The sequence below is a fragment of the Polynucleobacter sp. Nonnen-W13 genome (genome assembly GCF_018881735.1).
Lineage (GTDB): Bacteria > Pseudomonadota > Gammaproteobacteria > Burkholderiales > Burkholderiaceae > Polynucleobacter.
Genome location: NZ_JACVPU010000001.1, coordinates 227,698 through 685,720 on the forward strand (window position 1 = coordinate 227,698; position 458,023 = coordinate 685,720).

Annotated in this window: 469 protein-coding genes, 3 tRNA genes, 1 other RNA gene, 5 pseudogenes and 1 riboswitch (2 of these 479 running past the window's edge); of the genes and pseudogenes, 289 read left to right on the top strand and 189 right to left on the bottom strand. The window is 44.5% G+C overall.

What is annotated here, in order from left to right:
- The 7 genes and pseudogenes from ICN27_RS01195 to ICN27_RS01220 all read right to left on the bottom strand — a co-directional run.
- On the bottom strand, positions 1-191 hold the 5' portion of the coding sequence (locus tag ICN27_RS01195) for a carbohydrate kinase family protein (protein ID WP_216268647.1). The gene continues 769 nt to the left of window position 1, outside the view; the window shows 191 of its 960 coding nt (coding positions 1-191); the start codon lies at positions 189-191; its stop codon lies beyond the left edge, outside the window.
- A gap of 57 nt (positions 192-248) precedes the next feature.
- Entirely contained in the window at positions 249-650 is a 402-nt protein-coding gene (locus ICN27_RS10390; protein WP_255534990.1) for a DUF3426 domain-containing protein, read from the bottom strand.
- A 225-nt stretch (positions 651-875) separates the two neighbouring features.
- Positions 876-1,796 (bottom strand): annotated as a pseudogene (prmA, locus tag ICN27_RS10395) (50S ribosomal protein L11 methyltransferase); the annotation flags it as partial.
- A gap of 34 nt (positions 1,797-1,830) precedes the next feature.
- On the bottom strand, positions 1,831-3,195 hold the full coding sequence (gene accC / locus ICN27_RS01205) for an acetyl-CoA carboxylase biotin carboxylase subunit (protein ID WP_216268649.1): 1,365 nt from the start codon (positions 3,193-3,195) through the stop codon (positions 1,831-1,833).
- Between the two features lie 52 nt (positions 3,196-3,247).
- Positions 3,248-3,709: an acetyl-CoA carboxylase biotin carboxyl carrier protein gene (accB, locus tag ICN27_RS01210; protein WP_216268650.1), complete on the bottom strand. Its 462-nt coding sequence runs from the start codon at positions 3,707-3,709 to the stop codon at positions 3,248-3,250.
- Between the two features lie 36 nt (positions 3,710-3,745).
- Positions 3,746-4,195, bottom strand: a complete 450-nt coding sequence (gene aroQ / locus ICN27_RS01215) for a type II 3-dehydroquinate dehydratase (RefSeq protein WP_216197013.1) — start codon at positions 4,193-4,195, stop codon at positions 3,746-3,748.
- Between the two features lie 248 nt (positions 4,196-4,443).
- A complete protein-coding gene (locus ICN27_RS01220) occupies positions 4,444-4,971 on the bottom strand; it encodes a TlpA disulfide reductase family protein (protein WP_216268651.1) in 528 nt (175 codons plus the stop codon).
- Positions 4,972-4,997: 26 nt separating this feature from the next.
- Between ICN27_RS01220 and mpl the strand changes: the two genes are divergently transcribed.
- From mpl to mtgA, 6 genes are read left to right on the top strand one after another with little or no spacing between them, the layout of a single operon-like run.
- On the top strand, positions 4,998-6,404 hold the full coding sequence (gene mpl, locus ICN27_RS01225; protein ID WP_216268652.1) for a UDP-N-acetylmuramate:L-alanyl-gamma-D-glutamyl-meso-diaminopimelate ligase: 1,407 nt from the start codon (positions 4,998-5,000) through the stop codon (positions 6,402-6,404).
- Positions 6,405-6,409: 5 nt separating this feature from the next.
- Entirely contained in the window at positions 6,410-7,138 is a 729-nt protein-coding gene (gene fabG / locus ICN27_RS01230) for a 3-oxoacyl-ACP reductase FabG (protein ID WP_216268653.1), read from the top strand.
- 2 nt (positions 7,139-7,140) lie between these two features.
- Positions 7,141-9,129 carry a ribonuclease catalytic domain-containing protein gene (locus tag ICN27_RS01235; RefSeq protein WP_216268654.1) on the top strand — a complete coding sequence of 663 codons (1,989 nt, stop codon included), beginning with the start codon at positions 7,141-7,143 and terminating at the stop codon, positions 9,127-9,129.
- Positions 9,113-9,973, top strand: a complete 861-nt coding sequence (locus ICN27_RS01240; protein WP_216268655.1) for an energy transducer TonB — start codon at positions 9,113-9,115, stop codon at positions 9,971-9,973. The genes ICN27_RS01235 and ICN27_RS01240 overlap by 17 nt, the downstream gene beginning before the upstream one ends.
- Before the next feature lie 41 nt (positions 9,974-10,014).
- On the top strand, positions 10,015-10,923 hold the full coding sequence (gene aroE, locus ICN27_RS01245; protein ID WP_216268656.1) for a shikimate dehydrogenase: 909 nt from the start codon (positions 10,015-10,017) through the stop codon (positions 10,921-10,923).
- Positions 10,924-10,940: 17 nt separating this feature from the next.
- The gene (mtgA, locus tag ICN27_RS01250; protein ID WP_216268657.1) at positions 10,941-11,684 is read left to right on the top strand and encodes a monofunctional biosynthetic peptidoglycan transglycosylase; all 744 of its coding nucleotides are present in this window, start codon (positions 10,941-10,943) and stop codon (positions 11,682-11,684) included.
- A gap of 2 nt (positions 11,685-11,686) precedes the next feature.
- Here mtgA and pyrF read toward each other — a convergent pair whose 3' ends face one another.
- Positions 11,687-12,532, bottom strand: coding sequence for an orotidine-5'-phosphate decarboxylase (gene pyrF / locus ICN27_RS01255; protein ID WP_216268658.1), 846 nt, complete (start codon positions 12,530-12,532; stop codon positions 11,687-11,689).
- A 74-nt stretch (positions 12,533-12,606) separates the two neighbouring features.
- On the opposite strand from pyrF, the gene corA reads away from it, so the two are divergent.
- Entirely contained in the window at positions 12,607-13,578 is a 972-nt protein-coding gene (corA, locus tag ICN27_RS01260) for a magnesium/cobalt transporter CorA (RefSeq protein ID WP_046329509.1), read from the top strand.
- Positions 13,579-13,596: 18 nt separating this feature from the next.
- On the opposite strand, the gene ICN27_RS01265 is transcribed toward corA, so the two are convergent.
- The 3 genes from ICN27_RS01265 to thiL are packed head-to-tail and all read right to left on the bottom strand — an operon-like array spanning position 13,597 to position 15,718.
- Positions 13,597-14,121: a CinA family protein gene (locus ICN27_RS01265; protein ID WP_216268659.1), complete on the bottom strand. Its 525-nt coding sequence runs from the start codon at positions 14,119-14,121 to the stop codon at positions 13,597-13,599.
- On the bottom strand, positions 14,118-14,699 hold the full coding sequence (locus tag ICN27_RS01270; RefSeq protein WP_216268660.1) for a phosphatidylglycerophosphatase A: 582 nt from the start codon (positions 14,697-14,699) through the stop codon (positions 14,118-14,120). Before ICN27_RS01270 ends, ICN27_RS01265 begins: the two co-directional genes overlap by 4 nt.
- Complete coding sequence (gene thiL, locus ICN27_RS01275) at positions 14,696-15,718, bottom strand: thiamine-phosphate kinase (protein WP_216268661.1); 1,023 nt, start codon at positions 15,716-15,718, stop codon at positions 14,696-14,698. The genes ICN27_RS01270 and thiL overlap by 4 nt, the downstream gene beginning before the upstream one ends.
- A gap of 72 nt (positions 15,719-15,790) precedes the next feature.
- On the opposite strand from thiL, the gene ICN27_RS01280 reads away from it, so the two are divergent.
- Together ICN27_RS01280 and ICN27_RS01285 are read left to right on the top strand one after the other, a co-directional pair.
- Complete coding sequence (locus tag ICN27_RS01280) at positions 15,791-18,130, top strand: NADP-dependent malic enzyme (RefSeq protein ID WP_255534923.1); 2,340 nt, start codon at positions 15,791-15,793, stop codon at positions 18,128-18,130.
- Between the two features lie 138 nt (positions 18,131-18,268).
- A complete protein-coding gene (locus ICN27_RS01285) occupies positions 18,269-18,889 on the top strand; it encodes a barstar family protein (RefSeq protein ID WP_015420405.1) in 621 nt (206 codons plus the stop codon).
- A 51-nt stretch (positions 18,890-18,940) separates the two neighbouring features.
- Here the strand turns inward: ICN27_RS01285 and ICN27_RS01290 are convergent, their stop codons facing one another.
- The gene (locus ICN27_RS01290; protein WP_216268662.1) at positions 18,941-19,702 is read right to left on the bottom strand and encodes a 16S rRNA (uracil(1498)-N(3))-methyltransferase; all 762 of its coding nucleotides are present in this window, start codon (positions 19,700-19,702) and stop codon (positions 18,941-18,943) included.
- A gap of 43 nt (positions 19,703-19,745) precedes the next feature.
- Between ICN27_RS01290 and tkt the strand changes: the two genes are divergently transcribed.
- Together tkt and gap are read left to right on the top strand one after the other, a co-directional pair.
- Positions 19,746-21,740, top strand: coding sequence for a transketolase (tkt, locus tag ICN27_RS01295; protein ID WP_216268663.1), 1,995 nt, complete (start codon positions 19,746-19,748; stop codon positions 21,738-21,740).
- Between the two features lie 56 nt (positions 21,741-21,796).
- Complete coding sequence (gap, locus tag ICN27_RS01300) at positions 21,797-22,825, top strand: type I glyceraldehyde-3-phosphate dehydrogenase (RefSeq protein WP_216268664.1); 1,029 nt, start codon at positions 21,797-21,799, stop codon at positions 22,823-22,825.
- A gap of 106 nt (positions 22,826-22,931) precedes the next feature.
- On the opposite strand, the gene fur is transcribed toward gap, so the two are convergent.
- Positions 22,932-23,384 carry a ferric iron uptake transcriptional regulator gene (gene fur / locus ICN27_RS01305; RefSeq protein WP_215308956.1) on the bottom strand — a complete coding sequence of 151 codons (453 nt, stop codon included), beginning with the start codon at positions 23,382-23,384 and terminating at the stop codon, positions 22,932-22,934.
- Positions 23,385-23,432: 48 nt separating this feature from the next.
- Between fur and ICN27_RS01310 the strand changes: the two genes are divergently transcribed.
- The 10 genes from ICN27_RS01310 (at position 23,433) to hemL (ending at position 34,229) form a co-directional block, all read left to right on the top strand.
- Positions 23,433-24,152 carry an outer membrane protein assembly factor BamE gene (locus tag ICN27_RS01310; protein WP_216268665.1) on the top strand — a complete coding sequence of 240 codons (720 nt, stop codon included), beginning with the start codon at positions 23,433-23,435 and terminating at the stop codon, positions 24,150-24,152.
- Between the two features lie 68 nt (positions 24,153-24,220).
- Positions 24,221-25,021 carry a 4-hydroxy-tetrahydrodipicolinate reductase gene (gene dapB / locus ICN27_RS01315; protein WP_216269225.1) on the top strand — a complete coding sequence of 267 codons (801 nt, stop codon included), beginning with the start codon at positions 24,221-24,223 and terminating at the stop codon, positions 25,019-25,021.
- 40 nt (positions 25,022-25,061) lie between these two features.
- Complete coding sequence (leuS, locus tag ICN27_RS01320; protein ID WP_216268666.1) at positions 25,062-27,734, top strand: leucine--tRNA ligase; 2,673 nt, start codon at positions 25,062-25,064, stop codon at positions 27,732-27,734.
- A gap of 36 nt (positions 27,735-27,770) precedes the next feature.
- Positions 27,771-28,298: an LPS assembly lipoprotein LptE gene (lptE, locus tag ICN27_RS01325; protein ID WP_216268667.1), complete on the top strand. Its 528-nt coding sequence runs from the start codon at positions 27,771-27,773 to the stop codon at positions 28,296-28,298.
- Between the two features lie 19 nt (positions 28,299-28,317).
- Complete coding sequence (holA, locus tag ICN27_RS01330) at positions 28,318-29,379, top strand: DNA polymerase III subunit delta (RefSeq protein ID WP_216268668.1); 1,062 nt, start codon at positions 28,318-28,320, stop codon at positions 29,377-29,379.
- Positions 29,380-29,441: 62 nt separating this feature from the next.
- Complete coding sequence (locus ICN27_RS01335; protein ID WP_216268669.1) at positions 29,442-30,728, top strand: glutamate-5-semialdehyde dehydrogenase; 1,287 nt, start codon at positions 29,442-29,444, stop codon at positions 30,726-30,728.
- A 33-nt stretch (positions 30,729-30,761) separates the two neighbouring features.
- On the top strand, positions 30,762-31,187 hold the full coding sequence (locus tag ICN27_RS01340; RefSeq protein WP_216268670.1) for a CopD family protein: 426 nt from the start codon (positions 30,762-30,764) through the stop codon (positions 31,185-31,187).
- A gap of 31 nt (positions 31,188-31,218) precedes the next feature.
- Positions 31,219-32,685 (top strand): class I SAM-dependent RNA methyltransferase, encoded by a 1,467-nt coding sequence (locus tag ICN27_RS01345; RefSeq protein WP_216268671.1) that lies wholly within the window; start codon positions 31,219-31,221, stop codon positions 32,683-32,685.
- A gap of 24 nt (positions 32,686-32,709) precedes the next feature.
- Positions 32,710-32,880 (top strand): rubredoxin, encoded by a 171-nt coding sequence (locus tag ICN27_RS01350; RefSeq protein ID WP_011902084.1) that lies wholly within the window; start codon positions 32,710-32,712, stop codon positions 32,878-32,880.
- Positions 32,881-32,936: 56 nt separating this feature from the next.
- Positions 32,937-34,229, top strand: a complete 1,293-nt coding sequence (hemL, locus tag ICN27_RS01355) for a glutamate-1-semialdehyde 2,1-aminomutase (protein WP_216268672.1) — start codon at positions 32,937-32,939, stop codon at positions 34,227-34,229.
- 25 nt (positions 34,230-34,254) lie between these two features.
- Here hemL and ICN27_RS01360 read toward each other — a convergent pair whose 3' ends face one another.
- Positions 34,255-35,094 carry a symmetrical bis(5'-nucleosyl)-tetraphosphatase gene (locus tag ICN27_RS01360; RefSeq protein ID WP_216268673.1) on the bottom strand — a complete coding sequence of 280 codons (840 nt, stop codon included), beginning with the start codon at positions 35,092-35,094 and terminating at the stop codon, positions 34,255-34,257.
- Positions 35,095-35,134: 40 nt separating this feature from the next.
- Positions 35,135-36,625 (bottom strand): deoxyribodipyrimidine photo-lyase, encoded by a 1,491-nt coding sequence (locus tag ICN27_RS01365; protein WP_216268674.1) that lies wholly within the window; start codon positions 36,623-36,625, stop codon positions 35,135-35,137.
- A gap of 78 nt (positions 36,626-36,703) precedes the next feature.
- On the opposite strand from ICN27_RS01365, the gene ICN27_RS01370 reads away from it, so the two are divergent.
- The 8 genes from ICN27_RS01370 to ICN27_RS01405 all read left to right on the top strand — a co-directional run bounded on the left by ICN27_RS01370 (position 36,704) and on the right by ICN27_RS01405 (position 43,231).
- Positions 36,704-37,522, top strand: a complete 819-nt coding sequence (locus tag ICN27_RS01370) for a YdcF family protein (RefSeq protein ID WP_216268675.1) — start codon at positions 36,704-36,706, stop codon at positions 37,520-37,522.
- 158 nt (positions 37,523-37,680) lie between these two features.
- Positions 37,681-38,220 carry a YqgE/AlgH family protein gene (locus tag ICN27_RS01375; protein ID WP_255534991.1) on the top strand — a complete coding sequence of 180 codons (540 nt, stop codon included), beginning with the start codon at positions 37,681-37,683 and terminating at the stop codon, positions 38,218-38,220.
- Positions 38,213-38,638: a Holliday junction resolvase RuvX gene (gene ruvX, locus ICN27_RS01380; RefSeq protein ID WP_216268677.1), complete on the top strand. Its 426-nt coding sequence runs from the start codon at positions 38,213-38,215 to the stop codon at positions 38,636-38,638. Before ICN27_RS01375 ends, ruvX begins: the two co-directional genes overlap by 8 nt.
- 1 nt (position 38,639) lies before the next feature.
- A complete protein-coding gene (gene pyrR / locus ICN27_RS01385; RefSeq protein ID WP_216269226.1) occupies positions 38,640-39,146 on the top strand; it encodes a bifunctional pyr operon transcriptional regulator/uracil phosphoribosyltransferase PyrR in 507 nt (168 codons plus the stop codon).
- 5 nt (positions 39,147-39,151) lie between these two features.
- Positions 39,152-40,123 carry an aspartate carbamoyltransferase catalytic subunit gene (locus ICN27_RS01390; RefSeq protein WP_216269227.1) on the top strand — a complete coding sequence of 324 codons (972 nt, stop codon included), beginning with the start codon at positions 39,152-39,154 and terminating at the stop codon, positions 40,121-40,123.
- A gap of 24 nt (positions 40,124-40,147) precedes the next feature.
- Positions 40,148-41,500 carry a hypothetical protein gene (locus ICN27_RS01395; protein ID WP_216268678.1) on the top strand — a complete coding sequence of 451 codons (1,353 nt, stop codon included), beginning with the start codon at positions 40,148-40,150 and terminating at the stop codon, positions 41,498-41,500.
- Positions 41,501-41,505: 5 nt separating this feature from the next.
- Positions 41,506-42,426: a DUF6492 family protein gene (locus ICN27_RS01400; protein WP_216268679.1), complete on the top strand. Its 921-nt coding sequence runs from the start codon at positions 41,506-41,508 to the stop codon at positions 42,424-42,426.
- A 22-nt stretch (positions 42,427-42,448) separates the two neighbouring features.
- Entirely contained in the window at positions 42,449-43,231 is a 783-nt protein-coding gene (locus ICN27_RS01405) for a DUF5672 family protein (protein ID WP_216268680.1), read from the top strand.
- Between the two features lie 4 nt (positions 43,232-43,235).
- On the opposite strand, the gene ICN27_RS01410 is transcribed toward ICN27_RS01405, so the two are convergent.
- Positions 43,236-43,856: a class I SAM-dependent methyltransferase gene (locus ICN27_RS01410; RefSeq protein ID WP_216268681.1), complete on the bottom strand. Its 621-nt coding sequence runs from the start codon at positions 43,854-43,856 to the stop codon at positions 43,236-43,238.
- A 152-nt stretch (positions 43,857-44,008) separates the two neighbouring features.
- The gene (locus ICN27_RS01415; protein WP_216268682.1) at positions 44,009-44,440 is read right to left on the bottom strand and encodes a GtrA family protein; all 432 of its coding nucleotides are present in this window, start codon (positions 44,438-44,440) and stop codon (positions 44,009-44,011) included.
- Positions 44,441-44,671: 231 nt separating this feature from the next.
- Between ICN27_RS01415 and rfbB the strand changes: the two genes are divergently transcribed.
- From rfbB to waaC, 5 genes are read left to right on the top strand one after another with little or no spacing between them, the layout of a single operon-like run.
- Positions 44,672-45,730: a dTDP-glucose 4,6-dehydratase gene (gene rfbB / locus ICN27_RS01420; protein WP_216268683.1), complete on the top strand. Its 1,059-nt coding sequence runs from the start codon at positions 44,672-44,674 to the stop codon at positions 45,728-45,730.
- 15 nt (positions 45,731-45,745) lie between these two features.
- Complete coding sequence (gene rfbD, locus ICN27_RS01425; RefSeq protein WP_216268684.1) at positions 45,746-46,708, top strand: dTDP-4-dehydrorhamnose reductase; 963 nt, start codon at positions 45,746-45,748, stop codon at positions 46,706-46,708.
- Positions 46,709-46,733: 25 nt separating this feature from the next.
- On the top strand, positions 46,734-47,657 hold the full coding sequence (gene rfbA / locus ICN27_RS01430) for a glucose-1-phosphate thymidylyltransferase RfbA (protein WP_216269228.1): 924 nt from the start codon (positions 46,734-46,736) through the stop codon (positions 47,655-47,657).
- Positions 47,654-48,220: a dTDP-4-dehydrorhamnose 3,5-epimerase gene (gene rfbC / locus ICN27_RS01435; RefSeq protein ID WP_216268685.1), complete on the top strand. Its 567-nt coding sequence runs from the start codon at positions 47,654-47,656 to the stop codon at positions 48,218-48,220. The genes rfbA and rfbC overlap by 4 nt, the downstream gene beginning before the upstream one ends.
- A gap of 41 nt (positions 48,221-48,261) precedes the next feature.
- Positions 48,262-49,287 (top strand): lipopolysaccharide heptosyltransferase I, encoded by a 1,026-nt coding sequence (gene waaC / locus ICN27_RS01440; RefSeq protein ID WP_216268686.1) that lies wholly within the window; start codon positions 48,262-48,264, stop codon positions 49,285-49,287.
- A gap of 4 nt (positions 49,288-49,291) precedes the next feature.
- Here the strand turns inward: waaC and ICN27_RS01445 are convergent, their stop codons facing one another.
- Positions 49,292-50,911: a TolC family protein gene (locus tag ICN27_RS01445; RefSeq protein ID WP_216268687.1), complete on the bottom strand. Its 1,620-nt coding sequence runs from the start codon at positions 50,909-50,911 to the stop codon at positions 49,292-49,294.
- Between the two features lie 119 nt (positions 50,912-51,030).
- Here ICN27_RS01445 and ICN27_RS01450 point away from each other — a divergent pair, with 119 nt between their 5' ends.
- The 3 genes from ICN27_RS01450 to trmB are packed head-to-tail and all read left to right on the top strand — an operon-like array spanning position 51,031 to position 53,197.
- A complete protein-coding gene (locus ICN27_RS01450; protein ID WP_216268688.1) occupies positions 51,031-51,876 on the top strand; it encodes an undecaprenyl-diphosphate phosphatase in 846 nt (281 codons plus the stop codon).
- A gap of 42 nt (positions 51,877-51,918) precedes the next feature.
- Complete coding sequence (locus tag ICN27_RS01455) at positions 51,919-52,377, top strand: DUF2721 domain-containing protein (RefSeq protein WP_216268689.1); 459 nt, start codon at positions 51,919-51,921, stop codon at positions 52,375-52,377.
- Positions 52,378-52,399: 22 nt separating this feature from the next.
- Entirely contained in the window at positions 52,400-53,197 is a 798-nt protein-coding gene (gene trmB, locus ICN27_RS01460; RefSeq protein ID WP_370624462.1) for a tRNA (guanosine(46)-N7)-methyltransferase TrmB, read from the top strand.
- A 35-nt stretch (positions 53,198-53,232) separates the two neighbouring features.
- Here the strand turns inward: trmB and nusB are convergent, their stop codons facing one another.
- Genes nusB through ribBA form a run of 3 tightly spaced genes read right to left on the bottom strand, consistent with a single transcriptional unit; the run spans position 53,233 to position 55,424 of the window.
- Positions 53,233-53,742, bottom strand: a complete 510-nt coding sequence (gene nusB / locus ICN27_RS01465) for a transcription antitermination factor NusB (RefSeq protein ID WP_216268691.1) — start codon at positions 53,740-53,742, stop codon at positions 53,233-53,235.
- Positions 53,743-53,750: 8 nt separating this feature from the next.
- A complete protein-coding gene (gene ribH / locus ICN27_RS01470) occupies positions 53,751-54,266 on the bottom strand; it encodes a 6,7-dimethyl-8-ribityllumazine synthase (RefSeq protein ID WP_216268692.1) in 516 nt (171 codons plus the stop codon).
- A gap of 21 nt (positions 54,267-54,287) precedes the next feature.
- Positions 54,288-55,424 (bottom strand): bifunctional 3,4-dihydroxy-2-butanone-4-phosphate synthase/GTP cyclohydrolase II, encoded by a 1,137-nt coding sequence (gene ribBA, locus ICN27_RS01475; protein ID WP_216268693.1) that lies wholly within the window; start codon positions 55,422-55,424, stop codon positions 54,288-54,290.
- Between the two features lie 191 nt (positions 55,425-55,615).
- Between ribBA and ICN27_RS01480 the strand changes: the two genes are divergently transcribed.
- The 6 genes from ICN27_RS01480 to ICN27_RS01505 are packed head-to-tail and all read left to right on the top strand — an operon-like array spanning position 55,616 to position 59,160.
- Positions 55,616-55,906: a hypothetical protein gene (locus tag ICN27_RS01480; RefSeq protein WP_216268694.1), complete on the top strand. Its 291-nt coding sequence runs from the start codon at positions 55,616-55,618 to the stop codon at positions 55,904-55,906.
- On the top strand, positions 55,836-56,462 hold the full coding sequence (locus ICN27_RS01485; RefSeq protein WP_216268695.1) for a hypothetical protein: 627 nt from the start codon (positions 55,836-55,838) through the stop codon (positions 56,460-56,462). Before ICN27_RS01480 ends, ICN27_RS01485 begins: the two co-directional genes overlap by 71 nt.
- Positions 56,463-56,469: 7 nt before the next feature.
- On the top strand, positions 56,470-56,799 hold the full coding sequence (locus ICN27_RS01490; protein ID WP_216268696.1) for a hypothetical protein: 330 nt from the start codon (positions 56,470-56,472) through the stop codon (positions 56,797-56,799).
- Positions 56,792-57,340: a GspH/FimT family pseudopilin gene (locus tag ICN27_RS01495; RefSeq protein WP_255534924.1), complete on the top strand. Its 549-nt coding sequence runs from the start codon at positions 56,792-56,794 to the stop codon at positions 57,338-57,340. The genes ICN27_RS01490 and ICN27_RS01495 overlap by 8 nt, the downstream gene beginning before the upstream one ends.
- A 47-nt stretch (positions 57,341-57,387) precedes the next feature.
- Entirely contained in the window at positions 57,388-58,503 is a 1,116-nt protein-coding gene (ribD, locus tag ICN27_RS01500; protein WP_216268697.1) for a bifunctional diaminohydroxyphosphoribosylaminopyrimidine deaminase/5-amino-6-(5-phosphoribosylamino)uracil reductase RibD, read from the top strand.
- A 39-nt stretch (positions 58,504-58,542) separates the two neighbouring features.
- Positions 58,543-59,160, top strand: coding sequence for a riboflavin synthase (locus ICN27_RS01505; RefSeq protein ID WP_216268698.1), 618 nt, complete (start codon positions 58,543-58,545; stop codon positions 59,158-59,160).
- Here ICN27_RS01505 and ICN27_RS01510 read toward each other — a convergent pair whose 3' ends face one another.
- The 9 genes from ICN27_RS01510 to tolQ all read right to left on the bottom strand — a co-directional run bounded on the left by ICN27_RS01510 (position 59,161) and on the right by tolQ (position 65,135).
- A complete protein-coding gene (locus ICN27_RS01510) occupies positions 59,161-59,451 on the bottom strand; it encodes a type II toxin-antitoxin system RelE/ParE family toxin (protein ID WP_216268699.1) in 291 nt (96 codons plus the stop codon).
- Positions 59,438-59,692, bottom strand: a complete 255-nt coding sequence (locus ICN27_RS01515) for a type II toxin-antitoxin system prevent-host-death family antitoxin (protein WP_215302514.1) — start codon at positions 59,690-59,692, stop codon at positions 59,438-59,440. Before ICN27_RS01515 ends, ICN27_RS01510 begins: the two co-directional genes overlap by 14 nt.
- Positions 59,693-59,780: 88 nt before the next feature.
- Entirely contained in the window at positions 59,781-60,521 is a 741-nt protein-coding gene (gene queC, locus ICN27_RS01520; RefSeq protein ID WP_216268700.1) for a 7-cyano-7-deazaguanine synthase QueC, read from the bottom strand.
- A 29-nt stretch (positions 60,522-60,550) separates the two neighbouring features.
- On the bottom strand, positions 60,551-61,282 hold the full coding sequence (ybgF, locus tag ICN27_RS01525) for a tol-pal system protein YbgF (RefSeq protein ID WP_216268701.1): 732 nt from the start codon (positions 61,280-61,282) through the stop codon (positions 60,551-60,553).
- Entirely contained in the window at positions 61,282-61,782 is a 501-nt protein-coding gene (gene pal, locus ICN27_RS01530; protein WP_216268702.1) for a peptidoglycan-associated lipoprotein Pal, read from the bottom strand. The genes ybgF and pal overlap by 1 nt, the downstream gene beginning before the upstream one ends.
- A 125-nt stretch (positions 61,783-61,907) precedes the next feature.
- Positions 61,908-63,215, bottom strand: coding sequence for a Tol-Pal system beta propeller repeat protein TolB (gene tolB / locus ICN27_RS01535; RefSeq protein ID WP_255534925.1), 1,308 nt, complete (start codon positions 63,213-63,215; stop codon positions 61,908-61,910).
- A gap of 3 nt (positions 63,216-63,218) precedes the next feature.
- Positions 63,219-64,037 carry a cell envelope integrity protein TolA gene (gene tolA, locus ICN27_RS01540; RefSeq protein WP_216268703.1) on the bottom strand — a complete coding sequence of 273 codons (819 nt, stop codon included), beginning with the start codon at positions 64,035-64,037 and terminating at the stop codon, positions 63,219-63,221.
- A gap of 19 nt (positions 64,038-64,056) precedes the next feature.
- Positions 64,057-64,476 (bottom strand): protein TolR, encoded by a 420-nt coding sequence (tolR, locus tag ICN27_RS01545; RefSeq protein ID WP_215305811.1) that lies wholly within the window; start codon positions 64,474-64,476, stop codon positions 64,057-64,059.
- Between the two features lie 2 nt (positions 64,477-64,478).
- Positions 64,479-65,135 carry a protein TolQ gene (gene tolQ / locus ICN27_RS01550; protein WP_216268704.1) on the bottom strand — a complete coding sequence of 219 codons (657 nt, stop codon included), beginning with the start codon at positions 65,133-65,135 and terminating at the stop codon, positions 64,479-64,481.
- Positions 65,136-65,211: 76 nt separating this feature from the next.
- Between tolQ and glyA the strand changes: the two genes are divergently transcribed.
- From glyA to galE, 3 genes are read left to right on the top strand one after another with little or no spacing between them, the layout of a single operon-like run.
- Positions 65,212-66,456: a serine hydroxymethyltransferase gene (gene glyA, locus ICN27_RS01555; protein ID WP_216268705.1), complete on the top strand. Its 1,245-nt coding sequence runs from the start codon at positions 65,212-65,214 to the stop codon at positions 66,454-66,456.
- 41 nt (positions 66,457-66,497) lie between these two features.
- Positions 66,498-66,944 (top strand): transcriptional regulator NrdR, encoded by a 447-nt coding sequence (gene nrdR / locus ICN27_RS01560; RefSeq protein ID WP_015420459.1) that lies wholly within the window; start codon positions 66,498-66,500, stop codon positions 66,942-66,944.
- Between the two features lie 45 nt (positions 66,945-66,989).
- Entirely contained in the window at positions 66,990-68,009 is a 1,020-nt protein-coding gene (gene galE, locus ICN27_RS01565; RefSeq protein WP_216268706.1) for a UDP-glucose 4-epimerase GalE, read from the top strand.
- Between the two features lie 73 nt (positions 68,010-68,082).
- Here galE and adk read toward each other — a convergent pair whose 3' ends face one another.
- From adk to ICN27_RS01595, 6 genes are all read right to left on the bottom strand, one after another.
- Complete coding sequence (gene adk / locus ICN27_RS01570) at positions 68,083-68,748, bottom strand: adenylate kinase (protein WP_216268707.1); 666 nt, start codon at positions 68,746-68,748, stop codon at positions 68,083-68,085.
- A 103-nt stretch (positions 68,749-68,851) separates the two neighbouring features.
- A complete protein-coding gene (gene kdsB, locus ICN27_RS01575; RefSeq protein WP_216268708.1) occupies positions 68,852-69,616 on the bottom strand; it encodes a 3-deoxy-manno-octulosonate cytidylyltransferase in 765 nt (254 codons plus the stop codon).
- A gap of 24 nt (positions 69,617-69,640) precedes the next feature.
- Positions 69,641-69,820: a Trm112 family protein gene (locus tag ICN27_RS01580; RefSeq protein ID WP_216268709.1), complete on the bottom strand. Its 180-nt coding sequence runs from the start codon at positions 69,818-69,820 to the stop codon at positions 69,641-69,643.
- Between the two features lie 19 nt (positions 69,821-69,839).
- The gene (lpxK, locus tag ICN27_RS01585; protein WP_216268710.1) at positions 69,840-70,931 is read right to left on the bottom strand and encodes a tetraacyldisaccharide 4'-kinase; all 1,092 of its coding nucleotides are present in this window, start codon (positions 70,929-70,931) and stop codon (positions 69,840-69,842) included.
- A 40-nt stretch (positions 70,932-70,971) separates the two neighbouring features.
- On the bottom strand, positions 70,972-71,418 hold the full coding sequence (locus ICN27_RS01590) for a biopolymer transporter ExbD (protein WP_216268711.1): 447 nt from the start codon (positions 71,416-71,418) through the stop codon (positions 70,972-70,974).
- Positions 71,415-72,041, bottom strand: a complete 627-nt coding sequence (locus ICN27_RS01595) for a MotA/TolQ/ExbB proton channel family protein (RefSeq protein WP_216268712.1) — start codon at positions 72,039-72,041, stop codon at positions 71,415-71,417. The genes ICN27_RS01590 and ICN27_RS01595 overlap by 4 nt, the downstream gene beginning before the upstream one ends.
- A gap of 314 nt (positions 72,042-72,355) precedes the next feature.
- On the opposite strand from ICN27_RS01595, the gene xseA reads away from it, so the two are divergent.
- Positions 72,356-73,567, top strand: a complete 1,212-nt coding sequence (gene xseA, locus ICN27_RS01600; RefSeq protein ID WP_216268713.1) for an exodeoxyribonuclease VII large subunit — start codon at positions 72,356-72,358, stop codon at positions 73,565-73,567.
- Between the two features lie 20 nt (positions 73,568-73,587).
- Here xseA and ICN27_RS01605 read toward each other — a convergent pair whose 3' ends face one another.
- From ICN27_RS01605 to murB, 4 genes are all read right to left on the bottom strand, one after another.
- A complete protein-coding gene (locus ICN27_RS01605; protein ID WP_216268714.1) occupies positions 73,588-73,911 on the bottom strand; it encodes a type II toxin-antitoxin system HigA family antitoxin in 324 nt (107 codons plus the stop codon).
- Between the two features lie 105 nt (positions 73,912-74,016).
- Positions 74,017-74,436 (bottom strand): type II toxin-antitoxin system HicB family antitoxin, encoded by a 420-nt coding sequence (locus ICN27_RS01610; RefSeq protein WP_216268715.1) that lies wholly within the window; start codon positions 74,434-74,436, stop codon positions 74,017-74,019.
- 8 nt (positions 74,437-74,444) lie between these two features.
- Positions 74,445-74,624, bottom strand: coding sequence for a type II toxin-antitoxin system HicA family toxin (locus ICN27_RS01615; RefSeq protein WP_216268716.1), 180 nt, complete (start codon positions 74,622-74,624; stop codon positions 74,445-74,447).
- A gap of 141 nt (positions 74,625-74,765) precedes the next feature.
- A complete protein-coding gene (gene murB, locus ICN27_RS01620) occupies positions 74,766-75,806 on the bottom strand; it encodes a UDP-N-acetylmuramate dehydrogenase (protein ID WP_216268717.1) in 1,041 nt (346 codons plus the stop codon).
- A 117-nt stretch (positions 75,807-75,923) separates the two neighbouring features.
- Here murB and ICN27_RS01625 point away from each other — a divergent pair, with 117 nt between their 5' ends.
- The 8 genes from ICN27_RS01625 (at position 75,924) to ICN27_RS01660 (ending at position 80,588) form a co-directional block, all read left to right on the top strand.
- Complete coding sequence (locus tag ICN27_RS01625) at positions 75,924-76,409, top strand: YajQ family cyclic di-GMP-binding protein (protein WP_216268718.1); 486 nt, start codon at positions 75,924-75,926, stop codon at positions 76,407-76,409.
- Entirely contained in the window at positions 76,393-77,328 is a 936-nt protein-coding gene (gene xerD / locus ICN27_RS01630) for a site-specific tyrosine recombinase XerD (protein ID WP_370624478.1), read from the top strand. Before ICN27_RS01625 ends, xerD begins: the two co-directional genes overlap by 17 nt.
- A gap of 54 nt (positions 77,329-77,382) precedes the next feature.
- On the top strand, positions 77,383-78,018 hold the full coding sequence (plsY, locus tag ICN27_RS01635) for a glycerol-3-phosphate 1-O-acyltransferase PlsY (protein WP_216268720.1): 636 nt from the start codon (positions 77,383-77,385) through the stop codon (positions 78,016-78,018).
- Positions 78,015-78,386, top strand: a complete 372-nt coding sequence (locus ICN27_RS01640; RefSeq protein WP_216268721.1) for an MAPEG family protein — start codon at positions 78,015-78,017, stop codon at positions 78,384-78,386. Before plsY ends, ICN27_RS01640 begins: the two co-directional genes overlap by 4 nt.
- Positions 78,387-78,432: 46 nt before the next feature.
- Positions 78,433-79,224, top strand: coding sequence for a GTP cyclohydrolase I (gene folE, locus ICN27_RS01645; RefSeq protein WP_216268722.1), 792 nt, complete (start codon positions 78,433-78,435; stop codon positions 79,222-79,224).
- 14 nt (positions 79,225-79,238) lie between these two features.
- Positions 79,239-79,472, top strand: a complete 234-nt coding sequence (locus tag ICN27_RS01650) for a hypothetical protein (RefSeq protein ID WP_255534930.1) — start codon at positions 79,239-79,241, stop codon at positions 79,470-79,472.
- Positions 79,473-79,620: 148 nt separating this feature from the next.
- Entirely contained in the window at positions 79,621-79,929 is a 309-nt protein-coding gene (locus ICN27_RS01655) for a high-potential iron-sulfur protein (protein WP_216268723.1), read from the top strand.
- A 119-nt stretch (positions 79,930-80,048) separates the two neighbouring features.
- Positions 80,049-80,588 (top strand): HPP family protein, encoded by a 540-nt coding sequence (locus tag ICN27_RS01660; RefSeq protein ID WP_216268724.1) that lies wholly within the window; start codon positions 80,049-80,051, stop codon positions 80,586-80,588.
- Between the two features lie 24 nt (positions 80,589-80,612).
- Here ICN27_RS01660 and ICN27_RS01665 read toward each other — a convergent pair whose 3' ends face one another.
- Positions 80,613-80,759, bottom strand: coding sequence for a hypothetical protein (locus tag ICN27_RS01665; RefSeq protein ID WP_216268725.1), 147 nt, complete (start codon positions 80,757-80,759; stop codon positions 80,613-80,615).
- Between the two features lie 228 nt (positions 80,760-80,987).
- Here ICN27_RS01665 and ICN27_RS01670 point away from each other — a divergent pair, with 228 nt between their 5' ends.
- The 19 genes from ICN27_RS01670 (at position 80,988) to ICN27_RS01760 (ending at position 100,264) form a co-directional block, all read left to right on the top strand.
- Positions 80,988-82,514 (top strand): mannose-1-phosphate guanylyltransferase/mannose-6-phosphate isomerase, encoded by a 1,527-nt coding sequence (locus ICN27_RS01670; RefSeq protein ID WP_216268726.1) that lies wholly within the window; start codon positions 80,988-80,990, stop codon positions 82,512-82,514.
- Complete coding sequence (locus ICN27_RS01675; RefSeq protein ID WP_216268727.1) at positions 82,511-83,488, top strand: glycosyltransferase; 978 nt, start codon at positions 82,511-82,513, stop codon at positions 83,486-83,488. Before ICN27_RS01670 ends, ICN27_RS01675 begins: the two co-directional genes overlap by 4 nt.
- 118 nt (positions 83,489-83,606) lie before the next feature.
- Positions 83,607-85,046: an O-antigen ligase family protein gene (locus ICN27_RS10475; RefSeq protein ID WP_216268728.1), complete on the top strand. Its 1,440-nt coding sequence runs from the start codon at positions 83,607-83,609 to the stop codon at positions 85,044-85,046.
- 28 nt (positions 85,047-85,074) lie between these two features.
- Positions 85,075-86,205 carry a GDP-mannose 4,6-dehydratase gene (gmd, locus tag ICN27_RS01685; protein ID WP_216268729.1) on the top strand — a complete coding sequence of 377 codons (1,131 nt, stop codon included), beginning with the start codon at positions 85,075-85,077 and terminating at the stop codon, positions 86,203-86,205.
- A gap of 10 nt (positions 86,206-86,215) precedes the next feature.
- Positions 86,216-87,199: a GDP-L-fucose synthase gene (locus ICN27_RS01690; protein WP_216269232.1), complete on the top strand. Its 984-nt coding sequence runs from the start codon at positions 86,216-86,218 to the stop codon at positions 87,197-87,199.
- A gap of 101 nt (positions 87,200-87,300) precedes the next feature.
- Entirely contained in the window at positions 87,301-88,314 is a 1,014-nt protein-coding gene (locus ICN27_RS01695) for a bifunctional 2-polyprenyl-6-hydroxyphenol methylase/3-demethylubiquinol 3-O-methyltransferase UbiG (RefSeq protein ID WP_216268730.1), read from the top strand.
- A 25-nt stretch (positions 88,315-88,339) separates the two neighbouring features.
- Positions 88,340-89,119 (top strand): glucose-1-phosphate cytidylyltransferase, encoded by a 780-nt coding sequence (gene rfbF, locus ICN27_RS01700; RefSeq protein ID WP_216269233.1) that lies wholly within the window; start codon positions 88,340-88,342, stop codon positions 89,117-89,119.
- Positions 89,109-90,194, top strand: a complete 1,086-nt coding sequence (gene rfbG / locus ICN27_RS01705) for a CDP-glucose 4,6-dehydratase (RefSeq protein ID WP_216268731.1) — start codon at positions 89,109-89,111, stop codon at positions 90,192-90,194. Before rfbF ends, rfbG begins: the two co-directional genes overlap by 11 nt.
- A 6-nt stretch (positions 90,195-90,200) precedes the next feature.
- Entirely contained in the window at positions 90,201-91,520 is a 1,320-nt protein-coding gene (gene rfbH / locus ICN27_RS01710) for a lipopolysaccharide biosynthesis protein RfbH (RefSeq protein WP_216268732.1), read from the top strand.
- Positions 91,521-92,057 (top strand): dTDP-4-dehydrorhamnose 3,5-epimerase family protein, encoded by a 537-nt coding sequence (locus ICN27_RS01715; RefSeq protein WP_216268733.1) that lies wholly within the window; start codon positions 91,521-91,523, stop codon positions 92,055-92,057.
- A 1-nt stretch (position 92,058) separates the two neighbouring features.
- On the top strand, positions 92,059-92,901 hold the full coding sequence (locus ICN27_RS01720) for an NAD(P)-dependent oxidoreductase (RefSeq protein ID WP_216268734.1): 843 nt from the start codon (positions 92,059-92,061) through the stop codon (positions 92,899-92,901).
- Positions 92,898-93,632: a DUF5672 family protein gene (locus ICN27_RS01725; protein ID WP_216268735.1), complete on the top strand. Its 735-nt coding sequence runs from the start codon at positions 92,898-92,900 to the stop codon at positions 93,630-93,632. The genes ICN27_RS01720 and ICN27_RS01725 overlap by 4 nt, the downstream gene beginning before the upstream one ends.
- A complete protein-coding gene (locus ICN27_RS01730) occupies positions 93,620-94,618 on the top strand; it encodes a hypothetical protein (protein WP_216268736.1) in 999 nt (332 codons plus the stop codon). Before ICN27_RS01725 ends, ICN27_RS01730 begins: the two co-directional genes overlap by 13 nt.
- Complete coding sequence (locus tag ICN27_RS01735; protein WP_216268737.1) at positions 94,618-95,847, top strand: oligosaccharide flippase family protein; 1,230 nt, start codon at positions 94,618-94,620, stop codon at positions 95,845-95,847. The genes ICN27_RS01730 and ICN27_RS01735 overlap by 1 nt, the downstream gene beginning before the upstream one ends.
- Positions 95,834-96,796 carry an alpha-1,2-fucosyltransferase gene (locus tag ICN27_RS01740; RefSeq protein WP_216268738.1) on the top strand — a complete coding sequence of 321 codons (963 nt, stop codon included), beginning with the start codon at positions 95,834-95,836 and terminating at the stop codon, positions 96,794-96,796. The genes ICN27_RS01735 and ICN27_RS01740 overlap by 14 nt, the downstream gene beginning before the upstream one ends.
- A complete protein-coding gene (locus tag ICN27_RS01745) occupies positions 96,765-97,802 on the top strand; it encodes an EpsG family protein (RefSeq protein ID WP_216268739.1) in 1,038 nt (345 codons plus the stop codon). The genes ICN27_RS01740 and ICN27_RS01745 overlap by 32 nt, the downstream gene beginning before the upstream one ends.
- Positions 97,795-98,577 (top strand): glycosyltransferase, encoded by a 783-nt coding sequence (locus ICN27_RS01750; RefSeq protein ID WP_216268740.1) that lies wholly within the window; start codon positions 97,795-97,797, stop codon positions 98,575-98,577. Before ICN27_RS01745 ends, ICN27_RS01750 begins: the two co-directional genes overlap by 8 nt.
- Positions 98,574-99,425 (top strand): alpha-1,2-fucosyltransferase, encoded by an 852-nt coding sequence (locus ICN27_RS01755; protein ID WP_216268741.1) that lies wholly within the window; start codon positions 98,574-98,576, stop codon positions 99,423-99,425. Before ICN27_RS01750 ends, ICN27_RS01755 begins: the two co-directional genes overlap by 4 nt.
- The gene (locus tag ICN27_RS01760; RefSeq protein ID WP_216268742.1) at positions 99,422-100,264 is read left to right on the top strand and encodes a glycosyltransferase; all 843 of its coding nucleotides are present in this window, start codon (positions 99,422-99,424) and stop codon (positions 100,262-100,264) included. The genes ICN27_RS01755 and ICN27_RS01760 overlap by 4 nt, the downstream gene beginning before the upstream one ends.
- Here the strand turns inward: ICN27_RS01760 and ICN27_RS01765 are convergent.
- Genes ICN27_RS01765 through ICN27_RS01780 form a run of 4 tightly spaced genes read right to left on the bottom strand, consistent with a single transcriptional unit; the run spans position 100,238 to position 104,276 of the window.
- The gene (locus tag ICN27_RS01765) at positions 100,238-101,329 is read right to left on the bottom strand and encodes a glycosyltransferase family 9 protein (RefSeq protein ID WP_216268743.1); all 1,092 of its coding nucleotides are present in this window, start codon (positions 101,327-101,329) and stop codon (positions 100,238-100,240) included. The two genes, ICN27_RS01760 and ICN27_RS01765, sit on opposite strands and share 27 nt — an antisense overlap.
- Entirely contained in the window at positions 101,326-102,351 is a 1,026-nt protein-coding gene (locus ICN27_RS01770; RefSeq protein ID WP_216268744.1) for a hypothetical protein, read from the bottom strand. The genes ICN27_RS01765 and ICN27_RS01770 overlap by 4 nt, the downstream gene beginning before the upstream one ends.
- Positions 102,344-102,952 carry a hypothetical protein gene (locus tag ICN27_RS01775; protein ID WP_216268745.1) on the bottom strand — a complete coding sequence of 203 codons (609 nt, stop codon included), beginning with the start codon at positions 102,950-102,952 and terminating at the stop codon, positions 102,344-102,346. Before ICN27_RS01775 ends, ICN27_RS01770 begins: the two co-directional genes overlap by 8 nt.
- 1 nt (position 102,953) lies before the next feature.
- Complete coding sequence (locus ICN27_RS01780) at positions 102,954-104,276, bottom strand: hypothetical protein (protein ID WP_216268746.1); 1,323 nt, start codon at positions 104,274-104,276, stop codon at positions 102,954-102,956.
- Here ICN27_RS01780 and ICN27_RS01785 point away from each other — a divergent pair.
- Positions 104,235-105,194 (top strand): NAD(P)-dependent oxidoreductase, encoded by a 960-nt coding sequence (locus tag ICN27_RS01785; RefSeq protein ID WP_216268747.1) that lies wholly within the window; start codon positions 104,235-104,237, stop codon positions 105,192-105,194. The genes ICN27_RS01780 and ICN27_RS01785 overlap by 42 nt on opposite strands.
- Position 105,195: 1 nt before the next feature.
- Here the strand turns inward: ICN27_RS01785 and ICN27_RS01790 are convergent, their stop codons facing one another.
- The 3 genes from ICN27_RS01790 to ICN27_RS01800 all read right to left on the bottom strand — a co-directional run bounded on the left by ICN27_RS01790 (position 105,196) and on the right by ICN27_RS01800 (position 108,234).
- Positions 105,196-106,284 (bottom strand): glycosyltransferase family 4 protein, encoded by a 1,089-nt coding sequence (locus ICN27_RS01790; protein WP_216268748.1) that lies wholly within the window; start codon positions 106,282-106,284, stop codon positions 105,196-105,198.
- Positions 106,281-107,045, bottom strand: a complete 765-nt coding sequence (locus tag ICN27_RS01795; RefSeq protein ID WP_216268749.1) for a hypothetical protein — start codon at positions 107,043-107,045, stop codon at positions 106,281-106,283. Before ICN27_RS01795 ends, ICN27_RS01790 begins: the two co-directional genes overlap by 4 nt.
- A 160-nt stretch (positions 107,046-107,205) precedes the next feature.
- Positions 107,206-108,234: a calcium:proton antiporter gene (locus ICN27_RS01800; RefSeq protein WP_216268750.1), complete on the bottom strand. Its 1,029-nt coding sequence runs from the start codon at positions 108,232-108,234 to the stop codon at positions 107,206-107,208.
- 113 nt (positions 108,235-108,347) lie between these two features.
- On the opposite strand from ICN27_RS01800, the gene ICN27_RS01805 reads away from it, so the two are divergent.
- Positions 108,348-108,716, top strand: a complete 369-nt coding sequence (locus ICN27_RS01805) for a sirohydrochlorin chelatase (protein WP_216268751.1) — start codon at positions 108,348-108,350, stop codon at positions 108,714-108,716.
- On the opposite strand, the gene cobA is transcribed toward ICN27_RS01805, so the two are convergent.
- Genes cobA through ICN27_RS01820 form a run of 3 tightly spaced genes read right to left on the bottom strand, consistent with a single transcriptional unit; the run spans position 108,639 to position 111,852 of the window.
- Positions 108,639-109,517: a uroporphyrinogen-III C-methyltransferase gene (gene cobA, locus ICN27_RS01810; protein WP_216268752.1), complete on the bottom strand. Its 879-nt coding sequence runs from the start codon at positions 109,515-109,517 to the stop codon at positions 108,639-108,641. The two genes, ICN27_RS01805 and cobA, sit on opposite strands and share 78 nt — an antisense overlap.
- 21 nt (positions 109,518-109,538) lie before the next feature.
- Entirely contained in the window at positions 109,539-110,096 is a 558-nt protein-coding gene (locus tag ICN27_RS01815; RefSeq protein WP_216268753.1) for a DUF934 domain-containing protein, read from the bottom strand.
- Positions 110,097-110,109: 13 nt separating this feature from the next.
- Positions 110,110-111,852 carry a nitrite/sulfite reductase gene (locus ICN27_RS01820; protein ID WP_216268754.1) on the bottom strand — a complete coding sequence of 581 codons (1,743 nt, stop codon included), beginning with the start codon at positions 111,850-111,852 and terminating at the stop codon, positions 110,110-110,112.
- Between the two features lie 268 nt (positions 111,853-112,120).
- Here ICN27_RS01820 and ICN27_RS01825 point away from each other — a divergent pair, with 268 nt between their 5' ends.
- Positions 112,121-113,173: a glycosyltransferase gene (locus ICN27_RS01825; RefSeq protein ID WP_216268755.1), complete on the top strand. Its 1,053-nt coding sequence runs from the start codon at positions 112,121-112,123 to the stop codon at positions 113,171-113,173.
- 161 nt (positions 113,174-113,334) lie between these two features.
- Positions 113,335-114,606 (top strand): serine hydrolase, encoded by a 1,272-nt coding sequence (locus tag ICN27_RS01830; RefSeq protein ID WP_216268756.1) that lies wholly within the window; start codon positions 113,335-113,337, stop codon positions 114,604-114,606.
- A gap of 123 nt (positions 114,607-114,729) precedes the next feature.
- On the opposite strand, the gene ICN27_RS01835 is transcribed toward ICN27_RS01830, so the two are convergent.
- The gene (locus ICN27_RS01835) at positions 114,730-116,958 is read right to left on the bottom strand and encodes a xanthine dehydrogenase family protein molybdopterin-binding subunit (protein ID WP_216268757.1); all 2,229 of its coding nucleotides are present in this window, start codon (positions 116,956-116,958) and stop codon (positions 114,730-114,732) included.
- 10 nt (positions 116,959-116,968) lie between these two features.
- Positions 116,969-117,466, bottom strand: a complete 498-nt coding sequence (locus tag ICN27_RS01840; protein ID WP_216268758.1) for a (2Fe-2S)-binding protein — start codon at positions 117,464-117,466, stop codon at positions 116,969-116,971.
- Positions 117,467-117,762: 296 nt separating this feature from the next.
- On the opposite strand from ICN27_RS01840, the gene ICN27_RS01845 reads away from it, so the two are divergent.
- From ICN27_RS01845 to ICN27_RS01855, 3 genes are all read left to right on the top strand, one after another.
- Positions 117,763-118,080 (top strand): hypothetical protein, encoded by a 318-nt coding sequence (locus tag ICN27_RS01845; RefSeq protein WP_216268759.1) that lies wholly within the window; start codon positions 117,763-117,765, stop codon positions 118,078-118,080.
- Between the two features lie 62 nt (positions 118,081-118,142).
- Complete coding sequence (locus ICN27_RS01850) at positions 118,143-118,619, top strand: helix-turn-helix domain-containing protein (RefSeq protein ID WP_216268760.1); 477 nt, start codon at positions 118,143-118,145, stop codon at positions 118,617-118,619.
- Positions 118,612-119,430 carry a nucleotidyl transferase AbiEii/AbiGii toxin family protein gene (locus ICN27_RS01855; protein ID WP_216268761.1) on the top strand — a complete coding sequence of 273 codons (819 nt, stop codon included), beginning with the start codon at positions 118,612-118,614 and terminating at the stop codon, positions 119,428-119,430. Before ICN27_RS01850 ends, ICN27_RS01855 begins: the two co-directional genes overlap by 8 nt.
- 4 nt (positions 119,431-119,434) lie before the next feature.
- Here ICN27_RS01855 and ICN27_RS01860 read toward each other — a convergent pair whose 3' ends face one another.
- Genes ICN27_RS01860 through ICN27_RS01875 form a run of 4 tightly spaced genes read right to left on the bottom strand, consistent with a single transcriptional unit; the run spans position 119,435 to position 122,023 of the window.
- Positions 119,435-119,806, bottom strand: coding sequence for a hypothetical protein (locus ICN27_RS01860; RefSeq protein ID WP_216268762.1), 372 nt, complete (start codon positions 119,804-119,806; stop codon positions 119,435-119,437).
- 27 nt (positions 119,807-119,833) lie between these two features.
- Positions 119,834-120,061, bottom strand: a complete 228-nt coding sequence (locus ICN27_RS01865) for a hypothetical protein (RefSeq protein WP_216268763.1) — start codon at positions 120,059-120,061, stop codon at positions 119,834-119,836.
- A 27-nt stretch (positions 120,062-120,088) separates the two neighbouring features.
- Entirely contained in the window at positions 120,089-120,997 is a 909-nt protein-coding gene (locus tag ICN27_RS01870) for an amidohydrolase family protein (protein WP_216268764.1), read from the bottom strand.
- A 15-nt stretch (positions 120,998-121,012) separates the two neighbouring features.
- Positions 121,013-122,023: a tripartite tricarboxylate transporter substrate binding protein gene (locus ICN27_RS01875; protein WP_216268765.1), complete on the bottom strand. Its 1,011-nt coding sequence runs from the start codon at positions 122,021-122,023 to the stop codon at positions 121,013-121,015.
- 114 nt (positions 122,024-122,137) lie between these two features.
- Here ICN27_RS01875 and pcaD point away from each other — a divergent pair, with 114 nt between their 5' ends.
- From pcaD to ICN27_RS01905, 6 genes are all read left to right on the top strand, one after another.
- Positions 122,138-122,953: a 3-oxoadipate enol-lactonase gene (gene pcaD, locus ICN27_RS01880; protein ID WP_216268766.1), complete on the top strand. Its 816-nt coding sequence runs from the start codon at positions 122,138-122,140 to the stop codon at positions 122,951-122,953.
- A 25-nt stretch (positions 122,954-122,978) separates the two neighbouring features.
- Positions 122,979-123,164, top strand: coding sequence for a hypothetical protein (locus ICN27_RS01885; protein WP_216268767.1), 186 nt, complete (start codon positions 122,979-122,981; stop codon positions 123,162-123,164).
- A gap of 64 nt (positions 123,165-123,228) precedes the next feature.
- On the top strand, positions 123,229-125,349 hold the full coding sequence (locus ICN27_RS01890; RefSeq protein WP_216268768.1) for a TonB-dependent receptor: 2,121 nt from the start codon (positions 123,229-123,231) through the stop codon (positions 125,347-125,349).
- 122 nt (positions 125,350-125,471) lie between these two features.
- Entirely contained in the window at positions 125,472-126,737 is a 1,266-nt protein-coding gene (locus ICN27_RS01895) for a sorbosone dehydrogenase family protein (protein ID WP_255534935.1), read from the top strand.
- A 12-nt stretch (positions 126,738-126,749) separates the two neighbouring features.
- Positions 126,750-127,328, top strand: coding sequence for a c-type cytochrome (locus ICN27_RS01900; RefSeq protein WP_216268769.1), 579 nt, complete (start codon positions 126,750-126,752; stop codon positions 127,326-127,328).
- 85 nt (positions 127,329-127,413) lie between these two features.
- Positions 127,414-128,490 (top strand): acyltransferase, encoded by a 1,077-nt coding sequence (locus tag ICN27_RS01905; protein WP_216268770.1) that lies wholly within the window; start codon positions 127,414-127,416, stop codon positions 128,488-128,490.
- A 9-nt stretch (positions 128,491-128,499) separates the two neighbouring features.
- Here the strand turns inward: ICN27_RS01905 and yjgA are convergent, their stop codons facing one another.
- Positions 128,500-129,027, bottom strand: a complete 528-nt coding sequence (gene yjgA / locus ICN27_RS01910; protein WP_216268771.1) for a ribosome biogenesis factor YjgA — start codon at positions 129,025-129,027, stop codon at positions 128,500-128,502.
- A gap of 114 nt (positions 129,028-129,141) precedes the next feature.
- On the opposite strand from yjgA, the gene ICN27_RS01915 reads away from it, so the two are divergent.
- The 6 genes from ICN27_RS01915 to ICN27_RS01940 all read left to right on the top strand — a co-directional run bounded on the left by ICN27_RS01915 (position 129,142) and on the right by ICN27_RS01940 (position 136,748).
- Positions 129,142-130,776 (top strand): GMC family oxidoreductase, encoded by a 1,635-nt coding sequence (locus tag ICN27_RS01915; RefSeq protein ID WP_216268772.1) that lies wholly within the window; start codon positions 129,142-129,144, stop codon positions 130,774-130,776.
- On the top strand, positions 130,769-131,698 hold the full coding sequence (locus ICN27_RS01920; RefSeq protein ID WP_370624463.1) for an EamA family transporter: 930 nt from the start codon (positions 130,769-130,771) through the stop codon (positions 131,696-131,698). Before ICN27_RS01915 ends, ICN27_RS01920 begins: the two co-directional genes overlap by 8 nt.
- A gap of 145 nt (positions 131,699-131,843) precedes the next feature.
- Positions 131,844-133,028 carry an ABC transporter substrate-binding protein gene (locus tag ICN27_RS01925; RefSeq protein WP_216268773.1) on the top strand — a complete coding sequence of 395 codons (1,185 nt, stop codon included), beginning with the start codon at positions 131,844-131,846 and terminating at the stop codon, positions 133,026-133,028.
- Between the two features lie 150 nt (positions 133,029-133,178).
- A complete protein-coding gene (locus ICN27_RS01930) occupies positions 133,179-134,057 on the top strand; it encodes a branched-chain amino acid ABC transporter permease (RefSeq protein WP_215309185.1) in 879 nt (292 codons plus the stop codon).
- 2 nt (positions 134,058-134,059) lie between these two features.
- On the top strand, positions 134,060-135,988 hold the full coding sequence (locus ICN27_RS01935) for an ATP-binding cassette domain-containing protein (protein ID WP_215309186.1): 1,929 nt from the start codon (positions 134,060-134,062) through the stop codon (positions 135,986-135,988).
- A gap of 31 nt (positions 135,989-136,019) precedes the next feature.
- Positions 136,020-136,748: an ABC transporter ATP-binding protein gene (locus ICN27_RS01940; protein WP_215309187.1), complete on the top strand. Its 729-nt coding sequence runs from the start codon at positions 136,020-136,022 to the stop codon at positions 136,746-136,748.
- Positions 136,749-136,852: 104 nt separating this feature from the next.
- Here the strand turns inward: ICN27_RS01940 and ICN27_RS01945 are convergent, their stop codons facing one another.
- Complete coding sequence (locus ICN27_RS01945) at positions 136,853-137,677, bottom strand: sulfite exporter TauE/SafE family protein (protein WP_216268774.1); 825 nt, start codon at positions 137,675-137,677, stop codon at positions 136,853-136,855.
- An 87-nt stretch (positions 137,678-137,764) separates the two neighbouring features.
- Here ICN27_RS01945 and ICN27_RS01950 point away from each other — a divergent pair, with 87 nt between their 5' ends.
- Genes ICN27_RS01950 through ICN27_RS01960 form a run of 3 tightly spaced genes read left to right on the top strand, consistent with a single transcriptional unit; the run spans position 137,765 to position 139,166 of the window.
- Positions 137,765-138,616, top strand: coding sequence for an MBL fold metallo-hydrolase (locus tag ICN27_RS01950; protein WP_370624464.1), 852 nt, complete (start codon positions 137,765-137,767; stop codon positions 138,614-138,616).
- Positions 138,617-138,629: 13 nt separating this feature from the next.
- A complete protein-coding gene (locus tag ICN27_RS01955) occupies positions 138,630-138,947 on the top strand; it encodes a metalloregulator ArsR/SmtB family transcription factor (protein WP_216268775.1) in 318 nt (105 codons plus the stop codon).
- Between the two features lie 33 nt (positions 138,948-138,980).
- The gene (locus tag ICN27_RS01960; RefSeq protein ID WP_216268776.1) at positions 138,981-139,166 is read left to right on the top strand and encodes a DUF2892 domain-containing protein; all 186 of its coding nucleotides are present in this window, start codon (positions 138,981-138,983) and stop codon (positions 139,164-139,166) included.
- A 70-nt stretch (positions 139,167-139,236) separates the two neighbouring features.
- Here the strand turns inward: ICN27_RS01960 and ICN27_RS01965 are convergent, their stop codons facing one another.
- Genes ICN27_RS01965 through ICN27_RS01980 form a run of 4 tightly spaced genes read right to left on the bottom strand, consistent with a single transcriptional unit; the run spans position 139,237 to position 141,947 of the window.
- The gene (locus ICN27_RS01965; RefSeq protein ID WP_216268777.1) at positions 139,237-139,653 is read right to left on the bottom strand and encodes a hypothetical protein; all 417 of its coding nucleotides are present in this window, start codon (positions 139,651-139,653) and stop codon (positions 139,237-139,239) included.
- Complete coding sequence (locus ICN27_RS01970; protein ID WP_216268778.1) at positions 139,650-140,477, bottom strand: FAD:protein FMN transferase; 828 nt, start codon at positions 140,475-140,477, stop codon at positions 139,650-139,652. Before ICN27_RS01970 ends, ICN27_RS01965 begins: the two co-directional genes overlap by 4 nt.
- A complete protein-coding gene (locus tag ICN27_RS01975) occupies positions 140,474-141,028 on the bottom strand; it encodes an FMN-binding protein (protein ID WP_216268779.1) in 555 nt (184 codons plus the stop codon). Before ICN27_RS01975 ends, ICN27_RS01970 begins: the two co-directional genes overlap by 4 nt.
- A gap of 10 nt (positions 141,029-141,038) precedes the next feature.
- The gene (locus tag ICN27_RS01980) at positions 141,039-141,947 is read right to left on the bottom strand and encodes a DUF6662 family protein (protein WP_255534936.1); all 909 of its coding nucleotides are present in this window, start codon (positions 141,945-141,947) and stop codon (positions 141,039-141,041) included.
- A 153-nt stretch (positions 141,948-142,100) separates the two neighbouring features.
- Between ICN27_RS01980 and ICN27_RS01985 the strand changes: the two genes are divergently transcribed.
- Positions 142,101-142,343 carry a DUF3820 family protein gene (locus tag ICN27_RS01985; RefSeq protein WP_216268781.1) on the top strand — a complete coding sequence of 81 codons (243 nt, stop codon included), beginning with the start codon at positions 142,101-142,103 and terminating at the stop codon, positions 142,341-142,343.
- A gap of 4 nt (positions 142,344-142,347) precedes the next feature.
- On the opposite strand, the gene ICN27_RS01990 is transcribed toward ICN27_RS01985, so the two are convergent.
- Positions 142,348-143,367: a DNA/RNA non-specific endonuclease gene (locus ICN27_RS01990; protein WP_216268782.1), complete on the bottom strand. Its 1,020-nt coding sequence runs from the start codon at positions 143,365-143,367 to the stop codon at positions 142,348-142,350.
- Between the two features lie 551 nt (positions 143,368-143,918).
- On the opposite strand from ICN27_RS01990, the gene ICN27_RS01995 reads away from it, so the two are divergent.
- Positions 143,919-144,869: a transglycosylase SLT domain-containing protein gene (locus ICN27_RS01995; protein WP_255534937.1), complete on the top strand. Its 951-nt coding sequence runs from the start codon at positions 143,919-143,921 to the stop codon at positions 144,867-144,869.
- A gap of 87 nt (positions 144,870-144,956) precedes the next feature.
- Here the strand turns inward: ICN27_RS01995 and ICN27_RS02000 are convergent, their stop codons facing one another.
- Complete coding sequence (locus ICN27_RS02000) at positions 144,957-145,304, bottom strand: FKBP-type peptidyl-prolyl cis-trans isomerase (RefSeq protein ID WP_215309207.1); 348 nt, start codon at positions 145,302-145,304, stop codon at positions 144,957-144,959.
- Between the two features lie 75 nt (positions 145,305-145,379).
- Between ICN27_RS02000 and ICN27_RS02005 the strand changes: the two genes are divergently transcribed.
- Positions 145,380-146,396: a DUF6352 family protein gene (locus tag ICN27_RS02005; RefSeq protein WP_216268784.1), complete on the top strand. Its 1,017-nt coding sequence runs from the start codon at positions 145,380-145,382 to the stop codon at positions 146,394-146,396.
- Here the strand turns inward: ICN27_RS02005 and ICN27_RS02010 are convergent.
- A complete protein-coding gene (locus ICN27_RS02010; RefSeq protein WP_255534938.1) occupies positions 146,393-147,598 on the bottom strand; it encodes an MFS transporter in 1,206 nt (401 codons plus the stop codon). The two genes, ICN27_RS02005 and ICN27_RS02010, sit on opposite strands and share 4 nt — an antisense overlap.
- A 251-nt stretch (positions 147,599-147,849) precedes the next feature.
- Here ICN27_RS02010 and ICN27_RS02015 point away from each other — a divergent pair, with 251 nt between their 5' ends.
- The 5 genes from ICN27_RS02015 to ICN27_RS02035 all read left to right on the top strand — a co-directional run bounded on the left by ICN27_RS02015 (position 147,850) and on the right by ICN27_RS02035 (position 153,346).
- A complete protein-coding gene (locus tag ICN27_RS02015; protein ID WP_216268785.1) occupies positions 147,850-150,087 on the top strand; it encodes an NADP-dependent isocitrate dehydrogenase in 2,238 nt (745 codons plus the stop codon).
- Between the two features lie 156 nt (positions 150,088-150,243).
- Complete coding sequence (msrP, locus tag ICN27_RS02020; protein WP_216268786.1) at positions 150,244-151,206, top strand: protein-methionine-sulfoxide reductase catalytic subunit MsrP; 963 nt, start codon at positions 150,244-150,246, stop codon at positions 151,204-151,206.
- Between the two features lie 23 nt (positions 151,207-151,229).
- Positions 151,230-151,817, top strand: a complete 588-nt coding sequence (locus ICN27_RS02025; protein WP_216268787.1) for a sulfite oxidase heme-binding subunit YedZ — start codon at positions 151,230-151,232, stop codon at positions 151,815-151,817.
- 13 nt (positions 151,818-151,830) lie between these two features.
- A complete protein-coding gene (locus ICN27_RS02030; protein WP_216268788.1) occupies positions 151,831-152,415 on the top strand; it encodes a lipocalin family protein in 585 nt (194 codons plus the stop codon).
- Positions 152,402-153,346, top strand: coding sequence for an MBL fold metallo-hydrolase (locus ICN27_RS02035; protein WP_216268789.1), 945 nt, complete (start codon positions 152,402-152,404; stop codon positions 153,344-153,346). Before ICN27_RS02030 ends, ICN27_RS02035 begins: the two co-directional genes overlap by 14 nt.
- 8 nt (positions 153,347-153,354) lie before the next feature.
- On the opposite strand, the gene ICN27_RS02040 is transcribed toward ICN27_RS02035, so the two are convergent.
- Positions 153,355-154,179, bottom strand: a complete 825-nt coding sequence (locus ICN27_RS02040) for a hypothetical protein (RefSeq protein WP_255534939.1) — start codon at positions 154,177-154,179, stop codon at positions 153,355-153,357.
- 51 nt (positions 154,180-154,230) lie between these two features.
- Here ICN27_RS02040 and ICN27_RS02045 point away from each other — a divergent pair, with 51 nt between their 5' ends.
- Entirely contained in the window at positions 154,231-155,004 is a 774-nt protein-coding gene (locus tag ICN27_RS02045) for an SDR family NAD(P)-dependent oxidoreductase (protein WP_216268790.1), read from the top strand.
- 3 nt (positions 155,005-155,007) lie between these two features.
- On the opposite strand, the gene ICN27_RS02050 is transcribed toward ICN27_RS02045, so the two are convergent.
- Entirely contained in the window at positions 155,008-155,547 is a 540-nt protein-coding gene (locus tag ICN27_RS02050) for a DUF2889 domain-containing protein (RefSeq protein ID WP_216268791.1), read from the bottom strand.
- A 100-nt stretch (positions 155,548-155,647) separates the two neighbouring features.
- On the opposite strand from ICN27_RS02050, the gene ICN27_RS02055 reads away from it, so the two are divergent.
- Positions 155,648-156,382, top strand: coding sequence for a pseudouridine synthase (locus ICN27_RS02055; protein ID WP_216268792.1), 735 nt, complete (start codon positions 155,648-155,650; stop codon positions 156,380-156,382).
- Complete coding sequence (locus tag ICN27_RS02060; RefSeq protein WP_255534940.1) at positions 156,375-156,677, top strand: 4a-hydroxytetrahydrobiopterin dehydratase; 303 nt, start codon at positions 156,375-156,377, stop codon at positions 156,675-156,677. Before ICN27_RS02055 ends, ICN27_RS02060 begins: the two co-directional genes overlap by 8 nt.
- A 6-nt stretch (positions 156,678-156,683) precedes the next feature.
- On the opposite strand, the gene ICN27_RS02065 is transcribed toward ICN27_RS02060, so the two are convergent.
- From ICN27_RS02065 to ICN27_RS02075, 3 genes are read right to left on the bottom strand one after another with little or no spacing between them, the layout of a single operon-like run.
- Positions 156,684-156,902: a hypothetical protein gene (locus ICN27_RS02065; protein ID WP_046329638.1), complete on the bottom strand. Its 219-nt coding sequence runs from the start codon at positions 156,900-156,902 to the stop codon at positions 156,684-156,686.
- Positions 156,903-156,960: 58 nt separating this feature from the next.
- On the bottom strand, positions 156,961-157,503 hold the full coding sequence (locus tag ICN27_RS02070) for an isochorismatase family protein (RefSeq protein WP_370624465.1): 543 nt from the start codon (positions 157,501-157,503) through the stop codon (positions 156,961-156,963).
- Complete coding sequence (locus ICN27_RS02075; protein WP_216268794.1) at positions 157,500-158,030, bottom strand: GNAT family N-acetyltransferase; 531 nt, start codon at positions 158,028-158,030, stop codon at positions 157,500-157,502. The genes ICN27_RS02070 and ICN27_RS02075 overlap by 4 nt, the downstream gene beginning before the upstream one ends.
- A gap of 144 nt (positions 158,031-158,174) precedes the next feature.
- On the opposite strand from ICN27_RS02075, the gene ICN27_RS02080 reads away from it, so the two are divergent.
- The 3 genes from ICN27_RS02080 (at position 158,175) to ICN27_RS02090 (ending at position 160,033) form a co-directional block, all read left to right on the top strand.
- On the top strand, positions 158,175-158,492 hold the full coding sequence (locus ICN27_RS02080; protein ID WP_215309222.1) for a hypothetical protein: 318 nt from the start codon (positions 158,175-158,177) through the stop codon (positions 158,490-158,492).
- On the top strand, positions 158,413-159,360 hold the full coding sequence (locus ICN27_RS02085) for a peptidylprolyl isomerase (RefSeq protein ID WP_255534941.1): 948 nt from the start codon (positions 158,413-158,415) through the stop codon (positions 159,358-159,360). The genes ICN27_RS02080 and ICN27_RS02085 overlap by 80 nt, the downstream gene beginning before the upstream one ends.
- Positions 159,361-159,508: 148 nt before the next feature.
- Positions 159,509-160,033, top strand: coding sequence for a phasin family protein (locus ICN27_RS02090; protein WP_216268796.1), 525 nt, complete (start codon positions 159,509-159,511; stop codon positions 160,031-160,033).
- A gap of 55 nt (positions 160,034-160,088) precedes the next feature.
- Here the strand turns inward: ICN27_RS02090 and ICN27_RS02095 are convergent, their stop codons facing one another.
- From ICN27_RS02095 to ICN27_RS02105, 3 genes are all read right to left on the bottom strand, one after another.
- A complete protein-coding gene (locus ICN27_RS02095; RefSeq protein WP_216268797.1) occupies positions 160,089-160,871 on the bottom strand; it encodes a DUF6671 family protein in 783 nt (260 codons plus the stop codon).
- 92 nt (positions 160,872-160,963) lie between these two features.
- The gene (locus ICN27_RS02100) at positions 160,964-161,932 is read right to left on the bottom strand and encodes a sodium-dependent bicarbonate transport family permease (protein WP_216268798.1); all 969 of its coding nucleotides are present in this window, start codon (positions 161,930-161,932) and stop codon (positions 160,964-160,966) included.
- Between the two features lie 3 nt (positions 161,933-161,935).
- Positions 161,936-162,808, bottom strand: coding sequence for a LysR family transcriptional regulator (locus tag ICN27_RS02105; RefSeq protein WP_216861216.1), 873 nt, complete (start codon positions 162,806-162,808; stop codon positions 161,936-161,938).
- A 119-nt stretch (positions 162,809-162,927) separates the two neighbouring features.
- On the opposite strand from ICN27_RS02105, the pseudogene ICN27_RS10405 reads away from it, so the two are divergent.
- The 8 genes and pseudogenes from ICN27_RS10405 to ICN27_RS02140 all read left to right on the top strand — a co-directional run.
- Positions 162,928-163,596, top strand: a pseudogene (locus ICN27_RS10405) (TerC family protein); the annotation flags it as partial.
- A gap of 93 nt (positions 163,597-163,689) precedes the next feature.
- Positions 163,690-164,199, top strand: a complete 510-nt coding sequence (locus ICN27_RS10410; protein ID WP_255534997.1) for a universal stress protein — start codon at positions 163,690-163,692, stop codon at positions 164,197-164,199.
- A gap of 154 nt (positions 164,200-164,353) precedes the next feature.
- Complete coding sequence (locus ICN27_RS02115; RefSeq protein ID WP_216268800.1) at positions 164,354-164,686, top strand: hypothetical protein; 333 nt, start codon at positions 164,354-164,356, stop codon at positions 164,684-164,686.
- Between the two features lie 222 nt (positions 164,687-164,908).
- Positions 164,909-166,264: a TolC family protein gene (locus ICN27_RS02120; RefSeq protein WP_216268801.1), complete on the top strand. Its 1,356-nt coding sequence runs from the start codon at positions 164,909-164,911 to the stop codon at positions 166,262-166,264.
- On the top strand, positions 166,264-167,610 hold the full coding sequence (locus ICN27_RS02125) for an efflux RND transporter periplasmic adaptor subunit (RefSeq protein WP_216268802.1): 1,347 nt from the start codon (positions 166,264-166,266) through the stop codon (positions 167,608-167,610). The genes ICN27_RS02120 and ICN27_RS02125 overlap by 1 nt, the downstream gene beginning before the upstream one ends.
- A 5-nt stretch (positions 167,611-167,615) precedes the next feature.
- A complete protein-coding gene (locus ICN27_RS02130) occupies positions 167,616-170,711 on the top strand; it encodes an efflux RND transporter permease subunit (protein WP_216268803.1) in 3,096 nt (1,031 codons plus the stop codon).
- Positions 170,708-171,031 (top strand): P-II family nitrogen regulator, encoded by a 324-nt coding sequence (locus tag ICN27_RS02135; RefSeq protein WP_216268804.1) that lies wholly within the window; start codon positions 170,708-170,710, stop codon positions 171,029-171,031. Before ICN27_RS02130 ends, ICN27_RS02135 begins: the two co-directional genes overlap by 4 nt.
- A 72-nt stretch (positions 171,032-171,103) precedes the next feature.
- Positions 171,104-171,502 carry a VOC family protein gene (locus ICN27_RS02140; protein ID WP_216268805.1) on the top strand — a complete coding sequence of 133 codons (399 nt, stop codon included), beginning with the start codon at positions 171,104-171,106 and terminating at the stop codon, positions 171,500-171,502.
- On the opposite strand, the gene ICN27_RS02145 is transcribed toward ICN27_RS02140, so the two are convergent.
- Positions 171,499-172,218, bottom strand: a complete 720-nt coding sequence (locus tag ICN27_RS02145) for a haloacid dehalogenase type II (protein WP_216268806.1) — start codon at positions 172,216-172,218, stop codon at positions 171,499-171,501. The genes ICN27_RS02140 and ICN27_RS02145 overlap by 4 nt on opposite strands.
- Before the next feature lie 130 nt (positions 172,219-172,348).
- On the opposite strand from ICN27_RS02145, the gene ICN27_RS02150 reads away from it, so the two are divergent.
- Together ICN27_RS02150 and ICN27_RS02155 are read left to right on the top strand one after the other, a co-directional pair.
- Positions 172,349-175,249 (top strand): FAD-binding and (Fe-S)-binding domain-containing protein, encoded by a 2,901-nt coding sequence (locus tag ICN27_RS02150; RefSeq protein ID WP_216268807.1) that lies wholly within the window; start codon positions 172,349-172,351, stop codon positions 175,247-175,249.
- A gap of 160 nt (positions 175,250-175,409) precedes the next feature.
- Positions 175,410-175,859 (top strand): polymer-forming cytoskeletal protein, encoded by a 450-nt coding sequence (locus ICN27_RS02155; RefSeq protein ID WP_215309246.1) that lies wholly within the window; start codon positions 175,410-175,412, stop codon positions 175,857-175,859.
- A 68-nt stretch (positions 175,860-175,927) separates the two neighbouring features.
- On the opposite strand, the gene ICN27_RS02160 is transcribed toward ICN27_RS02155, so the two are convergent.
- Both ICN27_RS02160 and ICN27_RS02165 read right to left on the bottom strand, forming a co-directional pair.
- Complete coding sequence (locus ICN27_RS02160; protein ID WP_215355879.1) at positions 175,928-176,335, bottom strand: polymer-forming cytoskeletal protein; 408 nt, start codon at positions 176,333-176,335, stop codon at positions 175,928-175,930.
- Between the two features lie 98 nt (positions 176,336-176,433).
- Positions 176,434-176,781 (bottom strand): hypothetical protein, encoded by a 348-nt coding sequence (locus ICN27_RS02165; RefSeq protein ID WP_215355881.1) that lies wholly within the window; start codon positions 176,779-176,781, stop codon positions 176,434-176,436.
- Between the two features lie 189 nt (positions 176,782-176,970).
- Here ICN27_RS02165 and ICN27_RS02170 point away from each other — a divergent pair, with 189 nt between their 5' ends.
- The 3 genes from ICN27_RS02170 (at position 176,971) to ICN27_RS02180 (ending at position 178,986) form a co-directional block, all read left to right on the top strand.
- Positions 176,971-178,005 (top strand): RodZ family helix-turn-helix domain-containing protein, encoded by a 1,035-nt coding sequence (locus ICN27_RS02170; RefSeq protein WP_215309252.1) that lies wholly within the window; start codon positions 176,971-176,973, stop codon positions 178,003-178,005.
- A 41-nt stretch (positions 178,006-178,046) separates the two neighbouring features.
- Positions 178,047-178,514, top strand: coding sequence for a polymer-forming cytoskeletal protein (locus ICN27_RS02175; protein WP_215309254.1), 468 nt, complete (start codon positions 178,047-178,049; stop codon positions 178,512-178,514).
- 94 nt (positions 178,515-178,608) lie between these two features.
- A complete protein-coding gene (locus ICN27_RS02180) occupies positions 178,609-178,986 on the top strand; it encodes a hypothetical protein (RefSeq protein WP_215309256.1) in 378 nt (125 codons plus the stop codon).
- Here the strand turns inward: ICN27_RS02180 and ICN27_RS02185 are convergent, their stop codons facing one another.
- Together ICN27_RS02185 and ICN27_RS02190 are read right to left on the bottom strand one after the other, a co-directional pair.
- Positions 178,987-179,361, bottom strand: a complete 375-nt coding sequence (locus ICN27_RS02185; protein WP_215309257.1) for a hypothetical protein — start codon at positions 179,359-179,361, stop codon at positions 178,987-178,989. It abuts the gene before it with no gap.
- A 44-nt stretch (positions 179,362-179,405) separates the two neighbouring features.
- On the bottom strand, positions 179,406-179,705 hold the full coding sequence (locus ICN27_RS02190; protein ID WP_215309259.1) for a hypothetical protein: 300 nt from the start codon (positions 179,703-179,705) through the stop codon (positions 179,406-179,408).
- Between the two features lie 316 nt (positions 179,706-180,021).
- Between ICN27_RS02190 and ICN27_RS02195 the strand changes: the two genes are divergently transcribed.
- The 3 genes from ICN27_RS02195 (at position 180,022) to ICN27_RS02205 (ending at position 181,853) form a co-directional block, all read left to right on the top strand.
- Entirely contained in the window at positions 180,022-180,534 is a 513-nt protein-coding gene (locus ICN27_RS02195; RefSeq protein WP_216268808.1) for a hypothetical protein, read from the top strand.
- A complete protein-coding gene (locus tag ICN27_RS02200; protein WP_216268809.1) occupies positions 180,531-180,992 on the top strand; it encodes a hypothetical protein in 462 nt (153 codons plus the stop codon). The genes ICN27_RS02195 and ICN27_RS02200 overlap by 4 nt, the downstream gene beginning before the upstream one ends.
- Positions 180,993-181,076: 84 nt before the next feature.
- On the top strand, positions 181,077-181,853 hold the full coding sequence (locus tag ICN27_RS02205) for a GGDEF domain-containing protein (protein WP_216268810.1): 777 nt from the start codon (positions 181,077-181,079) through the stop codon (positions 181,851-181,853).
- A gap of 4 nt (positions 181,854-181,857) precedes the next feature.
- Here the strand turns inward: ICN27_RS02205 and rpoN are convergent, their stop codons facing one another.
- Positions 181,858-183,252, bottom strand: a complete 1,395-nt coding sequence (gene rpoN / locus ICN27_RS02210) for an RNA polymerase factor sigma-54 (RefSeq protein WP_215309266.1) — start codon at positions 183,250-183,252, stop codon at positions 181,858-181,860.
- 310 nt (positions 183,253-183,562) lie between these two features.
- On the opposite strand from rpoN, the gene ICN27_RS02215 reads away from it, so the two are divergent.
- The 11 genes from ICN27_RS02215 (at position 183,563) to ICN27_RS02265 (ending at position 192,533) form a co-directional block, all read left to right on the top strand.
- Positions 183,563-183,745: a hypothetical protein gene (locus ICN27_RS02215; RefSeq protein WP_216268811.1), complete on the top strand. Its 183-nt coding sequence runs from the start codon at positions 183,563-183,565 to the stop codon at positions 183,743-183,745.
- A gap of 138 nt (positions 183,746-183,883) precedes the next feature.
- On the top strand, positions 183,884-184,306 hold the full coding sequence (locus ICN27_RS02220; RefSeq protein ID WP_216268812.1) for a surface-adhesin E family protein: 423 nt from the start codon (positions 183,884-183,886) through the stop codon (positions 184,304-184,306).
- Positions 184,307-184,322: 16 nt separating this feature from the next.
- Positions 184,323-185,084: a hypothetical protein gene (locus ICN27_RS02225; protein WP_216268813.1), complete on the top strand. Its 762-nt coding sequence runs from the start codon at positions 184,323-184,325 to the stop codon at positions 185,082-185,084.
- 77 nt (positions 185,085-185,161) lie between these two features.
- Positions 185,162-185,938: a hypothetical protein gene (locus ICN27_RS02230; protein WP_216268814.1), complete on the top strand. Its 777-nt coding sequence runs from the start codon at positions 185,162-185,164 to the stop codon at positions 185,936-185,938.
- 5 nt (positions 185,939-185,943) lie between these two features.
- On the top strand, positions 185,944-186,963 hold the full coding sequence (locus ICN27_RS02235; protein WP_216268815.1) for a PDZ domain-containing protein: 1,020 nt from the start codon (positions 185,944-185,946) through the stop codon (positions 186,961-186,963).
- A complete protein-coding gene (locus ICN27_RS02240; RefSeq protein ID WP_216268816.1) occupies positions 186,960-187,367 on the top strand; it encodes a hypothetical protein in 408 nt (135 codons plus the stop codon). Before ICN27_RS02235 ends, ICN27_RS02240 begins: the two co-directional genes overlap by 4 nt.
- Before the next feature lie 47 nt (positions 187,368-187,414).
- Positions 187,415-189,409 carry a hypothetical protein gene (locus ICN27_RS02245; protein WP_216268817.1) on the top strand — a complete coding sequence of 665 codons (1,995 nt, stop codon included), beginning with the start codon at positions 187,415-187,417 and terminating at the stop codon, positions 189,407-189,409.
- Positions 189,410-189,442: 33 nt separating this feature from the next.
- Positions 189,443-190,918: a hypothetical protein gene (locus ICN27_RS02250; RefSeq protein WP_216268818.1), complete on the top strand. Its 1,476-nt coding sequence runs from the start codon at positions 189,443-189,445 to the stop codon at positions 190,916-190,918.
- Positions 190,918-191,604: a flagellar basal body P-ring formation chaperone FlgA gene (gene flgA / locus ICN27_RS02255; RefSeq protein ID WP_255534942.1), complete on the top strand. Its 687-nt coding sequence runs from the start codon at positions 190,918-190,920 to the stop codon at positions 191,602-191,604. The genes ICN27_RS02250 and flgA overlap by 1 nt, the downstream gene beginning before the upstream one ends.
- Positions 191,605-191,672: 68 nt before the next feature.
- Positions 191,673-192,023, top strand: a complete 351-nt coding sequence (locus tag ICN27_RS02260) for a flagellar biosynthesis anti-sigma factor FlgM (protein ID WP_216268820.1) — start codon at positions 191,673-191,675, stop codon at positions 192,021-192,023.
- A 96-nt stretch (positions 192,024-192,119) separates the two neighbouring features.
- On the top strand, positions 192,120-192,533 hold the full coding sequence (locus ICN27_RS02265; RefSeq protein ID WP_216268821.1) for a hypothetical protein: 414 nt from the start codon (positions 192,120-192,122) through the stop codon (positions 192,531-192,533).
- 19 nt (positions 192,534-192,552) lie between these two features.
- Here ICN27_RS02265 and ICN27_RS02270 read toward each other — a convergent pair whose 3' ends face one another.
- From ICN27_RS02270 to ICN27_RS02290, 5 genes are all read right to left on the bottom strand, one after another.
- Complete coding sequence (locus ICN27_RS02270; RefSeq protein ID WP_215355921.1) at positions 192,553-193,242, bottom strand: FliA/WhiG family RNA polymerase sigma factor; 690 nt, start codon at positions 193,240-193,242, stop codon at positions 192,553-192,555.
- A 45-nt stretch (positions 193,243-193,287) separates the two neighbouring features.
- Positions 193,288-194,100 carry a hypothetical protein gene (locus ICN27_RS02275; RefSeq protein ID WP_216268822.1) on the bottom strand — a complete coding sequence of 271 codons (813 nt, stop codon included), beginning with the start codon at positions 194,098-194,100 and terminating at the stop codon, positions 193,288-193,290.
- The gene (gene flhF, locus ICN27_RS02280; protein WP_216268823.1) at positions 194,097-195,788 is read right to left on the bottom strand and encodes a flagellar biosynthesis protein FlhF; all 1,692 of its coding nucleotides are present in this window, start codon (positions 195,786-195,788) and stop codon (positions 194,097-194,099) included. The genes ICN27_RS02275 and flhF overlap by 4 nt, the downstream gene beginning before the upstream one ends.
- A gap of 33 nt (positions 195,789-195,821) precedes the next feature.
- Entirely contained in the window at positions 195,822-197,912 is a 2,091-nt protein-coding gene (flhA, locus tag ICN27_RS02285) for a flagellar biosynthesis protein FlhA (RefSeq protein ID WP_216268824.1), read from the bottom strand.
- Between the two features lie 293 nt (positions 197,913-198,205).
- Complete coding sequence (locus ICN27_RS02290) at positions 198,206-198,910, bottom strand: tetratricopeptide repeat protein (RefSeq protein WP_216268825.1); 705 nt, start codon at positions 198,908-198,910, stop codon at positions 198,206-198,208.
- A 322-nt stretch (positions 198,911-199,232) separates the two neighbouring features.
- On the opposite strand from ICN27_RS02290, the gene ICN27_RS02295 reads away from it, so the two are divergent.
- The 7 genes from ICN27_RS02295 (at position 199,233) to ICN27_RS02325 (ending at position 204,628) form a co-directional block, all read left to right on the top strand.
- On the top strand, positions 199,233-200,015 hold the full coding sequence (locus tag ICN27_RS02295; RefSeq protein WP_216268826.1) for a flagellin: 783 nt from the start codon (positions 199,233-199,235) through the stop codon (positions 200,013-200,015).
- Positions 200,016-200,047: 32 nt separating this feature from the next.
- Positions 200,048-200,830 (top strand): flagellin, encoded by a 783-nt coding sequence (locus ICN27_RS02300; RefSeq protein ID WP_216268827.1) that lies wholly within the window; start codon positions 200,048-200,050, stop codon positions 200,828-200,830.
- 64 nt (positions 200,831-200,894) lie between these two features.
- The gene (locus tag ICN27_RS02305) at positions 200,895-201,293 is read left to right on the top strand and encodes a flagellar protein FlaG (RefSeq protein ID WP_216268828.1); all 399 of its coding nucleotides are present in this window, start codon (positions 200,895-200,897) and stop codon (positions 201,291-201,293) included.
- A gap of 96 nt (positions 201,294-201,389) precedes the next feature.
- Complete coding sequence (gene fliD, locus ICN27_RS02310; protein WP_216268829.1) at positions 201,390-202,796, top strand: flagellar filament capping protein FliD; 1,407 nt, start codon at positions 201,390-201,392, stop codon at positions 202,794-202,796.
- A 23-nt stretch (positions 202,797-202,819) separates the two neighbouring features.
- A complete protein-coding gene (gene fliS / locus ICN27_RS02315; RefSeq protein ID WP_216268830.1) occupies positions 202,820-203,197 on the top strand; it encodes a flagellar export chaperone FliS in 378 nt (125 codons plus the stop codon).
- Positions 203,198-203,273: 76 nt separating this feature from the next.
- On the top strand, positions 203,274-204,335 hold the full coding sequence (locus ICN27_RS02320) for a hypothetical protein (RefSeq protein ID WP_216268831.1): 1,062 nt from the start codon (positions 203,274-203,276) through the stop codon (positions 204,333-204,335).
- On the top strand, positions 204,335-204,628 hold the full coding sequence (locus tag ICN27_RS02325; protein WP_216268832.1) for an EscU/YscU/HrcU family type III secretion system export apparatus switch protein: 294 nt from the start codon (positions 204,335-204,337) through the stop codon (positions 204,626-204,628). Before ICN27_RS02320 ends, ICN27_RS02325 begins: the two co-directional genes overlap by 1 nt.
- A 74-nt stretch (positions 204,629-204,702) precedes the next feature.
- On the opposite strand, the gene fliE is transcribed toward ICN27_RS02325, so the two are convergent.
- The 3 genes from fliE to ICN27_RS02340 are packed head-to-tail and all read right to left on the bottom strand — an operon-like array spanning position 204,703 to position 207,691.
- On the bottom strand, positions 204,703-205,026 hold the full coding sequence (fliE, locus tag ICN27_RS02330; RefSeq protein WP_216268833.1) for a flagellar hook-basal body complex protein FliE: 324 nt from the start codon (positions 205,024-205,026) through the stop codon (positions 204,703-204,705).
- A 20-nt stretch (positions 205,027-205,046) separates the two neighbouring features.
- On the bottom strand, positions 205,047-206,522 hold the full coding sequence (locus ICN27_RS02335; protein ID WP_216268834.1) for a sigma-54 dependent transcriptional regulator: 1,476 nt from the start codon (positions 206,520-206,522) through the stop codon (positions 205,047-205,049).
- Positions 206,523-206,536: 14 nt separating this feature from the next.
- Positions 206,537-207,691 carry a PAS domain-containing sensor histidine kinase gene (locus tag ICN27_RS02340; protein ID WP_216268835.1) on the bottom strand — a complete coding sequence of 385 codons (1,155 nt, stop codon included), beginning with the start codon at positions 207,689-207,691 and terminating at the stop codon, positions 206,537-206,539.
- A 163-nt stretch (positions 207,692-207,854) separates the two neighbouring features.
- Here ICN27_RS02340 and fliF point away from each other — a divergent pair, with 163 nt between their 5' ends.
- The 33 genes from fliF to ICN27_RS02505 all read left to right on the top strand — a co-directional run bounded on the left by fliF (position 207,855) and on the right by ICN27_RS02505 (position 238,524).
- The gene (fliF, locus tag ICN27_RS02345; protein WP_216268836.1) at positions 207,855-209,804 is read left to right on the top strand and encodes a flagellar basal-body MS-ring/collar protein FliF; all 1,950 of its coding nucleotides are present in this window, start codon (positions 207,855-207,857) and stop codon (positions 209,802-209,804) included.
- 17 nt (positions 209,805-209,821) lie between these two features.
- Positions 209,822-210,916 carry a flagellar motor switch protein FliG gene (gene fliG / locus ICN27_RS02350; RefSeq protein ID WP_052728712.1) on the top strand — a complete coding sequence of 365 codons (1,095 nt, stop codon included), beginning with the start codon at positions 209,822-209,824 and terminating at the stop codon, positions 210,914-210,916.
- Positions 210,903-211,751: a FliH/SctL family protein gene (locus ICN27_RS02355; RefSeq protein WP_216268837.1), complete on the top strand. Its 849-nt coding sequence runs from the start codon at positions 210,903-210,905 to the stop codon at positions 211,749-211,751. Before fliG ends, ICN27_RS02355 begins: the two co-directional genes overlap by 14 nt.
- Positions 211,748-213,133, top strand: a complete 1,386-nt coding sequence (locus ICN27_RS02360; protein ID WP_216268838.1) for a FliI/YscN family ATPase — start codon at positions 211,748-211,750, stop codon at positions 213,131-213,133. The genes ICN27_RS02355 and ICN27_RS02360 overlap by 4 nt, the downstream gene beginning before the upstream one ends.
- A gap of 5 nt (positions 213,134-213,138) precedes the next feature.
- Complete coding sequence (locus ICN27_RS02365; protein ID WP_216268839.1) at positions 213,139-213,585, top strand: hypothetical protein; 447 nt, start codon at positions 213,139-213,141, stop codon at positions 213,583-213,585.
- Positions 213,586-213,611: 26 nt separating this feature from the next.
- Positions 213,612-215,546 carry a flagellar hook-length control protein FliK gene (locus tag ICN27_RS02370; RefSeq protein WP_216268840.1) on the top strand — a complete coding sequence of 645 codons (1,935 nt, stop codon included), beginning with the start codon at positions 213,612-213,614 and terminating at the stop codon, positions 215,544-215,546.
- 26 nt (positions 215,547-215,572) lie between these two features.
- Complete coding sequence (fliL, locus tag ICN27_RS02375) at positions 215,573-216,310, top strand: flagellar basal body-associated protein FliL (protein ID WP_215326500.1); 738 nt, start codon at positions 215,573-215,575, stop codon at positions 216,308-216,310.
- A 31-nt stretch (positions 216,311-216,341) separates the two neighbouring features.
- The gene (gene fliM, locus ICN27_RS02380; RefSeq protein WP_216268841.1) at positions 216,342-217,490 is read left to right on the top strand and encodes a flagellar motor switch protein FliM; all 1,149 of its coding nucleotides are present in this window, start codon (positions 216,342-216,344) and stop codon (positions 217,488-217,490) included.
- 1 nt (position 217,491) lies between these two features.
- Positions 217,492-217,869: a flagellar motor switch protein FliN gene (fliN, locus tag ICN27_RS02385; RefSeq protein WP_216268842.1), complete on the top strand. Its 378-nt coding sequence runs from the start codon at positions 217,492-217,494 to the stop codon at positions 217,867-217,869.
- Between the two features lie 6 nt (positions 217,870-217,875).
- Entirely contained in the window at positions 217,876-218,214 is a 339-nt protein-coding gene (gene fliO / locus ICN27_RS02390; RefSeq protein ID WP_216268843.1) for a flagellar biosynthetic protein FliO, read from the top strand.
- 59 nt (positions 218,215-218,273) lie between these two features.
- Positions 218,274-218,957 carry a flagellar type III secretion system pore protein FliP gene (fliP, locus tag ICN27_RS02395; RefSeq protein ID WP_216269241.1) on the top strand — a complete coding sequence of 228 codons (684 nt, stop codon included), beginning with the start codon at positions 218,274-218,276 and terminating at the stop codon, positions 218,955-218,957.
- Between the two features lie 5 nt (positions 218,958-218,962).
- Entirely contained in the window at positions 218,963-219,232 is a 270-nt protein-coding gene (locus ICN27_RS02400; protein ID WP_216268844.1) for a flagellar biosynthetic protein FliQ, read from the top strand.
- A 51-nt stretch (positions 219,233-219,283) separates the two neighbouring features.
- Complete coding sequence (locus tag ICN27_RS02405) at positions 219,284-220,018, top strand: flagellar biosynthetic protein FliR (RefSeq protein ID WP_216268845.1); 735 nt, start codon at positions 219,284-219,286, stop codon at positions 220,016-220,018.
- Positions 220,008-220,787, top strand: a complete 780-nt coding sequence (locus ICN27_RS02410) for a hypothetical protein (RefSeq protein ID WP_216268846.1) — start codon at positions 220,008-220,010, stop codon at positions 220,785-220,787. Before ICN27_RS02405 ends, ICN27_RS02410 begins: the two co-directional genes overlap by 11 nt.
- A 147-nt stretch (positions 220,788-220,934) precedes the next feature.
- A complete protein-coding gene (locus ICN27_RS02415; protein ID WP_216268847.1) occupies positions 220,935-222,005 on the top strand; it encodes a carbonic anhydrase in 1,071 nt (356 codons plus the stop codon).
- Positions 222,006-222,037: 32 nt separating this feature from the next.
- Positions 222,038-223,681, top strand: a complete 1,644-nt coding sequence (locus ICN27_RS02420; RefSeq protein ID WP_216268848.1) for a tetratricopeptide repeat protein — start codon at positions 222,038-222,040, stop codon at positions 223,679-223,681.
- Between the two features lie 252 nt (positions 223,682-223,933).
- Positions 223,934-224,350, top strand: coding sequence for a flagellar basal body rod protein FlgB (gene flgB / locus ICN27_RS02425; protein WP_216268849.1), 417 nt, complete (start codon positions 223,934-223,936; stop codon positions 224,348-224,350).
- Positions 224,347-224,751, top strand: coding sequence for a flagellar basal body rod protein FlgC (flgC, locus tag ICN27_RS02430; protein WP_216268850.1), 405 nt, complete (start codon positions 224,347-224,349; stop codon positions 224,749-224,751). Before flgB ends, flgC begins: the two co-directional genes overlap by 4 nt.
- Positions 224,752-224,783: 32 nt before the next feature.
- Entirely contained in the window at positions 224,784-225,479 is a 696-nt protein-coding gene (locus tag ICN27_RS02435) for a flagellar hook assembly protein FlgD (RefSeq protein ID WP_216268851.1), read from the top strand.
- A gap of 32 nt (positions 225,480-225,511) precedes the next feature.
- Positions 225,512-227,287 (top strand): flagellar hook-basal body complex protein, encoded by a 1,776-nt coding sequence (locus ICN27_RS02440; protein ID WP_216268852.1) that lies wholly within the window; start codon positions 225,512-225,514, stop codon positions 227,285-227,287.
- A 17-nt stretch (positions 227,288-227,304) separates the two neighbouring features.
- Complete coding sequence (locus ICN27_RS02445; RefSeq protein ID WP_216268853.1) at positions 227,305-228,066, top strand: flagellar basal body rod protein FlgF; 762 nt, start codon at positions 227,305-227,307, stop codon at positions 228,064-228,066.
- An 18-nt stretch (positions 228,067-228,084) separates the two neighbouring features.
- The gene (flgG, locus tag ICN27_RS02450; RefSeq protein ID WP_216268854.1) at positions 228,085-228,870 is read left to right on the top strand and encodes a flagellar basal-body rod protein FlgG; all 786 of its coding nucleotides are present in this window, start codon (positions 228,085-228,087) and stop codon (positions 228,868-228,870) included.
- Positions 228,871-228,917: 47 nt separating this feature from the next.
- Positions 228,918-229,595 carry a flagellar basal body L-ring protein FlgH gene (locus ICN27_RS02455; RefSeq protein WP_255534949.1) on the top strand — a complete coding sequence of 226 codons (678 nt, stop codon included), beginning with the start codon at positions 228,918-228,920 and terminating at the stop codon, positions 229,593-229,595.
- A complete protein-coding gene (locus ICN27_RS02460; protein ID WP_216269242.1) occupies positions 229,595-230,725 on the top strand; it encodes a flagellar basal body P-ring protein FlgI in 1,131 nt (376 codons plus the stop codon). The genes ICN27_RS02455 and ICN27_RS02460 overlap by 1 nt, the downstream gene beginning before the upstream one ends.
- Entirely contained in the window at positions 230,725-231,171 is a 447-nt protein-coding gene (locus ICN27_RS02465; RefSeq protein WP_216268856.1) for a hypothetical protein, read from the top strand. The genes ICN27_RS02460 and ICN27_RS02465 overlap by 1 nt, the downstream gene beginning before the upstream one ends.
- 9 nt (positions 231,172-231,180) lie before the next feature.
- A complete protein-coding gene (gene flgK / locus ICN27_RS02470; protein ID WP_216268857.1) occupies positions 231,181-232,662 on the top strand; it encodes a flagellar hook-associated protein FlgK in 1,482 nt (493 codons plus the stop codon).
- Between the two features lie 8 nt (positions 232,663-232,670).
- A complete protein-coding gene (locus tag ICN27_RS02475; protein ID WP_216268858.1) occupies positions 232,671-233,537 on the top strand; it encodes a flagellin in 867 nt (288 codons plus the stop codon).
- A gap of 17 nt (positions 233,538-233,554) precedes the next feature.
- Positions 233,555-234,415: a flagellar motor stator protein MotA gene (gene motA / locus ICN27_RS02480; protein WP_046329702.1), complete on the top strand. Its 861-nt coding sequence runs from the start codon at positions 233,555-233,557 to the stop codon at positions 234,413-234,415.
- A 5-nt stretch (positions 234,416-234,420) separates the two neighbouring features.
- A complete protein-coding gene (motB, locus tag ICN27_RS02485) occupies positions 234,421-235,449 on the top strand; it encodes a flagellar motor protein MotB (protein ID WP_216268859.1) in 1,029 nt (342 codons plus the stop codon).
- Positions 235,450-235,486: 37 nt separating this feature from the next.
- Positions 235,487-236,248: a hypothetical protein gene (locus ICN27_RS02490; RefSeq protein ID WP_216268860.1), complete on the top strand. Its 762-nt coding sequence runs from the start codon at positions 235,487-235,489 to the stop codon at positions 236,246-236,248.
- A gap of 27 nt (positions 236,249-236,275) precedes the next feature.
- Entirely contained in the window at positions 236,276-236,662 is a 387-nt protein-coding gene (locus ICN27_RS02495; RefSeq protein WP_216268861.1) for a hypothetical protein, read from the top strand.
- A gap of 37 nt (positions 236,663-236,699) precedes the next feature.
- Complete coding sequence (locus ICN27_RS02500; protein WP_216268862.1) at positions 236,700-237,293, top strand: tetratricopeptide repeat protein; 594 nt, start codon at positions 236,700-236,702, stop codon at positions 237,291-237,293.
- 100 nt (positions 237,294-237,393) lie between these two features.
- Positions 237,394-238,524 (top strand): flagellar biosynthesis protein FlhB, encoded by a 1,131-nt coding sequence (locus ICN27_RS02505; RefSeq protein WP_216268863.1) that lies wholly within the window; start codon positions 237,394-237,396, stop codon positions 238,522-238,524.
- 57 nt (positions 238,525-238,581) lie between these two features.
- Here ICN27_RS02505 and ICN27_RS02510 read toward each other — a convergent pair whose 3' ends face one another.
- The 3 genes from ICN27_RS02510 to ICN27_RS02520 all read right to left on the bottom strand — a co-directional run bounded on the left by ICN27_RS02510 (position 238,582) and on the right by ICN27_RS02520 (position 243,692).
- On the bottom strand, positions 238,582-239,145 hold the full coding sequence (locus tag ICN27_RS02510; protein ID WP_216268864.1) for a hypothetical protein: 564 nt from the start codon (positions 239,143-239,145) through the stop codon (positions 238,582-238,584).
- Positions 239,146-239,348: 203 nt separating this feature from the next.
- Positions 239,349-241,352, bottom strand: coding sequence for a tetratricopeptide repeat protein (locus ICN27_RS02515; protein WP_216268865.1), 2,004 nt, complete (start codon positions 241,350-241,352; stop codon positions 239,349-239,351).
- A gap of 234 nt (positions 241,353-241,586) precedes the next feature.
- On the bottom strand, positions 241,587-243,692 hold the full coding sequence (locus ICN27_RS02520) for a tetratricopeptide repeat protein (protein WP_216268866.1): 2,106 nt from the start codon (positions 243,690-243,692) through the stop codon (positions 241,587-241,589).
- A 303-nt stretch (positions 243,693-243,995) separates the two neighbouring features.
- On the opposite strand from ICN27_RS02520, the gene ICN27_RS02525 reads away from it, so the two are divergent.
- From ICN27_RS02525 to ICN27_RS10480, 6 genes are all read left to right on the top strand, one after another.
- Positions 243,996-244,220, top strand: coding sequence for a hypothetical protein (locus ICN27_RS02525; RefSeq protein ID WP_216268867.1), 225 nt, complete (start codon positions 243,996-243,998; stop codon positions 244,218-244,220).
- Positions 244,221-244,634: 414 nt separating this feature from the next.
- Positions 244,635-245,375: an FkbM family methyltransferase gene (locus ICN27_RS02530; protein WP_216268868.1), complete on the top strand. Its 741-nt coding sequence runs from the start codon at positions 244,635-244,637 to the stop codon at positions 245,373-245,375.
- 87 nt (positions 245,376-245,462) lie between these two features.
- On the top strand, positions 245,463-246,215 hold the full coding sequence (locus tag ICN27_RS02535; RefSeq protein WP_216268869.1) for a class I SAM-dependent methyltransferase: 753 nt from the start codon (positions 245,463-245,465) through the stop codon (positions 246,213-246,215).
- A 432-nt stretch (positions 246,216-246,647) separates the two neighbouring features.
- Positions 246,648-246,839 carry a hypothetical protein gene (locus tag ICN27_RS02540; RefSeq protein WP_216268870.1) on the top strand — a complete coding sequence of 64 codons (192 nt, stop codon included), beginning with the start codon at positions 246,648-246,650 and terminating at the stop codon, positions 246,837-246,839.
- A gap of 13 nt (positions 246,840-246,852) precedes the next feature.
- Positions 246,853-247,365, top strand: a complete 513-nt coding sequence (locus ICN27_RS02545; RefSeq protein ID WP_216268871.1) for a class I SAM-dependent methyltransferase — start codon at positions 246,853-246,855, stop codon at positions 247,363-247,365.
- A 337-nt stretch (positions 247,366-247,702) separates the two neighbouring features.
- The gene (locus ICN27_RS10480; protein WP_216268872.1) at positions 247,703-247,966 is read left to right on the top strand and encodes an integrase core domain-containing protein; all 264 of its coding nucleotides are present in this window, start codon (positions 247,703-247,705) and stop codon (positions 247,964-247,966) included.
- Between the two features lie 194 nt (positions 247,967-248,160).
- Here the strand turns inward: ICN27_RS10480 and ICN27_RS02555 are convergent, their stop codons facing one another.
- On the bottom strand, positions 248,161-250,191 hold the full coding sequence (locus ICN27_RS02555) for a tetratricopeptide repeat protein (RefSeq protein ID WP_216268873.1): 2,031 nt from the start codon (positions 250,189-250,191) through the stop codon (positions 248,161-248,163).
- Between the two features lie 258 nt (positions 250,192-250,449).
- The gene (locus tag ICN27_RS02560; RefSeq protein ID WP_216268874.1) at positions 250,450-251,172 is read right to left on the bottom strand and encodes a hypothetical protein; all 723 of its coding nucleotides are present in this window, start codon (positions 251,170-251,172) and stop codon (positions 250,450-250,452) included.
- 316 nt (positions 251,173-251,488) lie between these two features.
- Between ICN27_RS02560 and ICN27_RS02565 the strand changes: the two genes are divergently transcribed.
- Both ICN27_RS02565 and ICN27_RS02570 read left to right on the top strand, forming a co-directional pair.
- A complete protein-coding gene (locus ICN27_RS02565) occupies positions 251,489-252,361 on the top strand; it encodes a spermidine synthase (protein WP_216268875.1) in 873 nt (290 codons plus the stop codon).
- Positions 252,362-252,615: 254 nt separating this feature from the next.
- A complete protein-coding gene (locus ICN27_RS02570) occupies positions 252,616-252,882 on the top strand; it encodes a hypothetical protein (RefSeq protein WP_216268876.1) in 267 nt (88 codons plus the stop codon).
- A gap of 101 nt (positions 252,883-252,983) precedes the next feature.
- Here ICN27_RS02570 and ICN27_RS02575 read toward each other — a convergent pair whose 3' ends face one another.
- Both ICN27_RS02575 and ICN27_RS02580 read right to left on the bottom strand, forming a co-directional pair.
- Positions 252,984-253,406 carry a FliG C-terminal domain-containing protein gene (locus tag ICN27_RS02575; protein ID WP_216268877.1) on the bottom strand — a complete coding sequence of 141 codons (423 nt, stop codon included), beginning with the start codon at positions 253,404-253,406 and terminating at the stop codon, positions 252,984-252,986.
- Between the two features lie 355 nt (positions 253,407-253,761).
- Positions 253,762-254,697, bottom strand: a complete 936-nt coding sequence (locus ICN27_RS02580) for a M23 family metallopeptidase (protein ID WP_216268878.1) — start codon at positions 254,695-254,697, stop codon at positions 253,762-253,764.
- 110 nt (positions 254,698-254,807) lie between these two features.
- Between ICN27_RS02580 and ICN27_RS02585 the strand changes: the two genes are divergently transcribed.
- Positions 254,808-255,158, top strand: a complete 351-nt coding sequence (locus tag ICN27_RS02585) for a hypothetical protein (protein ID WP_216268879.1) — start codon at positions 254,808-254,810, stop codon at positions 255,156-255,158.
- A 13-nt stretch (positions 255,159-255,171) separates the two neighbouring features.
- Here ICN27_RS02585 and ICN27_RS02590 read toward each other — a convergent pair whose 3' ends face one another.
- Positions 255,172-255,618, bottom strand: coding sequence for a surface-adhesin E family protein (locus ICN27_RS02590; RefSeq protein WP_216268880.1), 447 nt, complete (start codon positions 255,616-255,618; stop codon positions 255,172-255,174).
- Positions 255,619-255,759: 141 nt separating this feature from the next.
- Here ICN27_RS02590 and ICN27_RS02595 point away from each other — a divergent pair, with 141 nt between their 5' ends.
- The 9 genes from ICN27_RS02595 to ICN27_RS02635 all read left to right on the top strand — a co-directional run bounded on the left by ICN27_RS02595 (position 255,760) and on the right by ICN27_RS02635 (position 261,686).
- On the top strand, positions 255,760-256,098 hold the full coding sequence (locus ICN27_RS02595) for a polymer-forming cytoskeletal protein (RefSeq protein WP_215306033.1): 339 nt from the start codon (positions 255,760-255,762) through the stop codon (positions 256,096-256,098).
- Positions 256,099-256,122: 24 nt separating this feature from the next.
- Positions 256,123-256,590, top strand: coding sequence for a polymer-forming cytoskeletal protein (locus ICN27_RS02600; protein WP_216268881.1), 468 nt, complete (start codon positions 256,123-256,125; stop codon positions 256,588-256,590).
- A gap of 18 nt (positions 256,591-256,608) precedes the next feature.
- The gene (locus tag ICN27_RS02605; protein ID WP_215309397.1) at positions 256,609-256,995 is read left to right on the top strand and encodes a polymer-forming cytoskeletal protein; all 387 of its coding nucleotides are present in this window, start codon (positions 256,609-256,611) and stop codon (positions 256,993-256,995) included.
- Positions 256,996-257,030: 35 nt separating this feature from the next.
- The gene (locus ICN27_RS02610) at positions 257,031-257,933 is read left to right on the top strand and encodes a ParA family protein (RefSeq protein WP_215309399.1); all 903 of its coding nucleotides are present in this window, start codon (positions 257,031-257,033) and stop codon (positions 257,931-257,933) included.
- A gap of 4 nt (positions 257,934-257,937) precedes the next feature.
- A complete protein-coding gene (locus ICN27_RS02615) occupies positions 257,938-258,279 on the top strand; it encodes a hypothetical protein (protein WP_216268882.1) in 342 nt (113 codons plus the stop codon).
- A 140-nt stretch (positions 258,280-258,419) separates the two neighbouring features.
- Positions 258,420-259,601: a hypothetical protein gene (locus ICN27_RS02620; RefSeq protein ID WP_216268883.1), complete on the top strand. Its 1,182-nt coding sequence runs from the start codon at positions 258,420-258,422 to the stop codon at positions 259,599-259,601.
- A gap of 266 nt (positions 259,602-259,867) precedes the next feature.
- Complete coding sequence (locus tag ICN27_RS02625) at positions 259,868-260,146, top strand: hypothetical protein (protein WP_215309403.1); 279 nt, start codon at positions 259,868-259,870, stop codon at positions 260,144-260,146.
- A gap of 380 nt (positions 260,147-260,526) precedes the next feature.
- Positions 260,527-260,712 carry a hypothetical protein gene (locus ICN27_RS02630; RefSeq protein ID WP_215309404.1) on the top strand — a complete coding sequence of 62 codons (186 nt, stop codon included), beginning with the start codon at positions 260,527-260,529 and terminating at the stop codon, positions 260,710-260,712.
- Positions 260,713-261,095: 383 nt separating this feature from the next.
- On the top strand, positions 261,096-261,686 hold the full coding sequence (locus ICN27_RS02635; protein ID WP_216268884.1) for a hypothetical protein: 591 nt from the start codon (positions 261,096-261,098) through the stop codon (positions 261,684-261,686).
- Positions 261,687-261,741: 55 nt separating this feature from the next.
- Here ICN27_RS02635 and ahpF read toward each other — a convergent pair whose 3' ends face one another.
- Entirely contained in the window at positions 261,742-263,286 is a 1,545-nt protein-coding gene (gene ahpF / locus ICN27_RS02640) for an alkyl hydroperoxide reductase subunit F (protein WP_216268885.1), read from the bottom strand.
- A 120-nt stretch (positions 263,287-263,406) separates the two neighbouring features.
- Positions 263,407-263,970, bottom strand: coding sequence for an alkyl hydroperoxide reductase subunit C (gene ahpC / locus ICN27_RS02645; protein WP_216268886.1), 564 nt, complete (start codon positions 263,968-263,970; stop codon positions 263,407-263,409).
- Positions 263,971-264,115: 145 nt separating this feature from the next.
- Between ahpC and ICN27_RS02650 the strand changes: the two genes are divergently transcribed.
- Complete coding sequence (locus tag ICN27_RS02650; protein ID WP_216269243.1) at positions 264,116-264,724, top strand: glutathione S-transferase; 609 nt, start codon at positions 264,116-264,118, stop codon at positions 264,722-264,724.
- 60 nt (positions 264,725-264,784) lie between these two features.
- Here ICN27_RS02650 and ICN27_RS02655 read toward each other — a convergent pair whose 3' ends face one another.
- The gene (locus ICN27_RS02655) at positions 264,785-265,222 is read right to left on the bottom strand and encodes a rubrerythrin family protein (RefSeq protein ID WP_046329724.1); all 438 of its coding nucleotides are present in this window, start codon (positions 265,220-265,222) and stop codon (positions 264,785-264,787) included.
- A 424-nt stretch (positions 265,223-265,646) separates the two neighbouring features.
- On the opposite strand from ICN27_RS02655, the gene ICN27_RS02660 reads away from it, so the two are divergent.
- The gene (locus ICN27_RS02660) at positions 265,647-266,984 is read left to right on the top strand and encodes a heterodisulfide reductase-related iron-sulfur binding cluster (RefSeq protein ID WP_216268887.1); all 1,338 of its coding nucleotides are present in this window, start codon (positions 265,647-265,649) and stop codon (positions 266,982-266,984) included.
- Between the two features lie 27 nt (positions 266,985-267,011).
- Complete coding sequence (locus ICN27_RS02665) at positions 267,012-267,596, top strand: DUF3501 family protein (RefSeq protein WP_215309415.1); 585 nt, start codon at positions 267,012-267,014, stop codon at positions 267,594-267,596.
- 13 nt (positions 267,597-267,609) lie between these two features.
- Here the strand turns inward: ICN27_RS02665 and ICN27_RS02670 are convergent, their stop codons facing one another.
- The gene (locus ICN27_RS02670; protein ID WP_216268888.1) at positions 267,610-268,536 is read right to left on the bottom strand and encodes a LysR substrate-binding domain-containing protein; all 927 of its coding nucleotides are present in this window, start codon (positions 268,534-268,536) and stop codon (positions 267,610-267,612) included.
- Positions 268,537-268,717: 181 nt separating this feature from the next.
- On the opposite strand from ICN27_RS02670, the gene senB reads away from it, so the two are divergent.
- Positions 268,718-269,659 (top strand): selenoneine biosynthesis selenosugar synthase SenB, encoded by a 942-nt coding sequence (senB, locus tag ICN27_RS02675; RefSeq protein ID WP_256441784.1) that lies wholly within the window; start codon positions 268,718-268,720, stop codon positions 269,657-269,659.
- 12 nt (positions 269,660-269,671) lie between these two features.
- On the opposite strand, the gene egtD is transcribed toward senB, so the two are convergent.
- From egtD to ICN27_RS02715, 8 genes are all read right to left on the bottom strand, one after another.
- Positions 269,672-270,601 carry an L-histidine N(alpha)-methyltransferase gene (gene egtD, locus ICN27_RS02680; protein ID WP_216268889.1) on the bottom strand — a complete coding sequence of 310 codons (930 nt, stop codon included), beginning with the start codon at positions 270,599-270,601 and terminating at the stop codon, positions 269,672-269,674.
- Positions 270,602-270,638: 37 nt separating this feature from the next.
- Positions 270,639-271,445: a phosphonate ABC transporter, permease protein PhnE gene (phnE, locus tag ICN27_RS02685; RefSeq protein WP_216268890.1), complete on the bottom strand. Its 807-nt coding sequence runs from the start codon at positions 271,443-271,445 to the stop codon at positions 270,639-270,641.
- Positions 271,442-272,269 carry an ABC transporter permease gene (locus ICN27_RS02690; protein WP_215309423.1) on the bottom strand — a complete coding sequence of 276 codons (828 nt, stop codon included), beginning with the start codon at positions 272,267-272,269 and terminating at the stop codon, positions 271,442-271,444. Before ICN27_RS02690 ends, phnE begins: the two co-directional genes overlap by 4 nt.
- On the bottom strand, positions 272,269-273,048 hold the full coding sequence (locus ICN27_RS02695; RefSeq protein ID WP_216268891.1) for an ATP-binding cassette domain-containing protein: 780 nt from the start codon (positions 273,046-273,048) through the stop codon (positions 272,269-272,271). The genes ICN27_RS02690 and ICN27_RS02695 overlap by 1 nt, the downstream gene beginning before the upstream one ends.
- A gap of 4 nt (positions 273,049-273,052) precedes the next feature.
- Positions 273,053-273,919, bottom strand: coding sequence for a putative selenate ABC transporter substrate-binding protein (locus ICN27_RS02700; RefSeq protein ID WP_255535000.1), 867 nt, complete (start codon positions 273,917-273,919; stop codon positions 273,053-273,055).
- Between the two features lie 60 nt (positions 273,920-273,979).
- On the bottom strand, positions 273,980-275,026 hold the full coding sequence (gene selD, locus ICN27_RS02705) for a selenide, water dikinase SelD (RefSeq protein ID WP_216268893.1): 1,047 nt from the start codon (positions 275,024-275,026) through the stop codon (positions 273,980-273,982).
- 60 nt (positions 275,027-275,086) lie between these two features.
- Entirely contained in the window at positions 275,087-276,238 is a 1,152-nt protein-coding gene (locus tag ICN27_RS02710) for an SUMF1/EgtB/PvdO family nonheme iron enzyme (protein ID WP_216268894.1), read from the bottom strand.
- A 137-nt stretch (positions 276,239-276,375) separates the two neighbouring features.
- Positions 276,376-277,836, bottom strand: coding sequence for a glycine betaine ABC transporter substrate-binding protein (locus ICN27_RS02715; protein ID WP_370624466.1), 1,461 nt, complete (start codon positions 277,834-277,836; stop codon positions 276,376-276,378).
- A gap of 210 nt (positions 277,837-278,046) precedes the next feature.
- On the opposite strand from ICN27_RS02715, the gene ICN27_RS02720 reads away from it, so the two are divergent.
- A complete protein-coding gene (locus ICN27_RS02720; RefSeq protein ID WP_215309440.1) occupies positions 278,047-278,472 on the top strand; it encodes a PAS domain-containing protein in 426 nt (141 codons plus the stop codon).
- A gap of 116 nt (positions 278,473-278,588) precedes the next feature.
- Here ICN27_RS02720 and ICN27_RS02725 read toward each other — a convergent pair whose 3' ends face one another.
- The 8 genes from ICN27_RS02725 to tsaE all read right to left on the bottom strand — a co-directional run bounded on the left by ICN27_RS02725 (position 278,589) and on the right by tsaE (position 282,589).
- Positions 278,589-278,831 carry a hypothetical protein gene (locus ICN27_RS02725; protein WP_255534954.1) on the bottom strand — a complete coding sequence of 81 codons (243 nt, stop codon included), beginning with the start codon at positions 278,829-278,831 and terminating at the stop codon, positions 278,589-278,591.
- A 172-nt stretch (positions 278,832-279,003) separates the two neighbouring features.
- The gene (locus ICN27_RS10415; RefSeq protein ID WP_255534955.1) at positions 279,004-279,135 is read right to left on the bottom strand and encodes a hypothetical protein; all 132 of its coding nucleotides are present in this window, start codon (positions 279,133-279,135) and stop codon (positions 279,004-279,006) included.
- Entirely contained in the window at positions 279,113-279,403 is a 291-nt protein-coding gene (locus tag ICN27_RS02730) for a hypothetical protein (protein ID WP_215309444.1), read from the bottom strand. Before ICN27_RS02730 ends, ICN27_RS10415 begins: the two co-directional genes overlap by 23 nt.
- 267 nt (positions 279,404-279,670) lie before the next feature.
- Complete coding sequence (locus tag ICN27_RS02735) at positions 279,671-280,270, bottom strand: Fic family protein (RefSeq protein ID WP_216268895.1); 600 nt, start codon at positions 280,268-280,270, stop codon at positions 279,671-279,673.
- Positions 280,248-280,445 carry an antitoxin VbhA family protein gene (locus tag ICN27_RS02740; RefSeq protein ID WP_215309448.1) on the bottom strand — a complete coding sequence of 66 codons (198 nt, stop codon included), beginning with the start codon at positions 280,443-280,445 and terminating at the stop codon, positions 280,248-280,250. The genes ICN27_RS02735 and ICN27_RS02740 overlap by 23 nt, the downstream gene beginning before the upstream one ends.
- A gap of 129 nt (positions 280,446-280,574) precedes the next feature.
- Positions 280,575-280,650: transfer RNA gene (locus ICN27_RS02745), tRNA-Lys, on the bottom strand.
- Between the two features lie 86 nt (positions 280,651-280,736).
- Complete coding sequence (locus ICN27_RS02750) at positions 280,737-282,074, bottom strand: N-acetylmuramoyl-L-alanine amidase (protein WP_216268896.1); 1,338 nt, start codon at positions 282,072-282,074, stop codon at positions 280,737-280,739.
- Positions 282,075-282,079: 5 nt separating this feature from the next.
- Positions 282,080-282,589 carry a tRNA (adenosine(37)-N6)-threonylcarbamoyltransferase complex ATPase subunit type 1 TsaE gene (tsaE, locus tag ICN27_RS02755; RefSeq protein WP_216268897.1) on the bottom strand — a complete coding sequence of 170 codons (510 nt, stop codon included), beginning with the start codon at positions 282,587-282,589 and terminating at the stop codon, positions 282,080-282,082.
- A gap of 43 nt (positions 282,590-282,632) precedes the next feature.
- Between tsaE and queG the strand changes: the two genes are divergently transcribed.
- Genes queG through ICN27_RS02770 form a run of 3 tightly spaced genes read left to right on the top strand, consistent with a single transcriptional unit; the run spans position 282,633 to position 284,896 of the window.
- Positions 282,633-283,727 (top strand): tRNA epoxyqueuosine(34) reductase QueG, encoded by a 1,095-nt coding sequence (gene queG / locus ICN27_RS02760; protein WP_216268898.1) that lies wholly within the window; start codon positions 282,633-282,635, stop codon positions 283,725-283,727.
- Positions 283,728-283,769: 42 nt separating this feature from the next.
- Positions 283,770-284,555 carry an AzlC family ABC transporter permease gene (locus ICN27_RS02765; protein ID WP_216268899.1) on the top strand — a complete coding sequence of 262 codons (786 nt, stop codon included), beginning with the start codon at positions 283,770-283,772 and terminating at the stop codon, positions 284,553-284,555.
- Positions 284,555-284,896, top strand: coding sequence for an AzlD domain-containing protein (locus tag ICN27_RS02770; protein ID WP_216268900.1), 342 nt, complete (start codon positions 284,555-284,557; stop codon positions 284,894-284,896). The genes ICN27_RS02765 and ICN27_RS02770 overlap by 1 nt, the downstream gene beginning before the upstream one ends.
- A gap of 19 nt (positions 284,897-284,915) precedes the next feature.
- On the opposite strand, the gene ICN27_RS02775 is transcribed toward ICN27_RS02770, so the two are convergent.
- Both ICN27_RS02775 and ICN27_RS02780 read right to left on the bottom strand, forming a co-directional pair.
- Positions 284,916-287,993: an FAD-binding and (Fe-S)-binding domain-containing protein gene (locus ICN27_RS02775; protein ID WP_216268901.1), complete on the bottom strand. Its 3,078-nt coding sequence runs from the start codon at positions 287,991-287,993 to the stop codon at positions 284,916-284,918.
- The gene (locus ICN27_RS02780) at positions 287,990-288,673 is read right to left on the bottom strand and encodes a GntR family transcriptional regulator (RefSeq protein WP_216268902.1); all 684 of its coding nucleotides are present in this window, start codon (positions 288,671-288,673) and stop codon (positions 287,990-287,992) included. Before ICN27_RS02780 ends, ICN27_RS02775 begins: the two co-directional genes overlap by 4 nt.
- A gap of 180 nt (positions 288,674-288,853) precedes the next feature.
- Between ICN27_RS02780 and ICN27_RS02785 the strand changes: the two genes are divergently transcribed.
- The 3 genes from ICN27_RS02785 (at position 288,854) to ICN27_RS02795 (ending at position 291,997) form a co-directional block, all read left to right on the top strand.
- The gene (locus ICN27_RS02785; RefSeq protein ID WP_216268903.1) at positions 288,854-290,038 is read left to right on the top strand and encodes an alanine--glyoxylate aminotransferase family protein; all 1,185 of its coding nucleotides are present in this window, start codon (positions 288,854-288,856) and stop codon (positions 290,036-290,038) included.
- 129 nt (positions 290,039-290,167) lie between these two features.
- The gene (locus ICN27_RS02790) at positions 290,168-290,572 is read left to right on the top strand and encodes a heme-binding protein (RefSeq protein ID WP_216269246.1); all 405 of its coding nucleotides are present in this window, start codon (positions 290,168-290,170) and stop codon (positions 290,570-290,572) included.
- A 6-nt stretch (positions 290,573-290,578) separates the two neighbouring features.
- Positions 290,579-291,997, top strand: a complete 1,419-nt coding sequence (locus ICN27_RS02795; RefSeq protein WP_216268904.1) for a DEAD/DEAH box helicase — start codon at positions 290,579-290,581, stop codon at positions 291,995-291,997.
- Here ICN27_RS02795 and gluQRS read toward each other — a convergent pair.
- Positions 291,984-292,937, bottom strand: coding sequence for a tRNA glutamyl-Q(34) synthetase GluQRS (gene gluQRS / locus ICN27_RS02800; RefSeq protein ID WP_369411584.1), 954 nt, complete (start codon positions 292,935-292,937; stop codon positions 291,984-291,986). The two genes, ICN27_RS02795 and gluQRS, sit on opposite strands and share 14 nt — an antisense overlap.
- Before the next feature lie 15 nt (positions 292,938-292,952).
- Here gluQRS and dnaE point away from each other — a divergent pair, with 15 nt between their 5' ends.
- A complete protein-coding gene (dnaE, locus tag ICN27_RS02805; protein WP_216268905.1) occupies positions 292,953-296,579 on the top strand; it encodes a DNA polymerase III subunit alpha in 3,627 nt (1,208 codons plus the stop codon).
- Between the two features lie 12 nt (positions 296,580-296,591).
- Here dnaE and ICN27_RS02810 read toward each other — a convergent pair whose 3' ends face one another.
- From ICN27_RS02810 to ICN27_RS02820, 3 genes are read right to left on the bottom strand one after another with little or no spacing between them, the layout of a single operon-like run.
- On the bottom strand, positions 296,592-297,749 hold the full coding sequence (locus ICN27_RS02810; RefSeq protein WP_216268906.1) for a glycosyltransferase family 9 protein: 1,158 nt from the start codon (positions 297,747-297,749) through the stop codon (positions 296,592-296,594).
- Between the two features lie 20 nt (positions 297,750-297,769).
- A complete protein-coding gene (locus tag ICN27_RS02815; protein WP_216268907.1) occupies positions 297,770-298,549 on the bottom strand; it encodes a glycosyltransferase family 2 protein in 780 nt (259 codons plus the stop codon).
- Positions 298,546-299,325: a glycosyltransferase family 2 protein gene (locus tag ICN27_RS02820; RefSeq protein ID WP_216268908.1), complete on the bottom strand. Its 780-nt coding sequence runs from the start codon at positions 299,323-299,325 to the stop codon at positions 298,546-298,548. The genes ICN27_RS02815 and ICN27_RS02820 overlap by 4 nt, the downstream gene beginning before the upstream one ends.
- 10 nt (positions 299,326-299,335) lie before the next feature.
- On the opposite strand from ICN27_RS02820, the gene msbA reads away from it, so the two are divergent.
- Entirely contained in the window at positions 299,336-301,099 is a 1,764-nt protein-coding gene (gene msbA / locus ICN27_RS02825; RefSeq protein ID WP_216268909.1) for a lipid A export permease/ATP-binding protein MsbA, read from the top strand.
- 7 nt (positions 301,100-301,106) lie between these two features.
- Here the strand turns inward: msbA and rng are convergent, their stop codons facing one another.
- The 8 genes and pseudogenes from rng to ICN27_RS02865 all read right to left on the bottom strand — a co-directional run bounded on the left by rng (position 301,107) and on the right by ICN27_RS02865 (position 307,808).
- Positions 301,107-302,570: a ribonuclease G gene (gene rng / locus ICN27_RS02830; protein WP_216268910.1), complete on the bottom strand. Its 1,464-nt coding sequence runs from the start codon at positions 302,568-302,570 to the stop codon at positions 301,107-301,109.
- Complete coding sequence (locus tag ICN27_RS02835; RefSeq protein ID WP_216268911.1) at positions 302,567-303,190, bottom strand: nucleoside triphosphate pyrophosphatase; 624 nt, start codon at positions 303,188-303,190, stop codon at positions 302,567-302,569. The genes rng and ICN27_RS02835 overlap by 4 nt, the downstream gene beginning before the upstream one ends.
- Positions 303,191-303,197: 7 nt before the next feature.
- Positions 303,198-303,641, bottom strand: coding sequence for a 23S rRNA (pseudouridine(1915)-N(3))-methyltransferase RlmH (rlmH, locus tag ICN27_RS02840; RefSeq protein ID WP_216268912.1), 444 nt, complete (start codon positions 303,639-303,641; stop codon positions 303,198-303,200).
- A gap of 13 nt (positions 303,642-303,654) precedes the next feature.
- Positions 303,655-304,041, bottom strand: a pseudogene (gene rsfS, locus ICN27_RS02845) (ribosome silencing factor); the annotation flags it as partial.
- A 54-nt stretch (positions 304,042-304,095) separates the two neighbouring features.
- Positions 304,096-304,809, bottom strand: a complete 714-nt coding sequence (nadD, locus tag ICN27_RS02850) for a nicotinate (nicotinamide) nucleotide adenylyltransferase (protein WP_370624467.1) — start codon at positions 304,807-304,809, stop codon at positions 304,096-304,098.
- Complete coding sequence (hemF, locus tag ICN27_RS02855; protein WP_216269247.1) at positions 304,802-305,713, bottom strand: oxygen-dependent coproporphyrinogen oxidase; 912 nt, start codon at positions 305,711-305,713, stop codon at positions 304,802-304,804. Before hemF ends, nadD begins: the two co-directional genes overlap by 8 nt.
- Before the next feature lie 50 nt (positions 305,714-305,763).
- On the bottom strand, positions 305,764-307,041 hold the full coding sequence (gene purD / locus ICN27_RS02860; protein ID WP_216268914.1) for a phosphoribosylamine--glycine ligase: 1,278 nt from the start codon (positions 307,039-307,041) through the stop codon (positions 305,764-305,766).
- A gap of 47 nt (positions 307,042-307,088) precedes the next feature.
- Positions 307,089-307,808, bottom strand: a complete 720-nt coding sequence (locus ICN27_RS02865) for a YebC/PmpR family DNA-binding transcriptional regulator (RefSeq protein ID WP_215309492.1) — start codon at positions 307,806-307,808, stop codon at positions 307,089-307,091.
- A 141-nt stretch (positions 307,809-307,949) separates the two neighbouring features.
- Here ICN27_RS02865 and ICN27_RS02870 point away from each other — a divergent pair.
- A tRNA-Leu gene (locus tag ICN27_RS02870) sits at positions 307,950-308,034 on the top strand.
- Positions 308,035-308,076: 42 nt separating this feature from the next.
- On the opposite strand, the gene ICN27_RS02875 is transcribed toward ICN27_RS02870, so the two are convergent.
- The 3 genes from ICN27_RS02875 to lptF all read right to left on the bottom strand — a co-directional run bounded on the left by ICN27_RS02875 (position 308,077) and on the right by lptF (position 311,347).
- Entirely contained in the window at positions 308,077-309,018 is a 942-nt protein-coding gene (locus tag ICN27_RS02875) for a CysB family HTH-type transcriptional regulator (protein ID WP_215309494.1), read from the bottom strand.
- A 62-nt stretch (positions 309,019-309,080) separates the two neighbouring features.
- Positions 309,081-310,235 (bottom strand): LPS export ABC transporter permease LptG, encoded by a 1,155-nt coding sequence (gene lptG, locus ICN27_RS02880; RefSeq protein ID WP_216268915.1) that lies wholly within the window; start codon positions 310,233-310,235, stop codon positions 309,081-309,083.
- The gene (lptF, locus tag ICN27_RS02885) at positions 310,232-311,347 is read right to left on the bottom strand and encodes an LPS export ABC transporter permease LptF (RefSeq protein ID WP_216268916.1); all 1,116 of its coding nucleotides are present in this window, start codon (positions 311,345-311,347) and stop codon (positions 310,232-310,234) included. The genes lptG and lptF overlap by 4 nt, the downstream gene beginning before the upstream one ends.
- Positions 311,348-311,471: 124 nt before the next feature.
- Here lptF and ICN27_RS02890 point away from each other — a divergent pair, with 124 nt between their 5' ends.
- From ICN27_RS02890 to ICN27_RS02915, 6 genes are all read left to right on the top strand, one after another.
- Positions 311,472-313,067: a leucyl aminopeptidase gene (locus ICN27_RS02890; RefSeq protein WP_370624479.1), complete on the top strand. Its 1,596-nt coding sequence runs from the start codon at positions 311,472-311,474 to the stop codon at positions 313,065-313,067.
- A 3-nt stretch (positions 313,068-313,070) separates the two neighbouring features.
- The gene (locus tag ICN27_RS02895) at positions 313,071-313,535 is read left to right on the top strand and encodes a DNA polymerase III subunit chi (protein ID WP_215309502.1); all 465 of its coding nucleotides are present in this window, start codon (positions 313,071-313,073) and stop codon (positions 313,533-313,535) included.
- A 19-nt stretch (positions 313,536-313,554) separates the two neighbouring features.
- Positions 313,555-314,352, top strand: a complete 798-nt coding sequence (gene lgt, locus ICN27_RS02900) for a prolipoprotein diacylglyceryl transferase (RefSeq protein WP_216268918.1) — start codon at positions 313,555-313,557, stop codon at positions 314,350-314,352.
- Positions 314,353-314,481: 129 nt separating this feature from the next.
- On the top strand, positions 314,482-315,786 hold the full coding sequence (locus tag ICN27_RS02905; RefSeq protein WP_216268919.1) for a malonyl-CoA decarboxylase: 1,305 nt from the start codon (positions 314,482-314,484) through the stop codon (positions 315,784-315,786).
- Between the two features lie 106 nt (positions 315,787-315,892).
- Positions 315,893-316,888: a tripartite tricarboxylate transporter substrate binding protein gene (locus tag ICN27_RS02910; protein WP_216268920.1), complete on the top strand. Its 996-nt coding sequence runs from the start codon at positions 315,893-315,895 to the stop codon at positions 316,886-316,888.
- 39 nt (positions 316,889-316,927) lie between these two features.
- Positions 316,928-318,451, top strand: a complete 1,524-nt coding sequence (locus tag ICN27_RS02915; protein WP_215309509.1) for a malonyl-CoA synthase — start codon at positions 316,928-316,930, stop codon at positions 318,449-318,451.
- 18 nt (positions 318,452-318,469) lie between these two features.
- Here the strand turns inward: ICN27_RS02915 and ICN27_RS02920 are convergent, their stop codons facing one another.
- The 8 genes and pseudogenes from ICN27_RS02920 to ICN27_RS02955 form a co-directional block, all read right to left on the bottom strand.
- Entirely contained in the window at positions 318,470-319,288 is an 819-nt protein-coding gene (locus ICN27_RS02920) for a sulfite exporter TauE/SafE family protein (RefSeq protein WP_216268921.1), read from the bottom strand.
- A non-coding RNA gene (gene ssrS / locus ICN27_RS02925) (6S RNA) lies at positions 319,289-319,507 on the bottom strand. It abuts the gene before it with no gap.
- A gap of 99 nt (positions 319,508-319,606) precedes the next feature.
- Positions 319,607-319,837 (bottom strand): annotated as a pseudogene (locus ICN27_RS10485) (cell division protein ZapA); the annotation flags it as partial.
- Positions 319,812-320,096 carry a hypothetical protein gene (locus ICN27_RS02935; protein WP_216268922.1) on the bottom strand — a complete coding sequence of 95 codons (285 nt, stop codon included), beginning with the start codon at positions 320,094-320,096 and terminating at the stop codon, positions 319,812-319,814. The pseudogene ICN27_RS10485 and the gene ICN27_RS02935, both read right to left, overlap by 26 nt.
- 51 nt (positions 320,097-320,147) lie before the next feature.
- On the bottom strand, positions 320,148-320,909 hold the full coding sequence (locus ICN27_RS02940) for an ABC transporter ATP-binding protein (protein ID WP_216268923.1): 762 nt from the start codon (positions 320,907-320,909) through the stop codon (positions 320,148-320,150).
- Positions 320,906-321,916 carry an iron ABC transporter permease gene (locus ICN27_RS02945; protein WP_255534959.1) on the bottom strand — a complete coding sequence of 337 codons (1,011 nt, stop codon included), beginning with the start codon at positions 321,914-321,916 and terminating at the stop codon, positions 320,906-320,908. The genes ICN27_RS02940 and ICN27_RS02945 overlap by 4 nt, the downstream gene beginning before the upstream one ends.
- Entirely contained in the window at positions 321,883-322,794 is a 912-nt protein-coding gene (locus tag ICN27_RS02950) for an ABC transporter substrate-binding protein (protein WP_216268924.1), read from the bottom strand. Before ICN27_RS02950 ends, ICN27_RS02945 begins: the two co-directional genes overlap by 34 nt.
- An 8-nt stretch (positions 322,795-322,802) precedes the next feature.
- Entirely contained in the window at positions 322,803-324,908 is a 2,106-nt protein-coding gene (locus ICN27_RS02955; RefSeq protein ID WP_216268925.1) for a TonB-dependent receptor, read from the bottom strand.
- 147 nt (positions 324,909-325,055) lie between these two features.
- A riboswitch (cobalamin riboswitch) is annotated at positions 325,056-325,271 on the bottom strand.
- A 71-nt stretch (positions 325,272-325,342) separates the two neighbouring features.
- Here ICN27_RS02955 and ICN27_RS02960 point away from each other — a divergent pair.
- The 5 genes from ICN27_RS02960 to ICN27_RS02980 all read left to right on the top strand — a co-directional run bounded on the left by ICN27_RS02960 (position 325,343) and on the right by ICN27_RS02980 (position 331,609).
- On the top strand, positions 325,343-325,960 hold the full coding sequence (locus ICN27_RS02960) for a Crp/Fnr family transcriptional regulator (protein WP_215309521.1): 618 nt from the start codon (positions 325,343-325,345) through the stop codon (positions 325,958-325,960).
- Positions 325,961-326,170: 210 nt separating this feature from the next.
- Positions 326,171-327,880 (top strand): oxalyl-CoA decarboxylase, encoded by a 1,710-nt coding sequence (gene oxc, locus ICN27_RS02965; RefSeq protein ID WP_216268926.1) that lies wholly within the window; start codon positions 326,171-326,173, stop codon positions 327,878-327,880.
- A gap of 55 nt (positions 327,881-327,935) precedes the next feature.
- The gene (frc, locus tag ICN27_RS02970) at positions 327,936-329,186 is read left to right on the top strand and encodes a formyl-CoA transferase (protein ID WP_215309525.1); all 1,251 of its coding nucleotides are present in this window, start codon (positions 327,936-327,938) and stop codon (positions 329,184-329,186) included.
- 241 nt (positions 329,187-329,427) lie between these two features.
- The gene (frc, locus tag ICN27_RS02975; RefSeq protein WP_215309527.1) at positions 329,428-330,675 is read left to right on the top strand and encodes a formyl-CoA transferase; all 1,248 of its coding nucleotides are present in this window, start codon (positions 329,428-329,430) and stop codon (positions 330,673-330,675) included.
- Position 330,676: 1 nt separating this feature from the next.
- Positions 330,677-331,609, top strand: coding sequence for a methionyl-tRNA formyltransferase (locus tag ICN27_RS02980; protein ID WP_216268927.1), 933 nt, complete (start codon positions 330,677-330,679; stop codon positions 331,607-331,609).
- Between the two features lie 28 nt (positions 331,610-331,637).
- On the opposite strand, the gene panC is transcribed toward ICN27_RS02980, so the two are convergent.
- The 4 genes from panC to metG form a co-directional block, all read right to left on the bottom strand.
- Positions 331,638-332,489, bottom strand: a complete 852-nt coding sequence (panC, locus tag ICN27_RS02985) for a pantoate--beta-alanine ligase (RefSeq protein ID WP_216268928.1) — start codon at positions 332,487-332,489, stop codon at positions 331,638-331,640.
- Complete coding sequence (locus ICN27_RS02990) at positions 332,486-333,367, bottom strand: ScpA family protein (RefSeq protein WP_215309531.1); 882 nt, start codon at positions 333,365-333,367, stop codon at positions 332,486-332,488. The genes panC and ICN27_RS02990 overlap by 4 nt, the downstream gene beginning before the upstream one ends.
- Entirely contained in the window at positions 333,360-333,548 is a 189-nt protein-coding gene (locus tag ICN27_RS02995) for a DUF3460 family protein (protein ID WP_215306243.1), read from the bottom strand. Before ICN27_RS02995 ends, ICN27_RS02990 begins: the two co-directional genes overlap by 8 nt.
- 150 nt (positions 333,549-333,698) lie before the next feature.
- Positions 333,699-335,369: a methionine--tRNA ligase gene (gene metG, locus ICN27_RS03000; protein WP_216268929.1), complete on the bottom strand. Its 1,671-nt coding sequence runs from the start codon at positions 335,367-335,369 to the stop codon at positions 333,699-333,701.
- 134 nt (positions 335,370-335,503) lie between these two features.
- On the opposite strand from metG, the gene ICN27_RS03005 reads away from it, so the two are divergent.
- The 5 genes from ICN27_RS03005 to ICN27_RS03025 all read left to right on the top strand — a co-directional run bounded on the left by ICN27_RS03005 (position 335,504) and on the right by ICN27_RS03025 (position 339,890).
- Positions 335,504-336,346 (top strand): formate dehydrogenase accessory sulfurtransferase FdhD, encoded by an 843-nt coding sequence (locus tag ICN27_RS03005; protein WP_216269249.1) that lies wholly within the window; start codon positions 335,504-335,506, stop codon positions 336,344-336,346.
- A gap of 41 nt (positions 336,347-336,387) precedes the next feature.
- On the top strand, positions 336,388-336,954 hold the full coding sequence (dcd, locus tag ICN27_RS03010) for a dCTP deaminase (protein ID WP_215309538.1): 567 nt from the start codon (positions 336,388-336,390) through the stop codon (positions 336,952-336,954).
- A gap of 39 nt (positions 336,955-336,993) precedes the next feature.
- Complete coding sequence (locus tag ICN27_RS03015) at positions 336,994-339,261, top strand: arginine/lysine/ornithine decarboxylase (protein WP_215309540.1); 2,268 nt, start codon at positions 336,994-336,996, stop codon at positions 339,259-339,261.
- Positions 339,262-339,379: 118 nt separating this feature from the next.
- The gene (locus ICN27_RS03020; protein WP_216268930.1) at positions 339,380-339,637 is read left to right on the top strand and encodes a type II toxin-antitoxin system Phd/YefM family antitoxin; all 258 of its coding nucleotides are present in this window, start codon (positions 339,380-339,382) and stop codon (positions 339,635-339,637) included.
- Positions 339,627-339,890 carry a Txe/YoeB family addiction module toxin gene (locus ICN27_RS03025; RefSeq protein ID WP_216268931.1) on the top strand — a complete coding sequence of 88 codons (264 nt, stop codon included), beginning with the start codon at positions 339,627-339,629 and terminating at the stop codon, positions 339,888-339,890. Before ICN27_RS03020 ends, ICN27_RS03025 begins: the two co-directional genes overlap by 11 nt.
- Before the next feature lie 17 nt (positions 339,891-339,907).
- Here ICN27_RS03025 and ICN27_RS03030 read toward each other — a convergent pair whose 3' ends face one another.
- The 3 genes from ICN27_RS03030 to argH are packed head-to-tail and all read right to left on the bottom strand — an operon-like array spanning position 339,908 to position 343,412.
- Positions 339,908-341,440, bottom strand: coding sequence for a TRAP transporter large permease subunit (locus tag ICN27_RS03030; protein ID WP_216268932.1), 1,533 nt, complete (start codon positions 341,438-341,440; stop codon positions 339,908-339,910).
- Complete coding sequence (locus ICN27_RS03035) at positions 341,437-341,988, bottom strand: TRAP transporter small permease subunit (protein WP_216268933.1); 552 nt, start codon at positions 341,986-341,988, stop codon at positions 341,437-341,439. Before ICN27_RS03035 ends, ICN27_RS03030 begins: the two co-directional genes overlap by 4 nt.
- A gap of 5 nt (positions 341,989-341,993) precedes the next feature.
- Complete coding sequence (argH, locus tag ICN27_RS03040; RefSeq protein WP_216268934.1) at positions 341,994-343,412, bottom strand: argininosuccinate lyase; 1,419 nt, start codon at positions 343,410-343,412, stop codon at positions 341,994-341,996.
- Between the two features lie 43 nt (positions 343,413-343,455).
- Between argH and hemC the strand changes: the two genes are divergently transcribed.
- A complete protein-coding gene (hemC, locus tag ICN27_RS03045) occupies positions 343,456-344,436 on the top strand; it encodes a hydroxymethylbilane synthase (RefSeq protein ID WP_216268935.1) in 981 nt (326 codons plus the stop codon).
- Positions 344,437-344,472: 36 nt separating this feature from the next.
- Positions 344,473-345,282: a uroporphyrinogen-III synthase gene (locus ICN27_RS03050; protein ID WP_216268936.1), complete on the top strand. Its 810-nt coding sequence runs from the start codon at positions 344,473-344,475 to the stop codon at positions 345,280-345,282.
- On the opposite strand, the gene ICN27_RS03055 is transcribed toward ICN27_RS03050, so the two are convergent.
- Positions 345,279-345,851 carry a chorismate lyase gene (locus ICN27_RS03055; protein ID WP_216268937.1) on the bottom strand — a complete coding sequence of 191 codons (573 nt, stop codon included), beginning with the start codon at positions 345,849-345,851 and terminating at the stop codon, positions 345,279-345,281. The genes ICN27_RS03050 and ICN27_RS03055 overlap by 4 nt on opposite strands.
- Positions 345,852-345,853: 2 nt before the next feature.
- Positions 345,854-347,407: a DEAD/DEAH box helicase gene (locus tag ICN27_RS03060; RefSeq protein ID WP_216268938.1), complete on the bottom strand. Its 1,554-nt coding sequence runs from the start codon at positions 347,405-347,407 to the stop codon at positions 345,854-345,856.
- Positions 347,408-347,658: 251 nt separating this feature from the next.
- Here ICN27_RS03060 and leuE point away from each other — a divergent pair, with 251 nt between their 5' ends.
- Entirely contained in the window at positions 347,659-348,327 is a 669-nt protein-coding gene (leuE, locus tag ICN27_RS03065; protein ID WP_216268939.1) for a leucine efflux protein LeuE, read from the top strand.
- 17 nt (positions 348,328-348,344) lie between these two features.
- On the opposite strand, the gene ICN27_RS03070 is transcribed toward leuE, so the two are convergent.
- The gene (locus ICN27_RS03070) at positions 348,345-349,748 is read right to left on the bottom strand and encodes an aldehyde dehydrogenase family protein (RefSeq protein ID WP_216861218.1); all 1,404 of its coding nucleotides are present in this window, start codon (positions 349,746-349,748) and stop codon (positions 348,345-348,347) included.
- A gap of 51 nt (positions 349,749-349,799) precedes the next feature.
- Between ICN27_RS03070 and msrA the strand changes: the two genes are divergently transcribed.
- On the top strand, positions 349,800-350,372 hold the full coding sequence (msrA, locus tag ICN27_RS03075; RefSeq protein WP_216268940.1) for a peptide-methionine (S)-S-oxide reductase MsrA: 573 nt from the start codon (positions 349,800-349,802) through the stop codon (positions 350,370-350,372).
- 29 nt (positions 350,373-350,401) lie between these two features.
- On the opposite strand, the gene pdxH is transcribed toward msrA, so the two are convergent.
- Positions 350,402-351,037 (bottom strand): pyridoxamine 5'-phosphate oxidase, encoded by a 636-nt coding sequence (pdxH, locus tag ICN27_RS03080; protein ID WP_216268941.1) that lies wholly within the window; start codon positions 351,035-351,037, stop codon positions 350,402-350,404.
- A 22-nt stretch (positions 351,038-351,059) separates the two neighbouring features.
- Here pdxH and ICN27_RS03085 point away from each other — a divergent pair, with 22 nt between their 5' ends.
- The 5 genes from ICN27_RS03085 to pepN all read left to right on the top strand — a co-directional run bounded on the left by ICN27_RS03085 (position 351,060) and on the right by pepN (position 357,862).
- Positions 351,060-351,809, top strand: a complete 750-nt coding sequence (locus tag ICN27_RS03085; protein ID WP_215309562.1) for a ThiF family adenylyltransferase — start codon at positions 351,060-351,062, stop codon at positions 351,807-351,809.
- Positions 351,810-352,116: 307 nt separating this feature from the next.
- Entirely contained in the window at positions 352,117-353,442 is a 1,326-nt protein-coding gene (locus ICN27_RS03090) for an amino acid permease (RefSeq protein WP_304608925.1), read from the top strand.
- Positions 353,443-353,452: 10 nt separating this feature from the next.
- Positions 353,453-354,571, top strand: a complete 1,119-nt coding sequence (gene ald / locus ICN27_RS03095; RefSeq protein WP_215309566.1) for an alanine dehydrogenase — start codon at positions 353,453-353,455, stop codon at positions 354,569-354,571.
- 72 nt (positions 354,572-354,643) lie between these two features.
- Complete coding sequence (locus ICN27_RS03100; protein WP_215309568.1) at positions 354,644-355,219, top strand: TMEM165/GDT1 family protein; 576 nt, start codon at positions 354,644-354,646, stop codon at positions 355,217-355,219.
- A gap of 33 nt (positions 355,220-355,252) precedes the next feature.
- Complete coding sequence (pepN, locus tag ICN27_RS03105; protein ID WP_216268943.1) at positions 355,253-357,862, top strand: aminopeptidase N; 2,610 nt, start codon at positions 355,253-355,255, stop codon at positions 357,860-357,862.
- A gap of 26 nt (positions 357,863-357,888) precedes the next feature.
- On the opposite strand, the gene ICN27_RS10490 is transcribed toward pepN, so the two are convergent.
- Both ICN27_RS10490 and ICN27_RS03115 read right to left on the bottom strand, forming a co-directional pair.
- Complete coding sequence (locus ICN27_RS10490) at positions 357,889-358,113, bottom strand: hypothetical protein (protein WP_370624468.1); 225 nt, start codon at positions 358,111-358,113, stop codon at positions 357,889-357,891.
- 161 nt (positions 358,114-358,274) lie between these two features.
- Entirely contained in the window at positions 358,275-358,478 is a 204-nt protein-coding gene (locus ICN27_RS03115) for a type II toxin-antitoxin system VapB family antitoxin (RefSeq protein WP_215309573.1), read from the bottom strand.
- A 195-nt stretch (positions 358,479-358,673) separates the two neighbouring features.
- Between ICN27_RS03115 and ICN27_RS03120 the strand changes: the two genes are divergently transcribed.
- Complete coding sequence (locus ICN27_RS03120) at positions 358,674-359,684, top strand: class 1 fructose-bisphosphatase (RefSeq protein WP_216268945.1); 1,011 nt, start codon at positions 358,674-358,676, stop codon at positions 359,682-359,684.
- A 99-nt stretch (positions 359,685-359,783) separates the two neighbouring features.
- Here ICN27_RS03120 and cphA (ICN27_RS03125) read toward each other — a convergent pair whose 3' ends face one another.
- Both cphA (ICN27_RS03125) and cphA (ICN27_RS03130) read right to left on the bottom strand, forming a co-directional pair.
- The gene (cphA, locus tag ICN27_RS03125) at positions 359,784-362,354 is read right to left on the bottom strand and encodes a cyanophycin synthetase (RefSeq protein WP_216268946.1); all 2,571 of its coding nucleotides are present in this window, start codon (positions 362,352-362,354) and stop codon (positions 359,784-359,786) included.
- Positions 362,355-362,378: 24 nt separating this feature from the next.
- Positions 362,379-364,547, bottom strand: a pseudogene (gene cphA, locus ICN27_RS03130) (cyanophycin synthetase); the annotation flags it as partial.
- A gap of 211 nt (positions 364,548-364,758) precedes the next feature.
- On the opposite strand from cphA (ICN27_RS03130), the gene ICN27_RS03135 reads away from it, so the two are divergent.
- The 10 genes from ICN27_RS03135 to ICN27_RS03180 all read left to right on the top strand — a co-directional run bounded on the left by ICN27_RS03135 (position 364,759) and on the right by ICN27_RS03180 (position 375,881).
- Positions 364,759-367,098 (top strand): ABC transporter ATP-binding protein, encoded by a 2,340-nt coding sequence (locus tag ICN27_RS03135; protein WP_216268948.1) that lies wholly within the window; start codon positions 364,759-364,761, stop codon positions 367,096-367,098.
- The gene (locus ICN27_RS03140; RefSeq protein WP_216268949.1) at positions 367,095-367,571 is read left to right on the top strand and encodes a DUF1854 domain-containing protein; all 477 of its coding nucleotides are present in this window, start codon (positions 367,095-367,097) and stop codon (positions 367,569-367,571) included. Before ICN27_RS03135 ends, ICN27_RS03140 begins: the two co-directional genes overlap by 4 nt.
- 186 nt (positions 367,572-367,757) lie before the next feature.
- A complete protein-coding gene (locus tag ICN27_RS03145) occupies positions 367,758-368,756 on the top strand; it encodes a tripartite tricarboxylate transporter substrate binding protein (RefSeq protein ID WP_216269251.1) in 999 nt (332 codons plus the stop codon).
- A 141-nt stretch (positions 368,757-368,897) separates the two neighbouring features.
- Positions 368,898-369,371: a tripartite tricarboxylate transporter TctB family protein gene (locus ICN27_RS03150; RefSeq protein WP_255534960.1), complete on the top strand. Its 474-nt coding sequence runs from the start codon at positions 368,898-368,900 to the stop codon at positions 369,369-369,371.
- A gap of 44 nt (positions 369,372-369,415) precedes the next feature.
- The gene (locus ICN27_RS03155) at positions 369,416-370,915 is read left to right on the top strand and encodes a tripartite tricarboxylate transporter permease (RefSeq protein ID WP_216268951.1); all 1,500 of its coding nucleotides are present in this window, start codon (positions 369,416-369,418) and stop codon (positions 370,913-370,915) included.
- A 97-nt stretch (positions 370,916-371,012) separates the two neighbouring features.
- Complete coding sequence (locus ICN27_RS03160) at positions 371,013-371,384, top strand: DUF2946 family protein (RefSeq protein ID WP_215309591.1); 372 nt, start codon at positions 371,013-371,015, stop codon at positions 371,382-371,384.
- Positions 371,385-371,463: 79 nt separating this feature from the next.
- Positions 371,464-373,611, top strand: a complete 2,148-nt coding sequence (locus ICN27_RS03165; protein ID WP_215309593.1) for a TonB-dependent receptor — start codon at positions 371,464-371,466, stop codon at positions 373,609-373,611.
- A gap of 101 nt (positions 373,612-373,712) precedes the next feature.
- The gene (locus ICN27_RS03170; RefSeq protein WP_216268952.1) at positions 373,713-374,882 is read left to right on the top strand and encodes a sialidase family protein; all 1,170 of its coding nucleotides are present in this window, start codon (positions 373,713-373,715) and stop codon (positions 374,880-374,882) included.
- A complete protein-coding gene (locus ICN27_RS03175) occupies positions 374,875-375,351 on the top strand; it encodes a TlpA disulfide reductase family protein (protein ID WP_215309597.1) in 477 nt (158 codons plus the stop codon). Before ICN27_RS03170 ends, ICN27_RS03175 begins: the two co-directional genes overlap by 8 nt.
- Before the next feature lie 56 nt (positions 375,352-375,407).
- On the top strand, positions 375,408-375,881 hold the full coding sequence (locus ICN27_RS03180) for a copper chaperone PCu(A)C (protein ID WP_215309598.1): 474 nt from the start codon (positions 375,408-375,410) through the stop codon (positions 375,879-375,881).
- Between the two features lie 74 nt (positions 375,882-375,955).
- Here the strand turns inward: ICN27_RS03180 and ilvD are convergent, their stop codons facing one another.
- Positions 375,956-377,647 carry a dihydroxy-acid dehydratase gene (gene ilvD, locus ICN27_RS03185; RefSeq protein WP_215309599.1) on the bottom strand — a complete coding sequence of 564 codons (1,692 nt, stop codon included), beginning with the start codon at positions 377,645-377,647 and terminating at the stop codon, positions 375,956-375,958.
- 228 nt (positions 377,648-377,875) lie between these two features.
- Between ilvD and ICN27_RS03190 the strand changes: the two genes are divergently transcribed.
- Together ICN27_RS03190 and ICN27_RS03195 are read left to right on the top strand one after the other, a co-directional pair.
- On the top strand, positions 377,876-378,508 hold the full coding sequence (locus tag ICN27_RS03190; protein ID WP_216268953.1) for a response regulator transcription factor: 633 nt from the start codon (positions 377,876-377,878) through the stop codon (positions 378,506-378,508).
- A 74-nt stretch (positions 378,509-378,582) separates the two neighbouring features.
- A complete protein-coding gene (locus ICN27_RS03195; protein WP_216268954.1) occupies positions 378,583-379,611 on the top strand; it encodes a hypothetical protein in 1,029 nt (342 codons plus the stop codon).
- A 42-nt stretch (positions 379,612-379,653) separates the two neighbouring features.
- Here ICN27_RS03195 and glnK read toward each other — a convergent pair whose 3' ends face one another.
- The 3 genes from glnK to ppa are packed head-to-tail and all read right to left on the bottom strand — an operon-like array spanning position 379,654 to position 382,227.
- Positions 379,654-379,992 (bottom strand): P-II family nitrogen regulator, encoded by a 339-nt coding sequence (gene glnK, locus ICN27_RS03200; RefSeq protein WP_015420723.1) that lies wholly within the window; start codon positions 379,990-379,992, stop codon positions 379,654-379,656.
- Between the two features lie 51 nt (positions 379,993-380,043).
- The gene (locus ICN27_RS03205; protein WP_215309604.1) at positions 380,044-381,663 is read right to left on the bottom strand and encodes an NAD+ synthase; all 1,620 of its coding nucleotides are present in this window, start codon (positions 381,661-381,663) and stop codon (positions 380,044-380,046) included.
- Between the two features lie 24 nt (positions 381,664-381,687).
- Positions 381,688-382,227, bottom strand: a complete 540-nt coding sequence (ppa, locus tag ICN27_RS03210; protein WP_216199300.1) for an inorganic diphosphatase — start codon at positions 382,225-382,227, stop codon at positions 381,688-381,690.
- A 170-nt stretch (positions 382,228-382,397) separates the two neighbouring features.
- On the opposite strand from ppa, the gene ICN27_RS03215 reads away from it, so the two are divergent.
- Positions 382,398-384,458 carry a sodium-translocating pyrophosphatase gene (locus ICN27_RS03215; protein ID WP_216266245.1) on the top strand — a complete coding sequence of 687 codons (2,061 nt, stop codon included), beginning with the start codon at positions 382,398-382,400 and terminating at the stop codon, positions 384,456-384,458.
- A 78-nt stretch (positions 384,459-384,536) separates the two neighbouring features.
- Here the strand turns inward: ICN27_RS03215 and trxB are convergent, their stop codons facing one another.
- Positions 384,537-385,493 (bottom strand): thioredoxin-disulfide reductase, encoded by a 957-nt coding sequence (gene trxB / locus ICN27_RS03220; RefSeq protein ID WP_216268955.1) that lies wholly within the window; start codon positions 385,491-385,493, stop codon positions 384,537-384,539.
- 39 nt (positions 385,494-385,532) lie between these two features.
- Between trxB and ICN27_RS03225 the strand changes: the two genes are divergently transcribed.
- The 5 genes from ICN27_RS03225 to recQ all read left to right on the top strand — a co-directional run bounded on the left by ICN27_RS03225 (position 385,533) and on the right by recQ (position 391,949).
- The gene (locus tag ICN27_RS03225) at positions 385,533-387,845 is read left to right on the top strand and encodes a DNA translocase FtsK (RefSeq protein ID WP_215309609.1); all 2,313 of its coding nucleotides are present in this window, start codon (positions 385,533-385,535) and stop codon (positions 387,843-387,845) included.
- A complete protein-coding gene (locus tag ICN27_RS03230) occupies positions 387,805-388,539 on the top strand; it encodes an outer membrane lipoprotein carrier protein LolA (RefSeq protein ID WP_216268956.1) in 735 nt (244 codons plus the stop codon). Before ICN27_RS03225 ends, ICN27_RS03230 begins: the two co-directional genes overlap by 41 nt.
- Before the next feature lie 31 nt (positions 388,540-388,570).
- Entirely contained in the window at positions 388,571-389,881 is a 1,311-nt protein-coding gene (gene serS, locus ICN27_RS03235) for a serine--tRNA ligase (RefSeq protein WP_216268957.1), read from the top strand.
- A gap of 55 nt (positions 389,882-389,936) precedes the next feature.
- Positions 389,937-390,026 (top strand) — tRNA-Ser (locus ICN27_RS03240).
- Positions 390,027-390,113: 87 nt separating this feature from the next.
- Positions 390,114-391,949: a DNA helicase RecQ gene (gene recQ / locus ICN27_RS03245; RefSeq protein ID WP_216268958.1), complete on the top strand. Its 1,836-nt coding sequence runs from the start codon at positions 390,114-390,116 to the stop codon at positions 391,947-391,949.
- Between the two features lie 10 nt (positions 391,950-391,959).
- Here the strand turns inward: recQ and ICN27_RS03250 are convergent, their stop codons facing one another.
- A complete protein-coding gene (locus ICN27_RS03250) occupies positions 391,960-392,505 on the bottom strand; it encodes a YggT family protein (RefSeq protein ID WP_216268959.1) in 546 nt (181 codons plus the stop codon).
- On the opposite strand from ICN27_RS03250, the gene ICN27_RS03255 reads away from it, so the two are divergent.
- Complete coding sequence (locus ICN27_RS03255; RefSeq protein ID WP_215309619.1) at positions 392,506-393,225, top strand: glycosyltransferase; 720 nt, start codon at positions 392,506-392,508, stop codon at positions 393,223-393,225.
- A 4-nt stretch (positions 393,226-393,229) separates the two neighbouring features.
- On the opposite strand, the gene ICN27_RS03260 is transcribed toward ICN27_RS03255, so the two are convergent.
- Positions 393,230-393,625, bottom strand: a complete 396-nt coding sequence (locus ICN27_RS03260; RefSeq protein WP_216268960.1) for a dihydroneopterin aldolase — start codon at positions 393,623-393,625, stop codon at positions 393,230-393,232.
- 35 nt (positions 393,626-393,660) lie between these two features.
- Entirely contained in the window at positions 393,661-394,731 is a 1,071-nt protein-coding gene (locus tag ICN27_RS03265) for an ABC transporter ATP-binding protein (RefSeq protein ID WP_216268961.1), read from the bottom strand.
- Between the two features lie 68 nt (positions 394,732-394,799).
- Between ICN27_RS03265 and ICN27_RS03270 the strand changes: the two genes are divergently transcribed.
- From ICN27_RS03270 to ICN27_RS03280, 3 genes are all read left to right on the top strand, one after another.
- Positions 394,800-396,356, top strand: coding sequence for an iron ABC transporter permease (locus tag ICN27_RS03270; protein WP_216268962.1), 1,557 nt, complete (start codon positions 394,800-394,802; stop codon positions 396,354-396,356).
- A 62-nt stretch (positions 396,357-396,418) separates the two neighbouring features.
- A complete protein-coding gene (locus ICN27_RS03275; RefSeq protein WP_216268963.1) occupies positions 396,419-397,474 on the top strand; it encodes an extracellular solute-binding protein in 1,056 nt (351 codons plus the stop codon).
- A gap of 66 nt (positions 397,475-397,540) precedes the next feature.
- Positions 397,541-397,810 (top strand): hypothetical protein, encoded by a 270-nt coding sequence (locus ICN27_RS03280; RefSeq protein ID WP_215309629.1) that lies wholly within the window; start codon positions 397,541-397,543, stop codon positions 397,808-397,810.
- Positions 397,811-397,821: 11 nt separating this feature from the next.
- Here the strand turns inward: ICN27_RS03280 and ICN27_RS03285 are convergent, their stop codons facing one another.
- Complete coding sequence (locus ICN27_RS03285) at positions 397,822-398,682, bottom strand: hypothetical protein (RefSeq protein WP_216268964.1); 861 nt, start codon at positions 398,680-398,682, stop codon at positions 397,822-397,824.
- 241 nt (positions 398,683-398,923) lie between these two features.
- Between ICN27_RS03285 and ICN27_RS03290 the strand changes: the two genes are divergently transcribed.
- On the top strand, positions 398,924-400,738 hold the full coding sequence (locus tag ICN27_RS03290; protein ID WP_216268965.1) for an AsmA family protein: 1,815 nt from the start codon (positions 398,924-398,926) through the stop codon (positions 400,736-400,738).
- A gap of 3 nt (positions 400,739-400,741) precedes the next feature.
- Here ICN27_RS03290 and ICN27_RS03295 read toward each other — a convergent pair whose 3' ends face one another.
- Genes ICN27_RS03295 through ICN27_RS03305 form a run of 3 tightly spaced genes read right to left on the bottom strand, consistent with a single transcriptional unit; the run spans position 400,742 to position 401,592 of the window.
- On the bottom strand, positions 400,742-401,089 hold the full coding sequence (locus tag ICN27_RS03295; protein WP_215309634.1) for a phage holin family protein: 348 nt from the start codon (positions 401,087-401,089) through the stop codon (positions 400,742-400,744).
- A 56-nt stretch (positions 401,090-401,145) separates the two neighbouring features.
- A complete protein-coding gene (locus ICN27_RS03300; RefSeq protein WP_215309636.1) occupies positions 401,146-401,349 on the bottom strand; it encodes a SlyX family protein in 204 nt (67 codons plus the stop codon).
- A gap of 21 nt (positions 401,350-401,370) precedes the next feature.
- Positions 401,371-401,592: a hypothetical protein gene (locus ICN27_RS03305; RefSeq protein WP_216268966.1), complete on the bottom strand. Its 222-nt coding sequence runs from the start codon at positions 401,590-401,592 to the stop codon at positions 401,371-401,373.
- Between the two features lie 33 nt (positions 401,593-401,625).
- Here ICN27_RS03305 and ICN27_RS03310 point away from each other — a divergent pair, with 33 nt between their 5' ends.
- Positions 401,626-402,642, top strand: a complete 1,017-nt coding sequence (locus ICN27_RS03310) for an LLM class flavin-dependent oxidoreductase (RefSeq protein ID WP_216268967.1) — start codon at positions 401,626-401,628, stop codon at positions 402,640-402,642.
- Here ICN27_RS03310 and ICN27_RS03315 read toward each other — a convergent pair.
- Positions 402,632-403,048 carry a putative toxin-antitoxin system toxin component, PIN family gene (locus ICN27_RS03315; protein ID WP_216268968.1) on the bottom strand — a complete coding sequence of 139 codons (417 nt, stop codon included), beginning with the start codon at positions 403,046-403,048 and terminating at the stop codon, positions 402,632-402,634. The genes ICN27_RS03310 and ICN27_RS03315 overlap by 11 nt on opposite strands.
- Positions 403,045-403,593, bottom strand: coding sequence for a YaeQ family protein (locus tag ICN27_RS03320; protein ID WP_216268969.1), 549 nt, complete (start codon positions 403,591-403,593; stop codon positions 403,045-403,047). The genes ICN27_RS03315 and ICN27_RS03320 overlap by 4 nt, the downstream gene beginning before the upstream one ends.
- A gap of 89 nt (positions 403,594-403,682) precedes the next feature.
- On the opposite strand from ICN27_RS03320, the gene ICN27_RS03325 reads away from it, so the two are divergent.
- Positions 403,683-405,293 carry an NAD(P)/FAD-dependent oxidoreductase gene (locus ICN27_RS03325; protein WP_216268970.1) on the top strand — a complete coding sequence of 537 codons (1,611 nt, stop codon included), beginning with the start codon at positions 403,683-403,685 and terminating at the stop codon, positions 405,291-405,293.
- A 64-nt stretch (positions 405,294-405,357) separates the two neighbouring features.
- On the opposite strand, the gene ICN27_RS03330 is transcribed toward ICN27_RS03325, so the two are convergent.
- Entirely contained in the window at positions 405,358-405,954 is a 597-nt protein-coding gene (locus ICN27_RS03330; protein WP_216268971.1) for an ATP-binding protein, read from the bottom strand.
- A gap of 101 nt (positions 405,955-406,055) precedes the next feature.
- Between ICN27_RS03330 and ICN27_RS03335 the strand changes: the two genes are divergently transcribed.
- Positions 406,056-407,975, top strand: coding sequence for an ATP-binding cassette domain-containing protein (locus ICN27_RS03335; RefSeq protein ID WP_216268972.1), 1,920 nt, complete (start codon positions 406,056-406,058; stop codon positions 407,973-407,975).
- A gap of 35 nt (positions 407,976-408,010) precedes the next feature.
- Here ICN27_RS03335 and ICN27_RS03340 read toward each other — a convergent pair whose 3' ends face one another.
- The 5 genes from ICN27_RS03340 to ICN27_RS03360 all read right to left on the bottom strand — a co-directional run bounded on the left by ICN27_RS03340 (position 408,011) and on the right by ICN27_RS03360 (position 412,710).
- Positions 408,011-408,682 (bottom strand): alpha/beta hydrolase, encoded by a 672-nt coding sequence (locus tag ICN27_RS03340; RefSeq protein WP_216268973.1) that lies wholly within the window; start codon positions 408,680-408,682, stop codon positions 408,011-408,013.
- 53 nt (positions 408,683-408,735) lie between these two features.
- Positions 408,736-409,053, bottom strand: a complete 318-nt coding sequence (locus ICN27_RS03345) for a chaperone modulator CbpM (RefSeq protein ID WP_216268974.1) — start codon at positions 409,051-409,053, stop codon at positions 408,736-408,738.
- Positions 409,054-409,058: 5 nt separating this feature from the next.
- On the bottom strand, positions 409,059-410,039 hold the full coding sequence (locus ICN27_RS03350; protein WP_216268975.1) for a DnaJ C-terminal domain-containing protein: 981 nt from the start codon (positions 410,037-410,039) through the stop codon (positions 409,059-409,061).
- A 132-nt stretch (positions 410,040-410,171) separates the two neighbouring features.
- On the bottom strand, positions 410,172-411,719 hold the full coding sequence (locus tag ICN27_RS03355) for a UxaA family hydrolase (protein WP_216268976.1): 1,548 nt from the start codon (positions 411,717-411,719) through the stop codon (positions 410,172-410,174).
- Between the two features lie 28 nt (positions 411,720-411,747).
- Complete coding sequence (locus ICN27_RS03360; protein ID WP_215309660.1) at positions 411,748-412,710, bottom strand: tripartite tricarboxylate transporter substrate binding protein; 963 nt, start codon at positions 412,708-412,710, stop codon at positions 411,748-411,750.
- Between the two features lie 66 nt (positions 412,711-412,776).
- Between ICN27_RS03360 and ICN27_RS03365 the strand changes: the two genes are divergently transcribed.
- Positions 412,777-413,922 (top strand): mandelate racemase/muconate lactonizing enzyme family protein, encoded by a 1,146-nt coding sequence (locus ICN27_RS03365; RefSeq protein WP_216268977.1) that lies wholly within the window; start codon positions 412,777-412,779, stop codon positions 413,920-413,922.
- On the opposite strand, the gene ICN27_RS03370 is transcribed toward ICN27_RS03365, so the two are convergent.
- Positions 413,909-414,844, bottom strand: coding sequence for a 3-hydroxyacyl-CoA dehydrogenase family protein (locus ICN27_RS03370; RefSeq protein ID WP_216268978.1), 936 nt, complete (start codon positions 414,842-414,844; stop codon positions 413,909-413,911). The two genes, ICN27_RS03365 and ICN27_RS03370, sit on opposite strands and share 14 nt — an antisense overlap.
- A 144-nt stretch (positions 414,845-414,988) precedes the next feature.
- Between ICN27_RS03370 and ICN27_RS03375 the strand changes: the two genes are divergently transcribed.
- From ICN27_RS03375 to ICN27_RS03390, 4 genes are read left to right on the top strand one after another with little or no spacing between them, the layout of a single operon-like run.
- Positions 414,989-415,921: an SMP-30/gluconolactonase/LRE family protein gene (locus ICN27_RS03375; RefSeq protein WP_255534963.1), complete on the top strand. Its 933-nt coding sequence runs from the start codon at positions 414,989-414,991 to the stop codon at positions 415,919-415,921.
- Between the two features lies 1 nt (position 415,922).
- Complete coding sequence (locus tag ICN27_RS03380) at positions 415,923-416,657, top strand: GntR family transcriptional regulator (protein WP_216268979.1); 735 nt, start codon at positions 415,923-415,925, stop codon at positions 416,655-416,657.
- Between the two features lie 15 nt (positions 416,658-416,672).
- Positions 416,673-417,722, top strand: coding sequence for an Ldh family oxidoreductase (locus ICN27_RS03385; RefSeq protein WP_216268980.1), 1,050 nt, complete (start codon positions 416,673-416,675; stop codon positions 417,720-417,722).
- A gap of 20 nt (positions 417,723-417,742) precedes the next feature.
- The gene (locus ICN27_RS03390) at positions 417,743-418,714 is read left to right on the top strand and encodes a tripartite tricarboxylate transporter substrate binding protein (RefSeq protein ID WP_215309668.1); all 972 of its coding nucleotides are present in this window, start codon (positions 417,743-417,745) and stop codon (positions 418,712-418,714) included.
- A gap of 49 nt (positions 418,715-418,763) precedes the next feature.
- Here ICN27_RS03390 and ICN27_RS03395 read toward each other — a convergent pair whose 3' ends face one another.
- Entirely contained in the window at positions 418,764-419,468 is a 705-nt protein-coding gene (locus ICN27_RS03395) for a pirin family protein (RefSeq protein ID WP_216268981.1), read from the bottom strand.
- Between the two features lie 72 nt (positions 419,469-419,540).
- On the opposite strand from ICN27_RS03395, the gene ICN27_RS03400 reads away from it, so the two are divergent.
- Together ICN27_RS03400 and ICN27_RS03405 are read left to right on the top strand one after the other, a co-directional pair.
- On the top strand, positions 419,541-420,947 hold the full coding sequence (locus ICN27_RS03400) for a TAXI family TRAP transporter solute-binding subunit (RefSeq protein ID WP_216268982.1): 1,407 nt from the start codon (positions 419,541-419,543) through the stop codon (positions 420,945-420,947).
- Positions 420,948-420,981: 34 nt separating this feature from the next.
- Positions 420,982-422,337 (top strand): DUF3422 domain-containing protein, encoded by a 1,356-nt coding sequence (locus ICN27_RS03405; RefSeq protein WP_216268983.1) that lies wholly within the window; start codon positions 420,982-420,984, stop codon positions 422,335-422,337.
- Positions 422,338-422,386: 49 nt separating this feature from the next.
- Here the strand turns inward: ICN27_RS03405 and ICN27_RS03410 are convergent, their stop codons facing one another.
- Together ICN27_RS03410 and ICN27_RS03415 are read right to left on the bottom strand one after the other, a co-directional pair.
- Entirely contained in the window at positions 422,387-423,664 is a 1,278-nt protein-coding gene (locus ICN27_RS03410) for an NAD(P)/FAD-dependent oxidoreductase (RefSeq protein WP_215309675.1), read from the bottom strand.
- A 9-nt stretch (positions 423,665-423,673) separates the two neighbouring features.
- Positions 423,674-424,003 carry a c-type cytochrome gene (locus ICN27_RS03415; RefSeq protein ID WP_215309677.1) on the bottom strand — a complete coding sequence of 110 codons (330 nt, stop codon included), beginning with the start codon at positions 424,001-424,003 and terminating at the stop codon, positions 423,674-423,676.
- 183 nt (positions 424,004-424,186) lie between these two features.
- Here ICN27_RS03415 and ICN27_RS03420 point away from each other — a divergent pair, with 183 nt between their 5' ends.
- Genes ICN27_RS03420 through ICN27_RS03430 form a run of 3 tightly spaced genes read left to right on the top strand, consistent with a single transcriptional unit; the run spans position 424,187 to position 427,772 of the window.
- Positions 424,187-425,908 carry a glycosyltransferase family 39 protein gene (locus ICN27_RS03420; RefSeq protein ID WP_216268984.1) on the top strand — a complete coding sequence of 574 codons (1,722 nt, stop codon included), beginning with the start codon at positions 424,187-424,189 and terminating at the stop codon, positions 425,906-425,908.
- On the top strand, positions 425,905-427,152 hold the full coding sequence (locus ICN27_RS03425; RefSeq protein ID WP_216268985.1) for an exo-alpha-sialidase: 1,248 nt from the start codon (positions 425,905-425,907) through the stop codon (positions 427,150-427,152). The genes ICN27_RS03420 and ICN27_RS03425 overlap by 4 nt, the downstream gene beginning before the upstream one ends.
- Complete coding sequence (locus ICN27_RS03430) at positions 427,149-427,772, top strand: hypothetical protein (protein ID WP_255534967.1); 624 nt, start codon at positions 427,149-427,151, stop codon at positions 427,770-427,772. The genes ICN27_RS03425 and ICN27_RS03430 overlap by 4 nt, the downstream gene beginning before the upstream one ends.
- Positions 427,773-427,866: 94 nt before the next feature.
- Here the strand turns inward: ICN27_RS03430 and ICN27_RS03435 are convergent, their stop codons facing one another.
- From ICN27_RS03435 to fabI, 6 genes are read right to left on the bottom strand one after another with little or no spacing between them, the layout of a single operon-like run.
- Positions 427,867-428,859: a tripartite tricarboxylate transporter substrate binding protein gene (locus ICN27_RS03435; protein ID WP_216268986.1), complete on the bottom strand. Its 993-nt coding sequence runs from the start codon at positions 428,857-428,859 to the stop codon at positions 427,867-427,869.
- Positions 428,860-428,918: 59 nt separating this feature from the next.
- Positions 428,919-429,764 carry a CoA ester lyase gene (locus tag ICN27_RS03440; protein ID WP_216268987.1) on the bottom strand — a complete coding sequence of 282 codons (846 nt, stop codon included), beginning with the start codon at positions 429,762-429,764 and terminating at the stop codon, positions 428,919-428,921.
- A gap of 50 nt (positions 429,765-429,814) precedes the next feature.
- Complete coding sequence (locus tag ICN27_RS03445; protein WP_216268988.1) at positions 429,815-431,185, bottom strand: MmgE/PrpD family protein; 1,371 nt, start codon at positions 431,183-431,185, stop codon at positions 429,815-429,817.
- A gap of 13 nt (positions 431,186-431,198) precedes the next feature.
- On the bottom strand, positions 431,199-432,083 hold the full coding sequence (locus ICN27_RS03450; RefSeq protein WP_216268989.1) for a MaoC family dehydratase N-terminal domain-containing protein: 885 nt from the start codon (positions 432,081-432,083) through the stop codon (positions 431,199-431,201).
- 31 nt (positions 432,084-432,114) lie between these two features.
- The gene (gene chrA / locus ICN27_RS03455) at positions 432,115-433,440 is read right to left on the bottom strand and encodes a chromate efflux transporter (RefSeq protein ID WP_216268990.1); all 1,326 of its coding nucleotides are present in this window, start codon (positions 433,438-433,440) and stop codon (positions 432,115-432,117) included.
- The gene (fabI, locus tag ICN27_RS03460) at positions 433,437-434,222 is read right to left on the bottom strand and encodes an enoyl-ACP reductase FabI (RefSeq protein WP_215309697.1); all 786 of its coding nucleotides are present in this window, start codon (positions 434,220-434,222) and stop codon (positions 433,437-433,439) included. The genes chrA and fabI overlap by 4 nt, the downstream gene beginning before the upstream one ends.
- A 50-nt stretch (positions 434,223-434,272) precedes the next feature.
- Between fabI and ICN27_RS03465 the strand changes: the two genes are divergently transcribed.
- The 5 genes from ICN27_RS03465 to ICN27_RS03485 all read left to right on the top strand — a co-directional run bounded on the left by ICN27_RS03465 (position 434,273) and on the right by ICN27_RS03485 (position 440,727).
- Positions 434,273-436,144, top strand: a complete 1,872-nt coding sequence (locus ICN27_RS03465) for an extracellular solute-binding protein (RefSeq protein WP_216268991.1) — start codon at positions 434,273-434,275, stop codon at positions 436,142-436,144.
- An 11-nt stretch (positions 436,145-436,155) separates the two neighbouring features.
- Positions 436,156-437,220 carry a microcin C ABC transporter permease YejB gene (locus ICN27_RS03470; protein WP_215310303.1) on the top strand — a complete coding sequence of 355 codons (1,065 nt, stop codon included), beginning with the start codon at positions 436,156-436,158 and terminating at the stop codon, positions 437,218-437,220.
- On the top strand, positions 437,217-438,242 hold the full coding sequence (locus tag ICN27_RS03475) for an ABC transporter permease (protein WP_216268992.1): 1,026 nt from the start codon (positions 437,217-437,219) through the stop codon (positions 438,240-438,242). The genes ICN27_RS03470 and ICN27_RS03475 overlap by 4 nt, the downstream gene beginning before the upstream one ends.
- Positions 438,239-439,906: an ABC transporter ATP-binding protein gene (locus ICN27_RS03480; protein WP_216268993.1), complete on the top strand. Its 1,668-nt coding sequence runs from the start codon at positions 438,239-438,241 to the stop codon at positions 439,904-439,906. Before ICN27_RS03475 ends, ICN27_RS03480 begins: the two co-directional genes overlap by 4 nt.
- 137 nt (positions 439,907-440,043) lie before the next feature.
- A complete protein-coding gene (locus ICN27_RS03485) occupies positions 440,044-440,727 on the top strand; it encodes a C40 family peptidase (protein WP_216268994.1) in 684 nt (227 codons plus the stop codon).
- 11 nt (positions 440,728-440,738) lie between these two features.
- Here ICN27_RS03485 and ICN27_RS03490 read toward each other — a convergent pair whose 3' ends face one another.
- The 3 genes from ICN27_RS03490 to ICN27_RS03500 form a co-directional block, all read right to left on the bottom strand.
- Entirely contained in the window at positions 440,739-441,011 is a 273-nt protein-coding gene (locus tag ICN27_RS03490) for a BrnA antitoxin family protein (protein WP_215309707.1), read from the bottom strand.
- A complete protein-coding gene (locus ICN27_RS03495) occupies positions 440,989-441,264 on the bottom strand; it encodes a BrnT family toxin (RefSeq protein ID WP_215309709.1) in 276 nt (91 codons plus the stop codon). The genes ICN27_RS03490 and ICN27_RS03495 overlap by 23 nt, the downstream gene beginning before the upstream one ends.
- A 71-nt stretch (positions 441,265-441,335) precedes the next feature.
- Complete coding sequence (locus tag ICN27_RS03500; protein ID WP_215326724.1) at positions 441,336-442,250, bottom strand: patatin-like phospholipase family protein; 915 nt, start codon at positions 442,248-442,250, stop codon at positions 441,336-441,338.
- 200 nt (positions 442,251-442,450) lie between these two features.
- Here ICN27_RS03500 and scpB point away from each other — a divergent pair, with 200 nt between their 5' ends.
- The 13 genes from scpB to arsB form a co-directional block, all read left to right on the top strand.
- Entirely contained in the window at positions 442,451-443,176 is a 726-nt protein-coding gene (gene scpB / locus ICN27_RS03505) for an SMC-Scp complex subunit ScpB (protein WP_216268995.1), read from the top strand.
- Between the two features lie 6 nt (positions 443,177-443,182).
- Positions 443,183-444,931 carry a 23S rRNA pseudouridine(2605) synthase RluB gene (rluB, locus tag ICN27_RS03510; protein WP_216268996.1) on the top strand — a complete coding sequence of 583 codons (1,749 nt, stop codon included), beginning with the start codon at positions 443,183-443,185 and terminating at the stop codon, positions 444,929-444,931.
- Between the two features lie 173 nt (positions 444,932-445,104).
- On the top strand, positions 445,105-445,596 hold the full coding sequence (rimP, locus tag ICN27_RS03515; RefSeq protein ID WP_046329859.1) for a ribosome maturation factor RimP: 492 nt from the start codon (positions 445,105-445,107) through the stop codon (positions 445,594-445,596).
- Positions 445,593-447,074: a transcription termination factor NusA gene (gene nusA / locus ICN27_RS03520; protein WP_046329860.1), complete on the top strand. Its 1,482-nt coding sequence runs from the start codon at positions 445,593-445,595 to the stop codon at positions 447,072-447,074. Before rimP ends, nusA begins: the two co-directional genes overlap by 4 nt.
- Positions 447,075-447,087: 13 nt before the next feature.
- Positions 447,088-449,865, top strand: coding sequence for a translation initiation factor IF-2 (gene infB / locus ICN27_RS03525; protein WP_216268997.1), 2,778 nt, complete (start codon positions 447,088-447,090; stop codon positions 449,863-449,865).
- A 14-nt stretch (positions 449,866-449,879) separates the two neighbouring features.
- On the top strand, positions 449,880-450,248 hold the full coding sequence (gene rbfA, locus ICN27_RS03530) for a 30S ribosome-binding factor RbfA (protein ID WP_015420788.1): 369 nt from the start codon (positions 449,880-449,882) through the stop codon (positions 450,246-450,248).
- Between the two features lie 6 nt (positions 450,249-450,254).
- Positions 450,255-451,166 carry a tRNA pseudouridine(55) synthase TruB gene (truB, locus tag ICN27_RS03535; RefSeq protein ID WP_216268998.1) on the top strand — a complete coding sequence of 304 codons (912 nt, stop codon included), beginning with the start codon at positions 450,255-450,257 and terminating at the stop codon, positions 451,164-451,166.
- A gap of 72 nt (positions 451,167-451,238) precedes the next feature.
- Positions 451,239-453,056: a translational GTPase TypA gene (typA, locus tag ICN27_RS03540; protein ID WP_215309721.1), complete on the top strand. Its 1,818-nt coding sequence runs from the start codon at positions 451,239-451,241 to the stop codon at positions 453,054-453,056.
- A 127-nt stretch (positions 453,057-453,183) separates the two neighbouring features.
- Positions 453,184-455,547, top strand: a complete 2,364-nt coding sequence (locus ICN27_RS03545; RefSeq protein ID WP_215309722.1) for a Tex family protein — start codon at positions 453,184-453,186, stop codon at positions 455,545-455,547.
- A 61-nt stretch (positions 455,548-455,608) separates the two neighbouring features.
- Positions 455,609-456,367, top strand: coding sequence for a molybdate ABC transporter substrate-binding protein (gene modA, locus ICN27_RS03550; RefSeq protein WP_216268999.1), 759 nt, complete (start codon positions 455,609-455,611; stop codon positions 456,365-456,367).
- 37 nt (positions 456,368-456,404) lie between these two features.
- On the top strand, positions 456,405-456,734 hold the full coding sequence (locus ICN27_RS03555; protein ID WP_216269000.1) for a helix-turn-helix transcriptional regulator: 330 nt from the start codon (positions 456,405-456,407) through the stop codon (positions 456,732-456,734).
- A complete protein-coding gene (locus ICN27_RS03560; protein ID WP_255534969.1) occupies positions 456,692-457,210 on the top strand; it encodes an arsenate reductase ArsC in 519 nt (172 codons plus the stop codon). Before ICN27_RS03555 ends, ICN27_RS03560 begins: the two co-directional genes overlap by 43 nt.
- Positions 457,207-458,023: the 5' portion of an ACR3 family arsenite efflux transporter gene (arsB, locus tag ICN27_RS03565; protein ID WP_216269001.1), read on the top strand. It continues 233 nt past the right edge of the window; the window shows 817 of its 1,050 coding nt (coding positions 1-817); it begins with the start codon at positions 457,207-457,209; its stop codon lies beyond the right edge, outside the window. Before ICN27_RS03560 ends, arsB begins: the two co-directional genes overlap by 4 nt.

Below are 458,023 nucleotides of genomic sequence, written 5' to 3' on the forward strand. Positions count from 1 at the left end.
GGATCGCCCCCGAGAAGTTTGAGGTTATAGGCTATATTGCCTGCGCAACCACCGAATTCACGACGCATGGTAGGAACTAGGAAGGCAACATTCAAAATATGAATCTGCTCTGGCAGAATTTGATCGGCAAATTTGCCTTCAAAGTTCATGATGGTGTCGTAAGCGATGGAACCGCAGATCAAGCTAGCCATAAATAATTACTTTCTAATAAAAATCAATTGAAATGAGTATGAAATAGGGTTTGCAGTCTATTTTTCAGGGTAAAAAATTCTGACACGATATCCAGCAGCATTTTGCGGAAGTGAAATCAGCAATGCAGACGAAAAGATTTCACCGGCAGGGGCGCCTTGACGTAAAAAATCTGAATGTGACTCTTGCCAAGTAGTCGGTAACCATTCTTGCGGAGTGAGTTGAATCTTTTTGATTTCAGATTCCTCTGCATCGGTGAGGGAAATTTCTAAATTTGGGAATAAAACAGGGATGGCAAGACGATTTTGTACGCCAACTTGTAAAACAGATTGATTTGAAACGTTTTTAAGGCCCTCTCGCACGTTTTCGGTCGAAAGGGTTACCGAAGTTATTTTCCAAGCAGCAAAATCGCTTACAGGGCGATTTACGCACCCTAGTGCATGACATACTTGTTCATCCAACTTCTGTAAAAGAGAAAAACTAGTTCTTGCAATCGCAGAGGAGCTGCCATCAACACGTGTTGCTAATGCTGATAGTAGGAAATTTCTGGAAAGGTGCTCGCCAAAAATAATGAGCAGAATGAAAAAAAGACTGAGAAAAATGAATTTAAGACTTTTTTTTTGAGCCGGAGCAAAAGTATCTCTAATTTTGTCTGCTGAACTTGCTTTAGCATCTTTTGTAAGAAGTGTGCCGTGCAGACAGACCCAGCCTTCACTTTCCTTCCAAACAGAAAGGCTTAGCCATTGGCTATAGGTTGCAATCACTTCCTCTGCTTGACGCGCAAGCACGCCTGAGAGAACAATTTTTCCACCTGGGCGCATCTTGTTTACCAGCGCTGGCGCTAAAACTTGCAAGGGATTAGCCAAAATATTGGCCATCACGATGTCGTACTTGGTTTCTGCCGCAAGTTCTGGTGCATTTTCATTAGGCAGGACAAAGCGAATGACTACCTTGTTGATTTCTGCATTGCTACGTGCTGCAACCATTGCTTGTGGATCAATATCAGTGCCAGCTACTGGCTTGCATCCCAGTTTCGCGGCCGCAATGGCTAAGATTCCGGATCCACAGCCATAATCGAGCAAGCTTTGCTTGGCAAGCTGGGTATTTTGTTCAAGCCAAAGCAAGCAAAGATGTGTAGTCGGGTGGCTGCCGGTGCCAAATGCCAAACCTGGATCTACCGCCAAACAAATTGCGTTGGGGTCGGTAGGCGCTTCATGCCAAGAAGGTACTACCCAAATACGCTCACCTATCTGAATCGGAGCAAATTGACTCTGGGTTAAGCGAACCCAATCTTGCTCTTCAACAATCTTTTCTTGCGGAGTTGGAAGATTGAATCCCGCTTCCTGAAGGGATGCGAGAAGTTCGGGGATAAAGTTCGCTGCATCAGAATTATCAATTTCTGGATTGAAAAGTGCAGTTACAGCAGATCGATCCCAAGCCTGTACTTCCGGCGATAGACCTGGCTCACCATAGAGTGGATTTTCATCGTAACCGCCAGCAGCATCATCTTCAACAGTAACTGAGAGTGCGCCCACTTCCAGTAAAGCATCACCTAAAGGTTCTGCAATCTCAGCCGGGACCGTGAAAATAAGTTCACGATAGGACATGCTCACCCCAAATGGACATTAACTGACCTGCAACTTAGGGCTTACCGCGACTAGCGGCTTGCTCTTCGAGGCGATGCTCCAAATAGTGAATACTGGTTCCGCCTTCGATGAAGTTTGGATCAAGCATGAGCTCACGATGCAGTGGCACATTGGTTGTGATGCCATCGATCACCATCTCGGAAAGCGCAATCTGCATACGGCGTATCGCTTGCTCGCGAGTATTGCCATAAGCAATTAACTTGCCAATCATGGAGTCGTAATTGGACGGCACTACATAACCACTATAGGCATGTGAATCGACGCGAATGCCGGGGCCGCCTGGCATATGGAATGAACCAATTTTTCCTGGGCTTGGTGTGAATTTGAATGGGTCCTCTGCATTCAGACGGCATTCGATGGCATGGCCACGGAAAACAATGTCTTTTTGGCGATAGCTGAGTTTTAAGCCGGCAGCAATACGAATTTGTTCTTGAACAATATCAACACCTGTAATCATTTCGGTGACTGGGTGCTCAACTTGAACGCGGGTATTCATCTCAATGAAGAAGAATTCACCATCTTCATACAAGAACTCAAAAGTACCAGCACCACGGTAAGCAATTTTCCTACAGGCTTCAGCGCAGCGCTCACCAATTTTGGCGATAGCGCGGCGATCAATGCCGGGTGCCGGAGCTTCTTCGATCACTTTTTGGTGGCGACGTTGCATGGAGCAATCACGCTCACCTAACCAAATGGCATTGCCATGGGTATCAGCCAAAATCTGGATCTCTACATGGCGAGGCTTTTCTAAAAACTTCTCCATATAGACTTCTGGATTACCAAAAGCACGACCAGCTTCTTCTTTAGTCATATTGACCGCATTGAGAAGAGCAGCCTCAGTATGTACGACACGCATTCCACGACCACCGCCACCGCCAGCAGCTTTAATAATGACCGGATAGCCAACGCGTTTTGCGGTTGAAATAATTTCTTTTGGGTCGCTTGACAGCGCACCTTCAGAGCCCGGAACGCAAGGAACGCCGGCTTTAATCATGGCGCGCTTCGCTGAGACCTTATCGCCCATCAGGCGAATTGAGGTTGCAGTGGGGCCAATGAATGCAAAACCGGACTTCTCAACACGTTCTGCAAAATCGGCATTCTCAGAGAGGAATCCATAGCCAGGATGAATTGCTTCAGCATCTGTCACTTCCGCTGCTGAAATGATGGCAGGCATATTGAGATAGCTGAGTGGTGATGGGGCGGGCCCAATACAGACCGCTTCGTCTGCAAGCTTTACATATTTAGCTTCTTTATCTGCGGTCGAGTAGACCACCACAGTTTTAATTCCCAACTCGCGACATGCGCGTTGGATACGGAGAGCAATTTCTCCGCGATTGGCAATCAGAATCTTATCGAACATGTCGGCTCTGAGTTAAGTAACGGTGGATTGGAATAGATCTAAGGGAGATCTATTAAGCGATGATGAACAGCGGCTGATCAAATTCAACGCCTTGACCGTTTTCACACAGAATTTGTTTAATAACACCCGCTTGCTCAGACTCAATCTCATTGAGAAGTTTCATCGCTTCAATAATGCACAGCGTTTGCCCCACTTTGACTGTGTCGCCGACTTTGACAAAATCTGGAGACTCAGGGTTTGGTGCGCGATAGAAGGTGCCGACCATTGGTGAGCGAGCAACAAAACCAGTTTCAGCTGGCGCTTCATCAGCAGCTGGTGTGGTAACTGGTGCAGCCACAGGCGCAGCTTGCATCACTTGAGCAGGCGCTGGATTGGCGTATACCACTTGACCTGCAGGAGCTGGAGAGCCGGCATTCACAATGCGAACACGATCTTCACCTTCATTGACTTCTAATTCAGAAATTCCTGATTCAGAAACAAGGTCGATTAGGGTTTTTAGTTTTCTTAGATCCATGGAAAGGCTTCCTCTCTGGTAATTCTTAGTTAATCTTTATTTTTGCAAGCGGGCGATAGCTGCTTGCAGTGCTAATTCGTAACCAATCGCGCCCAAACCGCAGATAACGCCAGTAGCAATATCAGACAGGTAGGAGTGTTTACGAAACTCCTCACGTTGGTGAATGTTAGATAGGTGTATTTCAGTAAACGGTATAGCAACCCCAGCCAGTGCATCACGCAAGGCAACGCTGGTATGGGTAAAAGCGCCTGGATTAATGATGATGAAATCCACCCCATCTTGTTTAGCCTTTTGAACTCGGTCAATCAGCTCGCCCTCATGGTTGCTTTGGAAGGTGGATAAATCGACTGAGTGGGACTTTGCGATGACACCTAGCTTGGTATGAATATCTTCGAGAGTAGTTTTGCCATAAACCTCTGGCTCACGGGTTCCCAACAGATTGAGGTTGGGGCCTTGGATAACGAGAATTGAAGTATTTTTCGACATAGATCGATATTTTTAGAGGCAGTTAGGTTTTATTGCGGAGATAAAGCTTTTCTCTGAAAACTGCTTATTGAATGAAGAATGCTCTTCATCTTGCTCGTAAAGTATACCCCCGGAGTCCCACCTCAAGCCTAAAAATGACACAATAAACTGGCTATTTTTTAAGATTTGAAGTGTAACTATTGCAATTTTTGGCTCAGAAACCGCTAATTTTGACCTAGATGGTGATCACAAAGATCATTTAAAAAGTCTTATAAAGCCGATTTAATTGCACTTCTGAGCTCTTCTTCGCTTATCTTTCCTAATTTGCTGCTAGTCGCCTTGCCTTGAGCATTAACAATAACGGTATAGGGAAGCGCCCCTTGGGCATTCCCCATCTGTTTCGAGATATTGCTGCCCTCAAGTCCACCAATCACAATTGGATAAGAAACTGGGGTCTTTTCTAGAAATTCACGAATATTAGAGGGTGAATCGATACCGATGCCTACAAATAAGACATTTTGACTCTTAAACTCTGCCTGTAATTTATCCAAAGTAGGCATTTCTTCAACACAAGGAGGGCACCAGGAAGCCCAAAAGTTGATAACCAAGACTTTTTCACGCCATTCTTTGGTGTCGACCGATTTTCCATCAGATGTTTGCCAAGGGTTGGTAAAAAAGGCCTTCATTGCAGGATCGTCTGCCGGCTCTGTTCTGAAGATCCATTGCGAAGTCGCCACTCCCGCAGCAAGGGCTACGAGGTTAAATCCAATGATGCTTATCCACTGTCTTCGGTTCATTGCTGCTCCTTAGCTAAAATTGCCCAATGCATATTCATATCTTGGGCATTTGCGGTACTTTCATGGGCGGCATTGCCGCAATCGCTCGGCAGGCCGGACATCGTGTTACTGGGTGCGATGCCAACGTATATCCACCGATGAGCACGCAGCTGGAAGCGCAGGGCATTGAGCTCATTGAGGGATTCTCGCCCGATCAATTATTACAGTTTGAGACGATGCCAGATTTATTTGTAATCGGTAATGTGGTTTCGCGTGGCAATCCACTAATGGAGGCCATTCTGAATCAAGGGCTTCCTTACACCTCTGGACCTCAGTGGCTGGGTGAGCAAGTTCTATTTGGTAGACATGTCTTGGCTGTTGCCGGTACGCATGGCAAAACAACTACCTCCGCCATGTTGGCTTGGATTTTAGAGTTCAATGATTACAAGCCAGGTTATCTCATCGGTGGAGTGCCACTGAATTTCACGGTATCTGCTCGCTTAGGTGGGAGCAAGTATTTTGTAATCGAAGCCGATGAATATGACACAGCGTTTTTTGATAAGCGCAGTAAGTTTGTTCACTATCGCCCACGCACCGCTTTGTTGAATAATCTCGAGTTTGATCACGCCGATATTTTTGCTGATCTTGCTGCAATCGAGACCCAATTCCATCATTTAGTGCGCACCGTCCCGGGTAATGGTCTTGTTGTGGTTAATGGCGAAGAGCCCGCCCTAGAAAGCGTTATTTCCAGAGGTGCTTGGGCGCCCGTTGAAAAATTTGGGCAAGATAAACACAATGCCTGGTCATTAGTTTCTCAAGCAGCGGATGGCTTCATTGTGTTGCAAGATGGTAAAGAGGTCGCCACAGTGACCTGGGCTCCAGACTCGGGAGTCATGGGCCGTCACAATCAACTCAATGCATTAGCAGCCATTGCGTCAGCAAATCATATTGGCATTGCACCAACCGATGCCGCACGTGCTTTAGCTGAGTTCAAAAATGTGAAGCGTCGTTTAGAGACGATTGGTGTCGCAAATGGAGTAACTGTATACGATGACTTTGCGCATCACCCAACTGCCATAACTACCACGGTAGATGGCTTGCGTCGCCGCGTAGGACAGGCACGAATTTTGGCAGTCTTGGAACCTCGCTCTAATACGATGAAACTCGGGGTGATGAAAGCGCAACTACCCAATAGCCTAGAAGCTGCTGACAAGATTTTTGCTTACGGCGCAAGCACTGGTAAAGATTGTTTAGGTTGGGATTTAAATGCAGTATTAGCCCCATTAAATGCAATGAGTGAAAATCGTGCTGCAGCCTTTGATGATCTATCTACTTTGGTTAAAGCTGTTGCAAATGAAGCAAGGCCTGGCGATCATATTTTGGTGATGAGCAATGGCGGCTTTGGTGGGGTGCACCAAAAGATACTGACTGCAATACAAGAGAAAGCAAAGTAATGAGCATGAGACTGAAAGATAAAGTAGCCATCATTACTGGTGCTGCAAAAGGCATTGGTTTTGCAACTGCAAAACGTTTTGCGAAAGAAGGTGCCAAGGTCATGATTGCCGATGTGAATCCCGAGGCGGTTAAAGCCGCTACAGATCTGATTCCAGGCTCAGAAGCTTATGTCATGAACGTGACTGATCGTGCAAGTGTTGAAGCGGCTGTTGATCAGATCATGCAGCGCCACGGACGCATTGATATCCTAATTAACAATGCTGGCATTACACAAGATGCACGCTTAGTCAAAATGACAGAAGCACAATTTGATACTGTAATTGATGTCAATCTCAAGGGTGTTTTTAATTGCACGCAGTTGGTAGTGCCGCATATGTTGGAGGCTGGTAAAGGCGCTGTCGTAAATGCTTCTAGTGTTGTGGGCATTTATGGAAACTTTGGACAAACTAACTATTCAGCAACCAAGTTTGGAGTGATTGGATTTACTAAAACTTGGGCGCGTGAATTAGGCCCAAAAGGTATTCGGGTAAATGCAGTTTGCCCAGGCTTTATTGCTACTGAGATGGTGAAAGCGATGCCAGAAAATATTCTGAAAGATATTGAGAGGCGCAGTTGGCTTGGTCGCTTAGGGACTCCTGAAGAAATGGCGAACGTCTATTTATTCTTAGCAAGCGATGAAGCTAGCTATGTGAACGGTGTTGCACTTGAGGCCAGTGGCGGGATATCCCTCTAAGCATGCATCTTTTATATGAAGAGGGTGGCGACATCAAGGTCGCTACGGTTCAGTCTGCTTCGGGCGCTGGAGATGCTGAATCATGGCAAGCAACTAGTCTTTCTGGGAAAAAGATTAAGTTAAAAGCCAAAGAAGTTTGGCTCCGTTTTGAAAAGCCAGAACCGCAAGTCTTAATGGATGAGGCAAATACTTTATCCAAAGAGATTGATCTGCAGTTCTTATGGGATTGCGCACCTGATGAAGAGTTTGGCTTATTAGATGTTGCTCATGAGTACTTTGGCGCACAAGCCAGCGTACCGCAACAGACTGCATTAGCCATCGCCTTGCAAAGTGCGCCAGTATTTTTTCGTCGTAAAGGGCGTGGACGTTTTCAAAGGGCACCACTAGAGCAACTGCAGGCTGGTTTGGCTGCGCTTGAGCGCAAACAAAAAGAATTAGAGCAGCAGACTGCATGGCAGCAAGAACTGGTGGCTGGGGTGTTTCCAGAGATGCTTCAATCTCAGGCAAATCAACTTCTGTTTTCTCCGGATAAAAATACCTCTGCCTATAAAGCATTAATTGCAGCATGTACTGAGTCAGGAGAATCACCTGCGCAGCTCATGATCCGCTGTGGCGCGATTGACTCACCTTTGCAATATCACCAAGGGATGTTCTTAAAAGCGCATTTCCCTCAGGGCGCTGCACATGACCTAAGTTTGGCGGTTGATCAAGCTGCTTTAGATGCTGTTATTTCAGAATTGCCTATCGCTGAAGTAACTGCGTTCTCAATAGATGACTCAGGCACTACTGAAATTGATGATGCTTTATCAGTTACTGCGCTCGAGGGTGGCAGACATCGTATCGGCATTCATATTGCGGCGCCTGGTTTAGTGATTACTAAGGATGACGCTTTAGATAAGGTTGCACGCACACGTATGTCTACGGTGTATTTCCCTGGCGACAAAATTACGATGTTGCCTGATCAGGTGATTACTCAGTTCTCATTAGATGAGGGTGCTGCTCGCCCAGCTTTATCGATTTATGTAGATATTGATGCGGCTGGAGTTGTGGATAAAGAGACTCTGCAGTTACGCGCTGAGATGGTTCCGATGGGGGCAAATCTTCGCTTGGAGAACTTAGAGCATTTGGTGACGGAAGAAAGTTTGGCCGATGAATCTGCTGAGTATGCTTATCGTCAAGAGCTCAGTGTTTTGTGGGCAGCGGCAAAGTTATTGCATGCAGGGCGCCAGGAGCAGCGTATAGCTAATGGATTGCGTTCTGAGCAATTAGGGGTCTTGGATCCCAATGCCTTGGCGAGAGACTTTCATTTTCAAATTAAAGAAGTGGATGGTGCGCAGCGAGTGGAGATTACTCCTCGTCAACGCGGCTCCATTCTCGATACCATCGTTGCTGAGTGGATGATTTATTGCAATAGTGCTTCAGGACGTTTATTGGCAGATCATGGAATGCCTGGTTTGTTCCGTACTCAAAAGGGCTGGGGCCCCTTACGCACGCGTATGCAGACAACCCCCGGTCCACATGAAGGATTGGGTTTGGAGTATTACGCTTGGTGTACTTCGCCTTTGCGCCGTTACTCAGATTTAGTGAATCAGTGGCAGTTAATCGCTATAGCAAAACATGGCATTACCGCCAAAATGGTGGCACCTTTTCCTCCACGTGATGCTGCATTAATGGGTATCGCCGCCGACTTTGAAGCTTGTTATTCAGCCTATGGTGAATACCAAGATCGCCTTGAGAAATATTGGTGCTTACGCTGGATTGCTCAAGATGAAGTTCCTAGACAAGTCTTTGTGAGGCATCTCAAAGAAGGGATGTCTCGAGTAGAGTTAGTCCCATTGCATCTTCCAGTTCCCGAGTTGGCGGCCCATCCACGCATGACTCGAGCTGAAGTGAGCGTGGCTGATGTAGACCTATTGCAGCTTACTGCCGGGGTTCGGGTTCTTCATATAGAAACTCCAGAAGTTCCTGAGAGTGATGAAAGTTCTATCTAAGCTGACGCAGTTAGTAGGTCGCTTAAATGGTATCTGGCGACGCCACCCATTTCGCTATGCCCTTGGCCTCTCAATTTTGTTTCATCTGATCTTTTTATCCTTCCGCTGGGGCCTAGGAGAAATAGAAAATCGTCGCCTGAATACACCACTCAGCGTTGTCTTGGTGAATGCTAGTAATCAAGTAGCACCCAAGCAGGCCAATAAGTTAGCCCAAGCAGATTTGCATGGAGGCGGCAATACTCCCAATCAAGATGCTAGTGCGCTCCATCGGGCAAGACTCGGTGCCGATGCCCGCCTCGAGGTTTTGGAAAAACAGCAAAAGCAAATGCTGGCCAAGCTTGAGGCGGATCGAGCACTCTCGGGCGGTCGCAAAAGTGGAGATGAGAAACTAGCAACATCCCAACTGAATTCTTTAGAGGCTGAGCTAGCTAAGCGTTTGCAAGCCAATGGTCGAGAACCTCGTCGTAAGGTCTTGACTGGAGCCAGTACCAAGGCAGTTGTCTTTGCGCAGTATTACGATGCCATGCGCCAAAAGATTGAGGCTTATGGTAGCGCATTTTTCCCGCGGGCCAACGGCCGCCCCTTGTATGGCAGTCTAGTGATTGTCGTTAGCGTGGATGCCCAAGGACGCATTGCCAATAATGCTCAGGGTAAGGATGGTTTGAGTATTGGACGAAGCTCTGGCAATCCCGAGTTGGATCGCCAGGCCCTAGCGATTATTCGTGCTTCTGCCCCCTTTGGCGCTTTCCCTGCAGAAATGCATCAGCAGATTGATGTCCTAGATTGGGTTTCTACTTTTGATTTCACGCGGGATGGATCTGATCGCCTAGATTTGCGTCCTTAATTCAGAAGGCATCACGCAATTTCGCTTATCCTGTAGTTACTATGAGTCAAGCCACTTCTGCCCAATTGCATACTGATCCCGCCCAATTTCCTGGTGTGGATGTGTATGCGGTTGCCGGTAATCCGATCGCACATAGTAAATCACCCGCCATTCATAAACGATTTGCTGAGCAGTCAAATCAAAAAATGTATTACGGGCGTTTACAGCCTGAACTTGGGGAATTCAAAACCGCTGCGCAAGCTTTCTTTGCTGCTGGCGGTAAGGGTATGAATGTTACTGTTCCATTTAAGTTGGACGCTCAGGCTCTGGCAGATGTATTAACACCGCGTGCGCAGCTAGCTGGCGCTGTCAATACTTTGCGTATTGAAGATGGAAAAATATTTGGTGACAACACGGATGGCGCTGGCTTAGTTAGAGACTTATTGGCTCAGGGTATTCAGATTCAAGGCTCCCGAATTTTATTGCTGGGAGCGGGTGGCGCTTCTCGCGGAGTGCTAGGTCCTTTGCTAGAGCAATCGCCCGCAGAGTTAATTATTGTCAATCGATCCAATGCTAAGGCCCAGGACTCGGTTCAATTATTTAGCGATTTGGCTCGCTCTCTACAAGTTATATTGACAGCAGCAACTTTGAACGAACTGGAAGATGTAAGTAAGACCACATCTCCTTTTGATCTCATTATTAATGCTACTGCTGCAGGTCTATCGGATGAATCTCCTATCAGCGATGCCGCGGCAAGCAATGTATTTACTCCCAAGTCTTTTGCCTACGACATGGTCTACGGCAAAGTCACTGTTTTGATGCAGCAAGCACTGCATCGCGGTGCGCGGGTTAGTGATGGTTTGGGCATGTTGGTTGAGCAAGCTGCAGATGCTTTCTTAATTTGGCGTGGTGCTCAGCTGACTGATGCGATTGATTCTCGCGCTGTATTGGCAGAACTTCGTACTTCCTAATTCCTAGCTAAGCTTGAATGCGTTGGCTTTCTTATCTTCTGAAATGTTTAGTGGGTGGCTTTATTGCCATGCAAATGTACTTTGTCATGCAGATTGGCTTATGGGTAGTTCTTGATCCTAGCAGTACTGCATTTCAAAGGGCTGAACGTTGGCGTCTTTGTGGTCTGTCATGGTCTTGCCCAGTGCAGTCATCTTGGGTTCCATACGATAAAATCTCGGCCAATCTCAAACGTGCTGTTTTAGTGAGCGAAGACGATATCTTCTTTCAGCATATGGGTGTTCGGGTTGAGGATATGAAAAAAGCATGGGCTAAAAATTCGCAACTCAATCAACAGAGTAGTGGCAAATCCAAAACTGCATTGCGTGGGGGCTCTACGATCACACAGCAACTAGCAAAGAATCTTTTTCTTTCTTCTGAGCAGAATTATTTTCGCAAAGCTCAGGAGCTCATCATTACCGGCTTATTGGAGGTAATGCTGCCTAAGCAACGTCTTTATGAAATCTATTTAAATTCAGTAGAGTGGGGCGAAGGTATCTTTGGTATTGGCGCAGCTTCTCAGCATTACTACGGTATTAAGCCGGCATCGCTTGATCGCGAACAGGCAGCAGCTTTAGCATCAGCTTTACCTGCACCGAAGTGTTTTGACAAAGTGCAGTACTGCCGTAAGGCTAATATTCATTTCCCCACACGACAAGACTTTATTCTAGAAAATATGGATAGGGTCGCTTTGGCGCCTATTCAGAAACCAAAAGCGCGCTAGCCTTACTTATTACTTGCAGTTCTTAACGCATCTCTCGTTGCGATGGCCACTGTTCTAGCTGCCTCAGCAAAATCATGATTAGCGCTTGCATACAAGATTGCCCTAGAGGAGTTGATCATCATGCCCGAGCCTGGCTGGTTAGGTAGGCCACCAGCTTTAACAGTGGCATCAATATCGCCACCTTGAGCACCAATGCCCGGAATGAGTAAAGGCATCTCACCAACAATCGCTCGCACCCGAGCAATTTCTTCAGGGAAGGTTGCCCCAACTACCAAGCTAATTTGTCCAGAGGTATTCCACTGTTGTGCAGCGAGTTTGGCAACGTACAAATATAGCGGTTCACCATTGGGCGAAACATTCAAGAACTGAAGGTCGGAACCTCCTGGATTTGAGGTGCGACATAAAACAATCACGCCCTTGCCGGCATGCTTTAGGTAAGGCTCGATCGTGTCAAAGCCCATATACGGGTTCACAGTTACCGCGTCAGCACCATAGCGCTCAAACGCCTCTAAAGCGTAGTGGTCAGCTGTACTGCCGATATCCCCGCGTTTGGAATCGAGGATGACGGGGATGTGGGGGTATTTATCTTTAAGGTAGCGAGTCAGTTTTTCTAGTTGAGCTTCGGCTCTTTGGGAGGCAAAGTAGGCGAACTGGGGCTTAAAGGAGCAGGCGGTATCCGCAGTAGCATCGGCGATCTCGCGGCAGAACTCGAAAATCCCCTCAGGCTTACCCTGAAATACAGCAGGCAAACGCTTGGGATCTGGATCAAAGCCCACGCACAACATACTGCCTTGGGAAGCCCACGCAGACTGGAGTTGTTGGGTAAAGGTATTTGAGCTAGAGTTCATTGGGATTAAGCTTATTTTAGTCAAACTGTCATGAGCTATAGGATAAACTAGCGACCATTCCTTAGGAGTTCACCATGATCAACTTGTTCGTCCTGCAAAATGGCCGCCTCTCTCAAGAGCAAGTGGAAGATCGCAATGAATTGTTGCAATACTCCAACCCTATCTGGATCGACGTTGTAGACCCTGAAGAGGAAGAGCTCCTGTGGATTAAAGAGGCTTTTGGCGTTCTTTTGCCTGAATTAGATGATTTAGGCGACTTAGAAGCTTCTGCGCGTTATTTCGAGGCGGATGATGGCCACCTTCATATTCGTACCGATTTCTTATTAGACGAAGAAGAAACCTCTCGCAACGTGCGAGTTGCCTTCGTGATGACCAAGCAAGTTTTGTTCTCTATTCATGACGAAGATTTGCCAGTATTCCGCTTGGTGCGTTTGCGTGCCCGTTTGCGTCCAGGATCAGTCAGTAACGCAAAAGACGTTTTACTTGACCTGTATTCCACTGATGCTGAGTATTCTGCTGATGCCTTGGAAGAGGTTTATGAAAACCTCGAGCAAGCAGGTAAGCGTGTTCTGCAAGATGACATCACCGATCACGATGCAGAAGAAGTGCTCGAAACAATTGCTAAGGAAGAAGATACCAACGGACGTATTCGTCGTAATGTGATGGATACTCGCCGTGCATTGTCTTTCTTAATGCGGAGCAAATTATTATCTGATGAGCAGCAAGAAGAGGCGCGTCAGATTCTGCGAGATATTGATTCATTAGAAAACCATACTGCGTTCTTATTCGATAAGATTAACTTCTTGATGGACGCGACAGTTGGTTTTATTAATTTGAACCAAAGTAAGATCATCAAGATCTTCTCGGTGGTATCGGTTGCCTTAATGCCGCCAACTTTGTTAGCTAGTGTGTGGGGAATGAACTTCCGCTACATGCCTGAACTAGAGCAGACCTGGGGTTACCCGGTTGCCATTATTTCTATGGTGATTTCAGCGATGATTCCATTGGGATACTTCCGCCACAAGGGTTGGTTAAGCTCACGCTAATTCTGTAGTGCTACCTTGTTATGCGTTTTTGGGTTTAAGTAATTCCAAAAAGTGAGAGAGCGCAAAATCACGCGCTTGTTCTCGCACTACTTGACGATCACCATTGAAGTGTTTGGTCAACGTAACAGTATTAATCACATCATGCCCAATATTTTCTTTGACCGCCCAGCCAAAGCAGACGGTGCCAACCGGCTTTTCTGCTGAGCCACCTGTTGGACCAGCGATGCCGGTAATAGAGATCGCAGTGTTGACATTGGCATGACGTAGTGCACCCTCGGCCATCGCTTTGGCGACTTGCTCACTGACTGCGCCAAAAGATTCAATCGCTTCCATTGAAACATCTAAGCATTCTGATTTGGCAGCATTGCTGTAGGTGATATAGCCTCGCTCAAGCCAATCACTCGAGCCTGCTAAGTCTGTCAGTGTTGCGCAGACGAGGCCACCAGTGCAGGACTCTGCCAAGGCAATTTTCCAGCCTCGGTTCATTAAAGTCAGGGCAATGGCTCTGGCTAGTTCATGCTGAGGATCATTATTATTTTTCATGAGATGTAGCTCAATCCAATAGGTAAAAGTATCATGGTGAGTAGGGTAAAAAATGCTGCAGCCAAATCGTCAGCAATAATTCCGAAGCCGCGCCATAGTATTAAGCCAACACTGGATGGAGATGAGTGATCACCATTCTCTACATGTTTAAAGTACCGATCAATCATTCCGATCGGACCGGGTTTCATGGCATCAAAGAATCGGAATAGTGCAAATGCCAACATCTGCATCCATAAGTTTGTCGGCATGATGAATATCAATACAAGCCAGAAGGCGACTACTTCATCCCACACAATTCCACCAAAATCTTTTTCCCCTAACTCTTCGCTGACTTGTCCGCAGATCCAGCAACCTAGAAGAATGCCTGCGCCAATAATCCAGAACCATGCTGCGGTGGATAGAAAATAATCGCCCAGCAAGAAAGTAGCCCAAGCCCACAGTGTTCCAGCGGTGCCAGGTGCGAATGGCGCCAAACCACTACCCAGTCCGAATGCTAGGGCGCGACTTGGTTTACTAATTACCCACCTGAAGCTGTGTTTGGGTATGGGCGAAGTTGGCGTATCAGATGGGGAATTCATGCGAAGTGATCAAAGGATTTAAGTAGTTGATTTACTTCTTCAGGATTTAATCTCGCCCCACTGCTAGCAATGAGCTGGATCTCTGGTACGGAGTGTTGCATCAGCTTAATGCTGCCAATTTGAGTGAGCGGAAGATTTAAGTCCTCACTGATTTTGGTGATCGCATCTCTTGAGCCGCTTGCTGCAGTAAAGCATAGCTCGTAATCATCACCACCACTAGCTGCGTATTGATTCTGAATAGTTAGCGATTGCTTACGCAATGTTGTGGATTTTGGGATTCGGTCTAAGAAGATTTCTGCATCCCTGCCTGATTGCTTGAGGATATGTCTCAGATCACCCAACAGGCCATCGGAGATATCCAGAGCAGAATTGGCAATGCCTCTTAAGGCAATGCCTAAATGAACTCTAGGGGTGGGTTGATGCATGCGAGCCTCAATGATTTCCAAATCCCCCCTTTTTAATTCCAGCTCATGACGCAGTGCAGCAAGAGCAAGTCGGGCATCACCAACGGCTCCGGAAACCCAAATGTCATCACCTTCCAATGCCCCTGTTCTACGAATGGCCTCGTCTTTTGGGATGCTGCCAAAAGCGGTGATACAAATATTGAGTGGACCAGCGGTAGTGTCGCCGCCAATGAGTGGACAAGCAAATTGATTGGCGATGGCAAATAAACCTTTGCTAAAGGCTTCTAACCAAGCTGAATTTGCCTCAGGCAGTGCCAGTGCGAGTGTGAAACCCATCGGCCTAGCGCCCATAGCCGCTAGGTCTGAGAGGTTGACTGCTAGGGCTTTCCAGCCTAGCCACTCTGGATTAGCGTCTGGAAAAAAGTGTCTGCCACTTACCAACATGTCGCTGGTAATGGCAAGCTCCTCGGCTGGGTCGGTTTTTAGTAGGGCGCAATCATCACCAATTCCCAGCTTTACTGAGCCAGGCTTATTGGCAAGCATGAGTTCTGACTGCGCTTTAAAGAAACGCTGAATGAGATCAAATTCGCCAAGTGAGGAGGTTTGAGATTGCATGCCCCATTTTATGGCTCTTGGGACTCTTTCATCTGAGAGGAATAGAATTAGAAGCTTGAATACGTCTGATTGATGAGTGAACTGATGAGCAAACCAAGCAATAGCAGTAAAGAACAGCAAATAGCGGATTTAAGGGCGGCTGCTCTTCACTATCATGAGTTTCCAACTCCGGGGAAGATTGAAATCGCCCCAACGAAGCAGCTAACCAATCAGCGTGACTTGGCCCTAGCTTATACGCCAGGCGTTGCTGCGCCTTGCGAGGAAATTGTTAAAGATCCCGCGAATGCTTTCAAATATACCGCCCGAGGTAATTTAGTTGGTGTGATAACCAACGGTACCGCAGTATTGGGCCTAGGAAACATTGGCCCATTGGCCAGTAAGCCGGTGATGGAAGGTAAAGCAGTTCTCTTTAAGAAATTTGCAGGCATTGATGTTTTTGATATTGAAGTTAATGAAAACGATCCAGATAAATTAGTTGAAATCATTGCGGCGCTCGAGCCTACTTTTGGCGGTATCAATCTAGAAGACATCAAAGCCCCAGATTGTTTTATTGTTGAGCGCAAGTTGCGAGCGCGTATGAAGATTCCGGTCTTTCATGATGACCAACATGGAACTGCGATTGTGGTTGCTGCTGCGATTCTGAATGGCTTAAAAGTAGTCGGTAAGGATGTTGCTAATGTGAAATTAGTCACTTCTGGTGCTGGCGCTGCTGCATTAGCTTGTTTAGATTTATTAGTTGACCTTGGTATCCCGCGTAAGAATATTTGGGTTACTGACTTAGTTGGTGTTGCATACAAAGGTCGTCAAGAATTAATGGATCCGCAAAAGGAGCCGTTCTGTCAGGAGACAGATTTACGCACCCTAGATCAAGTGATTGAAGGCGCTGATATTTTTTTAGGACTCTCAGCTGGCGGTGTTCTGAAGCAATCGATGGTGAAGAAAATGGCTGATAAGCCATTGATCTATGCCTTGGCAAATCCAACTCCTGAGATTCTGCCTGAGGAGGTAAAGGAAGTTCGTCCTGACGCGGTGATGGCAACGGGCCGTACTGATTACCCAAACCAAGTAAATAACGTGTTGTGCTTTCCATTTATCTTCCGCGGTGCATTAGACGTTGGCGCCACCACCATCACGCGTGGCATGGAAGTCGCAGCGGTTAAGGCTGTGGCGGAGTTGGCACGTGCTGAGCAGAGCGAAATAGTGACCTCGGTATACGGTATTGAGAACTTGTCTTTTGGTCCGGAGTACTTAATTCCGAAGCCGTTTGATCCGCGTTTGATTACCGTCATCGCACCCGCTGTTGCTAAGGCGGCAATGGAGGACGGCGTAGCTCTGCGCCCAATTAAAGACTTCGATGCTTATCGCAATCAGTTACAACAATTTGTGTACCACTCCGGTACTTTGATGAAGCCATTGTTTAGCATTGCTAAGGGAGTGTCTGCCGCTCAAAAACGGATTGTATTTGCTGAAGGTGAAGATGAGCGCGTATTGCGTGCAGTACAAATCATTATTGATGAGCATTTAGCAACACCGATTCTGATCGGTCGTCCTGCGGTAATTGAGCACCGCATTGACAAGTTCGGATTACGTATTAAAGCGGGTGAAGACTTTGAGATCGTGAACCCAGAGAGTGACTCACGCTTCCGTGATTTCTGGCAAACGTATTTAGGCTTGACTGAGCGTAAGGGTGTTACCGAATCTTTTGCTAAGCTAGAAATGCGTCGCCGCAATAGCTTGATCGGATCTATCATGATTAGTAAAGGCATGGCTGATGGCATGATCTGTGGCACCGTTGGCAATTTAGCAACCCATTTGAAGTACATCGATGAGGTGGTGGGTCAAGAGCCGGGCGCCAATGTGTATGGCGCCATGTCTGGATTGATTTTGCCGGGCCGCCAAGTCTTCTTGGTCGATACCCATGTGAATATCGATCCAACAGCAGAACAATTGGCTGAACTCACCTTAATGGCTGCAAACGAAATGCGTAAATTGGGTATAGCGCCTAAGGTGGCGCTCTTGTCCCATTCCAACTTCGGTTCAAGTAGCGCTCCATCTGCAGTCAAAATGCGTGACGTACTTGCTTTGATTCAAAAAGCAGACCCTAGTCTTGAGGTGGATGGTGAAATGCACGGTGATAGCGCTTTGGATGAAACTATTCGCGCCGGTGCGGTTACTTCATCACCGCTAAAAGGTGATGCTAATTTGTTAGTTCTGCCAAATATTGATGCTGCCAATATTTCTTACAACTTATTGAAGACGGCTGCCGGTAACGGTATCGCAATCGGACCATTGCTTTTAGGGGTTGCTAAGCCAATTCACATTTTGACGCCAGCAGCTACAGTGCGTCGTATCGTCAATGTGACCACCTTGGCGGTAGTTGAAGCTGCAAGCAACGCTAGAGGGGCGGCCTAAGACCTGGGGATGGGCTTTTATTTATGTTAGTTAGTATTAACTAACATAAATAATTATTATATAAATCAATGGTTTATATAAAATGTACTGTAATTGGACTTGATTTGATGGCGTGTTAAGGGTAATCTAGCATCCATCATGAATAATCGCTCTGAAAACGGCACTACAGTAGGCTTTGACGAACACAGTCGGGCTGAAAGTTGGGATAGTAACGATCGACTCGAAACCGAGTCCTCCGCTGCCAATATCTATGCTGAGGGCGGTTTATCTCGTTTACAAACCTATGCAGCAAATCAAGTTTCGGGGAAAAAAGTGACTGCTTCTTGGCGTGCCGCTTTGGCCGTTCGCGATGCCGGACCGCCGGCAATGTTGCGCAGTGTGCGCCCTAATATCGTGCAATCTATTCGTGCTTTTCGCACTCCTGATCTTCAGGAGGCGGCTACTGAACTTGGCCAGCATTTCATTTACGCAAATTGTGCAAATGCAATGACTAAAGGCGAAGTTTTAGAGGCGATTGCAATTGCTTACACCTTTACCAAGCAACAGGCGAAGAATTTCGATCCTTTATTGGATGCTTTGACGACAACTGTTGATAAGTCTGGCCCTCAGCCAGGTTTTGTAGTGGTGCTCGAAGGTTTGCCTTGTACTCAAAAGTTTGACAAAGAGGCTCGCGAGACTCTGCTAGATGTATTCCGTGATGCTGTGGACTTTTGGTCTGAGCGCCGGACACCGTATCGCGTGTTCTACTCTTTTGCTTAATTGCTTGTTTAACGAATAAGCAGCAAGGCAGTCAATCAGCAAAAATCGCCTCTATTTGAGGCGATTTTGCATTTCTGGACCCCAAATACTGTGAACAGCAGTAATGGCCACAATTCCAGCAGTTTCAGTTCTCAATACGCGATCACCTAGAGAAACTATTTGATAACCCGCTGCCTGAGCTTGTGCTTCCTCTTCTGGGGAGTGTCCACCTTCGGGCCCAATCATCAAAATGACATCCTGCGGTGGGTTATCCACTAAAACAGAATATAAGCTTTTATCAGTATCTGGGCTTAAAAGTAGTTTAAGTTTAGCTTTTTGAGTCTTCTGTAGATAACTTGCAAAACTTTGAACAGGCTCTACTGTAGCTAACACTGTGCGATCACATTGTTCGCAAGCTGCTTGAACAATGCCTTGCCAGTGCAAAAGACGCTTTTGGGCACGTTCAGCATCACTAGAGCGGGTTAATTTAATCACTGAGCGCTCACACTGTAATGGGGCAATAAGCTGAGCCCCAGTCTCTATAGCCTTTTCAACCACCCAATCCATCTTGTCGCCTCCAGCAAGCCCTTGCGCCAGGGTAATAGCATAGGGGCTCTCACGATGAGTGTCTTGGCGAATATCGCTCAACTCGGCTTCCCCTGATTTATTGCTGAGGGAAAGGAGTTTGGCTTGGGCAACTTGGCCATTTCCATCAAAGATGGGGAAAAATTCACCAACTTGGATACGGCGCACGCGCAGGTGATGTGCAAGCTCGGGGGTGAGGGTATTTGGCTTTTGGTTTTCCCATGGGCCGGGAAGATAAAATTGAGGCATTACTGAAATATAGCTAATTAATTTTCTCGAGACCCAATTTACGATGTCAAACCTTCAAATTCGTATGGCAAATGCCATTCGTGCTTTATCCATGGATGCAGTTCAACAAGCCAATTCCGGACATCCTGGAATGCCAATGGGTATGGCTGATATTGCAGTTGGTCTGTGGAATGAACATTTGCAGCACAATCCAACCGATCCCCATTGGATGAATCGTGATCGCTTCATTTTATCTAACGGCCATGGCTCGATGTTGTTGTATTCCTTATTGCATCTCACTGGCTATGACTTGCCGATGAGCGAGTTAAAAAATTTCCGTCAGTTACATAGTAAAACTGCTGGCCATCCTGAGTATGGAATTACTCCCGGAGTAGAAACCACTACCGGTCCTTTAGGTCAGGGGATTTCAAACGCGGTTGGCATGGCGCTGGCAGAAAAATTATTATCTGCGGAATTTAATCGCCCAGGCCACGATATTGTTGATCACTACACCTATGTTTTTTTAGGCGATGGATGTTTGATGGAAGGCATCAGTCATGAAGTATGTTCATTGGCTGGCACACTCAAACTTAATAAACTCATTGCACTATGGGATGACAACGGCATCTCGATTGATGGCAAAGTAGTTTCTTGGTTCAACGAAGATACGCCAAAACGTTTTGAGGCTTACGGCTGGAATGTCCTGCGTGCCGTGAATGGTCATGATGCAGAGGCTGTATCTAGTGCAATCGCTCAAGCGAAGAAGAGTGACAAACCGACATTGATTTGTTGCAAGACTGCGATTGGTCAAGGTTCTCCCAATATGGCGGGTAGCGATAAGGTGCATGGCTCCCCATTGGGCGCAGCTGAAATTGCTGCAACCCGTGTTGCATTGAACTGGCCCTATGCGCCGTTTGAAATTCCAAATGATATTTATGAAGCTTGGGATTTTAAGAAGCGTGGTCAAGCTGCTGAGCATGAGTGGAATAAAGAATTCCAGGCCTACAAAAATAAATATCCAGAGTTGGCTTCTGAATTACAGCGCCGTATGCAAGGCGATTTATCTAAAGACTTTTCAAAAACTTTAGACGCTTATTTAAAAACCTGTGAAGTCAAAGCAGAAACAATTGCTACTCGCAAGGCCAGTCAAAATGCGATCGAGGCATTAGCGCCCGCTTTGCCGGAGTTCATGGGCGGATCTGCCGACTTAACAGGCTCTAACTTAACCAACTGGTCTTCATGCAAGGCTGTGCGTGGAGATCAATGGGGCAACCATATCAACTACGGTGTGCGTGAGTTTGGTATGAGTGCCATCATGAACGGTATCGCTTTACATGGTGGATATATCCCATTCGGTGGCACCTTCTTAACCTTCTCTGATTACAGTCGCAATGCATTGCGCATGGCTGCATTGATGAAATTGCGTAGTATCTTTGTTTTTACACATGACTCTATTGGCTTGGGTGAGGATGGTCCAACCCACCAGTCTGTTGAGCATGTAGCAAGCTTGCGTCTCATTCCGAACTTGATGGTCTGGCGTCCATGTGACACCACTGAGAGTGCAGTTGCATGGGGTGCTGCGATTGAACGTCAGCATGGCCCAAGCGCCTTGATCTTCAGTCGTCAAAATTGCCCATTTGTGCCGCGTAATAGTCAGCAAGTAAAAGATATTGCCCGCGGTGGATATGTTTTACGTGATCCCAAGAAATCGAAGATCAAGGCGGTGATTATTGCTACTGGTTCAGAAATTGCCTTGGCATTGCAAACAGCCGAGCGTTTAGAGGGCGAGGGTTTTGGTATTCGTGTGGTATCGATTCCATCAACGACAGTATTTGATCAACAGGACGCTGCGTATAAAGCAACAGTTTTACCAGCGGATATTCCACGCATTGCTGTTGAAGCGGGCGTAAGTGATTTCTGGTGGAAGTATGGTTGTGCAGCAGTCCATGGCGTTGATACCTTCGGAGAATCTGCGCCAGCACCTGTGCTCTATGAATACTTTGGTCTAACGGTTGATCAGATTACTAAAACAGTGAAGCAATGTATTGCAAAGAAATAGACAAGATTAGAAACAAAGTATTTATTTAAGAATTCAAAATTAGTAAGGGAAATGGAATGACAATTCGTGTCGCAATTAATGGTTATGGTCGTATTGGTCGTATGGTCTTACGTGCTTTGTATGAAGATCAAGTCAATGGCAAGCCTAGACGTGATATCAAAATCGTTGCAATTAATGCGATGGGTGATATCGACATCAATGCGCACCTGACGCAATATGATTCTGCGCATGGTCGTTTTCCTGCTGAAGTGAAGGTAGACGGTGATTGCATGGTGGTCAATGGCGATCGCATCAAGATGTTCTCTACCCGTAATCCTTTGGAAACTCCTTGGGGTGAGTTGGGTGTGGATTTAGTGCTTGAGTGCTCAGGCAAATTCACTTCCAAAGAAAAAGCCATGGTGCATATTTCTCAGGGTGCGAAGAAGGTATTGATCTCTGCCCCAGGTGAAAAAGATGTTGATGCCACTATTGTTTATGGTGTGAATCAACAAGTTCTGAAATCAAGCGATGTTGTAGTTTCTAATGCGAGCTGCACAACTAACTGTTTAGCCCCATTGGTTAAGCCATTGCTAGAAAAAATTGGGATCGAATCTGGTTTGATGACCACGATTCATGCGTTTACTAATGACCAGGTTCTCACCGATGTGTATCACAAGGATATGCGCCGTGCGCGTTCTGCTGTGACCAGCATGATTCCAACCAAGACAGGTGCAGCAAAAGCAGTTGGCTTGGTATTGCCAGCTTTAGCAGGGCGCTTTGACGGTTTTGCAATGCGCGTGCCCGTCATTAACGTTTCTGTTGTGGATTTAACCTTTGCTGCTAGCCGCGCTACTAGCGTGGATGAAGTGAACTCAATCCTCAAAACAGCCAGTGAGGGTGAGTTGAAGGGTATTTTGGGTTTCAATACCCTGCCTTTGGTATCCATCGACTTCAATCACGATCCTCGCCCTAGTATTTACGATGCTTCCCAAACTCGCGTTTCAGCCGATGGTAAGTTGGTCAAAGTATTGGCTTGGTATGACAATGAGTGGGGTTATTCAGTCCAAATGCTCAATGCTGCTGAGGCATTGATGGCTATAAATTAAGAAAATCGAACCGGTTTTAAGTCTAACAGCGCTTAAAATCTTGTTTTTCATGTAAAAAAGACCTCAATTGAGGTCTTTTTTCATTATCCGCTCTTATCTTCCAAATTTAGGACTTTGGCTTATTGCGGCAATTCTTCTTTTGGCAGTGGCCGTACATCGCTAAAGAGTGCTCCTGGAGCTTGAAACCAAGGTTTTTAGCGATGTCGCGCTGCCTTTTCTCAATGGCCTCATCCACAAACTCCTCAACATGGCCGCAATCCAGGCAGACCAAGTGGTCATGGTGCTGACCTTCGTTCAGTTCGTAAATAGCCCTACCATCCCCTTTGCTGGACTCAAAATGACTGCGGAGTAAGAGGCCTGCTTGTTCAAACTGGGTGAGCACCCGATATACCGTGGCTAAGCCAATTTCTTTATCATCCTTTGCCAAGGCCATAAAGACGTCTTCAGCGCTAAAGTGCGTGCCACCATTTTGATGAAAAAAGTCTAGGATTTTCATGCGTGGACCGGTAGCCTTCAGGCCAATGTCGCGTAAATCTGCTGGAGTCGGATTTTGGTTCATATTCAGGGTTTGGGAGCTAAAATCAATGTCTTAATGATACGGCCTGCCATGCAAATTTGCCTCCAGCTTTTTACCCGTCTATTGAACTCCATTTTGAGGGTTTTTGAACTCGCTCGGGCGGGCTTAGTTATTGCTGCAGTGAGTTCAGTAATGATTGTCACTGGCTGTACTAGTGCTGTCGATGACACACAGCGTGCCTGGATGAACAAAGTCTTTAGACCTTATGTTCCAGATGTGGTGCAGGGCAACTTTATCTCGAGCGAGCAATACGCAAAGTTACAGGTCGGGCAGAGTCGTGAGCAAGTGCGTCAAATTCTAGGTACACCTTTGCTTGCAAGTTATTTCCATGCCAATCGCTGGGATTACGTTTTTGAATTTAAGCGCGCTGGCCAACAAATGAGTAAAGAGCGTCGCGTGACGGTGTTTTTCGAAGGCGATAAGCTGGTTAAGTTTCAGGGTGATGCATTGCCAACCGATGTCGAGTTGGTTGCTGAAATTGATGGCTATGCAAAAAGCAAACGCTCATTCTGGGAGGTCATGACTGGATCGAACAAGCCACCAGTAACCCCACCTTTGCAGCAGCCAGAGTTGCTGGTTCCCAGTCCAACGAATAATTTGCCCGCTGGGGCTACAGTGCCTGCAGCTCCTGCCAGCAGTTCATTTTGGGACTTTTTTAGCTTTTCAAAAAAGTCGCCAGATTCTCAGCCGGTGCCTCAACAGTTAGGTCCTGGCGCCCTTAACGTTCCACAGGCTAGTGAAGCAAAGTAAAGATAAAGTTGTGTTGATGTCGAGTGAAGTTTTTCGGCAACCTTGAATAAGAAACGAAGATACAAATGATGAAAATCGCAATTGCTGGTGCAACCGGCCGTATGGGAAAAATGTTGATCGAGGCAGTGCTCAATTGCACGGACGCTGAGCTTGTTGGTGCACTAGAGCATGAGTCTTGCCCTTTGCTTGGTGAAGATGCTGGTGCATTCTTGGGTAAAAAAACTGGCGTAGTCATTACATCGGATATTACGAAGGCGCTGAGTAGTGCTGAGTTTTTAATTGACTTCACTCGTCCCGAGGGTACCATGGCCCACTTAGCCGTGGCGCAAAAGACGAACAGCAAAATGATTATCGGTACTACCGGTCTGAGCTCAGAGCAAATTGATAACCTGAAGAAAGCTTCTGCAAACTTGGCTATCGTATTTGCTCCAAATATGAGTGTGGGTGTCAATGCGACATTTAAGTTGCTAGAGATTGCCGCAAAGATGTTGAATGAAGGTTACGACATTGAAATCGTTGAAGCCCATCACCGTCATAAAGTGGATGCACCATCTGGTACCGCCCTCAGAATGGGTGAGGTGATTGCAGATGCGCTTGGTGAGAAATTAGGTGATGTTGCGGTATATGCACGCGAAGGTCATACCGGTGAGCGCAAAGCTGGCGCGATTGGTTTTGCCACTATCCGTGGTGGAGATATTGTGGGTGATCACACTGTCTTATTTGCGGGCGAGGGTGAGCGCATTGAGATTAGCCATAAGTCTTCTAGCCGTCAGTCTTATGCACAAGGTTCTTTGCGCGCTGCACGCTTCTTGCAAGCTCAGGGTTCCGGTCTTTATGACATGCAAGATGTTCTTGGCCTGCGTAAGTGAATGTTCAGTAAATCAGAATTGAAGAAAAGAGTTGTATTGAATGAGTAAGGATTACGATCACCGCAGTATTGAAGCTGCTGCACGAACTGATTGGGAAAGTGCGCAAGCTCATCAGGTAGCCGAGAACGCAGTAAATGCTTCCGGCAAGTCAAGACCAAAATATTACGCCTGTTCTATGTTGCCTTATCCATCGGGTAAGTTGCATATGGGGCATGTTCGTAACTACACCATCAATGATGTGATGGCTAGGCAGTTGCGCATGCAAGGCTATAACGTACTCATGCCGATGGGCTGGGATGCGTTTGGTATGCCCGCTGAAAATGCAGCGATTCAGAATAAAGTACCGCCAGCTAAATGGACCTACGACAACATTGCTTATATGAAAAAGCAAATGGCGGCGATGGGTCTAGCAATTGACTGGTCGCGTGAAGTAGCTACTTGCAGCCCTGATTACTATCGTTGGAATCAATGGCTCTTTTTAAAGATGCTTGAAAAAGGTATTGCTTATCGTAAGACTCAAGTTGTCAATTGGGATCCAATCGATCAAACCGTATTGGCAAATGAGCAGGTGATTGATGGGCGCGGTTGGCGCTCTGGTGCTTTGGTTGAAAAGCGTGAGATCCCAGGTTATTACTTCAATATCACTGCCTATGCAGAGCAATTACTGTCTGGTTTAGATAACTTAGGTTGGCCTGAGCGCGTCAAAACGATGCAGCAGAATTGGATTGGCAAGAGTCGTGGTGTACGGTTTGCGTTCAAGCATGAGATTGCAGATGCGCATGCTAACTTTGTTCAAGATGGTCAGTTGTATGTATTTACAACGCGTGCTGACACCATCATGGGTGTTACTTTCTGTGCCGTTGCAGCTGAACATCCGTTGGCAACATTGGCAGCAACCAATAATCCAGAGTTAGCTGCATTTATTGAGAAATGTAAAACCGGTAGCGTGATTGAAGCTGATCTAGCTACTCAAGAAAAAGAAGGTATGTTCACAGGCCTATATGTGACACATCCACTGACTAATGAGCCGGTACCAGTTTGGGTTGGCAATTATGTCTTAATGTCATATGGCGACGGCGCTGTCATGGGCGTACCTGCACACGATGAGCGCGATTTTGCATTTGCGCTTAAATACGATTTACCAATTAAGCAAGTGATTGCGTTGCGCACCCCTTCGGACATGTTCAATACCAGCCATTGGCAAGATTGGTATGCCCAGAAAGATGATGTTGTTTGCCTCAATAGCGGTAAGTACGATGGCTTATCTCATGAAGAGGCAGTGGATGCAGTAGCCAAAGATTTAGAGCAAATGGGTATTGGTGAAATCAAAACCACTTACCGTTTGCGCGATTGGGGTATCTCTCGCCAGCGTTATTGGGGAACACCGATTCCGATTATTCATTGTGGTGATGAGAACAATTCTGGTTGTGGCGCAGTTCCAGTTCCTGAAGCAGACTTGCCGGTGGTATTGCCTGAAGATTGCGTACCGGATGGTAGTGGCAATCCACTGAATAAGCGTGCCGACTTCCTCAATGTGAAGTGTCCAAAATGTGGCAAGCCTGCGCGTCGTGAGACTGACACCATGGATACCTTTGTCGATTCGTCTTGGTACTTCATGCGCTATACCGGTCCAGATGCGAAGACCATGGTTGATGAGCGTAATGAATACTGGATGCCAATGGATCAGTACATTGGCGGCATTGAGCATGCGATTTTGCATTTACTCTATGCACGTTTTTGGACCAAGGTCATGCGTGATCTCAAGCTCATTACTTTTGATGAGCCCTTCCAGAACTTGCTAACGCAAGGCATGGTGCTCAATGAGACTTATTACTCTGAGGAAGCATCCGGTAAAAAGACTTGGTTAAATCCTTTAGATGTTGAGCTCGAGCTCGATGATAAAGGTCGCCCTCAAAGCGCCAAGCTGAAAGGCGATACCGCTGGCACGCCAGTCATTATTGGTGGCGTTGAGAAGATGTCTAAGAGTAAAAATAATGGCGTTGATCCTCAAGCTTTGATTGATCAATACGGCGCAGACACTGCACGCCTCTTTGTGATGTTTGCTGCCCCTCCTGAGCAGCAGCTTGAGTGGTCTAGTGCTGGTGTAGAAGGTGCCTCACGTTTCTTACGTCGTGTTTGGATATATTCCAGTAGTCAGGCGGATGCAATCCGTACTGCCGATGCAGTATTACCAAGCGATTTAAATGATGCTGAAAAAGAATTGCGTCGTGAAGTGCATACCATTCTGAAGCAAGCTAACTTTGACTACCAGCGTCGCCAATACAACACCGTAGTTTCTGCGGCAATGAAGATGCTCAATGTCTTAGAGCCTGTAAAGCTCGGTGATAAGACTGCAGTGCGACCTGCTGTATTGCGTGAGTGCTTGAGTATTTTGATTCGGGTGCTTTACCCAGTAGTACCTCACTTGACCCATGCTCTCTGGAATGAGATTGGGTGCGATCAATCGTTTGGCACTCTTTTAGATGCGCCATGGCCTGTAGTAGATGAAGCTGCGCTGATTCAAACAGAGTTGACCATCATGTTGCAAATTAATGGCAAGTTACGTGGTGATATACGTGTTCCTGCGGATGCAACTAAAGAGCAAATTGAGGCTTTGGCATTACAAAGTGAGCCAGCTGTAAAAGCATTAAATGGCGCAGCACCTAAAAAGGTGATTGTGGTTCCGGGCCGCTTGATTAATATTGTTGCTTAGATCGCTAACGCTTTATTTTGAATAGAAACTAAACACATGCGCGTAAATCACCTTCGACGTACCATGCTTGGGTTTCTGACCTTAGCTCCAGTCAGTGGTTTGATTGCCTGCGGCTATCGTTTGCGTGGCATGGTGGATTTGCCATTCAAGGTTATTGCGATTACTGGTAACCCATCACCACCATTGCGTGCTGACTTGCAGACGGCTATTTTGACGGGTACTGATGCTAAGGTAGCTATCAATCCTAAAGATGCCGATCTCATTTTAGAAATTACTAGCGATCTCAATGGCCGTGAGATCTTAGCCTACAACTCCAATGGTCAAGTCTCTGCCTATCGCTTAAATATTCGAGTCGGATTTAGGGCGTATGACAACACTGGTGCGGATGTTGTGCCTGAAGCTGAAATCTATATGACACGTGATATGGATTTCTCGGTGTCTACTGTTTTGGCGACCGACGTCCAAATGCAGCAATTTCTATCTTTGATGCGCAGAGATCTTGCAGTGCAAATTCTACGTCGTGTTTCTGCATCTGCTCGAGCACCACAGACTCGAAGATTTTAAAGAATGACGATCAAATCGCATGGTTAAGAGCGATGCCCTACAGCTTCATTTGAAGTCACTGAATTCAGCGGCTTCATTAAAGCCTCTCTACATATTTAGCGGTGATGAGCCCCTCCTGATGATGGAGGCAATGGACCAGTTGCGCGCCACTGCTAAAAAAATGGGTTACACCGATCGTGAAGTTTTATTGCAAGAGCGTGGGTTTGATTGGAGCGCTTTGTTAAGTGCTGGCCAAACCATGTCTTTATTTGGGGATAAGCGCTGGGTTGAGTTGCGCATACCAACGGGTAAGCCTGGGCGTGATGGTGCTGATGCGCTTAAGCAGTTTTCCGCCCAAATCGAGTCCCAGTCGCTAGGGCCTGATGGCCCAGATACGATTTTTTGCATCATTTTGCCCAAATTGGATGGCAAGACCAAAACCTCAGCTTGGTTTAGTGCTTTGGATGAAGCGGGTATGGCGATTCAACTAGATTCTTTGGATCGTACGCAATTGCCGCAGTGGATTGCGGGGCGCTTAAAAAAACAGGGTCAAGAGGTGCAGTCAGGCTCAGACGGTCAACGTGCCTTAGCCTTCATTGCAGAGCAGGTGGAGGGGAATCTCATTGCCGCTCACCAAGAGATTCAGAAGCTGGGTTTGTTGCATCCTGCCGGCGTTCTTACTGAGGAGCAAATTCGGTCGGCTATTTTGAAGGTGGCACGGTATAACGTCTTTGAGTTGACTGAAGCCATACTAGCTGGCGATCTGCCTCGTCTCAATCGCATGTTAGATGGCCTTAAAGGTGAGGGTGAGCCCCTAGTCCTGATTCTGTGGAGCGTAACTGAAGAGCTTCGGATACTATCGAAACTAAAGGCGGCAAGCGATGCTGGGGAGTCTGTGCAGAATTTAATGCGCGCTAATCGCATCTGGGGTAATAAAGAGCGTTTATATCCCATAGCTCTAAAGCGAGTGCAGCCTTTGAGGTTGCGCAGGGCAATGCAGGTGGCTGCAGGTTTGGATCGTCAAGCCAAGGGATTGCATGCTGCGGAATTGCCGGCAGATCCTTGGGATGGCTTGCGTTTGGTGGGTAATTTATTGCGCTAGAAGAATCTAGGGTGATGATTAAAGCTTAGGCATAACAGAATTATTTTAGACACAACAAAGATATGAGTAACTCAACAAATACCATTCAGCACATGATGCAAGATATTGGCCGACGTGCTCGTCAGGCATCACGCGCAATGGCGCGGTCATCTAGCGAGCAGAAAAATCAGGCGCTATTGCATATTGCTAAGTTAGTGCGTGAGCGCTCTGAGGAAATTGTCCGAGTGAATGCGCTTGATGTTGCTCGTGCAAAAACCAATGGACAGGATGCAGCATTTATCGATCGCCTGACGATGACTCCAAAGACGATTGAGTCTATGGCCTTGGGTTTGGAGCAAATTGTTTCCCTTGAAGACCCGATTGGAAAAATTACCCCATTGCAAAAGCAGGCTTCGGGTATTGAGCTTGGGCAGATGCGAGTGCCACTCGGTGTGATCGGCATTATTTATGAATCTCGCCCCAATGTGACGATTGATGCTGCTGCGCTGTGCCTCAAATCCGGTAATGCGGTGATTTTGCGCGGTGGCTCAGAGGCAATTGATTCGAATACCTTGTTGGCGCAATTGATTCAAGAAGGTTTGGATGCGGCTAATTTACCCATGGATGCGGTACAAGTTGTGAGTACTACAGATCGCGCTGCTGTTGGCGAAATGATCACTATGACCCAATATATTGATGTGATCGTTCCACGCGGTGGCAAGAGTTTGATTGCACGTTTGATGGCAGAAGCACGCGTGCCGATGATTAAGCATTTGGATGGCATCTGTCATACCTATATTGATGCAGATGCGGATGTCGCAATGGCAATCAAGGTTTGCGATAACGCCAAGACTCAGCGCTATGCACCTTGCAATGCGATGGAGACCTTATTGGTTAATAAAACCATTGCACCACAAGTGCTCCCAGTGCTTTGTAAGATCTACCAAGATAAGGGTGTAGAGTTGCGCGTCGATGACCAAACGCGAAATACTCTTGAGGCAGCCGGTTTTAAAGACTTAGTCAATGCCACTGAGGAAGATTGGCAAACAGAATATTTGGCACCAATTTTATCGATTAAGACTGTTGCGGATATCGACGAAGCAATGGGTCATATCGAACAATACGGCAGTAAACATACTGATGCCATCATTACCAATAATCAAGTGCGAGCGAATCGTTTCTTACGTGAAGTCGATAGCGCGAGCGTGATGGTCAATGCCAGCACCCGTTTTGCTGATGGCTTTGAGTATGGTTTAGGCGCAGAGATTGGTATTTCCAATGACAAGCTACATGCTCGTGGCCCTGTTGGCCTAGATGGCCTGACCTCTCTCAAATACATCGTCATGGGTCATGGCGAAATTCGTACTTAATCTAGTCTCATAACAGAACGGAAATAATTCATCATGGGTAATGCATATTTATGGACCAAGACTTTTCATATCGTCTTGATTGCCTCTTGGTTTGCTGGTTTGTTTTATCTCCCACGTATCTTTGTGAACTTGGCTGATGAAAAAAATCCTGAAGTTTACGCGCGCCTTCTAGGAATGGCGAATCGCTTATTTCGATTTATGACAATCTTGGCGGTACCTGCCGTATTGCTAGGTCTTGCTTTGTGGTTGTATTTCAAAATAGGTTCAGGCGAAGTATGGATGCATGCCAAGATGTTCCTCGTGCTTCTGGTGATTGGCTATCACCATGCGTGTTGGGGCTTGCTCAAAAAGTTCCGCAATGGCGTCAATACCCATTCAGGAGTTTGGTATCGCTGGTTTAACGAAGCGCCAGTCCTCCTCCTCGTGATCGTGACCGCTTTGGTAGTCATTAAGCCTTAATTTTTTTCATCCCTTTTAGATTGCTAGCCTCATGAGATTTTTTGTTGTTTGTCCAGGCGGACTGGAAGTGCCTCTTGCAAAAGAGCTAGCAAGTATTGCGCAGCGTCCTGACTGTAAAGCGCTGGGTGCTTGGGTGATTGATCCTACACCTACGAGCCCTACAGGTGGGGTGGGTTTGGCGGCGCCAATATCGGCTGCTATGGCATTGAACTTGCATTCACGGATTGCCAGTCGAGTATTGCTGCAGATGGCGGAATCGCCATACCGCCAGGAAGAAGATTTGTATAAGTTGGCTAGTGGTTTAGCTTGGGAAGAATGGTTTTCTTCTAAACAAACTCTGCGTGTTGATGTCACGGCGCATCGCTCCCCATTGAAGAGCTTAAATTTTGCAACCTTGAAAATCAAGGATGCGATTGTTGATCGTTTACGTGATGTCACTGGTGATCGCCCCAGTATTGATACCGCATTTCCGGATGTGCGGGTACAGGCGCATCTCACGGCAACTCATGTCACGATCTATTTAGATACTTCAGGTGAAGCCTTATTCAAACGTGGCTGGAGAGATGAAAAGGGTGATGCTCCTTTAAAAGAAAATCTTGCAGCAGGCATCCTATTGCTTACGGGCTGGAAACCATCGCAAACTTTATTTGATCCGATGTGCGGTAGTGGCACTTTTTTGATTGAGGCTGCTCAAATGGCTTTGGCTATACCGCCGGGGGCTATTCGGGCGGGGATGTATGGTGATGACGCCAAGCCGAGTCGCTTGGCCTATCGCCCATTAGTCACCTCCGCTCATGGCTTTGGATTTGCGCGACTCAAGCCATTTAATGAGGTTGCTGAACAAAAGCGTTGGGCCTCTCTAAAAGACGCTGCACATGCTGAAATGATGGAGAAGCGTAAACAGTTCCCAGATTCAGAATCTTTGGGTATTAGCGGTGGTGATATTAATGAGCGCTTGGTAGCGATGTTTAAAGGTAACTGGCAGCGGGCTCAGTTGCTGGGATTGCCAGTAACCCGTCAAATTGATGCTTTAGCAAGTAGGCCGCCAGCAAATACTCAAAATGGTGTGATGCTATTGAACCCGCCTTATGGTGAGCGCTTGGTGATCAAGGGTGGACGCGGTCAAGATCGCGCTGCAGGTGGCGATATGGAGAGAGATTCATGCGAACAGGCTGAAGAGCCAGAGGATCGCTATGCCTTTAATCTGGAAACAGGGCGTCAAAGTGCTAAACGCTCTAGCCGTGAGTCTCTCAAAAAGCTACAAGCTCAAGAAGAGCAGGATCCTAAATTTGTCGAATTCTTAAGGCAGTTTGGCCAGCATCTCAAGGACGCTTTTGGTGGTTGGAATGTCTTTGTATTGACAGCGGATATGGCCTTACCAGGGCAGTTGCGTATTAAGGAATCTAAGCGTACGCCTTTATTTAATGGCCCCCTGGAATGCAGATTATTTAAGTTCGAGATGCATCCAAAGCGTGATGCTGCATCCGATTTAAAATAAAAAAGATCAATAAGGAATACGGTAATGGAATTCAAAACATATATGTGCTTAATTTGTGGCTGGGTCTATGACGAAGCTGCAGGTTTACCTGAAGAGGGTATTGCGCCAGGCACGCTTTGGAAGGATGTGCCCATGAACTGGACCTGTCCTGAGTGTGGTGCACGCAAAGAAGACTTTGAAATGATGGCGATCTAATAGATCAATTTAATTAAGCAATATTTAAATTCATTATCTAAATCGGGAAAAGTATCTTGGGAAAAAATGACATCTTATTTGAGCGCGCACAAAAGACAATTCCTGGGGGCGTGAATTCTCCAGTACGCGCCTTTCGTCAGGTAGGCGGTACACCGCGCTTTGTTGCTAAAGCTAAAGGCCCTTACTTCTGGGATGCTGAAGGTACGCGCTATATTGATTTAATTATGTCTTGGGGCCCCATGATTGCGGGTCATGCAAATCCAGAAGTGGTGGAAGCAGTCAAGCAGGCTGCAGAAACTAGCTTTAGCTACGGCGCCCCTACCGAAGGCGAAATTGAATTAGCAGAACGCATTTGCCAATTGGTACCGAGCATTGAGCAAGTGCGGATGGTGTCGAGTGGAACTGAAGCTACTATGAGTGCACTACGTCTCGCACGTGGTCATACAGGGCGTGATCTCATTATTAAATTTGAAGGTTGCTATCACGGTCATGCTGATAGTCTTTTGGTGAAGGCGGGCTCTGGCCTCTTGACCTTTGCAGATTCAACTCAAAATGCACCATCATCTGGTGGTGTGCCACAGGATTTGGTTAAACATACCTTGGTATTGCCATATAACGATGTGGCAGCACTGAAAGAGGTATTTACAAAGCAGGATAACCAGGTTGCCGCGGTGATTATTGAGCCGTTTGCTGGCAATATGAATCTTATTAAGCCCTCAAAGGAATTTCTATCGACACTGCGTCAGTTGACGAGCCAGCACGGCAGTGTATTAATTTACGACGAGGTGATGACCGGATTTAGGGTTGCCTTAGGTGGCGCGCAATCTCTACAAGGCATCACTCCCGATCTTACTTGTCTTGGCAAGGTCATGGGCGGCGGTATGCCAATGGCTGCCTTTGGCGGTAAAAAAGAAATCATGTCTAAGTTAGCGCCTCTGGGTAATGTTTATCAGGCAGGTACCTTGTCTGGCAATCCGGTAGCGGTAGCAGCGGGATTAAAGACGCTGGAGATTATTTCTCGAGAAGGTTTCTTCGATTGTCTAACTGGGCAAACTGAAAAACTGATGGCCGGCTTAAAGCTGGCCGCGGATGAAGCGGGTGTGCCATTTGCTGTTGATAGCGTTGGCGGTATGTTCGGCTTTTACTTTGCTAATGAGGTCCCAAGCTCTTTTGAGGCAGTCACTAAAACCGATATCGAAGCATTTAAGAAGTTCTTCCACTTGATGTTAGATCAAGGGGTGTACTTAGCACCCTCTGCTTATGAGGCTGGATTTACTTCCATTGCTCATGACAATACAGTTTTAGAAGAAATCATCACTGCCGCAAAAACTGCATTTAAGAAGCTATAAGAAACTATAAGGGGCAGAGTCAGAATTACATTCTAAGTGGATGGTCGTAGCCATCTACTTGGATAATTTTTAGATCCTTGCTTGGCTTACCTGATTCTGGAACTTCCATGGCAGTCAGTTTTCCACCCCAGACGCAGCCTGTATCGAGGCCAATGACATTCCCATGCTGGAGTAGTCCTAGAGTTGACCAGTGCCCGAAGTAAATCAGAGAGTCTTGCGTTTTTCGTTTAGGAGTTTTAAACCAAGGGATATAGCCTTTGGGGCCATCCTCAAAACCTTCCTTGCTTTCAAACTCCATCATGCCTGCTGGAGTGCAAAAACGTATACGGGTTAGTGCATTGGTGATGACGCGCAAACGCTCATATCCCTTTAGGGAGTTACTCCATTTATTGGGAGTATTGCCGTACATATTCGCTAAAAAGTCTTTGTAGGATTTTTTGCGCAGCGCTTTTTCTACTTCTTGCGCGCATTCAATCGTTTGCTGAAGATCCCATTGAGGTAGAACTCCGGCATGAACAGTAAGTACTTTTCCATTACTCAGAGCCATTGGCCTATGACGTAGCCAATCCATTAACTCGGCTCTATCAGGCGCATCTAGAATCGGTTGTACGGTATCTAGCCCTTTAGTTTTTCGGATGCCGGCATCTACCGCAAGCAAATGGAGATCATGATTTCCGAGGATGCACTCAATGTGTTTCTCTTCTTGTAATTTCTTGAGGTAGCGTAGGGTGCCTAATGAGTCAGGGCCTCTGTTTACGAGGTCACCTAAAAAAATCATCTTAGATTGGGCGGGTAGTTTTTTAACGAGCGCCTTCAAAGAGGGTGCACACCCTTGAATATCACCTACGGCATAGATCTTGCTCATGCCCTATCTTAAATCGGAAAGTGTTAGAGCCTTGAACAAATTAATCAGATGCAGTTTCTGGGCTGACCTTTTTGACGACGCTATAGCGCACCAAGGTCTTTTTGCGTGCCTCATCATGATTTACAACCGGCAGGGGATAGTCACGTCCCAAAAGAAGGCCGGCAGCTTCTAGTTCAATGTGACCAGCTTCCCAAGGAGCATGAATCGACTTCTTGGAGAGTTTTTCTAGTTGAGGCAAATAGCGACGAATGAACTTACCTTCGGGATCGAACTTTTGGGACTGGGTAATTGGATTAAAGATGCGGAAGTAAGGTTGCGCATCGCATCCCGAAGAAGAGGCCCACTGCCATCCACCATTGTTGGAAGAAAGTTCAAAGTCATTGAGGTGTTTTGCAAAATACCTCTCCCCCCAGCGCCAATCTATGCCTAAATCCTTAGTAAGAAAGCTAGCAACCACCATGCGTAGGCGGTTATGCATATATCCACTTTGGTTGAGTTGACACATGGCTGCATCCACTAATGGATAACCCGTTTTGCCATCACACCAAGCTTTAAATAATTTCTTGGCAGTGGCGCCACTTTCCCATTCGATATTGTCATAGTCTGGTTTGAAGGCGGCGCCCTCAGCAAGACGTGGGTGATTGGCTAGAATCATGAAATAAAAATCACGCCAGATGAGTTCGCTTAACCAGATCGTTGCACCCATGCTGCCAGCCAACATGCGACGATGTGCTTCACGCACTAAGCCTCGAATCGAGAGCATGCCAAAGCGAAGGTGTGTGGATAGATAGCTCACACCTTTAATGGCAGGGAAGTCTCGACCGATTTGGTATTGATCAATGCGGTGGAGGAAGTCTTCCAAGAAACTCTGGCCACCTTCAGATCCTGGCGGGAGATAAGTTTCAATTCCAGTTGGGCTAAAGCCCATAGACTCTAGGGATGGAATAGGGGATTCCAAAGTATTTGGGATGGCTGCGAATTGCCCATTTTTAGGGGTGCAGTCATAAGCTGCGATATCTTTTTCTTGTAGCGTTTTAAGCCAGTTGTTCTTATAGGGCGTAAAGATTGAGAACACCGTGTTCGAGTTCGTTAGAATTTCTTTTTTCTCAAAGATCACTTGATCCTTGAAAGTCTCCAATTCAATCCCAAGTTTTTCTAGTGATCTGGCAATAGAGGTATCGCGTGCAATTGCCGATGGCTCATAGTCATGATTGGTGTAAACAGTATTGATACCCAAAGTCTCAGCAATTCTTGGAATACACTTAGTGGGCTTGCCATACTGAACAATCAGTCCGCCACCTTGTTTACGTAATTGCGCATCTATTTGTTGCAAGCCCTGCCAGATAAAGTCGACACGTCGATCATGCGTTAAGCCGCCACCCGCCTGATCATCGACCTTCAATGGGTCTAGAATTTCGGTATCGAAGATGAAGGTCATCCAGACCTGGTTGTTATTGGTAAGGGCATGGTGAAGCGCCGCATTGTCATACAGGCGTAAATCACGGCGGAGCCAAACTAGTGCTTTTTTCATAGCCCCTATATTAGGGCTAATTAGGCCGACCTGCTTGGCTTGCGAGTAATATCCTGCTTATCAATAGATTATGAATTTATGGACACTTTATTTTTTGTTTTCTCTAAGATCGTGCAGTTTTGCATTGAGCCGCTCAACTGGGTTATTGTTTTTGTAGCGCTCAGCTTGTTATTTCTGAGTCTTAGAAAACCCAATCTATGCAAACGATTCCTGCTATTCGCTTTGGCAGATTTATTACTAGTAGGATGGTTACCTACTTCTGAGGTCTTTTTAAGAACTCTTGAGAATGCCATACCCAAGATTCAGCTTTCGCAGATGTCAGAGGCAGACTTTGGTGGAATCATTATTTTGGGTGGCGCCGTTGAGGGCGGTGAAATCGCTTTGGATCGGGGTGAGATCTCAATTGGATCTGCTGCTGAGCGGGTTACTAAAGCCTTTGAGCTGATTCGCAAGTATCCCGATCTGCCCTTTATCTTTACTGGCTTTTCTGGGCGCCTATCACCGGTTGGCGTGTCCGAGGCAGATGCCTTTAAGCAATTGGTTGCTGAGCAGGGTTTGCCAGATAAAAACGCCCATTATGAAAACCAATCCCGTAATACCTATGAGAATGTTGTATTGATTAAACCTATGATCTTGGAGTTGGGGGCTAGGAGCGCCAAAGAAGCTGATGCACCCCCAAAACCTTGGTTGCTGATTACTTCAGCGAGTCATATGTATCGGTCGGTAAAGATATTCCAAAAACAGGGGATTATGGTGATTCCCGTTCCTGTCGATTACCAAACGGGAAATCGATTGCATTGGGGTTCATTTGATCTGATGGAGGGTGCCAAGCAGTGGAATAACTTCCTGCATGAGACGGTCGGTCTTCTAGCCTACCGGATTACTGGAAAGATCTGAGTAGGGCAGAGAGTTCGGTAAAATAAATCCACATGAACACGGCTAAAAAAGCCCCTGTGGGTCAAGCTGCAACACCCACCCAGACTTCCCAAGCTTCTGCTGCTGGGTCCTCAATTGCTTATTCCGCTGACCACCTAGCAAATCAATTCCTCATTGCCATGCCAGGGATGGTCGACCCCAATTTTGCAGGTTCAGTTATCTATCTTTTTGAGCATACCGAACGCGGTGCAATGGGCTTGGTAATTAATCGCCCAACCGAGCTCGATATGGGTGCCTTATTTGAAAAAATTGAGGTCAAGCTGGAGGCCGAGCCAGTATCTGAGCAACCGGTCTATTTTGGTGGTCCAGTACAAATCGAGCGTGGTTTTGTCCTGCACGAGCCTACTACAGAGGTGACTTATAGCTCTTCATTGGCCGTTCCAGGCGGTTTGACTATGACAACATCCAAGGATGTGCTTGAGGCGGTGGCAGCCGGCTCTGGACCTAGTAAATTCTTAATGACCTTAGGTTATGCAGGTTGGAGTGCTGGCCAGCTGGAGGAAGAAATTACTCTCAATGGCTGGATCAATGTTCCCTTGTCCCAGAAGCAAATGGTTGAGATTATTTTTAATACGCCCTCTAGCCAGCGCTATGAGCAGACAATGAGTTTGTTGGGGTTTGACCCATCCCATCTATCTGGCGAGGCAGGACATGCCTGAGAGTATTGGTAGGAACGCAGAGTTGACAGTGATGGCCTTTGACTTTGGGACGCGGCGGATTGGTGTTGCCGTTGGTAATACTTTGACCAAAGTTGGCCAGCCCTTAAAGATTATTGAGGAGCCATCAGAGGATGTGCGATTTAGGGCTATTCAGGCCCTTATAAAAGAATGGCTGCCAAATCGGTTGGTGGTGGGCTTGCCATGCCATCCTGACGGTACAGAGCATGAGATGAGTGCCATGGCCCGCCGCTTTGGTAATCAGCTGAACGGACGCTTTCAGTTGCCGGTGGAGTGGGTGGATGAGCGCTATACCTCTGCCGTTTTAGAAGGTGACCCCGATATGCGAGACAATTTGGATGCACAGTCTGCGGCCTTGATTTTAGAGCAGTATTTCCTTGAAAAGAATTGGATTAGTTGAGATGAATGCAGAGCAGTCCTATCTGAAATTACTAGAGACTTTAAGTCAGCGCAAAAAGGCTGGTGAGGTATTTGAGTTGGCCGGTCTTGCAATGGGTGGAGCGTGGATTGCAGAACGTTTAGCTACCGATTTAAATCTTCCCTACTTTGGCGTAATTAATGTGGCGTTTCATCGCGATGACTATGCTGAGAAGGGGATCACAGCGCTTCGCACTGCCAGCACGATGTCCACCCATCTTCCTTTTGAGGTCAATGGTGCAAACGTGATTTTGATTGATGACGTTTTGCTTACTGGTCGTACGGTTCGTGCAGCGCTCAATGAGTTATTTGATTTTGGTAGACCTGCCCAAGTCGAGTTGATGGTTTTGGCGGATCGTGAGAACCGTGAGTTGCCGATCTCATCCGACTTTGTAGGAGAGAGAGTGAGTGTTCCAGAGAATCAAATATTGGTTTTAGAAAAAGATAATGCTGGTAAGTTCAGCTTCCAATTAGAGGAACGGGTAGCATGAGCGGAATGAACGACCTAGTAAACGCCCCGGTAAATCAATTCAATGCCGCTGGTGAGTTAACTCACTTGCTTACTTTAGAGGGTTTGCCGAAGGAGCAAATACTCCATATCCTCGATACTGCACAACAGTTTGTGAGTGTGACTGATCCCGCTAGAGAAGTGAAGAAAGTACCGCTCTTACGTGGCAAGAGTGTATTTAATTTGTTCTTTGAAAACTCTACGCGCACTCGCACTACTTTTGAGATTGCTGCTAAGCGTTTATCAGCAGATGTCATTAACTTAGACATCTCTACATCTTCTACTGCAAAAGGCGAAAGTCTTTTAGATACGATTGATAACTTAGTGGCTATGCAGGCGGATATTTTTGTAGTGCGCCATAGTGTTTCTAGAGCGCCGATTGAGATTGCCCAGCACGTTCCTGCGCATGTTCACGTAGTCAATGCCGGTGATGGTAGTCACCAGCATCCTACCCAAGGCTTGTTGGATATGTATACGATGCGCCACTTTAAGAAAGACTTTAGCGGTCTGAAAGTAGCGATTGTGGGCGATATTGTGCACAGCCGAGTTGCTAAATCGAATATTTGCGCATTGAGAACTTTGGGTTGTACAGATATTCGTGCGATTGGACCCGAGAGTCTTTTGCCAAGCGATTTAGATATGCTGGGAGTAAAAGTATTCCACAGTATGGAAGAAGGTTTAAAGGGTGTTGATGTAGTCATGACCTTGCGTATTCAGAAGGAGCGCATGGAAGCAGGACAAGTTCCAGAGGGCGATGCTTTCTTTAAGCAGTATGGCTTAACGCCTACGCGCTTGGCTTTGGCTAAGCCTGATGCCATTGTGATGCATCCAGGTCCCATGAATCGAGGCGTAGAAATTGATTCTGCTGTAGCGGATGGTCCTCAGTCAGTCATTCTCAATCAAGTCACCTTTGGCATTGCAGTGCGTATGGCGGTGATGTCCATCGTTGCTGGTAACTAGTCTCTGTTGCGAGCAATTGCGCCAATGCAAAAAAAGAACTGGTTGATTCTGTCGCATGGCTTCAATATGGATGGACGAGCATCTAGTCTCACCATTACTGACAAGATCCCTTATTTATTAGATGCTGGTATCAAGCCGCATGTCTTTAGTGCAATTACTGGCATTAAAGATGCCCGCTTTCCGCATAAACAATTTCTAGCTTGGGGTCCAGCAGCTTTTCGTTTTGATTTCCGGCATTGGATTGCTAATCAATACGGCAGGGGATGGTTTTACAAGATCTCCACGGGATTGGTCTCACTGGTGCTTGCGCCGTTTATTGCGCTGGAGAAATTCTTTCTTGGTTACTCTAGTCAATGGTCATGGGCAATGCCGGCTTATTTCCATGGTCTAAAGCTAATAAGAGATGGTAAGGTCGATTTAATCTACTCGACTGGAGGCGCTTGGTCTGCCCACTTAGCAGGTTTATGGCTCAAGAAAAAAACTGGATTACCTTGGATATTGGAGATTCATGATCCGCTAGTCATACGTCAGAGCCCAATTGATCCTGGTTTTGATAAGCCCAAAAATCGCGATGCGCAATTTCGCCAATATCTCGAAAAACAAATTTGCAAATATGCAGATTTAGCTTGGTGGTTTACAGATGGTGCTTTGCATTACGCAAAAGTTCGCAATCCGAATCTCAATACACCAAACAATGCCCATGGTTTTGTGATTCTGCCAGGTGCAGAGCCTCCGGGAGGTCTTAGTGCATCGAAGATGCACCAATATTCTGAGCATCTCAATTTATGCCACTTTGGATCATTGGCAAACGATCGCTCTCTCTCAATCATTCTTAAGGCGCTTGTCCCGCTATTCAAGAAATTCCCCGAAGCTAGGCAGAAGATTCGGGTGCATGCTTACGGTGCCCATTTGGATCCCCTAACAGCTGAGGTTGTGAAAAGCCTGAAGTTTGAGGATATTTTATTGGCCCATGGCCGTCTAGAAAAAGATCCAGCAACTGGTAAATCGGGTAGAGAGCGTGTAGTGGAAAAAATGCAATCTGCAGATGTGTTGATTCTCTTGCACGGTAACGACGAGTGGTGCGCAGAATACATTCCCTCTAAACTTTATGACTATCTTTGGACGGGTAGACCAATTTGGGGTATCACTCATCGCAACCCCCAGCTAGATCAGATGCTGCTCAATCGGGGCGCTTACCTAAGTCCGCAGAGTGACCCTCAGGCTGTAGCGCTTGCTTTAGAAAGAATCTGGCTGGATTGGAAAAATCAGCAATTGATGGAGCCCAAGTGGCTACTGGTTGGAGTTGATCAAGCCGTTCATAATATTTTGGCAAAGGTAAGCAAAAGTTTATCTAGTGGTACTCAAAAGAAAGATTAAAGACTATGTTGAATTTTGTTTTGTATTGCTGCACTTTCAGAAAAGACTTGTTGCGAACTGTGAAGTTGGCTGAAAGCATTCATAAGCACAATAAAAATAAGATTCCTTTCTATATATCCGTTCCAGCGGATGATGTGGAACTATTCAAAAAATACCTAAAAGAATTTGATGTCATTATTTTTGATGAAAAAGATATTTTTGTAGCCAATCCAAAATTAGATATTCAAAAGTTGTACTCCATTCGTGGCGGACTAAGGCAGCAGGTTATCAAGTCTGAATTTTGGAGGCTTGAGATTTCAAAAAATTATTTGGTACTGGATTCAGACTGTATTTTTATTCGAGATTTCGATGAGCGTGATTTCATCTTCAAAGATGATGTACCTTATTCCATCATTCATGAGGGCCGTGATCTACTTCAAGCTACTGAGCGTTTTGGACCTAAGAAAATTCGCCAACATTTTTTAGCGGATCGCGAGCCTATTAAGGCTGCCTTAGGGCGAACTGGTGTGACTTATGATTTTGGTTATGCTCCATTCCTGTGGAGCGCTAAGGTTTGGGAGTCTTTGGATGAAAAGTATCTCACTCCAAATGACATGAACTTCTTGGACGCAGTGTTGCTCTGTGGGTCAGAATTTACATGGTATGGGGAGTCACTCATAAATTTTTGCGCCGTTCCAATTTACCCACGTGAGCAACTATTTAAACACTATCACTATGAGCATCAATTGTGGGCAGATCAAGTGTTGGGCTATAAGGAAAGTCTCTTAGCTCATGACTACTTAGGAGTCGTCTATCAATCCAACTGGGAGAGTTGGGGGGATTTTGGCCCTTCCAATAAGAGCGTGTCATCAAGAGTATGGAGAACAGTAAAGCGAGCTCTAAAGAAGATGCATTTTAAGCTTTTACTTATAGCTGGCTTCTTTTAGTTTGAATGCCAATAACTAAACAATGCTGAATTTATCGAACGTCACCCTGCTTTGTGTTGAAACAAGGGATCCAGAATTAGCGCATTGGGCAATTGATAGATGCCTAGCAGGTACTCACTTTGCTAAGGTAGTGCTGATAACCAATATTAATTTAGTTAATAACAAACGGGCAGATATTGAATATGCTCAGGCTCCACCCATTGCGACTACTAAGGATTATTCTAACCTCCTGCTAACAGGGATTGACCAGTATGTAGTGGGCTCCCATGTGCTAATCATTCAGTGGGATAGTTTTATCACGCACCCTAATCTCTGGCGCAATGAATTTCTAGACTATGACTATATCGGTCCAGTCTGGCCCCACCACCCTCAAACTCCTGTAGGCAATGGTGGCTTCTCATTGCGCTCAGTCAAGCTATTGCAAGCAATCAAGCGCCCAGGCTTTATCAGGAAGCATCCAGAGGACTATTGTATTTGCGTGGATAACAAAGACTTTCTTGAAAAAGAATGCGGCATCCAGTTTGCGCCATCTGAGGCTGCTGAACAGTTTGCTGTTGAGCGCTCAGAATGGCATGACGCATTTGGTTTTCATGGACTCTTTAATTTTGGTCGAGTTTTGTCTGACAAAGAAATCAATGAATTTTTATCTCTATCTCCAGGCCTTACTCTTAGGAATATTGATGCTTATGATTTGTTCAATTACTTAGTAAGCAGCGATAGAAAATCAGTCGCTCAGATGCTAAAGGCCCGCATTCGCTTTATCTGGAGATACAGAAGGCAATATTTACGAATGCAATTCCAGTAAAAGATTAAACCTTAACTTTCTTCAGTATCGATATGAGGTGGGTATGGGTTCTATACTGCTCCAATACTGTAAATTTACCGGTAAATCCATACATACTTCCTAGTCGTATACCGTCATTAAAGTAATCAAACGTCTCTTCGGTAATGTAATTCACATGCGTTGGATCGTTAAAAGCTGCTTTGAATGGATAAACCGGGGTGAATGAGAAAAAAATTCCCCCCTCCTTAAGCGTTCTCCATATCTCATTCATGAGCTGAATGAAGGGAAATCTACAGTCCGGTGCATAGATTATCCGTGGAACATGCTCAATAAAGTCAAAGGCAGTAATGTAATCGAAAGTCCTATCTTCAAATGGAATTGAATGAATAGTGAGATCGACACTTTTAATCTTATGATCAAGATCTTCGCGAATATCAATCCCCCATTTGATGTTTGCTTGGAAAGGATTGCGAGGATTTGCGCCACAGCCAAGATCTAAGGTGGTCGATTCTGAAAGTCCTAGACTTTTAGCGCTATATTTTTCATAGATGCCATCAAGATTGCGAATACGTTTAACCTTTAAGAAGGTTTGATTGGATTTTGTGAGGAGAGCAATGGTGGCAAAGATATTTTTAAATGGGAACATTTTTGACTAAAGAGTTGTTTTTGGCTGAGTGATGAATTTATGTAGTAATTATTTCATCTTTTTGACTGCGCCCTTTAGATTTATTATGAAATAGCTAATTTGAAGGGAAATTCGATAAAATAAACACCCTATATATAAATACATGGAAATAGTCATTTAATGCGAATATTGCGAGTTCCTGACCTCAATAAAGTCGGGGTAATTCTGATTTTTATAAGCTCTGTGTTATTGGGTATTTGGGCTACTGTGCATACGATTACTCTAGGGAGAATTCTAAGCAATTCAATGCCGATGTATAGGGAAATTTGAGTGACTACTAAGCCCAAAATTCCAATTAGTGAAAATATAACAAATTCCACTAAAGGTCTTTTTTGAATGCTACGCGTAGAAAATACAAAATAAATGCTAAATAAATAGGCAGAAATAACTCCGCATAAAAATCCTATGGATGCAGATTGCATCCATGTCAATTGTAAAATTCTTAATGAAAAAGAAAATAACCCTAAATCAAGAGCTAAAGACAGCAAAGATGCAATGAAATATTTATATAATTCGTTGTTCCAGAAAAAATTAACCAACTTCATTATTTTATTTCGCAATGATTAATTATGATGGTGAGTATTTATTGAATCACGAATATATTAATGGATGCAGCTTATCTCTAGAGTAAATTAAGTGATCAAACAATCTTTGATTGTATAGGTTTTTTCTTGAAGCCGTTTTTAATGGGTTATTTCGGATTATTAATTGCGATTATTATTGTTTTTGTCTAATAAAATAAATAATCAAGAAATTTAATTCTTTTGGGGCTTAATTTGATTCTAGTAACTGGCGGCGCGGGCTTTATTGGTGGCAATTTTGTTTTGGATTGGTTGGCTGATCCAAAAGCTGAGGGAATTATCAATCTCGACAAGCTGACCTATGCGGGTAATTTAGCCACGCTAGAGTCTTTGAGGGATGATCCTCGCCATGTTTTTGTCCATGGAGATATTGGTGATAAAGATTTAGTTGCTAGATTGCTTAAGAAGCATCAGCCGCGTGCGATTATCAACTTTGCTGCTGAGAGTCACGTGGATCGTTCAATTCATGGGCCGGCTGAATTTATTACCACCAATATTGTTGGTACTTTCAATTTGCTTGAGTGTGCTCGTGAATATTGGAATAGTTTAGATGAGTCTGCCAAGCAAGCCTTCCGCTTTCATCATGTATCAACTGATGAGGTTTATGGTTCGCTGTCTGCCGCTGCTCCTGCATTTACAGAAACCAACTCTTATGAGCCCAATAGCCCATACTCCGCATCCAAGGCGGCCTCCGATCATTTAGTGCGCGCCTGGTTTCATACCTATGGCTTTCCTGTGCTTACAACTAATTGCTCGAATAACTATGGACCATATCACTTCCCAGAAAAGTTAATTCCATTGGTGATTCTGAATGCACTTAACAGTAAGCCATTACCAATTTATGGTGATGGTCAGCAGATCCGTGATTGGCTCTATGTTGGCGATCATTGCTCGGCCATTCGTGAAGTATTAGTTAAGGGAAAATTAGGTCAAACTTACAACATTGGTGGCTGGAATGAAAAAGCGAATATTGATGTCGTTAAAACTATCTGCGCAATTCTGGATGAATTAAAGCCACGTGCTGATGGCAAGTCTTACGTAGATCAAATTACCTACGTAAAGGATCGCCCTGGTCATGACCGTCGCTATGCTATTGATGCCAGTAAGGTAGAGCGTGAGCTTGGTTGGCGGCCGGCAGAGACCTTTGACACAGGCATTCGTAAAACGGTGCAATGGTATTTAGACAATCCTGTTTGGGTGGAGGGCGTAGTTAGTGGCTCTTATCGTGACTGGTTGCAAAAGCAATATAACTAAAGCTGATTCATCTCTATGAATATTTTGGTGTTTGGCAAGGATGGTCAATTAGGTAAAGCATTTCATGTTTTATTAAGCTCTTTTATGCCTGCTTTGGCAGATAAGCCCAATATTCAATATGTAGGCCGCTCTGAATGCGATCTTGCTGATCCGACCGCTTTAAGCGCACTCTTAAATCAATTGCAGCCCAAGCTGATTATTAATGCTTCGGCATATACCGCAGTTGATAAGGCTGAGACCGAAATCGATCAAGCATTTGCGATTAATGCAAAAGCCCTTGAAGTCATGGCGCAATATGCATCAGACCATGGCTCTACTTTCCTGCACTACTCCACAGACTACGTCTTTGATGGTGAGAAATATGGCTATTACCTAGAAGACGACATGCGCAACCCTTTAGGGGTATATGGGAAAAGCAAGGCTGCTGGTGAAGAGGCGATTGCCAGAATCTTTGCTAGCAATACCGGTAATGGTCAATATGCCATCTTCAGAACTAGTTGGGTGTATGGAGATGGTGGCAATTTTATTCGGACCATCTTGCGACTCGCTAAAGATCGTGAAGAGCTGAAGATCATTGATGATCAGTATGGCGTGCCAACAAGTGCTGCATGGTTAGCGAAAGTGAGTTTAGATTTTGTGGCAGATGACAAGTTAAAGATCAAAGAATTTTCTTCTGGCATTTACCACGCTGTTCCCGCTGGAGAAACTACGTGGTACGGTTTGACAACCTTAGCGGTACAAGTGGCATTAGAAGTTGGAGTGACCTTGAAGGCAGTGCCAAGTGCAATCAAGCCCATTCCTGCTGCGGAATATCCTTTGCCTGCTCCTAGACCCATGAATTCAAAGATGTCTACGGATAAACTGCATCAAGTATTTGCAGGTCGGGGCGATATGTCAAAATTAGAACAATTGAACCAGCCTTGGGATAAGGCTGTCCGGTCTTATGTCATTCATTTGGCTAAAGATGGACTTATCTAGAAAGAATGCTATGGCAGTAAATCAGATGAATCGTAAGGGCATTATTTTGGCGGGGGGCTCTGGCACTCGCTTGTACCCAGTTACTCAAGCGGTCTCTAAGCAGCTGATGCCTGTCTATGACAAGCCGATGGTCTATTACCCTTTAACGACGCTCATGCTTGCAGGCATTAGGGATATTTTGTTAATTTCTACACCACATGACACGCCTCGTTTTACCGAGTTGCTTGGCGATGGTTCGCAATGGGGTCTAAATATTGAGTATTGTGTTCAGCCGTCTCCTGATGGATTGGCTCAGGCCTTTACTCTGGGGAAGAATTTTATTGGTAATAATCCAAGCGCCTTAGTTCTTGGAGACAATATTTTCTATGGCCATGAATTAGTTGATCAGTTGGATAGCGCTAATGATCGTACTGGTGGTGCAACTGTATTCGCTTATCACGTAAATGATCCAGAGCGATATGGCGTTGTCGAATTTGATAGAGATTACAAAGCATTATCAATTGAAGAGAAGCCCCTTGAGCCACGAAGTAGTTATGCGGTAACAGGACTCTATTTCTATGACAACCAGGTGTGTGATATCGCATCATCTATTAAGCCTAGTGCACGTGGTGAGCTTGAGATTACCGATGTCAATCGCGTTTATCTTGAAAAGAACGAGCTCAGCGTAGAAATCATGGGTCGTGGTTTTGCGTGGCTTGACACCGGAACACATGATTCTTTATTGGATGCTGCAGGCTTCATTGCTACTCTGCAAAAGCGTCAGGGCCTGATGGTGGCTTGCCCTGAAGAGATTGCTTATCGCCAAGGTTGGATCAGTGCTGAAGATGTTCTTAAAGTTGCCGCTCAACTAAGTAAGAATAGCTATGGTCAATACCTCAGTAAGATTGTTAATGAGCTCAATACCTCCGGCCAAGCCGTTTCCTTATCGCATAAGAAGATAATTGGATGATCACATCTTTGAAGCTAGAAGTCACACCTACCGACATTCATGATGTATTGGTAATTGAGCCTAAAGTATTCGGTGATGAACGTGGTTGGTTTACTGAATCCTTTAATGCTCAAGACTTTGCGGCGGCTACTGGTCTGAATGTGGAGTTTGTTCAAGATAACCATTCCTTTTCACGCCAATGGACTTTGCGTGGCTTGCATTATCAATTGGAACAGACCCAGGGTAAGCTCGTTCGCGTTGTAGCAGGCAGTGTTTTTGATGTTGCTGTGGATATTCGTAGAGATTCACCGACATATGGAAAGTGGGCTGGCGTTGAATTGAGCGCTCAAAACTATAAGCAAATGTGGATTCCTGCAGGCTTAGCCCATGGCTTCCTCGTCTTATCAGAAACCGCAGAGTTTTTATACAAAACGACCGACTACTATCATCCGCAAAGTGAAGCCTGCTTAGCCTGGAATGATTCGACCGTCGGCATTGAATGGCCCCTGCCTGCCGGTGTTGCCCCAAATATGAATGCCAAAGATTCTGCTGGTTTATCGTGGGATGCTGCTCCTAAGTTTTAATTAAATTTAGGGGTATTTTTAAAAGATAAGATAATGCTCGTATGAGCAATTCTCCCAAAATCTTGCTAGTAAAACTATCCTCCCTCGGAGATGTATTACACAACTTGCCGATTGTGTGGGACTTGCGTGCACGCTTACCGGACGCGCAAATTGATTGGGTGGTGGAAGAGGGCTATGTTCACCTACTTGAGCCCTTATTGACTCGAGATGGTTTTAGGGGAATTGATCGCATCATTCCTTTTAGTTTACGCCGCTGGAAGAAAAATCTCTTTGGCTTGGCGATCTGGAAAGAGTTTTTTGCGTTTAGAAAATCACTTCAATTCACTACTTACGATGTATTGATTGAAACGCAGGGCCTACTTAAATCAGCCATCGTATGCTCCCTTGCTAAGAAAAGCTCTAATGCCTTAGTTGTAGGTCTTGCTAATGCAACGGAGTTTTCTGGATACGAGCCACTGGCTAGATTTTTCTACAATCAGTCAGTACAAGTTCCTAGGCAGTGTCATGCTGCTGATCGTTCGCGTTGGGTGATGTGCTCAGCCTTGCATTGGCCTTTGATAGGACGAGGTGATACACCTCAGTTCTACCCTACTAATTTTGTGCAGGGAATTTCCAATAGCACTATTGAGGGCATGAAAGCGCCTTATATCTTATGCTTTCATTCCACGGCCAGAGAAGCTAAGCGTTGGTCTAATGAGAATTGGGTTGCGCTAGGTAAAGATTTATCTGCTCGAGGATATCAAGTGGTTTTTCCTTGGGGAAATGCCACTGAAAAATCTGTGAGTCAATTGCTTGCCTCGCAGATTCCTGGGGCCCTAGTACCACCAGCCTTTTCTATTGAAGAGGCTTTTATAGTGATCGCTGGCGCAACCTTAACGGTAGGGGTGGACACTGGCCTGACGCATTTAGCAGCAGTGCTCGATAAACCTACAGTAGAAATTTATTGCGATTCACCACGCTGGAAAACTGAAGGCTATTGGTCTAAGCGAATTGCTAATGTAGGTGATATTCAAGATCCACCAAGCGTTCAAGAGGTTCTTGACGTATCCTTAAAGCTTCTAAAGTAAGTTCTTAGCGCAGCAGTGCATTGATAGAAAGCAGATCTTCATCTGATAGTGTAGCTGCATGCGCTTTAAGCCTCATCGCATTGAGAATGGTGTTGTAACGCGCCTGCTGTAATTGTGAGCGGGTAGTAATGAGGGTATCTAGTGCGATTAACACGTCAATATTGATCAACGTCCCCACTTGAAATCCTAGCTTGCTGGATTCTAGTGCGAAATTAGATGATCGCTCTGCTGCTTCATAGGCTTTGACGCTAGCTAGACCCCCGTAAAATCCAGTAAAGGCAGTCCTAGTATTCTGAGCTGCAGTGCGCCGAGCATTATCGTAGTTAGCTTTGGCTGCATCAAGCAAGGCTGCATTCTGACGAATGACAGAGCTATTAAATCCTCCCGAAACCAGTGGGATTGTCATTTGCAGGGCAATCGTATTGTTGTAAATATTAGTGTTTGAAGGAGCATAGCTATTAGCACTTCCATTAGCGGTGTTGTAGCCGGCTGTTCCAACAAAGTTTACAGAAGGATAGTTGAGTGCTTGTGAGCCTCGGTAAGTACTCTCAGCAAGACTGACAGATAGTTGGCCTGCCAAGACATTAAAGTTTGCAGTCTCAGCTTGCTGGATCCAATCATCGAGAGTTTGGCCTTTTGGTAGTTGTGGGTTAACACTCTCCGCAATAGGGATGCCGTTACTATCTTTATTTTTTGAGCGAGGATCTTTTAAGACTCCATCAATCTTCGCTTCTTTGATGAGTGGCCTTAGAGGGCCTACTGGGCGCCCAGTGAGTTGTTCCAATACGCCACGCTTAACCACTAAATCGGCTTGAGCACCTATCTCTTGAGAGTTAGCAAGATCCAATGCTGCCTGTGCTGTATTGACATCAACAATGGTGGCTATGCCAGCATCAAATTTAGCTTGTGCGATCTCAAGCTGTTGCTTAATGAGACTTTTCTTATTGCGAAAAAGTTCTACGTTGTCTTGGCTAGTAAGTGCATCAAAGTAAGCTTGCGAGACCCTCAAGATCAGATCTTGTTGCGCTAAATAAAAACGCATGTCTGCAATTTTCGTATTGAGATCGCCTTGCTTTGATGCCTCAAATGCTGCCACGTTAAAAACGGGTTGTGTGAGGGTTACGGTATAACCCTTTTGATCAAAAACGCGAGAGTTAGCCGAATAACTTGTTAAGGCCGATCCATTGGTTGCATGTTGATAGTATCTAGTGCCAATCGGGGATGCACTTGCTTGGGGCAGTAAAAGAGATAAGCCCTGCCAATAGAGTTCTTTGCTTGCCTGGTAGTTAAAGCGTGCGGCATTGAGAACTGGATCGCTAAATGCAGCCTCTTGATAAAGGCGAATGAGGTCTGAAGTCTGTCCAGCGGGGTTGGCTGTACTATTTCCACTAAGGTTTGAGGGTGCATCAGAAGTCGGTATAGCCACCTTAGGGGCAACCACCATTTGTGGGGGTATATCTAGCCCAATTAAGGATGGAGCGCTCATTGAGGTAGGTAGCGATGGCTTTGCCCCGTTGGCAGCCTGCGCAAAAGTATTGGTTGACGTCGCACTGAGTCCGAGCACTTGGCATAGGATTAGGCCAAAGGTGCTAAGTTGCGAGAGGCGAAAACGGGCTGGGGTCATCTGATTCAATTACTTTTTATGTGCCATGAAGTTTAAGGCTTATTTCAGCAAAACGCCTTAATTGAACCTCATTTTGCCAAATCCTCTGTAAGGCTTCATCTATCTATAAAATCAGGACTATGGATCTAATTTTGCTAGGTAAAGCAGTAATACTGGGTGTTGTCGAGGGCTTAACGGAGTTTTTGCCAATCTCCAGCACAGGACATCTGATTTTGGTAGGTGATTTGCTTGACTTCAATGATGAGCGGGGAAAAGCCTTCGAGGTCATTATCCAGTTTGGTGCCATTTTGGCGGTGTGCTGGGAGTTTCGAGAAAAGCTCTGGAAGGTGGCCTGTACTATCAAAACAAGCGCAATCTCTCGGCGTTTTGTAATAAACCTAGTCATTGCATCGATTCCTGCGATGGGTCTTGCCTTTCTGTTTGGTAAACATATCAAGGCTGTATTGTTTGCACCCATTCCGGTTGCTAGCGCTTTTATCGTAGGGGCACTCGTAATCTTTTGGGCTGAGAAACGTCAGAAAACAGTCATCGCGAGCAAAAACTCCATTCAGTCGGTAGATGAGCTCACTCCTTTGGATGCATTGAAGGTGGGTTTAGCTCAGTGCGCCGCTTTAATACCAGGAACCTCCCGCTCCGGAGCAACCATTATTGGTGGAATGTTATTTGGTTTACCGCGTGCAGTAGCTACTGAGTTCTCATTCTTCTTGGCTATCCCAGTTATTGGTGGTGCTACTGCCTATGAGTTACTGAAGCTTTGGAAGAACCCTGTTTCTTTATCTGGGGACTTTACTTGGGCAATTATGGTCGGCTTTATTTCTGCTTTTGTATCGGCTTTCATTTGCGTACGCTGGCTGATTCATTATGTTGCTGGACACAACTTTATTCCTTTTGCTTGGTATCGAATCATTTTTGGTGTGCTGGTGTTATTAAGTGCATACACTGGTTTAGTCGCTTGGTCACATTGAAGTGGCCCTCATCAATATTAATAAAGATCGACTGGAAAACGAATGGATGTATCAATAGACGCAATTACGAATAATATTCAATTAGCCCTTGCCCCAGTATTTTTATTGACTGCAGTAGCTACTTTGATTAATGCGATCTCTGCTCGCTTGGCTCGTTCAGTGGATCGTATGAGGGCTATTCAGCACCGCATTCAAGAAGGTGGGATTCAGGATCAAGTCCTGTTGAATCACATGATGAAAGAGGCTAATGAAGCAAAAGTGCGGGGTCGTCTTTGTACTGCCGCTATATTTTTTGATGTATTAAGTGGTGTATTTATTTCACTTACAGTACTAGAACTTTTCTTCTTTCAAGCGGGCGCGGTTCGATCATTGCAGGCCACTTATGTCATTTGGACTTTTGTGCTTGGCCTGATCTCATTTATGACTTCGCTCTCTATCGTTTTGAGTGAAGTGGTTTATGCTTATTGTTCGGCTGGCTGGAATACACCCTTTCCAAAATAAATCTTTTAAAGATCAGTATTTCGTGAACACCACAAGAACAGATCGTATTCGGTCCTTTGTCCTGCGTGCAGGCCGGACTACTGCCGGACAGCAACGCGCCATTGATGAACTGGGTCCCCAGTTTTTGATTCCGTTTCAGGATCAGCCTTTAGATCTGCAGCGAGAATTCAGTGGCTCATCACATCCCAAGATTTTAGAGATTGGTTTTGGTATGGGTGAGACCACTGCCAAAATTGCTGCTTTGCGCTCCGGAGATGATTTCTTGGCGATTGAAGTGCATCCTCCTGGGGTGGGCGCCCTACTGAAATTGATTGGCGAGAATAATCTCACCAATTTGCGTCTGATTCGTCACGATGCCGTTGAGGTTCTAGAAAAAATGATTGCCCCCAATTCTTTAGATGGCATCCATATTTATTTTGCAGATCCATGGCATAAGAAGCGCCATCACAAACGACGCTTGATTCAAGCAGAGTTTGTAAGATTATTAATTTCTCGTTTAAAGCCCGGAGCTTATTTACACCTCGCAACCGATTGGCATAACTATGCTGAGCAAATGTTGTTGGTTTTAAATGCGGAGCCTGATTTAGTGAATACCTCGACCGAGCAAATGAATATTGAAACTTTTTCTGCGGCTGATACAGCAAGTGATTTTGAGCTTGCTAAAAAGCCCCTTAAAGAATTTAAACCTACCCTCGAGCAGCTTGATGCTAAGCATCCTGGATATGTTGAGAGGCCTGCATACAGGCCGACCACTAAGTTCGAAAACCGCGGAATTAAGTTAGGCCACGGAGTGTGGGACCTGGTTTACAAAAAGAAGTAAAACCAATCACCAAGAGCGAGACCACAGCTAGCTGCTTAACCAGCCTGAATTTCAGTGCTACGTAATCTTTGCGCTAGCAGATCGAGTACGCCATTGACGTATTTATGGCCATCAGTGCCACCAAAGGTTTTCGCCAATTCCACGGCCTCATTAATAGCCACTTTATAGGGAACAGCCAAATCAATAGCCAGTTCGTATGTGCCAATGAGTAGGGCAGCATGTTCTACAGGAGACAGCTCATTGATCGGACGGTCGAGGGCTGGGGTAATAATGCCCTCTAGTTCGTCAGTACGCTCTAGGACGCCAGTAAAAATACCCTGAAACAAATCGTGTTGGCAACGGCGGAAGCCAGGATCCTCAGCCAACTGCTTGGCGATTGCCGCAGCATTCGGAAGACTACCTGCTCGGCGCATAACTAGGCTTTGATAAACTCCTTGTAAGGCATATTCACGAGCACGACGACGTGGTGTGAGTGAACGTTTAGGAGCGCTGGGCGCACTGGGTGTGCCTGATGTTGTCTGTGGGCTAGGTAAGTTTTTATTCATTTTAGGAATTACTCTTCTGAAGGATTGATTTCAAAATCAATATCGGGAGTAAGGGCTAAAGCCAAGTTAGCCATTTCAACAACAGCTCTTGCGCAATCAGCACCTTTTACCTGAACACGAACCTGGGCTTGCTCATCCGTTTCGCAGGTGAGGACACCATTGGCAATCGGTAATCCAGATTCAAGGCAAACACGGGTAATGCCAGCACCAGATTCATTCGAAACCAGCTCAAAGTGATAGGTCTCGCCACGGATGATGGCGCCTAGCGCAACCAAGCCGTCGAACTCGCCTGTTTCAGCAAGCTTTTGCAGTGCAAAGGGGATTTCTAGTGCGCCTGGGACGGTGACCAATTTGATGTCAGATTGCAACACACCCAGTTTGATTAACTCTTCAATGCAAGCGGTAGTGAGTGCAACGCAATACTCTTCATTGAAGCGCGCTTGCACAATACCTACACGCAGATCTTGGCCATTGAGGTCGGTGGCGAGTACGCCTACTGCGGATTCATCGTTACTTGTATTCATATTGTTTGCCGAAATTGCTTATTAATTAGATTTAAATGGTGTGTAGCCTGTTACTTCAAGCTTGTATCCGGAAAGGCTAGGCACTGGAATAGGATTGGCGAGTAAGCGCATTTTGCCAACGCCGATATCTTTGAGGATTTGCGCGCCGATGCCATAGCTACGGAAATCAGTTTTTCGAGCTAGTGACTTTACTGCAGCTTCAGCATGTGTGCCATTTAATTTATGAAAATGAGCTAACCAGTCTGCATCATTAGGAGCTGCAACGCCAGAAGCATTGAGAAGAACTGCCACACCAGAAGGGGCTGCAGCTAACTTCTGCAAAGCTTGGGCTAAAGGCCAGGAGTGCGTACTGACATTCGAGTCCAGGAAATCTAATACTGTGACGGGCTCATGAACGCGGACCAAGGTTTCTTTAGTCTCTAGGGGTTTGCCATGAACTAGCGCCAAGTGAATGCAAGAGCTTGGCGTATCGCGATAAATGATTCCTTGAAACTTGCCCCAAGGAGTGGTGAATTCACGCTCACCCTCGCGAACTACAATACTCTCGTGTTGGCTGCGGTATTGAATTAGGTCGGCAATGCTGCCAATCTTTAATTGATGTTCTTTTGCAAACTCGAACAAGTCTGGCAATCGTGCCATACTGCCATCATCTTTCATGATCTCGCAAATAACGGCAGTAGGAGAGCAACCAGCCATTGCAGCTAAATCACATCCAGCCTCAGTATGACCAGAGCGAATCAATACGCCACCGGGTTGCGCCATCAATGGAAAGATATGGCCTGGCTGAACTAGATCATTAGGCTTCGCATTTGCGGCAACTGCGGTCTTGATGGTGTGGGCACGATCTGCTGCTGAAATACCAGTAGTAACACCACTGGCTGCCTCAATCGAAACAGTGAAATTAGTGCCCATCGAAGTGCCGTTGTCCCGCACCATTAGGGGTAGGTTAATTTGTTGGCAGCGCTCACGCGTCAAAGTAAGGCAAATTAAGCCACGACCATGCTTGGCCATGAAATTCACAGCCTCTGGAGTGACGTGATCGGCAGCAAGTACCAAATCACCTTCATTCTCGCGATCTTCTTCATCGACCAGAATGACCATCTTGCCGGCTTTGAGCTCGGCAACGATTTCTTCTGTGGAGGCGAGGTTATTTTGCATAGCCCTCTATTTTAAGCTGAGGAGGGGGTTTCGGGTTTCAGCCTAGGATCCTGCGGTCAATATTGGAGCAATATCCAGTTTTTCTGACAGTGGGTACCCATGAAAGGCCTATTTTTGCAGCCTTCATCTCGAGAAAATGGGCTGTGCACTTTCGAATTCAAAAATCCTCGCCACCCCTTAAATCAAATGTCATGGCTAATGGATTCATCTTACTAGAGGTTCTGGTGGCCATGAGTCTAGTTGCAAGTAGTTGGGTGGGCTTGAGCAATACCTATCAAGGGATGATTTTGCGCTTAAGTCAACTCCAGGAGAAAAGGGCAGAGCTCAGAAAAGAGATGGACAGGCATGAGCTCGACATATTGACTGCTGCGCAACTAAATCACTCAAACCAAATTTCACGAAAGTTAGCGGATGAATCTATTGGAATGTCTCGTCGGTCTCGCCCTATCTCTAGTCTTGGTCGCACCACTCATAAAAAATAGCGGTGAGTTCATCGCCAAACAAATCCAGAATGAAAAATCACAGTCTTTTACTTCGGAAGCAGATCGTGCACTGGAATTAATCGGGCGCGCTATTCGGATGGCTGGTTATCAAAATGCTAATTCAGCGATTGCATCTATAGGAAAAAATTCTCCTTCGGGTAATTACATTCAGATTCAGAAAAATAGCGGATATCGAGGTTCTGACTCGCTGATAGTGAAACAGGAGATTTCTCAAGGGGTTGACTTCGATTGCATCGGTAATACTTTGTCAAAAGAGCGCACTAAAAACAATTTATCGCAGCAAGGATTTTTAGTGGATCGGCAAGCATCTACTCCAAAAGGAGTGAAGGTCAATGGCGGTTCTCTAATCTGCCAATCACTTGATCGTCAGGGGCGCATCCAAAACACAACCTTAATGAATAGCATTCACCACCTTTCCATTGAGCCGCTTCCAGCCAGTGCTGGTAAGGCTTTTAAGATAAATCTGGAGATGACTGATGGTGGATCCATTCACCAGAGCTTTGAGCGAATATTTACCACTCGTAATCTACGGTGAATCTACTATGGTTCTTGCTTGGGTCTTATCGCTACTGACGCTACTCTCTATGCTGGTCTTTCAGTTAGAGCGCTTAACTGCACTTGAAGTTATGAGCGTCAATACCTATGTAGAAGCTCAGAAGGAATTTATTGCCGCAGAAAAAGCTCTTCTTGAATGTGAGCAACATCTTTCTAATATCACCGTCATAGAAAATCCTCCTTGCCACATACAGTCAGTCGGAAAAAATCTTTGGTTGCTATCGAGCAAATCAAAACCTAGTTTGGAGATTCTCATATTCTTAGATGAAAAAACCAATATCGCTACACGGTTAAATTGGCGACAGAACTTTGAATAAGCAAGACCAAGGTTATAGCTTGTTAGAGTTGATGGCTGTTGTATTAATTATTGCCATCATGGCGATATCGACATTGCCTCTATTGCATGAGCAAATGGCCGCTCGAGACGTTGACACCATTGCGAGACGATTTATTGCGCATGCTCAATTTGCAAGAGCTCAAGCATTTGTATTGGGCGTGCCTGTACACATTACTCCATTGAATGGAGATCTATGGGAAGAGGGTTGGGTGGTTAAAAACGTTTGCGATAAACGTCAACCAAAATCAGCTTGTATTGAGCGGCGGTGGATTTCTCAAGGCGATCTTGGGCGGGTGTATTTCAAGGGTGGGGGTAGGCAGTTTATTGACCCTCATACATCCAAGAGGGGTATTTTATTTAACGCAGCTGGGGCTGCCAAAACAGCCCAAGGTGGGTTTGTAGCGAATCGTCTGATATTGGGTCACGACCGAGAGTCTAGGCTCGAGAGGCATCTCATACTAGGCAGCGGGGGTCGCTGGAGAATTTGCGATCCTACTAAGGACTCCAAAGCCTGCAAGTAAGGTGGGTAAATTTGCTGCTTCTGCCCACAATCGGTTTTAATAGACCTATGTACACCGCAGTCGACCATCAATTTATGAGCCAGGCAATAGTCGAGGCTCAAAATGCCCTTTACCTATCTAACCCCAACCCACGGGTCGGATGCATCATTGTGAAAGGCGGAGTAGTGATTGGGCGCGGACACACCCACAGGGTAGGAGGATCCCATGCAGAAGTTCAGGCATTAGCTGATGTAAAGGCCAATGGTTTGGACGCTGTTGGATCTACGATCTATGTCACCTTAGAGCCCTGCAATCACACTGGTAGAACGCCGCCTTGTGTCGACGCTTTAATCGCGGCTAAACCATCCTTAGTGATTGCGGCAATGTCAGATCCCAATCCCTTGGTTGGTGGCAAAGGTCTTGAGCGATTAAAGGCTGCGGGCATCGATGTGCGTTGTGGTTTATTGGAATCTGAAGCTCAAGCATTGAATCAGGGATTTATTTCTAGAATGACTCGAGGTTTGCCTTGGGTTCGCATGAAGATCGCTGCCAGCTTAGACGGCAAGACAGCTTTAGCAAATGGCCAAAGCCAATGGATTACTGGCCCCTTAGCTCGGGCGGATGGCCATCATTGGCGTGCTCAAGCTTGCGCCATATTGACTGGTGTCGGCACCGTTAAAGAAGATGACCCAAGCCTTGATGTGCGAGATGTCAAAACCGAACGTCAGCCTTGGAGAATTATTGTGGACTCTAAGCTCGAGACACCACTGAATGCTAAGGTATTGAGTAAGTCCCAAGCATCCGGTGTCATTTTGGTTTGCGCCTCCTTGGATTCTCAGGAGAGTCAAGACAAAGCAAAAGCATTGGATGCACTTGGTGTTGAAGTCCTTGCGATAGCTAACGCGAATGGCAAGGTGGATTTACCTAAACTCTTTGCGTATTTAGCAAAAGAGCGTCACATGAATGAAATCCATGTCGAGGCTGGATTTAAGCTCAATGGATCCTTGCTGAGAGAAAATTGTGTTGATGAATTGTTGCTCTACTACGCACCCTTCTTTATGGGTGAGGGTATTGGGATGACTAATATCGCCCCATTGACAGCACTAGATCAACGTCAAGATTGGCAAATCATCGATCAAACTCTGTTTGGTTCTGATCTTCGTTTGCGTCTAAACAAGAAATAGCATTTCAAGAAAATTACATAACCTATTTAAGATTTCAATATGTTTACTGGAATTATTACGGCAGTTGGTCAAATCAAGAGTGCTAAAGATAAAGGCGACGGCCTGCATTTGGTGGTTGAGGTGCCCCCTGGATATCTCGATGATGTTGTTTTGGGTGACAGTATTGCGATTCAAGGTGCTTGTATGACAGCCACTGAATTGACTGATACTACTTTCGCTTTAGATATCTCGCGTGAGTCTTTGAATAAGACGATTGGCCTAGATAAAGTGGGGCCAGTGAACCTGGAAAAAGCCTTGCGACTAAATGATCGCTTAGGCGGCCATTTGGTAAGTGGGCATGTGGATGGTGTTGGCAAGGTATTGCACTTTGCAACTGTCGCTGAGGATGCTTATGGTTCTTGGCTTCTGCAAATTGAAGCCCCGAAGACATTGGCCCCATTCTTGGCATACAAGGGATCGATTGTTGTTAATGGCGCTTCCTTAACAGTCAATAAAACGCAAGATCGTCAAGACGCTTGCTTAGTAGATATCAACATCATTCCCCACACACTCGAGAACACGACCTTGGGCAAGCTAAAGCAGGGTGATGCAGTGAATCTAGAGGTAGATTTAATTGCGCGCTATGTAGCGCGGATGTTGGAAACTCAACCTAAGTAACTATTTTCTTTTGCCTGCTTCTTTGTAAACAGCTGACTGATTTCGCTTACCAACTGCAATAATAAGAACGATAAGTCTATGGTCTATGACTTCATAAACTAGCCTGTAGCCAAGTGCTGCTAGTTTTATCTTATAGAAATTATCTAGGTCACCATGTAACTTGGCAGAAGTAATTCTGGGATTTTGAACTCGTTTCTCAAGCTGTTTTTTGAACTGGCTACGAACTGAGTTATCTAATTTTTGCCACTCTTTTAAAGCAAGTACATTGAACTCAAGACTATAGGTCTTCAAGTTTTACTTTCACAGTTTTTCCTGTACTGCGTGCCTTAATGACTTTGATGAGTGAGAGATCATCCACCAAGTCAAGAAGTGCTTCATACGCTTTTGCTGACAATAAATAGGCTTCAGGTTTATTGTGATTCAGGACGGCCACGGGTAGGTCCCCGGCAATCTCTAAAATTTTGCTCGGATTACGCCTAAGATCAGTCATGCTGACTGTAGTTTTGGCATGAATGGTTTGTGTAATTGTCATAATAAAATACCCATAATTTAGTGCATTATTATGTGTTTTTTCTAAAAAGTCAAACCCTTTGCAGAGTGGGGAATCACTCTGATTTAGCTTAGCCTCTCCGGTAGCGCGTTGGATCGCTTAAGTTGGCCTGCTTAAAGCCTACTTGTCTTAGGCGGCAAGATTCACACTCACCACATGCTTCACCTAAATCGTTTGCCTGGTAGCAAGAAACGGTTTGCGAGTAATCAACACCTAAGGTAGTGCCCAGCTGAATAATTTCTGCTTTGCTCATGCTAATGATCGGCACATGAACCCGAAAGCGATTCTCATTATTAAGCGCCTCAACACCGGCTTTAGTTGCCAGGTTCGCCATCATCTCAAATGAAGCAACATATTCTGGACGGCAGTCTGGATAGCCTGAGTAGTCAACGGCGTTGGCGCCATAAAAAATATCTAGGCCGCCTAATGACTCAGCCCAGCCTAAAGCAAGTGATAGCAAAATCGTATTGCGAGCAGGAACATAAGTCACGGGGATTTCTAGATCTTTGCCTGGGGTAATTGGGATATCGATGGATGAGTCAGTCAAAGCTGAACCACCAAAGCGAGTAAGGTCTAAATTCACTACCTCGTGACGAATGACGCCCATCTTCTTGGCAATATGTTTTGCTGCTGCTAACTCAGAAGAGTGACGTTGACCGTAACTAACTGACAAAACATAGGGCGCGTAACCAAGGTCTTTTGCCAGAGCCAGAATTGTGCTCGAATCTAAGCCACCAGAAAACAAAATGACGGCAGGTGCATTTGGCTTGCGAGGAGCAATATTTTGAAAAGCAGCAGATAACTTAGACATGGAAAAGTATTGGAGCCTTAGTTACTGAATTACTTTGTAGCGGCGATGAGTTGCTGCGCATCTTTTGCTGCTTCAGTATCTGGATACTTGCTGATGATCTCGCTAAAAGTTTTCTTGGCAGCTGCTTTATTGCCACTCTCCAATTGCGCATTGCCTAGAGTCAACATAGCTGATGGAACACGGGGATGTGTTGGGTAGCGCTTAATGAGACTTTGTAGCTGAGCAATCGCACCGGCGTAATCCTTGTTGGCATATTTACTATTGCCACTCCAAAAGAGTGCCAATGGTACATATGGGCTCTTGGGATAGCGATTCACAAAAGCTGCGAAGCCCTCATCTGCCCTCTTGAGATTGCCTGACTGGAAGGCTTTTAAGGCATCGTCATAAGCTTTTTTCTCGCCAGGTTGAACTGTGCCGCTGATACCCTCAATGGTTGCTGTACGGGGCTCAAAATTGCCTAAGCGGCTATCCAGATCTTGGTAGTAAGTCTTCTGGCTGGTGCTGATATCGTCACCTTGCTTTTCAAGGTTTTCAATCTTGCCGCGAAGCTCCGCATTATCAGCCTTGAGTTTTTCAATCTGATTTTGTAAATCCATTTGTGCAGTCGCAAATGATTTGCGTAAATCTAAGATGGCTTTGCGTGCATCATCATCGGCAAAGATCGCCCATGCATTGTTCGAGGTGCTTAAGCAAAGAGCCGCAGCACTTAAACAAAACGCTCGTGAGAGCGTTTGTTTAAAAGAGTGTGTAAGGGTACGCATTAGTTAGTAATGTAAACAATGTCAGCACGGCGATTTTCTGCCCACGCCGCTTCGTTATCACCTTCAGCTTTAGGTTTTTCTTTACCAAAGCTCACTGCTTCCATTTGATTCTCAGAAACACCCATCAAATTGAGTGATTTACGCACTGCATCTGAACGACGCTGACCTAAAGCTAAGTTGTACTCTGCAGTGCCACGCTCATCGGTATTGCCTTGAATGATGATTTTTTGCTTAGGATTGGCTTTTAAGAAACTGGCATGAGCAGATAATTGTTTTTGGTATTTAGTTTGAACGGTGTATTCATTCAAATCAAAGTACACACTACGCTGAAAGAGTGGGCTGCTTGGATCATTCCATGGCTGTGAGCCAAAGTTTCCGCTACCGCCACCATTAGCACCGTCAACATCATCTAGTTTGACGCTAGAGCATGCCGCCAAAAAAAGTGCTATTACGCCAACAAGGCTGAGGGTTGCTGCACGGCGTGCAATAGAAATCTTCATGATCTGTCCTTTTTCCTACAAACTGAGTAACTAAATAAGCTAATAGCCAATATTATGCCCCTAAGAGCTCAATATTGGCTATTTCGTCAGAAAGATCTGGCAGCCAAGCTATGGCCTAGTAAGGCTTAGTCCATAAATGGTCCCCAAGACGGTTGACGTACATCAGACCCCGGAATACTTAATATTTGCTTAGAGTTTCCGTCCACTGACACCGCAGCTAAAACCCGTTTGCCGCCTACCTTAGTGGAATACAGAACATAACGACCGTTTGCCGCAAAAGAAGGGGACTCATCGCTAGTTCCATCGGTGAGCGCTTGGGAATCGCCTGTTGCTAGATTGAGGATATAGAGGCGGAAGGCTCCACCAATATTGGCGATATAGGCTAAATATTTACCATCCGGTGAAATGCGTGGCGAAGTGACAAAACCCTGCTTGAAGGTAATTCGTTTGGCGCCATCAACCTGTTCACCTTCAGCACTCATGCGGTAAATCTGTGGATTGCCGCCACGATCACTTGTGAAGTAGATGTAACGACCATCAGCAGAATATTGAGGTTCAGTGTCAATAGTGTAACCACGAGTAAGGCGCTGTAAGCCCGTTCCATCAGCGTTGATGCTGTAGATCTGGGTATTGCCGTCTTTTGAGAGGGAGATCGCTAACTTTTTGCCATCGGGTGACCAGGCTGGCGCACTGTTATTGCCTTTTTGGTTTGAGAGGGCAATGCGGCGGCCAGTAGCGAGCTCGTGAACATAGATGACTGGCTTACGATCTTCAAAAGAAACGTAGGCTACTTTCTTGCCATCAGGTGACCATGATGGGGAGATGATTGGCTCACTACTATTCATGGCATTACGAATATTTTGACCATCCGCATCGGATATCACTAAACGATAGCGTTTACCTTCTTTAATAACGTAAGAGAGTCGGGTTGAAAAAATACCGCGCTCACCCAATAGCTTGAGGATGATGTCATCGGCAATTTTGTGAGCTGCTGCACGTAAATTATCTGTGCTGGAATTAATGTTTAAGCCGCCAAGGCTTTCGGATTTACGAATATCAAAAAGCTTATAGCGAATTTCAAATTGACCTGCGCTAGTCTGCACCACAGAGCCTAAAGCCAAAGCATCTGCACCACGAGCCGCCCAAGATTTGTAGTTTGGTGTGCCTTCATCACTTTCGCTGGCATTACCGTTTTCGGTATTTTTAAAATAACCACTGCGCGCTAAGTCCTGGCGAATGATGTCAGTTACGCTAGTTGGTAGTTTGTTCTCATCTTTGAAGCGCATCACTGCGATAGGATAGAGGGACTGTCCTACGCCGGTGATTTCAATATTCATTTGGGCTAGCGCTGAAGAACTCAGTCCGGCCATTGATAATACCGCTAGGGTTACTGACACTACTGATGAAAAATACTTTTTAGCAACTTGCAACATGCTTTAGTCCTTGGGTTTAAAGGTCAGCTTAACTTCTCTTTGAGGAATTTTGCCATTGTCGTCTTTCGGCAGACTTTCTGCGCGAGTCAGTGCCAGGAGAACTGCCCGATCCCATCCTGCATTACCGCTGGAGGTCACTAGATCTGTACTTAAGATTGCACCATCCGGTGCGAGGTTTACTTTAACAACTGCCGCAGGGTTACCGCTGATAGATTCTGGATTAAACACGATGAGCGGTTTTACTTTCTTAACTACCTTATCTGTCCAGCCAGGAGGAGCATTGCCGCCACCGCCGACACCGCTACCGCTTGTGCCACCACTACCACCTTCAGCCCCGGCAGCTGCGCGTAAGCGTGCTAGCTGATCTGCACGCACTTTTTCAGCGGCAGCATTGGCTTTAGTTTCTGCAGGTGCAGCAGCTTTCGGTGCTTCAGGCTTTTTAGGCTTCTCTTTTTCTTTTTCCTTGGGTGGAGGAGGCTTAGTTGGAGTGACTGGCTTTGGCGTTTCTTTCACTACTTCTTTTTTAGGGGGCTCTGTTTCAACCTTCTTTTTCTTAATGGCGATGTCCGCTGCTTCTTCCTTCATCTCAGTTTTGATTTCAGGAACGACAGGCGTTTCGACTTGTTGGCTTACATCCCAAAGTTCAACTTCAACGCCTGAAGGGGTTGAGTTATTCCAGCTAATGCCGATGACCAAGAAAGCTATTAGGCCTAAGTGTACGGCTAGTGAAAAACTAAAAGCACGTGTAGTGCTTTCGTTTTTAGTAGGGCGCCCTCGTTTAAAGTTTAATGAGCTTGGACGAAAAGTTTGCGCGCTATTCATGTATGCAAGGCAAGGAGGCTTATTGGCTCTTCACGGCAAGGCCGACACGCTTCACGCCATTCTCTTTCAGCTTGGACATCACTTCCATTACCACTTCATACTTAATGGATTTATCTGCAGCAAGGACAACAGGTTGCTCAGCAGATTTTTCTGCCTGTGATCTTGCAAATGCACCGAGTTCAAATTTATTTAAGGTTTGAACTGGATCGCCATCTTTGCGCACGATGACATTTTCATTGGCATCGATTGTTAAAAAGACGGGTGGCAATGATTGCACTTTTGCACCGCCTACTGTTGGTAAATTCACAACGCCAGGATTCACCATCGGCGCGGTGACCATAAAGATCACTAGCAATACCAACATCACATCAATGTAAGGCACCACATTGATGTCGGACATTGCCCGACGTTTCGAGGATTTTCTGAGTGAGCCTGCCATGCTTATCTACCTGAAGCTTGACGTTGCAAGATGTTGGTGAATTCTTCAATGAAGGTTTCAAAACGAATTGCTAAGCGATCCACATCCGTTGCTGCGCGGTTATAAGCAACCACCGCAGGGATAGCAGCAAAGAGGCCAATAGCAGTAGCCACCAGTGCTTCCGCAATACCCGGGGCGACCGCTGCCAGAGTAGCATTTTGTACGTTAGCCAGGCCGCGGAAGGCATGCATGATGCCCCAAACGGTGCCAAAGAGGCCGATATAAGGAGAGACTGAGCCTACGGAGGCTAAGAATGGCAGATTAGCTTCCAGCACGTCCATTTCACGTTGGTAGGTGGCTTTCATGGCGCGACGGGCAGCATCTATCTCTCGACCCTTGGTGAACTCCTGCATGCCTGCTTCGAAGATGTGCTCCAGAACGGCATCGCTACGGGTATTGCGCTGGGCGGCCTCTAAAAGGGTGTGGAGGTCGCCGCCAGACCAAAAGTCTCGCTCAAAGCGCTCGGTATCGCGCCTTACCCCTCTCAGAATGGCAGTTTTCTTAAAAATGATGGTCCAAGAGGCTACTGACATGCCCAGTAATAACAACATTACTAACTGGACTAATAGGCTGGCATTCAGGACGAGAGAGAGAAATGAGAGATCTTGAGTAGGTGTCATGGTGGATTTTGTATGATGTAGGTTGATTTTACTAAGTTAATTCACTCAGCAATACAACTTCATCAGGATTATGACCATGTTTGACCGCCAAAATACCTTAGCCAAAACCGACCCGGAATTATGGGCATCGATTCAGAATGAAAATAAGCGTCAAGAAGATCACATTGAACTGATTGCATCTGAGAACTATGCCTCTCCAGCAGTGATGCAGGCGCAGGGCTCTCAGCTCACCAATAAGTACGCTGAAGGCTACCCAGGCAAGCGTTATTACGGCGGTTGTGAGTTTGTAGACGTGGCTGAGCAGTTGGCGATTGATCGAGTAAAGGCTTTATACGGTGCTGAAGCGGCTAACGTTCAGCCTCATTGCGGCGCATCCGCAAACCAAGCGGTATTTTTGGCTTTCCTGAAACCTGGCGATACCTTCATGGGAATGAGTTTGGCTGAAGGCGGTCACTTGACCCACGGCATGGCCTTGAATATGAGTGGCAAGTGGTTTAACCCTATTTCTTATGGCCTCGATAAAAACGAAGCGATCGATTACGAGCAAATGGAGCGTTTAGCTCGTGAGCACAAACCTAAATTGATTATTGCTGGTGCATCTGCTTACTCTCTTGTGATCGATTGGGAGCGCATAGGTAAGCTAGCTAAAGAAGTCGGCGCCATTTTTATGGTGGACATGGCGCATTACTCTGGTTTGATTGCTGCTGGCGTATACCCAAATCCAGTACCGCATGCTGACATCGTTACCTCCACAACACACAAGAGTTTGCGCGGCCCTCGTGGCGGCATTATCCTGATGAAAGCTGAGCACGAGAAGGCCATTAACTCTGCAGTATTTCCAGGTCTACAGGGCGGTCCATTAATGCATGTTATCGCAGCTAAGGCAACAGCGTTTAAAGAAGCGCAAGAGCCTAGCTTTATTGAGTATCAAAAACAAGTGATTGCAAACGCAAAAGTATTGGCTGAGACTTTGATCTCACGCGGTCTGCGAATTGTTTCTGGTGGTACAGATTCTCATGTGATGTTGGTAGATTTGCGTGCTAAGAAAATGACTGGTAAAGAAGCTGAGCGTGTATTGGGCGAGGCGCACATTACTTGCAACAAGAACGGTATTCCAAATGATCCAGAAAAGCCAATGGTGACAAGTGGTATTCGTTTGGGTTCACCAGCAATGACTACACGTGGATTTAAAGAGGCGGAAGCACGTCAAGTTGGTAATTTCATTGCAGATGTTTTGGATAATCCAAATGATGCTGACAATATCGCTAAGGTTCGTGCACAAGTTGCTGAGTTGACCAAGCGTTTCCCGGTTTACGGCTAAGACAAATAACTAGTCAAACTAAAACATAAAGAAGAACCACATTGCGCTGCCCTTTCTGCCATAACGACGATACTCAGGTACTAGATACCCGGGTATCGGATGAAGGCGATACCATTCGCCGCCGCCGCCGTTGTGCAAAGTGCGATAAACGATTTACGACTTACGAGCGTGTAGAGCTGGTGCTGCCAGCAATCGTGAAGAAGAACGGCAGTCGTGTTGAATACAGTCACGATAAGTTGGTTAGCTCAGTCAAGCTAGCATTGCGTAAGCGCCCAGTCTCTTCCGACTCAGTTGATGAATCGATTGCTCGTATTGAAGAAAAGCTTCTTAGCTTAGGCGAAAAAGAAATCCCGAGTGAGCGCGTAGGTGAGTTAGTGATGCGTGAACTCAAGCGCTTAGATAAAGTGGCCTACATCCGCTTTGCTTCTGTCTATAGAAGCTTTGCTGATATTGAATCTTTCGAGAGCGCTCTGAAAGAGTTGAAGTAAAGCTACGATTTTTATAAAAGTATTTTTTTTGGGGGTGCTGATCTGATGCGCAAAGTGTTAGTTACGGGCGGCACTGGTTATATTGGATCGCATACGGCAATCCAATTGGCTAATGCCGGTTTTGAGGTCGTCATTCTCGACAATCTATCCAACAGCAGCAAGGGCGTTGTTGCACGTATAGAAGAGCTCTCAAAAAGGCAGGTTGATTTTATTGAAGGTGACATTCGTGATCATGAGCTTCTTAGAAATATTTTTTCGCAACATACATTCGATTCCGTAATCCATTTTGCTGGCTTAAAGGCCGTCGGAGAATCAGAAGAGCAACCCTTAAGATATTTTGATAACAATGTTTCGGGTAGCATTGTGTTGTTTGATGAGATGATTAAGGCTGGTGTATATAAGCTGATTTTTTCATCTTCAGCAACTGTGTATGGGGATCCGGGCTATGTTTGTTATAGCGAGAACACTCCCTTGGCCCCGATTAATGTTTACGGCCGCACTAAGTTGATGGTTGAGGATATTTTGCGTGATCTAAAAAAATCACAGCCAAAATGGCAAATCGCGTTGCTGAGGTACTTTAATCCAGTAGGCGCTCATGAATCAGGCCGCATTGGCGAAAATCCATTTGGTGTTCCGAATAATTTGATGCCATTCATTTCGCAGGTGGCGATTGGAAGACGCTCAAAGTTGATGGTCTATGGTAATGATTATGCGACCCCAGACGGTACTGGATTAAGAGACTATATCCATGTTGAAGATTTGGCTGCTGGTCATGTGGCTGCACTCAAGACCCTTGGAGATGTAAACCCTTTTATTACCCTCAATCTAGGAACTGGTAAGCCGTATAGCGTCCTAGAAATGATTAGCGCTTTCGAGAGAGCGTCCGGCATCAAGATTCCTTACGAAATTGTCGGTCGTCGTGCCGGGGATTTGTCTGAATACTATGCCAACGCTGATTTAGCCAAAGAAATACTAGGGTGGCAAGCGAAGTTAGGAATTGATCGTATGTGTGCCGATACTTGGTGTTGGCAAAAAAGTAATCCTGAGGGTTATGGCATCGATTAGCTAAAAGATTGTGAGCCACAAAAAAGGACTGCATGCAGTCCTTTTTTACATTCGCAGATTGCAAAGGTGTTGATTATTTCAATTCTGCAAAAATAGAAGCAGTAATGTCATCAACGTTACCAGTGCCACTTACCTTGCGGTAGGCGGGAGCCTTTACTTTGTCAGCTACATTATTTTGTGTTGCCCAAGTAGAGTAGTACTCCACTAGCGGACGAGTCTGGTCGTTATAAACCTGCAAGCGCTTGCGAACGGTTTCCTCTTTATCATCATCACGCTGAATCAATGCCTCACCAGTCACATCGTCTTTACCTTCCACTTTTGGTGGATTGAAGGTAACGTGATAAGTACGACCTGAGGCTGGGTGAACGCGGCGACCACTCATGCGGTCAATGATGGCATTAAACGGCACATCGATTTCTAAAACGTAATCGATTGGTACGCCAGCATCCTTCATGGCTTGAGCTTGTGGAATGGTTCTTGGGAAGCCGTCAAACAAGTAACCCTTGCTGCAGTCAGGTTGAGTTAAGCGATCTTTTACCAAGCCAATGATGATGTCATCGGAAACGAGACCGCCAGCATCCATAATTTTTTTGGCTGCAATACCAAGTTCAGTTCCAGCCTTAACAGCAGCGCGCAACATATCGCCTGTCGAGATTTGTGGAATGGCAAATTTTTCGCAAATGAACTGAGCTTGTGTTCCTTTGCCAGCACCTGGTGCACCGAGCAGAATTAAGCGCATTGTTTTCCCCTTAGAAGCCCTCATTGTCCCGTATTTTTTCGGGATCCTTTGTTATCAATTCCTAGGATTATCCCCGAGAACCCCCGAATAAATAGATTCTGGGCTAGCTGGCCAAGATGCGGCGCACCCGCTCGAGGTCCTCAGCTGTATCAACCCCCGCTGGTGGGGCTTCGCTGGCTGTGTAGACGGCAATACGATAGCCATTCCAGAGGGCGCGGAGTTGTTCTAGAGCTTCAGCTTGCTCAGGGGGCGCCGGTTCAAGGCGGGTGTAAGCCTGCAGAAAGTCGGCACGATAGGCATAGATGCCCAAATGACGTAAATGGGTGACCACCTGCCCAGCGTTTGGATCCCGCACAAACGGAATAGTGGCTCTCGAGAAGTAGAGCGCTTCATTAGAGCGGTTGAGGACCACTTTGACTACATTGGGGTTATTAATTTCCGCGGTATCAACAATGGGGACTGCCACAGTTGAAATCGCGCAAGCGGCATTTTCGGCTAAGGTTTGAGCAACCTGATTGATTAAGTCTGGCGGAATCAGTGGTTCATCACCTTGCACGTTCACAATCAAAGTATCTGTTGGTAGTTTTAGCAGTTGAGCTACTTCTGCAATGCGGTCTGTACCAGTTGGATGATCTGCACTAGTTAATAAGCACTCAATACGATGTTCATCACACGCTGCCTGAATTTCTGTTGAGTCAGTTGCTACTACAACACTTTGGGCATTGGATTGCTGCGCACGCTCAGCCACACGAATCACCATAGGCTTGCCACCAATATCAGCTAGCGGTTTGCGAGGTAGGCGAGTAGACCCTAGTCTTGCGGGAATAACAACCAAAAACTCAGGAGGCTTGGAGGTGCTGTTGCTCATTGGATTGCTTGCGCTGAGTCAATGCTAGATGATTTCATCAGCAGAAAGGCTGCGAGCTTCATCAACTAGCATTACTGGGATGTCATTACGAATGGGGTAGCCCAAGCGATCCGCTTTACAGATGAGCTCGTGTTTTTCTGCATCTAAATGCAAAGTACTTTTGCACAAGGGGCAGACCAAAATCTCTAATAAGCGCTTGTCCATATTTAATCTTTGCTATCTTTTATAAAGTGTATTGATTTGGATCAGGTCTTTGCAGAATAGACTGCAACCAGTCTGATAATGTTTTTGGAATCTCTAAACTCATTGGAACCACCCAAATACGTTCATCCTGTATTGAGGTGCATTTTACGGCATCCTTTTCGGTAATGAGGATGCACTCAGCATTAATGGCAGAGAAAAATTCATGGGTGTAGGTGGCATGATCAGCCAAGCCAATGGATTTGCCTGCAATTCCTTGTTTCAGTAAGTCATCAAAAAAGCGTTGTGGATTACCAATTGCAGCAACAGCCGTAATCTTGTTTGGAAGATAAGTTTCTGCAATGGAAGATAAAGATTGTGTATTGCTTGGATGATTTAGTTGATAGGGTATGCCGAGTTGACTACTCAGCGTGAAAGCGCGCCGCCCTAAAAAATATTCATCAATGTGATTGGAGAGCGTGATAGCACCAGTCATTAAAGTGGCATCTCGCTCACGCGCTGCAGGCTCGCGTAATGGGCCGGCAGGCAGCAAGAAGCCATTACCTTCACCGCGTTGATCGCGCACTACAAACTCAATATCACGGCCACCTTCTCGGGCGGGCCAGCGCAGCAGACTTCGATGCTGTAAGCCATCATCACTGATGATGACGTTCACCGAGGGGTCATGTTTTAGTAAAGACTGAATGCTGAGGGTTCGTTTGGGGTGGACCCAAATCGGAAACTGGTCATCAGTACGCTGAGCAATTAAGACGGGTTCATCGCCGACGTCTGCAGGATTGGAATCACTTTTTACTTGGCGGGGTGTGCTGAATGCAGTTGCACCATAACCTCTGCTAATAATTCCGGGTTTCCAACCCATACTTGCTAGTTGCTCAGCCAAGGCAATGACGATAGGAGTTTTACCGGTGCCGCCTACGCGAATATTGCCAACAATAATGATCGGTACTGGCGCTGGTTTGCGTCTTCCTAAGTTCAGCTCATCTACAAAATCTAAGGCTTGATTTACCCAACCATAAATCTTAGACAAAGGCCAAAGCACAAGACTGATTGGCCCACGTCTTTCCCAAAACCGAGGAGCCTTATTAAAGAAAGAAGATTTTTTTGGGGATGACATTAAAGGCGACTGTTTGAGCTCAATGTTTTGGTGTGTTGGATTACTTCTTAGTAGTTTGACTGCTAAACACAATATTAGGTAGGTTGGCATCACGCGCAGCCTCTAAAGCACTCATAACAGCTTGGTGGGGTGCTTTAGCATCGGCATCGATATTGACTTGGATGGCATTGTCTTTGTCGAGTGCATTGAGACTATTGCTTAATTGGCTACGGTCAGTCACTTTGCCATTGATAGCAAAGCGCCCGTCGCGACTGACTGCAATATGAATTTGTTTCACCTCCGACTGGCTTGCTGCGCCATTTGTAGTGGGTAGGGTGATAGCTAACTCTTGGTAGCGGGTAAATGTAGTGGAGATCATCAGAAAGATCAGCACTACTAACAACACATCAATAAAAGGAATGAGATTGATCTCAGGCTCTACCGGAGCTGTTCTTACCCCCAGCGAAAATTGACCTCGATGCTGAAGTTTATTTTCTAACCAACTCATTTTGTATCCGCAGAATGTGGATAGAGTTTTTTAAATAATTGACGGGTAAATTCTTCGCACTCATGTTGGCGTTGATTTGCCATTGCACGCAGACCGCGCCATGCAACTAAAGCAGGAATCGCAATCAACAATCCAAAAGCGGTGTTATACAGAGCAATGGAGATGCCGTGCGCTAGCTGTTGAGGACTGCCGACACCCTGACTACCAAAGATTTCAATCATGCCGACAACGGTCCCAAAGAGTCCCAGGAGGGGGGCAATGGTTGCGATAGTGGCCAAGATGCCAAGATAGCGCTCCAGCCTTAACCAAGTAGATTCAGCGCTGGCTTGCAATTCTTCTAAGGCGGAGTCTGCGGGGCTGCCAGAGGCTTTTTCCCTAAGGATGCAGGCAAAGAGGCTGCCCACTGGGGTAAGTTGGCTGACTGCCTGAATTTCGGGTTCTGAGACTGTCTTTTGCTGGCAAATAGCATTGGCTAGGCCAAATACCGTTTCTAAACTATCTTTAGGAAATAGATGAATTTGACGCAAATACCAGGCGCGCTCTATGACAATGGCCAGCCCGATAATGGAGATGAGAAGAAGTGGCCAGATAGGCCAGCCAGCAGACAGTAAGATTGAGTACATAAGCTCAGTACTTTAGCTGAATTAAAAACCCGTTTTCACAAAGACATCCTGTGGATAACTCTGTGCAAAACTTTTAAAGTAGTGCGTTGTAAGTCCTTGATTGATGGTGGAGTCATCCTGTTTTTGGAAAATTTACTCACAGTAGGGAAGAATAATTTATTATATAAATCAATTAGATAGAGAATATCTGTTGGATTTATGAGACGCTTCGGGTCAGTAATTACTTACTTATCTAGCTGAGACCAAGTCCTAATAGGCTTCTGTGGATATTTATTGACTGTAAGCCCTGATGCTTGTGTAGAAAAAGAGAAAAAATGTCGGAAATATCAAGGGAAATCCTCAGTGTTGGCGATCTCAACCGTGCCATTGCAAGCTCTTTAGAGGAGCGCTTCGATACCGTTTGGGTGAGCGGTGAGATTTCTAATTTCAAGGCCTATGACAGTGGCCATTGGTACTTTTCCCTCAAGGATGAGGAGGGGCAGATCCGTTGCGTAATGTTCCGCGGCCGCAATGGACAGGTCGGATTTATGCCCCAATCGGGGGATTTGGTAGAAGTTGCTGCCAATCTGGGGTTTTATGTTCCGCGTGGGGACATTCAGCTGACGGTGCAAAGTATGCGCCGGGCTGGCATGGGCGGTCTTTATGAGGCCTTTTTAAAGCTCAAAGCCAAGCTCGCCAAAGAAGGTTTGTTTGATCTTGAAAATAAGCATTCTATTCCAACTCATCCGAGAGCAATTGGTATCGTGACTTCGCCGCAGGCAGCGGCCCTAAAGGATGTCTTAAGTACGCTTGCCAGAAGAGCGCCGCATATACCGATTGTGATTTATCCAACATTAGTCCAGGGACCAGATGCGCCAGCTGGAATTATTTCTGCACTAAAGGCTGCTGAAAAAGAAAATGTAGTCGATGTGCTTTTGCTGGTGCGAGGCGGTGGGAGTATTGAAGACCTATGGGCATTTAATGACGAGAAATTAGCTTATGCGATTGCACAGTCTTCTATTCCGATTGTGAGCGGTGTTGGTCATGAAACCGATGTCACGATAGCTGACTTTGTTGCTGACTTGCGTGCTCCCACGCCTACGGGCGCGGCAGAATTAGCCGCGCCACGCCGCGATCAAATGCTGCAAGAGCTAGATGCCATCATGCAAGCATTGTTGCAAAGAGTAAATCAACGAGTAGAGCGCGAAGCACAAACATTGGATCAACTGGCCTTGCGTCTTAGTCATGCCCTGCCTAACCCCGATCGCATGCGTGAGCAAATTGGTGGTTGGCAAAAGCGACTGAATCAAGCATGGTTGGTTGGGGTTGAGAATTGGAAGCGTGATCAAAGCCACTTCCAGTCTCAACTTGAAATGCTGAACCCGCAAAGAACTCTAGAGCGGGGTTATGCAGTCATCCTGAGTAAGGAAGAGCAAGCGATGCATGCAGTACGCAGCCCCAACGAACTCAATACAGAAAGCGTATTTGAAGTGCGTCTGGCGGAGGGGCGGGTCGAGGTTGAGTTTTCGAAGGTTAAAGAAAGTTAGCCTACTAATCTTGAGCCTGATTAATAGGCGCGCTCAAAAAATACTCCTGCTGGTACCTTAAAGCGTTTTGCCAAAGAATTAATTTGGCGTACATTAAGTTCGCGAGCGCCAGAAAGAATTTGAGAGATAACGCTTTGATTACCAACCTCAGGCAAATCAGATTGTTTAAGGCCATGCTGTTCCATTAAAAAAGAAAGAAGCTCTTGAGGTTTTGCATCTGGGACATCAAAGTGCTCCAGATCATAGGCTCGTATTAATTCGCTAGCCAGTTCAAATAAGTTTAGAAGAGGATGTTTTTTGGATGAGCCGATGACATCGTTCAACATATCTGCAAGTTCAACCATTTTCCGATATTGTTTTACAGAGTGAATCTGATGGGATTCATATCGCATTGCGATACCGCTTTTTTTTGGTGTAATTATTTAAAGAAAAATTTGATCACTTCGATATTAGGTAGCTACTGTAATTTCAATGTGGCATCCAAGAACTGTTGCGGCCGCTTCAATCTGATCAAACTTGGATGAGTGTTTTAAATCGAACAATCTGTCAATTTGAGGCATATGCCAGCCTAGACGACGTGCTAATTCGGCTTTCTTAATGCCTTGATCCATCATGGCTTGGTATACCCCTAGCTTTGCGGATTCAAGCGCGGATGGGGCGATTATTTTTTGTCCACGCTTTGCTTTGCTCGGCTTGGGCAGTGGCTTACGTGCATCGACATAAAACGACAGTCCAGTTTCAAGAGCATCAATAGCATTTTCCAGTGCCTCTTCTTCATTTTTACCAAAAGTAATAGCCTCCGGGATGTCCTTGAAGGTAACTAAAAGGTTGGCGCCATCTTTTGTTAGTGTTACTGGGTACTTAAACATATTGACCTTTATTTCAAGCCGAGTTGGCGTTTGATGGCTGCCTCAAGCCCCTTTCCAAGCTCCGTTGTGCCGTGCATAGGAAGGGTCGATTGACGACCACCTAAAAATACTTTTAAGTGGGAGCCCTTTCCAGGGAGGAAGGTGGCCCCTTGTAACTCAAGCCATTTCTTCATCTGTTTTGAGTTCATCTAAATATTAACAGATCTGTTGTGTTTTTGTTTGCGAAATAAAAATGAGGTTGCCCAAGAATTTGGACATCTAATATTGTCTAGGATTGGAGTAACCCACAAGTGAAGAGGGTTAGGGAGACCCTCTCAGTGAGGGTGTTACTAAAGGATATTGGGCTCGATATCGAGCCCAATCCCAAAATTATTTTGCACTTCTTCTTGAATGCTTTTTGCCAGATTGAGGATATCGGTCGATGTCCCGCCACCATGATTCACTAGCACCAGCGCTTGGTCTTCATAAACGCCCACAGGACCAACGCGTTTACCTTTAAAGCCGCATTGATCAATCAGCCATCCGGCCGCCAGCTTACGCATGCCAGGAATATCGGGGTAAGAGACTAGATTTGGAAATTTCTTGCTCAGTTGCTCGTATTGCTCGGTGCTGACAATCGGGTTTTGGAAAAAACTTCCCGCATTGCCAATGACCTTAGGGTCTGGCAATTTATTAGATCGGATAGTGCATACGGCATCGAAAATTTGTTTGGCACTTGGGCTGGAGCTTGACTCAGCAAATTGCTTTGCTAGATCGGCGTACTGTAATCGCGCTTGCCAAGCCTTAGAGATTTTAAAAACGACCTTTGTCACGATAAATCGATTGGGATTTTGTTTGAAGTAGCTATCGCGATAGGCAAACTGGCATGCCTCTTGCGAGAGGGTGACAAAGGCATGAGCCGAAGAATCAAATGCTTCGATGCTGTCGATGTATTCGCCGATTTCAACTCCGTATGCCCCAATGTTTTGAATCGGCGCTGCGCCAACCGTTCCTGGTATGAGAGCGAGGTTTTCTAATCCGGGTAAATTTTGATCAAGTGTCCAAGCAACAAACTCGTGCCAATTGACCCCAGCGCCCACGGAGAGCCATGAATATTCTTGATCGGACTGAATAATTTCTTGACCCAAAATATTGATCAGTAGAGTGGCTCCTGGCAAAGATTCTGGAAGAATTACATTGCTTCCGCCGCCTAATGCACGCCAAGTAAGTTTTTTATCTCCAAGCTCTTTCATGAGGGCTGGCAACTGATTCGCGGATGTGATCTCGTATGCCAATTCGGCCGTGGAATCCAGGCCAAAGCTATTCCGGTGCTTGAGTCCCAGATTACGGGTCAATTTTGCTGGTTTGGACGCATTTTTTGCGGAGTTCATGCCACAATCTTATTCGTGTTCAAGTTTCTGTTCGCAATTTATGCAAAAACTTGAAAAGTAACAATGCAATGATTGAATTTGCAGAATTGATTACCCAGCTTATTTAAGGAGTTTGAGATGCCCTCATTTGACGTAGTTTGTGAGCCAGACATGATTGAGTTGAAAAACGCAATTGAGCAATCTAACAAAGAAATTACTAATCGTTTTGACTTCAAAGGCTCCGATAGCCGAGTTGAGCAAAAGGATGAGACTTTGATCTTGTTTGGTGATGACGACTTTAAATTGGGTCAAGTTCGCGATGTGCTTTACGGCAAGATGGCTAAGCGCAATGTGGATGTGCGCTACCTCAAAGACGACAAAAAAGAGACTATCGGTAGCGATAAGCGCAAGCAAACTATGAAAATCCAAAAGGGTATTACTTCGGAATTGGCTAAAAAAGTAGTGCGCATCATTAAAGACAGCAAGATCAAAGTGCAGGCCAGCATTCAGGGTGATGCAGTGCGTGTAACGGGTACTAAGCGCGATGATTTGCAAGACACCATGGCAATGCTTAAGAAAGAAGTCAGCGAGGCTCCATTAGGCTTTAATAACTTCCGTGACTAATGTAGTTGTGCCGGCAATCCACCCAACTAGTCAAGAGGCCATTGAGCGCTTTTGTGACGCTTGTTGGCTGGAGGATGGCTTGGCACAAAACAGTTTGTCCGCCTATCGTCGAGACCTATTGCTCTTGGCTCAGTGGCTTCAAAAAGATTCCGGCACTGATCTCTATGGTGTGTCCGAAAAAGATCTCACTGCCTATATTGCGCATCGACGCGCAGATAAAGCAACCACTGCTAATCGTCGGCTGACGGTATTCAAACGATTTTATCGTCATGCTCTTCGCATGAACTTGGTGAAAACTGATCCTTGCATTGGTTTGCGTGCCGCAAAGCAAGCATTACGTTTCCCTAAGACTTTGAGCGAAGACCAGGTTACTGCCTTGCTGAATGCCCCTGATGTTGAGACATCATTAGGATTGCGTGATCGCACTATGTTGGAGTTGATGTATGCCAGCGGCTTACGGGTCTCCGAGATAGTGTCATTAAAGACGGTTGCCTTGGGATTAAATGAGGGTGTTATTCGGGTTGTGAATGGCAAAGGTGGTAAAGAGCGACTAGTGCCATTTGGTGGTGAAGCAGGACAGTGGTTGCGTCGCTATTTGGCTGATGCCAGAACGCCATTACTGGAAGGTAAGACTTCGGATGCGGTATTTGTTGGTCGTCATACGGGAACTGGTTTAACTCGTCAGGCATTTTGGGCTTTGATCAAGCGCTACGCAACCATTGCCAATATCCCCGTTGCCTTATCTCCGCATACCTTGCGTCATGCTTTTGCTACCCATTTACTCAATCATGGGGCTGATTTAAGAGTTGTACAGCTTCTCTTGGGCCATGCTGATATCTCGACTACTCAGATCTATACCCACGTCGCAAGGGAGCGCCTAAAGTCGATCCATCAGCAACATCATCCCAGGGGCGCCTAAGGCGTACTGACCCAGGCAATCATCAACAATACAATAAGTGTTTAAGATATCCCTATGAATGTAACTTTAGATCTATTGCTGATTCCGATTGCCTACTTGATTGGTTCAATCTCTTTTGCGGTAGTGGTGAGTAAGTGCATGCGTTTGCCTGACCCCCATTCTTATGGGTCTGGTAACCCAGGCGCAACCAATGTTCTCAGAACTGGTAATAAGCTAGCGGCTGTGCTCACTTTGATTGGCGATGCTTTAAAGGGCTACCTTGCAGTAATGTTGGCGAGAATATTGCTCGGCGATGAATCTTTGACATCGACACTCAATTCTTGGCTGTTATGTGGTGTGGTGATTGCTGTATTTTTGGGTCATTTATTCCCCATCTTCCATGGCTTTAAGGGTGGGAAGGGTGTTGCCACTGCTTGCGGTATTTTGTTTGGTATTAATTGGATTCTGGGTTTAGCTACTCTGGGTACCTGGATCATCGTAGCGGTGTTCATGCGCTACTCCTCCTTGGCTGCTTTAGCGGCTGCGGTCTTTGGCCCAATCTATTTTGTATTTTTGTTTGGCTTTCAGCCTATGGGCATTGCGCTGCTGGTAGTTTGTCTTCTCTTGATCTGGCGTCATCGTAGCAATATTCATAACCTTATGAATGGCAAAGAAAGTCGTATTGGTTCCAAGAAAAAAGGACAGTCATGACCATTGCTTATTGGTGTGTCTTGTTCATGGGAGTCTTTCCCTATGTAGCAACAGGAATTGCTAAAAAAGGTTTTGAGGGTTATGACAATGGCATGCCTAGGCAATGGCTAGCCAAGCAGACAGGATTTCGGGCCCGAGCCAATGCTGCCCAAGCCAACCTTTTTGAATCTCTTCCGCTTTTCTTTGCTGCGGTGATCATTGCATCTATAACCAACGCACCGCAAGGCAGGATTGATTTATTGGCAATTGGATTTGTTGCAGCCCGCATCGCTTATTTGATTTGCTATATAGCGGATTGGCCAACTACTCGATCCATTGTGTGGCTTGCTGGTTTAGCTTGTGCAGTTTTAATCTTCTTCCAGATTTAAAAGAACAAAAAGTAATTCATCAAATTCATCGAGACAATAAATAGATATGCCGACAAAAAAAACTCCTACAAAGACAGCTAGCATAGCCCCTGCTAAAAAAGTGACGAACGCAACACCCGCAAAGAAAACTACCAAGAAAGCCACTCCAAAAAAGAGTGATGCGGGTACACCATTGTCTGTAGTGATTCGTAGACGCATTGAGGCGCAAAAGGCGCGCTTTCATGCGAATGACAATATCTCTAAATTCATTCAGCCGGGTGAGTTAGAAGGCTTAGTAGATGAGGTTGCTGAAAAGATGCAGGCTGTTTTAGAGAGCTTGGTAATTGACACTGAGAGTGATCACAATACTAAGAACACTAGCCAACGTGTTGCAAAAATGTTTGTTAAGGAAGTGTTCAATGGTCGCTATATCGAGCAACCAACCCTCACAAAGTTCCCTAACGTCAGTCGCTTAAATGAGTTGATGATCATTGGCCCCATTACTGTTCGTAGCGCCTGCTCACATCATCTTTGTCCAATCATGGGACGTATTTGGATTGGCGTATTACCAAGCAAAGAGTCTGCACTCATTGGTCTGTCAAAGTACTCACGTTTAACTGAATGGGTCATGTGTCGTCCACAAATTCAGGAAGAGGCGGTAGTGGAGTTGGCAGATATGCTGGAGAAAAAAATTAAGCCGATTGGTGTAGCGATCGTGATGGATGCAGATCACTTCTGCATGCAGTGGCGCGGTGTTAAAGATCGTGATTCCAAGATGGTTAACAGCGTGATGCGTGGCGCATTCTTGAAGGACTCTAATTTGCGTAGAGAGTTCCTGTCCCTGCTTGACAAGAGATAGTCAAGAGTAGGCGCATGACACTTTCTAAATTAGGCCAATATCTGAGGGGAACTACCTTTTCATTTCTGGCTGCATCCATCCTCATCGGATGCTCTCTGTATCCGGATGAGAACACCGATCCGGCTAAAAATAATAAAGTGACTTTTCGCCAGGACGCCTTGGATTGCGCTCAATCCTATCCAGAATCAGGATCGGGCACCCATGTAAAACAGCGTATTGGCTGTATGAATCTCAAGGGTTGGCATTAGAAACTTGCAGTAAATTCAATTTGAGAACAATTCTCAAAAAAATAGTCATATAAATCAGATGCTTAGACTGACTATAGTCGACTAATTTGATCTGCTCTATGATCCACTCAGATGCAATCTTTGTTCCATTTCACTCTCTGGAGAACGTATGAAAAATAGTCGCCGCCAATTTATGATTTTGTCCGCTGCTGGTGCTTGCACCTTGGCTTTGAACGGTAAAGTTCAAGCTCAAGCAATGGTTGCCGAAACTGATCCACAAGCTGCTGCATTGGGCTACAAGGCAGATGCGTCTAAGGTTGATAAGGCTAAGTACGCTAAATATGCCGCTGGTCAACAGTGCGATAACTGCGCTCTTTACCAAGGTAAAGCCGGTTCTGCTTCTGGTGGTTGCTCATTATTCGGCGCTAAACAAGTTGCTGGCAAGGGCTGGTGCTCTGCTTACGCTAAGAAGGCTTAATGCCAAGTTAGTTGGGAGTTCAATAAAAAAGCTGCTTCGGCAGCTTTTTTATTGGGTCTTTGGATTTGCTTCAATTGAGCGCAAGTTTATGATTGCCTGGACAGATCATTAGAAAAAGCATGAGACATCAGTACAAGAACCTACTCAAGCGCTACTCCTTTTACCTGGGTGGTGATCAGCCACACGTGCCCTGGATTGAGAGAATTCGGTCCGTTATAGGGGCTTTTATTGGCCTGATGTTAGTGCTTACTGCTGCCAAGTTCCTTGGTGAGCTTAGTGGTCTTGATGAATGGCTCACGGCCTCTCTAGGCGCAAGTGCCTTACTGGTTTTTGCCTTGCCGCAGAGCCCCATGGCTCAACCTTGGGCAGTTATCGCCGGAAATACCCTCTCTGCATTGGTCGGAATTTCGGTAATTCACCTAACGAATGAGCCTCTTTTGGCAATGCCGCTAGCCGCTAGTCTATCTATTTTGGGCATGTTTGTTTTGCGTTGCCTGCACCCACCTGCAGCAGCAGTTGCTCTGATTGTGGTGCTGGGGCATGTCGTGCATTACCGCTATGCATTTTTCCCGGTTATGGTGGATTCGGTCTTATTGGTTTTGGCTGGGGCGGTTTACAGCAATTTAACCGGTAAACCATACCCCAATAGACCAAATTAATCTATTAAAAACAAGTGCTGATAATTATTTTTGCTTGGTGGCTGCAATCGAGATAATGCAGTCTTTGATGCCATAGTTGTGATGTTTGCCTGCGTTTTCTTTTTTCAGGGATTGAGCACACTCGATGACTGAGTTGCGAACATTAATTTTTGGGATGTTTCCGGCTGACATGTTGACTCCAATAGTTTTGGTTATAGATCCAGCATCCAAATACACTTTTTGCTAGCCATGCTGGGTTCAAGGGACGATTTATAACTATCACTTTCCTGCTTTGATTCTAATAAATTCTTTAAATCTGTGTAAATCCCAATAAAGCTAAATTGTGTTCATAAACCATTTAAAATCATCACTTATTCGCAAAAAGCATACAAAAAGCATAAGGGTTTTACTCACCACCACATGACCAACGCCATATCTACCATTTCGGTTATTCCAGTCATTCTGTGTGGCGGCTCTGGAACGCGTCTTTGGCCTTTATCTCGTTCAGGGTTCCCAAAGCAATTTTTAGTGCTTTCAGGTGATGACTCTAATCAGAGTTTGTTTCAACAAGCAATCCAACGTATCAATGCTATTGGCGGGCACCAGGGTGGAGCTAAAGACGCCTCTATTGAATTGGGTTCTACGCTGATCGTTACCAATGAAGAACATCGATTTTTGGCGCTAGACCAATTGCGAGAGTTAAAAGACATTTATGCGACTTTATTGCTGGAGTCGGTGGGCCGTAATACGGCGCCTGCTTTAACTTTGACTGCTTTTCAGGCGAACGATGCTGGTGAAATTGACCCTATTTTGGTGATCACTCCAGCCGATCAAACCATTCAAAATCAAGCGGCTTTTGTTAAGGCATTACAAGATTGTGTTGCCGTTGTGAATACCGATGACAGTAAACAAACGATTGCTATCTTAGGCATTACACCCACTGCACCAGAAACAGGTTATGGCTATATCAAGCGTAATGCCAAGATCGGCAGTCATGGTGAATACACTGTAGAGCGCTTTGTAGAAAAGCCCAATACTCAAACAGCGGAAACGTATTTGGCCGATGGCAACTATTTGTGGAATAGTGGTATGTTCGTGATGCGTGCGAGCACCTGGCTGTCTGCTTTAAAAGAATTTCGTCCAGATATCTTTGGGGCTACAGAAGCCGCCTGGGTTGCTAGAACTTCAGATGAAGCTGGGCAAACCAAATTCATTCGCCCTGATAAAGAAATCTTTCAAACCATTCCGAGCGAATCCATCGACTACGCGGTTATTGAGAAGTGCCCCGAGTCAAACAAGTTCAATGTCAAGATGGTTGAGCTCAATGCAGGTTGGAATGATCTAGGTGCTTGGGATGCCGTATGGCAAGTTGGCAAGCAAGATAAAAATGGCAACGTCACCAGTGGTGATGCTATAGCAAGTAATTCTAGGAACTCACTGATTCATTCAAGCAGTAGACTGGTCAGTGCTGTTGGTGTCGACAATCTCATTATTGTTGAAACCGCCGATGCGGTCTTAGTTGCTGACAGAAAAAATAGTCAAGACGTTAAACACATCGTCAATCAGCTCGAAGCTCAAAAGCGCGAAGAAAAGAATCTCCATCGCAAAGTGGCAAGACCTTGGGGTTGGTATGACAGTGTGGATGAGGGTGAGCGCTTTAAAGTAAAACGTATCCAAGTAAAACCTGGCGCAAGCCTCTCATTACAAATGCACCGCCACCGTGCAGAGCATTGGATTGTTGTTAAAGGTGTTGCAGAGATTACTAACGGCGATCAAGTGATCACTCTGATAGAAAATCAAAGTACTTACATCCCCCAGGGACAAACCCATCGTTTAGCAAATCCTGGTAATGACCCGCTAGAAATTATTGAAGTGCAGTCTGGTAGTTACTTGGGTGAAGATGACATTGTGCGCTTTGAGGACAGCTATGGCAGGAGCTCTCAATGACATCCCCAAAAGCCTCAGTCATTCTCCTGACCTATAACCAAGAGCAATTTGTTGAAGAAGCTTTTCTCAGTCTTTTAAATCAAGATATGGATGATCTTGAAATTGTTGTGAGTGACGATTGTTCTAGTGATGCCACTTGGAAAAAAATTCAGACGCTTGCTGATAGTTATCGGGGGTCCAAAAAGATCATTTTGTCTCGCAACCATAGCAATATTGGGATTGTTAGTAATTATGCGGCTGGCGTTCAGCAATCCTCTGGTGATTTAATATTTATGGCAGCCGGTGATGACATTTCATTACCAGAACGCTGCACTAAAACTATTCAATTCTGGTGTGACACTCGGCAGCGGTATGACTTGGTTGCTACAGATGCCTTTGATATGGGTTGTGACGGAACTATCTTAGGTTCCAAAAAGAGTGATGATTTGGAAGCCTGGACTATCGAGAAATGGTTTGAGCGACGCCCCTTCTTTTTTGGCGCAAGTCATATGGTTACCAGAAGGTTGCTTAATCTGGCGCCCTTAAATAGTGAATTGCTTTATGAGGATCAGTGCCTAGTCTTTAGGGCAATCTTGATGGGGGGAGCTATTCGTCTTCCAGAAAATTTGGTTTGCCATCGTCAGGGTGGGGTGACTCAGGTAACGGGGTTTAGGTTTGGTTATAGACGTTCGAGTATTCTTCGTGATGCAACTAATGAGCTTGCAGAAGTGCAACAATTTCTGGGTGATGCCACGCTCCTTGGAAAGCAGTTAATCATAGGGTCTTGGGTTATGGAGAGGGTGGCCTATCTCACTCCTATTACGAAACTATTTAAAGGACCGGTATCGCTCAAAGCTTTCAGAGAGTTCTGGCGTAATAAGGCAGTTCCTGTAGAGGATAAGCGCCGTTACTCACGATATTATTTTTTCTACCCAGCCCTTGCTGTTGCGCATGGAGTACGGGATTTTTTGCGTATACTAAGAGATAATTACTGATCTGTTCGAGTGCGGCAGACAAACTTATGATTATATTTATTGTTAACTATCATTTAATACTTTGCGCATTCAGTCCAAAGTTTATGCGTCGCTTTATCACGCCGAAAGTATTCAACAGGTGACATCTCGCCCCACTCAAAATCATGCTCGCGATCTATCTGGTCTACTTAAGATCACCTTGGTTAGTTTATTTGCATTTTTATGGGCCATTTGGATTCAGCCGCATACGATTGCCTTGCGTCAAATATTGTTAACATTTGGTTCCCTATTGGGTCTTTATGTTATGAGTCAGAACGGCGCCCTTTTTAAAACGAGATTAGCAATACCAATCTATTTAATTGGAATCCTGTTTGCCTGGATCACATTCCACCTATTTTTCTTGAGTCATCAATATGAGCTGCAACTAAAAGAGTATTTCACCATTTGGAAGCGGATTGCTTGGGGTGCACCATTCGCAATTGGCCTAGGTATCGCACTTAGTTGCCTATGTAATCATGAGACTATGCGTGAAGAGACTGTTGTGACTAGGAATAAAAAAGCTTGGTGGATTTTTTATGCGGGCATGGTTGCTCCAACGGCCATTTATTTAGCACGAACCTTATTAATGTTGTTGGCAGCCAAATTCGATTGGCAGTTACCAAATTTCGCAATGCATTTGCCTGCACCTTCAACTTGGCACATCACTAAAATGAGCGCTGTATTTTTTTGTTTACCTTCCTTAGCTCTAGCCTGTGGCCAATGCATTCGCTTGGTAAATCAAAAAACACCGCCCCCTTTTTTATTAAGCCTTCTCTATGTTGGCACTATTGTTGCTGTGCTGACTGTCTTTTATCTTGAAAACACTAAAAATGGTTTTGTATACTCAATAATTCTTATAGCTGTAACGTTGGTTAAAATCACCCTGATTAGAAAAGCTCGCTGGAGTTGGCGTGATAGTGCCATTATTTTTCTTGCAGTGGCTGGATTAACCTTTGTTGGGATGGCTCACCTAAAGCAAAATGATTCCTGGAAGACCCTAGCTGCCGACCTTAGAGTTGCTGGGCAACTGGAGGAGATTGATTCCTGGAAGTATTATGGATCCAGGGGTTATCCTATAAACGACTTAGGTAGAGAGGTGTCTCCAACGAATTACGAGCGTGCTACATGGGCTCAGGTGGTTACTGGAATGATAGGCGAGCTTCCCCTGGGTTATGGTCTGATATATAAATCATTTGGCTATTATGGCAAAGATAAGTGGCCTGACTCCATCTTATTTCAAGCGCATAGCGCTTGGCTTGATCTCACTTTAGGTATTGGCATTCCAGGGGTGCTTCTATTATTTCTCGCCGGAGTAGTGGCATTAAATAATGCCTTGCATGCGACGTATCGTTTTTGGGGTAATGCAGCCCTCTGGATCATTTCTAGTATTGCGCTTTTAATGACTACCACTGAGGTTTCTCAGTCCATTTATATTGATACGCTGGTGTTTATGATTTTATGGGTGGCAGGTTTGGGCTTAAATTGCCCTTTAAGATGCAAGGCCTCCTCAGCTCCTGCGTGTTCTAAGCCTTTCAGTTAGATGATAGTTTCTTTTTGGTGGAATTGAGATGATTGGCAGAAAAAAAGTAGCCTTGATTACAGGTATCACCGGCCAAGATGGGTCGTATTTGGCGGAATTCCTCTTGGAAAAAGGCTATATTGTTCATGGGATAAAACGCCGCGCCTCTTCTTTTAATACCGAGAGAATTGATCATCTTTATCAAGATCCCCACGTCAATCATCCGGATTTAATTCTCCATTATGGCGATTTAACTGATACCAGCAATCTGGTTCGCATTATTCAAGAATGTCAGCCTGATGAGTTATACAACTTGGGTGCACAGTCCCACGTAGCAGTCTCTTTTGAATCTCCAGAGTACACCGCCGATGTAGACGCAATGGGCCCCCTAAGAATGCTTGAGGCGATTCGTATTTTGGGTTTGGAAAAAAAGACCCGATTTTATCAAGCCTCCACTTCAGAGTTATATGGTTTAGTTCAAGAGTCTCCGCAGAAAGAGACTACTCCATTTTATCCGCGAAGTCCTTATGCGGTAGCTAAGATGTATGCCTATTGGATCACTGTAAATTACCGTGAGGCTTATGGTATCTATGCCTGCAATGGCATTTTATTTAATCATGAGTCTAAGCGCCGTGGAGAAACTTTTGTGACTCGAAAAGTAACTCGTGGTTTGGCTAATATTACTCAGGGCTTGGAGAAGTGCTTATATATGGGCAATATCGACGCGCTACGTGACTGGGGTCATGCAAAAGATTATGTCCGCATGCAATGGCTCATGCTCCAGCAAGATAAGCCAGAAGATTTTGTAATTGCCACTGGAGTGCAGTTTACTGTTCGTGAATTTATTACGCGTAGTGCCAAGGAGCTCGGTATTGAATTAAGGTTTGAAGGCGCCGCTGAAAATGAAAAGGCGATCGTGGCTTACATTGACGGCGATAGAGCGCCGGCCTTAAAGGTAGGTGATGTAATTGTGAGAATTGATCCGCGTTACTATCGACCTACAGAAGTCGAAACCCTTCTGGGTGACCCAGCGAAAGCCAAAGAAAAACTAGGCTGGAGCCCGGAAATTACGCTTGATCAAATGATCGTTGAAATGGTGGCTAACGACTTAGACCGGGCTAAGCAGCATGCATTACTTCATAAGCATGGTTACACGGTGGCTGTAGGTAAAGAGAGTTAATCGCCAGATGATGAGCATTGATTTGAGTCAAAAGATTTATGTGGCAGGCCATCGTGGTATGGTGGGCTCAGCCATCGTGCGTAATTTGCAAGCCAAGGGCTTTCAAAATATTGTTACAAGAACCCATTCGGAGTTAGATTTAACTAATCAAGCAGCAGTAAAGGCTTTCTTTGAGCTTGAACGGCCCTGTCAAGTCTATTTGGCGGCGGCCAAGGTAGGGGGCATTTATGCAAATAATACCTATCCAGCCGAATTTATTTATCAAAACTTGATGATCGAAGCTAATATTATTCATCAAGCATTTGAGACTGGTGTAAAAAAAATGCTGTTCTTAGGTTCGAGCTGTATCTACCCTAAGTTATCTCCGCAGCCAATGATGGAGGATGCACTACTTACTGGAAATTTGGAAGAAACGAATGAGCCTTATGCAATTGCCAAAATCGCAGGTATTAAATTGTGCGAAAGTTATAACCGCCAGTATGGTAAAAGCCATCAGATTGACTATCGCTCAATCATGCCAACAAACTTATATGGCCCTGGTGATAATTACCACCAAGATAATAGTCACGTAATTCCCGGTTTAATTAGAAGATTTCACGATGCAAAAAAAAAGGGTTTAGGCGTTGTTAAGGTATGGGGTACCGGCATCGCAAAAAGAGAGTTTCTTGCCGCAGATGATTTGGCAGAAGCTGCCGTATTCATAATGGCATTAAAGGCTAAAAAATATTACTCGGTTGTTCGTGAGATGCAAAGCCATCTAAATGTGGGCTCGGGACAAGAAATTACTATAAAAGACTTGGCGCTACTAATTGCAAAGGTAGTGGAATTTAATGGCAAAATTGAATTCGACCCCACTTATTCAGATGGCGCACCAAGAAAGCTATTGGATTCAAAAAAAATAAGGCAATTAGGTTGGCAGCCAAAGATAAAACTAGAGTGCGGATTGGTTGAGGCCTATTTAGCATTTAAAGAACTGCGATTCCAAGATAGCTGATAGAGATTGTAGATAAGAAGTCTCAAAGATTATTGGCTGGAATGGGGGTTAAAAATGTAACTTGTAAACATGTGTTTAGATTAAAAAATTCAATAAAAAGTATGAAAAAAAAAGGTTATTTATATAGTGCTCAGCAGCTAGAAGAGGTTGATGAGTGTCCCTACTGCAGATCAAAAAAAAGAGAAATTGCACATGCTAATGTTGGAGACTGGTCATTTGGAATAATAGAAAATCTCTGGACATACTGGAGCTGCCTTTCGTGTGCATCGCTGTATCTAAGCCCTAGGCCCAAGTTTGAATATATAGACAAAGCTTATATTGGCTATTTCGACTCCAATGTTAATCCAGATATTATTATCTGGTCTAGAAGATTACTGAAATATATATATAACTACTTGTCTAAGAAATTATTTTATTTAAGCAAACTTTATCTCTTAGCCCCTTTGATAAATTTTTCACCTAAATATATTGGGGAATTTCCAATTTCAAACCGCATTGTGGATTATATATCTAATTCAGGGGTTAAAAAAATAAAATTTCTTGATATAGGTTGTGGCGGGGGAAGAGTTCTGGATTATGCTACCAATGAGCTTAGATGGGAATCTCTTGGTATTGATTTATCCCCAGAATCGGTCACATTATGTCGTAATCTTGGGCTTCATGCAATAGAATCAAATTACTCCTATGTTAATGATCATCCATTAACTTACGATGTTATTCATGCATCCCACATATTGGAGCATCTTTATGACCCAATAAATTTCCTAAATTCAATAAGCAATAATTTAAGGCATGGTGGTTACTTTATTATTTCAATGCCCAACTCAACAAGTTATATGCGGTACTTTTTTGCAGAATGTTGGCGTGGATTAGAGGCTCCAAGGCATATTGCAATCCCAAGCATTAAATATATTAAAAAAACTCTTCTCAAATTGGGATTTGAGGTAATTGATTTTTCTTATAAAAAGCAACAAACTGCAATGGAGTCAATGAGAATTCAACGAAGATCTAGTAAATCTACTTTTTTAGATTATCTAAAAATAAACAATATTAAAGATTTGGTATTTTCTTGCGACGAAGTTGATATAATAACTTTATTATGTATAAAAAAATAATTATTAATGGTTAAAGAAAATGAATATAAAGGCAGTAATATTAGCTGGCGGTTTGGGCACGAGATTTTCTGAGGAAACCTCCAATAAGCCTAAGCCGATGATAGAAATTGGTGGAAAGCCGATTATTTGGCACATCATGAAGACGTATTCTCACTATGGAATAAATGAATTCATTATTTGTTGTGGGTACAAGGGCTATGTTATCAAAGAATATTTTGCAAATTATTTTTTGCACAATTCTGATGTGACATTTGACATTGTAAAAAATTCAATACATGTCCATCACAAATATTTAGAGCCTTGGAAAGTTACATTGGTTGATACTGGGGATCAATCTATGACAGGTGGAAGGTTGAAAAGAGTCCTGCCGTATATAGAATCAGAAGACTTGTTCTGTTTCACTTATGGCGATGGACTCATCAATGCAAATATTGCTGATTTAATTGCCTATCATAAGCGCCATGGTTTATTGGCGACAGTTACTGGTGTCTATCCTCCGGGAAGGTTTGGTGCGCTAGATGTTGGCGACCAACATTTCGTTAACAGCTTTACCGAAAAACCAATAGGCGACGGCGGGATGATTAATGGCGGGTATTTTGTACTATCTCCAAAGGTGATTGAATTAATTTCTAATGACGACACTATTTGGGAGAAAGAGCCGATGCAAGAGTTGGCAAGATCTAGGAATTTGAAAGTCTTTGAGCATACTGGGTTTTGGCAGCCAATGGATACTTTACGAGATAAAGTGCATCTAGAGGAATTATGGCAAACGGGATCACCATGGAAGGTGTGGGATGAACGCTAATTTTTGGTATAAAAAGCGTGTTTTAGTGACTGGCCATACAGGTTTTAAGGGTGCATGGTTGTGCCTATGGCTGCAAAAAATGGGGGCTGATATTTTGGGATTTTCATTGCCCCCATCGTCTAAATCAAATTTATTTGAGATGGCATGTGTTGATAAGGGCATGGCCTCAATATTAGCTGATATTAGGAATTTTGAAAGGCTGTGCATTGAAGTTAAGGAATTTAAGCCCGAGATCATAATTCATATGGCAGCACAGGCCTTGGTACTAGAGTCATACAAATCACCCGTAAATACCTATAGCACCAATATTATGGGTACAGTAAATATACTGGAAGCATCAAGAATGTCTGATAGTGTTAAGGTTGTAATCAATGTAACGACTGATAAGTGCTATGAAAATAAGGAATGGTTCTGGGGCTACAGGGAGAATGAGGCAATGGGTGGATGGGATCCATATAGCAGCAGTAAAGGATGCTCTGAGTTGGTAACATCAGCATATAGAAATTCTTTTTTTAATCCTAGTGAGTTTAATAATAAGCATTCAGTCGTAATATCAACTGCTAGAGCAGGAAATGTTATTGGTGGGGGTGATTGGTCTGAAAATAGATTAATTCCTGACATTCTAGATGCATACAATAAAAATGAAATGCTAGCTATTCGAAACCCTAGTTCAATTCGGCCATGGCAATTTGTATTAGAGCCGCTGGGGGCATATTTAGAGTTGGCAGAAAAAATGTATGAATCCGGTATTGAGTATGGGCAGGCCTGGAATATTGGGCCTCAAGATAATGATGTACAAACTGTAGGATGGATAGTCGAAAGGATGTCTGAGTTCTTTGAGAAAAAAATAAAAAGGAGAATTGATGGCGGCAATGAAAACCATGAGGCGATGTATTTAAAGTTAGATACTTCAAAAATAAAGTCAAAATTATGCTGGGAGCCAAAAGTAAAATTAATCGATGCATTGCAGTTGATTGTCGAATGGAATCGAAGATTTACAAATGGAGAATCCCCACGCCTTGTATCAGAAGATCAAATAGATCACTACATGAGTTTAATGAAAGATAAGCGATAATTTAAAATGACAAATAAAAAAGATCAATATAGAGAAGAGATTAGGGCTCTTGTAAGAAAATATTCAGAAGAAAACTTTAAGGAAAGCGTATTTAAGCCGGGTGAGACAATAATTCCGCCATCAGGAAAATTAATTGATGCGAAAGAGTTGGAAAATATGGTGGATGCATCATTGGATGGATGGTTAACGGCGGGTAGATTTAATGAATTATTTGAGAATCAGTTAGCAAAATTTATTGGGATAAAAAATCTAATCACAGTAAACTCAGGCTCATCTGCAAATTTAGTTGCTTTTAATACATTAACAAGTGAGAGGCTAGGAGAGCGAGCAATAAAACCAGGTGACGAGGTTATATCAGTTGCCGCTGGATTTCCCACAACAGTAAATCCAATAATTCAATTTGGAGCCATACCGGTCTTTTTTGACATTGAATTAGCGACCTATAATATTAAAGCCGAAACTATTGAGCCTCTAATTAATCATAAAACTAAGGCAATAATGCTTGCCCACACCCTAGGTAATCCATTTAACCTTAATGAGATAGTTGGGCTGTGTAAAAAATATAATCTATGGTTGATAGAGGATTGCTGTGACGCACTGGGTTCAACCTATGAAGGGAGAATGGTTGGAACGTTTGGTGATATTGGAACCCTAAGTTTTTACCCCGCACATCACATAACTATGGGTGAAGGCGGTGCAGTTTTCACTAATAATTCAGAGCTTATTAAGATTGCTGAGAGTTTTAGGGACTGGGGTAGGGACTGTTACTGTCCGCCAGGCAAAGACAATACATGCAATAAGCGCTTTTGTTGGAAGCTTGGAGGCTTACCAGAGGGATATGATCACAAGTACATATACTCTCATCTTGGTTATAACTTAAAAATAACAGACATGCAGGCTGCATGTGGTTTAGCGCAGATCGAAAAATTAAAAAGCTTCATAGACAAAAGAAAAAGCAATTTTATTCACTTAAAAGAATTGTTAAAAAATTCTGAAGAATATTTAATCCTACCAGAGAAAACGTTAAATTCAGACCCATCTTGGTTTGGCTTCCCGATTACCCTGAGGCAAGGGTCACCAGTCAGTAGAACCGATTTATTGAGTTATTTAGATCAAAATAAAATTGGCTCTAGGCTATTATTTGCTGGCAATATAACTAAGCAGCCATACATGCAAAAACAAAATTATAAGATAGGTGGATCACTTAATAATACAAATACAGTGATGGAAAATACTTTTTGGATTGGCTTGCAGCCAGCTTTATCTGACCAAATGCTAGAGTACTCTGTAGAAAAAATAGAAACCTATCTAGGGACACGTTTCTAGATGCAGATAATTTCAGAGCTCTTGCCCCAAGCTTATTTAATTGAATCTAGTGCAATTGTAGATAACAGGGGGATGTTTGTGAAAACCTACTCCAGATTTGATTTTGAAAATAAGAAGATAAATCTAGAAATTAAAGAAGAATACTACTCTTGCTCAAAAAAGAATGTTGTGAGAGGTATGCATTTTCAGGTACCTCCATACGATCACATTAAGCAGGTTTATTGTGTGGCTGGAAGGGTAAAAGATGTATTGGTGGATCTAAGAGCTGGTAGTAACTATGGTAAGACAGTAAGTGTTGAGCTTTCGGAAAATCTACCATATCTCCTGTCTATACCAAGTGGGGTTGCGCATGGTTTTAAGGGGTTGGATTCAAATAACATAATGGTATATAGGGTATCCGAGGAATATTCGGCTCAACATGATTTCGGTGTTAGATGGGATAGCATTGATTTTGATTGGGGTGATTCTGACAGCATAACAGTATCTGAAAGAGATAGAGGGCACCCAGCCTTAAGCCAGTATAAAAGCCCTTTCTAACATGAAGATATTTGTAACCGGGGCAACTGGATTTATTGGCTCAAACTTAATAAATGAACTATATGAAGCTGGTCATGAGGTGGTTGGATTAAGGAGAAGCAACAGTAAGCCCAGAATAAATACTATAAATAAAATTAAATGGATAGAGGGTGAATTAGATAGTAACTTCAAAGGGGCATTTGAAGGTATAGATGTGCTAATACATGCGGCATCGCATACAGCAAACACACCATATGATAATCTTGAGAATTGCATATATTGGAATGTTTATGCTTCAGTTAAGTGCGTTAAACAAGCATATGAGGCAGGCGTAAAAAAATTTATAGTGTTGGGATCTTGCTTTGAGTATGGCGAGATGGTGGACAAGGGGAGTGGGTTTTCTGTCACTGATCCACTGGTACCGATAAATACATACCCAATTTCAAAAGCACTAGCATCGAATGCGTTTATATCCTTTGCTAGGGATGCGAATATAAAACTTCAAATTTTAAGGCTGTTTCAGGTCTACGGAGAAGGTGAGCAGAGTTCAAGATTGTGGCCCTCCATAAAAAATGCAGCACAAGCGGGATTAGATCTTGAAATTACGCCCGGTGAACAAATTCGAGACTTTATCAGCGTTAGCCAGGTTACACGGAAAATTGTTAAAGCACTTGAATTTAATGATGTGAAAGATGGCAATCCAAGAATTTGGCATATAGCTTCAGGAAAGCCGCAAAAAATAAAGGAATTTGCGGACTATTGGTGGAATTATTGGCGAGGAGAGGGGAGGCTATTAATTGGAGCTAAAAAATATAGTCCACATGAAGTAATGAGTATTTTTTCAGACAAAAAAAGCATTCTATGAGTGGGAATATTAATTTACTGAATGTTACATTAGTATGCGTAGCAACAACAAAACAAAAAGAAGCTATTGAAGCTCTAAAATACAGTATGCGCGAGATTTCATATGGTGCTGTAAAGTTATTATCAACATTAGATGATAGCAATATTGATGGAATTATAAATATAAAAATTAATGATTTCAAAAGTGTCGGGGACTGGGGAAAATTTATTGTATTTGAATTGTATAAATATATTGATACAGATTTTATAATATTAATACATCCAGACGGATTCATCGTAAATCCACAACAATGGGATAATAAATTCTTTGATTATGATTTCATTGGCGCCCCATGGGAACTTCCAAATGATAATTACACAAATAAGGATGCATATGGAAACATTTGTAGGGTCGGAAATAGCGTATCGTTAAGAAGCATGAAGCTTCTATCTCTTCCATCTAAGCTGGGACTGGAGTGGAGTCATTTTAGATTGGGATACGAACATGAGGATGGATACTTATGTGCTCAAAAAAAACATATATTAGAAAATCACGGAATTAAATATGCACCTCTAGATATCGCAATAAAGTTTTCAAGAGAATATCCTATTCCAGAAAATAGAGGGGTAGAGCCCTTTGCTTTCCATAAATGGATCGGAGAAAATTCAAAATATCCAAAGTTTGGAGAGTATAAAAAAATAAGTTTTAAATTACAACAATTTAAGAAGGTATTTTTTAGATGGCTAAAGTAATAGATTGCTTTTTATTTTTTCAAGAATTGGAATTATTAGATATTCGATTAGATTATCTGAATAATAATGTTGATATATTTGTTATTGTCGAATCTAAACAAGCATTTAGTGGTGTATCTAAAGAATATATATTCGAATTAAACAAAGAAAGATATAAAAAGTATTTACATAAGATTGTTTATTATAAAATTGATGAGTTTTATTCGAGCTATGATGATTTAAGGGATAATTTATCTATTGGTAATGATGTTCAGCTTAAAATATTAAATTTCTTAGAGGCTAATAATAGATATTCAAAAAAACAAATACACTGGGTATTAGATACCTATCATAGGGAATGTATTCACATACCATTAAGTAATATAGCAAAAGATGAGGATTTGATAATAATATCAGATCTTGATGAGATTCCTAATATAGATAATATGAATAGTATGTATTCGAAAATAAGTGATGAATATGGGTACTATTTTATACAAAAAGAATTTAGATATTTTTTAAATTATTACTATTCTAATAATTGGATTGGAAGCAATGTCTTAAAATACATTAAGCTGAAAAATATATCACTAAATGATTTAAGGTATGATTCTAAAAAAAATAGAAATATAACTAAATTTCCTGTGAAAAATGGTGGCTACCATTTTACAAATTGTGGAGGAATTGCAGCAATAAAAAGTAAGATAGAGCAATGGGGTCACCAAGAAATGAATACTAGTATTGTGATAAACAATTTAGAGGATAGAATAAAAACAGGGCAAGATATTTTTTTACGTGAGCACGGAACAAAGATGCAGAAAGTAGATATATATAGTGAAAATATATATGATAAAAAAATGTCGGATTTGATTAGCATGAAAAAAGAATTAATTTCAGATAATGAAATAAAATTAGAAAAAAAAATATCGATAAAACTTATTTTTTTAATAATAGTAAATACAATAAATAGAATAAAAAGAAAAATTAAGTCTATATCAATAGAGTGATGGGCTTAAATAAATTTATAGTTAATATTTCTTTTTTAGGGGGTATTAATGTCATCAACTTTGGACTTAATCTAATTGTATTACCGCACTTAATAAGCGTATTGGGTATAGAAGAGTGGGGAAAAATAGTCTTTATTCAGATCTTAATTAATTATGGAGTATGGGTTACTGATTGGTCATATAATATATCTGGGGTCAGGGTTGTGAGCCAATTTAAAGATGATAAAAATAAAATTAGTATTATTTATTCAAATATATTTTTCTCAAAATTATTAATATTGAATATTGTAATATTAATATCGTTAATATATGCAGTAATAAATTGGGAAAATAAATTATATCTTTTTGGAATTCTTATGATTCCATCAAGTTTCCTCATCTCATCTTGGTTCTACTATGGAGTCGGCGAATCATATATCATGGTGTTGTTGCAAATGCTCCAAAAATTAGTTGCGGTTCCATTAATATTCGCTTATGTGGGGGATATTAATTCTAGCTATAAGTATTTTGTAATTTATGGTGTGACTGGAATATTTTTTGGTTTGGTGTCCCAGGTCATAATTAAATCTAAATTTAAAATAAAACTTGTACCAGTATCACTTTTTAATTCATTTAAAGAGTTGAGGAGGGAGTGGCCCTTGTTTACATCAAATATATGGTCTCTGTTATTTAATACAACAATTCCTTTTTTAATGGGCCTATATAATTTTAATTCTATGCTTGGTATTTATAGCGTTGTAGACAGAATAAGAAGCGGATTAATACAAGTTACCCATCCAATAACTCATACACTTTATCCTAAAATGTGTGAGTTATACTCAATAAATTATAAGTCGATCAAAAAATTCCTCATTATTTCCGGAGTGGGTATTTTATTAGTTTCAATAACTGAAGTAATAATTTCTTGGATTTACTCTGAATATATTTTACAATTTTTTAAAGTTGATAATTTTGAAAATACAAAATTAATATTTAATATTTTATTAATTACAGTACCAATAATAACTATATCAGAGTTCATGATTTATCAAGTAATTATTCCATCCGGCAAGGATCGGCTTTTAATTAGAATTAAATATCATACTTTTTTATTTTCTGGAATAATTTCCTTGGCAATGATTTATCAATATGAATTATTGGGTGCAGCATATTCAAGTTTAATATCTGAATTTTTTATATTATTTTTAATTTTCTTTATGATGAAAAAGGAAAGAAATGGTAGTTTCTGAATTTTATGAAGGACAGGGGTTGGGTAATCAACTTTGGACATATGTAGCTACAAGGGCAATTGCTGATAGGTTAAACATTGGATTCGCAATTAAATCCCCAGAAAAATTTAAGGGGCATGATATATTTTCTCTTGATATGGGAATGTATGATGAGGCTATTCAGCATCAAATTTTTACCGAAGAAACATTTTATGATCATGAATTAAATACTTTTATTTCTGATTATGATCCAAGTTTCCTCGAACTTAATGGAAATATTGAAATAAAGGGAAATTTTCAATCTGAAAAATACTTCTTAAATGATCGAAAATTATTAAGAAAGTATCTAACACTTTCACCAAGGAAGCAGGCGTCCCGGATTGACAAAAATACTGCAGTTTTATATGTAAGAGGCGGTGAGTATAAAAGGCATAAGAATTTAATTTTGCCCCAAAGTTATTGGTACGCAGCGATAAATATACTTAAAGAAAATTATGGAATAAATAATTTTGTCGCAGTATCAGATGATGATCAATATGTAAAGTCAATCCTCCCAGCCATAAAAATTTATGAAGGAAATATGACGGATGATTTTTTCGATCTTTATGACGCTAAATATGCAGTCATTTCAAATTCAAGTTGGGGATATTTTCCTGTCGCGTTGAGTGATAATAAAAAAATAACATTAGCACCGGAATACTGGGGCAGACATAACCAATCATTGAGATGGGCAAGTCCAGCAAATTTCTATGATGAATTTAAATGGATTGGAAAAAATGGAAAAATAATAGATAATCAGGCCGCTAAAATTAGTGTGGATAATAGTATTTTATATTACAAAAATAACTATATCGTTAAAGTCAAAAGAGAGCAGTGCATAAGAAAGAATTTAAGAGAAATTATTCCCTACAATTATAGGCAAATACTTAAAAAAATAATTGGAAGAATATTCCCAAGAATCATTGGCTAAGTATCCTATGCTAATTTTGAAGAAAGAAATTAATGCATTAAGTTTGTCGCTCCTCTTTGTATTGTTAATAAATTTCATATATTCAAGCGATTACTTGCCTGACTATGAAGCTTATATGAATATTTATAATCAAACTGGGGAGATGTTAACTAATAGCAATATAGGCCCAATATTTGTATTATTTATAAAGACTGTTTCATATTTAGAATTGCCATATAGTGTATTTAGATCATTAATTATCATTATCTCAACTTGTATGATGATGGTTTTTATCGGCAAATGGAAATATCATAATGATTTAGTTGTATTTGATTATGTATTATTTATTTCTGCATCTATAATATTTATAGAATTCTTTATGGTACGGCTAAGGGCTGGGTTTTGTATAGCATTTTTTTTAGTGGCAATATATATATTTCTTAAAAAATCATTATCAGCAAAGTTAATTGCACTATCTATATTAATTCCTTGTTTTTTTATACACAAAGAAACAGCTATTTCATTAACCTTCTTTTTAATAATTCCACTTTGCCTTTTATGGATTAATAAAAGATTTTCAATCTATTATGAAAATAAAAAAATTAATTTAGAATTTATAATAATAATATTATTTATGATTATAATAATATTAAACTATGCAGTTTATAATTATTATTCAATAAGAGGTGCGCACTTATATTCTAATTTAAATCCACTCAGGATACTGGCAATTAATGTTGGATGTATTCTATTAATTACTAGCTATATATTTAATAAAAAGTTTCAATTGAATTATAATATCTTAATAATAAATTACTGTATAATGAGTGCAGTAGTATTGATGGTCTCTATACTTGGATATGCGGCTAGTAGCGGCGAGGCGATATCAAGAATATTGGGAGTTTACCCAATGATATTAATATTTTATATTTCGGTTCAAAATTTAAATAAATTAGAATTCAGATTAATTGTATTATCTTTATTTATAAATTCCATTCTATCATTAAAAAGTCTCATTGGTGCATAAACCCCTATTAACTATACTAATACCAGTTTATAATTACTATTCTGGATTATTAAGAATATTAAATAACTTACCTGTAGATAATGAAAAATTAGAAATAATAATTTGCGACGATTCAGATGATATAGATTATGAATTTTATAAATTTATAGATTATAAAATTAAAATTATTTTAAACCCTGTTAATATAGGGGCAGCAAAAACTTGGAATAAATTATTAAAAGCATCAAATGGGGCATACACGATGATCATTCATCATGATGAGTTTCCTGAGAATAAAAACACAATTAACCTATTAATAAAGGATATTGAATCTCACTATACTTGTGATGTCTTCGTATTAAAATACAAAATACTAAAAAATAATAAGATATTTAATCATACCTCTGGTAGATTAAAATTATTTTTTATCAATAATTCTATAGCATATATTATACGTAGAAATTTTATTGGATCTATGTCCTCCTTAATAATTAGAAGTGAATTTTACCAAGAGTTTGACATTAAATTAAAATGGTTTATTGATGTTGATTTATTTTATAGAGTATTAATGAGTACAAAAAACGTTAATTATCTAAATAAATCAATAGTTTCTGAAGTTGATAGAATAGAATCAATAACATATAACGTTAAAAAAAATAACTTTAATGAGCTTAAAAATCAAGAGTTAATGTATTTAGCAAATAATCATGGATATCGATATAAAATTAAATATTTTATTTTTGATATAATTTTTTATATTAATAAAATATTATTATTACTTCATAATTCTAAATGATCTATTCTAATCTATCGGGCGGTCTTGGTAATCAACTTTTTCAATATGTATTTTCACAATCATTGTCAAAAATAAGGGGCGATAAAGTAGTATATATTACCGATAGTTACAATTATTATGAAAGAAATATTGAAATCTTTAAAATATTTAATATTGAAAAAGCAATATTAATAGATAAAAATAAGTCTAGATATAAATTTGTAACGTTAAATTTTATTGTAAGATCTGCATTAATTAGATTAAATAATATATTTAATTTTTTCCCTTTTATTTTCACTGATGAATTTAAAAAAATCGATCAAATCTGTACTTATCAAGATGATGTTTATCTACATGGATACTGGCAGGATTTGGAATTTATAAATATTTATGACCCAGATGTTATCAATAGTCTTGTTGTAAATAAGAATATTGCAGATAGAAATAAATATAATGCTGATGAGGTTTCTAGGAATTCATCAGTTGGTGTTCATATTCGGAGAGGGGATTTTTTTTCAAATAAAAATATTAATTCTTATGCTGTCTGTGACGAAAAATATTATGTTGAGGCCATTAATATTCTTATAACACAACAGTCAACAATTTATGTTTTTTCTGATGATATAAATTTTGTAAAAAATAATTTTTCTTTATTAATGAAATTTAATGTTAAATTTATTAATATATCTTCAGTTGATGATTTTTATGTAATGAGCATGTGTTCAAATTTGATTATTTCAAATAGTTCTTACAGTTGGTGGGCTGCAAGATTGGGCCCAAATTCTAATAAAAAAATTATATGTCCTAAAAATTGGTCCTTAGATAAAAATATCTCTAATATCTCCTTAGATGGATGGATAAAAATATGATTAGTTCAGTTAAAAAAATTACATCAAAAGATTTAACGGTACTTATGGCTTTATATCATGGAGATAAGCCTAATTTATTTAATGCTGCATTAAATAGTATTTTACATAATTCAATTCGACCAGATAAAATCATTCTTGTAGTAGACGGAAAGATTTCTGACTCACTTGAAGAGATTATATGTAAGTTTAAAAATGAACTTAATATAATTAGGCTCGACAAAAATTATGGTTTGGCATATGCATTAAATCAAGGGCTTGAATTTGTTGATACACAATGGGTAGCAAGAGCCGATGCAGATGATATATCTCATCCAAATAGATTTGAGGTTCAAATTGATTATTTGAATAATTACGGTATTGATATTTTAGGATCACAAATTTATGAAGTCGATGTAAACAATAAAATTGTTGCAGTAAAGAAGGTTCCAATATCTGATTTAGAAATTAAGAAATATTTATTAAATCGAAATCCATTCAATCATATGTCTGTAATATTTAATATTGATTTATTTAAGAAATATGGTGGGTATCCCGAAGTATACCTTAAGGAAGATTATGCTTTATGGGGAAAATATATTTCCCATGGAGCATTATGTTTAAATTGTACCGAAATACTGATATCTGCAATGACAGGTAAGCGATTCTATAAAAGAAGAGGCGGATTACACTATATTAAATCAGAGTTTAAATTGCAAATGTATTTTCATTCAATTGGCATGAAAAATTTATACAGTTCATTTGTTTGTTTTCTAATTAGAAGTTTTATTTTTATGCTTCCCAGTTACACAAGGGAATATATATATATGCATCTTTTAAGAGATAAATTTAATAGAGTGTAAAATTTCTTCGTCTGTAAAATTCATGCAATATACTTTTTGATCACAGGGCAGCTTCAAGTATTTATGTGTACACGGAGAACAGTTGAGTGACTTAGTTATGGGGTAGACAGCATCAGTAATTCTAACCCCGTAGGGAGAAGTTGGTCCATAAAAACATATTATTGGAATATTAAAATGTTGTGCCAAATGAAGTGCCTGTGAGTCAACGCTGATTACTAAATCACACTTTTTAATTTTGTCACAAAACTCATTATAATTTGTTGTTATTAAATTTAGTTTGGATTCTTTGCTAATTAGTAAGAAATCATCGTATTGAATATCATTTGTATCGGGAAATAATATATCTATACTAAAGCCCCCTCTTCTCAAAAGCGTTTCAATAATTTTCTTCCAAATTCTTATTTCCACTCGCCTCAATGAGTCAGTTGAGCTACAGGTGGGGGCAATAATAATCTTATTTATTATCTGCAAGTCGGTATTGTTGATGAATTTAATTTTTTGATTAATAGTAATCATTTCCATTAAATCATTAACCATTGGTTTGTAATTATATAGATTATTAATAATTGTATTCTTATTTGAAAGAATCGGAGCCACAATATAGTTATTAAAAAGTAAGTAATCTATTGGAGATTTATTTCTATTGGAAATAGCCGATACAGTATTTGAATATGGAATGCAAGAAACTAATTTTGCAAATGAGGATTCTGATTCCATATTTATAATGTGATCAAATTTCATTTTTAATAGTTTAAAAATAGAAGATATAGAGCTATATCCAAGAATAAATATATTATCAGTTTTAATGAAAATATCTTTATTATTGTACCGAATAAAATTTAATGCATCCTTATTTGTATTCGATGTAATAACAACGCAATTATGAGCTCTTAAAAATTCTTCTATAGCAAAAAAATTACCTGCACCTAAAAATTTTATTATTAAAATATTATTATTATTATTATTTTTTCTTTTGAATAAATTAATAAACTTGAAAATAAAAATTATTGGTAGTGTAATAAGTCCTGCTAGCCAGTCAATAAAAATGAGTTTTGAACTATTCATAAGTAATTTATCTTCTTAGCAATATCTAAAACAATGTCATTTGAAATTGGACCAGGCTTTAACTGCTTTACAAATGGCATACCAATACCAATAAGATTTGGATTCAAACTTTTGAGAAAATGATTGATATCAACATTATTAATATTAAGATTACAGTAATGTATAGAGTTTCCGAATTTAGCGTTATTGAAAGGCAAGATTTCATTCTTATCAATTCTAAAGTGGATAATATTTTTTTGTATTGTAAATTTTTGTTCTATCAACCTAAATTTCAATATATTAAAGTTTTTTCTTATGCCTAAATAATGGTTAAGAGCTCGAATAAATGTGTAATAAATAGAAGTAGAATCTTTGGTAAACCTTGGGCCCAAAGCATATTCCATTTTATATTCCTCTAAGGATATATTGTCACCATCTTTTAAATAGTCTGAGTTATATAGTACATTTAATAATTGTATTGTTCCAATTGCAAGGACAGCCTTATCAGCATATATTATTTGTTCTTCATCGCAACCCACATCACTATAAAAATATAGAATTATCTTATTATTATCTATGCTGATACGATTTAAGTATGAATTTTTAATTTCAAACCTGTTTTCTGAAAAATCATAGATACTACCATTACAATTTTGCAATTGAAATATATTGGGAAAATTACTATAACTTCCTGTTGCATTTAATGACATTCTTTTTAATAAAATGCCATTTATTTTCATTTTATTAATTATGGATTTAGGAATATTTGTTATATCAAAAAAACCACCCCAAATTTTTGAATTTCCACCATCAATTAACCGGTCATGTAGTTTAATAAATTTTGAATTTAATCTTAATTTTCCAAATGAAAATGATTTTTTGGAAAATATTTTATTACACTCAAATTCGATTGTTCGATCAAGTTTTTTTCTAAATAAAAAATTTCCATTGGTAACCCCATAATGAAGATACGGCTCTGAGGATAGTATATGGTGCATATGAGCTGAAAATCCAGAGCCAATAATAATATTTTTATCAGCCAAGAAATAGCCTTAATAATTTATCAATAAACCCAGTTCTTTTATATAGTAAAAATTGCCCTCTAATTTTAGAACTAAAGAAAGAATTAGAGGTAGATTCAAAAATCAGCTTATCTACATCTTCATAATGCGTAGTTTTAGCTATCTTAAGATTGATTAATATATGCATAATTAGTTTAGTAAACATATCAGAGCGAACCAATAATTTATTTTTATCAACTAGAGTATCAATTTCAATTATATATAAGTTTAAAAATTTTTTCTTTAATAAATTTACCAAAGAAATTTTTGCATAATAATACCTAGAAAAAGTACGCTGCACATCCTCTATTCTTGTGCAGATGTAAACAACTTTTGTATTTTTATTAATATTTTTAGCAATATAATAGTAAGGCCTTTTAATATTCACTAAAAAATATTCATGATAAGTAGTTAAATAACTAGAATAGTCGTACCCACAAATAAATACTAAATCAAATTGAATTTTCAAAGGTTCTGAGTTAACAATTTCCCTCCAGTTAACAACAACAATATTCTCTCTTGGAAATCTATTTTTTATTACACTTAGAAAATGTAAGCTTTTTCCTAAAATTAATATATTCAATTTATTTTTTTATTTTAAAAATATTATTTAACACTTGTAAATATTTATCTGTAATGCTGATAATGATAAAACTAAAAGATAATGCAATTGTTAATGAATATATATACCAATCATACATTACTCCGTGACCAATTATGTGTTGGTACGCTAAAATATACCATGATGAATAGGCTGCGAAGCCATATACAGTAATTATTTTAAATTTATTATTATTTTTATTTGTTAAGTAAAAGAATATCAATGCAAGCATTATTACCCATTTTTGTATTCTTAGTTTATAAAATGAAAATGCTGTGCTTTGAAAAATCCCAAGCATATGATTATAGAATCCTTTGCTAAATGGACTTGCAACATGCTCTGTTGACATTGTCCGCAACTTAAGACTCCCAAAAGCTTGTTCTGCACTTTGTCTTAACGATGAAAAATGTACCGGATGAAAGTAATAGACTAAGAAGATATGAGTAATTACAATTGCAAAAAATGCTAATATTATTGTCGCAAATATTTTTATACTTATTATTATATTTTTATTTCCGTTTGTATCATTTATTAAAAAAGGTATTAAGCAAGTTAGTAATGTATATACTGTTGCAAATTCATATCCCCTTAAGAAGTATAGGCAGGATAGCCAAAAGATAATCCTATATGAGATTTTTCTATTTATCAAGGAGTACATTGCATAAGCAGGGCATATCAATACAATTGAAGATATGAAATACAAGTTTTGGGCGTAGTATATGAAACCTACATTCGTTCCAATTATCAATGGAATTAATATATTTGGTTTTATATTGTTTGAAATGCAATACCCATAAAATATATAGCAAATTAGGGCGGAGAAACAGATTAGATTAATTAATCTAAAGTAATGAAATAATTCATCTAGGCTTCTCTCATTCTTTAGTTCTAGTATTTCTGCAATGATAGTAAATGGTATAGTCTGCAACATCATATTATGTTCAATAACCGCAGAACTTTCATCGCGGTATTTGTAATCATAGTCTGGATAGCTTTTATCTTCTGGCGTAACTTTCCAGTATCCGCTGGATAGATATGCGAATAAATTTCTCTTGTCTGGCTCTAATATATTTCTCTTTACTGAATTCCTAACAATTTGCTCTGAAAATGAGTCTATCTTATCTTGGTATTTACCATTTCCATCGCCATAACTAAATTTTAAATTTGATGTATCTAGAAGCATTAGAAATACAGTAAGTAGAGATAAAATCAAATAGCGATACATGCTATGATTGTGAGGTTTTTTTATTTCTAGGCTCATTTTATGATTTATGTTATTGGCGGTAGTGGTTTTATTGGTACTCATCTTTGCAGTATTTTATTTAAAAATTCTAAAGAATTTAAAATATTAGATAAAGTCTTTTCACAAAATTTTTCCCACAGTTATGTTCATGCTGATGTGACAAAAGAACTATTTAATAAAGATCAGGCTGAAAACGTTACTTCTATAATTAACTTGGCAGCAGAACATCGCGATGATGTCACGCCCACATCATCTTACTACACTGTGAATGTGGACGGCGCTATTAATGTTTGTAATTTTGCATCTCGAAACAATATTAATAGAATTATTTTTACAAGTTCAGTTGCTGTATACGGTCTCGGTACTAAAGAGGCCAGTGAGTCCTCTTTTTTAAATCCATTTAACGATTATGGTAAGAGCAAATTGTTGGCCGAGAAAGTATATATTCAATGGCAAGAAGAGGATCCCGGGAGGAGAAGTTTAGTAATAATTAGGCCAACTGTTGTATTTGGTGAAGGCAACAGGGGTAATGTATACAACCTTTTCTCATTTATTGCTGGCAATAAATTTATTATGATCGGCAAGGGTTCTAACTTTAAATCAATGGCATATGTTGGTAATTTGGCTGCTTTTCTTGATTATTCATTAGATTTCTTGCCTGGCATACATATATATAATTATATTGATAAGCCCGATTTATGTATAAAAGATTTGATTTTTACAGTTAGAAAGACTCTTGGTTTTAATAAACCTATTAATTTTTATTTGCCGTATTTTCTTGCTTTGATAATTGGATATTTATTTGATATTGCCTCCTTCATTCTCAAAAAGAAATTCACAATATCATCAGTTCGAATTAAAAAATTCTGTGCTAATTCAACCTTTAACTCGTCAGTCAATGGCACTGGATTTCTACCGCCATTTGATATTCATCAGGCTATAGAAAGGACAATAGATCACGAGTTTCATCCAAGATCTTAATTTACTGCCTGAAAAAAAATATCCACTTTGGCACTTTGAATAACACCATTCTTCTATAAAGCCAGATATACAAAATTATAAATATTAGTAAAAATGAGATCATGATAATATCTGACTGATAGAATAATATTGTGGGGATAATGCATATACTTGTTAGCGCCCATAAATATGGGGTCGATTTTGCATTTCTTATGCTTACATCTTCTATTATGTCTGCATTATATTTTCTGACAACTCTTTTAAATATAAGCGTGTGGAAATGAAGCCCGTCAGGAGATCCTGGGCTAATTCCGCGCAATATTCTTCTTCTGTAAATTGAAAAAATAGTTTCAACAATCGGATATCCATTAAGTAATAGTGCAAACCATGGGGAAACATTTGTGTTTCTTGTTGTTAAAGCTATGGATAGAATTGATACTAAAAATCCTATTAGATAGGATCCACTATCACCAAGAAACAATAGTCCTTTAGGATAGTTCCATACTATAAATCCAAATATTGAAAATATTATTAAGCTGGTCATGCCAGTTATTTGTGGATCGGACTCCCTTACGCTTATATAAAGTATGGCTGATAGGGATAACATTCCCACCATACTTGCCAATCCGTTTAATCCATCTATTATATTGTATGAGTTTGTTAGGCCAACAATAGCGAAGACCGTAAATAATACAGATAGGAATTGAATTGCAAGTAGTTCATTTATTACAGGGATATTAATTCGTTGGATCGTTCCACAATATAAAAAAATTATTAATAGAGCTGAAATGATTGTAAATATTAACCTTATTCGTATAGATACTTTTTTGCTTATATCTTCTAAAAGGCCTATGCTAAACGTTGGTAATGCACATAAAACTATTATTTGAGGGATGTCTAAATCCTGTAATTTAAATAATTTGTTAGCAGCATAGGATAAATATATGCCCATCATGATTGCTAGACCACCAATTCTTGGAATTATTTCTTTGTGGATTTTTTGGGGGCCAGAAAACTCGAAGTCACCTGAAATATGCTGGTGTAGATACTGAAATTTTATAATAAAGTAGCATGTTGTAAACGAAATTAAAAAACTTAAGGCATATATCATTTTAAACCTTTGCTTTGATTGATACTACTCATCCTCAATGATTTAATAATCGGAATAAAAGTAAAAAGTAGGCTAAATATTGCCATTAAACTCATCTTGTAACTTGTAACTTCTTTTTTATCAGTTTTTGTTTTTTTAATTTTATCGAACATGGCCGTATCATAAGCAGTTAATTTGGCCTCTTCCAACATTATTTTTTGCTTATAATTTAGTTTTTCATTATCAAGCTCACTAAGCCTCTGACTCCATTTAATGGAGTTATTTTTATTCAGCTTCTTAGTTGATTCATATCTCAACATTGAATTATCTAGCAGCTCTTTATTTATTTGTATCAATTTTTTTGATTCTTCAAATATTTTGTATTGCTCGCTATTGAGGAATTTTATTATTGATTTTGAAATATTTTCTGCAAAATAATCAGACTCACTCTCCACAGTGGATTTTACTTTGAAACTAAAGTTGTATCCATTTGGATCCAATATTATTGAATTTAAAGCATTGTCTATAATTAATGAGTTATTTTCTTTTGATAAATCTTTGAAAATTTCCTTAATTGCATTTTTAGTTGTATCTCTTCTAAGTAAATCTTCGGTCAATATTTTTCCGTCATAAATTGGAATACCTCTAATTTTCCCTATGCTAATTTTAATTGTAGTTGTGTATTTTTTTGGAAAAAATTGAGCATATAAAAAACCTGCAAATGATCCTGCAATTGCCCATATCATTATTTTTAAAAGAAATCTGGTAACTTTAATTTTCATAACTTAACGATTTTTTGTTTCCAAGCTGGAAAAATAATCCGTTTATCAATTTTCATTGTAACTCCCCTGGATCTTATTGATACTCTATTTTTTTAAGCATTAATTAGTTTTTATAATTTCTCTGTGAATGATTGGTTTTCTAGTTTTTAATTTGTATTTATTATGGGACCAAGCTCAAAAACAAAAATTCAAAGAAAATAATGAGGTGTACTACACCTTGTAGCAATGTTGTTTTGCCAATTGCCAAAGTAATTGCCCCAATAAAGAAGCTCAGGTACATCAGGGTAATATTGAGCGTGCTAATTCCTAGGCTGAGCGGTAGGTTAAAAAAGATGGCAATCGCTGCCACCGTCGGGATGGTGAGACCAATACTCGCTAGGGCTGAGCCTAGGGCTAAGTTCAAACTACCTTGCAATCGATTGGCTCTAGCTGCTCTGACTGCGGCATAGCCTTCAGGCATCAGTACCAGCAGGGCAATGGCGATACCCACTACAGTCTTCGGTGCACCTGCTGATTTCACCCCCGCCTCAATTGCTGGGCTTAATGCTTCAGCGAGGCCAACGACAACGATGAGTGAGAGTAAAAGTAGAAAAATACTCACAGTAACTTTGAGATTACTCGGTTCATCCGCATGGATATCACTATCGGTTTTCTTATCCTCGGCTTTAGGGAGGTAGTAATCACGATGACTAACTGTTTGGAAAAAGATAAAAGCGCCATATAGAGCAAAAGAAGCGATGCCTGCAAAGGCAAGTTGGCTCTTGGTAAAGTCTGGTCCTGGAGTGCTGACTGTCACCATCGGCATCACTAGAATAAAGGTCGCTAAAGCAGTCAGAACCGCTAGGGCGGAATTGGTGCCCTCATTACGAAAAGACATCTCATGATGTTTAAAGCCACCCATAAAGATACAGAGTCCAATAACGCCATTGACAACAATCATGACCGTGGCAAAAACGGCATCACGGGCGATAAATTCAGAGCCCTCATGCCCAGCAAACATCATGGCGATGATGAGAGAAACCTCAATAATTGTGATGCTAATCGAGAGTACTAGAGTTCCATAAGGCTCACCCGTTTTATGGGCAATCACTTCCGCATGATGCACTGCGGACATTACCGCCCCAATCAGGACAACACCCATAAGAGCAATGAACCAGGTTTGGCTTAGTAGAGTGACTAAAGAGTGCATGAGTAAGATCTTTTAGTAAAAAAGTGAATTGCTCGTTAATATAGGGTGATTCTGGATAAGCAGAAGCAATTAGCCCATTTTAAAGTGATTTAATTGCCCCAACCTCTATAAAGATGCATATGAAAGCTCTGATTCTATTTGGCCATGGCGCCCGTGATGCCCGCTGGCGTGAGCCCTTTGACCGCTTAGCCTCCTTGTGGAAAGCCCAGCATGCCGATACTTTGGTGGAGTTAGCCTTCTTAGAGCTAATGCAGCCTAGTCTTGAAGAGGCTATTACATCTTTAGGTGCTACTGGAGCAACGGAGGTGGTTGTGGTGCCAGTCTTTTTTGGCCAAGGCGGTCATTTGCGGAATGACTTCCCGGTATTGCTTTCAGCTTGTCAGGAAAAATTTCCCGGGGTGGTTTTAAGCGCTACGCCTGCTGTCGGTGAGGATGAGGCCGTCTTGCAAGCTATTGTGGATTTCAGCGCTAGAGCTCTTTAAGCTTTCTGCTTGTTTGTTAGTTTCCTCTTTGTTAACTTCATGACTTGTTTGCTGCTTTTCTCTCAAAGTTTCGCCAACCATAATCAGCGCAGGTGAAGCGCTATCAAACCAATCATTTGCTTTGCCTTGGGCTAACTCACCTAAAGTGCTAGACCAGTGACGTTCATTCTTGGTGCTCACTGCCTCTAGGATGTGTACAGGGGTTTTTGCTGAATGATTCTGTTTGCCATCGATTAACAGTTTGGCAATATTACTGGCATCTTTGCGCCCCATGTAATACACCAAGGTATCGGCTTGTGGGTTTTGAATTGGCTGTTGCTGATCTTCATCATTAGAAAGATTTTCAGTGCCTTGTGCCAAAGTAACAAAAGCCACACTTCTGCTGACACCTCGCAGAGTCAGTGATTGCTGAATAGCTGCTGCACCTGCTAATGCTGCTGTGATACCAGGCACAACTTCCACTTCAATCTGGTGCTCTTTAAGAGCTTGAATCTCTTCATCAGCACGACCAAACATCATAGGGTCGCCACCTTTTAGGCGAACAATGATTTGATGTTTCTGCGCCGCATCGATTAATCTTTTATTGATAAACAGTTGTGCTGAAGAAAGCTTGCCGCAACGCTTACCAACAGGCTCATTAATGGCTTGTGGGCAGAGCTCTAGCATTGCTGGATCCACTAAAGCATCATGAAAAACAATATCTGCCTTTGCCAGAAGATTAGCGCCGCGCACGGTAATGAGGTCAGCGGCGCCAGGACCTGCGCCGACTAAATACACTTTACCGAGGGTAGTAGATGTCATGATGTTTTATCTATTGACCGATTAAGCCACAATGGTGGTGCGTTGATCACGCCAACTGTTTTGTGTGACTACTGAGAAGAGATCAAACTGCTTGAGAGCGATATCGGGATTTTGATCGGGACGCAGCTCAAAAGCATCAAAGCCTACCCGTGCACCTTGCAAGAGTTGGTCAATCAAGACGTCACCAATTGCACGAACCTCACCTTGCCATTCAAAGCGATCTCTCAGGAGGGCTGCAGTGCTAAAGCTTCTCCCATCTCTAAAAATAGGGAAGTGCGCGCCAACCACTGGCCATAGGGGCTTACCAGCCTCAATGATGTCAGCATGCTTGAGGATGTCGTCATCCGCAGCAAACCAAACACCAATCTCACCCTTGCTGGCTTTGTCTATTACGTCCGCATTCTGATGATGGGCGGGGTTGTGTATGCGCCACCAATGAAACGGTACCAAGACTTTATGAAAGCCATGCTCTAAATCAGGGATTCCACCTTCATCGCGCTCGCCATCCCAGACCTGCCATTCATTGGCGATGAGGGTGGGCTTGCCATCTTTTGGAAAAGAAATAATTTGCTTGTTCATAGTTTTTCCAGGATTAGGCTGTCGCCCCTTTGGAGTGCTTAGCATCATTTTTATTTAATGCGTTCTTATATGCGGCCTCTTTGAAAGGTGTTACACCTAGACGGCGGTAAGTATCGATAAAGGGTTCATCACCTGTACGTTGCTCTACGTAGGTATTGATGAGGCTCGTCATCACATCCGGAATCTCATTAGCGTAGAAAGAAGGCCCAATCACCTTGCCAATAGAGGCATCATTACCTTGCTCGCCACCTAAGGTAATTTGATACCACTCTTCACCATCTTTATCCACGCCTAGTACGCCAATATTGCCGACGTGATGGTGGCCGCAAGAGTTAATGCAGCCTGAGATATTTAAAGTGATATCACCTAAGTCATGTAGGTAATCCAAATCATCAAAACGCTCTTGAATGGCTTTTGCAATCGGCAATGATTTGGCATTGGCTAGTGAGCAGAAGTCGCCACCAGGGCAGGCAATGATATCTGTGAGCAAGCCAATATTAGGCAGCACTAAATTATAGTTTTTAGCAGCGCGCCAAAGATTTAATAACTCTGCTTGTTCAATATCAGCTAGGACTAAGTTTTGCTCATGGGTTACACGCAGTTCGCCAAAGCTATAGTGACCTGCTAAATCCGCAATGGCGTTCATCTGAGCGCTAGTCGCATCACCAGGAGCAGCAGTACCATGGGGTTTTAGCGACAGAATAACGCAAGCATAGCCAGGCACTTGGTGTGGCTTTACGTTGCGTTCCAACCAGCGAGTAAATGCAATCTTCTCATTAGCATCTAGTTTAGATTCAGCATGAGACAGCAATTGCTCATCGCTTAATGCTGGAAGAGTTTTGTAGCTTGGCTTGGTAAAGTGCTTAGCGACGCGCTCCCACTCAGCTTGCGTAAAGTTATCTTTACTCTGCTTGGTATCGTTATGCAGCTGAACCCATTCACCTTCTACTTGGCGTGCGAATTCTTCTGGGCCTAAGGCTTTTACTAGGATCTTGATACGAGCTTTATAGAGGTTGTCTCTTCTGCCAAAGCGGTTATATACGCGCAGCAGTGCAGTTAAGTAACTTGGCAGTACTTGCCATGGCACATCTTTTTTAATCAAGGAACCCAGAATCGGTGTGCGACCCATACCACCACCAGCGTAGATGTTTGCTGTCAACTCACCATTGTTAATGTTGGGATTTTTCTGGAGCTCAATACCTACATCATGACAGAGCAAGACAGTGCGATCTTCTTTGGCGCCGTTAATAGCAAACTTGAACTTACGCGGCAAGTGTGCAAACTCGGGATGCAGAGTTGACCACTGACGGAGTAATTCACAGATAGGTCTTGGGTCGATATATTCATCGGCGGCAACACCAGCAAATGCATCGCTAGTAATGTTGCGAATACAGTTACCTGAAGTCTGAATGGCATGCATCTCGACTTTGGCTAGCTCTGCCAAGATGTTAGGAGTTTGCTCTAGCTCTACCCAGTTAAATTGAATATTTTGGCGGGTCGTAAAGTGACCATATCCGCGGTCATACTTATCGGCAATGAAGGCGAGGATGCGTAGTTGTTTAGCACTCAATAAACCATAGGGAATGGCGACACGCAGCATATAAGCATGGCGTTGGTGATACAGGCCGTTTTGCAAGCGCAAGGGGCGAAACTCTTCTTCAGCTAGGGTGCCGTTGAGGTGCCTCTCTACTTGGTCTCGAAATTGGGTAACTCGTTGATCTACAAGGGTTTGGTCAATTTGGTCATATTTATACATAGCCTTTCATTGTCTAGGGCTAACGATATAACTACAAATACTTTAATGTTGAATTGATATATCGTTTTTCGTATATTGATATCGACATTAGGGCGCTGAATATGGGCTAGCATGACACAATGCAATATGCCCCTTGGTCCCAAAAGAGGCTCAACTAAGCTCGGTTGACCCCTAAAAGAACTCCTTTTTTGGGGTTAGCACTCAAAAACTTCATGAGATGAGCTTGGTAAAAGAAATGACGTGTCTGTATGTCTAGATTAATTAAAAAATGCAATTAAAAAAAATTCTGATTACCTTTGTTGATAATTTCTTAATCCTAGATTATTTGGAAAAAGAGTTTAAAGCGCTTGGCATAGAGGTGGATATTTATGCCACTAACAATTCAGGGCATTGGTTACACAGATACGTTTTTAAAAAGATTAACAAATTAGCAAAGAGTCTTGGACTCATATCTAAAGATGCTGATCTATTTGAGTGGTCGCAATTCTCTTTTGAGAAGTACAGAGAGTATGAATTTGCGGATCGCATTCAGCAATTCAAACCTGATTTAATTTTATGTATACACGGCCATAAATTTGGGGAAACCGTTCTTAAGAAAACCCATATTCCCAAAATTGGATGGTGGGTAGAGCCCAATCCTAATATAGAAACACTGATTCGGTATGCAAGACTCTTTGATCTCTACCTCTCATACGATAGTGAAATTGTGGAGATGTTAAATAATCTCCATATTCGCTCGGAATACCAATCTCACGTAGCTTCATCATCAGATTTTTATCCAATTCCTGAGATGACAAAAGATATTGATGTTCTTTTCTACGGTTCTTGGAGCCCTTGGCGTGAAGAAGTTTTATTTGCAGCTTATCAGGCAACTAGCAATATTGCGCTGTTTGGAAGTGACTGGATAAAAAAATGCACCCTGTTTTCACATAAGGAATTAAAAAGCATTCTTTGGGGCAGGGAGATTGTTAGCGCCCAGCTAAATGAAGTTATTAGTAGATCTAAGGTCGTATTAGCTGCTCAGCGATTGAATAAAGCAACGACAGGTCTTGATACAAGAGCATTTGATGTACTGGCAAGCGGCGCCTTGCTCTTAACTGATGCGCCAAAAGACCTATTTAGACATTTTAAGGACCGCGAAGATTTGCTTGTATATAAGGACTCAGATGAGGTTCCAGGGCTGATTAAGGCTGTGCTTAAGGGCCAGATAGAGGCTGCTCAAATCAAAGGGGCTGGAAGAGAAAAGGTTATGCAGGGCCTCACCTATCAGGTTCTTTGTCAAAAAATCTCAAACGAATATTCTCATGGCTTCAATAAATAAATTTTATGCGGTTTATTAAGCTGTTAAGAATGGCAAACCTGTATCTAGTTTGCAGAGGAAATTCAATTAAAAATATCCTCTTTACAAACCTTTAAGTTTAATAGTGAGCAAAAGAGCGGTATATTGGCGCTAGCAGTTATAAAAAATATATTGGAGAACAAATGAAAAACCTAATCATAGCCAGCGCTGTCATTGGATTGCTGGCTACCCCATCTTTTGTTGGTGCGCAATCTAGCAAATCCCCATTACCACCCGCATCAGGCCAAGGCTTTACGCAGGAGGGTCTCAAGCGTATTGATACTTTCTTTGCAGGCCAGATTGCTAGCAATCAGATGCCGGGCGCTGTATTGGCAGTTTCCAAGAATGGCAAGTTGAGTATTTTTAAGCCCTATGGCTATCTCGATAAAGATGCCCAAAAACCCATGACTACAGATGCCATTTTTAATTTGGCATCGATGACTAAGGTAATGGCAACAGTAGGCGCCTTAACTTTTTATGAAGAAGGAAAGCTGCCTCTGAATGCACCTATTTCAGATTGGTTGCCCCAATTCAAAAATATGAAAGTCGGCCAGGTGGATGCAGATGGTAGGCTCACTACAAGTCCTGCAAAAAATCCCATCACCATACAAGATTTGATGCGCCACACCAATGGCCTTACATATGGTGGTCGTGGTGCAACCCCAATTCACCAGTTCTACCCTGCAGGCTCCGCTCCCGCTGCAATCAATCTCTCGACTGAAGAATTTATTGATAAGTTGGCTGCTGCACCATTGTTATATGAACCCGGCACTGTTTGGGATTATGGCTTTGGACTTGATGTGCTGGGCATCATTGAAGAGAAAATTGCAGGTAAGTCTCTTGGCGGTGTTTTGCAAGAGCGAGTGTGGAGCAAAGTAGGTATGCCAAATACATCCTTTCAGTTAGCTGAAAAAGATCGTCCGCGTTTAGCTCAACCATTGCCATTAGATCCCTTAACAGGAAAGCCGCAAAAGGTCGACATTCATACCAAGCCAGTGAAGTTTGATTGCGGCGGTTCATGCGCTTACTCAACAGCAGGCGATTATTTGCGCTTTGGTCAAATGTTGCTCAATGGTGGCAGCATTGATGGTAAGCGTGTCTTGGGACCGCAAACTGTAGCATTCATGACGGCCAATCATTTAAATAAAGATATTAAAAATAATGTGAGCGGTACTGAGCCTGCTCGGGTTGGTTATGGCTTTGGTTTAGGGGTGGCCGTGAGAACAGAGCGAGGACTATCAGCTAACAACGGTAACGTTGGCGACTACTCTTGGAATGGCGCTTACGGCACCATCTTTTTTGTTGATCCAAAAGAGCAAATGGTCGTTGTCATGATGGGTGTTGCTCCAGGCGAGATCCGTAAGGTGCATCGTGAAAAGCTCAATGCATTAATTTATGGGGCGCTTGAGAAGTAAGTTAATACTAGTGATGGCTGATCACCAATAAAAAAAAGCCCCTCAGTTAAATATTATGTCTAACTGAGGGGCTTTTGATTTGCTTAGTTTGTATTACTGCAATATTTTGGGATAAGCCACTTATTAAGCTAGGCTCAGATTCTCCTTGGATAGCGGGAAGTTGCGCACCGGTCTGCCGATTGCTGCAGAAATTGCATTTGCTACAGCCGGGCCTACAACGCAAATGGTAGGTTCGCCAACGCCACCCCAAAAGTCATAGGTTGGAACTAGTACAGTTTCGATTCTAGGTGTGGAGCTCAATTTCAGCAGTGGATAGGTATCCAAGTTCTGTTGTTTGATGCGACCTTTTTCAACCGTAATTTCTGGAAGAAAGATCGCTCCAAGTGCCATTGCTACGGACCCTTCAATTTGCTCACGAGCTAAATACGGATTCACAATGTGACCGGCATCCAATGCAAACACCAAACGATTGACCTTAACCACATTGTTTTGGACGGTGACTTCAGCCACGCAAGCAGAATAGCTGGCATACCCCATAAATTGCGCCACGCCACGATAGGTTCCCGCTGGCAGAGATTTATCCCACTCGGCTTTTTTGGCCACTGCATTTAAAACACCCAAATGCTTAGGATGGTTCTGCATTAATGCGCGTCTAAATTGCACTGGATCTTTGCCTGCAGCCTTGGCGCATTCATCCATAAAGCATTCCATAAAAATACCATTTTGATTGGTATTCACGCCGCGCCAGGGACCGACTGGTATGTGCGTATTTTTCATCACATACTCAGTGAGTAGGCTTGGGAAGGTATAGCCTAATTGCGCATCTGGTCCCTTCTCGTAAAAACCTTGCAACTGACGCTCATCTTTACCATTTTTAATATTATGGGGTGCAGCTCTCGCATTAATAGACGGGCCTGAAACCTTAATATGCATGCCGGTGACGTTACCAGTCGAATCCAAACCTGCCGTCATTTTTGCCATCGCAATCGGATGGTAAAAATCCTGCGTCATATCTTCTTCACGACTCCAAATCACCTTCACTGGAACTCCAGGAAACTTCTGCGCTACTTTTGCTGCGTAAGTCGTAAAGTCTTGGGTTGATCCACGCCGACCTAAGCCACATCCTGAATCTAGTTTGTAGACTTCGCAATTGGCAAGTGGTAAACCGGTTGCCTCAGACAGGGCTGCATGAGATCCTTCGCCGTTTTGTGTAGGCACCCATGCCTCCGCGCGATCACCAGAAATCTTTACTGTCGCATTCATGGGCTCCATCGTGACGTGAGCTCTATATGGTGTGAAATAAATCGCCTCTACTTTTTTAGCGGAAGACTGAATGACTTCAGGAGCATCGCCAATCTTACGTTGCCAGAAATCACCTTGTTCATCCAAGCCATCTCGTAATGTTTTATTGATGCCATCTTGTGAGGTGTTGGCTGCCTTGCCTTCATCCCAAACAATCGGTAGGGCATTTAGTGCGGTATTAGCGTGCCACCAGGTATCTGCTACTACCGCTAGAGTGCTGTCATCAATTTTGACGATGCCTTTTACTCCGCGCAGATTGCTGATCTTGGCTTCGTCATAACTTACTAACTTGCCCCCAAATACAGGGCATGACTTGACTGATGCGCAAAGCATTCCAGGTAATTGCAGGTCGATACCATAAACCTTGCTACCGTTGACTTTATCAGCCGTATCCAATCGGGCATAAGGCTGGCCAGCAACCTTCCAAGTTCTTGGATCTTTTAGAGTAATTGATTTAGGATCAGGTGGAGTGAGGGTAGATGCTAGCTCGGCAACTTTGCCGTAGGTAGTCTTGCGACCTGTCGGAAGATGGGTAATGACACCTTTATCTACTTTTAATTCGCTAACAGGAACGTTCCACTGATTGGCGGCAGCTTGTACGAGCATGATGCGTGCTGCTGCTGCGCCTCGGCGCACATAATCTTCCGATATCCGAATACCACGACTGCCGCCAGTGCCATGCTCTCCCCATACGCGTTTACGAGCCAAACTCTGCCCAGGGGTTGCAGATTGAGTTTTTACTTTTCTCCAATTGCACTCTAGCTCCTCTGTGACCAGTTGAGCTAAGCCAGTGCGAGTGCCTTGCCCCATCTCGGAGCGAGCCACCCGAATGAACACCGTGTCATCCGGTTTAATGCTGACCCATGCATTGACCTCTGCATCGCCAAATCGGGTTGGGGTATTGGGGTCATAAGTAGCGCCAGCTTGAGCAAATGCCTCGGGTAGAGCGCCTACGCCCAGCATTAAACCTCCACCAACTAGAGTGCCTTTAATGATGAAGTCGCGACGTGAGCTATTAACTAATGGAGTGTCTAGTGTATTGAGTGTCATATCGATTCCCTTAGCCGCGTGTTGAAGGAGATGCGTCGTATTGAGCCAGTACTTCTGCCAATTTCTTCTGACCAGAGGCAACATGAATTCCGTCACGAATCTTTTGATAGGTGCCACAGCGACAGAGGTTGCCCATGGCACTATCTATGTCAGCATCAGTAGGTTTTGGAATTCTCTTTAATAGAGCAGCAGCAGCCATTACCTGTCCAGATTGGCAATAACCGCACTGAGGAACATCAAGAGCAATCCAGGCTTGCTGCACGGGATGCGTATTGTTTTTAGAAAGCGCCTCAATTGTTGTAATTTTGGCTGTACCTACTGCAGAGACTGGTAATGAGCAAGAGCGCACGGGTTCACCATTGAGATAAACCGTACAAGCGCCACACTGAGCCACACCACATCCATACTTCGTTCCGGTAAGGCCAACTACTTCACGAATGGCCCATAGCAAGGGCATGCTTGGCTCGACATCTATATTGTGAATCTTGCCATTAACTGATAGCTGCATAAGGATCTCCTCTACTGTTTTGAATCACTTTAAATGATTGTGGAGGATTTGGCATATCTGTAATTAGATAAGGCGCAATAAACCCTTTGGCAGCATCATCTTTTTAGTATTGATGAGTAAATACCCTAATTAATATTTACTTTTTATGACAATGGCCATCTTCGGGATTGCTGGGTCGCTACCAACCTTTTCTATTTCATGGTTTTTGTGGGCAACTAAAATTTAACTATCAACATTTTGTATGACTTTCATTAAAAGGAGAACGACATGACGTAACTATCAAAAAGGAGTTTGTTATGTCACGTACATTGAGAAGAAAAAATCAGCAACATGATTACGATTGGGTCTTAATTGACTGGAGATCTCGTATCCCAGGAGTGCAATATCCACGTCATGATTCAAGATCAGCTTTAGGACAAAAAGCGATTGCACGCTATCACTCTGACAGTACTATAACGATTGGCAGTACTGCGCCACGCTCATATCGCAAGGCATTTGACCATCGACTACGTACCCGGAATGACCGGCAAATGAGAAAGTGGCTCGAGGATCCGGAATTTGACCCAGTTTTTGATGCGTACCATCGGCATGATGCTAGTTACAGTTGGTGGTGATGATTTATTTAATGTTTCTTAAAGTTTACAAAATAGATAATTTGTATATAATGAGAAACATTATGAACAATTTATTCTTAACCCAGCAGCTTGATTTGGGTGCCAAAATTGCCTCCCAAAGGAAGTCATTGGGAGTACGCGCTCAGTCCGCAGCCAAGTCTGCTGGTATTTCACGGGTGACTTTGCACCGCATTGAAAAAGGTGAGACCTCAGTTAGCTTGGGGGCGTATTTGCAGGTGTGCCAGGCGCTTGGGCTCCATCTGGGAATCTTGACGGCAGATGAAGGACGGGCGACTCACAATCGACAGTCAACAAAGCCATTGACGCTTGAGGGTCCGCATATTCGTGTTGGCGACTACCCTCAGTTAACTACCCTGGCATGGCAATTAGATGTTGATGCACTACTTACTGATGAGGAGGTACGGGGTATCTACGAGCGCAATAAACGTTTTTTAGAAATTGAAAAATTGAATACTCATGAGCGAGCTTTAATGCAAAGGCTAATTCTAGAAAGAAATATGGAGAATCTATTTGTTTAAACGTGAGCATCATCAAAAAATTTCTGAGGTGCTTCAAAGACTGGATTCTCAAATCCTGAGGGACCATGAATGCTATTTTGGTGGAGGTACTGCAATTGCTCTGATGAATGGTGAATATCGAGAATCAGTTGATATTGATTTCTTAGTTTCAGACATACATAAATATAGATCTCTACGTGAATTGCTTACTGGGTCAAATGGAATTGCACCTATCACATTAAGTGGAAGGGAGCTAGTCTTAGCTCGTGAGATTCGTGCCGATCAATATGGGATTCGAACGATAATTCGAGCGGGTGATGCTCATATCAAGTTCGAAATTATTTCAGAGGGGCGAATTGTATTTGAGAAGCCTAAGAGTAAAGATCAAATACACGGTATTGCTACCTTATCGCGCTTAGATTTAATTGCGAGCAAGCTTTTAGCAAATGTAGATCGATGGAGCGATGACAGCGTGTTCAGTCGGGATGCCATTGATTTAGCGATGATGAGAATATCCAAAAAAGAATTACATCAAGCAGTTGAAAAATCACGAGAAGCTTATGGCGATAGTATTCTTGCCAGCTTACATAAATCAATAGATCGCTTATTGACCAAAGAGGGTTTGCTAGAGAGGTGCATGGCTGTAATGAAAATCTTCACACCCAAAGCACTTCTTTGGCAAAACCTAGAAGATTTGAAGTTACGAGCTGACAAGCAGGTTGGGGTCGGGTTAGCTCATATTGAGCTGATATCAGATGATAAAGTTAATGAATTCCTTGACAAGGACTTGCCTGAAATCAATCATGTCTTAGATCACCTTAAAGGCAAGTAAAGGCTTAAAACTGAACCTCTCTGTAATGCCGATACAGATTAGCAATCGAAGCGAAGCCTAGAACCACAATCAACACAGCAAATAAGTAATCTAGGGTGAGGTAAGTAAAGTTGCCGGTCTGAATGGCTACTGCAGCCGCAATAAAGGCCGCAATAGCTCCGAAGACTACGAGTTTGAAGTTAGGAATAAAAGCGCCAAGCGTAATGGCCACAAATAACAAAATCAGATCTGATACTAATTGATCTGCAGTCTGAAAAATTTGATTGGTGAGCTCAGGGTTGGTCATCTTTCCTAAGACTGCCAACATCAAAATGCTGGCAAGTACCGCAAAGTTCAGTTTCGCTTTATAGAAAAGAGTTTTGAATTGATCATTCACAGCAGGTAGTCTTTGTTGGTGAGTTATTTAGGGATTAGCACTACCGCTAAACACAAGGCTGATACCAATCCACAAAAGAATAAAAGCAACCAAGATCGTGAGGCCGAGTTTCTTGAGAAAGTATTCAAGGGTATCCATATAAGCCTCATCATTGCGACCAAAGTATTGATCAAAGCGTTTCCATACCAAGCGACCTACCACCAGCGGAAGTAGCATGGCAACAATGCCGAGAATAATAGTAAGCGTGTTATCCATGGGGTTTGTATTCTTTCTTGCTGATGTCTATTGGGTGCCGATGAAGGCTGGATAGTCATATAGCATACAGGGATTGTCCGAGAGAATTCCTTTTCTCAGGCTTGGATCCCTTACCCAAGACCCAAATAGATCACAAAGATCGGCATCATGCGGCATTTGCTTTTTGACCATCACGTGGGGCCAATCACTACCCCAGATTAATCGCTTGCTGTTGGCCTCAATGACCTCATCATTGAATACTCGCATATCTGTATAGGGAAAGTCCCCATCACAAATACGGTAGGGACCAGTCATTTTGACCCAAGCCTTTTGCGCACGTAGTAGTTCTAGTAAGCCTTGAAAGCCGGGGTCATTCACACCATGTCTTGCGTGGGAATAGCCAAAGTGTCCAAATACCAAGTCCACTGGAAAGTTTGCAAATGTTTTGGCGAGATCGGGGTATTCATTGACGTGGGCGAGTAGCTCTAGGTGCCAGCCAAAAGGTTTAATACGTTTGGCGATGGCAGTTAATTCGTCAATCGGTAAACCCTTTGATTTATCGGCAACATCTACGACATTGCAACGAATGCCACGAACACCAGCATGATGCATAACCTCTAATTCTGCATCGGAGATTTTGGGATCAATGACTGCAACCCCACGAAATTTGTTGGGCTTGCTAGTGATTGCCGCGAGCATGGCTCGATTATCAGTGCCGTATACGCTGGGCTGAACTAAGACAGCGCGATCAACACCCAGCATATTCAATAAAGATTCGTATTGGGTCAGGGTAGCATCGGGCGGAGTGTAGATGCGCTCATCAGCATAAGGAAACGCCAGAGCTGGCCCGCATACATGGGCATGACAATCTACCGCCCCAGGGGGAAATTGAATCTTTGGAGATCGAATTTCTGAATCTGGGGCTTGGCAGAGTGGTGCAGCGTGAGTTGAGTTCAATTTACTGTGGATAAATTACTGAGGTTCGATGTTGGCATCTTTAGCAATCTTCTGATACTTCGCCATTTCTTCACGCACAAACTTACCGAACTCTTGTGGGCTCATGGGAGTTGCTTTAATACCTTTGGCTTCATAAGCGGTTTTCACTTCGGGAGATTGCATTGCCAAATTGATATCTTGATTAATCTTTTTCACAATTGCTGCTGGTGTACCAGCGGGTGCCCACACACCAAACCAAAGACCAATTTCAAAGTTGGCATAACCCAACTCAGCAATGCTCGGAATATCAGGTACGGCAGCATTACGCACTTTACTAGTTACACCAAGCGCTCTCACTTTGCCACCTTTGAGTTGTCCGATGGCGGTATCGAGTGGTGCCATATAAAAAGCGGTGCGTCCAGCCATCGTATCTTGAATAGCTTCTGGAGAGCCTTTGTAAGGAACGTGTATGAGCTTGATGCCCATCATTTGATTAAAGTATTCAGCGGCAAGGTGAGTTGAGCTACCAACACCTGCAGATGCAAAAGTAATCTCGCCAGGCTTTGACTTGGCCGCAATAACTAAATCACGAACGGATTGATAAGGACTATCTGCGGAGGTAATTAAGACATAAGGTGTTTGCCCAAGGATGTCGACATCCATTAGGCTTTTCAGTGGGTCGTAAGGCAGCTTTTTATAAATGGCTGGATTGGCCGCGTATGACGCTGATTGCACTAAAAGAGTGTAGCCATCTGGTTCAGCACTCACAACTGCACCAGTGCCGATTAAGCCACCAGCGCCAGGGCGATTTTCAATAATGACGGATTGTTTCCAAGTCTCAGAAAGGCTTTTAGCAACAATGCGACCGGCAATGTCAGCACCAGAACCAGCGGTCAGGGGCACAATCATCTTTACCGTGCGATTGGGGTAGCTTTGCGCGTTGGCGGCCGTAGCAATCAGGTTGAGGTTAAGCCCTAGGCCAATGAATAAGCTCAACATCAAGTTGCGCTTCAGTGAGCGAGGGGATTGCAATATCTTTTGCATCATGTCTCCTAAGTATTTTTATAGTTTCATTGGATAATCTACCATGCTCCTTTCAAGATCTCCATGATCAAGATGGGATATATAAAAATTGCTGAACCAGCTAGAAAGTAGAGACAAATGAGCCAAAAACTAGAAAAACAGATCATCAAGGTCAACGGGGTCGATATTGCCTATCGTTTTGATGGTCCTAGTGACGGCCATGTGGTGATGATGGCGAATAGCCTGATGTCAGATTGCAGTATGTGGGATTGGAATGTGCCTGCATTAAGCGATCGTTATCGAGTACTCCGTTTTGATAAGCGTGGGCATGGCGATTCTGAGACAACGCCAGCGCCCTACAGCATCACTCAATTGGCAGATGACGCAGTAGCATTAATGGATGCCCTGAAGATTGATAAAGTGCATTTCATTGGACTCTCAATGGGCGGCATGATTGGTCAGCAGCTAGGTGCCCGTTTTCCTGAGCGTGTTTATTCTCTATCCCTCTGTGACACAGCAAGTGAAATGCCCCCTCGTAGTTTGTGGGAAGAGCGTTTTGAGCTTGCGCGCAAAGAAGGTATTGCCGGTTTAGTGGATGGCACTATTAAGCGTTGGTTTACTGGCCCATTTATTGCGCGCGCACCTCAAGATATTGCCAAAGTGCGGGAGATGATATTGGGTACCGGGGTTGAGGGTTACCTAGGGTGTGCAAGTGCGGTTAGGGATATGGCGCAAACTACCATGCTCTTAAAAATCAAGGCCCCAACGTTGATTCTGACAGGGCGTCAGGATCCAGCCTGTACGGTAGATCAAGCAATTGTGCTCAATCGTATGATTGATGGCTCAAAGTTAGTCATATTGGAAGATGCAGCGCATCTTTCTAACATCGAGCAGCCCGAGGAATTTAATCGCACTGTCCGTGACTTTATTGATACAGTGGACAATACTTTGTAGGAATGTATTTAAACATTAAAGCGCTATGCCAATGAAAAAAACGGATCTCTATAAAAACCTCGCCCTGGCAACTGCGCAGCGCATGAAAAATGCCGCTAAGACGCCAAAGCCGGGTGCGGCAGAGGGCATTGCTAAAACCAAAAAAGAGCTTGCTAGTAGCAATCCTATGCTTGCCTCTTTGATGGGTAAGACTAAGTCAAAGTCGAAGTAGTACATAGCTTGATGGGTAAGGAGATATTGCTTTGAGAGTAGGGCTGTGCCAAAGCGCACTGGTCTTGGCTTTTATTACGCCATTAGCTCTGGCGCAAATTGCTCCCCCACCCAATTACGATCAAAAGTTAAGTGATGTGGTGGTCAATGCCACTCGCTCTGATACGCCCTTGGATCGGATGCCACTGAACACGACGATTTTGACCAAAGAGGTATTGGAGAGTTCCCCAGATCAAACCATCGATCAGGCACTTAAAAATGTGCCGGGTGTATTTCTGAATGATGTGCCTTACTATCAAAAGGATCCTACAGGGCAGAGTATTAATGTGCGCGGTTTGGGTTATGGGCGCACATTGGTATTGATCGATGGGCTGCCTGCAAACGATGCTTTTTATGGAACGGTGCAGTGGAATTTAGTTCCCATGTCCTCGATTGAGTCTGTTGAATTTATTCGTGGCGGTGTATCTAGCCTGTGGGGTAATTACGGCATGGGTGGCGTTATCAATATCAATACTAAGACACCCAAGAACAGTTCCCAGGATGTATCTGCTAGTTACGGGTCCTTTGGTACTGGCAATATTGCTGCCTCTAAGGACCTCATTGTTTCAGATGCAATGCAGATGCGGTTCTCAGCAGATTATTTTTCGAGTGAGGGTTTTCAAAACTACGCCACAATTTCTCCAGGGTCACCAAGCAATTTTAAAAATGGGATGGGTACGGATTCAGTCAAGAATTCGAATGTGCGTTTGCAGAATTATTTCAAGCCAACACAAGATACCAATGCCTTTTTGCGCATGGGCTACAGCACGATGTCCGATTTAAGTAATAACTATGCAATAGCGCCTAATTTAATTCAAATGGCGGATATTGCAGCGGGTTCAACAACGCAATTGGATGCGAACAAAAAGACTCAGGTCAACGTGTATTACCAGGCAACGAACTTTTATAAGCAGACTGCGAATAATTTAAGTGCTGCACCATTTAGGCCATACGTTAACGCAAACTATACGGATCCTTATTCTACTGTGGGTGCCTCAGCTCAGTACACTCATGATTTAAAGGTTGCAGGAATTGATCAATATATTATTGGTGTTGATGCGAGAAATATTTCTGCATCAAATCAAACAAATAGTTTATCTACAGCTGGCGCTGTGAGTTCTGTAAGTTATGCACAAGGGCAGCAAAATTTTTATGGCCTTTTAGGCCAGATTAAATCGAGCGCTAGCAGCATTCCTCTTGAAGCTACTATAGGTGCGCGTATTGATCAATGGAATAGCCAGACCCCAAGCTCATACAACGCTGGTGCAGGTGGTTCTAATCCCCAATATCAGGCAATTCCCAATCAAAGCAAAACCCAATTAAGCCCTTCATTGGGTTTGCTCTATAAGGCAAATAAAAACTGGGATTTGCGAAGTGCAGCCTATCAGGCTTTTCATGCGCCCAGTATGAATAACACCTTGCGTAGTTATGGGAATTCTATTAGTGGCTACTCTTTAGCAAACCCGAATTTAACTCCTGAGACGATGACAGGTTACGAGCTTGGAACGGACTACCGCTGGAAAAGTGGATTTGCTCAGTTAACAGCATTTAACAATTACATTCAAAATGCCATTACGAGCTACAAAATTACCACCGCAAATTGGGCGTTCGCGAACAGTCTGTGTGGAACATCAGGTCTGTCGGGCTGCTCTTCAACTAGCTTGACGCCTGGCTATACCAATGTGAGTTACTACACTAATCAGCAAAACTTGCTTAGTCGTGGAATTGAGCTGCAATACCATCATGATCTCAATGCGCAATGGGCATTGGATGGGGGCTACAGCTACACAAGCACAATTCTGACCTGGAGTGCCACTACAGATCCTATTAATACACAGGTAGGTGGCGTTCCTAAAAATATCGCGAATGCCGGAATTACTTACTACCCAATTCCTCAGGCAAGCTTAACTACTACAGTGCGTTATGTTGGTAATTCTTGGATGTCTACCGGCACTTTGCCAGTGCCCGCTTATGCAGTTGTTGGTTTAAAAGCTAACTACCAACTCACGCAACAAGCCTCCATCTTTGCCTCAGTAGTCAATTTATTTAACCGTCAATACGTGACCTTTAATATTGCCAGTCAGGCATCTGCTTATCAAGCGGGTATGCCACAGGCTATATCAGTTGGTGCGCGTATCAACTTTTAAGGGTCTGATGTAGGGCATAACCCTAATAAAGTGGGGTGGTTCTGCGGTCAAAAGAGTGATTAAATAAGCATACAAAAACAAAAAATAAAAAAATATAAATACAAATTAAGAGAAGGGTTCAAATGAAATCTATTAACACCGGCATGAAGGTGAAACTCATGCCATTGGTTGCAGCTTTATTAGCGTCCTCAGTGATTGGTTTGCAGGGCTGTTCCACAGGATCTACAGCGGTAACAGAGGCACCCAAGCCTGCTGCAGCACCAGCCTGGAAGCAGGGAATGGGCGCAGATATGTCCACTTCAAAGTTGGCTCCCTTGGCAGGCAAGATGACTGCCACCCCAGCTAGTGAGATTCCCCTGAATAATCTCAAGTTACCCCCAGGTTTCAAGATTGAAATCTATGCGACCGGCATTCCTGGTGCTCGTGAAATGGCTATGGGTGATAACGGCAAGATTTATGTTGGTACCCGTGCAATTGGACGTGTTTATGAGGTCAGCAATAACGGCAAAGAGCGCACTAGTCGTGTGGTGGTTGATAAGTTAGTGCAACCCTCAGGTGTGGCGTATAAGAATGGATCACTTTATGTCATGGCGATTGATAAAGTCTTGCGTTATGACGGCATTAGTAAGAATCCTGGCGTAGCGCCTGTTGATTTAACTTCTAAGTTTAATTTGCCACCAGAGCAGCACCATAACTGGAAATACATTGCCTTTGGTCCAGATGGAAAGTTATATGTTCCTTTTGGCGCACCTTGTAATATTTGTGAATTACCCACTCCTGAATATGCTCAGATTCGTCGCTACAATCCAGACGGCTCCGGCATGGAAGTATTAGCGACAGGTGTAAGAAATACTCAGGGATTTGACTGGCATCCAGTGACAAAGCAACTCTGGTTTACAAATCATGGACGTGATTGGATGGGTGACGACAAGCCAAATGACACCCTACATTTGCTTGCTAAAAAGGGTGAAAATTTTGGCTTCCCATACTGCCATGAAGGCAATATGCCAGACGATAAAATTGTTAAACCTAATCCATGCGAAGGTGTGACTCAGCCAGTAGCACTGTTAGGTGCTCATGCTGCAGTGATGGGTATTAAGTTCTATACCGGCAATATGTTCCCTGCAGAATATAAAAACGTAGCATTTATTGCACGTAAGGGCTCTTGGAATCGTAATGTTAAATCTGGTTATGACGTAGTTACTGTGAAGGCTGATGCAGATGGTAAGAATGCCAAGGTAACCCCGTTTATCACCGGTTTCATGAACTCCAGCGATCAATCATTCTGGGGTCGTCCTACATTCTTTATGCAAATGCCAGATGGATCTATGTTGCTGACAGACGAGCAATTAGGAGCAATTTACAGAATTACCTACAGCAAAAAATAAACATTGGTATTTGTGAGATCTTTGAAAATAGCGGCGTTACTCACGGGGATTTATCTCTCCTTGGTTACGCCGCTGTCCTTTGCACAGGATGTCAGTGCCAAGTTGGCAGTTTGTGCTGCATGCCATGGGTCTGATGGTAATTCAGCCATGGCGGGGGTTCCCTCTCTTGCAGGACAGCCCAAAATATTTCTAGAAAATAATCTCATCATGATTCGCGAGGGTATTCGAGATATTCCCGCGATGAAGGGGCAGTTGAATGGATTTACTGACCCACAAATTATTGCCTTGGCCAAGTTCTACTCTACTCAGCCCTTGAAATCTGAACCAGGTAAACGGGATGATGCGCTTTATGAAAGGGGTCAGCTGCTTTCGAAGCAGGCACTTTGCGGGACATGCCACTTACCCGACTATGTTGGTCGCGAGCAAATGCCTAGACTTGCTGGGCAACGCGAGGATTATTTATTGCACACCATGCGTCAATTCCGAAGCAATCAAGCAACTGGGCGAGATACCATTATGGCGGCTTCCTTGTATGGTATGAATGACGATGATTTGAAAGCAATTGCGCAATATCTCTCGCAATTAAAATAAGATTTCCCGTCCTTTGAATGAAGATTCAATTCATGAGGGCGCACATGTAGCACCCTTACATTAGGGACCTGAAGAGACTATCGCATTGCAATCAAAAAACCACTTTTTATTAGTTGACTCTTTTAAAGTCTTTGCCGCTTTACTAATTATCCTGCACCATCTATCGAGTTACGGTCAGATGGCGGTGGATGCACGCTCAGTATTGCCGGGCTTGATGACATGGCTTTTTGAATACGGTCGTTATGCTGTGCAAATCTTTTTGGTGATGGCGGGGTACTTGGCAGCCCAGTCACTTACGCGTTTTGCTAATGCGCAGTTCAGTAGCCAAAACCTATTGCGAGTCATCATCAATCGCTATTTGCGTTTGTTTACCCCCTATATAGCCGCTTTAGTTTTTACTATCTTCTGCGCTTGGATTGCGCGCTTTTGGGTTAATGATGAATTCGTTGGCGAGCAAGAAACGCTGAGCCAATTTATTGCCCACCTGTTTTTTCTGCAAGGCATTCTGGGGCTTGACTCCATCTCTGCGGGCGCCTGGTATGTGGCGATTGACTGGCAGCTCTACTCAGTATTCGCTGTATTGCTTATTTCCTTTTCTTCTTATCAAGCTTTGATATGGCTGATAAGTATTGTTGCTGTGAGCTCTTTGCTCTACTTCAATCGTTCTGCACAATACGAGGCCTACTTTATTTATTTCATTGGCTCTTATGGACTTGGCGTACTAGCCTATCTTGCGAAGCACTTTGCTGATAAGAAGATTCAAGTCTTAGCCAGGTTTGCACTAATTGCTATTGGAGTGATTATTGCGATCTCCGCATTACATCAAGTGTGGTTGCGAAATTTCTTGGCTTGGTTTGTGGCTTTGCTTTTATTCGTGTGGGGTAATACGGGCTACCCAAGCTTGCTGCCTAGAGGTTCAAAAGTAAAAGCATATATATTGCACTCTATTGCATGGGCCAGCCCCCGCTCATACTGTGCCTTCTTAATTCACTTTGCATTTATCTTGCTAGCAAATACACTTTATATTGCTTCTGGAATGCATGCTCACGAGAATGGCTTAATTGCAATTAGCTTAATGTTAGGAGTCGTAGTGTGTAGCACTATTGCTGCTAGCTACCTATATCGCTGGGTAGAAATTCCCTCAGCTAAGCTAAAGATTTAAAGCGAAAACTTAAATACCCATATCCTTTAAGATGCGAAAGATTTCTCGATAAGCCTTAGGGGGTTTATTGGCCTCTTTTTCTTTGCGAGCATTGCGGATGAGGGTGCGCATATTCTGAATATCCATATCGGGATATTGCTCAATCATCTTGGTAAAGGTTTCATCATTCGCAATCAGGCGATCGCGATAAGACTCTAATTGATGTAGTTTTGCAGTTTCTGCCTTGCTAACGCCTTGAATTGCATCCAGGCGCTTTTGAATTGCGTCCAATTCCTCTTCATCCAAAAATCGCATGAGCTTGCCAAGATACTGCTTATGACGACGAATTGCCTCAAAACTCTTAATCTTGTTAGTTTCCGCAATGGAGGCCTTAATCGCCTCATCCATTGGTATAGTCTTCAAGGCATCGCTACTGAGCGCTGCCAAAACTTCGGCCAGCTTTTGGCGCTCAGTCATCAAGCGCTTTAGCTCGGATTTGCTAGGCCCATCATCAAGATCATCTTTCTTGGGGGTGCGGTTCTTTTCATTGACGTGCATGAGCGTATTTTAGACGGGTATTTACCGTTTCTAGCTGAATCGTCCAATTTCTTCTTATGAGAAGATTTAGTAAATAATAGAGTTTATAAATGGGGCGTCTATATAACTAGAGATATGAGCACAACAAGCCATCAAAATACCTACGACTACATCATCATCGGCGCTGGCAGCGCTGGCTGCATGTTGGCCAAGCGCCTGACTGAGAATCCCGCTAAACGGGTTCTCTTAATTGAGGCTGGTAAGAACGATAACTACATCTGGATACAAATACCGGTTGGCTACTTATATTGCATCGATAACCCAAGAGCAGATTGGCGCTTTAAGACCGCTACTGAAAAAGGGCTCAACGGACGCTCACTTCTCTATCCACGTGGTCGTGTTTTGGGTGGCTGCTCATCTATCAACGGCATGATCTATATGCGTGGCCAAAAGGGTGATTACGCATCTTGGGTCAAAGCAACAGGTGATGATTCTTGGTCTTGGCAAAACGCTTTGCGTCGTTACAAATCATTTGAGGATTATCACGGCGCTGCCAATCAGTGGCACGGCAAAGGTGGTGAGTGGACCGTATCTAAGCAGCGTTTGCGTTGGCCCATCATGGATGTTTTCAAAGAGGCTGCAGTAGAGGCAGGCATTCCAGCATCAGAAGACTTTAACCAAGGTGATAATTTTGGAGTGGGTTACTTTGATGTGAGTCAACGCAAAGGTTGGCGTCTCAATACTTCCAAAGCATTTTTGCGTGATGCCTCTAAGCGACCTAATCTTACGGTTATTACTGAGGCGATGGTTAATACATTATTGATTGATTCAAGTTCTAAAAATTGCTACGGCGTTCAATATATTCAGAACGGCAAAACAACCGAAGCACTTTGTAATATCACCAATCAAGGCGAAGTGATTTTGAGTGCAGGTGCCATTGGTAGCGTGCAGGTTTTAGAGCGCTCGGGTATTGGATCAGCTGCGCATCTAAATAAATTAGGCATCCCCGTCATGGCAGATTTACCGGGCGTAGGTGAAAACTTACAAGACCATTTGCAATTACGCATGATCTACAAGGTCAATGGCATAAAGACTCTCAATACGAAAGCAAACTCTTTACTTGGCAAGTTGTCCATTGGTATGGAGTACGTGTTTAAGCGCTCCGGACCCATGTCGATGGCCCCATCTCAGTTGGGCGCATTTGCATACAGCTCGCCTGACCAGCCCTCTGCCAATTTGGAGTATCACGTTCAACCGTTATCACTAGAAAAGTTCGGTGAAGATTTGCATTCCTTTAATGCGATTACTGCCAGTGTTTGTAACTTACGACCGACATCTCGTGGCAGTGTACATATCAGTTCGATCGATCCAGAAGCGCCCCCAGTCATTGCACCAAATTATTTATCGACCGACGAAGACCGCAAAGTAGCCGCTGACTCATTGCGTCTCACACGCAAGATTGTGGAAAGTCCTGCGCTCAAACCGTACACGCCAGATGAGTACAAGCCAGGCAATCAATATCAAAGCGATGAAGAACTCATCAAAGCTGCTGGTGATATCGGCACAACGATTTTCCATCCAGTGGGCACCTGCAAGATGGGGCGCGATGATGATCCGATGGCAGTGCTTGATCCACAATTGCGAGTGAGGGGTATTCATCATTTGAGGGTGGTTGATGCATCTGCAATGCCGACAATTACTTCCGGTAATACTGCGGCGCCTACTATGATGATTGCGCAACGCGCTGTTGAATTGCTTACTGGTGAGTAGTTCAAAAACATCAGGTAGTGCTCAGTTGTATCCGAGGCTTCCTACAAGCCACTTGTTATTAGCGCTTGCCATTGTTGCTGTGTGGGGAACTAACTTTGTGGTGATCAAAGTTTCTCTTGAAAGCTTCCCACCATTTTTATTCGCTGCTCTGCGATACATTTTTGCTTTATTGCCAGTAGTATTTTTTATTCCCATGCCCAAGGTTTCTTGGATCAATCTCTGTATCTATGGTTTGGCTACTGGGCTGGGGCAGTTCGGCGTGATGTACTTTGCGATTGATGGACGAATCTCTCCGGGGCTAGCATCCTTGCTTATTCAGACCCAAGTATTTTTTACGATCGGCTTTGCTATGTTCTTTGCTAAAGAAGGTCTAAGGCTATATCAGGCAGTGTCCGTGGCGGTAGCGATGACGGGTTTGTTCATTATTGCGCTGCACACTGATGCCACAACGACTTTCTTGGGCCTGGCTTTAGTGGTGTTTGCCGGCTTTTCTTGGGGAGTTGCCAATACAGTGAGTCGTAGGGCTGGTGCTATTAATATGCTGTCCTATGTGGTTTGGGCAAGCGCGTTCTCAATACCTCCTTTGCTGCTTGTTTCACTCATCTTTGAGGGTGGTGCCAGCCATTTATGGGAAGTCACCCTAGTAGCACCCATGGGCGCTTGGATTGGAGTGCTCTGGCAGGCATGGGCCAATACCCTGTTTGGCTATGCTGCTTGGGGGTGGCTGCTTTCAAAGCACCCGGCTGCTGTGGTGGCTCCCGCCCCCTTGCTTGTGCCCATCTTTGGCATGGGGGCATCTGCTTTTTTCCTAGGCGAGCCCTTGCCAGGGTGGAAAATCATGGCTGCCGGCTTGGTAATTGCTGGTTTAGTGATTAATCTTTTCTGGCCTGCATTGCGAGAACAAAGTCGTAAGTTTTTTTAAAACGACCTCTATCCCTAGGGGCTAATGTAAAACCCTAATACTGAGCCCTTTTTTTGCCCCTATATTGACTGTAAGATAGCAATTCGCTTCAAGTTGTACCTACAAAAGAACTTATTTAATTAGCATTTTTAGTCATGGAGACTTTATGAATATTCGTCGTCACATTTTTGCAGTGGCTGCTACTGCAATGTTATCAACCGGCGCTTATGCTGCCGATATCAAAGTAGGCGTAATCGGCCCGTTCACTGGCGGCTCAGCTTCAATGGGCGTGAGTATGCGTGATGGCGTGCGTTTGGCTACTAAAGAAATTAACGCAGCTGGTGGCATTGACGGCAACAAGATTGTTTTAGTTGAGCGCGATGACGAAGCTAAGAACGAGCGTGGAGTACAAATCGCTCAAGAATTGATCAATAACGAAAAAGTAGCTGCTACTTTGGGTTACATCAACACTGGTGTGGCCTTGGCATCACAGCGCTTCTTCCAAGAAGCAAAGATCCCGGTCATTAATAACGTTGCTACTGGTACTTTGATTACTAAGCAATTTCCAAATGCCGCTGAGAACTATGTTTTCCGTACTTCTGCTGCTGATAACATCCAGGCTCCAATGATCGCTAAAGAAGCGGTTGAGAAGCGTGGCTTGAAGAAAGTAGCTATCTTGGCTGACTCCACTAACTATGGTCAGTTAGGTCGTGAAGACTTAGAAAAAGCGCTCAAGACTTATGGCGTAACTCCAGTAGCTACTGAAAAGTTCAACCTCGGTGACGTTGATATGACTTCACAGTTGCTCAAGGCAAAAAATGCTGGTGCAGAGGTTATTTTGACTTACGCAATCGGACCTGAGTTGGCGCAAATTGCTAACGGTATGGCGAAATTGGGTTGGAAAAAGCCAATGATCGGTTCATGGACACTGTCTATGGCCAGCTTCATTGATACGGCCGGTAAGAATGGTAACGGCGCAACCATGCCAGAGACTTTCATTCAGAATCCGCCAACAACACCAAAGCGTAAAGCTTTCGTTGAGGCTTACCTGAAGGATTTCAAACCAAAGAACGGCATCATCGCTTCCCCAGTGTCAGCAGCTCAAGGTTACGACTCTGTATATCTCTTGGCAGCTGCGATCAAGCAAGCTAAGGGCACAGAAGGACCAAAGATCTTGGCCGCATTGCAAGATCTGAAAGCTCCTGTTGATGGTGTTGTCATGACTTACAACAAGCCATTTAGCGCAGCTGACCATGAGGCTATCAAAGCTAAAGACGTAGTGATGGGCATTGTTGAGGACGGCAAGGTTGAGTTCTTGAATGCAGAAGATGCAACAGCTAAGAAGAAGTAATCCTTCTTAGAGTAGGTGCGGAAACTCAAATTTTCCGCACTGCAGCAATTTAAGAGGTATAAATAAGCAAGACGCCGCCCACAAAGCGGCGTTTTGCTTACAATGTCGAATCGTTCATAAAACAGTTTTAGAATTTTTTAGGTCTACATCATGGAAATGTTTGCACAAATCCTCTCCAGCGGTATAGCGGTGGGCATGATCTACGCGGTCATTGCTTTCGGCTTTCAGCTGACTTTTGCCACATCCGGCACATTGAATTTCGGTCAAGGTGAGGCCTTGATGTTGGGCGCCTTAGTTGGCCTGACATGCGTTGACATGTTCGGTATGAACTACTGGCTCATGATCCCAATCGTCTGCCTGTTCGGGATGGTGCAAGGTGGTTTCGTTGAGCTGATTGGTGTTCGTCCTGCGATTAAGATCAAATCTGAGTTTGGTTGGATTATGTCCACTATCGCGTTGGGCATTATTTTCAAAAACGTGGCTGAAAATATTTGGGGTCGTGATGCATTGCCATTTCCATCCCCGTTGCCGATGGAACCAATGGCATTCCTTGGGGCAAACATTTTGCCAATGGAAATCTTGGTTGTAGTTGGCGCTTTAGTCATGATGTTGTTGGTGGAGTTCTTTAACCGTAAAACAATTTACGGTAAAGCGGTTGTCGCAACAGCAAACGATCGTGATGCTGCCGGCTTAATGGGAATTAATACCAGCTTGGTAATTACCTTCTCATATGCACTCTCATCCTTAACTGCTGCCTTTGCAGGTGTTCTGATTGCACCGTTGACATTAACTGGCGCTGCTATGGGTGGTGCTCTGGGTTTAAAAGCATTTGCAGTGGCCATTATTGGCGGCCTCTCAAGTGGTATGGGAATCATTGTGGGTGGTTTGATTCTCGGAATTGTTGAGACTGCCACAGGCTTTTATATTTCTACTGGCTACAAAGACGTACCAGGCTTGATCTTGCTCTTATTAGTGCTTGCATTTAAGCCATCTGGTCTCTTTGGTAAAACTGCAATCAAGAAAGTTTAATAATGAAATCGAAGTCTCTATTACCTCTATTAATTGCAATTGTTGGCTTATTTAGCCTGCCTTTATTTATCAGCAATCCGTACTATATTCACTTGATAGAAACGATTCTGATTTACACCATCCTGTTGTATGGCTTAGATATCGTGGTGGGTTATGTAGGTCAAGTTTCCTTGGGTCATGCCGCCTTATTCGGAATTGGTTCTTACACCGCAGGTGTACTGTTTTTCCATTTCGGTGCCTCAATTTGGCTTACCTTGCCAGCAGCAATCGTTGTTACAGCGATTTTTGGCGGAATCCTGGCCCTGCCTGCGCTGAAGGTTATTGGACCTTACTTGGCGATGGTGACCTTGGCATTTGGAACCATTACCCAGATCTTAATTAACGAGATGACATGGCTCACAGAAGGCCCATTAGGAATCAAAATTCCTAAGCCTGATCTGATGGGTGCCCCAATGTCAAAGGCACAGTTTTTCTGGTTGGTCTGTATCGTTTTGATCATTGCCTTGGTGGTGGTTGATCGTTTTGTTAAATCTCAGATGGGCCGTGCTTTTGAGGCTTTACGTGATAGCCCTGTAGCTTGCGACTGTATGGGTGTCTCCGTTTATCGCTACAAAGTCATTGCCTTCGTGATTAGTGCTGGCTTTGCTGGTCTGGCTGGTTGCTTGTATGCCTACTCAGAGCAATACATCTCACCAAATACCTATAACAATGAATTAGCCGTTCTTTTCTTGTTGGCAGTCATTATGGGTGGTCGTAAGTCTCGTTTGGGTTCATTACTAGGCGCTGCCATTATTGTTCTGCTGCCTAAACTTCTCGACGATATTAATTTATTCCGTATTGTGGCTACTACGATCGCGGTTGTAGTTGCCGTAGGTGCGGCTATGGCTCTTTCTAAGAAAGTCACTACGCCAAGACGCGTGATGGTGCCTTTGGCAGGAGTAGTTGGTCTGGCAGCATTCTCATTTTGGTTAGACAGAATCTCCGATTGGCGTTTGAGTATTTTCGGCTTCATGATTTTGTTGGTGGTGTATTACTTGCAAAACGGTATCGTTGGTTTTGCGAAGAGCTTCTACCAATCTATCATCGGCAAGACAGTGACAACTCGCGGTGAAAAAGCAGATGAAATTGATGATTCAATCAGCTTCATTAGCGCGGTTAACAATCAAAATGCAGGTACTGAGCTTCTTAAAGTTGACTCTGTGCTGATGCAGTTTGGTGGTCTAAAAGCCTTAAATAATGTTGACCTCAGCATCAAGCGTGGCACTATTCATGGTTTGATTGGACCAAACGGCTCCGGTAAGAGCACCATGATGAACGTTCTGACTGGCATCTATCAACCTACGGCCGGTAATGTGCTGTATGCAGGTCAGAGCGTAGTTGGTCGCACTTCCTCTGATATTGCTTTGTCTGGTATTGCGCGTACCTTCCAAAACGTTCAGCTCTTCGGTGAGATGACTGCCATCCAAAATATTTTGGTTGGATTGCATCACACCTTTAAATCCAATATGTTGGAGATTGCGCTGAACTTGCCGCGCTACAAAAAGGAATCGCAAGAAGCACATGCTCGCGCAATGGCCTTATTGAAGTTTGTGGGCTTGGAAGATTTAGCGAATGAAGAGGCGCGTAATTTGCCATACGGTAAACAACGCTCTTTAGAGATTGCCCGCGCCTTGGCTTTAGATCCAGAGTTGCTCTTGTTAGATGAGCCAGCTGCTGGTTTGACAGCTCCAGATATTAAAGAACTCTTGCGCATTATTCGTAAGATCCGCGATAGCGGTATTACCTTCATCCTGATTGAGCATCATATGGATGTGGTGATGTCAGTGTGCGATACCGTTTCTGTATTGGACTTCGGTCAGAAGATTGCAGAAGGTAAACCAGCTGAAGTTCAGGCAGACGAGAAGGTGATTCATGCCTACTTGGGTACTTAATCACTAGAACTATATTGAATCGGTAAATACCATGTTATCTATTAAGAATCTTGAAGCAGGCTATGGCAAAGTAAAAGTTCTGCACGGCATCAATATTGATGTCCCCAAAGGACAAGTTATTACTTTGATTGGCTCTAACGGCGCTGGTAAAACAACGACGATGCGCGCTATCACCGGCATGATTAAGCCGACCGGTGGCGAAGTCACGCTAGGTGGCGAAAAAATTGATGGTTACGACTCTCATAAAATCGCACGTCTTGGTTTAGCGCATAGTCCAGAAGGCCGTCGCGTATTTACGACGATGTCTGTGAACGACAACCTCCTGTTAGGCGCATTTCCACGTTTTACGGGTAGTCGTCCAAAAGGTGACATTAAGAACGATCTTGAGAGATCCCTCGAAATGTTCCCACGCTTAAAAGAGCGTCGCAATCAGTTGGCTGGAACATTGTCAGGTGGTGAGCAACAGATGTTGGCGATGGCCCGTGCTGTGATGCTCAATCCAGAGATCATTCTCTTGGATGAGCCTTCAATGGGCTTGGCACCGATTTTGGTTGAGGAAGTTTTCAGAATTATTTCTAATCTCAAATCACAAGGTGTCACGATGCTATTGGTTGAGCAGTTTGCTGCCGCAGCCCTAAATGTTGCTGATTATGGATATGTGCTTGAGAACGGTAAGATTGCAACTCATGGACCAGCAGATAAGTTAATGCATGATCCTGCTGTTAAAGCGGCTTACTTAGGTGGTGCTAGCAGCCACTAAGATTGAGTGGCACTGTGTTTGTCAAAAGCCCTCGAAAGAGGGCTTTTTCTATTGGAGAGTAAGCCAACCCTCTACTTTTCTAGTTCTAAATAAGCAAGATAGCCTCACAGATTCAAAATTAGTACGCCTTTAATTAACAGGCTAATAGCAATGATGAGGGTGAAGATCGAGAAAATGAGTTGAGTGTGCGGACCACTTAATTTTTTACCTAGTAGTAGTCCAATCAGTAGTCCGCCCAAGGCGGCAAGTGCAAAGGGCGCAGCAACTAAGATATTTAAGCTACCGCTAACTGCCGAGAATATTGCTCCTCCACCAGTGATGATGGCGAGCACTCCCAGTGAGGTGGCAACGATTGATTTGATAGGTAAATCGGTGTAGCGCTTCAGTGCAGGCACGATGATGAATCCACCGCCAACGCCAAGTAGGCCAGATAGGAAGCCTGCAATACTACCGGCGAGCATGAGGGCGCGCGCACAAGGCAGGGTCCATTGGAGTTTCCCAATAGCAGGGTTGATGAGGCAGGGTGGGGGCTTTCTGTTTTCCTCCGGAATGCCCCTAATCAGATTGCGAGCCTGACTCAACAAGCGAATAGCCACATATAACAAGATCAAGCTAAAGAGGATCTGTAAGGGCGCATTCGGAATCTGAGGTGCAATCCAAAGCCCTAGTGGGGATAGTACTAAACCAAAGACAGCCATAAAACCTGCTGCTTTATAGCGCAAGATCTTATTTTTAAGACCCAGAATGGCGCCAATAGTGGAGGCTAGGGCAACGGCGCAAAGCGCAATTGGCGCTGCTTCTGCGATAGGTAGGCCTAGGAAGAAAACCAATAGCGGAACAGACAAGATCCCGCCGCCCGCGCCAGTAAGGCCCATGAGGATGCCTACTAGGATGCCGAGCGAGGGGCTGATGAGAGTTGAGTAATCCATTGCAATTTATTTTATATTAATATAGTATATAAAAATATATATTAATAATACATCCGAAAGAATAAATTGACCATAAAGCCCGCCCCCTTGATTAAAGATTTTTTTGATCCAGAAACATGGACTTATACCTATGTGGTCTATGAACGTGGAGGAGCTCCTTGCGTCATCATTGACTCTGTCTTGAACTACGACCCTAAATCAGGCAGAACAAGTACCAAGTCTGCTGATGAGGTGATTACTTTTATAAAGGCGCACCAACTCCAAGTTGATTGGATCTTAGAGACGCATGCTCATGCGGATCACCTAACAGCAGCCCCATATTTACAAAGTCACTTAGGTGGCAAGTTGGTCATTGGGGATCACATTACCAATGTGCAGGAAGTATTTAAAGGCGTCTTCAATTTAGATGATCACTTTAAAGTAGATGGCACTCAATTTGACCATTTATTGAAAGAGGGTGAATTGCTCACTTTCGGAAATCTCTCATTAAAGGCGCTGTTTGTGCCGGGTCATACCCCTGCTTGCATGGCCTATGAAATCGGCGATGCCATCTTCGTGGGAGATACCTTATTTATGCCAGATGTCGGCACTGCCCGTTGTGATTTTCCGGGCGGTGATGCGAAGAGGCTCTATCAATCTATTCAAAAGATTTTGTCTTATCCTGATCAGACCAAGTTATATATGTGCCATGACTATCCGCCAAATAATCGACCTGCAACTGACATGACCACTGTTGCTGATGAGAAGGCAAATAATATTCATGTACATGATGGCGTGACTGAAGCGCAATTTGTTCAAATGCGCACCACACGAGATAAAACTCTAGAGATGCCAACACTAATCTTGCCATCTATTCAGGTCAATATACGAGCTGGACATTTTCCTGAGGCCGATAGCAATGGAGTTTCTTATTTAAAAATTCCCTTGAATGCACTCTGATCGAAGAATGACAATGAATATGCCCATCTCCAAATCGGAGTTAAAGAGGATGCAGTCATCTGCAGATGATGCTTGTAAGCTCATGAAGGTCTTATCCAACCGAGATCGCATGATGCTCTTATGTGAAATCGGGCAAGCAGAAAAATGTGTTGGTGAATTAGAAACAGCACTGGATTTACATCAGCCCACTCTCTCGCAGCAACTTACCGTGTTGCGCAAAGAAAAGCTAGTTAAAACACGTAGAGAAGGAAAGCAAATTTATTACTCTCTATCTAGTGAAGTTGCTGTAGCAGTAATGAGTTTGCTCTACAAATATTTTTGCAAGAAGTAATCAATCATTAAACCGTTTTAAAGGGAGTTCAATATGAAATGTAACGTCGGTAGTATCGATCGTATTTTAAGAATCACAGTAGGTATTGTGCTGGTTACACTTGCAGCTAACGGTATCGTAGGCTGGTGGGGTTGGCTCGGACTTATCCCTATGACTACAGGTATTTTCCGCTTCTGCCCAGCCTACCTATTACTGGGAAATCATTTTTGCTCTAAGTGAGCATCTCAAATCTAGATTAAGACATATTGAGATTAATTTACTCAATATGTCTTATTGATATTGATGACGCTTATTTTTTAGAGTAAACACCGTGTAGCAAAAAGATAGAAAAAAAGGCAATACCAAGCATCCAGTGTGTCGCAATGACCCCATCCCGAATTTCTTCAGGGCCGTAGTACAACAAGGCGCCCGATACTAATAAGGCGGCTAAAAAAGCCAATTGACTTAAACCGCTCCACAGTTTCCTCTTGGACTTCAGCCCCGCTTTCAGATGAAAGGGTAAGACTGAGCCCAAAGCTATCGTGGCCAATATGGCAGCAATGCCGTGACATGCCAATACCGGGTGTGTCCCCAATATGGCGCGTTCAATATGAAATTCATGGCCAAGTAAATAGGCCGTCCCAGTGAGAGAGCAACTCAACATACCGATTTGGACAAAGTGTTTTTGCCATGCTGGCATCTTGCCAAGACGATTTGTATTTTTCATAGGGATTGGGTATTGGGGATTCTGATTGCCTGGGCAGAAAAATGGCTTAAGCAGGGATGGTGAGTATTCCTAGAAATACTCACTACCTTGCTTAAGGCATCTGCGTAAACGCATCTACTAGCTACTACTGAGTAAGACTCTGAAAACTCAACATGCTCTTGATTGAGGGGGTTCACCATAAAACTCTTTGGGCTGGTATCCCGGTTGGCAAAGTAGAGACTGCTAGTGGCAATCGCACCTACTGCCATGCTGCCAATCTGAATGAGCTCATGCGGTTTTGATGGATTGCGAATCTGAATATCTTGGGAATGATTTCCGAATACGCGGATATCGCCGCCCGCGTTGACTGATCCAACTTTAATACCCTTAGAAATTAAAGCGTCAACGGCTTTATCTACTGCGTAGCCTTTGGCAATGCCGCCAAGATCGAGGCAAAGCGGTAATGGCGATCGAACCAATAAGGGTTTAATAAATTGAAGATCTTCAATGCCTCCAAATGCGTATTCCTTGAGTTTCTTATGCTTGGGGAGTAGACCTGCTTTCACTAGGTGATGACCAATTCCACAATTAAATAGCCCTTGGGATTGAAGGTAAACCTCTTTTGCAATCCTAAGAACTTCAGCAGTCCAGGGATGAATCCGAACAGACTCCAAATGGGACCTAGCATTGATCTGAGAAAGCTCGCTGTCAGGATTGTGAAAACCCATCAAAGATTGCACTTGTTCAATGGCTAAAAAAGCCTCCTCTAGCGCTTTTAATGGAGGCAATTGATCTTCAATTCTGATTTCTACGAAGGTGCCTAAGAGCGGCTTGCAGCGAATCATTTTGCTTTTAGGCTTACGGTTTGATTTTTTAAGGCTACCTCATATAAGACTGCAACCCGCTTGACGCCGTCCGTAAGATGTTTACAGGAGAGCGTTGCACCACCAATATTCTGAATATCTTGATTGAGCTTGATGGGGTCTGCAGCTGTCTTTCCGACAAACTGTTTTCGCCAGTTAGCTTCTGCCACTTCGTATCCATAGGATTCAACGTATTCTAGAATTTCAATTCCAGTTACTGCGCCCGATGGATTGAGTAATACGGCGTAAGTAATCATTTCATGTTTACCAACTACCTCATCTACGATGAACCAACTTCCATCAGCCGCTCTCCAAATTCGATCCCCTTGAAAAGGATGACGAATACTCGAAGCTGAGCGCATTTTGTCTTGTAGATCATCGGTAATGATGATGGGATTTTTAACAAGCGATTTATTAGGTATCAGTATCTTCTGAGCTTGTTCAACGGATACATAAATCTTGGCCTGCGCAATGATTGGTGCAGTAACTGCAGCTAGACCAATGATGAATAGGGGGTTGGGTTTCCAGTTCATATTCATTTCATTAGTTCAAAGGAAAACCAACTTTGACAATAAATTCATTTACTGAATGGCTATCCCAAACGCGAGCATTGGAGCACTCGGCTTCCCCGCCACCCATGCAAGTGCCACCCTTGAGTTGATAGCGCCAAGCGCCAGTGACCCACCAGTCTTTTGCGGCATAGTGCATATTGGGTCCCACAAAAGTTGCTCGTTGGACTTGATTGCGTAAATTTAATTCTGAGTAGTCATTATGGAAACGCGCCTCAACGCCAGCAGACCATTTAGGGGCAAATCGATAGCTAGCGCCCACAAGGAAGTCGAGCATCGATTCTGGTACGTTACCATTTTCAATAAACTTCAAGCGTTCATTTGCTACAACTACGTTACCTGCCAAGACCAATCGATCGTCAATGAAATTCGATTGCAAAAGTAAGCGTGCCTCAATCTCATCTTTATTTCTTCCCCAAGTTGGTTCTAAATACAGGCCAACGCCAATGGGCGATGTCACTGGATTGGTCAGTCGATAAATGGCTTCTAATGACCCGCCTTCAATACCGCTTTTTCTGTAGGGAGTGGCTGGATCATGGCTGGATGGCACCCCATACCCACCTGTACAGCTTGCGCTATCACCGCAGGCTTCTGGATTGGTGTAATTCTGATTTGCGCTGGTGTAGTAGGAGTTGATATAGCCGGCAATTTGCAAATCATTGGTAAGCCCATATTCCAGCTCGGTTCTAGCTGTCCAGGCATCGTAGGTACCGGCAGCTTGTTGTTTATTGAGTTGTAAGCGCTGCTCAAACTCGAGTTTTCCTTTGGGCTGGAGATCGAGGGTGTAAATCCACCCAAATGCACCTTCACCCGCATTTGCGAATGAGAAGTGCAGGGCTGTGGCTAATAGGATGCTAAAGGCAACAAGTCTTTTGATAGTCATTTTCATGGTCTAGTGGGCTGGTCAATAAAAGTAAATAAGAATGATTCTCAATATACAGTAAATGAGAACAATTCTCAATTGAGAAATTGACCCTGCGCTCTTTGGTGTTACGTTTTTGCCTAGGACTAGCCTGAGCTTGTAAGATTTAGATCTATGGATTCAGAAGCTCTGGTGAAGCTAGTCACAATGAAGATGCCTTTCGGCAAGCATGCCGGCCGTGCACTTGCAGAATTGCCTGGTAATTATTTAGCCTGGTTTGCTCGCGAGGGATTTCCTCAGGGTGAGCTGGGGCAGTTACTGGAATTAATGCACACCCTAGACCACAATGGCTTACGCGGATTATTGGCCCCTATCCAACGGGCCCATGGAATTGCTTCCCGTAATTCTGAGCAATAAAGGTTTATTTAGAGCGCACTATTACTATGACGCGATTACGTTCATAGCTCACATTGGGTGAATCTGGCGGACTGTTATGGGAGAGAGTGGCCTGCAATGCACTTTGCATCTGAATTTCTAGCGCCAGCTTTTGAGCCAACTCTAGATTACGGTCGTACTGAATCTGTACGCTGGCAATCTTTCCTGCTTTGATGTTCGTGGCCAGTGCCGCAAGCTTTTCAGGAGAATACTGATCGAAAAAGACGGGATACCAGCCGCCCACCATCGGTCTAGACCCCGAACCACTCTTTTCAGCTGGTTTGCTAGACTGGCTTGCGCCAAGCTCAATCGGTAGATGAAAGTCGATGCCGGTCTTCTGAATCAGTTCGGCATAGGTGATCGGTGAACCCATTTGCGCGTCATCTGTGTTTTCGACCCAATGCGCCCAGGCTAATTTTTTAGCGGGATCGTAGATCAGCTTGTAGAGATGACTTGGAATCGTGACTTTGCCCTTACCAATACTTCCAGCATGACCTACTGATCCAGTAAAGACATAGACATCACCTTGTGCGCGCTTGATGTACATCCTCGTAGGCTCTTCAACCCGTTTGGCCCAGATGCCCTGATTGTTTTGCCGTGCTTGCGGCATCATATTTGCCAAGGAGAATGACTGCGCCATTCCCCGTTCACTTGTCATGTCGCCAGCTGGCACGTTGTGACCCCGGTCATATCCGCTGCCGCGATAGTCTGACAGTAGGGCGCGTTCATGTGCTGGGAGTCTAGCCTCTTCGTAGAACTGATTGGTACGGCGAGGATGTGGCGCCTGAAGTTGCTCGCCATTTAACTTTTCAACGGTATAGATGGGTTTTTTGTCTAGAGGCGAGTAATAGATCGCAAAATCATCAAAACAGAGGTCCCGACCCACCTGAGCAGTGCTTGGTATTTGTTGGGATGGGAATAGATCTTGGCATTGCTCAAAGAGGGCAGACGCACTCAGGGGCAGTAAAAGTGAGATTAATAAGAGGGTTTTAGCCAAGAATTTCATTGCATTTCAGTGTAATGAGTGTCGTCATCAGGGGGCTAAATGTTTTGCGCTTATCTGGCGATTAAGTTAGCTTTAAGGCTAGTATTGATGAGTTCTTAGAAGTCTTTTGCCTGATATTTAATGCCGCCACAACTCAATAAGTTAGGCTAATGCGCAAATGGACTCATAAGCAAAAAAACACTACCGGTAGAAATTTTAGTCCATCAAAATACTAGATGTACGGGTCAGACATCTCTTTTGAGGAGTAAAAATAGTAAAAAAGTCCGAATTTAAGCACTTTTTTATTATATGAAATAAGCCCTCACTAACTTCTTTAAGCTATTGAATTTAAATGGATAAATATCAAATTTAAAGACCTTACTAGGGAACATCCTGATATCAAGACCTATAAGTTATTGAAATCAGGTTCTTTATTCTTGACTTGATATAAGAACCTTTTTAGAGTGACTCATGTTTTTTACTTATTGCGTTGCAACATAAATCTGAAGTTTGATTTTTGGGGTACTGCAAGACTACGAATGATTAAATGTTTTTCTAGCAATTCGAGTGACATGCAACTAGCGCAGCCAGCATCGGCTCCCGCTAAGGATTTGTTGGCTCACGCACTATCTCCCGTCTATCGGGTCATGAATGGTCTATTGATTGTGACTGTTTTCATGATTGTTGGACTCTGGCTCTCGGGTAACGGAACCCAAGCAGGTGCATTCGATTTGGCCCGAATCCTGGTTCCAGATGAAGCCCGCCATATAGTTTGGCAAAATGGTTTCAGCATGCTCGATCAGTATCAAGAAGCTGCCTCTAAGGCGTCTGCGGATGAAGAAATAGCCAATGTGCTTTACGGAAATGCATCGGCTATCCCGGGCACTGGTTTGATGGGTGCTAAGCAGCAAACAGTTGCTCTCTTGATGCCCTCCGTGGCACACACCCAGGTAAAACCGATCTCCCATTTGGCTGATCGTATTCCCACTTCAAAAATTGATCCTCAGGCATTAGATTCAAAGCTGATGGTCTCGATTCAAAACCAACGCGCAGTAGCTGACTTCTTTGAGAAGAAGTACAAATTAGATCGTGCCAAGATTGAGGAATACATCTCTAATACTGTGTTGATTGCAAAAGAAGTCAAAATCGATCCAGTGTTATTGCTCGCCGTGATTTCGGTGGAGTCGAACTTCAACCCGCTCATTAAAAGTCATGCTGGTGCTGAAGGTCTAATGCAGGTGATGACTACCATCCACAAAGATAAATATGCTCTGTATGGTGGCGCAACCGATGCGGTCAAGCCTGAAGTCAATATTCGGGTAGGCGCTTACATTTTGAAGTATTTGATTGCCACTAGCGGTTCATTACGTAATGGCTTGAAATACTATGTTGGTGCTGCAAATGCAGAGAGCGATGGTGGTTATACCGACAAGGTGATGGCTGAAAGAAATCGTTTGATTAGTTTGTGTCAGCCAGTAGCACCTAATAAACTTACTTTGAGTGGTAAAGATTTACGCTCATAAGATCTGCAGTTTTTCCCCAGAGAAAAATAAAGGCCACTCAGTGTATTGAACCGAGTGGCCTTATTACTTGCTAATGCAGGGGCGAAATTAATTTACGCCATGTAGCTCCACATCGAATACCAGTGTTGCATTGGGTGGAATCACGCCGCCGGCGCCACGTGGACCATAACCCATCTCAGATGGAATGATTAAGGTGCGCTTGCCACCAATTTTCATGCCTTGCACGCCCTCATCCCAGCCTTTAATGACATGGCCAGCACCCAAAGGAAAGCTAAATAATTGGCCGCGATCGAGTGAGCTATCAAACTTCTGGCCTTTGTGCTCAGGCGCCTGTTCATCAAACAACCATCCGGTGTAATGCACGTCTACATGATTGCCTGCAGTCGCTTCTTTACCATCGCCCACAACGGTATCTATTTTTTGGAGTTCGCTCACGTTTATCTTCCTCTTTGGCTGAAATTGAAGGGCTAGTATATTCTGAGCGTAATCTTTTTGTTCGAGCAAACTAACATGACAAACTTCTGGTCTCATTCTGCGTACAAAACCCTTACCGTGGGGTCAGATAAGCAACTGCTAGTAACCGATGATTTTCTGCGTACTTATTTATTGCGCCCCGAGTTAAACCTCGTTCCCGAATCCTGTGATGTTGAGCGAGTCCTGCATCAGCGCCTAAATGCAAACCCCCGCGCGGTGATTTCCGATGAGGAAATTGCTGGCATGGCAGATCCCGATATTCAGGTGAACTATCAAGTGTGGCTGAGGTATCGAGCTAAGCTATTGGCCGCCAGTTCTTTAGAAAACTTTTACATGAGCTTGTTTAAGGGTGATGGCGTAGATGTGCCGCCTCTATTTATATCTCAACTAGCGCAAATATTTATTCGGCATATTTTGGGTGAGGATTGCCATCCTTTAGATGCACGTATGGGTGAGCTCTTCTTTCGGACTCAAAAGATCACTGTGTTGGAGGACGGTGTGGTGATGGGTGCGGATGATGAGGTGGTGACTCGTAATGCGCAGGCAGGTGAGACTGGCAACATCCTGGATTTGCTCAAGAGCAAGTCGATGTCTATGCGCTCGATCGACTTAGATGTATTGCATGAGGTAAACGCTGAGCTCTATTGGGATAAGAGTGAAGATTATGACTTTGCAGTGCAGTTGAACTTTGGTCAACCGCCTATTAATCATTTTTGCCGTGTCCTCGAAAAATGGGTGCAACACTTCTTAGGTGCCCAGATACGCATTACTCCAATGCAGCAAATCTCAGATCCAAAATGGTCTTGGCATGTTGGTCTAGATGCTGCTGCGACAGATATTCTGAATAAGCTTTACAACAAAGAGACAGTCGATACTGACGAATTGGAGAAGATGATTTGCCTATTTCGTTTGGACTTTATTGATGAGGCAGCCGTTACCCAATCTCAGGCTGGAAAGCCGGTATACATGGGTATAGCAATGAATGATGACAAACAGCTCAAACTCAAACCGCAAAACCTACTCTTCAATCTCCCTTTAGCAAAAGTTTCTTAGGCGCTAGGGGAGGAGGCATTAGCTTGCTTGCGATTGGCGCTAAGCCAAAGTAAAGCGCCAGCAGTGACGGCAACGGGAAGTAGCGATCCTAGATTGAGGATATTCCAGCCCTGCGAGGTAATGAGGGCTCCAGAGCCAAATGAAGTAAAGGCCATTGTGCCAAACACAAAAAAGTTAATGGCTGCTTGAGCTTTGTCACGCTCCTCAGGTCGGTATGCAGTCATCGCCAACGATGTGGATCCGGTAAATAAAAAGTTCCAGCCAACACCCAGCAAAAATAAGGCAATTAAAAATTGGTGGAAGTCGACACCAGTGAGTGCGATTGCAATGCACAGGAGATTAAGGAGGACCCCAACACCCATAATTTTGAGTGCACCAAAGCGCTGAATGAGTGAGCCAGTAAAAAAACCGGGCGCGAACATGCCAATCACATGCCACTCTAAAACCATGGCTGTATCAGAAAATGGGAGCCCACAAATTTGCATGGCAAGTGGGGTGGCCGCCATGAGTAGGTTCATCACGCCGTAACCCAAAGAGGCGCCAATCACCGCAACCATAAAGACTGGTTGCTGCAGGATGATTTTGAGGCTTCTTCCAGCAGAAAGCGAATGCTGCGTCTTGAATTCTTCTGGAAAATGGATGAATTGCATCACGATGACGCCAATCAAGCCCGCTATCGAGAGGGTGAGGTAGGCCCCTAAAAAAGCAGTGTCAAAGTAATCTTTGGTCCAGGATGCGAGGTTGGGCCCAATGACGGCGCCAAGGATTCCGCCAGCCAGCACCCAGGAAACTGCTTTATCTCTCTGGCTAACCGCAGTTAACTCAGCAGCGGCAAATCGATAGAGCTGACCATTGGCGCTGTAATAGCCTGCGATAAAGGTACCGAGGACCAGTAGCCAGAAGTTTTTAGAAACGGCGGCGTAGGCACACAAAAGGGCTGAAAATACCGCTACCAGAAGACCTAGCTGAAAAGATATCTTACGGCCAAAGTAATTTTGGGTTTTGGCTACGATTGAAGTGGAGAAAGCGCCCCCCACAACATAGCCCATCACGGGTAAGGTAGCCATCCAAGCCACTGGGCTTAGGCTGAGCCCAACTAGGCCATTAATAGCAATAAAGGTCACATTGTTGGTCAAAAACAAGCCCTGGCAGAGAATCAACAGTACGAGGTTTTTGTTGAGTAGGGGGTGCTTGTTCATCATGCATTGCAGTTTACGATGTAAGTGGTGACGGCCTTGCCTCGGTGGATTCCCTTAAATTGACCGACTTCAGTCAATTTGCAGCCCAAATCCCCTTAAATTGCCGGGGTCGATGATTTAAAATAGATTTCTCGGTCCAGTATGTGAAATTACACCCAAGACAGCCACAAGCGCCTGAAGTGTTGCATACGGAATGCGAGAGTGGTTCGGTATAAGGCCGACCCCTAATATTTACCCATATCGAGGAAACATCAATGGCTTCAGAGACATCAAAGATCATTTACACGCTGACAGATGAAGCGCCTTTATTGGCGACCTGTGCATTCTTACCAATCATTCGTACTTTTACGGCTCCAGCTGGAGTTCAGGTTGTAGAAAGCGATATTTCTGTTGCGGCACGTATCTTGTCAGAGTTCTCTGATTGTTTAACGGCTGAGCAAAAAGTTCCCGATAATTTGGCTGAGCTTGGTCGTATGACTTTATTGCCTGATACCAACATCATTAAGTTGCCTAATATCAGTGCATCAGTTCCACAACTGCTCGCCGCTATCAAAGAGTTGCAAGCTAAGGGTTACAAACTGCCTGATTTTCCAGATGATCCTAAAAATGATGCTGAAAAAGCAATTCGTACGCGTTACTCCAAATGTTTGGGTAGCGCCGTAAACCCAGTATTGCGCGAAGGCAACTCTGATCGCCGCGCACCAAATGCCGTTAAGCGCTATGCCCGTAAGAACCCGCACTCGATGGGCGAATGGAGTCAAGCCTCCCGTACGCACGTATCGCATATGCATGGTGGTGATTTCTACGCAGGTGAGAAGTCAATGACGATGGCTAAAGCATGTGATGTGAAGATGGATTTAGTTACGAAGAGTGGCAAGACAATTGTTCTCAAGCCAAAAGTAAGTTTGCTTGCAGGTGAAATTATTGACAGCATGTACATGAGTAAAAAAGCACTCTGCGAGTTCTATGAAAAAGAAATTGAAGATGCTTACAAGACTGGCATGATGTTGTCCTTGCACGTCAAGGCCACCATGATGAAGGTGTCACACCCAATCGTGTTCGGTCACGCTGTCAAGATTTTCTACAAAGATGCATTTGAAAAACATGGCAAGTTGTTTGAAGAGTTGGGTGTAAATCCAAACAACGGTATGAGCAGCTTATACGAAAAAATCAAGACTTTGCCAGAATCTAAACGTGAAGAAATCATTCAGGACTTACATGCTTGCCATGAGCACCGTCCAGCGTTAGCAATGGTGGACTCTGCCAAAGGCATTACTAATCTTCATTCACCAAGTGACGTGATCGTAGATGCATCGATGCCAGCAATGATTCGTGTGGGTGGCAAGATGTGGGGTGCTGATGGTCGTTTACATGACACTAAAGCAGTCATCCCAGAAAGTACCTTTGCTCGCATCTATCAAGAGATCATTAACTTCTGTAAGACGCACGGTAACTTTGATCCAAAAACGATGGGCACAGTACCCAATGTGGGCTTGATGGCTCAGCAGGCAGAAGAGTACGGTTCACATGACAAGACCTTTGAAATCACTGAGGCAGGTGTAGCTCGCATTGTTGCGGATGACGGCACAGTCTTGCTGGAGCAGAATGTGGAAGAGGGCGATATCTGGCGTATGTGCCAAGTAAAAGATGCGCCGATTCGTGACTGGGTGAAGTTAGCAGTAAACCGCGCACGCTTGTCGCATACTCCAGCCGTATTCTGGCTAGACGAGTATCGTCCACATGAAGCCGAGTTGATCAAGAAGGTGCAAACCTATTTGAAAGAGCACGACTTAACTGGCGTTGATATTCAGATCATGTCGCAGACTCGCGCAATGCGCTACACCTTAGAGCGCATCATTCGCGGTAAGGATACGATCTCTGTGACCGGCAATATCTTGCGTGATTACCTCACTGACTTGTTCCCGATTATGGAGCTCGGTACCAGCGCCAAGATGTTATCTATCGTGCCTTTGATGGCTGGTGGCGGCCTCTTTGAGACTGGTGCGGGTGGTTCTGCTCCTAAGCACGTTCAACAGTTGGTCGAAGAAAATCATTTGCGTTGGGATTCCTTGGGCGAGTTTTTGGCCTTAGCAGTTTCTCTAGAAGATATTGGTGATAAGACTGGTAACGCCAAAGTCAAAATCTTGGCTCGCACTTTAGATGAAGCTACCGGCTCATTGTTAGATAACAATAAGTCACCATCACCACGCACAGGTGAGTTAGATAATCGCGGTAGCCAGTTTTACTTGGCGATGTACTGGGCTCAGGCTTTAGCTGCGCAAACCGAAGATAAAGAATTGCAGGCTCACTTTGCCCCGATTGCAAAAGCGTTGACTGAGAACGAACAAAAGATTGTTGCCGAGTTTAAGGCAGTACAAGGAAAGCCTGCGGATATTGGTGGCTACTACATGCCTGATCACGATAAGTTCGTAGCTGTGATGTGTCCAAGCACTACCTTGAATAGCATCTTAAAAACAGCATCAGCCGCTTAAGGTAAGTTCGTTTCATCAAAAGGGCAAGCCGCTTGGTTTGCCCTTTTTTCTTGTCTGCCTTTCGGGTTAATACAGTAGCTCAGCAATAAATTGGTAGGCATAGGAGAATAAGGTCTATTGTCATTATTAGATTCAATCCATTGAGGAGACTTTGATATGTCCACACATGAGGAAAAGCGACTTTCTCAGGAAATTACCCCTAAAGCGGTCTTTGAGGGACGTCGTGACTTAATCAAGAATGCTGCGGCCGGAGCCTTTGGTCTGGCGTTAGCTCCTTGGTTCTCGCGTGAGGCAATTGCCAGCAATGCTCAAAAGTTAATTGCTACGCCAAACCCAAACTTTGTTTTGAAGGATGAATCAACCAGTTATCAGTATGTCACTGGCTATAACAACTTTTATGAGTTTGGAACAGATAAATCAGATCCCGCTGCTTATGCCCAAAGTTTGCAAACTCGGCCATGGACTGTGACGATTGAAGGTTTGGTTAAAAAGCCAATGACCTTGGATATAGATGCCTTGCTAAAGCTTGCTCCGATGGAGGAGCGTATTTATCGTATGCGCTGCGTTGAGGGTTGGTCTATGGTCATTCCTTGGGATGGTTACTCATTATCCAAATTGCTGAATCAGGTGCAGCCTTTAGGTTCTGCGAAGTATGTTGAATTTATTACCCTAGCTGATCGCAAACAAATGCCAGGCCTGAAGAGTCAAATTATCGATTGGCCTTATCGAGAAGGTCTACGCTTAGATGAGGCGATGAACCCCCTGACACTCCTCACTTTTGGTCTTTATGGCGAGACACTACCAAAGCAAAATGGCGCCCCAGTCAGAATCGTCGTGCCCTGGAAGTATGGTTTCAAGAGCGCCAAGTCGATCGTGAGCATTCGTTTAACAGAAGAAATGCCCAAGACGAGCTGGAGTCAGTTTGATGCGCGTGAGTATGGGTTTTATTCCAATGTAAATCCTTTGGTAGATCACCCCCGCTGGAGTCAGGCGACTGAGCGACGTATCGGCGACTCTAGAGGTGGCTTTGCTCCTAAGATCAAAACCCAAATGTTTAATGGTTATGGTGATCAGGTGGCGAGTATGTACACCGGGATGGATTTGAAAAAATTCTATTGATGCAAAACGATAAGTAAAGTTGGATGAAGTTACTGATCTTCCTATTGGCCCTACTGCCGCTAAATCGTTTGATTTGGCTAGGGTTTACTGATGGTCTGGGCGCCAATCCAATTGAGTTTATTACGCGCTCAACGGGAACATGGGCGCTAGTCTTTTTGTGTTTGACGCTGGCGATGACTCCATTACGTTTGCTAACGAATTCATCAAGGTGGATTCGGTATCGCAGAATGTTGGGTCTATTTTGTTTCTTTTATGCATCACTCCATTTTGTCATTTGGCTTTGGCTAGATCAGGATTTTGATTTAATAGAGATGCTCAAAGATGTAGTAAAGCGGCCCTTTATTACAATGGGCTTTATTAGTCTGGTTTTGCTATTTCCTCTGGCACTGACTTCAACCCACTGGGCTCAAAGAAAACTGGGTCGTCGCTGGGCGCTCTTGCATCGACTGATTTATCTCATTGCCTGCACCGCAATCCTCCACTATTGGTGGCATAAGGCAGGTAAGAATGATTTTGATACCGTCACAATCTATGCAGTAGTTTTGCTATTGCTGTTATGTTGTAGGATTCCTTATATTCGCAAGCTTTTAGGTAAGCGATCTACCATCTAAGAATGTTCAGTTGATGACCCTATTGATATTTTCTCGCACTTCCTTGATTTCTATATTAGGCTTACTGCTGATTTGTTTTGGATCGTCCCAAGTCTTTGCACAGCAAAGTGATCAGAATGTGAGAACCATCGCTACTTTAGATGTTCCTCGCTACTTAGGTACTTGGTACGAGATTGCAAAATTCCCAAACTGGTTTCAGAAAAAATGTGTCTCTAATACTAAAGCTGTTTATAGCGCTAAGCCTAATGGCAATCTTCGAGTCCTTAATAGCTGCAAAACTGCCGCTGGCGAGACTTCAGAGGCAGAGGGTTTGGCTCGCCAAATTGGCAGCAAGGATTCACCCAAATTAGAGGTCCGTTTCGCCCCTGAGTGGCTCTCTTTTTTACCTTTAGTATGGGGTGACTATTGGGTAATTGATTTAGATCCGCAATATCAATTAGCTGCTGTGAGTGACCCTAGAAGAGAGTATCTTTGGGTTCTATCAAGAACCCCTCAGCCTGACCCCAAATCCTATGCTGATTTATTGCAACGCCTAAAGCAACAACAATTCGATATTCAAAAGCTTGAGATTACTGCGCAAAAAAATGAAGGCTCTTGAAAAGCGCATCGGTAATTACTTACTACCACCCGGAATTGAAATTTTCGAGCGTGGATGGCTATCGGCAAACAATATATTGCTCTTCAGTGAGGAAGATGTATCACTAGTTGATAGTGGCTACTGTGCGCACCAACAGATGACTGTTGATCTGGTTGCTAATGCACTGAAGCAGCATGGCTTAAATAAGCTCAATAAAGTGGTCAATACCCATCTGCATTCTGATCATTGTGGCGGTAACGCAGTCTTATCAGAGGTATTTGATTGCGAGATATGGATACCAGAAGCAGAGGCAATTGCCGTACGAGACTGGAATGAGAATTTACTGAGCTTTCAGCAATTAGGGCAAGAGTGTCCAAGCTTCACACACCATGCCCTGCTTGTGCCTGGTGAAGAAATACTCTTAGGCTCTTATCGCTGGCAAATTCTGGCTGCTCCAGGCCATGACAACCATTCAGTCATGTTGTACCAAGAGCAGCATCAAATCTTGATCTCTGCCGATGCGCTATGGGAGGAGGGCTTTGGAGTCATCTTTCCTGAGCTTTGGGGTGAGAGTGGTTTTGAAGAAGTGGCGCAGACCTTAGAGTTAATCGAAGGTCTCCCTGTTGCCCTAGTTATTCCTGGACATGGTAAGCCTTTTACGGATGTCAAAAAGTCAATTGAGACTGCAAAATCCCGCCTCGATTACCTCTCAAGCGATGCTGATCGCAATGCACGTCATGGTGCTAAGGTGCTCCTGAAGTACAAGCTGCTGGAATGGCGAAGCCAGAAGCTAGCAGTGGTCAATGAGTGGATTGCAGGTACGCCTGTACTGGAAAATATTCGCAAGCAGCTCAATATGAGCAGTGAAACTTTCCAGACCTGGTTGGTGGAGGCTCTGGTGAAATCGAAAGCAGCTGTTATCGAAAACGGTTTTTTAATGAATCAAGACTAAAGTGTTCGTCAGAAATTAAACGATAGTTTTCCATAAAAAGACCAGTCGTAGACAGAGTAGCTTTGCACGACCTGTTTGCTGGCACCCACCGCGAATAAAAAACTTTTATTAAGACGATGGGTCACCATGGCATCGAGCGGGATAAACCAGCCACCCCCTCCACCGGTATTCCAAACGATTCCATTCTCATCCCACAATCGAAGTTGCGTGCTGGGGGAGATATTCAATCCAAGCGTTGGAAAAATATTGAGATTGCGAACTAAGGGCGGTTGATTGGGGTTACTAGCAAACGAATTACTCTTGGTATCAAACCCATACATATATCTGAGTAATGGTGAAAAGTCTGAGAGCCTTGAATCGCTTCCCTTATTTGGTACATATACTGTGCCGATCTGAGGGCCGGCAGCCCATTGCCCGTTATTGCCAAATGGAAAAACAACCCTAGCACCTAATGTGCCCTCCCAATTCTTCAGAATACTGGGGTGATTTCCCCAGACCGTTAGCATGGTGTTACCGGCGTTATAAGTGCCGGATGACTGCTCGGTAAGAGTGGGTCCATAAGTTGAAACATAGGAGGTGTCGAGTCGCATGGTGCCTCGCCACTGGTCAAACTGCAGGGGCTGGTAGTAGCGAAGCTTCAAAGTGTCGCTTTGGGTTTGTTCTCCAAAGGTATTGTGATACCCCCAAAATTCCAGAACCCGTTGACTTGAGTACTGATCAGATGCTTTCTCTAGATTTAAAAAGCCTCCAGAGAACTTGCTTTCATCAGCACAAGCATTTCCTATTGATCCCAATGAAATCAGGAGGTGAGCAAAAATACGTAACAATGTCATATACGCAGTAATATAAATGACTCAGCCAATTGGAAAAAATAAGTAGGATATATGGAACATACAGTTTTAGTCACCGGCGCTACTGCTGGCTTTGGAGCGGCAACTGCAAGGCGGTTTTTGGCACATGGCCATCAAGTGATCGCCTTAGGTAGAAGAGTCGAGCGCCTAGCAGCTTTAAAAGCATCCCTGCCAGTAGAGCAGCAGAAAAAATTACTCACCTTGGCGCTAGATGTTTGTGATAGCGCAAAGGTTGATGAATTGGCAGCCACACTACCAGCCGAGTTTTCTAGGGTGACAGTGTTGGTTAATAATGCTGGGTTAGCTTTAGGGCTTGAGCCGGCGCATCAGGCTTTGCTCACGGATTGGGATCAGATGATTGATACTAATATCAAGGGGCTAGTGCATATGACGCGTGCCTTTTTACCGGGAATGGTAGAGCGCAAGTGCGGCCATGTGATTAATCTGGGCTCAGTAGCGGCAAATTACCCCTATCCTGGTGGCAACGTCTACGGCGGCACTAAAGCCTTTGTTCAGCAATTTAGCTTAAATCTCAGGGCAGATTTAATTGGTACTCCAGTACGCGTTACTTGCGTTGAGCCAGGGATGTGCTCTGGAACTGAGTTTTCGAATGTGCGCTTTAAAGGTGATGACAGTAAGGCTGGTAAGGTTTACACCGGAGTGAAAGCATTAAGTGCAGATGATGTAGCAGAGGCTATTTATTGGTCCGCTAACTTACCAAGTCATATGAATATTAATTTAGTAGAGCTAATGCCAGTGCAGCAGTCTTTCAATGGCTTTAATGTTCACCGTGGTGAACTGCAATAAAATCTAAATTGTCGGTTTCCATTGGTAAAACTTGGGGTAGACGCGCATCACTACTGGCCCGTCGAAATCCCACGATTTACAGGTACCCAAATAGAGTGGTGGTTTGTTGTCATCCGGATCAAATAGTGCTCCTGGAATAGACTGAAATGCGGCGGTAGCAATATTGCTGAGTAGCTCTCGTAAATGAGTGCACCCCTTAATGCCTCCAAGGTGTTCATTAATAGTTTTTCGCCAACCCTTACCAATGCGCGTGCCAATCAGTGCATCCATTGGAGGTATTACTTGCGGACATTCTGGGTGGGGATGGCTGTCCATGGCCACTTCAATTGCTTGAATCACTAATTCAGTGTTCACAGTAATGCGAACCCACATATCGTGGAAAGCTTGGCCTGGCTCCCAGGTTTTTCCGCCGGTAGTAAATGGCTGAAATTTAAAATCTCGTAAATGCGCTTCAATATCCCACTGGCCATCTTCTCGAGCGTAGCCCTGAAAAGTAATTTCACGAGTATGGAGAGGATTTCTGGGTGCTGGGGTTGAGAGCATGGCAGTAGTAAGTAAGAAGCTTGTAGGCGATATCTAGCCATCATAACGGCTTCATTTGTCGGTTACTGGGAGTGCGGCTTTGTAGTATTCTCGGCATGATATGGCCAAACCAATTTCTCTCGAAAAAATACTATTTAGCCAAGGCTTTGGGACCAGGCGCTATTGCAGCGATTTAGTCTATGCCGACCTAGTCAAGGTCAACGGTGTTCCAGCAGATGATCCAGAAGAGCGTATTGCTACCGAGGGATTAATGCTGAATGTAGAGGGGAAAGATTGGGAGTTTCATGAAAAGGCCTATATTGCGTTTAACAAGCCGCCAAACTATGAGTGTTCTCATAAAACCACGCATCATCCAAGTGTCTATAGCTTATTACCTAAGCCTTTTGTAGAAAGAGGATTGCAATGCGTCGGGCGTCTAGACTTTGACACTACCGGCTTAATTTTGATATCGGATGATGGTCAGTTTATTCATAAGATGACTACGCCAAAGAAAAACATTGGCAAGGTGTATGAAATCACAACTCCTGAGCCCATTACCCAAAATCAGATTGATCATTTGTTAACAGGCGTGGTGTTGGATGATGATCCAAAGCCCTGTCTTGCTTCAGCATGTAAGCAGCTTGGGGAGAATGTATTAGCCATGACTATTGTTGAGGGTCGCTATCATCAAGTCAAACGAATGATGGCTGCAGTAGGTAATCATGTTGCTAAGCTGCACCGTACTGAAATCGGACAATACATCATGCCAGCAGATTTGGCTGAAGGTGAGTGGCGCTGGCTCTATCCAGATGATTTGCATAGACTATCGCAGAGTGTTGGAGCTCCCATTGCCTAAACCGAATCTACTTTCTAAAGATTTTGACTTTGCAACAGTGTTGCCGCAGTGGCAGGTACATCCTGATACTCAAGAGCTAGAGCGGGTGTTTATATTTAAGGACTTTAAGAGTGCCTTTGAGTTCATGACCTTGTGTGCAGACTTCGCTGAAGAGTTTGATCATCACCCCGACTGGTCAAATACTTGGAACAAGGTATCAGTACGATTGAGTACCCATTCCCTGAGGGCGCTGACTGAGTTAGACGTCGCCATGGCACGTGCCATGGATCAGTTCGCCCTACAAATCTTGGCTTAATTCGTTTTACTGCACTTCCTCATCATCTTCATCCTCGGAGGTGATGCTCATGAGGATGGTTGCTAAGAGACCATAAACCACTTCTGTGGCGATCATGCCATCTTCATCAAGCTCATCAATCAGATCATTCAGGCAATCTTCTGTTGGCTCATTTAAGAGTGTCATGGCGCATTCGCACCCGTAATCAAAATCTTCGTCGTTTTGGGTTTGAGTATCGTTCGTCATAGGAATCCTTTAAGTGATGCTGCAGAATAGCAAATAAAGACTCGCAAGCCCAGCCCTATTATTTTAGTAGCGCAAGAACTTCTTTGAAGACAGGGTTTTGAGCTGTCTTTAGCCACTCAAATCCAAGCATCTCAACAGTAATCAGTCGTGCTCCAGCAATGCCTAGTCGATCAAGCGCAATTTGCTTATCGAGTGCTCGGCGCGAACCAACTCCATCCACTACTACGGAAACATCGTAGCCCTCATCGATCAGTTTAAGTGCTGTTTGCATTAAGCAAACATGGGTTTCACATCCCATCAGAATGCACTGTTGGCGATTATCAGGAATGGCGGCAGTTAAGCCATCAGCGCAGGCATTGAAGTGCTCTTTCTCAATCGTTTTACTGCAATAAGACTGAATGGGTTCGAGATTGCTGCCTAAGCTACTCGGACTTTGCTCTGTGCCGATAATTGGAATCTCGAGTAGTTGGGCAATTTGTGCAACGCGAATACATTGCTTGAGCACTGCTTCACCTTGAGCAATCGCAGGCATCAGGCGCCCCTGTAAATCGATCAAGATGAGAATTGAATTTTCTGAGTGGATTTGGTTTGATGGATTCACAGTGTCAGGCTCACAGTTTTAAAGTCAAGCTCATCATCCTGACTATGAATCTGAAAACCCAGATCAGAGACAAGATGAAGCATTCTAGAATTTTTACTCAAGACATACCCCAGCATTTCTTGTAACCCATTCTTTTTCGCATATGCAATGAGATCACGCATTAAATGCGTGCCAACACCCTGTGTAGTATGGCTATCGCTCACACTCAGGGAGAATTCACAAGCATTTTGATTGGGAGGTGTTACATAACGTGCAATTCCAATAATCTCCTCAGCACCAGCATGACTTGTCATGGCCGCAAGCAATGCCATTTCTTTTTTATAGTCTAAGTGCAAGATGTCATCCAGAAAGTCATCTGGAAGTTTAGAGATAGCGTGAGCAAATCGGAGATAGCGACTTTCTGGCGAAAGATGATTAAACAGCTCTATGATTCGCTCTCGATCATTCGCTTGGATGGGGCGAACCTTGTAATGACTCCCATCGCTAAGCGTATAGACCTTATTGGTAAAAGGAGTCGATGTATTCATAAGAGGTGGATAAGGGCTAGTTATTCTAGGATACCTGCTTTATGTATCTACTCGAAGTCTTTTGGCTCTAGAATGGCATTCTGATGTTTCAGCTCTCAGCAGCCTATTGGCGATTGTGTGATCCAGTACAAATAGGAAAGAGTGATGCGTATTCCAGTCCAGTTCAGAATCATTTTTGTTTTCAGTATTGCTTTTGGTTTTGCACCCTCAAGCATTCTTATTGCGCAAACATTCTCTCCTTACACTCCAGCGCAAATCCAAGAATTCAATAGCCAGCCTATTGCTCCTTTAGAAACTCCTGCTGGCCCGGTTTATATAGAGCGCCCACCTATCAGTCAGCTTCCAAATACACCTATTGATTCGCGTTATATCAAAAATCCAGATGGTGAGGAACAGGCTGAAGCGCAGGGTGCCCAATCCGCCGCGCCGTTTGAACCAATCCCAGCGACCATGGTTTTTTAATGATCGCAAACTGTTAACATTACTTCTACATTTTAAAAAAGAGTTATCCATGAAATCCCTTTCCAGTTTATATCTCATAAGTCTTGTAATGGCCTTAGGACTGTCAACGGCTGCATATTCTCAGAATGCATTACCCGTAAATGCCGCTGCTTCTGTAAATGGAATGATCATCAGCAATGATGTTGTTGAGCAAGGTATTCAGGCGGCCTTAGCCCAGGGTCAAAAAGATTCTCCAGAGCTGCGTAATGCAGTCTTAGGAAAAATGATTGAAATCGCACTCCTGTCTCAGCAGGCTGAGAAAGATGGACTTGCTAACTCTGATAGAGCCAATACGCAGCTGGCCTTGATTCGCCAAAATTATTTAGCAGACTTAGAGTTATCTACTTATATGTCTAAAAATCCAGTGAGTGATGCGGACGTGCAAGCAGAGTACAACCGTGAGATTACGTCTTTAGGTTCACAAGGCATGATTGTGGAGTACAAGGTAAGTGACATTGCTGTAGCTACTGAGGCTGATGCACAAGCTGCCCTAGCTAGAATTAAGAAAGGTGAGGCTTTTGATAAAGTGGCTAAGAGTGTTTCACTTGCACCCAATAAGGTGCAAGGTGGTGCTGTAGGCTGGGTGCAGGCCGGGCAAACTTTGCCGCAGATTGCCGCTGTTCTCACAGTCTTGTCTAAGGGCCAGGTTTCTCCTAACCCAATTCAGATGCCGCAGGGGTGGTATTTAATTAAGTTGGAAGATAAAAAATCTAGCAAGCCCCCAACTTATGAGCAAGCTAAAGCAGTCATTCGTAATGGCCTGGTGCAGAAGAAACAGTTTGAATTCCTCTCCCAATTACGTCAGGGTGCGAATATCGTCGTACGCTAAACCGGAGTAATTTAGCTTGCTACACCAAAAAGGGCGCCAAAGCGCTCTTTTGCATTTCTGCCTGCCGCTCTAGTGGTATTTCTCTATCTCAATGCCTGGCATTCAGGAGTAGATTAAATAAACCACTAATTAAGCTAGGGAGATATGCATGAGTAAGAATCCATTTGACTTGAATGCAATGGCAAATCAAACCAAGGGTATGAAGGCTGCGCAGGCAGTCGGCCAAGTAGCGCTAAGTAGCGCTCAGGAGATCGCTCAATTAAATCAGCGCGCTGCACAAGAGCTTTCCTCTCGAATGCAAGCCAAAGTAGCGGAGCTCATGAAAACACAGGATCCTAAGGCGGTATTTGATTATTTACATGCTGAGGTATTGCAAGAGGCTGCTAAAGAGGTTGCCGAGTATCAGTCCCAACTATTTCAAGCCTTAGCTAGTGGAAACAAAGAGCTAGCAAAAATTGCCGAGGCAATGATCAAAGAGTCGCAACATGACTTAATTCATTTTGTGAATGAGGCGACACAAAATTCTCCTGCAGGTGCTGAGCCATATACCTCGATATTCAAAACCTCTTTTAATAATGCACTTGAAAATTTTGATCTGATTCGAGCAGCTATGACAGATTCATTTTCAAACTTTGAGAAGAGTAGTCCTGCAGTAAGGCAAAAAAAGAAGTAAATACAAAACAGTAAATAAAAAACCAATACAGAGTCTTGAAAGCCCAAGAATTCAGTTATGGGTTGCAGTGACTACAGAGAGATGGGTTTGCAAATGTTAGCGTCTTGATGCCCTTGACATCTCGATACTCACATTTGAGACATCCCCATATTTTTGTGATCTCTTGATTGGTGGGCATGCCACACGCATTGCAGGGTAAGCCACGCTGGATGTCTTTGATCCAATAGCCCGGTATCTGGCATGCTGGGCATAAAGAGTTGAGCTTGTTTGCAAGATCGAGAGTTGCTAGCCGAATATTTTCCATTCGCGTAGGATTGGCAAAGGCTCTGAGGTCATTTTCAACATACACAATCCCTTTCGACGAGTGCGCGCAAGCCCATTCAAAGGCATCCCTCAGTTGCTTGATATTGCCAATATTTTTGATTGATTGTGGGTGGTATTGATCCGTTGGCTTAATCACTAGAAGATGAGATGGAAATAGCGCAGTATGCGCAAATTTTTCTAACTCCTCCCAATGTTTTACATAGGCATGATTGTTTTGTGCGGGAGTGCTGTGAAACCCCGTAATTTCTAGTTGTAGTTTTGAGTCAATCAGGATAACTAGTTCGCTATTCCATGCCAACATGCCAGTAAATGGGTCAGAATTAAACGCCCCCTCATTTGCAAGGCCAAGATCTGTGCCGATCAGTTCCATGCCGATCTGGGCTTTCTTTCTTGCAGCCTCAAGCTGGCTGCCATACCTGGGTGTCTCTAAAGTAAAAGTTCCCAGTAGATCGGTATCGTAAGCATCAGTATGTTGTATGTCCATCCCGGTGGCGGGCTGTAAGACTGAGCTCAATACATGCTCTTTGCCATGTTTTGTTAAAACGCTTGCTGTTCTATTGAAATAAATACCCATTTGAATATCTCATCGTAGGACTGATGGACTGATTACATTACTAATTTTGCAATCATGGCATAAAGAGGTATACCTAAAATAATATTGAATGGGAAGGTGATGCCGAGGGACATACCCATATAGAGGGCTGGATTAACTTCTGGCAATGCATGTCGTAAAACTGCTGGCACGGCAATGTAAGAGGCGCTTGAAGCGAGCACCATCAGCAAAATAGTATTGCCAAGTGGTAGGCCAATGAACTTACAGAAGGCTAGTGCAATCAAGGCGTGTGAAAGCGGGGAGGCAATGGCGTAGAGCAAGGTAATGGGGGGCTTGCCATACAAGCCCTTAATATTTCTAGCTGCCATTAAACCCATATCGAGTAGAAAAAATGCGAGCATTCCCTTGAAAAGATCAATCGAAAATGGTGCCATGAGTTTTTGGCCGGCATCACCGCTCACGAGGCCAACCACCATTGAACCAAGCAGCAGGAGCTGCGCACCATCAGTAAATGACTCATGTAGGATTTTTGAGATACCCGTTTGTTGAAGTCCTGTTTGGGTTTGTTTTGCATGCGCCGCCCTAGCTTTATTTGCCAAAACAATTGCCAAGATGATTGCTGGGGACTCCATGAGTGCCATTGCTGCTGCCATATGGCCCCCATAACTAATATTGAATTGATCTAAGTATTGGGTAGCCGTAATGAATGTGACTGCACTGACGGAGCCATAGGTTGCAGCTACAGCTGCTGCATCAAAGGTATTGAGTTTGGTTCTGAGGATTTGGTAGCCAATGATCGGAATCAAGATGGCTAGAAAGATAGCAAGACCAAGTGAGAGCGCGATTTCTGTCGTAAAGCCTGATTTATGTAAGGCAAATCCTCCTTTGAGACCCAAGGCCATCAAGAGGTAAAGCGAAAGAAATCTTGCAATCGGTGGTGGAATTTCCAGGTTGGATTTAACAGCGCCAGCAAATGCGCCAAATAAGAAAAAGAGAATTGCTGGGTCTAAGAAATTTGCCATGATTTAACGTTTAATAATTGCTTCTACAAGAGGATGCTGAATTTTCTTCTCCGAGCGAATAGCATAAAAATATTCGTAAATATGTTCACACTTACCAATCATCTCAATGTGATAGGTTTCTTGTAAATCTTTCCTGATGCTCTCTCCTGCTGGAAACACTCCAAGGCCGCTGGCCGCAAACGTTTTTAAGAGGGCACTGTCCTCAAACTCCCCGGTAATGTTGGGGTTGATCCCGTTTTCAGAAAACCATTGATCAATCAAGTGTCTAACCTTGGAATGAGAGGTAGGCAGTAGGATGGGTAACTCATTAAGACATTCTGGAAATGGTTTTTTGGATTGCTTCAGTAGTTTCTTGGGGCCAAACCAAGCAATTGCTGACTTCATCAATTCTTCGCTGTAGACGTGTAGATTTTTGTTGGCTGGAGCAGGCCTATCCGCAAGCACGATATCTAATCGATGCAAAGCTAGATCAGCCAGGAGGTCTTCAAACTCACCCTCGTGTGCAATGAGTTGAACACCATCCTTCTCTAGAATCGGTGCTAGTAATTGCCGAGTTACGAGCTTGGGAAGTCCATCAGAGACGCCAACGGTAATTTTGATTTTGCGGGAGCTTGCAGCCTCTCTGACTGCCTCAGGCAGTTGCTCTCCTAGGAGAAAAATCTGATCGGCAATTTCTAGAGCTGCATATCCAGATTCAGTGAGAGTAATGCCGCGACCAGCCGGCTTAAATAGGAGATAACCGAGTGATTTCTCTAATTCGTGAACTTGGGCACTAATCGTCTGAATTGCGATATGGAGACGTTCGGCGGCCCTAGACATACTGCCTTCTTTGGCTACTACCCAAAAATAGTAAAGGTGGCGGTAGTTATAGAGCATTTTAATTGTCAGTTTTTTACGAAATTACTATCAATATATATCTGCTTTTAACTTAAAGCAAATAGGCCTAAATTAACCCCATAGAAATCCATGGAATACATGGATGATTTTTAGAGGAGATGAAATTGGAACTATTTAGCCCGGAGTTTTTTTCGGCATTACTGGCAATTATTGTCATTGACTTGGTGCTTGCGGGTGACAACGCGATCGTCATTGCGATGGCCGCAAGGAATCTGCCAGCACATCTGCAGAAAAAAGCGATTATCTGGGGCGCTGTAGGTGCAATTGCAGTGAGAAGCGCTATGACACTGGTGGTGGTCTATTTACTGAAGATCCCTGGTTTGATGCTGATAGGCGGCTTATTGTTAGTTTGGATTGCATATCGCCTGCTTAATCCCGAGCAAGAGAATGATGAGCATGGCAATGCGTCTACAACCTTTTGGGGTGCAATGAAAACCATTGTGATTGCAGATGCCATCATGGGTCTGGATAACGTACTCGCGGTTGCAGGTGCATCACACGGTAGTTATGTTCTCGTTGTATTGGGGCTGCTCATTAGTATTCCAGTTGTTATCTGGGGCTCAACACAAATACTCAAAATCGTAGAGCGCTATCCTTCAGTAACTTACTTAGGCGCTGCTGTACTTGCTTGGACAGCTGCAAAAATGATGATTTCAGAGCCTATCTCTCAAGATTGGCTTGCTACTCAGAGTCCAGCCTTGGAATACCTCATTCAAGTGGTAGTTGTATTGGGTGTATTAATTAGTGGCTTTATTAGAAGTAGGCGTGCACTTGAAGATGTTATTGCTCCTTCGGTGGTTATGCCGGAGTCTGCAAATATGGTTTCATCACAGCAGTCCACTCATTTTGGAGAAAGCAACATGAATAAAATTCTGATTCCAGTAGATGGTTCAAAAAATTCAGAGATGGCAGTAAAGCATGCTGTAAATACTTATGGTCAAGATCCTAATGCATATTTTCATCTGTGCAATGTTCAGCCTACCTTGTATCGACACATCGGAAAATTTCTGAGCAAGAAAACAATTAATGAGTGGCATGCTGAGCGGGCAGCTCTGGCATCCGCATCAGCCTCCGCTTATCTCGAAAAGCAGGGCCTAAACTTTGCCTTCACCTACGTCTGCGGAGACACAGGCACTGCCATTCGTGATGAGGCTGTGAGACTGGAATGTAATCGCATTGTGGTTGGTACTTCGAAGAAAAACTCTCTGAGCCGTTTATTTGAAAACTCCACTACTGCCAAGCTGCTAGAAATCAGTAATATACCGGTAGAAGTAGTAACGGGCAGCTCCTTACCCGTACTTGAGCGTTGGGGTATCCCAGCTCTCGGTGCTGGTGCAGCCACAGCCTTGATGGCTGTAGTGATTGACTAGTTTTACCCTGCTGTTTTCTTTTTGCCCTCATTTTGAGGGCATTTTTTTATCTAAAAATACTCAGTTAAATACTGAAATAAAGTCAATTAAATTCATCTTTATTAGGAAATAAAATCTGTCTATTCTGTACTGGTATTTAACAAAGGAGATAGCAATGAATCTGATCTTAGAAGCCAAGGAAGAAGTCGAGCCAGAATTAAAAGCCTTCACAGAAAATCGAGTGAAATTTTCTTTAAAACGACTTTTATGGATGGTGAGGAAAATTAAGATTCGCTATTCAGCAATTTCGCCTTCAAAGACTACTTGCAATCAAAATTGCATAGTTAGCTTGGAGACATTTGATCATCATCAAATCGAAGTCAGTATGACTGCTAGGGATAAGCGCATAGCGCTTGAGATGTGTCTTAAGAAAATATATAAGCTGGTGCAAAAGGCGTTTCATAAAAGTCAGCAATATGGCCGATTTTCAAAACATGTCTATACATGAGCGAATCATTCCCAATGCAATTCATTCGCCATAAGTGTGATCTAATATCTACTGAACATGTGGGGAGTAGCCTGCTCAGTTATCTGAGTCCTTTTTATCGTCAATTCGACCCTTGGGTCCAGTATAGAGGTGAGTCAATATCAAGGCAAGACCATTTAAATCTTTATAAATGGTTATCTTTTGAACATGCAGCCCCAATCTTTGCTTTATTTGCTAAAAATCATGCGCAAATCCCTGATTTTGGGAATTTTGTCCGCTTTCGATCCGGTGGAGCGAGATAATCAAAGAACTAATTTATTTTCTCAAAGTCTTGTAATGACTGCCATGAGGTTCGCGCCGATACTCCTGACGTACTTCCTATTGATAGGCGGAGTCAGTGCGCAAGTTCAAAAGCCCTTGAAGCTCAATGAGCTCATTGAGATTGCATTGGAGTCGAGCCCTCAGGTCTTGGCGGCGCGGGATCAATCCAAGGCAATTAAAGGGCAGCTCTCTTCAGCTCGTGCGATTCCAAATCCCGATTTTGAAATGAATACCGGGCAACAGAGGTCGGTATCTGGGCCGTTAACCACCGGCAATGTCTCGTCGTGGTCGGTGACTCAGCCTTTGGATATGCCTTATACCCGCTACCCTAGAGTAAATGCTGCCGAGGCGAATGTCCGCGCTGCAGAGGCCTCCCGTATCGCTTTTGAAATCGAAATGATTTCAAGAGTGCAGCAGCGTTTCTATGAATTAATGCGTCGCGATGCAGAGTTAAAAGCTGCCGAAGAAGATTTAAGTCTGACAAAGCAAATTCGCGATCGTATGCAAATTCGTTATGACGTCGGCGATACCGCTCGATTTGAATTGATTCGAGCGCAAACGGAATTTCTGAATGCGCAAATTAATGCTGAATCCAGCAAGCTCAGGGTTGAGCAGGCCAAAGGCCAGCTCAGGCAGGTGGTGGGGCATGGCTTGCCACCTGACTATGAGGTTGTTTCGCAAGTCCTCAAGATAGAGCCATTACCTCCTTTGCCGATATTACTCAGCGAGCTTCATGCGCAAAGTCCTGAGTTGCAGAAGGCAAAAGCTGAAGTCGAGGCAACTGAGTCAAAGCTGAGTTTTGAGCAGAACTCTCGCTTACCTCGACTCTCTATAAAAGCCCAGCAATATAACGACCCTAACTTTACTGATCGCCTGTATGGCTTGGTGGTAAGTATTCCTATTTGGGATTTTAAGGGTGGTCAGATTGCTGAGGCACAGGCCAATGCATCTAGAGCGAAGAATCAATTCAATGCTCAGAGCCAAAGTCTTGAGCAGCAATTAGAGACTGCTTATAAGCTTTACCAAATGACCAGCTATCAAGTAAAAATATTAGATCAAGAGGTTGTTCAGTTAGCTTCGAGTGCAAGGCGGATTGCTGAAGTTTCTTATCGCTATGGTGAGCGTGGCATGCTCGAGTATTTAGATGCACAAAGAACATTCAGAGTTGCTCGTAATGATTTGATTAAGGCGCGTTTTGATTTGGCTTCTGTCCTGACGGAGATTGAGCGTTTAAGAGCAACCCCAGAGTGGATTGCAAAAATTGAGAGTGGAAAGTAATGAAGCAAAAGTTCACAATAATGATGGATCAGTTAAAGGCTTTGTATACCCAATACTTGGCGATTGCAAAAGTCTATCTTCAAGAATGGATCGTTGTTGTTATCAAAACCCAGCATGATCTATATGTACTGACCCATGAGTGGTTTAGTGCCCATTTGCCTCGGGTGGCTCAGCAATACGATAAGAGCCCTCAGTGGACACAGAAAAGCCTTTTTTATCTTCCGTGGTTTTGTTTATTCTTGATCATCCTGAATTACTTCAATGTATTTGATCGCAGCCCAAGTATTAAATCGGTCCAAGACCCCAATGTGGTGATCGTGAATCAGGACTTACGCAATATGATTACCGACGGGCGCATCTACACCGGCACTTTTGTGGAGGAGCTGCGTGCTTCCGGCCGCGTTGATTTCAATGAACTATTTCTGTCGCGTATTGGCGCAAATGTCACGGGTCGTGTTTCCGATATTTTGGCGATTCCGGGACAGCGTGTGAAGCAGGGCGATATTTTGGCGAAGATTACTTCTACAGAATTGACGCAATCTCAGCTGTCTTACTTGAAGGCAAAGAGCGCTAGTCAGTTGGCTGATCAAGCCGCTAATCGTGCCAGAATTCTATACAAAGAGGATGTGATTGCTTTAGCAGAATTGCAAAGACGTGAGGCCGAAGCTAGCAGTGCAAAGGCAGAGTTTCGAGCCACCAATGACCAATTGCGCGTTCAGGGCATGGATCAGCCCAGCATTGATCGTTTGGCGAAATCAGGTGTGATTGAGTCTATTAATAATGTCATTGCAACCATCCCAGGCGAAATTGTTGAGCGCAAAATTAATAAGGGGCAGGTAGTTCAACCTGCTGATGCTTTATTTACGGTTGCTGATTTAAGTACTCTTTGGGCTGTCTCGGAGATTCCGGAGAGTAATGCCTATCTCATTCATAAGGGTCAGAAAGTAACCCTAGTTATTCCGGCCTTAAGAAATGCATCAATTGAGGGTGTTGTTGCCCACGTCGATTCGATCGTCAACCCGCAAACACGCACAGTAGTCGTCAGAATGGAAGTGCCTAATAAAGATGGCCTCATTAAGCCGGGCATGTTAGCAACTATGATGATTGAGAGTCAGCCTACAGAGCGCTTACTAGTTCCATCTAGTGCAGTGATCCGTGAAGATAACCATGATCATGTCTTTATACGTGAGGATGAGGACACCTATCGGATGGTCACAGTCAAATTAGGTCCTGAGGGTAAGGGTTATCGCCCAGTCATCTCCGGTCTGAAAGATGGCCAGGAAATTGCCATCAATGGTGCCTTCCATTTAAATACTGAACGTAAGAGACAGTTGAGCGGTGGTTAGTCACGATGATTGAAAAAATTGTTCGCCTTTCATTACAACAGCGTTTATTAGTTGTCATCATTGCACTGGTCTTGTTTGTTGCAGGCTTACTGGCAACAAAACGACTATCGGTCGATGCATTTCCTGATGTTACTAACGTTCAGATTCAGATTGCAGCAGAGGCGCCAGGCCGATCTCCAGAAGAGGTTGAGCGTTTTGTAACGGTGCCGGTTGAGTTGAGTATGACGGGCTTACCCGGCTTAACGGAGATGCGTTCACTCAATCGCAATGGCCTATCAGTCATTACATTAGTGTTTACGGAAAAGACCGATCTCTACTTTGCAAGGCAGCTGGTTACTGAGCGTTTGATTGAGGTAGCTTCTGCAATGCCAGTCGGCATCACTCCTGTAATGGCACCGCCGTCGACAGGTTTGGGAGAAATCTATCAATATACGCTCGATCATCCCTCCGATGGCGATAGGCAATTAACGGTTGAGGAGCTTGAGGAGCGTCGTACGATTCAGGACTGGGTGGTTCGTCCAATGTTGCGTTCAATTTCTGGTGTTGCTGAGATTAATACGCAAGGTGGATACGCTCGTGAATATCAAGTCTTGGTAAACCCCGAAAGATTACGTCACTATCAAGTGGGTCTTCGAGACATCTATGAGGCACTTGCCAGAAATAATGCAAATTCTGGTGGTGGGCAGTTGCCTACGTATGCAGAGCGCTATCTAATCCGTGGCGTGGGCCTGATCACTAAGCCTGAGGACATCGGCAAAATTATTCTCAAGGAAGTAAAGGGTATTCCGGTCTACGTCAGGAATGTGGCTGAAGTGACTATTGGTAGCGAAATGCGTCAGGGCGCTGCTATTAAGAATGGCTATACCGAAAGTGTTGCTGGCATCATTCAAATGATCCGTGGTGGAAATGCCCGTGAAGTAGTTAATCGTATCAAGCTCAAAGTGGCTGAGATTAATGAGGGCAAGTTATTACCTGACGGACTGCAAATCGTGCCGTTTTACGATCGCACAGATCTTGTCAATGCAGCGATGTTTAATGTCGCCAAGGTATTGATTGAAGGCGTCATTCTTGTAGTCATTCTGCTATTTTTATTCTTGGGTGATGTTCGCTCCTCCCTCATTGTGGTGGCCACTTTAATTTTGACGCCGCTATTAACCTTCTTGGTAATGAATCGGTATGGTATCTCTGCCAACCTGATGTCCCTTGGAGGTCTTGCGATTGCGATCGGCATCATGGTGGATGGATCTGTAGTGGTGGTAGAAAATACCTTTGCCAAGTTAGGTGAAAGGCTCAAAATGGGCGAGTCGAAGATTCGTATTATTTTGGAGGCCGCTACTGAGGTTGGTACGCCAGTGTTATTTGGTGTGGGCATCATTATTTTGGTTTTCATGCCGCTTCTTTCCTTGGAAGGCATGGAAGGAAAAATGTTTGCGCCCATGGCGATTACGATTGCCATCGCATTAACCATCTCCCTCATTCTTTCATTTACCTTGTCACCAGTCTTGTGCTCTTATGTTCTTAAAGGCGGGAGTGAGGATGACACCAAAATTGTGGCGCGTTTACGTACGCCTTATGAGCGCTGGTTGCATTGGTGTCTTGCCAATCCCAAATTGGTGGTTAAAAGATCTTTGATGGGATTAGTTGCTAGCATCATTGGCTTTACCTTGCTCGGCAAAGCATTTATTCCAGTGATGCAAGAAGGTTCGATTACGCCAGTCATCATACGTGCCCCAAATATTTCTTTAGACGAATCTATTAAGCTAGAGTTTGAGGCGATCAAACGCATCATGACGATTCCGGATGTGAAGATGGCGGTATCTCGTTTAGGTAAGGGTGAGTCTCCCGCAGATCCGGGTCAGCCTAATGAATCCGATCCAATCGTCACCCTAAAGCCGATAGGTGATCGCAAGTTTAGCCAGGAAGAGATTGCCCAGCAAATCCGTGACAAGCTGAAAACTTTGCCGGGTATTGAACTCTCTATTTCTCAGCCCATCGCAGCACGTGTTGATGAGATGGTTTCCGGAGTTCGCTCACAGGTAGCAATCAAAATTTTTGGAGATGATTTAGTTACCCTGCAAAAGCTAGGTGGCCAAATTAGTCAGATCCTGACCAAAATGAAGGGTAGTAATGACCTGCGTATAGAGCAAGCTTCCGGACAAAATTACTTAAACATCACTATTAACCGTGATGCAATTGCCCGCTACGGTATCAATGTTTCTGATGTAAATGATGTCATTGAAACTGCTATTGGCGGTAAGCAGGCCAGTACTGTGTATGAGGGTCAGAGAAGATTCCCATTGCTATTACGTTACCCAGCCCCTTACCGAGATAACGTAGATGCAATCAGCAATATTATTTTGCATTCTCCAGATGGTGCTCAGGTGTTATTGCGCGACCTCGCAGATATTGCGCTTGTTGATGGCCCAGCGCAGATCTCTAGAGAGTCTGGTAAGCGGCGTTTAGTCGTGGGTGTAAACGTTGATGGGCGAGATCTCGGCGGCTTTGTTAAAGAAGCACAAGAGTTGATTGCCAAGCAAGTAGAGCTTCCACAAGGCTACTCACTGCAGTGGGGCGGTCAGTTTGAGAATATGCAACGGGCGATGGCGCGTTTGATGATCATCATCCCGCTAACAATCTTAGCGATCTATTTTCTGCTCTTCATGCTCTTCAAGTCATTGCGCCTAGCTGGATTGATTATTTTGGTCTTACCATTTGCCTCGATTGGCGGTGTATTTGGTTTATTTATATCCGGCGAGTATCTATCTGTGCCAGCTGCGGTTGGTTTTATTAACCTCTGGGGTATTGCGGTACTCAATGGCGTGGTGCTGATCTCATTCATTAAGCAATTACGTGAAGATGGTTACTCCATGGAAGATGCGCTATTGCATGGTTGTGGTCATCGCTTTAGGCCAGTCATGATGACTGCTTCAGTTGCGATGTTGGCTTTGGTGCCCATGCTATTTTCTGGCGGCCCAGGCTCTGAGGTAACCCGGCCGCTAGCAGCCGTGGTGATCTCAGGTCTGATTACCTCAACCGCATTAACATTACTAGTACTACCGGTCCTATATAGATGGTTTGAAGATAAAGAGGTGGAAGCATGATGGAAGTGAAGGCGGTTATTCGCCCAAATAAGTTAGCTGCTCTCCGAACAGCCTTACTAGAAATCCCAGGCTTCCCAGGGATGACTGTAACTAAGGTCGAGGGCTGTAGTGCTCCCAGTCGAACAGGTAAATTCAATATTAAAGATGAGTTAACAGACTACTCAGCGAAAGTGAAGATTGAGATTGTTTGTAATGATGAGATTACAGAAGTTCTGATGGACCGTATTGTGACTATTTGCCAAACAGGACAGGTAGGGGACGGTGTTGTCTGGTGTACTGAGGTTCCGAAGGCTTTCTTCATCTCTAAGACTTCTGTATAGGGATGCTCTTCAATTCTTCGGTATGATGTTTTCTAAGCTATTAAATTATTGCCAATCATCTTGGAGAGTATTTTGAAAAATATCATTGATCGTATTGATCACATTGTTCTGACCGTAACTGATATTGAGCTCACGACTCAGTGGTACGAAAAAGCGTTAGGTTTTGAGCGTGAGTTTTTTACTGGTCCAGAAGGGCAGCCACGTTATTCATTGCGTTTTGGACAGTTAAAAATCAATCTTCAGGACAAAGATACTGATACTCCTACCAAGGCCAAAGTTCCCACGATTGGTTCGGGAGACTTTTGTTTGATTTCAGCAATTCCCTTGGATGACTTTATTGCGCATCTGCACAAGCATGCTGTTGTTATTGATGTTGGGCCTGTGCCAAGGCGCGGTGCTCTTGGGCCCATTCGTTCGGTCTACTTACGTGACCCAGACAATAATCTCGTAGAGGTTGCTGAGTACGTCTAGTGCTTACCTGGATCTGATACGCCTAACTGGCGCGCAAGATCCAGAAAGTCTTTTGCATGGTAGTTAGTAAATTGCTCCACATGCAGATCATTGCGTAAATGATTTTTACCAAACTCCAGCGGGCGCTCAATAAAGGCTGTTTGTAATCCACAGGCGTGAGCAGCCTCCAAGTCATCCTTGTGTGCGGCAACCAACATCACTTCTTCGGCGGAAAGATTGAAGATGTCCGCTACACCCAAATAGGTTTCGGGGTCGGGTTTGTAATGGCGGAACACTTCAGCCGAAAGAATTAAGTCCCAAGGTAAGCCAGCATTTTTTGCCATAGCAGCTAATAAGCCCATATTGCCATTTGAGAGAGTGACGATCGTGAACTGACTTTTGAGCTGATGCAGACCTTCAACAGCCTCTGGCCAGGGATTGAGCCGATGCCAAATCAGATTGAGATGCTGTATTTGAGTGTCAGACAAAGAGTGGACTTTAAATGTCTTGAGAACATCAATCAGGATCATATGATGGAGATCATCAATTTTGGTCCAAGGTAGTTCGCCAGAGCGTACGCGAGCCATAGCTGGCCTGTAGCCTTGCCGCCAGGCTGTAGCAAAGGCATCAGGATCGACCGGTAGTCCTAGTCGAGTGACCTCGGCCGCTATGGAGCCATGCCAGTCAACCACCGTGCCAAAAACATCAAACGCTAGTACCTTGGGTGCTTTATTCATGAGGAAGATTCTTGCTTGCTATGGGGCTTTTGTCAAACAAGCGGCTCACGCATGAATTGCTGGGAGTTGATAAAATGACCAATGCCCTGAAAGGGGGTCATTGCATCTAAGCATCTAACAAGGATTGAATATGGGTGGTATTTCTCAGTGGGAGCAGCTCAATGTTGAGCTCACAGCGGCTCTTGGAAGCTCCGTTCATTTTGATACGGCTCATCAGGCGGTTTATGCATCAGAGGCTTCTAATTACCGTCAAATCCCGATTGGGGTTGTGACTCCGAAAAATACCGAAGAATTTGTCAAAGGTATCGAGATTTGTCATCGCAATCATGCTCCGGTACTCATGCGTGGTGCTGGCACCTCCATGAATGGCCAGACGGTCAACAATGCGGTGGTTTTTGATATCTCGAAGTACTGCAACCATATTCTGGCTCTAGATCCAGTGGCTGGTAATGCTGTTGTTGAGCCTGGAGTCATTTGCGATTCACTGCGTGATGCTGCTGAGTTGCATGGTTTAACTTTTGCGCCAGATCCTTCTACGCATAGTCGTTGTACCTTAGGCGGTATGGTGGCCAATAACTCTTGTGGCGCCCATTCAGTGATGGCCGGCAAGACATTGGAAAATACCGAAGCTTTAGAAATTCTGACTTATGATGGTGAACGTTTTTGGGTTGGCCCAACATCGGATCAAGAGTTACAAGAAATCATTGCTGCTGGTGGGCGTAAAGGTCAGATCTATCAGGATTTGCTGACCTTACGTGATCGCTATGCCGATCTCATTCGTGCGCGTTTCCCGAATATCAAGCGTCGCGTCTCTGGTTATAACTTAGATCAACTCTTGCCGGAAAATGGATTTAACGTTGCCAAGGCTTTGGTGGGGACCGAGGGGACCTGTGCATTAACTCTCGCCGCTAAGGTGAGGTTGGTAAAAAGCCCTGCTAAACGCGTTGTCTTGGTATTGGGATTCGAGGATATTTACGTAACAGGTGATGCTGTACCCGAGTATCAATCTTTTAATCCCATTGCAATCGAGGGTTTAGACTACAAAATCATCCGTGGCTTACAAGAGCGTAATTTAGCAAAGGCGGAGATTGACTTATTGCCGGCTGGAAATGCTTGGGTAGTTGTTGAGTTCGGTGACGATACGATTGAGGGCGCAATTGCGCAGGCTGAAAAAGCGCAGGCGTATTTCAAAACAAGAACTAAGGGTCCCCGGCCATCAACATGGTTAGAGTCTGATCCATTAGTACAAAAGCGTATTTGGTCAATTCGTGAAAATGGTGCATCTGCTACCCATTTATCCATTGACCCAAATTCTCCTGACCCAGTGGTAGGGTGGGAGGATGCCGCGGTTGATCCAGCACGTTTGGGCGAGTATCTGCGAGCTTTCCAGAAATTAGTGGACTCTTACGAGTATGAAACTTCACTCTATGGACACTTTGGTGATGGATGTATTCATGCACGCATTACCTTTAACTTTCGATCTGCAGAGGGCGTCGCTAAATTTAGATCGTTTATTCGTGATGCAGCAACCTTAGTAGTTGAGTTTGGTGGTTCGCTTACGGGTGAGCATGGTGACGGTCAGGCCAGAGCAGAATTTCTCCCCATCATGTTTGGTGAAGAGTTGATGGGCGCGATGCATGAGTTCAAGCGTATCTGGGATCCTCAAAATAAACTTAATCCTGGCAAAGTAGTGCACCCTTACCGTGTAGATGAGAATCTGCGCATGGGCCCAGAATACAAAATCGTCAATATCAAGACGCGCCTAAACTTCTTGAGCCAAGAGGGCAATGGCTTTCAGAGAGCGGTTGAACGGTGCGTTGGTATGGGTAAGTGCCGTAGTGAAAAAGTAGGCACGATGTGCCCAAGTTATCGAGCTACAAAAGAAGAGCGTTTCTCCACTCGTGGACGTTCACGACTCTTTTGGGAAATGATTCAGGGTGAAGTCATTCAGGATGGCTGGGAAAGCAAGGAGCTTAAAGAGGCGCTAGATACCTGCCTCTCTTGTAAAGGTTGTAAGAGTGACTGTCCAGCCCACGTTGATATGGCTTCTTATAAAGCCGAGTTCTTATCCCACTATCACGAGACTAATAGTAGGCCTCGTCAAGCCTTGACTATGGGGCGCATTGGTGACTGGGCGCCGTTGGCAAGCAAGTTCTCTTGGCTTATGAATGGCGTCATGCAAACGCCTGTGATCTCTACTTTCGCTAAATGGGTTGGTGGCGTAGCGCAAGAGCGTAGTCTGCCTAAGTTTGCGAGCCAGTCCTTTAGAAAGCAATTTAAGTCATCAAAGAATGTCAGCATTGGTCAGAAGAAGGTCATTCTTTGGGTAGACACATTCTGTGAGCATTTTCATCCAGAGGTTGCTCATGCAGCAGTCGAAGTGCTTGCTAATGCAGGCTTTGAGGCGACCTTGCCTAAAACGCCTTTATGCTGCGGTCGTCCTTTATATGACTTTGGTTATCTGGATCTTGCCAAGCAGAAGCTTGAGAAAATTCTAGATGCTATCGGAAGTGAGATTAATGAAAATCCTAATTCTCCGATCGCAGTCGTTGGCCTTGAACCAGGCTGCATGTCAGTATTCAAGGATGAATTGCTGAAGTTTTTCCCGAATGATCCAAGGACAACTCTTTTAGCCTCGAGTAGCTATTTATTAGGAGATTTCTTGCATGAGCACGGCTATACTCCGCCACCGCTAGACTGCAATGTCTTGGTCCACTCACATTGCCATCAGAAATCATTATTTGGTACTAAGGGGGATCTAGCGCTGTTGGCTGCTTTGGGTGCTAAGGCAAATTACATTGATAGCGGTTGCTGCGGTATGGCGGGTTCATTTGGATTTAATCCAGAACATGTCGGAATATCCAAAGCGGTTGGCGAGCTCGTGTTGTTGCCAGCAATTCGGGCTGCCGAGCAAGAGACCATCATTCTGACTAATGGCTTTAGCTGTCGAGAGCAGATTGAGCAAGAGACTGGTCGCAAGGTTAAACATTTGGCTGAGTTACTGCTAATGGCGCACCAATCTAAAATCTAGTTAGTGGATGCTCACTTTCTACTCGTATATTCAAAAAATCACTGAGATCAGTATTTAAATTCCCTAAAGATAGTCTAGATACAGATAGAATAGTCGTCCGGCGCGAATATCGAAGTATGCAGCTTATTGCGTAATTGCAGGATAGTTAAAGGAATGAAGAATGGTCTTCAAAAAAACACAGTCTATTAAGTTTTTACAGCCCACAATGGAGTCCTTTGAAACAATCGTTGGGCCAGCTACCGAGGTTCATGGGCGAATTGTCGCGAATGAAAGTTTGCGCATTGATGGTCGCGTAGTTGGCAATATAGAATCACGCCAAGGAAAAAACGTGAGCATTGCTCTCGGTCGTACTGGCATGGTTCAAGGCGACATTAATGCTTTTAGGGTGCTAGTTGCGGGACGAGTGGAGGGTAATATCTATGCCACTGAGCGCGTGGAGTTGCATGAAGGGGCTGAAGTACGTGGAGATATTACTTATGGACAACTCGGAATCGAGCATGGTGCTAAGTTAAACGGTTTAATGATTTCCAAAAGCAGTGAAGAGCCAGAGGGGGCAACGGATTCAACCGCAATTTTCCAGGCAAATTGGAATAAAATTAAAAGTCAATGATTGCTTAATACCTGCTCTTGGCGCTCAAAAGATCCCTACAAGAGGGGATCTTTTATCTATAAGCTGTATTAATCGATATCGCTAATCTCATCTTTCGGATGGATATCAGCTTCAGTTAGAGGTTGTCTGACTGAAGGTATGGGGGCATCAATCAGGCGTAGCTCACCACTAAGCTTCGCTCCTTTTTCTACGCTCATTTCTGCATATTGTGTAAGACCAGTAATTTTTGCACTGGATCGAACGTTCAAATGATTGGTGACATTGAGGCCTTGGGTAACTTCACCGCGAACCTCGACAACTTCCGCATTGATTCTGCCGTTAACAATTCCTGAGGTGTCAACCAAAACTTCTTTAGTGTTCAACTCACCCTCTACAAGGCCTGCAACCACTGCCATTTCTGGTACCTCAAAGGTGCCCCTAACAATGACCCCTTCGCCTACAAAAAGTGATCCTCTAGGATTGTTATCGGCCATCATATTTCCTGAATAAGTGAGTACGTGCTAATAATATAACAATACCAACAAATTGGGAGCCTCAGAGGAGCATGCCGCTGAGTGAATTTTTAAAATATAGCTTAATCCTTGGCGCTTGTAGGTATGGATAGTTCCGCAAACTGATCCTTTAAGTTCTTAAGAGTAAGGATCTTGCTCTCGATTATGGGGAGTTGCGTCTGAAATGTCTGGATTTTCTGCTGATAAATGAGCTCTAAGTCATCCATCTCCTTGCGGGAAATGACCCCCCCCATTTGTTTTGCCATTTCGGGATTAAAGCGAATCGCCACCCTAAAGCCAAAAAAATGGATACTCATGCCAATCAGAATAAATACGCTAAAAGATAAAAGCGCAATCTTAATAACGGTTTTGCGGGTAATTTTTATCTGCTTCATAGATGAAGTAGACCCAGAAATCCAAATTAACTGCATTTTTTGCCCTCAAATAATCTTGGAGCGATTCTAGCATTAAGAAGCATTTACATTATTCGTTCTAATAGGCTTTTCTAATGATAATTTGATACTATGCTCTTTAATGTAGTTTTGCTTTCCAGGGAATATGAGATGTCTTGGATTTTCAAGATAATTTGTGCGTTGCAATAATTTAATGGTGTTACAACAATGCGGCCTCACAAGCACGATGCACAACTAGAAATTATTGGCTCAGTATTAAAAGATGCTAGAGAGAAAAAAAATCTAGCCCGGGCAGAGTTTGCTAATTTATGTTGTTTGTCCACTAAAATGATTTTGGAGTTGGAAGAGGGTGGCATGAGCTCTTTCTACACATTTGAATTAAAGATCGCCACCGCTAAGCGAGTTGGTAGAGTGTTGGAGCTAGATGAAGCATCTTATTTGATAGATCCCAGAGCCACAGAATCTGCTGACGACCCTTTAGTTACGCCAATTGAAGAACAAGAAATTTCCGCTCCTAAAAAACTTGAGGTAGTCGGAGCTGATTCAGGCCCAAAAAATCCCCCGCTAAAAAACGAGACCATCTCTCTCGCAGAGCCCGCAAATCCTCAGGTTCTGAATCTTGATGAATCACTGAGTCATGCTGATGGAAAGCATGGTTTTAAGTTCAGCTCTGCCGGGGCTAGTGTTATAACCCTCAGAGTGATGGTAATCCTGTTTGGTTTTTCAGTACTGACGGGCGCTATTTATGGGTTAAATGAACGGTTTAACATCATCAATTTAGCTATTGGGCTGGTAAGCCCCCCGCAAAAGGCCATAGTAGCTAATGATGCCCAGGATGTAAAAGTTGATGAAGATTTAGCTCTAAAGTCCGATGGTTCTGATGCTTCGGTTAAATCGCCAGAAACTCAGCCAGCTCAAGCGCTTCTGAGCACTCCTGGTGAACAATGTCCATATAAACAGGAAGCGCAATTACCTAGCTATCAATCTCCCAATCCCTCTAAGAAGGGAGATACTGTAAATATTAAATCTCTTATTAAGCAAGCCATTTGTGTTGTGGATAATTCTGGGAAACAAACCGTTGTGAATCTAGAGTCAAATGCTTCTTATGCATTTCGGGGCACCTCCCCATTTGTGGTGATTACTCAGGACTTAGATAGCGTGGAAATGTATTTCCAGGGCTGGAGAGTTCGCTCACCAAGCGCAGGCGCAAAGCAGATTAAATTATTGGAAGTTTCGCTATAAAGTTTTCATAAGCTAAAAGAAGCAAAAATTAAGGTATAGAAATGTTTGAATTTTCTAAAAAAAGTAATCCCAATACAGATACTCAACTGACATACTTAACTACAGTTGGAGCTGGTTCCATTATGAAGGGTGACTTTATTCATAATGGAAACATGCTTTTGTTAGGGCATTTAATTGGCGATATTTCCCAGACTGAGGACGAGGGCTCTGGTAATGGTCATACCGCCGTAATCGGATCTACCGGATTCTTATTGGGGAACATTTATAGCCCACATGCGATCATTATTGGAAGAATCGAGGGTTCGGTATTTGCAAAAGGACGCGTTGAAATTTATCCCGGAGCTGTAGTGATTGGAGACGTTACTTATGCGCAGATTAATGTGCATCCAGACGCCAAGGTCAACGGTAATCTCAGGTGTTTATTGCCGGATGCCGCTGAGCAAAAAAATCTCTCTTTAAGTAATGAGGAGATACCAAGTAATGTTGTTCTATTGGCTAAAGCAGAGTGATATTAAAATTCAATGTGGCCGTTGGATCAGTCATCTGCAGCCGACAAGCGCTCTCACAAGCTTGAAGTATTGATATAAGGGGATGTCTGCTCTAATGAAAACCCCTTCCCTCCTTTTAAGACTCTTTGTTTTATTGCTAGCTTCAGGAGGGCTTTTTTACAGCTACTACACTCGGGATTTGCCTGAATGTAAGGATGAATATATTCAGATATTGTTAAATCAAAAGATTCGAAATCACGAGGATTTGATTCAAGACTCACGCACATTGGCTTTTAATGACATAGCAGAATTGTCACATCGCAATGGGGTGCGCATATGCTCTACTAATCTACTCACCAGCCAAGGTATCTATTCGATAGGCTACCAGGTAGTCAACCCAGAGATGGGGCAGGAAACAATCTGGCAGCGCTTAATGGGCTCTACTGATTATTCGGTCAAGATTGAATATGTCAGGAAAACAGAACGAGACTAGTCACTTGGGATAGGCGACGTTCTTTTGAAAATCTTCAGTTTTCCAGCTTTTACTTAAATCCCCCGTTGGGCCATAGACAACAAATGTGTATAAGACTCCGACGATTAATCCGGCAATCAAGCCTATTTTCAGGATTGAGTAATCACGTTTCTCCGGCACTACTTTGCTAGTAAGGGGCGGTTTATGCGAGGTGAAAAATTCTGGAAATGCTGTTTCTAAAGTAATGCGTGCTTTTTTAATATGCTGGTAAACATGCTCCTCACTCTCGCCTTGTTCTAAACCAAGCGCAGCATTTTCATAAGATTTACTCGCAGACTCTAAAAGTTTTGCAATATGAGCATAGCTTTTTTGGCGATTCGTTGTATCAGGCGTCATGACGATGTTTGATTTCTTTCATCCGAGTAGCTTATTACAAATATTTACAGAAAAAATCTACCCACTATGTACAGAGTGATTCCTGCAGCAAATACATAGGCTATAGACTTAAGTAGTGTTTTCTCTATAGTGTTTTCAATAGTTTTTTCAATGCCATCTTTTAGATTTTTATTGTGAGCTATTTCCTCAGAAATAATATTTTTAATATTCCAAAGATCTTTTCGGATAACGTTTAAGCTCTCATCTAATTTTTGATCTTTTTGCTGTAAAAGAGCACTAATGGTCGAAAGATGTTTGTTCACTTCTTTTAGCTCATTAACAGCAGATTCATCTAGATTACTCATATTTGCTCAACACTAGAGATAATTTATTTTCGGCATTTTCTAATCTTATCTGCTGACTTAAACCTTGAGGCGGAATAAGGCATTGATTTGATAAATATGGCTTCATAGTAGGTGATTATTAGAAAAAAGTCGAATTTGCTTGGGGTTTGCAGAGCTTCATTGTGTTTTTCAGCTTTCTTTTAGGGGTCTCAAAAGATTTGCTTTATAGTGTTACGCTAATAATAGCAAATTCAATTTGCAGGATGATCAACTAGATATCGCCTGGACTATGCCCAAACAACCAATATCCATCGCTGCAAAAATAAGGAAGTTGGTGATGAATATCACCAAGTGGATTCTTTATGTATTGATCATCCTTGTTTTGGCCTACGCTTCTTTCAAAGTTTGGGAATATAAGGGCGAATATGAGAAAGAAAAAACAGCAAAAATCCTCGCCAAAGAACAAGAAATAGAATTTGATGATTTGAGAAAAAACTTAGCAACTTACGCCCCTTTATTGGTTGGTAGCCCTTCCTCAGTATTGACAACGCGTGCAAATGGAAAATTCATTCTTGCCTATATGCTTGGGGCAGAGATTGAAGCATTTCAAAATGCATTTGAGGAAAGTATGCCCATCATCTATGTAGGCAGTCAAATACTGGGGGCTGGTTGTAAAAAGTCAGATTGCGAGGAATCTAGCGCTGCTTTTGTAATTGAGCCTGCCAATGGAAAAGTATATCTAGCCCTTAGAAAAAATGGGGAGTTAACTTTTTATGGGCTAGAGGATAGTAAAACTATTCCTTTAGCTTTTGAGAAGTGGCAAGGCTTTAAGAAAGCTGGGGTACAGTGATGAAATTTGTCATAAGCTTTTTACTCTTGTCATTGTGGGTGACGATCGTCCCTGCTAAATCTTCGCAAGAACCCCAATCCCTGAAGTCCAATTTACAAAAACCTGAACCAAAGGCGGCAAACGATAAAGATATTATTTTGAGTAAAAATACTCAAAGTACCCTGTATTTGTTGTCAGGCTGGGGAAAGGCCGAGGGGCCTTATGTTTGGTTTACTGTTTCCGCACATTTCAATGAAAATCAAGTTGCCCCAAATAGCCAAACTTTCAACTTATTTAGCGCAAGTGGTGCCCTGGATTGCAAGGACAACAGTACTTTCTATTATCTAATTTCTTACATGTACTTTGATCCTAAAACAAAAAAGCTCAACGAAATTTACTCTGAGAAAAATAAATCCAACGTCATGAAAATTGAATCCACTACCACGGAGTCAGACATCAAGAAGATTGTTTGCAATTAAGTTAGATATTGATTCATTTAGGATGAGTATGTAGATCACCCATCCTCTGCTGTAAAGTTTGGCTACCTAATATAGAGAGTTGAAATGGGCAGAGACCAAAAAAAAATTGTTGTTGACAATGCTATTACTAAAGAAACAGGTCGTAATCGCAACGCCCCCAATGTAAGCGAAGCATTGGATGCTGATGATCCAATTCAAGTAGCTGAGCATTTTTCAAACTTAGTTGCTAAGCTACAGCAGCTTGTAAAAACTGTAGATCAAAATGATTTATTAAAATATTTTCATCGAGATAGTAATGCAACAGCTATTGAGCGTCGAGTGTTGGATCTGATGATTTATGGCGAAGAGTTTGACACCAAAACCAGGCATGACCATTTAACTGGCTTATTGGAGCGGACTAGTTTCTTGGAAAAACTCAATTATGTTTTATCGAAGCCTCTTAAGCACACTAATTTAACCGCAATAATCTTTGTCGATTTAGATGACTTTAAGGCAATCAATGATCAGTACGGTCATGGCGCTGGAGACGAGGTGATATCAATCATCGGCAGACGGATCTCTGCATCCATTCGCGCGCAGGATTTAGCCTGTCGTTGGGGTGGTGATGAGTTTGTTTTAGCATTACAAGATATCACTAACAAAGATTTAGTCAGTCAATTAGCCAATCGTTTGCTAACAGCAATCTCGCAACCTATTCAGCCTAGATCTAAAGAACCATTGCAGTTACTGCTGGGTGCAAGTATTGGTGTCGCAATCCTGGATGATATGAGTCTCAGTTCGATGGATTTAGTTGAAAGGGCTGATAAAGCAATGTACCTTGCTAAAAATGCTGGGAAGAATTTCGTTGAGTTTTATTCTTAAGGGTTTATTTTTTTCGAAGGTGCACTGCTGGAATACGCATCCCTTCTCGATATTTGGCTACCGTTCGCCTAGCAATTTCATAGCCTTGATCACCCAGTAACTTAGCAATTCTGCTATCAGAGATAGGCTTTATCGCTGATTCTTCTTGGATAATTCGCTTAATTAGTTCCTGAATTGCAGTTGAGGAAATTGCGACACCTTTATCAGAATTTAATTGGCTACTGAAAAAGTATTTGAATTCAAAAATACCTAGCGGACAAGATAAATATTTTTGTGTCGTCACTCTCGAAATTGTTGATTCATGCATTTCTAAAGTTTCTGCTATTTCACGAAGAACAAGTGGCTTCATTCCAATTGCACCCATGGAAAAAAATTTTTGCTGGTGTTTGACTATTTCATTTGCTACTCTGAGGATCGTATCTTCTCTCTGAGCAATATTTTTGATAAGCCAACTTGCTTCTAGAATTTTTTGTTTTAAGACTCCATCAGCTTTTCCTTGCCCGCTCTCTTTCAGTATTTTGGCGTACTCACTATTGAGAGAAATACGTGGCCTAGCATTGGGGTTTGATTCGACAACCCATAAGTTATTCATGGATTTGACCACTACATCAGGCAGAATCCATTGGTCGTTCTCACGGTCAAAGTAAGCGCCTGGATTGTGTTGCAAGCTGCGTATAAGCTCTACTGCTTTGAGGACTTCCGCTTCAGTTTTGTTGCTCGCCTGTTTGATCTTGAGCCAATCTTTTGAGCCAACCTTGTTTAAATGGGTATTGACAATATATTTGGCTAGCTCCCATGCCGATTGATCGTGGGTGGGTTTTTCCAAAATACGATCAATTTGCAGTGAGAGACATTCCGCTAAATTGCGTCCACCAATGCCGGGCGGATCAAGTGATTGCAGTTTTTTTAGTGCAGACTCTATTAGATAAAGCGTGCTTGATTCTGGACTATCAAGCTCATTTTTGATCTCAGCATGAATTGACTCGAGATCATCAATTAGGTAACCTCTGTCGTCCAGACAGCCCGCAAGATAGGTAATGATCAACCGCTCTTGTGGGTCAACATGAAGGAGATGAATTTGTTCCTCGAGATACTCTAAAAGAGTTTGTTGATGGGCTATGCGTTCATACCGCTCTGCCCAGTCATCGTCATCATCCTGAGAGGCTCTATTGCTTGAGGTCCATGAGTTTTGCGTCTGCTCAACCCGTTCAGAAGATTGAGAAAGATTAAATTCAATTTCTGGATTTGGCTCAAATTCCAGTAAGGGATTATCTTCAGCGGCCTTCGCTAATTCCTGCTCTAGTTCATTATTGGATAACTGTAATAACCGGATTGTTTGTTGCAGTTGAGGTGTTAGGGTGACCTGCTGACTAACTCTAGTATTAAGCGAAATAGCCATTTTTTATATTTTCTTGTGGTTCGCTAATGAAAATTCTATCGTCGCTGACCTAATTTGATATTACATAAGAGGGTTTTGAGAGGCTTTCGGCTCATATTAGCTGTCTAAATGTGATCTATTTGTTTTATTGCAAAAGTAGCGCCCAATCAATTGCATCCATTCTAACCATTTATAATAAAAAATCTATATAAATTAAAGGGTTAAGAATATTTTTGCACCTTTTAATGCAATCTAGGCTAAATTATTCTAAGCAAACATGGCAAACTTACCGTAGTAAGGAGTCAATAGACTATATAAAGCATTTCATATTATGGAAAATCCTGTCATTACTGAGCACCGTATACGTGGCGATCGCTTTTACGCTATAGAAAAAAACAACAAAATCGCTTTTTACACAACTAATATTGCGGCTGCACGCTATTGGGTCAAGAATGTGACCGACAAGGAGTCTCTTGCTATTGAGGAATCCTCAGAAGGTAAGTCTGAGGGGTAATGAATGGCATGCAATTGATGTTTATTTGGGGCTAATTTAGGATTATTCCGAAATCCCCCCAAAAAGAGGAAAAAGTCTCCTGGGCAGCTCAATTAGCCCATAACTCCGTATAATAATCCATTCATTTGGTTTATTAGCATGACTCATTCCCAACTCTTTTTTTTTACCTCCGTCTTGCTTTTAGGCTCTCTAGGGCAGAGCTATGCAATGACTCAGGCCGAAAATGACATGGTCACAGTTTTGGACAAGAGAGGGTATTCCATTGCTTATTTCAAAAGCTCTATTAAGGCATTGCCTCCAGAGTCAAAAAAAGTATGGATTATTACCAATCGTCAAGCAATAGACGAGACCACTAAGCAGCGCATTGGATCTGTGCGAAGCAATATTCTATTTAATTGTAAATATCAGACTTTCTCTACCTTGGCAGTTATTCAATACTCTGAATCAAATGCACAGGGTAAGAAGATTTTACAAACAGAGACTGGCTTCAATTTGGCGGACGATCCAGTGCCCGAGGATAGCGCTCTGGCAATCATACAAAAACAAGTCTGCAATCCTTAATTTAAATCTAATTCATATGCCCATTATTACCTACCCCCCCGAATTACTCGAAAAAATAGATCCTCAATTTCATATCGAGCACTCGGCTATTGCTAAAACCATGCTTCGAGAAATTAGTAAAACCCCTTTGGCAGGGGTGCATGCCATTGATGGATCTGGCTCAGAGTTTGCGGTAACTGTCCTTGATATTTATAAGGGATTACTTGTGTTAAAGCCAGAAACCGAGCCTCCTAAGGGGCTCAGCAGCATTATTGGCACCAGTCAGATTGTTGTGGCTTGCAATGAAAACTCAAAAATGCAGTTTTTGTCGAGTGATTTTAGGATGCATGAAGATGGCAACTTAATAACTTGCGCTCTTCCGCAAGATCTTATTGTGATCCAGCGTCGCAAAGAGTTTAGGACATTGGGACCTAGCGACGAACAGTTTAATTTCGTACTTTCACTGGGGGCTGGCCAAGAATTATTAGCGAGAGTGAGTGACATTTCTGATCATGGTATTTTGCTAGATATTCGTTTGGGCGCAACTGAGGTTGAAGTGGGGAGATATTGGCATTCAGGATACTTTGAGCGCCAAAAGTCCCGCTCAGGTGGTATTGACTTAATTATCCGAAATGTGCGACCTGGTAAGGCGCTTGATCGAATTCGAGCGGGTTGCGAGTTGTACAACCCTAGCAAGAATGCGCTCAAAGATTTTGAGTCCACTAGAAATGCCATTGAAAATGCCCGTGTACAAGGACGCTTAAATCGTTGGTATGCGTCGGCTAGTTGGTGTGAATAACCACAGTGTTTGCACCCTAATTTTATGAAGCTAAAGTCATGAGCTTGTTTACTAATCTTACAAGTGGAAAATTGATCATGATCCTCAGTGTGATCATGCTTATTCCACTGATGTATTTTTTTATTCGTGATTTTTACAGCAAAGTGGTTGATGAGGTAAAAAATACCGGCCATTCTGTTCCAGTTGAACCTATTATGGTGACAAGCTTAAATAAGACAAACCAGCTTGAAGAGGTTATCAACCAAAAGATCGCCAATATGAAGTTGGATTTAATGGCAGAGCGATTACGTATTACTTCAACAGCTGATGTCTTAAAAAACCTTGCATTTGAGCGACATCTTCCAGAAACTCTCTATCAGATTTATTTTGAGACCAGAGCTTTTCCTCGAAAAAACGTAGAAGCTCAACAAACAGATTTGGAATGGCATGCCAAAGCAGGTATTACAGAGCTTAAGGTAGAGCCGATGCCATTAGATGATGGCACTGTTATTCAATTCACTTTACAGAATTATCCCTATGCGCTTAGCGCTATCAATCATCGCTTTGCGAGAACCTATTTTGTTGAGTTGACTTTACGAGATGTTGATGGCACTCGCTTATTCGTAGTGCGTATTAAGGCCAATGAATTAACTGGCAGAGAGATTTTGGAAACAGCCATAATTGAAATGAAATCCGGTGAGTGGATAGATGATCTTGCTAGTTGCCGCCTATTGATGGATAAGCGCAAGACTGAGGTTCAGTTAATGGCTGAGCATCGTGAAGTAGAGATGTTAAAAAAGCGTTTTATTTTAAATAACGCTAGCGATAAGCTTGTTGCGAGTAAAGTTAATACTAAGCCGCGCAAAGGTGAATGATCATTGTGACTGAAAAAATGACTTTCTACTCACAAAAAAATATCTATTTTTGGTTTTTAACCTTTTCTGGATTCCTGTTTGCGGTCTCTTTATTGGTGCTACTTGGGGCTGCAAATGATTTATCAGAATCTTCTTCTGAGTTAAAGCAGCTTAAAGTTGCGATGCCAGTAATAGAGGATTTTGTTGCAACTCAAAAAATTGATGTTCGCCTCAATAAAAATCAGCGCCGCTTAAAGCCTAGCGATATTCCAAAATTAGTCGATGGTGCAATTATTCCAGTAAATACAGATGAGGCGGTGAATCGTGCTTTTCAATTTTTTTCTGAATTTGAAAACAAACGTTCTGCATCATTGCTTGCACTTGAATTACCCACTGTAGAGTCAATTGAACTTGGCTCACCTGCTGAGGCAGCAGGCATAAAACCGGGCGATTTAATCTTATCTGTTAATGCAACAAAGATTGAATCTGCTTTAGGTTTTTATCTTGCATTGAACGAAAAAACTTCCGCGGATGTAAACGTTAAATTATTGAGAAATAAAAAAGATAGTTTGACAGTTGTAATGCGCATGGCAGATAGGTCGACAATCACGGGAAGTAATTGTGGGATTAAATTTACCCTTCCTGGTGATGTTATCTACCTGACAGAAGTTGAGACCAAGCGACTTGCAGAGCTATATCGTCGGGATGTATTGTCAACGATCCCGGTAGATTGGCGGGCCGAAGTATCTAATGATCTGATGCAAATTGCTAGACGCCTTAATGCTATTGCAAAAAACGTGATTGATCCAGCCGGTGTAAACCCAGTCAGAATACAAACCAAAGATGTAGTTGTTTGGCATGGTAAAAAGGTTACAGAAAACATTGATATTTACTTTTCCCAGAGACGTAAGATTGAAGCTAAAAATGTCTCTTATATGACGGGGATCGGAGATGCATTTGTTGGATTTGTGTGCAGTGTGCTCATCTTCGCTGTGGCACTTGCCATATTTTGGTATCAACGTCGTGAATCAGGAAAAAAGTCATGACAACATTACAAATGCAAGATTACTGGCTAGGAATGCGGATTAATGGTGGTCGTTATGCAATTTCGACGAAATTAATACAGGCTGTTTTTTTGCATCCTGAGTCCGAGCAGATGATGAAAGATTTGCGTATTAATGGTGTCGTAGTCTATAAGGGCGAACCCATTTGTTTACGTAATCATTTTCAATTACTGCGCTTTGATCAGCGTGGAGATAGTTTTGTAGATTGGCAGCAGGTCCTAAAGCAGTCTAGTGCACCTTGGGTCATTGTGCTGAGAAATGGCCCTCAAGAAGGTTTGGGTTTTAGGGTCAATAATATTGTTGGACCTTTTTACGCTGAGACGATACCTGATTCTTCATTCTTTTATCACAACGGCGCTGATTATCATTTGGTAGGGGTCTCTTAAGACCGATATGCAGATCAGTCACTTAATCGCTAGTCGAGATCATTTACATGAATAAGAAAAATAATAGCCATATCTTTTCCCAGCGCCCAATTCTTTTTTGGCAATGGGTATCGTACATCTCGTTTGCTCTTGTGCTGGCTGCTAGTATCGGCGCTTTTTTCTCTGCGCGTTCTTGGGTATCTGAGGGCAAGTATTTGCAATCGATTGATGGTGAGCAAGTAGAAGTTTTGCGTTTGATTCCTTTTTTAAAAGAGTTGCAGCAACAAACAAATGGCCCTATCGCCCTTGAACCCGCTTTTTTTGCGAACTTAAAAAAAGCCGAGGTCTTCTTAAAATCAGCGACTGCAGACTTGAAGAGCCAATCTGAGTTAAGTCCTAATTCAGTATCTACAGTATCGAGCAAGGGGATTAGTGAACCTAGTGCATTGAAGTCTTTAAGTGGAGGAGTGGCAGATCCAGCCATCAAAAAACCTAGCACAACTAAAGAAGCGGAATCGTCTATTCCTTTGTTGCCTCTATCTGATAATCCGATCGTCGCTCTCTTTCAAAGGATGGACTCTAAACTAATGTCAGTCGTTTTCGGTAAGCCGGAGAAATATGCCGTGAAGTCTGATAAAAAAAATGACGAGGAGGGATCTGAGCAGACAGAGTCAGCTGAAAAGCTCAAGAAAAATCCAAAACCTTCCACTCCGCTTGAGGTGCTACTAAGCGCTAAAGATACTGAGCAGTCAATTGGAGTAATACTTGCACAAGAAAAGGGCTTAAATGATTTGGCTGTCTTAGCAAGGTCAGGTGAGGTATTAATTGGCTCTAAAGGACCGCTAGAGTTAGATAAATTACCCTCTGAATCTGCTGTAAAAAAATATGCGGAAAGTATAGGTAATTTTGTCAAAGCACATAATGCTTGGCAAAAAAATATCACTGATACTACGACAACATCAGATCTTCAAAAAGCACTTGCCGCAGTTCTTGAGCAAAAGGTGATTCTGGAAATTGATATCGGTAAAAAAACAGCTGGTAAGTCAAACCTTAAACCTACAGATGTAGCGCCGAAGGTACCGCAAAGTCCTTGGTATTCAAAGTTACCGCAAGAAAGTGCAGCGGTACTTAATGTCTATGTTTTAAATATGCGGGCAGTCAAGGATTTCGCCAACGACTATAGTTCTTTGCGTCTTGCAGCGCAAAAAAAATCCCAATCGATTCAGTATTTTGACTTTAAGGGTGCCGGTGGATTTCTAGGATTAATTTTAGTTTCAGCCATTTCGGCTTTTGGAATCATGCTGGGTGCTTATATGGTGCTTGTGAATACCGCACGTAATGCGCAAGATTTGCAGCGGGCATCTAAGCAGACTAAGGCTGCTGGTAAATTATTAAGTTCAATTGACTTAGGTTTTGCAAGTACGCCAAGCAATAAAATATCCAAAGCTAATTCGCAAATCAGTGATTCTGATCAGTCGACAGATCAACTCAATGTGAAGACGGTGATGAATGTCATCTCTGAATTAAGTGATGAACTAAAAAATAAAATTAATAAAATTGATACGCACTTTAAAGTACTTGCTCAACTCAATATCAAATTACGACATTCGATTGACACACTGCATGAGAAGAGCGGCCAGATTCGTACAAATGCATCTGATAAAAGTAGTAACTCACCATATAGCCAAGAGATGGGTGTGAGCAGAGGTGGGCCTTTAGATCAATTACAAGACGCCTTTTCTGCTTTAAAGCAACAGGGTGTCCGTCTTTACTTAGCCATCTTGGATAACCATTCTAGTAAACAGCTTGCCGTGGAAACAGAACAGCTAAATTTATTGGTCGAGAGAGTGGAGGCTACCGTATCGAAAATGCGTTCGACCTTAGCTACTGCATTAGAGCAAGCATCCCCCATAGACGAGCAAGCGCCACTGATTTCTTTAGAGGCCATTGAGCTCTTAAGTATGGATGCTAAACAGGTAATGCGTGATCTACAGTTATGGCAAGGTGAGTTTGATGGATTAAATAAAGCTTTTACTGAATTAAAACGAGAAGCAAGGGTCTAATGCAATTGATTTTTTATAAGGCGTAATGCAAATATGGCCGAAGAAAAACCCCTGTTTTTAATTGATATTGATCGCGCTATTGAGGGTCTGCAGTCTGCTGCCCCCAAAAAAGGTTCGGTATCAGTGGTATCGATTGAGCCCTTGATCATGCATAGTATTGATTTAGCTAATGCTCTAGATGGTGCTGGATTAGATGCTTTAAGTGAGATGACTAGCGAGTTAGCACAGTGTTTTAAGAAAAATGATGCGCAAGCCTTTTTGGTATTGGATGATCTAATCAGTCTAGTCAGGTCAGAAGTTGCATTTACGCATCCATCGGTAACGAGTGAAGTATCTTGTACTTTAGAGCAATTAAATCAAGCAAAAGCCTTATTCGCTAGCAACTTGTCGCAAATTCAAAATGGTTTGCCAGTCTCCAAAAATCCTGATGCTGTGTTGTCTCCAGATCCGTCTGCTGAGACAGCATCTGTGATTGCTCACGCAAAGATGGAGGCTATCAGTGCCAAAGAGGACTTGCAAGAATTTGTGAGAGCGCCAATGATTGAGATGCCTGCTGCTTCAGCTGAGCCTGAGTTTTTGCCAGAGCCTTCTATTACGGAATTGAGTGCTTTATTTGCACCGCGCCTACATGAAGAGTCTCCGGTAGTTTTCACTCCTCCTGAGCCTAGAGCATTTTCTTTTCCCGAGGGTTTGACTCGTCCTCTAGAGCGTGAAAATTCATTAGATTATTCAGGAAGTCAGCGTTATTTAGACAAGCATTTTTCCTTGGATCGTACTCATAACCTCAATCGTATGCAAATAGCACGAAGTTTAGTCACGAAGACTGACAACTGGAATGCTGTAGAGCTTGATTTCTTGCTTGGGCGTGAGCAGGATGAGCTTACTAAGTCTGGCCAACAATCATTGCGTCATGTATTTGAGAATTTGACAGATGAGCTTTTGATTGATGAAGTATATGCTGATCCTGAGATTGTTCAGCAACTGGTCACGATCATTAGCATCTTGCCACCTTGCCCTAGTATTTTTGCGGTTCAGCAAGATCTGATGATTTTTATTGACTTAGACCACATAGCCTTATCGGCTGAACATCTCTTGGCAGCGGGCAAGATGATGGCCGAAATTGGGGGGTCACTTGAAATACATCATGAAGGAGTCCGTTTATCATGTCCATCAAGTTTATTAAGAATGTCAATGGTCTTTTTTGGACGTCACGGGCAAAACTATGCCATTTCCGCAATTCAATATTTAGGGGAAGAGGCTCTCAATAAACCGGTGGATAGTAAGATCGATGCATTGGGCGAGATTTTGCATCCTGCCAGGATAATTAATCTGCTGGTGGGCAATCAGCATTATTCTATTTATGCTCATGAATTTTTAGGAGTTCAGAATATGAATATCCACCTCAATATCCCTAAATTAGTAGAGCGCCCTTATTGGCTGGCTGGCATGGCCTTAGATGGCATGAATAATGTTTACCCTTGGGTAGCCTTGGATCGGTTTACCAAATAATGCCGCTTTGTAATCGTTTTTTGATAGGGTTGATATTTAGTACGCTGTCATTAGGACTTCATGCTGCTTTACCTCCTGATATTGAACAGGCTATCAAGCGATTTATTCAAAAAAGCCCCACTGTCAACGGTTTGCGGGTGGAGACAGAGTGGCTAGAACCAAATTTGACTATTCCACCCTGCTTGGGCGGCAGTATTGAGATTTTGACTCCTGCAGGCGCGCGTTTATGGGGTAGGTCCATGATCCAATTGCGTTGTACTAAAGCCGCTTGGTTAATCAATGTCCCAGTAAATATCCATGCTTATGGAGACTATGTTGTAGCCAGCCGATACCTCCCGTTTGGCCAAAAGCTCGAAATTGGGGATATTCGTGTATTGGAGGGTGACTTAACCGTTCTGCCGGATGATGTTCTGCGAAACCCTAGGGCAGCTTATGAGCGGATTTTAGGTAAATCTTTGCAAATGGGTATGCCAATTGGGCTAAACGATTTAAAAGAATCTGCCGTAATAAAGGTAGGAGATCCTGTTAGGATTCAATTAACAGGTAAAGATTTTCAGGTTTCTGGCGAGGGTATTGCTCAAACCCCTGGGATGATTGGGGATATGGTTAGAGTACGCTTATCGGACGGACAGGTTTTACAAGGCAAGGTATTGAGGCCGGGAATTATTGGCGTAAATATGGAATAAATCGCTAATATGCAGTAACATTAGGCTATGGTTGTTATGTTTTAATAGGCAGTGCTGAGGAGAATGAGATGAAAATTAACGAGAATGCACCATTAATTCCGCCAAATGTTGGAACAGCTAAAGCTGTACCAGGTTCAAACTCGACTGCCAGTACGACTAATACAGCATTAAATCAAACCCCTGCATCAGCAGTAAGTCGCCCTGCGGTTAACCTAGATATTGGACTAACTGCCAAGTTGGCTGAGGCGCAAAGTAGCACTAGCGCTGCTAATCAGGTTAGCGATGACCTGCTTATTAAAAAACTACGTGATAAAGTAGCCAGCGGTCAATTTGAGATTGATTACACCCAAATCTCTCAGGCAATGTTAAAAGACGTAGTCGCAGCAATTGGGCAAAAACCAAATCGCCCCCAAAGCTAAGTTCTACCGTTAGATCCACTCGATTCTATTGATTTCGTTTTATCTTGCTCACATTCTGAGCTCGAATTACTAAAAACAGAAAAATCCAAGTTAAAGATGGTAAAAGTTCAGCCATCAATGTCTTTTGATGACCTATTGTCGTTCTTAAAGGGCGTTGCAAGTGCTATTGATGGTTTGCGTGCTGCTTTGGAGGCGAATGATATGGATCGACTGCCAGCATCACTGGAAAATACCAGTGCCGCTTTGGATGCTATACAGAGTTATCCAGGCGGTACCGAGAAGCTCAAGCAAGATATTCACCAATTTGAGCCGGAAAAAATGAAGCAATTATTAGTGCTACTCGATGAAGCCTCAGTCAACCACCAAATCAATGGGGATTTGATTCGCTTGGCCATGCAACGTAGCTCTGCTATGCAGTCTTTTATTGCTCAGCAAGCACCAAGCGCAACTTACGGAAGTGATGGGGGAGTGCCAGGATCGGTAGGCGGAGTGCTGTCCCGCAAAGTCTAGCGCAAAAAGCTTTTAAGAACTAAGACTTTAGTTTTGCCCGAATGCGGATCATACCTTGCGTATGAATCTGGCTAATGCGCCCAGGGGTAATATTCATAACCAGGGCAATTTCTCGATAAGATAGATCTTCTTGATAGTGTAGGGCCATCACTAATTTTTCATTATCGGGTAGACCTGACAAAATTTGGGCTATCCGTTCTGCAAATTGACTCATTGCTACAGAGCGCATCGGGTCAGATTCATCGGTATCCGAAGGCATGAGATCATCCGATAAATCATCCAACGGCATTAAATGCACCATATTAGTGATGATGGCGTGGTATGACTCAATACTCAAATCAGCGCCTTGGGCAATTTCTTTTTCCGATGGGTGGCGCCCTAAGGTCTGCTCTAAACGGCGCGTTACTTTTTCGATTCCAACTAGTTCATCGCGCTGATTGCGCGGCAAAATATCATTTTTGCGGCAGGAGTCATAAATAGCGCCCCGTATGCGGGTTTTAGCATAGGCTTCAAATGCTAAATTGGGTTGGGGTTCATAGCGCTTGAGAGCATCTAATAAACCCGTTAACCCTTCCTGAATGAGATCATCTACCTCAACATTAGGCGGTAAGCGAGAACAAATTTGATGGGCAATCCGCTTTACCAAGGGTAAATGAGTGCGAATGGCTTCGTCAATATCAAGAGACGCAAAATAACTAGAAGGCTTCAATGACAGATCGCTTAAAGGCGGGGTTAAAGGTGCATGACTAAGTGCTTAGCTACTAATTTTCGCAGAAATTGCCTTAAAAAAGCCCATTGGCAAAACAAATTCTTCTTGAGGGCCTTCGCTAGGCGCATTCCAACTTTGATCATCCGGATCTAATGTAACCCGCCGAGCCGTCACCGCAGCAATCCAGCCAATAAATTCAATCTCCTCATGCAGAGCAGATCTGGCGGCATTTTGTAATCGTTCAAATGCAGCGGTACCGGCAGCCTCATCTTCTCCCCCAACAATAATGACTGCTAGTGGCTCATTCACCTGGAAAATAGCCATTTGGCGTAGCATCACCAGAGCCTTACTAAGCGATACTTGATCACCTGCTGTGACTAAAATCCGCTGAATATTGCTGCCATAAAACGCCACGATTTGCGCTTGTGGATCAATCGTAGGAAAGATGACATAGTCAATGCCCATTTGTTCTTGGATAAGTCGCACATCAAGCTGAGGATATTTTGCAAAGCGATGCTCAACTTCAGATCGTAGTTTGGTACTGGTGGCATACCAAAGATATTCATCAATCTGACGAATACTGCGCGATAAAGGAACTGCGTTATTAAAGACTTGACCTAAATCATAACGTGTCGGATATAAAAATCCAGACATTGTTTTACGTTGCGCGAGTGGAATTTCATCGACTAGTAAAACATGGTTATTGTGTTGTTTAAGACTTTGGGCAGTGCCATGGCCTAAATGAATTGTACTATCCGCATCTAGAGTGCTTGCAATGCAAATAATTCGGCATAGCTCTGCGCCAAAGATATTGCGTAGCCCTTCAGCCTGATCGTTACCACTCACTACCGTACTCATGAATTCACTTTGCGAATCCAGTCGCCTAGGTGATCAGACAAAATGGCGGGAACTTGTTCGTCAGTGATAGAAAACGTTTCAGAAAAAGCACGCATTGCCATCGCACGATGACTTAGATAGTTGATATCGGGCAGACTTAAATCTTCTGGCACTCGCTGACCATTTGAAACAAACAAAATTGACAAATCATGACGAATGACGCTATCAATGACTGGCGCTAAGTGGGCTGCCTCATCAATTTTAGTAATGATGACAGAGTCTAATTTATTGTTGTGACTATTTTGCATTGCTTGATTGTGCAAATTAATCACCTCTTCTTGGGTGCGTAAATCCGTAGTAGAGCTCATTACCAAAATCCGTTTTGCACGATCTGATCCATTTTGGAGCAGTTGGCATTGCTCAACCATCAGAGTGTCCCGCTGACTCACGCCAGCGGTATCTAACAAAATAATTTTACGATTAGAAAACTCTTTAATTTTGCTTGCTAAATCTTCACTATCCCGCAGCGCTGTGACAGACAGGCCTAAAATTTTTGCATAAGTCTTGAGTTGCTCTTGGGCTCCAATTCGGTAGGTATCAGTAGTAAGCAGCGCCACTTGATTGCGACCATATCGCAGGACACAACGCGCTGCAATCTTGGCAACAGTGGTAGTTTTACCAACACCGGTCGGACCAATAAAGGCAAAGACACCGCCTCGATCAAAGAGGTCAAACGCCCGAGAAGTTTTGATTAAGCACTTGATTTGCTCACGCGCATTTTTAATAAGTTGTTGGGTATTGAAATCATCCGGTAAATTGCGGGCAATTTGAGCGCACAATTTAGGAGAAAAGCCACTATTAAGTAGGTGCTTCACAATCTCCGTTACGTGGGAGCTTTCTTGTTGTATGTTGCCCCATAAGTTGCCAGCCACATGTGATTGCAGTAGATACTTCACCTCACTAATTTCAGCTAGTAATTGCTCTACTTTTGGAGCGGTTGCCGCCGCAGGTAGTTGCGGGGGGCTAATAGTGGATTTGGCATCAGTGCTGATGCTTGCCATCAGTGAGGATGCAGCACTGGCAGTGGAGATTTCATTGACAATCGGGGTCGGATTGAGCGCCGCTTTAGCATCTGCTTTTGCTTCTGCAAATGCAACCGCATCTTGTTTCTTTTTCGCGCTGACGGCTGCACTAGCACTAAAGAAGGCATCGTTATTCGATGGATTGATGACATTCGCATCTCCGCGACGGATGCGTTCAACACCATTAAAGGATGCAGGGGTAAAAGTTTCTGAGCCCGGTGCCCTGACTGATCGCTCTGAGCGATCAGAACGTTCAACTCTAGCGGGATTGCGGCGCAAGGAGCCTAAAGGCAAATCTGCACTAAAGGGGTTACGAGCGCTGGGTGGAGCAATGGCGCGATCAAAGCTAGAGCCAAAGTTACTACCTGAGTTATTGCCTAAGTTGCTGCGTCCAATCGGTCTGTCTGATGAGTAATTGGGTGAGTAACTCCCTGGTTTTTTTACACCCTGATTACCAGCTACTGAGGGGTCTGAGAGCGAAGCAAGATCTTCAGAGCTGATGGCAATAATTTCCACACCTTGATCAATATCGGTAGTCGAGATCACCATAGCATCAGGCCCCATTCGCTTGCGAATCTGCTTTAAGGCTTCTGCCGAATTAGCGGCTGTAAATTTTTGGGGGCCCATGGCGTTGCTCCAAATAGGATTACTGTAATTATTTTAGGGGTTATTGCCTGTTTGAGCGCAAAGAACTTTATAAAACTCGAGATTAGACGTAGGCGGTAGCTCACTTAAAGCTAAAACAATGGCTTGTGGGCATACTCGCCTTGCGATGCGGGATAGAGTCATGCGGGTACGGGTACCGCTGACAATGACCGGCGGAAGATTTTGACTCTCTAGCTCTTGAATCCCGCTAATTACCTCTTCCCCGAACATCCTCGCGAGCGAGGGCTCTATGAGGCCATCTGGTGCAATAGCTCCTTGACCAATGGATTGCTCAATTAAGCGTTCAAATTCAGGCTGAATCCCAAGCACTTGGAATGAGCTACCTTCACCAAGTGAGTCTTGGACAATGGTGCGCCTTAGCGCGTAACGTATGTGGGGCAATACTTCTAGTGGATCGCCTAGTTTAGCTGCATACTCGCTAGCCACTTCTAAGATGGTGCGCATATCTTTGATTGGAATGCTCTCATCAAGCAACAGTTGCAGGAGACGTTGTAATTGGGCAAGGCTCACAATTTTAGGGATCACATCTTCTACTAACTTGGGATAGCTCATCTTGAAGTGGTCTACAAGGTCTTGTGTTTCTTGGCGACCCAAGAGTTCAGCGGCATGCTGATGAATTAAATGGTCTAAATGGGTAGTGATCACCACAGCTGGCTCCACTACGGTATACCCTTTGGCAATTGCCTCGTCGCGCAGTTGGCGATCAATCCAAACTGCAGGCATGCCAAAGGTTGGGTCTTTAACCTCAATGCCAGGCAGAGTTTCATTACCGCTTTGCTGAATTGCTAGCAAACGATCAGGCAAGCATTGACCCCGACCTACTTCAGCACCGTAAAGCAAAATACGATAGGTTTCGGCATTTAGTTGCAGGTTGTCGCGAATATGTACAGAAGGAATTAAAAACCCCACCTGAGAGACAAACTTGCGTCGAATTGCCCGAATCCGTTTAATCAAATCACTTTCATCACCCTTATCAACAAGGGGAATGAGCCGGTAGGCTAGCTCTAAAGACAGAGGCTCAACAATCGGAACATCTTTCCATTCCAGTTCTTGGTTGACGGCGGCTGGCTGTGAAGCAGCCAATTCAGCCGCTTTGGCTTCGCGATTAATCTTTTGATGAGCCAAGTAAGCCAAGCCCCCAAAGAGTGAGGCAAAGCCCAGAAAAATAAAGTGCGGCATGCCAGGTAGAACCCCTAGGATTCCCAATACCCCAGCAACCACCCCTAGAGCGCTACTGTTAGCTTCAAATTGCTTAGATACTTGCCCAGAGAAGTCATCTTCTGTAGCAACGCGAGTCACTAAAATACCAGCGGCAGTGGAAATAATGAGCGCTGGGATTTGTGCAACTAGACCATCGCCAATGGTCAGAGCAGCAAACGTGGCTAAGGCTTTACCAAAGTCCATATTGTGTTGCAAAACCCCAATTAATAGTCCGCCTATGAGGTTAATAACCAAAATCATGATGCCTGCCATAGCATCGCCACGCACGAACTTCGAGGCACCATCCATGGAGCCAAAAAAGTCTGCTTCTTGAGCAACATCAGCGCGCCGTGATTTAGCCTCATCTTGTTGAATCAGGCCAGCATTGAGATCGGCATCAATCGCCATTTGTTTACCAGGCATTGAATCTAAGGCAAAGCGGGCAGAAACTTCAGCTACTCGACCAGAACCCTTGGTGATAACTACAAAGTTAATAATAGTGATCACGATAAAGATCACAATACCAACGGCAAAATTACCGCCAATTAAAAATACGCCGAAAGCTTCGATCACTTTTCCAGCTGCATCAGTACCCTTGTAGCCCTCCATCAGCACAATTCGGGTAGATGCTACGTTGAGGGACAGGCGCAGTAATGTTGTGAGCAGCAGCACCGTTGGAAAGGCAACAAAGTCTTTGAAGCTCTTAATATTGATCGCTGTGAAAAGGACGATGATCGACAGGGCGATGTTAAAAGTAAAGAGCACATCTAAGAGAATTGCTGGCAAAGGTACCAGCATCATAATCAAGACGAGTAAGACTAATACGGGGATAGCTCCTTGCGCCGATGGCCTTAGCTTGGTGATGTCAAAACCTAAGATCTTCATATCTTAATAAGTACTGGTAAACAAAGGGACGTGAAGAAAGCCTTCAAAAATTGCCTTAAAAGTAAAAACGTAAAAAAGTGACAGAAACACTATATATGGTGCAAAAGGAAATATTTGCCACTAAATATACCCTATCTACACTAAAAATAGGGGTAAAAAAGTCCCAAAAGTGTGAAAAAGGCAAAAATTTCCTCATGACCTGCTAGCCATGAACTTGGATGGGCTGAGTTTGATCTACAACCGATTTTGAGGTCTGAAAAGCGATAACTGAGTCCCTTGTCAGGGCCCTTTAGTTAAAGAGAGCGATAGAGTTTGCGCATATTTTGAATTTTCCAGTATTGCTGTTCTGCAGCATCATAGACTTTAGTGAAATCGCGTTTAATGGCTTTTTCAAAAATAATGAGGCAACGATGCGCATGTTCATGCTTTTGTAGGGTAGCCAGCGTTAAAAAATAGAAGGCTTTGTCATAATCTTGGGTGATAGCGGTGCCTTTTTCGTATAAAGTGCCCAGGTTATAGGCTGCTACTCGGCTACCCCCATTGGCTCCTACAGTCAGCAATTCAACGCCTCTAGGGATGTCTTTGGGCACGCCTTGGTCAGCACCTGTTCCAAACACATATATATTGCCAAGGTTGCAATAGGCATCTAAAACCTCATCTTTGATGGCTTTTTCATAATATTGGACTGCTGTTTTGATATTACGAGCGATTTCACCGATACCCAGTTCATATAACAGGCCTACGTTAAAGTTGGCATAGCCATTACTCTCTCGGCTGTATGAATTGAGCCATTCAAATAACTTATTGACTTGTTCAGGCTTTAATTGACCATCAAAGCACATTCTAGTTAGGGCAAAAGCAGCCTCTTCGTCCGCCTCATTGACTGCGATATCAAAAAATACCTCAAAAGCAGCTTCGTGGCGGCCGCGCTCGAGGTTAGAAAGGCCAGCTTGTAAACGGGGATTATCAAATTGCATATCCATGGAAAACACTTTCATAAATGGCGAACACTCGCTCTAGATCAATTCTAGGGCTAATTCCAAGGTTAGCAGCTAACGGACCAGGCAATTATTCCCAAAGTATCTACTTGAGACTAAACCAAGGCAAAACACTGCCAAATAAGTAATTGAGTACTAACATAATTTTGAAAAAATAAACCCAATTAAATCAATGACTTAAATTATTCAAAGCTAACATGAGAAATCAGAGTGAGTAATGTCTAAACACATTGATGGGTATCACCGTTACAGAATAGGTACGAGGCGGAATTTGATTTTGAGTCTCTGTAAGTTGAAATTAATTAAAGTACCGGAGAAAAACATGGCAACCGTAATTAACACCAATATGGCTTCGATTTATGCTCAAAACAATTTGAGCTCTGCCCAAAGTAAGCTGGCCACTTCTGTTCAGCGCCTATCATCTGGATTGCGTATCAATAGCGCTAAGGATGATTCTGCTGGCCTAGCAATTAGTATGGGTATGCAGTCTCAAATTTATGGCATTGACCAAGCCAATCGCAATTTAAGCGACATTATTGGTATGGCGCAGGTTACTGAAACAGCTCTGGGAACCATCCAGGACATGTTGTTGCGCCTGAAGACTTTGGGTACACAAAATGGCAACACTGCTTTAAGTGCTGGTCAGAGAAGCCAAATTACCACTGAAGCAGCTGCAATCGTGAGTCAAATTGGCTTAACTAGAAGCGAGGCGGTTTATAACGGCATTTCATTGGTTGGTACAACAGCAGGCTCAACTTATGCTGTGCAGTCTGGTGTTTCAACTGGTACCACCATTGATTTTATAGCGGCAAATGCAGCAATTACCACGACTTCCACAAGCTTTGGTTCGATTGATGCTGATTTGCTGGCGATCTCTTCAGAGCGAGCCAAAATGGGTGCCATGATCTCGCGCGCTACGTATTCCGCGCAAAACTTGCAGGCACAAAGTGCTAACTTAACCCAGGCCCGCTCAGCAATCGTAGATACCGATTTTGCATCAGAGACTGCAGAGTTAACTAAGGGTCAAATTATGCAGCAGGCATCTACCGCCATGTTAGCCCAAGCGAATCAGATGCCAAACGTCATTTTGTCATTATTGAAGTAATTGAAAATTAACTAAGTACACCGGAGAAAAACATGGCAACCGTAATTAACACCAATATGGCTTCGATTTATGCTCAAAACAATTTGAGCTCTGCCCAAAGTAAGCTGGCTACTTCTGTTCAGCGCCTATCATCTGGATTGCGTATCAATAGCGCTAAGGATGATTCTGCTGGCCTAGCAATTAGCATGGGTATGCAATCTCAAATTTTCGGCATTGATCAGGCCAATCGCAATTTAAGCGACATTATCGGTATGGCGCAGGTTACTGAAACAGCTCTGGGAACCATCCAGGACATGTTGTTGCGCCTGAAGACTTTGGGTACACAAAATGGCAACACTGCTTTAAGTGCTGGTCAGAGAAGCCAAATTACCACTGAAGCAGCTGCAATCGTGAGTCAAATTGGCTTAACTAGAAGCGAGGCGGTTTATAACGGCATTTCATTGGTTGGTACAACAGCAGGCTCAACTTATGCTGTGCAGTCTGGTGTTTCAACTGGTACCACCATTGATTTTATAGCGGCAAATGCAGCAATTACCACGACTTCCACAAGCTTTGGTTCGATTGATGCTGATTTGCTGGCGATCTCTTCAGAGCGAGCCAAAATGGGTGCCATGATCTCGCGCGCTACGTATTCCGCGCAAAACTTGCAGGCACAAAGTGCTAACTTAACCCAGGCCCGCTCAGCAATCGTAGATACCGATTTTGCATCAGAGACTGCGCAGTTAACTAAGGGTCAAATTATGCAGCAGGCATCTACCGCCATGTTAGCCCAAGCGAATCAGATGCCAAACGTCATTTTGTCATTATTGAAGTAATTGTTTATGATGTTCAGGAGCCAGGCTACAGTCTGGCTCCTATTCACTTTTTAAGGAGTTAAAGATGAGTGAGATAACAGCAAGAAGCGTAGCTTCATCTGCGGCTAGTTCGTCTCAGTTAAATCTGCCTAAAGGCATAACTTCTGGTGCTACTGGGAAAACAAACACGGATGCAGCGGTTGTTGCAGCAGCGGCTAGCACAGAAATTAGGCCTTCCAACGTTAATCAGGTGATGCAGCCAACGCGTGAAACAGTTGCTAGAGCGGCTGAGCAAATGCAAAAGTTTGTCAGTTCCATGGGTCGCAATTTGAATTTCGCAATTGATGGAGATACTGGTTACCACATTGTGAGAGTAACTAACCCTGAAACTGGTGAAGTAGTTAGGCAATTACCCTCGGAAGAGATGCTAAGGCTGGCCCATAGCTTGACCCAAATTTCTGCCCTAGTAAACCAAAAAGCTTGATTATTATTCGCTAGCATTAAAAATGGCACGAAACTTGCTGAATATATTGGGTTAAAACCCAACTTTACTGACCAATTCCTTAGGCGATATTAGAAAATGGCTACATCGAGTGTCAGCAACAACACTAGTACATCATCTATCGATGTTGCTGGGATGGTTGCAGGTCTCATGTCTGTTGAAAACAAGCCTTTAACTACGCTGCAGTCCAAGATTACAAGTCAAACGACCTTGATTAGTGATTTGGGTCAGCTAAAAAGCAAGGTTGCAGCCTTTCAAACAGCTCTTCAGGCTGCTGAGAATCCATTATCCTATTCAGCAGCGGTTGCCAGCAGTTCAAATGAATCGGCGGTAAAGGTATCAAGTACAACGGGCGCCAATATAGGAAGCCATCAAATCACAGTTTCTCAGCTTGCTAAACCGGCTCAGTATATTTTTAATAACTTTGGATCCAGCAATGCAAGCGTTGGATTTGCCAATGCAAGTCAATTTGATTTAACAATTGCAGGGGTAACTAAAAGCTTAGCTGTCTCGAGCGCAACTACGATTGGAGATTTAAGTTCTTGGATCAATGGATTAGGTTTAGGTGTTGCTGCAAGCGTTACACAGACAGCATCTAATCAATATGCCTTAATGATTCAGGGCACCCAATCTGGAGTTGCGAATAACATCACTTTTGGTGTTAATGGTGCATTAAATAGTCTCCCAGTCTCATCAACTGCAGCGACAGCCTCCCCACCAGCAACCGGGACCTCTGGCAATCAAGCTCAAGATGCAATCTTTACTTTAGACAACGTGAGTTTTTCGAGAACAAGCAACATTGTTAGTGATGTGCATCCAGGATTAGTGCTAAATCTAGTCAGCAGTGGTTCAGCTGCAACAATCACTGTTGCAAACGGAACTGATAACGGACAGGAAGTCATCCAGAGATTCATCGCTGCTTTTAATGATCTTGCTACAACATCGAAAAAACTCGCGCAAAAGGGTGATAGCTCAACTGCGGCTGGCTCATTAGCAGGATCACCCGGAGCAGTGTCTTTTATGAGTCAAATTAAGTCTATGCTCTCAACCGGAGTTACCTACAATAGTGCTAGTGGCTCTAATACCTTAGGTTTGTATCAACTTGGTATCGAAATACAATCAGACGGAACCCTTCAATTTAATTCTGTGAAATACGGTAGTACCGAGAACATCTCTGCAATCCTAGCATCTGGCATTAATATGGGGTCAACTACATTTACAGATCGCACCAATAACCTGAATGCTTTTTTGACCTCGCAGGTCCAGAGTGGTGGCGATCTGAGTAAATCCATTAGTAACGAACAAACTAACTTAACTCAAATGAGCCAAAAAGAGGAGGCCTTGAAAATACGCTTAGATGCCAAGGAAAAAAGCTATATTAGTCAGTATTCCAGCTTAAATGCGCTATTATTCAAACTGAATCAAACAAGTAACTCATTAACAAGTGCTTTAGATGGTCTGGTTAACGGTCAAAACAATCGCTAATTGATTTTAAATTTATAAAAATTATGAATAAAGCTGCCCTCAAATACGCAGATAGCGATAACTTAACCTCGGTCATGGCGGCCGATGCTCGAGAGCTTATTGTTTTAATTCATCAACGTATATTTGATCATTTAACGACCGCTAAAAAGGCGCTTGAAAACGATCAGATGCCTGCCGATAGTTTTATTAAGGCAAGTGACTTGATTATTAAGGGCTTGCTTGGCTGTTTAGATTATCAAAAAGGTAAAGAAATTGCCGAAAATTTGAGCGTAATTTACCTTTGGGCAATTCAGGAACTGATTTCTGCTCGCGCTGAGCGTTCGGCAGATAAGGTTCAGGATGTGATAAATACATTAACTCCACTCTATGAGGCATGGGTGGAGATATCTGATAGAGTCTAGTAATTAGTCAACGGTTGTTAGCAGTGAAAAAATCATAAGCAAGTTCTAAGTAGCTATTTTAGGCGGGAGAGGTAATATGCCAATACCAATTCCTTCAAGCTTATCCATCAACCCCATGGTGGATGTCCGTAAAAATGACCTTGTTACGCCGCCAGCAGCCCCATCTATTGTAGAAAGTCTCAGCGCGATAGACCCTCGTGTTGCATTGAATATGCCAATGCCGGTTGGAGATTCTGCCACAGGAAATGCCGTCAGAACCGCCCTGCAAAATGGCAATCTCGCAGAATTAAAAACGATGCTGGAGTCTGGCGAGCCCAGTGTTCAGCAAGCTGTTTTATTAGAAATTTCTAATCTATCCTCGGGCAAATCAAATCTATCAGCAAAGCTGTCGCAAGCAAATTTAACAAACTTAGTGTCTGAGAATTTAAGCAAGATCGATAGCTTAGGAAGTGCCGCCTTAGGTCAACTGCTCTCTGAAATATTGATTGCCGATTCGCCAGAAAAATCTGCAAGTTCACAGAATCAAGTGAATATAAATCAGTCTAAGAGTGTTATGGTGAACTGGCCAGCCATTGATCCTTCAAAGCTTGGTACTCCAGATCCAAAAGTGGTCATGGGCGCACTTTACCAAAGCTTGCAAGCTTCCGGTATTTTTGCTGCTGATCAACTAAAGCGAGTGTTATTTCCTGCGGGCAGCGCCGATGAAAAAATGGATTCTTTTTTGACGACAGGTGATCAGCATAAAGCTGGTGAGCTTATGGGCCAATTATCAAATGATGCGCCAATAATTCGTGATTCGATGCGCCTATTGTTGCGTGGAGACTTGCTATGGCAAGGCCAACTGATGCCGAATGTACAGGGTCGTCTATATCGTGAAGACGCTTGGCAATCAGATCCTCATCAGCCAAATCAAATAGAAAAAGGCAGCCGTATTACTCTAGAGGTGGGTTTGCCTAACCTAGGCCCCTTAAAGATTATTGGCACACAGTTTGGCGAAAGTCTACAGTTGGTTGTTCAGGCAGATCCCGCTGCACAAGTAAGTATGTCAAAGGCTTTTTCTACATTAGAGGAGCAACTGCATACGCAAATTGATCCCGAGACGCGGATTAGTTTAGGTCAAATAGAGGTGTCTAGTTAATGCAGGGGAGGGAAGAAAAAAAAATTCTTAAGGCGGTTGCGCTGAAGTATGAGATGAATAGTGCTGCGCCACGAATTACAGGGCAAGGGGAGGGTTTTATCGCTGAGGCCATTTTGGCAAAAGCGAATGAATTAGGAATTCCGACTAAGATAGAGCCTGAGTTAGTTGAATTTTTAATGCAACTCAAACTTAACGAGCTGGTCCCCCCTAAGCTATATGCTGCAGTAGCAGAAGTACTCGCGTGGGCCTATGAGTTAGATGGCAAAACTCTCGAAAGGCCTGAACAAGAATAGCCCCTAGATTCAGAATCACTTTGTTACTGCTAAGGGGATTAAGGCAGGAAATCAGGTGTAGTAAAGGCTAAACCTTAGACCTGAAGATTGGTAACTTCTTTGTAAGCGTCAACAAGCTTGTTTCGAACTGCAATCATGCCTTGCAGTGAAAGATTGGCTTTTTGCAGAGAAACAATCACATCCTCTAAGGATGTATCTGATGCTCCAGTGGAAAAAGACTGGGCTTTTGCTTGAGCGCTATTTTGAGCCGTATTGACATTCTCAACAGCGTTTTTAAGGATAGCCGAGAAATCAACCCCGTTGGCACTTTGAGAATCTGTAGATACAGGTTTACCACTAGCAGCAGCAGCAAGTGCTTGCATCCGGGTAATCATGGCATCTACGTTCGGAGTACTCATAGTCATATTATCTAACAAAATCAATCATTAATAAAGCCAGACTCTTTATAAGATTTCAGCTTGTAACGTAATGCACGAGCCGAAATTCCTAATATTTCCACTGCTTTGGTTCTGTTGCCATCGACTTTGGCCAAAACCTTTAAAATATGCTCACGCTCTACTGAATCAATATCTTGCCCAATCTCATCTATATCAGATGCAATATTTGTGCCACTTTTTGGGGCATCAATAATGGCCTCTTCAGCAGAGTGCAGGTCAGAAATGGCATTTTTTGCCACCCTAGTTGGATTAATGCCTAAATCATCCAGCTCTAAGTCCTCCGCCAAGATTTGGTCGCCGTCAGCTAGTAATACGGCTCTTTGAATAATATTTTCTAGTTCCCTAACGTTACCTGGCCAAGAATGGGTTTTCAGTAGTTTTTTTGCATCTTCACTCAGTATCAGCTGATCTCGACCAATATTCATGCGATAGCGGGATAAAAAGAAATCAGCGAGGGGCAAGATATCCAGTGGGCGCTTACGAAGCTCGGCTACATGGATTGGAAATACGGCCAGTCGGAAGTAGAGATCTTCCCGAAATTGACCACTTTTCACCTGTTCTTGGAGGTTACGATTGGTTGCGGCTATGACCCTGACATCCGCTTGAATTAGTTCAGTTGAGCCAATTCGTTCCACCATTTTGTCTTGCAACACTCGTAACAACTTCGCTTGCAAAGATGCGGGCATTTCACCAATCTCATCTAGAAAAAGTGTGCCTTTATGCGCTTGCTCAAATTTGCCGGTTTGGGCTTTGGTAGCGCCAGTAAAGGAACCCTTTTCATGTCCGAAAAGAATCGATTCCAGTAGGGTATCCGGAATCGCAGCGCAGTTGATGGCTATATAGGGTCCATTTGCTCTTTTGGAATGCAAATGTATGTGACGCGCTACCAATTCCTTGCCCACACCAGATTGGCCTGTGACTAAGACACTCGTGTCCGTAGCAGCCACTCTCTCGCAGCGAGCAAATGTTGCAATCGTTTCCGGATCAGCTGCAATTAATTGATGCGCGGGACTGCGAATTTCAGAGCCGACTAGTTGTGAGTCTTGAGTAGGAGTGACTACTTCAGATGTTTTAATGGATTCAGGTTGGTGGCGTGCGATGATTTCAATGAGCTGCTGCGGCACAAATGGTTTAATTAAAAAATCTCTTGCACCAGCCCGCAGAGCTTCAACAGCTAGTTTGGCATCTGCAAATGCAGTCATGACAACAACGGCAAGATCTGGACATTCTTTTTGCGCAATCTTCAGCAAATCTAAACCAGTCATTCCTGGTAATTTGTAATCAGTCACCAAAACTGTTTTTAGATCTGGACGTAATAAAGGAATGACAGTTTCAGCACGTTGGTGAGTCACAAAGTCGATCTTATTCATACGTAAGGTGACGGCAATTGCCTCTCTGAGGTCCTCATCATCTTCAATCAAAATCACGGGAAATGGTTGTGGGTCGCTGGCACGCATAAAAGTTTTCTGAGTTAATAAATTAAGGATGACTGGTCATAAGGGATGGTGATCTTAAAGACTGCTCCGTGTTTAGAGCTCTCCGCGCTGATATTGCCTCGGTGCGCTTCAATGGTATTTTTTGCAATAGAGAGGCCAAGCCCAGTGCCATTGGCGCTAGTGGTTGCAAAGGGCTCAAATAAGGAATTGAGAATTTCCTTTGGTATACCTGGGCCTTGATCAGAAATCGTAATCGTTAGCATTTGCCGATCGCTGGTAGCCATCAAACTGACCGTCTCATTTGCTTTAGAAACTGCGAGCGCATTTTCTAGTATTGCGACAATGGCATTGGATATTGCTTTGGGCTCTACCAATAGATTTCCCTGATTGATATTGGTAGCGGAAACCGACAAACTGACTTCCTTGGCTTTAAAGAGAAACTGAATGCTAGCTTGAGCATCTTCAATGATTTGGGTAGCGTTTACTAATACAGCCTTATTTGGTTTATTTGAAATAAAGCGCAACATATCTTGAGATAGTTTCTCAAGATCTAATAGTTGTTTACGCAAGCGATCGGCAAACTCTTTAGCTGTGTCGCTATTAATCTCTCCATCGCAAAGATGTGATGCATAAAGCAGTGCCGTTGCTAGTGGCGTACGAAACTGATGGGCTATACCAGCTGCCATACGTCCCATGGCCGCCAAACGATTTTCTCGTTGCGTTTCTTCATGTCGCAAAATATTGGTTGTGATATCTTGAATTTGAATAAAACTTCGTGAGCCTTCGTTGATCCGAATGACTTGAACTGTTTTTTGTATGCGCTGATTGACACCTCTTTCTGCAATGACATATTCCCCTGGGGTGATGGAGGCCAGCCAATCAGCTGGAATTTCAAAATTCACCCCTGGTTTTAATTTAGGAAGAAAGATTAGCACTGCTGGGTTGTGCAATAAAACCACCTCGTTTTCCAGCAAAATGACCCCTGCTGGAATGGCATTGAGCAGAATCGCTAAGCGTTGATTTGATTTTTGTAGTTCGTTGCTGAGCTGATTGATCTTGTCCTGCAGGGCAGCCTGTTGGGCCTCGAGTTTTTGGGATTCTGCGTAGAAAATCGCAAAAGCCTCTTCCAGATGTTTGGTGGCATCTAGTGTGTCCTGCTCGGGCGGCAATTTGCTGGCGTTTGGGGTCAATGAACGATTATTTAAGATGGGTTGGTAACTAGGCAATATTTGCCGTTTTTTATAAAATAGGACTCAAGGATATCAACATTTAGGCAAAATAGGCAAAAATGTTCTATATATAGTGTTATGATCTTTTTCAGAATCAGCCCTGAAATGACGGAATCTATCAAAATTGAGTGAAGAAACGCAACCCGGAATACAGGAAAGTGAGCGAGATGCGGCAGTAGTTAATATTGGCTCGCAGGTTGCCGCTGCTCCAGTAGCTCCAGCCAGCGCTTTTAGCGGGGGCGGTGTAGCGCTCCCCCAAAGTTTAGTCGGCCTACAAAATCGAATTCAAGCTCTCAATGCTCAACAACGTCTGATTTTGTCTGCAGCAGTATTTTTAGTCATTGCTGTACTTGTGTTTGTTTCTGTCTCTGGAAAAAGTAAAGACGACTATCGCATCTTGTTTTCCAGCATTAATGAGCGGGACGGGGCTGCAATCGTAGCAGCCTTACAACAAATGAACGTGCCTTATAAATTCACTGAAGGCGGGGCAGCCATATTGGTGCCTGAATCCGCGGTTTATGAAACCCGATTGCGTTTGGCGGGTCAAGGTTTACCCAAGGCTGGTAATGTGGGTTTTGAGCTACTCGAAAACCAAAAAATGGGAACGAGCCAGTTTGTAGAGCAAGTTAATTACCAGCGTGGTTTGGAAGGTGAATTAGCTCGCAGTATCAGCTCCTTAGCGCAAGTCAAATCTGCAAGAGTCATGCTGGCGATTCCTAAGCAGACGGCTTTTATGCGCGAACAGGAAAAGCCAACTGCCTCTGTCATTGTGACGATGCATCCTGGACGCTTTTTAGATCCTCAGCAAGTTGCGGCCATTACCAATTTAGTAGGTTCTTCCGTTCCAAACCTCGGCCCAGCAAATGTCACGATTGTCGATTCGGAAGGCAGTTTGCTTGCGCCTAATGCACAGCGTCTAGCAGGCCTAGATAGCACGCAACTAAAGTATGTTGCCGAACTTGAGGGCGCGCTGTCCAAACGGGTGCAATCGATCTTAGAGCCTGTCACTGGTAAGGAAAATGTCCGAGCGCAAGTCACGGTGGATATGGATTTTGGTGAGCTTGAGAGAACTGAAGAAACTTTTGGTCGTAATTCGCCACCCAATCAATCTTCGATTCGCAGTCAACAAACCAATGAAGCTGCCACTCCCAGCTCGACTACTTCTGGTGTTCCTGGCGCTTTAACCAATCAAGCGCCTGGCGCTGGCCAAGCGCCGATTAATACCCAAGCGGCTGCTGGTGGAGCAGGACCACAAAATCTCAACGCACCTCCTACTAGTTCAGGTTCAAGCGCCAGCAATATTAAAAAAGATGCAACGATCAATTACGAGCTTGACCGCGCTATCCAGAGAATTAAGTCTGAAAAAGGTCAAGTCAGAAGAGTTTCTGCTGGCGTGGTGGTGAACTATAAACAGCCCGCTGGTGTAGACAAGGATGGCAAGCCCCGCAAGCCTATTCCATACAACGCTAAGGAACTTGAGCAAATCAATAACTTGGTGAGGGATGCTGTTGGTTTTTCAGAGCGTCGCGGCGATAGCGTCAGCGTAGCTAACATTCCATTTAAGGTGGAGTTAAGTGATGAACCCCCGTTTTATAAGCAGCCGGGAATCATTGAGTTAAGCAAAGAATTCTTCAAGTTTGCAATTATTTTAGGCTCGCTTGGTTTGATGTTTTTTGGAGTCGTACGTCCCTTACTCTTTCCTCCGAAAAAGGACGAGATTATGGAAGAGCAGCGTATTGAAGAAGAGTTTGACGAGAAGATTAAAGCTGAGATGGCGCAGATGGATCCTCGGGCGCGTGAAAAGCGCCGTATGGAAGTGGAGCTCTTGCGCGAGCGCCAGCGCCTTGCTGAAGAAGAAGAGCGAGCTAGAGCCGAAGAAGATCGCAAACGGACTGAAGAAGAGCGTAAGCGGATCGACGAAGAGAAGAAGCAAGAGTACGAAGAGCTGCTTCAATACGCTAAGGATTTTGTGGAAAATAATCCTAGGGCAGTTTCTGCAATTTTCAAAGAGTGGCTATCTGAAGATGCGGCTAAGCAAAATGCTGGCAATGCTGAAGCTGCGCCCGCCGCATAACATGAGGAGAATCTGTTTTGGCTGATGAAGCTCCCGTAGAAAAATCGCTATCGATAGCAGAGGCTCTGAAAGAGGGCGTCAAAGCAGCGCCTGTTGGCGGTACGATTTCTTTTGATGATTTGGACGGTGCTTCTCGTGCTGCAGTAATACTTTTGGCTGTTGGTGCTGAATCTGCAGCCAATGTGATGCGCGGTATGACCCCATTTGAGGTGCAACGCCTCTCAGGAAAGATGGCCGTCGTGCGCTCCTTAAGTAGAGATTTGGTGTTAGAAGTGTTGCGGCAATTTAAGGATGTTAGCTCTAATAACACACAAGTTGCATTTGATACTGATGACTTTATGCAGAACATGCTTACCAAAGCAATGGGCGCGGAAGGAGCTTCAGATTTATTGGGGCGTCTCGAGTCTACGCTGGACATGTCTGGTATCGAAACTCTGAAGCGCATGGAGTCAGATGTTCTGTACGAGCTGATTAAAAATGAACATCCGCAAATTATTGCAACAGTGATGGTGTTCTTGGATCCTACGCAAGCGGCTGGCTTGCTGAAGCTATTCCAAGATGAACTGCGTAACGAACTCATCCTACGTATCGCTCTTTTAGAAAAAGTACAGCCGGCTGCTCTGAAGGAGTTGAACGAAGTAATGTCCCGCTCTTCAGGACCGGATTCGGATTTCCGTCGAAGTACTGTTGGCGGTGTAGTCCCTACTGCCGAGATTTTGAATATGCTCTCGGGTGGTTTGGATAAAGTCGCCTTAGAAAATATTCGAAACTACAACAGTGACTTGGCAGATGCTATTCAAGAAAAAATGTTTGTCTTCGAAGACTTTTTGGAACTGGAAGATCGTTCATTGCAGACTTTATTGACAGAGGTTCCGCAAGAAACACTCATCATTGCGTTAAAAGGTGCAAGTCCTAAATTGCGTGAAAAAATCTTTAAGAATATGGCAAAACGCTCTGCTGATACCGTGCGTGAGGATCTCGAAACAAGGCCGCCTGTGAAGGTAATCGAAGTCGAGTTAAGTCAGAAAGATGTCATTGCAATAGCGCGCGCCTTAAGTGAAGAAGGTCGAGTCAATATGGAGAGAGGTAAGTCCGCTGATGCCTTCCTCTGATGAGGACTCCTTGCTAACGCGATGGGAGCCACCTTCTTTTGATCCTCCTGCACCTCCTAAGCCACCCAAGGTGGCTCCGATTTACTACCCTACTGTTGAAGAAGTTGAAGCCATTCGCGAAGCGGCTTACAAAGAAGCTTATGAGCTTGGTTCTAATCAAGGCTTTGTAGAAGGTCGTGAAGCAGGCTATGACGAGGGTAAGGCAATTGGTCATGAAGAAGGATATAAAGCAGGGTATCAAGATGCAGAGGAAGAGACACTGCGTTTGCAAAATGCTTTAGGTCAACTTTTAGAGGCAGTGAGTGGGATGCCTGAGGCAATTGCTGAACCCCTAACTCAGTTCAGTTTTGAAATCGCCTCACGCTTGAGCGCAAATAGTTCAATGGAGCGTGCTCCCTTTGTCATGGCGGTGCAAGAAGCGCTGATGCGTTTACCTCGACCTGGTGAGAATCTCTATCTCCGCTTGCGCGCTGAAGAAGTGGAAACTTGGAGAAAGATAGTTGAAGATCCAGGCTTGCCATTTAATTGCACGATCTTAGTGGATGCTGATGTACGCCCTGGACATGCTTATGTAGAGGTGAGTGGTGCTCGTATTGATGTTGGGGCAGAAGCCCGTATGGCGCTAGTCAAGGCCGCTTTAGGTTTAGATGGTGCAGCAATGCCAGACGAAAAAAAGATTGGTCCAAAAACCACAGCCGCACTCATAGACCATCAGTCTGATAGTGAGTCGCAGATCGAAGATGAGTTGCAAACTGAAGTGGGGAATCTAGATTCTGCGGAAGAGGTTGAGAGCGATCCTAAAAAGGATCCTGATGATCAGGCGCATCCAATATGAGTATTTTGCAAGCCCGTGAATTAGTAGATCAGATAGAGTTGCGGCGCCAACATTTAATGCAAACGCCTTACTCTATTCGAGAAGGAAAGTTAAAGCGCGTCTCTGGAATTGTTTTAGAGGTTGAAGGCTTGCCCATGAGCATCGGGTCTGGTGCAACCATCCTATCTGAGTTGGGCGGCAAGACTTACGATGCGGAGTGTATTGGCTTTAATGGTGCAATCACTTATTTGATGCCGATTGATGCCATGGAAAATATTTCACCAGGTGCATTAGTGTATCCAGCAAATACGCCCTTTAACTCTGGAGCAGGTTATATCTCTAGTAGCGTAGGTGAACCTCTGACGATTGGTGAGAGCTTGCTAGGCAGAGTAGTCGATGGTTTGGGTCGACCAATCGATGGGAAAGGTTATGGTGAAAAACAATTCTCACCCATCATCCAAAGAATGTTAAATCCCTTGGATAGAACACCTATTCACGAACCCTTAGATGTTGGCATTCAGGCTGTAAACGGTTTGTTAACAGTAGGCCGTGGTCAACGCGTTGGAATATTTGCTGGCTCCGGAGTGGGTAAAAGTGTTTTATTGGGAATGCTGGCGCGCAATTGTGTTGCCGATGTCATTGTGATTGGCCTGGTTGGCGAGCGTGGCCGGGAAGTGCGGGAGTTTTGTGAAGATACTTTGGGGCCAGAATCATTTAAGCGTGCTGTAGTTGTTGCTGCACCTGCGGATGCTTCTCCCTTAGCCCGCTCAAAAGGAGCGTCATACGCAACCGATGTTGCGATTTGGTTCCGAGATCAAGGTAAGCATGTGGTTTTGATTGTGGATTCACTGACACGTTACGCTATGGCTTTGCGAGAAATTGGCCTTAGCTTAGGAGAGGCGCCGGTTGCACGGGGTTATCCCCCTAGTGTATTTGCCCGCATGCCTGAGTTAGTTGAGCGAGTCGGCAATGGTGCTAACCCTAACGGCTCGATTACTGCGTTTTATACCGTGTTGCTAGAAGGTGATGACACCAATGACCCGGTTGCTGATACCGCGCGCGGTATTTTGGATGGACACTTCTTTCTTTCTAGAGAGTTGGCTGATAGCGGGCATTACCCAGCCATAGATGTAGAGAAGTCAATTTCTCGTGTTATGCCAAAAGTAGTGTCAAAAGAGCACCTGCTATCTGCTAGAAGAATGAAGCAGCTATACAGCCGATACATGCGGGGTAGAGATTTGGTCTCGATGGGCGCCTATATTGCGGGTAGCGATCCAGAATTAGATGCTGCTTTGCAAGCTTGGCCCAAAATTCAGGCTTTTTTACAGCAAGATGCCGATGTAACCGTGCCAATAGATCAAACTGAGAGCTTGTTAGCTGAAATTAGCCCGCCCAACCTGTAAATCTGATGAATGCAATAGAGCTCCTCCATCGCTTAGCCAAAATACGGGAAGATCAAGCTATGGCACGTGCAAAACGTGTTGCTAGCCAGGTAAACCAACAAAAAGCCTTTAAAGATCAAGTGCTTGAGTACGCCAAAGATTATGAATCCCAAATGCTTGCAGGCGGCAAAGGGGGGTCTTCGGTGGCTTTCATTCAAGACGCTAATGCTTTTAGAGAAAAGTTGCTACTTAGCGCTATTGAGATGGATGGGCAGATTCAGGGCTTGGCGAGAGCCTCTGAGGACACTTTAAAAACAGCTACGATGGCCAGAATGCGTACTCGAGGGCTATCTAAATTGGTCGACAAAATGCACCGAGAAGCCAAAAGAAAGCAGGCTAAGGCAGAGCTAAGCCAGTTCGAAGATAACTTCTCAGCAAGGCTTAGCTTTAAATCTGGCACGAAAGATGCATAGTTGGTAGTGTTCCATTTGGAGAAAGCATGCCAACAGTCAGTCAAATACAGATGCAAGCAGCATTTAGCCCCATAAGCGAGGCTATTGCTCAACCGGGTAGTCTTGCCGGTGGCTCTGTCATGCCTGTTGGTTTTGATACTTTCTTGGCCTCCTTAAATCAAAAGATGCTGGCACGAATGGATGCGAGGACGAATTCAGATAAATTTAGTGGCTCTAAAAATAGTTTAGGTGTACCAGGTATGCAAAATTTGCCTGGATTTACAAATCAAGATAAAGATTCTGCAAAAATTACCGACCCAATGCAGTTACTGGCCGCTCAGTTGGCAGCCCAAGGCCTTATTAATCCTGTAGCAATGCAACCTCTAGTAACCAATCCCTTGGTTAATGGTGGGGTTGGAGTTAATGAAGTAGATGCAGGTAAGCCAGTGACTGGGTTGAATTTGCCAGGTGCTCTCGGTCTAAAAGGCCAAAACATTGATCCACAGCAAAACCAGTTAATTACTCAATCGCTAGCAAAAGCAATTCAGGATGCAGGCCAAGGGAATAACTTAAGCACCCAAAATCCACAGGTAGCCCAGTTAATGCTAATGCTGCAGCAAGCCCAACCAGCTAGCGCTGCCCAAGCCAGTGCATTAGAACAACTCAAGGGCTTAGTTGCTCAAGCAAGCCAAGCGAGCCAAGCAACCGCGAGCCAAGCCCCTAAAATTACCTTGACCCCAGAGCTCGCTACAGCGATCCGGGATCTAGTGCAGCAAGCCCAACCAGCTAGCGCTGCCCAAGCCAGTGCATTAGAACAACTCAAGGGCTTAGTTGCTCAAGCAAGCCAAGCGAGCCAAGCAACCGCGAGCCAAGCCCCTAAAATTACCTTGACCCCAGAGCTCGCTACAGCGATCCGGGATCTAGTGCAGCAAGCCCAACCAGCTAGCGCTGCCCAAGCCAGTGCATTAGAACAACTCAAGGGCTTAGTTGCTCAAGCAAGCCAAGCGAGCCAAGCAACCGCGAGCCAAGCCCCTAAAATTACCTTGACCCCAGAGCTCGCTACAGCGATCCGGGATCTAGTGCAGCAAGCCCAACCAGCTAGCGCTGCCCAAGCCAGTGCATTAGAACAACTCAAGGGCTTAGTTGCTCAAGCAAGCCAAGTAGTGCCACAGGCATCTTCATCCGATATTAAGCCTGTCATTTCAACTGCTACTTCCACTCCAGGAGTAGCTGAAAAACTTACTACACAAAATCTTCATGACCGAAGTATTGGGGGTGGTCGTCAAAATGCCGCGAATACTAGTCCACAAAACATTAAGAATTCCGATAAAGCCTTGATCCCTTTATATGCAGGTCAGACATCCAAAGAAGGTAGAGGTCTCGATGTCTTACCCCGTGCGACCCTAGAAGTTGATTCAAAGACCAGAGATCTAGATAATTTAAATGATTTAGGTGGTAAAGATATCAATGGTCTAAGTACACAATATACTGGTCTTGCACGCCTAGATAACCATACGCCAGAAGCCCTGCAAAATTTCCAAATCAAACAAACAGAGGTTTCCCTAGTGAGTGGTCCCTTACATAGTGAGATTTTGAGCGCTGCCAAGTCTGGCGGTGGCCGCATTATGTTTGAGTTAACACCGCCGGAGCAGGGCACAATTCGGATTGATTTGCAAATTAATCAAAATGGTCATGCCCACTTGATCGTCGAGGGGGCGAGCGATGCTACAAAATCTCGCCTAGATCAGGGTGGTCAAAACTTAAAGCAAGAGTTTGCTCAAATGGGCCTCAATCTCTCTCTTGATCTTAGGCAGGGTAATCAGTCTCAACAGGCATCGGGTCAATCCTTTAACAATGCCCGTCAAGACTATTATGCTAGTCAGCAGATCGTTAATCCTAGCGCTAAAAACCTAGCAGCAATAGATCTGATAGGTTCGGGTCATAATACGAGTGCTAGCGGAACAGTTCATCTGTTTGCTTAATATGATGAAAAATAAAGGGAATTAGCATGGCTGATGAAGAACGCGTAGAGCCTACCTTGGATGTAAATGGCGGGATACCACCCCCACCAGTTGTAGAGCAGATAGAGGTTGAGGAAGAAAAGCCTAAAAGCAAAAAGATGCTATTTTTGATCATAGGATTGATAGTAGTGCTGGCTGGAGCAGTTGGCGGCTACTTTTATATGCAACATAATGCTGAGCTCAAAAGACAGCAAGAAGCTGAAGATAAGCGGCCTGAAAACATTCTTAAGAAGCAATTAATGGAGCGCAAAGATAACGCCGCTCCGATTTATATTGCTCTAGACGAAATGATCGTAAACCTTCCCGGTAGAGGAGGAGAGCATTATTTGCAGACTAAGATGGTGCTCAGAACAAATGATGGATCTACAGAAGATAAAATCAAGAAGTTTATGCCTGTGATCAGGGATAAAGTTATTACGGTTTTATCCTCACGCCAAATGCAAGAGTTGGCCACAGTAGAGGGCAAAACAATGATGGCTCGCGAGGTCGCTTTAGTCATCAATTCTATTATTGCGCCGCAGCTAACTGCTATTTACATACTCCAGCAACAACCATCAACAGCTGACATTCAGAATTTAGAGAGAATTGGCGCAGTACCAAAAGAAACTTCTTCAGGTCAGAAGATAACCGGTGAGGCTGCCAGGGCTGCAGCAGAATTTTGGAATGTTACGGAGATGGATTTACCCGTTCAGGCGGTTCTATTCAATACTTTTGTAATGCAGTAAAATACCAGCTAGATAGTCCACTTAGGAAGATATGGCGACAGGAGCAATCAATGTCGAGATGAACATTGCAGCTGAAGATCAGCAGTCAATGTTCGACAAATCGAAGATTATTGCTCGTCGGCGCATGCCGACATTGGAGCTGATTCACGAGCGCTTTTGTCGTGCAGTTCGCTTGTCCTTGTTCAATATGATCCGAGCACCAATTGAGGTGCAAATGCATATGCCGAGCGTCAAAAGCTACGAGCAATTTGTATCGGAGTTTCCTGAGCGCACGAATATTAACATTGTTGGTATACGACCATTGCGTGGGGTGGGTTGTTGGATTGTTGACCCCGGAGTTGTCTATATCGCGATTGATAATATGTTTGGTGGCGAAGGACGGCTAGCACCCAGGCTAAATTTACGTGAATACACGCCTACTGAGTTGCGAATTATTCGTCGTCTAGTTGATGCGCTACTGAACGACTACGAGAAGGCCTGGAAAGCGGTCTATGAAATTAAGTTTGATTTCATGCGCCAAGAAACTAATTTTGGATTTGCCAAGATTACCTCTCCAGGTGAGATGGTGCTCCATTCTAAATTTACCATTGAGATTAATGGAAGGCCTGGTGATGTCGACCTATGCATTCCTTTCTGGGTAATGGAGCCAATAAAAGCCATCCTGTATAACAATATGCAAGGCTTTGCAAGTGAACCAGACGAGCATTGGACGAATTTATTGAATGATCAAGTCCACGAAGCTCCAGTGACTGCCGTCGCTGTATTGGCTCGAAAGCAGATGCTCTTGCGTGAGATTACCTCTCTATCGGTGGGCGACATTATTCCTATCGAAATTAATGATCCAGTTACGGTTTATGTTGATGGCCTACCTGTGATCAAGGGGCAATACGGAGTAAAAGAAGGTCGATATTCAGTCAAAGTGAGCACGATTCAACATCCTGCAGAATTCTTAAAAAGTCCGTTAGAAAAGGCGCGCCTGGGTCCAAGTATGATGCGAAGTGCGGAAAAAGGGGAGTTATATGAGCAGCCAGCAGAAAATCCTCAGGCCTTTGCCCCGAAGCCAGTTGCAGAGCACAATAAAAGTGAAGTCTCAAGCGATACAATAGACAAGCTTGCGGATGAAATCGAGCCAAATGAACCCGAATACCAGGCAGACATAAAAGAGACAAAAGAGGATTGAGATGGCTGAAAACGATAATGATTTAGCGAAAACACTAACGAGTGCCGATGTATCTGGTTCGCTTCGTAAAGCCACATTTAATAACTTAGAAGATGGCTCAAAATCCGGCGCAGATTTCAACGATATTGATCTTGTGATGGATGTGCCAGTTCAAGTTACTGTTGAACTTGGCCGCGCAAAAATGCAAATTCGTAATCTCTTGAATCTCACTTATGGGTCTGTGATCGAGTTAGATATTTTGGCTGGAGAGCCGCTAGAAGTGGTGGTGAATGGTTGTCTAGTTGCTCAAGGTGAGGTGGTTATCGTGAACGATCGTTATGGCATCCGCTTGACTGATATTGTGACACCCGCAGAGCGTCTGCGTAAAATTAATCGTTAATTTTAAATGGGCACATCAGTTGGGGGCATGTTGCTTTTCTCATTTATCTGGCTTGCACTGGCTGCAGCACTGATTTGGGTTGTTGCGTATTTAGTAAAACGTGATTCTGCAGTGCGCGCAAGTAATCCCCATGTAAAAATTTTGGCTCAACAGGCTTTAGGCCCAAGAGAGCGCGTCGTCATTGTGAACGTACTCAATCGCATCTTGGTGATCGGGCATACCCCGACACAAATTAATTTGTTGACTGAATTAGACCCAGAAGATGTGGCTCACATGAAACCACAGCCCAGTAATGTCGATTTTGCTAACCAGCTACGCGCTTTGGTCAAAAGGAAAATCGGTTGAAAAATAAACTGACCTTTTTCATCACTGGTGCAATTGGTTTAGTGGGTTTTTATCCGCTTATGGCGTGGAGCCAAACTTTGCCGCTAGTGACTGCAAAGCAAGTCGGTGGCGGTACATCGTATGCGGTACCAGTTGAGACGGTGTTAGCTCTGACTGCGTTGAGCTTCTTGCCCGCAGCTTTAATTTTAATGACTAGCTTTACAAGGATTTTGATTGTATTTTCTTTGTTACGACAGGCGCTAGGTTTAACGACGATGCCACCGAATATCGTTTTAATTGGACTCTCCCTGTTTTTGACTTTATTTATCATGAATCCCGTTTTTGATTCGATGTATAAAAATGCTTATCAACCATATTCTGTCGGTAAGATGGCCTTCCCTCAAGCTATAGAAATTGGATCAAAGCCGTTAAAAGAATTTATGCTGAAACAAACGCGCAAGGACGATTTAAATTTATTCGTCAAGTTGTACGGCAAAGAAATTGAGGCGCGTGAAGATGTACCGTTTACGGTTTTAATTCCAGCATTTGCAATTTCAGAGATTAAAACAGGCTTTTTGATTGGCTTCGTTATCTTCTTACCATTTTTAGTGATTGATTTCGCAGTTGCTAGCATTTTAACTTCGCTCGGTATGGTGATGGTCTCACCAATGATGTTTTCCTTGCCGCTGAAGTTGATTGTATTTACATTGGCAGATGGTTGGGTTTTGCTCTCGACCTCATTAGTCCAAAGTTATATTAATTAATTGTCATGGAGAGTGGGGTCGTTCTCGATTTGGTGTATCAGGCCTTGAGGATGGTCGCAGTTTTGGCGGGACCTATACTCATGGCATTATTGGTTGTAGGACTAATCATTGGTATTTTGCAAGCAGCTACCTCTGTTAACGAGTCCACGGTTGCGTTCATTCCTAAGTTGATAGTATTTGCTGCTGTTGTTATTATTGCCGGGCCAGTCACTCTGTCATTGTTTACAGACTACATGAGAGAGCTTTTTGCGCGCATACCAGGTTTAGTCAATTAATTTATGTTGACCATCAGCAGCATACAAATTGAGCAATACATGGCGATTTTTATGTTTGCTTCATTAAGAGTTTTTGGGCTATTTTTAACCGCCCCCATGTTCGCCTTAAGAACAATTCCGATGCAATTTCGTTTATTTATTGCTTTGGCATTTGGAATTTACCTTCTACCCCTACTAGGAACTGAAAAAATTCCATATCCAGGGAGCATTACTTTTTTTGCATCGGCAATTGAGTTGGCTATTGGGGCCTTCATTGGATTTGCGGTACGCATAGCATTTATGGTGATTGATATCGCAGCAGAAGTGCTATCTTTTTTGGCGGGCTTTAGTTTCGCTTCCACTAACTTTTTGGATCCTACATTAGCCTCTGGCCTAGTTACTCAGTTTATGGGTTTAGTAGTATTAGCGCTTGCCTTCACGCTCAATATTCATTTAGTCTTAATCGATTTGGTCCTGAGTAGTTTTGAAACCGTACCACTAGGCGTTTGGCCCCAATCTTGGACGTCTAAGGGGTTGGTGGATTTATTTTCTGCATCATTTCGTTTAGGCTTAATCCTATCTATGCCGGTGCTACTCGTTTATATGATGTTTAATTTAATTCAAGCGTTTCTAGGAAGAACCAGCCCACAAATGAATCTATTTTCTGTGGGGTTTGCAGTAAGCATACCCCTAGCCTTTTTGGTTATTTTTTTGATCTTGCCCGATCTGCAATTTATTTTAGAGCGCTCTCTTGAAAATCCTTTACAACTTATTCGCCAAGGATTGGAGGCGCCTAATGGAAGATAACTTACATCTCAGATTCCCGTTCAAATTTATTAGTGGGGTTTTATTAATTGTTGCTAGCTTTTCAGTGGGCTCTCAGAGTCTAGATCCATCTGATACATCTACTTCAGTAAGGATTTCAATTGAGGAGGTCCCGCCAACAAAAGAGCAAATAGTATTAAGGCAAAACTCATTAAATCAGACGCCTGATGGTCCCGATGAATGCGACAAGAAATTCCCTTTTTCAATAGAATCCTCTAAAAACGAGCCTTATGCTGATACTGGCCCTGAAACATGCAAGAAGCTAAAAATACGTGGCCAACGCATGCAATGTGAAATTGACTCACTAGTGTTGGAAAAGCCTGAATCGAATACTACGGGATCAAAAATTGAATTAGCTAGTTGGGCTCGTTGTAATGGAAAGATAGCTGATTTATTAATTGAGGGCTACTATTTGCCAGCTAGTGAAATTGAGAGAAGGTTGCAAATTTGCAGTTCTAACTATTATGCTGATCCCGGTAAAATGCCAAAAGCCGGCTGGTATCAACGATTTCTCAAATGGTATACCAGCAATGATTTAACTCCGCCACCAAGTGATGCGGCTCTTGAGGTGGCATTAAAACAGTCGACACCGCTTGATAGTCGGCAAGATACTGCAGGGTTGATGAAGTGCGAGTGGATGTTTAGAAATAGCCGCACTCCTCAGGTAGACCCATTGCCACTTCCCGTTGATAGTAATGCTGTGTCTAAGCCCATCAGACCAACTCCCGCTAAAAAGCCGGCTAAGAAGTAAAAGTTAGCCTCCGATTGCCGCCATATTTGCTAATTTGAGTGCAGTGGAGCCTTAATTCTGCTGTTTTAAGCGGGTATTTAGGTGTTCTGAAAATATATTTTTTAATTTTTCTTAAACGAAAAAGCAAATAATGCCGTAAGCGGTTGCATGAAGAATAGAATCCTCAGCCCTCTTGCCTCGGCAATGCTTGCCATCCTTTTTTTATTGCATATTCAGCCTGCAATGGCATCAGATCCTGCGCCAACATCTAATGCGCTAGATAAGGGTGCAGACAAGGTGGTTGATAAAGCCAAGGTGACAGTATCTCCAGCCCCGTCAAGTGATGACGATATGAGTAAGGCCCTGACAGCTAAAATTAGCAAAGGGTCGGGTGATATTGTTATCCGAACCAGCGATTTGCCTGCTGGTGGCTCTGCCTCTGTTGCTGTACCAGCCAAGCCCAAGCTTGGAAATAAAGGGTCTGCTAAACCCGCCGAAAAAGAAGTACATGCACATCATTGGTCCTATTTTGATGGGCCTGAGGGTCCAGAAAATTGGGGCAATTTAAGTAAAGATAATTTAGCCTGCCTTAAGGGGAAGAGTCAGTCGCCAATCAATATCAATATTGACCGAGCTGTCAAAGCACAATTAAATCCTATCGAGTTTATTTATAGACCATCTCCTCTGTCGATTATTGATAATGGACACACCATCATGGTGAACTACGGTGAAGGCAGCAATTTAATGGTGGATGGTAGACAGTATCGATTAGTTCAATTCCACTTTCATAAGCCTAGTGAAGAAGCGATCAACGGTGAGCGCACAGATATGGTTGCGCACTTAGTGCACCAGCATCATGATGGTAGCTTAGCAGTTGTTGCGGTTTTAATGAGTACCACTAAACCGGCAAGTTCAAGAAAATATTGGTGGGGCGATGATTCTATTAAAGAGAATGCTTTCATTAATACACTCTGGAATAATGTTCCGTTAGTTAAGGGTAAGACCGACACCCCTGGAGTCATGATTGATGTCAATCAAATATTGCCGGCGGATAAAAGCTACTTTACTTATATGGGATCTTTAACTACACCACCGTGTAGTGAAAGCGTGCTTTGGCTGGTTCTTAAAACCCCTATTTATGTTAGTGATGATCAGGTAAAGAATTTTGACCGAATGTACCAAATGAATGCGCGACCATTACAGCCTAAGGGTGATCGCTTGGTTAAAGAAACTAAGTAGTTATAGGTTGATACTAAGCGACAAATACAATAATGAATCAAATCAAAAAGATTTCGAATCAATCTGGTGGAAATATTAGTATTTCTGAAAAGATTGCTTCAGAATTAAATGGAAATGTCCAGATATTCGATTTGGTTGATATGGCTATTGCATTTCATCAAAATGGGATGCTTGAAGAAGCTGGCTTAATTTATGAAAAAATTCTGATTAAAGATCCAGAGCATTCTGATGCCATGAATTTGCTTGGCCTTATCGCATTGCAAAAAAAAGAATATCCGCAAGCGATAGATTTGATTAATAAAGCTATTTTGGTATCACCTCGTAATAATGCCCCTGAATTTCATGCAAATCTTGGGCATGCGCTACAAAAGGAGGGTCTGCTTGATGAATCAATAGCCAGCTTTGATTTGGCAATATCCCTCAGTCCAAATGTAGCGCTTTATTATGCTAAGCGCGGCCTTGCTCAACTAGAGAAGAAATATTTTGATACTGCTATTAACAGCTTTGATCAGGCAATTAAACTCAACTCTCAAGACTCAAAGAGTTTTTATTATCGGGGCCTTGCTCAATTAGAGAAGAAATATTTTGATGCGGCCATTAACAGCTTTGACCAGGCAATTGATTTAAGTAGTGATTTTGCTGAGGCTTTCAACAATCGGGGTCTCGCCCAAGTAGAAAAAAAGAATTTTGATGCCGCTATAAGCAGTTTTGATAGTGCTATCAAGCTCAGATCTGATTATTCAGAAGCTTTATGGAATAAGGGCCTAATTTTATTAAAATTAGGCAATTTCGAAGATGGATGGCCCTTATACGAAAGTAGGTTGATAGGTAGCCCTAGCTTTCCGCCGGTAAGACAAGAGATCCAAAATAATTTTATTAATGTAGATAAATTAGCGAATAAGTCAGTTTTACTAATTAGCGAGCAAGGTATTGGTGACACAATTCATTTTTACCGCTATGTAAAAAAGATCTCCAATTTAAATGCTCGGGTAACTGTGGCCGTGCAAAATCATTTAGTTGACCTTTTGGCACAATCAAAACCCTTGTGGAATGTTATTAATATTGAAGGGGTATTACCAGCATGCGACTACAGTAGTTCATTGCTCAGCCTCCCGTTCGTATTGAGGGAAAATTTTATCGATATATGCGATGAAAAACCTTATATCTTTAGTGATCCGACAAAGGTATCGGAATGGAAAAGTAGACTTGGCCCTAAGCGAAAGCCTAGGGTTGGCTTGGTTTGGAGTGGGAATATATTATTTAAGGGTAACGCCAAACGAAGTATTCCCTTACTTCAGATGATTTCGTTTTTGCCCGGAGATCTGCATTATGTCAGCTTGCAGAAGCAATTAAGTGATTTTGACTTAAAAGTGCTTCAAAAAAATGCTTTCATTAAAAATTATGCTGACTACCTAGCAGACTTTAATGAAACTGCGGCATTGATCGACTGCTTAGATCTCATCATTACTGTGGATACTAGCATTGCTCATCTCGCAGGCGCTATGGGCAAGAGGGTATGGCTATTGTTAAGCGATAATGCCGATTGGCGCTGGTTTGTCGATATTGACTCTTCGCCCTGGTACCCAACAATCAAAATCTTTAGGCAGGAGCTGGCTGGAGATTGGTCAAGAGTGCTCAAAAGAGTTGAGCTTGAACTGATGGCCCAATTTAGATAGTCAGCTTAATTTTTTGGCATTTCTATGGCAACCCCCACTTAAATTTGGTAATTATTGCCAAAATCAGCTCTAAATAAGGCAATTATTGCCTCTTAAGTAGTTTTCAGTTCATCCCCTTGTAATAAAAATACCTTTTCCACAAAAAAGGTCGGCATCAATGCTTGTTTTTATTAAACTGGCACGCTCCTTGCATATTCATACCTGAGGACTTTCCCCTCGGTTTATGTCATTCCCAAGTTGGGAGGAGATGAAATGAATGCAGTGCCGCAATACGACTCATTAAAGTTTGGCGAAACCGCGCTGAAGTTGCGTACTTTTCGTCAGCAAATTTTGAGTAATAACTTAGCAAATTCAGATACTCCTGGCTTTAAGGCTAGGGATATTCGTTTTGCTGACGTATTGAAGGCGCAGTTGGAGGGTAGTTCACCCATAGCTGGAGTGTCCATGGCGACAACTCATGCTGGACATATTGCTGGCAAGATTAGCAGTGACGACCCTCGTCTTCTCTATAGAGTGCCTAATCAGCCATCTAAAGATGGCAATACAGTGGATAGCGATGTTGAATTGAGCGAATTTACCAAAAACTCTGTATTCACTGAGGCAGCACTTACTTTCTTAGGCGGCACTCTGAGTAGCCGCTTATCTGCTATTAAAGGGCAGATCTCATGAGTCTACTGGCTGCTTATGACATTGGGTCTTCAGGCCTTACAGCGCAAGCTATGCGCTTGAATGTGACCGCATCCAATATTGCAAATGCGGAGAGTGTTTCTGGTCCTGATGGTCGACCTTACCGTGCACGGCAGGTTGAATTTAGCGCACTGATGAAGCCGGGTTCTCCTGGATCTGGTGTCGCTGTAAACAAAATTGTGGAGAGTGATGCGCCGCTTCGAATGGAGTATCGGCCAGGGCACCCAAAGGCTAACTCTGCAGGTTATGTAGAGATGCCTAACGTGAATCCGGTCGAAGAGATGGTCAACATGATTTCAGCATCACGCTCGTATCAAATGAATATTGAGGCGATGAATGTATCGCGTCAACTAATTTTAAAAACTTTGGATTTAGGTCGCTAAATTTTTTTGAAAAGTAATAAGCTGAGGAAGATATGACAACAACTGGTCCAATGAGTAACATTCCGGTCTACGATCCAACTGTCGCAAAGAGTGGGGCTAGTACTTCGTCATCTAACGGAACCTCAGCAGCAGATCAAACTCAGAATTTTTTGAAGTTGTTAATAGCGCAGATTCAAAACCAAGATCCAATGTCACCAATGGATGCTTCAACGATGACATCTCAAATGTCACAGCTCAATATGGTGACAAGTATGAGCAATATGAATACGTCAATGACGGCGATGCTGAATCAAATGCAAAGCGTTAACTTTATGAATCAAGCCTCACTTATTGGACATAGTCCGGCAGTAGCAGGAAACACGATCTCATTTGATGGATCAAACCTCGTAATTTTGGGCGCAAACGCTTCAAATCCTTTAAGTTCAGCAGTAGCAACGATTACGGATGCAACTGGCAACGTGATTAATAGTGCAAGTCTCGGAGCTGTAACTGCTGGGATGAAAAACTTCGAATGGGATGGTAGAGATGCGAGTGGCAATCGTGTTGCCCCAGGCGTATACAACATCAGCATTAATGGTACTAATTTAGCAGGTGCAACAGAGTCACTAACGGCCTATGTGGCATCTCCTGTAGCTGCAGTCAGCAAGGGAAGTAATGGTGAATCTTTGCTGACATTACAAGACGGAAGACAGATTAACGCATCAACAATCCAGCAATGGGTCAATTAACTCAATAAAGAAATTAAGGTAAGGAGTCGAAAATGGGATATGGAATCGGATTAGCAGGTTTAACATCAACATCACAAGCAATTGACGTGGTTAGTAATGACATCGCCAACGCACAAACAGTTGGATATAAATCAGGTCAGTTTGTCTTTGCTGATATGTACTTTAAGGCAAATGATGCTCAGGCAAAAGATCGAGTTGGTATGGGATCTCAGCAACAGGCCATTAGAAGAGACCAATCTTATGGAACCGTAACATCAACACAAAATCCATTAGATTTGGCAATCACTGGACCTGGTATGTTCATGTTAGCTAAAAATGTTATCGGTACTGTGCCGACGGAAAGCCCTAGTAAGTTTGAATATAGCCGCAATGGTCAATTCGGAACAGATACCGAAAACCGGATGGTCAATCAAAGTGGCTTATTGGTGGTTGGTTACCCAGCAGATGCAGCTGGAAATATTATTGCTGGAGCAAAGTCAACATTAACCTTGGATCAAACTCCACTTCCATCGCAACCTACTTCAACTTCAAAGATAGATTTGAATCTAGATACTAGAAATCCAGCAATGGATATTCGCTTTGATCCGACAAATAGCAACACGTATAGCCAAGCAACATCACAAACACTATACGACCAAAATGGTAATGGACATATTCTAGCTACCTACTATAAGCGGGTATCCTCACAGCCTTTAACTCTAACACTTGATGCTAATGGTGGTTTTGTATACAACCCGACACAACCTCTCGCATCAAGAACAGCGGAATCTACGCCAAATACTTTATTTGATGCAACAACATATAGGCCATTTAATGAGCAAGTAGCAACAATTGCTAGCACCTATAAAGGCGAAGATACCAAATATGTTACAACTGCAGGTGTAAGAACTCTTGCATCTGGCGCAACGATTAATGCGGAAACAGTAACTATAGCCGGAGCTCTGAAAACTTTGACCGGCGGTACATTGAATACAGTAGGCTCAACATATGATTTGAGACTAGCCGATGGTACTCACGTTCCAATCACCCAAACAGTTGTTGCTTCAGGTGGCACTCTTGCACAATTTACCGCAACAACAGAGCGTTTTGAAGTTTATGCAACGCTAGATGGAAATAAACTAGGTCACAATCCGGCAACAGGTGCTGATGGAGACGTGAACTTTAAAAAAGCAAGCGACGGTTCAACTTACACACAGCAAACATCGATCGGTACGATGGCGTTTTTAGGTGGTAAAAATATTGACACGCTTCAAATGGGTGCAGATGGAAAGCCGGCTAATTTTGCAACTACCAGTTTTAAATTAAATGCATTAAGTGCTACTGGCGCAACTGCGTATGGCCGTACAAACCAGAATGGCATCATACAGTTTACGATGACTAGTGATGAGATGTCTGCATTAACGGCACCTGCACAAACATATGCCAATAGTCAAAATGGTAATACTGTATCAAATCTCTCGGGTTACTCAATTGATGGTAGTGGAAAGTTGGTTGCAACCTATGACAATGGAGTGCAACGTGTTAAAGGGCAACTAGTACTTGCACAATTTAATAACTTGGATGGATTAATGCCAAATGGAAGTAATACATTTACGGCTACTGCCGCTTCAGGCGATCCTGTTTTAAGTGCTCCTGGTAGTGGATTATTAGGTCAAGTACGCTCTAAGGCATTAGAGGCTTCAAATGTGGATCTTACAGCTCAGTTAGTTCAGTTAATGGTTTTACAGAGACAGTATTCAGCTACTTCACAGGCATTGAAACTGCAAGCATCTACTCTGATTGATGACGCAATTAATATGGGCCGATAAGCAGTAGGTCTTAATTTATGATTAATCGGTATGCATACACTTCAATGACGGGGGCGACAGCTTCAACAAACCAGTTGGCTGTCACCTCCAATAATCTAGCTAATAGCTTAACGCCAGGCTTTAGAGAGGTCATTAGTGCATTTCGTGCCGTACCCTTAAAAGGTGATGGTGAACCTTTCACAGGTAATGGCGCAGATACAAGAGTATTTTCTGTGGAAACGACACCAGGTAGTAACTTTACAGGTGGTCAGATACAAACAACTTCCAATCCACTTGATGCTGCAATTAAGGGAGATGGTTTTTTTGCGGTGCGTAGGCCGGATGGAAAAGAGGCCTATACGCGCGCAGGTAAATTCATGGTGAATGACCAAGGAGTCTTAAGTGTCGGCAAGGAAGTTCCGGTTGTAGGTGAGGGAGGCAATATCACGATACCAACTGGTTCTACCATGCAAATTGCGGAGGATGGCGCTGTTTATACCCAACTTCCTGGAACACAATATCTTAATCAAGTCGGTAAATTAAAGTTGGTAAATCCCAATACCAATGATTTAGTGCGCGCAGACGATGGTCTGTTTGATCTACCTGGGCAGCAAGCAGCTTCTGACCCCAGAGTGAAAGTAGTGCAGGGAGCCTTTGAGTTAAGTAACGTGAATCCAACATTGGCGATGGTTCAGATGATTGGTCAAAGTCGTTTGTTTGATTTGAATTCACGCTCGATTACTTTTGCTGATCAAAACGCGAGATCAGCTACAACACTATTGTCTTTATCACGTAGCTAATAAAAGAAAGATAAAAAAATGTTACGTTCATTATGGATTGCTAAGACGGGCATGGATGCCCAGCAGATGAATTTAGATACGATTGCCAATAATCTAGCGAATTCATCTACTACAGCATTTAAGCGAGTTCAACCACTATTTCAGGATTTGCTTTACACCACTATTCGTTCTGCTGGCTCTGCAGCGAATGCGCAAAACTTGTTACCTACTGGCCTTCAGGTTGGATCTGGATCAGCAATCACTTCAACCGAGAGAAACAATATACAGGGCACATTATTTCAAACAGGTAATCAACTTGATATTGCGATCAATGGAAATGGATTTTTTCAAATTGCGCTTGCCGATGGTACTACTGCTTATACTCGTAACGGACAATTTAGTAAAAGCGCCACCGGTCAAATTGTTACAGCATCTGGAAATGTAGTATCGCCTGGTCTGACAATTCCAATTACTGCTACGAATGTTACGATCAGCTTATCAGGCCAAGTTCAAGCATCAGATCAGAATGGAAACGTAACGCAAGTTGGTCAATTATCAATGGCCAACTTTATTAATCCCGCAGGTTTAGTTGCGCTTGGTGGTGGAAATTACATTGCTTCTCCTGCTTCAGGCAATGCAACAAATGGTTTGCCAGGATTAAATGGCATGGGTACTATGAATCAGTATTATATTGAACAGTCGAATGTGAACGTTGCAGAAGAACTTGTCAACTTAATTGCAGCTCAGCGGGCATATGAGATTAATACAAGAGCCGTAACTGCCTCTGATCAAATCTTACAGCGCGTGAGCAATTTGGGACAATAGTCATGATGAGGCTTTGTAAATCTTTACGTTATGTTTTTGTAAGTGCCATGAGCGCCATTTTATTGGGCGCCTGTGCAAGTGCAGATCGCCCTTCTTTGTTAACCACCCCAACAACTGCAAGACCGCGTCCTATTCAGGAAACATCTGCAAACATGGGAAGTTTATATCCAGCTAACTCAGGTGGGCCGTATGTAAATGCAGTGAGTCATCGTCCCCTATTTGAAGATCGGCGTGCTAGAAACGTAGGTGACACGCTAACAGTGCTACTCAATGAAACAACGAGTGCGGCAAAAAATTCAGGAATGTCGGCAGCCCGAAAAGCAAATGGCACATCTACCTTTGGTAATAACAGTCCAACATTTAATGGTGCAATGTTTAGTATTGCCAACGCCGCAAATTTCAGTGGTACAGGGGATATCAAGAGCGAGGGCTCAGGTAATAGTGCTGCTAGCAATACTTTTGCCGGCACCATTACTGTAACTGTGGTTGAAATTCTTTCAAATGGTAACTTAGTTGTCGCTGGTGAAAAGCAAGTTGCTGTTAGTAATGAAGAGGAAATCATTCGCTTTGGTGGCATCGTCAATCCTAATACGCTGGTTTTTAATCAAGTCTCATCACAGCAAGTAGCTGATGCTCGAATAGAGTATCGCGGTCGTGGCGCGACAGATGACACACAAGGTGTCGGTTGGTTTACGCGCTTAATGCTGAAGTTGGCGCCATTCTGATGAAGATAAATAATTTAAAATTGGGATGGACTAAAGGCTTACTAATTTTAGTAAGCCTAGCTTGTTTTAATGGCACCTGCTTTGCAGATCGCATTAAAGACTTTACGGATATTGCTGGGCAACGATCAAACCAGTTGGTAGGCTATGGTTTAGTTGTTGGCTTAGATGGTACAGGTGACCAAACAACCCAGACGCCATTTACACTCCAAAGCGTTTTGCAAATGATTGGAGTTTTAGGCGTTACCTTGCCATCAACAGGTAACCAAACTCAGTTGCGTAATACGGCAGCGGTGATGGTAACTGCTGACTTTCCAGCCCTTTCTAGGCCCGGTCAACAGTTGGATGTAACAGTTTCTTCTTTGGGTAACTCCACTAGCTTGAAGGGCGGTACTTTGGTAATGACACCGCTCAAAGCAGCTGATGGCCAAGTATATGCACAGGCTCAGGGTAATGTTGTAATCGGAGGCTCTCGAGCTGCTACTGGCGGGGCTGCAACCACTGTTAATCATCTATCTGCGGGTAGAATTCCTTCAGGTGGTATTGTTGAAAGAGCTGTGCCAGCGTTGCTTGTGGACGAATTTGTACAGCTCGATTTGCGTCAGGCTGATTTTTCATTAATGCAAAGAACAGCCGAGACTATTGGTCGACGTTTTGGTATTGGTACGGCATTACCGATTGATGCCCGATCATTAAATGTCCGCGTGCCAACAGAGCCATTAAAAAGGACAGCATTTATGGCTGCCCTACAAGACTTAGACGTGTTGATGGGAAGCCAGCCTGCACGGGTAATATTGAATTCGCGAACAGGATCTGTGGTGATGAATCAAGCAGTTCGCTTATCACCTTCAGCTGTTGCCCATGGAAATTTAACTGTCAAAATACAGCAGTCACCAACAGTTAGCCAGCCATTACCATTTAGTCGAGGACAAACAACAACCGCTAGCGAAGATACTGCCACTATTAGTGATAGCGGTAAAGAGAATAGCTTAATTTCTGTTCCGGGCGGAGCCTCTTTAGATCAAGTCGTTAAAGCTTTAAATATGATGGGTGCAACACCGCAAGATTTGATCTCAATTTTGCAATCATTGAGAGCTGCTGGTGCTTTGCGAGCTGAATTAGAGGTGATTTAATGACTATAAAGCAATTAACACCCTCAATTGATCCCAGTAGTGCAAGACTCCTCCAGAGCGCAGCTTCTACAACCTCGCCCTCTACTTCAACGAATGAAGCTAAATTAAAGCAGGCAGCTCAAGGTTTTGAACGCACTTTAATTAGACAGATGCTGAGTTCTGCTCGTAATACGAATTTAAATGGCATGGATGGACAGAGCACTACCTCCAAGTCATATTTAGAGATGATGGATGACCATGTGGCTGATATTCTTTCTAAGGGACCAGGTATTGGATTTGGAAATAAAATGGCTGAACAGTTGATTGCTCAAGCTAATGCGGCAAAACTAAGTGGAAGTGAGAAATTAGCCGTAAATCCTTTAAGTACTCCACGATCAGCACCAGTTACTGCAGCTACTTTGCAGTCATTACAAAGGCCAAATGGCTTTGAGAGTACCCCTCGGTAAGGAAATTATATGGGCGTCTACTCAATCACAGATTCAGCAATGGCTGCGCTAAATATAGCTCAGGCAGGTACATTAATCACATCCCAAAACGTCGCAGGAGCATCTGTAGACGGATTTACTCGCCGCTCTGCAGCCGCCACTATTAATGCAATGGCGCCGAATTCCTTGATGTTAAATGGCACGAGCTTTGCTGTTAGTGGCTTTACACGCCAATATTCGGCTTTAGTAAATGGTCAATTACTGAATCAGCAGGCAAAGTCAAGCTATTCAGATACTTTAGTGCAATACACCCAATCAATTGATACTCTGGTTTCTGACACTTCCACCGGATTAAACTCAGCCATTAGCAATTTTTTCAATGCGATGGGAACTTACGCGGCAGACCCTACTAGCAAACCTCAGGCAGCTGCGATTAGTGCAGCAGCGAATGATGTGGTGCAACGTATGACTGGAATGACAAGTTTGGTTTCACAAATAGTATCTGATGCAAAAAAAGGATTGTCAGATACTGCGGCTCAGGTCAATACAATCTTGCCGGCACTAGCGCAGATAAACCAAAAAATTATTGAAAGTACTAGCGCAGGAAATTCAGCGCCATCTGGAGATTTATTAGATGAGCGCGATAGACTCAGCGCACAATTACAAAAATTAGTGGGCGGACAAACACTCATTAATGGCAATAGCACGGTTACGCATTTGGTTGGTGGGATGCCTTTGGTGGAAGGGCCGATTGCGAATAAACTCATGATGAATGGCAATGGTTCGGATATGGCTACAGCTGCCTATTCACTGCAAAGTGGGGCCAATAATTCCACCATATTGACGATTCAGCATTTAGATGGTGGGCAGGCAGGCGCCTTGTTTGATTTGGTGAATAGCTTTGCACCTAAAATTAGTCAGCGATTAGATGCATTAGCCAACGGATTGGTCAAAGTTGCGAATACTGCTACTAACAGTGCTAGTTCCGGCTTAGGACTTTTTGGATTCAAGGTAGGATCAAATACTTACTTCAATCTCCGTCCTGGTGATCCTACTTCTGCAATACCAAATATGACTTCAGACTCTGATATGTCTGCTCTCTATTCTTTGCTTTCTAATTCCGGTAATTCGATTACTTCAGCCGGACTTATCGCTAATAATTTTGTATCAATAGCCCCCCAGGATCCATCGAGATATTTTGATGGATCTGGTGCACCCATTATCAGTTCAGCACAAGCGAACATCGCCTCCAATGCAATATCTATTTTTGCAAACACTACCTCTAGCTTGGTGAGTGATGTTGGAGTTCAAGTTGCTTCGTGGAGGGGAAATCAAAGGGCTGATCAAGCTGTTTTAAAAACTTTAACTGATGAAAGAGATTCGATTTCAGGGGTTAACTTGGATGAAGAGGCCGCGAATTTATTGAAGTATCAACAGTTATATTCAGCCTCAACAAAAGTGCTACAAACCGGAAATCAAATGTTTAATGCACTCTTATCAATCATGAATTAGGGTAAATCATGTCTATTCGCATAAGTTCAAATCAAATTGTAAATGCTGGCATTGATTCTATGAATACTGCCTTGGGTGACGCAAGCTCTTGGCAGCAAAGAATTAGCTCTGGCAAAAATTACAACAAAGCTTCAGACAATGTTTACGCAATTTCAAGAGGAGTTGAATTAGATTTTGATATTTCTCGACTTAAGATGTTCAAATCTAATCAAGCGATTGCAGCACATAATCATAATAATGCGCAATCTCAAATGGATAGCATCCTAAATCAACTTACTCAGCTTAAAACAATATTTATTCAGTCTCAAAACGGCTCTCTGAATCAATCTAATTTCGCATCTCTAGCTATTCAAGTTACACAAATTAGGGACACCATACAGAGTCAGATGACGGCAAAAGATTCAACTGGCCATGCAATCTTTCCTGACCAAGTCAATAATGTTCAAATTGAGCCGGGTGTTACAGTGGCTTCTGGGATTGGTTTTAATAACGCTTTTGGCGTAAATGGCTCATTTGCTAGTTCGCAAAATTCGGATATTTATCAAAATATAAATGCTTTTGTAAGTTATTTGACGCAAAAATCCCAAGGCATTCCGACAACTAGGACTGCAGCCCAAGTGTCTGGCGGCATAGACGCCTCTTACACACAGTTGATGCAGGCGCAGCAGACCAGTGGAGGTATCTCCAGTCAGGTGGACAATGCTCAAGCAAGCGTAACCGCTGTTGGAGCCGAATTGGCCGCCGCATCATCGGCACTTTTAGACACTGATATGGCTGAAGCCACGGCAGCTTATACTAGATCGCAGACCCTATTAAACGCTGCTCAGGCAATGTTTGCTAGACTACAGCAAAGTAACTTATTTTCCAAACTTTAAACTGAGTAAATAGAAGTATGAATATTCCATTAGGCTGGATTATTGCGATGGGTTGTGCTCTAGGGGGCTATGCCTTGCATGGTGGGCACTTAGCAGTGTTGTGGCAGCCTACAGAGGTTTTGACCATTGTCGGGGCAGCCCTTGGTACGATGATTGCCTCCAATACGATCATCAATCTGAAGAAAACCTTAGGGGCCTTAGGTGGTGCTTTTAAAGGCGCTGGTGACCAAAAGAAAAAACACTTAGATTTACTTTGTCTGATGTTTGAGATTTTGCAAAAAGTGAAGCGTGATGGCTTGATGTCCTTGGAGGGTGATATTGAGGAGCCGGAGTCAAGCCCACTCTTTGAGGCTTATCCTGACATTCTGAAGGATCATCATTTAGTCGATTTCATTACCGACTATTTGCGGATGATGCTTGGTGGCTCATTAGATCTAGTTCAAATTGAAAGCTTGATGGAGCAAGAGTTAGATGTCCACCATCAAGAGAGTCACATACCTGTGGCATCCGTGACGATGGTGGGTGATGGACTACCAGCATTTGGTATTGTGGCGGCGGTGATGGGTGTGGTTCATACCATGGGCTCCATTGGTTTGCCCCCAGCAGAGTTAGGTAAGCTCATTGGTGCCGCGCTTGTGGGTACCTTCTTGGGTATTTTATTGGCCTACGCTTTTGTACAACCAGTCGCCAAAGTTCTAGAGCAGCAAGCTGAATCTGAAACGAGAGCCTACATGGCAATCAAAGCAATTTTGCTTGCGAGTCTAAATAATTTTCCCCCTGCAGCAGCTGTAGAATTTGGACGTAAAGTGCTCTTTACTTATCAACGTCCAACATTTACTGAGCTGGATGAAGGTACTAAAGCAGCTAAAGGGAAGTAAGCACTATGGCTAAGTCCGACGCGCCAATAATTGTCGTTAAGCGCGTTAAAAAAGGTGGTCACGGTCATCATGGTGGCGCCTGGAAAATTGCCTACGCCGATTTCGTGACAGCGATGATGGCTTTCTTCTTGTTGATGTGGGTTTTAGGATCCACCACAGCAGGTGACTTGGCTGGTATCTCCTCCTATTTTCAGAATCCGATGCGCGTTTCTATGAGTGGTGGCCAAGGCTCAGGTGAGACTACTCGCATTATTAAGGGTGGTGGTGACAATATTTCTAAGGTGGCTGGAGTGGAGGCCAAGGCTGATGCTGATACTGAGCAACGCCGTATCAGTGACTCATCAGTCACTGATGTTGAAAATGCCCGTAAAGACAGAACAAAAAATGAGGCGGTCAAATCAGATATTGAAAAAAGTGTTGAGGCCGATGCTGAGTTAAAAAATATCAAAGGCCAACTCTTTATGGATATCACATCAGAGGGTCTGCGCATTCAGGTGGTTGATGAAAAAGGGAAGCCACTATTTAATAGTGGCGGAGTTGTGCCTAGCGTTTCAGCAAGGCGCTTATTACGGGTCATTGGAAAGTCTTTAAATGATAATCCTGGCAAGATTCGTATTGAGGGTCACACAGACGCTGCAAAATTTTCTAATGGCGAAGCGGGTTATACCAACTGGGAACTTTCTAGTGAGCGCGCTAACGTGGCGCGCCGGGAAATGATTGCTGGAGGTTTAGCGCCTTCTAATGTTGCTCAAGTCATTGGTTTTGCGGATACCATTCCATTAAATCCGGCTGATTTAAGTGATCCCTTAAATCGACGTATCTCGATTACGCTCTTAAATAAAAAGCCTAAAAAAGAAGAAAAGCCGGTGCAAAGACCGGTTGAGAAACAGAAAGAGGAATTGCCAAAAGGGGCACAAGAGATTCCAGCTAATTTAAGAGCACCCGCCCAATTTTTATCTAAGGATGTTCCTATAGCACCAGCAATGGATACCTCTAAAGTAGATAAACCGGCTACAGGCAAGCCTGCGAGGTAAAGCCTTGTCATTGCTCTTTAGAATCCTTCTTGCCTTTATGATGCTGGCGCCTTTAGTGAGCACTGCTTCCGACCTTAAAGTTCAAGACAAGGATGTACAAAAAAAGAGCAGCTCTGAAGCCAAAGGCTCCTCTGAGCCTTTTGTGGGGCCCGCAAGCGAAGCAAAAAAACTCTATAAACGCTATAAACGCAGCTTTGATAAAACTATCGTTGCGATTGCTTGCGTTAAGAACCCTAAATGTATTGAGCCTGAGGATGAAGTACTGCGCTATAGCAAGGAGGCCTTGGGGGCCTTGGAAAAACTTGATACCCTAGCAGCAGAGGGGGATGTGCAGGCAAACTATTATCGGGGCTTAATTGCCTTTGAGCGTATGCAGTACTATGATCGTCAAGCTGAGATCGTGACTCATCCTGATTTCATTCTCACCAATACCGTTTTTCGTCGTTATGCTAAAAAACAATATTTTTTAGCAGAAAAGTACTTTTATGTGCCTGCTAAAATTCAGAATCCCAGTGCATGTGAATATTTGGGCAATCTGTATCTAACGACTATTGTTGGCAACCCGCAACAAGAGAAGGCGGCCATGTATTTCTATAATGCTGCTAATGCTTATATTGAGCAGGGCAACCAAATTGCTGGAGCAAGGATGTATAACGCAATGAAGGATAATCTGAATCCTGCAGATCCTAGAATTATTAAAGTGTATGCAAAGTTGCATAATAAGGAGCCGATTGCGACTTGGCGCAAGTTACCAGGTGATTTCGTGCAAAGTGCGCCAAAGAAGGCTGAGCAACATTGATACACTATTGATTGGAAAGTTACAGTTATGAATGAAAAGCTTGAATCCTTAATACAGTTGGCTAAAAAGCTCATGCTATGGCTTATTTTGCCCTTAGTTATTCTGATTTCTGGCTTTGTCTTGGGTGAGCAATTTGAGGTTGGTCGATTAGCGGCAATCGCTAGTTGTGAAGGAAGCATGAACAATAGTGCATGTATTCGTTCCAAGGGCTATTTAGCCAGTGCCCCATACTACCCGGATCTGGCGCGCCGTTATTTTGGAGGCTTTGCCAGAATGATTGGCGGGGATCTAGGTGCAAGTTATTATGTTGAGCCTGCCTTGCCAGTAAATTTACCTAAGGCTAGCGATACCCCTCCAGATGAGGATACTGAAGAACCCGAGGAAAAGAAGCCTGCGCCCCCAAGCAAAAAGTAATTAGTAGTATTAACTATAGTACTGGTCTGAGCTAGCCATGCCCCAGCAAAATTACTACACCTTCCTTCGCATGACAATGCTAGCGGCTCTTGCTAGCATCTTATTGGGCTGCTCAGATTACCAACAGGCAAGGTCTGCTTACGCCGCTGGTGATTACACCAAGGCCTATCAATTATTTCAAGGTCTCGCAGAATCTGGGGATACTAAGGCGCAGTATGATTTATCTTTAATGTACATCCAAGGCATTGGTACTAAAAAAAATATTGGGCAGGGCTTAATTTGGTTAAATCGTGCGGCCGAGAAGGGCAATATTGAGGCCATGCTCGAATTGGGCGTCCTATATCAAAAGATTGACACTTTGGAGAATGCCCCGCAATTAGCCCTTTATTGGTTTGAAAAAGCAGCTATGGCTGGGAGCGCAGTGGGGCAATATAACTTAGCCCATATCTATATGGATGGCGGTCAAATAGCAGTAGATTTACCAAAAGCGTATATCTGGATGTCCTTATCCGATGCCACTGGTAATCCAGTGGCCAGTGCAGAGCTAGCAAAGCTTAAGGGATCCTTAAGTTCTCAAGAGATTCTTGCTGCGCAAGAAAAAATTACCGCCCTCAAAAAGACCTTGCCATAGCAAAATCCCAGCCCGAACCACAGCCCCATATTGAATATGAGTGGTAGGGTGCTCTAGGGTGTATGCTTTATCCATTAATTGATTATGGGCGGGATGAAGATTGGCAGAGTCAGGAGATAACTCCCAAGAACGGGAACTAGAACCGACTGAGCGGCGCATTGCCCGTGCTCGCGAGCAGGGTCAATTACCCCAATCCCGTGATCTGACCACCTTAATTGCCATGATCACCCTTACCATTTTTTTGGTGGGAATAGGGCCTCTGCTGGTCAAACAGCTGGTATTAATGACCCAAGCCATCTTCCAGTTTTCAGAGCCTGCAAAGTTGATGGACCATATGCAAGAGTGGTTAGGAGGATCACTTTTAATAGTGCTGCTCCTCGTGGCCTTACTCCTCATACCGCTATGGATCGTCGGCGTCTTAGGCCCACTATCTTTGGTGAGCTTTCGCGCCTATTTTGCTCCCCAATTTAATTTGGGTAGGCTTGATTTTATTGCGGGCATAGGGCGGATGTACTCCCTTAAAACCTTAAGTGAGTTATTAAAAAACTTCATTAAAACTACACTCATGCTAGGGGTAGGTTTTACTTATTTGGTTGGTTTATTTTCTTATATTCGTTCGATTGTCAATTTAGGCTTTGATGCAGCTCTTGCGCAAACCTCTTCCTTTATCTTGGAGGGTTTTATGCTGCTGCTTTTACCTTTATTATTAATTGCAGTAGGGGACTCTTGGCTGCAATTATTTGATTTTCGCAAGCAAATTCGAATGAGTCCTGAAGAAATGAAGCAGGAGAGTAAAGAATCTGAAGGCTCACCAGAGATCAAGCAGCGCTTACGTCAAATGCAAAGGCAAATTTCTGCGTCTAGGATGATGGCGGCTATTGAGCGGGCAGACGTAGTACTAGCCAACCCAGAACACTACTCTGTTGCACTGCGTTATGACATGGAAAAGATGTCGGCACCAATCGTGGTAGCTAAAGGAGCTGATCAAATAGCTTTACGCATTCAAGAGGTAGCAAAAGACTTTGAGGTTCCTATAGCTCGAATTCCACCCTTGGCGCGCTACTTATATAGTCAGCTGGAGATTGGAGACTCTATTCCATTACCTCTATTTGAGGCTATCGCCCAAATCCTGGCTTGGGCTTACGATACGAAGGCATCAGGCGAACCCGGGGAGATTCCTCAGGTGGACTTCATTCCTACGCAACTAAAGCCAGGCAAACCCTTGCTATGACGCAGTCAGGCAAAGCCCTACTATTACAGCTTAAGGCAATCTAGGGTCAAAGCTAAATTAGTTCATCACGCTTTTAGCAAAGGTGGCGCCGACATCTTCAGGGAAAAAGTACACCAGCATTAGTTCGTTGCGGTTATTAAGGCTCCTGCCAATCTGAAAGGCAACCTGCCCACCCCCAAAAACATAGCTTTTGGTCTTACGAACCCCGGATGCAAAAGCACTTTCTTGACCCTCTGAAGGGCTGTAATCCAAGCCATATTTAATAGAAAGGCGCTCAATAATGGCATCGGCCACCTCTTTTTTATAATAGCCGAGCTCTTTTTTCATTAGCACCATGCGACCCGCCTCGTTATAAATTAGCCAAAGATCTTCATCTTTTTCCCCATTTTTGACCTTGCAGCTATAAGTGAGGTCATATTGGGTGCACTTAAACTTTTCAATCGCCTCTTGCCCGCTAGTATTAAAAGGAATACCCGCATATTCTTCCATGGGTAGTTTTACTATCACCGTATCAGGCAGCCAAACCTCTGCTTTGGGAGCAGGGTCGTTATTACCACAGGCTAAAAGGCTGATAGTAATGAAGCCCAAAACAGTTCTACTTAAATTATTAAGGATGGACATAAAATTTACTTTAAATTATTAAGAATCCAATATAGTCTAAATCAGTATAAATTTAAACAGTCTATGTTGGTTATGGCCCATAGAATTAAATAACTATGACAGGTCTCGATGCTTGCCTTTGAGGTGCATAGGCTGAGACGCTAAAATTTTCTGGGATTCATATCTGAGTAAATTGATACCTCGGTGTTAACTTCACGGTTTCCCTAACCAACCATTTTTTCTAAATCAGCCTTAGTCCTCTTTAGCACGCTATCCCAGTCATTGATTTCGGTTTGTCGGTAGAGTTTGACGGATGGGTACCAAGGACTATCATCTCGATCTAATAACCAGCGCCAGTCTGGGCTAAAAGACAATAACACCCAGGTTGGCTTGCCAAGCATCCCTGCTAAATGAGCTACGCTAGTATCTACGCTAATCACTACATCCACTAATTCGCAAAGTGCTGCTGTGTCTGTAAAGTCTTCTAAGGCATCACCAAAATATTGGATTTCAGGATGCTGTTCTAATAACGCTTGATCAACAACTCTCAGTTCTTTTTGTAAGCAGACATAGTCTATCTGAGGGGGTAAGTAGGGGAGTAATTGAGAGAGGGTAAGACTACGGTTGTGATCATTTTTATGTATAGTGCTACCGCTCCACACAAGACCTACACGCAACTTAGTCTTTTTACCTAATTTAGCCTCCCACTTTGCTACCTTGCCCATATCGCTGGTAATGCATTGCGGTGCTAATGGAATACTATCCAATTCCGTTTTGAAAGCTAGCGGCAAACTCATGAGCGGACATTGATAATCAAATACTGGCAGCGTATCGCCGACAGTAATCACCTGGCTCACACCTTCTAAGTTCTTCAGTAAATTCACTAAAGGAGCCTGCCAGGCTACGATAACTTTAGCCCCAAGCTGCGCTACTAATGGCACATAACGACAAAACTGAATCGTGTCGCCTAGCCCCTGCTCCGCATGGAGAAAGATAGTTTTACCTATGAGGGGTTGCTCCCCGAGCCATAAGGGCTCAGTAAAACCTCTTTTGTTTTTAAAAGGCGCAATTTTTTCATTTTTCCAGCGCCATTCATAGCCTTGCCAACCATCCTGAAAATTACCTAGTAACAAATGACATAAGGATAAATTCCAATGTATTTCTGCGGAATCTGGCTTGATACTAATACCTTTATAGTAGCTAGCAAGAGCCCCATCAAAGTGCCCCATCTCCTTTAGGACATTGCCACGATTGGAATAAGCTTCTGCATAATCCGGTTTGAGGCTGATAGATTTGTCATAACTAGCAAGAGCCTCATCATAATGTTGTATTTCTTGCAAAGAAGTGCCGCGATTGTAAAAGGCTTGTGCATAATCCGGTTTAAGGCTAATGGCTTTATCGTAACTGACAAGCGCTTCATCAAAACGCTTCAGTTTTTGTAGAGTATTACCGCGATCTGAGTAGGCCTCTGCATAATCGGATTCAAGACTAATGGCTTGATCGTAACTTACAAGCGCTTCATCAAAACGCTCCAGTTCCTGCAAGGCAAGGCCTCGATTATAGTATGCAACCGTGTAATTCGGTTTGATATCGATTGCAGAGTCATAGCTGGCAAGAGCTTCATCAAAGCGCTCCAGTGCTTTTAAGGTGTTGCCACGATTAGAATGTGCTTCTGCATAATCCGGTTTAAGGCTAATTGCTTGATCGTAACTGACAAGCGCTTCTTCAAAATGCTCCAATGCTTGCAAGGTAACGCCAAGATTAGAATACGCTTCTGCATAATCTGGTTTAAGGCTAATTGCTTTGCCATAACTAAGTAGAGCTTCATTAAAACGCTTTAGCTCTTTTAAAGTATTGCCACGATTAGAGTAAGCTTCTGCATAATCTGGTTTAAAGTTAATTGCTTGATCATAGCTATTAAGGGCTTCATCAAAACGACCTAGTGACTGTAAAGCGATGCCACAATTCAAGTGACAGGATACAAAATCAGGATTGATTTGTAATGCTTTATTTATAAATTCAACTGCTTTTATAAATTGTTTTGTCTGAGTGAATATAGCCCCTAATAACTGTAGGGCATCAAAATGATGATCTTGTATTGCCAATACCTGCTCATAAATCGCTTGTGCCTCTTCAAAATTACCTTGCTTGTGAAAATCTAAACCTTGTTGAATTAAAAGTGCTACTAAATTATCTTGCTGTGCCAATCTTTGAGGGCTTGGTAACATAGGTCTGAGAGTGCTGAGTAGATTAGGTATTGATAGGCCCTAATATACTTTATTTGATCAAGGCTTTGCAAGATGCCGACAATATAAGGCAGCAGATGAAAAAAGTATGATCAATTATGAAAATTTAGAGGGCACTGTGTAATTGTTGCTTGCCTTTAAGGTATGAAGATACTAAAACACACTGGAATCCGGATTTTAGTAAATTGATACCTCGGTGTTAACTTCACGGTTTCCCTAACCAACCATTTTTTCTAAATCAGCCTTAGTCCTCTTTAGCACGCTATCCCAGTCATTGATTTCGGTTTGTCGGTAGAGTTTGACGGATGGGTACCAAGGACTATCATCTCGATCTAATAACCAGCGCCAGTCTGGGCTAAAAGACAATAACACCCAGGTTGGCTTGCCAAGCATCCCTGCTAAATGAGCTACGCTAGTATCTACGCTAATCACTACATCCACTAATTCGCAAAGTGCTGCTGTGTCTGTAAAGTCTTCTAAGGCATCACCAAAATATTGGATTTCAGGATGCTGTTCTAATAACGCTTGATCAACAACTCTCAGTTCTTTTTGTAAGCAGACATAGTCTATCTGAGGGGGTAAGTAGGGGAGTAATTGAGAGAGGGTAAGACTACGGTTGTGATCATTTTTATGTATAGTGCTACCGCTCCACACAAGACCTACACGCAACTTAGTCTTTTTACCTAATTTAGCCTCCCACTTTGCTACCTTGCCCATATCGCTGGTAATGCATTGCGGTGCTAATGGAATACTATCCAATTCCGTTTTGAAAGCTAGCGGCAAACTCATGAGCGGACATTGATAATCAAATACTGGCAGCGTATCGCCGACAGTAATCACCTGGCTCACACCTTCTAAGTTCTTCAGTAAATTCACTAAAGGAGCCTGCCAGGCTACGATAACTTTAGCCCCAAGCTGCGCTACTAATGGCACATAACGACAAAACTGAATCGTGTCGCCTAGCCCCTGCTCCGCATGGAGAAAGATAGTTTTACCTATGAGGGGTTGCTCCCCGAGCCATAAGGGCTCAGTAAAACCTCTTTTGTTTTTGAAAGACGGTAGATCCTCATTCTTCCAGCGCCATTCATAGCCTTGCCAACCATCCTGAAAATTACCCAGTAACAAATGACACCAAGATAAATTCCAATGTACCCCCGCAAAATTAGGTTTAAGGTTAATTGCTTTGTCATAGCTTATAAGAGCTTCATCAAAGTGCCCCATCTCCTTTAGGACATTGCCACGATTGGAATAAGCTTCTGCATAATCCGGTTTGAGGCTGATAGATTTGTCATAGCTGATGAGTGCTTCATCGAAGCGCATTAACTCTTTTAAGATAATTCCGCGATTGGAATAAGCTTCTGAATAATCTGGTTTAAGGTTAATTGCTAGGTCAGTGCTGACAAGGGCTTCGTCATAATTCTTTAGTTCTTTTAGAGTAACGCCAAGATTGGAATAAGCTTCTGCATAATCTGGTTTAAGGCTAATTGCCTTGCTATAGCTAAGAATAGCCTCTTCAAAGCGCTTCAGCTTTTGTAGCGCATTACCACGATTAGAGTAAGCTACTGCATATTTCTGATTAAAACTAATTGCTTGATCATAGCTATTAAGGGCTTCATCAAAACGCCCCAGCGCTTGCAAGGTATTGCCACGATTAGAATGAGCTTCTGCATAATCCGGTTTAAGGCTTATTGCTTGATCGTAACTGACAAGCGCTTCCTCAAAACGTCTTAGTTCTTGTAAGGTGATACCACGGTTAGAGTAAGCTAGTGCGTAATTGGGATTAATGCGAATAGCTTGATCGTAACTGACAAGCGCTTCCTCAAAACGTACTAGTTCTTTTAAGATGCTGCCACGATTAGAGTAAGCTTCTGCATAATCCGGTTTAAGGCTAATTGCTTGATCATAGCTGTTAATGGCTTCATCAAAACGTTTTAGCTCTTCTAGGACAATGCCGCGATTGTAGTAAGCATCTGCATAATCTGGCTTAATGCTAATCGCTTGATCATAGCTGGCAAGGGCTTCATCAAAACGCCCCAGCGCTTGTAAGGCATTACCGAGATTAGAGTAAGCTTCTGTGTAATTGGGCTTAATTTGTAATGCTTTACTAAGTAATTCAATCGCTTTTTTGAATTGCTTAGTTTCTGCTAGCAATATACCCAATAAATGTAAGGCATCAAAATGATCATCCTGTATAGCTAATACCTGCTCATAGATAGCTTGCGCTTCTTTAAACTCCCCTTTTTGATGCAAGACTAAACCGTGCTGAATCAAAAGCGCTAGTAAATTTTCTTGCTGAGCCAATCTTTCTTTGTTTGGAAACATAAATTTAAGAGTAGTGAGTGAGATACAGATAATCGCGAACAGATTAATGTAAATTAGTTTTTATTTATTATTGAATGCGCAAAAGCAGCAACCACTTTTGAATTTTATATATGATCTAAATGAGGGCATCGGATTACTATTTGGGTGCATATAAAGGGCTTACTTTTTTTGGTGAACTGTTGTCAGTTTAGACCCACTACCAAAGAAAGAGTTCGATGTTAAATCATTCCAGCGAAATGCGTTGATTCTTCTTGAGTTTTAGTGCTAAGTTTTGGCTGCTGGTGCTCTACAACCTAAACCGAAATGCGGCCTGATAAAGTTACCCCACAAGGGATTTCCTTCGGATATCCAATAAATCACCCCCCCAATGAGGATTTGGTCTTCGTTAAGGCTGTAGAAGATTTCTCCATCAAGGAGATCACCCCTAAGATGTCGTTCGAGATCAAAGTGTTTGCCGGTTATTTAATCGCCTGGATCAACCCAATCCTTCTGGCGCGGAAGATCGTTAAGTATTTCCTGCTGAATTAATTAGTCAAGATCAGCACGTGGATCTTACCGTCAGTTACAAGCGACCTTATTTTTCGTGACCCGTCCCTAAACGGCATTACGGATCATCTCATCAATAAATTTGTTGATATACCTGCAATATATACCCAACATACTAATAACTATGGCTCGTAGATGCTCTTAGCCAGGTTCACTTTATTCTGCCATAGATCTTGCAATACACTTGTGCTACATTGAAGGCAATAGAAAAAAGTCGATATATAAACAATTACAAAACTACTGGTAAGTGGCGCCCTAATCATTGAGGGGGACTGTAACAATCTAACTGCGACATTTGTTTGCAATAGATTGGATTAAAAGATTTATTGATGGAGTAAGCAAAATGAAAAATTTACGACCAATAGCTTTTTATTAGCAAGTTCAAATCACGGCTCAATGTTGGTTAATAGACACGACTATCGACTTACGCAAAATGGTGGTGGATATGGCATGGGATACCAGCTATTAAATACATCGGCATTTGATCCGGAGGAAATTAATTTTGCCGTTCAGTCGCTAATAATAAGGCGGCAAAATTTTGGTGATGGTGTCATAGCAATTGATTGCGGTGCAAATATTGGGATTCATACAATTGAGTGGGCACAGGCTATGCACGGTTGGGGCGAGGTTATAGCTTTTGAGGCGCAGGAGCGAATTTATTATGCATTGGCAGGAAATATAACTCTAAATAATTGTTTTAATGCTAAAGCGGTTTTAGCTGCAGTTGGAGCGATCGAGGGGGAAATACTAGTTCCTGTGCCTGATTATTTTACCCCCTCGAGTTTTGGTAGCTTAGAGATAAGAAAAAAAAGTACAACGGAATTTATTGGTCAAGAGATAGATTACACAGAAGAAAATTGCATACGAACAAGAATGACCTCTATAGATGAATTAAATCTTAAAAGATTAGATTTTATAAAAATAGACATAGAGGGTATGGAGATGGAAGCATTAGTTGGCGGTGAAAATTCTATTAATGAATATAAGCCAATGTTAATGATTGAAAAGATAAAATCAAATGAGAGTGAGATTAGCAAGTTCTTGAAAAAATTTGGTTATTTAATATTTCCACTTGGAATTAATTTAGTAGCCCTACACCAAGATGATCCCCTTTCCAAACAGATTAAAGTGAGTTAAAGTTTTATCAATCCTCATGCTTAAACTCAATGTGATCCACTTGGTTGACTAGTATAAGAATGTACAGCAGATTGGAATGGATATCACATGGAAAATAAAACTAAGGATTGCCCAGTATGTAATAGACAATCAGTGCTGCTGGATGTGGTTGACTTCAATAAGAGTTGCGAAGAAGCTCGTGGTAAGTTTTTACCGTTGACGGGGGTCTCCATTTACTACTCTCACTGCCCCAACTGCTCTTTCACTTTTGCGCCTGAGTTTGAAAAATGGACAGAAAGTGATTTTCTTAAATATATCTATAATGATGATTACATCCAAATAGACCCTGATTATATAGATGTAAGACCCAAAAATAACTCCGAAGTATTAAAACAACTATTTGCTGATCAAAAGTCATTTATAAGGCATCTTGATTATGGCGGTGGAAATGGAAAGTTGAGTCAACTATTAAATCAAGATGGATGGAATTCTGAAACATATGATCCCTTTCCAGCAAGCAGCTTAAGCTTGAGTGACTTGGGAAAATTTAATCTGATCACAGCATTTGAGGTATTTGAGCATGTACCAAATATAAACATACTTATGAGTAATCTAGCTGAAGTAATGAGTGATGATTGCCTTGTTTTATTCTCAACATTAGTTTCTGATGGAAATATTAAGAGTAACAGCCGCATTAATTGGTGGTATGCGTCCCCACGAAATGGGCACATCAGTTTATTTTCTAAAAAAAGTTTGGAACTCCTTGGTTCAAAATACAACTTGAACTTTGGAAGTTTTAGCGATGGTTTTCATTGTTATTGGCGTTTAGTGCCTAACTGGGCTAAACATGTAATCAAATAATATTTCATATCCAATATTAAGATTTAGTTGAGACTTAAAGTAGCCCAGGTCATCGTTGGGAAGTGGGTGAGGCATTGCAACAATGTCAGGCCGCATATTAATTAAGTGGTAGACCTAAAGCACTCCAAACCCAAGTGCACAAACTCATGCAGAATCAACCCATGTTACTGCAATGATTTACTATAGAAAAACACTTTTTAGTGGTGGACTTTAATTAAAAAGTAGCTCAAGATGCTTCTATACATAAGGATGCGACACGGTAAAGGAAGTATTAGATATAGAGTGGAATATGGGGAAGGACTTGTGCTATTTAAAAATGTGGCTAGATGGTAAAGCGAGTGGCTTGGTTATTTTAAGGGCTCATAGCACATAATATTTTATATTTACAGATGGTTATCAACCACTGAGCTTTAATGCAAAATTTAACGATTGATGCGTGATAGAGGATTAGAAAAGAATAATGAGGATGGGCAAAATGAAACTTTGTATTCATTGCAAAATACCTATGCTACATTAGAGCTTATCGAAAAAAACGGACATACATATGCTGGTAAAGCAGATAGTCAATTGAGCCGTAATGCTTGTGAAGCATTACAGCAAGATAACTGCGTCGATGGCGGCTGATAGATTGGTATAAATGACAACAAAAACTTTAGATATTGGGTGTGGTAAAAATCCTAGAAACCCATTCTCAATGGATGAAGTCTATGGAATTGATATTAGAGAAGATATTGACGCGAAAATATTTAGGGCGGATTTAGCTGTAGAGGCCATACCTTTTGAAGATGAGTTTTTTGATGGGGTAAGTGCGATTGATTTTATCGAACATGTACCTAGAGTTATATATATGCCACAACGAAGATTTTGTTTCGTTGAGTTAATGAATGAAGTACATAGAGTTCTTAAGATAGGAGGCAAATTTTTTTCTTTTACACCAGCATTCCCTGCTTCTGCGGCATGGAGAGATCCTACACATGTGAATATCATTACCGAAGAAACATTCCCTCTATATTTTGATTATCAAAACCGCTTAGCAAGTATGTACGGATTCAATGGACATTTTCAAATAACAGGGCAAAGGTGGCATGAAAACAAAATACATTTGATTACGGAAATGAAGAAAGTTGTTCCGATAGAAAATCTAGCATGAGTAGGTAGTTCAAAGCCCTCATAGAATGCTTCGCAAGAAAACCAGAAGTTTAAGCATAATATATATAAGTACCTTAATCCTGTGTGCATAAATAGCAATATTAGAACAAATATGAATCAAGCCACAGTAATAACGGCAAGCTAAATTCAAAGCTGTAGCAGAGTTTGGTTTAAAACAAAAAACAAATGCTTAAGACAATTCGGAAATGCCTATCGTGGCAAGATCTGTTTGCTCACCATAATTGATGAATAGACTCAAAAGGATTTAAATATCCTCTGCACTAGAAGAATTGGATCGCTCCAGATGAATAAACAACTGGCCAACGCCATGATCACCCATGGAATGCCAGAATATATACTCAATCGTACAAGGCCCTAAATTTATTGCCAAACAGCTGAGTATTGGTTATCTGGATTTGGGGGTCAAAACCGCCTGCATCGAGCCTAGGAGCCCTTGGGAGAATAGCTTTTATGAAAGCTTTAAAGGTTTCTTAGGAGATAACCTTCTTGATGGAAAGATCTTCTACACTCTTAAAGTAGCCCGAATCATTGTTAGGTCGTGGGTTAAGCATTACAACCATGTCACGCCGCATAGCGCATGAAGTGATTGACTACTAATACCCCAAACTCGTGCAGAATCAACCCAGTCTAATGCAATGATCTACTATAGAAAAACACTTTTTGGTGGTGAACTTCAAATGAAAAGCAGTTCAAAAATTAAAAACTTTTTGCATATGGACTATTTCTTATATGGTTACAGCATTGTTTGTAACGCTATCACAGCTTAGTCGGCTTTTCATTTGAAGTTATTTGAATATTTTAAATGCACATCTTCTATAAATTGCTCAAGGGCTCTAACAGGCTCAAGATCCATGTATAACAAAACACGATTTATCTTTATTTTATTTCTAAGGAGTTGATTATATTTTTGATCGGCGGTAGTTTTAACTACTAGATTTATGAAATCATCTTCATCTTGAGCTATTAACTCTTGTAGACCAATCCTTTTCAGAATACCACTTGCAAGGCGCCCTCTCATAAATCTACCTTCACGCGTAATAATTGGAATCCCACATTCGATTGCTTGAAATGCTGTGTTGAATCCAGAAAAGCCGATAGTGTCAAGATAAATATCAGCGTGACTCATTAAGCCGTAGAAGGTTGATTTTGGTTGCCAGGGTATGAAAACACAATAGTCCTTACTATTAAGTCCTGATGCTAAGAAACATGAAGAAAGTCGCTCTTCTAGGAGGGTAGTGAGCTGTTTATTTAAGTATGTAAAGAATAAAAACTGACATTTTCCAAGCCTTTTTGCTATGTCAACAAAAATATGATCATACTGTGGTTGATATTTAAAAGGTGTACCAGGGCAGATGAGTATAGGTTGATCTGCTTTTATGCCGAATTTTTCTAAATTAATAGAGGCGGGTATTACTGATGATGATTTATGATAAGACCCTAAGTTCGGTAATTTAATTAGTTGCTCAGTGTAATGTTCTTCAGAGTTATCTGGTTCTAATAGATCTGCAGATAGATAGTAATCAATTGTCGGTAATCCTGTTGTATCGGGATGACCCCATGATCCAACCTGAATCGGCGCTAATCTTAGGCTAGCTAGCCTAGCAGAGATCGGGTCCATTCCAATTTCTGGGTATAACAAAACATCAATTTGTGCGGCAAAAATTGCTTTAACCCATGAACTGAGATCATCGCCTAATGTAATGAATTCTTTCGCAATAGATTTTGCAAATTCTGTTTCTATGTCAATCTTGGCGCCAGTATAGAAAAAAAATATTTCGAAACGATTACGATCAATATGCTCAACCCACCCCTTTGTAAGTGCATCCCACACAGGATGTTGGTGAATATGGTGAGACACTATCCCTAGTTTTATGAGTTTATCGAAAGATCTTGATTTAGCATAAATCCCCTCTTTCAGTTGCCAATGACTCATCAGCCTTTGGCAAATCATCCCATATCTTGAAAGGAGCTCTCTATTATCTTCTTCTTGATAGGCGAGATAAAACGGCTGCGCTGAACCGACAGCTTTGTGACCATCATTAAGGTGTTCTTGAGTAAACCAGTTGTCTAAATCAGATAGTTCTCGAGAAAATTCTACGCGTGAAGATTGAATTTCCTCAATATTGTTTGGAATGATTGGAAGCGCTGACATAGCACGTCCCCAGCGAGCTAAGATAAGTGAAGATTCAATAAGTAAAGCTTTGTCATAGCTATTTTTTGCTTCGCTCTTCAGGCCAATCTCTTTCAATACATTGCCACGATTGAAGTGGGCTTCTGCAATATTGGGTTTAATCTCAATAGCTTTGTCGTAACTTATAAGAGCTTCTTCTAAACGATGAAGTTCCTTTAAGGTATTGCCACGATTGAAGTGGGCTTCTGCAATATTGGGTTTAATCTCAATGGCTTTGTCGTAACTTATAAGAGCTTCTTCTAAACAATGAAGTTCTTTGAGGACATTGCCTCGATTAGAATAGGCTTGTGCGTAATCAAGTTTGATGGCAATTGCTTTGTCATAGCTTGCAAGTGCCTCTTCCAAACGATGAAGTTCTTTCAATGCAAGACCGCGATTAAAAAGGGCTTCTACGTAATCAGGTTTTATTTGCAATGCCTTAGTTAAGAAATGTAGTGCGCTTGTAAATTGCTTTGTTTGTATCAATAAGACACCTAATAACTGTAGGGCATCGAATTGATTCGCCTCTTTTGCCAATACCATCTGATAAATAGCCTGCGCTTCCTCGAGCCTGCCTTCTTGATGAAAGGCTAAACCTTGATCAATCAAATCAGGTATTTGATTTTCTTGCTGCATTTGACTGGAGTAGTAATTTTTTTTAGAAATAATGTGTAGTGAAATATTGACAGATTCTGAAAATTAATAGAATCGTGCTTACTGTTTTCTATACAACTATAGTACTAGCCTCTTTTTTATTCACAGTATTTTGATAACAAAGGGGGTAGAGTGACGTTGTGTAAAGTAAATAAAATGCGCTTTGGGGTTGCTTAGGTTCGGGCTTTAACATTATTTTGAATATTCATGTTCTTCACTCAGAAAAGTTTATGCTGTTATTTAAGTATTTTTGCCAGAAAGTGAAGGTACAAGATAAGAAAAATCAGCTTGAGTGCCATAAATCACCTGATCCGGCTTTGTCCGGGACTTTTTTTCAATCACTACTACACTATCATAAAAATGAATTGAATCAGTAGCTTGTGTAAAGTAGTTTTGCGCTAAGTATTCACTTTCCTCAATATGAAATGCATTCAGTTGATCTATCAGTTTTTTTGAGTATTCAATAAATGTATTTTTCTTTTGGTGTCCACCTCCAAAGGAAGGCATATATGATGTATGGGTATCCTCACAAAGGTAAACACCATCATTCTGCATCGGCAAATACAACTCTTCCAGAGTGGTAATTTGTTGCTCCATTCTATGGCCCCCATCATCAATGACAACGGAAAAATTTGGGTAGCGATTGGATAATTCCTGTAAGAATTTTGGGTCCGCTTGATCTCCGATAACTATCTCAATTCCTGTCTCCTCATACTTTTTACAGCCTGGATTTATATCGACCCCAACAATTGTGGCCTTAGGTCCAAAATAGTCTTTCCACATCCTTAAGGAACCACCATTAAAAATTCCAATTTCAATCATCGTTATTGACTCTCCTCTAAATCGAGAGAAGTGTCGATGATATATATCGAAGTAATGTCGCCAGCGATGAACAACCCGGCCATTAGGGTTTTGCTCTAAATACTCAATCAACGGATTTGTTGATTTACTATTTACCATCATTTTTACCCTTAAAATTTATAGATTGGTATCGAATCTATCATACGCTAAGAACATCATTTCTTTAGCGCGCTTTAGTATTTAAAATTAAACTGAGATAGTCATTTTTTATTTCTTTGTGGCCCAAGGCGAAATAATGACTTTCGATAAACAAAGTAAATAATTGGTATTTCTAAATACTCTGAATAAAGGTTTTACCCTTTTTGACGACCTGTTTCATCATTAATATTAATAGATAAAAATTACAGAATTTTGTTTTATAGTTTTATTTTTTGACTATTCCTATTAGCTTTAAATACTAGAATAGTTATTCTTAGCCATGCTTACTAAAATTAAGACCTTTTTTACTGCCGTGACCTCAGCTGACGGTTTAAGACCCGTTGTGACTAAAGAAGGTTTGCTCTTTGAAGGTCAAAGCATGTCTGGGCTAACGAGGGTAACTCAAGACATGGATGGGATTCGCGCCCTACGTTTTGGGCAGCATGGACCACGTCAAAGCGTGGTCAAAATGGGTGACTTGGATTACTTGGGTTTGCCTTATGCTAGATCGACAATGATTGGTCTAGCATTTACCGAGCGGCTTGATCGTATTTTGGTGCTAGGAGTTGGTGCTGGCAACATCCCAATGTTTTTACGTAAACATTATTCGGATGCACAAATCGATGTGATCGATATTGATCCACAAATTATTACCCTGGCTAAACTGTACTTTAATCTTGCTGAAGATCGCTACCTGCATGCCCATGCACAGGACGGTCGTGCATTTATAGAAAATGTTCAAAAGCCATATGACTTGATCTTTGTAGATGCCTATACGGCAGCAGGGATTCCCAGGCATCTGGCAAGTAAAGAGTTTTTGTTCTCACTCAAAAAAGCGCTCAAGCCCTCAGGCGCTATCGTAGCCAATATGTGGAGTACCCCTAAGGTCAATCCCCTCTATAAATCCATGCTCAGGACCTATCAAGAGGTTTTTAATGAGGTTTATACCTTAAGGGTTCCCACTGTAGGCAACAAGATTGTGATTGCTCTGCCAAAGTTAAAGGGGGTGTCTCTAAATAGCATTGCGGAGCGTGCTCAAGAAATCGGCGCACAAAAGCTATTCCCTTTTGATTTAAGCGAGGTATTACAGCCTGGATTAATTAAATTAATTGATCTGCAGGAAAGTCGAGTACTGCTTGATAGCGATCAGTAGGGTGTAGTGGTGATGGAGTTATGACTGCTGATGGCGTGGCTTATCTAAGCAAACAACCGCAGATATTGCCTATAGACCCTATAATAATTATGGTTTCTTAACAGGAATGCTGGCATTACCGTTAATTATCAATAGGCTAAAAATAGGGCAAAAATGGCATAACGCTCAAATAAGCCCTGTTTTTGTGCAGCGCGACTTTATATTGCAATAACTTTTTGTTAAATTTACTCATCCATTAATAAGCATTCTTAATCATGAGCGTACTGTCGGTACATTTCCCTGAAACCACTTTTATTCGCTTAAAGGCCCTAGCAGGCTTAACTGCAGCTGATCTTTGCCTGATTTATGACAAGTGGATCACTTTTTTTGTGTTGATTGCTATTGCTATCGCTTTGGAGTTCCTCTACCGCAGATTGCATGAAGTTTTATTGCACAATCATGAGATCGAAAAGACGGCGCAAAAAATCGCTGAACGCAAAGCGCATGCATTGGCTATGCAAGAAGCGGGTGTTCATAAGTAACCTATTCAATACAGCGCATCTCTGATTGGTTATAGTCAGTGAAATTAGGTTATGCCTAGACTTGTAAATGCTTAGTAGTGCTTTATCTTTCCCATGACTACTTAAATGTATTTCTCATCTACAGCAGATTTTCGCAATGTTATGCTTTGAGTTTGGTGTAACCCATAAGCTACTTTCAGCACCTCTAATTGAACTCCTTCGATTTCGGAGACTTTTAGCTTTGCACTATTTTGTAAATCTTCCCCGATACTTTTTGCCCTAGCTTTAGTCATGGCGGTCAGTATTTTGATGCCCAGCGGTTTACTGACATTTTTTAAGCAAACAACTAAAGTCTGATCAGAAATCTTGAGAAGTAGTGTCTGCATATCTAGCGCAGATAAAAATAGTAAGTCTTCAAAGCTAAAGAGACGATCCAAAATGGCTTGAGCGATTTGGGCATCATGAGTCTCGACACGTTTTACGCCCAAATTTATCTGTTCTTGATGAAGATGAGCCAAAATATCTGCAGCATTTTTTACAGTCATGAATGCTATCTACGCTTTAGAAAAAAGATTTGAGAGATCAAGCATTTTGAGTAAGGCGGCTAACAAGCAAAAGCTTAGGACTTCCAAAAACAGGCGAGCTTACGATCCATGCCAGCAGCGTAATCATGGTAGATCCATTTGTTACAAATGAATTGATCAATCGAAAGTACTAGGCCCAAGAAGATGAGCGCGCTGATAAGATATTTAAAAAGAGGCTTCATGGTCGGGGCATGGCTCAATTAGCCTAAGTGAATAAGAACTTGGTTAGTAAATGATGCTTTTTAAATTGTTCAGTAGTAGGGGAATTTAAAACCATTCACAATGAGCATTAAAGATCTCAGGGGTCTAAGAATGCTTACCAATATTTGGAGGGTGGGGCGTAGACCAAAATCTTGGCTGGATTGAGGTAGGTATTATTTTGGTGAATCTCATAGTGAAGATGCGGGCCGGTTGATCTACCGGTAGAGCCCGATTGTGCAATCACTTGACCACGCTTTACAAGTTGCCCTACTTTGACCAAAAGTTTGCTGTTATGAGCATACTTAGAAATAAAGCCCTCGTTGTGGGCAATTTCAATAAAGTTGCCGTACGCTGGATCAAATGCTGACTTAACCACTGTGCCATCACCTGACGCTACGATAGGGGTGCCCGTTGGAGTAATAAAGTCAATGCCAGAGTGCTGCGCCAATTGCTGTGTAATAGGATCGATACGGACACCAAAGTTGCTGGTCATGCCTAGCCTGGCATCAATTGGCGGCCCGATGGGTAGGGATCTAAGCCAGCTATATTGCTTTTGCCATTCAGGCTCTAGCTTAGTGGCAATCTCAAGAATTTCATTGGACTTGTTGGCAAGATCCTCTAAGTTATCTACCAATGCTTTAGTGGGATCAAGCTGAAAGTTCACTGGTTTTAGTGGGCCACCAAGGTGTGCGGGGTCCAAGAGCTTCTCTTTGATGGTGCTCGGGGTAGAGATAGCAAGGTAGCGATCTTTACTGGCTTTGAGTTCATTAAAGGTAGCGCTAGCCTCTTTGAGACGTTCTTGGAAAGAAGCTAGCTCTCGACGATACATACCATCCAGTCTTGAGCGCTCTTCAGGCGTTACAACCCCGGTAACTTCTTTAGCTAGCTCAGGGTTGACTTCAAATGCGATGGTAATGCCGGTATAAAAAATCAAAATCCCAAAAGCACAAAACGCACAACCGACGACAGCCAACAAGCGTAAAACACTCTTTTTGGTAATGTTGATTTGTTTGATCGAGCCAGTCGACCCTGAAACCCAAAATAATTGCATGAATATTCTATAAGTGTTTGATTTTTTTCAAGAAAATTACGTAGCTTGTCTGCAAGGTGATCTATAATAACAATGAATTTACTATAAAGCGACCCTCTTTCTCGCTCCTTATGAATCTGTTACGTACAACTTTTAAAATACTGTTAGCTAGCATTTGTCTATTGGGTAACCAAATTGCTCAAGGGGCAATCATTGGCCAAATGCCAGCCCATGGCGACATTTTGTACATTACCGCCGAGCCTTGTACCTCCGAAACGGGTAGGATTGAGCCTAATTGGTTTTTTTCCTATAGTGTCAGCGCTACAGGTAGCGTGAGCCGTAGTTGCTACGTGAGATATAACGATCAAATCTGGATTCGGGGACCATTTGGAGCCGAGACTACCTATCCAATGAGTTACTTCTCCAAGCCTGCTAATGCTGCTGAAAACAAGCCAGACGCCGCTCCAGAAGTGAAGCCGTAATTAGTTCCAGCGGCTACTTGCCGCTTTGGCCCTTGCTGGACTGACCTGGTTTACAAAAAAACTGAAATAAGACATCACTCATCGTTTCCGGAATGACGCGTTCCCAGGGCGAGTTCGGGGTATTTTCAGCACCCAAACTGGTGCCAGAGCCCTCCGGACCTGCGTAATAACCAATATAAAACTGCTTATAGCTTTCGTAGCCAGTCCGGCAAAAATAGGATAAATCCTGAATGACAGAAAGGGTGGGCTCTCCATTGGGGCCGGAAAGAGCTTGAGAATAGCTTGTTAATAGCCAGGTACTCACTTGCTCTGATTGGGTTTCCCTGACAGTTTTACTGTCATCGTAATAGTAGTGATTTCCCAGTGCATCAGAGGAGATAAAGCTCCACCCGGCATAGCTGGCATTAAGCGGGTTTAGTAAAAAAGCCGTTAATGCCATCAAGAGCCATTTTTTGGTCATAAAAAGAGGGTAGATTTTGGTGCGTGAAATATTTAAATTGTTCATATATAGTGCGTTTTAGCCCTTACAGGGAGTTTCAACTGATAAAATCGTTGCAATTTATACCAATAATAGAAGTACTGCCCCCAAGGAGTGTTAAGTATGGCTGAAGCAAATCAACAAGGTTGCCTATTTGTAGGTGAAGGCGTAGTTCTCAAAGGGAATTTTGAGGTTCCGGATATCGCCTCCATCTCAGGAGTTGTCGAAGGTGAGATTACTGCAAAACAAGTCATCATAGAAGCAACAGGTGTCGTGCGTGGCAAATTATCTGGTGAGTCGGTCGATATTCGCGGTGAAGTAAATGAGTATATTTCTTCAACCCGTAGTCTGATTATTCGTTCCACTGGTAAGGTTAGTGGTTCCATTAATTATTCTGAAATTGAGATTGAAAAAGGTGGCCATTTGCATGGTGAATTACATAATCTCAATCCCCATTCCTAATCATCTTAAGCAGAACATACGACGATGTCTATCTTTTCAAAAAACACCACTTCACAAAATAACCCAGAGCAAGATATGGAAGAGCAATCTGATAACTTTTCTCAGTCAAATGTGCCTGAAGAGATTGACTCTGAACCAGTCGAGCAAAATCTTCGCAGTGAAGTACCAGTTCGCTCTTCCATCAACAGTAAGCCATCGATTCTGAGTGAGGGCTTTACCTTTGAAGGCACGATAGTTTCTGATGGGGTATTGAATATTTCTGGGACTGTACGTGGCAAGGTTACAGCTAAATCTATCTTGATTGATTCCACTGGTCAAGTTGATGGTGAACTCAATACTGAAAACCTAGTAATTAAGGGTGACTTGAAGGGAGACGTCAACTGCGATGACTTGAATGTTGGTCCACTTGCTCATGTGAGTGGGAATATCAATTACAAATATATTCATATTCAACGTGGTGGCAAGATTAGCGGCAAATTTAATAAAAACTAACCTGCAACTAATATTGCTTTGAAACAAAATACCGTAATACGCCTGCTTGATCCGTCTAAAGAAACCTTCGGCTCAATTATTGGATCTGATTTAGAAATTACTGGTAGTTTATTAGCAACAAAGTCCTTAAGAATCGATGGCACGATAGTTGGCGATATTAAAACGAAAGCGGGCGCAGATGTTTGTATTGCGCTTGGTAAAACGGGTTTAGTGCAAGGCAATATTTCTGGGGTGCGAGTGTTGGTTGCCGGTCGAGTAGAGGGCAATGTGCTTGCAACCGAAAGAGTGGAATTGCACAGTGGCGCAGATGTCCATGGAGATATTATTTATGCTCAAATTGGCATCGAACAAGGTGCACGTTTGAGTGGATTACTTTCTAAAATTATCAACGATGATGATAATTAGGGAGCTGGCATTGTTGGCAAAAAAGAGTAATTAACATGTATACCAATGGCACAATCAAAATTCTAGTGACCAACCAAAAGGGTGGTGTTGGTAAGAGCACGATTGCCGTTAATCTAGCAGCTTACCTCGCGATACAAGAAAACATCAAAGTATCCTTGATTGATATGGATCCTCAGGCGTCATCCTCTCGCTGGGCTAAGAAAGCGCCGGATATCGGCGTCCAAGTCCATTGCCTTGACGTCAATTATGAAAGTAGTGGGGCGGCTCTTCTTAGCGCTCGCTCGGGTGTTCGCAAGTATTCATCTGGAGTTGAGGTCTGTATTTGTGATCTCACTTGGACGCCGGCTATGTCTGAACAATTTATCTTAGATTTTGATATGGTTTTAGTGCCCAGCTCGAACTCTAAATTTGAAATGGCAAGTACTGAAATTTTTATTTTGAAATATGCGCAACAGTGCATGTCTCGTCTGGCAGTAAACAAACAATTTATCTTGGTCGTTCCTAGTAAAGTGGAAGAGGGCTACTCTTCTCATGCAACTTTTACTAACTTAGACTTTCTCATGAATTGTCACATCACACCGCCTGTCTATCGAACACCAGAAATTGACAGTTACGTGTATGAGGATTTTTTATGTGTTTGCCCTGATCAAAAAATTGCAGCGAATTTTTCTTCTTTTGGAAAGTATATTTCTAAAAAAATCATTGAACGCAACATTGTTAGAAAATCAATTTCGATCAGTGGCAACTCTTTAAATCGTGCGATCGTGAAAAAAGTGAGCGTCCTAGATGATTATCGTGAAAGAGCACGTGGCCTCAATTTTTACGGCGGCATTGCAAACACTCTACCTGTGCCGGAACTAAAAAATGAAGGCTCAACAGAATATCGCTCGAAAAAGGGAAGCTTGGTGCCCTCTTTCTTGAGAAGGGGTGGTAATTGAACTCATGACAGACGTGAAAGATCCCTACAGAAACGATGTATTTGAAGATGAGCATGGGCGTCGAGTTGCCGTAAAGCGACTCTATACTCCCAATGAGTTAGGCGTGAGCTATGTTGAGTATAAAAATTATGATGACTCTGCTTTGCGTTTTATGCCCAAAGAACAGTTTTTGGAAGTCTTCCACTGGGTCGATAACTTTGGCACAACAGATACTTTTGTCAGAATGGAAGAGACCGTAGAGGCTCCAAAACAGACTGCTAAGGAGCCAGATTCCTCGGCTAGCCCAAAGGAAGAGTCTGGCCAACAGCAGGCTGCGGATACCACTCCTCCTAAGCGTATATCTTAGCTTTGCTTTAGAGCTTTCGGCTTGGGCATAATGGTATTCGTTTGATCATACAGCGAGTAACCAAATAGATTAGCTGGTAGAAATTTTTTGGAGTCCTTGAGTCCAATATTTATTCTCTTTGCATTTATTAAGGAATTTTAGTGTCCGACAATCCAATATATTCTCGCTACTTGCAAATTGCTATGAAGGTGATTGCAGCTTTGTGCGGTCTTACCTTGTTATTCTCTGCAGCCCAAAGTCAAGTTATTGGATTGGATGGCGAAGGATTGCTGCAATTTTTCCTGAGTCAAATACAAAATCCAGTGCAATTTAAATTACTGGTGGGCCTCGCCTTTTTAGTTGCGGGGATTTTTTTTCCCATGCCCCAGAAAAGTAGCGCAAGATTATCTGGACCTAAAGATTTACAATCCAGCGCATACCGCTTGTATTTGGTTAATAAGTACAAGATAGAAAGAAATGCGGTCTTAAATCAATTGGTTTGCCGCGATACAGTCTTTGCAAGTCTGGAAGAGGCTTTATCCTATGCACATGGGCTAGAGTGCCCACCACAACATCCTAGCCATAAAGCTCCTACTTTGGATTCCTTAAAGGATAGTTTCCCTGAAACTAGTTCTGAATTAGCAAATGTTGCTAACACCGAATCACCTGAGAATGCTTCACTCACGGTCGGGCAAGAATCTAGAAATCCATTGCCTATCACCATGATGATAGGTTCCTTGCTGTATTTAATTATTCTAGGTGGTATGTTTTACGCCCTTTCTCAAAATATAGTTAGTACTGAGATTGTTGAGGTTTCTAAAGCCCCAGAAGTTCAGAGTCCTGTAGAGGCCAATTCTAGTAACCCTAACGCTAGTGCAGAAGCCCCTAGTAGTGATGCAGTTCCTGCCGAACTGACTGCTCAAACTGTAGCTATCAATGAGCGCTGGCTTGGGGTATGGGCATCAGAGGGCAGCACTCAAAAGCTGTCGATTACTTCTACTGCGGTGAAGTATGGCAACGATGAGTTTTTATGGGTTGGAGTTCGTCCAAAGGGCGTTGTAAAGTGCTGCCCAGCTTTTTATGAGGGGTCAACCAATAAGGCTGAGTTATTGACAAGAATGCAGGCTCAGCAAGCTTCGCCTGAAACCCCTACAATTGACTCTCAGAAGACTGCAGCCCTGGTGAATAACCTTGGCCAAGGTAATTTTAAAAAGATTGTATTGGCCGATCCATTTCTACGAAAATATTTCTTTATTTACGATCAGAATTATGTCTATCGTGTTGGTAGAGACGTAGGTGATAAATCGCCATTCATCTTTGAGCAATTTAAGAGGCAAGAGTGAGTGATATTGATAATTCAGCATCTAAAAAAGAAGATAAGCTTCATCCTATAGAGCACTTACGATTACTACGCGAGACTACTCCTCTACAAAAAGTCATTAATGAAATAGCTGGTCGTCAATGCATCTTTTTTTATAATACTTCTTGGGTTTTTGATTTTTCATTGAGTAACTCAGATCAGCCGTGGTCAGTTACCAAACAGGTTTATTTTCGCAACTCGCGAAGACACAAATGTTTAGCCTTTGCTTTGCCCTATCTAGTTATACAAATGAAGTTTTTAGACGAGCCTAAATATTTGCGCGCAGTCGTGACCTATGGCGAAGATGTTGCCACGATGATTGGCTTTATGAGTCAGTTTGTTAAGCAAGAAAAGGGTACTAAGGTATGGGCCGAAAAACCTGGCTTTGATTGGGAGCCGTGGAATATCTCTGCTTTGTTTAACCATCTCTTGAATGCCGATGGACGCTTTAATGAAATTGAGTTTTATCGCTATACCGATGCCTTTCATGTGAAATTAAAAGGTAGTTGGGAAATGATTAACGTCTAAGAGGTAGACCCTTGATTTTGATATACGTTTTCACGCAGACTATTTGGGTATAAGTAAGCCCGCTTGCACTACTTTTATTTATATTGAAGAGCCCAGAATGATAAAATTCTATATTTATCAACAAGTTCTAATGCTTTCCTTACCTATTTTTGAGAATCTTTTGATAGGCCAATGAAGTTACTCATTTATCTACTTGCAGAGTATTGTGGGGATGACAATCAGCTTTATTCCCATCAATAAAATAGATATAAATCAATTACTTGCAAAAGGATTTCATTAGGCGAGAAAATCACTTTGACTTGTGCAAATCACTTTATTTTGCTTGCGAGAGCGTCTAGGATGGAGCTATCAAGTTGACGCTTTTATAAGGAGATAAGGTCATGAACCAGTTCCAAGCGAAGAGTGATTTATCAGCAGTCTCAGCAACATTTATTAAATTAGAAATCGATGACTTGGTTAGGGATCGCTTGCTTTGGCAGGAGCAGATTGCAAGATCATTCAATCCCACGGAAATATTGCCCAATGTGATTCATCCACTTCAGGCCAATATTCTCAAGATACTCTGAGCTGGAAAAGCCCTTGAGGACATATATCGCCCCAGTTAGCTTTGCCTTATTAGTCATAGTAGCTGGTTTATACCTTTTTACCTATGAGACTAAGCCAACATCAGGCCCCCATAAATCTGAGGATGTTGCGATGGACTCTGACGCCAAAAAACATTTTTCCCTTATCGCTGAAAAATATGCTTCTGAAGCTTCTGAAGCATCCAGAGCCTCAAAGAACTAAGTCCATAGTAAGAAAGACCCTTACGTAGAGTCTTTACGAGTCCTCAGGACTCTATTTTGCAAATAAAGAGCCCACATAGTTACAAGTGAGTTAGCTTATTGGGAACTTATCTGACCCAGTCTTCACCGCTTGTCAATATTTAATATCTCAGGCGTAGTAAGCTATGCTCTTATTGTTATTAAATGAAGTGAAATTTATGACTGAATTGGATTGGGATCATTGGATTGCTAAGCAATATGTTTATACATGGCAAGCAGCTGCTTTAGTGCTTGGATTAAACCCTCGCCAAATTAAATTTCCAAGAAGAGATTCTGCTGGAGAGCTCCATTTCGATCGGGAAAATTTTGAAGGCCTCTTTTCTGATTTCAAGCTTAAGCTAGATTTATTGATCGAGCATGCCTGGATGCAAAACTTTTCCGCTCAGAACATGCGGGTCGACTTAAAGCGATTTTTGTATTGGGCTCACAATGTTGTCAAGTGGGACATGCCACAAAAGCTATTGTCCTTTGCTAAAGAAATTAATCTGCAAGATTTGGATGAGAGCGCGGATGATAAAGCGAGCATTTTGTTAGATGAGCGCGCTTCCTTGCAATTGATTTGGGCATTAAGAACGATGCTGAAGGATCATCAGTTTGGCAAAACTGATCGGGAGCTCATTTATTATTTGGCTAAACAATATCCAGATCAAGCGGCTTTTAAGCGCCTCGCTTTAGAAATGAAGCTTGCTGAGGCACAGGTAGCTGCTGAGGGTTAGATGATTTGCGTTCAGAATCGCCCAGATCTGATGCAGGTCTGGGCGAGCTCACTGTTTATGAGCGAATTAAATAATCAAATGCTGAAAGTGAAGCCTTTGCCCCTTCACCCATGGCGATAATAATTTGCTTATAGGGAACAGTGGTGCAGTCACCGGCTGCAAATACACCGGGCATGGAAGTCTCCCCTTTTTGATCGATAATCACTTCGCCTCTAGGAGAAAGGTCAATCACACCTTTAAGCCAATCGGTATTGGGTAGTAAGCCAATCTGAACAAAGATTCCTTCCAGTGCCACATCATGCATCTGATGATTAGCGCGATCTTCATAGCGCAAGGTAGTTACCTTACCGTCAGCACCCAACACTTCCTTACTTAAGGCATTGGTAATTACCGTCACGTTGGGCATGCTAAACATTTTTTTCTGCAGTACGGCATCGGCACGCAACTTAGTATCAAACTCAACTAGGGTGACATGACTCACAATACCCGCTAAATCAATAGCAGCCTCTACTCCAGAATTGCCACCGCCAATAACTGCGACACGTTTACCTTTGTATAAAGGGCCGTCACAGTGAGGGCAGTAAGCAACGCCTTTACCTCGGTACTCTTGCTCGCCTGGTACATTCATTTCACGCCAACGTGCGCCCGTACTCAGGATGACTGTTTTACTCTTCAGTACGCCACCATTTTCTAAGGTAATCGTAATTTCACCACCAGTCTTGCTTAAGCTCTTAGCGGTTTGTAGATTCATCACATCCACCTCGTACTCTTTGACGTGCTGCTCAAGGGCTGTGACTAATTTAGGGCCTTCAGTTTCTTTAACGGAGATGAAGTTTTCAATACCTACGGTATCAGCAACTTGTCCGCCAAAGCGTTGAGCCACAATACCAGTCCTGATTCCCTTGCGGGCAGAATAAATTGCAGCCGAAGCACCTGCTGGACCACCACCAATGATCAGGGAGTCGTAGGCAGCTTTAGCACTTAATTTTTCAGCATCACGTGCTGAGGTATTGGTATCCAATTTAGCGGCAATTTCTTCCACGCTCATGCGGCCTTGACCAAAGACTTCGCCGTTCAGAATGACTGTAGGTACTGCCATGATTTGGTATTGATCCACCAAACCCTGAAAGAGTGCGCCATCAATCATTTCATGTTCGATGTTTGGATTCAGTGCTGCCATGAGGTTCAGGGCTTGCACTACGTCTGGGCAGTTGTGGCATGACAAAGAGATGAAAGTCTGAAAGCGCTTCTTACCTTCTAGGCCTTTGATGCTCTCAATCACGTCTTGCTGAACCTTTGGTGGATAACCACTAGCTTGCAAAATAGCCAAAATGAAAGAAGTCATCTCATGACCCATTGGTAAGCCTGAGAACGCAATGCGAGCTACTTCATCTGCCTTGCCTACGGTAAAGCTAGGAATATTTTTACTGCTACCTGAAGTCTTTACGGTGATCTTGGTAGATTGCTCGGCAACCTCATTCAGTAGTTCCAACATCTGAGCTGATTGAGTGCTGTCATCTAAAGTGGCCTCAAGAACAATGGGGCTCTCTATTTTTTCAAAATAGGCTTTGAGTTGGGCTTTGATATTACTGTCTAACATGCTGTATTCCTTGGTATTAAGTCTTGATGAGTCTATTGGGCAAGAATTTTTTTTCTCATCCTGCCCAATAGACTCTCCGAAGAGAGTCTATTGATTGCTAATTACTTCTAACCTTGATCCTCAGATCTTGCCTACGAGGTCCAAAGATGGAGTCAATGTTGCTGCGCCTTCTTTCCACTTAGCTGGGCATACTTCGCCTGGGTGAGCGGCTGTGTACTGAGCAGCCTTGAGCTTGCGTAATGTCTCAGAGATATCGCGAGCGATTTCATTTGAGTGAATTTCAGCTGTCTTGATAACGCCCTCTGGATTGATGATGAATGTGCCACGCAGTGCGAGACCCTCTTCCTCGATATGCACTCCAAAACCACGTGTCAATGTATGTGTTGGATCGCCAACCAATGGGAACTTCGCCTTGCCTACTGCAGGTGAAGTCTCGTGCCATACTTTGTGTGAGAAATGAGTATCCGTAGTAACGATGTAGACCTCTGCACCCATCTTCTGGAATTCAGCATAGTTATCAGCCGCATCTTCAATTTCTGTTGGGCAGTTGAATGTGAATGCTGCAGGCATAAAGATCAATACTGACCATTTACCTTTGAGGGACTCATCGGAAACAGTGACGAACTTACCGTTGTGGAAAGCTTGGGTTTTGAATGGAATTACTGCTGTGTTGATTAATGACATGGGGTTTTCCTGTTAAAAATAAATGAGTTAATGCACAACAGGAGTCATTCTGAAGCAGAATGCTATATTTGTATAACAAATAATAATGATATAAATGATCGTTTTTTTAGATCAATCAATTGAGCGCTGGCTTGATAATGACGCGATGAGATCAATTTTGTACTCTTACCGCAGATGCCCTTATGCAATGAGGGCCCGTATGGCTTTGAAATATGCCGGTATTGAATATGAGCACCGGGAGATTGTCTTGCGTGATAAACCACAATCCATGTTGCGGGTATCGCCCAAAGGCACTGTTCCAGTTTTGTGTGTTGATGAGCTGATTTTGGATCAGAGTCTGGATATCATGCGCTGGGCCTTACATAGATCTGATCCAGATGGTTGGTTGAATGTTGATCAAATCATCTCGATAGAGTGGCTCGAGAAAAATGATGGCCCATTTAAAACTCTTTTAGATCAATACAAATATCCTGAGAGATATCCCCATCTCAATCGAGAAGCGATTTTGAATGCCGCAATAGAGTTGATGATCAGGCCAATGGAGGCCGCGCTGAAATTGAATACTTATCTAATGGGTAATAAGTTATCTTGGGTAGACGTAGCTATCTTTCCGTTTATTCGGCAATTTTCAATGTCTGATCAAAAAAGCTTTGAGGGGTTGCCGCTCCCCAATATTCAGAATTGGCTTGGTGAACTGATTGAATCCGAATTGTTTAATTCGGTAATGCACAAGCATCCAGCCTGGATTGATTAAGCCTGAAAAAAAGCCCCCAAATTTTCATTCAGGGGCTTTCAAATTAAATAACTTGGCTAATTAAGCGTTTGCCAAATGGGCTTCTAAAGTCTTAGTGAACTTGTTAGCGTGGCTACGCTCAGCCTTAGCTAATGTTTCAAACCAGTCAGCGATTTCGTCAAAGCCTTCATCGCGTGCTGTCTTAGCCATACCTGGGTACATATCTGTGTACTCATGTGTTTCTCCCGCGATAGCTGCTTGCAATGCTTCAGCAACTGTCTTAGCTGGCATACCAGTACCTGGCTCGCCTGCGCCGCCTTCGATCAAGTATTCCATGTGACCATGGGCATGACCTGTTTCACCTTCAGCTGTTGAGCGGAAAACTGCTGCAACATCGTTTGCACCAGCGATATCAGCTTGGTTCGCGAAATACAAATAACGACGGTTTGCTTGTGATTCTCCAGCAAATGCTTCTTTCAAAGACTGCTCAGTCTTTGTACCTTTTACAGTTTTAGCCATGATTGACTCCTAAAAACGGTTAGTTGAAATTGGGTGATTTGCTAAGTTACTAGCTCTATAAGGTTCACCTGCCGATGATTATGAACAAATCTGCGGATTTGAATGATCATATTTTTGTATGGACTTGATAGTTAAAAACAACTGATAAGTAAATATCAATTAATAAAATATAAGGGTAAATGGTGCCGCTTTTAGGGCCTTTTGTCGTCAAATAACTCCAATAGAGAGCTGATTTGAGTAAATGTTAGTGTCTACTACCTCTTATTTATGAATTCAAAGGGCAACTAAGAGGATTGAATCAAGCTAATTAGGTATTTTCTATGAAGATTGTTAATTAATACAATTTCACTATCGACTGGTGGAGCTCTAAACTTAGCCCTACAAAATTAATGCATTGCATACGTTCAAATAGTAGAGGACATACATGACAACTCGCGAAGGTAGTTTAGAAGCCCCAACCAGACATCCTTTGGATTGGCAAAACCCCAAGTTTTACGATAAAGCCGATCTAGAAGCTGAGATGGAGCGTGTCTTCGATCTTTGTCACGGTTGCCGTCGCTGTGTCAGTCTTTGTGGGTCATTTCCAGCCCTTTTTGATTTGGTGGATGCCACTGAAGATTTGGAGATGGAGCAGGTTGATAAGGCCGATTACCAAAAGGTAGTTGACCAATGCTACCTGTGCGATGTTTGCTACATGACCAAATGTCCTTATGTTCCTCCACACCCTTGGAATATTGATTTTCCTCACTTAATGCTTCGTGCAAAGGCAGTGAATTTCAAGGACGACAAAGCGACTTTCCGCGACAAATTACTTTCCTCTACAGATAAGCTTGGCCACTTTGCTGGTATTCCGATTGTTACTCAAGCAGTCAATGCTGTGAATAGCACTGGGCTTGCCCGTTTGGTGATGGAGGGCGCCTTAGGAGTAGATAAGAATGCTTGGATTCCTGAATACGCACCTAAGACATTCCCACAACTGGCTGAGAAATCTGAAAATCTGCCAGTAGTGGATGGCGTCAAGACGCCTGGAAAAGTCGCTATCTATGCTACCTGCTATATCAATTACAACGAGCCAGGCATAGGGCAAGATCTCATCAAGATTCTGAAACACAATGCTATTCCGTATGAGCTTGTGGATAAAGAAGCTTGTTGTGGCATGCCTAAGCTCGAGCTGGGTGATTTAGAGTCTGTTGCGCAGAATAAGGAAAAAAATATTCCAAAGTTGGCTAAGTTGGCACGTGAAGGTTATGCCATATTGACGCCAATCCCATCATGTACTTTGATGTTTAAGCAAGAGTTGCCACTCATGTTCCCTGATTGTGCTGATACGCAATTGGTGAAAGAAGCGATGTGGGATCCCTTTGAATACTTTATGGCGCGAAATTCGGATAGCCTCTTGAGGAAAGATTTCAGTAAAGAGCTCGGGAATGTGAGTTATCACATGGCCTGCCATTCACGGGTTCAAAACGTAGGTCAAAAGACTGCGGAAACTCTAAAGCTAGTACCTGGTACTGAAGTGAATGTTGTGGAGCGTTGCTCAGGACATTCCGGTACCTGGGGTGTGAAGAAAGAGTTTCATGAAATGGCAATGAAAATTGGTAAGCCTGTATTCAGAAGAATGGCTGAAGAAGAGCCAAACTATATTAGCTCTGACTGTCAGCTAGCGGGTCATCATATTGAGCAGGGCATGGAAGAGTTGGGTTTACCTAAGTCCGAGATGGCTCACCCATTGACCTTACTTGCAAAAGCATATGGTCTTTAATTTATATAAATAAAGGAAGATAGCAGTATGGGAATCATTACACGCGATAGTCTTTTAAGTCTTGAGACTTACCACAAAGAACGTCCCGTTTTTCGTGAAAAAGCGATTAAAGAACGTCGCCTTCGTACTGTTCATCTTGGAGATCACGTAACACTGATTTTTGAGAATGAGTTTTTAATGCGCTATCAAATTCAAGAGATGCTGCGTGTAGAAAAAACATTTGAAGAGAGCGGTATCGAGGATGAGTTGAACGCGTACAACCCCTTGGTGCCTAGTGGTTCGGATTTCAAGGCCACTATGATGATTGAGTATCCCAATGAAGCAGATCGTAAAGTTGCGCTTGCGAAGTTAGTGGGCATAGAGCACAAGATCTTTATTGAGGTCGAAGGTCAGCCACGTGTCTATGCAATTGCTGACGAAGACTTGGAACGCTCTACTGCCGAGAAAACATCTGCAGTGCATTTCATGCGCTTTGATCTCACAGCGGATATGAAGATGGCTCTAAAGGCTGGCGCTCAGATGATGGTTGGTTGTGATCACAAGGGCTATCCAATGCATGTACAAACTCTCCCTTCAGAAACATTGGCTTCGCTCGTTTCTGATTTGAGTTAAAGCAAGCTAGATCTTAAAGATATTGAACGCCAGGTAGGGCGCATTGACGAATTACTTCGGCTAATTCATTCATTGCAGCAGCGCGTGGAAAGTTTTTCCGCCAGACGAGACAAACTCGTCTGGTAGGAATGGGGTCCTCAAATGGAATATAGCGAATGAGCTGATCAGAAGATACATTATCAAAAGCGGACGTTCTAGGCAGTACTGAAATACCAATGCCACTGGCTACCATCTGTCGAATAGTTTCTAGAGATGAGCCCTCAAAACTACGTTGTTCCCCAATCGTTGTTCCAGAGCCTAAACGATTCAACTCTGGGCAGACACCAAGTACATGGTCTCGAAAACAGTGCCCAGTACCTAGTAACAAAGTATTTTGCTCTTTCAGCTCTCGATGCGGAATTGATGTTCTATTTTCCCAAGGATGACCTTTAGGCACTGCTACTAAAAAAGGTTCATCATACAATTCAATTTGATTGAGTCCAGTGCTTGCGAAGGGATCTGCAATCACTATGCAATCTAAGGCCCCTTGACGTAAGACTTCAAGAAGCCGAACGGTAAAGTTTTCCTCTAAAAATAAAGGAGCATGTGGCAGGCGCTCTCGTGCAACCCGCACTAAGCTGGGCAATAAGTAAGGTGCAATGGTGTAGATCGCACCAAGCCTGAGTGGGCCAGATAGAGGGTCTTGCCCATGCTTTGCTAAGTGCTTTAAGGAATTGGCTTCTTCAAGCACTCTTTGAGCCTGATCCACAATCAGTGAGCCTAGGCTAGTCATTGCAACCTCAGTATTGGTACGCTCAAAGATTTGGGTATTGAGTTCTTCCTCCAGCTTTCTAATGGCTACTGATAGGGTAGGCTGAGATACAAAGCAGGCATCTGCCGCTCTTCCAAAGTGGCGTTCACGTGCAACTGCGACGATATAGCGAAGTTCAGTAAGAGTCATTTACGTCCTAGGGCTAGTAATAGGCATAGCGGAATATGTTTAACTATAGTGTATTTGTAGGCAATTAAATCAGCAGGGATTACCAGCGGGGTATCTTAACTGACATAGTAAATCTCCATTACCATTAGAAATATAAAAAACTGTACTTTTTGATAGGTTCAACATCAAACTCTATATTGAAATCGTAACGCCGGCACCACAAGGGAGTCTGCACGGAAACCGGATCACGGCGCTACGCTGGCAGAATTTCTTGGAGAAACTTGGCTATGCGGTTGTAGTGAGTGAATCCCTGTCAGGTGAAGATCCCGCCATGCTGATAGCGCTGCATGCCTATCGAAGCTATGCATCCATCATGGCGTTTCATACGCAGCACCCTGATCGACCTATTGTCTTGGTTTTGACGGGTACTGATTTGTATCGAGACATGGCAGTCCATGGTGAGGTTCTTCACTCAATGGAGGTGGCAGACCAACTGATTGTCTTGCAGTCCTCAGCCTTAGATTCTATTCCAGCGCATCTACGTCATAAAGCTCGAGTGATTTATCAGTCAGTTCAGCTTGATACCCCCGATGCAGTGAAGAGCACGAGTTTCCTAGTAATAGTGATTGGCCACCTGAGGGAGGAGAAGGATCCTTTTTGTATCGCCCGTAGTCTTCCCTTGATGCCCCTAAATTCTCAGATCAAGGTTTTGCATTTAGGTATGGCTATGAATAAGCAAATGGAGCGTACTGCTAAGGTGTATAGCGAAACTCTAAAGCGTTACCAATGGGTTGGCGAGGTAAGCCATGCCGATACATTAAAGGCACTCTCCCAGAGCCGCCTGATGGTGATTTCCAGTCGGATGGAGGGCGGCGCTCATGTAGTTTCAGAGGCAATAGCATTGGGCGTTCCAGTGATCGCTTCGGACATTCCTGGGAATCGAGGCTTGCTTGGAGATGACTATCTTGGCTACTATCCCGTGGGTGATGAGCTTGAACTTGCAGCCCTACTATATCGCGCTGAAACTATGCCCGATTTTTATTCTGCGCTGAAAAAACAGATTGATACTCGTAAAGATCTGGTGAGCCCTGATCGAGAGATGCAATCTATTCAGGGGTTGATGATGCAGTTGCTTAAGGATTGAATAAAGACTCTATTAGACTTTTGCAAAACAAACTAAAAAGTACTTATTTGGATCGGTCCAGCATTGGATGTCAGCAAACCCAGCGTGACGAAGTTTTTCTACAAAATGTTCCTGGGTGTATTTATAGCTATTTTCGGTATGAATTAAATCACCTACACCAAAAGAAATAATATGATCCTGACTTCCATTGCCCGGCAGAATTACCCGCACATCAGAGCGTGCTCGTAGGTGCATTTCAATACGGGACAGTGAGGTATTAAAAAAGGCATAGTGCTCCCAATCCTGAAGCTGAAAATTGCTACCAATGAGTCGATTGACGTTTAGTAGGGCATTCAAATTAAATGCGGCAGTGACTCCCAAGGGGTCGTTGTAGGCAAGGTGCAGAGTTTCGGTATCTTTGACTAGATCGACCCCAATTAAAAGTCCGCCATTCCCATGGCACTCATGAGCCAGATTCATAAAAAACTGATCCGCTTTTTCAGGATTAAAGTTACCAATTGAAGAGCCCGGATAGAAAAATACTTTACGAAGTGCTTGAAGATCAGGAAAGGCTAGCGGCAAGCTAAGATCGATCGCATGAGCTGACATCTCAATCTGAGGAAACTGCTTCTGTAGATCGGCAACGGCGGCCTCTACATATTCTTTTGAAATATCAAGCGCTCTATATTGTTTTGGCGCAATACTATCAAAAAGTTGGCTTCCTTTGGCGCAATTACCGGCGCCCAGATCAATTAAAACATCACAATGAGCTACGGCATCAGCAATACCACGCTGATAGGTATCCATAATCCATTTCTCTGTTCGAGTTGGATAGTATTCATCAAGAAGCGTAATGACATCAAACAGGTGCGAGCCGATATCATCATAAAAAAACTTTGGCGATATCGATGGTGTATCGGCAGTTAGGCTTTGAAGTAATTCTTCAGTCAATATGTGTTTCATTCGCTTGATTATCTATGAGGATGAATGAGCGGACGCCTTAACCCTGGTTATGCATCTGAATTCGACGTAGTTTGTTGCTTACAAAGTCTACGAAGATAACCAAGACTAGCATTGCCATGATGACGGTTGATGCCTGTGCCTCTCGCAGTAAGGAGAGTTCGTAGTACAACATCTGTCCCAGTCCACCTGCACCTACAAAGCCCAATATCGTTGCCATGCGGATGTTCATTTCCCAGCGATACAGACTGTATGAAAGTAATTGAGGTGCGATTCCGGGGAGCGTGCCATACAAGAAGCTAGTCACTCTTCCCGAGCCGTTCAGCATCAGAGCATTACTAGAGACTGTAGGATGATTTTCTAAGCTTTCACCAAACAGTCTTCCCAAAACTCCGGTAGTGTGCAGCATTAAAGCTAGGGTTCCTGCAAATGGCCCAAGGCCAACAGCCAGAACCATGAGAGCCGCCCAAACTAATTCCGGGACGGATCGTAAGAAGTTACAAATAAAGCGAGTGATCCCTTTTGCAGTCGGACCAAATCTGCCTGATACTGGCAGTGAAAGTCCGAGACTGAAAATAGCTGCAATGAGGGTTGCTAGAGCGGAAATCGCGAGCGTTTGTAAAACACCATGCCAAATTTTATCTAAAAAATCTGGACTCAAATCTGGTGGAAAAAATCGCCCAATAAACTCTGCAATATTTTTCAATGCTTCAAGTGTGAAGAGATTGGCTGGATTTAGTGCAAGGTAGATAAAGCTAGCAATCGTTAATCCAAATACGATCAAGAGCGTTAACAGGCACTTGAGACAAAATTGACGAGCAGGTTGAATATTTATTGGAGTGCTCATGCCAATTGTTTCCGAATGATCAAGCTGATGTAGTCAGCGAGTAACACAAGCCCCAAGAAAACTACCAGGATAGTTGACACCTCTCCGCCATTGAGCATTTTCATGGACTGATCCATCAATTGACCTAATCCGCCTGCACCCACAAAGCCCATCACCACAGAGGCTCTTACGGCACACTCCCATCGATAAACTGTATAGGATGCAAGCTCTTGCGCTGAACCTGGTAATAAGCCATATAGAAATGCCGCTATTCGATTGCTACCAGACAAAATGAGTGCGCGAGCTGGAAGAGTATTGCCAGACTCCAAAATTTCTGAATAGACTTTAGCGAGCATGCCACCATAAGTAATGGCGATGGCTAAAACACCTGCAATAGCACCTAGGCCGAATACTCTCACCAATAAGAGCGCCCACACAATCTCTGGGATGCCGCGCAACACCAGCATGAGCGAGCGCGCAAGAAGCCGAATAGATTGAGCAAACTGATGGTCAGATGTAGGGCCAATTCTTGAAATCGAGAGGCTATAAGAAATGATGAGGCCAAGCGGTACCGCAATTACCATTGCCAAGGCAATTCCGGCGGTAGCCATGGCTAAAGTTTCTACAGTAGCTTTGATTACGAGCGATAAAAATGTTGCTTCAATATTGGGTGGAAAAAACTGCACTAAAAAATCACCCATGACTTGGATATTATTTGGGTCGATTAAAAGCTTGGGCTCAAATTGGGTAAGCTGTAGCATCGGCCAAAGAATGGCGATGGCAAGCAGTAGACCCATGAAACGATAGGGTGTTGCGGGGTCCCTTGAAATAATGGATGTTTGCATTAGGAGGCAGTACTGCTGGCTTGAATTGGAAGTCCTCCAAGCTCAGATGCATATAACTCTCTTAAGATGTGTTCGCTGACTTCGCTTGAGGGCAGATCAAAAATCATTTGACCATCTCGAATGCCAATAATGCGTGGAAACCATCGTAAGGCAATATCGACTGCATGAAGGCTGGCGACAAGAGTAGCATTGCGCTTTTTTGCCTCTTCAATCAGTACGCCAATCGTCAGATCTGAGAGAACTGGATCCATGGCGGATACTGGCTCATCGGCTAGGATAAGCTGGGGTGCTTGATACATTACTCTGGCAACCCCAACCCGCTGCAGCTGACCGCCCGAAAGACAGTCGCAACGATCAAATAACTTATCAGTTAGATCTAGGCGTTCCAAACACGATTGCGGGCCAGCAATGTCTACTGGGTACACCAATGACAGAATCGATTTCCAGAGCGGCCACTGTCCCAATCGCCCAGCCAGAATGGCAGTGATCACTCTTTGTCTTAGTGGTATCGGGGGCGCCTGATGCACTAAGCCAATCTTAGAGCGTAAGCGCTTGAGAGATAACTTAGAGAGTTTCCAGGGATTCTCTCCAAGTACAATAGCGGTCCCAAGTGAGGGCTTCAGGGCAGTGGCTAAGATATTTAAGAGTGTTGTCTTGCCAGACCCCGATGGGCCAATCACAGCGATACACTCGCCAGCCTGCGCCGCTAATGAAATTTGACTGAGCGCCGGCGTTCCGTTGCTGTGCTCAAAGCTCAGCTGCTGTAAGAAAAACCCCACGAGACTACTTAATTAATCCAGCAGAGCGAGCTGCTTTTTCGATGTCATCGTAGTTCGACGATTTAGTCGTGACATACTTACTTGCACGCTGAAGATCCATGATTTCTTTGTAGTTCGGATTACTAGCATCTAACTTTAAAAATGCGTCGGTAATTTTCTTTACTGTTACTGGGTCAAGATCTCCGCGAACAGTCCAGTTGTAATCAAAGTAGGGTGGCGTTGTGGAGAGTACTTTTGACTTTAGCGCATTGGGATTTTTTGCCTCATTGAGCTTAACCCAAACTGATGCATTGAGCGCGCCAACATCTGCCTTCCCGCTTGCTACGAAGGCGACAGTCGCATCATGCGCACCTGAAAAAGCAATGTTTTTAAAGTCCTTGTCTGGATTTATGCCAGCTTGCATCAGGAAATAGCGTGGCATGAGGTGTCCGGATGTTGAGGACGGTGAGCCAAATGCCATGGTCTTACCCTTGAGTTCGCTTAATGACTTTAATGAGCTATCAGCCGGAACAATGAAAACACTGGTGAATTTCTCATCTTCCACTCGTTGAATAATTGGGTTAGCTGTGCCATTTCTTCTAATTTTGGTTTGAACGTAAGTAAAGCCACCCAACCAAGCCATATCAATCTTTTTGGTCGCCAAGGCCTCCACAACTGCCGCGTAGTCAGTCACCGGCGTGAACTCCACTTTCATGCCAGTTTCTTTTGAAAGATACTCGCCTAGAGGTTTGAATTTGCGTTGCAACTCTGTTGGCGATTCATCTGGAATTGCGGATATCCGCAACACCTCTTGTGCTAGGGCGGGAGTGCTTACGCTAGCAGCAATGCCAAAAGCAAGTAATGCTCCAAGGAGGTGCTTCAGTGTCTTCATTTTGATTGATTTCATAAAATATCTCTTTATATAGGTAATCACAAATTGCGGGGTACAGATTTAGTTAACAGACAAGCCTGTGCCAGCTACAAACTGTCCGATTTTCTGAGCGCTAGCAAAGCCGCCCAAATTAAGTATTGAGAGCACTTCAGCTTCTTGCTCTGGTGCGCAAGAAATCAGCAGGCCACCACTGGTTTGGGGGTCAGTAAGAACATTTTGTTGCCAGAGCCCCAGATTGCTTGCGAGTTGAATTTCATTGCCATAGCCAGCCCAATTTCGAGTAGAGGCACCGGTAAAAATATCTGCCTTAACGTGCTCAATTGCTTCCTGCACAACCGGAATAGCATCCCAGTGGACCTGTGCCATTAAATGAGATCCTCTCGCCATCTCTAGTAAATGCCCTGCCAAGCCAAAGCCCGTAACATCGGTTAAGGCATGTACGCCATCTAGCTGGGAGAGTGCAACACCAGGCTTGTTCAGCTTAGTGGTGAGAGCAATCATCTCTTTATAGCCTGCATCAGAGAGAACTTCTTTCTTGAGTGCTGCAGAAAGAATGCCTACACCCAACGGCTTGCTGAGGATGATGCTATCTCCCGCTTGAGCACCACTGTTACGTTTCAATTTTTTTGGGTCAACGATTCCAATGGCAACGAGGCCATAAATTGGCTCAACAGTATCAATCGAGTGACCACCGGCAATCATAATGCCGGCATCATTACAAACCGATTCGCCACCAGCAGTCACTTGCTGGATAACTTCTAAAGGCAATACTTGAATTGGCATACCCAATAGTGCCAGTGCGAAAAGAGGTTGAGCACCCATGGCGTAAATATCTGAAATAGCATTAGTGGCAGCAATGCGACCAAACTCAAATGGATCGTCCACGATTGGCATAAAGAAATCCGTCGTCGCAACGATCGCCTGATTTTCATTAATTTGATAAACGGCAGCGTCTTCGTTGTTATCAGAACCTGCTAATAAGGCAGCAGGTAAATTGCGCATCGGTGAAGCCTTGAGGATGTCACTTAAGACACCAGGTGCAATCTTGCAGCCACAGCCTCCACCATGAGATAAAGAGGTAAGGCGACCGTTATAGGGGGTAGTCATAAAGTATTGCCAATTCAAATTAAAAGTAGTGGTTACCGCAACATCAAGAGCTTACTCAATTTAGAGTAAACACGTACGAAAGCCGCAAAAATGATCACTTCTATGAGCTTGATAAAAGTTACGAAATGCCACTCTTTTTAGGCGATCGGGGGTAAATAGACTACCACCCTTGAGCACCTGATAGCTGCCATCGAACCAGGGCTGTGAATAGTCGATATAGGGATCGGCGGTAAATCCAGGGAAGGGGGTAAAAGTGCTGCTAGTCCACTCCCATAAATTAGAGGATTGCCAGACTCCCTGCTTTTGTGACATTAGTAGACTAAGTTCATGTTCGTTAGGCAAACGCACTTGATGATATTCACAAAAACGCTGAGCATCTAGGTAGCTGATGTGGCGTAGAGCGGATGCGCTACTTAAGGGCAGCCATTCATTAAAAATTCGCTCTAGCCAAATATCCCCTTCCTTTTTCCAGTGAGAGGGTGGCGCTACAGGCATGGACTGGCCAAGATTGCTTGGTGATTGCAGAAACTCTAGGTATTCGCCATTGGTGACGGGCGTGCTTGCAATATCAAATGCAGGGAGATCATTAGAGTGTGCCCACTTTTCATTATCAAAGATAAAGCCGGAGCCCTGCTCAGAACCAGCTTGCATCGTTGATTTTGGAAAATGAATCCAGTCTCGCGCTTTAGCCTCAAACTTACTCGTACTAGTGAAGGGAGTAAAGGGTATAGAGCGCCCCATGGTCTGCCACATATAGGCAAATGCCTCATTGTGCATATCCTGATGCAAGATCGCTAGCTGGATAAAGTAAGCAGCTTTATTGTCGATTGGTGTGCGTAGCAAATCTTGAGTACTGCTAACGACGCTGTAGTTGTATTCCAGTAGATTATCTAGAGATGGCATTGGAGTGGACCAACGATCTTGATGTGCCATCTCTGAAGAATTAAATAAGTAGTCAGCGTTCTTCATGAATGATGGCTTACTCTCTTGGCCATCGCGATGAACCCAGAATTCATGAAACCAAGTTAGGTGACCCAATTCCCACAGCGGGGGATTCAGAATATTGAGCTGAGGAACTATCTGATCCGCTGCCGAAATATGGCCCAGAATTTGACGGGTGATACGGTTGCTTTCCTCTAGCCACTGTGCCAAGGTTGACGCAGGCGGATGCGGAGCATAAAGAAGGTAGTCCTGGCTTAAAGATTCAGACATACAGTATTTTGGGAAAAATCTTCTGTTGAGTTGAGTGATTGCAGTATAGAAGACCACCAATAAGACTTCAGTATGTCGGCTAATGGAACTATTTGCAGACTCCTTTTCTGCAATTTGTTCCCTTGCCTAGGTAAATACTAGATATTTTTTGATCTACGTTTCGGCGTCAGAATGATTTGAGCAAGCAGAGCCAGCATGGCGGCTGGTATAGCTCCAGCAAGCATGAGTGCGTGGTCGTTTACGGCCAGCCCAGCTACTATGCGATCACCAAATCCACCAGCACCTACCAGCGCCGCTAGGGTGCAAGTACCAACTCCAATTACCGTTGCCGATGCTAAACCCGTCATGATGACGGGCCGGGCAAATGGAAGCTCGATCGAAATGAGCAATTGCCATTCATTGCAACCAAGGGCCAGCGCTGCTTCTTTTAGATTCGATGGAACTTCTATTAAGCTGATGTGGGTCGCATTCACAATGGGCAGTAGGCCATATAAAAATAAGGCTAAAACCGCTGGCACAGCCCCTATTTGATCTAGTAGAGCAATCAATATCGTCAGCAGTGCAAGTGAAGGGATGGTCTGCAAAATACCGGTAGCACCTAAAATCCAAGCCGCATATCGGGGTCGTCGGTATGCCAGAATGCCTAAAGGGATTCCGACGAGCAGGGCCATGGTTGAGGAGATCGCTACCAGGAGAACATGATCACGTAGGGCGGTAAAAAAATCTGGACCAAGGAGTAACTTAAAAAACCTAGAGAGCTGGGTAGGGCTTTGTTGATCATTTGTACTTGTCTTTAAAAATACATTCACCACTTTTTCAAAACTCATGCCTGACTCAGCTAGTCCATTGAGCTTGGCCATAGTGACTTCATCTAATTTTCCCTCTAAGCTTTGCAAGGATTTTTCATCAAAATCAGAGCGCATTAACAGAACGGCATCGTAGCGTGGAAATGCCTTCCTATCATCTTCCAATAGAACCAGATCTTTTTGGGCAATCGCTGCATCAGTAGAGTAGGCGTCCACAATATCGGTATCGCCTCGTGCCAAAGCATCGTAGGCTAAGCCATGCTCTAACACTTTCGTTGGCTGTATTGTTAAAGCATAATTTTTAACAAGTGCTGACCACCCGTCAGCCCGCGTCTTAAATTCTGGCGATAACGCAATCCGCAGAGTGGTTTGCTGTTTAGTGCTGAGGTTTGCGATATCACTAATACGTTTGAGGCCTAAAGCTTTTGCTTGCTCTGCCCTCATGGCAAGTGCATAGGTATTATTAAACCCAAGGAGTATTGCTACTTTTAAGCCCTTAGGTTTAAGCCAAACATTGAGCTCGCCTAGTGATGCTTGTGTTTCTGGGCGTTTTAGGATTTCCCTCAGAATGGTGCCGGTATATTCTGGGTAAACATCAATCTGCCCCGTTGTAAGTGCTTGAGTGACAATTGCAGTATTACCAAGACCCTGTCGATGAATGGCCTGTACGCCAGCAGCACGTAATGTTTGATTGACCAACTCCCCAAGCACATAGCTTTCTGTAAAACGCTTTGATCCAACTACAGTACTTTTTTCTATAGGCTGCGCCATGATGGAAAAGCTGATAGCCACCCCAATACATAAGCTGAGTTTTGTCCACAAAGGAAAAATAGATTTACTGAAATACAAGTGAGATTGACCTTGTTAAGAACGCAAGATCCCATCATAAAAGCCTTTGGCTAATTTTGCCTGGCTGGCTAGCTAGTTTTTAGTTATGTCACTTTAGGGTAGTATTTACTGTTACATTGGTATTGGTACAACTTAATGGTAAAGACTATTTATATGTCGGTCACTTTGGATTTCAAAACGCTCGTCACACAACTTGGTGAGGCAGTCATTATTTCTGACCGAGATGAAAATATCTTGTTTTGGAATGCCTCAGCAGAGCGTATTTTCGGATTTACTCCAGAGGAGGCTTTGGGTAAAACGCTCAGCATCATCACGCCTGAGCGCTTTAGAGAACGTCACTCGAAAGGCTACTTTCACACCATTCAAACCGGACAAACGAAGTATGGACATACTTTACTGAGGGTTCCTGCAGTCCATAAAGATGGACACTCTATTTCAATTGCATTCTCGGTAAGTATGTTGTTTGATGAGCAAAAGCAAGCTATTGCAATAGCTGCAATCATTCGCGATGAGACTGAGCGGTTTCAGGAGGAGCGTCAGTTAAAAGCAAAGTTAGCAGCTTATGAGAGCAGTGACTGAGTTGCCAGCCTAAAGAAAAATCCCCTGAACCTTCATTCAAGGGCTTCGTATTACTGGTGGGTCGGGCGAGATTGACTTCGTCGAAACTGCGTTTTCGAACTCGCGACCAACGGTGTTTAGGCCGTAAGTTGACGCTGTTTGATGAGTTCTGCAGCAGAGATCCGAACTATCTTACCGTCAACAGTGGTTACGATAGCCGTATTAGTTTGGATTGCCAAGTCTATTGCTGCTTGGCCTGCTCGTTGCATAGCGTAGTAGGATCCAGCAATATCAGGATCTGATGAATTACGAATGTCTTTGCTTGGAGTCAACACAAAAGATTTTTTTATGGGATTATTTTTTTCCATACGCTGCATCATGATCCGGTTGAATTAATAAGACGCGTAGAAAATGATCCTCTCTAAAGCCAATTCCTCGAATTGATTTACTGACTCTGAAGGAGTATAGGGAATCAATTCCATTGGGCGCTGGAATGCTATGGATCTTTTCCTATTTCAAACCCTTATCACGGTAGACCTGGTTCCAGGTTAGTTAGGTAATTTTTTCAAAAGTAGCAAAAGCTTTTTCTTGCTCCGTTAACTCTAGTTTTTCCCAGGCTGATTGAAAAATAGGGCTATTGAGGTCTAGCTCTACTAAAGGCTCAGGCTTTGCGTTTCGAACCATTCGTTTTTGCCATTTTTAGTTTAGAAAGATTGGTAGCTTTTGCAGGCGTCTTTTGTGCCCAGGCTAGGGCGGTAGCTAAATCTTTTTTAACAGTAGGCTTGTGCATCCACTTTTCATTATCTGGAATAACGGTGGCGGTACGAATCACCCAAACTCCTGGTTCAGGGTTTTCAACTAGCACTTGGCGGCCGGCATGCTCCTTGCCAAGTGAAATTTGTCCACTGGATCCAATAGATTTAATAACTTGATGATCTATTACTGCGCCCATAGCATTCTCCTGTATTCATGCTGCATTAATGCATTATAGCATGATAATTCTGAAAATTATCCTTATCTGGAGTAATGTAATAGCATATTCTGGCTTGAAGTATGGTCTTAGCTTGATTATGCAAAAGAAAAAGCCCTTGAACTTTCATTCAAGGGCTTTGTGTTTCTGGTGGGTCGGGCGAGATTGACTTCGTCGAAAATGCGTTTTCGAACTCGCGACCAACGGGCTTAAAGAGGTTTAATTGGCTCAAACAGGTCGGTAAATTTCTCAAATCCATTCATTGCTCTCCAGGTGCTCTAGGATGAGATTGGCAAGAATGGATTCATCGCCATTAAAGGCTAGTTCCATTGCTAGATAAATTTGCTCTTGCTCCAGGTCGGAGTAGTTGAGTTGATAGCCGGCTGATTGACTAAGTTGGGAGATGAATATGCGTTGTACGCGACCATTTCCCTCTCGAAAAGGGTGAAGGGCGTTTATCTCTGATAAGTAGTGAGCTAGTCGTTTTGATAGGGAGTTTGAATCTAGCCCCTTAAGCCAGTTTTCACGAGCTAGTTTGTTAAAGATGTCGTTTGCCGCAGATTCAATAAAGCGCACATTAGCAAAACGACTATTGCCACGGCTAATATCTACTGTGCGAATCTTCCCGGCCCAGTCGTATACATCCTGAAAGAGGGCTAAGTGAATGCGCTGAAGATGAATAAGGTCAAATTGACCTGCTATGGGACTCTCTAGAATCTCAATTGACCGCAAAGTCGATAGCTCACCTTCGTAGGCGTCTAAATCTTGTGTGTTAGTTATTTCTGCTTTATTTCGAAGTACGTCTGTACCTGGGTAGCAGTAAGTGTCATCCGCGTCGTAGCGTGACATAACGTTGTTTGGTTTCTTCCAATATTTGCGCAATACTCTTTTTGCCAGCAACGTAATCAGTTAGGTTTTGTTCTAATTGCTTAGTTGGAATAATGCCCTCAATCCGAGCAGAAGCTACAGCATTAGAAACGTTGTATTGGCGGGCTTGAGATTGGGTGGCAAACTTAGTTGGCATAGTACTATTTTAGTGGATTTGGAGCTGTTTTTCTAGTTAAAAAAAGGCCTAAAATAAGGTTTAAAGAGCTATTTTTGAAGGATATCGCAGTCAATAAAAAAGCCCCGCAAAAGCGAGGCTTAGTAATATTGGTGGGTCGGGCGAGATTCGAACTCGCGACCAACGGATTAAAAGTCCGCTGCTCTACCGACTGAGCTACCGACCCAGTAAAAAGAAGATTATAGCAAGAAGTTTATGGGCGCCCTTGGGTCAGTAGGCCTCTGCCTTCAAGCCCTTGTACTTACAAGAGTGCTATGCGTTTGCGCGTCTGGCAACTGGTGGATTTTTAGAGAAATAGTCCTTAATTCCCCTCATAATCGCTTCAGCAATTCGGTCTTGATAAGCATCATCATTGAGGCGCGCCTCTTCCTGTGGATTACTAATAAAGGCAGTCTCAACCAAGATAGATGGAATATCCGGGGCCCTTAGAACAGCAAAGCTGGCTTGTTCAACTTTTGGTTTATGTAGTGGGGCAAATCCACTGATTTGTTTGAGGATTGAAGTGCCCACTTGAAGTGAGTCTTTGATCTGGGCAGTGGTAGACATATCCAGCAACAGGTTAGCCACCTGCTTATCTTGTGTTTTGATGTTGATGCCACCAATGAGATCGGATGCATTTTCTTTATTAGCCATCCAACGAGCTGTTGTGCTGCTGGCACCCATTTGAGATAGGGCAAAGACCGAGGCACCTTTTGCTCTCGGTTCGATAAAGGCATCTGCATGAATAGAGACAAATAGATCGGCCTCTACCCGACGTGCTTTTTGAACTCTGGTGTGGAGCGGCACAAAGTAATCGCCATCTCGAGTGAGAAATGGACGCATATAAGGATCGCTCTCAATTTTGTCGCGTAAGCGTTTAGCAATCGAGAGCACTACATGTTTTTCTTTGGAGCCCATGGTGCCAATAGCGCCTGGATCCTCTCCACCATGGCCTGCATCAATTGCAATGGTGATAAGGCGCTTATGTTTAGTTTTTACTGCGGACTCTTTTACGTCTGGGATCGCTTGGGCCACTGGCGCCCTCGGAGCCTCTTTCTCTTTTTTAGTTGCGAACTGCGCAATCAAGTCAATTTCTTCATTGGCTTTTTCTAGAGCACTTTCTTTACGTGCGCTACTTTTAACTAACTCCATTAGCGGATCGGGCGGAATGGCTGGGTAGAGATCTAGCACCATACGATATTGGTATTCCGCAATGGGCTCAAGCGTAAAGAGTTGAGGTTTAACAGGCTCTTTTAGGTCAAAGACCAAGCGAACCATGCCTGGTTGAAATTGTCCCACTCGGATTTGTGAAACGTAAGGGTCATTGGGTTTGACTTTAGCTACTAAATCTTTCAGGGTGGAGTTGAGTTCCATACCTTGAACATCAACCACCAAGCGATCGGGGTTGGTTAGTAGTTGTTGGGTAATCGGTAATGCTTTATCAGACTCGAGTGTGATGCGTGTGTAATCTTCTGCAGGCCAAATGCGTACCCCCAAGATCTTGGCTCCCCAAGCAATCTCTGTCTCACTGAAGAAGAGAATAAAGCCCAGCATCTTTACTGAAGTTTTGAGATGCTTTCTTCTGGAGAAATTAATAGGCAGCTTACTCATTTCTATTAGATGCACATCTTCTCGAAAATAATCATTCCCTGATTTGAGTTTGCTTGGAAGGTAATATTTCTTTCATTTTCATCTGTACCAGCTATCAGATGAATTTCAACATCAAACGTAGGCAGCGTCCCTTCAGCTTTTTCTGGCCACTCTACTAAACAGAATCCAGGCTCGTCAAAATGTTCTGCAAAGCCGGCCTCTTGCCACTCCAAAGGATCTCGCATGCGATAAAGATCAAAGTGGTTCATCGCTAGAGTCTTGCCATGGATGATGAGCGGGTAGGGTTCACATAAGGTGTAGGTTGGGCTCTTCACCCGGCCCTCATACCCTAGGCCTTGTATGAGATGGCGGGCAAAGGTGGTCTTGCCAGCTCCAAGATCACCCTCTAGGGAGATATTGAGGTGAACGCTTGGATCGGCTCGAAAAAGATGGTCAAGACTTAAGGCAAGCTTTTGCGCTAAGGCAACTGTATCCGCTTCTTGCCTACAATGATGAGTAAATGAATTCTGAGCCATTTGCTTAGTTTATTCAATTATTAAGCTACATTCTGTATTCCTAATGACATCTTCTCAAATACCCAACTCTGTTGATCAGGCTAATCTGCGTGAGTGGCTGGGTGAGCAGTCTCGAAAATTGGGTTTTGATGACTTGCGTATTACTGATACCCATCTTGGTGTTGCAACTGAGCGTCTGAATGACTGGCTTGCACAAGGGCGGCACGGTCGGATGGAATACATGGCAAAACATGCTCAATTACGCTCTGACCCAGCCCTCTTAGTTCCGGGTACGGTGAGGGTCATTTGCGTCACCATGAATTACTTGCCTCCCGCAATAGACTTCGATCAAGAATGGGACAGATTAAGTGATCCCGCTCAAGCAGCAGTATCGCTGTATGCCCGTGGGCGCGATTATCACAAGGTGATGCGCAATCGTTTACAAGAGTTTACCCAAATCATTGAAAAGCAAATCGGAGCATTTGGTTATCGCGTGTTTACTGATTCTGCACCCTTGATGGAAGTGGAGTTAGCGCGTAAGGCAGGCTTGGGTTGGCGGGGCAAACATACTTTATTGCTCAATCGCGAATCTGGATCAACATTCTTTTTGGGTGAAATCCTAATTGATGTTCCATTGCCTGTAGATCAAGAGCAGGAGTCGCATTGTGGAACTTGTCAGTCTTGTATAGATATTTGTCCCACGCAAGCGATTACCGCGCCTTACCAATTAGATGCGCGACGCTGTATTTCGTATTTAACGATTGAGAATCCAGATGCCATTCCGGTGGAGTTTCGAAGGTCGATGGGTAATCGTGTTTACGGATGCGATGACTGCCAATTGATTTGCCCTTGGAACAAATTTGCACAACGTACAGCCATGCCAGATTACGCTGAGCGTCATGGTCTGGGGAGGGCAAGCCTTTTGCAACTTTGGTCTTGGACTGAGGATCAGTTTGAGAAACGCCATGAGGGTAGTGCTATTCGGCGGATTGGCTACTCTAGGTGGCGCAGAAACTTAGCGGTGGCCATGGGGAATGCTTTGGCTGCTGATCAGGTCCCCGAATTAGATAAAGACCTCCTGCGGCAAGCTTTGCAGGACGCCTTACCTTTGGCGAATGCCTTGGTAGCCGAGCATATTGAATGGGCGCTGAGTTCCTAAGTATTTTTTGGCAAAGTACCTAGCAACTCTTACAATCAAAGCATGTCATCAGCCGATCAACCTTTTATAGACCCTAGTGAAATCAAGCTAGAGGCTTCGGTAGCACAACGCTATAAAAATCGCAGTGAGGCTTTTTGGGCAGGTATTCGGGATGCAGCTGGTGCACCTGCAATGGTGCTCTTTGCTGGAATGGTGGGCTTCGGTGCGATGGGTAAAACCAATGGTATGGATGCTTGGTTTACCACTGCCACTAGCTTTTTCATGTTCGCATTACCTGGCCAAGTAGTTTTGCTCGAGATGGCAATTACCGGATCATCAGTAGTCGCGATTGCTCTCGCAGTGACTTTAACTTCTTCGCGCTTCATCACGATGACGGTGACACTCTTTCCGCAGTTTCATGAAAAAGATCGTAATCATGGGCTTTATGCTTCGGTCCATCTACTGGCAATGACTGCTTGGGCTATTTCCATGCGTGAGTTTCAGACAATAGAAGCGAAGCATCGTTTGAGTTACTTCATTGGTCTTGGTTTACTGTGTTGGGTGATTTCTATTCCGGGCACCATTCTGGGATATTTATTGGCTGGTGTAGTGCCACCATACATCACGCTTGGCCTCGTTTTCATTAACCCATTATTCTTTTTGCTGACGTTTACCGAGGTGAAGCCCTGGGTTAACCGGATCGCCATTGGCTTAGGTTTTGTATTGGGCCCCTTTTTCTTTCTCTTGGATCGCGATACCAGCTTACTGACCACCGGTCTGGTAGGGGGAACGATCGCCTATGTGTTTGATCGCAAAGTACTACGCAAAAGAGCGGGGGTGATCAGTTGATGAATGCTAGCCTCCAGGGTTGGGGTTTGTGGATTGCCTTAGCAGGCGCCACAATCGGAACCTATATTTGTCGTGCCATTGGTGTTTTGCTAGCCAAAAGAATTAATCAAGAGAGCGAAATCTTTCGCTATCTTTCTGCCGTCACTTATGCGATGGTAGCGGCCCTCGTTGTCAGAATGGTCCTAATGCCGATTGGCCTCTTGTCGACTGTACCCGTATGGATTCGACTTCTGATTTGCATCTTCAGCATTGGTGTGATGGTTTCAAAACCAACACACCGTCTCGTTCCAGCCTTATTGACTGGAACCTTGCTGATGCTAGCTTACGGCGTTATTCGTTAGCTAGTTTTGACATCCTGTTTTAGAGATGGGCTGCCAAGATCTTGGCGATATGCACAGCGTCTCTTTGGGTGCCATCGGCAATCTGATGGCGACAACTGGTGCCATCCGCAACCACCCAACTATCTGGCGCTTTACGAATCGCAGGTAATAGACTAGCTTCTGCCATTTGCTTAGACACTTCAATGTGCTCAGCCTCATAACCAAAGCTACCAGCCATTCCGCAACAGGAAGATTCAATCAGCTTAGGCTCTGCATTTGGGATCAATTTTAGAAGTTCCATTGCTGGTGTTACGGCAGCAAATGATTTTTGATGGCAGTGACCATGAAACAGCACTGGGCGCGTTGCCGTTTTCAGTGACAGTTTGAGTTTGCCCGCCTTGGCCTCGCTTGCTAGAAATTCTTCTAAGAGCTGTGCATGTTTACTGACAGTCACTGCCCGCTCACCAAAGCCCATGACCAATGCTTCATCCTTTAAAGTGAATAAGCAAGAAGGCTCAAGACCAATGATCGGAATATTGCTCTCTGCAAAAGGGGCAAGATGATTCACTAATTCATCTAGGCTTACTTTAGCCTTATCTACCATGCCAGCTGCTAGGTAGGTGCGACCACAGCAAAATTCTTTAGAGCAGGTATTTGTACTGCTACTTGAAGTCTTGGTCTTTTGGGGAATGTGAACACGATAGCCAGAAGCTTCTAAAACTTTCAGAGCTGCACGTAAGTTCTCATCCTCAAAGTAGGCATTGAAGGTATCGGCCAATAACACCACCCCCTTATTACCATTTGCATCTGCTTTGCTAAGTTCTGCAGGCGTAAATTGATAGGGTGCAATTGCACTTGGATTGTTCCAGAAGTTTTTTGCTTTCCAGATCGGCAGACTTCTTTGTGCAGAAATACCCATGACCCATTCTTGTAATTTAGCAATAGGCGTAATGTGGTTGCGAAGATTGAGTAAGGCGGGAAGCCCTGGAATACTGCTGATGATAGAGGCATATTTTGGCAAATAGGCAACAGCTAGATCACGCATTGTATGACCAGTTCGCTTCTTGTAAGCAGATAGAAACTCGATCTTCATCTTTGCCATATCAACGCCAGTAGGGCATTCACGGCGACAAGCTTTACAGCTGACGCAAAGCTCCATCACTTCTTTAATGGCGTCGCTACCAAGGGGTGAACTCCCGTCTTTCATATCCAGTTGGTTAGAAAGGGCTAGACGCAATGTATTGGCGCGACCACGGGTGAGGTGCTTTTCATCACGAGTAACGCGATAGCTTGGACACATCACTTCCGCATCAAACTTACGGCAATGACCATTGTTGTTGCACATCTCCACAGCTTTAGCGAAGCCCATCGCAGGATCGCCGCCAGTGCCTGGTGCACTAGTCTCTTCAGTAACTGGATTGTTCTGTACGTTCCAGGCGGACCAATCTAAGGCTGGTTGCAGCGGAATCACTTTGTAACTTGGTGGAAAGCGGAAGTTACTCGCATCATCCATCTTTGGTGGGTTCACGATCTTACCGGGATTAAATAATCCCTTTGGATCAAAAGCATGTTTGATTTCAGCGAGGGCTTGCGTAATCTTTGGGCCAAATTGCCAGGAGATCCATTCTCCTCGGCAGAGTCCATCACCGTGCTCACCGCTATAAGCACCTTTGTACTTACGAACTAGGGCGGACGCCTCTTGCGCAACTGCACGCATCTTTTGCGCGCCATCACGACGCATATCTAGAATAGGGCGGACGTGGAGGGTGCCGACGGAAGCATGCGCATACCAAGTACCACGTGAGCCGTATTTAGAAAATACCTCTGTGAGCGCTTGGGTGTATTCAGCAAGACTCTCTAGTGGAACTGCACAATCCTCAATGAAGCTGACTGGCTTGCCATCGCCCTTGAGGCTCATCATGATATTGAGGCCAGCCTTACGCACTTCCCATAGATTCTTCTGCAGGCCGGCATCCGGCATTGCAACTACCGAGCCTGGAAGCCCCAAGTCACCCATCAGATCTTGCAAGGACTTTAATTTCTCCAGTAAAGGGGTATGCGCTTCCCCCGAAAACTCTACCAACAAGATGGCCTCAGGAGTTTGAGCGCTAGCATTAATCAGCGCGGTCTCAATCGTTTTCTTAAAGCTAGGATTGTGGCGCGCCAAGTCAATCATGGTGCGATCGACTAACTCAACAGCAGTAGGTCCGAGCTTGACGATGTGTTGAGCACTATCCATTGCCTTAAAGAAGCTCGCAAAGTTCACCACTCCAAGTACTTTGTGTTGCGGTAATGGCGCCAACTTCAGCTCAAGTGATTTGAAATAAGCTAATGTACCTTCGCTACCCACCAAAAGGTGTGCCAAGTTGACACTCCCATCTTGGGTGTAAGGGAGCTCACTTTGTGGATGGAACACATCTAGGTTATAGCCAGCGACACGACGCAGGACTTTGGGGAAGTGCGCCTCAATCTCAGGCTGTAGTGTATTGGCAAGGCTTTTAACGAAGTCACCCAATTGTTTTGCAGCACCAGAACTTTGGGCGTAATTACCAAAGCTTGCCACTTGTCCGTTTGCTAGCCAGGCATCGATTCCTAAAACGTTGTGCACCATGTTGCCATAAGCAATTGATCGACTACCGCAAGAGTTATTACCTGCCATGCCACCAATGGTTGCTTGCCCTGCAGTAGAAACGTCTACTGGATACCAAAGGCCGTGTGGTTTGAGCGCAGCGTTGAGGTGGTCGAGCACAATGCCCGGCTCAACAATTGCTGTGGCCTTAGCGGGATCTGCATGCAGGAGTTTGCGAAAGTATTTAGTGTTATCGATGACAAGTGACGTGCCCGTAGTCTGCCCACACTGACTGGTGCCCCCGCCACGCGGAAGAACTGGAATATCTAAGTCAGCTGCAATCTGTATCGCCGTCGCAATATCCTCTGCTGTTTTAGGGATAAAGACAGCAACTGGCATGGCTTGGTAGATCGATGCGTCGGTTGCATAGCGTCCGCGACTAGCGATATCCGTCAGGACCTCGCCAGAGGTTTCTTGTTTCAGGCGCTTAGCAAGCTCCGCTTTATTGGCAACGAATTCTGGCAATGGCAAATCAACAGGCTTGTTCATGCTGCAACCTTCTCTTTAGACTCTGAGTCAATTAATTGAATTACAACATCACGCTTATTCATCACATGCTGCATCATGACCTTGCGCATCCGCACGCTGTCGCGAGCCTTTAATGCATCCAACATCTCTTGATGCTCTTCGACGGCTTTTTCCCACTTAACGCCATTCTGATTGGAGCGAAAGCGGAGCGCTTCAATGCGAGCGTTGACTTGGCTAAATAGTTGGCTGAGTACGGGATTGTTCGCTGCGTGATTAATAGCTTGGTGAATCTGAAGATTGAGTCGATAGTAGCTAGATAAATCCCTGCGAGCATACGAGGCCATCATTTCGTATTGGAGCGCTTCAAGTTCAATCAGTGTTTGATCACTAATGTTTTGTGCTGCTAGCTCCCCAGAGAAGCCTTCTAAATTGGCGATCACATCAAAGGTATGAATGATGTCATCTTTGCTCAGTTGAACGGCAATGGCGCCACGGTTAGCAATTAATTCAACCAGACCATCGGCGGCTAGACGGCGAATTGCCTCGCGGATAGGGGTGCGTGAGACATTAAGCTGCTCTGCTAGCTCACGTTCATTGAGCTTGCTTCCCGGCGCAATGGAGCCTTCTACTAATAAAGCTCTGAGCTTAAGAAAGATGGCTTCATGCAGGTTTTGTGTATTAGCTGGTGTTTTGAGCATCATTTGAAATGCCTTAAATTTGTATACATAATCACTATAACGCATCTATAAGCATAAATAACGCTGTAAATAGCTTATTTTTTTGATTATTTAGAAATTATTTTGCATACAAAATTGTAAATTGTCAAAAAGTGACTTACACTGACCACCAAGATTAACTACAAAAACCAAGCGAGACTCAGCATGCTAAAACTAGATAACCACCTCTCAGGACGCCATTTTTTACATATCCCTGGTCCAAGCCCAGTGCCTTCCCGCATTCTGAGGGCGATTAGCTATCAAACCATCGACCACCGTGGCCCTGAATTCGGGGCATTTGGCCTGAAGGTTTTAGATGGCATCAAGAAGATTTTTAAGACTGAGCAACCCGTCATTATTTATTCCGCATCTGGAACCGGTTCTTGGGAAGGGGCTTTAGTCAACGTTCTCAATCCTGGTGATAAGGTGGTCTTTTACGAGACTGGCCATTTTGCAAACTTGTGGCGTGCTTTGGCCAAAAAGATTGGCATTGAAGTTGAGGTGGTGGGTAAATCAGGTGTTGATACTTGGCGCTGGGGTGTTGATGCATCTGTGATCGAAGAGCGCTTACGCAAAGATACTCAACATGAAATTAAAGCAGTTTGCGTAGTGCATAACGAAACTTCCTCTGGGATTACATCTAATATTGCTGCCGTTCGTAAGGCAATTGATGATGCAAAGCATCCAGCACTATTGCTCGTTGATAGCGTATCTGGCATCGGTTCTGCCAACTATGAACATGACAAATGGGGTGCTGACGTTACTGTTTCAGGTTCGCAAAAAGGTTTGATGTTGCCTCCGGGTATTGGCTTTAATGCCTTGTCACCAAAAGCAATTGAAGCAAGTAAGCACAGTAAAATTCCAAAAGCCTATTTGGCTTGGGATGAAATTTTAGAATCCAATAAAACTGGCTACTGGCCAACTACACCCAGCACCAATCTGATGTACGGTTTGCATGAGGCAATCGACATGATGCAGACAGAAGGCTTGGATGCGATTTTTGCTCGTCATCAACGTTTGGCAGAAGCTTGTCGTCGTGCGGTTGCCGCTTGGGGTCTGGAGAACCAGTGTTTAGATCCCAATGCCTATTCACCAGTGTTGACAGCGATCGTAGTTCCGGAAGGAATGGATGCAGATGTTTTGCGTAAACATGCCCTAGAAAAGTTCAATCTTTCGCTCGGAACTGGCCTTGGCAAGCTCAAAGGCAAGATTTTCCGTATCGGCCACCTTGGTGATTGCAATGAATTAAGCCTCATGGCTGCTTTGAGCGGTGTGGAGATGAGTTTTAGTGCTATCGGCTATAAACCCAAGGCCAGCGGTGTGGTTGCCGCCCAAGAATTTCTAAAATAATCAGTCAGTTGGGAGTAAATGGGGTACAGGCTAGCGTATTAACTGGCATGCACCCCTTATAATTCAAGTACTTATAAAGATAGCAGTTTCATCAAATAAAACATATTCGAGACAGAGAGATTAATCATGTTGGCAACTAAACCGTATTTAACCCAGGCTGATGTTCAAAAGATTTTGGATACAGCTGACAAGCACGCTGCTGCCAATAACTGGGCTGTGACGATTGCTGTCTGTGATGATGGTGGTCACCTATTAGGTTTGATCCGTCGCGATACATGTGCTCCTGTCTCTGCTTACATCGCTCAAGAAAAAGCACGTACTGCTGCAATGGGTAAGCGCGAGAGTCGTGTATACGAAGAAATTATTAATAACGGACGCACTTCCTTTTTATCTGCCCCACATATTTCGGGCATGTTGGAAGGTGGCGTCAATATCGAGGTAAACGGGTTTACCATCGGCGCAGTCGGCGTTTCCGGCGTTAAATCGACTGAGGATGCCGAAACCGCGAAGGCCGGCATTGCAGCCATTCTGTAAGTTACCTTGATAAATACTGTTCCTGAAATAAATTCCCCCACCGGCGCTACTGAGAGTAGCGCCACCCCAGCAACAATGACCTTTGCTGACTTTGGTTTAGATCCAAAGATTCAAAAAGCGGTATCCGAGCAGGGTTATAACACTCCCACTCCGATTCAAGCGCAATCGATTCCGCACGTTTTGGCGGGAAGCGATTTAATGGGCGCGGCTCAAACAGGTACCGGTAAAACGGCTGCTTTTGTACTGCCCATTATTCAAAAGATTCTGCGTCATGCTAGTAGCAGTGCTTCGCCTGCTCGCCATCCGATCCGTGCTTTGGTGTTAACGCCGACACGTGAGCTGGCTGTTCAGGTTGCTGAGAATGCAGCGAGTTACTCTAAGCATACCGATCTGCGTGCTGCCGTGGTTTACGGTGGCGTGGATATGAAAGAGCAAGTGGCTACACTGCGTGGCGGTGTAGAGATTTTGATTGCTACCCCGGGGCGCTTGCTTGATCACATTGGTTCTAAAGTAGCAAACCTGTCTCAAGTAGAAATTCTGGTGCTAGACGAAGCCGATCGCATGCTCGATATGGGCTTTTTACCTGACTTGCAGCGCATCATTGATTTGATTCCGGCTCAGCGCCAAACACTATTGTTCTCCGCTACGTTTTCACCTGAGATTAAGAAATTAGCCCAAAGTTATTTGCGTACGCCAGTGACTGTTGAGGTGGCGCGCCAAAATGCTGCGGCAGATACTGTTAAGCAAGTGGTTCATATGGTGGCGAGTGCTGATAAGCAGCAGGCGATTGTGAAAGTGCTTGAAGCACGTACTCGTCAAGGCTTGTCTCGCCAGTGCATTATCTTTACCAACAGCCGTTTAGGCTGTGCAAGGCTAGCTCGCTCATTAGAGCGTGATGGCATTAAAGCTGGCGCGATTCATGGTGATAAGAGTCAGGGTGAGCGCACTCTTACTTTGGATGCATTTAAATCTGGAGCGATCGAAGCCTTGGTTGCAACCGATGTGGCTGCTCGTGGTCTGGATATTCCATCGATGCCTTGCGTGATTAATCACGAGTTGCCGTTTAATGCGGAAGATTTTATTCACCGCATTGGCCGTACGGGACGCGCTGGTAGTAAAGGCGATGCCATTGCATTGGTCGATGCTAGTGAAAAACGTTTACTCGACGATATTGAAAAGTTGATGAAGCGCAAGTTGGACATTCAGCCATTGCCTGAGGGCAGTTCACGTCCCGCACCCAGCAGGAATTCGTCGAGATCAGATGCGCCAGCAAAAATGTCAGATCCATTTTTCTACAAGCCTTATGAGCCCAGCGCTGTAGTTAAGCCAGCATCAGAGACTGTAAATCCTACAGAGAAAAAAGTGGGGATTACTCCCGCAAAACCAGCGCTTGGCGCTTTGCTGGGCGGATTTAAGAAGAAGTAATTTTTCTATCCCAGGCTTGGGTGGCTGCCAAAAGCCACTGTGCAATCGTAGTTTCTTTTCCGTCTGGTAGATCTCTCAGTCCTAAATGCATTGCGGCTTTACGTAACTCTTGTAAAGCCTGCTGCGCATTCTCAGTATGAATGGCGCTTGCCAAAGTTTGCTTGCTGAGTTTTTCGCCATGTTCATCAAGCACCAAGGGTAGGTGCAGGTAGCTCGGAGTTTGATATCCCAAGACTCTTTGCAGATACATTTGTCGTGCTGTGTTGTTTAGTAAATCCGCCCCACGCACAATGTGTGTAATCTTTTGCTCAGCATCATCCACCACGACGGCCAATTGATAGGTAGTCACACCATCCCGGCGATGCAGTACAAAATCCCCCACTTCTCGATTGAGATTTTGTGTTTGTTTACCAAGGACCAGATCTTCAAAATGCATGGTGATCCCTGGTGGCAGAGCAAGTCGCCAAGCCACTTGTGCTGATGATCTTTCTATCTCATCGTAGGTGTCAATTTGATGTGGACGACAGGTTCCCGGGTAGATCATCTCTTGATTGCGGGGAGTCATTACACCACGAGCTTTTAGGACGTTTGCAATATCTTGTCTAGAACAGGTGCAGGGATAGATGATTTGGAGCTGATTTAAGCGCTCTAGAGCCTTTTTATAGCGCTCTTGATGTTTAGATTGCCAAGTTGGCTCCTCGTCCCAATTGAGGCCGCAAGCAAGCAATTGGCGCAGGATTTCTTGATCTGCCCCAGAAATACAGCGGGGAGTATCCAAATCCTCAATTCTGAGTAGCCATTTCCCGTGATTTCTACGGGCATCTAACCAGCTTCCTAGGGCGGCAACTAGGGATCCCGCATGAAGCGGGCCAGTGGGCGAGGGGGCAAATCGCCCGCGATAGCCGTCGGCTGGGGGTGAGGGGTTTTTGAAGTTCGGCACAGCTAAAATGATCTCATGGCTTCACCCCGTTTTGTTCATCTGCGCGTCCATTCCGAGTTTTCGATTACGGATGGCGTTGTTCGCATTGACGATGCGGTAGCTGCTGCTGAAAAAGATGGCATGGGCGCCTTAGCCCTCACCGACTTAAGTAATTTATTTGGCCTGGTCCGTTTTTATAGTGCTGCACGCTCTAGCGGCATCAAGCCAATTGCAGGCGCAGATGTTTGGGTTAGCAATCCTCAAGACCCAGATCAACCTCATCGTTTATTGCTCCTTGTTCAAAATCACTCCGGCTACCTCAATTTATGCCAGCTCTTAAGTAAGGCGTCCCTTGAGAATCAATCCCGAGGTCGAGCTGAGGTCGATCTCAAATGGTTTAGCGAACCAGCCTCAAAGGCTGAAGATAAAGCTGCAAAAAGAACACTGTCTTATGGATTAATTGCCCTTTCAGGTGGACGCTGGGGTGATGTTGGTACTGCGCTTCTAGCTGGTCAAGAAGATTTAGCTAAAGATGCTGCCAAGCGTTGGGCAAGCTTATTCCCAAATGCTTTTTATATTGAAGTGCAGCGCGGTGGTCATCCTCAGGATGAGCAGCACCTACAGTTGGCTTGTCACCTTGCGAGTGAAATGGATTTACCGATTGTTGCCACACATCCTGTGCAGTTTATGCAGCGTAGTGATTTCACAGCCCATGAGGCTCGAGTCTGTATTGCTGAAGGTGAACTTTTAGGTAATCCTCGTCGCACCAAGAAATTTAATGAAGAGCAATATTTTTTATCTCAAGAGGAGATGGAAAAGCGCTTTGCAGATTTACCAGTCGCACTTGCAAACTCAGTGGAGATTGCCAAGCGCTGTAATCTCTCTTTGACTTTAGGTCAGCCGCGCTTGCCGGATTTCCCAACACCACCAGGTATTACGCTCGACGATTATTTATTACAGCAATCCGAGATTGGTTTGAAGCGCCATATGGAGCGCAATTTTCCTGATCCAGAAGAGCGCGCCAAAGAAGAGGCTCGCTATCATGAGCGCCTCGTTTTTGAAGTGAAGACGATTACTCAAATGGGTTTCCCAGGTTATTTCCTGATTGTTGCGGACTTTATTAATTGGGCGAAAAATAATGGCGTACCTGTAGGTCCGGGCCGTGGATCTGGTGCTGGCTCTTTAGTTGCTTATTCACTGGGTATTACCGATCTTGACCCACTACGTTACAACCTCCTCTTTGAGCGTTTCTTAAATCCTGAGCGGGTATCGATGCCCGACTTCGATATTGACTTTTGCCAGCATGGGCGAGATCGCGTTATTCAGTACGTAAAAGATAAATACGGAAAAGATGCGGTTAGTCAAATTGCGACCTTTGGAACGATGGCTGCACGCGCAGCAATTCGTGACGTGGGCCGCGTGCTCGAGCAAGGCTATAACTTCGTTGACGGTATCGCAAAATTGATTCCGAATAAGCCGGGTCAGTACATGACTATTGAAATGGCTAAGAAGGAAGAGAAGCAATTAGGCGAGCGTGAAAAGAATGAAGATGAAGTGCGTCAACTGTTGTCTCTCGCACAGCAGTTAGAGGGCATGACCCGTAACGTGGGTATGCATGCGGGTGGTGTATTAATTGCGCCTGGCCGCTTAACTGATTTTTGCCCGCTGTATACGCAAGAAGCGAAAGACTCTAAAGACCAAGAGAGTGGTTCCGTCATTAGTCAGTTTGATAAAGATGACGTAGAGGCGATCGGTTTAGTGAAGTTCGACTTCCTGGGTTTAACCACCTTAACGATTTTGGCGGCTGCTGAGAAATGGATTAAGACGCTACACGCCGACCGTAAAGATTGGAATATCGGTGAAATTTTGCTCGATGATCAAAAGGCTTTTGAAGTTTTAAAGAATGCTAATACAGTCGCCGTCTTCCAGCTAGAAAGTCGCGGCATGCAAGGCATGCTTCGAGAAGCTAAGCCTGACCGCTTCGAAGATATTATTGCGCTCGTTGCCCTCTACCGTCCTGGCCCAATGGACTTGATCCCAGACTTTATTGAACGTAAGCACGGGCGGCAAAAAGTAGAGTATCCAGATCCTCGGATTGAGCCAGTTCTGCAAGAAACCTACGGCATCATGGTCTACCAAGAGCAGGTGATGCAGATGGCGCAGATGATTGGCGGCTACTCACTGGGTGGTGCAGACATGTTGCGTCGAGCAATGGGCAAGAAGAAGCCTGAAGAGATGGCACAGCATCGTAAGATTTTTAGTGACGGTGCAAAAGCAGGTGGTATTACTGAAGGTAAGGCTAACGAGATTTATGACTTGATGGAGCGTTTTGCAGGTTATGGATTTAATAAATCCCATGCTGCTGCTTATGCGCTCTTGGCATATCAAACTGCTTGGCTAAAGGCCTATTACCCAGCTGAATTTATGGCAGCCAACTTATCGCTCGCAATGGATGACACCGATAAGGTGAAGATTCTGTATGACGATTGTTTGGCAAATAATATTCGCGTGTTCTCACCTGATATCAATACTGGCGTTTATGTATTCACGCCATTGCGTGCACCAGATGCTGCACCGGATTCCCCCATTAGCCATATTCGCTATGGTTTGGGTGCCGTGAGGGGAACAGGTGAAGCTGCCATTGAGGTGATTGTGAAGGCGCGTGAGGCTGGCGGCCCATTTAAGGACCTGTTTGATTTCTGCGCACGCGTTGATCGGAGGCAGGTGAACCGTCGAGCCATTGAGGCTTTGATGCGTGCCGGTGCTTTTGATAGCTTGTATAAGGACTCTATTCCTGCAGGTGGCAATCCTTACGATATTCGATCCACTCTCTTGGCTTCTCTTGCGCGCGCTATTGAGGCTGCCGAGCAAGCTGAAGCTTCAATTAATCAAGTGAGTTTGTTTGAGGTGGCAGGGGAAGATGATCGTCATTTGCCAGAGCTAGTCCGCGAATTACCGTGGTCTGAAAAGAAACGTCTCCAAGATGAGAAAAGCGCCCTTGGACTGTGTTTGACCGGCCATATGTTTGATGCCTATCGCGACGAGACGGCGCATTTCATTCGCCAGCCATTAGCCAAGGTGACTGAGGGTAAAGATCAGTTGATTGCCGGCATTATTACCTCGGCTCGGATGTTGACTGGTCAGCGTGGCCGCATGATGATTGCAACCATTGATGACGGCACTGCTGCGATTGAAGTGACGCTCTATAGCGAAGTCTATGAACCAAACCGTTCTTGGCTCAAAGAAGATGAGTTGCTAGTGGCCAAGGTCAATATCACTCCCGATAAGTTTTCTGGCGGGGTACGAATTGTTTCTGAGGCAGTGATGGATATTACGGGAGCCCGTATGCGTTTTGCGCGCAACCTTCATCTGTCCATCGATTCGGCCATAGATCTTAAATCCTTACGCAGCCAAATTGGACCTTACTTGATGAGCAATCGTGTGCGAGATCCCAAGATAGGGCCTGCAGCAGTCTCTATGCCAAGCGCTAGTGAAGGCATGAAAGGTTTAATGCTGACTGCTGCAGTTACCACTAGTGGTGGAGCCTGCTTGATGCAGTTCCCGGAAGAGTTGCGGATTTATCCAGATGATGCTTGCTTGCATAGTTTGAATCAAATTTTGGCAGCTAAGCAATCTAATGTGGTTCAGGTTCAGTACCACTAAACACGCATTTTTTTATTTCTTTGTCGCGCTTTGCAATGCTTCGATTACTTGGTTGGGGTCTAGCTGGTTCAAGCATTCGCTATTGCTACTTGCACGATCCTCACAGCCTGCTTTTCGGCAGGGAACGCATTCACCGGGCCCTTGTAGGATTGTGACATTACCAACCGTCTGCGTGCGAGATCTTAATTCATAGGGTTGTTCGCCAACAAAACCATTGGGCCAAGGCCCAAAGTTAGTGGGTGGTGTTGGACCAAATAGAGCAATGGTGGGTGTATTGCATGCTGCTGCTAAGTGCGTGATGGAGGTGTCTACCCCAACATAAGCTATCGCTCCACGAATTAGTGTTCCCGCCCGTGGGATAGTGAGTTGGCCCGCAGTATCTACAACCTGTTTACGGGTTTCCTCATCGAGCAATGAAAGAATATCTTGATTGAGTTGTAGATCTTGCTTAGCCGGGGATGCGCTCAGTACCACTTGCCAACCTTGCTTTGTGATCCATGTGAGCAATGTTTGCCAATACGCAAGTGGCCAACGCTTATATGCGGTTAAAGGCCCAGGGTGAACTACTACATAAGGTGAGTGCAGTTGAGCCGCAATGCTTGGGGTAATCGGATCACCAACAGGAGCTGTTACCGAGACTGGTTTCTTAAATAATTCCAGTGGACTTTTATAAAAGATCTCGAGCAGACGAAGCTTTTCAGTGATGACGTGTTGTGCAAAATAATCTACGTCAACAGTATGTAAGCCAATCGCCTTTTTCCAGGCATTTTGCTTATCACTCTTACTTCTCTTCGCTTTATCTTGTTCCGTGTGACCTTGGGGGTGGCCGCCCAATACGCCCACACGGTGATGAGCTGCTACTAGGCCATATAAGTAGGCGCGATCACTAGGTTGTGTAACCACTGCCAAATCATAACGTTGAAACAGTCTGAAAAATAAAGTGAGATATTCCCCAAACTTGGGACGATCTGAAGTTTCAATGATCTGGGCAATATCGGGATTGCCTTTGAGCATCTCGAGCTTACCGCGGTAGCCTAGAAAGTGAAACTCCGCATCTGGCCACAATTCACGTGCTTGTGAAATTAGTGGCGTAGTGACAAGGACGTCTCCAATTTGGCGAGTCGCAATAAATAAAACTTTTTTAGGTTTTAGTGCTGAGAATGCAGTCATGGGGCTAATGTAACTCAATCTTACCGAGCTTTAGCCAGAATTTTTTCGCGGACGCGACGTGCATTTTCGGCAGCATTGGATTGATCGTTGATGCGGTGGTAAAGGTGTAAGACTTCAGTTGCCCAAGATCCAGATTTACGAATCAAACCTTTGCTTTGAAGTCTGAAAACAAAATCAGCATCCTCGTGTCCCCAGCCTGTCATGGTTTCATCAAAGCCGCCAATAGCTAAGGCATCAGTCTTCCAGCAGGCCATATTGCAACCTTTAATACGGCGCCAGACAAATTTTTTATAGTTGCGCCAAGCGCCATCACCCAACTTAATTTTGAGGGGCCAATACTTATTGATGCCGCCGGATAGTCGATAGCTTAATAAGTTACCGGTGAATTTCTTAAAATCCCAATTTGCCCATAAAAGTAATTGCTTGCTGAGCTCGTCATTTAGTAAGACACGACTTCCTGTCACTAGATGGTTCGCCTGAGACAGTGCGCGATGCTGTGAAATAAAGTCCGGCTGAACGATGCAATCACCATCGAGAAATACGAGATATTTACCATGTGCTGCTTGAATGGCTTGATTGAGAATGCGGGTCTTACGAAATCCTTGATCTTCTTGCCATAGATGGGTGATTTTTACTGGGAAATTTTTCTGAATTGCCTCTATGAGATCTTTGGTAGTTGTGGTGGACCCATCATCGGCAATGATGATTTCAAAATCTAAATCTGTTTGAGTACTAAGTGACTCAAGACAGAGTTTGAGGGCTTGCGGCCAGTTATAGGTCGCCAGAAGTACGGAGATCATTTACTGAGAGAATTATTGGAGCTTGCTTCTTGGTGTAATTGCCACAACTTCATATAGCGATAGTAGGTTCCTTGCCCGTTCGAGATGGCTAATGCAAAACCCTGAGGACCATCTAAAAAACCAAGACGGATAAAGTAGGTACGAGTAAAAGCCCAAAAACCATGAAGTACGGCAGTTAATGGACTACTCTTTTTGCCTTTAGAAAATTCCTGTTCTGCTGAAGCTGTTGAATAGCGATCTAACTTCTGAAGTACTTGTGAGTAGTTCATGAAGCTAAAATGCAGCATCGGATTCTCTAATTTTGCTACTTGCCCATGGGGAATCAGTCGCTCATGAACCAGATCATCCGAGAAGCGGGCAGTGCCGCGCTTAAATAATCGATCCACATAATCTGGACTCCAGCCAGAGTGCCGAATAAAGCGACCGCAATACCAAGATAGGCGTGGAATTGCAAAACAGTCAACATGAGCTGAATGATGAATAGCCGTCAGAATTTCACTTCTGAGGGCGGGAGTTAGTCGCTCATCTGCATCTAAGGAGAGCACCCACTCGCCGGTTGCCAGGTCTAAGGCGCGATTCTTTTGAGGCCCAAATCCAGGCCAATCCGCCGGCTGGCTAATGACGGCCCCATAGTTTTTAGCAATCTCTAGGGTTCTATCGGTGCTATTGGTATCTACCACCACAATTTGCTGGGCAATCCCTTCCAGAGAGGCCAAACAATCGGCCAAATTGGCCTCTTCATTGCGAGTAATGAGTATGACGGATAAGGTGGGCATAATTCATTATATGAATGCTCAAGACCGTACCGCCCTAAATCGCTTAATTCAGTACCTTAAGCCCCATATTGGCTTAATTATTGGCTCTATATTGGCCATGGCACTGGTTGCTGGCGCAGAAACCTCTATTCCGGCCCTCATGAAGCCTTTGCTCGATCGTGGCTTCACTGGTCAGATGGATCAAAAACTCTGGCTGGTGCCAGTTTTCCTGGTCGGCCTAGCTTTTGTTCGAGGGATGGCACAATTTTTGTCTAGTTATCTACTTAATCGCGTTATCAATGCCGTTTTGCTGAAGATGCGTATGCAAATGTTTAAGGCATTACTGCATTCAAGTACTACGTTCTTCCAAAAGAACTCTGCATCCAGCTTAATTAACGCGGTAGTTTTTGAGGTGAATAATGCCCTCTCCATTATGGGTGGTATGTTGATTAGTTTAGTACGTGACTCTCTCACCGTAATTGGATTGATTGGCTACTTGATTTACCTAAATTGGCAACTGACATTAGTAGTGCTGATGATTTTCCCAATTATTGCCTTCATCATTGGAAAGATTAATAAACGCTTGCGTTCACTGAATCGTGAGCAGCAAACAATGACCAGTGAGCTTGCTTACATTGTTGAAGAGTCAGCTGCTGGGTACAAGATCGTGAAGGTGCATGGTGCTGAAGAGTACGAGATGGATCGCTTTATGGAAAAGGCTGATCGTCTTCGCCGATTTGCCTTGAAATCAGCGGTAGCTGGCGGCTTGAATCAGCCAATTACCCAGCTCATCGCTTCTATGGCGCTATCGATCGTCTTGGTCATCGCCTTAATGCAGTCAGCTACCGAGGGAACTACGGTTGGTGGCTTTGCCTCTTTTATTACTGCTATGTTGTTGGTGATATCGCCGATTAAACATCTCGCTGATATTAATCAGCCATTGCAGCGGGGCTTAACTGCTGCGGAAATGATCTTTTCCCTCATGGATCAACCCTTTGAAGAAGATGAATCCCGTAAGGAGAGTATGAAGCCTCTAGGTAAAGCTAAGGGTGGAATTCGGTTTGAAGATGTTGGCTTTTCTTACCAGCAAGAAGCTGGACGAAAAGATGCTCTCACTGGCGTGAGTTTGAAAATTAAGCCTGGTGAAGTGGTTGCCTTTGTTGGTCCGTCTGGTGGCGGTAAATCAACACTAGTCAATTTATTACCGCGTTTCTTTAAGCCGACCAGTGGGCAAATTTTCTTGGACGATATTCCCCTCGAGGATATTGTGCTGGCTGATGTGCGTAAGCAAATTGCTTTTGTGAGTCAAGATGTGATTTTATTCAATGACAGTATTGCGGCAAACGTAGCCTACGGCGCTATGGGCGCTGAGGGAATTGATCGTGGACGTGTCATAGAGGCTCTTGAGGCGGCAAACTTATCTGCACTCATGAAAGAAATGCCCGAAGGAATTGATACTCAAATTGGTGACAACGGTAATCGTCTATCAGGCGGTCAACGTCAGCGTTTAGCTATCGCAAGAGCTATTTACAAAGACGCGCCTATTTTGATTTTGGATGAAGCTACCTCAGCACTCGATTCTGAATCAGAGCGTCAAGTTCAAGATGCTTTAGAGCGGTTAATGGCCGGCAGAACCACTTTGGTGATCGCGCATCGCTTATCAACTATTGAGCATGCTGATCGGATTGTGGTGCTAGAGCACGGTCATGTGATTGAGAACGGCTCACATGAAGAATTGATTGCTAAGGATGGCTTATACGCTAACTTGCATCGCATTCAGTTTTCGAATGCTTAATCAATGATTAGCTGAGAACGATATCGTATTGTTCTTGGCGGAAGTTGCCTTCTGCCTGGAGTTTGATGGGCTTGGCAATAAAGTCACCTAACTGTGCCAAGAATTGATTTTCTTCCTCAAGGAAAAGATCAATCACATCAGGTGCGGCAACGATTCTAAATTCCCGGGGGTTAAATTGGCGATGCTCGCGCACAATCTCTCGCAAAATCTCATAGCAAACCGTTTGTGCAGTTTTGATTTCACCTTTGCCTTGGCACGTAGCGCATGGCTCACAGGTAATATGGGCTAGAGATTCTCGAGTACGTTTACGCGTCATCTCCACTAGTCCCAGCGAGGAAAAGTCATTTACTGAGGTGCGAGCATGATCGCGTTCTAAATTGCGCTTCAGTTCGTGTAAAACCGATTCTTGGTGGTCTTTGCTCAGCATATCAATAAAGTCGATGATGATGATGCCGCCAAGATTACGTAAGCGCAGCTGACGGGCAATAGCTTGGGCAGCTTCAAGATTAGTTTTAAATACGGTGTCATCAAGATTACGTGCGCCTACATAACTTCCGGTATTGACGTCTATCGTAGTCATGGATTCTGTTTGGTCGATCATCAGATAGCCACCCGATTTGAGATCAACTCTTCTGCCCAGTGCTTTATTAATTTCAGCATCCACATCAAATAAATCAAATAGGGCGCGCTCGCCACGATGCAGTGTAAGTTTGTCCAATAGATTTGGCATATATAGCGTAGCGAATCCTTTGAGCTTTTCAAAGTTCTCAGCTGAGTCCACCCGAATTTCTGTAGTTTCTTCGCTAGCAAGATCTCGTAATACACGTTCAGCTAGACTGAGGTCCTGATAGAGCAAGCTAGGCGCGGCCTTGTGATTTACAGCCTCACGAATCTTTTCCCAGGTTGTGCGCAGGTAATGCATGTCATGCTCAAGCTCAGTATCGCTGGCATCTTGTGCGCTGGTACGCACAATGATCCCACCCTTTTCATCGGCAGGCATCAGTCCTGCAAGGCGCGCCTTAATGGCCTCACGTTCTTCAGCTTGATCGATTCTTTGAGAGACGCCAATGTATTTCTCGGTAGCTGCATCCGTACCAGCTGGCGGGAGATAGACCAAGTTTCGGCCAGCAATACTAAGTTGAGTAGTGAGACGTGCACCTTTGCTTCCTAAAGGATCCTTCAGAACTTGAACTAAAACATTTTGGCCCTCAAAGAGTAGTTTTTCGATTTGAGCTTGAGGATTATTTTGAGTGATGTCGGCGACATGCATAAATGCAGTGCGCTCTAAGCCGATCTCAATAAAGGCAGACTGCATGCCAGGCAGAACCCGTACAACTTTTGCTAAATAAATATTGCCAACAATGCCACGCTGACGGGTACGCTCGATCTGAAGCTCTTGAACGGCACCTTGCTGAATTAGTGCCACCCGTGTTTCTTGGGGGGTGATGTTGATCAGAATTTCTTCGTTCATATGCGGGCGACTTTTGCGAAATCTAGTAATTGGTTAACTTCGAAGATGGGTAATCCCATGATACCGCTATAGCTGCCTTTAATTGAGGGAATAAAAGCGCCACCAAGACCTTGAATACCATATGCTCCAGCCTTACCAAAAGGCTCGCCACTCTGGATATAGCTATCAATTTGCGCTTCAGTTAAGTGGGCAAATTCCACCTCAGAAACTTGAACTAGACTCAGTGGATTGGTTTTTGGGTCAATCGTAAGCACAACTGCAGTTAATACCTGATGTATTTTGCCGCTCAGCATTTTTAGGATGCGCGCAGCATCAGCGGCATCATGAGGTTTTCCAAGAATTTCACCGGCTGAATTGCTAGGTAGGCTGACGGTAGTATCTGCACACAAGATCGGTGCCCAGGGTTTACCACTGTGATGCCACCTGGCTAAGGCAATAGCACTTTTGGCAAAGGTAACTCGTTCAACATAAGCACGCGCCTTTTCATCAGGGAGTGGGGTCTCAAGGGTTTCCGTATCCTCACCTGTTGCTGCAATCAGCATCTCAAACTTGACGCCAATCTGTTTAAGCAGTTCTTGGCGTCGTGGACTCTGTGAGGCAAGGTAAATATAAGAAAACATGAATAACTTACTCGCGGTGATAGGGGTGGCCTTGCAAAATAGTCCAAGCTCGGTAGAGTTGCTCAACCAGCAAGACTCTTGCCATGGCATGTGGCAGGGTCAGACTCGAGAGGCGCCACATCGCTTGAGCATTCTCCTTAAGGCTGGGATCGAGTCCATCGGCACCACCAATCAAAAAAGTAACATCAAAACCTTCTTGCCGCCAGCCTGCCAACTGGGTAGCTAGATTTTGTGTGGTTTGATCTTTGCCACGCTCATCAAGCGCAATTACCCGAGAGCCTTTCGGAATAGCTGCTGCAATTTTGATAGCTTCTTTGGCTGGACTGAGATCCGGTTTGATCTCTTTGATTTCAATGCTGCTATCTGTGGGCATGCGCTTAATGTAATCATGGGTTGCAGTTGCAACCCATTCTGGCATTTTGTGACCAACAGAAACAATCGTTAAACGCATTACTAAAGTATTACTCTTCGTCGTCTGGGTCGCTTGCTTTCACCAGCCCCTTATCCGCAGCTAGTTTCACTCGCACAGGTTTGGCTCCCCACATGCCTTCAAGCTGATAGTAGGCGCGTAATGCAGGTTGCAAAATATGAACGACAATATCACCGCAATCAACCAGCACCCACTCACCAGTCTCTAGACCTTCCACCGAGATCACTTCACCACCTTTTGTATTGACAGCCTCCTTAACGGACATGGCTAGCGATCTAGTCTGACGATTAGAGGTGCCGGTGGCGATGATGACGCGATCAAATAATTCACTGAGCTTAGTGGTGTCATATACACGAATATCCTGTGCCTTGACGTCCTCGAGAGCATCAATCACGACGCGTTGTAATTTTGTTAAGTCCATAGTTTCTTTAGTATTTTTCTGAGATTTTTGAATATAAGGGTGATCTTAGCCTGATTACCTGTACAGACCTAAATTTGTAATGATCTCTAAGGTATGAGACGGAATATGCTCTGAGGCAATATCCCTGTGAGAAGCGCTTTTCAGCTGTTTTCGAAGCTCTGTGGATGAAAGATCTATTGCAAGACTGTTATCTAGATAGATGTAGCCAAATCGGCTTTTTTCAAGGGTGTCTGTATTAATACATGGATGCTTTTCTAATAAAGCCTTAATTTCAGGGCTGATTTGGGTATCAAGTTCATGATGAGGTCTGCTGGCCACTGCCAAATTCACAAAGCCTAGTAATTGATCCCAGGACTTCCAGGAGGAGAGATTGATTAGAGAGTCGACTCCCATCAACCAAGTTAAGTTGACCTCTGGGCCAAAACGCTCTCTTAGGGCTTTGGCTGTATCGATTGCATAGCTTGGACCTGCCCGATCAATTTCAATGCGATCAACTCCAATTTGAGTCGGTATTTTTAGATACAGAAATGCCCTAGCTAAATCAGCGCATGCTGCTTCAGTGAGTTCAAGACGAATTTCTGCGGGCGTGATGCCAGGGCTTTTTTGCCAGGGCTCACCACTCGGGATGAGGAGCAGAGTGTCCAGGTGTAAAAGTTTCGCAAAATGCATGGCCAGTTTAAGGTGGCCAAGATGTGGTGGGTCAAAAGTACCTCCCAGAATGCCAATTTTTTTGGGAGTATCCAAATGTATTGAGATCAAGTTAGGCAAGCCAGTCGCGCGGCTTAAGGTAATAGTCGTACAACTTCGCCTCTGGCGTACCTGGTTTTGCTTGCCAGTTGTACCACCACTGCACTACGGGTGGCATCGACATCAAAATAGATTCTGTTCGTCCGCCAGAGTGCAGGCCAAAAATGGTGCCTCGGTCGAATAACAAGTTGTACTCTACATAACGACCGCGACGGTATTCTTGAAACGCTTTTTCTTCGGGCGTAAAGCTGTCTTGATAACGACGCTCCACAATCGGCAAGTAGGCTTCAATAAAGGCATCGCCAACAGCACGTGTCATGGCAAAACTTTGCTCAAAACCCAGCTCATTGAAGTCATCAAAGAACACACCACCAATACCGCGAGGCTCTTCACGATGCTTGAGGTAAAAATATTCATCACACCATTTTTTGAATCGTGGGTGTAGCTCTTTACCAAATGGGTCTAAAGCATCTTTAGCAGTTTGATGGAAGTGTTTGCAGTCCTCATCAACACCATAGTAGGGGGTAAGATCAAAGCCGCCTCCAAACCACCAAACCGGCTCTTTATCGGGAGCTTGTGCGATAAAGCAGCGCACATTCATATGTGTAGTTGGCACCTTGGGATTATTTGGGTGAAACACCAAGGAAACGCCCATGGCCTCAAAGCTACGACCGGCGACTTCGGGGCGGTGGTGTGATGCTGAAGGAGGCATTTGATCACCGCGTACATGAGAAAAACCAACGCCACCTTTTTCCAATATATTGCCGCCATCTAAAGTACAAGTGCGACCATAACCACGTAGCTTGCTATCTTCTGGCTTCTCCCAGGCATCCGCTATGAAGGCCTTACCATCGAGGGCGCTCATTGCAGTGGTAATGCGATCTTGCAGGCCTAAAAAGTAAGCTTCTAATTCTGCAATATTAATTTGAGTCTGTTCAGTTGATGACAAGGATGAAAAGTCCTTTGTAGTTAGGGTTATTTCACTGCCCGATAGCCAATATCTTTGCGATATTGCATGCCATCGAATTGGATCTGAGCAATTGCTTCGTATGCCTTTTGTTGCGCACCGCGAACGGTATCCGATAGACCTACGACGCACATGACGCGACCGCCAGAGGTGACCAGATTCCCATCTTGTAACTTAGTGCCGGCATGAAAAGTCAATTGATCTTCAGTATCAGTAGTGATACCTGTAATAACATCGCCATTACGTGGAGTATCGGGATAGTTGTGAGCTGCCAATACTACGCCTAAAGCAGTGCGGCGATCCCACTCCAGGTCCACTGCATTGAGTGTGCCGTCAACAGCATGATCCAGTGCGTTTACGAGATCGCTACGCAGACGTGCCATGATGGGCTGTGTTTCTGGGTCACCCATGCGGCAGTTAAATTCTAGAGTTTTAATCTTCCCATCGGGTGAAATCATGAGCCCAGCATAGAGGAAACCTGTGTATGGAATGCCATCAGCTTCCATGCCTTTCACTGTAGGCATGATGACTTCGCGTAGGGCGCGCGCATGAATTTCTGGGGTAACAACTGGGGCAGGGGAGTAAGCGCCCATCCCACCGGTATTAGGTCCTTGATCGGCATCGAGCAAGCGCTTGTGATCTTGACTGGTTGCTAAAGCCAAGACATGTTTGCCATCTACAAGAACAATAAAGCTGGCTTCTTCGCCTGTCAGAAATTCTTCAATGACTACGCGTGCACCAGCATTTCCGAGTTTGTTATCTGCTAGCATCATGTCAACAGCTGCATGCGCTTCCACCAAGTCCATTGCCACAACGACACCTTTACCTGCAGCAAGGCCATCTGCCTTAATCACGATCGGTGCGCCTTTAGCATCAATATAAGCGTGAGCCTCTAATGCGTTTGAAAAAGTCTGATACTCCGCTGTTGGGATGCCATGACGCTTCATAAACGCTTTAGAGAAATCTTTGGATGACTCTAATTGGGCTGCTAGCTGAGTAGGCCCAAAGATGCGCAAGCCATTGTTGCGAAATACATCCACGATACCTGCAGCCAATGGCGCCTCAGGGCCAACTACAGTAAGGTGAATTTTTTCACGTTTGGCAAAGTCTGCTAATTCTTGAAGGTCGGAGATCGGGAGGTTTTGGATGCCTGCTACGGTTTGTTTTGCCGTAGCTGTGCCGCCATTACCCGGAGCTACATATACGGTTTGAACTTGTGGAGATTGCGCTAGCTTCCATGCTAGTGCATGTTCACGACCACCAGAACCAATTAAAAGAATTTTCATAAAGGACTAAAGGAAGTATTAATAAGTAGTGTTAAAAATCTGGCCGATTACAGAGAAGCGTTCGTGAATACTTCTTGAACATCATCCAAGTTCTCAAGCGCGTCTAATAGTTTTTGCATACTCTCCGCTTGATCACCTTCGAGTTCGGTTTCAGTTTCGGGGCGCATCGTCACTGTTGCTAGCTCTGCTTTTAAACCAGCCTGATTGAGTGCGTCTTGTACCTTAGGAAACTCAGGCACTGGGGTGAGTACCTCAAGCGAACCATCATCATGGGTGATCACATCTTCTGCGCCAGCATCTAGTGCGAGCTCCATCAGTTGATCTTCATTGGTGCCTGGGGCAAATAACATTTGACCGCAGTGCTTGAACATGAAAGCAACAGAACCTTCGGCACCCATATTGCCACCATTTTTTGCAAATGCATGGCGTACTTCAGCAACAGTTCGGGTACGGTTATCCGTTAAGCAATCGACAATGATGGCGGCGCCATTAAGGCCATAACCTTCGTAACGAATTTCTTCGTAGTTAACACCTTCCAAAGAGCCTGTACCGCGCTGAATTGCCCGCTGCACGTTGTCATTCGGCATATTGGCATCTTTGGCCTTATCGATCGCTAGGCGCAAACGGGGATTCGTGGCAATATCGCCGCCGCCTAATTTAGCTGCAACCGTAATTTCTTTAATGAGTTTGGTCCAAATCTTGCCGCGCTTTTCGTCTTGACGTCCTTTGCGGTGCTGAATGTTGGCCCATTTCGAATGGCCGGCCATACGGGTAAGTCCTTTTGAGTAATGTGGCTTGAAGAGCCTATTTTAAGGTCTTCTGAGGCTAAGAATAGGGGCTCTACAACTTTTTTGTTACACTCTCACCTCTTAGTAAGCTTCAATGCAGTATTTCCACTGCAAACACCTGCCCCGGTGATGGAATTGGTAGACGTGCCGGACTCAAAATCCGGTGCCGCAAGGCGTGGCGGTTCAAGTCCGCCCCGGGGCACCATCTCAAGTAGGCTGTTATTTTCGCCCCGAGACCTTATCAATCTTAAATCTCGTAAGTTTCTGACTCGCTATTCATCGCTTGTTCAACAATTTTCTTGGTGAGCGTGGGTGAGAATAGTTCGATGAAGGTGTACACAAAAGAGCGTAAGTAAGCCCCTTGTTTAACGCCCAAATGCGTTACGTTGTTGCCAAATAAGTGCCCAACTGGAATGACTCGGAGATTGCGATCTCGATCTGCGTCATAAGCTAAGCCAGCAACAATTCCCACACCCATTCCTGTTTCTACATAGGTCTTAATGACATCTGCATCAATCGCCTCCAAAATAATATCCGGGCTGAGATTACGTTGTGCAAAAGCGGCATCAATCTTGCTGCGACCCGCAAAAGCTTTGTCGTAGGTAATGAGCGGGTACTTCGCAATTTCTTCTAGAGTGATTGTGGATTGATTGAGGAGTGGGTGACTTAGTGGCACCATGATGACGTGATGCCATTGGTAGCCTGGGAGTGCCAGTACTCCAGGAGTATTGGCAATACCTTCAGTGGCTATGGCGATGTCAGCACGATCATGAATGAGTAGCTCTGCAATTTGACCTGGGCTTCCTTGCTGAATACTGACCCTTACCTTGGGGAAGCGTTTTGTAAATTCAGTCAACACTTTAGGCAGGGCATAGCGAGCTTGGGTGTGGGTGGTGGCAATCACAAAGTTACCCTGATCTTGGCTAGCGAAGTCTTTGCCCACTCTTCTTAAAGTTTCCACTTCATCCAAAATTCGCTCAATCGAGATGAGGATGCGCTTGCCCGGCTCTGTAAGGGAGCGAATGCGCTTACCATGCCGTCGGAATATTTCTACGCCAAGCTCATCTTCCAGCTCAATAATGGCTTTGGAAACACCGGGCTGAGAGGTAAAGAGTGCCTTGGCAGCCGAGGTGAGATTAAAGTTCTGCCTGACGGCTTCACGAACAAATCGAAATTGATGCAGATTCATATGGATTCCATTCTTTATATCAACTGCGATATAGGAATCAGATTCTATATGATTTTGAGGTATTAAGCTCTAGATACCCAACGTAAACCCACCATCGCCAAAATGAAATACACCAATGGAGGTGTGAGGGCGGTTAACAATGCCGGCCATGACCCTAAAAGTCCCACATTTGAGAAGAGTGAGTTAAAGAGCTGGAAGCTCATGCCCAGCATGATGCCGCCAAATACTTTAATGCCAACGCTACCTGCCCGAACCTTTAAGTAGGCAAATGGCAGGGCCAGTGCCAGCATAACGAAGATAGTGAATGGATAAATTACTTTTTTCCAAAAGGCAATGGAGTGCCTTTGCGCATCTTGTTTGTTATCTCTTAAATGAGAAATGAAGCGACCCAAACTAAAGATCGACATTTTTTCTGGGCTGACTAAAAGTACGCTCAAAATTTGTGGAGTGACTTCAGAATTTAGGCTGATGATCGGGTGAACAAAAGTTTGCGCTGAATACACTGGGTTTAGTGGATCCGCTTGCTTGGTTTCTTTAAAGCGAGTTTCGGTGACATCATCCAAAATCCAAGTTCCGGTTTGATCAAAGCGTCCAGATACGGCACTGCGAATAGATAGCAGACGATAGGCATCATCAAACTCATACATGCGGATATTTTTGATTTCGTTGTCCCGCTCAATTTTGCCAACGTTGACATAGCGAACTCCTGGCCTAATTGGACCACTACCATCCTCATCACGTAAGCGATCTTTGACCCACACTCCAGTTTTAAATTGCGAGCTATAGGATGAGCCCAAAGCCTTCATACGAATTTGATCAGATAAGTTTTCTGTATAAGGCCCAAGCCATTCACTCATCATGAGCGTAACGATCACTAGGGGTAGTGATATCTTCGCTAGGGTAGTTAAGCCCTTACGCATATCCAATCCAGCAATCCGTAAGATAGTGAACTCAGATTGACTTGCCAGCATCGCAAATACATAGATGCTTCCAATCAAACCAGCGATAGGAATAATTTCAGAGATACGGCTTGGTGCTTTCAATAAAACATGCAGCAATGCTAGTGGCAAAGTGTATTGACCCTTAACTGAGCCAAGCTCACTGAGGGTGTCAAAAAATAAGAACAGTGTGACTAAGGCGAAAAGAATAAAACCAAAGGCCGCATAAATTTGCCTAGCTAAATAGCGTTCAAAGATATAAGGAAATAGGTATTTCATCTATTGGCCAAGAACGAAGGTAGTTGACGACGCCACCACTTCAGGGATGGATTAATACGATTGCGAATGAGTAAAAAAGCCATGCCAAAAGCGAGGGCGTGAATGGGCCAAGCCGCCACCAAAACATTCACCTTGCCTTGTGACACAAAATTTTGCGTGAGGTTTAAGAGGTTGCTATAAATAAGGTATATCAACACCGCATAAAACATTGCCGTGTAATTACCCAGTCTTGGGTTGACATAAGCAAGCGGGATTGCAATTAATACAAGCCCAAGTGCCATTAGTGGTAAACCGATCCTCCACAGTAATTCGGCATGATTGGGATTAGCCGCGGCCACATTGGGATCGTTTAATAACTCGGATACCGATTTTTCTCGATCACGTGGTGCTGGATCGAGTGCGCTCTTGTTTTGGATGTTGGTGCTGTATTGGGCGAACTCTAGAATCCTAAAATCAGCTTGCGTTGGTACTCCTTCGTAGCGCCGGCCATTATTTAAGACGATGGATTTGCCGTCACCCTTTGCATTCTCAATAAATCCAGTGGAGGCAACGGCGACACTCAGACGACCATTTTTGGTTTCTGCGGCAAAGATATTTTTCACTTCGCTTTTATCCACATCTAACTCTTCAATGAAAAATACCCGCTCGGCTTTGGCCGACTCTCTAAACTGGCCTGCAGCAACCATGGAGACATCACTTCGCTGCTGAAAGCGCTGGCTGATGATGGTGGATTCGCGATTAGCCCAAGGCCAAACAAAAAGGGCTAAAAGGGCAATGATGACAATCAGCGGTGCTGCAAAGCGCAGGATGGGTCGAATGAGGCTAGCAATGCTAAGGCCGCTAGCAAACCAAACAATCATTTCTGAGTCTTTGTACCAGCGCACTAGCACCATCAGAACGGCCACAAAGAGGGAGACGGTCAAAAGAACGGCCATATAGCCAAGAGTGGCCAGCGCAATGAGGACGAGAGCATCCTCTGGATTGACGGCGCCGTTGGCCGCAAAGCCCAGAATTCGGATAACCAGAGTGGTAATCATGATGGTAACCAGGACCAAGAAAACGCCACCAGTCGTAAAACTGAGTTCGCGGCGAAGGGCTTGGTGAAAAATCATGAATAAATGGTGAGTTCACTGTTATTGGCTCACTCAAGATGTGAACCTGCATCTCGGAGGATAATGGATAAATACCCATTTTTTCCCTTGAATTGACTTAAAAATACCTTAAGACATCATGACTATCCAATTTAGCACCAAGATTTTCGCGCAAGCCGATCTGAATAACCCTAAGCAACTAAAAGCAAGTCTAGCCACTTTATTGGCACAGAGCTCCGACTGCTTAGTTTTAGCTTATTCAAAGGCGGACTTAGATGCTTTAGCGACCGCTAAATCCAAATCTGGACATTTAGTCGAATTGGATCGTCTGCTCGGCGGTTCTGTTAGCCATGCCAATCTCGTTGGTGACCTCGATGCTCAGCAGGCATCTACCTGTGTGATCCGAGCTGAAAAATCTTGGGCCACATCTGGAGTGAAAGTAAAGCGCATCCTCTTGGTATCTTTGGGCGATATTGTTCCAGCTAGCGCACGAAGCCTGGTCTCATACTCAAAAATTGCGCGCGCCGCATTGAAGCAGCTCAGCGGTGGCTCCATTCAAAGTGCCTTGTGGTTTATTCCAAGTTTCGCTTTGGGCCATCGCGCAGAGTTCATTGCCGAAGAGGTGCGCTTGACCATTCAGTATGCTGGTGACCAGGCATATCGCTTTGGGGTTCGCCAGCCGGCGATGAAGTTCAAGGCCAAAGATAAAGCAGACACCTTTAACCATCTTATCTTTGCAGGAAATGATGCTTGCGCTAAAGAGCTCAAGGCTGCGGTTCCAGAGGGTGCTGCAATGGTTGAGGGTATGAACTTAGCTAAAGACTTGGGTAATTTGCCTCCCAATATTTGTACGCCAACCTATTTAGGTAGGGCGGCGCAAGGCTTAAGTAAAAAGACTGGATTAAAGGTGGAGGTTTTAGGTCGCAAGCAAATTGAAGCTCTGGGTATGGGCTCATTTTTATCTGTAGCCCAAGGTTCTGATACGCCGCCACAATTTATTGTGATGCGTCACCTCGGTGGCAAAGTCGGCGAGGCTCCGATTGTTTTGGTGGGCAAGGGTATTACCTTTGATACTGGTGGCATTTCTCTCAAGCCTGGTGAGGCGATGGATGAGATGAAGTACGACATGTGTGGCGCTGCATCGGTGATTGGCACAATGTATGCAAGCGCTTTGATGAAGTTAAAAAAGAACGTCATTGGCGTGATCCCCACATGTGAAAATATGCCATCTGGCCAAGCTACTCGTCCAGGCGATATTGTGAAGAGTATGTCGGGACAAACGATTGAGATTCTCAATACCGATGCTGAAGGTCGCTTAATCCTGTGTGATGCCTTAACTTATGTTGAGCGCTTCAAGCCTAAAGCAGTGATTGATGTAGCTACCTTGACTGGCGCTTGCATCATTGCACTAGGACATGTACATAGCGGCGTGTTCTCTGATGATGAGGGTTTAGTCAGCTCACTCACAAAGGCGGGTCATGCCTCTTTAGATACTGTATGGCGTTTGCCATTGGATGCGGCTTATCACGAGCAGCTGAAATCCAACTTTGCAGATGTAGCCAATATTGGTGGGCGTCCAGCAGGTAGTGTGACCGCAGCTTGTTTCTTATCGCGCTTCACTGAAAAATATAAATGGGCTCACTTAGATATCGCCGGCACTGCTTGGAAGAGTGGCGCCGCCAAAGGTTCAACTGGGCGCCCAGTGCCTTTGCTCGTGAATTACTTGCTAGAGCAAAAGTAATTCATGGCTCGGATTGATTTTCATAGCAACGTGAGCGATAAGCTGGAATACGCTTGTCGCTTAACACGCAAGATCTGGAGTGCTACGCCCGTTGGTGAGCCTGTACGTAATATCGTGATGGTGGGCGAGAAAGCGGATCTCAAAAAGTTGGATGAATTACTTTGGACATTTAGTGCAACGGATTTCTTGCCACATTGTTTTATTGAAGACGAGACAGCAATCGATACGCCTATTTTGCTGACAGATCATTTTTTATCACCTGCTTTGTCTCATCTTCCTCATGCGGATGTGTTGATTCATTTGGGAATGCGTATGCCTTCTGACGTCCCAGGCTTACTTGCCCGCTTCCCTCGCATCGTTGAGGTTGTGACTATTGATGAAGCAGAGCGCCTTGCCGGTCGTGAGCGTTACAAAGCCTATCGTGACCTAGGTCATGAATTGCATAACTTCGATCAATCTAAATCATGATTGTTGCTTGTCTCTCAACATGTTGATTCACCCCGAACTTGATCCTGCTGTAATTCGCATTGGCTCGTTTGCCATCCACTGGTATGGTTTGATGTATCTCTTGGCGTTTGCTCAATTTTTATTGCTGGGTCGTTTGCGCATACGCGCTCCGCGATACCAGTCTTTGGGTTGGTCATATAAAGACCTTGAGGATCTCTTATTTGTTGGTGTCTTCGGCGTAGTGCTTGGTGGACGTTTGGGTTACACCCTGTTTTATATGCCAGGTTATTACTTTGCAAATCCTCTGAGTATTTTCAAGATTTGGGAAGGCGGCATGTCTTTTCATGGCGGACTCCTGGGTGTTTTACTTGCCTTGCTCTGGTTTGCCTATCGTCGTAAGGTTTCATTTTTTGTGGTTAGCGATTTAGTTGCACCATTAGTTCCATTTGGTTTGGCATTTGGTCGCTTGGGTAATTTTATTAATGGCGAGCTGTGGGGAAGACCGACAGACTTACCTTGGGCTATGGTTTTCCCATTGGTTGACTCCATTCCCCGTCATCCCTCCCAGATTTACCAGTTTTTTGGTGAGGGAATTTGCTTGGGAATCATCCTTTGGATTTATTCCATTAAGCCTCGCAAGGTAGGGCAGATTTCAGGCTTATTTTTGTTAGGTTATGGCGTTTGCCGATTCTTGGCAGAATTTGCGCGAGAGCCTGATGCCTTCTTGGGGCTCTTGGGTCTGGGTCTTTCTATGGGTCAATGGCTTTCTATGCCCATGATCATTTTCGGAATTTACCTTATAGTGAGAGTAAATACGAAAAAAGGCACTTATCAGTAGTTAAAAATTCTATTTTCTGGGTCTTTTGTAGTTAATTTCACAAAATTAACTAAATTCTCTGGAAAAGCGTTTAGTTTTCACTGAATTTGCCTAATTTCAGACTATTTCTACCCCAATCGAAAGTAATTCATGCTGGAAAAGCTAACTAAAGCTCGAAATTTGTCTAAGGCAAACAACGCTATCAAGCGACTGATATCGGAGCGCGGTGAATCAAATGCGCTCAGCATGGCGGATGATGTAGTTACTAACTACCGTAAGTTATCAAAAGATCAATACGTCTCATTCTTTACCTTTCTGTTTGAGAAACTCAACCCCCAAGCTGATGCGGTACTGAAAGCGGCGCAAAATTTTGTAGCCGACTCTAGTGCACGCAATTACATTCAGTTGCAAAAAGTTTCTGAATCTCCTCGTCAAGAATTCTTCCGCCGTTTAAATCGCGCTAGCCATGGTACTGCGGCTGTAGTACAAATGCGCCGTGATTTACTGCAGTTGTTAGATAAAAAACCTGAGTTGGCTGCAGTGGATTTCGATATGCGCCACTTACTTTCTTCTTGGTTTAATCCAGGGTTTCTGAAAATGCATCAGGTGGACTGGAAGTCCCCTGCAGAGGTGCTTGAGAAGCTGATTCAACATGAGGCCGTTCACGCGATTGATGGTTGGGATGACCTGCGTCGCCGCCTGCAGCCTGACCGTCGTTGTTTTGCCTTCTTTCATCCACAGCTTCCAAGTGAGCCTTTAATCTTTGTAGAGGTAGCGCTCCTGCCTGAGATTCCAACGGTGATTACGCCATTGGTTGATAAAAAAGCAGAAACAGTAGATCAGGCATCTCAATATAAAGTCGCTGTTTTTTATTCGATTAGTAATTGCGAATCCGGACTTCGTGGCGTATCGATGGGTAACTTTTTAATTAAGCGGGTCGCAGAGCAGTTACATGCAGAGTTCCCTGGAATCAAAACTTTTGTGACTTTATCGCCTATTCCAGGATTTATGGATTGGGTAGCTGCTGGTGCAAATTTAGGTGATGGTGTTCCAGCCGGGAGACTGAAACCGAATCTGAAGTTGGCAAGAGATTCTTCTTTGGCGGTCTTAGGTCTCGACAGCCAATCCTGGAGCGAGAGATTGGCGGGTGGATGGCATCCTGATTTAGCCTCCGAGAAAGAAAAAGCGGCTTTATTGAGCTTGGCGAGCATGTATTTAGGCTTGGCTTCTACGGGGCGCGATGGCAACCCTGTGGCGAAGTTTCATTTGGGTAATGGTGCCAAATTGCACCTGGTGAACTGGGCAGGCGATCTATCACGCAAAGGCTTGCGTCAATCTGCCGGCTTGATGGTTAATTACCTTTATGACCTGGGAAGCGTGGAGGATAACCACGAGCGCTTTGCCAATGGTGAAATCGTATATTCCAGGGCTGTAGCTCGCCTCATGGCTCCCTAGTGTTTTCCCTTGTGCGGACTTTTGCAGCAAGCCTTAAGTGCCCTTAAAATAGGCGCTGAAATATATATATGAAGTCAATCATGAGATTGATACAAAAGGAGACGAAATGTTTAATCAAAAAAACAAGTCAGTATTTTCTTTGAGCTTGCTTAAGAAAGCAGCTTTTTTAGTCTGCGCTGTCCCTCTTGCTGTATTTGCGCAAGAGTGGCCAGTTAAGCAGGTCACATTCTTAAATCCGTTCCCAGCCGGTGGTGGAACAGATGCTTTTGCAAGACCTTTGGCTGCGCAGTTAACAGAGCAATTAGGTAAGCAATTCATTATTGATAACCGCGGTGGTGCAGGTGGTACCGTTGGCGCCTCAGTTGCTGCTAAAGCTGCTCCAGATGGTTACACCTGGTTCATCGGTGCTACCCACCACACCATTGCACCTTCGATGTATAAGAATTTAGATTACGACATCGAGAAGAGTTTTATTCCAGTTGCGATGATTGCTAACGTACCGCAGGTCTTAGTGGTGAATCCACAGCGCGTGAGCGCACGCAATGCTAAAGAGTTCATTGAGCTCATGAAGAAGAATCCAGGTAAATACAATTTTGCCAGCGCGGGTAGTGGCACAGTCCATCACCTAGCAGGCGAATTATTTAAGATTCAGACCGGAACCTTTATTACCCACATTCCTTATCGTGGCGCTGGCCCAGCAATGAATGATTTATTGGCTGGTCAGATTGACTTGGAGTTTGATGGTCTTGCTACTTCTGCCCCTCAGATTAATGCTGGAAAGTTAGTGGCAATTGCTTTGGCTTCAAATAAGCGTTCCCCTGCGATTCCGAATGTACCTACTTTCAAAGAAGCTGGCTTACCTGACTACGAAGTGTCTACCTGGTACTCTATTTTTGCTCCAGCTGGTACTCCTAAACCGATCGTAGACAAAATGATTGTTGAAGTACAAAAGGCCTTAAATACGCCTAAGCTTAAATCGATCTGGGAAAAGAACGGTTCTGACACCCCTAATTTGTATGGTGAGGCGTTCGGCAAGCAGGTTCGTGCTGACGTAGTACGTTGGTCTTCAGTAGTTAAGAAATCTGGCGCTACGTTAGATTAATTAGTAAGCGGTTTAATTGTTTGGTTTTTTGAGGCTCGAATGAATTTATATTCTTTATTGGAAACAGGTTTTCCAAAAGATAAGCAGGCTTGTGCATTGGAAACGCATGATGGTTTGTACTACTCCTGGAGTGATCTGGAGCGCGCTACTTCTAAGATGGCAAACCTCCTTAAGAGCCTCAAATTACCAGCAGGATCTCGTATTGCTGTTCAGGTTGAAAAGTCACCTGAGGCACTTTTTCTGTATCTGGCTACTGTAAAAGCAGGATATGTTTACCTGCCTCTAAATACCGCCTATCAAGCAGCAGAGATTCAATACTTTCTAGAGAATGCTGAGCCTGCAGTAGTTGTATGTAGCAGCAAAAACTTCTCATGGGTATCTAAGGTTGCTTTTAAAGCCGGCACTAGGCATGTTTTCACCCTAGATGAGGATCGCAAAGGCACCTTATTAGAGCGTGCTGCTGGTCAAGGTGATAAGTTCAAAACTGTTGCTGTAAAGGATGATGATTTAGCAGCTATCTTGTATACCTCTGGCACAACCGGTCGCAGCAAGGGCGCAATGCTGACCCATAAGAACTTGGGAAGTAATGCGCAAGTATTACAGAAGTTTTGGGGCTGGAAAAAAGGTGATGTCTTATTGCATGCACTCCCAATCTTCCATGTTCACGGATTATTTGTGGCTGCGCATGGGGCATTAATTAACGGCAGCAAAATGATCTGGTTGCCACGCTTGGACACTACGCAACTGATTCATCACATGCCAAATTCGACTGTGATGATGGGTGTGCCTACTTTCTACGTACGCCTACTGGCCGATAAAAACTTTAATAAGAGCGTTGCACGCAATATGCGTCTGTTTGTGTCGGGCTCTGCGCCATTGTTGACGGAAACATTTAATTCTTTCAAAGAAGTCATTGGCCAGCCAATTCTTGAGCGCTATGGCATGAGTGAAACCGTGATGCTCGTTTCTAATCCCTATAAAGGTAATCGCGTCGGTGGGTCGGTTGGCTTGCCTCTACCCGGTGTCAAAGTGCGCGTGGTGAATGAAAGCAATCAGCCTTGCGGCCTTGATGAAATTGGCAGTATTCAAGTGAAGGGCCCAAATATATTTAAGGGCTACTGGCGTATGCCAGAAAAAACAGCCGAAGAATTTACTAAAGACGGCTGGTTTAAAACGGGTGACGTGGGTCGCTGGGGTGGTGATGCTAATGGTGGTAAAGCACCTCAAGATTACCTCTGTATCGTTGGTCGCAGTAAGGATTTAATTATTTCTGGTGGCTACAACGTTTACCCCAAAGAGATCGAAAGTTTTATCGATGATATGGATGGTGTAGATGAGAGTGCTGTGATTGGTATTCCGCATCCTGATTTTGGTGAGGCAGTAATGGCGGTAGTAGTGCCAAAAGCAGGCGCCAAGCTGGACGCGCAGGCCATGATCGCAACACTAAAAACGCAAATTGCAAATTTTAAGATTCCAAAGCGTTTAGAGATTGTTTCTGACTTACCTCGCAACGCAATGGGCAAGGTTCAAAAGAATATTCTGCGTCAGCAATACACTAGCTAAGAGCGGTAAAAGAGTTTATTAAAAACCAAATGCCTTGCGGCTTTCATTAAACATGAAGGCTGCAAGCATAAAGAGCATCACCCCGAAGATGCGTTTGAGTTGAGCTACATTGAGTTTCCTGGCCATCTTTGCGCCCAGTGGGGCAGTAAATATACTGACTGCCACAATGCAGAGTACTGCTGGAACATAAACAAATCCAAGTGATCCTTCGGGAAGATGGGGATTGCCCCAGCTGCCATACATGTAGCCGATCGTTGCTGCAGCTGCAATCGGAAATCCTAAACCTGAAGAGCTGGCCATCGCGGTATGTGGTTTGACATTGCACCAAAGCATAAATGGCACAGTAATAAATGCTCCGCCTGCACCTACTAGGCTTGCAATTACACCCGTTAGTGCTCCGAACGAGAAAAGGCCAACGGCACCGGGTAATTCTCGTCCAGCTGCAGGCTTTTTATTGATGATCATTTGGATCGAGGTGTAGACAATAAACATGGCGAAGAATAGGGATAGCCAAGAAGTATTGATTGCCTCAAAAATCTCACTACCACCAACTAGGCTGCCAATCACTAGGCCGGGACTAAGTGCTGCCACTAGCTTCCAATCGATAGCGTGATGTTTGTGATGCGCCCAGATGGCTGAAGTGGTGGTAAAGAGTATGGTTGCCATGCCAGTTGCGATAGCCATATGTACGATGACGTTTTGGCCAAATCCTAAATGATTGAACACCACAATCATGAATGGCACCAAAATCATGCCACCTCCAATACCTAGGAGGCCTGCAAGGAAGCCCGAGATGCTCCCACATAACATCAGCATGGCGATATCGGCTATTGACATGAATTCCCCGCCTTAGCCGCTAGGCCGTCATCCTGAACCCTAAGGTTCAAGGTGGAACGGCTACTCTGCTTCGGGTGCATTAAGAAATTCAGGGAGTGAACAGCGCGAGGCTGCCACTGTGAAAATTCGAAACGCTCACGCCCACAGTGTAAAGATCGTTCCTGATGCTTGCGCATCGGTTCAAGGAACTATTGGCCTTGGCGAACCAGGCAGGGAAAGGGTTTGCATCAGGGCATCTACTTGATCTTCCAGGGCATAAATTTCATTCTGGAGTCGAGTAATTTCTTCTGAATGAGAGCTGGATGAGCCGCTCTGTACGGAAGCAAGTTGAGCTGATGTTTGTAATTTAATGAGATCACCTGCAATTTTTAGTGCAGCCATCATGCTTGCACGTTCAATACTACGGTTGCCACCATTAATTGCCAGTTGGATTTGCTCATCAACTAATGTGCAGGCTGCACGAAGTAGTGGCTCATGCTCAGTACTCGTGGCTAGAGTAATTTTTTGACCTGCGAGGGTTACTTCAATGCGTTGTTGGCTCATTGTCATCCTCTGGGTTAGTTGGTGTCGCGGGCTCACTGAGTAAGTTCAATTGACGCCCATCACTCTGCTCTGGTAGACGACTCAAAATATGCTGAACCCGTTTTTGTGCATCCTCAATCTTATTCTCAAGTTGGACGCGATCCTGATGCAGTGCTTTTACGGCATCAGAAATTAGCTGAATTTTTCCAGCTAGCCTCTGCAAAGATGCGGCTATTGAATCAGACTCAGTAGAGTCGCTTGGGACGTGAGGGGGGTACTCGGTCATATAGGCATTGTAGCCTTAGGGAAATGCTTTGTGGAACCCCCGATTTTGGGCTTAGTTGGGCAGAGCCACCCAATCACTACCAAGCTTTTCTAATCGAATGCGGCCGTCAAATAGCGCAATCAGGGCTTGATGGGTGGCGGGATCTTGACTGGACCCTTGAAAATGCAGTTTGCCTTTATCGAGCATGATCACATGGTCCGCTCGGAGTGCGAAATGAATCTCATGTAAAACGGTCACCAAGGTTTTGCCTTGACCCAGTAAATTGCCTTGCCATTGTAAAAAATCAGCTTGATGCGGGGGGTCTAAGTTGGCGAGCGGCTCATCCATTAAGAGAATGTCGGAGCCCACCGCAAGTAGGCGTGCCAATAAAGCCCGCTGACGTTCACCCCCAGATAGTTGGCTTAGAGGGCGATGTCGTAAATGCCAAGCGTCACTCTGCCTCAAGGCTTCCTCGATAAGCAGATGATCAGTTGGAGAGGGTAGATGCAGCCATCCTTGATGAGGCATGCGCCCCAACATGACAGTCTCGTAAACGCTGAGAGAGTCACCAAACTCATCTCTTGTATTCGAGCCTTGATCAAGCCAGGCAATTTTCTTTGCAAGATCTTTATGGGCAAATGTAGATAGATCTACCCCATCAATGGTGATTGAGCCATCCCACTTGAGTAAGCCAGCTATCGCTTGCAGGAGAGATGATTTACCTGCACCATTAGGACCAATAACACTAGTCCATTTTCCTTGTGGAATATCTAAATTTAAATCTGAAAGAATCGCGCATGGACCTCGATATATATTGAGTTGGTAGATTTTCATGTATGCGCCTCAAGGGAGGTTCGCCGTAGCAGTGCCAGTAGATAGAGGCCACCTAAGACTGCCGTGACCACGCCAACCGGAATTTCAATTGGAGCAAAGAGGGTGCGCGCAACCAGATCTGAACTCAGTAACAAGATTCCGCCACCAAGGCAGGAAAATAATAGTTGCACTCGTTGTCTTCCGCCAGCCAACTTTCTTACTAAGTGCGGAGCCGCCAATCCAACAAAAGCTACCAAGCCAGTTTGAGCAACAGCGCAACCTGTCGCAAGAGCAAGGATGCCAATCAATACAAGGCGTAGTTGATCTAAAGGTAAGCCTAAAGTGCGGGCTGTATTTTCACCTAGTGATAGCGCATCGAGTACAGGGCTAATGATGAGTGTGACAAGCAAGCAAAGTGCTAATGCGATCGCCATCATCTCTACGCCAGACCAATTGAGTAGAGTGGTATTACCCAACATGAATGACTGAATGCTTTGAAAGAGATCAGGTCGAATGAATGTGAATAAAGAGTTAGCTGCTCCCAAAATTACACTGATTACCACTCCAGATAATAAGAGGCGCAAGGAACTACGGTAGCCACCCGCCAAAATTAATGAGGCCAACACACCAATTAACGCTCCAAGAAATGCACTACCATTAAGACCAATCAGTTCTATCCAAGTGTTTCCAAGATAGCCAAAGCAAAGGATGCTACCAACTCCCAGGAGTGCGCCCGATGCGCTTCCTAGCAAGTAGGGGTCGGCTAGAGGATTGCGAAACAGGCTTTGAGCAATACCGCCAGCAAGCCCAAGTAAGGCACCTGCAAGGTAAGCGCCCAATGATCGCGGCAATCGAATATCAAAAACAAGGGCTTGGTCGGATCCAATGAAATTCCAGCTGGCACCAGTACTGCCAAGCAGCGTACCTAGCAATACTAATACTGCGCTGAAAATAAGCAGACTAGATAGCTTTCCAAGAAAATGATTTTTTTGCATTATGGAGATGATGACATCTTCTCTTGTATACATTGAGAAATGATTAGTGCTGCCTCTCCCATGCGTGGTCCGGGGCGAACTAAGACATCATTCTGATCAGCGGTAAAACTGCAGATGCGATTTCTCTTTGCAGCTGGAATTGAATTCCATCCAGGACGCTTCTGAATATCTTTAGTAGTAGATTCGGTGAGGAGGATCACATCAGGCTTAGCCTGCACCACAAACTCAGGATTGATTTTAGGAAACGGTCCGAGAGATTCTGGAATGATATTAATCAAATTTAACTGAGTCAGAATTTCCCCGATAAAGGAGCTTCTACCTGCTGCAAATGGCGCAGGATTTACCTCAAAGTACACGCTAATATTTCCACCCTTGGAAGAGAGTTGTTTATTGGCGCGCATGATCTCCTTCTGAATCTGATTCCAAACTCGCGTACTCTCGGATGTGCCCAGTAAAGTATCTAGCTTTTTAAGGGCTCGCTCCTCGTCACCCATCGATTTAACATCGAGTGCAAATGTTCTGACCCCTAAAGAGTTGAGTCTTGCAATCGCGGGTGAGGCTTTTTCCAGCAACACAACATCTGGCTTGAGTTGCACGATACGCTCGATATTGATATCCCCCATACCGCCTAGCTTAGGTAATTCTTGAATTGATAGTGGCCAATTTGAGAATCGGTCTACCCCAACTAAAGCATCACACTTTCCCAAGGCACAAACAGACTCAGTGAGAGAGGGGAGAAGACTTACAACACGCTGTGGTGGTTTATCAAGCGTCACCATAACACCCCGATCATCAAATACTGAAACTGGCGTAGCAAAAGCGGCCAAGGAAAACCCTAAAAAGAATAAAAGAGCCCCAATCAGCAAATGGCTAGAGCGGGTAGAGGGCCGCGTGAGATTATCTACGTTCATTTGCTTTACTAGAAATTGTATTTAGCGCTTATAAAGTAGGACCGCCTATCGCTTGGGTAATAGAAGTAACTGGGCGCAAGTCCCCCGCTAGACTTGGTAATCCATGCATACCCACCCGTAGTCCCATATAAAGAGTTGCCTATATTTTTTATAGTGAACTTAGCCTCAAATTTATCAAATGTATAGTTGATGTACGTATCAGCCACGGTGTAAGCTGGAATCAAGTTTAAGGAGCTATAGTCACTTAATCCAGCATCATAGTGTTGGCTGCCTACGTAGTTCACAACGCTGCCTAATGACCAGCTCTTGTCTAGAAGATAATTTAACCTTGCGTTTAGTAGTAAATCGGGAGAGAGTGCCACAGAGTTGCCGGAATACGGGCCATTCGCATAAACAGATTTTTGGAATTTCCCCCCTGTTGATAGTGTGATTTTATTTGTCAGGGGCGAGGATCCATCTAAAGATATACCCTTTCTATTAATGTTGTATTCGGAGTTAACATTCAAACCACTATCCATGTCATAGCGAATTTCGTTCTGCGTAACTGATGAAAACATCGCGCCATTTAGATTGACGATGCTTGAAATCCAATTGCCACCAATTTCATAGGACTGGGTAGTTTGTGGCTTTAAAATCCCGCTAAAGACCCTGTTGTAATCAGCATCAAATCCCCAAAATTCATCAATATTTGGAAAGCGATAGGATTGATTCCATTTGACATACAGTTTTTGGTTCTTAAGGTAACTGTAGTTGAGAGCTAAGTCTCCCGCATTTGCTGAGTAATTCTGGGCGCCATTTGTGGCTTGTGTGTTAGTGGTTAAGCTGTTGTCATAAGCTGTGGCTTTTTGTGTTTGGTGTCTAAATCCACCAATAAAGTCAATGCTATCTATCAGGGCTAACTTGGCTATTCCATAGATCGACTGGTTTAACAATGAAGCAGATTGCGTACTTTGGTGATATGTATTTGGATTACTTATTTTATTTGCTGCGTTCATGGCGGAGTAAGTATTGGGGCTATAAGCGCTATATCCACCTTGAGTGGATTGGTTGAATTCATAACCCAATATTCCACTTCCTAGGCCATTGAAATTCGACTTAACTCGAGGACTCAAATTCATTGTCCATCCGTTTAAATTTCCATTGCCAGCGCCATAGTTTCCCACGGCAATAGCTGTTGAGCTGTCATAGTAAGGGTTGTAGGAAAAGACGGATTTGTTAGAGTAATATCCATCAAGCTCCGCGATGTTGCCGCCTTGCAAATCCTTGGTTCCTCCAAATCTAATTCCAGAGTTGCTTACTGTGGTGTTAGATCCTACGTTATTAAATTTTGCGGATTGCGGATTTCCGGAGCCCACTTGACCGACCACTCCGCCTGGATTTTGAGCATTTGTATAGGCATAAAATAAATCAGCATAGATTTTGTCAAGACCGCCAAAAGACTGGGTAATTTTTCCATCAACGGCATATGCATTCGCTGCAGAGTTTTGCCTCCAGCCCTGAGTATTCGAACTATTCGCAGTAACTTGGTATGTGGTGCGATCAATGCTATCCCTAAGAATTGCGTTGCTTATTGCAGTCCCAAAGCTACCATAAGTAATGCTAGCTTGATTTAATTTTGTTCTGGTTCCATTTGTAATGATGTTAATGACACCTCCCACGGCACCGTTACCATATTGAACGCTGGCACCACCTTGCAGGATTTCAATTCTCTCGATCGAATCTATTGGAATTGATGCCCAATTTACCCCGCCTGAGTCAATTGGATTAATCCGTTGGCCATCAACTAACACTAGGGTGTTACTGTTGGCAGTTGGGCCGAAACCACCCATATCAACAGTAGCATCTAAATTGAGTTGTCCGCCATTTGTGCTTCTGACATTGAGGCCTCCAATTTGTGAAAGCACGTCAGGAATGTTATTCGATGTGGAGTTTGCAATTTCATCGCGTGTTATCACCTTGACGTTTGCTGGAACTTCGTTAAGGTTTTCTTCAAAACGTGAGCCCGAGACAATGACTGTCGACTGAGAATTTTCAGCGATTACCGCCGTGCTAAGCGTTACTGCTGCGCCACAAAGTAGGGCGACTATCGCCTTATTACTGAACTGCTGTTTCATGATGAACCTTCTGCCTTCGAATCACCTAGCTAACTTCCCCGTAAGCTGGGTCGAACAGAATTTCACATTGTGAGAGCTCAGGCGTCAATTGGGCATCATGCCAGATTGGCAGGGGATGCTTCATTGGCGCGCGAAGGTCCCCGTCCGCAAAATTCCACCTGTCTTGGCCGGTATCCGGGCTAGTAAACATCAGAATCTGGCCTTCCCATGCAATTGACGCGCACAGTGGCTTATTCAGACTCCTGACACCTTAACCTTGAGGTTAGGATGCATTTACTTACCGTTGCGGGGGCAGCACACGTTTAGTGTTTCCCGTTTAACTCTATTGCATTGCAACAAAGCACCACGACGTTTTAATTCTATCCTATCAATAGGGGTTTCACTAATGTGAATAACAAAAAAGCCTACAATGCACGCTCTAGGAACAAGGATTCATGACAGCATTAGACAAACATCCCGAAAAAAACCTGATTCGTTTGCAGTTGAGCCAAAACTCGGTGTTAAAAAGCCTAGATCCTGAAGCAATGGCTGATTTAGAGCGTAACTTGGTGATCTCAGACCTCAAAAAATCAGAAATCCTGCTTCATCAAGGCGACCATCAGATGGAGCAATATTTTGTTTTAGATGGGATTTTGAAGCGCATTGTCTCTAGTGCGGATGCAAAAGAAATGATTTTGCGTTTCGCCATCGAAAAAGATATTGAAACAAGTTATGCAGCTTGGCGCCTTAAGACGGCGGCCCCATATAGCATTGCTTCGGTAACCAAGGCTCGGGTTGCCCGTATGCCCCTTAAAAAGTGGGCTGAATTTCTGGATGCCCACAAGCCCCTCAAAGAGAGTTTTGAGTTTGAAGTGATGCGCTTAATGAGTGAGATCATGGCGCACACAATCACCCTGCACATGCTGGATGCGCCAGGTCGGGTAGAGCGGTTTTTGCGTAAATACGAAGACTTATTTGAGTTACTCCCTAAAAAAGAGTTGGCTGCCTACCTCAATCTCTCCCCAGAGACACTGAGTCGCCTTAAAACAAAGCATAAAGAGCTCTTTGTCTAGATAGCAGGGCTAGATGTTTCTAGATTTCAGGGGAAATTGACCGAAGTCAATGATGAACCTGGTCCCAGAGCCTAACATTCATATCAGCCTTAACGGGAGAGATTTTGTTACCCGTGGCACTACTAATAACTTAATTGGAGACAGTTAGCGAAAGCTAAATTGCACCGAGCGTACTTTACGTTCGGGCGGTGTAATTAACTATAAATTTCTATGACAACAGATAATCAAAATACCCAAGTCACTGATGGTTTTCATCTCGTCATCGATGCTTTAAAAGCAAATGACTTAGACACCATTTTTGGTCTCGTTGGTATTCCAATTACCGACCTATGCCGCTTGGCTCAAGCTGAAGGTTTGCGCTTCATTGGTTTTCGTCATGAGCAGCATGCTGGTAACGCTGCAGCGATTGCAGGTTATATGACTCAAAAGCCTGGTATCTGCATGACTGTTTCTGCACCAGGTTTCTTGAACGGATTAACAGCATTGGCAAATGCCACTGTGAACTGCTTCCCAATGATTTTGATTTCTGGTTCAAGTGAGCGCGAGATCGTTGACTTGCAACAAGGTGACTACGAAGAGATGGATCAGCTCAATGCGGCTAAGCCGTATTGCAAAGCGGCATACCGTATTAATCACATTGAAGATATCGGCATCGGTTTTGCGCGCGCAATTCGTGCAGCCGTTTCTGGTCGTCCAGGCGGTGTGTACCTAGACTTGCCGGCACAGCTGTTAGCTCAAACAATGCCTGTTGAAGAAGCTAAGAAATCGATCTTTAAAGTTATCGATCCAGTTCCACGTCAAATCCCTGCGGCAGATGCAGTAGAGCGTGCATTGAATGTATTGAAGAGTGCTAAGCGCCCACTGATTTTGTTGGGTAAGGGCGCTGCTTATGCTCAAGCTGATGCTGACATTCGTGCATTGATTGAAAAGTCTGGTATCCCATACTTGCCAATGTCGATGGCTAAAGGTCTGTTGCCAGATAATCATCCACAATCTGCTTCTGCTGCACGTTCATTTGTATTGGCTGAGGCTGATGCGGTGATGTTGGTTGGTGCGCGCTTGAACTGGTTGCTTGCGCACGGTAAGGGCAAGACATGGGGCAAAGATCCTAAGAAATTTATTCAGATTGATATTCAATCAAATGAAGTGGACAGCAACGTACAAATCGATGCCCCGTTGATTGGCGATATCGGTTCTGTTGTTGGCGAACTCTTAAAAGGTATTGCTTCAGTTCCAAAGCCTTCTGCTGAGTGGATCGGCGCGATCAATGAGAAGAAAGATAAGAACTTGGCAAAGATGGCTGAGACTCTTGCTAAAGAAGCTTCACCGATGAACTTCCATGGCGCTTTGCGTGCTATTCGTGATGTGATCAAAAAGAACCCAGATGTGAACTTGGTTAACGAAGGCGCAAATACACTCGACTATTGCCGTGCCATTGTTGATATGTACAAGCCACGTAAACGTTTTGACTCCGGTACTTGGGGCATTATGGGTATTGGTATGGGCTACGCCATTGGTGCTGCTGTAACGAGCGGCTTGCCTACAGTTGCGGTTGAGGGCGATAGCGCATTTGGTTTTAGCGGTATGGAGTTAGAAACTATTTGTCGCTATAACCTACCAATCACAACAGTTGTGTTTAACAACAACGGTGTTTACCGCGGAACTGACGTGAATCCTACTGGCGGTACAGATGTAGCACCAACAGTATTCGTGAAAAATGCCCGTTACGACAAAATGATTGAGGCATTTGGTGGCGTTGGTTACTACGTGACTACCCCGGCGGAGTTAGAGGCTGCATTGACTAAAGCGATTGCTGAAGGCAAGCCTGCTTTGATCAACGCTGTGATTGATGAAACTGCTGGTACAGAAAGTGGACGTTTAACTAACTTAAATCCATCAACTGCTGCTGGTAAGAAGTAATATTTTTTGAACTGAATTTAGCAATAAATAAGCAATACTTTAAGGAGAATCAAACATGACTAAACCATTAGACGGTATTCGCATCATCGATTTCACACACGTGCAAGCTGGTCCTGCATGTACTCAGCTGTTGGCTTGGTACGGTGCTGACGTTATTAAAGTTGAGCGTCCAGGCTCTGGCGACGTAACTCGTAGCCAGTTGCGCGATATTCCAGGTGCAGATGCTTTGTATTTCACGATGTTGAATGGTAATAAGCGTTCTTTGACTTTGGATACCAAGACTCAAGAAGGTAAAGAAGTTTTAGAGAAGATGATTAAGACTTCTGACGTTATGGTTGAGAACTTCGGTCCAGGCGCTTTAGATCGCATGGGTTTTAGCTGGGCGCGCATTCAGGAATTAAATCCAAAGATGATCATGGCTTCTGTTAAAGGCTTTAGCGATGGTCACTCATATGAAGACTTAAAGGTTTATGAAAACGTTGCTCAGTGTGCTGGCGGTGCCGCTTCCACAACTGGTTTCTGGGATGGTCCTCCAACAGTTTCTGCTGCTGCTTTGGGCGATAGCAACACTGGTATGCACTTGGCCATTGGTATTTTGACTGCATTGATGCAGCGTCAAAAAACTGGCAAAGGTCAGAAAGTATCTTGCTCAATGCAAGATGCTGTATTGAACTTGTGCCGCGTTAAATTGCGTGACCAACAGCGTTTAGATAAAGTTGGTTATCTCGAAGAGTACCCACAGTACCCACACGGTACATTCTCTGACGTAGTACCACGTGGCGGTAACGCTGGTGGTGGCGGTCAGCCAGGCTGGGTATTGAAGTGTAAGGGTTGGGAAACAGATCCAAATGCTTATATCTATTTCACAATTCAAGGTCATGCTTGGGAGCCAATTACTAAAGCTTTGGGCAAGCCAGAGTGGGCAACTGATCCAGCGTACATGACTGCAGAAGCACGTCAAGATAAGATTTTTGATATCTTCGCAACAATTGAAGAGTGGCTCAAGGATAAGACGAAGTACGAAGCTGTGGATATCCTCCGTAAGTTCGATATCCCTTGCGCACCAGTCCTGTCAATGAAGGAATTGGCTGCATCACCTGACTTGCGTAAGAGTGGTTCTATCGTTGAAGTGGATCACAAGGTACGCGGTAAGTACTTGACTATCGGTAGTCCAATCAAGTTCTCTGATTTGGAAATCGAAGTAGGTCCATCACCAGTATTGGGTGAGCATACTAATGAAGTATTGGCTGACCTCGGCTATAGCGCTGATGACATCGCTAAGCTGCATGCAGCAAAAGCAGTCTAATAACGATTAGTAGTATTTGTTTCGGCTTTAAAGGCGCCCCTTGTGGGCGCCTTTTTTATATATTGTCGGTATCAAAAGAGCGTTGCTCGATTTCGAAAAAGCCCTAATTCTGCAGCTAAATAGCTATTCTTGGGCATTAATCACTAAGATGCCCAATAAATAGGCATCCCGGATTCCGCCAACATCCGGCGCTGGTAAAATTGCCCTAATTCAAAATTTCATTCTTATTAGGACTTTAATCATGGCAAAAGCATTAGAAGGGGTCAAAATTCTTGACTTCACGCATGTTCAATCTGGCCCAACTTGTACCCAGCTGCTTGCTTGGTTTGGTGCCGATGTAATCAAAGTAGAAAAATCTGGTGAGGGTGATGCTACCCGTGGCCAATTGCGCGATATCCCGGATGCGGATAGTTTGTATTTCACAATGCTGAACCATAACAAGCGTTCAATCACTGTTAATACGAAAACTCCAAAAGGTAAAGAAATTCTAGAGCGTCTGATTAAAGAGTGTGATGTTCTAGTTGAAAATTTTGCTCCTGGCGCATTAGATCGCATGGGTTTTTCTTGGGAGCGTATTCAAGAACTCAATCCTATGATGATCATGGCTTCAGTAAAAGGTTTTGGTCCCGGTCCTTATGAGGACTGTAAGGTTTATGAGAACGTGGCGCAGTGCGCTGGTGGATCAGCATCGACCACAGGCTTTGATGATGGCCCTCCGATGGTTACTGGTGCGCAAATTGGTGATAGCGGCACTGGATTACATTTAGCTCTAGGTATCGTGACAGCTCTGTATCAGCGCACACACTCTGGTCGTGGTCAAAAAGTATTGGCAGCGATGCAAGATGCTGTATTAAATTTATGCCGCGTGAAGCTGCGTGATCAACAGCGCTTAGAGCGTAACGGCTTGATGCAAGAGTACCCACAATTCCCTAACGGAGAGTTTGGTGACTCTGTACCTCGTGCTGGTAACGCCTCCGGTGGTGGTCAACCAGGCTGGATTGTGAAATGTAAAGGTTGGGAAACAGATCCAAACTCCTATATGTACGTTATCGTGCAAGCGCCAGTTTGGGAGGCAGTCTGTAAAGTGATTGGTCGCGAAGATTGGATTACGGATGTGCGTTTTGCATCTCCAATGGCTCGCCTCCCGCATTTGATGGAAATCTTTGGTGAAATTGAAAAATGGACGATGACTAAGACCAAGTTTGAAGTCATGGATATTCTGAACAAATACGACATTCCATGCGGCCCAATTTTGTCAATGAAAGAAATCGCAGAAGAGCCCGCATTGCGTGCGACTGGAACTGTAGTTGAAGTAGATCATCCAATTCGTGGCAAGTACCTTACTGTAGGTAATCCAATCAAGATGTCTGACAGTCCCACTGATGTGACGCGTTCACCATTATTAGGTGAACACACCGATGAAATTCTGAGTGAGTTGGGTTATTCAACCGACGAGCTAATTGCTCTACGCCACGATAAGGTGATCTAAGATGCGGGTTGCGCTGATTGGTAGTGCTGATTTTGGTAAGGCAGCCTTAGAGGCTTTTTTGGATCGTGGCGATGAAGTCGTTGCTGTGTTTTGTCCGCCTGATAATCCTAAGTCGACCAAGCCTGAAGTGTTGAAAGAAGCCGCTATTGCAAAGGGTTTAGCACCTTTGCAATTTGCTTCTCTCAAGGGGCCTGAAGCAGCGCAAGCGATGATAGATAGCAAGGCTGATATTTGCGTCATGGCCTATGTGCTCCAGTTCGTGCCCCAAGAGCTTTGTAAGATACCAAAACATGGCACGATTCAATATCACCCATCACTACTGCCGAAATATCGTGGCCCTAGCGCTATCAATTGGGCGATCGCATTAGGTGAAGAGAAGACGGGCTTAACAATCTTCCGACCATCTGACGGATTGGACGAGGGCGAAGTAATCTTGCAAAAAGAGGTTGTGATTGGGCCTAATGACACTCTAGGTAAGGTGTACTTTGATCATCTTTTCCCAGTTGGCATTAAAGCATTGCTTGAAGCTGCAGATCTAGTGGTGGCCAATCAGCATCAAGAAGTTATCCAAGATGAATCGCTGGCAAATTATGAAGGTTGGTTTGGTGTTGATGCAGCTCAAATTCATTGGGCTACTCATATCAATCAGATCTTCAACTTGATTCGTGCATCTAACCCGGCGCCAGGTGCTTGGACTAAATTTGGTGAGCAAAAAGTCCAGATCTACGATTGCCACAAGCATGTAGTGGCTACCTTCGGCGCGGTTAAAGGCAAGCCTGGTGAAATCACCCAAATTACTTCGGACTCGTTCTTTGTAGCTTGTCATGGCGGACAAATCGAAGTCCTCAAGGCAAAAGGCGCGTCAGGAAAAGTAACGGGTGCCGAATTAGCTAAAGAGTTGAACTTAGCGACAGGTCAGTTCTTCGCTCTGTAAATCGCGTTGCAAAGCGGATGATTGGAGATTAAATCTCTAAGTTATCAATCAAACGTGTTTTACCTAGCTTGGCAGCCGTCAAAATAACTAAAGGTTCGCCTGATTGCAGGCTTTGATTGGAGGCAGGCGCTAAATCACTTTGCTGGCGTATGGCAATATAGTCTGGTTGCCAACCCCGGCCAGTCAGAAGATCCACAGCGAGATTTTCAATCTCGACCAGCGAATGCGTATTGCGCTCACTCAAATTCAGCACGCGAGCACGAACTTGCTGCAAGACTTTTTGAAGTTCAGGTGCTTCTAGACGTTCTTCATTGGAGAGATAACCATTGCGAGAAGAGAGGGCAAGACCATCTTCTGCACGAATCGTTTCTCCTGGGATGATGTCTACAGGTAGGGCAAATTGTTTGGCCATCTGGCGAATGATCATCAGTTGCTGGTAATCTTTTTTGCCGAAGACTGCTACTTTGGGTTGTACGCACGATAGGAGCTTGAGTACAACAGTACAAACACCTTTAAAGAAGCCGGGGCGGAATTCGCCCTCAAGAATATCTCCTAATTGCTGTGGCGGATCTACGCGGTATTCCTGAGGCTGCGGATATAGGTCTCGCTCAGTGGGTGCAAACAAGATATACACACCTTCTTTTTCAAGTTTATCGATATCTGCCTGCATGGTGCGCGGGTAGCTATCAAAATCTTCATTTGGACCAAACTGTAGGCGGTTCACAAAGATGCTAGCGACTACGGGATCACCATGTTGCCTAGCAAGACGCATTAGTGATAAATGACCTTCATGGAGATTGCCCATGGTTGGCACAAAAGAAGCGCGATTTTGTCCGCGCAAATGGTCGCGCAACTCTTGTATATCGCTAATAATTTTCATGCAACAGGGGTATAGGCAAGGCGAACGTAGATTGGAGCGTATGGCTCTGCTTGGGTAATTTCAACTAAAGCCTCGCGTGAGAGCTCTAGCATCGCAATGAAGTTTACGATAACTATTGGAATGCCTTTGCCAGATTTAATAGCCTCTTCAAATAACTCACCAAACTCAACAAAGCGTGTGTTTTGTAAGCGACGCAAAATGCGCGTCATGAAATCTCGAACAGATAACTCCTCACGGGTAATCGTATGGTGTTGATTTAGTTTTGCACGGTGCAGTACGTCACGCCAAGCCATTTGCAGATCATCTTGATTGACCTCAGGCCAGGTCACTGCAACAGTAGTGTCAACATAACCATGAGCGATTTGAAAGTCACGTCCTTGTTGCGGAATTTGGTCAAGCTCTTGTGCAGCCAATTTCATGCGCTCGTACTCTAGGAGGCGGCGAACCAATTCTGCACGAGGATCTTCAACCTCTTCATCGCTATCGGCCTTCTTCATTGGCAAGAGCATGCGAGATTTAATCTCGATCAACATGGCTGCCATTAAAAGATATTCGGCAGCAAGTTCTAAGTTGTGATGGCGGATTTGATCGATGTAGCTCAGGTACTGCTGAGTAACCTGTGCCATTGGAATATCAAGTACATTGAAATTCTGTTTACGAATCAGGTAAAGCAGAAGATCAAGCGGACCTTCAAACGCCTCTAGAAAAACTTCTAGGGCATCTGGCGGAATATAGAGATCTGTTGGAAGCTTAAAAAGCGGCTCGCCATATAGTTTGGCGAATGCCGAAGACATCCCATCAGTAACCGATGGTGTGCTATCAAGCAACTCTGTTTGAACGCTTGGCTCTGCTCCCAAGGCATTGCTTGAGTTAGTCATTCGAATACACGTAAGCGCGTTGTTTTAATTTAGCTGCTTGAGCGCGACGCTGATCTTCAATAGTTAACGGCTCTTTATCCCAAAGGAGGGCGCGACCAGCTTGCTGGCCAGCTTCGAGATCTGGTTTCTCGGATTTGAGCTCATTTAAGAACTGGGTGAATTCGGATGTATACCTAGCCATCATATTTCCTAAAATTCTTATTTAATTCAATAACTTACAAAAAATACTGCGAGGCAATGTATTGCCTAGGACACCATTATTAACGATTTTTCCTACAAACCTGCCGACTTTTTGGCTAATTCTTAAAAATCAGCCCTTTTGGGGTCTTTTTTAGAGGTTTGCTGCCAATAAAGCCTCAATTTGAGGCGCTTCAACGCGCGTCATAAGGTGTTTATAGGGCTTGATCGGATTTTGGCTGGAGAGAGGTGTTTTCACGTCATTCCAGGTCATGGCTGGCACAGAGAGGAAGTCCTCAACCCCGGCCGTGACTTCTGGCAGTACTGGCTTGAGATAAAGACTTAATAAACGGAATGCCTCTAAGGTGATGCTGCAGACTCGCTGCAAGTCAGACTCGCGCTCAGGATCTTTGGCGACTTCCCAAGGTTTATTTTCGTCAACAAAAGCATTGACCTTGTCAGCCAACTCCATGATGGTGCGCAATGCCTTGGCATATTCACGCGCTTCATACAGGCCGGCAATTTTTTCACTAGCAGATGCAATCTCAGCCAGTAACGGGTTGTTCATTGCCTCATCAGAAACGACACCACCAAAACGCTTCACCAGAAAACCAGCACTACGACTTGCGATATTGATGTATTTGCCGAGTAGATCGCTATTCACACGTGCAACAAAGTCTTGAAGATTCAAATCCAAATCTTCCATGCTGTCGTTCAGTTTGGTTGCAAAGTAATAGCGGAACCATTCAGGATTAAATCCAGATTCAATTACGCTGTGCGCAGAAATTAAAGTACCACGTGATTTACTCATCTTCTCGCCATCGACCGTGAGGAAGCCATGAGCAAACACATTAGTTGGCGTACGGTAACCTGCAAAGTGCAGGGTTGCTGGCCAAAAGAGTGTGTGGAAATACAGAATATCTTTACCGATGAAGTGATACTGCTCGGTAGTCGTATCTGGTCTGACCCACTCCTCAAAGTTCATACCTTTAGCCTGGCAGTAATTGAGAAAGCTAGCGTAATAGCCAATCGGTGCATCAAGCCACACATAAAAATATTTGCCTGGAGCATCCGGAATCTCAAAGCCAAAGTAGGGGGCATCACGTGAGATATCCCAGTCACCTAACTTACTGTCTCCAGGCTGTCCAACCCATTCCTTCATTTTGTTCCGAGCCTCAGCTTGCAGTGGGGTTCTTACCTGGGTCCAGTCCCGCAAGAAGGTTTCGCAGCGAGGATCAGATAATTTAAAGAAGTAATGATCGGAAACTTTTTTAATAGGTGTTGCGCCACTCACTACGGAGAATGGATTCTTTAAATCAGTGGGGGAATAGGTTGCCCCACACTTTTCACAAGAGTCACCGTACTGATCTTTGGCGCCACACTTAGGACATTCACCTTTGATAAAGCGATCTGGCAAGAACATTTCTTTAACGGGATCGTATGCTTGCTCAATAGAGCGCATTTCAATTAAGCCGGCATCACGTAACTTGAGATAGATACTTTGAGACAGCTTTTCATTCTCAGGGCTATCGGTGGTGTAGTAGTTGTCAAACGAAATTAAGAAATCATCAAAGTCGCGCTTGTGCTCTTGCCAAACGTTCGCAATGAGCTCTTTCGGGGTGAGGCCCTCTTTTTCGGCGCGCAACATGATCGGAGTACCGTGGGTGTCATCGGCGCCAACATAGTGCACTTCGTGACCACGCATTCTCTGGAAGCGAACCCAAATATCTGTCTGAACATACTCCACCAAATGCCCAATATGAATCTGGCCATTGGCGTAGGGTAGGGCGGAGGTAACTAGCAGGCGACGTTTGGGGCTACTCATGCGGACTTAAATAGAAAAAGTTTCAACAAATGGCAATATAAGATTATGGGGCTTGAAGCCCTGTTTCAGCACCAATTTTAGTCTGCGGTTAAAGTTAACACCGATTTGAACCTATCAAGAGGCGTTTTATGGCTTTGCCCCACAACATTCAGATGTCTCACGCTTCCGTGCCCATGGTGCACGAGGTGGAGGTCATGGATGAGGCGGGGCGCATTAAGACCACTCATATCCCCGGTGAGCGCCCTTTAACCATTTACCTAGATAAGCGGGAAGTGGTTACTCTGATGACCTTGGGAAGTGCGCCTGAGGCTTTAGTTCTAGGCTATTTGCGTAATCAACGCCTCGTAGAATCGCCAGACGATATTGCGAGTATTCAGGTCGATTGGGAAACCGATTCAGCGGCAGTCAAGACTCATCGCAGTACGGTCGACATCGATGCCCTCACCAGCAAGCGCGTTGTAACGACCGGCTGTGGCCAGGGCACCATGTTTGGCGGCTTGATTGAGGAGATGGCAGAGATCAGATTGCCGGATGGCCCTCAGTTAACCCAAGAGGCTATCGTTGATCTGATTGACAGCATTCGAGTTCATGACACTATCTATAAAAAATCTGGCTCAGTTCACGCTTGCGCCGTGTTTGAGCGGGACGGCAATAACCATGTCCGCCTCCTCCATTTCATTGAGGATGTTGGGCGCCACAATGCCGTTGACTCAATCTCTGGGCTGATGTGGCTGGCAGACAAGCCAGGTAAGGATCTCATCTTCTTCACTACAGGGCGCCTCACTTCCGAAATGGTCATTAAAGGCGCTCAAATGGGCATTCCTTTCTTATTGACCCGCTCTGGCATGACATTAATGGGACTGGAGCTTGCCCGAAAAACCAATCTCACCTTGTTATCCCGATGTTCTGGGAAGCATTTTGAGATTTTCAATGCCCCTGAGAGGGTAATTTTTACCTCTCCACCTGCCGCCTCGTAAATTGGTGGGCATATAGCCCGTGATGGTTTTACAATTCGGCCATGACTATTAAATCTGACCACTGGATCCGCCGCATGGGCGAGCAAGGCATGATCAGCCCATTTGAACCTGGGCAGGTCCGCCAAGATGCCGCAGGACATAAAATTGTGAGCTATGGCACTTCAAGCTATGGCTATGACATTCGTTGTGCTGATGAATTCAAGATTTTCACAAACATCAACAGCACTATCGTTGATCCCAAGAATTTCGATGAGCAATCGTTTGTCGATTTCAAGGGCCCGGTTTGTATCATTCCCCCAAACTCTTTCGCTTTGGCAAGAACTGTTGAGTACTTCAAGATCCCACGAAGCGTATTAACGGTCTGCGTTGGTAAGAGTACGTATGCACGTTGCGGAATTATTGTGAACGTCACTCCATTCGAGCCTGAATGGGAAGGTTATGTCACTCTCGAGTTTTCGAATACGACCCCGTTGCCTGCAAAAATTTATGCCGGCGAAGGATGTGCACAAGTTTTGTTCTTCGAAAGCGACGAAGTGTGTGGTACGTCGTACAAAGATCGTGGTGGTAAGTATCAAGGCCAAGTCGGCGTTACTCTGCCAAAGACTTAATCTGCTTAATCGCCGCATTGGCGACTTTAAAGGGTACACATGAAATTTCGTTTTCCAATCATCATCATTGATGAGGACTTTCGTTCTGAAAATATTTCAGGTTCGGGGATTCGCGACTTAGCTGAAGCGATTGAAACTGAGGGCATGGAAGTCATTGGCTTGACTAGCTACGGTGACCTGACATCCTTTGCCCAACAGGCCTCCCGTGCCTCTAGCTTTATTGTGTCGATCGATGATGAGGAGTTCGTTTCTGACTCTGAAGATCATGATTTACCTGCTTTGAATAATTTGCGTGCTTTTATTACTGAAGTACGTAAACGCAACGAAGATATTCCCATCTTTTTATATGGTGAGACCCGTACTTCACGGCACATGCCAAATGACATCTTGCGTGAGTTACATGGCTTTATTCATATGAATGAAGATACGCCAGAATTTGTAGCGCGTCACATTATTCGTGAGGCTAAGGTATACCTCGATTCATTGGCGCCTCCATTCTTCCGCGCCTTAACTAATTACGCCTCTGAAGGCTCTTACTCGTGGCATTGCCCTGGGCACTCTGGTGGTGTGGCTTTCTTGAAGAGTCCGGTAGGGCGTATGTTCCATCAATTTTTTGGTGAGAATATGCTGCGTGCCGACGTCTGTAATGCAGTAGAAGAATTAGGTCAACTGTTAGATCACACTGGACCTGTGTTGCAAAGCGAGCGCAATGCTGCCCGCATCTTTAATGCTGATCATTTGTTCTTTGTGACAAACGGTACATCGACATCCAATAAGATTGTTTGGCACTCTACTGTTGCCCCTGGTGATGTGGTGTTAGTAGACCGCAACTGCCATAAGTCCGTGATTCATTCGATCACGATGATGGGCGCGATTCCGATCTTCTTGATGCCAACGCGTAATCACCTCGGCATTATTGGCCCGATTCCTAAAGAGGAGTTTGAGTGGAAAAACATCAAGAAGAAAATTGATGCCAATCCTTTCATCAAAGATAAGAACGTGGTGCCACGTGTTATGACGCTTACACAAAGCACTTATGACGGGATTATTTATAACGTCGAGATGATTAAAGATATGCTCGATGGCAAAGTCGATTCATTACATTTCGACGAAGCTTGGTTACCACATGCTGCATTCCATCCATTCTATAAAGATATGCATGCCATCGGATCAGATCGCAAGCGCACTAAAAAGAGTTTGATGTTTGCTACCCAATCAACCCACAAGTTATTAGCCGGTTTATCACAGGCTTCGCAGGTATTGGTGCAGGACGCTGAAGAACATAAGCTTGATCGAGACTGTTTCAATGAAGCCTATTTGATGCATACCTCTACTAGCCCCCAATACGCCATCATCGCTTCTTGCGATGTATCTGCTGCCATGATGGAGTCTCCTGGAGGTACTACGCTAGTGGAGGAGTCTATTGCTGAGGCAATGGACTTCCGTCGCGCAATGCGTGAAGTGGATGATAAGTTTGGAGCAGATTGGTGGTTTAAGGTTTGGGGTCCAGACCATTTAACTGAAGAAGGAATTGGAGAGCGTTCGGATTGGATTCTGGAGCCCAATGCTAGTTGGCACGACTTTGGCAATGTTGCACAAGATTTCAACATGCTCGATCCTATCAAGGCGACAGTAGTTACGCCTGGTTTAGATGTCGAAGGTAACTTCGGATCTATGGGTATCCCGGCGAGTATTGTGACCAAGTACTTAGCTGAGCACGGCGTGATCGTAGAGAAGTGTGGTTTGTACTCTTTCTTCATCATGTTCACCATCGGTATCACCAAGGGTCGCTGGAATACTTTGGTGACTGAGCTACAACAATTTAAAGACCACTTTGATAAGAACGCTCCCTTGTGGAAAGTATTGCCAGAGTTCGTTGCTAAACACCCTCGCTACGAGCGTGTTGGTCTCAAAGATATTTGCCAGCAGATTCATGAGTTCTATAAGGGTCGTAATGTAGCCCGTATGACTACTGAGATGTATACCTCGGATATGGTGCCAGCAATGATGCCTTCAGAAGCTTGGGCGAAGATGGCGCATAAAAAGGTAGATCGTGTTCCTTTGGATCAACTTGAAGATCGTATTACTGCTATGTTGGTAACACCATATCCTCCAGGTATTCCACTCTTGATCCCAGGCGAGCGCTTTAACAAACGCATCATTGACTATCTCTACTTTGCTCGTGACTTCAATGAGCAATTCCCAGGCTTTGAAACTGATATCCATGGCTTGGTCAAAGCAGATATTGATGGACGTAGCGAGTACTACGTTGATTGCGTAAGGCAGGAGCCAGATATCACCCTGTAATCTAGTTTAAGTAATGAATCCCTCGAAATACCCTGCTTTTGCGGGGTATTTTTTTGCTTGTGTATAAAGATGGTTTGAACTATACTTGTACAATATATTGAACAAGTATGGACGAGCCATGAGAGTAATTAATTTTTCTGACGCAAGAAATCAATTTAAACAAGTAATCGATCAAGTGGTGAGCGATTGCGATGTAGCCATTATCTCTCGCAGGGATGCTGATGATGCTGTGGTGATGTCTTTGAATACCTATAACAGCATGATGGAAACATTCCATTTATTAAAATCTCCAGCTAACGTAAAACATTTGGAGAAATCATTGGCGCAATATCGAAAAGGGCAAACCAAAGAAAAGGCTCTTGTAGATGCTGAGTAGGGTTGTATGGACAAGCGCTGCATGGTCTGATTACGTTTACTGGCAAGGACAAGATAAAAAAAATTTAAGGCGTATCAACGCACTTATAAAAGATGCCATGCGAAATCCTGAGGATGGCATTGGAAAGCCTGAGGAATTAAGAGAAAGTCTATCGGGATTTTGGTCTAGACGAATTGATGATATTCATCGCCTTATCTATGCCATTGAGAAAGATCAGCTTGTGATTATTGCCTGCCGATATCACTATCAGTGATAGTAGTTTGTAGATGGTTATTTGCCCGGATTATCTAGCTGAAAGATAACCGGCGCATCTTCATCAACTTTACTTGGCAATGAGTCTGGTTTAACTTCTTCGCTTCCTGTGAAATTAAAGTCTTGGCTCTGAATCATTGCAACAGGCTTATCTAGTAGGGTGGTGACCAAAGCTGGGAATGCCGCAACCACCACAACCATGATGAGTTGCAGAACAATCCAAGGTAATGCGCCCCAGTAGATATCACTACTTTTGACTTCTTTAGGTGCAACGCCACGTAGATAAAACAGTGCAAACCCAAATGGGGGATGCATAAATGAGGTTTGCATATTGACGCACAGCATTACACCGAACCATACTAGAGCAGCACTAGCCGCTGCCTGAGGATTACCATTCATGGAGGCAAGCAATACTGGTGCCAGTAGTTTGACTGCGACTGGTGCAAGCAGTGGCACCACGATGAAAGCGATTTCAAAGAAGTCCAAGAAGAATGCCAAGAAGAAAACAAACAGATTCACAAACACTAGGAATCCAATCCAGCCCCCCGGCAGGTTGGAAAACAATGCTTCTACCCAGTGACCGCCATCAACACCTTGGAAAACAACTGAGAAGCAAGTTGAACCAATTAAGATGAACACTACCATCGCAGTAATCCGCATGGTGTTTTGATAGGCTTGCTGTATCAAGCCATTGAGATTGGGAATGCTTGCCCTTCGAATCCATGCCAAAAGCAATGCACCCATCGCTCCCATAGCGCCAGATTCGGTTGGGGTTGCGATGCCAGTCATGATAGTTCCCAGCACCAAGAAAATCAGCGCCGCTGAGGGAATAATTCCTAATGGACATTTTTTCCACAGCACCCAGCCTTTGAGAGTGAGTTCATTTTCTGGGGCCGCGGGAAGGTAATCAGGCCTAAAGCGGGATAGGAAAAAAGTGTAGAGGGCAAACAGACCGATTTGCAGCAGGGAAGGCCCCCAAGCGCCAAGGTACATACTGCCCACATCGGCGCTACCGCTTTGGGTTTTTAGCTGGTCGGCCAAAACAATCAGCACCAAGGAGGGTGGCACTAACTGGGTAATAGTCCCAGAAGCCGCTAAAACGCCCGTAGCGTAGCGCATGTTATAGCCATAACGCATCATTACTGGCAGAGAAATCATCGCCATAGCGATCACCTGCGCAGCCACTGTCCCCGTGATCGCCCCCAGAATAAATCCCACAATAATCACTGAGTAGCCAAGTCCACCCCGAATACGTCCAAAGAGCTGACCCATGGAATCCAACATCTCTTCTGCAAGACCGCAGCGCTCAAGAATAGCGCCCATGAATGTGAAGAAGGGGATTGCTAGCAGTAGGTCGTTAGCAAGAACGCTACCAAAGATGCGCTGGGGAATAGCTTGCAAAAACGGCACGCCAAAGAAGTTTTCACTGATGGCAATGCCAGCAAAGAATAGTCCTGCAGCCATTAAAGAAAAGGCTACCGGAAAACCGATCAACATAAACACAATGAGTCCGCCAAACATCAACGGTGGCATCCATTCCAATGGAATCATTGCATGGGCTTTTCATAATGAAGATCAGCGGCGGGTAATGTTGCTTTACCTTTGAGGGCGCCAATACGTTTGATGATTTCTGAGAGCCCCTGAAGACTTAGCATGAAGAAACCAAAAGGCACAATAAACTTAATGGGGTAGCGCGATAAACCACCTGCATTGAGTGAATGCTCAGAAACTAACCAGGACGGATAAAACAAAGTAGTCCAAGACAGCCAGGAAAATAATAAGCAAGCGGGCAATAAAAAGACAATCAAACCAAAGAGGTCTACATAAAGACGTCCGCGATCAGAAAGTTGTGAGTAAATTAAATCGACTCGAACATGCTCATTGCGCTTGAGTGTGTATGCAGCCCCCAGCATGACAGCGGCAGCAAATAAGTACCACTGTAATTCTAGTGGCCAGTTATTACTGATATCTAGACTGTAGCGAAGCAGAGCATTAGCAGCTGATACTACGCAAGATAGCAAAATCATGATGCTGGCTGCCTTGCCAAGGAATTGATTTAAGCGGTCAATTCCTATTGAGAGCGTTCCCCAAAAGTCCATGCGGATTAGAGATCTGCCCGACCCCGTTTAATAGCAGCAAGTACTTGGGCAGGAGCGGTACCGCCAGCATGTTGACGAGAATTCACGGAGCCATCTACAGTCAGTAAAGCAAACACATCGTCGCCCATGAGCTCAGGACGATTATCTAAGCCACAAGCAAAACGTAATTCAGAGAGTGATAAGTCGGTGAGCATACAGTTTCGTCCGACACAGGCTTTCACCGCATGAGCGACTGCTTCGTGAGCGTCCCGGAAAGCCAAACCCTTTTTAACTAAGTAATCAGCCAAGTCAGTGGCAGTTGCGAAGCCTTCTTCAGCGGCAGCTTTCATCACATCGGCTTTCACCTGAATATGCGGCACCATATCAGCGAAGATACGCAAGGTATCTTGCACGGTATCTACCGCATCAAATAAAGGCTCTTTGTCTTCTTGATTATCTTTGTTGTACGCCAGTGGCTGGCTCTTCATCAAGGTCAGTAAAGAAATCAAATCACCATAAACGCGCCCAGTTTTGCCGCGAGCTAATTCTGGTACATCTGGATTCTTTTTCTGCGGCATGATGGAGCTGCCAGTACAGAAGCGATCTGGTAAATCAATAAAGCCAAAGCGTGGACTCAACCACAGTACCAGCTCTTCAGATAAGCGTGACACGTGCATCATTAAGATGGATGCAAAGGCGCAGAACTCAATCGCAAAGTCACGATCAGATACTGCATCAAGAGAGTTATTGCAGATACCATCAAAACCTAAAATCTTGGCGACCTGCTCGCGATCGATAGGATAAGTTGTTCCGGCTAAAGCAGCCGCACCGAGCGGTAAACGATTAAAGCGGGCGCGCAGATCTGCTAAGCGACTCGCATCGCGACTAAACATTTCGTAATAGGCCATCAAGTGATGACCAAAAGTAATGGGCTGAGCTACTTGTAAATGAGTATGGCCAGGCATGATCGTTGCAGCATGAATCTCAGCTAGGTTAAGCAAGGCGTTACGTAGGGTTTTGAGAGTGATTGCGATCTCATCAACGCTGCCACGCAACCACAGGCGCAAATCAGTTGCTACTTGGTCATTCCGCGAACGACCAGTATGAAGACGCTTGCCAGCATCGCCAACTAACTCTGTCAGGCGAGCCTCGATATTCAGATGTACATCTTCCAGTGCGAGTTGCCAGTTAAATTCACCGGCTTCAATTTCGCTTTTAATCTGGGCCATACCCTTTTGAATATCCGCTAAATCTTGGGCGCCGATAATTTTTTGAGTGGCCAGCATCTCAGCGTGAGCTAAAGATCCAGCAATATCCACTAAGGCAAATCGTTGATCAAAACCAATGGAGGCGGTATAACGTTGAACTAGTTCGTCAACGGGTTCATTAAAGCGGGCCGACCAAGCTTGGGCTTTGTTGGAAAGGGAATTTTTTGATGAGCTCATAAACGCAGTATATTGATGTAAATCTTTAATTATTTTAAATGCTATGTCCCAAACACCTATTTCTAGCCCTGTAGCCTCCAACTCTGGTACCCCTGAGCGCCTTGTAATCGCCTCCCGTGAGAGCCGCCTCGCTATGTGGCAGGCTGAACACCTCCGAGATTGCCTTAAAAAGCTCTATCCGTCATGCGATGTACAGATCCTGGGTATGACCACTAGAGGAGACCAAATACTGGATAAAGCCCTCTCCAAAGTGGGTGGCAAGGGCTTATTTGTAAAAGAACTTGAAACTGCCCTAGAAGATGGTCGGGCAGATTTAGCGGTGCATTCCCTAAAAGACGTCCCCATGGTCATGCCAGAGGGCTTTGATTTGTCATGCGTGATGGTCCGTGAAGATGCTCATGATGCATTTGTTTCTAATGACTATGCCAGCCTAGAGGATTTACCAAAAGGTGCGGTGGTGGGTACTTCTAGTTTGCGACGAGAATCCGTGCTTAGATCCAGATTTCCACATTTAGTGATCCAGCCCTTGAGGGGTAATTTAGATACCCGTATGGGCAAGCTTGATCGCGGCGAGTACCAAGCAATTATTTTGGCTGCTGCAGGTCTCAAGCGATTGGGTTTAGGAAGCCGTATTCGGGCTTTATTACCCATTGATCCCTATACGCCAGCTGCTGGACAGGGTGCTCTTGGTATCGAAACTCTGATTAAGCATCCCAGAATTAAAGAGTGGCTTGCGCCGCTTAATGATTTGCCTACACTCTATGCAGTGACTGCTGAACGTATGGTGTCGCGCCAATTAGGCGGATCTTGTGAAGTACCTTTGGCTGCGTATGCTACCTGGGATCAAGATCATATGAATATTCGCTCCTTTGTTGCTAGTGTTGATGGCACTGCAATTTGTTTGGCCAGCGCTCAAGGTGCCGTAAAGAGTCTTGATGATGCAGAGGCTTTAGGATTATCAGTAGCGCAAGATCTGATTGCTCAAGGTGCTGAGCATTTATTGCCTAATGGCCTGCCTAAATAAAATTTTATTAGCAAGAAGCCATTAAACAAGTTGCGGATGAGTAATAAGACCATTGTCATTACCCGCCCCAGTGGACAGGCGCGTCAGTTGTCAGAAGCGCTTTTGGTGAGCTTGCGCAATAGTGGTTTTACCCCCGAATCTACCCCTAAGATTATTGCTTTACCCTTACTTACTATTGCCCCAAAGGGTGATGGTTTTTTGGTGGAGCAGATTACTGTAGCACTAAAGACTGCAGACTTAGCCATCTTTGTTAGTCCGAATGCCATTGAATGTACGATGCGTTTATTAGAGTGTTCTTGGCAAGAGTTATCGAGCAATCCTGTGCCAATTGGGGTTATGGGTGGTAGCAGTATGTTGGCTCTCAAAAATCATGGTATTGGTGCTGAGGGTAACCACACTCAAATCATCCTTCCTCAGAATAATGCACAGTGGGATTCTGAGGGCTTGTGGACCGAATTACAGAATCTACGCTGGAATTGGTCTACTAAAAAAGTAATCATCTTTAAAGGTGAGGGCGGGCGCGATTGGCTCGCTGACACTCTAAAAAATGCTGGTGCTCAAGTTGAAGCATTCTCAGTTTATGCTCGCGTTCCTTTGGATCTCAATAGTTCCGCTTGGAACGAAATTCATGAGATGAATTTTGCTAAATCGCTTTGGCTCCTAACTTCATCGGAGGCGGTAAGACATTTGGGTGGGGCAAAACTGCCGCTTGATCTCGCCACAGCCATTTGTCCGCATCATAATATTACCGATGCGGCAGAGCACATTGGTTTTGGTGAAGTGATTACTTGTGAGCCTGGAGATGAGGCTTTGATTGCCGCATCGCAAGCTTGGCTATCTATTTAATGAGCGGGATAGTTAAGTAGGGCCGGCAGAAAAACTTCACTCACTAAGAGTGGGCGTCCTTTCAGTTGATATAGCGTACGTCTTGCCCAGTTGACCTGGGGCAACCCTGAATATTGCTGAAAACATTTTTTCCATAGTGCACTTTGCTTATCAAGGCGAGCAATCTCTCGGGGTGGTTTCTTTTGGGAGCGCATTTGCGTTTTAGCAAAAAGCACTGCACCTAATGGTTTTTTTCCTAAGCGCAGAACCTCATGATTGCTGCCACTCGAGCTGGTGCTGGGAATAATGCTGTGTGCCATCACCAGCGGAATACCATGAGTGCAAAGCAGTACTTCTCTGATACGACAACGTTTGATCTTGAAATGGAAATAGCGACTCTCGTCGCTATTCAGGTTTTGGCGGCAATCACGCAAAACTACTACCTCTAGTTTTTGTCCGATTGCACGTTCAATTTTTTGGGTTAAAGAACCAGTATCGCTGAGCCAAGACTGCCACTGGCGTGGCGCTTGATGTAATTCACCGGAATCGACTCGATTCCATGCAGAACGGAGACGACGACGGTGAACCATTTTTAGTTACCGCTAAAGCTTCTACGTTGACCACCAGTTTTGGGTTTAGCAAAACGTGGACCAGCAGACGGACGTGAGTCACCAGAGCGGTTACCGCCAGTAGGACGTGAGTCGCCAGAGCGCGCAGGGCGTGAATCGGCAAAACGATTAGCGCCAGCAGGACGTGAATCACCTGATGGACGTGAGTCGCCAGAACGAGATTCAAAATGACTGCCTGGGCGATTACCGCCGCCTCCGCCACCAGAACGAGACTCTGAGCGAGCACCAGAACCATAACGACCGCCACCGCCACCAGAGCGATTACCGCCGCCAAAGCCGCCACCGGAACGACCGCCACCTGGACGACCACCGCCACCACCAAAGCTAGGCTTGGCTTGTGGCTCGAGGCCAGCAATCACTGAGGCAACGATGTCTTGCTGTGTAAAACGTTCGATATTGCGAATTTTGGCGCGATCACGATGTTCAACCAAAGTGATAGCAACACCATTTCGACCAGCGCGACCTGTACGACCGATGCGATGCGTATAGTCCTCTGGTTTCATTGGTAAACCAAAGTTAATCACGTGACTAATACGTGGTACATCGATGCCGCGAGCTGCTACGTCAGTTGCAACCAAAATCTTGGTATGACCTTTGCGTAGTGACTCAAGACGACGCATACGTACTGCCTGAGGCATCGCACCGTGTAAGGCGCTAGCTTCGTAACCGTTAGCACGTAAAGTGTCAGCAATTTTTTCACTTTCAATTTGAGTGCTTGCAAACACTACCGCTTGATCCAAAGAGGCGTCAGCCAAAATGTGCTCGAGCAATTTATGCTTGTGTGACATGCTGTCAGCCCAGTGCAGCTTCTGTTCAATGTTGGCGTGCTTCTCGCCAGCATGGGCTAACTCAATACGCTTCGCGTTAGTAGTCAGCTCATTAGCTAAAGACATAATCTTTGGCGCAAAAGTTGCAGAGAACATCAAAGTTTGAGTCCGACTAGCGCAACGCTTATCAATTGCCTCGAGGTCATCTGCAAAGCCCATATCGAGCATACGATCAGCTTCATCGATCACAAGTTGTTTTACATCATCTAGGCGAATTGCTTTGCTATCGGTCAGATCGAGTAAACGACCAGGAGTTGCAACAACTAACAATGCACCTTTAAGCGCTTGGATTTGCTTGCCATAAGGCATACCACCCATAACAGTTGCAATACGGATACCTTTCATGCCGCGAACTAAATTCACTGCATCAGCGGCAACTTGTTGAGCTAATTCACGAGTAGGGCAGAGCACTAGTACTTTTGGCTGTGCACGGCCTGGTACAGGTGAGCCGCTTGGGTTGTCTTCGATGAGTTGATTAATTAAAGGCAATAAGAAGGCTGCAGTTTTACCGCTACCAGTTTGACTGCTGACCAATAAGTCACCACCAGCAAGCGCAGCAGGAATAACCTGAGCTTGCACTTCAGTAGCTTGGGTGTAACCCAATTCAGCAACGTTTTTAAGGAGTGGCGCCGCGAGGGCGAAATTCTGGAACTCTGTTCCAGTAGGATTAGTTTCTTTAGAAAAAGTCATGCTATTACACATCCCATTAATGGGATGTCTCCGTGTATACACTCTCTGTTTTTTATTGAGTGTGATGGTCAAAGGCATCGACCATCAGACAGGCGGCAGCGCGTTTTGTAAATTCGGTGTTTATGACTTCTAAACGATGCGCTGAAATATAGCTGGGGGGCGATGAATCAAATTGCTTTAAAAAGCCACTAATTATGACATTTTAAGTAGCCCATTACAAGGGTTTTCCCGAATTTAATTATGATTAGGTGATGAATTGGTTTATTACGCCCTCAAGCGTGGGCATTAATGATTTTCCTGCATACCTTGTAGGTGTCATTTTGACGATCTTATTTCCCGGCCCAAATTCCCTGTATGTGTTGGCGATTGCTTCGGTTAAGGGATGGCGCGCTGGTGCGTGGGCATCGGTGGGCATTTTTATTGGCGACGCTATCTTGATGATCGGCATCGCCTTAGGCGCTGCAACTTTACTAAACTCATCGCCATCTACATTCAAGATCTTGCGCATGCTTGGTGCCGCTTATTTAGCATGGATGGGGTATGGCTTTATTCGGAGTGGCTTGGCGCGTTGGTATGGCACTCAAGTACTGGTATCAGGAGATGGCCGGTCTCATTACTTAAATACCCTGCATCCAGCAATTGCTGCACTGACTTTATCTTTAACCAATCCTAAGGCAATCTTTTTCTTCGTCTCATTCTTTGCGCAGTTTATTCAACCGGAGTATGCGCATCCAGTACATACCTTTTTATATCTAGCTCTGGTATTGCAAATAGTGAGCATGACCTACTTGATAAGCCTCATCTGTGCTGGGCAATTTTTTCTGGGCTTCTTTAATCGGCACCCTCATTACGCCGCAGCCCTTTGGTTTCTAGTTGGGAGTCTGCTAATTGGTTTTGCTGGCAAGCTACTACTCTATTGACAAATCCTGATCAGTAATCATTTAAGCCAACGCAATAGGCGCTCAACACCCTTACCGTAGGGTGGTCTTGCCAATTGAGTGCCACGTAAAAAATGAAGACCAAAGAAACCTCGAACCTCTAAAACAGATTTGCGATGGCTAAACAACTCAAAACCTGCTTTACCGTGATAGGCGCCCATACCGCTTGCGCCGATGCCACCAAATGGTAAATCTTCCACAGCTGCATGCAGAAGGGTGTCATTGATTGTTATGCCACCAGAGCGCGTTTCATTCAGAATACGATTCATTACCGCTTTATTTTTACCAAACCAGTACATGGCTAATGGCATTGGACGCTCATTGACATAGCGGATTATTGAATCTACATCGTTGATTGTCACGATTGGCAGAATGGGGCCAAATACTTCTTCTTGCATAATCAGGGCACCCTCAGAAACATTTAAGAGTGCTACTGGAATAAATGGCAGTCTAGTATTTTCGGTAGGTGAAATAAGTGGAATTGCTTGTGCACCATGATCTATTGCGTCTTGAACTAGTTTTTGCCAACGTGCTAGCTGATGCTCATCAATTGCGCCAGTGAATTCTTCTGGGTTGGAGAATTGATTTTGCGCTGCAATCTGCAACTCTTGAATAAATGCATTGCAATGACTTGCGTGAATTACAGTGTAATCAGGAGCAATGCAAGTTTGCCCACCATTAACCAACTTGCCATAAATAATGCTAGCGGCCGCCTCTTTGAGCTTGGCTGAGGGGTCGACAATTGCTGGAGACTTGCCACCCAACTCTAAAGTAATCGGAGTTAGATGCTCTGCTGCAGCGCGCATTACCTTTTTACCAATATCTCCTGAGCCCGTAAAAAATAGGTGATCAAAAGGGAGTGCGGCAAAAGATTCTGCAACTTCAGTACCGCCAACGCTGACGCAAAATTCAATCGGGTGAAAATATTCTTGAATCAAAGTTGCCAAGAATCCAGAGGTGCGCGAACTTCTATCCGAGGGTTTTAGCCAAACACGGTTACCTGCTGCAAAGGCTGCAATGGCTGGGACAAGTGCGAGTTGTACCGGGTAATTCCAGGGGCTCATGATGCCCACGACTCCCATGGATTGCATTTGAGTCCAAGCATGGGATGAGCCCAAGAATCCTGGCGTCGGCACTAGCTGAGGTTTCATCCACTCTTTGAGGTGCTTACGAACATGTTTGCATGCCTGATAAATCATTTGAAACTCAAGTAGACGGCTCTCAATAGGGTGACGATTGCCAAAATCCGCAGCCAAGACTTTGCAGATTTTTTCTTCATTGGCGGCAATCATTCGCTCAATACGTCCAATCCGCTCAAGGCGAACCTGAAGCGTGGGGTTGGGTTCTGAGGCATACGCTGCCTTGATTTCGTCTAATTGGAGTGTGAAGCGATTGATCGACATAGGGTTATATGGGGGCAAGCAAACGATTGAATAAGGCATTAGGATAAAGCCATGAACGAAACTACCCTCAAAAACAAGATCTCCCTTGAACGCGCTACTTTGGGAGGTGGCTGCTTCTGGTGCCTAGAAGCGGTTTATCAGCAAATCTCTGGCGTGAGTACTGTGATCTCAGGATATGCGGGAGGGGCCATGCCAAATCCAGACTATGAATCTATTTGCTCTGGCCAAACAGGTCATGCTGAAATCGTTGATATTTACTTTGATCCGGCGATAGTGTCTTATCGTGATTTATTGGAGATCTTCTTTGTTATTCATGATCCAACTACTTTGAACTATCAGGGTAACGACCGCGGTACTCAATACCGCTCTGTGATTTTTACTCACAGCGATACCCAAAGCACAACTGCTCATGAAGTGGTTATGGAGCTAGAGAGTGCGAAAATATATTCCAATCCAGTAGTGACTCAAATTGATGTAGCGCCCGTTATTTATCCGGCTGAGGAATATCACCAGAATTATTTTCGTCAGCATCCAGGGCAGGGCTACTGCATGGCAGTCGTTGCTCCTAAATTAGCCAAATTCAGAGCAAAGTTTCAATCCCTGATAGCACCAGCGTTTCGCTAGAGCAATTTGATCAAGCGCAGCTCAAGGTTTTAAGGAGCTAAGCGAGTTATGCGCCATTGGGCGCCATCAAGTTGATAGTGAATGCGGTCATGCAGGCGTGAAGGACGGCCTTGCCAGAACTCAATCTCCGTGGGGTGTAGGCGATATCCGCCCCAGTGTTCTGGGCGTGGAGGCTGATTGCCAAAGTCTGCTGCGAAGCGCTTTTCCGCTTCCTCAAGAAATTCGCGATTGGGAATTTCAGAGCTTTGTGGCGAAGCCCAGGCACCAATTCTCGAGGCGGCTGGACGGGAGTGAAAGTATGCATCGCTCTCAGCAGGGCTAACACGCTCAACAGCCCCTTTGATGCGAACCTGACGCTCTAGCTCGTGCCAATGAAATAACAAGGCAGCATGTGGGCGAGCAGCCAGCTCTTTACCTTTTTGGCTTTCGTAATTGGTAAAGAAGGTGAAACCAGTACTATCCGCACCTTTTAGTAAGACAATACGGGCTGATGGATTACCCGCTACATCTGCCGTTGCCAAGGTCATGGAGTTAGGTTCGGGACATTCCGCTTTGATAGCCTGATCAAACCAAACCTGAAATAAGTCCAATGGATTTGGTGAAACCTCAGCCTCTGAAAGCTGGCCGAAGGTGTAGTTTTTGCGGAGTTGAGCAATGGAGTCCATTTTTTCAGTATAAAGAGAGTCTATGGCAGAAGACAAGATAGAGGACAGTTTGGGAGATCGTCGTTTTGGGGGTGTAGCTCGTCTATATGGCCCAGAGCTGCGTGAGCGTTTTCGCCAGGCGACAGTGGTAGTGGCGGGATTAGGTGGAGTGGGATCGTGGGCTGCTGAGGCATTGGCTCGCACTGCTATCGGGCATCTCGTCCTGATCGATTTTGATCACATTGCCGAAAGTAATACTAATCGACAACTACATGCTCTAGAGGGTGAGTACGGCAAGGCAAAAGTACAGGCCATGACTGATCGCATTCGTCAAATTAATCCTGAGATTATGCTCACCACCCATGATGTATTTTTGGAGCCAGAAAATCTAGATATTTTGATTCCAGAAAATGCGATTGTTTTAGATGCAACTGATTCGGTGCAGACTAAGATTGCTTTGGCCGTGTGGGCAAATAAAAATGAGCGCGCTCTAGTCATGTGTGGTGCAGCTGGTGGAAAGTCAGACCCTACTTCTGTGCGCTGCGATGACCTTTCGCGAACTGAGCAAGATGCCTTGTTGGCAAAGGTGCGTCAAGGCCTCAGACAAGATCATGGCTTTTCTAGAAATTTAAAAAGAAAAATAGGTATTCGCGCAATTTACTCTCATGAGCCACGCGCGGGAGCTTCTAGTGGCGGCCTTGCTTGCTCTGGTTATGGCTCTACCGTGATGGTCACGGCAGCTTGTGGTTTAGCCGCTGCTGCTGAAGTTTTAAATCTGATTGCTACCCAGTAAGCAATTTTTTTTCAAATCCATCGATAAATCCTTAAGGGGAATCCCTGTAGGAAATTACGGATTCTGCTGTCATCCCAAATTTATTAATTTCCCATTGAGCTCGCTCGCATGGAGAGGGCTTGTTTATGACACAACATATTTATTAGTTTAAGTACTTTGCGCATTTTCATCCCCTAGTGTAGATGCGCAGTCCTCCCTAGACTTTGCCTCGTTGGTGATTTACCAAAGACAAATCGAAAGGAGGTCTCTTTTGCAGACTGAACAAACTGGTTTACAGCGCCACCTCAAAGTGCGGCATATTCGCCTTATGGCTTTGGGGTCCACTATTGGCGTTGGATTATTTCTAGGCTCGGCAAGTGCGATTCAAATTGCAGGACCTTCAATCTTATTGGGGTATCTTCTGGCTGGCATCGTGGCCTTCATCGTGCTTCGCACCTTGGGTGAGATGGCAGTGCATGAACCAGTCGCAGGTTCATTTGCGGCTTATGCCAATACTTACGTAGGACCACTTGCGGGCTATATGGTCGGGTGGGGCTACTGGACTTATTGGATTGTTGTCGGAATAGCCGAAGTCACTGCGGTTAGTATTTATATGGGGATTTGGTTTCCCGAGACACCCCAGTGGATTTGGGCTTTATCTTCCATTTTGATGATGGGCCTGATTAACCTCATTGCTGTCAAAGTGTTTGGTGAGTTTGAATTTTGGTTTGCTCTTATCAAAGTGGTCGCTATTGTTGCCATGATTGCATTAGGCTGCTCAGTCATTTTCTTTGGCTTTACTAATGACTGGAATCCTGTTGGCCTTGCTAACCTATGGCAACACGGCGGTTTCTTCCCTCATGGTATCAGCGGGATGCTGCTCTCTTTGCAGATGGTCCTGTTTGCGTATGTTGGCATTGAGATGATTGGCTTATCTGCTGGTGAAGCCGAGAATCCACGAAAAACTATTCCGATGGCAATCGATTCCTTGGCATGGCGCATCCTCATTTTTTATATGGGTGCAATTTTTGTCATCCTCACCATCTTTCCTTGGAATGAAGTTGGCCAACAAGGCAGTCCATTCGTGGTGATGTTTGAGCGCATTGGTTTGCGTGAAGCTGCTGGAATCATTAATTTCGTAGTGATTACTGCTGCTTTGTCATCTTGCAATGCTGGCATCTTTAGTGGTGGGCGACTCCTCTATGCGCTCTCAGTCAATGGGTATGCACCTGCGCCATTTGCCAAGCTGTCAAGATATGGCGTTCCACATCGTGCGGTGATCGCTACTGTAGCGGTTTGTATGACTGGCGTAGTGCTGAACTACTTTGTTCCAGATAAAGCATTCCAGTACATTATGGCCGCAGTGACCTTTGTAGGTTTGATGGTATGGATTGCGATTTTGATTACGCAAATTCAGTTTCGTCGCTCACTGACTAAAGTCCAGGTTGCCGAATTGGCGTATCGCACACCTTGGTGGCCCTATTCCTCATGGTTCGCATTGGCATTTATTGCTCTAGTAGTGGTGTTGATGGGCTTTCATGAGGATGCGCGGATTGCCTTGGTCTTAGGCCCGTGCTTATTAGGTGTGTATCTCGCCATGTTCTACATCGTCGGGTTACATCGCAAAACAAAACTGAGTCGTGAATTCAAATAAGGAGACATAAATGATTGTTGGCGTACCTCAAGAAGTAAAAAATAATGAATTTCGTGTTGGCTTGACCCCGGGTAATGTCAGAGGCTTATGTAAGCAGGGACATTCTGTCTTAGTGCAACGTGGAGCAGGAGAGCAGATTGGCTTGAGCGATGAGTCCTATCGCCTAGCTGGCGCTACCTTAATCAATAGCGCTGCTGAAGTTTTTGCGAAGGCGGAGATGGTCGTGAAGGTGAAGGAGCCCCAGCCTCAAGAATGTGCAATGTTACGTGAAGATCAACTTCTCTTTACTTATTTACATCTAGCGCCAGATCCACAGCAGACCAAAGCATTACTCGCATCGGGTGCCAGTTGTATTGCCTATGAAACAGTCACTTCATTTAATGGCGCTTTACCGCTTCTGGCTCCCATGAGTGAAGTTGCGGGCCGGATGTCCATACAAGCGGCTGCTACACATCTAGAAAAAACAAATGGAGGGTTAGGAATTTTGATGGCAGGCGTCCCTGGCGTAGCGCCTGCAAAGGTAGTCATATTGGGTGCGGGGGTGGTAGGTCGTAATGCGCTACAAATGGCTGTTGGTATGGGTGCAGATATCTGTATCTTCGATCGTAATATCGACTGCTTAAGACAGATTGACATACTCTATGGCAATCGCGTGCGAACTTTTTATGCCGACCCTCTTTTGGTAGAGCTTGAGGTTTGTGAAGCAGACGTGGTTATTGGCGCCGTATTGTTACCTGGTGCCGCAGCACCAAAGTTGGTAACACGCGAGATGGTACGAAAAATGAAGGCGGGTGCAGTAGTGGTAGATGTGGCAATTGATCAAGGTGGTTGTTTTGAGACCTCTAAAGCCACTACACATACTGATCCAACCTTTACCGTAGATGGAGTGCTGCACTATTGCGTTGCAAATATGCCTGGTGCAGTTGCTAGAACTTCTACCTTTGCTTTGACGAATGCAACTTACCCATTCATTGAGGCCTTGGCAAATCGTGGCATGGTAAATGCGCTATCACATGACCATCATCTACGTAATGGTTTGAGTATTTGCCGGGGTAAGCTCACATCTGAACCAGTTGCTATAGCGCAGAAAGTAGATTTTGTATTAGCGGAAGAGTTGTTGGCTGCTTAATAGTTTGACTATAGTTCTTCGCTTGAATGTCTTGGGAGTCTTGCTCCCAAGCTTTCCTATATCATTGGATGAATGGACTTATCTGCATTAGCACTTTCTACTGGTGTAGTCGCCCTAGCTGAGATGGGTGATAAAACTCAATTACTCTCATTAATGTTGGCTGCGCGCTATCCAAAGCAGGCGCTCGCCATTATTGGCGGGATACTCCTCGCAACGATTGCTAATCATGCTTGTGCAGCTTTACTAGGACATTGGCTTACCACTTTTATGAGTCCAGATCTGCTTAAGTGGATTTTGGGCCTGAGTTTTTTGGGGATAGGCCTTTGGCTCTTAGTGCCCGATCATATTGATGATGCGGCCGGATCAAAGGTGGCGGATAGGGCCGTTCAAGTATTTATGCTGACAGTTGGACTATTTTTCTTGGCAGAGATGGGGGATAAGACCCAAATTGCCACGATTGCCTTGGGCGCAAAATATTCCGATGTCTTTTCGGTAACGGTTGGTACTACTTTGGGAATGATGTTGGCTAATGCCCCGGCTGTTTGGATTGGCCAGAAATTTACCAAACGCATGCCTATTAGGTGGGTACACGCAGTAGCCGCCGTAACTTTCATCGCTATTGGTATTGCTACCCTGATTTGGGGTTAGGTCGAATTTTCCTATGGGGCTTAAAATTACCCCATGAAAACTGATCTACCACAGAGCTTTCGAAGGCTCGAATACCGTGCTCCTCATTACACCTTCTCACAGGTTGAGTTAGACATTGCCTTAGATCCTGCTAGGACGATTGTGAAGAGTCGTCTAGAGGTTTTGCCTGGGCCTGGTCATGAGGTTGGTGCACCTTTAGTTTTGCAAGGACACGAACTGGAGTTTGTCAGCTTGCGTATCAATGGTGCAGCCCATCGTCAGTTTGAACTTAGCCCAGAAACACTGACTATTCATGCTTTACCGAATGAGGGTAAACAAGCTTTCATCGTTGAGATTATTTGCGTCTGTGTGCCCGAGAAAAATACCTCACTGATGGGCCTATATGTTTCCAACGGAAATTTCTTTACGCAGTGCGAGGCTGAAGGATTTAGAAAGATTACTTACTTCCTCGATAGGCCAGATGTCATGGCGCGTTATCGAGTAACTCTTCGTGCTCGCGAGGCGGAGTGCCCAGTGCTGCTATCAAATGGTAATCTGATTAGTGCTGAAAAATTACCAAATGGCTGGCATAGCGCCGTTTGGGAGGATCCATTCCCAAAACCTTCCTACCTGTTTGCCTTGGTTGCTGGCAAGTTGGAATGTATTGAAGAGGCAATCACTACAGGCAGTGGTGCAAAAAAGTTATTGCAGATTTGGGTTGAGCCACATGATTTGAAAAAGACTCGTCATGCCATGGATTCTTTAATTGCCTCAATTCACTGGGATGAGAAACGCTATGGCCTTGAGTTAGATCTCGAGCGCTTCATGATTGTGGCTGTAGGTGATTTCAATATGGGCGCGATGGAGAACAAGGGCCTTAATGTTTTTAATACCAAGTATGTTCTAGCTCAAGCAGAGACTGCAACCGATGCTGACTTTGCTAATATTGAAAGTGTCGTGGCCCATGAGTATTTCCACAACTGGACTGGTAATCGTGTAACTTGTCGTGATTGGTTTCAGCTTTCATTAAAAGAAGGTCTGACTGTATTTCGCGATCAAGAATTTTCTGCCGATCAAATGGGTAGTGAGTCTGGCAGGGCGGTAAAGCGAATTGAGGATGTGCGTTTATTGCGTCAACTACAGTTCCCTGAAGATGCGGGCCCGATGGCGCATCCAATTCGTCCAGACGAATATCAAGAGATCAATAATTTTTACACCGTGACGGTGTATGAGAAGGGCGCTGAAGTTGTTCGTATGTATCAAACTCTATTGGGTGTTGACGGTTTCCGTAAAGGTATGGACCTATACTTCCAGCGTCACGATGGCCAAGCAGTGACTTGTGATGATTTCTTGGCTGCCATGGCCGATGCTAATGGCCGCGACCTTTCTCAATTTAAGAACTGGTATAGCCAGGCGGGCACGCCTCAGATCAAGGTGGAAGAAGCCTACGATGCAAATAAAAAGCAATATCAAGTGACTTTGACGCAAAGCTCTTCAGCAAATACAGCGCACAAAGATAGCAAGCTCTTCCATATTCCCTTGAAGATGCGCCTACTCACGCCTGAAGATGATCAGGTGGAGACTTTATTGGAGTTAACTCAAGATCAACAAACTTGGACTTTTGATAGGGTGATGAGCCGTCCAGTCTTATCCATCAATCGGAATTTCTCTGCCCCGATTCATTTAGATTTTGATCAAAGTGAGAATGATCTGCTGACCATGTTTTCGAGTGATGACGATGCCTTTAATCGCTGGGAAGCTGGTCAGAAACTGGCAATGCAAATGATTCTGGGTAATCGCTTGCCGGATCAAGTTCTGATTGAGGCTTATCGCACTTTGTTAACTGATCCGGACTTGGATCCTGCGTTCAAAGAGCTGGCGCTGACTTTACCTGCCGAAACTTATCTGTATGAACAGTGTGCGAGTGTTGACCCTCAGCAGATTTATAACGCACGTCGCGCTTTCCGCCACGTTATTGCCAGTGAGTTACGCATCGAGTGGGCTGCCCTCTATCAGCAGATGCAAACGCCAGGACCATTTAATCCTGATGCAGCAAGTGCTGGTAAACGTGGTTTAAAGAATCTTGCGCTAAGTATGTTGCTCGAAGCGGATCCCCTGATCTGGGCGCCAATGGCGGTCAATCAATATCAGAATGCTGACAACATGACTGATCGATACGCTGCTTTGGCTGGCTTAGTAATTCATGGGTCAAAATCAGCAGCAGCTTGTTTGCAGGATTTTTATACCCGGTTTGCTGACGATGCTTTAGTGATTGATAAATGGTTTGCATTGCAATCGAGCAGGCCGCCAGTCGCTAACGCTCAATCTACCTTGAGTGAAGTCAAGCGTTTGCGTGAGCATGAAGCTTTCAAAATGAATAATCCCAACCGAGTTCGCAGCGTCATTCATGCTTTTTGTATGAATAACCCCGCGAGTTTTCATCAGGCGGACGGCAGTGGTTATGCATTTTGGGCAGAATCTGTGCTGGCCTTAAACCCAATCAACCCACAAGTTGCCGCTCGTTTAGCTAGGGGATTGGATCGTTGGCGTCAATTTGCCAAGCCGTACCAAGATCACATGTTGGCAGCCCTAAAGCAGGTTGCGGCTTGCGAAACCCTCTCCCCAGATGTGAAAGAGGTGGTTTCTAAGGCTTTGGGAAGTTAAGTTGCCCCTAGATTTGATGGTTTACTTCAGTGAAAACTCTCTTTGAAGGCAACATCAAGCTGGGTGGCCAAAGCTCCTAAGTTTTTATCAAATGTCCAGAGCAGAGCATTTTTTGATAGCAGCGTTGAGGTAAGGAGTGATATATCAACCGCTCCGCAACCCAAATCATAGAACTTATTTTTCTCAATAAATTCTATTGCTTCTTCTGTTGTTGCTATCGTCGCTTGACGCAAACTTTTTAGTTGACTCAAAGTTTTTAGTCTTGGGGCTGGAGGGGATCCGCAAGCAAGCTCTAAAAGGACTAATGGATGACATAGGATTTGATCATTCTTTAGGAGGGACTGTAATGATGGATTACCTTTTCTGAAGTGAGATATCCATACTGAGGTGTCGGCCAAAACCATTGTCATAGTTATTGACCGTCCTTTGGTTTTCGGCGGGGAATATTCTTCATTTCAGGCGCCTTTCCGCCCAATGCTGCCAACCGTTTGCCGATTTGAACTCTGACAAACACACTCATTGCTTCGCGGAAAAGGTCAGCCTTATCCATTTCAGGGTCTGCAAGCTCTAATCCCCGTTGATAAAGCTCATCATCAATAGTTACGGTTGTTCTCATGGGTTTTCTCATCAATAATGATGCATATTAACATCAAATATATCATCAATCTATATGAAATTACTGATAATGGTGTGCTAAATCCCTTCAGAACGTCTTTCCAAGTTCAGATTTGAGAGTTTGTTGGCCGAACAAGGCAAAATAGAACTTATGTAAAGAAATGTTGTTTAGACAGCATCTACGGAGAAATTCCTTTTGAGCGCTTCAAGTACTTTTAATACCAATTTCAAGCAATACCTGACATCCACCAAGGTGAAAGGTGCCCACATCCCTGCAGGTCTACAAGAGCTGTTATTGGCAGTTGCAGCCACTTGCTCAACATTGAGTCATGAAGTGGCGCAAGGCGCTTTAATTGGCTTGTTGGGGTCTGCTGGCACTGGTAATGTCCAGGGTGAGGTCCAGCAAAAACTGGATGTGATTGCCAATGACTTATTAATTGATGGCGTACAGGGATGTAAATCATTGGCTGGGCTAGCTTCTGAAGAGATGGAGTTACCGCTTCCAGTTCAGGGCACTGGCGACTACTTACTATTATTTGATCCATTAGATGGCTCATCCAATATTGATGTGAATGTATCCATCGGCACCATTTTCTCTGTACTCAAGAAACAAGATCCTGCAGCACTATTACAAACTTCGGATTTCTTATTATCAGGCCGTCATCAGGTGGCGGCAGGCTATGTTGTCTATGGTCCACAAACCACCATGGCATTAACGCTGGGCGATGGCGTAGTGATGTTCACCTTAAATAAAGTCACCGGTGAATTTGTATTAATTAAACACGCAGTGGAGATTGCTTACTCAAGCAAAGAATTTGCCATCAATATGTCGAATATGCGTCACTGGGCTGAGCCTGTTCGTCGCTATGTAGATGAGTGCTTAGCAGGCGTGAGTGGCGAGCGAGATAAAGATTTCAATATGCGCTGGATTGCGTCTATGGTTGCTGACGTTCACCGTGTCTTATCGCGTGGAGGTATCTTTATGTATCCATGGGACCAGCGTGAACCACATAAGCCAGGGAAGTTGCGCCTGATGTATGAAGCAAATCCCATGAGCTTTTTAGTAGAGCAGGCTGGTGGTGCATCAACCAATGGCGATCAATTAATCATGGATATGATCCCGACAGAATTGCATGAGCGCGTCTCTGTGATGTTGGGGTCTAAAGAAGAGATTGAGCGCTTGCAGCATTACCATTCACAGGCGTAAGTATTCGTATCATCTGAACTATTCAGATTTAATAAAAAAGCCCAATCACTGACTGGGCTTTTTTACTTTAGGCGACTGTCTGAAAAATGAATTCAATAATTATGGTCGCACCTGTTCTTTGAGATAGGCAAGAGATTCTTCGACCTGGTCAATTAGTATCAGACAGATATCACCAGTAGATAAATCATTGAGTGCAGTATCAATAGCAAGAAATTCACCAGTAATCTCTTTCACTTGTTTGGCTTTCTTAGTGCCTACTAAACCTTCTTGAAGCAGCTTGAGCACTTCACCATCTTCGCGGCCACGCTGACACTGATCTTGATAAAGGATGACATTGTCAAAGCTATTGCCAAGAATACGGGTCAGATCGCGAATATCTTCATCACGACGATCGCCGGCGCCACTGATGACTACATGACTCTTCTTGGGTTTCATGGCTTCTATCGCGCTAGCTAGAGCGCGCATGGCATCTGGATTGTGGCCATAGTCAGCAATGACAGTAGCACCCTTGTGCTGGAATTGATTGAAGCGTCCTGGCACTGCATTGGCAGAGCTCTCAAAGGAGTGGAGGCCGCGCGCGATCTTTTCAGCATCTAAGCCTAATGCCCAAGCTGCGCCAATAGAGGCCATGGCATTTTCAATTTGGAAGCCTAAAACACCATTCTGAGTTAAGGGAATTTCACTGACTGGGAAGCGGAAGAGAACGCGAGACCCTTTAGAGCAAACGATAAAGGCGCCATCAAAGTAAATCACTTTTTTGTTTTTAGCTCGATGGGCAGCAATCACAGGGTGGTGTTGATTTTGCGCAAAGAAAATCACTCGACCCGTGCAAACATCCCCCATCTTGACGACTATGGGATCCGTGGCATTGAGGACTGCAGCGCCAGACGGCGCCACATTTTGGACAACTACCCGTTTTAAGATAGCTAAGTCTTCAACGCTAGTGATGTAGTTAAGACCAAGATGATCCCCTTCACCAATATTGGTAACAACAGCAACTTCACAGCGGTCAAAACCTAAGCCCTCGCGCAGCATACCGCCACGGGCTGTCTCTAAGACAGCGGCATCTACATCGGGATGCATGAGAACGTTACGAGCACTCTTGGGCCCACTACAGTCTCCAGAATCAATTAGGCGATGGTTGATATATACCCCATCAGTAGTCGTCATACCAACACGTAAGCCAGTCTCATTGAGTAAATGAGAAATAAGGCGAACAGTAGTTGTTTTGCCATTGGTTCCAGTGACTGCCACAACTGGAATTCTGCCATCCTCGCCAAGCGGGTACATTGTGTTGATGATGTCTTCGCCTACAGGACGGCTCTTGCCATAGGAAGGCTTGAGATGCATGCGCAGGCCAGGAGCAGCATTAACCTCAACGATGCCGCCACCTTGACTCTCTAAAGGCTTATAAATCGCCTCGCACAAAATATCGACTCCAGCAATATCCAATCCAATCATTTGCGCAGCAGCGATAGCGCTGGCTGCAACATCAGGATGGACATCATCAGTCACATCGGTAGCCGTACCACCAGTGCTGAGATTGGCGTTATTGCGCAAGAGAACGCGTTCGCCAGTGTTGGGTATATGTTGCGGGCTAAGACCGTTACTAGCTAAATGTGCAAGAGCAATGTCATCAAAGCGAATCTTGGTTAATGCGGTTGCGTGACCATCGCCACGCAATGGATTTTTATTTTCTAGGTCAACCAGTTCAGCGACGCTATGCTTGCCATCTCCCACTACTTGCGCAGGCTCGCGCCGCGCCGCAGCGGATAAGCGATTACCTACCACGAGCAAGCGATAGTCCGCGCCAGGTAGGTAGCGTTCGACTATAGTTTCCCGGCCAAAAGCCTGGGTTACTACAAATCCAGCGCGTACTTCAGCTTCAGTTTGAATATTGGCAACGACACCTTTACCTTGATTGCCATCCTTGGGCTTGAGCACAATAGGGCCACCAATTTTTTGGGCGGCACGCCATGCATCATCTGCGGTAGTGACTACTTCACCAGTTGGAACGGATACTCCTGCAGCCGCTAGAAGGTTTTTAGTGAGCTCTTTATCTTGAGCAATCGCCTCGGCTATCGCACTAGTGTCGCTAGTCTCAGCAGCTTGGATACGTTTTTGTTTGCTACCCCAGCCAAACTGCACCATGCTGCCCTCAGTCATACGGCGATAGGGGATGTTTCTCTGTACTGCAGCATCAACAATGGAGCCAGTACTGGGCCCTAAGCGTACATCTTCATATAGAGCCTCTAATTCTGAGAGGGCAGCTGCCAAATCAAACGGCACATCGTTGAGGGTTGCCTGAATTAAAGCAAAAGCAAAGTCAAAAGCCATTCGCCCGACAACTTCTTCGGTGTACTCCACTACGACTTGATATACGCCCACGTCAATGGTTTGTACGGTACGGCTAAAAGTGACAGGGCAACCTGCTTGAGATTGAAGACCTAAAGCAGCATGTTCTAGCGCGTGTGCTAGGGAGAGAGTTTCATTTTGCCCTCCGCGACGCATACTACCTAATTGCGGAAAGCGCTCACGAATCTTGATTTCAAATTCGGGAATCAGATCAATTGAGCGTTCTGATTCCTCGCAAGATACTATGGCCTCTAAAGCGGTATGGCGGCTCCATAAATTTGGGCCACGCAACATGCGAATACGGGTGATTTCCAATTAAGCCCCTACTGGAATACTAGCGTCAGAAACAAAAGTTTCAGCACCAGCTTCGATAACGTTGAACGGAATATCTAAGGCCCAAGCTGCAGCAATTGCAGCACCAAGATTTAATGGTTTCCATGGCTCACTAGTGCTGGGCTCAGAGTTACGCGGCACCGGAATGCTCTTTTGATCATGCTTGGCAGACTTCAAAGTAATTTGTTGATTGCCGATCATCACGACGCGACCACCACTCTTCAGGTGCTCTAGCGCAATGGAGGATGTGGAGTCTTGAGTAAAGAAAATGACTTCGCCATCACATAGTTCAGCCATGCTGGCAACCATTGGATCATCTGCGTTAAGAACAGCCACTCCCGTTGGTAGCACGACATCTACTTGAGTTCTGACGATGCTAAATACCTGGTCCTCATCGTAGATAGCGTATTGAGGAAAGTTGGCCTTTGGATCTACGTTTAATACAACCCCTACTTGGCAACGATCGTAGGCTAAACCTTCTATCAGCATAGACAGATTATTGTTCTCAATTACAGCTGCTTCAACTGCACGATTCAATAGAGTACGGCGGGCATTTTCCCAGTTGGCAGCATTGCTCTTTTGAATGTAGCGATGACCAAAAAATAAACCCTTGCTGCAAGAAAGGCCGACATATAAATTCGTCAGTCGCAAGAAGTGGGCAATCATTTCAGCTACAGGGGTTTTGCCACGAGCACCGCAAACTCCTACTACAGGGATGCGAAAATCAGCTCCCGGTGGGAAGAGGTGGTTAGCGATCTCTTTACCGACCGGTTGAGGTTTACCGCTAGCAGGTTTTAAGTGCATCAATAAGCCGGGGCCAGCATTCACTTCAACAATAGCGCCATTTTGCTCATCTAGTGGTTTGCTAATGTCTTGTGCAACCAGGTCAACTCCAGCAATTTCTAATCCCACTACGCGGGCAGCAAGAGCAACTTGACTGGCAACATCTGGATGAACTAGGTCGGTGACATCAAAGGCGACATTGCCATTGCTTTGAATCAGCACTTTTTGATCTAAGCTTGGAATGCTACTGCCGGTTAGCTTTTGGCGTGCAAGCTCCAACTCTACTGCAGAATCAATGCGAACTGGGTTGAGTGGACATTCTTCAGTTTTGCCGCGACGTGGATCGGAGTTAATTTGAATTTGAATCAACTCAAGAACGGTATGCTTGTTATCACCTGTAACCCAGACAGTCTCACCTTTAGCAGCCGCAACTACTTTATTGCCCACTACCAATAGGCGATGCTCATCACCCAGGATGTGCCGCTCTACTAAAACTTCGCTACCTTCATCAATTGCGACCGCATAAGCCGCTTCAATTTCTTGTTGGGTATACAGATTGATAAATACACCGCGACCATGGTTTCCATCGATCGGCTTGACTACAACTGGAAAACCAATGTCTTGAGCTGCTTCCCACGCATCGTCAGCGCTGGTAACTGTGCGACCCTCAGGAGTCGGAACTCCAGCGCTAGATAGAAGACTCTTCGTCAGATCCTTGTCTCGAGAAATTGTTTCAGCGATGGCGCTGGTTTGATCGGTTTCTGCTGTCCAGATACGGCGTTGATTTGCCCCATAACCTAGTTGTACTAAGTTGCCCTCAGAGAGTCGGATGGAGGGGATGCCTCGCTCCTCAGCTGCATTAACGATGCAGGCAGTACTGGGGCCGAGTAATAGATCATCGCCGAGCTCACGTAGTTCCTCAAGAATGCTAGCAACTAGTGCGATAGGATCTTTGGTGTCTTGCGCTAGAGCAAGATATAAATCGCGAGCATATTTGAGTGCAGTGAGTGTTACTTCTTCATTAATCGCACTCACCATGACTTTGTAAACGCCGCGACGATCACCATCACGCGCTTTACCAAAGCCGCCAGGAATGCCGGCTAAATTTTGTAACTCTAGGGTGAGGTGTTCTAGGATGTGAGCAGGCCAGGTGCCTTCCTCAACTCTTTTTAGAAATCCACCAGCTTCACCATAGCTGCAGCGGTGTTCTTGCAGGCTGGGAAGAGCTCGAACAAGACGGTCATAAAACCCAGGAATGAGGTTGGAGGGGAAATCTTCTAATTCACCAATATCGAGCCAAACTTCAATAACGGGATGGTAAGTCCACATATTGGGGCCGCGAAGATGCTTGACACTCAAGATCTCAATGGTTTTGTCTAGTAATTGGGGCATATGTGGAGTGGGGGGATCTCAGCGCCACCTTAGAAAATGAGGGCGGAGATGTCTCAGACTGTCTCTCTGGTTCTAGTAATTATTCAAAATCCACAAAATTAGCAAAAATGCATAAAAAAGCCTGCTTAGTCAAGTTAACGGCTTTCTACCCGCTAAAGTTGACAGTATTACTAAATCTTAAAAATCTAGCTCCACTATACTTTTAAGACTAATGAAGCCAGAAATTTCTCCATCCGCTCCCCCTTCGCCAAGTCATTGGGCTAGCGTTTTAGAAGCTCCTCAATCTCCAGTAAAAGACCTTAACTCCATACTGGCATGGGTTGAGCTTGATCTCAATGGTGAAATGCGCTTTGAGAAAAGCCTACTTTGCTTGATTCCTACGGGCCTATTTTGGACTGATGGCACTCGCTCAGAATTTTGGCCTATGAGCTCTGAGACCCGTCTTTTGCAGGGTGATCACGCTGGAGTTGGGCATCTCAAGCTGGAGTCTGAGACCAGTCTGCTACGACTCTGGTACTTCACTTTGGCTGTCAATCCACAAGTATTACGCCTACAGAGTAGTTTTAGGCAGTTAATCAGAGGTGATCAGCTTAGTAATGAGCCTGAGGCTTCTGAATACGATAAGCAAGTTTGCCCTGTATGTTTGAGCCCCAAACCTGCCAATTCAGATGCTTGCCCAACTTGCGATCCAGAGGAGGATGCCCCTCCATCGACTTGGACTTTATTTAAGTTGTGGCGCTTTGCCCGTCCCTATAAAAAAGAGTTATTGCTAGGCTTTATCCTGACCTTGCTGTCAACCGGCGCCACACTGATTCCACCGTATTTAACAATGCCCTTGATGGATCATGTGTTGATTCCATATGAAAAAGGCAATCCGATTGATTTTGAATTAGCTAGCAAATATCTCTTCGCTTTATTTGCTGCTGCAATTGTTGCTTGGGGTCTAGGTTGGTGGAAAACCTATTTACTCGCATTAGTGAGTGAGCGCATTGGCGCAGATCTACGCAACACGACTTTTGAACATTTGCTCAAACTGTCTTTAGAGTATTTCGGTGGCAAAAGAACCGGTGACTTGATTGCACGTATTGGCGCCGAGACAGATCGTATCTGCGTATTCTTATCTTTGTATGCTTTGGATTTTGCAACCGATGTCATCATGATTACCATGACGGCAGCGATTTTGGTATCAATTGATCCTTTGCTGGCATTAGTTACTTTGGCGCCATTGCCATTCATTGTGTGGATGATTCATGTGGTGCGCGATAAGTTGCGATTTGGTTTTGAAAAGATTGATCGCGTTTGGTCTGAAGTCACGAATATCTTGGCTGATACGATTCCAGGGATTAGGGTAGTCAAAGCATTTGCTCAAGAAGATCGTGAGCTCAAACGTTTTGTGGATTCCAATAAACACAATTTGCAAATCAATGATCGCGTCAATCGCGTATGGGGATTATTCTCCCCAACAGTAACCTTGCTAACAGAAACTGGTCTCTTAGTGGTGTGGGGTTTTGGTATTTGGCAGGTTGCACATCAAAAGGTCACCGTTGGTGTGTTGATTGCATTCCTTGCTTACATCGGACGCTTTTATATTCGACTCGATTCAATGAGTCGAATCGTTTCGCATACACAAAAAGCAGCAGCTGGAGCTAAGCGTATTTTTGATATTTTGGATCATGTCTCGAGCGTTCCGGAGCCAATTAATCCAGCACCTTTGGGTGAAGTGAAGGGCCGTATCTCCCTGCGAGGCGTGGGTTTCCGCTATGGCAACCGTGCGGTTTCTAAAGGGATTGATCTAGATATTGCCCCTGGAGAAATGATTGGTTTAGTCGGTCATAGTGGCTCCGGCAAGAGCACTCTAGTGAACTTGATTTGCCGCTTCTATGACGTGAGCGCTGGTTCAATTACTTTGGATGGACGTGATATTCGTAGCATCAAAATTGCTGACTATCGCAAATGTATTGGTTTAGTTTTACAGGAGCCATTTCTATTCTTTGGCACGATTGCAGAAAATATTGCGTACGGAAAACCAGATGCTACTCGTGAAGAAATTATTGAGGCAGCGCGCGCTGCACATGCGCATGAATTTATTCTGCGCTTACCGCTCGGTTATGACTCCCTAGTAGGTGAGCGCGGTCAATCTCTTTCAGGTGGTGAGCGTCAACGTATTTCAATTGCGCGTGCACTGTTAATTAATCCAAGTATTTTGATTTTGGATGAAGCTACCTCATCGGTAGATACCACTACCGAAAAAGAAATTCAGCGCGCTTTAGATAATCTGGTTAAGGGTCGCACTACGATTGCAATTGCCCATCGCCTCTCTACTTTAAGAAAAGCAGACCGCTTGGTTGTGCTTGATAAAGGCGAGATCGTGGAGATTGGCTCGCATGATGAGTTGATGGATACGCAGGGCGCTTACTACGCGCTCTACCAAGCTCAATTGCGTCATGCTGCAGAGTTAGTTGAGGGTGGCGCTATTGGTGAAAGCATTGATGATAATGAGCGCAAAGACGGCCCCCAAGCCATTGCCAAAGAAGCCGGGAGCGGGGTATGAGTCAGCATCATAAGACATACACTCTAGAGCGTGATTCGCTAGGTCGTTTGGTATTGATTGATGCTACTGGAAGTCATCATATTGGCGTCTATCTAGTAAGAGCATTTCCGATTACAGCACCTGGCGCTGGAATCTCGATCATGGATCAGTCCGGCAAAGAGTTATGCTGGTTTGATAGTGCCGCCACCATTCCTAAAGGCGAGTTAGCCTTGATTGAGGAAGAGTTGGCCGCTCGTGAGTTCATGCCTATCATTGAAAAAATCACCAAAGTGTCCACTTTTGCCACCCCGAGTATTTGGGATATCGAAACTGATCGTGGTCCCACTAGGATTCGCCTTAAAGGCGAGGAAGATATACGTCGCATTGCTGGCAATACACTCCTGATTGCTGACTCCAATGGTCTGCAATTTTTGATCAAAGATTCCACTCAATTGGATAAAGTCAGTAAGAAACTTTTAGATCGATTCCGTTAAGTATCGATTATGCAAAGGTTTTTCTAGGGTTATTACTTAGGAGTTAGTGTTATCCCTAACTACCCATTTAATAATTGTTGATGAGAGTCAAGCGATCGCCCCTCAGATTGGGTAAAAATCAACCCATAATAAATAGAAGCCAAAGTAACATTGGTATTCAAATTTTTTGGAGGAGCGTTCATGAAAATGAAGTTAAAAGGGGCATTGATTTCCACCGCATTAGCCCTCGGTGCTGCTAGTGTTTCACCTGCTTTCGCTGCCTGGGAACCAACCAAGCCAGTAGAGTTCATCATCCCTGCCGGTCCTGGTGGCGGTGCTGACCAAATGGCCCGCATGATCCAAGGCATTATTACCAAAAATAACTTGATGAAGCAGGCGGTAATTCCTGTGAACAAGGGCGCTGGTGCAGGAGCTGAAGGGTTCTTAGCAATGAAAGAGGCTAAAGGCGATCCAAACAAGATCGTGATTACTCTCTCGAACCTGTTTACAACTCCATTAGCAACCGGCGTTCCCTTCAATTGGCAGGACATCACTCCTGTAGCGATGTTGGCCCTTGACCAGTTCGTCTTGTGGGACAACGCTGACAAGCCATACAAAACAGCCAAAGAATATATTGATGCCGCCAAAGCTGCTGGCCCAGGTAAATTCAAAATGGGTGGTACTGGCTCTAAGCAAGAAGATCAAATCATTACCGTTGCGCTTGAAAAAGCTACTGGTGCTAAGTTCACCTACATCCCATTCAAAGGGGGTGGCGACGTTGCTGTTCAGCTCGTAGGTAATCACATTGATTCATCTGTGAACAACCCTATTGAAGCTGTAGCGCAATGGCGTGCTAACAAGTTGCGTGCATTGTGTGTATTTGATGACACACGTATGCCTTACAAAGAAAAAGTTACCGACACTATGTCATGGTATGACGTACCTACCTGTAACGAGGCAGGCGTAAAAACTGACTATGTGATGCTGCGCGGTATTTTCATGGCTCCAGGCGTGACTCAAGAGCAAGTTGATTACTACATCGATGTATTTAAGAAAGTTCGTGCAACACCAGAGTGGAAAAAGTTTATGGCTGATGGCGCATTCAATCAGACATTTATGACTGGTAAAGAGTTTAGAAATTGGCTCACATTAAACGAAGCTTTGCATAAGCAGTTAATGACTGAAGCTGGCTTTTTGGCTAAATAATTCAAAAGCCATTAGGGTAGGACCTCCAATTGGGGGTCCTATTTTTTAAGTATCCGTAACAACCAACTTTAATTAGTGAATAAAAAAATGTCTGAACAAGCGAATAATTCAAATCAAGAATCAGCAATCAGTATGAGAGTAATGGATATCATTACCGCACTCCTGTTTGTTGCTGTGGGCCTAGTAGTGATGATTGGCAGTCTGAAGCTGGGTGCCAGTTGGGGTGTCGATGGTCCTGAAGCTGGATATTTCCCTTTCTACATTAGTTTGATTATTTTGCTTTCAAGCACGGTAACTCTCTACCAGGCTGCAATCGTTAATAAGAAAAAGAAAACAGAGTCATTTGTCGATAGTGAGCCTCTAAAGCAAGTCATGGCCGTGCTTTTACCAGCCATCGTTTTTGTGTTGGGTGTGCAATTGATTGGTATTTATGTTGCTTCAGCCATTTACATCGCAATATTTATGGTTTGGTTGGGTAAATACCCAATCTGGAAAGCAGTTGCTGTATCTGTTGGAGTGAGTGCTGCCCTCTACCTGATGTTCGAATACTGGTTCCAAGTTCCATTGCCACATGGCTCATGGTTCAATCCGCTTGAGTTCATTGGCGTGCAGTAAAAAACAATAATTATTAAAAAAGATTAGAAAAGAAGGAGTCCAAGTTGGAAGAAATTAACGCTCTATTCAACGGCTTTGCCGTTGCAATGACACCCTTTAACTTACTGCTGATGCTTGTTGGTGTAACACTCGGCGTGATTATTGGCGTATTGCCTGGTTTAGGTGGCGCTAACGGAATTGCGATTCTGTTGCCGTTGACTTTCACAATGCCGCCAACTTCCGCAATCATCATGTTGTCCTGTATTTACTGGGGTGCATTGTTTGGCGGTGCAATTACATCTGTACTCTTCAATATCCCGGGCGAGCCTTGGTCTGTTGCGACAACCTTTGACGGTTATCCAATGGCACGTAATGGAAAAGCTGGCGAGGCATTAACTGCAGCGTTCACATCTTCATTTGTCGGTGCTTTCTTCGCAATTGTGATGATTACCTTCTTGGCACCATTGGTTGCGAAATTCGCACTCCAATTCGGTCCGCCAGAGTTTTTCTCGGTTTACCTTCTCACTTTCTGTAGTTTTGTGGGTATGAATAAAGGTTCGCCATTCAAAACCATCTCCGCCATGATGTTGGGCTTTGCCTTGGCTACCGTTGGTATGGATACCGTTACAGGTCAGTTGCGCTTAACTTTTGGAAATCCAGAGTTAATGCGTGGATTTGACTTCTTGATCGCTGTGATCGGTTTGTTTGGTATCGGTGAGATTCTGCTGTCGATGGAAGAGGGCTTGGCTTTCCAAGGTGCCGCAGCAAAGATTCGCGGTAAGGTTGTTTGGGAAACTTGGAAGCAGTTGCCAAAATATTGGGCTACTTCATTGCGTAGTTGCCTAATCGGTTGCTGGATGGGTATCACCCCAGGTGGTGCAACTCCTGCATCTTTCATGGCTTACGGTGTAGCGAAGCGCGTATCTAAAGATGGCGACAAGTTTGGTACCGGCAAGATGGAAGGTATTGTTGCTCCAGAGACGGCAGCTCACGCTGCAGGTACAGCGGCACTTCTCCCAATGCTGTCTTTGGGTATCCCTGGATCGCCAACTGCGGCCGTATTGCTAGGTGGCCTGTTGATTTGGGGTCTGCAACCTGGTCCATTGCTTTTCGTTGAGAAGCCAGACTTTGTTTGGGGCTTGATTGCCAGTATGTACTTGGGTAACTTGGCAGGCTTGTTTGTTGTTTTAACTTGCGTGCCATTGTTTGCCTCTATTTTGAGAATTCCATTCTCAATTATTGCGCCAGTCATTATTGTGATTTGCGCGGTAGGTGCCTACACCGTTCACAATGCCATGTTTGATGTTTGGTTGATGTTGGGCTTCGGTGTTATTGGTTATGTATTCAAAAAACTTGACTATCCAATGGCGCCAATGGTGTTGGCTTTGGTATTGGGCGACCGTGCTGAAGACTCCTTCCGTCAATCCATGTTGTTCTCACAGGGAAGTCTAGATATTTTCTTCTCTAACTACTTGGTAGGTGCGATCACAACATTGGCTTTGGTATTGTTGTTCTGGCCATTGATTGGTAAGTTCATTGGCAAGAAAAAGGTGGCTGCAACATAAATAATGAAACACGCTAGCAATAGCGAATTCAAAGGAAAAAGGGGCGTCAGCCCCTTTTTTCATGGAAAACCTAAAAGTCCGATAAAATTCTGAAATCATGAATTTCCGCAAAAACCGCCTCATTCACTGGATTGCTGCCGCAGCCATTGCGATGAGTGCACTTGCGCCAGCTGCTTCTCAAGCAGTATCGCTAGCGAAGCATGGGCAAGGCTTTGCAATGGAAATTTGTTCGGCTGATGGCACTAAATCACAGATTAATGTGCAAATTGAAGAGCAAGCGGATCGCGTAGAAGCGCAGCCATGTCCGTATTGCATTGCTCATACAGCTATCACTCCAGCATTCAACACCAACCTCACATTCCAAGCACCGCAAACACTTGCTTTGCTGCCACAGCTTTTCTATCAATCACCCAAGCCTCTCACCGTTTGGGTAACACCCCCTTCAGCAGCGCCTCCTACACAAGCCTAAATCTTTTTAGGGCATAGCCTAGCTATGTTGTTAGCAACAAGCCTCAAGCAAGTTGCAGAAATATTGTGTGGAAAATTAGATGTTATTGAAGCAAAAGAAAATTAGTATATGCATTGGCATGCTATTGGGATCAATCTTGATATCTGGTGGTGCTCAGGCTCAAATTGCACCCCCTCCTGACTATGATCAGAAATTAGCTGATATGGTAGTGACAGCCACAAAATCAGGTACTACCCTCAGGGATATGACCCAGAACACCACAATTTTGACGAAAGAAGAGTTGGAGATTGCGCCCGAACAAACGATTGATCAAGTTCTTAAAAACCAGACAAGTGTATTTTTAAACGATCAGCCTTATTACGAAAAAGATCCAACCGGTCAAAGTATTAACGTCCGAGGCTTGGGTAATGCGAGAACTTTAGTTCTCATTGATGGTGTGCCTGCTAATGATGCGATGTATGGAACCGTACAGTGGAATTTAGTGCCAATGTCAGCAATCCAGGATGTCGAGTTTATCCGCGGCGGTGTTTCTAGTCTTTATGGAAATATGGGTATGGGCGGCGTGATTAATATTACAACTAAGCCAATCAGTGATAACAAGGGCGAGGTATCTGGGAGTATTGGATCCTATGCAACTGGAACGGCTGCAGTGTCAAAGGAATTTGCAATTAGCAATTCCTTTAAGCTGAGAGCTTCAGCTGACTACTTTAGTACTGAGGGTTACCAAAATATTGCAACAATTTACCCCTCATCCCAATCTGCCCTAAAGACTGGAATGGGAAATCAAAGTGCGGAGAGTGCCAACTACCGTTTGCAGGGCTCTCTAAAGGTTAGTCAAGATACCGATGGTTTTTTCAATTTCGGACTTCATTCAATGTCAAACCTGCCTACAGGTGGTTATAACTTCGCTAGAAAATCTACCAACGAGACAACAATTTCCGGTGGAACCACAACAAGGTTGAATTCTAGTGAACAGGTTCAAGTTAATGCATTTTATGAAAACACAACTCTGCAGCAACAAAATGTGAGCTCAAGTAATCCATACATCAATGCCACTTTCCATAATCCTTACTATCAAGTTGGCGGCTCAGCTCAATATACTAATAATTTTCAAAATTCTCTGATTGACCAGATGATCTTAAGTGCTGATGTAAAGCAGCTCTCAGCATCGAATTATCAAAATAACTATGCCTCTCCTGGTGCTGCAAATTATCAAACAAGTAAATTGGGTGCTTTAAGCTCTCAGGTTGTGTCAGAGGGCACGCAAAACTTCTTGGGAATTTTGGGCCAAGCTAAATCAAAACTAACGGCCATTCCTCTTCAAGCTACCCTATCCGCTAGAGTTGATAATTGGACTAGCCAGATTCCAGTCAACTATACCCAAGCAGCTGGAGGGGCCCAAGTAAGTACGGCTGTACCCAATCAGTCTAAAACAAAATTAAGTCCAAATTTAGGCCTCTTATATCGAGCATCTAGGGAGTTGGATTTTAGAGCTGCCGCTTATCAAGCTTTCCATGCGCCTGGACTGAATAATTCAATCCGTAGCTATGGGTCCGGTTCAAGCTATGTCAGTAATAATCCATTTTTAACTCCAGAGAATATGACTGGGTATGAGATGGGATCTGACTATCGCTGGAAATCCGGATTTATTCAAGTAACAGGTTTTAATGCGAATGTCACAAATGCTATCGCTACCTACACCATGACAAGTAGTCAGATTGCAAGTACTTGTGCGCCAGTATGCTCTTCTGGGGCAAAATCTTACAGCAATGATCAGTCGCTAAGAAGTACCGGATTGGAGCTTCAAGCTCGCTATGACATTAGCTCTAAATGGGCAACAGATTTGGGGTATACGCTCACTAAGGCTGTATTAACTTCAACCTATGGGGCGATTGATAAAACTTTAAACCCAACGGGCGTTCAGATAGCTGGAACACCTAGAAATATGGGTAGTGCAAGCCTTACGTACTTCCCGATACCAAAGGCTAGTTTGACAGCCTCGGTTCGCTACATTGGAAATTCTTGGTATGACACTGCTCACACTTCACCAATACCGGCTTATGCTGTAGTTGGTGCAAGGGCTAACTATGAGGTAACGCCAAATGCAACTGTATATTTGAGTGCTGTGAACTTATTAAATCGTAATTTCATTACATTTGGTTCTGGCTCACAATACACTGCTGGTCAGCCTCAAACAATCACCGTTGGTGGTCGGATAACGTTTTGATAACAATAAAAAACTCACTTTATTGCAGGCGCTTTAATGCGGCTAAGATTTTAATTCTGGGTCTCTTAGTTTGGGGTGGGATTGATCTAGCTGTTGCTCAGATGGATCACTCATCCCACTCTGGGATGAGTGTGTCTGCCAAGCCCTCTTCATCATGCAAGGGGTCGGGCCTAGACTGCGCAAATGCTGCAACACCGTTTCTAGATAAAGAGGGTAAGTTGCTTCTGGTCTGGACTGGTGGTGGAGTTGTTTCGTTCGCTAAATCTGATGATTTGGGAAAGACGTTTATATCCCCTATAGTTATTGCTGAACATGGAAAATCTCTGGATGCTGGAAGCGATGCTCGACCACAAATCGTTTCTGATTCAAATGGAAATATTTTTCTGACGTATGCTTTTTTCAAAGATTCCAATTGGAATGCTCAGATTAATACTTCACGGTCCAGCGATGGGGGCGCCACCTTTTCAGTACCAACATCTTTGATTGAGGGTGGATCCAGTCAGCGCTTTCCCTCGGTTTTAATTGGGTCCAATAACTCTATTTTTATGACATGGGTTGATAAACGTCTTGTCTCTGCAGCTAAGCAAGGAGGGGAGAAGAGGTTAGGGGGATCCATCGCATACTCCTTTTCAAATGATGGAGGAAGTACATTTTGGATAGAGCGTATTGCCAATGAAAATAGTTGTGAGTGTTGTCGTATAGGAGCCGCATTGAGTTCTGCTGGAGAGCCTGCAGTGATTTATAGAGCAATCTTTCCTGGCGGTATTAGGGACCATGCCACTCAAATTATTTCCCCAAAGGGCGCTGGGCCCATTCAACGAGTCTCTGATGATCAGTGGCGGACGGATGCTTGTCCTCATCATGGGCCAACTATTGCCATTTCAGAGACAGGAAAAATGCACGTCGCTTGGTTTACCCAAGGCGAACGACGATCTGGAGTTTTTTATGCAAATTCAGGCAATCAGGGCCGCAGTTACTCCAAGCCTATGAGGGTTGGCGCTGATGGAGCAAATGTATCTAGACCATATCTTTTGGCTCTTGGTAGAAATATTTTCTTGGTATGGAAAGAATTTAATGGAAGTGTTTCTAGTGTTTATATGAAGCGCTCCCAAGATGACGGGGGGACATGGTCAGTTCCCAGTACGATTTTTGAAACATCTGGTTACTCGGATCATCCACTACTCATTTCCCAGCAGGGTAAAGTCTATCTGTCCTGGTTAACACGCATGAATGGTTATCAGCTAATCGAGATAGGAAAAAATAATGAATAGATTGATATTTACATTTGTGATGCTGCTTGCAGCAACTAGCGTCTCCATAGCTGGCACTGGGGTGCCCAAGCCTTACCAGGGTGGAGATTGGACTTCTCTTATAAAAACTTCTAAAGGTTCTCCAGTGGCCATTCATTTCTGGGGGGTAACTTGCGCGCCCTGCGCAAGGGAGATGCCTCAATGGGGTCAGTTTGTTGCTGCGAATAAGAAAGCCAACGTTATCTTTATTCAAGTTGATGATGTTTCCCCTGAAATGATTCAAAAGATGCTCGCTAAGGCAAATCTAAGCGAAGCAAAGAATTACTATGTCCATTCCACTTTTGATGAGCAACTACGGTATGAGATAGACCCAAAATGGAGAGGTGAGACGCCCATTACTATCTTGATTGACAAGGGCGGAAAGGCAATTAGAAAGACGGGCCCAATGAACTTTTCTCAATTAAGTGATTGGTTTAATAAGAATGATTGATGAAGTAAATCCGAGATGTAGATCGGAATTTGAATATTAACGAGGAGGATGTATCGATGAAAAGTATTAAATTATTGAATGCTTTATTGCTTGCTGCAGTGGGTTTTGGTTTAGTTTCTATTGCGCAAGCTCAAAACGCGAAAGTCGGTAGTGTACAAATTGAAAATGCTTATACGCGCGCAACTGTTCCTGGTCAGCAAGTGGCTGGTGGTTTTATGAAGATTGAAAACAAAGGTGCTGCCGATCAACTTATTTCTGCTAGTTCCCCTGTTGCCGGTGAAGTTCAATTGCATGAGATGGCGATGGACGGTAATGTGATGAAAATGCGTCAGGTAAAAGATATCGCTGTGCCAGCAGGAGGTGCAGTTGAGTTAAAGCCAGGCGGCTTACATTTAATGTTCATGAATATTAAGGCACCATTGGCTGCTGGAGAAACTGTACCTGTAAAGCTCAAGTTTGCTAAGGCAGGCGAGGTTGAGGTAAAGATGCCTGTGAATGCAATGGGCAACCCAGGCGCAATGAAGCACTAAGCTGAACCAGTTAAGATGTGCAACAAAAAAGCCCCTAGTTTTACTTAGGGGCTTTTTTAGTTAGGCTAATCAATTTAGATTTTTAAATCCAAATCAGTGACCGCACCTTTGCTAGCACTACTTGCCAGGCTGGCATATTTAGCCAGCAAGCCACGGGTATAGCGTGGCTTAGGTTGTACCCAAGCAGCACGACGCTTCGCAATCTCTTCATCGCTCACATTGAGTTGAATGAGGAGTTTATGGGCATCGATCGTAACGGAGTCGCCTTCATGGATCAGAGCAATCACGCCACCTACAAAAGCCTCTGGAGCCACATGACCTACAACCATGCCCCAAGTGCCGCCAGAGAAGCGGCCATCGGTGATGAGGCCGACTGTCTCGCCTAAGCCCTGACCAACGAGAGCAGAGGTAGGGGCAAGCATCTCACGCATGCCGGGACCTCCTTTAGGGCCTTCATAACGAATAATCACAACATCGCCATCCTTGATTTTCTGCGCCATGATGGCGGCCATTGCATCATCTTCAGAATCAAATACACGAGCAGGGCCAGTAATAGATGGATTCTTCAGGCCGGTAATTTTGGCAACGCAACCTTCAGGAGAGATATTGCCCTTGAGGATTGCTAAGTGACCCTGTTTATAAAGCGGAGTGTCTAGAGTGCGAATCACTTTTTGATCGGCACGCGGTACGGATGGAACATCTTTTAATGTTTCTGCAATCGTTTTACCAGTGATGGTCATGCAGTCGCCATGCAAGAGTCCGCCATCCAACAAGATCTTCATCACTTGAGGAATGCCGCCGGCTTGGTGAAGGTCAGTTGCTAAATACTGGCCAGATGGTTTCATATCCACGATCACAGGAACGCGCTTACGAATACGCTCAAAGTCATCAATCGTCCAATCGATTTCGGCAGCACTGGTGATCGCTAGAAAATGTAGAACCGCATTAGTCGAGCCACCAACTGCCATGATGACACTCACCGCGTTCTCAATGGATTTCTTGGTAATGATGTCGCGTGGACGTAAATTATTTTTAATTGCTTCGACCAACACAATGGCTGAATCATGGGCGCTAGTGACTTTCTCGGCATCTACGTTGGCCATCGTAGATGAGTAAGGCAGGCTCATACCCAAAGCTTCGAATGAGGAGCTCATAGTGTTGGCGGTATACATACCTCCGCAGGAACCGCTCCCTGGGCAAGCATTTTGCTCAACGCCTTTAAGATCTTCTTCGCTGAGACGGCCTGAGGTAAATTCACCAACAGCTTCAAATGCAGAAACAATATTAAGCTCTTTGCCTTTGTAATGACCAGGCTTAATTGTTCCGCCATAAACATAAATTGCTGGCACGTTGGTGCGCGCAATCGCCATCATTCCACCTGGCATGTTTTTATCGCAGCCACCAATGACTAAAACGCCATCCTGCCATAAGCCATTTACACAAACTTCAATGCTATCGGCAATCACTTCACGTGAGACGAGAGAATATTTCATGCCCTCAGTACCCATGCCAATGCCATCTGATACGGTCGGAGTACCAAACATTTGCGCCTTTGCGCCTGCTTCCTCAAGCGCGCTTACTGCCGCATCCGCGAGTTTCTGTAAGCCACTATTGCAAGGGGTAATGGTGGAATGACCGTTGGCCACGCCAACCATTGGCTTAACAAAATCCTTCTCTTCATAGCCCATCGCGTAATACATTGAGCGATTGGGAGCGCGAGCAACCCCTTCGGTGACATTGCGTGAGCGTTCATTGAGGCGTTTCATACTGATATTGACTCCAGAAAAGAATTTGTCGAAAGGCTCTATTGTGCCGTGATACAAGGGGGAATGCAGGGGTTTATACGCCCATTCCATACCCTTGTTTTGCATCGCAACAAAGAGATTTGTCTATTGTATTTGTTGATTCGGCCTAATTATTAGCCTAAAAGCTAATATCCTTGGCAGAAAAGCTGCGGTACATTGCCTCATCACTTACTTTTCCTTTTAAATTCAATGACTAAAGTTGGCCACATCTATCTAATAGATGACGATGAGTCGATGCGTACCTCCTTAGGCAGAATGCTCAAGGATGTCGGTTACATCGTGGAGGAATTCTCCTCCGCAGTGGCATTTTTAGAGCATTCAGTGCCAGTGGCGCCGGCCGTCATTTTGCTAGATATGCAAATGCCGGATATGACTGGATTGGATTTACAGGAAAAATTAGTCCAACTGAGCCGTAAAACCCCCATTGTGTTTATCAGTGGGCAGAGTCATCCCCATCAAATTGTTACCAGCCTCAAGCGTGGCGCGGTAGATTTTCTCTTCAAGCCCTTCAATTTGGAGGATTTATTGAAAGCAGTTGCAGACGCCCTTGAGTTTGATAGACGTCAACTCAAACGGGTTTCCAAGGAAGTAGAGACTAAGAAAGACTATGCAACTCTTACTCCTAGAGAAAAGGAGGTCTGCTTTTGGCTGGTGAAGGGATTGCTCAATAAGGATATTGCTGTTAAGTTGGGTACAACCGACGCCACAATCAAGGTTCACAAGGCTAGAGTGATGGATAAGATGAATGTGGATTCGGTTCAATTATTGGTTGCAAAGTACCTTGAATCTGATTTAGAAAACCTCCAGAATGCTAGCTCTTGAGCTAATTTCCCTGTAGCTAAATTAGCACTAAGATGGGGCATTATTTTGATAGATAAAACACTTAAATCAATTTTGTGAATACCACTTCCAAGATTCCTGAGATTCGCAAAGAGGCTTTTATTCAGGCTCGTGAAAAGCTGTGCTTGACTACTAAAGATCTTGGTGGAATGGCATGTCTATCCACTCGGCAAATTGAGCAGATTGAAAACGGTGAAACCAGCTCCTTCTATAGCGCTCAAATCAAAGCAACTGCTGCTAAAAAAGTAGCAAAGTTGCTTAAGTTAAGTGATGAAGAGGCATTTGATTTCGGTGCAATTGCTCCTGAGACCTCAAGCGTATTACAGTTACCAATTGCAGAAGTTAAATTAACAGATGATCCAATGAGTAAGGAGGCTAAAAAAGAGCCTCCTAAAAAGGCGGAAGCCAAAATAGATGTCGCGCAAACTCAGGAGCAGGTACAAGAGAGTCAGTTACCCGTAGAAGAAACAGAAGTTCAGGAAAATGAAGCGCCCCTCAATCAAGTCACCTCAAAGCCAAAATCGAGTTCACAAAGCAAACCGTTTCTTTGGTTGAGCGTAGTTGCTGCAGCAGTATTTGCAGTAGTTAATTTACAGCCTTTATTTTTCTCAGAAAAACCGGCAGAAATCGTCCTCGTAAAAGAAGAAATTATTGAGCCCGTACCAGCCGAGCCAGTACCGGTAGCCCCAGCTTCTTCAGCAACCCCTGCTCCTGCGCTGCCAGCTCCAGTTGCTAGCGCTGAAGTCGCAACAGCATGTCCTCCTGAAGAGGGCATTGTTAGCTATAAAACAGATGCCCCACGTAAGGCGGCAGATATGGTTTATGTGCAGGTGAAATCGAAGCAAGTTGTTTGTGTCAGTGATGCTTCTGGGAAGATGCAAAACAAGATGATTGAGCCTAGTGCAGGAGTATCTTTTTATGGCAAGCCTCCATTCAAAGTGCTGACTAGCGGACTTGCTCAGGCTGATGTGTTTTTTCAGGGTGCAAAAGTACGCCTGACAAATCTCAATCACAAAACTTTAATATTAGAAGCTGCTGAAGTAGCGATCCCTTCTGTAGACCGGGCAGATTTGCAGCAGCGCTAACCCTCGGAAGAGTTGGCGAGTTAGCGCATCAAATCCTGCTGCTTAAACAGCTGAGTCGTTAGTTTCGCCAGTGCGAATACGAATAGCCTGTTCGATTGGGCTAACAAAAATCTTGCCATCACCAATCTTGCCTGTACGTGCTGCTTTAGTAATTGCCTCAATTGCTGAATCGACGCGGTCATCAGCAACAACTACTTCTACTTTTACTTTGGGCAAAAAGTCGACTACATACTCTGCGCCACGATAGAGTTCAGTGTGACCTTTTTGGCGACCAAAGCCTTTAACTTCGGTAACAGTCAGTCCGGTAACGCCTACTTCAGCTAAGGCTTCACGAACTTCGTCAAGTTTGAACGGCTTAATAATGGATGTGATTAGCTTCATATATTCCCCTTAATATAGTAATCATACCTAGAACTGAAAACCAATGCCCCGTTAGGCTCTAAATTGGGAGGTAATTGGGTAGCGCCAGTCACGCCCAAAGGCTCTAGTAGTGACTCGAACGCCAGGGGGTGCTTGGCGACGTTTGTACTCATTAAGCTTAATGAGACGGGTGACTTTTTCTACGCTTTCAGGATCAAACCCGGCAGCAATGATTTGGGCGATAGATTGGTTTTGCTCCATATAGCGCTCGACGATGCCATCCAATACTTCATATGATGGCAAGCTGTCTTGATCGGTCTGATCGGGGCGTAATTCTGCTGAAGGCGCGCGCGTCAAAATCCGCTCCGGAATGATCGGGGCAATGCTATTGCGATAAGCGCATAAGCGATAGACCAAAGTTTTGGCAATATCTTTAATGACCGCAAAGCCACCAGCCATATCTCCGTAAAGAGTGCAGTAGCCCACAGCCATTTCACTCTTGTTGCCCGTAGTTAAAACTAGTCGACCTGTTTTATTGGAGAGGGCCATCAGGAGGGTGCCACGCACGCGTGCCTGAATATTTTCTTCAGTAGCATCAAGTTTTAGGCCTTTAAATTGCTCAGCTAGAGCATGCTCCAAAGCATCAACAGGCTCGCTAATTGGAATCTCATCATATTGCACGCCTAGATTCTGAGCCATTTCTCTGGCATCAATCCAGGAGATGTCAGCTGTATAGCGTGAAGCCATCATGACGGTGCGAACTTTGTCTGCGCCCAATGCATCTACTGCAATTGCTAACACCAATGCAGAATCAACTCCACCCGAGAGGCCAATAATGACTCCTGGAAAACGATTTTTTTGAACATAGTCACGCACACCTAGAACAAGTGCTTGGTAAGCCTGAGCTTCCACACTAGTCGGGACAACCATTGCTCCTGGTTCTAAATCGGCGGAGGGATTGACATTGACATAGCCAAGAGCGGTTTCAAACTGTGGCATGGTCATCACTACTTTGCCTGTGCTATTTAGCGCAAATGAGCCACCATCAAACACCAGTTCATCTTGGCCGCCGACTGCATTTACGTAAACTAATGGCATCTGACTTAGGGCAATCTGTTTGCGCAGTACTTCAATACGTAAAGATTCTTTTTGGAGGTGATAAGGCGAGGCATTGAGAACCAGCAGTACTTGGCCGCCTGCTGCATGAGCCTGTTTTGCTGGACCTGCATGCCATGCATCTTCACAAAGAATAAGCCCGTACTGAATACCTGCATGTTCAAAGACACAGGCCTCATGCCCTGGTGTGAAATAACGCACCTCATCAAACACTTCATGATTAGGTAACTCTTGTTTGGCATAGCCAGCGATGATCCTGCCATCACGAATGACAGAAGCATAGTTTTGTAGACCAAGGGTAGTTTTCTTGGGGTGGCCAATAATCACAGTCAGCCCCGGGAACTTCTGGAGCTCTAGCATTAAACAGCTGAGCTCTCGATCTACTGCCTCAATGAAGGCAGGACGCAATAATAAATCTTCTGGGGGGTAGCCAGTGAGCGAGAGCTCTGGCGTAAGTACGATTGTGGCGCCTTGTGCATAAGCATCTGCCACGGCTTGAGAGATGAGCTGCGCATTGCCAGGCAAATCACCCAAAAGTGGGTTGATTTGCGCTAGGGCGATTTTTTGCGAGCTCAATCTGGTTAACAAGTTGAATAAGAATTAGCTTTGATGCTCTTTTTTGTATGCCTCAATACCTTCAAGAATTTCTTTATGGGCATCGGCAACACCACCCCACCCTTTAACTTTCACCCACTTACCTGGCTCGAGATCTTTGTAGTGTTCGAAAAAATGCTGGATTTGATTTAAACGTAATGGATTGATGTCTTCTGGTTTTTGCCAATGGGTATAAATAGGCAAAATCTTATCTTCTGGAACGGCTAACAATTTGGCATCTTGTCCGCCTTCATCTTCCATCATCAATACCCCAATTGCGCGACAACTCACAACCACACCAGGAATCAAAGGGAATGGAGTGATAACAAGCACATCAACGGGGTCACCATCACCAGCAATAGTTTTATTGATATACCCATAGTTGCATGGGTAATGCATTGCAGTGCCCATAAAGCGGTCAACAAAAATGGCACCACTTTCTTTGTCAACTTCATACTTGATTGGATCTGCATTCATTGGGATTTCGATGATGACATTAAAGCTTTCGGGGATTTTTTTCCCTGGTTTGACGTTGTCGAGACTCATTCATACTCCGGATAGTGATTAGTAAATACCCTGATCTTACAAAAGCGCTAGGGTAGTAATTCTGCTACATACTGGTAAAGCTTATAGGCTTTAGTTTATCGCTTTCAGAATTGGGCGGACATAGCTGACAGATAAACACAATTTAGATCTAATTTATAAGGGGTTCAAGCATGGGTAATGTCACATTAGGCTTGTATTTTTCCTTGGCGTGCGGTGTTCTAGCCGTGATTTATGGCTTTGTGATGCGCGGATGGATATTGAAGCAAAGTACTGGTAACGCAAAGATGCAAGAAATTGCTGAGGCGATCCAGCAGGGAGCTGCAGCTTACTTATCCCGCCAATACAAGGCGATTTCCATTGTTGGTGTAGTCCTCACGATCTTGATAGCGCTGTTTCTGGATTTTGCAACGGCTATCGGCTTCGTCATTGGTGCGGTACTTTCGGGCGCCTGTGGCTTTATTGGTATGAATATTTCTGTGCGGGCTAATGTCCGAACTGCGGAAGCGGCTACCAAAGGAATGAATGAAGCTCTCAATGTGGCATTCAAAGGTGGCGCTATTACTGGTATGTTGGTAGTAGGACTTGGCTTACTGGGTGTTGGCCTTTTCTTTATGTTCCTTATATCAATTGGATCGGGTAAAGACCTATCATCAGTTTTGCACCCCTTAATCGGTTTAGCATTCGGCTCTTCCTTGATTTCTATCTTCGCGCGATTGGGCGGCGGTATCTTTACAAAAGGCGCTGACGTAGGCGCTGACTTAGTCGGAAAAGTGGAGGCAGGTATTCCGGAGGATGATCCACGGAATCCTGCAGTGATTGCCGATAACGTTGGAGATAACGTCGGTGACTGTGCTGGTATGGCGGCTGACTTATTTGAAACTTACGCAGTGACACTAATTGCGACAATGGTGTTAGGTGCACTCATGGTTTCTAGTGCATCAGCGGCTGCGGTAGTCTACCCGCTTTTACTGGGTGGAGTTTCGATCATTGCCTCGATTATTGGCTGCTCTTTTGTGAAAGCAACGCCGGGTATGAAAAATGTCATGCCTGCGCTGTATAAAGGTTTAATCATAGCTGGGAGTATTTCTTTAGTTGCATTCTATTTTGTTACTAATTTCATCATGCCTGACGATGCCCTGGGTATCCCAGGAAGTCAGTGGCGTTTGTTTGGCTCCACTGTAGTTGGTTTACTGCTAACTGCCGGCTTAGTCTGGATTACCGAGTACTACACGGGTACTCAATTTAAACCAGTACAACATATTGCTGAGGCCTCTACCAAAGGTCACGGTACTAATATCATTGCAGGCTTAGGCATTTCGATGAAATCGACTGCCTATCCAGTGCTGTTTGTTTGTGCTGCTATTTATGCAGCTTACTGGTTAGCAGGTATTTATGGCATTGCGATTGCAGCGACTGCGATGCTGTCTATGGCTGGCATTGTGGTGGCTCTTGATGCCTATGGTCCGATTACAGATAATGCCGGTGGTATTGCAGAGATGGCTGGCATGCCGCAATCGGTTCGTGACATTACAGATCCATTGGATGCGGTGGGCAATACGACCAAGGCCGTAACCAAGGGATATGCGATTGGTTCAGCAGGTCTTGCTGCGCTAGTTCTCTTTGCGGATTACACCCACGCGCTGGAGGCTATTGGTCAGCAAGTGTCATTTGATCTCTCGGATCATATGGTAATCATCGGCCTCTTTATTGGTGGCATGATTCCATATTTGTTTGGTGCGATGGCAATGGAAGCGGTCGGGCGTTGTGCTGGTGCAGTGGTTGAAGAGGTCCGCCGTCAGTTCCGTGAGATCCCAGGAATTATGGAGGGTACTGCAAAACCCGAGTACGGCAAAGCAGTAGATATGTTGACCTCAGCCGCGATCAAGGAAATGATTGTTCCTTCACTTTTACCCGTAGTGGCTCCTATCGCAGTAGGTCTCTTACTGGGACCCGCTGCTTTGGGTGGCTTGCTGATGGGCACGATTGTGACGGGCTTGTTTGTCGCAATATCTATGTGCACTGGTGGCGGCGCTTGGGATAACGCCAAGAAATATATTGAAGAAGGCCATTTTGGCGGTAAAGGTTCTGAGGCCCACAAGGCTGCGGTCACTGGTGATACTGTCGGTGACCCCTACAAAGATACTGCTGGTCCTGCAGTAAACCCACTCATCAAAATTATTAACATCGTGGCATTGTTGATCGTGCCACTATTACCAGTGGTGAGCCGCTGACAATTTAGAAGAATAAAATGTAAATAAAAATGCCTAGCAATGCTAGGCATTTTTATTTGGTCCCTTGCTTAGTCTGTGTTACTCCAAAGTCTCCAAGTAGCGCTGGGCATCTAATGCAGCCATACATCCAGTACCTGCGCTGGTAATGGCTTGACGGTAAATGTGGTCCTGCACATCGCCTGCTGCAAATACGCCAGGGATATTGGTAGCAGTGGCATTGCCTTCCAAACCGGAATGCGTCTTGATGTAGCCGTTATTCATATCGAGCTGACCGATAAATAATTCGGTATTGGGTTTGTGGCCAATCGCAATAAAGGCGCCAGTGACTGCGATATCTTCTGTGCTGCCATCAGCTTTCTTGATGCGTACACCAGTGACACCTTTTTCATCGCCCAAGACTTCATCAAGGGTCGAGTTCAATTTCAGCTCGACTTTGCCCTCGGCTACTTTGGCCATGAGGCGATCATTCAGGATTGGCTCTGCGCGGAATTTATCGCGCCGATGAATCACGGTCACCTTTTTAGCGATGCCAGTCAGGTAGAGCGCTTCTTCAACAGCAGTGTTGCCGCCGCCGACTACGCAAACATCTTGATTGCGATAGAAGAAGCCATCGCATGTTGCGCAACCAGAAACACCACGACCCATGAATGCTTCCTCACTTGGAAGGCCGATGTATTGAGCAGAGGCCCCTGTGGAAATAATCAAGGCATCACATGTGTAAGTTCCCGAGTCGCCAACCAAACGGATGGGCTTTTCAGTTAGAGCTGCTGTGTGAATATGATCAAAGATGATATTGGTGTTAAAGCGCTCAGCATGCTTTAAAAAACGATCCATCAGCTCTGGGCCTTGGACACCATCTGGGTCAGCTGGCCAGTTTTCTACATCTGTAGTGGTCATTAATTGGCCACCTTGTGCCAGGCCAGTAACAAGGGTGGGGCTCAGATTGGCTCGCGCTGCATATACGGCAGCTGTGTAGCCAGCAGGGCCTGAACCGAGGATGAGAACTTTGGAGTGTTTTGGGGTATTTGAAGTCATATTCAAATTATAGGATTGCTTGATTACAATCGGTAGAACATGGCAAGAACCGCATACCCGAAGTCCAAAACACCTTTAGGCCTCCAGCCCCCTGAGAATCAAGGGCAGGGTAGGATGCCCCGTCTTCTTTTAGAAGCCCGCTGGTTTATCTCCCTTGGCCTTTGTTTGGGTTTGCTAGCTATTTTGGTGACTTATTCCAAGGCAGATCCAGCTTGGTCACACGCCAGCTTTGAGGCTCCCAAGAACCTGGGTGGGCGTTTTGGAGCCTATTTGGCCGACTTAATGCTCTATATCTTCGGTATTTCTGCATTTTGGTGGGTCGTGCTCTTTGGCCGCCGCGTTCTGACTGGCTGGCGTGAGCTTTGGAGTATTCCTCTTCCGCAGGATCCAGATGCTAAACCAGACTCCTTGCTAGTGCGTTGGTTGGGCTTTGGGCTGACTTTATTGAGCAGTATGGGTATTGAGTCTATTCGAATGCATTCGCTGACCTGGGAGCTTCCTAGGCCTCCTGGCGGTATTTTGGGCGAGCTCATTGGGGATCCCTTGCAGATGACTCTGGGTTTTACGGGTTCCACCCTCGTGTTGTTATTTACTCTATGTGCTGGCCTGTCCTTATTTCTGCACTTTTCCTGGTTAGAAGTTGCTGAAAAAGTAGGTCGCACTCTTGAGCTTGCTTATAACCGTTTACGAGAGCGTCGCGATAGCGAAGAAGATCGTAAATTAGGTGAAGCGGCTGCTGAAGAGCGCGAAGAGTTCGTTGAAGAGTTTCGTGGGCGAGTGGAAATTGCTAAGCCCGTTCAGATTGTTCGTGCCCCAGTAGAAATTCCGAAGAGCGCCCGCGTTGAGCGTGAAAAACAGCAGCCACTATTTGTGGATATTCCAGATTCAGAATTGCCGCCCTTGGCTCTGCTTGATCCCGTGCCAGAAGTAAAAGAAACGATTTCGGCAGATGTATTGGAATTTACTTCTCGCTTAATTGAGCGCAAGTTAGCCGAGTTCAACGTAGATGTAAAAGTCATTGCAGCCTACCCCGGCCCAGTGGTAACTCGTTACGAAATTGATCCTGCTGTTGGTGTAAAGGGTAGCCAGATTGTCAATCTCTCGCGTGACTTAGCGCGCTCACTAGGCGTAGTGAGTATGCGGGTAGTGGAAACTATTCCAGGCAAAACTTGTATGGCCTTGGAGCTACCAAACCCAACACGTCAATCGGTTTATCTCTCTGAGATTTTGAGTTCACAGGTTTACAACGATAGCCACTCTAACTTGACTCTTGCTTTGGGTAAGGATATTTCAGGTAGCCCCGTCGTGGCTGACTTGGCGAAGATGCCGCATTGCTTGGTTGCTGGTACTACTGGTGCTGGTAAATCCGTTGGTATCAACGCAATGATTTTGTCCATTCTCTTCAAGGCAAAGCCTGATGAAGTGCGCTTGATCATGATTGATCCGAAGATGCTTGAAATGGCGATGTACGACAAGATTCCACATCTCTTATGTCCAGTGGTTACTGACATGAAGCAGGCGTATAACGCACTCAACTGGGCTGTGAATGAGATGGAGCGTCGCTACAAGCTCATGAGTAAGTTTGGCGTACGTAACTTGGCTGGCTTTAATAAAAAAATCTTAGAGGCTGAAGAAAAAGGTGAGAAGCTCACTAATCCATTTAGCTTGACTCCTGAGGATCCGGAGCCAATTTATAAAGCCCCCGTGATTGTCATCGTAATTGATGAGTTGGCAGACTTGATGATGGTCTCCGGTAAGAAGATCGAAGAGTTGATTGCACGTATCGCACAAAAGGCGCGTGCTGCAGGTATTCATTTGGTCTTGGCAACACAACGCCCTAGCGTGGATGTCATTACCGGCCTGATCAAGGCCAACGTACCAACTCGTATTTCATTCCAAGTGAGCAGCAAGATCGATAGTCGTACGATTTTGGATCAACAGGGTGCTGAAGCGCTGCTGGGTATGGGTGACATGCTCTATATGGCGCCGGGAACCGGCTTACCGGTTCGCGTCCATGGCGCCTTTGTTTCTGACGACGAGGTTCATCGCGTGGTCGAGTGGCTCAAAGAGAAGAGTGAGGCCAACTACATTGATGGTGTTTTAGAAGGTGCTGATGAATCAACTATCGATGCATTGACCGGTGAAGGCGGAGGCGAAGCCGATCCCTTGTACGATCAAGCAGTAGCTATTGTTTTAGAAAATAAGCGCCCATCAATCTCTTTGGTGCAGCGTCACTTGCGCATTGGCTATAACCGCGCAGCCCGCTTACTCGAGGATATGGAGAAAGCTGGTTTAGTTTCTAAGATGGGTAATGGCGGTAATCGCGAAATCCTCCATCGCCCTTCCGAATAAGGTTATCCCCTTGCGTAGATTTTTCCCGGTAGTAGTTTTAGGACTCACAGTATTCCTATCTTCCAATTTAGTATTGGCGCAAAGCGAGAGTGGGGCTGAGCAGTTGCGTCAGTTTGTGCGCAATTCTAAAACTGCAGAGGGTGAGTTTGTGCAACAGCAGTTGCGCGCACCCAAAGCTAATGAACCACAAGACAAAGGTTTAAAAGTGGTTCGCCAAACACAAGGGCGTTTTGTGTTTCAACGTCCAGGCAGATTTATCTGGGATACGCAAAAACCATATGAGCAAAAACTCATTGCTGATGGCAAGCAACTCATTTTGTGGGACAAAGATTTAAATCAAGCCACCTTTAGGCCTGCGGGGCAGGCTTTGGCTACTACCCCTGCTGCAATTTTATTTGGTGAAACTTCCTTAGATCAGCATTTTGATTTGGTCGAGGGCGAAGATCGCTTGGGTCTGAAATGGGTTGCCCTTGCGCCCAAGAAAACCCCCAATGCAAAAAATGGCAATGATCTGCCGTATACCAAGATCTCAGTCGGAATGGCCAATGGCCTGCCCAAAGCGCTGGAACTCATTGATGGCCTTGGGAGTGTTGTTTTAGTCACGCTAGATAAGATTCAGCTCAATGTGAGCCTACCCGCTAATCGCTTTACCTTTGTGCCACCTGCTGGCGCAGAAGTCTTACGCTTAAACTAACGTACATACCCATTAACCAATAGAGCATTACATGATTGATCCGCAATTACTCCGTAAAGATATCGCAGCCGTTGCTACCCGTTTAGCTACGCGTAAATTCCAACTCGATGTTGAGAAGTTCAACACCTTAGAGTCCGAGCGTAAATCCTTGCAAACTCGTACTGAAGAATTGCAAGCTAAGCGTAACCAGTTGGCTAAAGCTATTGGTATGAAAAAGGGCAAAGGGGAAGACGCCGCTGCTGAAATGGCTGAAGCAACGCAGATTAACCTTGATATGGAATCAGGTGCAGCACGCTTAGCAGTATTGCAAGTGGAGATTGCGGATTTCTTGATGGGTATTCCTAACTTGCCTGATGAAGCGGTTCCGGTAGGTAAAGATGAAACTGAAAATAAGGAAGTAAAGCGTTGGGGCGCGATCCCTGAGTTTGCATTTCCCGTGAAGGATCATGTGGATTTGGGTGCACCCTTAGGGCTTGATTTTGAATCTGCTGCAAAGATTAGCGGCTCACGCTTTGTTGTTCTGAAGGGGCCTGTTGCCAGGTTACATCGTGCACTAGCGCAATTCATGATCGATCTACATACAACCCAACATGGCTATGAAGAGCTCTACGTTCCCCTCATGGTGAATGCTGCATCTATGCGGGGTACTGGCCAGCTGCCGAAATTTGAAGAAGACTTATTTAAGGTCCCACGTCAAATGGGTGGTGAAGATGGGGCAGGCGAAGCAAAAGTTGAAAACTTTTATTTGATACCGACAGCAGAAGTACCGGTTACTAATTTAGTGCGTGACACTATTACTGCGGCTGAAGAGTTGCCACTGAAATTTGCTGCTCATACTCCATGCTTTAGATCCGAGGCTGGAAGCTATGGCCGCGACGTGCGCGGCATGATTCGTCAACACCAATTTGAAAAAGTAGAGCTCGTACAAATTGCAAAGCCAGAAGACTCAATGCAGCTACTTGAAGAGTTAACTGCGCACGCAGAAAAGGTGTTGGAGTTACTTGAGTTGCCTTACCGAAAAGTATTGCTATGCACTGGCGATATGGGCTTTGGAAGCACAAAGACTTATGACCTTGAGGTCTGGATTCCATCACAAAATGCCTATCGCGAAATTAGCTCTTGCTCCAATATGGGAGATTTCCAGGCTAGACGTATGCAGGCAAGATATAAAGCTGGTCAAGGTAAGCCGGAGTTGGTGCATACCTTAAATGGTTCTGGGCTTGCAGTTGGAAGAACTGGCGTTGCTCTTTTAGAGAATTGCCAGCAGGCCGATGGCAGCATTGCTATACCGAAAGCCTTGCGACCTTACTTGGGTGGTTTAGAGGTATTGAAGCCTCTTTAACTAAAGGGTTAGAAATTTAAATAGGCCCCCGAAAGCTATAATCACCTTTCGGTTCGGAGAGGTGGCAGAGTGGTCGAATGTACCTGACTCGAAATCAGGCGTAGGGTCAAACCTACCGTGGGTTCGAATCCCACCCTCTCCGCCAGCCAGATTCTGTATTTGTAGATATAGAAAAGATATTCATCAAGCCCCGCCATGACGTGGGGCTTTTTATTTCAAAGGAGTATTACTGTTGCAATCGAGTCAGCAAATACTTCATGATGTTTTTGGCTTTGATCAATTTCGTGGTGCTCAGGAGTCTATTGTTGAGCATGTAGTTTCTGGTGGTGATGCTTTGGTCCTCATGCCCACTGGTGCAGGTAAATCACTGTGCTATCAGATTCCATCACTTGTTCGACGTGGTGTAGGGGTAGTGGTTTCACCCTTAATCGCACTAATGCAAGATCAGGTGGATGCGCTAACTCAGTTAGGCGTTAAGGCTTCATTTTTGAACTCTAGTTTGGATGCAGTGACATCTCAAAAGGTAACCAGTCAATTGTTAGCTGGAGATCTTGATTTGATCTATGTAGCACCAGAACGTTTAATGAACCCAGGCTTTCTATCCATACTTGATCGACTTCATGCGGGACCTGGAATTGCCTTATTTGCTATTGATGAAGCGCACTGCGTTTCGCAATGGGGTCATGATTTTCGTCCAGAATATCGCCAGTTAACTGTTTTACACGGGCGCTTTCCGAAGGTGCCTCGTATTGCCTTAACAGCGACGGCAGATACGCCAACCCGCGCAGAAATTGTGGAACGTCTTTCATTAGAATCTGCCGAGCAGTTTGTCTCTAGCTTCGATCGACCCAATATTAAGTATCGAGTTCTGCAAAAACAGAGAGCCAAACAACAGTTAGAGCACTTCTTAGATGTAGAGCACGCCGATGACTCTGGAATTATTTATTGTCTATCACGTCGCAGTGTAGAAGAGACTGCGCAATGGTTGCAAGACCGCGGGTGGGATGCTATGCCGTATCACGCAGGCCTTAGCGTAGAGACGCGCAGCGCCAATCAAAAACGCTTCTTGCGTGAAGAAGGCGTCATCATGGTTGCAACTGTAGCTTTTGGTATGGGGATTGATAAGCCCAACGTCCGCTTTGTGGCTCATCTAGATCTCCCTAAAAGTATGGAAGGCTATTACCAAGAAACTGGACGAGCAGGTCGTGATGGCTTTCCAGCCAATGCTTGGATGGCCTACGGATTTGGAGATGTGGTGAGCTTGCGGCAAATGGTAGATGCTGGTGAAGCCTCCGAAGATCGTAAGAGGGTGGAGCGCCAAAAACTCAATGCTTTGCTGGGCTATTGCGAATCTACGACTTGCCGACATCAAACGATCCTGCGCTACTTTGGTGAAGTGCATGCGGGTAGTTGCGGTAATTGCGACAACTGCCTAGAACCAGTAGCCACTTGGAATGCCACACAAGAAGTACAAAAGGCATTGTCATGTGTGTATCGCACAGGCCAACGCTTTGGTGTGACTCATTTAATTGATGTGCTGTTAGGTAAAGTGACTCCTAGGGTAAAGCAATATTTTCATGAGCAGGTGAGTACATTTGGTATTGGTGTAGAACTCAATCAGACTCAGTGGAATAGTATTTATCGCCAATTAGTAGCTGGCGGATATTTGGATGCTGATATTGCATTACATGGCGGCTTAAAGTTGGTAGATAACATTGCCTTGCCAGTGCTACGTGGAGAGCAGGAAGTTTGGCTACGAAAAGAGGCGGGTTATTCCAAGAGCAGGGCCGCCAAGTCTAATGCAAGAAAAGGTTCTACACATCCCTTCAATAGTATTACAGATGAAAAACTGTGGGAGGCACTCAAGGCTCAGCGGACTGAACTAGCACGTGAACAAGGGGTACCACCCTATGTGATTTTTCATGACAGCACTTTGCAGGAGATGGTGAAATCGACGCCCACTACCTTAGATCAATTCAGTCGTATTGGTGGGGTTGGGCAAGCTAAGCTAGAGCGTTATGGAGAGCATTTTATTAAGGTCATTCAGGAGCATCTTGAGGCTAATTAGCTTAAATTAGTCACCTGAGATTACTCACCACAATCTGCAGAACTTGCAAGATCAGGAGTAGCAGTAGGGGCGATAAATCTAGGGCTCCAAAATTGGGCATTGCTTTTCTGATTGGCGCCAGTAGAGGCTCAACTAGTAGCGAGACCAAGTGCTGAATCTGGGAGCCAGCACTAAGCCAAGAGAGAATCACGCCTGCAAAAACTAAGCCAACCAATCCTGAAAGTATCAGATCGACTAAATCAATTAAGGCCAATAGAAGCCACGAGATGTTAGTAAGAGCGGCTCCTGAGAGCAATAAAAGAATTGCTGTCTTTGCTGCGACCAGTAAGTAGGCAGCTAAAAAACTAGCGACATCAAAGCGACCAATACTTGGAATCAGCTTGCGAAGTGGAATCACAATCCAATTACTCAGTGGAAGCACGTATGCACCGATTGTTCTGCTTTGGCCCGACCCCAGATTAAACGCGAGCCACTGGAGATAGCATCTCAGTAGACATGCGCCCGCGATGATACTAACGAGAACTTGGAGGAGAAGATTGGCGATTTGTATCAACATATGTCTATTGTATGGGGTTTAAAGCAACGCTTCATTCGGACATCATACTTTCATGTTCTAATCCCCAGCAATATGATTACTGTCGTTATCGCCTCTTATAAGTACGGCCACCTTGCAGCGCACTGCATTGAGTCCTTGCTATCTCAAACAAAAGCTCCCGCCAGAATTCTTTTTGTCGATGATGGCGCGCATGATTGCGGCCATTTACCTGACTTATACCCCGATATTGAATATATTCTCAGGTCTCAGAATTTAGGTACTGTGGATAACTTCCATGATGTACTAATGGGGATTGATACGGAATACGTTCTTTTCATAGGTGCTGATAATTGGCTTAGATCGGATGCGATTGAGCGCTTATCCAATGCGCGTGCAGATATTGTGACTTATGACATAGTGGTTACTGGTGAGTTGAAGGAAGAGATTCATGACCGCGTTCCCGGTGAAACTAGGTCTCACCAAGGAGATCTCTATTGGGACCGTGAAGGAAAGCACCATGGTTCGATGATGTATCGAACCTCCCTGGGTCAACAAGTGGGTTACAGGGAAAGATATGCTGATGGCATTCATCCACAAGAGGATTGGAATCTTTGGGACAAAATGCGAGAGCAGGGTGCAACTGTGGCCAGTCTGAATGAAGGACTTTTGTACTACAGAAGACATCGTGAAAATTTTCTAAAGTACGACCATCTCGCTGATACTCTTGAGGAAGAGGTTTAAGCGTCTAAGCTAGTGCTGCTCTTATAGCATTCAAACTGCTTTCATCAAGGTGTAGCTTGACCCCCAATAGGCCTGAGCTCTCCCGCACGGGAGTTTTCCTGAGGCTAATTTCTAGAGACTTAATTTCCGAATAGCGAGCACATGCCTCAACTATCCTAGTGACCAATCTTTCTTGAGTCTCGTAATGTCCATCGGCAGCCAGACGATCGATTTCTAGGACAAGGGGATCGTAGTCGAAGACCTGAGTCATGAGATCTTCTGAAATCAAAATCAGTTGAGTGCTGATCCATAACGTCAGATTCAGTAGATGTTCATCAGGGATGGTAGCGTCTGGCGCATACGTTCCAATTTGGGTATACAGGCGGAGATCTTTTAATTCTATGCAAGCTGTTGATGTCATGAGGTATTTTTCGATTGCTTTTGTATGGCACTTCTTTATTTGCTGAAGGTCACCACGTGATCAGCTACCAAGTGGATGCCAATCCTTTCACCAATTGCATGATCATGGTGGCTAGGTACAAAAGCAAAAATCTCAATACCGGAAGCAAGTTTGAGGGTATACAAGAAGTCAGCGCCTCTAAAGGTTTTACGCACTACCTCTGCTAACAGGGTGCTGTGGTCATCATGCTGAATATCATCGGCGCGCAAGAGGACATCGATTTCTTTTCCAACTTCTGCGCTGCGATCTTCTTCTAGGTCGAGCTCACCTAACTCAATTCTGACTTTGTTGTTAGCTTGGACCACGCCTTTCAGAAATACCCCGCGACCAATAAAGTCGGCAATATAGCGATTGGCTGGCTTGTGATATAGCTCGTAAGGGGCATCCCACTGCAGTACTTTGCCATCCGTCATGACGCCGACCTTATCGGCAATCGCAAAGGCTTCAAATTGATCGTGAGTGACCAATAATGCGGTAATGTTATTGGTCTTGAGAATTTCTCTCATCTCACCTGCAAGACGCTCTCTAAGTTCAATATCCAAACTCGAGAAAGGTTCATCTAGCAAAATTAAATCTGGCTCCGGTGCCATTGCCCTGGCTAGTGCCACACGCTGCTGTTGGCCGCCACTGAGCTCATGAGGATATGCATCAGCTTTGTCAGATAGCGAAACCCGCTTAAGCCACTCCATGGCCACTACAGATCTTTCATTGCTGGATAGGTGTTGTAAGCCAAAGGCAATATTCTCTAAAACACTGAGATGGGGGAAGAGGGCAAAGTCCTGAAAGACCATGCCGACTTTTCTTTGATTGGGTTGGAGATGAGTGGAGGTCGAGCTCACTACCTGATCACGTAGGAGGATTTTTCCCGCTTTAACGGGCTCAAACCCGCAAATTGCTCTCAAGACGGTGGATTTTCCACAGCCAGATGAGCCCAATAAGCAGCCAATCTCACCTTGAGCAAGATCGAGATTAAGGTCTTTAACCGCAGTAACACGACCTTGACCATCTCGACTGGGATAGTCGATTTCCAGTTCTTGGATCGAAAGCAGTGTGCGAGCAGAGTTCATCTCTATAATTTTCTCATTAATGCTAGTGGTTTAATGCATAGCTAGAGTCTAAACGGATTGCCGATTTCATGAATCGTATTGTGGTGCCACTTGCCCTGTTGTTATTTTTGCCCCTCTTTGGCTTGGCAGCACCTTTCCTATTCCCTGGGAAGGAGTTATTAGCTACTGGCACCCTCAGTCATTTGTGGAACTTTGTGCTTGGTGGCTATATTGCCTCGACCTTAGTGCTAATTTTTGGCGTCGGAGTGGGAGTCTTTATCCTTGGAGTGGGTAATGCTTGGATCATTGCCAGTTATGATTTTCCAGGGAAAAAGATATTTGAGTGGGCCCTCATTCTGCCTTTGGCAGTGCCCACTTATGTCATGGCCTACCTCTTTGTTGATCTCTTGCAGTTTTCGGGTCCGATACAGAGTACGCTGCGCGCTGTGCTTGGAGTTGATGCACTCTGGTTCTTTCCAGACCCGAGATCCTTAAGTGGGGCTATTTGGTCTTTTTCGTTCTGCCTCTTTCCTTATGTATATCTCATTACTCGCACGGCATTCTTAGAGCGCAGTGGTCGATTAATTGAGGTTTCAGAAACGCTGGGCTACAGTCCACTTCAAGGTTTTGTGAAATTGGTGCTGCCCATGGCAAGGCCGGCTATCTTTGCAGGTATGGCTCTTGCACTGATGGAAGTACTGGCTGATTTTGGTGCCGTCTCCTACTTTGGCGTTCAGACTTTTGCAACTGGTATTTTTAAGGCTTGGCTCTCATTTGGAGACCGAGTGGCGGCAGTACAGCTTGCCTTAGGCCTCTTAAGTTTTGTCTTGCTCATTTTCTTCATCGAGCAAAGTAGTCGCTCTAAATTGCGTTATGCCTCTGCAGCTCGGGGTAAGCCACTTGCGAAGTCTCTGCAAGGCAAGAAAGCTTTTTTTGCATTTGCATTTTGTGGCGCTACCCTCTTGTGCGGATTTTTGATACCAGCATTTGCGCTCCTGCAATTACTCTTCAAGCAAGGCCTCACGATCGATATTCGATATCTAGATTGGCTGGGTAATTCTCTATCTGTTTCGATTTTGACAGCACTGATCTCCGTCGCGCTCGCTATATTTTTTGCTTACTCGGTAAGAATGAATGTACGTTTAAGCTGGGTAAATCGATTATTAGGCTTCGGTTATGCTTTACCTGGTGCGGTCCTAGCCATTGGCATTCTCTCTTTTCTGGAAATCTTTCAGCTTGCTTGGTGGATGTCTGCCAGCATGTTGGTGCTGATCTATGCCTACCTAGTCCGCTTTCTTTCCTCTAGTTTGCAAAGCGTAGAGGCGGGACTGGCGCGCATCACACCTTCAATGGATGCTTCTGCAGCGCTCCTAGGTCTATCTAAAGCACAGATTTTGAAGCGGGTTCATGTGCCATTACTCAAGCGCAGTCTGATTACCGCAGGCCTCTTTGTCTTTGTCGATGTCATGAAAGAATTGCCTGCAACGCTTTTATTGCGCCCATTTAACTTTGATACCCTAGCTGTCGCAACTTATCAGTTGGCTGCAGACGAGCGTCTTGCTGAATTAGCATTACCCTCCTTAACCATTGTTTTGGTTGGACTTTTTCCAGTTCTGCTACTTTCTAGGGTAATTTCTAAATCCTAATTGATAATCATTCGTATTTGTGATACATTAGATTTAATCTAATTCTGATCGCAAATATAGCAATGGCAAACCCACTAATACGAAAATTCCTAGGCAGCTCTGGATTGTTGTTGAGCGCTTTTCTGGCCTTGCCTTTGCAGGCTCAAGAAGCGAAAGAACTCAATCTCTACTCGGCGCGTCACTATCAAACTGACGAGGCGCTCTACAGTGACTTCACCAAAAAGACAGGCATCAAGATCAACCGTATTGAAGCGGATGACAATGCTTTAGCTGAAAGACTAAAGAGTGAGGGCGCGAATAGCCCAGCAGATGTGATTTTGATGGTAGATGCAGCGCGATTGTGGCGTGCGCAAATTGATGGCTTCTTCAAACCAATACAGTCAAAGTATTTAGAGAGTCGTATTCCGGCAAACTTGCGATCTCAGTCTGAGCCAGAGGGGTCAACTTGGTTTGGCTTTTCAACCAGGGCGCGTCTCGTGGTCTACAACAAGGCAAAAGTAAATCCCCTTGATGTCGATACTTATGAAAAGTTAGCTGAGACTGTGAACAAGGGCAGAGTCTGCACGCGCTCAGGAGCTCACCCTTATATGCTCTCATTAATTGGCGCCATGATTGAACGTCGTGGCGAGGCTTCCACAGAGGAGTGGGCAAAAGGCATGGTCGCTAATATGGCTCGCCCCCCTAGAGGTGGAGATACGGATCAGATTAAAGCAGTTGCTTCTGGTGAGTGCGGTGTAGCTTTAACAAATTCTTATTACTTGGTCAGGCTTTTACGCTCAACTAAGCCAGAGGACCAGGCCATTGTTTCTAAGATTGGATTTATTTGGCCAAATCAGCAGACGAGTGGTGCGCACATCAATATTGCGGGAGGTGGGGTTGCCAAGAGTGCGCCACATCCACAGGCTGCAAAACAATTTCTGGAATACTTAGCAAGTGACTCTGCGCAAGAGTATTTTGCTAACGGCAATAACGAGTGGCCTGTAGTGAAGTCAGTCAAAATTGACAATGAAGGCATCAAAATGCTCGGCCCATTTAAAGCAGAAAATATTTCTATTGCGGCGATCGGCAAGAATCAAATCGCTGCTCAACGCTTACTTGATCGTGTTGGGTATAAGTAAAATCAATTTACTAGGGTCCAAAGATGGCTAGAATGAATCTATTCTTTAAAAGATCTGGATTTCAATATGAACATTATCTCGCTTACTTTGGCGCTAGTTGTCTCAATGACCATGTTTGCTTGTGCAACACCCCCAAGTGAGTTTGGAGTCTACCGACAATCTGATGGAACGGTTGGGGTGCATGCCCCTAAATCCGCTAAAGATACTGAGGCTCAAGCAGCCGCAGTAGAAGAGTGTAAAAAACTAGGAAAGCGAGGCGCTACTATTGTCGAAACTCGTAAAACAGTGAACGACCGCTTTCCCATGACCTACATTTTTGTGTGTAATACCTACTAAGTAATCACTGCTTAGCTCAGCAACCATTTCTTAATCGATTTATTAACGCACATTGCATCTAAAGCTAAGCCAAAGAACTCTGAACCATTGGTAACCATACTTTCAATGGCCTCAACCTTGCCAGATTTCACGCCACGCAAATAAGTGGCTGCACGATAGCGTAGGAAGTGCTCATTTGCACCTTCTTCGTTATCAGTAGAGCAAATCTCAAGGCTGCCATAACGGGTTTCTGGGTTGATATTCAAAATAGAGAGGCCTAATGCGCCAATCAATTTTTCTGGAACGGGAATAGGCACGTAAGAGTAGAGAGAGACTAACTGCTCTTGTTCGTCGACTTCAATAATATGGTCAACATCGAACACATCCTTTTCTGTCAACTCCGTCTCACCAGAATCGCCTCCGCCAAAGGTAGACTCAAACTGCAACATTGCAGTATTGCTATCTTTAGAGATTTCGATCATGTCAGGATAGCCAAGTAAGCCTTTCCACCAATACATTAAGGAGAAGGTGCAAGGTTTTACTTCAACTAAACCCTTATTGGTCGATTTGGCAAAGTAGAGGCCGTAAAACTCATCATCTTCTTCGAGCCCATACTGATCAACTTTGAGTTTCTTGGGTGCAACTGCTTTAGGGGATTTCTTCGCAGCTTTCTTTGGAGCTGGCTTTTTGGCTGCTGGCTTCTTCGCCACTACTTTCTTAATCGCCTTTTTAGCTGCTGGCTTTTTGCTTACTATTTTTTTCACTACCTTTTTAACAGCCTTTTTGGCTACCACCTTCTTGGTGCTAACTTTTTTAACGGCTTTCTTTGCAGGGGCTTTTTTTACCACCTTGGTAGCTACTTTCTTTTTTGCTGGAGACTTCTTTGTAGCCATGGTCTATTGCCCTTCCTATTGGTAGTTAATATATTTATTGCATCTTTGATCTTACTTCAGATCTTTCCACTTTTGCTGATACTGATATGGGGGATTTACCTTGCAATATCAAGCTTGTATGCCTAATTGATTTGAGTCTCAACAAAAAGCTAACGCCACTTACAGGCCTTATGCTAGCAAAGCTAATACTAGAAAATCAGTCCTACTCTAAGGCTGGTAGGTGCCTTAGAATGACTTAATAATGAGCAAATTAGTCAAAATCACTATTAGTACCCTTGGCGGTGTAATCATCCTTATTGTTATAGGGGTATGGTACGCAGCCTCAACGGTAGATCCAGTGCAATTGACCAAATTACTCTCTGCCTCTGTAAAAACTGCTACTGGTAGAGATCTAAAAATTGCTGGACCAGTGAGCTTAAGTTTTTTTCCTGGGATTTCTGTTTCCGCAGAGGGTTTAAGTCTGAGCAATGCATCTTGGGCATCTGATTCTGACATGCTGACGCTTAAGCGCATTGATCTAAATATTAAAACGCTACCGCTACTGAGTAAGCGTATTGAGATTGGTAATGTGAAGCTTGCTGGTCTGGAGCTATTTCTTCAAAAAAATGGGAATGGTAAGGCCAATTGGGACTTCAGTGCAGATGCCTCTGGGGAGATGTCTGGCGCTAAAAATAACACAGAAACCTCCTCTGTTGGCGATGATTTAATCTCTATGGATAGTGTTTCGATTACGGATACTCAAATTCAGTATCAAGATCCTTCAAACGCGATATCAAGCTACCAAATTCAGCGTCTATCCTTAGCAGATAGCGGTGATAAAACAGTCGTCTCTCTCAATATGAAGCTTCAAGAGCAAGCTCTTGAGCTTAGCGGAAAAACAGGCTCATTCTCTAGATTATTTAAACAGTGGAATGTTTCCTCAACACAATTTCCAGTCGACCTCAACCTCACCATGAATGGTAAGTCTATGATGATTCAGGGTGAGGTAAGCAAGAATCGGAACTCTTTACCTGCAATCAATTTGACAATGAATTCAAAGGCATTTGACTGGCCTGTCTTGGGAGCATCGCCAAAGCAGTCTTCACGAGCTTTCAGTAGTAATCAGCCAGCAGCAACTGCGCATCAAGCACAACATCCACAGCCCAAATACTTATTTAGCGACGAGAGCATTCCCTTTGATGCGCTATCTCAAGCCAAAGGACAAATCGTAATTAATATTGGCGAATTGGGTTTGCCAAAACGTAAGCCTATTGACAATCTTCAGGCTTCCGTGAAATTGAATGGCCATGTGATTGATATTCCAAATCTGAGGTTTCAGATGGATAAGGGCAGTGCTGATTTACAGCTCAAACTTTCAGGGTTAGATGTGGCAAACCCTGTACTTACTGCCAAAGGGGTGACAAAGGATTTCACGCTGGAAAACTTACTAGCTAGGCTTGACCCGAGCTCCAAGGTGAGTGGGGGCAGTATGAAGATGGCATTTGATGTGAAAACATCTGGAAGTAGTTTGCATCAAATGGCATCAAATTCAAATGGCAAGATTCAGTTGAGTATCAATCAGGCTCGCATGGGGACGAATTTCTTAAACGATGCAGGTGATTTCGTAGTGACGCTGTTGGATTCAATGAACCCACTACGTAAAAAAACTAGTGAGACAGTTTTAGAGTGTGCGGTTGCCTACTTACCAATTAACAATGGCCAGGTCACTATAGCTAAGTCGGTTGGAGTTGAAACGGATAGGTTGAACGTGGCTTTAGTTGGCTCTATCAATCTGAAGACGGAGGCTATTAATCTCACAATTGATCCACAAGAGAAATCAGGCCTCACAACGGGCTTGGATTTAACTGGAATGGTAAGGATGGGTGGGACGCTGGCAAATCCTAAGGCAGGCATTAATCAAGCTGGCGTGGTGAATAGCGCCGTCTCCATTGGACTTGGTTTTTTGACGGGCGGTGCCAGCATTTTGGCTGAGAATGCCAGATCAATGACTTCAAAGAGCCACCCATGCCGTGATGCGCTCCACCCCTGGTCTGATATTTACCCTGGGGCAGAGTAATTTTTAAAACAGTATTCCGCTGATAAAGAGGCTGAATAATGAAATAAAGATGCTGGCAAAAAATGCGGTCCAAAAACTAGAAATCGTAAAGCCACTCACCACTGCAGACACCATCATCAGCACTAAGGCATTAACAACCAGCAGAAACAATCCCATGGTGAGGACGGTCAGTGGCAACGTGAAGAGAATTAATAAAGGCTTGACTACTGCGTTTGCAAATCCAAGCAGTAGAGCAGCAATCAAGAGTGAACCACCATCTGCAAAGCGTAAGCCGCTAAAAAGATAGCTGGCAACCCAGAGGGATAGAGAGGTTAAGCCCCACTGGACTAAAAATGGTACCAAGTTACCCATGACGAGTGTCCTTCTTTATAAGAGCTTCGTTATCTATAACAAATGTTATCAGGGCTTTAATAATGCGGAGGGATTTCCTCTTTTGGGCTGCTGTTACCTGCGCCATCTCCGCTGCTAGTCTGCTCCTTGATGGATTTGAGCTCGCGATACAGAAATTCAATTTGTTGCTGCTGCTTGTAGATTGTTTGATTGAGTTGATCAATCAAATCTTCAGTAAAGCTAAGCTTGATTTCAAGATTGGTGATGCGATCATCGGTCATGTCAGTTCTCTCATCTTTTTCTTAGGCGTCGACCAATTCAAATCGACCATCTTCCATCTCCACTTTTGGTCTGATCCAAAAATCGTGTGACTGAAGGGATTCATAGACGTAGGCTGGCTCTAGATTAGCTTCGACATTGGCAAGTAAGACTACCTTATAGAAGCCACCTGTCTTAATATGTTTTAGCTTGCTGCCCGGCTTAAAGAGGCCGTCATCAGCATCTGCCATCTTTGTTTTACTCATGTCAAAAAAGTACTTTCTTAGTATGATCTACGGATGGCAAATTGCGTACCGTACTCTATTCTAGATATATCTCCGATCCCAGAGGGATTTACTGCTGCAGATGCCTTGCGGAATTCTTTAGATGTTGCCCAGCATGCGGAGGCTTTGGGCTATACCCGTTATTGGGTAGCCGAGCACCACAATATGACGGGTAATGCTAGCTCTGCGACCGCAGTTTTGGTTGGCTATATTGCTAGCGGTACAAAAACAATTCTCGTTGGGTCTGGTGGTGTGATGTTGCCAAATCACGCCCCCTTGGTGATCGCAGAGCAATTCGGTACTTTGGCATCAATCTATCCCGGCAGAATTGAGCTCGGCCTAGGGCGTGCGCCAGGGTCAGATCAAATGACGGCTAGAGCCTTACGGAGAGATTTGCTTGGGAGCGATGACCGTTTCCCGCAGGATGTGCGTGAGCTGCAACATTACTTCGGCCCCCTTCAGGAGGGGCAAGTTGTGAGGGCTATTCCGGGTATGGATACCGAGGTGCCGATTTGGATATTAGGTTCTAGTTTGTACGGCGCGCAACTAGCAGCCCACTTTGGCTTGCCTTATGCATTTGCGTCGCATTTTGCGCCCGAGCAATTATTGGATGCTATGTCCACCTATCGCGAACTATTTAAGCCATCAGATAAGTTAGCCAAACCCTATTGCGCATTTCTGATGAATGTAGTCGCCGCTGATACCGATGAGGAGGCGATCCATCTATTTACTACTTTGCAGCAAAACGTCATTCGCATGCGCCGCAATACCCGCGGGCAGTTACCACCCCCAATAGAAAATATCGATGACTTCTGTGAGCCGTATGAAAAAATGACTGCTGCTCAGGCTTTGCGCTGTTCTGCAGTAGGATCTTTGCAGACCGTAAGAAAAGAGATGCAGTATTGGCTCGATCAGACTGGTGCCAATGAAATCATCATCACAGGTCAAATTTTTGACCATCAAGCTCGCCTCAAGTCGTTTGAGATTGCTGCTGAAGCTGCCAAAGACTTGCGATTTAGTTCTATAGCCTAAAGGCGTTGTAATCGCTGGTAATCAGAATGTTTTCTGAGGCCGCTTTGTGAGCGATTTGAAGTACTGCATTATCCTTGCTAATGAGTATCGTTGGTCTGAGTTGATAGGCCAGATCCAAGAAAATCTGATCATCCGGATCCTGGCATTGCCAAGGTGCGGAAGCCAAATTTGAATCATCCCGCTGCTCCGCGATAGATTGCCATTGAGTCAAAAGGGCTGTTTGAGTTTGTTTATCAAGCTTAAAGAGAGGGCGCGAAATGACATCGGCAAACTCTTCAATTGTTTTCTGGCTAGCTAGGAATTGTGTTGTTTTATCAAAAAGCGCTTCCTTTAATTGAAGGGCTCTTTCGTCATTAAAGACAAAAATATCTAGCAAGATATTGGTGTCTAAAACTACAGGCTTCATTGCTGTTGATTGCGCCAGATTTCTGGGGTAATAGTGACTTGTCCCATATCCGAAGAAACATATGCTTCCCCATCCTGAATATTTACATGTAGCACCATACTGCGCTCAACTAGCTTATTCAGTTCTTTGGCCTGCTCTGCTGGAATGGAGATCACCTGAAGATTGCGGGCACGAGTCAATTTATTGGCAATACCGTCCCACCAGATTTTGCTAGTGTGTCCGCCATAGCAGTAGACGATGACTTGATCAGATCGACCACAGGCTTTCAGAATACGTCTTTCATCAGGCTGGCCTATCTCAATCCAGAGCTGAATGGCATCCGTGAGGTCTTTTATCCAGAGGTCGGGCTCATCGGTATCACTTAAGCCCTTAGTAAAAACTAACTCTTCTTGTGCTTGCAGGGCAAACGCAATGATGCGTACCATCATCCGTTCTTCGGTTTCGGAAGGATGCTTGGCAATAGTGAGTGAGTGACTGCCGTAATAGTGGCGGTCAGAATCTGCGACATGAAGGTCGGCTTTGTGGATAGTTGCGCGAAGAGCCATGGCATATTATCGCCCTTAAAATAGTCTTCACTGCGTATCCCAGTATTATTTCGAAAATTGCCCCTATTTAGTGTGTATCGTAGAGTCCCATGATCCGTATTACCGAACTTCGCCTCCCTATAAGCCATGCCCCCGAGGCATTGGAAGAGGCGATCTTACAGCGCTTAAAGATCTCAGCTCAAGACTTGATTCGGTTTAATATTTTTAAGCGTAGCTACGATGCCAGAAAAAACGTGGCTCTGGCCTTTATCTATACCGTGGATCTATCGGTTAAAGATGAAGAAAAACTACTGAAACAGTTTTCGCATGACATTCATATTCGACCCTCACCGGATATGAGTTATCACTTTGTCGCCAAGGCCTCACAAGTCAAGAGTGAAAGCTTTGAGCGACCGGTTGTCATTGGATTTGGCCCTTGCGGAATTTTTGCCGCCTTAGTGTTGGCGCAGATGGGTTTTAAGCCAATCGTATTGGAGCGCGGCAAACCAGTTCGCGAGCGTACTCAAGATACTTGGGGTCTGTGGCGCAAGAATGTCCTCAATCCAGAATCCAATGTGCAATTTGGTGAGGGGGGAGCAGGAACGTTTTCTGATGGCAAGCTTTGGAGTCAAATTAAAGATCCGAAATTTTACGGTCGCAAAGTCATTGCTGAATTCATCAAGGCGGGCGCACCAGAAGAAATTCGTTATGTAGCTAAGCCACATATCGGAACCTTTCGATTAGTGGGCGTTGTCGAAAGAATGCGTCAAGAAATTATTGAGCTTGGTGGCGAGATTCGTTTCTCACAAAAGGTCATTGGCTTTGATATTCAGAATGATCAGATTACAGGCGTCAAAATTGAGGGGCACCCTGATTTGTCTGCTAATCATGTGGTGCTGGCTTTAGGGCATAGCGCTCGTGATACGTTTGAGATCTTGCATGCGGCAGGTGTTTATATGGAGGCTAAGCCGTTTTCTGTAGGCTTTCGAATTGAGCACCCACAATCCTTAATTGATAAAGCACGCTTAGGCCCACATGCTGGTAACGAGTTGATTGGTGCAGCTGATTACAAATTAGTTCACCATGCTAAGAATGGCCGAGCCGTCTATAGCTTCTGTATGTGCCCTGGCGGCACAGTAGTGGCAGCCACTTCTGAACCTAATCGGGTTGTCACAAATGGCATGAGCCAGTATTCGCGTAACGAGCGCAATGCTAATGCAGGCATCGTTGTCGGTATTACCCCGGATGACTATCCCGGCGGCCCCTTGGCAGGCATCGATTTTCAGAGGGCTTTAGAGTCCAAGGCATACGACCTAGGCGGATCTAACTATGAAGCTCCTGGCCAATTAGTGGGCGACTTTTTGGCTGGAAAGGCCTCTGCAGAATTTGGCTCTGTAATCCCGTCTTATAAACCCGGCGTACACCTAACAGATCTTGCCGATGCTTTACCTCCTTATGCCATTGAAGCAATTCGAGAGGCGATTCCGGCTTTTGAGAAACAGATTAAAGGCTTCTCGATGAAGGATGCAGTGCTGACTGGTATCGAAACGCGAACATCCTCGCCTTTGCGCATTACTCGAGGCAGCAATTTTCAGAGTTTAAATATCAAAGGTCTTTACCCTGCGGGCGAGGGTGCTGGCTATGCTGGTGGAATCTTATCGGCAGGAGTTGATGGCATTAAGGTGGCGGAAGCAGTTGCGCTTGACTATCTATCTAAGTGATTTAATAGGCTCAATTTGAGCTTATACATTTCAATACTTGATGCGACATAGCAAACCTTAATTCCTACTTAATCAAGTGATCAATTAATTTCTCAAACTGAGTTTCATCAAAATGTAAGTTGTCGAAACGCTGTATTGCAGCATGCTCCGGTGGCTCTACTCTTCGCTTGGTATATTCACTCCAGTGTTGTAGCTTGTATTCATCTCTCGGATCTGCGCGCCGCTCCATGCGGCTTTTAGCTTCGCTCTCATCTAAATCAATCCAGGCAATTCTGATGCTCGATACGCTGGGCACACCAAGCTCTTCCGGCTTAAACATTCGACCACTTTGGATTTCACTAGAAAAGGGGCCCACTAGAATGACATTCACTCCGAGTTGCAGGTTTTCTTTGGCAATGGCAATGAGTCCCGCATACTCCCAATTCCTCAAGTTTTGGAGATAGAAAGGACTATCTCGATCATTGGGGTTATTGGTAGTGAGCTCCATGACATGGGCACTGTAGGCTCCATACACCGTATCTTTATCTAAAAAGAAAAAGCTCTCTCCAGTCTTCTCAACAATGAGAGGCAGTGCTTTTTTAGCCAAAGTGGTTTTACCGGTACCCGCATGGCCGGCAAAGAGGATGAGTCGTGGTGCGCTAGGGCTGAGCTTGCAGGTCATTTACACCTTTATTTGGAGGTATTCCTGAAGTAAATTCTACTTCTCAATCCCATGTTTATTGGAAATATCACCACTTTGAGTGAAGTGACGATAATGTCGCCATGGCTTTAATCGTACTCACTGATGCAAAACTGGCTTTTGGCCACGTTGACCTCCTCGCAAACACTGCCTTCTCCTTGGAATCCGGGGAGCGGGTTGGCTTAATTGGCCGTAATGGCACTGGTAAATCCTCTCTCTTGAAGATCTTAGCCGGCATAGAAAAAATGGATGATGGTTTGCTGCAATATCAGCAAGGTCTCCGCATTGCCTATGTTCCACAAGAGCCGATATTTGAAGCTGAGGAGACCGTCTTCGATGCCGTATCTAAGGGTGTGGCTCAAGCCAAAGCTCTACGTGAAGAGTATGAAGCTCTTAGCATAGGGGAGTGGGACGATGCTGCTCACCATCGCCTAGATGAAGTGCAGTCCCAATTGGAGGCCTTAAGCGGCTGGAATTGGGAGCAACGTGTTCATGAAACCTTGGATCGTCTTCACCTTGAGGCTGATCTCAAGATTAATACTTTATCGGGCGGCACCAAGAAGCGGGTTGCTCTTGCTCGTGCGCTAGTAGAAATGCCCGATGTGCTGCTATTGGATGAGCCTACCAACCATTTGGATTTAGATTCCATTTCTTGGTTAGAAGATTTATTAAAAGAGTACAAGGGCTCTGTGATTTTGATTACCCATGATCGTGCGTTCTTGGATAACGTCTGCACGCAAATTGTGGAGCTCGATCGCGGTATCTTGCGTACCTATCCAGGTAATTTCTCGGCCTATGAGGTATTAAAAGATCAAGAAATGAACTCAGAGTCTTTGGCTAATGCACGTGCAGATAAGTTGCTCGCCCAAGAAGAGGTCTGGATTCGTAAAGGAGTTGAGGCTAGGCGTACTCGCAGCGTTGCTCGTATAGCCCGTCTAGAGGCTCTGCGGACAACTCGCTCACAAAGACGTGATGCTGTTGGGCAAGTTAAACTTGCAGTCTCAGCAGGAGACAGAAGTGGCAAGATTGTTGCTGATCTGCAAAATGTTTCTAAGTCATACGAGCGCCCGATTGTGAAGGATTTCACGGCAACGATTTTGCGTGGCGATAAAGTAGGGCTGCTTGGTCCTAACGGCGCTGGCAAGACTACGCTACTTAAATTGATTCTCGGAACAATTGCGCCAGACTCTGGCACAGCAACCATGGGTACTCGTATCGAGGTGGCCTATTTTGATCAAATGCGTGAAGGTCTCGATCTCAATGCTTCTCTTGAGGATTACATCAGCCCAGGTAGCGAGTGGATCGAAATCAATGGCAATAAGAAACACGTGAAGAGTTATCTGAGCGATTTCTTATTTGCGCCGGAGCGCACTAATTCGCCGGTAAGTACTTTGTCTGGTGGCGAGCGTAACCGCTTATTGTTGGCCCGTTTATTTGCGCGTCCTGCAAACGTCTTGGTTTTGGATGAGCCAACCAATGACTTAGATATTGATACCCTAGACTTGCTTGAGCAATTACTTCAAGACTATAAGGGCACGGTATTCTTAGTCAGCCATGATCGCTACTTCTTAGATAACGTAGTGACTAGCATCATTGCAAATGAAGGTGATGGATTTTGGCGCGAGTATGAAGGTGGTTACGAGGACTGGAAAATTCAGAAGGCGCGCTCAGATAAGATTCGTGCGGCCAATGGTGGCCTTAAGGCTGCTGAGAAATCGGAACCTAAGCCAGAGGCAAAACCAGAAGCAAAGCCCGCTGCTGCAAAAACTGGGGTGAGCAAGCTTAATGGTAAAGAGCGGCAAGAATTAGAGGCCTTGCCTTTGCAGATCGAAACTCTAGAGACAGAGCAGGCTGATATTGGGATCGCCATGAGTAATCCGGATCTTTACAAGAATGAACCTGAATTAGCGGCGAGCATGCAAGCGCGCTTATCAGAAATCACTGCCGATCTAGATATCAAACTACAGCGCTGGGAGCTGCTCTTAAGTCGCTCAGAATCTTAATGTAATTGAAGTAACAACGCTCAAAGCAGTATGGGTTATGACTTGCTCAGCACCATAGTTAAAAATCTCGAGATATCTACCAGTTCATCCGGATGAAGGGAGTGTTCCATTGGGTAGGTATTCCAGTCCACCTGATAGTCTAATTTTTCTAGAGTATCGACTGAAGCTTCTGCGCGCTCTAGAGTGATTACCGCATCCCAAATGCCATGCGCCATAAATATAGGGGTCTTGCCGTTGGCCTCACTTCTCTCTTGTGCCAGTGAATTTGCTAGAGGCAAATAGCCTGACAGCGCCATGATGCCCGCCAATCTATGTGGAAAACGTAGCCCTACCTGTAGAGACATAGCGCAGCCCTGCGAGAAACCGGCTAAAACAATTTTTTCATAGGCAATACCACGACTTGCTTCACGTTCAATTAATTCTGATATCGCTGTCGCCGATTTGTGAATGCCAGCAATATCTTCGCGGTCGTTGATAGTTCTTCCGGTAATGTCATACCAGGCTGGCATCACGTAGCCACCATTGACTGTGACGGCCATGGAAGGTGCGCTCGGAAAAATAAACCGAATAGCAGGGCACTCGGAAAGATTCAGTTGGGGAATGATGGGTACAAAGTCATTGCCATCAGCCCCTAGTCCGTGAAGCCAAATGACAGCAGCACTTGGATTGGGAGCAGTTTCAATTTCAATGCAGGGTAATGCGACCATTTATTTTTTTATCCTAAATTGCAAAGTACTTCGTTACTAAGTCCCCAAGAGACTTAAGCTATTTTTTCACGAACCAGTTGATTGCGAAGGCGACTGATTTCATCTAAAAGATCTAGCGCTAGCGCAACTCCAGGTGTATTGAGCTCTAGATCATGAGTTAGATGAGCGGCAGTCTTTGCGCGCTTGAGAGACTCCCCACTAAAGCGCCAGTCCTCTGGAGATGAGCCCATGGGACTGAGAACGCCTTCGGATACCCAGGACATGATGAGATCCTCTGGCGTACGTGTTGCTTGTGAAATTTCCACAATGCTCATGTGCACCTCTTCCTCAACTACGCTGCCTGTAATCCAGGTGATTTGTGTTTGTGTCATATTTATCATCCCTGCAAATGGTTTCTGGGCTTGAAATCAAAAGCTTTCTCCAGTGCTTGATAGGCTTCTTTTTGTGCATCTGTTTCGGCGCTGGGTAAAACAATATTTGGTACTACGTATAGATCGCCTGCCTCTTTGCTGGGGATGCCCTTCTCTTTGAGTCGCATCTTGCGGCCAGCCACTGTGCCCACCGGAATCTTGAGTTCTAAGGTTGAGCCTGCAGGGGTTGGAATATTGACAGTAGTACCAAGCGCCGCTTCCCACGGAGCGAGCGGTAAATCAAGATAAACGTCTTTGCCATCTACGCGATAAATGGGATTAGGATGGAAATCAATCTCAAGATACAGATCACCTGCACCACCAGAGCCCATACCCGGACCGCCCTGACCAGCTAAGCGTAGATTTTGTCCGGCCTTAATACCCTTCGGAATACTGACATCGAGCTTACGTTCTTGGGTGCTGACATGGCCGTTAGCATCTTGCGTAGGCATATGTAGGGCGATAGTTCGTTTTGCACCGTGATAAGCATCCGCAAGATCAATCAAGATCTTGGCATGATGATCTTGACCTTTCAAGTTCATGCCTTGGCGGGGGTTACCACCTCGCCCACCTTGAGTCTGACGCCCTCTACCAAAAAGGGATTCAAAGAATTCGCTTTGATCACCTTCGTAGCCACCGCCAAATCCACCGTGCCCGCCACCGAAGTTGCCGTCAGAATATTCAAATCCCTCGTTCCAGTTTGGTGGAGGCGTGAAGTCTTGACCATTCTTCCAGTTAGCGCCCATACGATCGTAGGCGGCGCGCTTTTCAGTATCTTTGAGAACGGAGTAGGCTTCGCCAACTTCCTTAAATTGAGCCTCTGCCCCAGCCTCTTTATTTACATCCGGGTGATATTTGCGCGCCAACTTTCGGTAAGCCGCTTTAATTTCTGCTTCAGTGGCGCCACGCGCTACACCGAGTGTTTCATAGTAGTCCCTGAATTTCATAAGCCTAATGAATTCCTGATTAATTCAATAGTATTAATTCTACAGTCCCCAGCACTCCTTTTTAGCTTCTTTTGAGCAAAGAAAAAGCGGGCCAGAAGCCCGCTTATCGCTAAGGTGAGGTGCAGTCTTTGATTAGCTCATGACGCCAACTTGCCAGGGCACGAATTCATAATCACCTAAGCCTAATAATTCGCTTTTTGAAGGCTCTCCAGAGGCTGTCCTGAGGAAGAGTTCAAAAATGCGTTGCCCCATCTCTTGAACGGAAACCGTGCCATCTAAAATCTCTCCGCAATTGATGTCCATGTCTTCAGTTAGCCTTTGATACATGGGTGTATTGGTAGCCAGCTTAATGCAAGGTGCTGGTTTAGAGCCAAACATGGAGCCGCGTCCCGTGGTGAAGGCAATTAGGTTTGCTCCACCGGCAATTTGACCAGTTGCTGAGACAGGATCAAAACCAGGCGTATCCATAAAGACAAAACCTTTGGCTGTGACTGGCTCCGCATATCGATAGACCTCCATCAGTGGTCCGGTACCGCCCTTCATAGAAGATCCGAGCGACTTTTCAAAGATGTTGGCAAGGCCGCCAATTTGATTACCGGGACTCACTTGCCCATTGATCTGTACATCGCGACCAACGGAATACTCATCTTTCCACCAACGAATCCGTTGAATCAGTTTTTCACCAATGGCTTTGCTTGCTGCACGACGGGTGAGGGTATGCTCAACTCCATAAATTTCCGGCGTTTCAGAAAGAATACCTGTGCCGCCATGGCGCGACAAGATATCAATTGCGGCGCCTAAGGCAGGGTTTGCGGTAATGGAAGAGAATCCATCCGATCCACCGCATTGCAGACCAATACATAAATGGCTCGCAGAGACAGTTTGACGCTTAACATTATTAGCTTCTGGCAGAAGCGCTTTGACGGCTTCTATTCCTGCTTCAATAGTTTTGCGTGTGCCCCCAGTCTCTTGCATGATGAAAGTATGCAAAGTAGAGTTTTCTTGCAATGCTTCTTGCTCCATCAAGCCTTTTAGTTGATTGCGCTCGCAACCTAAGCCAATAATGAGGGCTGCAGCTAGGTTAGGGTGTTGCGCGTAACCTGCCATCGTTCTGCGTAGCAATTGCATTGGCTCGCCACTCATCTCCATACCGCAACCAATGCCGTGACTAAAGGCAACTACACCATCGATATTGGGATAGTCTTTCAACCTCTCGGGCGTGAACCAGTCAGCAATTTTATTGACCACCGTTGCAGAGCAATTGACGGTGGATAGAATGCCAATGAAATTACGTGTACCTACTTTTCCATTAGCGCGCACATAACCTTCAAATGTTGCACGCTCAGATTCTGGAAGGAGGGTGGTGGGCTTGTATTCACTGGCATAAGCATAGTCACGATCAAATTCACGAAACTCGGTGTTATGACTATGGACCATCGTGCCAGCTTCAATATCGGTATTGGCGAAGCCCACGGTGACGTTGTATTTTAGGATAGGCTCACCCTGCAGAATTTTTTTTGCAGCAATTTTGTAGCCTGCAGGCACTTGGCTGCGACTCGTAAAATTCTCACTAGGAACCTGTTCGCCAATAGCGACATCGACTCGTGCAACAACAATGTTGTCATTTGGATGCAGGCGAATGATTGCGCCAGCTAATTTTTTTTCAGATGTTTCAATCATGAGTAACTTTCGATTCGTATATTTTGAATTATTCTGCAGTAACACCTGATTTTTTGACAATCGGCGCCCACTTGGCAACTTCAGATTTAATGTAGTCACCAAGCTGGCCCGGGGTGCTTGTGACAACATCAAATCCTCTTGAGTTCAACTGGGATTTAATTTCAGGGTTGTTGAGTACATTGGCTAATTGAGCATTTAATTTTTCCACAATTGCTTTTGGTGTGCTGGCGGGCGCAACAATGGCATAAACCAGTTCAACGTCAAATTTAGGGAGGGTCTCGGATATGGCTGGAATCTCTGGGGCATTTGGAGACCGTTTTAAGCTAGTGACGCCTAGGCCAGTCAGCTTTCCAGATTTGACATAAGGCAGGGCCGCTGGAGTGCCAACAATAGCTGTTTGAATCTGTCCGCCCAGCACATCCGTTAATGCGGGAGCCGCCCCTTTGTATGGTACGTGGAGGATATTGGTTCCTGCCTGAGTATTAAACAACTCGCCCGCTAGATGGAGTGGTGTGGCTGCACCCGAAGAGCCAAAGCTGACTTTGCCAGGATTGGCTTTATCAAACGCTATCAATTCTGCAACAGTTTTTACAGGTACACCAGGGTTGGCCACCAACATCAACGAAGAGGAAGCAACTAGTGAGACCGGGGCAAAATCTTTTACAACGTTGTAATTGAGTTTTTTATACAAGGTTTCATTAATAGCTTGGGTGCCCACTAGCATTAGGAAGAGTGTGTAACCATCGCCTTTGGAGTTGACTACATATTCCGCGGCTAAATTGGCGCCTGCACCTGGTTTGTTTTCAATGATGATTGGCTGACCCAAGTTTTCACCCAGTTTTGGAGAAAATCCACGGGCGAGAACATCTGATGGTCCACCAGCTGCAAATGGGATAACTAGCTTGATCGGTTGGTTTGGATATCCTTGTGCATTCGCTAGCGATGGCAGAGTGATTCCTAGGGCCAGTAGGGTAAAGATAATCTTTCTCATGTATTGTTCTCCTAGATATTATTTTTAAAATAAAAACTGTTTTATAAAAGCTGATGAAGCAAAAAAATGAAAATCACGTGCGCTGAAATCTATCCCTTATCCATTCCCCTGATCGAGCCTATCAAGATGTCTCGTGAAATGGTGGTTGATGCAAAAACGGTGCTGCTCTGCCTAACTGACGATAAGGGTCGACAGGGCTGGGGTGAGGCCTCGGTCGCACCTTTGATGACCGGGGAAAGCTTGGATAGTCTCGTCGGTAGCATTAAGTACTTAGTGGAATACGCATTGCCAATAGATTGGAGCGAGCCAACCGAATTTGCAAGTGTTTTTAATCGAATTTTGTATGCCAATACATCAGCAAAATCTTGTCTAGAGATGGCTTTGTTGGATTTATACACGCAAGACCGCTCTATCCCTTTATGGCGATATCTGCGCAGTGTCAGTGGTGTCTTGGCAGATGCCGTGCCTGAGCCCATACCTTTGCTGAGAATGTTGGGTGGCTCATTGGAGAAAGAGCTTAGTGATGCCAAGGCATTTCGTGAGCTTGGATTTAAACACTGGAAAATTAAAATTGGCTCACTCTCGCTTGATGAAGATCTGCATAGGGTGAAAGTGCTATGCGATGCCTTGGCGGGTGATGTCATTTCCGTTGATGCAAACTGCGCCCTCACTTTGACGGAGGCACTTCGGTTTTGCCAGTCAGAGTCAGCAAGCAAATTAACATTTGCAGAACAATTAATTTCTGCAGAGCTGGCCATGGCAGATTTTGTATTGCTCAATAAAAGCTCTCCCGTTCCAATTGGATTGGATGAGTCGGTCCATGGACTCGCTGAGCTAGAGCAATTAATTGAGGCTAAGGCATTTAGTGGAGCAAGCTTAAAGCTGATTAAAACAGGCGGAGTAATGCAGGCACTTGAATGTGCAAAGTTACTAGAGCGGTATAAGCTCTCACTCAATTTAGCGTGCAAGATTGCGGAGACTTCTCTGTCGGCAGCAGCGACTGCATCTCTAGGATTTGCAATGGGCAAAGTCAATTGGGGTTTTAGCATGTCAAATCAGTACTTGAAGTTTGATATCTGTGACACACCACTGATAGCCAAGCAGGGAAGTTTTGAGGTGAACCAACTAGCACCGAGCGGCATTGGTGTAGTTCCAAATCTTGATCGAGTAAAGGAAGCCATTGCAAAGGGATATACGGCTATTCAATATTGAGAACATCGAAAGCAGCCTTTAGTCTCCTGGAGTAGGAGTCTGAAACTTGCTGTATTTCTGCTGGAGTCCACTTTCTGAAACCTTCGCCAGATTTCATTCCTGTTTTTCCTTCGCTCATTAGCTGCACTACCTTTGGGGGGAGGGTGGTGATGTTGGAGAGTGAGGGATAAATTTCTTTTGCTGCATTTGCCATCCCATCCCATCCTGAGATTTCTTTTTGAGTCATTGGACCAACAGCAGCATATCGAAAGCCAAAGCTGTAACGTACGGCATCATCAATATCCTCGGGACTGGCAATACCCTCTTGAACAAGTGATAGGGCTTCACGCATGAGTGCATGTTGAATACGATTTGCCAAAAATCCTGGGATATCTTTTTTTACTAAAACCGGTTTTTTCTCTATGCTTTTGTATAGAGCGCAAGCTTGTTCTGCAAATACCAGCTCCGTTTTCTCTCCCATGACCACCTCTACTAGAGGGACGACTTCGGCAGGCATAAAGTAATGTGCCCCCATCATTCGATTGGCGGTTTTAAGTCCAGAAGCAATTTTGCTGATTGGGAATCCTGAGCTATTGCTACCAATAGGAATGTGCGCTGGAACGCGTTCATCAAGGTATTGGAATATCTCTTGCTTTAGAGCAAGGTTTTCTGCCACGGTTTCAATGACCCAGCTACACCCATTCCAGTTGGACCAACTCTCAAGGATTTCAGTTTTCTGTTCAGCCTTGATTGCCTCCTGGCTCTGGCTGGCGTAGGCTCCATTGATTCCAATTTTCTGAGCGAGGGCCAGCGCCTTCTCTAGGCATGTATCCGCTTTATCTTTACTTCTACCCAAAATGACGACGGGAATACTTTGCGCAAGAAACCCTGCAGCAATACCTGCAGCCATGATTCCGGTACCAATAACGGCAACATAGTTCATAAAAAACCTTACTTATACGGTTAAGTTTTAATCAATTGGACTCATCATAAGCCTATACTTACAGTACATTATCACCAATTATGTTTTAATTGTGAATCATTTAAATAAACCTATCCGTATAACTGCAAACAGGAGCAATCAACTATGACGATGCACAACCCATTTCAACCGGTAGAGAAAATCAAGGCAGAAGTCTTTATGTCCATGCCTGGGAAGTTTAGAAAGAAGTCCCGCACAGCTTGGTCTGATCCTAACCGCCAAAATGCTGAAGTGGAGTGCTTTTTAGAAGGCCCTTCTTTTGACCGTGAGGGTAACTTATGGTTTCTGGATATCCCTTTTGGCCGCGTCTTTAGAATTACTCCGAAGGGTGACTGGGATTTGGTAACTCAATTTGATGGCTGGCCTAATGGATTGAAGTTCCACAAAGATGGCCGCGCATTTATTTGCGATTACAAGCTAGGCTTATTGGCCCTCGATCCTAAAACTGGAAAAGTAGAAACAATCCTAGGGTCCATGTATAGCGAAAACTTCAAGGGATTGAATGATTTGCACTTTGCTTCCAATGGTGACCTGTACTTTACCGATCAGGGTCAAACTGGAATTGCAGATCCAACAGGCAGAGTATTTAGATTACGCGCCAATGGTCAATTAGATCGTTTGGCAATTAATGTACCGAGCCCTAACGGTATCACCTTAAACACGCAAGAAAAGCATGTATTCGTTGCAGCGACAAGATCTCAGCAAATTTGGCGTTTACCATTGATGGCTGATGGTTCTGTTTCTAAAACAGGCGTTGCAATTCAGTTAACGGGTGGCGTTGCTGGACCGGATGGTATCGAGATGGACTCTGAAAATGGTTTGCTCGTTTGCCACTTAGGAGTTGGTATCTGGAGGTTTGATAGCAATATGCTGCCAACACATTTAATTTATTCGGATAACCCACATCACCATCACTTAGCTAACATGTGCTTTGGTGGCGAAGATGGTAGGGATTTGTACATCACTGAATCTCTCTCAGGCGATATCTTGAAGGCACGCTTACCCGTAGCCGGCAAAAAAATGTTTGGCCTGTCCTAAGTTGAAAGAATCTCTACCGCTCTATAAGACCCTAGCGAATGCGCTGGCTCAGCGTATTTATGAGGGCGATTGGGCGGTAGGGTCTCACTTGCCATCTGAAGCGGCACTTTGTAAAAGCTTCACTGCAAGTCGCCATACCTTGAGGCATGCTCTTCAAACCTTAGAGAGAGATGGCATGGTATTGCGTCGTCAGGGAGCACCAACCCAGGTGATCTCAAGACGGAAGGTGAGAAGATTTACCCAAAGCTTTAATTCGCCTGTTGATATTTTGAGTTATCCAAGAAATACCTATCGACAAAACACCATTGAAGAATTTATTGAGCTCGACAAGCCTCTAAGCGAAATGATTGGCGGTGCAGTCGGATCCTCTTGGTATCACATCGGAGCTATTCGAAAGCAGCGAGATACCGAGGAAGTAATTGCTTGGACTGATATTTATATTCTTCCCCAATTCGCATTCTTGACATCGGAGCCTGAGCACAGCCAAGTGATGGTGTTTGAGCAGATCGAGAAAAAGTATGGCACTCGAATTGATCGAGCTGAGGTCGATGTGTATGCCATTAGCGTGCCTGCTGATATTGCTAAGAGGCTTGGGTTGAAGCTGCATGACCCGTGTTTGGTCATTGTTCGGCGTTACTTTGATAATCAGGATAAGCTTTTTGAAGTTACCATCACTTATCATCCTCACAATAAATACACTTATAAGATGGAATTTAAGAGTGATGCTGGGAATTAAATTACAAGTACAAATATGAAACATTTATCTGTAACTAAGGCCGAGGCATTTATTGCACAAGCATTGCATGCTAATCATGTGCCTTTGGTAGATGCCAAGCTTGTAGCCCAATTGATGATCCAGTCCGATCTCGTTGGTGCTGATGGCCACGGAATTTTCAGGTTACCTGCCTACATTAAGCGGATTCGTGCTGGCGGTATTAATTTGAGCCCTCATATTCAGATTGAACGTGAGCAGGGTGCAACTGCGTTGATCAATGGAGATAATGCCCTGGGTCATTTGGTGATGAATAGGGCTGTTGATGTCGCAATAGAAAAAGTGAAGCAACATAGTGTTTGTTGGGTGGGTAGTCACTATGGCAATCATTCTGGTGCAGCATCTGTCTATGTGAGAAAGCTAGCCGAACAGGGATATATCGGTATCTATATGGCGGTTGGTAATGCTAATCACATGGCGCCATGGGGCGGCATTGATTTATTGTTGTCTACCAATCCAATTGCGATTGCAGTTCCTGCGGGTGATAAGCCGATCGTGCTCTTGGATATTGCGACTACAGTCGCCGCCTATGGCAAGGTCAAGCTTGCTGCCCAAAAGGGTGAATCTATTCCCGATACTTGGATGATCGATCGATATGGTCAACCTATTACAGACCCGCAGAAATCGAGCGAGGGATCATTACTTCCGATTGGAGGCTACAAGGGATATGGTTTGGCTGTCATGATTGGTCTACTTGCGGGCGCGCTCAACAATGCAGCAGTTGGTAAAGGCACGATTGACTTTAATGCGCATCATGATTTAATTACCAATACTGGTCAAACGATCATTGCTGTTGATCCAAGTGCTTTTGGAGATCAGGAGCAGTTTGTTGCTCGAGTGATTGCTTTAGTCGATGATTTAAAAGCCTCCTCTAAATTGCCAGGCGTGAATCAAATTCGAGTACCCGGCGATGGTGCTGCAAAGGTGATGGCAGAGCGACTTGCGCATGGCATTCCGATCTCGAGCGAATTACAAGAGTCTTTGAATAACTGCGCCAAAGAGTGCGGGATTGCAGCATTAGATTTATAACTTACCGGAGGAGACAAAAAATGATGAAAAAATCAATTAAAAAGATAGTGTTGAGTTCTTTAGTATTACCGCTAGTTTTGGGAACGGCGTTTGCATCCTATCCAGATAAGCCAATCAAGATGTTGGTTGGATATGCACCAGGGAGCTCAACCGACATCGTTGGGAGAATGGTGGCGAATGAGCTCAGTATTGCCTTGAAGCAATCAGTCATTGTGGAAAATAGGGGTGGTGCTGCAGGTAGTTTGGCGGCTGATGCAGTTGCTAAAAGTGCTCCAGATGGTTACACCGTGTTATTTGCACAAAATGGCTTAGCGATTAACGTCGCTGCAAACCCAAGACTACCTTTTAACGGTCAAAAAGATTTACTCCCCGTTGTCGGAGTGGCTGCTACCCCACATATTTTGATTGTGAATACCAATTCCAAAGCTAAAAATGTAGCTGATTTAATTTCTATGCTCCGAGCTGATCCTGGAAAGATGAGCTTTGGCTCCTCTGGAATTGGTAACTCCGACCATATGGCTGGAGAGCTATTCTTGGCAACCACGGGTACTCAAGCAATCCATATTCCATATAAGGGTGGCTCACCAGCCGCAACTGATTTAGTGGGCGGTCAAATTGATTTTTACTTTGCTGGTATGCCAGTGGGGCTGCCTTTATATAAGGGTGAAAAAGTCAATGCACTTGCCGTTACTAGCAAGAATCGATTTAGCGGAGCTCCAGAGTTAGTTACCATTCAAGAGGCTGGCGTTAAGGGTTACGAAATGGCTTTGTGGCAAGGCATGTTTGTGCCCGCAGGAACACCTCCTGCGATTATCAATACCCTTAGCAAGACAATCTTGAAAATTTTGGAGACTCCGGAAATGAAGGAGCGTTTTGTGAAGGCGGGCGTACAAATTGCACCGATGACTACCCAGCAATTTACAGATTTATATGTTTCTGATATTGCGAGATGGAAAGTAGTAATAGAAAAAGCAAAAATTAAGCTAGACTAATTTAATCTAGCTCAGCTGCAAGGGTATTGACCTCAGTCGATACCCTTTTTTATTGGCTGCTGAGATCGAACACCAGGACCTCGGCATCTTTGCCGCCATCAATGAGTAGGCTACTTTCATTCTCTATTAGTAGCGCGTCTCCGTTTGACAGAGGTATTCCATTGACAAGTAGAGAGCCTCTGATCAGGTGCACGTAGGCCTTACGTTGTAAATCGAGATCTAATTTTTGGGCTTGGTGGCCATCAAAAAGTCCGGCATATACCCTGGCATCCGCATGGATCTTGACGGCATTTCCCAATCCGTCTGGTGAGGCAATTAAGCAGAGTTTGTTTTGTTTTTCTGAGATTGGAATCGATTTTTGCTCATAGCTTGGTGCAATCTCCGTGACATTCGGTTCTATCCAAATTTGCAGGAAGTGGGTGGTCTGATCTTTAGCATGATTGAACTCGCTATGGGTGACCCCAGTTCCGGCGCTCATGCGTTGAACGTCGCCCGGTGGAATGCCCTTGATATTCCCCATACTGTCTTCGTGAGCCAATTCACCAGATAAAACATAGCTAATGATTTCCATATTGCGGTGCCCGTGCTTGCCAAAACCCATGCCTGCAGCTACCCGATCCTCATTAATCACCCTTAAATTGCCCCAAGACATAAATCGGGGGTCGTGATAGCCCGCAAAAGAGAAGGAATGGAAGCTTTTAAGCCAGCCATGATCAGCGTAGCCGCGATCTTGAGCTTTTCGGAGGGTTAGCATGAATAGAGTATTTTCTAGAAAGGAATAAGCACATTATCATTAGCTTTGGACATATTTGCTGATTGGCCTTCCATGGGAAGTATCAAACAAGACATTAAAGAAACCTATCTCGGTCTATACGAGACAGCTCAGGAAAAGTTGGGTGACTTTGCTCAGTTCCTTAGAGAGGCTTGGCCTATCTTAGTCATTCTGTTGGTAGTCTTGCTCGGAGTTTGGTGGTATGCCGATCCGCCACCACCAAGACATGTGGTGATGGCAACTGGCCAGCCCGGGGGCTCCTACGACACTCTAGGAAAAAAGTATGCTGCTTTTTTTGAGAAAAAAGGCATCACTCTTGAATTGCTCCCAACAAAGGGCGCCGAGGAAAATGTGGCGCATCTAGTTGATCGTCATGATCCGGTTCAGGCTGCCTTCGTGCAAGCAGGCGCATTTAATCCTCATGAGGTTGCTGGAGTCGAATCTCTTGGCACGATTTCGTATGACCCAATTTGGTTGTTCTATCGTGGTCCAGAGATTAAGGTGAATGATTTCCAGGCCATTAAGGCCCGTGCGAGTTTCTTTCTGAATTCCAGAATGTCAGTTGGTTTGAAGGGTAGTGGAACCTATGCGCAAGCAATGCATATCCTCAAAGCCAATGGCTTTGAAGAGGGATCACATTTTCTGCATCTCTCTGGCTCTCAATCGGTTGAAGCTTTGCAAAAAGGCGCAATCGATGCAGCGTTTATTGTGGATGCCTACGAGGCCCCGAATGTCCAGAAATTACTAAGGGATCCCAACTTACATTTAATTGCCTTTGATCGAGCTGAAGCATATGCACGCTTGCTGCCCTATATGCAAATACTCAATGTCCCTGCGGGTGCATTTAGCTTGGTGCGGAATTTTCCTCCTAGAGATATTAAGTTGATGGCTTCAACCACCAATTTGTTGATTGATGACAGAATGCATCCCGCACTCCAATTTTTATTTTTAGAGGCTGCACGTGAGATTAACGGTAAGGCAAGCTTCTTTGCGGAGAGTGGCGAATTCCCTTCCTTTAAAAATACAGGACTTATTCAAAGCCCTGTAGCCTTGCATTACGAAAAAAATGGTTCACCATTATTAATGCTCTATTTCCCTTTTTGGTTGGCAGAACTGATCAATCGCTTGATTTTCGTATTACTGCCATTTTGTGCTGTGGCATATCCTGTCTTACTCACTTTACCGGGCTATCGTAATAAACGAATGAAGCGAAAGATTGATAAGTTGTATGGCACCCTAAAAAGCTACGAACAAGAGCTCACTGAAAATTTTCTGCCAGAGGTGATAGACGACTACCTCAATAAGTTAGATTTGCTAGAGCACCAGGCACTTCAGTTAAAAGTCTCTAAAAGTATGTCTGGTGATTATTACGCTTTAAGGACCAGCATCGACTATGTCCGTAACTGCTTGAATCGGGGTGTTCATCCATATCAAGCTCAAGAGAATCCAGTTGGCGTATAGTGCAAACACAACTATCTGAGCCCAGCTAAACCCTATGAAGCCTTACGATCATCCTGCTCGAAAACAATTGCACGAAGAAGTGCATGCGCGTCCACCTATTGCACTTTGGCCAAATGAGCGGGTGCTTTCACAATCTTTTTTGCTTGATGCAAGTTCTCGCCAGACTCAAATTGAGTGGATTCAAAAGCTCAGCCTTGCCTTAGGCATTCCCAATGATCATCAGCAGGACCACTCCTTTAAGATGTTGACTCTCGTGCCTGAGCCGCAGAGGGTGTTAATTAAATGGGAGTTGCATGGCGAGTTTGCAACCATTGCAGCCATTACGCGCAATCCCGTCAAAATCACTGGACCATTACTGGAATCCCGCCTTGCTTTGGAAAAGAGTTTAGATGTATTGCTTCAAAGCCTTGGCTGCCCAACTATTGTTGAGGCCGGTGGCGAAAGAATTTCTGCATTAGATCTCGCATTTGAGCATCGCCCTCTATTTACAGAAGCTCAAGAAGTATCTTCGATCTTTAGTGGGAATACCGTGTTGGGTAGTTACATCTTATCGAGTAAGAAGGCTCAGTTGTGGACGGATTTACGTTTGGATGAAGATGGTTTTATCTCTTACCTTATTCCACACGATATTTTGGGTTCACGTCAGGCTGGTCGTGTAGCGCGTGCAATTGCTGAGGCGGAAACTTATCGAATGGCAGCTATGATTGCCTTCCCGGTGGCGAAGAGTCTTTCTATGCCACTTAGAACTGCAGAGTCGGAATTAGCAGAGTTATCTAAAAATATTTCTCAATTACAAACTGAGCCAGGGGTCCATACCGAAAAAGATGGCCAGTTTTTAGGTGAGCTCTCTAATCTAGCCTCTCGAGCTGAGCAATGGATCTCTGGATATGGATTGCGCTTTACTGCATCTGAGGCTTATAGCCAATTGCTGAGTAAAAATCTCTACGAGCTAGCAGAGTCGCCTATTCCGGGTGTGCAGTCTCTCTCAGAATTTATGGACCGACGTTTTCAGCCAGCGATGGGAACTTGCATTTGGACTCAGCGTAGATTAAAAGAGTTATCTGACCGAATCTCAAGGACAACTCAAACTTTGAGAACGCGTATTGAATTCGTAAATGAAGAGCAGACGCAAAAATTACTAGCTAGCATGGATCAGCGAGCACGCTTGCAATTGCGATTACAGGAAACAGTTGAGAGTCTATCCGTTCTAGTGTTGACGTACTATGCAGTAAGTTTGTTGGCTTATATGGCTAAAGGCGGAAAAGAAGCCGGCCTTGCCATTCATCCAGAAATTATTGCCGCTATCGCCGCCCCACTAGTGGCGATTACTTTCTTATTCATCAGCAAGCGAAGACGCAAACGAATCATTGAGATGGGTAAATCGCTGTAGATATTAAAAAAGAGGCCGAGGCCTCTTTTTTAATGAGCATAAATACTTTTTAACCCAAGCTATCTGCCCAGATGTTGTGCGCCCAACCCCAAGCATAAATACCCTCCAGAATAGAAGGTGCAGGCGATAAACCTCCAGAACCAGGAACGGTCTTGAATGTTTTTTCAGCGGCATTGTATTGATGGACGCTAGCAACGTGGACTACTTCTCGGTTATTCACAAAGCTATAGCAGGTGTTTGTCAAAACTGGCGCTGGATTGATTTCCCAGCCATTCAATTCTGCAACGATTGCCGCTGCTGCGACTTTGGCATGTTGATTAGCCATGTGACCAGATTTGGGCATCAACGGTGCAATTTGAATCGCGTCACCTAATACGTGAATATCTTTTCGTGCTGTTGATTCAAAGTTGAGGAAGTTGACATTCGCCCAGCGACCATTGGAGTTGGCCAATCCAGTTTTAATGGCGATTTCACCTGCAGCCATTTGCGGCAAGACATTTAATACGTCGGCCTTCACATCATCCTCTACTTCGAGTTTAAGTGTTTTGGTTTTCGCATCTACGCCAACTACATTGCTCTTGGGGCGGTACTCAATCATTCCGGCGTATTGTTCAGCCCAAACTTTTTTGAACAAAGCCCCTTTGGAGACTACATCTTGGTTGGCATCCAAAATCAAGACCTTACCCTTAGGATTGCGTTGCTGAAGATAGCTTGCTACCTGACATGCGCGCTCATAGGGTCCAGGAGGGCAGCGATAAGGCGCTTCTGGAATGCTGATTGCAAAAGTACCACCTTCACGCATCGCAGCGATTTGCTTATGTAAGGCAACAGTTTCTGGCCCGGCTTTCCAAGCCTGCAGTGTTACACCATCTTTATTGGCTTGTGTAAGGCCTTCAATGCTTTTAAAGTTCATTGAGACACCGGGAGACACAACAGCTTTGTCGTAGCGCAAAGTTTTTCCGGAGGCGAGTGTCACCGTCTTTTTATCTGGATCAATGCTACTGACGCTATCTTGAATAATCTTGATGCCATGACGCTTACTGAGCGTGTCATAAGGTGAGGTAATTTCAGCGATCGTACGTGAGCCACCGATGACCAAATTAGACATTGGGCAGGACACAAAGGATGTATTGGGTTCAATCAGAGTCACTCTGGCGGTGTTATTGGAGAAGAGTCTCAAATATTTAGCGGCGGTAGCGCCACCATATCCGCCGCCAATGACGAGGATTTCTGCTTTTTGTAAATTAGCTGCTGTAGTTTGACTTGAAAGGCCTGCAAGCAAGCCAACTGCTGCAGCGCTCTGACCTATAAAATGTCGACGATCCATAGCGCCTCCTTATTGTTTCTTGCCAAGTTGATTGGCAATAGTGGTGAGTTGTTCGTCGGAATAGCCTTTAGCTAACTGAGGCATGATGGTGCCCTCTAAGGCTCCAGATTTGTAAGCCTTTAGTTTGGCAAGCATTTGTTCGCTAGTGAGATTATTAATGAGTGGCATCCCGCCATCCACAACGCCTTTGCCATCTGTGCCGTGGCAATTAGCGCAGGTAGCAGCAAGTCCACGTTTATATAGTTGGTCAGCGGTTTGGGCAAAGCTAAGTCCGCTCCATTGGCTCAGGCCAATCATGGCGCTAGTCACCAAAATGGGTTTTAAATACTTCACTTGCATAGGGATAATCTCCGTCTTACATACAACTGTTCTTAGGATACTGCTGATGAACTCTATCTTAATCAGATGGGGGTGGGATTAGTGGTTTTACTTAGATTGATTTTCAATAAGCTCAGAACCAAAAATGAGGGTATTGACCTTGCTAGTTTTAGTATTCCAGTCCAAGACCTATAAACTAGCAATATGCGAGGCTCTTTTACCTACCGAAATGCCATTTTCATCCTACTTCTAGGTGTATTTACCTATCTATATGGTTTAGATAGTCGCTTTGCGCCAAAGAACGGGGATGAATACCCCTATATGCATATCGTCCGAATGACAGCGGATGCTGGTGCTTGGTTACCGCTTCAATCAGAGATGGACGGTATAAAAAATACAAAGCCACCCTTGGTATTTTGGGAGGGTATTGCTAGTACTAGCTGGGGAAGCGACTGGACACTCTTCTCGCTGCGTTGGCCCAGTGTTGTCTATACCGGCTTAACCGCACTATGCTTATTTTTGGCTGTATCTCGTTTTAGCGGTAGACGGCAGACTGGCTTATTAGCAGCTTTAGTATGGCTTTCCTTTTTTGCGACTTATCGCTATGGCCGTCCGTTTCTGACAGATCCCCCTGAAGTATTTTGGCTAAGCCTACCCTTTTTTGCGCTCCTATATTGGGGTAAGGCCGCTTTTGAATCGAAGCTTTTGTTTCCTGTGTTAGCAGGCGCCTCTTTTGGTATGGCCTTGCTGTCAAAGTCTTTTGCTTACATTGTTCCTGCCGCATTTGCTTTGGGCTTGTTTTACTGGCGCTGGCGTGAATGGAGTATCCCTAAGACCTTATTGCATGACCTATACAAAGTGATCTTGATTACCGTTCTGGCTTTGGGCGTGTTTGCACTTTGGTTTGCGCTAGATCCTTTCCCTGAGGCGGTTTGGAAAGAATTTGTACTGGGTGAGAATGCCGGTAAGTTTCAAGCGCGCAGCTCTCACTATTTATTAGATTTAGTACGGGGTGGCGATAGTGTTTGGATGCTGGCTTTAACGTCTTTGGCTAATGCCGGGCTATTTACCTTTGTGTTGATTTCTGCATTGATTCAATGTTGGCGAGAGCGGCGTTTTATATCAATTGAAGAGACTCTTTTGCTGCTGTTGGTCTTAGCCTTCTTTATTGTGTTTAGCTTGCCAAGTCAGCGCTCTGGGCGATATCTGCTTCCAGTGATGCCAGCATTTGCTGCTGTGATCGCACTGTATTGGGACCGATTGCCTGTATGGGGATTTCGGATTGCATTGTTACTGCAGTTACTATTACTTGCTGCACTTGCTTGGGTGGGTGCTAATTTGCAACTATCCAACTTCTTAGGTCAGCCCGGCATCTGGAGTTACTCGCCTTGGCATTGGCTTTTTATGGGAGTCGCGATAGTTCTAGTATTGCTTGGTATATTGAATCGCAACCGAAGTAAGGCAATCGCTCTAGCAGGATGCTTTCTTTGCTATTGCGCACTCACTAGTGGCTTATCACCTCTCGAGGCTAGCTTGGGTCGGTACTCACAAGTAACTATTCAAGGCCTTGCTGGAAAAGATGTTTGGGTGCCTTGCGACTATCGCGCCAAAGATGAAGAGTATCGACTCTTATTGCCTGGGGCAGTATTGCATGGCTATTTGGCAAAGGATGCCAGTCAAATTGATCTACTGACTAAAAATTACCCATTAGTAGCCGTACAGTCAGGAATTGGTATGGAGCCAGCGGTGTGTGATTCTTGCAAGATCGTGGGTAAGCGGATGGAGATGCGAGCGCGCCATTCTGATGCAGAAATTCAGGCGATACTCAGGGGTCATATTGGAGAACACCTGTTTGTGAATGAATATTTAATTGCCACTCCTGCAACTATTGCATTGCCATTAGTAGGTAAGGATGCTTGTCGATGAGTCGTGTGATCGCCTTCTGTTTTTTATTGCTTGCTTCGGTACTGGGTTATCTCCACATTGATACTCGTCCATTATGGGCGCCATTTGCGAGTACTTACCCAATTCAGAATGCAAATCAACTTGATGATGCATCAGAGGTATCTAGGGGTGCTAAGCAGGTGAAGATGCTGAAAAGTGCCGTGTCAGTAAAGCCCATTCAGCCGAGTCTACAGACAGATTGGTTGCCAGACACTGGGGCACCTTCAGTGCATGCCGCCTCGTTAATTGCGCTGAAGGATGGTGCGGTCAGAGCCTTCTGGTTTGCGGGTAGTCGAGAAGGTGCTCCAGATGTAGTGATTAATACATCTGTTTTTGATTCCCAGGCATCTCGATGGAGTGCCCCAACAGTTGTGGTAGATCGCGTTGGCGCTGAAAAAGGCTTGTCTCGCTACATTGCGAAGTTAGGCAATCCTGTTCCAGCCAGAATGGCTGATGGCCGCATGCAATTATTTTTTGTCACAGTTTCCATTGGAGGTTGGGCTGGCAGTTCCATCTCTTCAATGATTTCAGATGACGAGGGTTTAACTTGGGGTCGGCCTGCGCGTTTAATCAGCTCCCCGCTGATTAATCTCAGTACCTTAGTAAAGTCACCAGCGATGCTATTTGTGGATGGGCGACTTGGCTTACCTGCGTATCACGAGTGGATTGGTCGCTTCGGCGAGTTTCTGAGAGTCGATGCGAATCAGGTGATTGATAAGCGACGCATGAGTTCGGGTAGGGGTGCGATTCAGCCTGTAGTTTTTTCTGATGGCCCGCAAGAAGCAAACGCCTTCTTTCGCCAAACTCGACCTAGCTCTAAGCCAAAGCAAATCCCTACAAGTGAAACTAAGGATGCTGGACAAACTTGGGCGGCAACAAAAGATCTTGAGATTCCAAATCCCAATTCAGCACTGGCTGCACTTACCTTAGCCAATGGCACAAGATTGATGGTGTTGAACAACATCGAGACGGGGCGCTATCGATTGGTGATGGTCATGCGTGAACCAAACTCCCCTCAATGGCGGGTAGTGCAAGTGCTCGAGGATGATGCATCTTTACTCAATGATCAGCATCGAGAATTTTCCTACCCGTATTTAATTTCTACGAATGGTGAAGATGCGCACCTTACCTATACCTGGAATAGAACAAAGATAAAGCATGTGTATTTCCCAGCTGCCTGGTTTAAGTATGCTGCTAGCGGTCTGAAAGAAAAGGAAGCGCAATGATGACTCCCTATTTACAGCTGATCGCTCTTCTGGAGATGTCGCTTACTTGTGCGGTAGTGCTGATTATTCTCTCGCAAAAAATGTCCTCAAAAGAAATTCCACTTGCAATTCGTCTGCTTGCAGTCTTATTGCTGGTAAACCTATTTTTCTGGCCATTAGGAATGTCGCTTGAATTGCCTTTGGCTGCCTATGTTCGTGCGGTGACTGGTGAGCTCAGTATTGTGACCATGCTCTTGCTTTGGAGTTCCATGCTTCCTGCTGCCCAAAAGACACCATTGGGATTTAAAGTGGCAGTGGCATTGATTGCAATTGCGTTTTATCCCTTAGCGCTAGGCCTTGGGATGCTCGATCCCTATGTTTGGGGTTACGGCTCTATTGGCTTTTTAATCGCCACTATCTTCTTTGCTATAGCTTGCGGCCTTGCTGGCTGGACTAAGGGTGTTTGGATCCTGTCTATTGCGATCATTGCGTGGACAGTGCATTGGCATGAATCCGCAAATCTTTGGGACTATCTCCTAGATCCCTTCTTGGCTGTTTGGGCTCTGCTAGCAATCCCGAATGCGATTTATCAGAAGCGTCGTGAAAGAGCTCAGTCAGGCTATTTGTTTAGGGCAGGGTAAGTAGTGAGTGAGTCAATCAGTAGATCAGTTCATTTTAGGTAACAAAAAAGCCAGCAAATTTCTGCTGGCTTTTTTGTTGACTGCTATTCCGGAATTAATCTGGAATATTCGCTTTACGAATGACTGGACCCCAGACGTTGATTTCTTTATCGAGGTGATCCTTGAGACCATTGGCGGACACTTTATCCATTGATACGATATCAATGTTGGCATCATCCAATCGCTTCTTCACATCAGGAGTATTTAATGCCTTCTTGAGTGCAGCATTGATTTTATCCAAAACTGGTTTTGGAGTACCTTTTGGAGCATACACACCGTGCCATACTTTCACTTCAAAGCCTTTGAGGCCTTGTTCGTTCAAAGTGGGAACGTTAGGAATGGCTGGTAAGCGCTTCATCGTTGTTGTACCGAATGCTTTCACACGACCATCTTTGATGTAAGGAATAGTTTGTGTTGTCTGATCGCACAAGAGGTCAACTTGACCGCCTAGAAGATCAGTTAAAGCTGGGCCAGTTCCCTTGTAAGGAATATTAGTTAACCGAACACCCATACGACTTTGGAATAGCAAGCCGCATAGCTGTGACACAGCGCCTGGACCCGCATTAGCCATCGTTACTTTGGAACCATTGGCTTTAATGTAAGCCTCAAGCTCTTTAAAGTTATTGGCTGGCAAATCTTTTTTACCGAGCAATACCATTGGCACGTCAGCAACTTGGCCGATGTACTCAAAGCTAGTCATTGGGTCGTATGGGAGCTTGTCATACAGCGCATTTGCTGTTGCCATACCCATGTGATGAATATAGATGGTATAGCCGTCTGGAGCTGCGCGAGCCACCTTAGTGGAGGCAATTGTGCCGCCAGCACCAGGCACGTTCTCTACCACTACTGTTTGACCTAAGGCCTGACCCATGGGCACAGCAATTAAGCGTGCGATAGTGTCAGTTGGGCCACCAGCTGCAAATGGAACAACCAATTGAACTGATTTTGTAGGCCAATCCTTTTGAGCAGATGCAATATTGCTGCCCAATAAAGCACTGGCGCTGACAACAGCAGCAATTCCAGCAAAGAGGGTTTTTTTGAATTTCATTGAAGTCTCCGTTAATGTGTAATGCGAGCCAATTTTGCCACTATTAAATCCTATCGGCTTTAGGGTTTACCAGCAATCGCCAGAGTTCTTTGGGCCAGTAGCACAACTGGACGATCAATCATGCGGCCGTCTAATTTCACGGCGCCTCCTTTAGACGCCTTGTCAGCCTCGATGACCCGATGAGCCCAAGATACCTCCGCAGCAGTAGGCATAAAGGAATCCTTCACTAAGGAAACCTGTTTTGGATGAATGCATAGCTTGCCACCAAAGCCCATTCTTTTAGCGCGCTCAGCATCATCGGTGATGCGCTCTATATTGTCAGTAGAAGGAGTAACCCCATCAATTGGAGGGGCAATTTGGGCTAAGCGTGAGGCCAACACAATCTGAAAGCGCGCAGTTTGCAGTTCAGTCTCTTGTGCGTCGCAGGCCATACCTAAGTCTGCCTGCAAATCGATGTTGCCTAATGCTAGGCGCAATACTTGTTCAGAGTTTGCAATTTCATTGAGGCGATCAAGACCGATGGCAGTCTCAATCATTGGAATGATGGCTGTGTTTGGAAGGATTTGTGCTGCGCCATTGATTTGATCGAGAGACTCACTTTTGGGAATGAGTAAGCAAGCTACATCTAACTCTTGTACCAAGATAAGATCTGCCGCATAAAAATGACTGCCAGGAGAATTTGAACGAATAATCAGACGCTTTTTTTGTTCTGCAGTAAATGAAGGCCAAGCTGCACGTATTGCTGTGCGGGCAGATTCTTTATCTTCCTGAGCTACTGCATCCTCTAAATCGATGATGACACCATCAGCACCACTATCAAGTGCTTTAGCAAATCGCTCGGGGCGCGTCGCCGGAACGAATAAGAAAGTACTGCTAAAGCCGATGGGGGTATCGAGTGGATTCATGTATGCGGCTTTATTAAATAGGTGGTGAAGAAAAAATAAGCAACTGCGATTTAGGAGATCAACATACCTATCTTGGACTGCTTACGGATATTCCACAAGCGCTCAATAGCAGCGCTCATCTCATCTGGGCTTGCGCCGCCACTAAATGCAGCAAGGCGCATAGCCTTGTCGGTAATTTCAGTGCGACTCAGAGTGTTGCCGGGATCGCCTTTGGGTTCATCAACGCGGCCCTCTAAAACCTCGCCACTATTTAAATAGACTTTGACTTTTCCAATCCAGCGTTGAGGGTAGGCGCCATCCACTTCAGGATCCAGAATCATGGTGACACGATCACGGAACGCGCAAATGGCTTGATCATGAAAGTGTTGATCAAATTCTTGTAGACCTGCAAATTGATAGTGCGCAATCAAGGCTAATACAGTTCCCATAGAGAACTTAGATTGGTGAACAGTTGCAGGATCAGTCACTGGACCCAGCACATCGATTGCGCCCTGATGAACCAAAGTTTCTACTTTGGCGATATCACTAGGCTTAAGGTGATGCGCCAACATGACTTGTAACAAGGCATCTGCGGCAGGGTGCGTATGACGACATGAGGCGTGATATTTGAAGCTCGTCTCAGCAATAGTCCAGCGACTACCCAATCGATCAATCAGCTTGCTGGGATCCGCATCACTTGACATCCCAGCCGCTAAGCCTTGTTTACCTTCCAAAATGTGTTCAGCGCCAGTAAAGCCGGATTGCGCTAGGTAAGCTGACATCAAGCCAGTAGCGGCAGCGTGGGCAGTATGCAATTGTTTAGAGTCGGCGGCATCGCGCAGAAATTCCCAAAGGCCAGCAGATTGGGTACCGGCTGAACCAAAGGCGTGCAGCATTTGAGTGGGGTTGAGCTTGAGAAGATGACCTACTGCAGCGGCGGCAGCCAAGGTACCAGCAGTACCGGTCGTATGAAATGTCTTGTAGTGTGAGCGACCTAGAAATTCTCCAACTCGAATACCGACTTCGTAGCCAGCAACCACAGCCACTAGAAGATCCTCACCTGAAGCACCAATCGTTTGTGCCGTTGCTAATGCTGCAGGAAATACCACGGTAGCTGGATGAAAGACGGAGCCATTGTGCACATCATCTTGCTCGGCTACATGTGATGCTGCGGCATTGGCTAGCGCCGCTAAAAAAGGGCTTGAGTTCTTACGGCTAATCAGAATTTCAGCGGTACCAGGATTGGCGGTATTAAAGCCACCCATGTTTTGCGCAAACTGCGTGATCGTTTCTACTGGGCGTGAACCTTTGCCGGCAATCGCAGAGCCAAACCAATCTACCAGTAAATCTTCGGTGCGCGCAATCACTTCTTGGGGAATATCCCCAATCTTTAATTCAGAGGCAAATGTAGCTAAGGCTTTAGTTAAGTGTGGAGTGGTCATTGAGAATCATTTCCTAGGCTAAAACAGCACTGGCTTGCATGGTGAGCCAGCCTTCATGATCTTCTGCCCAAATGGAGATCGTTTTTCCAGAGGGATCTTTCTCTAAATCAGGCTTAGCGCTCACCTTAAATATATTGATATCAAAAGTAGGGCGAATGGCGCGGAACTCAAAACTCTTGAGCCTACAGCCTGAAATACTTTGTCGCACAAGATCTACTAATAAAGTTGCAATTAAAGGGCCATGAACAATTAAGCCGGGGTAGCCCTCTACTTCAGTAACGTATTTGCGATCGTAATGAATGCGATGACCATTAAATGTCAGTGCTGAGTAACGAAATAACAAAACATCATCAGGAGTAATTGTTTTAGACCAAGTCGCACCTGTAGGAGCTGGTGTTGGTGCAACTGGCTTGTCGTCTTGTCCGGGAGCATCGCGATACACAATGTCATGCTCTTCAACTAAGGCTAAGCCATTTTGATTGGAGATGGCGTGTTTGACCAATACAAAGATGAGGTCGCCAGTCCGACCCGCTTTGTGCGTAACGGATTCAATTTTGGAGACGCGTTCAATTTTATCGCCCACTGCCAGAGGGGCTAACCATTCAATGCGACTGCCAGCCCACATGCGACGCGGTAATGGTACTGGGGGCAAAAAGCCGCCACGCTTTGGATGACCATCAGGGCCGATTTCTGATTGAAGAGCGCAAGGTAAAAAATAAAGCCAATGCCATAGCTCTGGTAGAAAGCTTCCGGTAACGGGCGCGGCATCAGATCGATCGAGCGTTGCTGATAAAGCTCTGACGGGTGCAGCGGTGACGACGTCTTGAAGGGTCTCAGTTTTACCGAGCCATTCTTGGAGATGGGTAATAGTTTGGGGTTCGATTCGCATAAGTTCCATTATGCCAATTTCAACCCTCAATACCGCCTAGCTAGATCAATAAAGTAGTTAGTAGGTGACTCAGAAGCCCAGCTAGGGCTGAACCGATCAATACGCTAATCACCCCTTTTTGGTATCTAAAGAGTGCTAAACCTGCAAGTACGGTAATCACAATCGAAATCCATGAGATTGAACCACCAAGACCATGTGGAAAAAAGACGTGATACGCAAAGAAGAGACCTAGATTAGCGATGACGCCAACTACTGCTGCAGAGATGGCAGTCAGGGGTGCAGTAAAGCTCAGCTTGCCGTGGGTAGATTCAATCAGGGGACCGCCAATCAGTACTAAGAAAAAAGAAGGTAAAAAAGTAAACCAGGTGGCAACGCAAGCCCCAAGTACTCCAAACCAAAACGGATTGCTATTACCAATCCAATGTTGAATGTGGCCGGCGAGATAACCAACAAAAGCTACGACCATGATGAGTGGTCCTGGAGTAGTTTCTCCAAGCGCCAAACCATCCATCATCTGGCCAGCGCTGAGCCAATGGAATTGATCTACTGCGCCTTGGTAGACGTAGGGCAGAACTGCATAAGCGCCACCAAAGGTGAGAAAGGCGGCTTTGGTAAAGAACCAGGCAATTTGTGGGTAGAGCGTTTTCCAGCCAAAGATCAGTATGAGGGTAATCAACGGAATGAACCAGAGAACGAGAACAACTGAACTATGCAGCGCCAGTTTCTTTTTGGAAAACTTGGCATGGTCGGGAGTGGGGGTGTGATCATCAATCCATGCGGGAGCATGTGCTCCATTCAATTGATCGTGAGTAGCGATTTGCTGAAAATATTTTGGATAGCGTTTACCACCCCAGATGCCCATCACTGCAGCAAAGATAACGATGATTGGGAAGGCTAAATTAAAAACAAAGATCGCCAGAAAGGATCCGAGCGCAATCCAACGTAATACTTGATTGTGAATCGTGCGCTTACCGATACGTACTGCGGCATGAAGGACGATGGCAGTGACCGCGGGTTTGATGCCAAAAAAAATGGCAGCAATCCAAGGGACTTGACCAAAGGTCAGGTAGATCCAAGACAAACCAATCAAGATAAAGAGAGAAGGAAGAACAAAGAGGGTGCCCGCTAAAACACCACCCCAGGTGCGATGCATCAGCCAGCCGATATAAGTGACCAACTGCTGCGCTTCAGGCCCAGGCAGCAGCATGCAATAGTTGAGTGCATGTAAAAAACGCCGCTCAGAAATCCAGCGACGTTTTTCAACCAGCTCTTGATGAAGGACTGCGATTTGTCCTGCTGGCCCACCGAAACTAATAAAACCCAGCTTGGCCCAAAACTTCAGGGCCTCGCGCAGTGGAACGATCAAACTTCTTCCATTCCACCAACCACTTGGCTAAAGCCGTTATCGACGTAAATGATTTCAGCGGTGATGCCGTTTGCTAAATCAGACAATAGGAAGGCAGCGGTATTACCAACATCATCAATCGTGACATTACGACGCATGGGGGCGGTTTGCTCAACCGCTTCCAAAATTTTCCCGAAGCCTTTAATGCCAGCAGCAGCCAAGGTTTTAATTGGGCCAGCAGAGATTCCGTTAGCGCGAATGCCTTTAGGGCCAACTGAGCCAGCGATATAGCGTACCGAGGCTTCTAGTGAGGCCTTCGCAAGTCCCATGGTGTTGTAGTTGGGAACGTTACGTAAGCTACCGAGGTAAGTGAGCGTCAATAGAGAGGATTTGTCACGCAACATGGGCAAGGCTTCTTTCGCCATCGCGGGGAAGCTGTAGGCAGAGATGTCATGAGCGATTTTGAAGCCTTCACGAGAAAGACCTTCTAAAAAGTCTCCAGCAATGGCTTCGCGTGGTGCAAAGCCAATCGCATGGACAAAGCCATCAAACTGCGGCCAAGTCTTAGCTAAATCCTTAAAAAGGGCAGAAATCTGCTCATCACTGCCAACGTCGCAGTCAAAAATCAGTTCGGTATTAAATTCTTTAGCAAAATCGACAATACGGTCTTTAAAGCGCTCACCAACATAGGTAAAGGCCAGTTCAGCCCCTTCGCGGTGGCATGCCTTGGCAATACCATAGGCAATAGAGCGGTTAGAAAGAAGCCCGGTAATCAGAATTTTTTTGCCAGCGAGAAAGCCCATATAGTGTCCTTTGCTTCAAATATGATTTGCTATCTACAATTGTTGCATATATGCCCATGCTCCTCGCCATCCGCCAAATCCCCAATTTGCTACTCTTAGCCCTACTGGCTGGGGTAATGCTGAATTCGGCTCATGGTGCGCAGGGCATCGCTCAATACGGTAAACCCAAATACGCTGATGGATTTAGCCATTTTGATTACGTCAATCCCCAGGCGCCCAGGGGTGGCACCTTAACTTTGCCTAACCCCGATCGGCGAACGAGCTTTGATAAGTTCAATCCATTTACCCTGCGTGGCGTGACTGCCCCTGGTATCGCTCAGTTGATGTTTGAGTCTTTGGCGGTGGGCAGTGCCGATGAGGTCTCTAGTGCCTACGGTTTGATTGCGGAGGATATTGCAGTGACGCCCGACAAGATGTCGGTAATATTTCGGATCCGTCCTGAGGCGAAATTTTCAGATGGCAATTCTATCTTAGCTAGCGATGTAAAGCACAGCTTCGATACCTTGATGAGCTCACTCGCCAATCCACAATTTAAAACGGTGTATGCCGATGTGAAGCAGGCGGTAGTGGTCTCGGATCGCGTGATCCGTTTTGACTTTAAGAACCGTAATCCTGAATTACCGGTAATGGTGGGAACTTTACCTGTGTTCTCTCGCAACTGGGGTAAGAAACCCGATGGCAGTATTACCCCATTTGATAAATTGACTTTTGAGCACCCGATAGCAAGCGGTCCATATGTGATCGAGTCTTATAAAGCTGGTAAGACCATGATCTTTAAACGTAACCCCAAATACTGGGCTGATCAAAGTGATAAGCCACTCAATGTCCGTGTTGGTTTTTACAACTTTGATCGCGTGAACTACAAACTCTATAGCGATGATGCAGTTCGTCTAGAAGCTTTTAAGGCTGGAGAGTTTGACGCATTGGTAGAGTACCGCGCGAAGAATTGGGCTAAGAGTTATGTGGGCCCCAGATTTAATGATGGCACCTTAGAAAAGAAAGCTTTTCTCAATCACAATGGGGCAGGCATGCAAGGTTTTGCGATGAATGTACGTCGACCGATTTTTCAGGATCCACGTGTTCGCCAAGCCTTGGGTTATGCGCTCGACTTTGAGTGGTTGAATCGTCAACTCTTCTTTGAACAATACAGTCGGATCAATAGTTACTTTACGAACAGCGATCTCAGTGCCAATTTCGATGGCCCTCGTAAACCTACTGAAGCGGAATTGAAATTACTTAAGCCCCTGAAAGCGCAATACCCTAAATGGGTGCCTGATGCTGTCTTTGATGCAATGCCGGCCGCACCTTCAACTGCTTCGCCCGATAGTCTGCGTCAGAATCTGCGCAAGGCACGTGATTTATTGGCTCAAGCTGGTTGGCAGTACCGCGATGGTGCCTTGCGGAATATGCAGGGCGAGCCTTTTCGTTTTGAGATGGTCGAAGACGGCCCATTCTTTTTGAGAGTTTTGTCATCCTATATTCGTAATTTAGAGAAGCTGGGTATTGCGGTGGATATTCGTACCAGTGACTTTGCTTTGCATCAGAAACGGATGGATGAATACGATTTCGATATGACCACTATTCGTTTCCCTGATTCACAAAGCCCCGGTAATGAATTGTGGGATCGCTTTGGTAGTCAGGCCGCAAAAGAAAAAGGTTCTGACAATGTGATTGGGGTCCAATCACCCGTAGTTGATGCTTTGGTAGATGCGATTGTGAAAGCGCAAACGCGTGAAGAGTTGCGTGCGGCTACCAGAGCTTTAGACCGCGTACTTTGGAATAGTTATTACGTCATTCCTCAGTGGTACAACCCAACACATCGAATTGCGTATCGTAAAGAGATGCGTTATCCAGAACCGCCTTTGTATTACACCGCTGAATCTTGGATTTTGCTTAATTGGTGGAAAGCGGGGGCGCGCTAATGCAAGGACAAATGTGGTCTTATATTTTCAAGCGCGTACTCTTGATGATTCCTACTTTGTTAGGTGTCTTAACCCTGACATTTGCTGTAGTGCAATTTGTACCGGGTGGTCCAGTTGAGCAGTTGATGTTAGAGCTCAAAGGTAAGGGTGATGCTGCAGTCAGTGGTGCGGAGTCTTCTGGTGGTGGTAGCAATTATCGTGGCCGCCAAGGAGTGGATGCTGAGCGCTTGGCTGAGGTGAAGGCTTTGTATGGTTTTGATAAGCCGCCAGTAGAACGTTATTTCATGATGCTCAAGCGTTTTGCACAATTTGATTTAGGTCAGAGTTACTACCAACACCAAAGTGTTTGGCAGTTAGTGGTTTCTAAATTACCTGTGTCTATCAGCATTGGTTTATGGACCTTCTTTCTGACGTATTTAGTATCGATCCCCTTGGGTATAGCTAAGGCAGTCAGGGATGGCTCTCGCTTTGATGCGGTCACTAGTACGATGATTTTGGTGGGCTATGCCATTCCAGGTTTTGTATTGGGCGTGCTTTTACTCGTCATTTTTGGTGGCGGCAGTTTCTTGCAGATATTCCCCTTAAGAGGGCTAACTTCAGATAACTGGAGTGAGCTCAGCATGATGGGTAAGGTAATGGATTATTTATGGCATTTAGTTTTACCAATTACCGCTTCAGTCTTAGGTAGCTTTGCCGTGATCACTATGCTGACTAAAAACTCCTTCCTAGAGGAGATTCGTAAGCAGTATGTATTGACTGCGAGAGCCAAGGGTCTTACTGAAAAACAAGTGCTGTGGAAACATGTGTTCCGCAATGCGCTTCTTCCCCTGGTGACTGGATTTCCGGCGGCATTTATTGGCGCTTTCTTTACTGGCTCGCTCCTGATCGAAACTTTATTTTCTTTAGATGGACTCGGTTTGCTTTCCTATGAGTCCGTGATGCGACGTGATTACCCAGTGGTTTTCGGAACACTCTATCTCTTTACGCTGATTGGCTTGTTTACGAAGTTGATTTCGGATCTTTGCTATGTCTACATTGATCCGCGTATCCAGTTTGGTGCGGGAGGTGGCTCATGAGTCGCTGGCACCGATTTAAAAATAGTCGTATGGGTTATGTCAGCTTGTGGATCTTCATGATCCTATTTGGTCTTTCTATGGGCGCGGAGCTGATTGCGAATGACAAACCTTTGGTCGTTCGCTATGAAGGAAAATTCTATTTCCCAATTGTGAAGTCACAACCTGAGCGAGTGTTTGGTGGTGACTTTGCGACGCCCACCGATTTTCTAGATCCGGATATTCGTCACAACATTACCAGCAATGGTAATTGGGCAATTTATCCGCCTATTCCCTATAGCTATGAAACGCTCAATTACTTTTCAAAGGTTCCAAATCCTGCACCACCATCGTTTGATAACTGGTTAGGTACTGATGATCGAGGGCGTGATGTCTTGTCACGCTTAATTTATGGCTTTCGTCTATCAATTTTGTTTGGTTTGGCGCTCACCATTGTTGGCGTCAGCGTGGGCATCATCACAGGCTCTTTAATGGGATTTTTTGGCGGTAAGTTCGATCTGGTTTCTCAGCGATTGATTGAGGTTTGGTCAGCGATGCCAGAGTTATATCTACTCATTATTTTTGCCTCCATCTTTAACCCGAGTATTTGGCTCTTGATTATTCTGCTAGCAGCATTTGGTTGGATGGGTTTATCTGACTATGTGCGTGCAGAGTTCTTCCGTAATCGCGCGCTAGAGTATGTTCGTGCAGCCCGAGCATTGGGATTAACCAATCTACAAATTATGCGCCGTCATATTTTGCCGAATAGTCTGACGCCTGTCATTACCTTTCTTCCCTTCAGAATGAGTGCGGCGATTTTGTCGCTCACCAGTTTAGATTTCTTAGGTTTAGGTGTGCCACCAGGAACGCCGAGTCTTGGTGAATTACTCTCCCAAGGAAAAAGTAATTTAGATGCATGGTGGATTTCACTATCGACCTTTGTTGTTTTAGTAGCCACCTTACTCTTACTCACTTTTATGGGTGAGGCCTTACGTGATGCTTTTGATTCTCGTAAGTCAGGCGCGATGAGTGGAGGCCGTTCATGAGTTCCGTGAAAAGTGCAGCTCCACTCCTGCGCTATGAAGATTTCTCAATTTCTTTTGGTTCAGGTCGGCGTGAAAAATTTGCTGTGAGCCATCTTGATTTAGAGATTGGGGTAGGTGAGCGCATTGCCCTAGTTGGAGAGTCCGGTTCAGGTAAGACGCTGACTGCTTTAGCGCCACTGCGCCTTGAGCCAGAGGGTGCAAAAACATCTGGTCGAATTTTGTGGAGTGGCCAGAGTGCAGATGCTAGTAATCCTTCTGTGAATTTGCTAGACCTACCAATACAAGCTATTCGTGAAATTCGTGGTCGTGAGATTGCCATGGTCTTCCAGGAGCCGATGACTGCGCTCAATCCTTTGTTTACTATCGGCAATCAGATTGTTGAGGCAGTGCAGATTTATGAGCCATTGATCTCTAAGCCTGACGCAATGTCTGCTGCAATTGAACTGCTTAAGAAGACGGGTATTCCGGAGCCAGAAAAACGCTTTCATTCTTATCCTCACCAGCTATCTGGTGGACAGCGCCAACGCGCCATGATTGCAATGGCCTTGGCTTGTAAACCCAGATTACTCATTGCAGACGAGCCTACTACCGCTTTGGACGTGAGCTTGCGTTTGCAGATTTTAGATTTACTCAAAGAGTTGCAGGAGGAGTCTAAGGATCACGGTGGCATGGCGATCTTATTAATTACCCATGACCTTAATTTAGTAAAGCATTTTGCTCAGCGTGTTGCCGTTCTCAATCAGGGCAACCTAATGGAAGTAGGGCCTACAAAGCAAGTCTTTGAGCATCCGGATAACGCGTATACAAAAGCGTTGGTCAATAGCGAACCTGTGCGCAACTTAGCACCAGTAATGCCTTTGGCACCCGTCCTATTAAAGACGGAGAGCTTATCTGTTTCTTATCCTGGCACAGAGTCCACCTCTTGGTTTAAAAAATCTCCGCGTCATCAGGTCTTGCGAAAGGTGGGCTTTGAGCTCAAGCAGGGACAGACTATCGGTGTCATTGGGGAGTCTGGTTCAGGTAAGACCACCTTAGGTATGGCAGTTTTAGGTTTGTTGGGTGATTCTGCAGCACAGATCACGGGCACAGTAGATGTATTGGGTAAAGATTGGCAAAAGCTAAAACCATTGGATCGCCGAGCTTTGCGCTCGAGTTTGCAGGTAATTTTTCAAGATCCATTTGGCTCACTTTCTCCGCGAATGAATGTGATGCAAATTGTTTCAGAGGGTTTGGATGTGCATTTTCCGAATTTTTCTGCAGCGGAGCGTGAGTCCCGCGTTCTCGATATGTTGCGAGAGGTGGGAATTGATCGTTCCGCTCTCACGCGCTATCCACATGAATTTTCTGGCGGTCAGAGGCAGCGTATTGCAATTGCTCGTGCTTTGATTCTGAAGCCACAGATCTTGGTATTGGATGAGCCAACTTCAGCATTAGATGTATCGATTCAAAAACAGGTGCTCGCATTGCTGACTGAGCTCCAGAAAAAATACAACTTAGCCTATTTGATGATTAGCCATGATTTGGCGGTCATTCGGGCAATGTCGCATGAGGTGATGGTGCTCAAAGAGGGTAGGGTGGTGGAGTTTGGTGATACTGAGACCCTCATTAAGCACCCTCGTCAGACTTACACCAAAGAGCTTTTTGCAGCCGCTGAACTGAGCTAAGACCTCAGTTAAATAGGCTCTACAAGGGGCTAAAGTGGTGCAATTACACCCCATAATGGCAAATACACTATTGAAAACAAAGAGTTATCTCAGGCTTAGCACTTGGTGAAATGGGTCTTCTTTGTTAGAATCGAGTGATGTCCCTTAAAAAAGACCTCTTGCCAATGCTGATTCAGCAGTTGCCTATCGTTGCGCTGATTGCAATCACATTGGCTGCGAATCCCGCGCGAGCTGTGGACGCTGTTGCCGATACTGCAAAAGATTCGTCCGCAGAAGTTGTTAAAGAGACTCCTAAAGAAACCATGTTTCAGGCAGGTAAGTCTTACTTCGCCCGCGTGTCAGATCGTTTGGCAGACTCAGTTACTGGCAAATCAGATGAATTAATTAATCGCGCTATGGAAGTGATTGGCGTGCGTTATCGCTGGGATGCTGAGTTGCCGCAATCAGGTTTGGACGGTAGTAGTTTTGTTGGCTATGTTTTTAAAGATAAGCTAGGTTTTTTATTGCCACGCAAATCGACTCAAATGAGCCGAGTGGGCAAACCGATTACTCGTGAAGAATTGCAACCTGGTGACTTAGTGTTCTTCAACACCATGCGCTTAACTTTCTCTCATGTCGGCATTTATGTTGGTGACAATAAATTTATTCACTCTCCATCCAAAGGTACCAGTGTGCGTGTAGACGATCTTGGTAGCCTTTACTGGGATAAGCGCTTTGATGGTGCTCGCCGCTTAGACGGTAGTGACAATTTGGGTGATGCAGAGCGTCAAGAGTTGCTCAATGAAGTCAATAAGCTCAAGCGTAAGTCCCGTAGCCTTTGATTTTTATCTAGCTAAGCGAGTGTATGCTCCCTTAGCCATTCTTTTAGCGCTAAATCAATCCTAGTTTGCCATCCCGACCCGGATGCTTTAAATGCTTCGACTACGTCGCTAGACAAGCGAATGGTAGTTGATACTTTCGTTGGTAAAACTTGAGCCCCTCTAAGTTTTCGAGAGGCTAATTTAGCTTGTAGCGACTCTGGCAGCTCTTTAAATGTTTTTGACTTTCTGAGCTCTTCAGCTGACCACTCGAAGTTTTCGCCATTAATTTTGGATTTGTTTTTCATATTCAGTGAGCTCCCGCTTGTTTGCTTTTCTAAAGCTAATGACTCGTATTCCCTTTTCGGTCTCAGTAAAAACTAGTGTATGCAATCGACATCGCAAAAAACCGATTGCTCGTATTCTGATTTCTCCATAGTCTTTTCGCTCATCCACAGAAAGTCTTGCGCCCTCAAAATCAAACTCGATAACCTCCTCAAATGAGAGATTTCGTTCTATTAGATTTCTTTTGTTTTTATGGTCATCATAGGTAATCTCCATATATCTAATTGTAGTTACAATCAGATATATGGAAATATACCATGATTATGATGTGGGGATGTGGGGATGTTTTACTGCTTCAACCTTTCCTTAATCAACCCCATTTGCTCCTGTGCTGCAACCTCACCAGCAAGGATGGCGGCATTTCTGGATTTGAAGTCGCCGCTACTCATTTGTTTGAGTAGGGGCGTGATCACAATATCGGCGCTCTTGAGCTCATATTGATTAATACTTCGCTGCATGATGGATATGGTTTGTTGCATAACGCCAAAGGTTCCGCTGGCATCTTGATGAACAGGCTCTGATGAGATGTTGACCGCAATCACCAGCGTTGCGCCCATCTGCCTGGCATAACTGACTGGTACGGGAGCAACTAAGCCGCCGTCAACATACTCTTTGCCGCTAATCACTGCTGGCTGGAATACACCTGGAACACTACAGGAGGCGCGTACCGCCAGGCCTGTATTGCCAGAGCGAAACAAAATACCTTTACCTGATTGCAGTTCAGTCGCCACAATTCCCAGGGGTATCCGCATTTGCTCGATAGACTTATTTTGCACTTCACGATTCACCATGTTTTGCAGGGCGTCCCCTTTAATGAGGCCGCCAAATCTTCCCGCAAAAGGGAGTCCCCAGTCGGCAATGGTGGCTTCATCAAGACTTAAGGCGAGCCGATTGAGATCATTTCCGGTAGCACCAGAGGCAAGTAATGCCGCAATAACGCTTCCGGCGCTACTGCCCACCACGATATCGGGTCGAATGCCTTGTGCCTCTAATGCCTTAATAACGCCCACATGGGCAAAACCTCGGGCGGCACCCGCCCCTAATGCAAGGCCAATGACAGGCTTGCGACTACTCATTAAGCTGCAACCGGCCAGACTCGAGCCCCCAAGGAGAGCCCCTAAACCTAGGCCTAAGCCCAGAAAACGACGTCTTGCATCGGTCTCAGGGGATGAAAGAGGGGGTAGGGCTGTAATTTCGTGCATGTAGCTATTGTATTGAGCCTCCCTTATAATGGTTGGACGGTGAGCGAAAAAGACTTCGTTTCAGCGCGGGTAGCTCTCCCAAGTGAATTTTGTGGATGCATTGCCCGCAGTAGCTAAAAGTGCCACCAGAACACTACCAACCCATTACTGAAATACATTTTTATAGTCTCATCAGGCCAATGCCTGATAGCCCGAATTTTATGGATGATCACAATAAACGCGTAATTGAAACTGCCCTCTTGTGCGCGCAAGAACCACTCACAGTTGCTGATATGACGCGCTTATTTGTGGAAGATATTGCCGCTGGTGAAATTGATCATGCTCTTACGGAGCTTCAAAAAGCCTGGGAAGATAAAGGCATGGAGTTAGTTCATATTGCAACTGGCTGGCGTTTTCAGAGCCGCTTAGCAATGCGTGAATATCTTGATCGTTTGACCCCAGAAAAGCCGCCAAAGTATTCTCGTGCGGTGATGGAAACCTTGGCGATTATTGCCTACCGTCAGCCGGTGACACGTGGCGAGATTGAAGAGATTCGTGGTGTTGCAGTCAGTAGCAATGTGATGAAGCAGTTAGAGGATCGGGGTTGGGTTGAGGTGATTGGTCACAAAGAGACCATCGGTCGTCCCGGTTTGTATGCCACAACTAAGCAATTTTTAGACGACCTCAGTCTGACTAATTTACAAAGCTTGCCAATGCTAGAGGATGCTGCGCCAATGGCAGCAGCTGCGCAATTAGGTCAGGCGGTCATGGAATTTGATCCTAGCGCTACTGTTGAGACGGTCATCGAGTTGGATGAAAACGGTCAACCCATCATTCAGTTAACAGATGATGAATCGGTAGACGACGAATCCATGAGCGAAGAGATAAGTGAAGCAGTAGAAGCAGTTACTCCAGAGTCTGAAGACAAATCAGACGAACCAAAATAATTATTAATGACAAGTCATAACGAAAACGATTCATCTCCGATTAAATCTACATCGGACAACTCCACTGGTTCTGAGTCTGCGCCCAATCATTCAGAGGGTGCAAAAGGCGAAGGGCATGAGGGTGGTCCACGTCGTCCACGCCGTCAGGGTGCGGGCGCTGGTAAGCCGTTTAATAAGAAACGTCCATTTAACAAGGATCGTCCTCGTCGCGAGGGCGACCCTGGTGGTGCGCGCGATGGCGTTAACCACGCAGCTGCCAAGCTGGCACCAAATCCGGCAGAAAGCGAAGCCTTGTTTGCTTCAGTAGTCTCTGGAGAATTCGATGCCGCATTAGATGCGCCTGAGGTCATTGAAGTTAAAAACCCAGATGGTGTGAATGAGAATGAGATTTCTCATCAAACTGGTGCAGAGCGTCGCGCACAACGTGTCCGTCATGACGATGATGCCGATACACCTAGCGATGATGAGATGAGTAGCTTGCAATTTGCCAACATCGATGACTTGCCACTCAGCTTGCGTGATGAAGTTTGGTCAGACTTGGATGGCTTGGACGACGAAGCTGACGACGAAGATACTGTCAAGTTGCACAAGGTATTAGCTGATGTCGGCATGGGTTCACGTCGCGATATGGAAGACTTGATTATTCAAGGACGTGTGTCCGTGAATGGCTTGCCAGCCCATATTGGCCAGCGTATCGGGCCGACCGATCAGGTGCGTATTAACGGCAAGCCTGTGCATCGCAAGATTCAGACCAAGCCGCCACGCGTGATCATGTATCACAAGCCTTCTGGTGAAATCGTCAGTCAATCTGATCCAGAAGGTCGTCCAACTGTATTTGATCGTTTGCCAAAGCCACGTCAAGGACGTTGGATTGCAGTGGGGCGTTTGGACTTTAATACTGAAGGCCTCTTGCTATTTACAACTTCAGGTGAGCTGGCAAATCGCTTGATGCATCCTCGTTACGGTGTTGAGCGCGAGTACGCTGTTCGTATTTTGGGTGATTTGAGTCAAGAAAATATGGCTCAATTAAAGAGTGGTATTACCTTAGATGATGGCCAAGCCAAATTCTTACGTCTTTCTATGGGTGGCGGGGAAGGTGCAAACCGTTGGTACCACGTTGCTTTGACTGAAGGTCGTAACCGTGAGGTACGTCGCATGTTCGAGGCAGTTGGGCATGTCGTCTCTCGCTTGATTCGTACTCGTTACGGGATTTTCTTATTGCCTCCACGTTTGAGGCGGGGTAAGTGGGAAGAGATTGAGGCTGGCGGTATTTATAACTTAATGAAGTTTGCAGGCTTAAAAATGCCTCAACCCCAAGATAAGGGTCGTGGCCCCAGTTCTGGATCTCATGGAAGAGACCGTAATCCCGCCTCCAGTGGGGATTTTCAGCCAGACCCAATGCAAACCTCGGTTTCTTATTGGGGTTCACGGGATGCTTTAACCCAGGCCAGTGGTCATGGTTCTCTCACCCATCAAGGTCGGGGTGGTAAACCTGGCGGTGGTGGTTCTGGCGAGGGGCGTGGTCCTTTCCGGGGTCGTACTCAGGGTGGACGTCCAGGTGCAGGTGGTCAAGGCGGTCAGGGCGGTCAGGGCCAGAACCGTAATAAAGGCAAAAAAGTCCATCATGGACAGTCTGCTTTTGTAACGGCAAGCCCTCAAACTCCAGGAAGTGGCCCTAAACGAGGGGCACCTAAAGGGCGCAAACCCTTCAATAAAGGCCCTAGAAAACCGCGAAATCCAAGCGAAAGCTTCTGATTTTCATGAGTTTTCCTCTAAATCGGCTATAATTTTGGACTTACAGCAGTTTGCTGCTGTTTTAAGTTGTTACCGACTGATGTTGCGATCAACGTAAGTCGGCCTGTTCTGAATTTCGAGAATATGGGCTTTGAAGCCCATTTTTTTTTGCCGTTTTGGATTGAAGGGTATTCGTGAAGGATCAGCGGATTATTTCTGCAGAGGTAGAAAACCTAGGGTACACGCTAGTTGATATCGAGCGTGAAGCCGGAGGTTTGCTTCGTGTCACGATCGAAAACCCGGATTATGAGCGTTTGATTAATGTCCAGGATTGCGAAAAGGTAAGTCATCAACTGAGCTACACATTGCCAGTAGAAAACATTCCCTTTGAGCGTCTAGAGATTTCTTCTCCTGGTCTAGATCGCCCTGTTAAATCAGCGGCTGATTACGAGCGCTTTTCCGGAATGGAAGTGGATTTGAAATTGCGAGTTGCCGCTGGCGATCGCAAGAAGTTTCGTGGTGTGTTGCAAGGATTGCTGAGTGGTGAGTTGGATTCACCCGATGCGAAATTTGGTTTGTTGTTTGAAGGCGCTGATGGCGCTGAGTCTCAATTGGAGTTTTCTTTAGCCGAGGTCGATAAGACTCGGTTGGTCCCTGTTATTGATTTCAAAGGAAGAAAGTCATGAGCCGAGAAGTTCTCATGTTGGCAGACGCCTTAGCGCGTGAAAAGAACGTAGATCAAGCGATTGTGTTTGAGGCGCTAGAAATGGCGTTGGCATCAGCTACTAAGAAACGTTATCCGACAGAAGATGTGGATATCCGTGTATCGATTGATCGCGAGTCTGGTGAATACGAAACCTTCCGTCGCTGGTTGGTTGTTCCTGATGAAGCAGGTCTCCAAGAGCCTGATAAAGAAATTCTGCATTTCGAAGCCCTCGAACAATTTCCAGATATGGAAGTTGGCGAATACATTGAAGAGCAAATCGAATCTTTAGCCTTTGGCCGTATTGGCGCACAAGCTGCCAAGCAAGTGATCTTGCAACGTATTCGTGATGCTGAGCGTGAGCAGATTCTGAACGACTACCTTGAGCGTGGCGAAAAAGTCATGACTGGTACCGTGAAGCGTGCTGACAAAAATGGTTTGATTATTGAGTCTGGTCGCGTTGAAGCCCTGCTGCGTCGCGATCAAATGATTCCTAAAGAGAACCTCCGTTCTGGTGATCGTGTTCGTGCTTACATCTTGAAAGTAGATCGTGAAGCCCGTGGCCCACAGATTGAGCTCTCACGTACTTGCCCAGATTTCTTGATCAAGTTATTCGAGAACGAAGTTCCAGAAATGGAGCAAGGTTTATTGGAGATTAAGGGCGCAGCACGTGATCCTGGTATCCGTGCAAAAATTGCTGTGATTACTTACGACAAGCGCATCGATCCAATCGGTACTTGCGTTGGCGTTCGTGGTACACGCGTTACTGCAGTTCGTAATGAAGTGGCTGGCGAGGCGGTAGATATTGTGTTGTGGTCTGAAGACCCAGCGCAGTTTGTGATTGGTGCCTTAGCACCAGCACAAGTCTCTTCCATCGTAGTTGACGAAGAGCGTCACGCTATGGATGTGGTGGTTGATGAAGAGAACTTGGCAATTGCGATTGGCCGTAGTGGACAGAACGTCCGCCTGGCTAGCGAACTGACTGGTTGGCAGATCAACATCATGACTCCAGAAGAGTCTGCTGAGAAAACTGAAAAAGAAGCTGCTTCTGTACGTCAATTGTTCATGGACAAATTGGACGTTGACCAAGAAGTTGCTGATATCTTGATCGAAGAAGGTTTCAATACATTAGAAGAGGTTGCTTACGTACCCCTTTCTGAAATGTTGGAAATTGACTCTTTTGACGAAGACACCGTAAACGAATTGCGTACTCGTGCGCGTGACTCTCTCTTGACCATGGAATTGGCTAAGGAAGAGCGCGTTGGCGAAGTCTCACAAGATTTACGTTCCCTTGAGGGAATGACCACTGAACTGGTTGCTAAGCTTGCTGACAATCAAGTTCATACCCGTGACGACTTAGCTGAACTGGCTGTTGATGAGCTAGTTGAGGCGACACAAATTGACGAAGAAACCGCGAAAACGCTCATCATGAAAGCGCGCGAACATTGGTTTACTTCATGAGAGGAAGTAGTACATGGCAACAACAGTAAAAGTACTCGCTAAAGAATTAAAACGTACCGCGCCAGACCTTCTAGAGCAATTGAAGGCTGCCGGTATTGAAAAAGGTTCTGAGGACGACAGCATTACCGAAAAGGACAAGACTGTCCTGCTTGAGCATTTGCAAAAAGAGCATGGCAGTGCAGATACGGGTAGTCGTAAAAAGATTACCCTAATCAAGCGCGAAAACTCTGAGATTCGTCAGGCAGATTCTGCTGGGCGTACTCGCACTGTTCAGGTTGAGGTTCGTAAAAAGCGCGTGCTCGTTAAAGCAGGAGATAAAGCTCCTGAAGAGGCTCCTGCTCCAGCAGCCAAGAAAGCTGTTTCTGCAGAATCCGCTAAACCCATCTTATCCGCTGAAGAGTTAGAAAAACGCGCTGCTGAAGCTACGCGTCAAGCTGAGTTATTGGCTCGTCAAGAAGCTGAAATGAAAGCAGCAGAAGATGCTCGCCAAAAAGAGGCTGATGCTGCAGCGGCTGCAAGTGCAGCTGAGCCAGCGACTGAGAAATCCGCCAAGGCAGACGGAGATGCTGCAGCAGCTAAAGCTGCTGAAAAGAAAGCGAAGGCTGACAAGGCTGCTAAAGATATTGCTGATGCTAATAAAGTGCAATTGGCGGATATCACTAAACGCCGTGCCGCTGCTGAGGCTGAAGCTTTAGCAATTCGCGACATGATGAGTACACCTGCGCGTGTTCTTAAGGCGCCAAGTGAAATTGCTGCTGAAGAAGCTAAAAAAGGTACTCTACATAAGCCTGCCAAGGTTGAGGGTGCTGAGGATAAGAAAAAAGCAGTTGCTAAAGTTGGTGGTAAGACGATTAAATCTGCAGAGACTTCATCTACTTGGCAAGAAGAAGGCGCTAAAAAACCAGGTGGTCTCAAGACTCGTGGTGATAGCTCAGGTGGTGTAGGTGGTTGGCGTTCAGGCGGCGGCAGAAGAAAGCAACGTCAAATTGCTGAAGCCAATGTCGACACCAATTTCCAAGTGCCTACTGAAGCTATTGTGCGCGATGTCAATGTCCCAGAAACCATTACCGTTGCTGAGTTAGCACACGCTATGGCTGTGAAGAGTGCAGAAGTGATTAAGCTCTTGATGGGTATGGGTCAGATGGTCACCATTAACCAGATCTTGGATCAAGATACGGCAATGATCATCGTCGAGGAAATGGGCCACACAGCGCATGCTGCTAAGTTAGATGACCCCGATTTAGATTTGGGTACAGCTGGTCACGATGCAGAGTTATTGCCGCGTCCACCCGTAGTTACGGTGATGGGTCACGTTGACCACGGTAAAACATCTTTGCTTGATAAGATTCGCGCAGCTAAGGTTGCCACTGGCGAAGCTGGTGGTATTACTCAGCACATCGGCGCTTATCACGTTGAAACTCCCCGCGGCATGATTACCTTCCTGGATACTCCGGGTCACGAAGCCTTTACGGCAATGCGTGCTCGCGGTGCCAAGGCAACGGATATCGTGATCTTGGTGGTTGCAGCGGATGATGGCGTGATGCCACAAACCAGAGAGGCGATTCACCATGCTCAAGCAGCGGGTGTTCCAATCGTTGTGGCAATTAATAAGATTGATAAACCTGAGGCCAATTTAGAGCGTGTCAAAACGGAATTGGTAGCTGAGCAAGTAGTGCCTGAGGAATACGGTGGCGATGTGCCATTTATTGGTGTTTCTGCCAAAACGGGTGATGGTATCGATGCATTGCTCGAGAACGTACTCTTACAAGCAGAGGTTTTGGAACTCAAAGCAGCTAAAGAGGCTCCGGCACAAGGCTTAGTGATTGAGGCGCGTTTGGATAAAGGGCGTGGTCCAGTTGCAACTGTTCTCGTTCAGTCTGGAACGCTCAAGCGTGGCGATATGTTGCTGGCTGGTTCAACCTACGGTCGTGTTCGCGCGATGTTGGATGAAAACGGCAAGCCTTGCAATGAAGCTGGCCCATCTATCCCTGTAGAGATCCAAGGTTTATCTGAGGTTCCTGCAGCTGGTGAATCAGTACAAGTGGTTCCTGACGAGCGTAAAGCACGTGAGATCGCATTGTTCCGTCAAGGTAAGTTCCGTGATGTGAAGCTAGCGAAACAGCAAGCCTTCAAACTCGAAACCATGATGGAAAATATGGAAGAGGGTGCAATTGAAGCGAAGTTGTTGCCGCTGATTATTAAAGCGGACGTACAAGGTTCTCAAGAAGCATTGTCCCAGTCATTGCAAAAGCTCTCTACTGCAGAGGTGAAGGTTCAAATCGTTCACGCAGCAGTCGGTGGCATTACTGAAACTGACGTGAACTTGGCAGTTGCTTCTAAGGCAGTGATCATTGGCTTTAACTCTCGCGCAGATGGTGCGGCGCGTAAGTTGGCTGAAAATAATGGTGTAGATATTCGTTATCACAACATTATTTATGACGCGGTTGATGAAGTGAAAGCAGCCTTAAGCGGTATGTTGACACCAGATAAGAAAGAAGAAATCACCGGTATGGTGGAGATTCGTCAAGTCTTCTTGGTATCTAAAGTTGGCGCGATTGCCGGTTGCTTGGTGCTCGATGGTGTGATTAAGCGTAACTCTAGTGTTCGCCTCTTGCGTGACAATGTGGTGGTCTGGAGTGGTGAGCTAGATTCTCTCAAGCGCTTTAAGGATGATGCAAAAGAAGTTCGTGCCGGTGTTGAGTGTGGCTTGTCATTAAAAGGCTACAACGACATCAAAGAGGGCGATCAACTAGAAGCATTTGAAGTGACTGAAGTTGCTAGAACACTGTAAGAGCTACCCAGTTAATGCATAAAACTAGTCCTCATCGTAACCAGCGTCTCGCCGATCAAATTCAGCGAGACCTGGCCGAGCTGATTCCTCGTGAATTGCGTAGCCCGAGCCTAGGTTTGATTACCTTACAAAGTATTGAACTTACGCCAGATTTGGCGCACGCAAAAGTCTTCTTCACTGTTTTGGGCGCTGAGCCTGAAGTAGCATTGAAGGCGCTACAGGATAAAGCGGGCTACTTACACTCTTTATTGTTTAAGCGTTTGCATATTCATACTGTGCCAACCCTGCATTTCCACTACGACAGTTCTGTTGAGCATGGCATTGAAATGTCTCGCTTAATTGATCAAGCGGTGGATAGTGATCGCAAAGACGAGAACGCGTAAATAGCTATGTCTGTACGTATCGATGGCGTTGTCTTGCTTGATAAACCTGCTGGTATGAGCTCGCAAGGAGCCGTTACTGCTGTGAAGCGTGCATTCAATGCAGAAAAAGCTGGGCACACGGGCACATTAGATCCAATGGCTACAGGCTTACTCCCCATTTGTTTGGGTGAAGCAACTAAATACTCTCAGGATTTATTGGAAGCGGATAAGACTTACATCGCTCAAGTGAAATTTGGTCAGCGCACTGATACTGGCGATGCTGAAGGCCTCATCATTGAAGAGTTGCCGCTCCCAGTATTTGCTGATGAAGTTGCCTTGAAGTTAGCGCTAGAGTCATTATTGCCCGCATTTACTGGTCTCATTAGTCAGGTTCCGCCAATGTATTCAGCACTCAAGCGCGATGGCAAGCCTTTATATGAATATGCTCGTGCTGGTGTTGAGTTGGAGCGTGCCCCACGAAATATTACGATTCACGCCATTCGCTGGACCAATATCAATTGGCCTGAAGCCACTTTAGAAGTGAGCTGTAGCAAAGGTACTTACATACGTGTCTTAGCAGAAGATATTGGCAAAGCTTTGGGTTGTGGTGCGCATTTGGTTGGCTTGCGCCGCACTGAAGTGGGTCACCTCACTTTAGAACAGTCTTTCACAATCGAATCGATTCAGAAGGGCTTGCAAGAAAGCTCAAGCTACATCTTGCCAGTCGATGCACTGTTACAAACCTTGCCACATCTAACGGTAGATGAGCAGCAAGCAAAACGTTTAGAGATGGGGCAGAGAGTCCCACTTAATTTAACCTCGATAGAAGCGCTAGTGCGTATCTACCGCGCAACCGCTGCTCCACATAACTTTATCGGCACTGGAGATTGGCGCTCTGGGGTGTTGCATCCCAAGCGTTTGATTTCTTCGGCGCATTAATATTTTTTTGACTTATTAACTGATTAACCTTAATTAACCCGAATTTCATATTCTTAACTTCAGAAGCTTCACATGACTAAACGCGCACTTCGTAATATCGCCATCATCGCCCACGTTGACCACGGTAAAACTACTTTGGTTGACCAACTCTTGCGCCAATCTGGCACATTCCGCTCAAACGAAAAAATGACCGAACGCGTCATGGACTCAAATGATTTAGAAAAAGAGCGTGGCATTACTATTTTGTCCAAGAACTGTGCGGTTGAATATGACGGCACACACATCAACATCGTTGACACACCAGGACACGCCGACTTCGGTGGTGAAGTAGAGCGTGTGCTCTCCATGGTTGACGGTGTTTTGCTATTGGTTGATGCGGTTGAAGGCCCAATGCCACAAACTCGCTTCGTTACTAAGAAAGCCTTGGCTCTTGGTTTGAAGCCTATCGTTGTGATTAACAAGGTTGACCGTCCAGGTGCACGTTGTGACTACGTAATTAACGCCACTTTTGAATTGTTTGATAAGTTAGGCGCTACGGAAGAGCAACTCGACTTCCCAATCATTTATGCATCTGGCTTGAACGGTTATGCAGGCACAACCGAAGATGTCCGTGAAGGCGATATGCGTCCATTGTTTGACGCTGTTCTGAAATACGTCCCTGTGCGTGATGATGATCCAGATGGTCCTTTGCAATTCCAGATTTCTTCAATCGATTACAACAGCTATGTCGGTAAGATTGGTGTTGGTCGCATTAGCCGTGGACGTGTGAAGTCAGGTATGGAAGTAGTCTGCATGAATGGTCCTGATGGCGTGCCATTTAAAGGCCGTATTAATCAAGTGTTGAAATTTAAAGGTTTAGAGCGTGAAATCGTTGACGAGGCATTTGCCGGCGATATTGCTCTCATCAACGGTATTGAAGAGTTGGCGATTGGTACAACGGTTTGTGCGGTTGATAAACCAGATCCATTGCCAATGCTCAAGATTGACGAGCCTACTTTAACTATGAACTTCATGGTGAACACTAGTCCATTAGCTGGCCGTGAAGGCAAGTTTGTAACGAGCCGTCAGATTCGTGAGCGTCTTGACCGTGAATTGAAGGCCAATATGGCTTTGCGCGTTAAAGAAACTGATGATGACACCGTATTCGAAGTATCTGGCCGTGGCGAGTTGCACCTCACCATCTTGGTAGAGACCATGCGTCGTGAAGGCTATGAGATGGCAGTTTCCCGTCCTCGCGTTGTCTTCCACGAAGAGAATGGCGTCAAGATGGAGCCGTACGAGAACTTAACGGTTGATGTAGAAGATGCTACTCAAGGTTCTGTGATGGAAGACTTAGGTAAGCGTAAGGGCGAATTACAAGATATGGTGAGCGACGGAAAAGGTCGTACCCGTCTTGAATACCGTATTCCTGCACGTGGTTTGATTGGCTTCCAGGGCGATTTCATGACCATGACTCGCGGTAATGGTTTGATGAGTCATACATTTGATTCTTATGCTCCAGCCAAAGATGGCATCTTGGGCGAGCGTCACAACGGTGTATTGATTAGCCAAGACGATGGCGAGGCCGTTGCTTATGCTATTTGGAAACTACAAGACCGTGGTCGTATGTTTGTAAAGCATGGCGATCCTGTTTATGAAGGCATGGTGATTGGTATTCATAGTCGCGACAATGACTTAGTTGTGAACCCAATTAAAGGTAAACAATTAACTAACGTACGTTCCTCAGGTACTGATGAAGCGGTTCGTTTAGTGACACCAATCGACTTGACTTTGGAATACGCTGTTGAGTTCATTAGTGATGATGAGTTGGTTGAAGTAACACCGAAGAGCGTACGAATCCGTAAACGCCACTTGAAAGAGCATGACCGTAAGAAAGCTTCCCGCGAGTAATTTCGCGAAGTTGCTACACTGAGGCGCTTTAATCAGTCATCTAGTGAGTTAATAAGAGTCACCTTTGGGTGGCTCTTATTTTTCCTCCAGAGCAATATTCTTAAAATCTTAGTAAATTAATCATTTCATGCTGCCATCCATTGAACAACGCCTTGCCCAAGAGTTATCTGCTAAACCTGCACAAGTGGCTGCCGCCATCGCATTGATGGATGAAGGTGCAACCGTTCCCTTTATTGCACGTTATCGCAAAGAGGCAACTGGCGGTTTGGATGATACGCAGTTACGTTTATTAGAGGATCGACTCAGTTATTTAAGAGAGTTGGAAGAGCGTCGTAAAGCAATTGTTGCGTCGATTGAAGAGCAGGGCAAGATGACTCCGGAGTTACTCAAAGCCATCCTTTTGGCAGAAGATAAGACGCGCCTAGAAGATCTCTATCTTCCTTATAAACTCAAGCGTCGCACCAAGGCGCAAATCGCTCTGGAGGCTGGATTAGAGTCTTTAGCTAATGACTTATTGGCTAACCCCATGTTGGATCCAGAAGTGGAAGCAAGCAAATATCTCAAAGAAGCATTTACATCCGACCAGGGTGATAACCCTGGTGTGGTTGACACCAAGGCCGCTCTTGAAGGCGCTCGTCAGATTTTGATGGAGCGTTTTGCTGAAGATGCTGGACTGGTGCAATCACTTAGAACGTATTTGCAGGAGCATGGCGTTGTGGAATCTAAAGTCATTGCTGGCAAAGAACAAGAGGGTGAGAAATTTTCAGATTACTTTGATTACTCAGAACCTATCTCAGCAATTCCGTCGCATCGTGCCTTGGCATTATTTCGAGGTCGTCGTGAGCAAATGCTCATGGTCAACTTGCGTCTAGACACCGAAGAAGAAAAGCCCAAATGGGACGCACCGCATAATCCTTGCGAATCCCGTATTGCCAATCAGTTCAAGATTAAAAACGAAGGTCGCCCTGCCGATCAGTGGCTCGCAGACACTGTACGCTGGACTTGGCGCATCAAGTGCTCGATGCACTTGGAATCTGAGCTGATGAGTGCGTTGCGTGAACGCTCTGAAGCGGAGGCGATTAACGTCTTTGCACGTAATCTCAAGGCTTTACTCTTAGCAGCACCTGCAGGACCAAAGGTTACTATTGGCTTAGATCCAGGCATGAGAACCGGCGTTAAAGTGGCCGTAGTAGATGCAACAGGTAAGGTGGTAGACACCGATGTGATTTATCCACACCAACCTAAGAATGATTGGGATGGCTCATTGCATACGCTTGCTAAATTAGCTGAGAAACATCAGGCTAACTTAATCTCCATCGGAAACGGTACCGCCTCACGTGAGACCGATAAGTTAGCGCAAGATTTAATCAAAGCTAAACCTGAACTTAAGCTAACCAAGATTGTGGTCTCTGAAGCAGGGGCATCGGTTTACTCTGCCTCTGAGTACGCCTCAAAAGAATTACCTGGTATGGATGTGTCATTGCGTGGAGCGGTATCGATTGCGAGAAGGCTCCAAGATCCCCTAGCCGAGCTAGTGAAGATTGATCCAAAGTCTATTGGCGTGGGCCAATATCAGCACGATGTGATGCAGACTCAGTTGGCTAAGTCATTGGTAGCAGTGGTGGAGGATTGCGTCAATGCGGTTGGTGTTGACGTGAACACGGCATCTGCACCCTTATTGGCAAGAGTCTCAGGCTTAAGTACTACGGTTGCTGAAGGAATCGTGACTTATCGAGATAGCCATGGCGCCTTTCAGACGCGGGCAGATTTGCGGAGCGTGCCTCGCTTAGGCGAGAAGACTTTTGAGCAAGCAGCTGGTTTCTTGCGCATTATGAATGGCAAAGATCCTTTGGATGCTTCTGCTGTCCACCCAGAATCCTATCCTTTGGTAGAAAAGATTCTGAAAGATATCAAGAAGGGTGTTAAAGAGGTCATTGGCGATATCGCAATACTCAAGGGGCTCAATCCAGAAAAGTATGCCGATGAGCAGTTTGGCCTTCCTACAGTTACCGATATCATTAAGGAATTAGAAAAACCTGGCCGCGATCCACGTCCTGAGTTCACTACAGCGACATTTAAAGATGGTGTCGAAAAAATCAGCGATCTTAAGACCGATATGATTTTAGAAGGCGTAGTTACTAACGTGGCAGCCTTTGGGGCTTTTGTTGATATTGGTGTTCATCAGGATGGCTTAGTGCATATCTCCGCATTGGCCAATACCTTTGTAAAGGATCCGCACACGGTAGTCAAAGCAGGGCAGGTGGTAAAGGTCAAAGTGCTTGAAGTAGATGAAAAGCGCAAGCGTATTGCACTCACCATGCGACTCTCTGATGAAGCGCCTAAAGTGTCGGTAGGCTCAAAACCTGAGCAAAGGTCAAATAGACCTGGCACTTCAAGAACTCCAGAAGCTAGAAGACCGCAGGAAGATAGAAGATCTGCGCCTCAAATGAATAATGCAATGGCTGATGCCTTACGAAAGCTTAAGGGTTAAAAAAATCGTTACACTGAAGTGGTAGAGTGCACCCGACAATAGGCATAGAGATATCAGCTAAATGAATCCGATCAAATATATTCTTCTGACTTTGATGGCTCTGTACGTCTCTGCTTCTTTAGCTCAAACAGCGCCAACAGTAGCTGCAGCCTCAGACCTCAAGTTTGCTTTGGAAGAAATTGCTGCGAACTATAAGGCTGATAAGGGGCAAGAGGTGAGACTGGTATTTGGTTCATCTGGTGTGCTCTGGCAGCAAATCAAAAACGGAGCGCCCTTTGGTTTGCTGATGTCTGCAGATGAGGCGTATATCGATGACTTATATAAAAATGGCTTAACAGTAGATCAGGGAAGTCTTTACGCTATCGGCAGAATAACCCTCTTGCAGAAAAAGGGTAATCCAATCAAGCTTGCTACAGATAAAGATGGTTTGATTAAAGTCATTACAGAGGCCAAGAAAATTGCCATAGCCAACCCAGAGCACGCCCCTTACGGCAGGGCTGCAAAAGAATACCTCATTGGCATTGGTGTTTGGGATCTGGCCCAGCCTAAGCTAGTGTTTGGAGAAAATATTTCTCAAGCAACGATGTTTGCCTTAACTGGCTCAGCAGATTTTGCAATTGCAGCCCTATCTTTAGCCATATCACCCCAAGTGCAAGTGCAATCTACCTATGTATTAATACCAGATCATTTACATAAGCCCTTAAGACAAAAGATGGCCTTGATCAAAAATAGTGCATCTAGCGCAAAAGATTTTTATCAATACCTACAAGAGTCTAAATCCCGTCAAATCATGAGTAGGTATGGCTTTACCGCTCCGTAGTCATCTATTTGTAATATAGTTCGATTATTATGGAATTATGAAAAATACCGAAGCTATTCTGGCATTCATGGCCCTAGGGCAAGAATCTCGCTTAAACGTCTATCGCCTCATAGTGCAAAAGGGCGATCAAGGTTTATTGCCCTCACAAATCCATGAAATGCTGGGTATTCCCAATGCGACGCTCAGCTTTCATTTGAAAGAGCTCTATCAAGCCAATCTCATCACTGTCGAGCGCCAAAGTCGTAATTTGATCTACAGACCAAATCCAGGAATGGTGGAGGATCTTAGTCAATTCCTGCTGGCTAACTGTTGCGACGGTAAGCCATGCAAAACTATCAAAGCTATCAAAAAGGTCAAGGCTCAATGAAGCAGTACAACATCCTTTTCTTATGTACTCATAACTCTGCTAGATCGATCTTAGGTGAGGCTTTAGCATCCACTCATCCAAGTGGAAAATTTGTAGGCTATTCAGCAGGCTCTACCCCAGGTACAAGTGTGAATCCTATTGCTGCTGATATTGCAGAAGAATTGGGTATGGACCGCACTCTTTTGAGATCGAAGAGTTGGGATGAGTTTGCTCTACCAGACGCCCCAAAGATGGATTTTATTGTGACGGTTTGCGATAACGCCGCTGGCGAAGTGTGCCCATTTTGGCCAGGTCAGCCTGCAACAGCACATTGGGGATTCCCTGATCCATCCCAAGTGCAGGGCACTGATTTAGAGAAAAAGGCAGCTTTTAATGAGGTCAAGAATGGCCTCAAAAGACGGTTAGATATTTTGGCTGCGATGCCATTAGAAAAACTCGATTCTATGAGCCTGAAAGAGATCCACAGCAAAGCATGAGCTCCCTTACTAAAAAACTCTCCTTTCTAGATCGCTATTTGACGGTCTGGATCTTTGCAGCAATGGCCCTGGGTATTGCCTTGGGTCACTTTATTCCAGATGTGGAAAGGTTTATTAATTTCTTTCAGGTTGGGACTACTAATCTTCCAATTGCTATTGGTTTGATATTGATGATGTATCCACCTTTTGCTAAGGTACGTTACGAAGACTTGCCTGACGTTTTTAAAGATAAACGTATCTTTCTGATTTCGCTATTCATGAACTGGATCATTGCTCCAACTTTAATGTTCTTTTTAGCGATTACTTTTGTCCCAGATCAACCGGAGTATATGGCTGGTCTGATATTGATTGGCATTGCGCCTTGTGTTGCAATGGTCATTATTTGGAATGATCTGGCCAAAGGCTCTACTGAATACGCTGCTGGCCTAGTGGCATTTAATGCCATTTTTCAGGTACTGTTCTTTAGTGTCTACGCCTACTTTTTTCTGACGGTTTTACCTCCATATTTCGGACTCGCAGGATCAAGTGTGAGCATAGGTATGGGCCAGATTGCGCAAAGTGTATTTATCTATTTAGGCATTCCTTGTATCGCCGGAATATTGACTAGGGTAGTGATGCTCAAGTTCATGACTAAAGCGCATTATCACGAGCATCTTGTGCCTCGTATTGGTAAGCTCACCCTGATTGCCTTGCTCTTTACCATCGTCGTGATGTTTAGCCTCAAAGGCGGGGTGATCTTGACGCTCCCGATGGACGTCCTTACCATCGCCGTTCCATTACTCATCTTCTTTCTGATCATGTTCTTGCTGACAT

Excerpts from the sequence above, each read along its gene's own strand:
- accC (WP_216268649.1), bottom strand. The coding sequence starts at position 3,195 with ATGTTCGATAAGATTCTGATTGCCAATCGCGGAGAAATTGCTCTCCGT.
- accB (WP_216268650.1), bottom strand. The coding sequence starts at position 3,709 with ATGGATCTAAGAAAACTAAAAACCCTAATCGACCTTGTTTCTGAATCA.
- aroQ (WP_216197013.1), bottom strand. The coding sequence starts at position 4,195 with ATGTCGAAAAATACTTCAATTCTCGTTATCCAAGGCCCCAACCTCAAT.
- ICN27_RS01220 (WP_216268651.1), bottom strand. The coding sequence starts at position 4,971 with ATGAACCGAAGACAGTGGATAAGCATCATTGGATTTAACCTCGTAGCC.
- mpl (WP_216268652.1), top strand. The coding sequence starts at position 4,998 with ATGCATATTCATATCTTGGGCATTTGCGGTACTTTCATGGGCGGCATT.
- fabG (WP_216268653.1), top strand. The coding sequence starts at position 6,410 with ATGAGACTGAAAGATAAAGTAGCCATCATTACTGGTGCTGCAAAAGGC.
- ICN27_RS01235 (WP_216268654.1), top strand. The coding sequence starts at position 7,141 with ATGCATCTTTTATATGAAGAGGGTGGCGACATCAAGGTCGCTACGGTT.
- ICN27_RS01240 (WP_216268655.1), top strand. The coding sequence starts at position 9,113 with ATGAAAGTTCTATCTAAGCTGACGCAGTTAGTAGGTCGCTTAAATGGT.
- aroE (WP_216268656.1), top strand. The coding sequence starts at position 10,015 with ATGAGTCAAGCCACTTCTGCCCAATTGCATACTGATCCCGCCCAATTT.
- mtgA (WP_216268657.1), top strand. The coding sequence starts at position 10,941 with ATGCGTTGGCTTTCTTATCTTCTGAAATGTTTAGTGGGTGGCTTTATT.
- pyrF (WP_216268658.1), bottom strand. The coding sequence starts at position 12,532 with ATGAACTCTAGCTCAAATACCTTTACCCAACAACTCCAGTCTGCGTGG.
- corA (WP_046329509.1), top strand. The coding sequence starts at position 12,607 with ATGATCAACTTGTTCGTCCTGCAAAATGGCCGCCTCTCTCAAGAGCAA.
- ICN27_RS01265 (WP_216268659.1), bottom strand. The coding sequence starts at position 14,121 with ATGAAAAATAATAATGATCCTCAGCATGAACTAGCCAGAGCCATTGCC.
- ICN27_RS01270 (WP_216268660.1), bottom strand. The coding sequence starts at position 14,699 with ATGAATTCCCCATCTGATACGCCAACTTCGCCCATACCCAAACACAGC.
- thiL (WP_216268661.1), bottom strand. The coding sequence starts at position 15,718 with ATGCAATCTCAAACCTCCTCACTTGGCGAATTTGATCTCATTCAGCGT.
- ICN27_RS01280 (WP_255534923.1), top strand. The coding sequence starts at position 15,791 with ATGAGTGAACTGATGAGCAAACCAAGCAATAGCAGTAAAGAACAGCAA.
- ICN27_RS01285 (WP_015420405.1), top strand. The coding sequence starts at position 18,269 with ATGAATAATCGCTCTGAAAACGGCACTACAGTAGGCTTTGACGAACAC.
- ICN27_RS01290 (WP_216268662.1), bottom strand. The coding sequence starts at position 19,702 with ATGCCTCAATTTTATCTTCCCGGCCCATGGGAAAACCAAAAGCCAAAT.
- tkt (WP_216268663.1), top strand. The coding sequence starts at position 19,746 with ATGTCAAACCTTCAAATTCGTATGGCAAATGCCATTCGTGCTTTATCC.
- gap (WP_216268664.1), top strand. The coding sequence starts at position 21,797 with ATGACAATTCGTGTCGCAATTAATGGTTATGGTCGTATTGGTCGTATG.
- fur (WP_215308956.1), bottom strand. The coding sequence starts at position 23,384 with ATGAACCAAAATCCGACTCCAGCAGATTTACGCGACATTGGCCTGAAG.
- ICN27_RS01310 (WP_216268665.1), top strand. The coding sequence starts at position 23,433 with ATGCAAATTTGCCTCCAGCTTTTTACCCGTCTATTGAACTCCATTTTG.
- dapB (WP_216269225.1), top strand. The coding sequence starts at position 24,221 with ATGAAAATCGCAATTGCTGGTGCAACCGGCCGTATGGGAAAAATGTTG.
- leuS (WP_216268666.1), top strand. The coding sequence starts at position 25,062 with ATGAGTAAGGATTACGATCACCGCAGTATTGAAGCTGCTGCACGAACT.
- lptE (WP_216268667.1), top strand. The coding sequence starts at position 27,771 with ATGCGCGTAAATCACCTTCGACGTACCATGCTTGGGTTTCTGACCTTA.
- holA (WP_216268668.1), top strand. The coding sequence starts at position 28,318 with ATGGTTAAGAGCGATGCCCTACAGCTTCATTTGAAGTCACTGAATTCA.
- ICN27_RS01335 (WP_216268669.1), top strand. The coding sequence starts at position 29,442 with ATGAGTAACTCAACAAATACCATTCAGCACATGATGCAAGATATTGGC.
- ICN27_RS01340 (WP_216268670.1), top strand. The coding sequence starts at position 30,762 with ATGGGTAATGCATATTTATGGACCAAGACTTTTCATATCGTCTTGATT.
- ICN27_RS01345 (WP_216268671.1), top strand. The coding sequence starts at position 31,219 with ATGAGATTTTTTGTTGTTTGTCCAGGCGGACTGGAAGTGCCTCTTGCA.
- ICN27_RS01350 (WP_011902084.1), top strand. The coding sequence starts at position 32,710 with ATGGAATTCAAAACATATATGTGCTTAATTTGTGGCTGGGTCTATGAC.
- ICN27_RS01360 (WP_216268673.1), bottom strand. The coding sequence starts at position 35,094 with ATGAGCAAGATCTATGCCGTAGGTGATATTCAAGGGTGTGCACCCTCT.
- ICN27_RS01365 (WP_216268674.1), bottom strand. The coding sequence starts at position 36,625 with ATGAAAAAAGCACTAGTTTGGCTCCGCCGTGATTTACGCCTGTATGAC.
- ICN27_RS01370 (WP_216268675.1), top strand. The coding sequence starts at position 36,704 with ATGGACACTTTATTTTTTGTTTTCTCTAAGATCGTGCAGTTTTGCATT.
- ICN27_RS01375 (WP_255534991.1), top strand. The coding sequence starts at position 37,681 with ATGCCAGGGATGGTCGACCCCAATTTTGCAGGTTCAGTTATCTATCTT.
- ruvX (WP_216268677.1), top strand. The coding sequence starts at position 38,213 with ATGCCTGAGAGTATTGGTAGGAACGCAGAGTTGACAGTGATGGCCTTT.
- pyrR (WP_216269226.1), top strand. The coding sequence starts at position 38,640 with ATGAATGCAGAGCAGTCCTATCTGAAATTACTAGAGACTTTAAGTCAG.
- ICN27_RS01390 (WP_216269227.1), top strand. The coding sequence starts at position 39,152 with ATGAACGACCTAGTAAACGCCCCGGTAAATCAATTCAATGCCGCTGGT.
- ICN27_RS01395 (WP_216268678.1), top strand. The coding sequence starts at position 40,148 with ATGCAAAAAAAGAACTGGTTGATTCTGTCGCATGGCTTCAATATGGAT.
- ICN27_RS01400 (WP_216268679.1), top strand. The coding sequence starts at position 41,506 with ATGTTGAATTTTGTTTTGTATTGCTGCACTTTCAGAAAAGACTTGTTG.
- ICN27_RS01405 (WP_216268680.1), top strand. The coding sequence starts at position 42,449 with ATGCTGAATTTATCGAACGTCACCCTGCTTTGTGTTGAAACAAGGGAT.
- ICN27_RS01410 (WP_216268681.1), bottom strand. The coding sequence starts at position 43,856 with ATGTTCCCATTTAAAAATATCTTTGCCACCATTGCTCTCCTCACAAAA.
- ICN27_RS01415 (WP_216268682.1), bottom strand. The coding sequence starts at position 44,440 with ATGAAGTTGGTTAATTTTTTCTGGAACAACGAATTATATAAATATTTC.
- rfbD (WP_216268684.1), top strand. The coding sequence starts at position 45,746 with ATGAATATTTTGGTGTTTGGCAAGGATGGTCAATTAGGTAAAGCATTT.
- rfbA (WP_216269228.1), top strand. The coding sequence starts at position 46,734 with ATGAATCGTAAGGGCATTATTTTGGCGGGGGGCTCTGGCACTCGCTTG.
- rfbC (WP_216268685.1), top strand. The coding sequence starts at position 47,654 with ATGATCACATCTTTGAAGCTAGAAGTCACACCTACCGACATTCATGAT.
- waaC (WP_216268686.1), top strand. The coding sequence starts at position 48,262 with ATGAGCAATTCTCCCAAAATCTTGCTAGTAAAACTATCCTCCCTCGGA.
- ICN27_RS01445 (WP_216268687.1), bottom strand. The coding sequence starts at position 50,911 with ATGACCCCAGCCCGTTTTCGCCTCTCGCAACTTAGCACCTTTGGCCTA.
- ICN27_RS01450 (WP_216268688.1), top strand. The coding sequence starts at position 51,031 with ATGGATCTAATTTTGCTAGGTAAAGCAGTAATACTGGGTGTTGTCGAG.
- ICN27_RS01455 (WP_216268689.1), top strand. The coding sequence starts at position 51,919 with ATGGATGTATCAATAGACGCAATTACGAATAATATTCAATTAGCCCTT.
- nusB (WP_216268691.1), bottom strand. The coding sequence starts at position 53,742 with ATGAATAAAAACTTACCTAGCCCACAGACAACATCAGGCACACCCAGT.
- ribH (WP_216268692.1), bottom strand. The coding sequence starts at position 54,266 with ATGAATACAAGTAACGATGAATCCGCAGTAGGCGTACTCGCCACCGAC.
- ribBA (WP_216268693.1), bottom strand. The coding sequence starts at position 55,424 with ATGCAAAATAACCTCGCCTCCACAGAAGAAATCGTTGCCGAGCTCAAA.
- ICN27_RS01480 (WP_216268694.1), top strand. The coding sequence starts at position 55,616 with ATGGCTAATGGATTCATCTTACTAGAGGTTCTGGTGGCCATGAGTCTA.
- ICN27_RS01485 (WP_216268695.1), top strand. The coding sequence starts at position 55,836 with ATGAATCTATTGGAATGTCTCGTCGGTCTCGCCCTATCTCTAGTCTTG.
- ICN27_RS01490 (WP_216268696.1), top strand. The coding sequence starts at position 56,470 with ATGGTTCTTGCTTGGGTCTTATCGCTACTGACGCTACTCTCTATGCTG.
- ribD (WP_216268697.1), top strand. The coding sequence starts at position 57,388 with ATGTACACCGCAGTCGACCATCAATTTATGAGCCAGGCAATAGTCGAG.
- ICN27_RS01505 (WP_216268698.1), top strand. The coding sequence starts at position 58,543 with ATGTTTACTGGAATTATTACGGCAGTTGGTCAAATCAAGAGTGCTAAA.
- ICN27_RS01515 (WP_215302514.1), bottom strand. The coding sequence starts at position 59,692 with ATGACAATTACACAAACCATTCATGCCAAAACTACAGTCAGCATGACT.
- queC (WP_216268700.1), bottom strand. The coding sequence starts at position 60,521 with ATGTCTAAGTTATCTGCTGCTTTTCAAAATATTGCTCCTCGCAAGCCA.
- ybgF (WP_216268701.1), bottom strand. The coding sequence starts at position 61,282 with ATGCGTACCCTTACACACTCTTTTAAACAAACGCTCTCACGAGCGTTT.
- pal (WP_216268702.1), bottom strand. The coding sequence starts at position 61,782 with ATGAAGATTTCTATTGCACGCCGTGCAGCAACCCTCAGCCTTGTTGGC.
- tolB (WP_255534925.1), bottom strand. The coding sequence starts at position 63,215 with ATGTTGCAAGTTGCTAAAAAGTATTTTTCATCAGTAGTGTCAGTAACC.
- tolA (WP_216268703.1), bottom strand. The coding sequence starts at position 64,037 with ATGAATAGCGCGCAAACTTTTCGTCCAAGCTCATTAAACTTTAAACGA.
- tolR (WP_215305811.1), bottom strand. The coding sequence starts at position 64,476 with ATGGCAGGCTCACTCAGAAAATCCTCGAAACGTCGGGCAATGTCCGAC.
- tolQ (WP_216268704.1), bottom strand. The coding sequence starts at position 65,135 with ATGACACCTACTCAAGATCTCTCATTTCTCTCTCTCGTCCTGAATGCC.
- glyA (WP_216268705.1), top strand. The coding sequence starts at position 65,212 with ATGTTTGACCGCCAAAATACCTTAGCCAAAACCGACCCGGAATTATGG.
- galE (WP_216268706.1), top strand. The coding sequence starts at position 66,990 with ATGCGCAAAGTGTTAGTTACGGGCGGCACTGGTTATATTGGATCGCAT.
- adk (WP_216268707.1), bottom strand. The coding sequence starts at position 68,748 with ATGCGCTTAATTCTGCTCGGTGCACCAGGTGCTGGCAAAGGAACACAA.
- kdsB (WP_216268708.1), bottom strand. The coding sequence starts at position 69,616 with ATGAGCAACAGCACCTCCAAGCCTCCTGAGTTTTTGGTTGTTATTCCC.
- ICN27_RS01580 (WP_216268709.1), bottom strand. The coding sequence starts at position 69,820 with ATGGACAAGCGCTTATTAGAGATTTTGGTCTGCCCCTTGTGCAAAAGT.
- lpxK (WP_216268710.1), bottom strand. The coding sequence starts at position 70,931 with ATGTCATCCCCAAAAAAATCTTCTTTCTTTAATAAGGCTCCTCGGTTT.
- ICN27_RS01590 (WP_216268711.1), bottom strand. The coding sequence starts at position 71,418 with ATGAGTTGGTTAGAAAATAAACTTCAGCATCGAGGTCAATTTTCGCTG.
- ICN27_RS01595 (WP_216268712.1), bottom strand. The coding sequence starts at position 72,041 with ATGTACTCAATCTTACTGTCTGCTGGCTGGCCTATCTGGCCACTTCTT.
- xseA (WP_216268713.1), top strand. The coding sequence starts at position 72,356 with ATGTCGGAAATATCAAGGGAAATCCTCAGTGTTGGCGATCTCAACCGT.
- ICN27_RS01605 (WP_216268714.1), bottom strand. The coding sequence starts at position 73,911 with ATGGTTGAACTTGCAGATATGTTGAACGATGTCATCGGCTCATCCAAA.
- ICN27_RS01610 (WP_216268715.1), bottom strand. The coding sequence starts at position 74,436 with ATGTTTAAGTACCCAGTAACACTAACAAAAGATGGCGCCAACCTTTTA.
- ICN27_RS01615 (WP_216268716.1), bottom strand. The coding sequence starts at position 74,624 with ATGAACTCAAAACAGATGAAGAAATGGCTTGAGTTACAAGGGGCCACC.
- murB (WP_216268717.1), bottom strand. The coding sequence starts at position 75,806 with ATGAACTCCGCAAAAAATGCGTCCAAACCAGCAAAATTGACCCGTAAT.
- ICN27_RS01625 (WP_216268718.1), top strand. The coding sequence starts at position 75,924 with ATGCCCTCATTTGACGTAGTTTGTGAGCCAGACATGATTGAGTTGAAA.
- plsY (WP_216268720.1), top strand. The coding sequence starts at position 77,383 with ATGAATGTAACTTTAGATCTATTGCTGATTCCGATTGCCTACTTGATT.
- ICN27_RS01640 (WP_216268721.1), top strand. The coding sequence starts at position 78,015 with ATGACCATTGCTTATTGGTGTGTCTTGTTCATGGGAGTCTTTCCCTAT.
- folE (WP_216268722.1), top strand. The coding sequence starts at position 78,433 with ATGCCGACAAAAAAAACTCCTACAAAGACAGCTAGCATAGCCCCTGCT.
- ICN27_RS01650 (WP_255534930.1), top strand. The coding sequence starts at position 79,239 with ATGACACTTTCTAAATTAGGCCAATATCTGAGGGGAACTACCTTTTCA.
- ICN27_RS01655 (WP_216268723.1), top strand. The coding sequence starts at position 79,621 with ATGAAAAATAGTCGCCGCCAATTTATGATTTTGTCCGCTGCTGGTGCT.
- ICN27_RS01660 (WP_216268724.1), top strand. The coding sequence starts at position 80,049 with ATGAGACATCAGTACAAGAACCTACTCAAGCGCTACTCCTTTTACCTG.
- ICN27_RS01665 (WP_216268725.1), bottom strand. The coding sequence starts at position 80,759 with ATGTCAGCCGGAAACATCCCAAAAATTAATGTTCGCAACTCAGTCATC.
- ICN27_RS01670 (WP_216268726.1), top strand. The coding sequence starts at position 80,988 with ATGACCAACGCCATATCTACCATTTCGGTTATTCCAGTCATTCTGTGT.
- ICN27_RS01675 (WP_216268727.1), top strand. The coding sequence starts at position 82,511 with ATGACATCCCCAAAAGCCTCAGTCATTCTCCTGACCTATAACCAAGAG.
- gmd (WP_216268729.1), top strand. The coding sequence starts at position 85,075 with ATGATTGGCAGAAAAAAAGTAGCCTTGATTACAGGTATCACCGGCCAA.
- ICN27_RS01690 (WP_216269232.1), top strand. The coding sequence starts at position 86,216 with ATGAGCATTGATTTGAGTCAAAAGATTTATGTGGCAGGCCATCGTGGT.
- ICN27_RS01695 (WP_216268730.1), top strand. The coding sequence starts at position 87,301 with ATGAAAAAAAAAGGTTATTTATATAGTGCTCAGCAGCTAGAAGAGGTT.
- rfbG (WP_216268731.1), top strand. The coding sequence starts at position 89,109 with ATGAACGCTAATTTTTGGTATAAAAAGCGTGTTTTAGTGACTGGCCAT.
- rfbH (WP_216268732.1), top strand. The coding sequence starts at position 90,201 with ATGACAAATAAAAAAGATCAATATAGAGAAGAGATTAGGGCTCTTGTA.
- ICN27_RS01715 (WP_216268733.1), top strand. The coding sequence starts at position 91,521 with ATGCAGATAATTTCAGAGCTCTTGCCCCAAGCTTATTTAATTGAATCT.
- ICN27_RS01720 (WP_216268734.1), top strand. The coding sequence starts at position 92,059 with ATGAAGATATTTGTAACCGGGGCAACTGGATTTATTGGCTCAAACTTA.
- ICN27_RS01725 (WP_216268735.1), top strand. The coding sequence starts at position 92,898 with ATGAGTGGGAATATTAATTTACTGAATGTTACATTAGTATGCGTAGCA.
- ICN27_RS01730 (WP_216268736.1), top strand. The coding sequence starts at position 93,620 with ATGGCTAAAGTAATAGATTGCTTTTTATTTTTTCAAGAATTGGAATTA.
- ICN27_RS01735 (WP_216268737.1), top strand. The coding sequence starts at position 94,618 with ATGGGCTTAAATAAATTTATAGTTAATATTTCTTTTTTAGGGGGTATT.
- ICN27_RS01740 (WP_216268738.1), top strand. The coding sequence starts at position 95,834 with ATGGTAGTTTCTGAATTTTATGAAGGACAGGGGTTGGGTAATCAACTT.
- ICN27_RS01755 (WP_216268741.1), top strand. The coding sequence starts at position 98,574 with ATGATCTATTCTAATCTATCGGGCGGTCTTGGTAATCAACTTTTTCAA.
- ICN27_RS01760 (WP_216268742.1), top strand. The coding sequence starts at position 99,422 with ATGATTAGTTCAGTTAAAAAAATTACATCAAAAGATTTAACGGTACTT.
- ICN27_RS01765 (WP_216268743.1), bottom strand. The coding sequence starts at position 101,329 with ATGAATAGTTCAAAACTCATTTTTATTGACTGGCTAGCAGGACTTATT.
- ICN27_RS01785 (WP_216268747.1), top strand. The coding sequence starts at position 104,235 with ATGATTTATGTTATTGGCGGTAGTGGTTTTATTGGTACTCATCTTTGC.
- ICN27_RS01780 (WP_216268746.1), bottom strand. The coding sequence starts at position 104,276 with ATGAGTACCAATAAAACCACTACCGCCAATAACATAAATCATAAAATG.
- ICN27_RS01790 (WP_216268748.1), bottom strand. The coding sequence starts at position 106,284 with ATGATATATGCCTTAAGTTTTTTAATTTCGTTTACAACATGCTACTTT.
- ICN27_RS01795 (WP_216268749.1), bottom strand. The coding sequence starts at position 107,045 with ATGAAAATTAAAGTTACCAGATTTCTTTTAAAAATAATGATATGGGCA.
- ICN27_RS01800 (WP_216268750.1), bottom strand. The coding sequence starts at position 108,234 with ATGCACTCTTTAGTCACTCTACTAAGCCAAACCTGGTTCATTGCTCTT.
- ICN27_RS01805 (WP_216268751.1), top strand. The coding sequence starts at position 108,348 with ATGCATATGAAAGCTCTGATTCTATTTGGCCATGGCGCCCGTGATGCC.
- cobA (WP_216268752.1), bottom strand. The coding sequence starts at position 109,517 with ATGACATCTACTACCCTCGGTAAAGTGTATTTAGTCGGCGCAGGTCCT.
- ICN27_RS01815 (WP_216268753.1), bottom strand. The coding sequence starts at position 110,096 with ATGAACAAGCAAATTATTTCTTTTCCAAAAGATGGCAAGCCCACCCTC.
- ICN27_RS01820 (WP_216268754.1), bottom strand. The coding sequence starts at position 111,852 with ATGTATAAATATGACCAAATTGACCAAACCCTTGTAGATCAACGAGTT.
- ICN27_RS01825 (WP_216268755.1), top strand. The coding sequence starts at position 112,121 with ATGCAATTAAAAAAAATTCTGATTACCTTTGTTGATAATTTCTTAATC.
- ICN27_RS01830 (WP_216268756.1), top strand. The coding sequence starts at position 113,335 with ATGAAAAACCTAATCATAGCCAGCGCTGTCATTGGATTGCTGGCTACC.
- ICN27_RS01835 (WP_216268757.1), bottom strand. The coding sequence starts at position 116,958 with ATGACACTCAATACACTAGACACTCCATTAGTTAATAGCTCACGTCGC.
- ICN27_RS01840 (WP_216268758.1), bottom strand. The coding sequence starts at position 117,466 with ATGCAGCTATCAGTTAATGGCAAGATTCACAATATAGATGTCGAGCCA.
- ICN27_RS01845 (WP_216268759.1), top strand. The coding sequence starts at position 117,763 with ATGTCACGTACATTGAGAAGAAAAAATCAGCAACATGATTACGATTGG.
- ICN27_RS01850 (WP_216268760.1), top strand. The coding sequence starts at position 118,143 with ATGAACAATTTATTCTTAACCCAGCAGCTTGATTTGGGTGCCAAAATT.
- ICN27_RS01865 (WP_216268763.1), bottom strand. The coding sequence starts at position 120,061 with ATGGATAACACGCTTACTATTATTCTCGGCATTGTTGCCATGCTACTT.
- ICN27_RS01875 (WP_216268765.1), bottom strand. The coding sequence starts at position 122,023 with ATGATGCAAAAGATATTGCAATCCCCTCGCTCACTGAAGCGCAACTTG.
- pcaD (WP_216268766.1), top strand. The coding sequence starts at position 122,138 with ATGAGCCAAAAACTAGAAAAACAGATCATCAAGGTCAACGGGGTCGAT.
- ICN27_RS01885 (WP_216268767.1), top strand. The coding sequence starts at position 122,979 with ATGCCAATGAAAAAAACGGATCTCTATAAAAACCTCGCCCTGGCAACT.
- ICN27_RS01895 (WP_255534935.1), top strand. The coding sequence starts at position 125,472 with ATGAAATCTATTAACACCGGCATGAAGGTGAAACTCATGCCATTGGTT.
- yjgA (WP_216268771.1), bottom strand. The coding sequence starts at position 129,027 with ATGCACGTCAATGAAAAGAACCGCACCCCCAAGAAAGATGATCTTGAT.
- ICN27_RS01915 (WP_216268772.1), top strand. The coding sequence starts at position 129,142 with ATGAGCACAACAAGCCATCAAAATACCTACGACTACATCATCATCGGC.
- ICN27_RS01925 (WP_216268773.1), top strand. The coding sequence starts at position 131,844 with ATGAATATTCGTCGTCACATTTTTGCAGTGGCTGCTACTGCAATGTTA.
- ICN27_RS01930 (WP_215309185.1), top strand. The coding sequence starts at position 133,179 with ATGGAAATGTTTGCACAAATCCTCTCCAGCGGTATAGCGGTGGGCATG.
- ICN27_RS01935 (WP_215309186.1), top strand. The coding sequence starts at position 134,060 with ATGAAATCGAAGTCTCTATTACCTCTATTAATTGCAATTGTTGGCTTA.
- ICN27_RS01940 (WP_215309187.1), top strand. The coding sequence starts at position 136,020 with ATGTTATCTATTAAGAATCTTGAAGCAGGCTATGGCAAAGTAAAAGTT.
- ICN27_RS01945 (WP_216268774.1), bottom strand. The coding sequence starts at position 137,677 with ATGGATTACTCAACTCTCATCAGCCCCTCGCTCGGCATCCTAGTAGGC.
- ICN27_RS01955 (WP_216268775.1), top strand. The coding sequence starts at position 138,630 with ATGAATATGCCCATCTCCAAATCGGAGTTAAAGAGGATGCAGTCATCT.
- ICN27_RS01960 (WP_216268776.1), top strand. The coding sequence starts at position 138,981 with ATGAAATGTAACGTCGGTAGTATCGATCGTATTTTAAGAATCACAGTA.
- ICN27_RS01965 (WP_216268777.1), bottom strand. The coding sequence starts at position 139,653 with ATGAAAAATACAAATCGTCTTGGCAAGATGCCAGCATGGCAAAAACAC.
- ICN27_RS01970 (WP_216268778.1), bottom strand. The coding sequence starts at position 140,477 with ATGATTCGCTGCAAGCCGCTCTTAGGCACCTTCGTAGAAATCAGAATT.
- ICN27_RS01975 (WP_216268779.1), bottom strand. The coding sequence starts at position 141,028 with ATGAACTGGAAACCCAACCCCCTATTCATCATTGGTCTAGCTGCAGTT.
- ICN27_RS01980 (WP_255534936.1), bottom strand. The coding sequence starts at position 141,947 with ATGACTATCAAAAGACTTGTTGCCTTTAGCATCCTATTAGCCACAGCC.
- ICN27_RS01985 (WP_216268781.1), top strand. The coding sequence starts at position 142,101 with ATGGATTCAGAAGCTCTGGTGAAGCTAGTCACAATGAAGATGCCTTTC.
- ICN27_RS01990 (WP_216268782.1), bottom strand. The coding sequence starts at position 143,367 with ATGAAATTCTTGGCTAAAACCCTCTTATTAATCTCACTTTTACTGCCC.
- ICN27_RS01995 (WP_255534937.1), top strand. The coding sequence starts at position 143,919 with ATGCAACTAGCGCAGCCAGCATCGGCTCCCGCTAAGGATTTGTTGGCT.
- ICN27_RS02005 (WP_216268784.1), top strand. The coding sequence starts at position 145,380 with ATGACAAACTTCTGGTCTCATTCTGCGTACAAAACCCTTACCGTGGGG.
- ICN27_RS02010 (WP_255534938.1), bottom strand. The coding sequence starts at position 147,598 with ATGATGAACAAGCACCCCCTACTCAACAAAAACCTCGTACTGTTGATT.
- ICN27_RS02015 (WP_216268785.1), top strand. The coding sequence starts at position 147,850 with ATGGCTTCAGAGACATCAAAGATCATTTACACGCTGACAGATGAAGCG.
- msrP (WP_216268786.1), top strand. The coding sequence starts at position 150,244 with ATGTCCACACATGAGGAAAAGCGACTTTCTCAGGAAATTACCCCTAAA.
- ICN27_RS02025 (WP_216268787.1), top strand. The coding sequence starts at position 151,230 with ATGAAGTTACTGATCTTCCTATTGGCCCTACTGCCGCTAAATCGTTTG.
- ICN27_RS02030 (WP_216268788.1), top strand. The coding sequence starts at position 151,831 with ATGACCCTATTGATATTTTCTCGCACTTCCTTGATTTCTATATTAGGC.
- ICN27_RS02035 (WP_216268789.1), top strand. The coding sequence starts at position 152,402 with ATGAAGGCTCTTGAAAAGCGCATCGGTAATTACTTACTACCACCCGGA.
- ICN27_RS02040 (WP_255534939.1), bottom strand. The coding sequence starts at position 154,179 with ATGACATTGTTACGTATTTTTGCTCACCTCCTGATTTCATTGGGATCA.
- ICN27_RS02045 (WP_216268790.1), top strand. The coding sequence starts at position 154,231 with ATGGAACATACAGTTTTAGTCACCGGCGCTACTGCTGGCTTTGGAGCG.
- ICN27_RS02050 (WP_216268791.1), bottom strand. The coding sequence starts at position 155,547 with ATGCTCTCAACCCCAGCACCCAGAAATCCTCTCCATACTCGTGAAATT.
- ICN27_RS02055 (WP_216268792.1), top strand. The coding sequence starts at position 155,648 with ATGGCCAAACCAATTTCTCTCGAAAAAATACTATTTAGCCAAGGCTTT.
- ICN27_RS02065 (WP_046329638.1), bottom strand. The coding sequence starts at position 156,902 with ATGACGAACGATACTCAAACCCAAAACGACGAAGATTTTGATTACGGG.
- ICN27_RS02075 (WP_216268794.1), bottom strand. The coding sequence starts at position 158,030 with ATGAATACATCGACTCCTTTTACCAATAAGGTCTATACGCTTAGCGAT.
- ICN27_RS02080 (WP_215309222.1), top strand. The coding sequence starts at position 158,175 with ATGCGTATTCCAGTCCAGTTCAGAATCATTTTTGTTTTCAGTATTGCT.
- ICN27_RS02085 (WP_255534941.1), top strand. The coding sequence starts at position 158,413 with ATGGTGAGGAACAGGCTGAAGCGCAGGGTGCCCAATCCGCCGCGCCGT.
- ICN27_RS02090 (WP_216268796.1), top strand. The coding sequence starts at position 159,509 with ATGAGTAAGAATCCATTTGACTTGAATGCAATGGCAAATCAAACCAAG.
- ICN27_RS02100 (WP_216268798.1), bottom strand. The coding sequence starts at position 161,932 with ATGGCAAATTTCTTAGACCCAGCAATTCTCTTTTTCTTATTTGGCGCA.
- ICN27_RS02105 (WP_216861216.1), bottom strand. The coding sequence starts at position 162,808 with ATGCTCTATAACTACCGCCACCTTTACTATTTTTGGGTAGTAGCCAAA.
- ICN27_RS10410 (WP_255534997.1), top strand. The coding sequence starts at position 163,690 with ATGAATAAAATTCTGATTCCAGTAGATGGTTCAAAAAATTCAGAGATG.
- ICN27_RS02115 (WP_216268800.1), top strand. The coding sequence starts at position 164,354 with ATGAATCTGATCTTAGAAGCCAAGGAAGAAGTCGAGCCAGAATTAAAA.
- ICN27_RS02120 (WP_216268801.1), top strand. The coding sequence starts at position 164,909 with ATGCGCAAATCCCTGATTTTGGGAATTTTGTCCGCTTTCGATCCGGTG.
- ICN27_RS02125 (WP_216268802.1), top strand. The coding sequence starts at position 166,264 with ATGAAGCAAAAGTTCACAATAATGATGGATCAGTTAAAGGCTTTGTAT.
- ICN27_RS02130 (WP_216268803.1), top strand. The coding sequence starts at position 167,616 with ATGATTGAAAAAATTGTTCGCCTTTCATTACAACAGCGTTTATTAGTT.
- ICN27_RS02135 (WP_216268804.1), top strand. The coding sequence starts at position 170,708 with ATGATGGAAGTGAAGGCGGTTATTCGCCCAAATAAGTTAGCTGCTCTC.
- ICN27_RS02145 (WP_216268806.1), bottom strand. The coding sequence starts at position 172,218 with ATGAATAAAGCACCCAAGGTACTAGCGTTTGATGTTTTTGGCACGGTG.
- ICN27_RS02150 (WP_216268807.1), top strand. The coding sequence starts at position 172,349 with ATGGGTGGTATTTCTCAGTGGGAGCAGCTCAATGTTGAGCTCACAGCG.
- ICN27_RS02155 (WP_215309246.1), top strand. The coding sequence starts at position 175,410 with ATGGTCTTCAAAAAAACACAGTCTATTAAGTTTTTACAGCCCACAATG.
- ICN27_RS02160 (WP_215355879.1), bottom strand. The coding sequence starts at position 176,335 with ATGATGGCCGATAACAATCCTAGAGGATCACTTTTTGTAGGCGAAGGG.
- ICN27_RS02165 (WP_215355881.1), bottom strand. The coding sequence starts at position 176,781 with ATGCAGTTAATTTGGATTTCTGGGTCTACTTCATCTATGAAGCAGATA.
- ICN27_RS02170 (WP_215309252.1), top strand. The coding sequence starts at position 176,971 with ATGCGGCCTCACAAGCACGATGCACAACTAGAAATTATTGGCTCAGTA.
- ICN27_RS02175 (WP_215309254.1), top strand. The coding sequence starts at position 178,047 with ATGTTTGAATTTTCTAAAAAAAGTAATCCCAATACAGATACTCAACTG.
- ICN27_RS02180 (WP_215309256.1), top strand. The coding sequence starts at position 178,609 with ATGAAAACCCCTTCCCTCCTTTTAAGACTCTTTGTTTTATTGCTAGCT.
- ICN27_RS02185 (WP_215309257.1), bottom strand. The coding sequence starts at position 179,361 with ATGACGCCTGATACAACGAATCGCCAAAAAAGCTATGCTCATATTGCA.
- ICN27_RS02190 (WP_215309259.1), bottom strand. The coding sequence starts at position 179,705 with ATGAGTAATCTAGATGAATCTGCTGTTAATGAGCTAAAAGAAGTGAAC.
- ICN27_RS02195 (WP_216268808.1), top strand. The coding sequence starts at position 180,022 with ATGAATATCACCAAGTGGATTCTTTATGTATTGATCATCCTTGTTTTG.
- ICN27_RS02205 (WP_216268810.1), top strand. The coding sequence starts at position 181,077 with ATGGGCAGAGACCAAAAAAAAATTGTTGTTGACAATGCTATTACTAAA.
- rpoN (WP_215309266.1), bottom strand. The coding sequence starts at position 183,252 with ATGGCTATTTCGCTTAATACTAGAGTTAGTCAGCAGGTCACCCTAACA.
- ICN27_RS02215 (WP_216268811.1), top strand. The coding sequence starts at position 183,563 with ATGGAAAATCCTGTCATTACTGAGCACCGTATACGTGGCGATCGCTTT.
- ICN27_RS02220 (WP_216268812.1), top strand. The coding sequence starts at position 183,884 with ATGACTCATTCCCAACTCTTTTTTTTTACCTCCGTCTTGCTTTTAGGC.
- ICN27_RS02225 (WP_216268813.1), top strand. The coding sequence starts at position 184,323 with ATGCCCATTATTACCTACCCCCCCGAATTACTCGAAAAAATAGATCCT.
- ICN27_RS02230 (WP_216268814.1), top strand. The coding sequence starts at position 185,162 with ATGATCCTCAGTGTGATCATGCTTATTCCACTGATGTATTTTTTTATT.
- ICN27_RS02240 (WP_216268816.1), top strand. The coding sequence starts at position 186,960 with ATGACAACATTACAAATGCAAGATTACTGGCTAGGAATGCGGATTAAT.
- ICN27_RS02245 (WP_216268817.1), top strand. The coding sequence starts at position 187,415 with ATGAATAAGAAAAATAATAGCCATATCTTTTCCCAGCGCCCAATTCTT.
- ICN27_RS02250 (WP_216268818.1), top strand. The coding sequence starts at position 189,443 with ATGGCCGAAGAAAAACCCCTGTTTTTAATTGATATTGATCGCGCTATT.
- flgA (WP_255534942.1), top strand. The coding sequence starts at position 190,918 with ATGCCGCTTTGTAATCGTTTTTTGATAGGGTTGATATTTAGTACGCTG.
- ICN27_RS02260 (WP_216268820.1), top strand. The coding sequence starts at position 191,673 with ATGAAAATTAACGAGAATGCACCATTAATTCCGCCAAATGTTGGAACA.
- ICN27_RS02265 (WP_216268821.1), top strand. The coding sequence starts at position 192,120 with ATGGTAAAAGTTCAGCCATCAATGTCTTTTGATGACCTATTGTCGTTC.
- ICN27_RS02275 (WP_216268822.1), bottom strand. The coding sequence starts at position 194,100 with ATGAGTACGGTAGTGAGTGGTAACGATCAGGCTGAAGGGCTACGCAAT.
- flhF (WP_216268823.1), bottom strand. The coding sequence starts at position 195,788 with ATGGGCCCCCAAAAATTTACAGCCGCTAATTCGGCAGAAGCCTTAAAG.
- flhA (WP_216268824.1), bottom strand. The coding sequence starts at position 197,912 with ATGAAGATCTTAGGTTTTGACATCACCAAGCTAAGGCCATCGGCGCAA.
- ICN27_RS02290 (WP_216268825.1), bottom strand. The coding sequence starts at position 198,910 with ATGAAAGTGTTTTCCATGGATATGCAATTTGATAATCCCCGTTTACAA.
- ICN27_RS02295 (WP_216268826.1), top strand. The coding sequence starts at position 199,233 with ATGGCAACCGTAATTAACACCAATATGGCTTCGATTTATGCTCAAAAC.
- ICN27_RS02300 (WP_216268827.1), top strand. The coding sequence starts at position 200,048 with ATGGCAACCGTAATTAACACCAATATGGCTTCGATTTATGCTCAAAAC.
- ICN27_RS02305 (WP_216268828.1), top strand. The coding sequence starts at position 200,895 with ATGAGTGAGATAACAGCAAGAAGCGTAGCTTCATCTGCGGCTAGTTCG.
- fliD (WP_216268829.1), top strand. The coding sequence starts at position 201,390 with ATGGCTACATCGAGTGTCAGCAACAACACTAGTACATCATCTATCGAT.
- fliS (WP_216268830.1), top strand. The coding sequence starts at position 202,820 with ATGAATAAAGCTGCCCTCAAATACGCAGATAGCGATAACTTAACCTCG.
- ICN27_RS02320 (WP_216268831.1), top strand. The coding sequence starts at position 203,274 with ATGCCAATACCAATTCCTTCAAGCTTATCCATCAACCCCATGGTGGAT.
- ICN27_RS02325 (WP_216268832.1), top strand. The coding sequence starts at position 204,335 with ATGCAGGGGAGGGAAGAAAAAAAAATTCTTAAGGCGGTTGCGCTGAAG.
- fliE (WP_216268833.1), bottom strand. The coding sequence starts at position 205,026 with ATGAGTACTCCGAACGTAGATGCCATGATTACCCGGATGCAAGCACTT.
- ICN27_RS02335 (WP_216268834.1), bottom strand. The coding sequence starts at position 206,522 with ATGCGTGCCAGCGACCCACAACCATTTCCCGTGATTTTGATTGAAGAT.
- ICN27_RS02355 (WP_216268837.1), top strand. The coding sequence starts at position 210,903 with ATGCCTTCCTCTGATGAGGACTCCTTGCTAACGCGATGGGAGCCACCT.
- ICN27_RS02360 (WP_216268838.1), top strand. The coding sequence starts at position 211,748 with ATGAGTATTTTGCAAGCCCGTGAATTAGTAGATCAGATAGAGTTGCGG.
- ICN27_RS02365 (WP_216268839.1), top strand. The coding sequence starts at position 213,139 with ATGAATGCAATAGAGCTCCTCCATCGCTTAGCCAAAATACGGGAAGAT.
- ICN27_RS02370 (WP_216268840.1), top strand. The coding sequence starts at position 213,612 with ATGCCAACAGTCAGTCAAATACAGATGCAAGCAGCATTTAGCCCCATA.
- fliL (WP_215326500.1), top strand. The coding sequence starts at position 215,573 with ATGGCTGATGAAGAACGCGTAGAGCCTACCTTGGATGTAAATGGCGGG.
- fliM (WP_216268841.1), top strand. The coding sequence starts at position 216,342 with ATGGCGACAGGAGCAATCAATGTCGAGATGAACATTGCAGCTGAAGAT.
- fliN (WP_216268842.1), top strand. The coding sequence starts at position 217,492 with ATGGCTGAAAACGATAATGATTTAGCGAAAACACTAACGAGTGCCGAT.
- fliO (WP_216268843.1), top strand. The coding sequence starts at position 217,876 with ATGGGCACATCAGTTGGGGGCATGTTGCTTTTCTCATTTATCTGGCTT.
- fliP (WP_216269241.1), top strand. The coding sequence starts at position 218,274 with ATGGCGTGGAGCCAAACTTTGCCGCTAGTGACTGCAAAGCAAGTCGGT.
- ICN27_RS02400 (WP_216268844.1), top strand. The coding sequence starts at position 218,963 with ATGGAGAGTGGGGTCGTTCTCGATTTGGTGTATCAGGCCTTGAGGATG.
- ICN27_RS02405 (WP_216268845.1), top strand. The coding sequence starts at position 219,284 with ATGTTTGCTTCATTAAGAGTTTTTGGGCTATTTTTAACCGCCCCCATG.
- ICN27_RS02410 (WP_216268846.1), top strand. The coding sequence starts at position 220,008 with ATGGAAGATAACTTACATCTCAGATTCCCGTTCAAATTTATTAGTGGG.
- ICN27_RS02415 (WP_216268847.1), top strand. The coding sequence starts at position 220,935 with ATGAAGAATAGAATCCTCAGCCCTCTTGCCTCGGCAATGCTTGCCATC.
- ICN27_RS02420 (WP_216268848.1), top strand. The coding sequence starts at position 222,038 with ATGAATCAAATCAAAAAGATTTCGAATCAATCTGGTGGAAATATTAGT.
- flgB (WP_216268849.1), top strand. The coding sequence starts at position 223,934 with ATGAATGCAGTGCCGCAATACGACTCATTAAAGTTTGGCGAAACCGCG.
- flgC (WP_216268850.1), top strand. The coding sequence starts at position 224,347 with ATGAGTCTACTGGCTGCTTATGACATTGGGTCTTCAGGCCTTACAGCG.
- ICN27_RS02435 (WP_216268851.1), top strand. The coding sequence starts at position 224,784 with ATGACAACAACTGGTCCAATGAGTAACATTCCGGTCTACGATCCAACT.
- ICN27_RS02440 (WP_216268852.1), top strand. The coding sequence starts at position 225,512 with ATGGGATATGGAATCGGATTAGCAGGTTTAACATCAACATCACAAGCA.
- ICN27_RS02445 (WP_216268853.1), top strand. The coding sequence starts at position 227,305 with ATGATTAATCGGTATGCATACACTTCAATGACGGGGGCGACAGCTTCA.
- flgG (WP_216268854.1), top strand. The coding sequence starts at position 228,085 with ATGTTACGTTCATTATGGATTGCTAAGACGGGCATGGATGCCCAGCAG.
- ICN27_RS02455 (WP_255534949.1), top strand. The coding sequence starts at position 228,918 with ATGAGCGCCATTTTATTGGGCGCCTGTGCAAGTGCAGATCGCCCTTCT.
- ICN27_RS02460 (WP_216269242.1), top strand. The coding sequence starts at position 229,595 with ATGAAGATAAATAATTTAAAATTGGGATGGACTAAAGGCTTACTAATT.
- ICN27_RS02465 (WP_216268856.1), top strand. The coding sequence starts at position 230,725 with ATGACTATAAAGCAATTAACACCCTCAATTGATCCCAGTAGTGCAAGA.
- flgK (WP_216268857.1), top strand. The coding sequence starts at position 231,181 with ATGGGCGTCTACTCAATCACAGATTCAGCAATGGCTGCGCTAAATATA.
- ICN27_RS02475 (WP_216268858.1), top strand. The coding sequence starts at position 232,671 with ATGTCTATTCGCATAAGTTCAAATCAAATTGTAAATGCTGGCATTGAT.
- motA (WP_046329702.1), top strand. The coding sequence starts at position 233,555 with ATGAATATTCCATTAGGCTGGATTATTGCGATGGGTTGTGCTCTAGGG.
- motB (WP_216268859.1), top strand. The coding sequence starts at position 234,421 with ATGGCTAAGTCCGACGCGCCAATAATTGTCGTTAAGCGCGTTAAAAAA.
- ICN27_RS02490 (WP_216268860.1), top strand. The coding sequence starts at position 235,487 with ATGATGCTGGCGCCTTTAGTGAGCACTGCTTCCGACCTTAAAGTTCAA.
- ICN27_RS02495 (WP_216268861.1), top strand. The coding sequence starts at position 236,276 with ATGAATGAAAAGCTTGAATCCTTAATACAGTTGGCTAAAAAGCTCATG.
- ICN27_RS02500 (WP_216268862.1), top strand. The coding sequence starts at position 236,700 with ATGCCCCAGCAAAATTACTACACCTTCCTTCGCATGACAATGCTAGCG.
- ICN27_RS02510 (WP_216268864.1), bottom strand. The coding sequence starts at position 239,145 with ATGTCCATCCTTAATAATTTAAGTAGAACTGTTTTGGGCTTCATTACT.
- ICN27_RS02515 (WP_216268865.1), bottom strand. The coding sequence starts at position 241,352 with ATGTTACCAAGCCCTCAAAGATTGGCACAGCAAGATAATTTAGTAGCA.
- ICN27_RS02520 (WP_216268866.1), bottom strand. The coding sequence starts at position 243,692 with ATGTTTCCAAACAAAGAAAGATTGGCTCAGCAAGAAAATTTACTAGCG.
- ICN27_RS02525 (WP_216268867.1), top strand. The coding sequence starts at position 243,996 with ATGCGGCCTGATAAAGTTACCCCACAAGGGATTTCCTTCGGATATCCA.
- ICN27_RS02530 (WP_216268868.1), top strand. The coding sequence starts at position 244,635 with ATGTTGGTTAATAGACACGACTATCGACTTACGCAAAATGGTGGTGGA.
- ICN27_RS02535 (WP_216268869.1), top strand. The coding sequence starts at position 245,463 with ATGGAAAATAAAACTAAGGATTGCCCAGTATGTAATAGACAATCAGTG.
- ICN27_RS02540 (WP_216268870.1), top strand. The coding sequence starts at position 246,648 with ATGCGTGATAGAGGATTAGAAAAGAATAATGAGGATGGGCAAAATGAA.
- ICN27_RS02545 (WP_216268871.1), top strand. The coding sequence starts at position 246,853 with ATGACAACAAAAACTTTAGATATTGGGTGTGGTAAAAATCCTAGAAAC.
- ICN27_RS10480 (WP_216268872.1), top strand. The coding sequence starts at position 247,703 with ATGGAATGCCAGAATATATACTCAATCGTACAAGGCCCTAAATTTATT.
- ICN27_RS02555 (WP_216268873.1), bottom strand. The coding sequence starts at position 250,191 with ATGCAGCAAGAAAATCAAATACCTGATTTGATTGATCAAGGTTTAGCC.
- ICN27_RS02560 (WP_216268874.1), bottom strand. The coding sequence starts at position 251,172 with ATGATGGTAAATAGTAAATCAACAAATCCGTTGATTGAGTATTTAGAG.
- ICN27_RS02565 (WP_216268875.1), top strand. The coding sequence starts at position 251,489 with ATGCTTACTAAAATTAAGACCTTTTTTACTGCCGTGACCTCAGCTGAC.
- ICN27_RS02570 (WP_216268876.1), top strand. The coding sequence starts at position 252,616 with ATGAGCGTACTGTCGGTACATTTCCCTGAAACCACTTTTATTCGCTTA.
- ICN27_RS02575 (WP_216268877.1), bottom strand. The coding sequence starts at position 253,406 with ATGACTGTAAAAAATGCTGCAGATATTTTGGCTCATCTTCATCAAGAA.
- ICN27_RS02580 (WP_216268878.1), bottom strand. The coding sequence starts at position 254,697 with ATGCAATTATTTTGGGTTTCAGGGTCGACTGGCTCGATCAAACAAATC.
- ICN27_RS02585 (WP_216268879.1), top strand. The coding sequence starts at position 254,808 with ATGAATCTGTTACGTACAACTTTTAAAATACTGTTAGCTAGCATTTGT.
- ICN27_RS02590 (WP_216268880.1), bottom strand. The coding sequence starts at position 255,618 with ATGACCAAAAAATGGCTCTTGATGGCATTAACGGCTTTTTTACTAAAC.
- ICN27_RS02595 (WP_215306033.1), top strand. The coding sequence starts at position 255,760 with ATGGCTGAAGCAAATCAACAAGGTTGCCTATTTGTAGGTGAAGGCGTA.
- ICN27_RS02600 (WP_216268881.1), top strand. The coding sequence starts at position 256,123 with ATGTCTATCTTTTCAAAAAACACCACTTCACAAAATAACCCAGAGCAA.
- ICN27_RS02610 (WP_215309399.1), top strand. The coding sequence starts at position 257,031 with ATGTATACCAATGGCACAATCAAAATTCTAGTGACCAACCAAAAGGGT.
- ICN27_RS02615 (WP_216268882.1), top strand. The coding sequence starts at position 257,938 with ATGACAGACGTGAAAGATCCCTACAGAAACGATGTATTTGAAGATGAG.
- ICN27_RS02625 (WP_215309403.1), top strand. The coding sequence starts at position 259,868 with ATGAAGTTTTTAGACGAGCCTAAATATTTGCGCGCAGTCGTGACCTAT.
- ICN27_RS02630 (WP_215309404.1), top strand. The coding sequence starts at position 260,527 with ATGAACCAGTTCCAAGCGAAGAGTGATTTATCAGCAGTCTCAGCAACA.
- ICN27_RS02635 (WP_216268884.1), top strand. The coding sequence starts at position 261,096 with ATGCTCTTATTGTTATTAAATGAAGTGAAATTTATGACTGAATTGGAT.
- ahpF (WP_216268885.1), bottom strand. The coding sequence starts at position 263,286 with ATGTTAGACAGTAATATCAAAGCCCAACTCAAAGCCTATTTTGAAAAA.
- ahpC (WP_216268886.1), bottom strand. The coding sequence starts at position 263,970 with ATGTCATTAATCAACACAGCAGTAATTCCATTCAAAACCCAAGCTTTC.
- ICN27_RS02650 (WP_216269243.1), top strand. The coding sequence starts at position 264,116 with ATGAGATCAATTTTGTACTCTTACCGCAGATGCCCTTATGCAATGAGG.
- ICN27_RS02655 (WP_046329724.1), bottom strand. The coding sequence starts at position 265,222 with ATGGCTAAAACTGTAAAAGGTACAAAGACTGAGCAGTCTTTGAAAGAA.
- ICN27_RS02660 (WP_216268887.1), top strand. The coding sequence starts at position 265,647 with ATGACAACTCGCGAAGGTAGTTTAGAAGCCCCAACCAGACATCCTTTG.
- ICN27_RS02665 (WP_215309415.1), top strand. The coding sequence starts at position 267,012 with ATGGGAATCATTACACGCGATAGTCTTTTAAGTCTTGAGACTTACCAC.
- ICN27_RS02670 (WP_216268888.1), bottom strand. The coding sequence starts at position 268,536 with ATGACTCTTACTGAACTTCGCTATATCGTCGCAGTTGCACGTGAACGC.
- egtD (WP_216268889.1), bottom strand. The coding sequence starts at position 270,601 with ATGAAACACATATTGACTGAAGAATTACTTCAAAGCCTAACTGCCGAT.
- phnE (WP_216268890.1), bottom strand. The coding sequence starts at position 271,445 with ATGAGCACTCCAATAAATATTCAACCTGCTCGTCAATTTTGTCTCAAG.
- ICN27_RS02690 (WP_215309423.1), bottom strand. The coding sequence starts at position 272,269 with ATGCAAACATCCATTATTTCAAGGGACCCCGCAACACCCTATCGTTTC.
- ICN27_RS02700 (WP_255535000.1), bottom strand. The coding sequence starts at position 273,919 with ATGAAGACACTGAAGCACCTCCTTGGAGCATTACTTGCTTTTGGCATT.
- selD (WP_216268893.1), bottom strand. The coding sequence starts at position 275,026 with ATGACTACCCCCTATAACGGTCGCCTTACCTCTTTATCTCATGGTGGA.
- ICN27_RS02710 (WP_216268894.1), bottom strand. The coding sequence starts at position 276,238 with ATGTCTGAATCTTTAAGCCAGGACTACCTTCTTTATGCTCCGCATCCG.
- ICN27_RS02720 (WP_215309440.1), top strand. The coding sequence starts at position 278,047 with ATGTCGGTCACTTTGGATTTCAAAACGCTCGTCACACAACTTGGTGAG.
- ICN27_RS02725 (WP_255534954.1), bottom strand. The coding sequence starts at position 278,831 with ATGATGCAGCGTATGGAAAAAAATAATCCCATAAAAAAATCTTTTGTG.
- ICN27_RS10415 (WP_255534955.1), bottom strand. The coding sequence starts at position 279,135 with ATGGTTCGAAACGCAAAGCCTGAGCCTTTAGTAGAGCTAGACCTCAAT.
- ICN27_RS02730 (WP_215309444.1), bottom strand. The coding sequence starts at position 279,403 with ATGGGCGCAGTAATAGATCATCAAGTTATTAAATCTATTGGATCCAGT.
- ICN27_RS02735 (WP_216268895.1), bottom strand. The coding sequence starts at position 280,270 with ATGTCACGCTACGACGCGGATGACACTTACTGCTACCCAGGTACAGAC.
- ICN27_RS02740 (WP_215309448.1), bottom strand. The coding sequence starts at position 280,445 with ATGCCAACTAAGTTTGCCACCCAATCTCAAGCCCGCCAATACAACGTT.
- ICN27_RS02750 (WP_216268896.1), bottom strand. The coding sequence starts at position 282,074 with ATGAGTAAGCTGCCTATTAATTTCTCCAGAAGAAAGCATCTCAAAACT.
- tsaE (WP_216268897.1), bottom strand. The coding sequence starts at position 282,589 with ATGGCTCAGAATTCATTTACTCATCATTGTAGGCAAGAAGCGGATACA.
- queG (WP_216268898.1), top strand. The coding sequence starts at position 282,633 with ATGACATCTTCTCAAATACCCAACTCTGTTGATCAGGCTAATCTGCGT.
- ICN27_RS02765 (WP_216268899.1), top strand. The coding sequence starts at position 283,770 with ATGTCATCAGCCGATCAACCTTTTATAGACCCTAGTGAAATCAAGCTA.
- ICN27_RS02770 (WP_216268900.1), top strand. The coding sequence starts at position 284,555 with ATGAATGCTAGCCTCCAGGGTTGGGGTTTGTGGATTGCCTTAGCAGGC.
- ICN27_RS02775 (WP_216268901.1), bottom strand. The coding sequence starts at position 287,993 with ATGAACAAGCCTGTTGATTTGCCATTGCCAGAATTCGTTGCCAATAAA.
- ICN27_RS02780 (WP_216268902.1), bottom strand. The coding sequence starts at position 288,673 with ATGATGCTCAAAACACCAGCTAATACACAAAACCTGCATGAAGCCATC.
- ICN27_RS02785 (WP_216268903.1), top strand. The coding sequence starts at position 288,854 with ATGCTAAAACTAGATAACCACCTCTCAGGACGCCATTTTTTACATATC.
- dnaE (WP_216268905.1), top strand. The coding sequence starts at position 292,953 with ATGGCTTCACCCCGTTTTGTTCATCTGCGCGTCCATTCCGAGTTTTCG.
- ICN27_RS02810 (WP_216268906.1), bottom strand. The coding sequence starts at position 297,749 with ATGACTGCATTCTCAGCACTAAAACCTAAAAAAGTTTTATTTATTGCG.
- ICN27_RS02815 (WP_216268907.1), bottom strand. The coding sequence starts at position 298,549 with ATGATCTCCGTACTTCTGGCGACCTATAACTGGCCGCAAGCCCTCAAA.
- ICN27_RS02820 (WP_216268908.1), bottom strand. The coding sequence starts at position 299,325 with ATGCCCACCTTATCCGTCATACTCATTACTCGCAATGAAGAGGCCAAT.
- msbA (WP_216268909.1), top strand. The coding sequence starts at position 299,336 with ATGAATGCTCAAGACCGTACCGCCCTAAATCGCTTAATTCAGTACCTT.
- rng (WP_216268910.1), bottom strand. The coding sequence starts at position 302,570 with ATGAACGAAGAAATTCTGATCAACATCACCCCCCAAGAAACACGGGTG.
- ICN27_RS02835 (WP_216268911.1), bottom strand. The coding sequence starts at position 303,190 with ATGTTTTCTTATATTTACCTTGCCTCACAGAGTCCACGACGCCAAGAA.
- rlmH (WP_216268912.1), bottom strand. The coding sequence starts at position 303,641 with ATGCGTTTAACGATTGTTTCTGTTGGTCACAAAATGCCAGAATGGGTT.
- purD (WP_216268914.1), bottom strand. The coding sequence starts at position 307,041 with ATGAAAATTCTTTTAATTGGTTCTGGTGGTCGTGAACATGCACTAGCA.
- ICN27_RS02865 (WP_215309492.1), bottom strand. The coding sequence starts at position 307,808 with ATGGCCGGCCATTCGAAATGGGCCAACATTCAGCACCGCAAAGGACGT.
- ICN27_RS02875 (WP_215309494.1), bottom strand. The coding sequence starts at position 309,018 with ATGAATCTGCATCAATTTCGATTTGTTCGTGAAGCCGTCAGGCAGAAC.
- lptG (WP_216268915.1), bottom strand. The coding sequence starts at position 310,235 with ATGAAATACCTATTTCCTTATATCTTTGAACGCTATTTAGCTAGGCAA.
- lptF (WP_216268916.1), bottom strand. The coding sequence starts at position 311,347 with ATGATTTTTCACCAAGCCCTTCGCCGCGAACTCAGTTTTACGACTGGT.
- ICN27_RS02895 (WP_215309502.1), top strand. The coding sequence starts at position 313,071 with ATGGCTCGGATTGATTTTCATAGCAACGTGAGCGATAAGCTGGAATAC.
- lgt (WP_216268918.1), top strand. The coding sequence starts at position 313,555 with ATGTTGATTCACCCCGAACTTGATCCTGCTGTAATTCGCATTGGCTCG.
- ICN27_RS02905 (WP_216268919.1), top strand. The coding sequence starts at position 314,482 with ATGCTGGAAAAGCTAACTAAAGCTCGAAATTTGTCTAAGGCAAACAAC.
- ICN27_RS02910 (WP_216268920.1), top strand. The coding sequence starts at position 315,893 with ATGTTTAATCAAAAAAACAAGTCAGTATTTTCTTTGAGCTTGCTTAAG.
- ICN27_RS02915 (WP_215309509.1), top strand. The coding sequence starts at position 316,928 with ATGAATTTATATTCTTTATTGGAAACAGGTTTTCCAAAAGATAAGCAG.
- ICN27_RS02920 (WP_216268921.1), bottom strand. The coding sequence starts at position 319,288 with ATGTCAATAGCCGATATCGCCATGCTGATGTTATGTGGGAGCATCTCG.
- ICN27_RS02935 (WP_216268922.1), bottom strand. The coding sequence starts at position 320,096 with ATGACCGAGTACCCCCCTCACGTCCCAAGCGACTCTACTGAGTCTGAT.
- ICN27_RS02940 (WP_216268923.1), bottom strand. The coding sequence starts at position 320,909 with ATGAAAATCTACCAACTCAATATATATCGAGGTCCATGCGCGATTCTT.
- ICN27_RS02945 (WP_255534959.1), bottom strand. The coding sequence starts at position 321,916 with ATGTATACAAGAGAAGATGTCATCATCTCCATAATGCAAAAAAATCAT.
- ICN27_RS02950 (WP_216268924.1), bottom strand. The coding sequence starts at position 322,794 with ATGAACGTAGATAATCTCACGCGGCCCTCTACCCGCTCTAGCCATTTG.
- ICN27_RS02955 (WP_216268925.1), bottom strand. The coding sequence starts at position 324,908 with ATGAAACAGCAGTTCAGTAATAAGGCGATAGTCGCCCTACTTTGTGGC.
- ICN27_RS02960 (WP_215309521.1), top strand. The coding sequence starts at position 325,343 with ATGACAGCATTAGACAAACATCCCGAAAAAAACCTGATTCGTTTGCAG.
- oxc (WP_216268926.1), top strand. The coding sequence starts at position 326,171 with ATGACAACAGATAATCAAAATACCCAAGTCACTGATGGTTTTCATCTC.
- frc (WP_215309525.1), top strand. The coding sequence starts at position 327,936 with ATGACTAAACCATTAGACGGTATTCGCATCATCGATTTCACACACGTG.
- frc (WP_215309527.1), top strand. The coding sequence starts at position 329,428 with ATGGCAAAAGCATTAGAAGGGGTCAAAATTCTTGACTTCACGCATGTT.
- ICN27_RS02980 (WP_216268927.1), top strand. The coding sequence starts at position 330,677 with ATGCGGGTTGCGCTGATTGGTAGTGCTGATTTTGGTAAGGCAGCCTTA.
- panC (WP_216268928.1), bottom strand. The coding sequence starts at position 332,489 with ATGAAAATTATTAGCGATATACAAGAGTTGCGCGACCATTTGCGCGGA.
- ICN27_RS02990 (WP_215309531.1), bottom strand. The coding sequence starts at position 333,367 with ATGACTAACTCAAGCAATGCCTTGGGAGCAGAGCCAAGCGTTCAAACA.
- ICN27_RS02995 (WP_215306243.1), bottom strand. The coding sequence starts at position 333,548 with ATGGCTAGGTATACATCCGAATTCACCCAGTTCTTAAATGAGCTCAAA.
- metG (WP_216268929.1), bottom strand. The coding sequence starts at position 335,369 with ATGAGTAGCCCCAAACGTCGCCTGCTAGTTACCTCCGCCCTACCCTAC.
- dcd (WP_215309538.1), top strand. The coding sequence starts at position 336,388 with ATGACTATTAAATCTGACCACTGGATCCGCCGCATGGGCGAGCAAGGC.
- ICN27_RS03015 (WP_215309540.1), top strand. The coding sequence starts at position 336,994 with ATGAAATTTCGTTTTCCAATCATCATCATTGATGAGGACTTTCGTTCT.
- ICN27_RS03020 (WP_216268930.1), top strand. The coding sequence starts at position 339,380 with ATGAGAGTAATTAATTTTTCTGACGCAAGAAATCAATTTAAACAAGTA.
- ICN27_RS03025 (WP_216268931.1), top strand. The coding sequence starts at position 339,627 with ATGCTGAGTAGGGTTGTATGGACAAGCGCTGCATGGTCTGATTACGTT.
- ICN27_RS03030 (WP_216268932.1), bottom strand. The coding sequence starts at position 341,440 with ATGATTCCATTGGAATGGATGCCACCGTTGATGTTTGGCGGACTCATT.
- ICN27_RS03035 (WP_216268933.1), bottom strand. The coding sequence starts at position 341,988 with ATGGACTTTTGGGGAACGCTCTCAATAGGAATTGACCGCTTAAATCAA.
- argH (WP_216268934.1), bottom strand. The coding sequence starts at position 343,412 with ATGAGCTCATCAAAAAATTCCCTTTCCAACAAAGCCCAAGCTTGGTCG.
- hemC (WP_216268935.1), top strand. The coding sequence starts at position 343,456 with ATGTCCCAAACACCTATTTCTAGCCCTGTAGCCTCCAACTCTGGTACC.
- ICN27_RS03050 (WP_216268936.1), top strand. The coding sequence starts at position 344,473 with ATGAGTAATAAGACCATTGTCATTACCCGCCCCAGTGGACAGGCGCGT.
- ICN27_RS03055 (WP_216268937.1), bottom strand. The coding sequence starts at position 345,851 with ATGGTTCACCGTCGTCGTCTCCGTTCTGCATGGAATCGAGTCGATTCC.
- ICN27_RS03060 (WP_216268938.1), bottom strand. The coding sequence starts at position 347,407 with ATGACTTTTTCTAAAGAAACTAATCCTACTGGAACAGAGTTCCAGAAT.
- leuE (WP_216268939.1), top strand. The coding sequence starts at position 347,659 with ATGAATTGGTTTATTACGCCCTCAAGCGTGGGCATTAATGATTTTCCT.
- ICN27_RS03070 (WP_216861218.1), bottom strand. The coding sequence starts at position 349,748 with ATGTCGATCAATCGCTTCACACTCCAATTAGACGAAATCAAGGCAGCG.
- msrA (WP_216268940.1), top strand. The coding sequence starts at position 349,800 with ATGAACGAAACTACCCTCAAAAACAAGATCTCCCTTGAACGCGCTACT.
- pdxH (WP_216268941.1), bottom strand. The coding sequence starts at position 351,037 with ATGGACTCCATTGCTCAACTCCGCAAAAACTACACCTTCGGCCAGCTT.
- ICN27_RS03085 (WP_215309562.1), top strand. The coding sequence starts at position 351,060 with ATGGCAGAAGACAAGATAGAGGACAGTTTGGGAGATCGTCGTTTTGGG.
- ICN27_RS03090 (WP_304608925.1), top strand. The coding sequence starts at position 352,117 with ATGGCTTTGGGGTCCACTATTGGCGTTGGATTATTTCTAGGCTCGGCA.
- ald (WP_215309566.1), top strand. The coding sequence starts at position 353,453 with ATGATTGTTGGCGTACCTCAAGAAGTAAAAAATAATGAATTTCGTGTT.
- ICN27_RS03100 (WP_215309568.1), top strand. The coding sequence starts at position 354,644 with ATGGACTTATCTGCATTAGCACTTTCTACTGGTGTAGTCGCCCTAGCT.
- pepN (WP_216268943.1), top strand. The coding sequence starts at position 355,253 with ATGAAAACTGATCTACCACAGAGCTTTCGAAGGCTCGAATACCGTGCT.
- ICN27_RS03115 (WP_215309573.1), bottom strand. The coding sequence starts at position 358,478 with ATGAGAACAACCGTAACTATTGATGATGAGCTTTATCAACGGGGATTA.
- ICN27_RS03135 (WP_216268948.1), top strand. The coding sequence starts at position 364,759 with ATGAAGCCAGAAATTTCTCCATCCGCTCCCCCTTCGCCAAGTCATTGG.
- ICN27_RS03140 (WP_216268949.1), top strand. The coding sequence starts at position 367,095 with ATGAGTCAGCATCATAAGACATACACTCTAGAGCGTGATTCGCTAGGT.
- ICN27_RS03145 (WP_216269251.1), top strand. The coding sequence starts at position 367,758 with ATGAAGTTAAAAGGGGCATTGATTTCCACCGCATTAGCCCTCGGTGCT.
- ICN27_RS03150 (WP_255534960.1), top strand. The coding sequence starts at position 368,898 with ATGGATATCATTACCGCACTCCTGTTTGTTGCTGTGGGCCTAGTAGTG.
- ICN27_RS03160 (WP_215309591.1), top strand. The coding sequence starts at position 371,013 with ATGAATTTCCGCAAAAACCGCCTCATTCACTGGATTGCTGCCGCAGCC.
- ICN27_RS03165 (WP_215309593.1), top strand. The coding sequence starts at position 371,464 with ATGTTATTGAAGCAAAAGAAAATTAGTATATGCATTGGCATGCTATTG.
- ICN27_RS03170 (WP_216268952.1), top strand. The coding sequence starts at position 373,713 with ATGGATCACTCATCCCACTCTGGGATGAGTGTGTCTGCCAAGCCCTCT.
- ICN27_RS03175 (WP_215309597.1), top strand. The coding sequence starts at position 374,875 with ATGAATAGATTGATATTTACATTTGTGATGCTGCTTGCAGCAACTAGC.
- ICN27_RS03180 (WP_215309598.1), top strand. The coding sequence starts at position 375,408 with ATGAAAAGTATTAAATTATTGAATGCTTTATTGCTTGCTGCAGTGGGT.
- ilvD (WP_215309599.1), bottom strand. The coding sequence starts at position 377,647 with ATGAAACGCCTCAATGAACGCTCACGCAATGTCACCGAAGGGGTTGCT.
- ICN27_RS03190 (WP_216268953.1), top strand. The coding sequence starts at position 377,876 with ATGACTAAAGTTGGCCACATCTATCTAATAGATGACGATGAGTCGATG.
- glnK (WP_015420723.1), bottom strand. The coding sequence starts at position 379,992 with ATGAAGCTAATCACATCCATTATTAAGCCGTTCAAACTTGACGAAGTT.
- ppa (WP_216199300.1), bottom strand. The coding sequence starts at position 382,227 with ATGAGTCTCGACAACGTCAAACCAGGGAAAAAAATCCCCGAAAGCTTT.
- ICN27_RS03215 (WP_216266245.1), top strand. The coding sequence starts at position 382,398 with ATGGGTAATGTCACATTAGGCTTGTATTTTTCCTTGGCGTGCGGTGTT.
- trxB (WP_216268955.1), bottom strand. The coding sequence starts at position 385,493 with ATGACTTCAAATACCCCAAAACACTCCAAAGTTCTCATCCTCGGTTCA.
- ICN27_RS03225 (WP_215309609.1), top strand. The coding sequence starts at position 385,533 with ATGGCAAGAACCGCATACCCGAAGTCCAAAACACCTTTAGGCCTCCAG.
- ICN27_RS03230 (WP_216268956.1), top strand. The coding sequence starts at position 387,805 with ATGGCGGTAATCGCGAAATCCTCCATCGCCCTTCCGAATAAGGTTATC.
- serS (WP_216268957.1), top strand. The coding sequence starts at position 388,571 with ATGATTGATCCGCAATTACTCCGTAAAGATATCGCAGCCGTTGCTACC.
- ICN27_RS03250 (WP_216268959.1), bottom strand. The coding sequence starts at position 392,505 with ATGTTGATACAAATCGCCAATCTTCTCCTCCAAGTTCTCGTTAGTATC.
- ICN27_RS03255 (WP_215309619.1), top strand. The coding sequence starts at position 392,506 with ATGTCTATTGTATGGGGTTTAAAGCAACGCTTCATTCGGACATCATAC.
- ICN27_RS03260 (WP_216268960.1), bottom strand. The coding sequence starts at position 393,625 with ATGACATCAACAGCTTGCATAGAATTAAAAGATCTCCGCCTGTATACC.
- ICN27_RS03265 (WP_216268961.1), bottom strand. The coding sequence starts at position 394,731 with ATGAACTCTGCTCGCACACTGCTTTCGATCCAAGAACTGGAAATCGAC.
- ICN27_RS03270 (WP_216268962.1), top strand. The coding sequence starts at position 394,800 with ATGAATCGTATTGTGGTGCCACTTGCCCTGTTGTTATTTTTGCCCCTC.
- ICN27_RS03275 (WP_216268963.1), top strand. The coding sequence starts at position 396,419 with ATGGCAAACCCACTAATACGAAAATTCCTAGGCAGCTCTGGATTGTTG.
- ICN27_RS03280 (WP_215309629.1), top strand. The coding sequence starts at position 397,541 with ATGAACATTATCTCGCTTACTTTGGCGCTAGTTGTCTCAATGACCATG.
- ICN27_RS03285 (WP_216268964.1), bottom strand. The coding sequence starts at position 398,682 with ATGGCTACAAAGAAGTCTCCAGCAAAAAAGAAAGTAGCTACCAAGGTG.
- ICN27_RS03290 (WP_216268965.1), top strand. The coding sequence starts at position 398,924 with ATGAGCAAATTAGTCAAAATCACTATTAGTACCCTTGGCGGTGTAATC.
- ICN27_RS03295 (WP_215309634.1), bottom strand. The coding sequence starts at position 401,089 with ATGGGTAACTTGGTACCATTTTTAGTCCAGTGGGGCTTAACCTCTCTA.
- ICN27_RS03300 (WP_215309636.1), bottom strand. The coding sequence starts at position 401,349 with ATGACCGATGATCGCATCACCAATCTTGAAATCAAGCTTAGCTTTACT.
- ICN27_RS03305 (WP_216268966.1), bottom strand. The coding sequence starts at position 401,592 with ATGAGTAAAACAAAGATGGCAGATGCTGATGACGGCCTCTTTAAGCCG.
- ICN27_RS03310 (WP_216268967.1), top strand. The coding sequence starts at position 401,626 with ATGGCAAATTGCGTACCGTACTCTATTCTAGATATATCTCCGATCCCA.
- ICN27_RS03315 (WP_216268968.1), bottom strand. The coding sequence starts at position 403,048 with ATGAAGCCTGTAGTTTTAGACACCAATATCTTGCTAGATATTTTTGTC.
- ICN27_RS03320 (WP_216268969.1), bottom strand. The coding sequence starts at position 403,593 with ATGGCTCTTCGCGCAACTATCCACAAAGCCGACCTTCATGTCGCAGAT.
- ICN27_RS03325 (WP_216268970.1), top strand. The coding sequence starts at position 403,683 with ATGATCCGTATTACCGAACTTCGCCTCCCTATAAGCCATGCCCCCGAG.
- ICN27_RS03330 (WP_216268971.1), bottom strand. The coding sequence starts at position 405,954 with ATGACCTGCAAGCTCAGCCCTAGCGCACCACGACTCATCCTCTTTGCC.
- ICN27_RS03335 (WP_216268972.1), top strand. The coding sequence starts at position 406,056 with ATGGCTTTAATCGTACTCACTGATGCAAAACTGGCTTTTGGCCACGTT.
- ICN27_RS03340 (WP_216268973.1), bottom strand. The coding sequence starts at position 408,682 with ATGGTCGCATTACCCTGCATTGAAATTGAAACTGCTCCCAATCCAAGT.
- ICN27_RS03345 (WP_216268974.1), bottom strand. The coding sequence starts at position 409,053 with ATGACACAAACACAAATCACCTGGATTACAGGCAGCGTAGTTGAGGAA.
- ICN27_RS03350 (WP_216268975.1), bottom strand. The coding sequence starts at position 410,039 with ATGAAATTCAGGGACTACTATGAAACACTCGGTGTAGCGCGTGGCGCC.
- ICN27_RS03355 (WP_216268976.1), bottom strand. The coding sequence starts at position 411,719 with ATGATTGAAACATCTGAAAAAAAATTAGCTGGCGCAATCATTCGCCTG.
- ICN27_RS03360 (WP_215309660.1), bottom strand. The coding sequence starts at position 412,710 with ATGAGAAAGATTATCTTTACCCTACTGGCCCTAGGAATCACTCTGCCA.
- ICN27_RS03365 (WP_216268977.1), top strand. The coding sequence starts at position 412,777 with ATGAAAATCACGTGCGCTGAAATCTATCCCTTATCCATTCCCCTGATC.
- ICN27_RS03370 (WP_216268978.1), bottom strand. The coding sequence starts at position 414,844 with ATGAACTATGTTGCCGTTATTGGTACCGGAATCATGGCTGCAGGTATT.
- ICN27_RS03375 (WP_255534963.1), top strand. The coding sequence starts at position 414,989 with ATGACGATGCACAACCCATTTCAACCGGTAGAGAAAATCAAGGCAGAA.
- ICN27_RS03385 (WP_216268980.1), top strand. The coding sequence starts at position 416,673 with ATGAAACATTTATCTGTAACTAAGGCCGAGGCATTTATTGCACAAGCA.
- ICN27_RS03390 (WP_215309668.1), top strand. The coding sequence starts at position 417,743 with ATGATGAAAAAATCAATTAAAAAGATAGTGTTGAGTTCTTTAGTATTA.
- ICN27_RS03395 (WP_216268981.1), bottom strand. The coding sequence starts at position 419,468 with ATGCTAACCCTCCGAAAAGCTCAAGATCGCGGCTACGCTGATCATGGC.
- ICN27_RS03400 (WP_216268982.1), top strand. The coding sequence starts at position 419,541 with ATGGGAAGTATCAAACAAGACATTAAAGAAACCTATCTCGGTCTATAC.
- ICN27_RS03405 (WP_216268983.1), top strand. The coding sequence starts at position 420,982 with ATGAAGCCTTACGATCATCCTGCTCGAAAACAATTGCACGAAGAAGTG.
- ICN27_RS03410 (WP_215309675.1), bottom strand. The coding sequence starts at position 423,664 with ATGGATCGTCGACATTTTATAGGTCAGAGCGCTGCAGCAGTTGGCTTG.
- ICN27_RS03415 (WP_215309677.1), bottom strand. The coding sequence starts at position 424,003 with ATGCAAGTGAAGTATTTAAAACCCATTTTGGTGACTAGCGCCATGATT.
- ICN27_RS03420 (WP_216268984.1), top strand. The coding sequence starts at position 424,187 with ATGCGAGGCTCTTTTACCTACCGAAATGCCATTTTCATCCTACTTCTA.
- ICN27_RS03425 (WP_216268985.1), top strand. The coding sequence starts at position 425,905 with ATGAGTCGTGTGATCGCCTTCTGTTTTTTATTGCTTGCTTCGGTACTG.
- ICN27_RS03430 (WP_255534967.1), top strand. The coding sequence starts at position 427,149 with ATGATGACTCCCTATTTACAGCTGATCGCTCTTCTGGAGATGTCGCTT.
- ICN27_RS03435 (WP_216268986.1), bottom strand. The coding sequence starts at position 428,859 with ATGAAATTCAAAAAAACCCTCTTTGCTGGAATTGCTGCTGTTGTCAGC.
- ICN27_RS03440 (WP_216268987.1), bottom strand. The coding sequence starts at position 429,764 with ATGAATCCACTCGATACCCCCATCGGCTTTAGCAGTACTTTCTTATTC.
- ICN27_RS03445 (WP_216268988.1), bottom strand. The coding sequence starts at position 431,185 with ATGACCACTCCACACTTAACTAAAGCCTTAGCTACATTTGCCTCTGAA.
- ICN27_RS03450 (WP_216268989.1), bottom strand. The coding sequence starts at position 432,083 with ATGGAACTTATGCGAATCGAACCCCAAACTATTACCCATCTCCAAGAA.
- fabI (WP_215309697.1), bottom strand. The coding sequence starts at position 434,222 with ATGGGCTTTCTCGCTGGCAAAAAAATTCTGATTACCGGGCTTCTTTCT.
- ICN27_RS03465 (WP_216268991.1), top strand. The coding sequence starts at position 434,273 with ATGCCCATGCTCCTCGCCATCCGCCAAATCCCCAATTTGCTACTCTTA.
- ICN27_RS03470 (WP_215310303.1), top strand. The coding sequence starts at position 436,156 with ATGTGGTCTTATATTTTCAAGCGCGTACTCTTGATGATTCCTACTTTG.
- ICN27_RS03475 (WP_216268992.1), top strand. The coding sequence starts at position 437,217 with ATGAGTCGCTGGCACCGATTTAAAAATAGTCGTATGGGTTATGTCAGC.
- ICN27_RS03480 (WP_216268993.1), top strand. The coding sequence starts at position 438,239 with ATGAGTTCCGTGAAAAGTGCAGCTCCACTCCTGCGCTATGAAGATTTC.
- ICN27_RS03485 (WP_216268994.1), top strand. The coding sequence starts at position 440,044 with ATGTCCCTTAAAAAAGACCTCTTGCCAATGCTGATTCAGCAGTTGCCT.
- ICN27_RS03490 (WP_215309707.1), bottom strand. The coding sequence starts at position 441,011 with ATGAAAAACAAATCCAAAATTAATGGCGAAAACTTCGAGTGGTCAGCT.
- ICN27_RS03495 (WP_215309709.1), bottom strand. The coding sequence starts at position 441,264 with ATGGAGATTACCTATGATGACCATAAAAACAAAAGAAATCTAATAGAA.
- ICN27_RS03500 (WP_215326724.1), bottom strand. The coding sequence starts at position 442,250 with ATGCACGAAATTACAGCCCTACCCCCTCTTTCATCCCCTGAGACCGAT.
- scpB (WP_216268995.1), top strand. The coding sequence starts at position 442,451 with ATGGATGATCACAATAAACGCGTAATTGAAACTGCCCTCTTGTGCGCG.
- rluB (WP_216268996.1), top strand. The coding sequence starts at position 443,183 with ATGACAAGTCATAACGAAAACGATTCATCTCCGATTAAATCTACATCG.
- nusA (WP_046329860.1), top strand. The coding sequence starts at position 445,593 with ATGAGCCGAGAAGTTCTCATGTTGGCAGACGCCTTAGCGCGTGAAAAG.
- infB (WP_216268997.1), top strand. The coding sequence starts at position 447,088 with ATGGCAACAACAGTAAAAGTACTCGCTAAAGAATTAAAACGTACCGCG.
- rbfA (WP_015420788.1), top strand. The coding sequence starts at position 449,880 with ATGCATAAAACTAGTCCTCATCGTAACCAGCGTCTCGCCGATCAAATT.
- truB (WP_216268998.1), top strand. The coding sequence starts at position 450,255 with ATGTCTGTACGTATCGATGGCGTTGTCTTGCTTGATAAACCTGCTGGT.
- typA (WP_215309721.1), top strand. The coding sequence starts at position 451,239 with ATGACTAAACGCGCACTTCGTAATATCGCCATCATCGCCCACGTTGAC.
- ICN27_RS03545 (WP_215309722.1), top strand. The coding sequence starts at position 453,184 with ATGCTGCCATCCATTGAACAACGCCTTGCCCAAGAGTTATCTGCTAAA.
- modA (WP_216268999.1), top strand. The coding sequence starts at position 455,609 with ATGAATCCGATCAAATATATTCTTCTGACTTTGATGGCTCTGTACGTC.
- ICN27_RS03555 (WP_216269000.1), top strand. The coding sequence starts at position 456,405 with ATGAAAAATACCGAAGCTATTCTGGCATTCATGGCCCTAGGGCAAGAA.
- ICN27_RS03560 (WP_255534969.1), top strand. The coding sequence starts at position 456,692 with ATGCAAAACTATCAAAGCTATCAAAAAGGTCAAGGCTCAATGAAGCAG.